Raw genomic sequence first — 461,373 nt, 5'->3', positions numbered from 1 at the left:
TAAGCTATCTTTATAATTCACCCCTGAATAATGAACGCGAATAAGTACATCGCCTTCTGGCAAATCGTTTAGCGTCAGTTCTTGGACAGACGCCTCCACTTGTTCTTCACCTGTTTTATCTACTACTAATGCTGAAAATGATTGCTTCATTTTATTTCTCCTTTCTATACTGAGATGTATATGCCTATACATAGATTACCTTATTTCTATACCCATTATAGAAAATAGTAAAAGAAGTTCATAATACTTTGATTACCAAAGAGGCCATTTCATTATAAAATAGCGGTACAGCTATTACGTAGCGATACATAGAAAAGAGGAGAAGAGACATGAGCACAAACATATATTTTAACCATGATGCAGGGATTGATGATTTAGTATCCCTTTTTTTACTGCTGCAAATGGATGATGTAAAGGTAACGGGGGTATCTGTCATTCCTGCTGACGGATACTTAGAGCCAGGTATCAGCGCAAGCCAAAAAATTATTGATCGTTTTGGAAGTTATGATATCGAGGTAGCCAAATCTACTTCACGTGGTATGAACCCATTTCCAAAAGAATGGCGCATGCATACGTTTTATGTAGATGCACTGCCAATTTTAAATGAAAAAGGGAAAGTGCAAACAAAAATAAGTCAGCTGCCTGCTCATGATCATTTAATTGAAACATTGCAGCACACAGACGGAAAAACGACTTTATTATTTACAGGACCGCTAACTGATTTGGCAAGAGCACTTGAAAAAGCGCCTGAAATAGAAGAGAAAATTGATAAGTTAGTGTGGATGGGCGGTACATTTCAAGAAGTAGGAAATGTGCAGGAGCCTGAACATGATGGAACGGCGGAATGGAATGCTTTTTGGGATCCAGAAGCAGTAGCAAGAGTATGGGAAAGCAGCATTAAAATTGAGATGGTTGCTTTAGAAAGCACGAATCAAGTTCCATTAACGCCGGCTATTCGCCAAATGTGGGCTTCACTTCGCAGGTATGAAGGAGTAGACTTTGTAGGGCAGTGCTACGCGGCTTGCCCGCCGCTTGTGCATGTTGAAACCAATTCGACTTATTATTTGTGGGACGTACTCACAACAGCATTTACAGGGAATTCAACACTTGTGAAGGTAAAAACCGTTTCGAGTATTGTGTATACAGAAACACCAAGACAAGGAAGAACAGAAATTTCTGAAGAGGGACGACCTGTAGACGTCGTGTATGACGTCACAGCTGAAGCATTCTTTACGTACATTACAGATTTAATGAAAAAAGCAGTAGCCAAATAAAGAAAAAGGTTGCACGTGAAAATGTGCAACCTTTTTAATGAATCATATTCAAGAATTGACGTGTCCGCTCTTGTTGAGGATTTGAAAATATTTGATCCGGTGTACCTCTTTCCATAATGACACCTTGATCCATAAAAATAACTTCATCTGCTACTTCACGGGCAAAGCGCATTTCATGAGTTACCACCACCATCGTCATTCCTTCTTTTGCCAGGTCTTTCATCGCTTGAAGAACGTCTCCTACAAGCTCAGGGTCAAGAGCTGAAGTAGGCTCATCAAATAGCATAACTTTTGGGTCCATCGCCATTGCTCTGGCGATGCCAACACGCTGTTGTTGTCCGCCAGACAGCTGGAAAGGGTAAAAGTCGAGCTTATCGCCTAAGCCAACGCGTGTTAACAATTCTTTACCTCTTTTTTCTGCCTCTTGAGTAGAAACGCCTTTTACAATTACAGGACCTTCCATAACATTTTCAAGCGCACTTTTATGAGGAAATAAGTTATAGTTTTGAAAGACCATACCTGTTAGGCTTCGAAATGAAGTAATGTCTTTTTTACGAACAGGTTTGGTGAAATTCATGCTTTTTTTATCAAGTTCAATCGTGCCGTCTGTTGGGATTTCTAAAAGATTTAAGCAACGTAAAAAAGTAGTTTTACCCGATCCAGAAGGACCAATTAATACAATTACCTTGCCCTGTTCAACTTCTAAATCAATCCCTTTTAATACTTGCAAATCACCGAATGATTTATGCAAATTTTTGATATTAATCATATGAAAAACTCCTTTAGCTACTCGAAACGGTTATTTAGATACGTAACGATCTAGTCTTATTTCAATGCGTCCTTGGATAATGGATAAGATTGTACACATAATCCAGTACAAGAGCGCTGCTTCACTATAAAGAAGTAAAAATTCATAGTTAGTCGAAGCAATTTCTTGAGCTTTACGGAACATCTCAGAAACAAGAATAAGCGATGCAAGTGACGTATCTTTAATAAGGCTAATAAAAGAGTTAGATAATGGCGGAATCGATACACGTGCTGCTTGCGGTAAAATAATCCGTCTTAACGCTTGGGAATAGGTCATACCAAGTGAGTAGCCAGCTTCCCACTGTCCTTTAGGAATAGATTGAATCGCTGCTCGGATAATTTCAGATGCATACGCACCTACACTTAATGAAAATCCAATAATAGCAGAGATAAATGGGTCAATTGTTATATCTAAATTGGGTAAGCCGTAGAAAATAATAAATAATTGCACAAGCAGCGGTGTACCTCGAATAATCGATACATAGATGCGCGCAATTATATTTAAAACTTTTATAGATGATAAACGAGCCAAGGCTGTTAAGACAGCTAAAATGATACCGAGTACAAACGTGATTAATGTTAGTGGAATAGAATATTGAATAGCTCCCTTTAGCATTGGTAAGAGAGATGATTGAGCGATTGAAATCAATTGATTCAATCGCTCTCCATCAGGAAAAATATTATTTAGGAGAAACATCTTCGCCAAACCATTTCTTAGAAATTTTTGCGTATGTTCCGTCTTTTTTCATATCTTTCAATGCTTTGTTTACTTTATCCACTAACTTACCGCTGTCTTTTCTAAACATAAAGCCGCTTGCAGCACCATCGGATTTTTCATCCGCGATTTTGATAGGTGCGTTAGGGTGCTTTTTCTTATAGTCAAGGAACGATAATTTATCGTTGATTGTAGCATCAACACGGTTTGCGCTCATTAGTTCTACTGCTTGAGCAAAACCTTCAGCACTCGTAATGTTTGCACCATAAGATTGAGCCATGTCTTTGTAGTTACTTGTTAATGACTGTGCTGATTTTTTTCCTTTTAAATCTTTAAATGATTTGATATCTTTTTCGTCTTTACGAACAATTAATACGGCGCCTGACTGGATGTATGGGTCGGAGAAATCGTATTTCTTTTGACGATCTTCACGAATACCCACTTCATTAGCAATTATGTCAAAGCGTTTAGCATCTAATCCGGCAAACATGCCATCCCACTGTGTTTCTTTGAACTCAGCTTTTACGCCAAGACGTTTAGCTACTTCTTGAGCCAATTCTACATCAAACCCAGTTAGCTTTTGTTTGTCATCATGAAAAGTGAACGGAGGGTATGTACCTTCAGTTCCAATTGTTAATACGCCATCTTTTTTCACTTTATTATATAAATCCTCTTGTGAAGATTTATTGTCTCCATTGTTTGCTTCATTTTTTGAGCTAGAACCGCATGCGGCAAGCACAACTGTGAAAGCTAATAGTAGCGACAAAAGTGCAGCAAATTTCTTCATTTTCTAAACCCCCTAGTATTCTGATAGGAAATGATACTCTGTGATACTAAACAAGAACACAGCAAAAGTCAACAAAAAAAACTTATACGATTAATGTGACTTAAAATAAGGGAAATATACCTTCTATACACGGTTTGTCATAAGGATACAGAAAGATTTTAAAATTTGGATTAAGTGGATTTTTAAGGGATATTTGAGGAGTAAAAAGGAAGTTTCATGCGACGATTTTCTCTTTCATTTTTTCATGACTTTTGGTGCAATAAACATATAGTTAAATGTTAAGGTAGAAATAAATTCCTTATGGTACACTTAAAGAAGAATTTATGAAACGGAGCGATATGATGAAAGCCATAAACTTAATCTCAATTGCCTTTGGTGCTATCGCTGGTACATATGCGCGTTATTTGCTAAATATTTCCTTATTATATACGGGCTATCCAATAGGAACGGTAATTGAAAACCTATTAGGAAGCTTCATACTAGGCCTATTAACAGGATTTTTTGCGTGGAAAAAGCCAAAAGAATGGATAAAGCTTGGACTAGGAGTTGGCGTGTGCGGCGGTTTTACAACGTATTCAACCTTTGCAGGAGACGTCATTTCTCTCACTCAGCACCATTTATTTTGGGGAGCCATTTATGTCATTGTCTCTTTAGTAGGTGGAATCCTTCTTGCTTTAGCAGGCTATCTATGCGGTGAAGCGGCAGGGAAAAATTTAGTGAAAGTACATGAGGTGAAGTAAATGAGCATAGTGAGCTTGGCACTTGGCGGGGCAGCTGGAGGAATATGCCGTTATCTTTTGGGTTTAAAAGTTACAAAAACAGTTTCAAACCCTCCTTTTCCAGTCTCAATGCTGTTTGTAAACTTGCTCGGTGCGTTTGGGCTTGGTCTTTTTTACGGTAGTTATTATGGAAAGGTTCCGAGTCATGCTTATGATGATTCAATATTTTTAATGATTGGCATTGGGTTTTTTGGTGCCTTTACCACTTTTTCAACGTTTAGTGTGGAAACCGTACAGTTAATTCGGGAAAAATCTTATCGGAAAATGTTGGCGTACGTGGGGATTTCAGCATTTGGAACAGTTGGTTTATTTACAGTCGGTTTACTGGCAGGAACGTTTTTATTATAAGTAAAGAGAACGTTTCTAGTAGGGAAAAACAAAAAGACGGAGAAGTAGAGAATGGATAGAAAAGCAGAAGTTTGGAAATACATTTTGTTGATTGTAGCTGTTGCAGGTCAGATCATTGGTTTTTTATTTTTATTTATAAATGTTGTGGCGGCATTTATTTTTTACGGTTTTTATATTCTAACTTTTATTATGTTACTCCTGCTGTTTATATGGGATCGGAAAAAGGAAAAAGACAAAGAAGAATTTGACGACTATACCGATTACTAACTATATAAAAAGCAGAATGATTCGGTGCGCCGGGCCTCTTAGTAAAGAAGCTTAAAAGATACATCTATAAAAGGAAGAGAGCCGTAAGAGCATAAAGAGATATTGTATTTACATCTAGTTGTGTTATAATTTTAAGTGCAAAAACAAAATCAATAAATAGCAATCACTAGGGGAGCTTTTTGAAGCTGAGACGGATGTATTTCGGACCCTTTGAACCTGATCTGGTTTGGACCAGCGTAGGGAAGTGGCGATCATGTTTACATAACGATGCATGCTAACCACTCTACGTTGTAGAGTGGTTTTTTGTATGTAATAAAGCCCTCTGCACAAGATGAAGTGATTGAAATTTCTCTTTATTCTGAATGGAAAGGTTTCGATCATGTGGATATTCCTAAATTTCATGTCATTACAACAGATAAGCAGCCAATCGAAGAGCTTCAAAAAATTTTAACGGCTATCGCGCCTTTTGCGGGCGCCATTCATATTAGAGAAAAAAAGAAAACGGCAAAGCAGATTCAATGTTTACTAGAAAGCCTACCATTTTGTCGCTCTAAAATTATTGTGAATGACCGAGTTGATGTAGCGCATGCTTTAAAAGCAAAAGGTGTACAGCTTGCCTATCATAGTTTAGACGTTTCGTTTGTTATAGACGCATTTCCTTCTCTTATTGTTGGAAAGTCAGTTCACTCTGTGGAAGAGGCTTTAGAAGCTGAAAAAGATGGTGCTCACTACATTTTATACGGACATATTTATTCAACACATTCAAAAAAAGAATTAAAAAGTCGAGGGATAGCGGCACTAAAAGAAGTAGTAGACGCTGTGCAGATACCGGTTATTGCCATTGGAGGAATTACACCTGTAAATGCCAAAGAGGTACTTCAAACAGGAGCACACGGTATAGCCGTGATGTCTGGTGTCATGCTTGCGCAAGATCCCCTGAAAGCGATTAAACAATATTCTCATATATGGACATCTGGAGGTGGAGAAAATGAAGCAGCATTATGATGTACTGTTAATCGGAGGAGGTATAATCAGCTCTTCTATCGCTTATCATTTGTCAAAACAAGGAGCGTCAGTAGCTATTCTTGAACGCAATCAAGTTGGTTGTGAAGCTTCAAGTGCAGCCGCTGGTATTTTAGGTGCTCAAGCTGAAATTGATGAAGAAGGTCCTCTTTTAGACCTTGCTATTAAGAGCAGAAGCATGTTTCCTGAACTGGTGAAGGAACTAAAAGAAAAAACGGCTATCGACGTAGAGCTCATTCAAAAAGGCTTATTAAAAGTCGCTGTAACAGAAGAAGATGCACACGTATTAAAGAAAAAAGCCGCTCAGCACCACCGGTGGGACAAAGATGTAAGATGGATCGATGTAAAAGAAGCGCGTTTGTTAGAACCCGGGCTCTCTCCAGACATATACGGAGCCATTACAATACCGGGAGACGGCCAGCTAGCTCCGGCTAAGTTAACACAAGCTCTTGCTCATGGAGCCTTGTATCACGGAGCAGATGTATTCGAATACTGTGACGTTCACTCTCTTATTATGGAAAATGAAACAGTAAAAGGGGTACAGACGTCCAAAGGCTCTTTTTATGGAGAAAAAGTAGTGATTGCAGCAGGCTCATGGGCTAAACGCTTTATTTCTTCTGAACATTTAGGCGAGGTGTTTCCTGTAAAAGGAGAGTGTATTGCTCTGCAAAGTCATAAGCCCCTGCTTTCTAAAACGATTTTTTTAGATGAAGGTTTTTACTTAGTCCCTAAGACTGGTGGAAGAATCGTAATCGGGGCAACTAAGCTGCAGCATGATTTTACTAAGACCGTTTCTGCACAAGGTATTCAATTTTTGCTGAATAAAGCTTCTGCGCTTCTGCCGGCCATTAAAGAAGCCACATTTGAAAAAGCATGGGCTGGTCTTCGTCCACAAACAAATGATGGCTGGCCTTATTTAGGAGAGCACCCTGAAATAGCGAATCTGCACATGGCTTTTGGCCACTACCGAAACGGTATTTTATTAAGCGCTGCAACTGGAAAAATTATGGCTGATGCTTTGTTAGGGAAAAAGCCAAATCATTCATTCTTTACATCATTTCAGCTAACGAGAGCAATGGAGGGAGTTCATTGAATCTAATTATTAACGGTAAGACCGTCACTGTCGGAGATGAAATTGAAACGGTCGAGCACTTGCTGCAGGCTCAGAGTCTGCATGAGCGAGTTGTAATTGTTGAATTAAACAAGAATATTTTGCAAAAAGAAGAACATAGCGATGCATGCTTAAAAGATGGAGATACATTAGAAGTTGTTTCATTTGTTGGAGGAGGATGAAGAGTATGTTAAAAATTGGACAATATACATTTAATTCACGTTTATTATTAGGAACAGGGAAATTTCCGGACTTTACGACTCAGCGTCAAGCGGTAGAAGAGTCGGAAACAGAAATTTTAACATTTGCTGTTAGACGAATGGATATTTTTGATCAAAATCAGCCTAATTTATTAGAAGCACTTGATGTGAAGCGTTTCACTCTTTTGCCTAACACTGCTGGAGCAAAAAATGCAGAAGAGGCCGTACGTATTGCTAAATTAGCAAAGGCTTCTGGACTTTGTGACATGGTGAAAGTAGAAGTAATTGGATGTGATAAGACGCTGCTTCCTGATCCAGTTGAAACATTAAAAGCTAGTGAAGAACTGTTAAAAGAGGGCTTTACCGTTTTACCTTACACATCAGATGATGTTTTACTTGCGCGTCGTTTAGAGGAGTTAGGCGTACATGCCATTATGCCAGGAGCGTCGCCTATCGGTTCAGGTCAAGGTATTATTAATCCGTTGAACATGCGTTTTATCATTGAACAATCAACCGTTCCAGTAATTGTAGATGCAGGTATTGGAACGGCTTCAGACGCAGCTCAAGCTATGGAGCTAGGAGCAGATGGTGTGTTATTAAATACAGCTGTTTCAGGAGCAAAAGATCCTGTGAAAATGGCTCGTGCTATGAAGCTAGCGATTGAGGCAGGAAGAGCAGCATTTGAAGCAGGACGTATTGAAAAGAAACAATATGCAACGGCAAGCAGTCCAACAGAAGGGATGAGTATCGGTTGATTAATCGTTATTCCCGCCAAGAATTGTTTCAACCTATTGGAAAAGGCGGACAGCAGCAAATTCAAGAAAAGCATGTTCTGATTGTAGGAGCAGGTGCTCTTGGAACAGGGAACGCCGAGGCCCTTGCACGAGCGGGAGTAAAGAAAATAACGCTCATTGACCGCGATTATGTAGAGTGGAGCAACCTTCAGCGTCAGCAATTGTATAGTGAAAAAGATGCTGATAAAAGAATCCCAAAAGCAGTTGCCGCTAAAAAAAGGCTTCACGATATTAATCATGATGTAAAAGTAGAAGCCCACGTAGCGGACGGTACCCCTCAAGTTTTAGAACAGCTTGTTGAGGGGGTAGATGTTATGATTGATGCAACCGATAATTTTGACGCACGCCTTGTAATGAATGATTTATCACAAAAATATGATATTCCTTGGATTTACGGAGCATGTGTAGGAAGTTACGGAATTAGTTATACTATCATACCAAGTGAAACACCGTGTTTATCCTGTTTGCTTGAATCTGTACCGCTTGGAGGATTAACATGTGATACAGTGGGGATTATTAGTCCTGCTGTACAAATGGTAGTCGCTCATCAAGTAACAGAGGTGTTAAAAATATTAGTTGGAGACTGGAATGCGCTCAGGAGGGAACTTGTTTCGTTTGACGTATGGAAAAATGAGTATACGAGCATCAATGTGAACGTATTTCGCAAATCTGCTTGCCGCTCATGCGGCAGTGAACAAACGTATCCCTTTTTACAATATGAAAATCAAACGAAAACAGCTGTGCTATGCGGAAGAAACACGGTACAAATCCGTCCGGGCAAATCAGCCAAGCAGCCACTGCAGTCTTTAGGTGAACGATTAAAAGAAAAAGGATATAAAATTGAACAAAATCCGTATCTGCTTTCTTTTTATGTAGATGATTACCGTTTAGTGATGTTTCAAGATGGGCGCGTCTTTGTCCATGGAACAAACGATATAGTAGAAGCAAAGTCACTTTATCATCGGTATATTGGGTAAGAAAGAGATGGAGGTTTCAAGCATGACAGTACCAAAAGCATTAACCATTGCTGGATCAGACAGCGGTGGAGGAGCGGGCATTCAAGCAGATTTAAAAACATTTCAAGAGCGTGACGTTTTTGGCATGTCTGTTATTACAGCTGTGACTGCACAAAATACAGTTGGCGTTCAAGGAGTTTATCCTTTAGAAGTAGAAGCAGTTGAAACGCAGTTAGATTCAATTGCGACTGACTTATTTCCTAATGCAGTGAAGACAGGTATGTTGTTCAGTGCTGATATTATTTACGCAGTGGCTCGTAAAATCAAACAGCACGGACTGCAAAATGTTGTAGTTGATCCCGTTATGATTGCAAAAGGCGGTCAATCTCTTCTTCAAAGAGAAGCTATACAGGCGCTAAAAGAATTATTGCCCCTTTGTGAAGTCATTACGCCGAACATACCGGAGGCGGAAGTCATCACGGGGAAAGAAATTCACACGATTGAAGACAGAAAAGAAGCGGCAAAACAGATGCATGAGCTAGGTGTAAAGCACGTGGTAATTAAAGGCGGACATGACCAATCTCATCAGGATATGATTGATCTAGTGTATGATGGTCATACGTATGTTGAAATCAAGCATGAAAAGATGAATACAAAGCATACACACGGGACGGGATGCACGTTTGCTGCTTGCGTCACGGCTGAACTAGCGAAAGGCAAAAGCGTAGTTGAAGCAGTTCAAACCGCTTCGGATTTTGTTCACTATGCGATTAAGCATACGCTTGAACTTGGTTCGGGACACGGTCCTACTAATCATTGGGCGTATAGAAAATACTTTCGTTCAAATATATAAAAAAACGTGCCTACAATCTAGGCACGTTTTTTATGAAGAAGGAATATGTGTCGGAATTTCTCCATCGATGCCTAAATAATAATGTCTAATGGGCTTTAAATTATCATCAAGCTCATACACAAGCGGTACGCTTGTGGGAATATTCAAGTTCGCAATGCCATCAGGTGAAATGTTATCCAAATACTGCATCAGAGCTCTAATCGTATTACCGTGAGCGGAAATAATAACCTTTTTGCCAGCTTTAATAGAAGGAGCAATAGTTTTGTTCCAATATTCTAGAACCCGCTTTTCTGTATCGGCTAAGTTTTCCGTTACAGGAAATTGTCCCTTGGCTAATTCCTTATACTTAGGGTTGGAAGCTTCATAGCGAATATCTGTTGTCTCTAAAGCAGGAGGGCGTTCGTCCATCGACCTTCTCCACAAATGCACCTGCTCTTCTCCAAATTTTTTTGCGGTTTCTTCTTTGTTCAAACCTTGAAGAGCCCCGTAGTGTCGTTCATTCAGTCTCCAAGATTTATATACAGGAATCCACATGAAGTCCATTTGATGTAAGACAATCCATAGAGTACGAATGGATCGTTTTAAAACAGAAGTATAGGCGATATCAAAAGCATATTCGTTTTTCTTTAGCACTTTTCCGGCTTCTCGCGCTTCTTGCAATCCATTTTTAGAAAGGTCTACATCCGTCCAGCCTGTAAATTTATTTTCAAGGTTCCATACGCTTTGTCCATGCCTAATCAACACAAGTTTTATCATCATGTTCTCCTTTCAACAATGACTAAGGACTCTATTCTTTTTTATTATGAGAAGGAAAGTGTTTTTTATCCTAAAGCCGGGGAAAGGAGTTTTTAACATTTAGAAAAAGTGATGCTGAAAAGTAAAGCTTTAACTTTTTTACGCATATGATAAAAATAAAAAAGGGAAGGGAAGATAGTGGATGAGTGACCAAGAACGTCAGATTCAAGCGCTGCACGGCCAGATTGAAGATTTAAAAGAAGAAATGTATCAGATGAAGCTTGATATTAGCACATTAGAGAAAGAAAAAGGAAAGCCTGTTTTGACACCGGCTCTCGTTGGTCAAATAGGAGGTTTTGTTCTAGGTGGATTAGCTATAATTGGTATTTTTTGGATGTAGAACTTTTCGTTTTGAAAACGAAAAGTTCTCCTGATTTTTCAATAAGCAATTCCAACGCGGCATTTTGGGAATTTTTGAGCCCATATTTCATGGTAGGTAAAGTGAGCGGTATCTCCCGTTGAAATTTTAACGGCATCTGCTGGCAAAATATCTTTTTCCACTCGGTATGTGCCTGTTACTTCACCATCAGGCAAGTAGGTTGGGCATATAACGGTCCAGTTTAGGTCACTTTCCTTCAAGTGTAAGTATCCTTTTAAATGATCTTCTGCTGTTCTGGTCGTTTTACGCTTTGATTCATTTGATTGAAAACGATACTTTTCCGGTTCTGTTCGTGACTGTAAAATACCTGCAGTTCCGATAGTAAGAATACGATGAACGCCGTAATGCTTCATGCTGTTTATAATAAGCGGAATACTTTTTGAAATGGTCTCTGCACCATCTGTATTTAACGCGCTGACTACGATATCTTGGTGCTTGAGGGCAAAGCTGATATTTTCTTGATCAAGGACATCGCCTTGTAAGATATGTAGGTTTGGATGACTAATCTTTAGCTTATTGCGGTCTCTAACAAGTACCGTAACGTCGTTTTCATCTTTTAGCATCATTTTTAATAAAGACTGTCCAACTCGTCCTGTTGAGCCAAATAGTAAAATTTTCATTGGTTGCACCCCTCTATAAAAGATAGTATCTATTCTTTAGAATATACAATTTGTATACTTATTCATAATAAAAAGCATGCGTAGCATAAAGTAATACAAAGTTGATGAAGAAAATATTCAACATCAAAAAAATTTGATATGATAAAAAGACAGAAAAATCAAAAAATAGGAGAGTGAATGTCTTTTGGGAGACTTGCCTCTGAATCAAATGATGATATTAGTCGTTTTGCTTATGTTATCAGCTTTCTTTTCATCTGCTGAGACAGCCTTTTCAAGCGTAAATAAAATTCGTTTAAAACATTACGCTGAGAAAAAATATCGAGGAAGTAAAAAAGCGCTGCATATTGCTGAACACTTTGAGCAGACGCTATCGACAATTTTAGTAGGAAATGTTGTCGTAAACATTGCTGCGTCCTCTTTGGCAGCTAAAATTGCCCTCGATGTGTTTAAAGGAAACCTAGCACTTGTGATTAGTATCATCGTTATGACCATCATCATTTTGATTTTTGGTGAAGTCTTACCGAAATCGTTAGCGAAAGAGCATGCCGAATCTTTTGCGCTGATGATTTCTTCCTTGTTATTTCTTATTATTAAATTATTAACCCCGATTTCCTTCTTATTTTTACAGGTGAGAAAAGGAGCTTCTCACTTGTTAGCGTCTGCTCCCACACCAACGATCACAGAAGATGAAATTAAAGTGATGGTAGATTTAAGCGAAGAAGAAGGAACGATTAATAATATTGAAAAAGAGCTAGTTCATCGCTCACTCAATTTTAATGACATTGTGGTGGGGCAAATTTTAAAACCTAGAATAGATGTCACAGCAGTTGACGTAAATGCTGATATTGATTCGGTTTGTCAAATGTTTCTTGAAGAGAGATATTCGAGAGTCCCTGTATACGAAGATCATATTGATAACATTATTGGCATTTTATCAGAAAGAGAATTTTTAACCTGTTTAGTCCAAAGAAAAGAGATTTTTATTCGTGATTTGTTGAGACAACCTATTTTTGTAGTAGAATCCATGAAAATATCTGTACTATTGCCAGAGCTTCAAAAAAGTAAGGTGCACATGGCAATTGTAGTTGATGAGTTTGGTGGAACGGCCGGTCTTGTGACCTTAGAGGATATATTAGAAGAAATTGTGGGAGAGATTTGGGATGAACATGATGAAGCTGTTAAGTATGTACATCAGATAGGGGAAAAGGAGTACGAATTTAACGCAGACATCCCTATTGATGAATTTTTAACCTATGTAGCAGTTAGTTCTCCTGACAGTACGTGCCATACCTTAGGGGGATGGATATATGAGCAGTTTGATCATATTCCTGCTAAAGGAGACTTTTTCTCATATGAAGAGATATTGTTTACCATTAAGGAAGTAGAAAATCGACGCATTCGCAAAGTTTCTGTAAAATCATTTGCGAATAAGAATGAGGAAGCTGATTAAAAGAAATTAGAAAGCGCTCCAAGAGATCTTGGAGCGCTAAAGCCATAATATGAAATTAGTTAATATTAGTACTTGCCGCCTAAGTTTTGCTCAGCTAATTGTACTAAACGTTTTGTGATTTCGCCACCAACAGATCCGTTCGCACGAGCTGTTGCATCTGGTCCTAAGTTTACACCAAACTCACTAGCGATTTCGAACTTCATTTGATCGATAGCAGCTTGAGCACCAGGCGCTACTAACTTGTTTGATGAATTTCTGTTTGATGCGTTTTGATAATTTGCCATGTGTATTCATCTCCTCGTTAGATAAAATAGATTTAATGGTTGAGTTAGCTGGAGTTGAACCAGCCGAGCAGATGCATCGATTAGATCTGCTTGCCTACCGCGGCGTAACTCAATGTTTGCGAGCTGTTGTGCTCGGTTGTTACTAGTATTATGGCGAAAGGGAAAAAAACATATACATAGAATTTTATTGGTAATTTATAGAAATTTTTGTGTGGAGTTTGATAAAGAGTAAGAGAGTTTTATTCCGTGCATATTATAGGTACATATTGATCAGGTAAAGCGAGGTGTGCGGATGTCGATTTGTTCTTTATGTAATGGGTTTAGTGATGTACAAATGACGTGCAAAGCATGTGGAGAAGTGCTAGGGGATATGGGAAAAGTCAGCGATTATTTTGATGATTACAGTGCTTACATGGAAATCGATCAGTTAAAAGTAGAAAATGGGTATCCTAGTGATTTAGCAAATCACCAATGTATTCATCTCTTTTACTGCTCTACTTGTCACAGTGAGGAATTGAAGCAAATACAGGAATAAAAAAAGACCCCTAAGGGTCTTTTTTATTCGTGTTCAGCACGGATGCGCTGTTCGGATTCTGCATCAAAGAAATGCGCTTTGTTCATATCTAATGCTAAGTCTAGAGACTGAAGCGGTTTAATATCTGTTCTTGAATCTACGCGTGCTACAAAATCTTGTCCGCCGAGTTTAGAATAAAGCATGGTTTCAGCTCCCATTAACTCGGATACATCGACTTTAATAGTAACTTTTGTGCCGGGTGAAGATTCAATAAATACAGGTTCATCATGGAAATCTTCAGGACGGATGCCTAAAATAATTTGTTTATTTAAATATCCTTGCTCGCGAAGTATTTTCATTTTACCTTCCGGAACTGCAAGAAGAGAATCGCCTACTTGAACCTTTCCGTCTTTTAACGTTCCGGTTAAGAAGTTCATAGCAGGAGAACCAATAAACCCGCCTACAAATACATTTTCAGGTTTTTCATATACTTCTTTTGGTGTACCAACCTGCTGGATAATCCCATCTTTCATAACAACCAGACGAGAAGCCATTGTCATTGCTTCGGTTTGGTCATGTGTTACGTAAATTGTCGTTGTACCCAAACGCTGGTGAAGCTTCGCAATTTCAGAACGCATTTGCACACGTAATTTCGCGTCTAAGTTTGATAAAGGTTCGTCCATTAAGAAGACCTTAGCATCACGAACGATTGCACGACCTAGAGCTACACGCTGACGCTGTCCGCCGGATAATGCTTTTGGCTTGCGCTCTAAGTATTGCTCAAGTCCTAAAATACGAGCGGCATCTTTTACGCGGCGTTCGATTTCATCTTTTGGTAATTTACGAAGTTTTAAGCCGAAAGCCATGTTGTCATATACGCTCATATGCGGATACAATGCGTAGTTTTGGAATACCATTGCAATATCGCGATCTTTTGGAGCAACGTCATTTACACGCTTGCTGTCAATATAAAAATCACCTTTGGAAATTTCCTCTAGCCCTGCAACCATACGAAGCGTTGTCGATTTCCCGCAGCCTGAAGGCCCAACAAATACAATAAATTCTTTATCTTGAATGTGAAGGTTAAAATCTTTTACCGCCGTCACATCTTTATCATACATTTTATAAATATGTTCTAAACGTAATTCAGCCATTTCCATTTCCCCCTTGTATGTACTCTGTGAAACCGTTTTCTTAACTCTAGTGTAATTTTTTTTAATGAAACGGTAAATGGCAAACATGCACAAAAAAAAGAAAGAGTTTTCGTGCACTATTTACGAAAACCCTTTCATTTTATTTTTTATCCTGTGAATTTTTTAACGCAAGAATAGCTAAGTAAGCAGACACAGCTCCTGTGAAGTGTTTGATATCAAGGTGTGTGCGATCAATAAATTTCTCAATTCTATACTGCAAGCTGTTGCGATGCATGTACAAATTCTTAGCAGCAAGAGATACGTTTAAATTACATTCTAAATAAACTTTAATCGTTTCTAAAAGATCTCCATCATCTTTTACTAAGTCAAGTAAATGTATCATATGATTTTGGATTGCCTCTGAAGACTCTTGCAGAACCAAATGGGGTAAAACGTCGGTAAAATGGATAACATGGTTTTGTTCGACTGTATGCTTAATTTGATAAAACCATTTCTTTTCACGCTCAAAAATTAATCGCGGTGAAGACGGAAAAAAGTGAATTTGTCCTTCAAAGAACTGAATTGAAGTTTCAAAATCATGACATAGCACCTCGATAGAATCTGATAAATTTTCAGTTAAGTCATTAGGATCATCAAAGGTTTCGATAACGATACCTGATTGTTTATCAATCCACAACACAGTAATCGAGGTAGAATACAAGGCGTGAAGCGCATTTTCAAACTCTATTTTTTGTTCAAACGAACGTTTAATTAAAAACTGGGTAAAGCGAAAAGAATGGTGCGTATGATGAGAGTGAATGACTTTTTCAGGTGCTTTAAATAACAGGTTTGACCAATACAATTGTTCTGGCGTCAGGAAAGAAACTTCCTCATCATAAGGCGTTAAAAAAGCAGAAAGTAATGCCTGCTCTTTTTGAGACAAAGCCGTGTGTTCAATTCCAATGAAGCCTTCATCACATGAAAACCATTTGTATCGTTCAAATTGAGAAGGGATTTTAGCCTTAATCATTTTATCCCCAAATAGTGTGTGCAGCTGTTTCATCTGTGCTCGTTCCCTTCGGTGAAAGCTTACTATTCATAAACGTGAAAAAGCATAAGCTCATGAATATAATCAATTAATTGTGTTTCATCTATTTGATTAGAAAGCGCAGTTTTCCATATAATTTGTCCATCTTTTAAATAATCAGCCTCGTAATAAACCCGATTCATATAAAACGAGATGTGCCAGCCCGGCATTCGATTATTTTGATACAGTGGTTTAACCTGAAAATGTGCAACCATAAAGAAAATCTCCTTTCTCAAGTAGTTATTATAAGCTTACCATGAGAAAAGGAGATGAAAAATCATTTAATCTAAAAATTTTGTTAATTTGTAAAATATGTTGCATATGTGTTTAGCACCTTGCGTTTGAATGTCTGTTTCATCAAAAATCATCGGTTTTGCATTCACTTCAAACAGATAATAATGACCTTGGACTGACTTTGCCATATCAAGAGAAAATTCTTCAATGAGAGGGAAGGACTTTTGAAGGACTTGCCCGCACGTATTTACAAAAGACGAAAGAAAGGAAGTATCTACTTCATCTTCAAGATCTTGAGAAGGTGAAATGCTTCCGCCGTTTAACGTATGTGTTGTAATGGAGTGATAGGGACTATGTCGAATACCGACGCCGCTAATAACATACCGGCTATCTTTGTGATGCGCTAAAATACGTAAGTCATAGCGCCGGTCTTTGAATGGCTGCGTCTCAATTGCTTCTTGAATGAGATAAGCAGACCTGGGAAGGTCAATTGCTTGTAAAGAAGAAAATTCTTCTTTGCGTGTATGATCTTGATAAATAATCGTATGCTTATCGGAAGATAATCGGAAAATTCCAGCGCCTTTACTGCTGTTAATAGGCTTAAAATAAAGAGAAGAGTGTTTTTGCAGAAGCTTAGCAATATCAATTTCTGGTGTTAAACGATAGGTTTTAGGAAGGTGAGAAGATAATAGTGGATGTTTTGAAAATAACTGATACACTTTCCATTTTGAAAAAAAAGCGGAATTAAAAAGGGGGATGTGCCTGCTTTTTATTTTTTTGTGTAAAGATTTCAGCTTTTTGGTTTCTGATTTTCTTCCTGGATAACGATTATATATAACGTTTGGCAGCGGCAAAGTTGTTTTGATCCACTGCTTTTTTGCCCCGTCAAAGCAATACCCTTCAAAGAAGTGATGAGACATTGTTTCTTCAGCGAATAAAGCAAGAAGCCCGCCTTTCTCTTGCAGGGTATGATGTAAGAGTTCTAATAAAGGACGCTGTTTTACATTCAGTTTTTCCAAAACAGCTTTGTTCGTTAAAACTCCCACAATAGGACCTGCTTTTTCTCCTTTTAAACGAAGAAAAGCTTGAGTAGAAGAAATACTTTGAGTAAAGGGAAGTTCAATTTCTTGAACTCCCCATGTGTAAGATGCTGAAGGATTATTATGAAACCACTGCTGCTTTTCTTTGTGATAGTAAATTGTAATCATATGCTGATGCCTTCAGGTGTATTTAGATAGTATCCAGATAAGTAAATCGCATATTCTAGAGAAAGTTTTCTAGTTTGTTGATCCGCTTTTCGTAAGGCAGGGTGTGAAAAAATAGAGCGACCGGGCTTAGAGTTAGCTTCAAACAGCCACACGTTTCCTTGATAATCCACTCCAAAATCGAATCCAAGCTCTCCAATTAATCCGTTCAACTCCTGTTCAAGTATATGACTAATTGAGATAGCGGCATCTTTTAGCTTATTTTCAATTTCTTTTTTGTAAGAAGGGTTAGTGAATATTTTGGCTGTAGCTTCAATTTCTCCGCCGTAATCAAGATGCGTAGTGATGCTGTTGGGACCGGCTACTTTAGCAGCTAGAGCAGTAAGCACCCATTGGTTATTCCCGTCTTTATTCGTATGCACGCGAAAGTCTACACAGCGCTTTTCTTTTTTGATTAATGAAATACCTTGCTGAGCAATGTATGAAGGATTAGTAAGTAAATATTCAAATTCTGATAATAGTTCCTCTAAGGTTTCTTTTTCTTGAACATGAAGACCTTTTTCTCCTTTGTAAGTCAGCGTGTACATGGAATCCTTAAAAGCTAGCGTATAAATGCCGCGGCCTAAGCTTCCGTTTTTCGGCTTTAAATAAACGGTTTGATGAAGAAGCAGAAGTTTTTTTATTTGCTCACACGAAGGACTTTCAACCGTGTAAGGTAACAAATAGGCTGTCTGCTCGTTCAGTTTTAAAAGCTCATGAATTTCCCACTTGTTGAAAAAATCAGGATTAAAAAATGGAATGCCGTAATCAGTCATCATCTTTTCTTTAATGAACTTAAAAGGAGCTAACCCCTCTGTTTTTCGATTTGGCAAACGGTTATATACAACGTTAGGAAGCGGGACTTCATGCTGTGTCCAGCCGCTTTCCTCGTAAAAATAGCCGTTTATGGTCCCGGTTTCCCAGTTGATATGATGAGTTCCAAAAATAAAAGGAAGTCCCCCTGTTATACTTGCAGTAGAAAGAAGTTTAGCTAAGTGAAGGGAACGCTTTCCAATTGGCCGCAGCAGAGAACCAGTAAAACCAGCTGATAACACACCAATTAAAGGTCCTAAGTGAATGGTCTCATTCACAATAATAGGGTGCATCATATGAGCGAAAGGAATTTGCAGTTTTGTCATTAGCTCAGCTGAAATCTGAATTTCTTCACATTCTGAAGATTGTATAAGGCATGGAGCTGTCATTGTTCCAAAAGCTGCTTGTTTCAAGGAGTCTTTGTAAAGAGATGCAGGAACAGAAAGATCGCATCCTAGCTGCTCTACTACAACAAGGCGAGTAAGAGTTTTTTTCATAGCATTACTCCTTACGATACGATAGTGTGTTAGCTAAATAGATGCAGTAAGACAGGACATTTTTATACATGACTTCTTTTTGTTCAGGAGCTGTCTCCATTACGATTTTTCTTCCTGGTTTCGAATTTAAATCTAGAATCCAGATGCTGAAGTCTCTCGAGATACATAAATCAATACCTAATTCAAAAAGAGAAGGAAAATGTTTTTCCAGTACGGACGGAATCGTTTTACAAATGGTGTTGATTTCATCCATCACATATTGACGGTGAACGCGAGGGATGCGAGGCAGCAAGTTCTCAAAAGGTACAATAGAGGCTCCTGAACTTACATTTGTTACGATGGAGTCTCGTTCACCTTGTCTAATTCCTCTTCCAATTTCTTTCCAAGCACCATCGTTTCCTTTTTGTAATAGCAGTCTTATATCAAAAGGAGTGCGCTCATAAGGGAAAAATGAAATATGGGGCTGAGCAATATACAATACATCACGGGCCGTTTTCGTAAACCAGTTCTTAAACTCCTGAAAAGAGGAAAATAGAATGGTGTTTACAATGTCATTTTGTTGATAAGAAGCTTCAATTTCACGTCCACGCTGTCTTAATTTCACAATTCCTTTACCTTGTGAGCCGTTGGCAGGCTTAATCATTAGGCTATCGTTTGTTCGAAGCAGCTGAACAAGCTGCTCTACACTTTCGATTGGAGTGGTAGGAGGAATATATGAAGATAAATAGCTATCGTTTTTAATGGCTTCATAGACATCTAGCTTATTGGGCAATCCATGGCCTAAAAATGTAACATCTTCCCGCTGTTTAAGCCAGTTTACAATAGGGCGAGCCTTATTAGACAGCGAGTCTTTTCGATAAAAGCAGCGATCGTAAATAAACGAAGGAAGTAAAAAGGAATCTTCTATCCATTTCTTTTGTTGTAAATCGTAGCGGAAGCCTTCAATATTTTCGGTGTTAGGATGAATGTTAAAAGGAGTAAAACGGTATATTTCAATTGAAAACTCAGAAGCATGTTTAGCAATTTCGGTCACATACTCCACTTCTTGCTGTGGGTGAATCGTTAAAAAGCCTAATGAAATCATCGTAAATCCTCCTTGGCAAATTGAAAATTCGTTGCATGCAGACAATAATCAAGCAGTGCTTTTGTTGAGGGACGAACAGAGAAAGCGCTGGAATCTAATTGTTTGGAAGGTTTGACATTTACTTCAATAATCCAAGGCTTTCCTTCTTGATCAATCGCTAAATCAATACCAAATTCTGCATAAAGTTCAGCCGGGTGAGAAAGCTGTGTGCAAATTTCAATCGCAATCTCTTTTAAAAGTGAAAGGATATGGCGCGTCGTTTTTGAATCATAGAGCTGAGTTAAAACTTGCTGAGGAGGATGAATATCCCCTCCACGAGCAAGATTTGAGACGAAATTGCCGGGTTTTGATACACGTGTGACAATGGACGTGATTTTCCACGTCAAGTCGTCTTTTTTATGACAGAGAATGCGGAAATCAAAAGGGCACTGTTTGTATGTCTGCAGTGAAATTCCTTCTTGGATAAGAAATCCTTGCCTTTTTAATTGACTATAAAGCGTTTCAAATAAGTCATAGAGAGATTCATATTCTTTTTCATACGTCTGTGTAAACGTTGTATAGTCTAAAATATACTTCTCTTTCTTTGAAATTTTAAAAATATTTTTTCCTTGGCTACCATGAACAGGCTTCAGAAAAACATCGTCATGAAGTTCCAAAGCGTCAAGAAGATCTTGACGTGAACGAAGCTGATACGTTTTTGGCAAATATGGAAGCAAGTGTACAACATCTTTAAGCTGTTGAAAAACCGTCCATTTATTTAAGTAGCGTGCGTTAAAGAAAGGAACGTCATGCTCTTTCAAAAATGTTTTAAAGGTTTGAAAATCAGCGCTTTGCTCGGTTTTCCTGGCATGAATCCGGTTGTGTACTATTCCCGGAAAGGGAACGTCTGAATAAACCCATCGATCACCGCGATAAACATATCCTTTAGGGGACAATGACTTCACGTCGCTCAATTTGCTCACATAGCAAAAACACCCTAACTCCTTGCAAGCTTGAACAAATTCCTTACAAAATACAGAAATGGAGCCAAAGGGTTCTTCATCTTCTCGAACTTCTGTTACGATGCTAATCACGGGTCCCATCCTAAACGTGTTCTCTTCGTAAATGCCTCTCAGCTGATGCGTTTCATACGGAAAGCAAAAGTCTGCAAATAGAGCTTCCGACATCATGAAGCAGCATTCTCGATGCTGAAAAACAGTGGCTTTAACTTCTTTCGTGATGGAGCCTACTGTTAACGTAAACTCGTGCTTGCATTTCACACGTGAGAACAGAGCAGAACTAATGTAAATGTCGTCGCTCATATGGTTCTCTAGTGGTTTTAGAGAAATGGTAAAAGTATTCATAAACGAATCCTCTTTTTCTTTCCTTTAGTAGGCGAATGCTGATATATACTATGAGGAATTAGCCCAATCTGTGAAGAGAATTTATCGTTTTCTGAGAAAATAAAGGTCTTAAGCTGAATTTTATATAATAATTTGTTATAGTTAGGGAAGTCAAGAAATTATAGAACTGAATTAGGAGGAACTTAACGTGTCTGTAAACTTACATGATGTAGCAAATGATTTAGAAAAAGCAATTCGTCAAAGCGACGATTACACAAACTTAAAAAACTTATATGCAGCAGTAAACGCTGATCAAGGTTCAAAACAATTATTTGAGCGTTTCCGTACAATGCAAATGGAGCTGCAACAAAAGCAAATGATGGGCCAAGAGATCACTGAAGAAGAAGTTCAGCAAGCTCAACAAACAGTTGCAATCGTTCAACAAGATCAAAATATCGCGAAGCTAATGGAAGCTGAGCAACGTATGAGCATGGTAATTGGTGAATTAAACAAAATTATCATGAAGCCACTTGAAGAACTTTACGGTGCGGCTGAATAAGAGATAGAGAAAAGAGGAAAAGAGAAATCTTTTCCTCTTTTTTTATGCGGAAATTCCTTCTAATTGTGCAGTTCTGCTCATAAGCTTAGTAACAAGGCTACACATGCCGACTATCATGAAAAGGTCATTTATAACCGTATCCTAACGGATTAGACATCTATGAAAGAAGGGGTTCTCATATGGCTTATCGATTGCTAGCGTTGAATATTGATGGAACCATTTTAAATAGCCAAGGGCGCGTTACAAAAGAAACGAAAGACGCAATTCAATTTGTGAAAAATAAAGGGGTTTACGTTACGTTAGTAACAAACAGGCATTTTCCGTCTGCTAAAAAAATTGCTCGATCACTTAAAGTTCATCCAGCAATGCTCATTACTCATAGCGGTGCCTTTATCGGAACATCGATAGACAAACCGATACTAGATAAGAGAATTAGCGAGGAAAAAACATTTAATCTCATTCAGCTTTTTGAAAATTTTAATTGTCATGTCCGCATTTTGCATGAAAGGTTTTCAATTGGAAATCGTGTAAAGCTTCCTAATAATATTGTAGCTAAAAGCGTGTTAAAAACGGGAGAACCGCTCTTTTATCCCGTGCAGTTCGTAGATTCATTAGGGGATACGCTTCGTGATGAACCTGTTTCTACTCCAAAAATAGAAGTGTATTTTGCAGATCGTAGAGAAAAAGAATACGCTGAGCAAACAATTGCCAGTGCAGTTCCGGATATTGAATGGTTTTCGTATCCAAATGAAAATAGATGCTATATTACGCCAAAAGGAGCCACAAAAGCTGCCGGCGTTCGTTATGTAGCAAATCGTCTAGGGATACCGATGGAAGACGTAGTAGCCATTGGAAATTGCTATGATGATGTAGAAACGATTGAACACGCGGGAATGGGTGTGGCCATGGGCAATTCACCAACGGAATTAAAAATGCTTGCGGATTGGGTTACTCGTTCTAATAATGAAAATGGTGTAGCCTATATGGTGAAAGAATTATTTAGAAAGCAGCAGCGTCTTGGTTATCTTCATCAAATTGACAGCTTTCGTTTAAAATAAATAAAAGTATGTTAGTTGAAGGGAAATCCGAACGAAGAATCCAACTCGTTCGGATTTTTTTCATTGGTAGGATAAACGTCAGCTTCACGTATGTAGCTGTTTCTAACTGTTGATTGAAGGGCAAGGCGGAAGACTCCTGCGTAAATCAACAGAAGTGTAACAAGCAATTCATATGAGCTTATTTATCCCATTTGTTCGTCTGTAGGTTGAATTAATGTAATTATGGCTCAATCTCTTTTTCCGTTTGTTTCCTGTCCGCGTATTCCCTTGAGCTGAGCACCTTGACCGGACATACGTAGGTTTTGTAAACTGATTACTTAGATAGAATTGATTTGAAAGGTGATTATATTGAACATTTATATAAAAGGTATAGAAGATGATCGTTTTTTACGTCCGCTTCACCGAATTTCAGATTTGTTTTTTGAAGAAAGCAACGTCTCCTTTGAGGATGATAATGAAGCTCAGCTGAAGGTTGAAGTAGAGCTAAAAGTTCATGAAGAAATTTATGCGAAAGCAGTGCTGCATGATGCTGCAACGGACAAGGTGTTTACAGAAGAGCTTTCTAAATCGTTTACGCCGTATGAAACAGAAAAAGAAAAATTTAAGCAAATAAAAAATGTGGTGCTTCGCGTCTACTTATCTGTGTTACAGGAGTATACAAACATTGTTCAAAAATGGGGTATTTTAACCGGTATACGTCCAACGAAGTTGCTTCATATGAAACTGCAGTCAGGCAAAAGTAAAGAACAAGCACATCGTGAGCTAAAGGAAGAATATTTAATCACTGATGACAAAATTAATTTAATGCAGCATATTGTGGATCGTCAACTAGCAGCTATTCCCGATTTACATGAGTTAAAGAACGAGGTAAGCATTTATATAGGCATTCCGTTTTGTCCGACGAAGTGTGCATACTGTACATTCCCAGCCTATGCGATTAACGGACGTCAAGGATCTGTTACGTCATTTTTAGGCGGCTTGCATTATGAGATGCGTGAAGTAGGGAAATGGTTAAAAGAAAATGACGTCAAGATTACAACCGTCTATTATGGCGGAGGCACACCAACGAGCATTACGGCTGAAGAAATGGACATGCTGTATGAAGAGATGTATGAATCGTTCCCTGATGTACAAAATATCCGTGAAATTACGGTAGAAGCAGGAAGACCCGATACGATTACGGAAGAAAAGCTAGCTGTTTTGAACAAATGGAATATTGACCGGATTAGTGTAAATCCGCAATCTTATATTCAAGAAACCTTAAAAGCTATTGGACGTCATCATACAGTTGAAGAAACGATTGATAAATTTCATCTTTCTCGAAAAATGGGGATGAATAACATTAACATGGACTTAATTATTGGGCTTCCAAATGAAGGTGTAGAAGAATTTCAACATACGCTAGACGAATCTAAAAAATTGCTTCCTGAATCTTTAACTGTTCATACGCTATCGTTTAAACGCGCGTCTGAAATGACTCAAAATAAACGGAAATACAAAGTAGCAGATCGCTATGAAATTGGTAAAATGATGGATTTAGCGACTGAGTGGACTCAAGAACAAGGATATGAACCTTATTATTTATATCGCCAAAAAAATATTTTAGGTAATTTAGAGAACGTTGGATATTCATTCCCTGGTCAAGAGAGCCTGTACAATATTATGATCATGGAAGAAAAGCAGACGATTATTGGCCTTGGGTGCGGGGCATCCAGTAAGTTCGTGCATCCAGAAACAGGCATTATTACAAGGTTTGCGAATCCAAAAGACCCAAAATCGTACAACGATGGATTCGAGCACTATACGCAAGAGAAACTCAAGATTTTAGATGAATTGTTTAGGAAATAAAAAGGTCACTTTTTAGTGATCTTTTTTATTTTCAGCAGGGAAATGTCGGAATCTGTTGAATATATAAGAAAGTTGTAAGCGTTTTCTTATTATGACGATGCGAGGTGCCGCTTAATGATGAATGTACAGTTAACCGTACCATCTATGATGGAAAGAGCTGAAAAGCTGTTTGGTAAAAAAGAAGTGGTTTCTAAATCTTCAAAAGGGATTCAACGTTTAACTTATAATCAGTTAATAAAACGGACTCGGCAGCTCTCTAGTATGCTAGAACGAATTGGAGTGAAGCGAGGAGAAAGAGTCGGAACGTTTGCATGGAATCATCATAGACATCTAGAGGGTTATTTTGCTGTGCCGGGAATAGGCGCTGTGCTTCACACAATTAATATCCGGTTAGATTCTGAGCAAATTGTATACATCATTAACCATGCACGCGATAAAGTCATTTTACTTGATGAATGCTTTTTACCTTTATTTGAAAGCATTCATCAAAAGCTTCCACATGTTGAAGCCTATATCCTTATGTCAGATGAAGGTGAGCTGCCAGAAACAGAGTTGCCAGTGTATCATTACGAAAATTGGATTCAGCAAGGGAATGCATCGCATTCCTTTGTTCAAGATTTAAGCGAAGAAGAACCAGTAGGCCTTTGTTATACCTCTGCTACTACAGGAGAGCCAAAGGGCGTTGTATATTCTCATCGCGCTATTTATTTACACTGTATGGCGCTAGGACTTGCTGATAGTGCTGGATTATCAGAAGGTGATACCGCTATGCCTATCGTTCCAATGTTTCATGTAAATGCATGGGGAATTCCTTTTGCTGCGGTCTGGTTTGGGACAAAGCTCGTGCTGCCGGGCGCTTTTTGTACCTCAGAGACGATTGCCTCTCTCATTGAACAAGAGAAAGTAACTCTTGCTGCAGCAGTACCTACCGTTTGGTTAAATTTTTTACAAGAGTTAGAAAAAAAGCCTTACGCAGTTGATAGTTTGCGGGCTATTTTATGCGGCGGATCAGCGGCCCCAAAAAGCGTCATTCGAGAATTTCAGGAAAAATATCAAATTGAATTTATGCATGCATACGGAATGACGGAAACAAGCCCTGTTGTAACCGTCTCCCGCTTAAAAAGCTATCAGTACAGCGAAGACCCTGAGTATCAGCTCAGCGTAAAAGCGAAGCAAGGTTTCTTAGTTCCTGGCGTTGAAATGAAAGTAATAGGTCAAAATGGAGAAGTTGCTTGGGATGGAGTGGAAATGGGTGAGCTATTACTAAAGGGGCCATGGGTAGCTTCTGAATATTACAAGGATAAAAGAACAGAAGATACGTTTAAAGACGGCTGGCTGTATACGGGAGATATTGTGACGGTTGACGAAGAGGGAACGATCAAAATTGTAGACCGAACAAAAGATTTAATTAAAAGCGGAGGAGAATGGATTTCGTCTGTTGATTTAGAAAACGCGCTTATTGCTCATGAAGCTGTTTTTGAAGCCTGTGTCATAGCAGTTCCTCATAAGGTGTGGCAAGAGCGTCCAGTTGCTTGTGTCGTGTTAAAAGATGCATATAAAGGTGTCGTTTCGTCAGAAGAGCTGCTCAAATTTTTAGCGCCGCAGTTCGCAAAATGGTGGCTTCCAGATGACATTTTATTTATGGGTGAAATCCCAAAGACAACGGTCGGAAAGTTTTTAAAACGTACGCTTCGTGAACAAGTCCTCAATTATTATCAGAAAGGGTGAGTAAATATGACCGTCGAATTAAAAGTAGTAGAACTAGTTTTGCAAGAACGTGTCGCCACAATTTCGTTTAACAGGCCGGATGCGTTAAATGCATTAAACGAAGAAGTGCTAGAGCAGTTTATTCAATGTTTAAAAGTTGTCGAAGAAAGTGAAGTGGACTTCTTAGTAGTAAAAGGAAACGGAAAAGTGTTTTCAGCAGGGGGAGATATTAATATGATGATGTCACCTTCACAATCAGAACGTCTTGAACAGGTGATGGATTTAATTAATGAAGCCGTGCTGACTTTATACAGCCTGCCTCAAATGACGATAAGTGTACTGCACGGTGCGGCAGCAGGGCTAGGGCTCAGCATTGCGCTTGCTTCTGATTATATTATTGCAGAAAGACACACGAAAATTGCGATGAACTTTATCGGCATTGCTCTAATTCCAGACGGAGGCGGTCACTTTTTACTAGAAAAGCGCATCGGTTCTCATCGTGCGAAACAGCTGATTTGGGAAGGAAAGACATTAAAAGCAGAGGAAGCTCATCAATTTGGCATAATTGATGAAATAAAAGAAGGAGATTTGGCGAAGCGTGTAGAAGATTATCTCTCATATTGGCTAAAAAAACCTTCACGTGCTTTGAAGGAAACAAAGCGAATTTATGTGGAGACATCTATTTCACAATTAAAGCAAGTGCTTGCGCTTGAGAAAAGAAGTCAGTTTGCTATGAGCCAAAGTTCGGATCATAAGGAAGGTGTACGTGCGTTTCTGGAAAAGCGAGCGCCTGTTTTTAATCAAAGTGAAAAAGATATTTCCGAAAATTAAGTGAACTAGTTTAAAAGCCAATATTTTTGTCTATCATATTGATAGAGCATGTTTAAAAGTTGCAAAACAGTGGTAACACAAGATAATGTAGAAACTAATGAGGTGATTGGAAATGAACAAAACAGATTTAGTAAACGCAGTGGCAACAAAATCAGAGTTAACAAAAGCAGATGCATCTAAAGCAGTTGACGCATTACTAGAAACAATTTCATCAACGCTAGGTGAAGGTGAAAAAATTCAGTTAATCGGCTTCGGTACATTTGAAGTACGCGAGCGTGCTGCTCGTACAGGCCGTAACCCTCAAACGGGTGAAGAAATGCAAATTCCAGCATCAAAAGTACCGGCATTTAAAGCTGGTAAAGAACTAAAAGAAGCTGTAAAGTAATATAAAACGCCGGAAAGCTAAACCTTTCCGGCGTTTTGTATTAACGATGAAATAATACAAGTTTTCCGCTAGAGCTAACGCATCGATGTGTTTTTTCTAAGTAGGCAAGCTCTTCTAACTTTTTGGTGCCGATTGTCTTTGCTTCTGTTTCAGAAGCTGCTTCGAAGCTTTCATCTATTAATTTTTCTCCAGTCTTTTCAAAAGCGGTCAATGTATAAGTACTCATAAAATCTACTCTCCTCTTATAGTATAATTGTAAGCGTATTCAACATATTTCTCGTCTTATTCCTCTAAATCCTGCTAAGGTTTACAGATATCATTTTTTTCCATACAATAAACATAGGTTTATTTACAAAGGAGGAATTAAATGTCTCTTTCTATCCGTGAAGTTTCAAAAAGGTACGGTGAATTTACAGCTGTAAATGAACTATCCTTGCAAATTCCAAAGGGTGAAGTGTTTGGTTTTTTAGGTGCAAACGGTGCTGGCAAAACAACGACGTTTCGAATGATTTTAGGGCTCATTGAACCAACCTCAGGTCACATCCAATGGAATGATAAATCTTTAACTTACAGTAGAAGCCATCTAGTTGGTTACCTTCCAGAAGAAAGGGGATTATATCCGAAATTAAAAGTCAAAGATCAGCTTGTTTATCTAGGACGGCTGCGCGGGATGAAAAAAGCTAACGTGCTGCAAGAAATGGAGCGCTGGTTATCTCGATTTAATATTCCTCAATATGCTTCAAAAAAAGTAGAAGAGCTATCCAAAGGAAATCAGCAAAAAATTCAATTTATCGCTTCCGTTATTCATCGTCCCGAGCTGCTTATTTTAGATGAACCTTTTAGCGGCTTGGATCCTGTAAACGTAGAGGTACTAAAAGAAGCGGTACTTGATTTGAAAAAACGCGGGACGACGATTGTTTTTTCAAGTCATCGAATGGAACATGTGGAAGAACTTTGTGAATATTTATGTATTATGCATCATGGTACGCCTGTTGTATATGGAAGACTGCCGGAGATCAAGCGTTCATTTGGCAAGAAAAACGTCATTATACATGGGAAAGGTCCGTTTGAGAGAATTACGGAGCTTGAAGGTGTTGTAAAGGTGAAAAAAACGGTTGAAGGCATGATTGTTCAAATTCAGCATGAATCCGTATCGCAACTCATTTTTCAAGAACTTAAACATTTTTCATTTGTATCTAAATTTGCAGTGGAAGAGCCTTCATTAAATGATATTTTCATTGAAAAGGTAGGTGCTTCCTATGAATAAATTTTGGGTCATCGTTTTTCATACATATCTTAATAAATTAAAAACAAAATCTTTTATTATTACGACGATTATTACTGCTCTTATTCTAGTTGCTCTTACAAATATGGAGAAAATTATCGACGTTTTTAATTCAGACGATAATGGCACAAATGTGGGTGTCATCTATGAAGTGGAAAGCGTATATACGTTGTTCAAACAAAATGTAAATGCTATGGATTCAGACATTCATTTAAAAGAATTTACGTCTGAGGCTAAGGCAAAGCAAGCGGTAAAAAGCGGGCAGCTCGATAGCTATTTACTTTTATCTTTAAACGATAAGCAGCTGCCTCAAGCTGTGTACAAAGCTAACTCTTTGGCCGAATCAAATCTTTCATCTACCTTAGAACAGGCGGTACAGCAAACAAAAGTGGCTATGGCTACAGTGAAAATTGGTTTAGAAGAAAAGCAAATTGATCAGCTTTACAGCCCTGTTTCATTTAAAAAAGAAGCGTTAGTTGAAAATGCCAAAACAGAACAAGAGCTAAATCAAGCAAGAGGTCTTGTGTATGTTCTGCTGTTTGTTATTTATTTTGCCGTTATCATGTATGGGAGCATGATTGCGATGGAAGTAGCTACTGAAAAATCATCCCGCGTTATGGAGATCCTTGTATCGAGCGTATCACCTATTACACAAATGTTTGCTAAAATCATTGGAATTGCACTGCTCAGCTTAACACAGCTTGCAGTGATACTGAGCGTGGGCTACACATCGTTAAAAGCCAGTGTGGAAACAAATCATAACGGCATCTTTTCTTATCTCGGATTTAATGATGTTCCGCTGACTACATTCGTGTATGCAATTGTCTTTTTCATATTAGGGTACTTTCTTTTTGCTACGCTCGCGGCTTTTTTAGGTTCTCTTGTGAGCCGTATTGAAGATGTACAGCAAATGATTACGCCCATGACCCTTGTGATTGTGGCCGCTTTTTTAATTGCTATGTTTGGACTTGGTGATCCTGAAACCACAATCATTACGGTCACATCTTTTATCCCGTTTTTTGCTCCGATGATTATGTTTTTGCGTGTAGGTATGTTAAATGTTCCTATGTGGGAAGTGAGTGTATCGATAGGGATTTTGGTTGTGACGATTACTGCTTTAGCTATATTTGGTGCCCGTGTGTATAAAGGAGGAGTCCTTATGTATGGTCAATCTACCTCTTTTAAAGATATTAAAAAGGCGCTGCAGTTAACGAAAAAAGAAACATAAAGAAGTGAGAGGCTGAGACAAAAGTAGATTAGTTGAAGGGAGGTCCGGACGAACAATCTAGATTCTTGATGGAGAATCCAACTCGTCCGGATTTTTTTATTGGTATGGTGACCATAGTTTGCATGTATGTAGTTGTTTCTAGCTGTGTATTGAAGAGCAAGACGAAGACTCCTGCGGAGAAAGCGGAAGCGACGAGGAGGCTCAGCGGCTGCCGGAAAGAGAAGTCTTGCACGGAAATCAACAGCGGTGCCTCAAGCGATTCATACTAGCTCCTTTATCCAATCTGTTTGTCTTTAGATTGTATTGATTTTGTTGTGTCATAATCTCATCTCTTATGAAAAAGCGTCTACCCGTGCATTCGGTGCCAAGCGATGGTAAAATGAAATGTAAAGAGCTGTAAATAAGCGGACGAAGCGATAAGAGCTTTGCTATCAAATACATAGAATGAAGTGGTAAGGAGGAAAAGGGCATGACAAAAGGAATTGCTCAATACGAAGTAGGAGAGCAAGTTGATCTTTATTTTTTAATTAAATCCTCAACGAGAGGAATTGCAAGCAATGGAAAACCATTTTTAACGGTAATCCTACAGGATAAAACAGGTGATATTGAAGCCAAGCTGTGGGATGCATCTCCAGATGACGAGGAAAATTATGCTGCTCAAAAGATTGTGCGAGCTGCTGGAGAAGTAATGAATTACCGCGGGCGCAACCAGCTGAAAATACGCAACATTCGTCCTGCACAGCCCCAAGACGGAGTGCGCACATCTGACTTTTTAGAAGTGGCGCCTTTATCTCAAGAAGAAATGGTGGAACATATTACAAAGAGTATATTTGAAATGAAAAATTCAAATGTCCAGCGCATTACTCGCCATTTGTTTAAAAAATATCAAACGGAATTTTTAGAATATCCGGCAGCAACTAAAAATCACCATGAGTTTGTATCGGGGCTTGCCTACCATGTGGTGTCTATGCTGAAGCTGGCTGAGTCATTTTCAACCCTTTATCCAAGCTTAAACCGCGACTTGCTGTATGCTGGAGTTATTCTTCATGACCTTGGCAAAGTATTTGAACTTTCAGGTCCTGTTTCGACGATATACACAGTCGAAGGGAACTTGCTTGGCCATATCTCGATTATGGTGAATGAAATTGGAAAAGCGGCGGAAGAATTAGCGATTGATGGAGAAGAGGTCATGCTTCTTCAGCACCTTGTATTATCGCATCACGGTAAGGAAGAGTGGGGAAGTCCGAAAAAGCCGTTAATTAAAGAGGCTGAGATGCTTCATTTGATTGACAATGTAGACGCTAAAATGAATATGCTGGACCGAGCATTAACAAAAGTGAAGCCTGGTGAATTTACAGAGCGTATTTTTGCACTTGATAATCGTTCATTTTATAAACCAACGATTGATTAAAAAGGTATAAGTCTTTCTTCCTTCGCATATAGTGGTTGTAAATAACTGTGATGGGGGATCAATATATGGTGACACTACCAATTTGGATTTATTTAGTTGTAGCAGGCATTTTCTTTAGTGGATTTATGGCAATTCGTGCTGCACAACATGATAAGCAAGTGGATGATTCGTTTATTGAAAAAGAGGGACAAGTCTTCATCGAAAGAATGCAAGTGGAAAAAGAAAGACGCAACAGCGATTCTATCTGATTATATAAAAGAGCCTGTCACATGAGTGACAGGCTCTTAGCATTACTGCTGAGGAGTTTCTACGCCAGATTGACTATCTGTCGCACCTTCTTCGAAAATTGGTTTTACATTTTTATCTTTGACTTCCACTTTTGCTTTATCAAGCTCTTTTTGAATCTTCTTGTTCGCTTCTGCTTGATCTACTTTTGAACGTTTGATTTGCTGCTCAAGTTCGGGTTTCTTTTTCTCAAACGATTCTACTTTCTTTTTATCGACTAGTTTAATGATATGGTAGCCGTACTCTGTTTTGATTGGTTTACTTACTTCACCTTTTTTCAGCTTGTAAGCAGCTTCTTCAAATTCTTTAACCATTTGGCCTTCACCGAAGTAGCCTAAATCGCCGCCGTTAGCTGCAGACTGCTGATCCGTTGAATATTCTTTTGCTAGACTAGCAAAGTCCTCGCCTTTTTTGATTTTCGCTTCTACTTCGTTTGCTGTCTTTTCGTCTTTTACTAAAATATGACTTGCGCGAATTTGAGGTTTTTGAGCTTTATATTCATCATAAGCTTTTTTCAGTTCTTTGTCCGATACCTTAATGCCTGCCGTAGCAGCTTTTTCACGGAGAATATCAACTTTTAGCATATCTTTGACTTCTTTTTCGCCTTTTTGCTTAATAACTGAATCCACCTGATCACCGTATTGTTCTCTTAGAATGTTCAGCTGCTGATCAAGCTCTTTATCCGTTACTTTATATTTTTTACTCAATACTTTTTCTTCGGTAACGCTTCGTACGAGTGTATTAAATTGGTCTTGTCCGATTGTATCTTTCATTTGCTTATACAAATCACCTTGAGTGATATTGCCTGCTTTTGTTTCTACAATTACTTTTGAAGAATCGTTTGCATTTGAAGCATCATTTCCCCCACTGCATGCTGATAAAGCAACGAGGCTGGCTGCCGTTGTTAGTGCAACTAAGCTTTTTTTCATACGTAAACACTCCTACTCATCATTTTTACTTATGTAGCTTGACTCAAGATTTACTATATCACATTTCCTGATGTTAGCAAATGAAGTTAAAACCACGTAAATTTACATTTATTTTCCACTAAGCATGGAGTGATTATACGCTTATGATGGCTTTTTTATAAAGCGTTTTCAAAATGGTGGACAAACTCACAGAGTAATCTCCAAACGAGAAGCAAGAGAAATAAATTATGGAGTTTGGGCTAAAAGCCTAGACGTTTTTTGAGCTGATGCATAAGATGCAGTATTAGTAAACAAAGGGGGTGCTCAAATGAGCGGAGGCGGATATGGAGGCGGTTTTGCACTATTAGTTGTACTGTTTATCTTATTAGTCATTGTTGGTTGTGCATGTTACCACTAGGAAACAGATGAATATAAAAGGAAAGGGGCGATAGATATGGGTTCTTACGGATGCGGATACGGCAGTGGATTTGCTCTATTAGTCGTATTATTCATCTTATTAGTTATCATCGGCGCTAGCTGTTTTTGCTAAGCCTATAAAAAAGCGGTGAGACATCTCACCGTTTTTTATGTAAATGATACTTCAATATAAGATGAAACTAATAAAATGGTAATTAATACATTAATCGTACGAAAAACTTTAGGCTGTTTTTCAGCTGGAATTTCTTTTTGAATACACAATGTATTTGTTAGTGCATTGATGTAGAATAAAATGAATAGTGCAAATACAATAAAGAATATGTACATAAAAATCCCCCTAACAAAATCAGTGTGACGAAGACAAAAAGTCTTATAGTCATTTATATAGTACAGCTTTGTATGAATTTACAAATATCTATATTAACATTACCAAAAAAGCGGTAAAATAGATAGTTATATATACAGTTGAGCAAAGAATTTCAAAAGGTATTTACACAGAAATGCGGTTTTTATTTTATAAAGGGTAGTTAAGAAGTTGAGAAATAGGTTTTAAACGAAATAGCAAAGTGAATGGATAAGAAATGAGTAACAATCAGCCATTGTGCAAAAGGATTGTTAAAAAGGACAGAGGGATTTATATTAATATATGCAGTGAGTACATAATCAGTATATGAAAATCTTTATACGGTGCTACTCAAACAGGAAATGTGATTGACGAAGAAAGAATTATTTGGAAGAACATGAATGAATCATGTACAATATGGAGTAGAGATATATGAACGTTGAAGGAGTAGGGGAAGCGGATGGAAACTTTAGAATCTCGAGTATCACGTTTAGAATATTACATAAAACTGTTATCTGGGACATCTGAACAAGAAGCTAAACCATTTATTGATTTAGTGGTAAGAAATCAGCTTACAAAGAAGGAAGTAGAGGAAATTTTAATTCTGTGTGAAGATACAAAAAGCGAATATATTGAGCAAAAAGCGGAAGGCCTAACAGACTTTGTTCCGCTTCTTACACAATTTGTTGGTATGCTGAATTATAAATTAACTCCTAGAGAGACGGTCGAATCGCTTCGTTATCAACCTTCTTATCAAGATGTGATGAATGAATTTTTTGAAATTATTCAATGGATAAGGGACTAACCATTAAGAGTTTGAAATAGTCTCCTGGTGGTTCTCTTTATCTTTCTTGACAAGCTTGCCATCTTCTTCAGTGAATTCTTCTTCGATATGATGGAAAGATCGCTCGAAGATATCCATAAAATCTTCACCGTAAATTTTGCGGATGACGGTCATTAGTTCCATAAACTCAGGGAATTTGCCGTACAAGTCGCGCAACGGAAGTGCGCCGCTGAATACTGAATTATTAGAAGGTTCGTAATGTTCCATTAAATCCAGTAAAATGGCCTCGCCTTTATCTGTTAGCTGAATGTACGTATTTCGCTTGTCGCTTTCTTTTTTAGAAAACTCAAGTAAACCTCGTTCTTCTAGTTTTTTGGAGAAGTTAAATGCAGTAGAAACATGCATAACTCCAAACTTGGCAATTTCGGAAATGGAAGCCCCGTTTAAATGATATGAAATCCACAAAATATGATGCTCGTTAATATTAAGGTCATAAGGCTTAATCCATTGCTGCCAATCCTTCTCTACGGTTTTCCAAAGGGCTTTACTTAATTGGGCAATACGTTGGCTAAATAGAAGTGCTTCTTTCAAACTGTAATCCTGATCACTAGTCTTTTTCATCTTCTCCCACCTACTTAGTCTCTTTTTTTATTTATCTTCTATTATGCCAATAAAATAAAAAATTATAAAGATGTAAATTTACAAAATTTTAAAAAATTAAAAAAGAAGGCGCTTTAACCTTCTTTTTTGTCAATTTTTTCATTGGGATTTTTAGTTGTCTGTACATGTTCCTCTAGGTTTGACAAAGAATTTTGGATTTCTTTCAAATGATGCTGAATGGATTCCTTATGAGGGACAATTTCTTCTTTAAACTGACCAAGGGTAGTAGAAAGGTCACTTGCGATATTTTTCACTATAGTATTTCCTTCTCTGGCGGTCATTTGTACTTGTTGAGAAACAGCTTTTATTTTTGTTGAGAGCTCTTGTTGTGAAGCGTTAACTCGGTCTTTTCGAGAATTGACACGCTGTTTAAGTTCTCGTCCTGAATATGGAGTAATAAGAAGCGTTGTAATAGCGGCTACGGTGCTTCCGATTGCTGCTCCAGCTGCTAGTTTTTTCATTCTACTCATTATTTATTTCCTCCTATGTAGTAAAGTAATTGCTAACACTTCCTTCTGACATAATCATAAAAAAATAGCATAGATTTATACAAAAGAAGGAGGTTATCAACATGGGATAGCTTTATTCATTCTTTTGATGATTAGCCTGAGTTTTTTTCTGGCTGCTTTTAAATGGTTTAGCCTTACGACTAGAACGGCATCATATCCACCTAAACATGTGCTTAAACAAAAGTCTCTTACATGTGCGACAGTGGCTTTTGCGAGTTTTTTATTGGCGCTTATACTTTATTATGTAACCTAGGATGGGGAACTTAAACCTTTATTACATAGTAAGTCTTCATACCTATTGTATGAGCTGCAAATGAAATTTAAGTGAAAAGCATCCTGTATCATTTCTTTTTAAACAACAAGTTAAGAGCCGGACTTTAGGTTGTCTCTAAAAGATCAGCAACATACTATAAATGAACCGTTTTATCTAAAGGTCCGCCACGCTTTGGCGGGCCTTAGCTTTTGGTGTAAAAAAAGAGCCTGATTCTTAACTAAATCAGGCTCTTGACGTTACGATAATTTTGCTTTGATGCTTGTGCGTTTTAGAACGGATTGAACAATTGGATAAATAACGACCATAACGATTGTATTCACTACTGTTGCAGGTAACACAACCGCAGCAACAAGCGCCATGACGCTGTTTCCGCCCGGTAAGCCGACGATTAGCGCGGCAGCAGACAAGAATACGGTTCCTGATACGAGCGTGCCAACAGCTGTTAAAGCAGCGGCAACTGGTGTTTTGATGCCTATTGCTTTTTTCACAAGCATAAATAATGCAAAGAAAACAAATGCTGTAATTGGTTTATCAATCAAGTTTGCAATTTGTCCGCCAGGAAAGCTTGTTGTTAAAGCAGAAATAACTGCTGTGGTTAAGCTAACCAATGCAACATTTTTTACGCTAGGAAACAACAGGATTGCTAAAAACATCATTGTTAACATCATATCTGGCTTCATTCCAAATAAAATAGGAGGTACCACCGTGTGGAGAACCGCTCCAATTCCGACTAATAACGCTAAAGAAACTAAAACTTTTGTATTCATTTCTCATCTCTCCTCTTCTAAGCTAAGCTCGAAATATACCAATAGTGCGTCTATGCCCATTGCATATATTTACATACTGATTATAACATATTTATGTGAAAAAAGAATCAGCTAATTCTGCCAATTACGCGTTTGCCTGCGCAAATTCATCCATAAAGACGGCAAGAGCTTCACACGCTTCAAGCGGCACAGCATTGTAAATAGAAGCGCGGCATCCGCCGATTGAACGGTGTCCAGCTAATCCTACAAAGCCTTTTTCTTTTGCTTGCTGTAAAAACTCAGCCGTTAGCTCATCGTTTGGTAAAGTAAACGTGACATTCATAATTGAACGGCTTTCCTCTGTAGCGTGAGGAGTATAGAAACCGTTTGAACGTTCCATGCTTGCGTAGAGTAACTTAGCTTTTTTATGATTTTGAGCTTCAATGGCTTTAACGCCCCCTTGTTCTTTAATCCAATCTAAAACAAGTGAAAGCATATAAATACCAAACGTTGGAGGAGTGTTGTAAAGAGAATTGCTCTTTACGTGAGTCTCATAGTTCAGCATTGTTGGTAAACCTTCAGGGATACGTTTAAGCAATTCTTTCTTCAAAATGACAACTGTTACACCAGATGGTCCGAGGTTTTTCTGAGCACCAGCATAAATGAGTGAGAACTTAGATACATCAATTTGACGGCAAAGAATGTCGCTTGACATGTCAGCAATTAAGTCTACTCCTTCAATAGAAGGGTAGTCAGCCCATTGTGTACCAAAAATGGTATTATTGGACGTGATATGCAAGTATCCAATCTCTTCTTTTGGAAGCTTTATATCATCTAAAGCTGGAATAGAGCGGTAGTTCTCTTCTTTAGTAGAAGCAACAACTGCTGTTTTTCCAAGTTTCTTTGCTTCTTTTAACGCTTTTTCCGACCATGATCCCGTTAGCACATATGCCCCGACTTGATCAGGAGCTAAAAAGTTCATTGGAATCATAGAGAATTGCAGGCTTGCTCCGCCCTGCAGGAATAAAATTTCATGTGTATCTGGAATATTAAGCAATTCCGTTAGTGTTTCTTTAGCATGTGTTAATACATCTTCAAACTCTTTGCTGCGATGTGATAATTCCATCACAGACATACCTGTATTTTTGAAGTTAACTAGCTCCTCTTGAGCAAGTTGTAAGACAGGTAGGGGAAGCGCAGATGGACCTGCATTAAAATTATAAGCTCTGTTTAACGTAATCACATTAATTCCTCCTCAAATTAGTTCGAACACTCATCATACAAAATGGCTAATGACTGATGTCAGAAAGAATATCATTATACTATCATGAAAACCATTGGTTGTGGAGGGAACTTTTCAAAAATTTAAATTAATCTGTAAAGAGAAAATAATAGAAAAAAGATAAATAAAAAGTATACGTAAACATGTTTTGGCAAACATGTAAATGAAATGTTTATATGCTATACTGATGGAAGAAATAATGTGGAGGAACAGAATGAGAGTATTAAAATATGCAATATTAGGGCTCTTAAATCAGGAGGAGCTCAGCGGGTATGACATTACCAGACTTTTTAAAGAAGAGGTTGGTAATTTTTGGAGCGCTAAACACAGCCAGATTTATCCCGAGCTAAAGCGATTAACAGAAGAGGGATTTATTCGCTATGAAACGGTGATTCAAGGCAAAAAATTAGAAAAAAAGATGTATTCGATAACGGAAGAAGGAAGAGTGGAGCTAAGCAAGTGGCTCACTACGATTGATCCTATTCCTGAAACAACTAAAGATGAATTTATGTTAAAAGCTTATTTTGCTTCATCCATGTCAATAGAAGAGTTAAAGCAACAAATAGATAACCAATTATCAAGCAGGAAAATGAAGCTGACTTTTTTAAAGAAACGAATGGATGATCTTTTAGAAGAAGTTAATCACCACATTACCGTTTCTTCTCCTCAATTTGGTCATTACTTGGTGCTATCTCGCGCTCAAGACCGGGAGACAAGCTATATCAATTGGCTTGAACGTACGCTGAATTTAATTGAAAAAGAACAATAAGAAAAGGTGAGCAGATCATGAGTTGGTGCATAAAATCATTTCAAGAGCTGACAAACGATGAGCTTTATGAAATTCTACAGCTTCGCACCTCTATTTTTGTTGTGGAACAGAAGTGTGCTTACTTAGAAGTAGATGGAAAAGACAAATTTGCTTATCATTTGTTCAAAAAAGAAGATGAGAAAATTATCGCATACCTTAGAGTTTTACCAAAAGGAATTAGCTATAAAGAAGCTTCTCTTGGACGTATTATTGTAAAACAAGCACAGCGCGGTACAGGTCTCGGAAGAGAACTAGTAGCAAGAGGAATTGCTTTTCTAGAGAATGAATTGCACGAGAAGACAATTAAAATTCAAGCTCAAAGCAGACTTCAAACATTTTATGAATCGTTTGGTTTTAGACCTATTTCCGATATTTATTCAGATGAAGGACTCCCACACGTCGATATGCTAAAGACACCTTAGAAACTTCACCATTTGTGTGAAGTTTTTCTATTTTTAAAACGGGTAAGGTGAAAGAAACGTGTAGGGTTTAGTGGCATGTAGATAGAATCGATATGACTACTACTAAATTAGTAATTTATGAATAAGATAGATAGTGAATTTGTTTCTTTTTACTTATTCTTTGATTTTCAGTAAGTGATATATTGAAGAAAGTAATAATATTGTATATAATGATTTTTGTAACAAAAATGTAACAATTACGTAATATTCTTAATATTTATTGGAAAAGAAATTTGTTGTACATATTGCTTGGAGGCATTTTTATGAGTGCAAAAGAAAAGAAAAATAGGTATATATATAGTTTGGACGGACTTCGGGCCTTTGCTGTCATGGCTGTGATTGCTTATCACTTAGGCTTTGGATGGGCGTCTGGAGGATTTTTAGGAGTTGACGTTTTCTTTGTATTATCTGGGTATTTAATTACCTCAATTTTACTGGTGCAATCTTGGGAAAATCCTTTAAAGAATTTGAAGCATTTTTGGATTAGCCGTACGAGAAGACTTCTTCCAGCTGTGTATGTGATGGTCGTATTAACTGCAGCGTGGGTTATTTTATTTAACCGACCATTGTTAACAACGCTACGAGGCGATGCATTATCGTCTATTTTTTATATGAGTAACTGGTGGTTTATTTTTCATAAAGTTTCATATTTTGATAGTTTTGGATCACCGTCACCATTAAAAAACTTATGGTCACTTGCTATTGAAGAGCAGTTTTATATTGTATGGCCACTTGTTTTATTGTTGGGTTTGAAATTTATTAAAAAGAGAGGAATTCTTTCTCTATTTATTTTAGCTGGAGTAATGGCCTCAGCCATTCTGATGTCTTTTTTATATGAGCCAGGAGGAGATCCTAGCCGCATTTATTATGGAACCGATACTCGGCTGTTTGCCCTTTTAATCGGTTGTTTACTTGCATTTGTCTGGCCGATGTATCGTTTATCATCAAAAAATCTTCCAGCTGTGGGCAAGCAAGTATTAAACGCAGTAAGTATGGTAAGCTTCTTTGTATTTATTCTCTGCGTATGGAGCGTTGATGAGTATACGCATGCATCTTTTCTTTATCAAGGTGGCATGCTGCTGATTTGTTTAAACGCTGCTGTGCTGGTTGCAACGATTAGTCACCCTAGTAGCTTTTTAGGAAAAGCTTTGTCGTTTAAACCGCTTCGCTGGCTTGGTACTAGATCATACGGTATCTATTTGTGGCATTATCCGGTTATTGTTCTTACAACACCTGTAGCCGAGATTGGCCGCCCGGTCTATTGGCATGCGCTGTTACAAGTAGGAATTACATTTATCATTGCTGAACTTTCGTACCGTTACATCGAGGTGCCTATTCGAACACGCGGTTTTCGCTATTATTTCCGGCACTACCATCCGAGAGAGCTTTTTAAATGGCGTAATCTCTCTCGTTCGAGACAAGCGGTTTTGGGCAGTCTCATTTTCTTTTTGGCGTTGTTTACAGCGGATATGACAAGCTTTGCTATTAGTACGCAGCAAAAGGATGAGACCGAAGCAAAACAAACAGAGGTTAAAATTCAAACGAATCATAAAGAAAATGCTTCAACTTCTGTCAAAGACAAGAACAAAGCGGAGGATGAAAAAACAAAGAACGCGGAAAAGAACTCCGCAGAAGAAAAATCTGATGCAAAAGAAGAACAGCAGCCGAATTCTTACAGAGATGTTCTTGCGATTGGAGATTCGGTCATGCTGGATATTGCTCCTAATCTTAAAGAGATGCCGCTTAGTATTACGATTGACGGAAAAGTAGGAAGGCAGCTCAATGAAGCACTGCAGCTAACTCCTAGTTATCAAGCATTTAATAATCCGAACAGCGCAGTGATTATTGAGTTAGGAACGAACGGTTATTTTACCAATGAAGAACTTGAACAACTGTTAAAAGCTTTTTCACAAGCGGACGTTTACTTAGTGAATACGCGCGTTCCTCGTTCCTGGGAAAGCACCGTGAACAAGAACTTGAAAGCTGCTTCCGAAAAGTTTGATCACGTCACGCTTGTAGATTGGTACTCTGAGGCTTCTAAGCACCCTGAATACTTTACATCAGATGGTGTCCACTTGGTACCTGAAGGATCAAGAGCATTAACAAAATTGATTGAAGAGCGTATGAATTTAGAAGTTAAGGAAGAAAATGGTTCATAATGAGCGAGAGACGTATTGAGTTTTAAATCATAAACTGATTAATAGATAAAACAAAAAAAGCTTACATGTGTAAGCTTTTTTTGTTTCAAGAAAGGCGAGAAGAAATATTGCCAGCGATTTCTTGAAGTTTTTCAGGCGTGTATTCGCTTGTATGCTCTTTCCATACAGCACCGAATCCATCGCCTTCCCCGTAGCGTGGAATAATGTGCATATGATAATGAAACACGGATTGACCAGCTTTTTCACCATTATTATTTAAGATGTTTAAGCCGATTGGGCTGTATGTTTCTTTAATTGCATTTGCGATTTGAGGAACCACTTCAAATAAATTGCGCGCAATTTCCGGTGTTAGTTCGTGAATGTCTTTTTTATGTACTTTTGGAATCACCAGCGTATGACCTTTTGTTACTTGACTAATGTCTAAAAAAGCTAATACATGTTCGTTTTCAAATACTTTTGCACCTGGAATTTCACCGCGAATAATTTTGCAAAAAATACAGTTTTCATCATGTGTGCTCATTATGTTCACCTTCCGTTACTAATATAAATGTATGGGTATACATGTACGTTTATTTTACCACAAAGTAGAAATGCAATCAGCAGGCAAGAAATAGCCACTCATATTTTATACACAAAAACGGGATGCAAACGATTATGCATCCCGTCATGTGAAGAAGGAAAAAATAGCTTTTAATGCAGCATATGATCTTTAAGGAACACCTCATTTACGTAATTACATTGCCTAATGAAACAGTAACTTGAAAAAGTATATTCTCTTTAACAAACACCTCATTTAAGCATTGAGCTAAAAAAATATACAATGTGAACGAAATCGTTCTTGGTCTTTGACAAACACCTCATTTACACAGTAATAAATGAACATTATTGTCTACCCATTATATATATTCTTACTACGTTCATGACTACCATCCCCTTATGAATCAAACATACATCGATTTACAATAAGGTTTTCTGAAATATGCCTGCTGTAGACACCTCATCCCAAATGTAAGAAGCTTTGTAATGATTAGTTGTAATCAATAACTTGTTTTCCTTCTTCCCTATATAGAATGTCCCGATATTTCGATTATATTCTGGAAAAATTAACCGAAAAGAATTGAAAACGATGTGAGGACGAAAAAGATTTGGTACAATAGAGCAAATAGCGCTTGCGCTTGTAGACAAAAAAGAACAAATAAAAGGAGATCGTGATGGGTTCTTTATTGCAAATTAACAATATTACAGGGGGATATACGAAAACTCCCGTCTTAAAAGATGTATCGTTTGATGTAAATGCAGGTGAATTAGTTGGGTTAATCGGCTTAAACGGAGCCGGAAAAAGTACAACGATTAAACATATCATTGGATTAATGGAAGCAAAAAAAGGAATTGTATCCATTAATAATAAAACCTTTCAACAAGACCCAACAGGCTATCGAAGTCAGTTTACGTTTATTCCAGAAACTCCTGTGCTCTACGATGAATTAACATTAAAAGAACATTTGGATATGACAGCTATGGCTTATGGACTTGAGCCTCAAGCATATGAAGCACGTCTGCAGCCGCTTTTAAAAGAATTTCGTTTAGACCGGAAGTTAAAATGGTTTCCCGCGCATTTTTCAAAAGGGATGAAGCAGAAGGTTATGATTATGTGCGCTTTTTTGGTTCAGCCGTCTCTTTATATTATTGATGAACCTTTTTTAGGTTTAGACCCGCTTGGTATTCAATCTTTACTTGATTTGATGACGGATATGAAAAAGCAAGGTGCAGGCATTTTAATGTCCACACACATTTTGGCGACCGCGGAGCGCTACTGTGATAAATTTGTTATTTTACATAATGGAGAAGTAAGAGCGCAAGGAACGCTTAAAGATCTTCAAGAAGAATTTCAGATGCGCAATGCTACTCTTGATGAAATTTATATTGAATTAACAAAGGAAGAAGGCTATGAGTAAGATTGACGCATTATGGAAGCAACGATTTCAGCAGTATTTAGTGGATGTAAGAAGATATACAAAATATATCTTAAATGATCACATTAAATTAGTGTTAATTTTTGCGATTGGCGGTTTAGCCTACTATTATCAACAGTGGTTGAGTACATTAACACCTGCGTTTCCTTCGGCTGTAGTGATTGCGATCCTTATGGGGTTGATTTTAACAATGGGCCAAATTCAAACGTTTTTAAAACGACCTGATTTAGTCTTTTTGCTTCCTTTGGAGACGAAGCTGCAGCCTTATTTCAAAAAATCTTTTTGGTTTACCTTTACGATTCAGCTTTATATTTTATTATTTGCAACGGGTGCAGCAGCGCCTCTTCACGTAAAAGTAATGCATGATTCTTACTCAAATATTTTTGTGTTTTTTCTGCTATTACTCATTCTGAAAGTTGTAAACTTAGGCATGTCTTGGTGGGCCGTATGGTTTGAAGAAAAGTGGGCGAAGTGGACAGATTATATCGTCAGATTTTTCTTAAACGCAGTTTTTACTTATTTCTTATTTTCGCATGCATACGTATTTTTCACAGGAATTGTAGCGGTAATTATGATTGCGCTAGCCGTTTATTATCGCTCTCTTACAAAAAGGAAGCCGATTAAATGGGAAAAGCTAATTGACTTAGAAGAAAAGCGCATGGGCTATTTTTATCGATTAGCTAATTTATTTACGGATGTTCCACAAGTCAAAGAACGAATCAAACGCCGTAGATATTTAGATTGGCTAGTAACACGTATTCCATTTCGTCAAAATGCCACTTACCATTACTTGTACACCAGAACATTTTTGCGATCAGGAGATTATTTAAGTTTGCTCGTTCGCTTAACTGTCATTGGCGGATTTTTAATTGTAGCTGCGCCGTTTCAATACGGCAATATAGTGGTTGTTTTATTTGTTGTATACATGACGGGTTTTCAATTACTCCCGCTTTGGAAGCAGCACAAGCAAATTTTATGGCTTTCTCTTTATCCAGTCGAAGCTAAAGAACGAAAAAGGGCATTTTTGGACGTATGGAAAAAAGCGCTGTATGTACAAATTCTTGTGCTCGCCATAGTGGTGGCTTTTTCTAATATAGTTGCTGCACTGCTTTCCTTGGCAGCAGGTGCTATATTTATTCACTTATTTGTAAATGCATATGTAAATAAAAAATTAACGTAAAAAAGCTCCGAATGGAGCTTTTTTTACGTTTTTAGACTATTTTTGAGACGAAGATAATATCCGAAAGCGATAGACGTTCATCGCTACTTTTGTGAGATGATCAAGAAGCTGATAATTCGCATACGCACCTACAACAGCTCCAATTCCCGGCATCAGCTGAAACATTTTCACAACATCAATGTAATCGCGATATTCTTGTTGAAAAGCTTTCCAATCAAGCTCAAGAAGTTCCTCTTTCTTTTCCTCCCAGCTTTCTACTACTTCGAGCAGCTTCGTTCTATGGTCGTCGCTGCAAAAGGCAAGATGAAAAATATATAGCATATAAATGCGTTCTTCTTTTTCTTTTACATCAAAACCATACGTCGCGGCAATGTCAAATAAGCACTTCATTTTTATGGAAAGAAGAAGTGGGAAATCTGCTGCGCCTAAAAGGAGACCACCTGCACCAGTACCAGCTCCTTCTACAGCAGCTGTTTTTTTGTACTTAGGTATGAGCTCCAAAATTCTTTTCTCTTTTTCTTCAAACGAAAGACCGCTGACATCTCTTTTTTTAGTCGTGAAATCGGACCCAACAAGCGTGGTTTCAACCATTTTTTTTATACTTTCAGTTATAATTCTATGGACTTTAGTAGGGATTTTTTCATTTAGTTTAAGCTGTAAGGATTTTGCGGTACGCTGAAATTTAGAAGGTCGTTTCAACATGCTAAATTTCCAATGTTCAGCTTCTCGTAACACTTTTTCTTCATACGTATTCAAAAAAGTCACCTCTTTTCAGTCGATATAAATACTACGTTTTAAGTGAGAAAAAGTTTCCTAAAATAAAACAGCAAGCAATCGTCTGTTTATCTGTACGAATGCTTGCTGAATGATTAATTCGCTTTTATTGCGTTTTTAGAATGAGCTTGTTCTCTTAAATACTCAACAGCAGCCGTACCAAGCGTTTTCGCTGCGATAAGCATTGCTTTTTCGTTAAAATCAAATTTAGGATGATGATGAGGATAAGGAGCATCTACACCTTCTGGCTGAGCTCCTGTAAAGAAGAACGTTCCTTTAATATGCTGCAAATAATAAGAGAAATCTTCTCCAGTCATGTGAGGCTCCGTTTCTTCGACTGTATGAACTTCATCGATTTGAGAAGCAGCAGAAGCAAGAAAGGCCGTTTCTTCCGGGTGGTTTACGACGGAAGGATAGCCGCGCGTATAACTCAGCTCATAAGAAGCATCAGCCGTTAAGCATGTACCTTGGACAATTCGTTCGATTTCTTTTTCGACATCATTTCGTACATCTTCATTAAATGTTCTTACCGTTCCAATTAGTCGAGCAGAATCAGCGATAATATTAAATGCATTTTCCGCTACAAAAGAACCTATGCTTACAACCGCTGAATCAATTGGATTTACACGTCTGCTTACAATTTGCTGTAAATTAACAACAAGCTGAGAGGCGATGACGATTGAGTCTTTTGTTTTGTGGGGCTGTGCACCGTGTCCGCCTGCTCCTTTGATCGTAATTTCAAAGCGATCAGCAGCAGCCATAATAGGGCCCGTTCGATATTGAACCACACCAGTGGGAGTTAATGACCATAAATGCGTTCCGAATATCGCGTCTACACCGTCTAAGCATCCGTCTTCAATCATGGACTTGGCGCCTCCGGGAGCATACTCTTCGGCGTGCTGATGAATGAAGACGATTTTACCAGGGAGAGAATCTCTTATTTCAAAAAGCGCTTTAGCAAGGACTAAAAGAGTAGCCGTATGACCATCGTGGCCACATGCATGCATCACGCCCGGAACAGTTGATTGATAGGGTACATCTTTTTCATCTTGAATAGGAAGGGCATCAAAGTCGGCTCTCAAAGCTACAGTAGGACCAGGTTTTCCTCCTTGAATGCTTGCTACAATGCCGTTTCCTCCTACATTTGCTCGGTAAGAAATACCGATCTTGTCATAAAAAGACCGAATGTAGGCAGCAGTTTGAAATTCTTTAAAAGACGGTTCTGGATACTGATGCAGATATCGGCGAATTTGAACCATTTCATCAAATTTTTCTTCAAGTAAAGTATGTAGCTTGGAGTTCACATAACCATATCCTTTCTGTGTAAGTTGAATAAAGTTTTGAATTTTTTGACATTTTAATCATTATATCATTATCTATAAAAAAGAAAAGAATGTAAGCGTTGTTATTGAAAAAAGTAATTGAATCATGAAATATTTTATATACATAATAGATACATAAGATGAGAAATAGGGACAAAGAATGAGTTTTTTACCAATTTTCTCGTGAGATAATAGGAGGTAACGATATGGTAGATTCACAAACTGTATCTCTGTACAAAAAATTGATATGGGCGTTTGGGATTGCGGGTCTCGTTTTTTTAGGAGTGTTGTTTGCTGTGTCGACAGATTCTTTTCAAGGAGACCGCTGGCTTGTTTCAGCTATAGATGACAGCACTATTCTTCAGTCAGCGTCATCTGTTTTTCACGGCCTGTCTTTTTTAGCTTCAAAAGTGATGATTATGGTTCTTTTAGCTGTACTTATTGTTTTTTTATTTTTTAAAAAAGACTATATTGGCATGATATCCTCATTTTTACTTATTTTAAGCGGCGATATTATTAATAAAGCAGTTAAAGATGCGGTAGAACGAGCCCGTCCTCTTGAAGGCGTCGAAGGCTACAGTTTTCCAAGCGGCCATGCAATGATGGGAATTCTTATCTACGGTCTGATTTTCTTTTTTCTGATCAAGCATATAAACAATCAAAAGGTGGCCAAGTGGTATCAGCGGGCAATTACTTTACTTGTTTTGTTAATCGGCGTGAGCCGTATTCTGTTAAGAGAACACTTTTTAACAGATGTATTAGCTGGCTACAGCTTAGGGCTTATGTGGCTAATTGTAGGCATTTTCTTCTATACGCTTGTTTATGCGTATGTAAGGCCGTCAGCGGAAAAAGAGTTTCCAAAAGGTATGTAACAAATATATACATATGACCCCCTTCATTAAAAGAAGGGGGCTTTTGTTTAAACTAGGAACATTGCGACAATCGTTGTAACAACTAATCCAATCGCTACAGGTTTTAAATTGCGTCTAGCGAGTTCAAACGGACTGACTCCACAAATCGCAGCAGCTGGAATGAGCGCCCATGGAATCAACGTTCCCCCTCCAACCCAAATCGCAGCAATTTGCCCCAAAGCAGTTAGCGTGGCAGCGCCCGATCCTAAAGCAGATGCAAATAAATGAGAGACAGAGCCTACGAGTGAAATACCTGAAAAGCCTGAACCGTCTAACCCTGTAATAGCTCCTAGCGCAGTTATCGTCACAGTAGCGACCTGTGCAGTTAACGGTACAGTCGAAGCAAGTGCAACGCCTAGGTCATTGACAAGTCCATGTGATCCTTTCGGAAGAAAGTCACCAATGATTGTTTTGAATCCAGCATCTCCTAAATAGAAAAAAGCGGCAATCGGAATAACGGGACCGAATACTTTAAACCCAAACTGCAAGCCTTCAATCAAGTAGGAAGTGGTTTGTTCGAGACCTTTTCCTTTGTGAGCAATAAGCGACACCACTACTAAAATAAATAGAGCTGTACCTCCAACGAGAGCAGTGGCATCTCCTCCCTGTAAATGAAGGGCGAACATTGCCCATACGTCTATAGCAAAGAAAAGAGGAACTATAATGGCTAAAGCCCGGCGTAATGAAGGAGAAAGAGGTGTGGATTGGTTAGAAGAGCTGCTTGTTAAAATTGTCGGTTGCGACTGAATTTTATTGTGCTTCATATCTTGTTTTAGAAAGTAAAAAGCAGAGAGTGTGGTAACGACTCCCATCACAATGACAAGAGGGACACTTGCTTGAACAACCTCGTGAACCGGAAGACCTGCTGCGTCAGCGGTTATCTTAGGGGCAGCTTGAATAACAAAGTCTCCTGAAAGCGCAACGCCGTGGCCGAATAAATTCATCGCTACAGCTACGCCTATAGCTGGAAGTCCTACGCGGATGGCAACTGGTAAAAGCACGGCTCCAAGTAAAGCAACGGCTGGAGAAGGCCAGAAAAAATAGGAGATGGTCATCATAACTAATCCAATAACCCAATAGGCAAGAGTAGGTGTTTTAATGAGGCGAGCAAAAGGTGAAATCATCGATTCATTTATTCCTGTAGCCATTAAGACTTTACTCATGGATACAATAATTGAAATAATTAAAATGGTAGGAAGCAGTTCTGTAATGGCATAAATGAAGCTGGAAAAAACAGCGCTGACGGAGTGGCTTAACGAAGAGGTAGCCGTTAAGGAAAGCAAAAAAATCCCGAGTATACAAAGGATACTCGTATCTCGCCGCATAATCATAAAGCCGATAATGAAGGCGATAAAAAGGACATACATCCAATGAAGAGCTCCAAGCTCTATGCCCATAAAAATTCCTCCTAATAGGTGATGTAGTATACAATATGACGTTTGTGCCTATTGTGATACTCGCCTACTAGGAGGATGTTTACTTATTTAACTACGTGGTATGAGGTCACATAAGAAGGGCGAGAGAAAATCGATGGCTGCTGATCCACGCCTTCTGACGTACCGCGTTTTTTGTGTGCTTCATTATAGGCTTTTGAAGACTGCCAATCGCTAAATGAACTTTCATCTTTCCATCCTGTAAAGATAATGTATGTGTCATTTTGCAGTGGACGAAGCACACGAATAGCTGAAAAGCCTGCTTCATTTTCAATTAAACGAGCGCGTTGGCTAAATCGCTGTTCAAACAAAGGACGGCCTTCATCTGTAACTGAAATATTATTTAGTACAGCAAATCCGCTATCTGCAAGATCTCCAGAAGCATCTAATACTTCATAAGCATGTCCTTCTTTAAAAATTGTATCTCCATCTGTTTCGTGGACTAGTGCAAATTGATCGTCATCTTTGTGAAGCAGTAATAAACGTTCACTCGGATGTTCGTCGATCAACTTTTGAAGGTAAGGGCCTGTTCCGTAAGTAATAAAGATCTTCATGGATTATACTTCCTTTCTAATTGGGAATTGCATACAATTTACAATTGTAAATCATACTAAAATTATAAAATTTTACACACAAAAATTCAAAAATTGTGAACTTCTAATGAAGATGGTAAAGTAAAACATTGATGAAGTTGTTTTCCATATTATCAAAAGTTTAGCGGGAGAAAAGGGGTGGCACGATGTACAAAAAAGGCTTATACGCAATTGCTGCCTTAGTTGGAATTTTTCTATTAGGATTGATTGGATATATTATCATCTTGTTTCTTGGAAACTATGTAATTGATGAGAAAAAAATCGTCATGGACTCGGCTACGAGATTAGTCGATGAAAATGGAGACGAATTAACAAAGCTCTATGTGAAAAATCGGGACTTGGTTTCAATTGACAAGATTCCAAAGCATGTGCAACAAGCATTTATTTCAATTGAAGATGTTCGTTTTTATGAACACCACGGAATCGATTTTAAATCTATTGGCCGAGCATTATACCGAGATATATTGGCTGGAGGAAGTGTTGAAGGAGGAAGTACTTTAACACAGCAGCTGGCTAAAAATGTGTTTTTATCGAATGATAAAACGCTGCTTAGAAAAACAAAAGAAGTAGTGGTGGCCATTAACTTGGAGCAGCGTTACAGTAAGCAAAAACTGCTTGAAATGTATTTGAATCAAATATACTTTGGACACGGAGCCTATGGAATCCAAGCTGCATCCAACCTTTACTTCAATAAAGATGTCTCCGAATTAACGGTAGAAGAAGGTGCACTTCTCGCTGCACTGCCAAAAGCACCGAATTCCTATTCTCCTATTTTACATCCAGAAAAAAGTATAGAACGTAGAAATGTTGTGTTAAATGCCATGCAAAAAGCAGGTTATTTATCAGCTGAAAAAAATGTCCGTTTGCAAGGAAGAACGCTGGGGTTGAACATAAAGGAGCAGGCTGAAAATCCAGCGTATTTAACCTATATCGATATGGTTATCCAAGAAGCAGAGAAGAAATACAGCATTTCGGGCAATGAGCTTCTGCGCGGAGGTTATACGGTCAAAGTACCGATGAATATAAAAGTACAAGAAGCCGCCTACGAGCTGATGAAAGAAAATCGTTATTTTCCAGGTACAGATAACAGTGCCCAAGGTGCTTTTGTATTAGTCGATAACAAAAGCGGAGGAGTTTTATCTGTTATGGGAGGACGAGATTATGTACAAAAATCGCTCAACCGCGTAAATGTCAAAAGACAGCCAGGTTCTACGATGAAACCTATTGCGGTATATGGCCCTGCGTTAGAAGAAGGTCAATTCAAGCCTTATTCGTTGCTGCAAGACAAGCTTAGAAGCTACGGGGGATACACACCTAAAAACGTAGACGGCCAATATGCTAAAAAGGTAACGATGTACGATGCCTTAAAAGATTCTAAAAACGCAGCTGCCGTCTGGACATTGAATCAGCTAGGAGTTGAAACAAGCAAGCAGTATCTCACAAAGCTAGGAATTCCGTTAGAAGATAAAGGGCTTGCGATTGCTCTTGGAGGATTAAAGGAAGGAATTACACCGCTTCAATTAGCAGGAGCGTACCGGGCATTTGCTGAGAATGGAGAAAACATCCAACCGTACTTTATTCAAGAGATAAAAGATCAAGATGGAAAAGTGATTGCAAAAGCTGTTCCCGACACTCACAAAGCATTTTCAAAACAGACGGCTTGGTATATGACAAAAATGCTTCAAGGAGTTGTTAAAGAAGGAACCGCAAAAAATGGAGAGTTTAAAGGAGAGTTAGCAGGGAAAACAGGGTCTACTTCGTATACGAATGTTAAAGGAGCCACAAGAGATGCTTGGTTTGTTGGATATACCCCACATGTTGTAGGAAGCGTGTGGATGGGATATGATTCTACAAATGACCAGCACTATTTAACAAAAGGAAGTTCTTATCCAACTCTATTATTTAAAGACATTCTAACAAGAGCTGGTTACGACGAAGCTGCATTTCAAAAGCCAGCAGGCGTTAAAGATCTGCCAAAACCAATACGTTTAGAGCAAGTTAAAGACTTAAAACAAGAATTAACATTCCATCCATTTGGTTTGCTAACGGTAAGTTTATCGTGGACACCTTCACCTGATAAAAGAGCTGTTTATTATGTTTATGAGAAAAAAGGGGATAAAGCCGAATTGATTGGCAAAGTGAAGGGAAAAGGAGCATTTGAAAAAGAGCGTGTAAATCTGCTCGACAGTCCTACTTATTATGTAGTTCCTTACAATTCCCAAACACAACAAAAAGGAAAAAAATCCAACGAAGTAACACCTGCTCTTTTTCAATAAAAAAAGGAAGAGTAGGGCGATTTTTTGACATTTTTAGCAGGTGGCTATACAAGTCGTAAAGAAATGGGTATAGTGACAAGTAGAGAATATAACGTGAAACTTTAATCAGTAGAGGAACCGGTATGTTCCTTTGCTGATTATTGTCTGTCTAATCGAAGAAAATACGGATGGAAGACAATCGAGAAAGGTGGAAATTATGAGTCAAGGAACGTTTAACGATACTTTTTTAAAAGCCTGTAGAGGGGAAAAAACGGATCATGTTCCGGTTTGGTATATGCGCCAAGCAGGGCGTTCACAGCCGGAATACCGAAAGCTAAAAGAGAAGTACTCTCTATTTGAAATCACTCATCAGCCGGAGCTTGGGGCATACGTAACACGCCTGCCGGTTGAACAGTACGGAGTGGATGCAGCTATTTTATATAAAGATATAATGTCACCGCTTCCTTCAATTGGAGTGGATGTTGAAATCAAGTCAGGAATTGGTCCTGTCATTTCTAATCCAATTCAATCTTTAAGCGATGTAGAAAAGCTAGGAGAAATTACCCCGGAAGAAGATGTTCCGTATGTATTAGATACGATTAAGCTGTTAACAACAGAACAGTTAAACGTACCTCTAATTGGTTTTGCCGGTGCTCCTTTCACAGTAGCAAGCTATATGATTGAAGGAGGACCTTCAAAAAACTATAATAAAACAAAAGCATTTATGTACACGGAACCTAAAGCATGGTTTGCGCTAATGGATAAGTTAGCAGATATGACGATTACATATGTAAAAGCGCAAATTGACGCTGGAGCAAAAGCCATTCAAATCTTTGATTCATGGGTGGGGGCTTTAAATGTAGCGGATTATCGTTATTTTATAAAGCCTGTTATGGAGCGGATTTTTACCTCTTTGCGCGAAAAAAATGTACCTCTCATTATGTTTGGAGTAGGAGCAAGTCATTTGGCAAAAGAATGGCATGATCTGCCGCTGGATGTAGTGGGATTAGATTGGCGAACGCAGCTGGATGAAGCACGTGCACTAGGCTTAACAAAAACACTGCAAGGAAACTTAGATCCTGCTATTTTGTTAGCTCCATGGGAAGTTATTGAAGAACGTGTAACAGAAATATTAGATAAAGGGATGGCCAGTCCTGGTTACATCTTCAACTTGGGGCACGGCGTCTTTCCACAGGTTCAGCCGGAAACGTTGAAGCGTTTAACAACCTTTATTCATGAATATTCTGCAAATAGACAATAAATTGTCAAATAATTTGGAGCGCTAAACTTTGAATTTTTCTTTTTATTCATGGCAAAATGAAGACAAGTATTGAATCTAACAAAGAGGTGTCGAACACATGAGTAAAAAAGTAATGGGATTACTTGTAATGGCATATGGAACACCATATAAAGAAGAAGATATTGAACGTTACTATACACATATCCGCCGCGGACGTAAACCTTCACCGGAAGCCTTGGAAGATTTACAAAACCGCTACGAAGCAATTGGGGGCATTTCACCTCTTGCAAAAATTACGCAGCAGCAAATGGAAAGTCTAGAAAAGCGCTTGAATGAAGTACAGGATGAAATTGAATTTAAAGCGTATCTTGGCTTAAAGCATATTGAACCGTTTGTTGAAGATGCAGTAGAAGCCATGCATAAAGACGGAATTAAAGAAGCGGTCAGCATTGTGCTTGCACCTCACTTTTCAACGTTTAGCGTAAAATCTTATAATGGACGCGCCAAAGAAACAGCTGAAAAATTAGGAGGACCAATCATTCATTCCGTAGAAAGCTGGTACAGTGAGCCAAAGTTCATTCAGTACTGGGCTACACGTGTTAAACAAACGTTTGATTTAATAGACGAAGAGAAACGCCAAAAAGCCGTATTGATTGTTTCTGCGCATAGCTTGCCAGAAAAAATTATTGCAGCAGGAGATCCATATCCAAATCAGCTTCAAGAAACAGCGGATTTAATTGCACAAGCAGCTGGTATTGAACATTACGAAATTGGCTGGCAAAGTGCTGGAAATACGCCTGAGCCATGGATAGGTCCTGATGTCCAAGATTTAACAAGAGAACTGCATGAAGAAAAAGGCTATACGTCGTTCGTCTATACCCCGGTTGGATTTATCGCGGATCACTTAGAAGTACTTTATGATAACGACTACGAATGCAAAGTGGTAACAGATGAAATTGGGGCTGACTATTACCGTCCTGAAATGCCGAATGCACAGCCTGAATTTATCGATGGGTTAGCTACAGTTGTGTTAAAACGAATTGCCCGTTAAGTCAATATAGATTCTTTGTACGTTGAACAGGGACGAAAAGTAACTTATAATCAATATAAAGAAAAGTAAGAAGCGAGCTATGGGTTTCCATAATCGCTTCTCTTTATATTGAATTTTACAGAAAAGGCGATGATAACATGACGGATAGACGAAAAAAGGTTGTCATCATCGGTGGAGGAATAACAGGTCTTTCAGCTGCCTATTATTTGCAAAAAAAAATAAAGGATCATCAGCTGCCTATTGATCTTCAACTAATAGAAGCGACGCATCGGCTTGGCGGGAAAATTCAAACGGTCAAACGAGACGGTTATTTATTTGAAAAAGGTCCTGATTCATTTTTAGCGCGTAAGCTAGCTGCTACAAAACTGGCAAAAGAAGTGGGGCTAGGTCGGGAGCTAGTCGGAAATGAAAAGGGAAAATCCTATATTCTAGTAAAAGATACGCCGCATGCGCTGCCTGATGGTGCTGTAATGGGGATACCAACCAAGTTATCTCCTTTTATCACAACAGGGCTATTTTCGCCTGTTGGCAAGCTGCGCGCAGCAGCTGATTTTTTTATACCGAAGACAAAAAATCAGGATGACCGTTCGCTAGGCGTATTTTTTAGAAGACGGTTTGGTGATGAAGTTGTTGAAAATTTAATTGAGCCTCTATTATCAGGAATTTACGCAGGAGACGTTGATCGTTTGAGTTTAAGATCAACATTTCCACAGTTTTTGCATGCTGAACATAAGTACAGAAGCTTAATTGTTGGAATGAAAAAGCTAAAAGAAATTCACCCACAGCACGGTGATGATTCGGAGTTTAAAAAAAATAGCGTCTTTTTAACATTAAAAGAAGGTCTTCAATCGCTAGTAGATGGGGTAGAAAAAGCAATAGATCCTGATATTATTACAAAAGGAATAAAGGTAGAGAAAATTTATAAAGAAGATACCACATATGAATTATCCTTAAATAGCGGGAAAGTAATAAAAGCAGACAGCGTTATTGTAACTTCTCCTCATGCAGCTGCTCAGTCTATGCTCTCGGAATATAAAATATTCGAACCGTTAAAGCATATGCCTTCCACTTCAGTAGCTACTGTTGTGATAGCCTTTGCACAAGAAGCGCTGCAAGACAATCTAGATGCAATGAACATCGCCGTTTCCAGAAATAGCGATTACACGATTACGGCATGCACGTGGCTAAATAAAAAGTGGCCGCATGCGGTTCCGGAAGGAAAAGTGCTGCTAAGATGTTTAGTTGGACGAACCGGGGATGAAGCTGTGGTGGATCAGCCTGACGATGAAATTTTTAAAATTGTCCTGGAGGATTTGAAGAAGCTCATTACCATTTCTGCTGAGCCTGAATTTTACGCGGTAACGAGATGGAAGCAGTCAATGCCTCAGTATACGGTCGGACATCACGATATGCTAGATACAATGAACGAACAGCTTGAAAAAGAGCTTGCCGGTCTTTATGTAGCGGGAAGTTCATACGAAGGTCTGGGTATACCAGAATGTGTAGAGCAAGGAGAAGATGTGGCTAAAAAAGCGGTTAAATATGTGCAGCAGCTGTAGAAGTGGAGCGATGAATCAATGCTCCGCTTTTTTGTCTACTACCTGAAGAGAAAGGTTATGCTAAGAGAAGAGATTGTGGTTGAAAAGCAAAAGAAACTTATGCTATAGTAAAACCGTACTTGTTGACTGAAATATTCATTTGGTCAGAAAGAAGGGGATAACGTGGCTATAGACCGAAAGCAATCAGTTGTTGATGCAGCGTCAAAATCATTTGCGCTGTTTGGATATAAAGCAACGACTATGGAGCAAGTGGCGAAGCTTGCAAATGTCGGAAAAGGAACGATTTATACTTTTTTTAAAAACAAAGAAGAGTTATTCGATGAAATTGTGACACGAATGATTCGAGAAATGACAGATGCAGCTGAAACTGTCATTGACAGCAGCCGTCCTTTTTTTGAAAATGCCCAAGCAGCCATTTTTCGAATCTTAGAATTCCGCACTGAGCATCAGCTCATGCTGAAGCTGGTACAGGAACAGCAGTTAGGCACTACAGCAGTGCAAGAAGTGCTGGTGCGAGTAGAAGAAGAGATTTTGACTTATATAAAAAACAAAATCGAAATTGCGATTTCTAAAAAAGAAATCAAACCGTGCAACCCGGAGCTCACAGCTTTTTTACTATTTAAAATGTACATTGCACTCGTCTATGATTGGGAAAAACGGCATGAGCCGCTTTCAGAAGAAAAAATTGCTGAATTAATTGAACTATACTTTTTACGCGGTCTGTCTCAGTGAGATGGGCTTTTTTCATAGAAAAAACAAAAAAGGTCTCATGACGAGACCTTTTTTTATTGTTCATTATCATCTTTTTTTACGCCGTTTAATTCTGTATTTCCTGTTTTTGCATCTTCTTCTTTTTGCTCTACTTCTTTTTCGCCTTGTTTCTTAAGGTCGAAGTAAGCTTTAATAACTTCACCAGTAACTTTTTTGCTTAATGAATTCGAAGTTCCGGCTACATAAGCAGAAGGGATAACAACCGCTACGGCTACTTCGGGGTTATCATAAGGCGCGTATGAAACGAATGTAGAGTTACGAACGCTGACCCCTTTGTTGAAGGTTTCAGCTGTACCTGATTTACCAGCAATGTTGTATTTTGCATATGCTGTTCCGTTTCCTAGAGCTCTACCAGTTCCATTTGTGACTACGCGACGGAAACCTTGTTTAACAATTTCAATTTCTGATTGGCTCATCGTAATACGATTTAACACTTCCGGTTCAACAGAACTTTGAATACTTCCTTTTAGCTCGCTATCAAGCTCAGGCTCGCGGATTTCTTTTACTAAGTGCGGTTTCATGCGATATCCACCGTTAGCAATCGTTGAGATGTACTGAACAAGCTGAAGCGGTGTGTACGTATCATACTGTCCGATACCAAAATCCAACGCTTTACCCGGTTCGTTTGTGACGCTGTTACGAATACCCGTCGATTCATTTTCTAGGTCAATTCCAGTTGAAATTCCAAGACCAAACTGGCTATAGTATGAGCGCAGTTTGTTAAAAATAGATGGAGGAATATTCAGCTTTCCGCCAGGTCGATATGTTTCACCAGCCATGCTCATAACCGTACGGTACATGAACACGTTTGATGATTGTTCCAAAGCTTTTTGAATACCTGTTGCTCCAATTGGATGAGACGATTTTTTAATTGTTCCTCCAGCAAACTTCATCGGCGCATCGTAAAAAACCGTACCAGGCTGGATAGCGCCTGAATCAAGTCCTGCTAGAACGGTCGCTCCTTTAACTGCGGACCCTACTTCATAAGAAGTTGTCATGTTACCAAGAGCGAAGTCTTGTACTTTACGTGCTCCGGTTTGCTTATCAGTAACAAGCTGTTTTCCGCCCATTGCTAAAATGTCTCCTGTATGAGGATCCATCATAATAGCAAACGCTCGGTCCATTAATCGTGTTCCTTTGTCTCCAGAAGTCACAGCTTTTGTTAAAGCATCTTCGACTTGCTTTTGCAGCTCCATATCAATTGTCAAAATTAAGTCACTGCCGCGCTGACCTTCAGTAACGGTCTCCTGACTAACTAAGTTGCCGGAGCGGTCCGTTACGTTTTGTACGCGGGCTTTTTGACCCCGAAGAACGTCTTCATACTGCTTTTCTAAATAACTTTTTCCTACTCGGTCGTTACGGCTGTAGCCGTGTGACAAGTAGTACTGTAAGTTTTCGCTCGGCAATCCTTCATCAGCCGATGTGATTTTACCAAGCAAGGTACTAAGTAAGTCGTCGTATGTATACATACGGTCCCAGTAAGTTGTCGTATCAACGCCCGGTAAGTCACCCAGCTGCTCACTAATAACGGCAAGCTCTTTATCAGTTAAGCCGCTTTTAATAATTTGAGCGGTTAATGCGTAGCCGCCTTCCATCTTACTTTTAATAGCAATCACTTCAAGGTCATCTTTCACCGATAAAAGTTCGTTTTCGGTGATGCGCTTCAGCTGAAGAGGATACAAATCATCTTCAGAAAGCTGACCTTCTTTTACTTTTTGTTTATCCGCTGCGGTAATTTTTTTCGCTGCTGCTTTTGGATGAGTTGCAATCCAATAATCTTTTAAGTCGCGTTCTGTTAGCTTAATCGTATTTTTATCTTTCTTTTTATCCGATTTGCCAAACACGTCTGTTGTAACAGGAACATCAATAAGAGTGGCAAGCTTTTTAGCTACTTTTAGCTTGTCTTCTTGAGAGACGCCTTTCAAACGCGTGTACGTGACAGCGTTCAACGGTTTATTATCCACGATAACGCGGTCATAGCGGTCTAGCATCTTTCCGCGAGGAACCGGTGAATCTACCGTTTCATCTTCTGTTTTTTCAACTTCTCGTTTATAGTTCTCTCCGTACACAATCTGTACGAAGCCTAATCGTAAAATGAGTGCAGAAAAAAGCAGGAAAACCACAATAAACAGCCAGTTAATTCGAAATGAGACATGTGTTTTTTTGCGCTTTTTAGTTTTCATGTAAACCCCTTCACTTTGTTTATACAAGTTAAAAAAATTCATAAATTTTCTTATGAATCTATCACTCTACATATTAACATAATTTTGTCTATAAATGTTATTAGGTGGAATAAAACAGATAAAAATTTTATAGAAATTTTTGCGGAAGAAGAAAGACCTGTCGAAGGGTGCTGAAGGGGGGTGTTCAATATTTTCCACTCGGTTGTTCAATATTGTTACCTGTTCAAATGTCCTAGAATCGGTAAAATAAAGAGAGATAGATATCAAGGGGGGCAAAACGAATGAAAATGAAAAGGCTTTCAATAATGTCTGGCGTGTTAGCAACATCACTTTTATTTGCGACAGCATGTTCAAACTCAGGTACGGATTCAAAAGCAAGTAAATCAACAGGCTCAGGTGATCAAGTTGTTATTGATATGTTCCAGTTCAAAGTGGAAATTGCAGATCAGCTGAAAGAATTAACGGATGAATATACAAAAGAACATCCAAACGTAAAGTTTAACATCCAAACAGTCGGCGGAGGAGCGGACTATGGTGCAGCATTAAAAGCACAGTTTGCCTCTGGAAATGAACCTGATATCTTTAATAATGGAGGGTTCCAAGAAGCGCAAACGTGGAAGGATAAATTAGAAGATTTGTCTGATCAGCCGTGGGTAGATAATCTGTATGATATCGCTAAAGAACCGATGACAATGGACGGGAAAATCTATGGTCAGCCGCTAAACTTAGAAGGTTATGGTTTTATTTATAATAAAGATTTATTTGAAAAAGCAGGCATTAAAGAATTGCCTAAGACGCTGTCGGAATTAGAAGCAGCTTCTAAAAAGCTTAAAGCAAAAGGCATTACGCCATTTTCTAACGGATACGGCGAGTGGTGGGTGCTAGGTAACCACTTATTTAATATTCCAATGGCGCAGCAAGACGATCCAGATGCGTTTATTAAAGGTCTAAACGAAGGAAAAGCAAAATTTGAAGGCAATGAAACGTTTAAGCAATTTATGAATCTGTTCGATTTAACGTTAAAGTATGGAAATAAAAATCCATTAACGACAGATTACAATACACAAGTTACTCAATTTGCTTCTGGTGAAACAGCGATGATGCAACAAGGTAACTGGACGGTAAATATGATCACGAAAATCAATCCGGACATGAAAATGGGCTTTATCCCAATGCCGATCAGCAACGATGCGAAGAAAAATGATAAATTAGCAATCGGAGTTCCAAATAACTGGGTAGTGAACAAAAATGCACCAGATGCAGATAAAAAAGCAGCGAAGGAATTCTTAAATTGGATGGTTTCTTCTAAAGAAGGTCAAAAATTCTTAGTTGAAAAGTTCAAGTTCATTCCAGCGTTCAAAAACATCGATGGAAAAGGAATCGATTCTTTATCTGATGATATCTTAAAATACTCTGAAGAAGGCAAAACATTATCTTGGAACTGGTTTAAGTATCCAGAAGGAACGGTTCAAGAAGTAGGCGCAGCAATGCAGTCTTACGCAGGCAAACAAATGACGGAAGAAGAGTTTATGAAGAAATTAGATACAATTTGGGCAAAAATGAAAAAATAACCAAAAAGTCCGCGTGGAAAACGCGGACTTTTTGGTGTGAAAAAATAGCTGGTTAGATTCATAGTTATGAAAAAATAATAGTTAATTGAAAGCGCTTTTAATGTATAATAATAGTCATAATGTATGACATTAGTCAAAGGAGGTTATTTGTGAAAGGCTGGAGCATACGCAAGAAATTAATTTTGTTTTTCTTATTCGCAACCGTTATTCCCTTTTTAATTTCAACGATTTTTACGTATCAATACACAAAAGAAACGGTTAAGAATCGATTTATTTCTACCAACTATCAAGTTATTAAAAATGGAAGCAATGATTTGAGTGATTACTTAAATGAAATTGCTAATATTACAAAAAGGCTGTACGGCTACCACCCATTTATTAAAGTGTTAGATGAAGGCGTATCAAGTGATTTAGGAGCCAATCAACTGGAAATATCACGCACTCTTCTTTATTTATATAATACTCGTCCAGAGATTGAACAGCTCCATCTTTATATTGAGAACGGGCATGACTCGTATACAGCTTATAATTCGAAAGTGAGCAGCAGAGGGAAGTACGATGATATTTACACTCAGCCTTACTATTCTTATTTAAATAAACATCATAAATTTCTTGCCATTGAGCCTACCCATGAAATTTATAGCTACAATAATTTATCAACGTTAATTGACTCACTGCCGAATCAAGTTATTAGCTTTCATCAGCGGATTGATGAAATTCCATCAGACAAGTTGTTAGCTTATCTATCTTTAGACATTAACATGACCCAAATTCAATCTATATCGCAGCGCTTATATAATGAAGAGTCAGAAGATTTTTATTTAATGAACAATAAAGGGAAGGTTTTGTATTCTTCGGATTCAAAGGTTATTGGAAAAAACGAAAACTACCCGTGGCTAAAGGCGCTTACGTCTCAAGAGGATCACAGCATGGAATGGGAAGATAAAAGCTTCTCAGGCGTATTAATGTATGAAAAGCTTAAACAGCCTTTTGAGGACTTATACATTGTGAAGCGAATTCCTTACAGTGTTTTATATGAAGATGCAAGAAAGACAGCACTTATGAATGTATTAATTGGCCTGCCATTTTTGTGTATGCTCGTTATCGCTACGCTTTTTATATCGGTCCGTTTTACACAGCCGATTAACGTATTAATTCGCAATATGAAAGAAGTGGAAAAAGGATCATTTGAAGTCCGGTTTAAATCGCTTGGAAACGATGAATTTGGTGTTTTAGGAAGGCACTTTACCTCTATGGTAGAAACAATTAATGACTTAATTGAACGTAAATTCCGATTGGAGTTAGAAAATAAATCAACGCAGCTAAAAGTGTTGCAGTCACAAATTAATCCGCATTTTTTATACAACGCATTTCAATCGATTGGAACTCTTGCCCTTAAGCATAAAGCAGTTGAAGTATATTCTTTATTAACCTCACTTTCTCACATTATGCGTTACAGCATGAATATGAAAGAGGATATCGTTAGCTTAAAGCAAGAAGTCGATCACGTAAAAGCTTTCTTGAGTCTGCAGAAGCAGCGGTTTGGTTCAAAGTTTGAGTATGAGTTAAATATCGAAAAAGAGGCAGAGCTTATGCGAATACCGAAAATGATCTTGCAGCCTCTTGTTGAGAATTCTTTTAAACATGGATTCGAAACCCGCACAGGAAGCGGAAAGCTGTTGATTTCAGCGAAGTTAAACGGAGAAGAACTGATTCTAACTGTTTCTGATAACGGAAAAGGGATAGGAGAGCAAGAGTTGAATCAATTAAAAGCGAGACTTCAGCAATCGTATAATCAAACAGATGAGCATATTGGGTTGCAAAATATTTATGAACGACTTCGCATCTACTATGGAGATCATGCTTCAATGCAAATTAGCAGTCAAGAAAATCACGATTTTACCGTTGTCATAAAGCTAACAACAATTGAAGAAAAGAGGGATAGTGATGAAAGTATTAATCGTGGATGATGAAGAGCATGTAAGAGAAGGAATAAAGCTGCTTGGACAGTGGGAAGAGCATGAAATTACAGATGTGATAGAAGCTGATAGCGGTGAGCAAGCGATTGCGCTTATTGAGGATCACGGACCGGAAATCATTTTTACTGATATGAAGATGCCTAATATCGATGGAATTGCTTTGTTGGAGTGGATTAAAGAGAATTCACCTTCTAGCAAAACGATTGTGGTAACAGGGTATGATGACTACCACTATATGCGTAAAGCTATTCATTTTGGAAGTACGGATTATATTCTAAAGCCAGTGGATCCTTCGATTTTAAACGATACGCTTGTACGAGCTGTAACTCAATGGAAGAAAGAAGAAGAGTCCAGAAAAGTCCATAATAGCAGCTATCGTTTAATCAATGAAATGAAGCCGATTTATCGAGATCGAAAACTAACGCAGTTAATGAACAATTATTTGCTAAATCAATCAATCTATGAAGAGTTTGGTTTCCATCTGACTAGAGAATATGAAGTGGGGATTGTACGTGTAGATGAATCCATTATTCGTTCTTTTGGAGGTGATCGGGATTTAGCCTATTTTTCAATTTTAAATGTAATCAATGAAATGCTGATGGCAGAAGAAAATGGGGTAGCCTTCCGTTATTTATCAAATAAGTGGGAAATTATCATTATATTTTGGAATGATTTTGAACGCATAACCTCTTTGCTGACGACTTTACATACAGCAATTCGCCGTACGTTAGACGTGAGCTGTCGGATTGCAAGAGGATGCAAAGTCTCTTCTATTGATCAGCTAATGAAATCCTATGAACATGCGAAAAATTCGCTTTTATTAAGCAATGTTCTTGATCAAAATAAAGTGAAGGTCTACGGCGAGCAAGACGTTTTAGCAAGTGCTTTATTAATAAATATGATGGATTATAACAGTAAAATTGAAGAGGCGCTGCAAGTAGGGAAGTTTGAAGCTTTTTTGCCGGTATTCAACGAAATTATCACAGCTTTTGAAGCACAAAATTATCTATCATTAAAGCAAATTCTGCATTTTGAGCAGGAATATCAGCTGTTAAGCCAGCATTGGTTAAAAAGATATCACATTCCTTATACGATAAGTAATGGTCCTGAATATGTTCTTTCTTTTTTCTATAACCAAGATGGGCAGTTTCAGCTAGCAAAGTATGTAGAGAGAAAAAAGCGTGAAGTAAAGCGTTTTTTAAAAGTAATAAAAAGGTATAGCAAGCAAAACAATCGCGACGTTATTTATGAGATCGAACAATTTTTGCAGCAAAATTTTCATCGAGATGTGAAGCTTCAAGAAATATCGGAACGTTTCTATTTAAGCCGTGAATACATTTCGAGAAAGTTTAAGCAAGAATTTCAAGAAAATATTTCAGATTATATGGTGAAAGTCAGAATGAATAAAGCCAAATCACTTTTACTAAATGAAGAACTAAAAATCTATGAAATTGCGAATATGATTGGATATCATGATGATAAATACTTTCGAAAAGTGTTTAAAAAAGTAGAAGGCATTACGCCAAACGAGTATCGCAGTTTGACCGTATAAAAAAAAGCTGAAACTGTTATAAAACAGTTTCAGCTTTTTTTATTTCATGATATCTAGGCAGTGATCGCATTTGTTTCCGTAGCACTCATGCTGTTCCTCGATGTCGTTTCCGCATTCTACGCACTTTTTATTGGGTAATCTTTTGAAAAATTCAGTCATTTTTTCTAACATTTAAATCCCCTCCGTTGTTTTTTTGTTACTAACATTGTATTATAACAGATGTTGAAATGTCAATTATGTTTTATAACAATTTAGCCTATTTTGCTATTCTAAGTGGTTATTTGTTATATAACAATGAGTTATTTCGATAAAATAGGCAAAACGAGTATCTTTCAGTTAGTTTTCAAAAAAAAGTAGGGTATACTGAACGTAATAAAAATAGTACGAAAGGGTGATTGAAATGAAAGTAACTGTTATTGGTTTTTGGGGAGGATATCCTGCTGTTTCAGAAGCTACTTCTAGCTATTTAGTTGAGCACGATGGATTTCAGCTGCTTGTTGATTGTGGAAGCGGTGCATTGGCTCAGCTGCAAAAATATGCAAAACCAGAAGAAATAGATGCGATGATTTTATCTCATTACCATCATGACCACGTGGCTGATGTCGGAGTATTTCAATATGCTCGCCTCATTCAGACTCATCTAGGGAACGCTGTTAAGGAACTTTCTATTTACGGACATACATATGATCAGGAAAGCTTCAACAAACTTACTCATAAAGGAATTACCAAAGGAGTACAGTACGATCCGAGTCAAAAACTTGACGTTGGGCCTTTTACAATCGAATTTATGAAAACGAAACATCCAGTCGTTTGTTATGCCATGAAAATAAGTGCTGGCAATCAAACCGTCGTGTACACAGCGGACTCGAGCTATTTAGAAGAATTTGTTTCTTTCTCAGAAAATGCAGATCTTCTTATTTGTGAATGTAACTTTTATGCTAGCCAAGATGGAAGCGGTGCTGGACACATGACAAGTACAGAAGCCGGTACACTTGCTTCTAAAGCAAGTGTCAAACAACTCATGCTTACTCACCTTCCACACTACGGAGAACACCAACAGCTAGTAGAGGAAGCTGCTGCTCATTATCAAGGTACGCTTACGTTAGCTGAATCAGGATACGTATGGGAATAACAAGGAGGAAAATGAATGTTATTTATTGATAATCAAAAAAATTATGATCCCCGAATTAACTTAGCAATTGAAGAATATGCGCTCAAGCATCTAGATATTAATGAGACATATCTGCTGTTTTATATTAATGAACCTTCTATTATTATTGGAAAAAACCAGAACACCATTGAGGAGATTAATACAAAATATGTTGAAGATCAGCATATTCATGTAGTGAGACGTCTATCTGGAGGCGGTGCCGTTTATCATGATAAAGGAAATTTAAACTTCAGCTTTATTACGAAAGACGATGGAAATAGCTTTCATAATTTTAAAAAGTTTACCGAGCCAGTCGTGGAAGCGTTAAAGAAATTAGGAGTCAATGCTGAGTTAAGCGGACGAAATGATTTAATGGCGGAAGGACGTAAAATTTCTGGAAATGCTCAGTTTTCGACGAAAGGAAGAATGTTCAGCCATGGAACTCTTCTTTTTGATTCAGAGATTGAAAACGTGGTATCAGCGTTAAAAGTAAAAAAAGATAAAATTGAATCCAAAGGCATTAAGTCTATTCGAAATAGAGTAGCGAATATCAGTGAATTTTTAGAACAGAAAGTAACGGTGGAAGAATTTAGAGAAATGCTGCTTCGGTATATCTTTGAGGGAGAAGAAAATATAACAGAATATAAACTAACGGAAAAAGATTGGGAAACGATTCATCAAATTTCTAAAAAGCGCTATCAGTCATGGGATTGGAACTATGGAAAATCACCTAAATTTAACTTACAGCACTCTCACCGCTTTCCTGTGGGACAAATTGACGTTCGTTTGGAAGTGAATAAAGGGAAAATCGATGCTTGCACCATCTATGGAGATTTCTTTGGAGTGGGAGATGTCCAGGAAGTACAGGGAAAATTAACAGGTGTTCGTTATGAAAAAGCTTCTATTGAACAAGCCTTAGAGGACATCGATATTCCACATTATTTTGGTAATATTACAAAAGAAGAGTTTGTTGAATTAATCTATTAAGAAAAAAGTCTGCCACATCAGGCTTTTTTTCTTTTTAAACAGATGAGTCTTGTCAATAGAACAGCAGTAACATTATAATAGAATAGAAGAAGTAAGAATTTTTCCATTATTATGACTTAATAATGAATGGTTGTTCATTCATTCGTTATTAAAAGGAGGAAGTTATGAGATGAATTTGTCAGCACAGCTTCATAAAACAGCTGAGCAATTTCCGCAAAAATCGGCATATGTTTTTATGGATCAGGAAACATCTTATGCAGATCTTGATGCATCGGTATCTAAGTTTGCTAATGGTCTGAAGCAATTAGGTGTAAAAAAAGGAGATCATATCGCTTTAATTGTCGGCAACTCGCCTCATTTTGTTATTGGATTGTACGGTGCTCTTCGAGTAGGAGCTACTGTTATACCCATTAATCCTATTTACACAGCGGATGAAATTAGCTACATGCTTCAGGATGGAGATGTAAAAGCAGTTATTGCGGTTGATTTACTTCTCCCTGTTTTAAAAAAAATCATTGGACACACTCCATTTTTGGAACACGTTATCTTATGTGAAACGACAGATACAGTGGAAAGTATACCTTCTTATTTTCACACGTTTTCGCAAGTTGTAAACAGAGGGGAAGCTACATATGATTTTCTCGAGTTAAAAGAAGAAGATGTGGCCATCATTCTGTATACGTCAGGAACGACTGGAAAACCAAAAGGAGCTATGCTTACGCATAAGAATATTTATTCAAACGCTCAAGACGTAGCAGATTATTTAAGTATAAATGGGAATGACCGAGTCGTAGCTGCTTTGCCGATGTTTCACGTATTTTGTTTAACTGTTTCATTGAATGCGCCTTTAATGAATGGAGGAACGATATTAATTGAACCAAAATTCAGTCCATCTTCTATATTTGAATTAATTCAAAATCGACAAGCGACTATTTTTGCTGGCGTTCCGACAATGTATAATTTTTTACTTCAGCATGACAAAGGGAAAAAAGAGCACTTTCACACGGTAAGGCTTTGTATATCAGGCGGGGCATCAATGCCGGTGGCACTTCTAACCCATTTTGAACGTAAGTTTGGGGTCATGGTAGCAGAAGGCTATGGATTATCTGAGGCTTCTCCTGTGACGTGTTTCAATCCGATTGATCGAGAGAGAAAAGCAGGTTCTATAGGCACATCTATTATGAATGTTGAAAATAAAGTGGTAAATGAACTGGGAAAAGAAGTAGAAGTAGGACAAGTTGGCGAACTTATCGTCAAAGGCCCTAATGTGATGAAAGGGTATTATAAGCTTCCTGAAGATACGGAATATGCTCTCCGAGATGGTTGGCTGTATACAGGTGACTTAGCAAGAATGGATAAGGAAGGTTATTTTTATATCGTTGACCGTAAAAAAGATTTAATTATTGTAGGAGGATATAATGTTTATCCTCGCGAAGTAGAAGAAGTGCTATATGCGCATCGGGATATTGTAGAAGTGGCTGTTATCGGAGTTCCTGATCCTTCTTTAGGTGAATGTGTGAAGTGTTACGTGGTTTGCAATAATCAAGAGATAACGGAAGAGAAGCTTATTGCCTACTGCAAAGAGCACCTTGCTAAATATAAAGTGCCAAGTGAAATTGAATTTTTAAAAGAACTTCCTAAAAATACAACGGGAAAAATTTTAAGGCGTGCACTGAAGCAGCAGGTATCTCAGGAGCGATAAAATGAAAGCGATTCCAATTTGGAGGTGGTAAAAGAATGTCATCTATTTCTTATGAAATAAAGGGACACGTCGCCCATGTGATACTGAACCGTCCGGAAGCGATGAATGCTTTTAATTACGATATGCTTAAAGAATTGGAAGAAGTAATTGAAGGAATTCGTATTCAAAAAGATATTCGAGTTGTGACGTTTAAAGGGGCAGGTGAAAAATCTTTTAGTGTAGGTGCGGATTTAAAAGAACGTAAAACCCTCTCTGATCAAGAGGTAAAGCGCAATATTTACAAAATAGGAGAAGTGTTTTCTAAGATAGAGCAGCTTCCTCAGCCAACGATAGCAATCATCAACGGATATGCATTTGGAGGAGGAATGGAGCTGGCTTTAGCATGTGATTTCCGGATCGCTTCAACAGAAGCGCTTATGGGTTTAACGGAAACAAGCTTAGCGATTATACCAGGCGCAGGAGGAACACAGCGTCTCCCTCGCCTAGTTGGTGAAGCAAAAGCAATGGAACTAATTTTAACAGCTCAGCGCTTCACGGCATCAGAAGCAAAAGAATGTGGTCTAGTAACGAAGGTAGCTCCTGGATATCAAATAGAAGAAACAATAGATATTTTTATCTCGCTTTTATTAAAAAATGGGCCAATTGCACTTCAGCAAGCAAAATTTGCTATCAAAGAAGGAATGAAGGCCGATTTGCAGACTGGTTTGCAAATTGAACGAAAAGCATATGAGTTAACGATTCCGACAGAAGATCGTCTAGAGGCGCTTCAAGCATTTGCTGAGAAGAGAAGACCTAGTTTTAAAGGGAAATAAGAAGGGGCTGTCTAATGGACAGCTCTTTTTTAATTTCTTCGTATAATGAAGAAATTGAAAAAAGTAAAGGGTTCAAGAATAGAGAAGGCAAAGTTTAAACCTAGCTTTTGCCTATAATATGATGATATGATCTAGATAAAACAGCTATCTGAATCAAAAAGTAATGATTTCGAATTTTTTTGTTAAAAACTGTTGACTTTAATAAAGATATATTTTATTATTATAAAGCGTCGTTGAGACATAACAGTAACAACGAAGCTGAAAAAAGAATTTTAAAAAGTTGTTGACATTACGTCGGTAACTTGATAAGATAATAAAGTCGCTTAAGAGCGGCGGTTGAACTTTGAAAACTGAACAAAGCGACAAACGTCAACGTTAATTTTTATTTTTTAAATTGAGCAAGTCAAACATTTCTTCGGAGAGTTTGATCCTGGCTCAGGATGAACGCTGGCGGCGTGCCTAATACATGCAAGTCGAGCGAACTGATTAGAAGCTTGCTTCTATGACGTTAGCGGCGGACGGGTGAGTAACACGTGGGCAACCTGCCTGTAAGACTGGGATAACTTCGGGAAACCGAAGCTAATACCGGATAGGATTTTCTCCTTCATGGGAGATGATTGAAAGATGGTTTCGGCTATCACTTACAGATGGGCCCGCGGTGCATTAGCTAGTTGGTGAGGTAACGGCTCACCAAGGCAACGATGCATAGCCGACCTGAGAGGGTGATCGGCCACACTGGGACTGAGACACGGCCCAGACTCCTACGGGAGGCAGCAGTAGGGAATCTTCCGCAATGGACGAAAGTCTGACGGAGCAACGCCGCGTGAGTGATGAAGGCTTTCGGGTCGTAAAACTCTGTTGTTAGGGAAGAACAAGTACAAGAGTAACTGCTCGTACCTTGACGGTACCTAACCAGAAAGCCACGGCTAACTACGTGCCAGCAGCCGCGGTAATACGTAGGTGGCAAGCGTTATCCGGAATTATTGGGCGTAAAGCGCGCGCAGGCGGTTTCTTAAGTCTGATGTGAAAGCCCACGGCTCAACCGTGGAGGGTCATTGGAAACTGGGGAACTTGAGTGCAGAAGAGAAAAGCGGAATTCCACGTGTAGCGGTGAAATGCGTAGAGATGTGGAGGAACACCAGTGGCGAAGGCGGCTTTTTGGTCTGTAACTGACGCTGAGGCGCGAAAGCGTGGGGAGCAAACAGGATTAGATACCCTGGTAGTCCACGCCGTAAACGATGAGTGCTAAGTGTTAGAGGGTTTCCGCCCTTTAGTGCTGCAGCTAACGCATTAAGCACTCCGCCTGGGGAGTACGGTCGCAAGACTGAAACTCAAAGGAATTGACGGGGGCCCGCACAAGCGGTGGAGCATGTGGTTTAATTCGAAGCAACGCGAAGAACCTTACCAGGTCTTGACATCCTCTGACAACTCTAGAGATAGAGCGTTCCCCTTCGGGGGACAGAGTGACAGGTGGTGCATGGTTGTCGTCAGCTCGTGTCGTGAGATGTTGGGTTAAGTCCCGCAACGAGCGCAACCCTTGATCTTAGTTGCCAGCATTTAGTTGGGCACTCTAAGGTGACTGCCGGTGACAAACCGGAGGAAGGTGGGGATGACGTCAAATCATCATGCCCCTTATGACCTGGGCTACACACGTGCTACAATGGATGGTACAAAGGGCTGCAAGACCGCGAGGTCAAGCCAATCCCATAAAACCATTCTCAGTTCGGATTGTAGGCTGCAACTCGCCTACATGAAGCTGGAATCGCTAGTAATCGCGGATCAGCATGCCGCGGTGAATACGTTCCCGGGCCTTGTACACACCGCCCGTCACACCACGAGAGTTTGTAACACCCGAAGTCGGTGGAGTAACCGTAAGGAGCTAGCCGCCTAAGGTGGGACAGATGATTGGGGTGAAGTCGTAACAAGGTAGCCGTATCGGAAGGTGCGGCTGGATCACCTCCTTTCTAAGGATTTTTACATGACGTACGTTTTGACACTTTGTTCAGTTTTGAGAGTTCAATCTCTCATTAATAATTGCGCCTGCGATTACTCGGCGCAAAACTGCACGTAGATATCACAGTGATGTTCATCATGATGTGATTGAAGTCAGTTGTTTTGTTCTTTGAAAACTAGATAACAGTAATTGCTGAGGAAAAGTGAAACTTTTCTTTAATCAAACCAATAAATAACACAACATTACGTTGTACCATTTATTCGCTAATGGTTAAGTTAGAAAGGGCGCACGGTGAATGCCTTGGCACTAGGAGCCGATGAAGGACGGGACTAACACCGATATGCTTCGGGGAGCTGTAAGTGAGCTTTAATCCGGAGATTTCCGAATGGGGAAACCCACTGTTCGTAATGGAACAGTATCTTTATCTGAATACATAGGATATTGAAGGCAGACCCGGGGAACTGAAACATCTAAGTACCCGGAGGAAGAGAAAGCAAATGCGATTTCCTGAGTAGCGGCGAGCGAAACGGAATTAGCCCAAACCAAGAGGCTTGCCTCTTGGGGTTGTAGGACACTCTATACGGAGTTACAAAGGAACGAAGTAAATGAAGCGACCTGGAAAGGTCCGTCGAAGAAGGTAACAACCCTGTAGTTGAAACTTCGTTCCCTCTTGAGTGGATCCTGAGTACGGCGGAACACGTGAAATTCCGTCGGAAGCTGGGAGGACCATCTCCCAAGGCTAAATACTACCTAGTGACCGATAGTGAACCAGTACCGTGAGGGAAAGGTGAAAAGCACCCCGGAAGGGGAGTGAAAGAGATCCTGAAACCGTGTGCCTACAAGTAGTCAGAGCCCGTTAACGGGTGATGGCGTGCCTTTTGTAGAATGAACCGGCGAGTTACGATCCCATGCAAGGTTAAGCTGATAAGGCGGAGCCGTAGCGAAAGCGAGTCTGAATAGGGCGTTTAGTATGTGGTTGTAGACCCGAAACCAGGTGATCTACCCATGTCCAGGGTGAAGTTCAGGTAACACTGAATGGAGGCCCGAACCCACGCACGTTGAAAAGTGCGGGGATGAGGTGTGGGTAGCGGAGAAATTCCAATCGAACCTGGAGATAGCTGGTTCTCTCCGAAATAGCTTTAGGGCTAGCCTCATGTTGTGAGAGTCTTGGAGGTAGAGCACTGATTGGACTAGGGGCCCCCAACGCGTTACCGAATTCAGTCAAACTCCGAATGCCAAAGACTTATCCATGGGAGTCAGACTGCGAGTGATAAGATCCGTAGTCAAAAGGGAAACAGCCCAGACCACCAGCTAAGGTCCCCAAGTATACGTTAAGTGGAAAAGGATGTGGAGTTGCTTAGACAACCAGGATGTTGGCTTAGAAGCAGCCACCATTTAAAGAGTGCGTAATAGCTCACTGGTCGAGTGACTCTGCGCCGAAAATGTACCGGGGCTAAACGTATCACCGAAGCTGTGGATTGACATCTTTGATGTCAGTGGTAGGAGAGCGTTCTAAGTGCAGCGAAGTCAGACCGTAAGGACTGGTGGAGCGCTTAGAAGTGAGAATGCCGGTATGAGTAGCGAAAGACAAGTGAGAATCTTGTCCACCGAATGCCTAAGGTTTCCTGAGGAAGGCTCGTCCGCTCAGGGTTAGTCGGGACCTAAGCCGAGGCTGAAAAGCGTAGGCGATGGCCAACAGGTTGATATTCCTGTACCACCTCCCCGCCGTTTGAGTAATGGGGGGACGCAGTAGGATAGGGTAAGCGCGCTGCTGGATATGCGCGTTCAAGCAGTTAGGCTGATGAGTAGGCAAATCCGCTCATCATAAAGGCTGAGCTGTGATGACGAGGGAATTATAGTACCGAAGTTCCTGATTCCACACTGCCAAGAAAAGCCTCTAGCGAGGCGGGAGGTGCCCGTACCGCAAACCGACACAGGTAGGCGAGGAGAGAATCCTAAGGTGATCGAGAGAACTCTCGTTAAGGAACTCGGCAAAATGACCCCGTAACTTCGGGAGAAGGGGTGCTCTGGTAGGGTGTATAGCCCGAGAGAGCCGCAGTGAATAGGCCTAGGCGACTGTTTAGCAAAAACACAGGTCTCTGCGAAGCCGCAAGGCGAAGTATAGGGGCTGACGCCTGCCCGGTGCTGGAAGGTTAAGAGGAGGGGTTATCCTTTGGGAGAAGCTCTGAATCGAAGCCCCAGTAAACGGCGGCCGTAACTATAACGGTCCTAAGGTAGCGAAATTCCTTGTCGGGTAAGTTCCGACCCGCACGAAAGGCGTAACGATCTGGGCACTGTCTCAACGAGAGACTCGGTGAAATTATAGTACCTGTGAAGATGCAGGTTACCCGCGACAGGACGGAAAGACCCCGTGGAGCTTTACTGTAGCCTGATATTGAATTTTGGTACAGCTTGTACAGGATAGGTAGGAGCCTGAGAAGCCGGAGCGCTAGCTTCGGTGGAGGCGTCGGTGGGATACTACCCTGGCTGTATTGAAATTCTAACCCGCGGCCCTGATCGGGCCGGGAGACAGTGTCAGGTGGGCAGTTTGACTGGGGCGGTCGCCTCCTAAAATGTAACGGAGGCGCCCAAAGGTTCCCTCAGAATGGTTGGAAATCATTCGTAGAGTGTAAAGGCACAAGGGAGCTTGACTGCGAGACCTACAAGTCGAGCAGGGACGAAAGTCGGGCTTAGTGATCCGGTGGTTCCGCATGGAAGGGCCATCGCTCAACGGATAAAAGCTACCCCGGGGATAACAGGCTTATCTCCCCCAAGAGTCCACATCGACGGGGAGGTTTGGCACCTCGATGTCGGCTCATCGCATCCTGGGGCTGTAGTCGGTCCCAAGGGTTGGGCTGTTCGCCCATTAAAGCGGTACGCGAGCTGGGTTCAGAACGTCGTGAGACAGTTCGGTCCCTATCCGTCGTGGGCGTAGGAAATTTGAGAGGAGCTGTCCTTAGTACGAGAGGACCGGGATGGACACACCGCTGGTGTACCAGTTGTCTTGCCAAAGGCATCGCTGGGTAGCTATGTGTGGACGGGATAAGTGCTGAAAGCATCTAAGCATGAAGCCCCCCTCAAGATGAGATTTCCCATAGCGCAAGCTAGTAAGATCCCTGAAAGATGATCAGGTTGATAGGTCAGAGGTGGAAGCGTGGCGACATGTGTAGCTGACTGATACTAATCGATCGAGGACTTAACCAAACTTTTAAAAGCGTAAGCTTTACTCAGCAAACTGTTACCTAGTTTTGAGAGAGCAATCTCTTGTCTGGTGGCGATAGCGAAGAGGTCACACCCGTTCCCATACCGAACACGGAAGTTAAGCTCTTTAGCGCCAATGGTAGTTGGGACTTTGTCCCTGTGAGAGTAGGACGTTGCCAGGCAATGAATAAGACCCCTTTTTATGCTCTTGTAAAAGAGTCTAGGGGTTTTTTATTTGGCTCATTTGTAAAAAACTTATATACACATTTAATGTTGTGTATGATATTTGGAGGATTAGCTCAGCTGGGAGAGCACCTGCCTTACAAGCAGGGGGTCGGCGGTTCGATCCCGTCATCCTCCACCACCGTGCCGGTGTAGCTCAACTGGTAGAGCAACTGACTTGTAATCAGTAGGTTGGGGGTTCAAGTCCTCTTGCCGGCACCATTTATATCGGAGGGGTAGCGAAGTGGCTAAACGCGGCGGACTGTAAATCCGCTCCTTCGGGTTCGGCAGTTCGAATCTGCCCCCCTCCACCATTTTATTGGGCTATCGCCAAGCGGTAAGGCAACGGATTTTGATTCCGTCATGCGTTGGTTCGAATCCAGCTAGCCCAGCCATAGAGAGCCATTAGCTCAGTTGGTAGAGCATCTGACTTTTAATCAGAGGGTCGAAGGTTCGAGTCCTTCATGGCTCATTTTAATAAGCGGAAGTAGTTCAGTGGTAGAACACCACCTTGCCAAGGTGGGGGTCGCGAGTTCGAACCTCGTCTTCCGCTCCATATAAAGCGCCCGTAGCTCAATTGGATAGAGCGTTTGACTACGGATCAAAAGGTTAGGGGTTCGACTCCTCTCGGGCGCGCCATAAACGGGAAGTAGCTCAGCTTGGTAGAGCACTTGGTTTGGGACCAAGGGGTCGCAGGTTCGAATCCTGTCTTCCCGACCATTTATGGGGCCTTAGCTCAGCTGGGAGAGCGCCTGCCTTGCACGCAGGAGGTCAGCGGTTCGATCCCGCTAGGCTCCACCAATGAAATTAAATAATTGTAACGAATAATATGGCGGTGTAGCTCAGCTGGCTAGAGCGTACGGTTCATACCCGTGAGGTCGTGGGTTCGACTCCCTCCGCCGCTACCATATAAGTTACATTTGTTATAAATATACGGAGGAATACCCAAGTCCGGCTGAAGGGATCGGTCTTGAAAACCGACAGGGGTGTTAAAGCCCGCGGGGGTTCGAATCCCTCTTCCTCCGCCATTTATTTATATCATATTCATATCATCGCGGGGTGGAGCAGTTCGGTAGCTCGTCGGGCTCATAACCCGAAGGTCGCAGGTTCAAATCCTGTCCCCGCAACCAAAGTGGTCCCGTGGTGTAGCGGTTAACATGCCTGCCTGTCACGCAGGAGATCGCGGGTTCGATTCCCGTCGGGACCGCCATTTTGTTTGGCTCGGTAGCTCAGTTGGTAGAGCAAAGGACTGAAAATCCTTGTGTCGGCGGTTCGATTCCGTCCCGAGCCACCATTTTAAGACGGCGATTGTGGCGAAGTGGTTAACGCACCGGATTGTGGTTCCGGCATTCGTGGGTTCGATTCCCATCAGTCGCCCCATCTTAAGTAACGCGGGTGTAGTTTAGTGGTAAAACCTCAGCCTTCCAAGCTGATGTCGTGAGTTCGATTCTCATCACCCGCTCCAAATAATGGGCCTATAGCTCAGCTGGTTAGAGCGCACGCCTGATAAGCGTGAGGTCGGTGGTTCGAGTCCACTTAGGCCCACCATATTCCACAGTAGCTCAGTGGTAGAGCTATCGGCTGTTAACCGATCGGTCGTAGGTTCGAGTCCTACCTGTGGAGCCATACTGGCCCGTTGGTCAAGCGGTTAAGACACCGCCCTTTCACGGCGGTAACACGGGTTCGAATCCCGTACGGGTCATCTCAAAAGCAGTTTGCATATGCAAACTGCTTTTTTTGTTTGTAAACAGAGTTTAGACAAAAGAATAAACTCTGTTTTTCGTTTTTCTATGATTTTCTCTTCACAATTTGCATTTCCTATAGCACATCTCTAAACGCTTGTTCTAAATTTCGAAAAAAAACCTACAATAGTAATAACAGAATACTGTTTGTACAAAAGGAGGGGAATGCGTGAAAAAAATTGTTTTGTGGTCCATCGGAGTTTTTCTTGTATATGCAGCTTGTATATGGGTGTATTTATTTTATATAAGTGACACCTCTATTCCACAATCATTAAAAGGTACCAGCGTGGATCCGGCTACGTTTATGAATGCAAGAGAACTTATGTTAACCGAAAAATATTCAAAGATTAGAGATGCGCTCTTTTTTATCCGATTTCCATATGAGTGGTTAGGGTTTATTTTAATTTTAGTGTTAGGTGTGTCTAAGAAAGTGAATAAGTGGTCTAAAGACGTCAGCCGTTTCAGTCTTCTCCAAACTGCTATTTATGTATTTTGGTTATCTGTTCTGCTGCTGATCTACTCTTTTCCTATGGACTGGATTAGCTATAAGCTTTCAACGGCTTACCATATTACGACGCAACCTTTCCAAGGATGGATGAAAGATCTTTTTACAGATTTTTGGGTGAACTATGCCACGATGTTTTTAGTGATTGCTGTGTTATATGCATTCATTCGTAAGTTTTCAAAAAGATGGTGGCTGTATGCGTGGCTAGTATCTATTCCATTTACGCTATTTTTGACGTTTATTCAACCAGTGGTTATCGATCCGTTATATAACGATTTTTATCCATTAAAGAATAAAGAGCTGGAGACGAAAATTTTGCATTTAGCAGATGAAGCTCATATACCTGCTAAGCATGTATATGAAGTAAACATGTCTGAAAAAACGAACTCTCTCAATGCATATGTAACGGGAATAGGTTCTAATTCAAGAATTGTGTTATGGGATACTACTCTTAATAAATTGACGGAACGTGAAATTTTGTTTATCATGGCGCACGAAATGGGTCACTATGTGAAGAAACATATTTATGTAGGGATTGCTTCAGCCTTAGTTTTATCGATTGTAGGTTTATGGCTAACGAAACATTTAGCTAGCTTTGTGATTAAGAGATGGGGGAAAGCATTAAAAATCACTTCTCTTAGTGATTTAAATTCATTACCGCTTATTCTACTTATTTTTTCTGTGCTCACATTTGCTGTAAGTCCTTTAACAAATATGCAGTCGCGTCATCATGAACTTCAATCTGACACGTACGCCATGGACTTAACAGGAGATAAACAAGCTGCTATTAAAACATTTCAGGATTTAACAAAATCAGGACTGTCCCAGGTGAATCCGCCGTATTTAGTGAAAATTTTTCGATATGGTCATCCAACAATATTGGAAAGAATTTCATTTGTTGAGAAGTATGAAAGAAATGAATAAGTGATATAAGAAAAAGTAAAGGATATATGAAGCCTTTTATACGTAGGTATTAATAGAAAAGCCTCCTTGCGAGTAGGAAAAAAATTCTAAAAGGAGGTTTCATTTTCGAAAGTACTGTTATATAATAACGTATGTAAAATAAAAACTGTTTTATAACAATGGGGAGGAATAGTTATTTGTGATTGAAAAGATAGCAGGCAAACTTATCAGCGTATATTCACCTCAACAAAGTCTTACTACATGTCCTTCAACTATTTACTTATTTCATCTACGTTCTTACTAAAGCTATGGCAAACTGCTAATTTACTTCATCATGAAACAGACATATTCTCACTGCTGCGTTTTATATTTTTATGAATATAGAATTTTAAATTCATTAGGGGGTATAAAGAATGAAAGAGATTCGTGTAAAAAACCTTGAAGAGAACTGGAAAAGCGATGAGCGTTGGAAAGGAATTGAACGTCCATATTCTGCAGAAAAAGTCATTGGACTGAGAGGATCCATTGATATTGAACACACGCTTGCTAGAAGAGGGGCCGAAAAGTTCTGGAACTTATTAAAAACAGAGCCATACGTTCATGCATTAGGAGCTTTAACAGGAAATCAAGCAGTACAACAGGTAAAAGCAGGGTTAAAAGCCATTTATCTCAGTGGATGGCAAGTAGCTGCAGATGCAAACCTTTCAGGAAATATGTATCCTGATCAAAGTCTATATCCAGCAAACAGCGTGCCGCATGTTGTGAAACGAATCAATCAAGCGCTGCAGCGTGCCGATCAAATTCAGCATTTAGAAGGAGAAGGGGACATTGATTACTTTGCTCCAATTGTAGCAGATGCAGAAGCAGGGTTCGGAGGACAGTTGAACGTATTTGAATTAATGAAAGGAATGATTGAGTCAGGAGCATCTGCGGTACACTTCGAAGATCAATTGTCATCTGAGAAAAAGTGTGGTCATCTTGGCGGCAAGGTATTGCTTCCAACTCAGACAGCTGTGAAAAACTTGATTGCTGCTCGTTTAGCTGCTGATGTAATGGGTGTTCCAACACTTCTGATTGCTCGTACCGATGCTGATGCCGCTGATTTAATTACAAGTGATGTTGATCCTGTAGATCGCCAGTTTATTACAGGTGAACGCACCGCTGAAGGTTTTTATCGCACGAGAGCCGGAATCGATCAAGCTATCGCTCGTGGCTTAGCATATGCGCCATATGCTGATCTAGTATGGTGTGAGACGTCTGAACCAAACTTGGAACAGGCACAAAAATTTGCAGATGCTATTCATGAAAAATTCCCAGGTAAAATGCTTGCTTATAACTGTTCACCATCTTTCAACTGGAAGAAAAAATTAGATAAGAAAACGATTGAAAAGTTTCAAAGAGAAATCGCAAAAATGGGCTACAAATTCCAATTCGTTACGCTTGCTGGCTTCCACGCTTTAAATCACAGCATGTTTGAACTGGCACGAGGATATAAAACAAGAGGAATGGCAGCTTATTCAGAGTTACAAGAAAGAGAGTTTGCTAGTGAAATAAATGGATATACTGCTACAAGACATCAGCGTGAAGTAGGAACGGGTTATTTTGATGAAGTGGCGCAAGTAGTTTCCGGTGGGACTTCCTCTACAACAGCTTTAAAAGGTTCAACAGAAGAAGAGCAGTTTCAGGCGCATAAATAACAAAAAATCTATGAGTGGAACGGTTGTTTACTTCCACTCATAGAAAAAATCCTAACAAAAAAGATTCTTACATCTGTAAGAATCTTTTTTTATGTAGTAAACACGATTTAACAGACAGCTGTTCTTCCTGAGAAGAAAGGTTCTGCCTGTTAAACGTACATATAAATCATTAACATGAATGAACTTCTTGAAATATTAAGTAGATGTTTGAAGTAAGGATTGGTACTGTGCTGATAGCTCATAAAAAGCAGTTTCATCACGTTGATCTAATGCCGTGTTAATGTTTGTTTCTAACAGTTCTTTTTGACGCTTAAAAAGCGATTCATCAATTACCATTTCGATATAAACATCCAACATACTCACAGTATCAATTACTTTTTTCTTGCGAGCGAGGGACTTCATCATTTCCGTGTACGATTTTTCATTGTTCATACCTCATCACCTCTGCACCCTTTTTATTATTATATAGATTAAAAGAAGAAAAAACAACTAATTTTCTAAATTTTTAGATTTTTATTTTTAGAAATGATAAAGTAAGAGGGAAACGCTACTTTCGTTTTTATCGATTGGCTATTTGGTTTAAAAATGAATCCTTGGGGGCGAAGAAATTGAATCATTTAAAAAAGCGTACGGTAACGGTAGAGGATTTGTATGAATTGAAGTCTGTGTATAACCCTCAGATTTCTCCAGATGGAAAAAGTGTAGTTTATACGGTTCGAGAAACGAAAAAAATAGAAAACGGTTATGAGACGCAGCTGTTTATGTTAGATCTTGAAACAAAAAAAACAAAGCAATTGACGTATTATAAAGGAAATAATCATTCTCCCGCCTGGTCTCCTGACGGCAGGTGGATTGCTTTTTTATCAGATCGCAGTCAAACCGTTCAGCTCTATCTATTAGCAGCGACAGGCGGGGAAGCAGAAGCACTCACAGATTGTGAAAAAGGCGTTAGTAATCCCGTATGGTCTCCTTATAGTGATGAAATTATGTTTTCTACAAAAGTAGAAGAAAAAGCTGTAAGAGTTGAACAAAATCATGAGCATCCTCAGCCATACGAAGTGGAACGTTTGTTGTATAAATCCGATGCTAGCGGCTATTTAAAAGGTGAATATACGCAAGTTGCGGTCGTTAAACTTAAAAATAAAGAAGTGACGTTTTTAACGGATGGACCTTATCATCACTCTGTAGGATGCTGGGCCCCTGATGCAAATTCAATTGTGTTTTGCAGTAGCCGAGGAGAGAATCCGGATTTATCGTTAACCATGGACGTGTTTATTTTGCATCGTGATACTAAAAAGTTAACATCTATTACAGCAGAAACAGGATATTTTCATCAAGTTTCGTGGTCACCAGATGGGTCATACATAGCTTACATTGGAAATGAACGTACATACGGATCGGCTTCAATGAATGACATATATATTTATCAGGTCTCCAATCAAAAAACAGCTTGTATCACTGCAGGTATAGACTTAGAAATAGGAGATATGGTAGCAGGAGATTTTCACTTTGGAAGAACCGCAGCGGGAATTATGTGGAGCAGTAAGGAAGAATTTTATTTTGTCGTAAGTGAAAAGGGTTCTGTAGGCATATATAAAGGAAATGTAAATGGAAAGTTAGACTCTGTGCTTATGGATAATGCTCACGTATACGGGGTATCTGTTCTTCCCAACGGTGAGGAAGCTATCGTAGCAATCAGTACATTTACACATCCTGGAGATCTTTATTCTTTAAATTTAAAAACAGAGGAACTAGTGAAGCTGACAAACGTTAATGATTCATTTTTAAAGCATGTGCAGTTAACGGAAGCAGAATCTTTTTGCGCGACTGCCACGGACGGTATACATATCCACAGTTGGGTCGTAAAAGCGGCTGCTGCCAACGATGTATCTCCAACCATTTTAGAAATTCACGGAGGTCCGCATCTTATGTATGGTCATACATTTATGTTTGAATTTCAAGTGCTTGCATCAAAAGGGTTCAATATCCTCTTTTCTAATCCAAGAGGCGGAAGAGGATATGGTCAAGCCTTTACAGATGCCGTTCGAGGAGATTACGGAGGCATGGATTATATGGATTTGATGGCAGTAACCGACGAAGCAATTAACCGCTACTCTTATATTAATGAAGATAAACTTGGCGTAACAGGAGGAAGCTACGGAGGATTTATGACAAACTGGATTGTAGGAAGTACAAATCGGTTTAAAGCAGCGGTGACGCAACGGTCTATTTCAAATTGGACGAGTTTTTACGGCGTTAGTGATATTGGCTATTATTTTACCGAATGGGAATTGAAAGCTGATATTTATGAGAAGCCGGAAAAACTTTGGAACCACTCGCCGCTTCGTTTAGCGGAGAACGTGAAAACACCGCTGTTAATCTTGCATAGCGAACAGGATTATAGATGTCCAATTGAACAAGCTGAACAGCTTTATGTGGCACTAAAAAGAAAAGATAAAGAAGTAGAATTTATTCGTTTTCCTCAGTCTAACCATGAACTTTCTAGAAGCGGTAAGCCTAATTTACGAACGGCGAGACTAAAATATTTAACCAGCTGGTTTAAACGTTATTTGCAGCAGTCTAAGTAAAAGCACATGTTGTTCTAGAGGTTCTGTTCGTGTAAGTAAGGGCTGGCTATATGGCAAGCGCAACAGGGCAGAAAAGATAAAACGCTGTAAAACTTTTGTTTGGTAAAGGAAAGTAGTACAATAAGTGAAAAGTAGCACAGTTGTTTAAATAAGGAGAACATTCGATGGATTTTGAAACATTAAAGCATTATTTGACATTAGACGGCGTCCTCGAGTTATTAAAACAATATCAATCATTTGGGATCATTCCCGGACTGCTGTTGCCTATTTTAGAAGCGTTTATCCCTATCTTGCCGCTTTTTGCGTTTGTAATGGCTAATGCTGCTGCCTTTGGCTTATGGTTAGGCTTTTTAATTTCATGGATCGGGAGCTGCGTTGGATCACTGCTTGTCTTTTTGATTTTTAGAAAATACGGACAGGCGAGGTTTTTACATTTTATCAGCCGCCATGCGCAAATTCGAAAGATTATGATTTGGGTGGAAAGACACGGTTTTGGACCGCTGTTTATTATGCTTTGTTTCCCTTTTACGCCGTCTTCAGCGATTAATGTAGTAGCTGGACTATCACGTGTCAGTATGGCTCAGTTTATGCTTGCTGTATTAGCGGGTAAAATGGTCATGATATTTATGATGAGCTTTATTGGGGCCGATTTTGTTTCATTTGTGAAACAGCCTTTAAAAGCAGTACTTGTTTTAGTGATCATTTTTGTCCTATGGCTTGTTGGAAAGCAAATTGAACGAAGATTAAATGAAAAATCTAAAGTGAAACAGTATGACAAATAGTTTGTTTATATATAACAAATAGTGATGAAAGACTGCTTTTTAATAGGCAGTCTTTTGTTATACATACAGCAGAAGAGGGTATTGTAAACTATGGAAAAGCCTTTTCTTATAGGAATACAGCAGCATTTTTGAAAGGTTTTTTGCCTTTTTCTTAAAGAAGTTATTTGTCTGTTTATTCGGTTGGTAGAACAATGCACATACAGAGTATCTGTCTAGTAATGAACAAGTTTTTTGTTTATCAATTGTGAAAAATATGCTAAAATAAAAGAAAAAACTGGGAATAAATTAGACGTCTATTCCTAGTTGCACCTAAGTAATGAACCCTTTGTTTTCTAGAGATATACATGTTTTTTCTCAACATGTATTATCACCTCATGTATTTCAAAACGTTTTCTTAAAAATTATATGAATGATTTTTGAGCTTGACTACTAAGATGTAAGTAGAGGGATCATTACTAGAAAAGCACCGAATGATCATTAAGACGTGCTTGGCGTCGTTTTGAGGAGGGGAATGCGCTACTAAGATTCAAGCGACTTGCTGATTAATCGTTGTTAGTAAGCGTCTTATAGCGCGGGTGACATGAGATTAAAAGATAAAGTGGCAATTATTACGGGTGCAGCAAATGGGTTAGGGTTCGAAGCTTCTCGAATTTTCGCACAAGAGGGTGCAAAGGTCGCTATGGTTGACTACGATGCAAAAGTAGGAGAAGAACGAGCAGCTCAGCTAAAAGAAGAAGGCGGAGATGTAGCATTCTTTCAAGTAAACGTAGCGGATCGAGACAGTGTAGATGCAATGGTAGAAGAAGTCGTGAAACGCTTCTCTAAAATAGATATTTTAATTAATAATGCAGGTATTACCAGAGATGGAATGCTAACTAAATTATCAGTTGAAAATTTTCAAGCGGTCATTAACGTAAACCTTACAGGCGTTTTTCACTGTACGCAAGCCGTTGTACCGCATATGATTGCTCAAGGTAAAGGGAAAATTATCAGCACATCTTCGGTATCCGGCGTATATGGAAATGTTGGTCAAACAAATTATGCGGCGACAAAAGCCGGCGTAGTGGGAATGACAAAAACATGGGCTAAAGAGCTTGGGCGAAAAGGAATTAATGTAAACGCTGTAGCTCCCGGTTTTATTGAGACGGATATGGTGAAGGCGATGCCGGACAAAATCATTGATCAAATGAAATCTACTATTCCTTTACAAAGGTTAGGTCAGCCTTCTGACATTGGTTATGCTTATCTTTATTTAGCCTCTGATGAGTCCAACTATATTAACGGCACAACACTGCATGTAGATGGTGGAATCATGATGTAAAAGTAGAAAATAACTCGCTTTTCTAAAACTTTTCAGTGGTCATTTGGCTACTGAAAAGTTTTTTTGTTGCATCCAGCATTTCACATATGTGCAAAGTGGAATTTTGTCTGCAAGTTCAGTAAAATAATAAGGAGAGAGATAGAGAGATTTAGCTGATTATCACTATAAAATTTTGACGACTGCGTCACGTGTTTGCGTGGCGTTTATCCATTTTGCACTTAAACAACTAAAAATATAGAGAAGAAAAATGAAGGGGTGAAAACGTGGGGCTACAGTTTTTATTAGGACGTTCAGGAAGCGGGAAAACGGAATATCTTTTAAATAGCATGCGCCAAGAGCTGTTAAATGCTCCGCTTGGGCATCCACTTATTTATATTGTACCTGAACAGATGACATTTCAGTCGGAGTATGCGCTTGTTCAAACACCTGGGTTAGAAGGCATGATGCGTGCTCAAGTTTATAGTTTTACACGTCTTGCGTGGCGTATCCTGCAAGAAGTCGGAGGTATTAGCCGCTATCATGTGGATCAAACAGGTATTCATATGATGCTTAAAAAAATTATCGAGCATCAAAAAAAAGAGCTTCGATTGTTTGCGAATTCTTCAGAACAAGCAGGGTTTATTGAAGAACTAGAAAAAATGGTTAAAGAATTTAAACAGTACACGGTAAATGCACCGTCTCTCGAAGAGATGAAGCAAAAACTTCAAGCAGAAGATGAGAAAGTCCTTGCTGATAAATTACATGATTTACATCTCATTTACGGAGAATTAGAAAAACAGCTGATGACAAAATATGTAGATGGAGAAGATTATTTAAAGCTGCTGAGTGAAAAAGTAGTCTCTTCTGCGTACCTTGCTCAAGCAACGATTTATGTAGATGGATTTCATCACTATACTCCTCAAGAATTAACGGTATTAGTAGAGCTGATGAAAGTTTGTAGAGAAGTGAAAATAGCGGTTACTTCTGATTATTCATATCAAGATTTTATTCCAAATGACCTGCACTTGTTTCGATTAACGAGCGAAACGTATCAAGAAATAATGGGCCTGGCGGCTGAAAACGGGATAGAGATTCAAGAGCCAAACGTATTTAATGAACAAAAAAGGCATCAAAACAGTCCAGAGCTTGCCTATTTAGAACTATATTATGATGAACGGCCAACGCCGGAATTTCAGTCAGAGCCCGAGCACATTCAGCTGCTGCCTGCTGTTAGCCGAAGAGCAGAGGTAGAAGGGATTGCAAGAGAAGTGCTGTCGCTTGTGCGTGATCACGGTTATCGCTATCGTGATATTGCCTTGATTGTTAGAAATGCAGAAGACTATCATGACTTGCTTCAAACCATTTTTCGAGATTATGAAATTCCGTACTTTATTGACCAAAAGCGAGCGATGTTTCACCATCCACTCGTTGAATTTATTCGCTCAGTCTTAGAGGTGGTAAGCGGGTCATGGCGATACGAAACCATCTTTCGGGCAGTGAAAACAGACCTTTTATTTCCTTTGTCATCTGATGTGCACCAGCTTCGCGAAGAGATGGATGAATTAGAAAATTACGTACTTGCTTACGGTATTCAAGGATCTAAGTGGACGAGTAAGGAGCCATTTACCTACAGAAAATATCGTTCGCTTGAAGACATGAACCTTGGGAAAACTGACGAAGAGCTTGCTTTTGAGCAAAAAATAAATGAATTAAAAAATATGATTGTTCCTCCTATTTATTCGCTTCAGCAAAAATTAAAACAAGCGAAAATAGGAAAAGAAAAAGCAGAAGCACTCTATCATTTTTTAACGAACTTAGATATTCCACAAAAGATAGAAGCGCTGCGCAATCGATGTGAAGAAGAAGGTAAGCTTCAAGAAGCAAGAGAGCACGAGCAGGTATGGAAAGCAATTCTTCACTTATTTGATCAGTTTGTTGAAATGATGGGAGAAGAGAAAGTATCGATTTCTTTGTTCGCGGATCTATTTGAGACAGGGCTTGACAGCATGCAGTTTGCACTTGTTCCGCCTGCACTGGATCAAGTGGTTGTGGCAAGTTTTGAGCGTTCGCGTTTATCCGATATCAAAGCAAGCTTTGTGCTAGGCGTAAATGACGGTGTGATTCCAGCTAAACCAAAAAGCGATGGCCTGTTATCTGAGAAAGAGAGAGAGCAGCTGCTTGAATCAGGCTTATTACTTGCGCCAACTGGAAGGCAAAAGCTGTTTGACGAACAATTTCTTATTTATTTAGCACTTTCCAGCTCTTCTGAAAAACTTTATGTTTCGTATCCTCTTGCCAATGAGGAAGGGAAGACTCTGTTGCCTTCACTCGTTATTAATCGATTAAAAGAGCTATTTCCGCTCCTGCAGGAAAAGCTGTTAATGACGGAGCCTACGGATTTAGAAGAAGAAAAGCAAGTTGATTATATAACAAATCCCTTAACGAGCATCGCGCATTTAGCCAGCCAGCTGCAAGGGTGGAAACGCCATTATCCGATGAGTTCCGCTTGGTGGGATGTATATAATTTTTATGTAGAAAATTCAGATTGGAACTCATACAGCGAGAAAGTACTAAGCAGTTTATTTTATAAAAACGAAGCAAAAAGGTTAACAAAGAAAACGAGTCAGCGTCTGTATGGAAAGCATATTCAAGCAAGCGTATCGAGAATGGAGAAATTTGAAGCCTGTCCGTACGCTCATTTTGCTTCTCACGGGCTTAAGCTTAAAGAACGAAAAGTTTTCAAATTAGCAGCTCCTGACATAGGCGAGTTATTTCACGCGGCGCTGAAGATGATTTCAGACGAGCTACGGGGCGGTCAAAAAGAATGGAAGAACTTAACGAGAAAAGACTGTCAGCAGCTTTCTACGGCTGCGGTGCACGAACTTGCTCCGCGCTTACAAAATGAAATTTTATTGAGCTCTAATCGCCACCACTATTTAACACATAAGCTGCAGCAAATTATTGAACGTGCGTCGCTTGTGTTAAGTGAGCACGCTAAGGTGAGCGGGTTTGTTCCTGTTGGATTGGAATTAGGGTTTGGTCCTAGCGCGGAGCTGCCTTCTATGCAGTTTACACTGCCAAATGGCCATACGATGGAACTTGTTGGCCGAATTGACAGAGTGGATAAAGCGGAAAGCTCCAAGGGACTTTTACTGCGTATTGTCGACTATAAATCAAGCGATAAAGCATTAAACTTAGTGGAAGTGTACTATGGTTTATCTCTTCAAATTTTAGCTTATTTAGACATAGTCGTGACGTATGCTGAACAGCTTCTTCATGATAATAGAGGAGCATTGCCTGCTGGCGTTCTTTATTTCCACGTTCATAATCCAATGATCAACAGTACTAAAGCATTACAACCCGATCAAATTGAAGCTGAAATCTTCAAGAAGTTTAAAATGAAAGGACTGCTTTTAGGGGACGAGGAAGCAGTCCAATTAATGGACAAAACGTTAGAATCAGGGCACTCACAGGTTATATCGGCGGGTATTAAAAAGACAGGGGGCTTTTATTCCAATTCTTCGGTTGCGAGCGAAGAAGATTTTACACATCTCCGTCAGTATGTGCGAGGTAAGTTTGTAGAGGCAGGTACTGAGATTACAAATGGAAAAATTGATATTTCGCCTTATAAGCTAAAAGATAAAACACCATGTGCGTTTTGTGAATACCGCTCAATCTGTCAGTTCGATGAATCAATGGAAAACAACGAATATCGTCAGCTTAGTACAGAGAGTCAAAATGTTATTTTAGATAAAATTCGAGAGGAGGCCAAACGAGATGAGTGAAGATATACACGTAAAACCGGCCGACTCCCAGTGGACGGATGATCAGTGGAACGCCATTGTTTCATCCGGTCAAGATATATTAGTAGCCGCGGCGGCTGGCTCAGGAAAAACAGCGGTTTTAGTCGAACGTATTATTAAAAAGATTACGATGGGCGAGGAGCCAATCGATGTTGATAGATTACTAGTTGCTACGTTTACAAATGCTTCTGCAGCCGAAATGAGAAATCGAATTGGAGAAGCATTGGAAAAAGAGTTAAAAAAGAATCCATCTTCTTTACACTTGCGCAGACAGCTTAATTTATTAAACCGTGCGTCGATTTCTACGCTCCATTCTTTTTGTTTAGAAGTCATTCGAACGTATTATTATTTGATCGATGTAGACCCTGGTTTTCGAATTGCAGATGATACGGAAGCGGATCTTCTGCGTGAAGAAGTATTAGAAGAATTGTTTGAAGAGCAGTACAGTATTGAACAGAACGAGCGATTCTTTGATTTAATTGATCGTTATACAAGCGACAGAAATGACTTAGATATTCAGCTTATGGTAAGAAAGCTATATGACTTTGCAAGATCTAACCCCGACCCAAACGGCTGGCTTAAAATGATTGTGAGTCAATATGATGTCACAGAGGACTCTTCTATTGATTCACTTCCGTTTCTGTCTTTTCTTTTACAAGAAGTAACAACGCAGCTCATGGGCATTGAGTCGATTTTAAAACAGGGCTTAGAGCTAACAAAGCTGCCGGGAGGGCCTGCTCCTCGCGCCGTTAATGCAGAGGAAGACCTGGCTCAAATTCATCGGCTGCTCAGCGCTTCTAAGCATTCTTTTGCTGATTTGCATGAGGAAATGCAGAATTTGAATTTTACTCGTTTAAAGCCATGTAAAGGAGATGCGTACGACTCGCAGCTTTTAGATGATTTTGGAGAGCTTCGCAAAAAAGCGAAAACAAGCCTTGAGAAGCTTCATGCTGATTTGTTTTCTAGGCCTTTGCACGGCTACATGGCTGATTTTGAAAAAATGAAGCCCGTTATTGAAACGCTAATCTTTTTAGTTCAGCGCTTCGGTGAACGATATGAACACATCAAAAAAGAGAAAGGGTTAGTGGACTTTTCTGATTTAGAGCATTATTGCCTGCAAATCTTGAGTGTAAAAGAAGACGGGGTGCTTAAGCCTTCGTCCATTGCTCAAAAATATCGCACTCAGTTTGAAGAGGTGCTTGTTGACGAATATCAAGATACAAATATGGTTCAAGAAACACTAATTAAATTAGTGACGAGAGATAGTGAAGAACAAGGGAATTTATTTATGGTTGGAGATGTAAAACAATCCATTTACCGCTTTCGTTTAGCGGAGCCATTTTTGTTTTTGACGAAGTACAAGCGATTTACGCAAGATGGACGACAATTTGGAAAACGTATTGACTTAAATAAAAACTTCCGAAGTCGTTCTCAAGTGCTTGACGCCACAAACTTTATTTTTAACCAGCTGATGGATGAAGAAGTAGGAGAAATTGCATATGACGATGATGCTTCTTTAAAATTAGGAGCATCGTATCCAAAAGTGGAAGGAATGGAAACGGAGCTTCTGCTGATTGCAAAAGAAAATGCAGAAGAAGGAGCGGAAGAAGAATCGGATTCTTCTCTCGTCGCGTTTTCAGAAGCAGAGCTTGAAACGGCTCAGTTAGAGGCAAGAGCAATGGCGCGCAAAATCAAAGAACTCGTTCAAAACCGTTTTCAAATATATGATCGCAAGCTCGATATCATGAGAAACGTAACGTATCGTGACTTTGTTATTTTGCTTCGTTCCATGCCTTGGGCTGCGCAGATTATGGATGAATTTAAACAAGAAGGCGTGCCGATTTATGCGGATTTATCAACAGGCTATTTTGATGCTACTGAAGTGATGATTATGATGTCTTTATTAAAAGTAGTAGATAACCCGCATCAAGACATTCCGTTAGCTTCTGTTCTTCGCTCACCGGTAGTAGGGCTTTCAGATGAAGAGTTGGCTACACTGAGAGCAGAGCAAAAGAAAGGAACGTATTATGATGCGTTGAAAACGTACTTAGCGGTTTCAGATGATGAAGAACTTCGCGATAAAGTGAAATATTTCTATGAGCAGTTAAAAGCATGGAGAACACAAGCTAGACAAAGCTCTTTGTCAGAACTAGTATGGCAAATTTACCGCGACACGGGTTTCTTTGAATTTGTTGGCGGACTTCCTGGCGGGAAACAGCGTCAAGCCAATTTACGTGCTCTTTACGATCGCGCTCGCCAGTATGAGGCGACTTCATTTAGAGGTCTGTTCCGCTTTTTACGCTTTATTGAACGGATGCAGGATCGAGGGAACGATTTAGGAGCTGCTCGAGCGCTGGGAGAACAAGAAGATGTGGTGCGTTTGATGACGATCCACAGCAGTAAAGGTCTTGAATTTCCTGTTGTTTTCGTAGCTGGTCTTGCTCGTCAGTTTAACTTAATGGACTTGAATAAAGCTTATTTACTCGATAAAGAACTAGGTTTTGGATCTAAATATATTGATCCGAAACTGCGTATTACGTACCCGACTCTTCTTCAGCAGACCATGAAGAAAAAAATGAAAAAAGAAAGCATGGCAGAGGAAATGCGGGTATTATACGTAGCTTTGACGCGTGCGAAAGAAAAACTTATTTTAGTTGGAACAGTAAAAGACGCATCAGAAAAGCTCAGACAATGGAGCTCCGTTATGGGACACGAAGATTGGACGCTTCCAGCTCACGTGAGAAGAGATGCAAAATGTTATTTAGACTGGATTGGACCTTCTTTAATTCGTCACAAAAATGTTAGTCATATGGTTGAAGGAGAGGTCCAGCCGGCCGAGATGATTTATCAGCATGCTTCAAGCTGGAAGCTTTCAACGTTATTAGCAGGTGATTTAGCCGAACAGCCTCTTGAAGAGCAGCAGCATCATGAAGAGCTTTTGAACGCTCTTCAAAAGCATGAGCCAGTTACAGAATCCAGCGATTATAAAGAGGAAGTGTATAGACGCTTAAATTGGTCTTATGATTATCGTGTAGCTTCCGTTCATCGTTCAAAGCAATCTGTTTCTGAACTAAAAAGGCAGCAGCAGCTGACGGATGCAGGTGCAAGCAGTGATCTTGTTCGGGGAGCTAAAGCACCTCTTGAAAATCGTCCGCTGTTTCTTCAAGAGAAATCTCTCACAGGAGCTGAAAGAGGAACAGCTACACATGCCGTTATGCAGCAGCTTCCATTAAATAAAGCTTATACCCTCGAAATGGTTCAAGACTTTATTCAATCAATGGTTACCAAAGAATTGTTGACGCAACAGCAAGCGGATGCCGTTGATGCAAATGATGTAGCAGATTTTTTAGACAGTGACATTGCACAAGGTATTCGAACGGCTCGCACGGTTTATAGAGAGATGCCTTTTAGTTTAGGTGTCTCCGCTAAAGAAATCTATGATCATTGGGAGCAGGAAGATGAAACGATTTTAGTACAAGGTATTATTGATTGTTTATATGAAACGGAAGAAGGCCTCGTTTTACTTGATTTTAAAACAGATAATATTTCGGATCGTTTTCAAGGGGATTTTGAACGAGCAAAACCATTTCTAATTGACAGATACCGCATTCAGCTAGAGCTTTACGCAAAGGCCATTGAGCGGATCGTAAAACAACCTGTTCAGCATCGCTATCTGTACTTTTTAGATGGTGGACATGCTGTTGAAATATAAAAAAAGAAGAAGGCGATAGTCTTCTTCTTTTTCACCAATAAGGAGAGAGTAACATGCGTTTATTACATACAGCGGATTGGCATTTGGGGCGAACGTTAGAAGGTCGAAGCCGTCTAGCTGAGCAAGCACAGTTTTTAGATGAACTGGCAGACATTGTGGAAGAAGAAAAGATAGATGCTATTCTCATGGCGGGAGATGCCTTTGATACGGTTAACCCTCCAGCAGCGGCAGAGCAGCTTTTTTACGAAAGTATGTCTAGGTTGAGCAACAATGGAAAACGTCCGATTATTGTTATTGCAGGTAATCATGACAACCCAGATCGGCTGTCGGCGGCTTCTCCATTAGCTGTTCATCAAAATATTACGCTTCTTGGTTTGCCTACTACCCATGTAGAAAGCATTCACATTCCTACATCAGATGAAATATTAAAGGTTGCGGCTCTTCCTTACCCATCTGAATCAAGGTTAAAGGAACTGTTAGCAGAAGAAAATGATGAGCTGGCTCTTCGAAACTCATATGATGCCAGAGTAAAAGGTATTTTTGATAAAATGAGTGAGCAGTTCACAACAGATACCGTTAATATTGCCATGAGTCATATTTACGTAGCAGGCGGAAGTTCAACGGACTCAGAACGTCCAATTGAAGTAGGAGGAGCTTATACGGTGGCGGCAACTAGTTTGCCTGCTAATGCTCAATATGTAGCTCTAGGACATTTGCATCGCCCGCAAATGATCAATCGCGCCAACACCCTTGCAAGATATTCTGGGTCACCTCTTGCCTATAGCTTTTCAGAGTCAGGGTACGCAAAGTCCGTGACCATTTTAGATGCTCAGCCAGGAAAAGAGGTTGAAATGACGGAAATTCCATTATCTAGCGGAAAGCCTTTGACACGTTGGAAAGCAAAAAACGGATTGGCAGAAGTATATACGTGGCTTGATGAGCAAAAAGATACGCAGGCATGGGTTGATTTAGAAGTTCACGTAGAAGATGCACTTTCACTAGAAGAAATCCATCGACTTCGCAAGCTTCATCCAGGCTTTATTCATATTCGTCCGGTATTCAAAGCAGAAGAACTAGCACATGAAACACGTTCACAGCGCGAAGTGCCGATCGAAGAACTGTTTACAAAGTTCTACAGCAGGCAAACCGGCGGAGGGGCACCTGATGATGAGTTAGTCAAACTGTTTTTAACCTTGATTAACGATGAAGAAGTATCGGGAAAGGAGGATGAAAAATGAAACCTATTAACTTGACCGTTTCGGGGCTTCACAGTTTTAGAGAAAAACAAACTGTCGACTTTGAAGCGCTGTGTTCAGGCGGTGTGTTTGGAATATTTGGTCCTACTGGAAGCGGGAAATCCTCCATTTTGGATGCCATTACACTAGCTTTATACGGAAAAGTAGAGCGTGCAGCCAATAATACACAAGGAATTTTAAATCACGGGGAAAATGAACTGAAAGTATCGTTTACGTTCGAGCTGGAAAACGCGAGTCATAAAAAACGCTATACTGTTGAACGAAGCTTTAAACGGACAGATGAGCTGCGTGTGAAATCAGCTTCCAGTCGATTGATTGAAATCGAAGATGAAACGTACGTATTAGCGGATAAAACAAATGATGTAAACCAGCAGGTACAGGAACTTCTTGGTTTAACAATTGATGATTTTACAAGAGCTGTTGTATTACCACAAGGAAAATTTGCAGAGTTTTTATCGTTAAAAGGGACGGAACGCCGTCAAATGCTTCAGCGTCTTTTTAATCTCGAGCAGTACGGAGATCAGCTTAGTAAGAAAATACGCTATCAAGTTCAGCAGCTAAAAACAGACCTAGATAAAATCACGGCAGAACAAACGGGATTAGGTGAAGCTTCAACAGAGAAAGTAACAGAAGCCGAGCAGCTTGTAAGTGATAGCATTGTACTTTTGGAAAAACGAGAAAAAGAAGCGGCTGATTTGCAGGAACGATACGATCAGCAGGCGTCTCTTTGGAAAGCGCAGCAGGAAAAAACACTGTTAGAAGAAAAACTAGTGCATGCTTCTAAGCAGGAAGAGGAGATTAAACAAAAGCAAGATTTGCTGACGAAAGCGCAGCAGGCAGAGCGTCTTTTTCCTTATTTAGAAACATTTGAACAAGCTGAAAAACAGCAGAAGCTTTATAAAGATAAAGTAGAAAAATTAAAAGTGCAAATTGTTCAGCAAAGTGAGGAATATAAGCGATCGAATAGCTTATATGAGCAGGCTCGCTTACAAAAAAATGAACAGCAGCCCAAATTAGTTGTTCAAAAAGAACAGCTTCAACAAGCTTCTGATCTTCAAAAACAAATTAAAGATGGGCAGCAAGAAGTAAAAGAAGCGGAAGTTTCTCTTCAGCAAAAGCAGCAGGCACTTCAAACGAAAAATGATGAATTAATAGAAGCGGATAAGCGGTATCAGCAGGGTCTGAACCTTCAAAAAGAGTTAAAAGAAGCATTAACAAAAGTGGAGATTCAACCTGATTATCGGCAGGCTGTTCAGCAAGCATTCTACCGTTATCAAGTATGGAATAATGATAAAAAAAATCTAGATGAAGGCCAAAAAACGTATAAAGAAAAAGCGGAACAGCTTCAACATTTGCATACACAAAAACAAACACACCAAGAGAGATATCAGCAAACAATAGAACGAAGTAAAGAGTTATTTTCGGATATTCAAGGCTTGTATCACACTGTATGTGAGCGGGAAAAAGAGTTTCAGCAGCTTTTTCAACAAGCGGATCATTTAATGAGTGATCTAAAAAGACGCAAGGAAAAAGAATGGTCACATCGTCTGGCTCATCAATTAGCTGAGCAGCTGACTAAAGGAGAGCCTTGTCCAGTTTGTGGCTCTGAGCATCATCCTAACCCCGTGTTAAACCAAAAAGAAGAAGATGGTACAGTAGAATCAGCGGATCAGTTCGAAGATCAAGTCAATCAGTTGCGTGAACAGCGATTTAGCTATTCGTCGCTTAAAATGCAGCTTGAACAGCTTGCTAAACCTCTTGTTGAAAAAATACCTGATTTAGCTGGGTTTATGAATGAAGCTGGCCAAGTTCCTGCTTTAGGAGAAATGGGTACAGATGCCTTTGGTCAGTATGCTAAGAAAATAGAAGTTGAAATTAAATCTCTTGAGCAGGATTATTTGCAGGTAGGCGAAAAACAGCATGCAATTCTCGGGCAGGTACAAAAGGTCCAGCAAAGTCTTGAAAAGATTGAATTAGAGCTTGCTCATTATCAAAAAGAACAAGCTGAATTGGAAAGAAAAGTCACTCAGCAAAAACAAGCGTTACAAGCAGGAAGAGAAGCTTTTCAACAAGATTATCCTTCCTTTGTATTTGAAGAGATGGAAAAAATTAATGAACAGCTAAACGAGCGAGAAAAAGAAGAGCAGACAATAAAGGCTCGAATTGAAAAAAGCAGCGTATTTTTTGAAAATCAGCAAAAGAAAATCGAACGTCTAAAAGAAGAAAAATATGCGGGCGAAAAAGAATTTACAGAATTAAAAGCAATGCTGTCTCATAAACAATCTCTTGTTCACTCGCAAATTGAACGCTTGCGTACGCTTACAGATCAAGAAGATATTGAACGAGCGCTGCAAAAAACAGTTCACTTACTTGCGGAGTTAGAGACGAATGAACAGCAGGCGTATCAACATTGGCAAACTGTTCAAAAAGCGTATCAAACGCTGCAAATGGATGAAAAAGCAGCGAGCGAATCTCTAGAAACAGCTCATATCCAGTATAAAAAAGCAGCTGGAAAATGGGAAGAAGCGATAGGGAATTCTTTATTCAGCGAAGAAAAAGAAGTTCAGCAAGCTTTGTTATCACATGATGAGATGAAATTGTTGGATGAAACTGTTCAGGCTTATTGGGACAACATAAAACAGATGAAGTCATCAATTGAACAGTTAAATATCCAGCTGAATCACCAGTCCATAGAAGAGCAGCAATTTGAAGAAACTCAGCAGCTGCTTCATGATATAAAAGCCGCTGTAAAAGAAGCCGTTCAGCTCAAGGGAGCAGCTGAGCAAACGTTAAAAAGCGTCAAAGAACGGCATGAGCGATTTTTAGTGCTTGAACAGGACCGTGAAGAAAAACAAGCGTTATTTGAACAGTATCAAAAGCTTCAAACAGTATTTAAAGGAAATGCTTTCGTCGAATATATTGCTGAAGAACAGCTGATGTCCGTTAGCCGAGATGCTTCAGAGCGTCTGGGTATATTAACACGTCAGCGCTATGCGATTGAAGTTGATTCACAAGGCGGCTTTATCATGAGAGATGATGCAAATGGAGGCGTAAAACGTCCGGTTTCAACTTTATCGGGAGGGGAAACATTTTTAACTTCCCTCGCTCTGGCCCTTTCATTATCTGCACAAATACAGCTAAGAGGAGAATATCCACTGCAGTTTTTCTTTTTAGATGAAGGATTTGGAACGCTTGATGGAGAGCTTCTTGATACCGTGGTTACGGCGCTTGAAAAGCTTCAGTCCAATAATTTATCAATTGGAGTCATCAGTCACGTACAAGAACTTCGTGCTCGTCTGCCAAAACGTTTGATTGTTGAGCCGTCCGAGCCTTCTGGCAAAGGAACTAGTGTAAGAGTAGAAACTTTATAGGGAAGGAAATCTATATGAAGAAAAAAGACAGGCGAATAGGAACATGCGAATTATGCGGAAGGCAGGATGTCTTGACGACCGTACATCATTTAACGCCAAAGGAAATGGGCGGAGCGTTTGAACCGACGGCAAACTTATGTATTCCGTGTCATAAACAAATTCATGCGTTATACACAAATGATGAATTAGCCATTCGTCTTAATACGATTTCTTTATTACAAGCTGATTCTAAAATTAGCTCCTTTATTAAATGGATTCGTAAACAGCCTTCTTCTAAATTACCTAAAACCAAAAAATCAAACAGCCGAAAATCCAGGTGAATAAAAAACCCCTTATCCGCTTTAATAGCAAAGATAAGGGGTTTTTTTAAGCGTTTGCCGCTATATTTTGATCGAATAAATCTGGATCTAACGTATTTGTTCCTGAAATGCCGTTATTGGTATTAACAAAGTTACCTGTATTTAAAGAACCGGAGCCTGAGGCTGTTTTAGCAGCGCTTTTTGGAGAAACATAAAACGTATCTCCAAACGTTACGACACCGCCTCCGACGCTCGTGATACTAACGGGTCCAATTATTGCTGGCATGAGGTTCACACCCTTTTTTTCGTGATATTAGTTTAGTATATGAGCAGCTTCTTAAAAGGTTCACTCACTGCCGCTAGGTGCTGAGGCAGCTTTTTTCGATGTTCCGGCTTCAGCTTCCTGTGAAGGTTCATCGTTGATTAGTTCACGAATATGCTTAATGCGAGCTTCTGCATACACATTGCACGTTGAGCCCACATGAATAACTGATGAAAATGAACATCCTTTTATATCAATTCTGTTAACGCGTATCAAAGGTATTTCATTCCATGTTTGAACGGGAATAGGTTCGTAGTCGCCATGGGGAATAGGCTCACTAAAGATAGCATAATCATCAAAATTGCCTTCTCTGCCGTAGAAAAACGGATACTGTCTCCGATCAGCTAACGCTTTATTAAGTAGGTGAATTTCTGTTGAATCTCCAATTTGGCAAAAAGAGCTCGCTGACAAGGAATTAATTTCTATATAATTAACAGAAGATGTGCGTGAAAGCATACATAAGCTCCTTTATGATAACGATAGTGGAACATAAGGACCGATAATCAAAGATTCCGCTGGCGTATCAAATGTTGAAGATAGAGAGATATAATTTGCATCACCAATTAAAAAAAGAGAAGAAGAAGATACGCCTGTAATACTAACGTCTCCAACAAGCAATTCACGGTTTACAACGTTAAAGTTCATGAAGGGGGTCCACCTTTCTTTAAGGATTCAGGTAAATACGTTAAAAATGCGTCAATTCCTTTTTTCATATCTTCATAAAGTTTACCGATAATTTGCGGTTTAATTTGTTCAAAATTCCGTTCCATTTCCTCCGGCTGAACTTGCTGTATATAAAAAGTAATCCGCTGCTGCAGCTGCTTTTTAATATCTTCTAAAATAAACTCGTAGTACGATTCATCAATCATCATCGAGCGCTCATCAAGCACATGTTGAACCATAGAAAAGCCATATTGATTAAGCTCATTTAAAATCGTTTCATGAATATCAGAGACCCACTGCTTTTCTAGCTGGCGATCCAATGGTTTTAAGCTGGGATTTTGCGGTCCAGGACCTCCGGGTTGTCCCGGCTGCTCACCTTGAGGCGGCTGACCTTGTGGCTGAGCTCCTTGCGGAAACGTTACTTCTGGTTTCTCATTAATAATGATATCTTCTAAATTATCGGGTGTAAGAGGGTTCAATCCAATATTTAATGTTCCATCTAAAGAATCAATTTTTAACTGTTCAAATTTATATTCAATTTTATCAATTTTAATAGGTGGCTGTTCACCTAACTCTTTTATTTTTTTCTGAAGTTCTTGTACGTTTTTTTCAAGCTGAGCAATGCGTCCTTCTTGCTGCTGAATATACGAAGACATTTGCTGAACATACTGATATACCTGCTGAATATAGTCCATGTTATCCACCTTCAATCACCTCGATTCCCTTATCTCCCGATAAAGAAAATAGTTATATATATACATATGGCGATGAAGGTTGTAACATGTCAGTCGTTGTCTCGAGCTGGGGGAGTTAACGACTGTGAAAAAGGAGCGGGTGCAGTGCCAGCACCGGTTCCGGGAGTAAAGGTAGAGGGAGAAACAGATCCAAGAATGCCTTTTTTTGTTTCAGTAGGTGCAGCGCCTGTAAACCCTCCTGTATTAAAGAGATTTGAGTTCGGTTTAATAACACCTACGCTTCCAATTTGAAGTACCGAAGAGTTACTTACGGCACTGATTTTCATACTTTGAATACAGATACTTTGATTTACATAAAAGTTCATAAGCATCCTCCTGTATGAGCTTCATTTCTATTAGAGATTTCCAGCGACATTTTGATCATTTACGTCATTGTCCGACGTATTCGTTGAGCTCTGCTGATTCACAACATATAATCCGTCGCCTGTATTAAACGAACCTGCGCCAGCAAATGTTTTAGCAGTAGAAATAGGGGCTATTGTATAAACATCTCCAATATGAAAGACGCTGGCTGAACCAACACTGTTAAGATTAACAACACCAACAATGGCAGGCATAGGCAAACACCCTTTTAATTTAGTCTAGTAACAGCATATGAAGCCTAGACAAAAAGGTGATTAATGCTTTTTCCTTATCTATATGCAAAGAGTAAGTAAAACATTAAAGAGAGGAATGGAAATAGTAAACATTGAAGAAAAACTTTTATGTTCGATATAATGTGAAAGCAATAATGAAAGCATGTAAGGTGTGAAAGAATGAAACGTTTCAAAATGAACGCGACTGATAAAGAACAGCGTATTGAAGCAGCGGATATATTAAAAGGAATTGCGCTTATTGGTATTTTGCTGATGAACATGCCCGATTTTTATTCGCCTGCTGCCTATTACGACAATAATTTGATGAATGGTTCAAGAATGAGTTATGTTGCTAATGGATTAGTTGATATAGTAGTAGGGCAGACAGGGTACGCGCTGCTTGCTATTTTGTTTGGATTTGGTTTTATGAAAATGTTTCAGCGTACATACGAAAGGCAAGTAAGCTTTACTCCTTTTTATGTACGAAGAATGACAGCTTTGCTTCTCGTGGGAGCTATTCATGCTGTATTTATTTGGCACGGTGATATGATTGTGATATACAGCTTCTTTGCTTTGATTATGCTGTTTTTCCAAGAAGCAAAGAAAGAAGTGTTATTAGCATGGGGAACTGGAATATTTAGTATTTACGCTGTGATTATGATTGTTATTTTAACGGTAGCGGCTTTTGCTAATGAAGGAGAGACAGCAGCGGGAATTCACCAGCCTATTATTGACCAAGCTCTTCAAGTATATGGACACGGAAGTTTTGCGTCAATATTTCATCAGCGCTTGCTGGATTGGTACTACGCTTATAATTTAAATACGGTTCCTTTTCTGTTTTTATCGCTATTTCCACTGTTTTTATTAGGCGGTTTTATGGCGAAAAGCGATTGGTTCGAAGGAATAGAAGAATATATAGTGGAGACAAAGTGGCTTTGCCTTATTTCATTTATCGCGTATACAGTATCATCCGTACTGCCGTATGCTTTAGATCACAATGTAGCTACATCCTATATCCACGATACAATCGGAGGAACGGCAGGAGCAATTTTTGTTGTAACGTTGGTCACATTGGCTATGCGAAGTGTATCTATTCGAAAAATCATGCAGCCATTTGCCTTTTTGGGGAGAATGATTTTAACTAACTATATTGTCCAGTCCATTGTATGTACATTCCTTTTTTACTCATATGGGTTAGGATACTACGGACATATTTCAATTGTAGAAGGATTGGCTATTGCGGGGATTATCATTTTTATTCAACTGCTGGGAAGCTGGATATGGATGAGCCTATTTTCAGATGGACCGCTTGAAAAACTCATTCGGTATGCTACATATGGACGCAGCCGCTAAAAATCCTTTTCCTTCCTTATATTATTGGTGAAGGAAAGGTTTTCATGATATGATATTTTCAGAAAGGACGTGAGATGAATGGCTCCACTACATATTCATGTAACGCTTTGGACATTATTGATTATCTCGTTTGTGGTTTCGTTGATTTTACATCGAGCAGGTAAAGCTAAAGGTCAAAAAATCCTACATATGGTGGCGAGACTTCTATACTTATTAGTATTAGTATCAGGTCTGCATATGTTAGCAGCTTGGTACCATTTTCAAGGCGCAGCGCTCATTAAAGGAATTGCCGGAGTGTTAGTGCTTGTGGGAATGGAAATGGTCCTTGTTCGTACTGAAAAAAGAAAACGTACAGGCGTTGCTTGGGCAGTTCTTGTAATTGCGCTTATCTTAGTATTCTATTACGGATATGTCGTACTAGGATAAGAAAAGAGGATAGGGCAAGAGTATTTTAGTTCAAAAAAAACCGAAGTATTAATCAGAATTTTGATTAATACTTCGGTTTTTTTTTTCGTTGTCATGGTGAAAGTAAATTTAATGCGTGTAGGTGCTTCTAGCTGTTGATTGGAGGGCAAGGCGAAGACTCCTGCGGGAAAAGTGGCACAGGTGAGACCCCGCAGGAGCGTAAGCGACGAGGAGGCTCATCGGCCGCCCGCGGAAAGCGAAGCCTTGCACGGAAACCAATAGCGGTTTAAAAGCAATCAATACGAACTCATATATCCAATTTTTTCTTTTTAGATTAGGTTGATGAAGTTATGTCTCAAACTCTTTTCTTTTGCTTTAATCTAAAAAAAGATTCATTGAACGTTCTCCATCGTTAACGGTATATTCAAATCGGTCTAGGTAATGCGTGCCTCGTTCGAATAAATGCTGAACGGCACAAATTTTTTCCTCATTGTCATAAATGATAAAATTAGCACCTTTTGTATCACCGTCTGTCGGTAAAAAACATAATGTGTTGTGACAGTAAATACAATCATAAAGAGAGAATTTTAATGAATTTAAGTGCTGAGTGAATGATAAAAAGGTCTCTTTCGGTAGTGATTGAAGAAGCTGTTCGTATGCATAAGGTAGCTTTTTAGTCAGTCTTAGCTTATCCCCATTTCGCAATAAATACGTTCCATCGTGAAGCTTTATTTGACGGTCATCAACCATAATGGCTTTTTCCCAGCGTGTATCAATAAGAAGTTCTAATGTCTCATCCATTACTTCATGAAGCATGGAAGCTTCGTCACTTTCATCTTCAAAGAAAATCCACTGTGAATCAACACATTCAACCGTACCAATCACGAAGGAACGCGGCTGATTGTTCATAGCTTGTTGTTTAGAATAATGATTCATAATCAAACCTCCGTGTGAAATTTATCCATATTTTTTTATTGCCTAAAAAAGCTCTCTTTATAACTGAAAAGTAAAAATAAAATATAAGGACAATTCAACTGTAACTACTGCGTGCATACAATGGCATTATTTCATTCATAAACAAGAGCGTGAAAGAAAGGATGATAAACGATGTGTGGTATAACGGGTTGGGTCGATTTAAAGCGATCGCTTTTAAATGAAACAGCAACAATAACAAAAATGGCTGACACTTTATCGAAAAGAGGTCCTGATGACACCAACGTATGGACACAGCAGCATGTTGCTTTTGGGCACAAACGCTTAGTTGTAGTAGATCCTCAAGGCGGAAGACAGCCGATGACGCGAGAAAAAAATGAACAGCTCTACACGCTTTGCTATAATGGAGAGCTTTACAACACGGAAGATATTCGGAAAGAATTACTAAAAAGAGGTTATCAATTTCAGGGACATTCAGATACGGAAGTACTTCTAACATCTTATATAGAATGGAAAGAATCATGCGTAGATCATTTTAACGGTATCTTTGCTTTTTCGATCTGGGATGAAGCCAATGAAAAGTTATTTATAGCACGCGACAGAATGGGAGTGAAGCCCTTATTCTATCGATCTTATGAAGGTGGAATTCAATTTGCATCGGAATTAAAGGCGATATTAGCTCATCCTGAGGTAAAAGCAGAAGTAGGATTAGATGGATTAGCAGAAGTGTTTGGCTTAGGACCTTCTCGATCTCCCGGCCACGGCGTATTTAAAAACATAAATGAATTACGCCCGGCTCACGCGCTCACGCTTACGCGTAACGGATTGAAGATTTGGCGATACTGGAACGTAAAAAGTGAGCAGCATACAGATAATTTAGCTGAAACAACAGAAAAAGTTAAATTTTTAGTGCAAGACGCGATTGTAAGACAGCTAGTGTCGGATGTCCCGGTTTGTACATTTTTATCAGGTGGAGTGGACTCAAGCGCCATTACAGCAATTGCTGCAAATGCGTTCAAAGAAAGCGGCAAGGGCTCCCTTCATACGTATTCTATCGACTATGAAGACAATGATAAATTTTTTAAAGCAAATGAGTTTCAGCCAAATTCTGATGGAACTTATATCAAGCTCATGTCCGATACGTTTCAAACAAATCATCATCGCTGCATTATTTCAACGGAGGACCTTGTGCAGCATTTAACAGAGGCTGTAGAGGTGAGAGATCTTCCTGGAATGGCTGATGTAGATTCATCGTTGCTTTGGTTTTGCCGTGAAATCAAACAAGATTTTGTCGTGAGCTTATCAGGAGAATGTGCAGATGAAATTTTTGGAGGATATCCGTGGTTTCACCGAAAACACGATTTGTCTTCGGATACTTTCCCGTGGATGCGCTCATTAGATGCTCGAATTGATTTGCTGCAAAGTTCATGGAGAAAGAAATTACAGTTAGAAGATTATGTACGTGCAAGATATGAAGAAACGTTAAAGGAAGTGCCTGAATTAGAAGGTGAATCGTTAGAAGATGCGCAGCGGAGAAAGCTGTTTTATTTAAATCAGGTTTGGTTTATGACAACTTTATTAGATCGTAAAGATCGTATGAGCATGGGAGCGAGCTTAGAAGTACGCGTACCTTTTGCAGATCATCGCCTTGTGGAATATGCATGGAATATTCCATGGGAGATGAAAATGACGGGCAATAAAGAGAAGGGGATTTTACGCAAAGCGCTTGAAGGAATTTTGCCTCATGACGTTCTTTATCGCAAGAAAAGCCCTTACCCTAAAACGCATAACCCAGCTTATACAAAAGCTGTAACTGTATGGCTTCAATCTCTTTTACAAGATAAACAGTCACCTCTTTATGAATTTTTTGATAAGCAGCAGTTAAAGCATATTATTGATACAGGCGGAGAAGGATTTAAAGCGCCGTGGTTTGGTCAATTAATGACAGGGCCTCAGCTGCTAGCTCATCTAGCTCAAATTCACGTCTGGTTTACTCACAATAATATTCAAATTGTTGAATGACAGGACCCTCTCAGTACAGAGGGTTTTTTTATGAAATCAGTCATCCATTTCTCTTTTTTATACGTTTAAGTAGAGAAGAAGACCGCAGTCTATTTTTGTATAACTTTACATAGATATAAAATAAAAGCTTGAAAGCACCGAATAAAGGGAAAGTGTACTGAAACCCTGGAAAAATGGTACAAACGTCATATTTTCATGGTTTAGTTATTGGTAATTTTATGATTCGAATAAAGACAAGCAGTTTATCGTTGTGTTTAATAATAAAGCTTTGTATAATGTTTGTATAACTATTGTATAGGATTAGGAGTGTATGTATGCAAAAAAACGTAATCGTGATTGGAGCAGGTCCAGGAGGACTAGCGGCAGCAATGCTGCTAGCAAGTCATGGCTATAAAGTAGATGTATATGAAAAGCAAGGATACGTGGGCGGGCGAAATTCAGCGATTAAAATGTCAGGTTATACGTTTGATATGGGCCCTACATTTTTGAGCATGCCACAGATTTTTGAAGAATTATTTCAAGCTGCTAATCGCAATGCGCATGACTATATGGACTTAAAACGTCTAAATCTCATGTATGAGCTTATCTTTGATGATGCACAGATTCAGATGACGGATAACCATAAAAAGATGAAAGAAGAAATCGAACGTTTATACCCAGGAAACGGGGAAGGCTATGAGCGCTTTATGAAAGACACCGAAGCAAAGATGGCGGCTTTGCTGCCTTTATTGCAAGGGCAGATGGATCGTTTTCATCACTATTTAAAGCCTGAAGCAATTCGAGCACTGCCGCATTTATCCTTAGGTAAAACGCTCTATGATGTACTTGGCAAGTATTTCACTGATGAGAAATTGAAATTAGCTTTTACTTTTCAATCGAAGTACTTGGGAATGTCCCCTTGGGAATGTCCAGGAGCCTTTTCTATTTTATCGTTTATGGAACATGCCTACGGTATCTTCCATCCGATAGGAGGAGTAAATCAGCTATCTCAAGCAATGGCAAAAGTAGTGGAAGAACATCAAGGGCACATCCACTTAAACCAAGGTGTTCAAAAACTATGGATTGAAAATAAGAGAGTAAAAGGAATTATTCTAGAAAATGGAGAGCGAATAGGGGCAGACGACGTCATTATCAATGGAGATTTTGCTCATGCCATGACGAATTTAATAGATGAAGGTACGCTTAAAAAATATGCAGTTAAAAAACTTGAAAAGAAAAAATACTCTTGTTCCACTTTTATGATTTATCTAGGCATAGACAAACAGTACAAAGATCTGCCTCATCACACGATTGTGTTCGCTGAAGATTATAAAAAAAATGTAGAAGAGATCACAAAAACGTTAGCTCTTTCAGAAGACCCTTCCATCTACATTCAAAACCCAAGTGTAACAGACCCAACTTTAGCACCAGAAGGAAAGTCTGCTCTTTATATTTTAGCGCCGGTTCCAAATAATTTCAGCGGTGTAAACTGGGATGAAAAACAAAAAGCTTTTCGAGATGCAGTATTAAAAATTGTAGAAAAGAAAACGGGTTTCAAAGATTTAGAGAGTCATATTGAAGTTGAAAAAATCATTTCACCAAAGCAGTGGGAAGAAGACGTGCTGGTCTATAAAGGAGCGACATTTAACCTTGGACATCAGCTCACTCAAATGATGGTACTGCGTCCGCATAATAAATTTGAAGAATTAGAAAATTGCTGGCTAGTTGGAGGAGGAACTCATCCAGGGAGCGGTCTACCAACTATTCTAGAATCATCCCGCATTACGACAAAGCTCATCTTAAAAAGAGACGGACAATTACTGAATGAGCCGTTTAAAACCATGAAGGAAATGGAGAGTGCATTATGAGAACAGCAATTGTTGGAGGCGGCATAGGCGGTTTAATTACCGCTTTGTTATTAAGCAAACGAGGTTTTTCTGTTGATATTTTCGAAAAAGAAAACAAGCTGGGCGGCCGGCTGGCGTTTGTAGAAAAAGACGGTTATAAAATTGATGAAGGTCCCACGATTGTCTTGCTGCCTTTAATGCTTGAACGTATTTTAGATGAAGCGGGCATTTCTGCTTCTCAATATGAACTAATACGCTGTGATCCACTTTATGATATTCATTTTCCAGACGGTACGACCTATACAAAAAAAGCGACTGAAAAAGATCAGTTAGAGGAGATTAGCCGTTTGTTTCCAGGCGAAGAGCAAAACTACCGGCGTTTTATGACTGAATTAAAAAAGCGATTTGAATTAGGAAGTAATGCATTTTTGGAAAAAACATTTGTAAATAAACGAGATTTTTGGACATGGCAAAACATTAAGGCATTAAAAAAAATGAATGCAAATAAATCAATGAGAAAATTTGTTTCAACGTATTTCCATGATGAACGTCTAGTAGATGCCTACTCGCTGCAATCTCTCTATATTGGAGGGAATCCTTATTCGGCACCAGCTATTTATTCCCTTGTTCCTTACAGTGAGCATGCTCATGGCATCTATTACGTAAAAGGGGGATACGCAAGTCTTGTGCCACTTCTTGAAAAGGCGCTGATAGAGCAAGGTGTAAGCATTCATTTGAATAAGGTGGTTCAAGAGCTTTCTATATCAGGAGACAAGACAGAAGGGGTTATTGTTGACGAAAAACTTCACCCATTTGATCAAGTGATTTTAAATGGCGACTTTCCTAATATGGCGAAAATTGCTCAAAAAAAAGAAAAGAAGTATGTGCCTTCGTCCAGCTGTCTGCTGCTTTATCTTGGTTTGAAGAGAAAATATGATCATCACAATGTGCATCAATACTTTATGGGCAATGATTTGGCTAAACATATGGAAGCAGTGTTTAAGCATAAAACGATTCCTGAAGATCCCGCTATTTATACATTTAATCCCTCTGTTATTGATCCATCCCTAGCTCCCGAAGGAAAAAGTGTGCTATATGCACTTGTACCGGTTCCATCAGGTGGCCACATTGATTGGAGCAATCAGCAAGATTTTGTTGATGGAATCATTCGAACTTTGGAAGAAAAAGGGTTTGGGGAGCTGCGTAAAGAAATAGAATGGGTAAAAGTACGCACGCCAAATGATGCTCAAGCATTTGGACTTTACGAAGGCGGAAGCTTTGGTATTGCTCCTGAGCTGTTTCAGTCAGGCGTATTCAGACCTCAGTACCAGCCGTACGAATATAAAAATGTTTTTGCGGTGGGAGCATCTATACATCCAGGCGGAGGCGTGCCAATTGTTATGCAAGGAGCAAAAATGTTGGCTGATCATCTTATTGAACAATCGTCTATTCAAACGGTTGCAAAGCTCTCTTAAGATCTTGTGAAGCCATAAGGAAATGATGGTTTATCCTTTAATAGAGAAAGGGGTCCTATATGATGAACATTTCGTTAGACAAAGCGTACACTCAGTGTGAAGAAATTATTAAAGAAAACTCAAAAACGTTTTACAAAGCTTTTTCCATGCTGCCGTCAAAACAAAGAAAGGCAGTATGGGCGGTATATGCATTTTGCCGTCAAGTCGATGATATTGTAGATGAAGGAAGTAATCCTGAAATAGAGCTGCAGCAATTCGAAGGAGAATTTGCTCGGTTTAAAAATGGAGAACTATTAAACGAAAGCGCCATGTGGGTAGCTCTGCGCAATGTATTTGAACAATATGAAATGAATGTTCAAGCATTTGACGATATGATTACCGGTCAGCGAATGGATTTAGTAAAAAAAGAATACGATACGCTTGATGAAGTGAAAACATACTCCTATCATGTAGCGAGTACGGTAGGGTTAATGCTTTTACCGATTTTAGCTCCAACTACTCATAAAGAATTAGAAGAAGAAGCAGTTGCGTTAGGCATTGCGATGCAGCTGACCAACATTTTAAGAGACGTGGGGGAAGACTTAGAGCGAGGGCGCATTTATTTACCGAAAGACCTTATGAATTCTTACGGATATACGCGCACGCTATTAGAGAACCGGTGGGTCACTTCTGAATTTATAGAAATGTGGGAGCACCTGGCCAAAGAAGCAGAAATGTATTATATAAAAGGGCTTCAGTCGATTCATAAATATCCCGTGGCTTCTCGTTTACCTCTTACAGGAGCGGCGCATTTATACCGAGCAATTCTTGATAAAATTCGAAAAGAACATTATGAAGTATTTACAGAAAAGCATTTTGTCACAAGTCAAGTGAAAAAGCAAATTATGACATCTATTTCTACGGGGTAACGCAAAGGAGCTACTTTTCCTTTGCGTTACTTTTTTTTGAAGAGATATGAAAGCGTTAACTATTATGTAAATAAGAAAAAAGTCTCATTCTTATCACGTATTAACTTGAATATTCAGAAAATTATCTATATGATAATATATATAACATTAAATGTTAATAAAACTAACATGAAAGAGGGGTTACAATGAAAAAAGTGGAAGCTATCATTCGTCCAGAAAAATTTCAAGCACTGCGCGTAAAATTAGAGGAAGTAGGAATAAACGGATTAACAGTCTCAGAAGTGGCAGGCTGCGGTCAGCAAAAAGGAGAGCAGGGACTGTTCAGGGGACAAAGTTTTGAAATCAAACTAGTACCTAAAGTCAAGGTAGAAATGATTTTAGAAGCAGAACAAGTTGATGAAGTCATTAAGATCATTCAATCAATTTGTTCTACGAACCAAATAGGCGACGGAAAGGTTTTTGTCTATCCGGTAGAGGATGCTGTACGAATTAGAACAGGAGAAGCAGGTGTAGAGGCTATTTTATAAAAAGAGAGTGTTATTTGAATAGAGGGGGAGTTAAGCGTTGAAAAAGAAAATTAGTGCGGTTTTGTTTATTAGTTTGTTGGCGGAAACACGCGTTAATGCAGCTGATCCAACTGTCGAATCAGTCAGTGCATCAATTGACATGATGTGGGTAATGTTTGGGGCAGTGCTTGTGTTTTTAATGCACGCAGGGTTTGCGATGGTTGAAACAGGCTTCACTCGTTCGAAAAATTCGCTTAATATCTTAATGAAAAATATGCTAACGGTAGCTGTATCTTCCGTATTGTATTTTGTGATTGGTTTTGCCCTTATGTTTGGAAATTCAAAAGGAGGGTTTATCGGTTCAAGCGGTTTCTTTTTAAATGGAGAAAGCGATCAAATGAGCTTTTTTGTCTTCCAAATTGTTTTCGCAGCAACGTGCGCTACGATTATTTCAGGAGCGGTAGCGGAACGTATGAAACTATCCAGCTATATGATGCTCACGATTGCGATGGTAGCTGTGATTTATCCAGTTGTAGGTCACTGGGTATGGGGAGGAGGGTGGTTGTCCAAACTAGGCTTCGTAGATTTTGCAGGATCGACAGTTGTTCATTTGACTGGGGCTCTTGGTGCGGCTGTAGCAGTTACTTTTCTGGGAGCACGTCTAGGAAAGTATGGAAGCGATGGAAAAGTCAATGCTATTCAAGGGCATAACATTCCGCTTGGCGCATTAGGTGTATTTATCCTCTGGTTTGGCTGGTTTGGATTTAATGGAGGAAGTACATTAGCAGCCGATCCTGCTCTTGTCCCGGGAATCATTGCAACAACATTAATGTCTGGGTCATGCGGAGTCCTGTCTTCTGCTTTATACACAAAGTTTCGCTACAAACGTATTGACGCTAGCTTAACATTAAACGGTGCCTTAGCTGGACTTGTAGGGATTACAGCTGGAACAGCAAACGTATCGATCCCGGGTGCGATCGTCATTGGGCTGATTGCAGGAATTATTCTAGTAGAAGCTGTGCATTTTATCGATAGCAAAATGAAGTTAGACGATCCAGTTGGCGCTATTACTGTTCATGGAATTTGCGGTATTTGGGGGACGTTAGCAGTGGGGCTGTTTGATACAGCTAACGGTTTATTTTATGGTGGCGGCGTACAGCTATTAGGTATTCAAGCTCTTGGAATTATAGCTGTGATGGGTTGGACAATTGGAACGGTTGGGTTATTCTTATTTGTTCTCACGCGTTTTTCTTCCATTCGAGTATCAAGCGAAGAAGAAATTGCTGGTTTAGATTTTGCTGAACACGGTTCATCCGCATACGAATTTCGTGAAAGTTTTGTAGCGACAGGAGACGGCAATCTTCATCCTGAATTTGGTGTTGGATTGATTGATCGATTAAATAAAGTGGGTAAAGTATCGGATAAACCTCATATATCGAACGTAAATGAGACGATATAGCAGTATATAGATAGAAAAAAGTGATTAAAAGTAAAAACTTTTAATCACTTTTTTTGTTTTTATCAACTTATTTAACAATAATGTAAGCGTTAACGTTATAATGGAAACAAAAGTGAGTTTGAAACAGTTCGTCTATAGGAGGGGAATAGATGAAATGGAAAAGGACAAGTATGCTACTTATACTATTATTGCTTTTTGGAAGCAGCGCCTCAGCGCAAGATCATAAAGATATACGTGATGAGGTGATATACTCATTGATGATTAACCGTTTTTATAACGGAAGTGAACAGAATGATCGAAATGTTAACTATGAACGCTCAGATGCCTATTATGGAGGCGATTTACAGGGAGTAGCACAAAAGTTAGACTATATTCAAGAGATGGGATTTACCGCTGTTTTATTGACTCCTTTTATGGAAAATGATGAGACAGGCTATCATGGATATGCGGTGACCGACCATTATAAAATAGACGATCATTTTGGAACGTTAAAAGACTTACGAAATCTTGTGAAGAAAGCACATGAGCGCAATATAAAAATTATGGTCGAATTTCCTTTGACAATCAGTAACAATCATACCTGGATAGCAGATAAAGGAAAACAAACATGGATAAGTAATGAATCCGGTACGGATAACGAAGTAATTAAAGCATTGCCTCACCTTAACTTAAAAGAAAGCGCCGTGCAGAAATACCTTATTAAAAATGCTGCCTGGTGGAGCAAACAAGCAGATATTGACGGATATTACGTTAAAGATATCGATCAAGCTCCTTCTGCATTTATTTCATCTTTTTCTCAGACGTTAAAAAGCATGGATCCTTCCTTTCTATTAATAGGAGAAATAAACGGGCATTCATTAAAAAAAAGTGAGCAGGCTGATTCATTAGGAATGGATTTGCTTGTAGATAGAACGCTAGCCGAAGCCACTGCTGCTACGTTTAGCGGTACTAATCGTCCGCAGAAAATGTTGTATGACAAGTGGGAAAAAGGAAGTAATTTGCCTTTAGCCAATTTTTTAGATGATGTTCATAGCACACGTTTTACAGCAAAAGCATTAAAGAGTGAAAACCATCCTGGAGCCCGAACAAAGCAAGGGCTTTCCTACCTTTATACTTCGCCGAGTGTACCGATCGTTTTTTATGGAACAGAAATTGCGCTGAATGGGGGAAAGGGAGCAGAAAATTATGGCATGATGAATTTTTTAGCTAATCCCGATATTATAGATCATTTAAAAAAACTGGCTGAACTTAGAGCGAAATCGCCTTCTCTTCGAAAAGGAAGCTTTACCATTGTGTCTGAGCAAAAAGGTGTGGCCGTATACAAGAGAAGGTATAAGGACGAAACGACGTTTGTGGTGATTAATAATACAAAGGAAACGTCAGCCATTAATGTCCCGCTTAAAAAAGTTGGAAAAGAAAATGAACTAAGAGGGTTAATAACGGAAGGAATTATACGACCAGTTGACGATGTATACAACATTTCATTGGAGCCTGAGACGACAAATGTATATAAAGTAGTGAAAAAGTCAGGGCTCAATATAGGATATATCGCAGCGGTTGCCGCTGTTTATACGGGATTTGGCATCTTTTTGTACAAAGCATCGTCAAAAAGAAGAAAAGAAAAGAAAATTTCTCAATCTCATAAAAAGGACAGCGGGTCGTAGTTGTCAAACTATATTGGATAAGTAGTAATGAAGAAAACATAATTAAGAGGTGGAATTATGGGTGTAACAATAAAAGATGTGGCAAATTTAGCAAATGTAGCCCCTTCGACGGTATCTCGCGTCATTGCAGACAGCTCAAGAATTAGTGAAAAAACAAAACAGCGCGTGCGATCGGCTATGAAAGAACTTGGTTATCACCCAAATATTATTGCGCGAAGTCTAGCAAATCAAACGACAGAGGCAGTCGGCCTAGTGATGCCGAGCTCAGCAGACAAGGTGTTTCAAAATCCATTCTTCCCAGAAGTGCTAAGAGGAATCAGCACCGGAGCTCACGAAAACAAAAGAGCGATTTATATGTCCACTGGAGAAACGGAAGAAGAGATTTTTGCAGAAGTTGTTCAAATGGTACAGGGAAGACGAGTGGATGGATTAATTTTGCTGTACTCCAAAGTGGATGATCAAGTACTTTCTTATTTGCAAGAACAGAGCGTTCCGTTTGTAGTTATTGGAAAGCCGTTTAAGCATAGTGAAAGCATCACGTTTGTTGATAACGACAATTTTAAAGCTGGAAAAGAAGCGACGGAATATTTAATTGAATCTGGTCATGAGCGTATTGCTTTTATTGGTGGAAGTCTTGAATTAGTCGTTACCATTGACCGTTTAACAGGCTATGATAAAGCGATTCAAAAAGCAAACATTCCTTACCGGGATGAGTATGTGATTCATGAAGAATTTCTACAGAAGGGAGGAAAAGAAGCTGTTTGCGAACTTTTATCTCTAAAAGAACGTCCAACGGCTCTAGTAGTAGCAGATGACTTAATGGCATTAGGTGTTTTAAATACATTGGATGAAATGGGAATTTCGGTTCCTGAAGACATCTCTATTGTCAGTTTTAATAATGTCTTAATCGCTGAAATGGCTAGACCAGCTCTTACATCAATTGATATTAATATTTTTGAACTTGGTTATCAGGCTGTAAGCTGCTTGATTAAGCAGATTGAAACGCCATATGCTGTTGCAGAACAAGTGCGCGTTCCTCACAAAATGATTAAAAGACAGTCCTGCAAAACCATTCAAATAACGAAAAGATAACGTAATACACAAATAGAAAGAGGCTGAGACAAAAGTAGTGTAGTTGAAGGAAGATCCGAACGAGTTTGATTCTTGATGGAGAATCAAACTCGTTCGGATTTTTTCGTTTTTAGATTGAATTGATTTAGGTATGTCTCAACATCCTCTTTGCGCAAAAATATTTGGCGTTTTAAGTGCCGAAAAAATATACATATGCCAATTATTTTTTCTTTTATCAAAAAGAAAGAATGATATAAGTAGTGAAAGCCTTGATGATAAAGAGGCTGTAAAGTTTTATTAAAAGTTGGCACGCTATTTGCATAACTATAAAGTAAACAAAGATTTGCATACTAGGAGGCATATATCATGGTAGTTTCTTATTCTCATGAACCATTTACAAATTTTAAGGACGAAAACAATAAACAGGCATTTCAAGAAGCATTAACATATGTGAATACACAGCTTGGCAAGACGTATCCACTTGTAATCAACGGTGAAAAAGTGGAGACCGAAGAGAAAATTACGTCTGTTAACCCAGCAAACATAAAAGAAGTAATTGGATATGTATCTACAGTAAATAAAGATCTAGCAGAGCAAGCAATGCAGTCAGCTCTAAAAGCTTTTGAAACGTGGAAAAAGTGGAAAGTAGAACACCGAGCAGATATTCTTTTCCGCGCAGCGGCCATCATTCGTCGAAGAAAGCATGAATTTTCCAGTTATCTTGTAAAAGAAGCAGGAAAGCCTTGGAACGAAGCAGATGCTGATACAGCAGAAGCAATTGATTTTTTAGAGTACTATGCACGTCAAGTCCTGACATTAAAAGACGGTTCCCCAGTACAGAGCCGAGACGGTGAGTATAATCAGTACAATTATATTCCGCTTGGCGTAGGTATTATTATTTCACCATTTAACTTCCCGTTAGCTATTATGGCTGGAACCGCAGTAGCAGCTATTGTAACCGGAAATACGATTTTATTAAAACCAGCTGATGCCACTCCTGTAGTAGCAGCGAAATTTGTAGAAGTAATGGAAGAAGCAGGATTACCAAAAGGCGTATTAAACTTTATTCCTGGTGCTACACCTGAAATTGGTGACTACTTAGTGGAACATCCAAAAACACGCTTTGTTTCATTTACCGGCTCGCGTGCAGTGGGTTGCCGCATTTACGAAAGAGCAGCAAAAGTACAGCCGGGGCAAAAATGGCTAAAACGTGTTATAGCTGAAATGGGCGGAAAAGACACGGTGGTTGTAGACAAAGATGCTGATCTTGATTTAGCAGCTTCTTCAATCGTATATTCTGCATTTGGTTTTGCAGGGCAAAAGTGCTCCGCAGGTTCTCGTGCTGTTGTGCATCAAGATGTATATGATGAAGTGCTTGAAAAAGCAGTTGCGCTAACAAAAACATTAACTGTTGGCAACCCGGAAGAAGTTTCGACTTATATGGGACCTGTTATTCACGAGGCTTCGTACAATAAAGTATTGTCGTATATTGAAATTGGAAAAGAAGAAGGGCGTCTCGTTGCGGGAGGAGAAGCAGACAATTCAACTGGATACTTTATTCAGCCAACTATTTTTGCGGATGTAGATGAAAAAGCTCGTCTCATGAAAGAAGAAATTTTTGGTCCGGTAGTAGCATTCTCTAAAGCACGAGATTTTGATCATATGATGGAGATTGCAAACAATACAGAATATGCATTAACAGGCGCTTTATTATCAAATAACCGCGAGCATATTGAACGCGCCCGTGAAGAGTTCCATGTTGGAAACCTGTATTTTAACAGAGGATGTACAGGAGCGATTGTAGGGTACCAGCCTTTTGGCGGATTTAATATGTCAGGAACGGATTCAAAAGCAGGGGGACCGGATTATCTAGTTCTTCACATGCAAGCAAAAACAACATCTGAAACATTCTAATTGGAAAATAAGGAGGAATAAATATGACAACTGAAACACAAAAAACGGTGAAAATTATTGAGCAAACAGAAAAGTTTGGGGCACATAACTATCATCCGCTGCCGATTGTAATTGAAAAAGCAGAAGGCGTATGGGTACACGATCCAGAAAATAATAAATATATGGATATGCTAAGCGCGTATTCCGCTGTTAACCAAGGACATCGTCATCCGAAAATTATTGAAGCATTAAAACGTCAAGCTGATAAAGTAACGTTAACGTCACGAGCGTTTCATAATGATCAGCTTGGTCCATGGTATGAAAAGATTTGTAAATTAACAAATAAAAATATGGCTCTTCCAATGAATACGGGAGCAGAAGCGGTTGAAACAGCCATTAAAGCTGCACGCCGCTGGGCTTACGATGTGAAAGGTGTTGCTGAAAATCAAGCACAAATCATCGCATGTGTGGGCAACTTCCACGGTCGTACAATGACAGCTGTTTCATTATCATCCGAAGCAGAATATCAACGTGGTTTTGGACCGATGCTTCCAGGGCTTCAAACGATTCCTTACGGTGATTTAGAAGCGTTAAAAGCCGCTATTACACCAAATACGGCCGCATTTTTAATTGAGCCAATTCAAGGCGAAGCAGGTATCGTTTTACCTCCAGAAGGCTTCTTAAAAGCTGCAGCTGACTTATGTAAAGAACATAATGTGTTATTTATTGCGGACGAAATCCAAGTCGGCTTAGCGCGTACAGGCAAAATGTTTGCTTGTGATTGGGAAGGCGTAGAACCAGATATGCTGATTTTAGGTAAAGCGCTTGGAGGAGGAGTTTTCCCTATCTCTTGCGTAGTTGCTAACGAAGACATTTTAAGTGTCTTTAACCCTGGTTCTCATGGTTCAACGTTTGGCGGAAACCCGCTTGCTTGTGCCGTATCATTAGCTGCTTTGGAAGTAATTGAAGACGAGGAACTTCCAGCGCGTTCATTAGAATTAGGTTCTTATTTCAAACAGAAGCTCCAAAGCTTAAGCAATCCAGTTGTGAAAGAAGTGCGCGGCCGCGGTCTATTCATCGGGGTAGAATTACACGAAGAGGCTCGTCCTTATTGTGAAAAATTAAAAGACCAAGGTTTGCTTTGTAAAGAAACGCACAGTACGGTTATTCGTTTTGCTCCGCCGTTAACGATTTCAAAAGAAGAGTTAGACTGGGCAATTGAACGAATTGAAAAAGTATTTGCTGAGTAATCGGTTTAAAATAAATAAAAGTAGTACGATATGTATATATCGTACTACTTTTATTCATATGCAGCTAAATGAAGTTTTTATTTGATAGGCAGGAGGAATAGAAGTGTATACCCAACTCTCACGGCTAAGCATTGAAGAGCAAGTTGAATGTTTAACACAAGCGTTAGTGAAAATCAAAAGTATCAATGGGACAAGCGGCGAAGTAAAGATTGCTGATTTTATTAAAAATACGCTTCAAAGTTTTCCTTATTTCAAAGACAATCCGCTTCACGTCTGGGAACAGAAAATTAATGGCGATACGCTAGGCAGAAAAAATGTATTTGCTTTTATTCAAGGCAGCAAAAAAAATGCTCAAACAATTATTTATCACGCTCACTTAGATACGGTTGGCATTGAAGATTTTGGTTCATTAAAAGATATAGCGTTAGATCCAGAAGCGCTTCAGCGCTATTTCTCTATGCATAACATTAATGAAGATGTACAGCGAGATGCTCAATCAGGTGAATGGATGTTCGGAAGAGGAAGCGTTGATATGCAGAGTGGAATTGCTGTACACTTAGCCAATGTGCTGCATTTTACTAAGCATCCAAATCAATTAGAAGGAAACGTCCTTTTTATGGTCAACCCAGATGAGGAAAGTCAGCATGCTGGAATTATTTCTGCTGTTTCTGAACTGAACCGTTTGAAAAAAGAGAAAAATCTTTCATATGTAGCAGCGATTAATACCGACTTTATTACACCTCTTTACGATGGAGATTCCACGCGCTATATTTATACAGGAGCTGCTGGGAAACTGCTTCCATGTTTTTATATTTACGGAAGGGAGGTACACGTAGGAGATACGCTTGCTGGTATAGATCCTAATTTGATTGCATCTGAGATTACGGGAAGCATCCATAACAATATTAATCTAGCTGAAAATATTGAAGGAGAGCTGGTACTGCCACCTTCCTGTCTGTATCAACGAGATAATAAAGAGGCTTATAATGTGCAAACCGCTGTAAGCAGTCATTTGTATTTTAACTATTTCATCTATGAACGAACGGCAAAAGAAGTGATGAGTCAATTAATTGGATTATCAATCGAAGCATGTGAAAAAGTAGAGAAAAAACTTTCTGATTATTACGAACTTTTTGTTCGAAGAACGAATTTACCAAAGCGAAACTTGTCTTGGAAAGTGGATGTTGTGAGTTTGGAAGATTACCTGGAAGAATTAGATCAAAAAGGAATAAATACTCATGGTTGTATTGAACGAGCTTTCGAACAGTATGCGCATTTAGAACTTAGAACAAGATGCTTTAAAGTAATCGAAGAACTTCAAAAGCTAGATCCGCATCAAAGTCCGCGTGTAATTGTCTTTTTTGCACCGCCTTACTTGCCTCATAATCACTTGAAGAAAGACGAAAGCAGAGATCAGCAGCTTCTTTATACCTTACAAGCGGCGGTGGAGAAGGTTGGAAACCAGACGGGAGAGACGTTTCAATTTAAAAAATTCTTCCCCTATCTAGCGGATGGCAGTTTTTTATCTCTTCACGAGACAGATGAGGAAATTGATGCTTTTACACGTAACTTTCCGGGGTGGGGTATTGCAGGTGCGATTCCTTTCCGTGAAATTCGAGAGTTAAATATTCCGTCCATTAATATGGGGGTATATGGAAAAGACGGCCATAAGTGGACAGAGCGAGTGTACAAGCCTTATTCGTTCGGCGTCCTTCCTAAGCTGATTCAAGAAACAACTCTTCATATATTAAAAAGTGGTCATGCTTGTACAAACACCATATAAGAAAATGAAGAATGGAGGTACCGATGAATAGACATACAGAACAAAACCAATTACAGAGAACAATGAAAAGCAGACATTTATTTATGATTGCGTTAGGAGGCGTGATTGGGACAGGACTATTTTTAGGTTCGGGTTTTACTATTAGCCAGGCAGGCCCTGGAGGAGCCATTCTTGCTTATATAATAGGCGGCTTTCTCATGTACTTAGTTATGCTTTGTTTAGGAGAGCTAGCCGTAGCCATGCCGGTTTCAGGTTCCTTTCAAGAATACGCTACAAGATTTTTAGGACCTTCTACTGGCTTTATGATTGGATGGCTATACTGGTTTAGCTGGGCAAATACGACAGGGCTTGAATTTACGTCAGCAGGAATTTTAATGCAAAGGTGGTTTCCTGATGTACCTGTATGGTCATGGTGCTTAATTTTTGGCGTCATTACGTTTTTAATTAACGCTCTTTCCGCTCGAAGCTATGCTGAAACTGAATTTTGGTTTTCGAGCATTAAAGTTACCGCTATCATTCTATTTATTTTAATTGGAGGAGCTGCTGTTTTTGGTTTTATCGACTTTAAAGGAGGAGAATCCGCACCGTTTCTTTCGCATTTTACCCAAGGCGCAGGTCTTTTTCCAAATGGGATACTGGCAGTTCTATTAACTTTAGTAACGGTTAACTTTTCGTTTCAAGGAACGGAGCTTGTCGGCATTGCAGCAGGAGAAAGTGAAAGCCCTGAGAAAACGTTGCCGAGATCCATTCGAAACGTCATTTGGAGAACGCTGTTTTTCTTTGTGTTAGCTATGTTTGTGTTAGTCTCTATTCTTCCATATAAAACAGCGGGAGTTATTGAAAGTCCGTTTGTGGCTGTATTAGATCAAATTGGCATTCCATATGCAGCGGATATCATGAACTTTGTCATTTTAACAGCTGTGTTATCCGTGGCGAACTCCGGGGTCTACGCTGCTTCTCGTATGCTTTGGTCACTGTCAAACAATAATATGGGACCAAAACCTTTGAAGAAGTTGTCTTCAAAAGGTGTTCCAATTAACGCATTAATTGTAACGATGATTATTTCAGGGTGCTCGCTGATTACAAGCGTCGTGGCTGCCGAAACCGTATATCTTTGGTTTATTTCGATTTCAGGAATGGTGACCATTATTGTTTGGATGTCCATTTGTGCCTCTCAATTTATGTTCCGCCGTCGTTTTTTAGCGGAAGGAGGAGACGTAAAGGAGCTTAAATTTAAAACGCCGCTTTATCCGTTTGTGCCTATTCTAGGTTTTTGTTTGTATGGACTTGTATTAATCAGCTTAATTTTTATCCCAGATCAACGAATTGGTCTTTACTGCGGGGTTCCTTTAATTGTTGTACTCTACGTGTATTATCACATAGGAATCAAGAAAAATATTAATCAAAAACAATCGGATTCACCGGTTTATAAAGCAAAATAAAAAAGAAGTGCACAGTGCACTTCTTTTTTATTTAGATCGGATGCTTAATCGTTTCATACGATACTGCAAGCTTTGTCTAGTCAGCCCTAGTATCTTAGCGCTTTTTGAGATGTTGTGGTTGTGTTGTTCAAGCGTTTGTTTAATACATTCTGCTTCAAACGCTAACAGCTGTTCCTTTAAAGGAAGAGGAGGGTGAAAAGCGCTTGGATAAGAGGGTGCTTCACCGCTTGTTTTATCTTCAAAATGTTCATGCTGCTTTAGCTGGAACTTTGTTCTGTATTGAAAAGGAAGGTGAGAATAGTGAATAACATCTTCATCCATCACCAAGTTCATTGCACCTTCAATAATGTGTTCTAATTCCCGTACGTTTCCTGGCCAGTCATAAGAGAGAAAAGAAGACATGACTTGGTGATCTACGGTTTTTACATTCATCTGAAACAAATCATTGTATTTTTTGATGAAAAACTTTGTTAATTCAATAATATCTTCTTTTCGTTCACGAAGAGGAGGAATAAAAAGCGTCACGACGCCAAGTCGATAATATAAGTCTTTACGTAATCGATTTTCTGCAATCGCATCGATTGGGTCTTCATTCATGTTCGCGATGACTCGAACGTTCACCGGTTTGTCTACTGTATCCCCAATTCTTCGTACGGTTTTTTCTTGCAGTACTCGAAGAAGCTTAGCCTGCAGATTTGGATTCAACGAGTTGATTTCATCTAGCAGTAATGTGCCTCCTTGCGCTTGTTCGAAAAGACCAGGATTATCCATTGCACCTGTAAAAGCTCCGCGTTTCGTACCGAACAAAAGGCTTTCAATTAAATTATCCGGTAGCGCAGCGCAGTTTTGTGAAATAAAAGGAGCGGAAGAGCGGCTGCTGCCATTATGTATGCTTTGGGCAAACAGTTCTTTCCCCGTGCCTGTTTCTCCAATAATTAAGACATAAGAAGGAGTTCTAGTGGCGCGCTTAGCGTCTTCAATAACATCGTGAACGGCTTGACTGCTTCCGATGATGCTATCAAACGTAAAGCGTGTGTTTCCTTTTTGCCTAATGTTTTGCCGGATTAGACGCTCTAGTTTCGTCACGTCTTGAGCAATTTCAACCGCTCCTTGAATGGCCCCGTTTTTTAAAATAGGGAAGGTATTATTAATCGTCGTGATTTCTTGTCCTTGATTGTTGAAGTACGTTTGCTTGACGTTAACCGTTTCTTTTCCTTTTTGCAGCGCCTGTACAAGCGTGCTTTGCTGATTTTCTTTGAACATAAATACATCTAACAAGTTTTTATGTAAAACGTCTTGTTCATCCATCAGCTCCATCTTTGTCATCTTTTCATTGTAAATAATGGTTTTTCCTGTTTCGTCGACCGCATGGATACCGGCATCGACTTTATTTAAAATGGTTTCATATATATGTTTAAGAGTGCTTAATGTATCGGTCATTCAAATACTCTCCTTTAGCGGTGTTCATATCTCTATTTAAACAAAAATAGCTGAATTCTGATAGTGTTTCCATAGAAAAATAAATGAATGACCGAAGAGAAATGTTATCCGTTTACAATGGATCCTCCATTAATGTGAAGGACTTGCCCGGACATATAAGAAGAATCAGAGCTTGCCAAATATACATAGGCCGCTCCGAGCTCAGAAGGCTGTCCTGCTCGTTTCATAGGTGTGTTAGACCCAAATGTTGCAACTTGCTGTTCGTCGAACGTAGACGGAATAAGAGGTGTCCAAATAGGTCCTGGAGCTACGCCGTTTACGCGAATGCCTTTTGTTGCGAGTGAAGCTGACAAAGAACGTGTGAAAGCCACGATAGCACCCTTGGTTGAAGAGTAATCAATTAATTGGTCATGCCCATGATAAGCTGTCACAGAAGTTGTGTTAATAATCGCGCTTCCTTGTTTTAAATGAGGCAATGCAGCTTTGGTTAAATGAAAAATTGAAAAAATATTCGTTTGAAACGTACGGGTAAGCTGTTCAGTGGTGATATCCGTAATGCTTTTTTGAGGATGCTGTTCAGCTGCATTATTGACTAAAATGTCTATTTTTCCGAAAGTCTGAATGGCCTTTGAGACGACTTCTTGACAAAAATGCTCATCTCCTATGTCACCAGCAAGCAACAAACAAGAAGCCCCCATTCGTTCAACTTGTTTTTTAGTTTCATTTGCATCATCATGTTCATTCAGATAGGTTACGACAACATTTGCGCCTTCTTTCGCGTAATGATAAGCGACAGAACGTCCAATTCCGCTGTCTCCTCCGGTGATAACGGCTACTTTATTCTGTAATTTTCCGCTTGCCTTATAGTCTGGAGCGATAGAGGTAGGGACTGGATGCATATCTTTCTCAATACCTGGCTGAGTTTGCTGATGCTGAGGAGGGAAGTTTTGTTTTTGATTTTGATTCATTAGTATACACTCCTTAATTAATATGAGTATGTAAGCGTATACTAGTATTTGTTAAGAGAGTGTATCTATGCATAGGGATAAGCCTAAACGGATAAAAAAGGCTTTAAAAGAAAAAATGAATGCCGGGGGCATCCATTTTTAGCGGTAATTAATAAATTGTACGTCAATAGGTAAATCAGCGCTGCGAATAGCTGAAATAATTTGCTGCAGGTCATCACGATTTTTACCGCTTACGCGAAGCTGATCATCTTGAATTTGGCTTTTTACTTTTAAACCGGTATTTTTAATAATTGTATTTAGCTTTTTAGCGTTGTCTTTGTCGATACCTTGAATTAACTTAGCGCGCTGTCTAACCGTTCCTCCAGAAGCATTTTCGATTTTACCGTAGGAGATATTGCGTGTAGGTACGCCGCGTTTGATGAGCTTAGAAATCAGTACGTCTTTTAACTGTTCAAGCTTAAATTCATCATCAGAAATAAGAACAAGCTCTTCGTTTTCGAGCGAGATTTCGCTTTTACTGCCTTTAAAATCATAGCGGGTTTTAATTTCCTTTGTTGCCATGGTAATGCCGTTTGTTACCTCTGATAAATCAACTTGTGACACAACGTCAAATGAACTATCTTTAGCCATAATAACCTCCATATGTAAAGAGTTTGTTCTTTTATTATAAATAAAACACAAACTGTATACAACTGATATTGAATAGAGAGCCGGTAATTGATACAATACAAGTTATGCTTTTTGTTGTAAGCTATAGAAGCAGCTTTTTTAAACAATGCATGCATTTTAGTTGATTTGAAATTTGAAATGCTGTTTGATGCAAAGTGAGAAGGTATGTGGTGAAGAAACAATCACTACTAATTTATATAAAGGATGGATAGAACGATGAATGTAGAAGCTGGGATGAAAGCGTATTTAACAGTAAACCGGGAAACGCCGATTGGTTATATGTTAGCAGAAGGTGAAGAAGAAATTTTGCTACATAAAAATGAAACAACAAGAGAACTTGCTGAAGGAGAAGAAGTAGAAGTTTTTCTATACCTTGATCAGCACGACCGCTTAACGGCAACGATGCACTTACCTCTTGTTGAAGAAGGTGTCTATGAGTGGGTTGAAGTCGTAGATGTTAATCCGGGTTTAGGCGTGTTTGTAAATATCGGCATGAACAAAGATATGTTAATTGGTTCAACAGATTTACCTGCGCTAGAAGAGCTGTGGCCAGAAGTTGGAAACAAAGTTTACTGTACGATGAAGATTTCAAAGCGCGGTAAAATGTACGGGAAAATTGCTACAGACGATGTGATGAAAGCAATGGCCTTAGATGCTCCACCTGAACTTTTTAATCGTGAAGTGAGCGGATATATCTACCGTGTCCTGCGCGTAGGTTCATTTATTATGACAGATGAAGGATATGTTGGATTTATTCACGAAAGCGAGAGACGTAAAGAACCGAAGCTTGGTACGCATGTAACTGGCCGCGTCATTAATGTAAAAGAAGATGGAACGCTAAACGTATCGCTTCTTCCGCGCAAACAAGAAAGCATGGATGAAGATGCACAAGTACTATACGATTACATGGAAAGCCGCGGTGGCGTTATGCCATTTTGGGATAAAAGCTATCCAGAAGATATTCGTGAGCGCTTTAATATGAGTAAAGCTGCGTTCAAACGTGCGCTTGGTAAATTGATGAAAGAAGGAAAAGTTTATCAAGAAGAAGGATGGACATATTTTAAAAAAGAAGAAAACTAAAAGGAGAAGCCGCTGAAAATTCAGCGGCTTCTTTTTATAAGTGATCAGTTTTTTTAGAAAATGAATGTTTTCCAAGCTCACGGTTGTGCTTAGCTTGCAGATTCTTTTCGTGAAGCTTTGCGTTATTATCTTTTGCTTTTTTATCGTTATCGCTCGTTTTTGGCATTGTGATACACCCCTTTTTGATCGTACCTTTAGAATGCCCTGACCTCTTTAAATTATTCGATGGTTTCGTTCAAAAAGAAGACTGCAATCGTCCCTGGGCCAGAATGAGAACCTATGGCTGCACCAATAATATTAATAATAAAATGTTTGGTGCCAAAACGTTCTTGGATCATCTCTTTCAGCTGAAGAGCTGTTTCTAAATCATCTCCATGGCTAATTCCAATGGTTTGAGAAGAGAGATTTTTTCCTCGCTCTTCCATCACGTCAAGCATGCGTTTAAATACTTTTTTACGGCCGCGGATTTTTTCGATTGGAATCAATTTTCCATCTTCCACATGAAGCAGCGGCTTAATATTAAGCAGACCTCCTACAAAAGCAGAAGCTTTGCTCACGCGGCCTCCTTGAGCAAGAAAATCCAAGTCATCAACCGTAAAAATATGCTCCATATGCAGAGCGTATTGCTTTATTTTTTCTGTCATTTCTACTAGCGAGAGGTTTTGGTGTAATAATTGTGCTGCATAATAAGTAACTACTCCCTGGCCAAGAGATGCACATTTCGTATCGATTATTTCTAATTGGAAATCGGGATACTTTTCTAGGAGTTCTTCTCGAATCATCATTGCTGTTTGATATGTACCGGACAATTCCGAAGAAAAAGCTAAATAAATGCACGAATCACCTGATTTAGCTATGTTCTCAAAGACTTCATACATAGTAGTTGGAGCCGCTTGAGACGTTTTCGGCATCTTGCCTTTACGGATGGCTTCGTAGACAGAAGCTGGTTCAATCGTTTGTAGATCTAAAAATTCTTGATTATCCAAGCTTACGCGAAGCGGTAAAAAGCCAACGTTATTTTCTTGAAAAAAGGATAAAGGCAAATCGCTTGCACTATCGGTTAAAAGTTTAATTGACATAAATGTCACCTTCCTAATTGCATTTATAAACATTGAAAAGCGTTATATACGACATAGTATTAGTGTATAAGCACTTGGAGGAAAATACAATTTTTGAATAAGTTTTTTTAATTCTGCCAAATCGTACATACTATATGTACTAACTATTTTAAAGATGCTGACTTTATTCATTTTATAAATGGGTATAAGGAAGTAAGAAGTTTTAAAAAGCGGAGGTCGGTCATTTGAATATGTGGCTTGAAACAAAAAAAGCGATAGTCGTCTTAGTAGGAGCATTATTGAATGCGCTTGCGCTCAACTTGTTTTTGATACCTGCTAATGTATATTCGAGCGGCTTTACGGGAGTAGCACAGCTTGTTTCGAGTATCGTGACAGATTACACTCCTTTTACTATTTCCACTGGAGTGCTGCTGTTGTTGTTAAATATTCCTGTAACTATTTTAGGGTGGAAAAAAGTGGGGAAGTCATTTACTGTTTACAGTTTTATCAGCGTTGCTGCAACAACTTTGTTTCTTGGAATTATTCCTATTCAAGCACTTTCTAAGGACATCATCCTTAATGCAGTTTTTGGAGGCGTTATTTTAGCGGTAGGGGTAGGAATTACTTTAAAATTTGGAGCTTCAACTGGTGGGCTCGATATCATTGCCCTGATTTTGTCCCGAGTAAAAGACCGACCAATTGGCACTTATATGTTCATATTAAATGCAATTATTATCGTGCTAGCAGGTCTTTTATATGGTGCTGAGAAGTCACTTTATACTCTTGTGACGCTTTATACGACCACTCGCGTCATTGATGTTATTCATACGCGTCATGTCAAACTCACGGCGATGATCGTAACGAAAAAAGGAGTGGAGCTAAGAAAGGCGATTCATGCCAAACTCGTGCGAGGGATTACGGCGGTACCGGCTAAAGGAGGCTTCACAAACGAAGATAAAGAAATGCTAATGATTGTTTTAACTAGGTATGAATTATTTGACTTGGAACGAGTAATTAAAGAGGTGGATCCTAAGGCATTTACTAATATAGTTCAAACAACGGGAATCTTTGGTTTGTTTCGCAAAGATTAAAAAGAGTCCAGGTATTCATTACCTGGACTCTTTTTTATTAATGTGTGCCTTTTAAGTCATTAGAAAGTTCTTGAAGCTGAGCTTGTTCTTCAGGAGAAGCATTTTGCTGCGCATGAGACAGCATATCAGCTGCAATGTTTTCATCAGAAGCTGCAGACGTATGAGCCTGAGACGTTTGATGATTTTGACCAGCAGCTCCCAATGTATTCTGAAGCTGTTGAAGCTGAGCTTGTTCTTCAGGAGAAGCGCTTTGCTGTGCATGAGACAGCATATCAGCTGCCACGTTTTCACTAGACGTGTGAGCTTCACCGTGAGCGTGAGACTGACCGCCTTCTAAAGTGCTTTGAAGCTGTTCAAGCTGGCTCTTTTCTTCAGGAGAAGCATTTTGCTGTGCATGAGACAATATATCAGCTGCCACGCTTTCACTGGACGTGTGAGCTTCACCATGAGCGTGAGACTGACCGCCTTCTAAAGTGCTTTGAAGCTGTTCAAGCTGTGCCTTCTCTTCGGAAGAAGCATTCTGAACGATATGAGACAGCGTATCGGACGTAATGTCTGCGCTTTTCTCTTTTGAATGTGATTCTCCATCTGTATCATACGCTTGATGCAATGAGTTTTGGAATTGCTTCAGCTGCTCTTGCTCCTCAGGAGAAGCGTTAGAAGCAATACTATTTAATACGCCTTCTGAAATATCAAGTTCACCGTTGCCGTGCTTTTGACGATGAAGCTGATCTTCTGAATGACCGGATACTGCGTTTCGAATCGCATCTTTTACTTGACCAAAAAGTGAATTTTTCATAAGTTACTGTCCTCCATGAGGAGTTTGGCGCTGGTGAGCTTGAAATACTTCTGCCTCCGCCATAGTCATATGATAAGGAATTCGTTCATCATGTTTTTGAACTGCGTCTGCACCTTGTTTCACAAAACGTTTTGATCGATTGCCTCTGCCCATCATAAATTCCTCCTCGTAATATAAATAAAACCGACACCTTAAGAAGTGTCGGTTATAGTGTGTGCTAAATAAAAAAAATGATAGCGATAAAAATTTACCTTGCTTTTCAAAAAAAGCTAAGTTATAAATTTAACGTTTTTTCCAAATAATAAGCAATACCATCATTTTCATTCGATTTTGTTACTTCACGCGCTAGTTGCTTTAATTCGCTAATACCATTTTCCATGGCGATACCGTGTCCTGCAAATTTAATCATTTCAAAATCATTGTCTTCATCTCCAAATGCAATAATTCGTTCGCGAGGAATTTGATAATGATTAGCTACGCGCTCAAGACCTACAGCTTTATTAAGTCCTTTTTTTACAATTTCAACGACATGCCAAGGTGCTCCCCAGCGTCTATGTTCTAGTACTTCTGCATGAACATCTGAAAGGTGAGAGCGTATATCTTGTACATGTTCTTCATCTGCGTGAATTAAAATAGACGTTGGATCGTGCTGCAGCGTATGACGCAAATCACCCGTTTGTAATTTAGGATCCCCTAGGCTGAGTACATCCATTAATTTTCGATCTTCAAAATGAAGATACACATCATCTTGTACTTCTGCCATGATATTGTTGATGCGATAGTCTTGCATAGCTGTCACAATGTCATGAACAGTTCGGCGATTTAAAGGTTCGTGATGCGTGCCAAAATCAGGCTGAAGGGGATGATGGACAAGCGCTCCGTTAAAGTTTACGATAGGCGTGGATAAATCTAATTCGCTGTAATACATAGCACTGGAACGATAAGGTCTTCCAGTTGCAATCATTACAATATGTCCGTCTTGTTTGGCTTTTTCTAACACCCGTTTTGTTTTAGGTGAAATGGTTTTTTCATTCGTTAACAATGTTCCATCCAGATCTAAGGCGATTAAGTGTTGATCGTTTCTCATATAGGGCTCCTTTTAAATTGAAGTAGTTATACGATTATATTGAATTCTACTAGTATTCATGCTTGTATTCCCATATTTTACACAACTTTTCCTTATGAGCAAAGCAGAACGATTGACATGCAAAAGTTGTCTTGTTACGGTGTAAGACATAGTTATTGATTGCTTACGATAAATTGTTTAAGGGTATATTTAATACGTGAAGATAATTACGGAAGTAAAAGAAAGGAGAATGAATATGGATAAACAGTTAGAAGATAAAATCATGGAATCACTAGAAGAAGTAATTGATCCAGAGCTTGGCGTTGATATCGTAAATTTAGGCTTAGTTTACGGGGTGGAAATGGAAGAAAACAACACGGTTATCGTGACGATGACGTTAACTTCTATTGGCTGCCCGCTAGCGGGTGTGATTGGCGAACAAGTGAAAAAACAATTAATTTCTCTTGAAGAAGTAGAAAATGTAGAAGTGAATATCACATTTAACCCGCCATGGGATAAAGATCGCATGACGCGCTACGCTAAAATTGCATTAGGTGTTCAATAAGAAAAAAAGCCATCAACGATGGCTTTTTTTCTTATTCAATTCTGCACAATTCCACAGGGCAGTCTTCACAGTCTATTTCTTTCTTTAAAAAAGAGAGCTTATGAATGATAATTTTTCCATCTGTCATTGAGATTACTTCATTTTTTCGCAACTCAGCGAGCATACGATTGACCACTTCTCGGGATGTCCCGCATAGATTAGCGATCTCTTGATTTGTCAACGTTACGTTTAATAAAATACCATTTGGCTTCATTATCCCAAAACTATTGGACATGCGAATCAGAGTAGAATAGAGAGCCCCTTTTTTTCCATTTAGAATTAAGTCTCTAAACTTTGTCTGCATTCGCTTAATTTGAAGTCCCATCCACTTCATGTACTCCATGGAAAGAGCAGGGTATTGTGCTAGTTCGTTTTCTAACACCCGTTTTTGAATGCTGATCGCTGTACAAGGTTCAATGGCTTTTGCTTGAAGCATATGGGGAGTAGATCCGCAAAACAACATAACTTCCCCGATTAAGTCTCCTGAACTTGCCAGCTGAAGCGTCAGTTCGCGTCCTTCCGGCGTCACTTTACTTACTTGTACAGCTCCAGAAGTAATAAAAAATAAATGAGTTGAAGGTGAACCTTCTTGAAAGAGAAAGTCACCTTTTTTAAACGAAATTTTATGATCAAAGTCCATAAAAAATTGCTGCAGCTCATTTGAAAAAGAATCCGTTGTGATGTTCATCATGTTATCACCTTTTACTCAAAATTTTTGCGACTGTTACTTATTAATCTATTAAGTTAGAACAGTCTGTATATCCTGTACGTCCACTAGCCGTATGAAGAAATGTCATACGGATGATTTTTATCGATACTCTTATTATACACAAAAACAACCAGTGTTTTCCAAAACTATCTGTGAACAATTTCTAAACAAAAATAGAAAGATAGTTATAAAAATAAAAACTTATGAATAAATAAAAATGTTTAAAAATATAGAATAAAGTGTTGGTTTTTTTAAATATTCATTTGATTTTATTTTTATACGGTATTATAATGATAAATAATTCAAATAGATACGTGGAAAAAGGAGTTTTAAAATGAAAGAATACAAGGTAGGAATTGTTGGAGCAACAGGGTATGGAGGAGTAGAACTAATTCGTTTGTTAGCGAATCACCCGCATTTTCATGTTTATGCAGTTTATTCATCCTCTCAGGATGGGATGGAACTAGCAGAAGTTTATCCTCACCTTTCTAATACTGTATATACACTGCAAGATATAAACCCTAAGAACATGGCCAAAGAATTAGACTTAGTGTTTACAGCAACTCCGTCCGGTGTTTCTAGCAAACTTGTACCTCAATTAATAGAAGAAGGAATAAAAGTGGTAGATCTATCTGGAGATTTTAGATTAAAAACAGAAGCTCTTTATGAAAAGTGGTACAAAAAGCCTGCTGCAGCCGAAGCGTTTTTACAACAGTCCGTGTATGGGTTAGCGGAATGGTTTGCAGAAGAAGTTGAAAGCAGTACGTTCGTTGCGAACCCGGGTTGTTATCCAACAGCTACACTGCTTGGGCTAGCTCCTCTCGTTAGTAAACAAATGGTGAAATCAAACTCTATTATCATTGATGCAAAGTCCGGAATTTCAGGAGCAGGACGTGGTCTTTCGCAAATGGTTCATTATGCTGAAATCAATGAAAATATGAAAATATACAAAGTTAATCAGCATCAGCATATCCCAGAAATTGAATCTATTTTAGAAAAGTGGGATGAGGAAATTGGCCATGTTACGTTCAGTACGCACTTAGTTCCAATGACGCGAGGGATTATGAGTACGATATACGCTGAACTTTCTGAAGAGAGCTCAGTACAAGAGCTTCATCAGCTATATGTAGATACATATCAAAACTCCCCGTTCGTTCGCGTTCGAAAAGCTGGTGAATTTCCGTCTACTAAAGAAGTAAGTGCATCAAATTATTGCGATATTGGTATTGCATTTGACGAACGAACAAAGCGTGTCACGATTGTTTCTGTCATTGATAACTTAGTTAAAGGGGCAGCCGGTCAGGCCATTCAAAATGCCAATATCATGATGGGATTTGAACAGCAAACGGGTATTGGACTACTGCCTGTCTTCCCATAAAAGCACAGCATCACTAATCACGATAAAAGCAGGAGGGAACGTATAGTGATTACGGTTAAACAAACGAAAGAAAAGATAAAGAAAATAGAGAACGGTACAATTGTAACGCCGCTAGGTTTTTCAGCAGATGGCGTTCACGCTGGTTTACGTTATGCTAAAAAAGATTTAGGAGTTATTGTAAGTGATGTGCCAGCTAATTGCGCAGCTGTTTACACGCTTAATGCTTTCCAAGCAGCGCCTTTAGCTGTTACAAAAGAAAGTGTAGCAGTAGAGCAGAAGCTGCAAGCGATCGTTGTGAACAGCGCATGTGCAAATGCATGTACTGGAGAACAAGGATTAAAAGATGCATACCAAATGCGAAATACATGTGCAGAAAAGCTTAATATTCTACCTCATCATGTAGCGGTAGCTTCTACAGGGGTAATTGGAGAGCTTCTAGATATGGAAAAAATCGTGAAGGGAATTGGGTTATTAAGTCCTTCGTCGAACAAAGAAAAAGCAGAAGAATTTCAAACGGCTATTTTAACAACAGATACCGTAATGAAGTCAGCTTGCTATCAAACAGCCATTGACGGCAAAACGGTTACGATTGGCGGCACAGCGAAAGGATCAGGTATGATTCACCCGAATATGGCTACGATGCTTAGCTTTATCACAACGGATGCTAAGGTTGAAGCTTCAGTACTACAAGATGCGCTGGGTTCTATTACAAATAAAAGCTTTAATCAAATTACAGTAGACGGTGATACGTCTACGAATGATATGGTTGTTGTTTTAGCAAATGGAAAAGCTGATCACCAGTCGCTTACACCAGATCATCCTGAATGGACGTCATTTTATGAAGCACTGCGCTTGACGTGTGAAGATTTAGCCAAACAAATTGCACGCGACGGTGAAGGAGCAACAAAACTAATTGAAGTAAACGTATCTGGTGCTCATACAAACGAAGAGGCAAATGTGATTGCTAAACAAATTGTAGGCTCGAACTTAGTGAAAACGGCCATGTATGGAGCCGATGCCAATTGGGGACGAATTATTTGTTCAGTTGGCTACAGCGGCGTAGCGCTTAATCCAGAAGCAGTGAACGTTTCGTTAGGTGATATCCAAATGCTAAAAAACAGCCAGCCTGTTTCATTTAGTGAAGAAGAAGCAAAAGCTTATTTAGAAAATGATACGGTTGAAGTCTATGTTGACTTGCAGCAGGGAAATGGAATTGGCAAGGCGTGGGGCTGCGATTTGACTTACGATTATGTGAAAATCAACGCCAGTTATCGAACGTAAGGAGAGAGTGAAATGAGCAGTGAAAAAATCGTCGTTGTAAAATGCGGAGGCAGCATTATCAATCAGTTAACAAGCGCTTTTTTTGAAAGTATTCAGCAGTTAAAAGCGAGTGGATATCAGATCATTGTTGTGCACGGAGGCGGGCCTGATATTCAAGATACGCTTACCAAGCTTCACATTGAAACGGAATTTGTAGATGGGCTTCGAAAAACGTCCAAAGAAGCATTAGAAGTTGTGACGATGGTATTAGCAGGCAAAGTTAATAAGCATCTTGTAAAAGAACTACAAAAAGCGAACTTAAAAGCAGTAGGACTATCAGGAATTGATGGATCTTTGCTTAAAGCAGAGGCTATCGATGTTGAACGTCTAGGTTACGTTGGAGAAGTAAAAGGCGTAAACGATACATTATTAAAACAACTAACTGACAGTCAGTACATTCCGGTTATTTCTTCCATTGGAGCCGATGAAGAAGGTAATAGCTATAATATTAATGCTGACGTGGCAGCCGGAGCCGTTGCACAAGCAGTAAATGCTGAAAAGCTGATGTTTGTGACGGATGTAAAAGGTGTATTAAAGGATGGAGCATTGCTTCCTGAGCTTACAAAGCCAGAGATTGATGCACTTATTGAAGAAAAAGTAATTTACGGCGGAATGATTCCAAAAGTGACATCAGCGGTAAATGCGTTATCTCCTTTACTTGAAGAAATTCATATTATTAGCGGAACTGATGGATTTTTAGATAAGGAAGGAAAGCTGATTGGTACAGCAATTAAATATAGTGGAAAAGGTGGAGAAAATAGCGATGAGTTCATTGTTTCCAACATATCAACGGTTTGATATCCATGTGGAAGAGGCGCAAGGAACAAAATTAATAGATAACAAAGGAAATGAGTATTTAGATTTTATTTCAGGTATCGCTGTCTGTAACGTAGGCCATCGTCATCCTGATGTTCAAAAAGCGATCGAAGAGCAGTTAAATAAAGTGTGGCACGTGTCAAATTTATTTCATCAATCGATTCAAGAAGATGTAGCAGGTAAGCTTGTGGAACATTCAAACGGTGATGCAGTATTCTTCTGTAACAGCGGTGCAGAAGCCAACGAAGCGGCGATTAAATTAGCGCGCAAGTACACGCAAAAACATAAAATTATTACCTTTACAAAATCATTTCATGGACGTACATTTGCTACCATGACAGCTACAGGGCAGGCAAAAATTCATGATGGCTTCGGTCCTCTTGTTAATGAGTTTGTTTACGTGCCATACAATGATGAAGAAGCATTAAAACAGGAAATGGACGACAGCGTAGCAGCAATTATGGTTGAAGTCATTCAAGGAGAAGGCGGAGTTGTTCCAGGAACCGAAGCATTTTTATTAACTATTCAAGAGCTGTGTAAAAAGCACGAAGCACTGTTTATAGTCGATGAAGTGCAAACTGGAATCGGCAGAACAGGAAAACCATTTGCCTATCAGCATTTTAATGTGTCACCAGATATTATTACAGCAGCTAAAGGGTTAGGAAGCGGAATGCCGGTTGGTGCGATGATTGGAAAAGGCTATCTCAAAGAAGCGTTTGGACCTGGTACTCACGGAACAACCTTTGGAGGAAATCCAATTGCATTAGCTTCAGCCAAAGCAACTTTAAACATTATTTTTAACGAAGCATTTTTAGCAGAGGTTGCAGAAAAAAGCTTTTATTTTACCAACGCTTTGAAAAATAGCGTAGCAGATTATTCATTTGTAAAAGATGTTCGCGGAAAAGGTTTTATGATTGGAATTGAATGCGGAGAACATCAGTCGGCATTGCTTGCAGCAATGCGTGAAAAAGGATTGCTAGCACTGGGAGCAGGACCGCATGTAGTACGATTGCTGCCACCTTTAACTGTAACAAAAGAAGAGTTAGACCAAGCGATTCATATCATTGAAGAAGCATTTAGCCAAACAAAAATTACTTCATAATACAAATTTTTTTGAATATTTTTGTATAAAAATTCTGTTTTATAAATAATTATTCGAAGAGGGATGCACAATGAACGGATATTTACACTTAGCAAACGGCGATTCGTTCGTCGGACACATTGAACATACAGCAACGCACCAGGCAGAAGGAGAAATTGTTTTCTTTACTGGAATGACTGGTTATCAAGAAGTTGTGACTGATCCATCTTACAAAGATCAAATTATCGTCTTTACGTACCCTTTGATTGGGAACTATGGTATCAATGAGAAAGATTATGAAAGCAAAAAGCCTCACGTAGCAGGCGTTGTCGTATACGAATGTTCAGATGAAGGGTTCCATTACGAAGCGATGTACAGCTTCAAACAATATTTAAAGAAATGGAACATTCCGCTTATTACACATGTGGATACGAGAGCGGTCGTAAAACGAATTCGAAAAGAAGGTACGATGCAATCTGCCTTTTCGGCATCTGCTGAGCCGCCAGCATTTACTGCTGAATGCGATGGATATGTAGTAAAAGAAGTGTCAACAAAAGAGCCTGTTACTTACGGAAACGGTGAAAAACACGTTGTATTAATGGACTTTGGCTATAAAAAATCAATTTTACAAGAGCTGCTAAATCGAGAGTGCAAAGTAACGGTTGTTCCTTATTCTACAAGCTCTTCAAAAGTAAAAGAGCTGCAGCCGGATGGCATTGTCTTATCAAACGGACCTGGAGATCCAACTCAAGTAAGCAGTCAGCTGGATGAATTAAAAGAAATTATTTCAGCGTATCCAACTTTGGGAATTTGCTTTGGACATCAGTTAATTGGGCTTGCTTTTGGGGCAGAAACCAAAAAGCTGGCGTTCGGTCACCGAGGAGCTAATCAGCCTGTAATTGATTTAACGACTAACAAAGTGTGTATGACGTCTCAAAACCATAGCTATGTCGTAGATGAACAGACGATTACGTCTACGCCATTAAGCGTTCGATTTAAAAATGTGAATGACGGATCGGTTGAAGGTTTAATGCATAAAGACCTTCCTGTTATTTCGGTTCAATATCATCCAGAAGCACATCCTGGACCAAGTGACAGCACGTATATCTTTGATGAATTTATGACGAAAGTACAGCAAGTAGGGAGCGGAAAAGTATATGCCTAAAGACCAAACATTAAAAAAGATTTTAGTAATCGGATCAGGACCAATCGTAATTGGGCAAGCAGCAGAATTTGATTATTCAGGAACTCAGGCATGCTTGTCATTAAAAGAAGAAGGTTATGAAGTTATCTTAATCAATAATAATCCAGCTACGATTATGACGGACACTCACGTAGCAGATCGAATCTATTTTGAACCATTAACAGTAGACTGCGTAGAGAAAATTATTGCAAAAGAAAAGCCGGATGGTTTGTTAGCTACATTAGGCGGACAGACGGGTTTAAACTTAGCCCTTGAGCTTCATGAACAAAATATTTTGCCAAAATACGATGTGAAACTTTTAGGAACACCGATTGAATCAATCAAAAAAGGTGAAAGCCGTGAAGAGTTCCGTGCATTAATGAATGAACTAAATGAACCGGTGCCGGAAAGTGAAGTTGTCACAAAAGTAGAAGAAGCATTAGCTTTTGCCGAGAAAATTGGTTTTCCTGTTATTGTACGTCCTGCTTATACGTTAGGCGGAACGGGCGGAGGAATTGCTCATTCTATGGAAGAACTTGAAAAACTTTCAGCGTCAGGTTTACGTGAAAGTGCTATTACTCAATGCTTAATTGAAAAAAGCATCGCTGGATTTAAAGAGGTTGAGTACGAGGTTATGCGTGACGTGAACAATACGTGCATTACAATTTGTAACATGGAAAATATTGATCCCGTGGGTGTTCATACTGGAGATTCGGTAGTTGTTGCTCCTTCTCAAACGTTAACCGACGTGGAATATCAAATGCTTCGTTCGGCTTCAGTTAAAATTATTTCATCGCTTGGCATTATTGGAGGTTGCAACATTCAGTTTGCGCTTGATCCAAAAAGCAAGCAGTACTATTTAATTGAAGTAAATCCGCGTGTGAGCCGTTCGTCTGCTCTTGCATCAAAAGCAACGGGCTATCCGATTGCTAAAATTGCTGCAAAACTATCAGTAGGCTACACGCTTCATGAGTTATTAAATCCTGTAACAGGAGACACATATGCAAGCTTCGAACCAGCTCTTGACTATGTAGTAGTGAAATTTCCAAGATGGCCGTTTGACAAGTTTTTCTACGCGGAGAGAACGCTTGGCACGCAAATGAAAGCAACTGGAGAAGTAATGGCTATTGACCGTAACTTTACACGTAGCTTCCAAAAGGCACTGTCTTCTTTAGAAATTGATTTACAAGGATTGGAAGTAGAAGAACTGCAAGAACTTTCAACGGATGAATTAAAAAGCAAGCTTGGCGAACAAAGCGATGAGCGTATTTTTGTTATCCTTGAGCTTTTACGTCGCGGTACAACGCCTGAGTATATCCATGAAGTAACGCAAATTGATTATTTCTATTTAACACACTTTACGCAGCTGATTAAAATGGAAGCCTCTTTGAAGGAAGTACGTTTTGATTCCATTACAGCTGAACACTTCAAGCAAGTGAAGGAGCATGGTTTTACAGATGCGTATCTAGCAAGCGTATGGAACGTGCCAGAGCTTGACGTAAGAGCGAAACGTAAAGCACTACATATTACGCCAAGCTACAAAATGGTAGATACATGTGCAGCGGAGTTCGAATCCTCTACGGCTTATTTCTACTCTAGTTATTATGGCGAGAGTGAGATTGAACCATCAACGAATAAAAAAGTTGCGATTATCGGTTCTGGACCGATTCGTATCGGCCAAGGAGTAGAATTCGACTACAGCTCTGTACACGGTGTGTTAGCTCTTGAAAAAGAAGGATACGAAACAATTTTAATTAACAACAATCCAGAAACGGTAAGTACGGATTTTGAAGTAGCAGACCGCTTATATTTTGAACCTGTAACAGTAGAAGATGTGCTAAACGTTCTTGATGCTGAAAATGTGACGGATGTAATTGTTCAATACGGAGGTCAAACGGCTATTTCGCTTGTTAAAGGGCTAGAAGAAGCTGGCGTCAATTTACTAGGGATTACAAATGATGTTATTGATGCACTTGAAGATCGCGACCTGTTTTATAAGCTCTTAGACGACTGTGATATTCCTCATATTCCAGGTGAAATGGCGAAAGACGCGAAAGAACTTGTACAAAAAGCAAAAGCTATGGGATTCCCATTACTTATTCGTCCTTCTTACGTCATTGGCGGAAAAGGAATGCTGACAATTCAAAATGAAACGGAGCTGCAGGCTTGTTTACCAGCTATTAAAGCGTCTCATTTCCCAATGCTTATTGATGCTTACTTCCCTGGAAAAGAAGCAGAAATTGATGTTGTAGCAGACGGAAAAGATGTGTTGATTCCGACAATCGTTGAACATATTGAAAAAGCCGGCGTTCATTCAGGAGACAGCTATGCGCTTTTACCAGCAAAAACAGTAGAAGCAGCACATAAAGAAAAAATGGTGAGCTACGCTCAAAAAATTGTAAACAAACTTCAATATAAAGGGATTATGAATATCCAATATGTTATTTACAACGATGAAGTCTACATGCTGGAAGTTAATCCGCGTGCCAGCCGTACAGTGCCTGTAGTAAGCAAAGTGTGCAACACGCCGCTTGTTTCGCTATCAACTCAAATATTGCTTGGGAAATCATTGTCGGAAATTAGCGAGAAGCTAGGCTTATTGCCGGATCCGGCTTATACAACTATTAAGTTTCCAGTATTTTCGACAAGTAAATTATCAGGAGTTGATCCGCTTGTTGGACCAGAAATGAAGTCAACTGGTGAAGGAATTGCGATTTCTTCAACGATTGAAGAAGCAGCAAAAAAAGTATTCCATCAGTATGTGTTAAGTAAAAAAGGTGCTGCAGAAGTGTATATTAACGGAGAAGCGCAGGGTCTTGAAGAACTTGCGCAAAGCGCGGGATTAACTCTTGTTAAAGATAAAGAAGTTAGTGAATGGGTAAAAACGAAAGAAGCTTTATTATATGTAAGTTTACAGCCTGAAGATAAAGAAAGCCGTATGTCAGCATTAAAACACGGTTTAATGGTTATGACGGAGGTAGAAACGGCTTCGCTATTTTTCCAATCGTTCCAAGTCGATGAATATCACGTTTCATCACTGCAAGAATGGTTTCAAAAAACTAAAAAGGAAGTGACAGTATCATGAGTACAGTATCGGTAAATACGAATTTAAAGGGAAAAGATTTGCTTACGCTTAAAGATTTATCATCAGACGATATTATGTCACTTTTAGAAAGCGCCATTGAGCTGAAAGAAAAGCATAAAAATGGTGAAATCGTCACATCGTTAAAAGGAAAAACGCTGGGGCTCATTTTTGAAAAATCTTCAACAAGAACAAGAGTCTCATTTGAAGCGGGAATGATGCAGCTTGGAGGAAACGCCCTCTTTTTAAGCAGCCAGGATTTACAAATTGGACGCGGAGAAACGATTGCTGATACAGCACGCGTACTATCTGAATTCATCGATGCTATCATGATTCGTACGTTTGAACATAGCAAGATCGAAGAGCTTGCAGATTACGCATCCATTCCCGTTATTAATGGTTTGACAGATGATTATCATCCTTGTCAGGCTCTAGCTGATTTATTAACGATTTACGAGCACAAGAAATCATTTGATGGGCTAAAAGTAGCTTATGTTGGAGACGGAAATAATGTAGCGCATTCCTTAATGATTGCATGTGCAAAAATGGGAATAGATATTTCAATTGGATGCCCTGACGGATATGAGCCAAAAGACTTTGTAACAGCTTATGTTAATGAAGTAGCTGCTAAAACGGGTGCGAAGGTTACGATTACAAAAGATCCTGTAGAGGCTGTAAAAAATGCCGATGCTATTTATGCAGACGTGTGGACAAGTATGGGACAGGAAGAAGAAGCACAGCAGCGCTTGAAAATATTTGCTCCTTATCAAGTAAATGAAGAGCTAGCTGCCCATGCGAAGTCAGACTATTTATTTCTCCACTGCTTGCCTGCGCATCGTGAAGAAGAAGTGACAGCAAGCATTATTGACGGACCAAATTCGGTTGTTTTCCAGCAGGCTGGAAATCGTATGCATGTACAAAAGGCCTTGCTTCAAGCAATTTTAGGCTAAGAAAAAAACCTTTCTGAGAATATCAGAAAGGTTTTTTTGTTTAAAGGGAATTAATTGTGGGAACACCAGTTGTATACTAAACAGAACGAAAGGTGATTTATGATGAAAGTATTAGTTGTTGGAGCAAACGGAACAACGGGAAAACAAGTGGTAGAAAAAGTCGCAAACAGCAAGCAGCATGAAGCTTATGCGATGATTCGCGACGAAAAACAAGCAGACGCTTTAAAAAAGCTGGGCGCTAACGTTGTACTTGGTGACTTGGAGCAAGATGTTTCAGATGCTTTAAGAGGTATGGATGCTGTCATATTTGCAGCAGGTTCTGGAGGACATACGGGAGACGAAAAAACAATCGCTGTGGATCAAAACGGTGCTAAAAATATCATTGATGAAGCAAAAAATCAAGGTGTGAAGCGCTTTGTTATGTTAAGTTCAATGGGAACAGATGCACCTGAACAAGGACCAGAAGGCTTACAACTTTACCTGCGTGCTAAAGCGATAGCGGATGAATACTTAAAGCAGTCTAATCTGCAATATACAATTGTACGACCAGGAACTTTATCGAATGATTCAGCTACTGGAAAAATTGATATCAATAATGATATTGAAGATAAATCTCAGACGATTCCTCGAGCAGATGTAGCAACCGTGCTTGTAGAATGCCTAAACGAAGAAGCTACGATAGGAAAAACGTTTGAAATGTTAGCCGGAGAAACTGAAATTGAACAAGCTATTAAATTTACTCATTGATACAAAAGGGCAGATCTAAAGGTCTGCTCTTTTCTGTTCTGTTCCTAATATGAAAACATCTCCATTATGAAACGGAAATCTTAAGGGAATAGTATAGGAGAACATTTCATTTCAGGAATGAGGAGGCAGGACAATGGGACAAAATCGTCATTTCACACCGGGTCAAAAAGCTCCTAATAACGGAGTGTATATTGAAATTGGTGAAACAGGAAGCAACGTAAATAATCCTCAAAAGGTTAAATTAAAAGCAGGAGAGCGTTTTCCAGAGACGGCAAACGATGACCGCCACTGGATATACATGCGCAAGCCTTAAATAGTAAAAAAATAAAGAAGCCATTCTAAATTGAATGGCTTTACTTGTTTTCCCATTGCTGGGTATAATGAAATAAAGGTCAATAAAGGTCAAATGTATCGAAGGAGGATGTTCAATGGACATAAATAAAATGACCCAAAAATTGCAAGAAGGCGTGATGGAAGCGCAGTCCGAAGCTATTAAACGAAATCAGCAGGAAGTGGATATTGCTCATTTGCTTTATACGCTTATTCATCAGCAAGATGGTATTGCTCCTCGCATATTAGGTCATTTACATATAGATCATCAATCTTTTCAGCAGCAGGTAAATCAACTGCTTGCGAAAAAACCTGCTGTTACAGGAAGTGGAGCTGAAGTAGGGAAAGTTTATATTACAAATAAACTCCAGCAGCTGTTTGTCAAAGCTCAAGAAGAATCATCTCGTCTGCAAGATGATTATGTTTCAGTTGAGCACATCTTTTTAGCCTTAGCACAGGAACCGTCTTCTAGTGAATATGGCAAGTTATTTTCAAGTCACGGTATAACAAAAAAAGCTTTGCAAGATGTGCTTACTAGCCTTCGAGGAAATCAGCGAATTACAAGTCAAAATCCGGAAGTTACATATGAAGCGTTAGCTAAATATGGAAGAGACTTAGTGGCAGAAGTAAGAGCAGGGAACATTGATCCAGTCATTGGACGAGACGGAGAAATTCGCCGCGTTATCCGCATTTTATCGCGAAAAACAAAAAACAATCCAGTTTTGATTGGAGAACCTGGCGTTGGTAAAACAGCGATTGTTGAAGGTCTAGCACAGCGAATTGTTCGTAGAGATGTGCCTGAAGGATTAAAAGATAAAACCATCTTCTCATTAGATATGGGAGCTTTAGTAGCAGGAGCGAAGTTCAGAGGCGAATTTGAAGAGCGTTTAAAAGCTGTTCTTCAAGAAGTTAAGAAAAGCAACGGTCAAATTCTTTTATTTATTGACGAACTTCATACAATCGTTGGAGCAGGTCGTACAGACGGAGCGATGGATGCAGGGAATATTTTAAAACCAATGCTTGCTAGAGGAGAACTTCACTGTATAGGAGCTACAACTCTTGATGAGTATCGTCAGTATATTGAAAAAGATCCAGCTCTTGAAAGACGCTTTCAACAGGTGCTGGTTGAAGAACCTTCAGTAGAAGATACAATCTCTATCTTACGTGGTTTAAAAGAACGATTTGAAATTCATCACGGTGTAAATATTCATGACCGGGCGATTGTTTCAGCAGCGGTTATGTCGGATCGTTATATCTCAGATCGCTTTTTACCTGATAAAGCAATTGATTTAATTGATGAAGCATGCGCAACTATTCGAACAGAAATTGATTCGATGCCATCAGAATTAGATGAAGTAACGCGACGTGTCATGCAGCTTGAAATTGAAGAAGCGGCATTAAGTAAAGAAACAGATCAAGCAAGCATCACAAGGTTAGAGGCAATTCGAAAAGAAGTCTCTGATTTAAAAGAACGTGCAGATACAATGAAGCTGCAGTGGGAAAAAGAAAAGCAGTCGATTCAAACGGTGCAAGATGTCCGGGAGCAGCTTGAAAAAGCGAAGCGAGACCTAGAAGAAGCTGAAGGGAAATATGATTTAAATAAAGCAGCCGAACTTCGCCACGGACGCATTCCAGCTCTTGAAAAAGAACTAAAACAGCTGGAAGAAACAGCTGCTGAAAAAGCACAAGAAAACCGTTTGTTAAGAGAAGAGGTAACGGAAGAAGAAATTGCTGAAATTGTAGGAAGATGGACGGGAATTCCGGTGTCGAAACTAGTTGAAGGAGAAAGAGAAAAGCTGTTGAAGCTTGAGTCAATTTTACAGAAGCGTGTGATTGGACAGGACGAAGCCGTATCCTTAGTTACAGATGCTGTGATTCGCGCAAGGGCAGGCATTAAAGACCCGAACCGCCCAATTGGATCATTTATTTTCCTAGGACCTACCGGAGTAGGAAAAACGGAGCTAGCCAAAACGTTGGCACATTCGTTATTTGACAGTGAAGAACAAATGGTTCGTATTGATATGTCTGAATACATGGAAAAGCATGCGGTCTCTAGGCTTATAGGAGCGCCTCCTGGCTATGTAGGGTATGAAGAAGGCGGACAGCTAACGGAAGCGGTGAGACGCAAGCCTTATTCAGTCGTTTTATTAGATGAAATTGAAAAAGCTCATCCTGAAGTATTTAACGTGCTCCTTCAAATACTAGATGATGGAAGAGCAACAGATTCAAAAGGAAAAGTCATTGATTTTAAAAATACAGTCATTATTATGACGTCAAATATTGGTTCTCAATTTTTATTAGATGGTTTAACAAGTGAAGGCGAGATTACTGAAAAAGCCAGAGAGCAAGTGATGGCTCAATTAAGACAGCATTTTCGCCCAGAATTTTTAAATCGAGTAGACGACACGATTTTATTCAAACCGCTAACTGTTCATGAAGTAAAGGGAATTATTGATAAGCTATTGCTTCAGCTTGAAAAGCGTTTATCCGATCGTCATATTTCGTTAATGTTAACAGAAGAAGCAAAAAATCATATTGCGGCCTCCGGGTTTGATCCGGTATACGGAGCGCGCCCTTTAAAAAGGTTTATTCAAAAATATATTGAAACAAAAATTGCCAGAGAATTAATTGCAGGGCAAATTGAAGATTATAGTCAAGTGACAGTTGATGTAAAAGATGATGAGTTTGTTGTCAGCGTATAAGTTTTCTCAAAAGGCCATTCATGATAATTTGAATGGTCTTTTTTTGCTATTAAGAGCAGCATCCCTTTTAAAATAAATAAAAAAAAATACGTGAGAGCTAAGCGTAAAAACTTATTCAGTTTTAGGTTGTAGAATATATCTAATTCATTTATGATAATACAAAATGGGCAAAGGAGCATGAATGAGCACATGAAGGACCGTATAGAGCTTATATATGACGAAGCATACGATTTTATAGATCAGGCATTAACTAAAATAAGAGCGCTGGATAAAAATGATCTTCAAGCTGAAAATGAAGAAGTGCAGGAAAAGGCAGAACGGACAGAGTTTGCACTTCAAGCTGCACGAGATATTTTAGAAAATATGATTATCCCGGGTAAAAAATTGACTTTTATTTACGAAAAAGGTTCTGTGGTAGTAGAAATTCCCGATAAAAAATAAAAACGACTTCCTTTTATGGAAGTCGTTTTTATTTTGGTAATGCAAAGTGTTCATCAATGGATGCATCACTTTTTCGATACTGCCCGGGTGTCATATTGGTTGTTTTGCGAAATACTTTTGTTAAATAATTGGCATTTGCATAGCCGACGTTTTCAGCAATTTCTTCGATTGAATACTTGGTTTGATGCAATAGCTCGGCCGCTTTTTGAATGCGAAGCTTCGTTAAATATTGAATCGGCGTAATCCCTGTTGTTTGTTTGAATAACCGGCTAAAATGATAGCGAGATAAATGAGCTGCATCTGCCATTTCATCCGGACCGATTTCTTCATGATAATGATTGCGGGCAAATAAAATAGAGCTAATGATACTTTCAGGCCAATCCTCTGTAAAACTGTCCATGCTTTTAATATATTGATACAGCTCCATTACAAAGCGGTAAGATAAGCTTGAGGCATGAAATGGATCTGCTATATGTTTTTCACTTGCCCTCTTATATATCTGAGCAAGCAGCTGAACAGGTGCTGATTCAGGGTGAAATCGAATTACAGGGGAGTGGGTTGACTGAATATAATCCCAGCATTTTTGTACTTCATCTCCGTATAATGTAAGAAAAATAAACTCCCAGTTTTCACTTTCCTTTGGTAAGTAATAGCGATAATTTCCAGGTATATTGACGATGAATGCTTTTCCAGCATCCACTTTATATTCTTGTCCATCTATTTCAATCATCCCGTACCCAGAAACCGTGTATTGAAAAATATATTTTCCTACATCTTTTCGCTGATTTCCGCTCCAGTTATAAAGGGGCGAGAAAACTTCATCCCATCCAACCGACCAGAGCTGCGCAACTTCGTTTGTGCGGGATTCTAAAAACCTGTATGCGTACGTTGAATATTCTTGAGCTTGGAAATGTGAGAGCAAATTTTCACCTTCTTTTTGAAATAAAGTAGTACTTAATTCTTACTTTAACGTAATCGCTTTCATTTTTCTATAATTTTTTGAAAATATCATGATTATTTTTAGTGAATGTCTCTAAATCTATTATTTTCTTATAATTTGCAAGTCAAGGCTCCCATGAAGATAACACCTTTTTGGCGCAAGAGCAGTTCATCATCAATTTAAAAGAATCATTTTTAAAGTGATAAGCAAAAAAGTACCGATTATCGATAGGAATTTTACCATTGAGGCAAGGAAAATTGGACTTTACAATGTACATATGAATCCGTTTCCAAAAAACTACTTAAAATAGGTGATAATAAATGCTGGAAAAATTAATCGAAGAGTTCAAACAAATATTTCATTCGTCAGAAGCTATTCGCTGCTTTTTTGCACCAGGGCGTGTCAATTTAATTGGAGAACATACTGATTATAATGGAGGGCATGTTTTTCCTTGTTCATTGAGTATAGGAACGTATGCGGTAGTACAAAAACGTCATGATCGAAAAATACGTATGTACTCTAAAAACTTCTCTGAAGCAGGCGTTATTGAATCCTCTTTAGAGCAATTAACGTACAAAACCGAGGATGATTGGGCTAATTATCCAAAAGGAGTAATGGACACCTTTAAAAAGCACGGATATGATCTTCCTTTTGGTTTTGATATCTTGTTTTTCGGCAACATTCCTAACGGAGCAGGGCTTTCATCGTCGGCATCAATTGAGTTAGTCACATGCGTACTTTTAAATAAAATTCTTGAATTGAATATTAATATGATGGACCTTGTAAAAATGGCGCAGCAAGCTGAAAATGAATTTATCGGCGTAAGCTGCGGGATTATGGATCAGTTTGCAATTGGAATGGGAAAAGAAAATCAAGCCGTATTGTTAAACTGCCAGACTCTTGAATATCAGTATAGCCCGCTGCAGTTAACAGATGCTGTGCTCGTTATTTCTAACACAAATAAGCGAAGAGGGCTGGCAGATTCAAAATATAATGAGCGCCGTATGGAGTGTGAAAGAGCACTGTCAGATTTGCAAACTTCACTTTCCATTGATTCGCTTGGTGATTTAACGAAAGAACAATTTGAAAAGCACAAATCTTTAATACAAAACGAAGTAGATTGTAAGCGCGCTAAACATGCGGTATATGAAAATGAACGCACAAAAGAAGCGGTTGCTAAATTGCAAAACGGCGATTTAAAAGGATTTGGTCAATTGATGAATGAGTCGCACTGTTCGCTGCGAGATGACTATGAAGTAAGTGGAAAAGAATTAGATGCTCTTGTAGAAGCAGCCTGGTTGCAAGAAGGTGTGATTGGATCACGCATGACGGGTGCAGGCTTTGGCGGCTGTACAATCAGTATCGTAAAAAAAGCACAGGTTGATAGATTTATTGAGGAAGTAAAAGACGCTTATTATAAGCAAACGAGTTTAGAAGCTGAATTTTATGTGGTTACGGTTGGAGAAGGAGCGCGTGAACTCACATTAGAAGCAGTATAAGAGAAAACAGATAGAGAAAGGAACGAGTGTATGTCAGTCAACATTCATGAAGAAATCACCCGACTTATTCAATATGGTTTACAAAAGAATCTAGTAACAAAATGGGATATAGATGTGGTGAGAAATAAACTGCTGGAAGTGTTAGAACTCGACGAATGTATTACGGTAGAAGTTAAAGAAGAACGTTTGGAACATCCAGCTGCTATTTTAGATAACATGCTTGATTGGGCTGCCGAAAACAATCGAATCGCCGATAATTCTATCACATATAGAGATTTATTCGATACCAAAATAATGGGATGCTTTGCAAGCATGCCTTCAGAGGTTAATCGAACCTTTTACGATCACTATCAGCAAAACCCTCAAAAAGCCACAAGCTATTATTATAAGCTGTCAAAAGACATTCACTATATTCGCAGAGATCGAATTGCTAAAAACGAAAGATGGGTAACAAACACTGACTTTGGAGAACTTGAAATTACTATCAACTTATCTAAGCCGGAAAAAGATCCAAAAGCAATTGCAGCAAGCAAATCACTGAAAGAAAGCAACTACCCGCTATGCCTGCTCTGTAAAGAAAATGCTGGCTATGCAGGCCGCATTAACCACCCAGCTCGCCAAAATCACCGGATTATCCCTGTGGAATTGCAGGAAGAGCTGTGGTACATGCAGTTTTCACCTTACGTTTATTATAATGAACATGCCATTGTTTTTGCGAGTGAGCATACACCTATGCATATTTCAAAGCAAACGTTTAAGCGGCTGCTTGCCTTCGTTGAACAATTCCCACATTATTTTTTAGGGTCAAATGCAGATTTACCCATCGTAGGAGGATCTATTTTAACGCATGATCACTTTCAAGGAGGCTATCATGAGTTTCCTATGGCTAAAGCAAGAATAAATAAATCGTTCTCTCTTGAAGCGCATCCAAACGTGAAAGCTGGAATTGTTCATTGGCCAATGTCGGTCGTTCGTCTTCAAAGTTCGCACCTTGCACCATTAGTGGAAGCAGCGGATTTCATTTTGAAGAAATGGAAATCATATAGTGATCAAAGTGCTGGTATTTTAGCTTTTACAGATCAAACCCCTCACAATACGGTCACGCCTATTGCTAGGAAAAGAGGGGATTTGTACGAATTAGATTTAGTACTGCGAAACAATCGAACAAACAGCAAGCATCCAGATGGCATTTATCATCCGCATGCAGAAGTTCATCATATCAAAAAAGAGAACATAGGTTTAATTGAAGTAATGGGGCTTGCGGTTTTACCCGGTCGTTTGAAAGACGAAATGAGTCTAGTGGCCAAAGGGTTAGTTCAGAATAACCTGAGTGAAGTAGCCAGCAGGCATGATCAAGTGAAAAAACACGTGAAGTGGGCTGAACACATCAAGAAAAAATATCCGCATATTGAAGTGGAAAATGTCCAAAGCATTCTTCAACAAGAGCTCGGTTGGATCTTTGCGACTATTTTAGAGCATGCAGGTGTGTTTAAACAAACTGCTGAAGGGCAGCTCGCATTCAGTCGTTTTATGAATTCGTTAAATGAAGCGTAAATCATTAATAAAAACAGGCAGCTCGTAATGAGCTGCCTGTCTTTATACAGTTAGGGCATGCTGTTTTAAAAGGGTATACAGAGCCTGTGTTCCTTTATTATCCTGGCCTTGTTTTTCGAGCTGTTCATAAAGCGATTTTGCTAATTTTAGCCCGGGTGTATACAGCTCCATTTCTTCAGCTGATTCAATGGCAATCTTCATATCTTTAATGAAGTGTTTAATATAAAAGCCTGGTTCGAAGTCTCCTTTAATCATGCGAGGAGCTAAATTGCTTAACGACCAGCTTCCCGCTGCGCCTGTTTCAATACTTTTTAGAACGGTATTCGGATCTAATCCGGCTTTTTCAGCATAAAGTATCGCTTCGCAGACACCCATCATATTAGAGGCAATAGCAATTTGATTGCACATTTTTGTATGTTGACCAGCACCGGCGCTTCCTTGAAGAACGATATTTGTCCCCATTTTTTCAAGAATAGGCGTAACGGCAGAGAATGCTTCAGAATCGCCTCCTACCATAATCGCTAAGGTTGCTTTCTGAGCCCCAATATCTCCTCCTGAAACAGGAGCGTCAAGCGCATGAATGTGCTTCTCTTTTGCTGCTTGATAAATCTCACGAGCAAGTATAGGGCTTGATGTCGTCATATCAATTGTATAGCAGCCTTTCTTTGCATTATGTATAATGCCGTCTTTTCCTAAATAAATCTCTTTTACATCGTGAGGATAGCCTACCATGGTGATAATAACATCAGATTGTTCGGCCACTTCTTGAACGGTTTCTTTCCATTTGGCCCCTTTTTCAAGTAGTGCTTGAGCACGAGTTTTTGTTCGTGTATAAACAAGGACTTCATATCCTGCGTCAATTAAATGCCCGGCCATGCTTTGACCCATAACGCCTGTTCCGATAAAACCAATTTTTTCTTTAGTCACAGCAGTATTCACTCCTAAAGTTAATAGTTTGATTATTCTAAAATTATATAGTTAAAGTTTGGGATAATCAATGATTCCGACTATATATAGATAGAGAAAAGCACTCTCAGTCCTATGTCTTGAATACGAGGTAAGGAAAGAAAGTACTGAGAAGAACCTATGCCAAAAAATAAAAAAAGCGCTGGCTTTACAGCCAACACTTTTTAGTGTTGATTATTTGCTGGTTTATTCGGTACACCCAGTTCTCCAATCAAAATTACAACTAGCGTGAAAACTACTCCAAGGATGGAAGCGGTTGCGAAACTGTAAGTACCGCCCGTCATTGCAGAGATTACGTACACTGCCATATTCATTAGTAAAAAGCCCCAAACAAAAGCCATTACGACACGCATTCTATTCACCTCATTTACAGTACAGTTTGATTTCATTTTAGCATATACCAGTCAAATAAGAAATTGAATTTTTTATGAATAAATAAGGGGCGTGCTCCCATGCAGAAACAAAAGAGCAATAAGTCAGAAATAGGCATTATTCTAGTGCGCTTTTTTATGGTTCTATCATACACTGTATGGAACAACTAGTAAGTTACGGAGGAAGAGCTATGATACATCGACGCTTTTTTAGCTTAGATACGCAATGGAATGTCGTACATGTCCCTGAACGACCGAATGGTTTCGGTGTGTTAGTATTGGGTGATAAAGATCATTTTGTTGAAAGTTCAACTAGCTTATGGATTCAGCACGGCGGAAGGTCACAGCTGTTGCAATGTTTACAAGATGAAGGATACACAGTATTTTATTCCAATTTATATGGCCGGCATTGGGGGTCTCCTGAAGCATATCACCTTGCAAAACAACTTTATCATTTAGTAATGAAACAAGAAATTTTAAATAAACGAATTCATATTTTAGCTGAAGGAATGGGGGCTCTGTTAGCGCTGCAGCTAATGGAAAATGACGGGAATACGTTCATTCGATCAGCTGGTTTACTAAATCCGTGTATTGATCTTCATACGCATGCAGAACATGAAAAAAACAATAAATTCTTTTATAAACAATTCACGAAGGACTTGACTCAAGCTTATAAAGTGGAGCGGAAGCAAGTATCAAAGCTAATTAAGGAGTACCCTTCCGTTACGGAATTAAAATCAACGCTGCCCGTGAAGATATGGACCGCGCCTAATGCCTCTACTCATTATCCAATTGCACACAGTAAAAAATATGAACTACATCGTGAAGAACTTCACTCTCCGATTATGCTTTCACTTTATTTGCCTGAAAAAAACTATTTATTTGAACGGTCCCTTCTCCAATTTTATAAACAGCATGAAAAAGTGTTATAAGCAAAGCTTCTATGATTATACATATCATAGGGGCTTTTTGTATAAGAGATAAAAGGAAAAAGAGAGTTCATGATGTTTTTACGGATGAACTACTTTGAAATAAGGAATGAGTACTCTCTATAACTATAGGGCTTTAAGCTTTTGTTTAATAAATGATGAATGAAGAATTGGAGGAAGCGATATGGGAAATGTAGTAGTAATAGGGGCAAACCGCTTTATTGGTTTTCATTTATGTATGACTTTTTTAGACGAAGGTACAGAAGTAAAAGGATATACACATTCTGCTCATAAAGAAGAAGATGATTTGCAGGAAGAGATGAAATTTTTCTTAGGGCGAAACGCTAATTATGTATCGACTGAAGTAGGCGATTCATTAGATATGATTACCTCAGAAACGGATATTGTCTACTTCACGTATTTCGATGGAGGAGATTTTTATCATCCTGATTTTTTAAGACAAGAAATGCAAAAAGCGCAGCAAGTACTCATTCAAGCACTTAATAAATGCCGTCAATTCAACATTCGATTTGTGTTTGTTTCTACCATGCGCGTATTTGGAGACCAGCAGCGAAAGATTGAAGAAACAACAATTCCAGAACCGGACAGTAGTGAAGGAAGGCTATACGTTCATTTTGAGCGAATGATAGAAAAATATAAAGATGATGGATGGCCCATTATGATTGTCAGAACGCCCACTCTTTACGGACCTTGGCAGCCTTTGTCAATGTGCTATTCTAAAAATATTGCCGGGTACGAGGAAGCTTTTACCATTATGGAAGGCACGGATTTTATTATTTATATTGAAGACGCCGTCAGTGCACTCAGACGCTGTAAAACTGGTGCATATTCATATGAAGTGGTTCATTTAGTTGAAGAAAAATTACAGCCTTGGAGCGCTGGAGCAAACATTACTCATATGGAGGTGAAGGAAGAAGCGGCTCAAGAAAAATATGAAATCAGCAGGAAAGCGAAAGAACTGCTGCATTTTTCTTCCAAAGTAACGGCTAAAGAAGGCATTTACCTGCAAAAAAAACATATGAGAACATTCTTTTTACCTCTTCATTAAAAGGAAAAAGTTGTACTTATAGAATAGATTCGCTAATATAAGGAGGAATAAATGTTTTTAATAAAGGAGATTTCACTATGGAAGAGCAAAATATGCAATTCATGCAAATTGCAATGAAGTACTTGCCAGAAGCAAAGCAGATTTTAGATGAAACAGGCGTTGAGTTATCAATGGAACACGTACAGCCGGTATTGACATTACTGACAAAAGTAATGAACGACGCCTATGAGCTTGGCAAGCAAGATGCATTAGCTGAAAATGAAAACAACTAAAGAAAACAGCTCGGTAGAATCCGAGCTGTTATTTTTGTTTGTAAAATAAATCGACTAAAGGGGCAAACTGTTTAAGAAGAGGAGCTAGTTCTTCAACGGCGAGTACAATTTCATCGATTTGTTTGAATAATCTTTCCCACTCCTCTCGCTCTCTTTCTTCTCTTGATTTTCTGCGCCCAGCTCCAAACATAAAATCAGAAAAAGCTTCATTTCTTTGTCTTCTTGCCATGATACTCATTCCTTTCACTATTTTAATGGTGGGTAAGTTCTTACCTAATGTCCCATACTAGAGTAAGAGGGACCCGTATGATTACTATATGTAGCATGATAGATACCTGAGTAGGACGAACACCCATATAGACAAAAAATAAAAAATGAAGTAAAATTAGTACCAACTCATAATAATTGATTATATAATCGGTAAATGAAATGACAGATATAGGTTTTATAGGAATATAAGCCTTTTATTTAAAGGAGAGGTTGATATGAACGCTGGTGTTCTAGGAATTGGACGTTATGTACCAGAGAAAGTTGTAACAAATTTAGATCTTGAAAAAGTAATGGATACATCAGATGAGTGGATTCGTACGCGCACAGGTATTCAAGAGCGCCGAATTGCAGCCGATAACGAGGACACATCTGATTTAGCTTATAAAGCAGCAGTTGAAGCTTTACATAAAGCTAACGTCGAGGCAGAAGATATTGACATGATCATTGTTGCTACGGTAACGCCAGATCAACCGTTTCCTACAGTATCATGTATGCTGCAAGAAAAATTGGGAGCAAAAAAAGCAGCTTCTTACGATGTGAGTGCAGCATGTGCAGGATTTATGTACGGCATGATTACAGCTAAGCAATTTATTGAAACTAATGCTTACAAGCATATATTAGTGGTCGGTGTAGAAAAGCTTTCTAAGATTACAGATTGGGACGACCGTAACACGGCTGTTTTATTCGGAGACGGAGCAGGTGCAGTTGTAATGGGACCTGTGTCAGAAGGACGAGGTATTTTATCCTTTGAACTAGGATCCGACGGTACAGGAGGCAAGCACTTGTATCAAAACGAGCTTGATCATATTGTCATGAACGGACGTGAAGTATTTAAGTTTGCTGTTCGACAAATGGGGGAATCTGCTGTTAATGTAATTGAAAAAGCAGGTTTAACAAAAGAGGATGTTGATTTTCTTGTACCTCATCAAGCGAATATTCGTATTATGGAAGCTGCAAGACAGCGATTAGACTTGCCTGAAGAAAAAATGTCTAAAACAATCCAATACTACGGCAATACATCAGCAGCATCGATTCCAATTTCAATTGTTCATGAGCTTGAAGCAGGGAAAATTCAAGACGATGATTTAATTGTAATGGTTGGCTTCGGAGGCGGCTTAACATGGGGAGCTATTGCCATTAGATGGGGAAAATAACACTACATTTTTAAAGCAACTGAAGGAGATGAATGTACGATGAATAAAAAACGTGTAGTTGTAACAGGACTTGGTGGGCTTACACCAATTGGAAATGACGTAGAAACAGCTTGGAAAAACGCAGTAGCAGGCGTGTCTGGCGTTGGTCCTTTAACAAGACTAGATGCAGATGAATTTCCTGCTAAAGTAGCGGCTGAAGTAAAAGATTTTAACGTGGAAGATTTTATTGATCGCAAAGAGGCTCGTAAGATGGACCGCTTTACTCAATATGCAATGGTAGCTGCATTGGCGGCTGTTAAAGATGCGAATTTGACTATTACGGAAGAGATTGCTCCAAACGTCGGGGTTTGGATTGGATCTGGAATTGGCGGTATGGAAACGTTTGAAAATCAATATTCAACGTTATTAGAAAAAGGTGCCCGCCGTGTAAGTCCATTCTTTATTCCGATGATGATTCCTGATATGGCAACAGGACAAGTTTCTATTGCTTTAGGGGCGAAAGGCGTGAACTCTTGTACGGTAACGGCGTGTGCAACAGGTACAAACTCTATTGGTGATGCATTTAAAGTCATTCAACGCGGAGATGCAGACGTGATGGTGACGGGCGGTACGGAAGCACCAATCACGCGTTTATCTATTGCTGGTTTCTGTGCGAATAAAGCACTTTCTACAAATCCAGATCCTGCAACAGCATCTCGTCCGTTTGATAAAGACCGCGACGGCTTCGTTATGGGAGAAGGTGCGGGTGTTGTTGTGCTTGAAGAGCTTGAACATGCATTAGCACGCGGCGCACGTATTTATGCTGAAATTGTGGGCTATGGTTCAACAGGAGATGCTCATCATATCACAGCGCCAGCTCCAGGAGGAGAAGGCGGCGTTCGTGCAATGCGTCATGCGATTGAAGATGCAGGTCTACAGCCAAGTGATATTGATTACATCAATGCTCACGGTACAAGTACAGGGTACAACGATAAATTTGAAACGATGGCTATTAAAGAAGTATTTGGTGACCACGCTCAAAAAGTAGCAATTAGTTCAACAAAGTCAATGACTGGCCACTTGCTAGGAGCTGCTGGTGGAGTAGAAGCTATTTTTAGTGTGAAAGCAATTCAAGACGGTATTCTTCCTCCAACAATTAACTATCAAACACCCGATGAAGAGTGCGATTTAGACTACATTCCAAACAAAGCGCGTAAGCAAGAAGTAAAAGCGGTGCTAAGCAACTCACTTGGATTTGGCGGTCACAATGCAACAATCATCTTTAAAAAGTACGAAGCATAATGAAAAATTCTAGGCTGACGCCTAGAATTTTTTTTATTTTTAATAACCAAAAGAGTAGCTGTGAACATATCATGAAACAAAAGGATGAAGAAAGAGAGGGGAAAACATGCCGATTGTTTCAACTTCTACTTGGACGGAGCCGAAAGAAATAAGCCGTTATCTTGCGCGCTATTTTAAGAAATTAAAAGAAAAAGAATATATGGAATTACTTTTTAACTATGGAATGTGTCCGCCTTCTTTAATGTTTATAAAAGAATTAGAAGAAATGAAGAAAAGGCAGGTTTGGAAGAAAGTAAAAGCACATTATGAAAAGCTTAAAAAAGCATGGAATGGGCCGGATGTAGCAGTGCTAGTGCTTCCAAGCAATCCTCGAAATCGAAAAATGCAGCGTGAATTTAACGGAAGAGCAGGTGTCGCTTTTACCGATAAATTATTTGTGTTTATGACAAGTCATACATCCGATGAAGAAATGTTAGCGGTGCTTACCCATGAATATCATCACGTTTGCAGGCTAAAAGCCATTAACAAATCTGATGAAACGATTACTTTGTTAGACGCTATGATGATGGAAGGGTTAGCTGAAAGAGCAGTGGAGGAATATTGTGGTAAAAAATATTTAGCCCCTTGGACAAATTATTATACCATTGAAGAAGCTAAAAAAATGTGGGAAAAGCATGTTAAACCTTATTACAATCTGCGCGCTGACGAAAAAAAATATGATCAACTGTTATTCGGCCAAAATTGGTATCCAGAAATGATGGGCTACAATATCGGTTATCATCTTGTTACTTCATGTATGAAGCCTCACACTTTAACTACTACCCAGCTGCTTCCTCTTAGTACCAATACTATCTTAAAAAAATCTGCGTTCCAACTGTAAAAAAATAAGTTCTATATACCCAAAACAAAAAATAGTAAATTTTATCCTGTTTTCAACAAAAAATTAGGAGGTTTATGCGTTAAAGTGCTGAAGAGATATTCAAAAATCATTATTTTAAAAATAAAAAATATAATTAATTTTCAAAATATATTGATTTTGTAATGAAATTGTAATAATATCTTATTCAAATATAACAATTTTTAGAAAAATGAGGTGTGCACTATAAATGGATAAAAAGCCCGTCGAATCAACACCTTTACTAGAAGTGAAAAATTTACAAACTGCTTTTTCCATTAATGATTCCTGGCATAATGCTGTGGACGACGTGTCGTTTCAAGTCGGACGAAAGCGAATTGTAGGAGTTGTAGGAGAATCTGGCTGTGGAAAAAGCGTATTGTCTTTATCCGTTATTGGGCTATTACCTAAAGTAAATAGTCAAATTAGAAGCGGAAGCGTTGTATTTAACGGAAAGAGTCTTACGCACTTATCAGAGGATGAGATGAATGATGTTCGGGGAAAAGACATCTCAATGATTTTCCAAGAACCGATGACATCTCTCAATCCTGTTTTAACCATTGGGTATCAGCTGCAGGAAGTATTGTTTAACCATATGAATATATCGAAAGCGGAAGCGCGTGAAAAAAGCATTGCGCTTTTAAAAAGCGTTGGTATTTCGAGATCCGAAAAGCTCATCGATGAATATCCGCATCAGCTGTCGGGAGGAATGAGACAGCGCGTCATGATTGCCATGGCGGTAGCTTGTCAGCCTAAACTTTTAATTGCGGATGAGCCGACAACCGCCCTGGATGTTACGGTTCAAGCTCAAATTTTAGAATTGTTAAAAGAAATTCAAGAAAGCAATGATATGTCTATTATTATGATTACTCATGATTTAGGAGTCGTTGCTGAGATGTGTGATGAAGTGATTGTCATGTATGGCGGGAAAATTGTTGAGCATACAGATGTTGATACGTTATTTTATGCCCCAAAACATCCGTACACGAAAGCTCTTCTTCACTCAATTCCACGCATGGAAGATGATGTAGAAGTATTAAATACGATCAAAGGAATTGTGCCTTCTCTTGTAAACATGCCGAGGACAGGCTGTCGTTTCGTTAACCGATGTCCTCATGCAATGGAAGACTGCAGTTCCGTTACGCCTGTTCTTCGCGAGGATTCACAGGGGCATGACGTCGCATGTCTGCTGTATGAAAACAGCTATCCGTCAAAAGGAGTGAAGACAAGCTAATGACTAAAGCAGTGAAAGATGTATTGCTAGAAGTTCAGCATTTAAAAACCTACTATCCTATTCACGGGGGATTTTTTCGAAAGAAAATTGGTGATGTAAAAGCAGTTGACGGTATTTCCTTTGCGATTCGAAAAGGAGAAACGCTCGGTCTGGTAGGAGAATCTGGCTGTGGAAAATCCACGGCAGGAAGGACGATTCTAAGACTGTTGGAACCAACTAGCGGAAAAATTATTTTCGATGGTAAAGATATCACAGAAGCAAGAGGAACTTCTCTCCGTAAAATTAGACAAGATTTCCAAATGGTTTTTCAAGATCCCTATGCTTCCCTCAATCCAATGCAAATGGTTGGAGATGTTATTTCTGAACCAATTCGGAATTTTACAGGAAAATCAACCAATCAATTAAAATCAGAAGTTATGAATCTACTTACAAAAGTAGGGTTACCGGAAGATGCATACTATAAATATCCTCACGAATTTTCCGGTGGACAGCGTCAGCGTATTGGAATTGCACGTGCACTTGCACTTCGTCCAAAACTTATTATTGCTGATGAACCGGTGTCGGCACTTGACGTTTCTGTCCAATCACAAGTTTTAAACCTTCTTAAAGAACTTCAACAAGAATTCGACCTAACCTTTTTATTTATTGCCCATGATTTGAGTGTTGTTAAACATATGAGTGACCGTATCGGTGTTATGTACCTAGGCGGTTTAGTGGAAATTGCTGATAAGAAAAGTCTATACGCAGAGCCGTTGCACCCTTATACGCAAGCGCTTGTATCGGCTATACCTGAACCAGATCCACGGAAGAAAAAACAGCGTATTATTTTACAGGGAGATGTGCCAAGTCCAATTGATCCGCCAAAAGGCTGTGCGTTTCATCCTCGCTGTATACATGCCATGGCAGAGTGCAGCCAAACGAAACCTGCCTTAAAGGAGGTGAGACCTGGCCATCAAGTAGCTTGCCATTTATATAACTCGTAAAAGCTACATACGAACAGATTATTAGTTAAATAGGGGGAACGTCATGATGAAAAAGAAATCGTTTTTATCACTTGTTTCCATTTTGCTTGTGCTATCGCTTTTTCTAGCGGCATGCAGCGGTGGAAGCAGTTCTTCATCTTCTAGTAATAAAGAAGGCGGAGAAGCAAAAACTGAAGGTGCAAAAACAGACAAGCCAAAAGATGGCGGAACGATTACGTATGGGATTGACGGAGCGCCGGAAGGGCTTTTTGAGTACGCATTGTATGGTAGTGCGTATGATAGCCAAATCTTAGAATTTATCAATGAAGGTCTTTTTACTTATGATAAGAAATTAAAAATTAAATCTGACTTAGCTACTTGGGACGTGAGTGGTGATAAACTAACTTACACGTTTAAATTAAAAAAGGGGATTAAGTGGCATAACGGAGATCCATTAACTGCAGATGATTTTAAATATACGTATGAAACGATTGCTGATAAAGACTATACAGGTCCACGCTATGTAAACGTTGAGCATATTAAAGGCGCTCAAGAATATCATGACGGCAAAGCGGATTCTATTTCCGGAGTTGAAGTGGTAGATCCGCAAACATTTAAAGTAACGTTTAAAGAAGTTCGTGTAAATAACTTAGACAATCTATGGCCGTATCCAATGCCGAAAAAGTACTATGAAGGAATTGCTGTAAAAGATCTTGCAGAGTCCAAACAAGTTCGTAAAGAGCCTATTGGTGTTGGACCATTTAAAGTGAAAAAAGTGGTAGCAAGTGAATATGTTCAGATGGAACGCAATGATGACTATTGGAAAGGTAAGCCTCATCTTGATGGCGTTGTTGTAAAAGTACTGGATCCATCTGTTTCCGCCGGAGCATTGAAAAAAGGCGATGTCGACATTATGGATGTTCGCCCAGCTGATTTAGGGCAAGTTGAAAAAGCAGAAAACTTAGACTTTTTGGAAGGGAAATCAACTAGTTATTCGTATATTGGTCTACGATTTGGACATCGTGATAAAAACGCTGGTAAAAACGTAGATGATTATGATAAGTTCAAAGATCTAAAACTTCGTCAAGCATTGCTTTACGCAATAGATAGAAAAGCAATGGTAAAAGCATTTATGAACGACAAAGCGGTTGTTTCTAACACAGTTATTCCGTCTGTATTCTGGATTGCTGCTGACCAAAAAGATTTAACAAAGTACAAGTATAGTCCAGAAAAAGCTAAGAAATTGTTAGCTGAAGCTGGTTATAAAGATAAGAATAATGACGGTTTTGTAGAAGATCCAAACGGAAAACCATTTACGATCTCATTTGGTCACTATGCTGGTCCAGCCAACTTCGAGGGTCGTGCGAAGGCTATTATGCAAGCATGGAATGATATTGGTATTAAAACAAAATTAGCAACGGGTTCACTTGTTGAATTTAACTTGTACAATGAAATGAAAGATAACGACGATAAGGCGTTAGAAGCGTTCTTCGGTTCTTGGGACACTGGTTCAGATCCAGATCCTACAGGATTATGGAGCTCTAATGCTGAATGGAACTATGGCCGTTGGGTAAATAAGGAATCTGATGAAATGCTTAAAGACGGTTTGAGTGAAAAATCATTTGATGATAAACACCGTAAAGATGTATATGTAAAATGGCAAAAATTCTTTAACGAGCAGCTGCCAGCACTTCCTTTATGGGAAAATATCAATATTTATGCTGTGAATAAGCGTGTGAAAAACGTAACTCTAGATCCATCAACGGTAGTTGTAGATCCGGAGAAATGGTCTGTAACGGAATAAGTATTTTACATGTAAAGGAGAGTCAAAGATGCTGCAATACTCACTAAGACGTATTTTAGGGATGATTCCAATGTTGATTCTGATCTCCTTTGTTGTGTTTTCCCTGGCAAAAATGATGCCAGGGGACCCTTTTGGGGGAGAAATCAACCCCAGTAATACAGATCCAAAATACATTGAGGCAATGCGTGATAAGCTAGGATATAACGATCCTATCTACGTTCAATATTGGAACTGGGTAAAGGGAGTGGCACAAGGAGATTTAGGAAAGTCAACAACTCATAAGTTACCGACATTAGATATTATTTTAGAGCGTATGCCTAATACGATCTTTTTAGCTTTGACTTCGCTTTTGATTACGTATGTGTTTGCATTTATTTTAGGTATGTATGCAGGAAGAAAACCGTATACCTTAGCAGATAACTTTATTGCAGGATATAATTACTTTGCATTAGCGGTTCCATCGTTTATCGCAGGGATCGTAGGCATTTATTTATTTTCCTTTCAGTTAGGCTGGTTTCCGTTTAGCGGTTCTGTTGAAGTAGGATTAAAAGAGGGATCATGGGAATTTATTCAAAGTAGAATTCATCACGTTATATTACCTGCACTGATTCTTGGCTTGATGTCGACCGCGCAGTATACCCAATTTTTGCGCAATGATATTATTGAAAACAGTCGCAAAGATTTTGTGCGCACAGCTAGAGCAAAAGGAACAAAAGAATCTAAAATTTATAATGTTCATATCTTACGCAACTCAATGATTCCGCTTATTACGTTTTTAGGGTTTGATCTTGTAACAATCATTAGCGGTTCTATCATTACAGAGACAATCTTTACGTATCCAGGAATCGGAAAGTTGTTTGTTGACTCTGTAGCAACTCGTGACTACTCAGTTATGATGTCGCTTACAATGCTGTTTTCAATTTTAACACTAGTTGGGAATCTGGTTGCTGATTTGTTATACGGCGTAGCAGATCCGCGTATTCGTTTGGATTAGGAGGAGAAAGTATGGAAATTGTAACGAAAAAAGATGTACAGCCAGAAGTGAATATGAAAGCTCCTAAAAACCTTTCTCCATGGGCGATTGCGCGAAAGAAGTTTGTAAAAAATAAACTAGCCATGATAAGTTTGGCTTTCATGATTGTGATTACGCTTCTTGCTATTTTTGCACCTCTGCTTACAAAAGCAGATATTACACGTATCGACTATATGGCGATGAATGCAGCGCCTTCCAGTGAGCATTGGTTTGGAACGGATACAAATGGTCGAGACGTATTTGCACGTACATTGTATGGAGGAAGAACTTCGTTACTGATTGGAGTTGCTTGTACAACACTCGTTATTTTAATCGGAACTCTTATTGGTTCGATTGCGGGTTATTACGGAGGCAAAGTGGACCAATTCTTAATGCGTTTTACAGACTTTGTCTTAAACTTTCCGCTCATTGTTTTTGTTGTAGTGTTAAATACAATTCTAATTGGAAAAATCTCAGGCGTTTGGACGCTCATCCTAGTTGTTAGTTTCCTAAGCTGGGGAAGTACGGCCCGGCTGGTGCGAAGCAAAGTCTTGGCTGAAAAAGAAAATGAATATGTGCTTTCAGCTGTTTCCATTGGGTGCAGCCCGTTTAAAATCATCTTCAAACATTTGCTGCCAAATGTGTTTTCAACGATTGTGGTTCAAGCCAGTTTGCAGATGGCCATCCTTATCGTGTTTGAGTCAGCGATTAGCTTTATCGGTTTTGGCGTGCCGGCTGATACGCCGAGCTGGGGGAATATGCTGACAGAAGCAAGGGAATCAGATGTGCTGCAGAATAAGCCTTGGATGTGGGTTCCGCCAGGTTTAGCTATTACATTTACGATCCTGGCTATCAACTTCATTGGTGAAGGATTAAAAGATGCTTTAAATCCAAAATCTCTTCGTTAAAAATCTATCACAAAAGTGTGATAGATTTTTTTAGGTTTGTCAGACCTCCTGACAAACCTATTATTATAGAAGAAACTCGGATTTTTTCTGCTTATAGGGGTGGATATAGTTCATGAAGCCTGTAGCAATCATTAGCACTGGCGTTATGTCTGAGCCTCGAAATAAGTGCATTTGCATAATAACCAAAAACGAAGGTATTTTACAATTAATTTTTAGAAAAATAACATCATTTGGAATAAAAATTCCTTTCTCTGCCTATACTGATGGATAACAAACAGATAGTAAGTGAGGGGTAAATTATGCTATATCTTCATGATGTATGGGTTAATTGGTTTGAAGGCGAAGAAAACGGTTATAATGTGTGTCATTTCCATGAGTGGAGAAAAGACGATTGTGTAGAACTGCTCGATCAAGCACCGTTATTAAAAGTAAATCCGCTTTTATTTCATTACATTGAAAATGATCTTTCCGAGCTACCTCAACAACTACTACAAGATGTCTATCAGAAAGCATACATTCGGAAAAATCATGAGCGCACGCAGGTTGAATATTGTTTTATTGTTACAGATGGAACGAATATTTTAGCAATTGATACGATGGGCTATCATATCCCAATTCGAAAAAGCCGCTTAATTCCAAGACAAGAACAGTTAGTTTATGAGATGATTGCGGATCAAGAAGAGCTAGAATACAAGTTCAGTGAAGACGAGCTAACTAAAAAAGAGCATCATATTCTTTCGCCGTCTCCTGAAACGATGAGAGGGCTAACACGTAAAGAACGTCAGCTAAAACAGCTGTTATTTATGGCACTTGATCAGCTACATACAACAAAAAATACAGCTCAAATCCGCTACTGGTACACAGAGTGGAATCCAACGAAATACGAAGACATTCAAGAGATGCCGTTTCAAGACGTATGGAATCAGCTATACGATGAAACGAAGTCAGGGTGGTCACCGAAACATAAATTATTATGCGAGCGCTTAGTAAAAGGACAACCTTTCTTTGAAAAACTTTGGGAAATTGAACAAGAGCCAAAAGTGAATTAAAAAAACGACTGCATAGCAGTCGTTTTTTTTTAACGTTTACGGCCAATTCCCATTGCGTTTCGCATTTTGCGAAGCATTTTATTAGCCGTTGCATTTGCTTTATCGGCACCTTGATCTAAAATATCATCTAACTCGCTAGAATCAACTAATTCATAATATCTTTCTTGAATTGGAGCAAGTGCTTCAGCTACTACTTTAGCTGTGTCAGCTTTAAAGTCACCATAACCTTTGCCTTCGTACATTGCTTCAATGTCTTCGATTGATTTATTTGCTAGGATTGAATAAATGCTTAATAAGTTTGAAATACCTGGCTTATTTTCTTTATCGTAGCGAACAATACCTTCTGAATCCGTTACGGCACTTTTGATTTTCTTTTCAATCGTTTTAGCGTCATCCAAGAGCGTAATAAAAGCTTTTTGGTTTGGATCGGACTTGCTCATTTTTTTCGTAGGATCTTGAAGAGACATGACGCGTGCGCCCACTTTTGGAATACGTACTTCAGGAATAGTGAAGATATCATTGTATTTTTTGTTAAAGCGCTCAGCTAAGTCACGCGTTAATTCTAAATGCTGCTTTTGATCTTCACCAACTGGAACCAAATCGGTGTTGTATAAAAGAATATCAGCTGCCATTAGTGGAGGATAAGTTAATAATCCTGCTGATACTGCTTCTTTTCCAGCGGACTTATCTTTAAACTGAGTCATACGCTCAAGTTCACCGATATACGCTACGCACTGTAACATCCATCCTGCTTCCGTGTGGGCGGGCACTTCTGATTGAATAAATAAAGTTGATTTTGCTGGATCAATTCCTACTGCTACATACAGAGCAGCAAGGCTGCGAATGTTTTTACGAAGTGCTAAACGGTCTTGAGGCGCTGTAATTGCATGCTGATCTACAATACAAAAATGACAGTTATAGTCATGTTGAAGTTCAACAAATTGCTTCATCGCTCCAATGTAGTTACCTAAAGTGATTGTACCGCTTGGTTGAATACCTGAAAAAATTGTTTTCATCAAATCTTCCTTTCATCTGCACATATATGATGCTAGTTTACGTATACAACATAAAAAGGCCCATCCGCTCCTAGCATAAGCTAGGGGCGAATGGACCGCGTTGCCACCCTAATTAGCACACATTATTGTGAACTATCTTTATTCATGTAACGTTGAGATCAACGTTCAAGCTTTGCACTTGAAAGCTCCAAAGTCCATTCTGCAGGTTTCAATGTTTGTTCTCACCAGCCACAAACTCTCTAAAAATGAAAATTCTGCATACTACTCTTTTTCACAGCTTTAATTATATAGTTATTCGTTATTATAACGCGAAAAAGCAGGAATTTAAACATCTTATCGCTAAAAAGTTTTATAAGACAATTTACTGGAATTTTTCTTCGGCAAAAAAAGACAAGAACCTTTTAATTAAAGCATTTCTTGATGAAAATTTGGTGGAGGATTTGGTAAAAATCTTTTATTTAGTATTTCTAATGCCTTTGTAATACTATTGTAATACCTATACTACAAAAAAGATTTTAGACGTCTGACAAGTAGGCACAATCCTTATAAGATAAGGTTTTTTCCCTCATGACAAAAAAATACCATTAAATAATAGTATTGCAATAAATTTTTAAAATATTTATAATAGGCGTAACAAACATATTTTTTACAAAGGTATTACAATTTCTTAATTTTTCAGAAAAAACAAAATAGCCAATGTTTTGTTTCAATTAGCGAATTTTGTAATGAATGAGTCTTCTACATATTAAGCGCATACATTGGATTTACAGCATGTAAACAATTGATGACAGTTTCATAGGGTAGAAGAATAATTTTGCAGTGAGGTCTTTAACGCTCTACTACGTGAAAAAATAACTGATTATTTTGTATTGAAAGAGGATTAAGAAATTAGTGTATATCAAAAAAATATGGTTGCCACACAAACAAAATTTAATAGGGGGTAACACGCAATGAAGAAAAGGTTGTCAATTCTTTTCAGTTTGCTGCTTGTCATGAGCTTGTTTTTAGCTGCATGTGGATTTAACAAAGAATCTGGTGGCAGTGAAAATGCTAGCAGTGATGGCGGCGACAAGAAAAAAGAGCAAGAGCTTCGCGTAAACATTAAAACTGAGCCTTTCTCACTGAACCCAGGCTTAGCTAATGATTCAACGTCATCAAACGTATTATTACAAACATTTGAAGGTTTAACTCGTATTGGTAAAGATGGAAAACCTGAAAATGCCATGGCGAAAGATGTAAAGGTCAGCGATGATCAAACTAAATATACGTTTACGATTCGCGACGATGCAAAATGGTCAAACGGTGACCCTGTAACAGCAAAAGATTTCGAATATGCATGGAAATGGGCGTTAGATCCTAAAAACGAATCTCAATATGCATATCAATTATACTATGTTAAAAATGCACAGGCTGCTAATGAAGGAAAAGGTTCATTAGATGACGTTGCGGTTAAAGCAACAGATGATAAAACGCTTGAGGTAACATTAGAAAACCCAACGCCATATTTCTTAGAATTAACAGCTTTCTATACGTACTTCCCAGTGAATACGAAAATTGCTGAATCAAATGAAAAATGGTACACAAATGCAGGCGAAAACTATACGTCAAACGGTCCTTTCAAGCTTAAAGCTTGGAAACATAATGACAAAATTGAGTTAGTTCCTAATGAAAACTATTGGGATAAAGATGCTGTAAAACTTAAAAAAGTTGAAATGTACATGATCAATGATAACAACACTGAGCTTTCAATGTTCAAAAACGGTGAATTAGACTGGGCGGGTATGCCTACCGGTCAATTACCAGCTGATGCACTTCCTGAATTAAAGAAAGACGGTTCATTAAACATTCAAGAGATTGCAGGTACTTACTGGTACAAGTTTAATACAGAACAAAAACCTTTAGACAATGTGAACATTCGTAAAGCATTAGCTTATGCAATTGATCGTAAAGGTATTACAGAACAAATTACAAAAGACGGTTCAGTTCCAGCGATGGCGGCTGTACCACCAACAATGTTTGAAGATAACAAAAAAGGCTACTTCAAAGACAATGATGTGAAAAAAGCAAAAGAATATTTAGAAAAAGGCTTGAAAGAAATGGGCCTTAAAGATGCTTCAGAACTACCAGCAATTAAGGTTTCATACAACACGGATGAAAAACATGCAAAAATTGCACAAGCTGTTCAAGATATGTGGAAGAAAAACCTTGGTATTAAAGTACAGTTAGACAACTCTGAGTGGGCTGTTTACATTGAAAAGTTACACCAAGGAGATTATCAAGTTGGGCGTATGGGCTGGTTAGGAGACTTTAACGATCCAATCAACTTCCTAGAGTTATTCCGTGACAAAAAAGGCGGAAACAATGATACAAACTGGGAAAATCCAGAATATAAAAAGTTATTAATTGACTCTCAAAAAGAAACAGACCCTAAAAAACGTCAGGCAATGTTGAAAAAAGCAGAAGGTATCTTCATGGATGAAATGCCAGTGGCACCAATCTACTTCTACACAAATGCTTGGGTACAAGACAAGCAGCTGAAAGATGTTGTGATGTCTGGTCTTGGAGACATTCAGATTAAGTGGGCTCATTTTGAGTAAGTAACATCAATTATGACAAAGGGTATATGGGGCCTGGTGCTCCATATACTTTTCTTTCTTGTGCGCGAATTTTGTAAAAATATGGAGGTGTGTCAGGGTGTTCAAATATATAGGAAAACGACTTATTTATATGTTTCTATCATTATGGCTGATCGTAACAGCGACCTTTTTCTTAATGCGTGCTGTTCCAGGAGGTCCATTCACATCAGAAAAGCAGCTTCCCCCTGAAATTCAAAAAAATCTAAATCAGTATTACGGTTTAGATCAGCCTTGGTACCATCAGTACTTTGATTACTTAACATCAATTTTAAAGTGGGATTTTGGTCCATCTTTCAAATATAAAGGCCAAACGGTAAATGATTTGATTAACGGCGGATTCCCTGTTTCATTCATGCTAGGGATGGAAGCTATTTTAATAGCGATTGCTATTGGCGTAGTACTAGGTGTTATTGCTGCTTTAAAACATAATAAGTGGCAAGATTACACGGCGATGGTTATTGCAGTTCTAGGAATCTCAGTTCCAAGTTTTATCATGGCAGCGGTATTACAATACGTTCTGGCTATGAAACTACAAATTTTTCCGGTTGCACGCTGGGAATCTTGGGCACACACGGTGTTACCAGCTCTCGCGCTTGCTTCAACCCCTATGGCGTTTATCGCACGATTAACTCGGTCGAGTATGCTTGAAGTATTAAGCAATGATTATATTCGTACAGCGAAAGCAAAAGGTTTAAGCAGAGGCGTTATTACAGTTAAGCACGCCATGCGAAATGCGATGCTTCCAGTCGTATCCTATATGGGACCTTTAGTAGCAGGGATTTTAACGGGTAGCTTTGTTATTGAAAAAATATTTGGTATCCCGGGATTAGGTTCACACTTTGTACTCAGTATCTCAAACCGAGATTATACAACGATTATGGGCGTAACGGTGTTCTACAGTATTTTACTACTTTTTTGTATCTTGCTTGTAGATATTGCATACGGCTTCATTGACCCTCGAATTAAACTTACAGGTGCTAAGAAAGGAGAGTAACTATGCAGCAACTTCCGAAAATTCCTAAAGAAATGTTTGAAACAGCAGGGATTGACCACGCTCAGGCAGAAAAGATTGAAAAACCGAGTCTTTCATTCTGGCAAGATGTTTTTATTCGTTTTCGCAAAAATAAGCTTGCTATGTTTGGTGTAGTACTAATGGTTCTCCTTGTTTTTATGGCTATATTTGGTCCATTGATGGTGAAATATGATTATGCAACCAATGATTTGCTGAATGCTAATCAGGCTCCATCTTCTGAGCACTGGTTCGGTACAGATGAATTAGGGCGTGATGTTTTTGCTCGTACGTGGGAAGGCGCTCGTATTTCATTATTTATCGGGTTAGCAGCAGCTTTAATTGATTTATTCATCGGCGTAGTTTGGGGAAGCATCTCTGGATACCGCGGCGGCCGTACGGATGAAACAATGATGCGTGTTGCGGATATCTTATATGGTGTTCCTTACCTTTTACTGGTTATTATTTTAATGGTTATGCTTGGCCAAGGGTTAGGTACGATGATCTTGGCGATGACCATTACCGGCTGGATTAACATGGCCCGTATTGTACGTGGACAAGTATTGCAGTTGAAAAATCAAGAGTACGTAATGGCTTCACAAACATTAGGAGCAACAACAAAGCGTATTTTATTTAAACATCTTATTCCGAATGCAACAGGTCCAATTTTAGTAACAATGACACTAACGATTCCTTCAGCAATCTTTACAGAAGCATTTTTAAGCTACTTGGGACTAGGCGTTCCGGCACCGCTTGCAAGCTGGGGAACAATGGCTTCAGAAGGCTTACCTGCTTTGGAATACTATCCTTGGCGCTTATTTTTCCCAGGTTTGTTTATCTGTTTAACAATCTTAGCGTTCAACGTAATTGGTGATGGATTACGAGATGCGTTAGATCCAAAACTACGTAAGTAAGGAAGTGAACTCATATGTCACGTTTATTAGAAGTAAAAAATTTAGCTGTATCATTTAAAACATATGGCGGAGAAGTTCAAGCTGTTCGCGGCGTTAACTTCCACTTAAATAAAGGTGAAACGCTAGCAATTGTTGGTGAGTCAGGATCTGGTAAAAGTGTAACTTCACAAACAATCATGCGCCTTATCCCGATGCCTCCTGGCCGAATTAAAAGCGGTGAAATGCTGTTTGACGGCATTGATTTAGCAAAGAAAACGGATAAAGAAATGGAAGCTATTCGCGGTAAGGATATTGGTATGATTTTCCAAGATCCGATGACTTCTTTAAATCCAACAATGAAGGTTGGAGCTCAAATTGGTGAAGTCGTAATCAAGCATTCCAAAGTATCTAAAGCGGAAGCGAAAAAACGTGCAGTCGAGTTATTAACGCTTGTAGGCATTCCTTTTCCAGAACAGCGTGTGAATCAATATCCGCATGAATTCAGCGGAGGGATGAGACAGCGTGTTGTCATTGCGATGGCTCTTGCTTCTAATCCGAAATTACTGATTGCTGATGAACCAACAACGGCGCTTGATGTAACAATTCAAGCTCAAATTTTAGAGCTGATGAAAGACATTCAGAAAAAAACGGATACATCTATTATCTTTATCACCCATGATCTTGGTGTAGTAGCAAATGTAGCAGATCGAGTAGCCGTTATGTACGCTGGTCAAATTGTTGAAACGGGCACAGTGGATGAAGTGTTTTACGACCCAAAACATCCGTATACGTGGGGACTGCTAGCTTCTATGCCAAGCTTAGATAACGAGGCGGAAGAAGAGCTGGCTGCTATTCCTGGAACGCCGCCAGATTTAACGAATCCTCCAAAGGGAGATGCATTTGCAGCGCGAAATCCGTACGCAATGAAAATTGATTTTGAGCAAGAACCTCCAATGTTCAAAATATCGGATACGCACTATGCAAAAACATGGCTCTTACATCCCGATGCACCAAAAGTAGAGCCGCCTGCTTCAGTTCAGCGCCGCATGCGTAAAGTTGATAATGTATACAGTACACCTGTACTCGTAGCGAAGGATGGTGAATAACATGACAGATAAATTATTAGAGATTAAAGGCTTAAAGCAACATTTTTTCACAAGTAAAGGAACAATTAAAGCGGTTGATGGTCTGACGTTTGACATCTTCCGCGGAGAGACGTTAGGTCTTGTAGGTGAATCTGGTTGCGGAAAGTCAACGACAGGCAGAACGATTATTCGTTTATATGACGCTACTAGCGGTGAGGTGCTATTTAATGGCGAAAATGTACATGGTCGCAAATCTCGCTCGGAGCTTAAAAAATTCAATCGTAAAATGCAAATGATTTTCCAAGATCCATATGCGTCACTTAACCCTCGTATGACCGTAGCAGATATCATAGCAGAAGGCATTGACATTCACGGTTTAGCTAAGACGAAAAAAGAGCGTATGGCAAAGGTTCACGAGCTTCTTGAAACAGTGGGGCTCAACAAAGAACATGCAAATCGCTATCCACATGAGTTTAGTGGCGGCCAGCGTCAGCGTATCGGTATCGCAAGAGCACTGGCAGTAGAACCTGATTTTATCATCGCAGATGAACCAATCTCAGCTTTGGATGTATCTATACAAGCTCAAGTTGTTAACTTAATGAAGAAGTTACAGCGTGAACGTGGACTAACCTATTTATTTATCGCCCATGATTTGTCAATGGTAAAATACATTAGTGACCGCATCGGCGTTATGTACAGAGGTAAGATTGTAGAGCTTGCACCAAGTGATGAACTTTATCGAAACCCTGTTCATCCATATACAAAAGCGTTGCTTTCAGCTATTCCGCTTCCCGATCCTGACAGTGAAAAAACGCGTCAGCGCAAAATTTATGATCCAAGTATCCATGATTATAACGGTGAAGAACCGGAGCTTAGAGAAGTATCTCCAGGTCACTACGTGTCTTGTTCTCAAGCAGAGTTTGCCGCATATACAACCTAACAAAAACGATCTCACAACGAGGTCGTTTTTTATTTAGTTATCAAAGAACGCTAAACTTTAAATTGGAAAAAACATGTAAGAACAAGTGACATTAGCGCTTTAAAGGTATTATACAATACAGGATTAGAAAATACTATTAAAAATTTTCAGAATTTTATATTTAAGACAAAATATCTATGTTAAAACCTTATAACTAAAGGAATATAAGTGATTAATAATGTTTTGTGTTGAATAATAATTCATAAATATAAAAGAAGGTAGACGTATGCCTACCTTCTTTTTATAAATCTGCTAAGATATCGCCGTCTTTACGATTTTTGTCAATTTTTAATACTTGATCTGCCGGCTGATAAGACGCACCATATATTTCTTTGTCTTTGTACGTATGAATTAACTCGTACGTTTTTTTCATTTTATTTAAAATGCTTTCCTCTGTTTCAGAGGTAGGAGACCAGTATAGAATTTCCATCTGATTAACTTCATTTGTAGCTAATGAGCGGCGGTTATAGCCGATTGTTTGAGCATGCTTAAAGTCTGCACGTTTATAAAAATGCAGTCTTTTTGCTGAGTCTGAATCTTTATAGTCTATAGGCTCTACTTCTAGGATAATTGGTTTGTTATGTTGTTTTAACTCATTAATTAATTTACCGCCAAGCCCTTGACCTCTAGCGTCTTTTGAAACAAAGAGGTAATCAATAAAGATAAATTGGTCTGTTTCTACGTACATTAATACGTGATGAGGTCCTTCATTTTTATGATAAATATCGCTGCGTTCTTGTAAAAGCGTTTCGATATGCTTCTTTGATTTCATTTCTTCAATGGGAAAATATTGACTTAGTTTTTCATACCAATTCATAGCACCCTCCTACTGATCTTTTCATGATGATGTTCATAATAGTGTTTAAACAGTTATCTTATCTTTACCCTTTTTAGGGAAAAATAAGCATCTATAATTGAAAATAAGGAAAAATAATAGATTTATTATTCTTAATAGTTAGAAAATTATAGCGGAATAAAAACATATAATGTGAAAAATGGTTTTTATTATATTTTTATTGTAAGTTTATTTGTGAAAAACACAAAAAACTATCGCATTTTTTGTGATTTTTGATAAAATGAACAAAGTGAAGTTTTTTTAATATTGTATTTTATAGATGTGATAGCGGTAAAAATGCAGGTGTGGAACTTGCAATATCAGATTTTTAGTACATACACTGTCTAGAATTATTTGTTTGAAAAATAAGTTAATTAGCCGCTATTAAATGAAATGGACATGTTAGGAGAGAGAATTATGCAAGGGAACACGCAAGAAAAAGAATTAAGCCGTGGACTTGAGGAAAGACATATTAGCTTAATGTCTTTAGGCGCAGCTATCGGAGTTGGACTGTTTTTAGGTTCTGCATCCGCTATTCGGTTAGCAGGTCCTGGTATTCTTATCATGTATGGAATCAGTGGTCTTATTATGTTTTTTATTATGAGAGCGTTAGGTGAAATGGCAGTACAAAATCCAGTAGCCGGTTCTTTTAGTAAGTATGCTAACGATTATTTGGGACCACTAGCTGGTTATTTAACAGGCTGGAACTACTGGTTTATGTGGATTATTACATGTATGGCTGAAATTACAGCCGTTGGAGTATATATGGATTTTTGGTTCCCGGGTGTGCCCCAGTGGATATGGGCACTTGCAGCGCTCGTTATCATGACAGGCGTTAACTTTTTAGCTGTAAAAGCATATGGTGAACTAGAGTTTTGGTTTTCTCTTATTAAAGTAGTAACGATTATCCTTATGATTGTGCTTGGTCTAGGCATGATTATCTTTGGAATTGGAAATGGCGGCATTGCAACAGGAATCAGTAATTTATGGAATCACGGTGGCTTTTTCCCGAATGGTATGAAAGGTGTTCTTCTATCACTTCAAATGGTTATGTTTGCTTACCTCGGTATTGAAATGATTGGGGTAACAGCAGGAGAGGTGAAAAATCCGGAAAAGACGTTAACAAAAGCAATTGATAATGTACTGTGGAGAATTTTGATTTTTTACATCGGAGCTTTGTTTGTTATTATGTCTATTTATCCTTGGCCAGAGATCGGAACACAAGGAAGCCCATTTGTTTTAACATTTGATAAAGCTGGAATTCCCGCTGCAGCAGGGATTATAAACTTTGTAGTGTTAACAGCGGCTTTATCTTCTTGTAACAGTGGGATTTTTAGTACAGGCCGTATGTTATTTAATTTAGCTCAGCACGGGGAAGCACCAAAACGCTATGCCAATTTAACAAAAGGCGGCGTGCCTGGTGCAGCAGTTATTGCTTCAGCTGTTGTACTGCTACTCGGAGTTGGCTTAAACTATGTTGTTCCTGATAAGGTGTTCACGTGGGTGACAAGTATCGCTACTATTGGAGCGATTTGGACATGGGGCATTATTTTACTTTCTCAAATTCGCTTCCGCAGAGGATTAAGCGATCAGCAGGTAAGTGATTTAAAATATAAGCTTCCGTTTTTCCCGTATACGTCGTATCTCGCTCTTGCTTTCTTAGCGGGGGTAGTAGTGGTGATGGGTTTCTCCTCTGATACAAGAATAGCCCTTATTGTAGGTCCAATATGGTTTATTTTGTTGGTTATTATTTACTATTCAAAAGGTTTTCATAAAAGATAAAAAATAAGGCTGAGACAAACCTATTTTTGTTGAAGGGAAATCCGAACGCGTTGAATTCTTGATTAAGAATCTAACGCGTTCGGATTTTTTTATTTGTAGGGTGAACGTAGGTTTACTGTATGTAGGGGCTTCTAGCTGTTGATTGGAGGACAAGGCGAAGACTTCTGCGGGAAAAACGAGACAGGCTCACCGGCCGCCCGCGGAAAGCGAAGTCTTGCATGGAAATGAACAGCGGTGTCACAAGCGCAATCCACACGAGCTCATATATCCCGTCTGTTCATCTATAGATGAATGGAGTTATGTCTCAGCCGCATTTTTTTCCAAAAGAAAATGAAGGATTTATTATTTCACTTTTTGCTTTAGTGTGCTAATATATTATATTGTTAAACAAATGAAGAAATAAATAATTTCTATGTTTTAATAGATTAGCATCGAGCTTTCTATGTCAAAAGTTTAAGCTTTTAGAAGGCAAAAGGAGACACAGCAAATGAAAGACAAAAAATGGGGACTTTGGTTTTTAACAGCCTTTGTAGTTGGTAATATGGTAGGCGGCGGAGTATTTATGCTTCCTTCTAATTTAGCAAACGTATCAAGTCCAATTGGTTCAACACTTGCTTGGATTGCAACAGGTCTTGGCGTGTTCATGATTGCTCTTGTGTTCGGGAACTTAGTTATGAGAAAGCCTGAATTAAAAGGAGGACCTCAAAGTTATGCAGCGAACCTTTTTTCATCGCCTAAAGCAGGTAAAGTAGCTGGGTATAGCATGGCTTGGGGTTATTGGGCAGCAAACTGGGCTGCAACAGCATCTGTCATCATATCGTTTGCGGGATATTTAACAACGTTCTTTCCAGTAATGGAGAGTAAGGATATTTTATTTTCAGTCGGAGATTTTCAATTAGAAGCTGGGAAATTTATTACGTTTTTAGTATGTTCTGTTGTATTATGGGGAATTCAAGCTATTTTGCAGCGAGATATCAATAGCGCCGGTAATATTAACTTTATCACAACGGCAGCTAAAATTATTGGATTCGGTTTATTTATTGTTGTGGCGCTATCGCTATTTAGCGCATCCAACCTCGTCAGTACAGAATTTGTTAATTCAAAGGGTATAAATGTAGGATTAGGAAGTCAGGTCAATGGAGCAGCCATTGCTACGCTGTGGGCATTTATCGGAATTGAATCAGCTGTACTGTTATCTAATCGTGCAAAATCACAAAAAGTAGTAAAGAAAGCAACGCTGCTTGGATTATTAATCTCAATGGTTATCTATGTGGGGATTACGCTTCTAGCTATGGGGATTCTTTCGACAGCTCAGCTTCAGCAGTCTCAAAAGCCTTTGGTAGATACGTTAGAAATGGTTATTGGACATAAAGGTGCTTACGTAATGGCCATTTTAGCACTTATATCTTTATTAGGTTCTACTGTTGGATGGATTGTTGTTAGTGCAGAAGTTCCTTATCAAGCAGCAAAATCAGGGTTGTTTCCACAGTGGTTTGCTAAAACGAATCAGAACAATAGTCCAGCCCGCTCACTAACATTAACAAATGGCTTAACACAGTTGTTTTTGTTTGCGACTATTTCAGGCACAGTTTCGCAAGCCTATAATTTCGCTATCGTTGTAGCTACTCTTGCCTATTTAGTTCCTTATTTCGTGACGACAGTTTATCAATTAAAGCTTATTGTGACGGGTGAGACGTACGACACGATTAAAGGATCGCGAGTAAAAGACGGAATTATTGCTTCGTTAGCACTTATTTATTCGCTATGGGTGATTAAGACAGGGACAGCTGATTTAAAAACATTTTTCCTAGGTATTGGCTTATTTGTAATCGGGCTTTTACTGTATCCTATCTTAATGAGACGAGGAAAAAGCACATCAGCTATTAAATAAATAAGAGATTATCTCAAAAGCTTTGCAGAAACGTCATTTCTTCTGCAAAGCTTTTTTAGTGACTGAAAAGTTCGAGGAATTTGTGAAAGAAAAAAATAATAAAAAAAATGAAACTAATCTACAGGTTTATTCGTAATAGTAGTGTGGTAAATAAATAATGAAGAAAATCGGTAATGAAAATAATGACAGTGAAGGAACGAACTAATGTACTAGTTCACTTTAAAAAGTATATCATTCCGATGAAGTTTATAGTATAATGCAAATAGATATTATTTTTTAAAAGTAATTATAAAGTAGTATCGATTTTCATTATCAGTCATTAAATATTTACACTCGTTGAAGTTTGTATAAAACAACATGATTTACAGTTCATGTTTTGAATGTTATGACCGATTATGATAGAAGGAGTGAAGGAGTAAATGGTTACATTATATACATCACCAAGTTGTACATCTTGTCGTAAAGCGAAAGCTTGGTTAGAGGAAAATGATATTGGATATACAGAGCGTAATATCTTTTCAGAGCCGTTATCAATCGATGAGATTAAAGAAATTTTACGTATGACAGAAGATGGAACAGATGAAATCATTTCAACACGTTCGAAAACTTTCCAAAAACTAGACGTTCAGGTAGACGCTATGCCTTTACAAGATTTGTATGAATTAATTCAGCAAAATCCTGGCTTATTGCGCCGTCCGATTATCATTGATGAAAAACGTCTACAAGTTGGTTATAATGAAGACGAGATCCGTCGTTTCTTACCACGTAAAGTGCGTACTTTCCAACTTCGCGAAGCTCAAAGACTTGTGAATGGTTAATTTTTATATTTGTCTGTTTAAGATTTAAATACGAAACCAACCAAGTAACGTTTGCTTGAAGTTGGTATATAAAAAATAAGCAGCAGGGAGCCAAATGGCCTCTGCTGCTTATTTTTTGTCGAAATAGCAGGGAAAATGAAGTATATATGTAATTAATAAAGAAAGAGAGTAATTAAACATATAAAAGTGGTGGTGAACGGATTGGAGCTTTTACAGCTAAAATATTTCCAAGTAGTTGCTAGACTAGAACATATCAGCAAAGCGGCTGAAGAGCTATACGTATCTCAGCCTGCGCTCAGCAAAACGATTTCACAGTTGGAAAAAGAGCTAGGCATTCGTTTGTTTGATCGAAACGGTAAATACATTAAATTAAATCGGTACGGTAAAGCGTTCTGTTCCAAAGTAGAACGTGCTTTAAAAACATTAGAAGACGCAAAGCATGAGCTAAAGGATATGTCGAACGATCCATGTGAAGAAATTCGTCTTGTTGTGTTAGCTAGTTCACATTTACTTCCAGAGCTATTAAGCAGGTTTCGTGAGCAATATCCTCAGGTGCGTTTTCGGCTAATGCAGCATTTGACTAATAGCTATTCACAGCCTGATTTTGATTTATGTATTTCAGCTTTTCCATTAACAACCCGTCATATCGAACATACTCCTTTACTTCGTGAATCGATTTTGCTTGCAGTCCCTCTTGATCATCATTTAGCCAAGCAATCACGTGTAAAGTTAAATGAACTTAAAAATGAAAAATTCATTGTGCTAAAGAAAGGGAAAGAGCTAAGAAAAATAACGGATGCGATTTGTAAGGAACAGAATTTTGTACCTCAAATTACGTTTGAAAGCGATGATCCAGCAACAGTGAGAGGTTTGATTAGAGCGAAGCAAGGAATAGGTTTTATTCCTGAAGTGACGTGGGGAGGTTCTACAGGAAAAGATGTAAAACTGCTAAAAATTGAAGAAGAAACATTTGAACGTACAATCTTTTTAGCTTGGAACAATGGAGGCTACGTGACGGATTTACAACAAATCTTCAGGCAGTTTGTGATTGATTATTTTAAACATTTACCCTCCGATATGCCTCATGAATACATATAAGAATCATGACTAAATGTCATGATTTTTATTTCTTTTTCGAATAAATCTAAAATGAACAGTAGAGAAAAACTGCATTATGTCATTTTTGATATAAGTATATAACTAAAAATGCATAGGTTATTCAACTTTTTTCCTTTACACTATTTTTAAACCATAAAGTAAACGCTTTCAATAATGGGTTGGGGAGGAAGTAATATGATAATCTTCGGTGTAGCGCTGCTGTCTATTTGCATGTTAATAGGAGTAATTGTAGGGGACGCATTAGGAGGGCTGATGGGAGTAGAAGCCAACGTTGGGGGAGTAGGGGTATCCATGCTTCTTCTTGTACTAGCGGTGGATTATTTAAAGAAGCAAAATAAGCTCCAAGTAAAATCTGAAGAAGGCATTGCTTTTTGGGGAGGAATTTATATTCCTATCGTGGTAGCGATGTCTGCACAGCAAAATGTTGTAGCTGCTCTTGATGGAGGAGGCATGGCGATTCTTGCAGGGGTGGTAGTAGTCGTAGTAGGCTTTTTATCCATACCATTTATCAGCAGAATAGGAGAGAAAGCGAAGGTGAAGGAACAAGAAATAGAGCTTTCTATTTTACCTAAGGAGCAGATAAAATGATGAATATGATTAAAGAAGGATTAGAAAATAACGGACTGATTACGGCATTTGCTATTATTGGGATTGTCATGTATATTGCTTATTTTTTATCAGATAAATTAACAAAAGGAAGAGTTCACGGATCTGCTATTGCTATTATGTTTGGATTAATTCTTGCTTATATCGGTGGAGTGAATACAGGAGGAGAAAAAGGGATTTCTGATATACAGTTATTTTCAGGAATTGGTTTAATGGGCGGGGGGATGCTGCGAGATTTTGCCATTATTGCTACTGCGTTCGGCGCCAATTTTAGCGAAGTCAAAAAAACGGGAATCAGCGGGATTACGGCTTTGTTTTTTGGGGTTTTCTATTCTTTTGTACTAGGTGTAATTATTGCTCTTTGTTTTGGGTATAGAGATCCCGTTGCTTTGACTACAATCGGAGGAGGAGCTGTGACCTATATTGTGGGACCGGTTTCTGGAACTGCGATTGGAGCCTCTTCTGATATTATCGCGTTAAGTATAGCTGTAGGATTAATTAAATCCATTTCAGTTATGATTTTGACACCGATATTTGCTAAGAAAATCAAATTAAACAATCCTCGTACAGCAATGATCTATGGAGGAGTTATGGGGACGACGAGCGGTGTAGCAGCTGGTTTAGCGGCGACAGATGTAAAACTTGTACCTTACGGAGCCATGACAGCTACATTTTATACAGGTCTTGGTTGCTTACTCGTACCATCTATTCTTTTTTTACTCACAGAGATTATTTTTTAAGTGTACAAAGTGTTTTATGAATAAAAGACTGCTGTGCTCATTAAACTAAAGAAAAGGCCATACTAAATAAAAATGTTTAGTATGGCCTTTTCTTTATCATTTAGTTGAACGAAAGCTATTAACAGCCATGCCGCTTATCAGCACAACAGCAATTGTTATAAACGGAATAAATGTTCCTAGAGATGTATGGTCTGCAAAGAATGAATGTAAGTTCTTTTCATGTCCAATCATATTTCCAGCAGTATAAGCTAAAATAGCTGCTCCGCCGTAAACAAGCAGGGGAAACCGTTCCATCAAATACAAAATGAGCTTGCTTCCCCAAACAATAATAGGGACGGATACGAGTAGTCCCGTGACAACCAAGATAATATTTCCATGAGCTGCGCCTGCCACAGCTATTACATTATCTAGTCCCATTACAATATCAGCAAATACAATTGTTCTCACAGCGGCGCCTAACGTCACACCTGCACGAATTGAAGATGCATCGTCACCTTCTGATACAAGAAGCTTAAAGGCAATGATCACTAATAAAAAACCGCCGATGAGCTGCAAGTAAGGAATAGTTAGTAAATAAACAGCTAAAATAGTAAGTACAATGCGAACGATCACAGCTAAGCCAGTCCCTAAAAAAATAGCTTTATTTCGTTGATGTTCAGGTAAATTGCGGCTTGCTAAGGCAATAACAATAGCGTTGTCTCCACCTAATACAATATCGATACCGATAATAAGAAGAATGGAGGTTATTAATTCTAAATCCAATAGTCTTCCCTCCCAATATGTAAGGATAAGTAGCTCATATTGCTTTATCTGTGTTCATTTTTAACAAAAAGCGTTCATAGGGTAAAGAGATTATGTATATAACAAAGTAAGGTGTAAGGCGGCTATGAGTTGTCAGAGTATTTTTTATTTCCTTTCTTTCGCATTTTGTCATAAAATAGATATACAAGGTTCACTCAAATAGTGTATGCTTGTATATCCCAAGTTAGAATGCTTTACAAAGTGAGAAAGTACATGTAATATTGCTTTAACACGGGGGTAAAATAGTCCCTTCATCGTTTAGGGGTAATGTTCGAAATGGCCGGATTACCTTCACTGATTTTTCCGAAGGGAGAGATGATAATGGAAATCGAACGCATTAATGAAAACACAGTAAAATTCTTTGTCACTTACGTAGATATTGAAGAACGTGGATTTGATCGCAATGAAATTTGGTTTAGCCGTGAGCGCAGTGAAGAGCTATTCTGGGAGATGATGGACGAAATTCATCAAGAAGAAGAGTTTGTAGCAGAAGGTCCTCTTTGGATTCAAGTACATGCGCTTGAGAAGGGGCTAGAGGTTATCGTAACAAGAGCACAAGTTTCAAAAGACGGTCAAAAGTTCGAAGTACCTGTTGGTGAAAATGATAAAATCGATATCCCTGTAGATGGAAAAATTGAAGCGTTGCTTGATCATCAAGCGAATCAAAATAAAAAAGCTGATTTTGAAGAAGAAATTATAGAAGACGAAGGGCTACAGTTCGTCGCACGCTTTCAAGACTTAGAACATTTAATTTCCTTAAGTCACCATTTAGAGTTAGATGATATCATCAACAGCATGTACGTGTTTGAAGGGAAATATTATTTATACGTTGAGTTTACAGATGATGAAGACTTTGTAGCTGAAATTGATAACATTTTAAGTATCATTTTAGAATATGCAAATGAATCAAATGTAACAGTTCATCGTTTAATGGAATATGGAAAAGAATTAATCAGTGAAAATGCACTTGAACAAGTAAAACAGTATTTTCCTTTACGATAATAGCAGCCGATTTCATGTATATGAAATCGGTCTTTGTTTTGTCCTCTTTTTTGGAAAAGCTCTCCGCTCATATCGAACAGTATAGGTAGAAAAAGCAGGCGGCTGGTTCCTACACGGGAAAGTGTAGTGTTAAAATACCAAGTTTGAGGATAATAACAGTATAGAGACCTGTTATGAATGATGAAAGATTGGTTTTAGGATAGGTGAAAACAAGTTGAAAAATAGATTACAGCTTTTAATTTTTGTTGTTGGTATTATTGCCTTGCTTTATTTTACAAAAGGGTATTGGGACGGTAAATTTATTGGCGTGCTAAGTATCTTAATTACGATTAGTGTTGTTTTCATCGGTCTTGTTATTTCATTAGAAAACCGTCATCCAACTCAAACGCTAACGTGGCTCGTAGTATTAGGCGGTTTTCCAGTAATAGGGTTCTTTTTTTATTTGTTATTTGGACGCAATACGCGAAAACGGCGTTTATTTGCTAAAAAAGCAAAGCTGGATGAACAGGTGCTTTTAAAGATGGAAAGAGATTCTGGTATATTAGAAAATCACTTTGAACAGTTGGGCACCAGTAGGAAGCAAATGCTGAAGCTAGCCGTGAGGCTTGGCAAGAGTCCCATTTCTTTTTCTTCAGATACGCGCGCATTGACGAATGGAAAAGAGACATTTCACGAAATTATGGAATCTTTAAAGCATGCAAGGCATCATATCCATTTAGAGTATTACATCGTACGACATGATCACTTAGGAGAACAAATTAAAGATATTTTAATTCAGAAAGTACAAGAAGGAGTTTATGTACGTTTCTTGTATGATGCCGTGGGCAGTTTTCAGCTTTCACCGCATTATATTCATGAGTTAAGAAATGCGGGCGTAGAAATGATTCCGTTTTTGCCGGTGAGACTTCCATTTCTCAATAATAAAATCAACTTCCGTAATCATCGTAAAATTGTAGTCATTGATGGAACAATTGGATTTGTAGGAGGTTTGAACATTGGTGATGAATATCTCGGAAAAAGTCGGCATTTTGGCTTTTGGAGAGATACTCATTTGATGGTGAAGGGTGAGGCAGTCCGTTCATTACAGCTTATTTTCTTGCAAGACTGGTATTATATGACAGGACAGACGATGCTTACTCAAACGTATCTATCGCCGGATTTAATTGACATTGATATGGAAAAGTGCGGCGGTGTTCAAATGATTGCCGGCGGACCAGACCGTGAGTGGGAAATTATTAAACACTTATTTTTTTCGATGATTACGTCTGCGAAAGAGTCCATTTGGATTGCTTCTCCTTACTTCATACCTGATGAAGATATTTTTACTTCTCTCAAAGTAGCTGCTTTAAGCGGTATAGATGTAAGGCTTCTTGTACCTCAGAAGCCCGATAAAAAAATTGTTTTTCATGCATCACGCTCTTATTTTCCTGAGCTGCTAGAAGCAGGTGTGAAAATTTACGAGTATAAAAAAGGATTTATGCACAGCAAGATTGTGATTGTTGATAGAGAAATTGCCTCTATTGGAACAGCTAACATGGATATGAGAAGCTTTCATCTGAATTTTGAAGTAAATGCTTTTTTATATCGCACAGCTAGTACCCAAAAGCTCGTATATGAATATATGCAAGATTTAGAAGAAACGAGTGAGCTTCACTTTAAAGACTTTGAAAAGCGGCCATTTATACAGCGGCTGTTTGAATCAACAGCTCGTTTGCTTTCACCGCTATTATAATCGCTGTAAACCACATTGCGTATGCTGCAATGTGGTTTTTTTCTGAAAGAAAAGGGTTTAGTAGAAAGGTGTCGAATACAAGGATATAGCTCGCTACTATAGGAAGGAGAAATGTACGATTGTTAGTTGCCCGAACAGAAGAAGGCCTCATTTCACTAGCTCAGCGCTTTTCGCTTGAACAGCTTAAGCTGTGGAAAAAAGAAAAGCAGTTCTACTGTCCCTCTTGTCAATCCCCTGTACAGTTAAAGGTAGGTACAAAAAAAATCCCTCATTTTGCTCACCTGAAAAAAACGTGCGTCGCTCAGCATGAAGGTGAAACAGATTATCATCTTGACGGAAAGCGAAAGCTGTTTCACTGGTTTAGTTCTCATCTTGAAGTCGAGTTAGAAAGTTACCTTCCTGACATTATGCAGCGTCCAGATCTTCTTATAGATACCCCTTCGCAAAAATATGCAATCGAATTTCAATGTGCGTCCTTATCTTCCTCAGTGCTAACCAAACGTTCTATTCATTATGAGAAAGGAAATTATATGCCTCTTTGGATTATGGGGGCAAAAAGAATGAAACGCTTATCCACTTATATGTATCAACTTTCTTTTCAAGAGTGGCAGTTTCTCACTCTTTCCGATTATACGCCCACACTTCTTTATTTTTCACCTTCTACTAATCAGCTGTTGAAACTTGAACATCTTATGCCTTTTTCATCTCAAATTTGTTATGCACAGCTTGTCGTGCTCTCTCCTCACGAGCATACCTTTCCTGATCTTTTTTCTAGACATACACAGCCTCAATTTTTCTCTTCATGGGTAAAGAAAAAGAAGGCATGGAGAACGCATTATATTCTCTATCCTAATCAGAAGCTTCAGCCTTTTTTACACGCTCTTTATGAAAACAATATTCCTCCTTCTCATATTCCAGCAGAAGCGGGCATGCCGCTGCCTTCTTTATATATGATTGAAACGTCTGCTACTATATGGCAAACGTGGCTGCTTCTTGATTTAATGCAGCAGAAGCAGGTAGGGGATTTAGTTACAGAAAAAGAGTTATGCAGGCTATGGCTCTACAGAATTCATCAGAGGCATATTGTGTTTCGGTCTTTGCCGATGGCCCCTGTTGTTGTGGAACAGCCCTTGTTTGAGTATATAGAGGTATTATGCCGGTTAGGGATACTAACGTCTATAACTTCTGGGTTATACAAAATCAGAAGGCCTTATACGATTCCAAAGCAAACATCCGATGCTTTTTTAGAAGATGGACAGATGATGAAAAAGTGGTTAAATCAAGCAAAAGAAGTGACATAACCACTGAAAATCAGTACGCTTAAGAAAGAATCCTTTTTTCAAAAGCGTACTGACTTTTGATTAATTCTTTTAAAACAACATACAATAACGAAAGAAATAAAAAGGATTCGTCTTAGAAAAAGCGAACAGTTATAGACAGGTAGAAAAAGATGGAGGGATGACCATGAGTGAACAATCAAAAGTAAAAAAGTTACCAAGTAGAAGTGAGATAAAAGTAGAAGATACGTGGAAACTAGAGGATATTTTTGCTTCAGATGACGCATGGGAAAAAGAATTTGAAGAAGTAAAAGCTCTTATTCCAAAAATGGAAAAATTCAAAGGGAAACTTGGAGAGTCTGCTCAAACTTTATACGACGCTCTTCAAGAGCAAGACGAGCTCACAATGCGCGTTAGTAAACTTTATACATATGCTCATATGCGCTACGATCAAGATACCACTAATTCTTTTTATCAAGGGTTAAATGATCGCATCAAAACACTTTATACTCAAATTGCAAGTGCACTATCTTATGTAACACCAGAAATTTTGTCTATTGAAGAATCAAAAATTAAACAATACATGGCGGAACATAAAGAGCTAAAGTTATATGCTCATGCATTAGATGAAATTACTCGCGAGCGTCCTCACATTTTATCAGAAAGCGAAGAAGCGCTTCTCGCTCAGGCTTCTGAAGTATTAGGATCTTCAAGCAACACGTTTGGAATGTTAAACAACGCGGATTTAGAATTTCCTTCTATTAAAGACGAAAATGGAGAAGAAGTAGAAATTACGCACGGACGCTATATTCGTTTTTTAGAAAGCAGCGATCGCCGCGTACGAGAAGAAGCGTTTAAAGCGGTGTACGAAACGTACGGTAAATTTAAAAATACGTTTGCAAGTACATTAAGCGGCACGGTGAAGAAAGATAATTTTAGCGCCCGCGTTCGTCACTATAATTCAGCTCGTCACTCAGCTCTTAGCACAAATAATATCCCAGAAGAAGTATACGATAACTTAGTTAAAACAGTGAACGATAATTTGCATTTATTGCATCGATATATTGATTTACGTAAGAAAGTATTGGGAATTGAAGAGCTTCATATGTATGATCTCTATACGCCTTTAGTAAAAGACGTAAAAATGGAAGTAACGTATGAAGAAGCAAAAGATTATATTTTAAAAGGTCTGAAACCACTAGGTGAAGACTACCTTAATGTGTTAAAAGAAGGATTTGAAAATCGTTGGGTAGATGTTCATGAGAACAAAGGCAAGCGAAGCGGTGCTTATTCTTCAGGAACGTACGGCACCAACCCTTATATCTTAATGAACTGGCAGGATAATGTAAATAACTTGTTTACACTAGCCCATGAATTTGGCCATTCTGTACACAGTTATTACACAAGAAAAACGCAGCCATATCCTTACGGAGATTATTCAATCTTTGTGGCAGAAGTAGCTTCCACGTGTAATGAAGCGCTTCTAAACGATTATTTACTAAAAACGATTGATGATGAAAAGCAGCGTTTGTACTTGCTTAACCATTATTTAGAAGGGTTCCGCGGTACGGTATTCCGTCAAACGATGTTTGCTGAATTTGAGCACGATGTGCACGTGCGTGCTCAAAACGGAGAGCCGCTTACACCTGAATTATTAACAAAATTATATTATGACTTAAATAAAAAATATTTTGGAGACAACTTAGTAATTGACGAAGAGATTGGGTTAGAATGGGCTCGTATTCCGCATTTCTACTACAATTACTACGTTTATCAATATGCTACAGGATTCAGTGCAGCAGCGGCATTAAGCAAGCAAATCCTTGAAGAAGGAGATGCAGCTGTTGAGCGCTATGTAGGTTTCTTAAAGTCAGGAAGCTCTGATTATCCAATTGAAGTGTTGAAAAAAGCAGGAGTGGACATGACAACATCTCAGCCTATCGAAGAAGCGCTAGCCGTATTTGAAGAGAAGTTAACGGAAATGGAACGTTTATTAAATCAATAAAATTAAAATGAAGCAGGAGCTGTATCCTGCTTCATTTTTTAAATCCCCGAAATTTGTTGTGATTGTTAAGCAATGTAAAAATAATAAGAATAGCTAAAAATAAGAGAGGGCCTGCGATAATGAGAGGAACAAGCTGCATAAGAGATAAAATATAGAATAAAAAAGAAAACAAAAGAATCACAACCCCTAGAGTAATTCCAGCAATTTTCATAGTTAACACCTCTATTAAAAGCATAATTGGTTGTACTATATGAGTGAATCTGGCTGTTTATGAAGTTTTTTTATAAAAAAGTGAATAAAATTGAAAAAAGGGGTTGCCAAAAGTCGACATAATTTGCTATAGTATTAATCGTGAAGTTTATCACAAAACAAACATATACCCCTTTGTTTGACCGTGAAAAATTTCTCCCATCCCCTTGTTGTCTTAAGACAAACGAAAAGACTTGGCGAAAGCCAAGTCTTTTTTGTGTAGTTGATGCTTAGGATAAGCATCAACATTTAATAATTAACAGCTCTTTTCAGTACTTCTCCAAAAGGTTCCATATTTGACAGGAACTCTTTCAACAACTTGCTGAAGCTGAAGTTTTTTCAATTCTTTTTCAGCCTCTTCTAATGATAAACCATACACAACTGCAACTTCTTTTGAAGCAACAAATTGAAAATAGCTTAAAAATGAACGAAGAGGCGGAAGACAAGCTGGATCTGGGTCAATTTCTAACATCTCTTTAATGATGTGTACATATGTTTCGTACGAATAGTATCCTGATATCTTAATGCCTTCTTCTTCAACTTTTTCGTTAAAGAACACAAGAGTTGGAATCTCATCGACATCCATTTCCGATGTGATTTTTAAATCACATTGAAAAGCCTTCGCAGCGTAATCTGAATGCAAATCTTTTACAAATTCATTAACATCTAGCCCCACATGTTTTGCACATTGTATTAAGACAGATTCTTCTGTAACATTTTGTTTTTCTAAAAATACTACTTCTTGAAGTCTTCTCAAAAAGCGAATGCCCTGTTTCTTTCCTTGCAGCCCGGCCGCTTTAATTGCAATTGATGCAGCGTAAGGAGTATCGATGGGGTTTTCAAGCCACAGGTTGCCGTCACATGACATGCCGGAGCGGCTTCCAGTTTTCTCCCACGATTTTGCAATATGTTCAAATCTCTGCTGTGCTCCAATATTTAATTGCTGCAAGTTTCCGCCAAGCACATGCTTGAGGGATAACAGCTGACCATATTCTATTTGTAACTTCTTTAGAATAGGCTCGAGTGCCCAGCACTCTGGACAAAGAGGGTCAACAAATACATAGATTTCAAGCGGTTTTTTATTTGAACCTTGACAAAGCTGATGCAAGGATGGGTATTGGCTGTTTAGATTACTCAATGTGAAAATCCTTTCTCATCTGTCTGTTCCGGTGAATTAATCATGTGTTGGGCAGTTAAAATAAGACGATGATAAAGTTCATCTCTCTCAGGGCCTTCTAAATTAATTTCGTCCATTGCTTCATGCATACACGTCAGCCAGGCTTTGGCTCTTGACGGTGTAATTTCAAAAGGAAGATGCCTAGCTCTCAGCATAGGATGACCATGCTCTTCAGTGTATAGCGAAGGCCCTCCTAAATATTGTGTCAGAAATTGCTTTTGCTTTCGTGCTGTTTCTGTTAAATCATCAGGAAAAATTGGCGCGAGCTCAGGATGTTGTCCAACGCGTGTATAAAAAGCATCAACAAGTTTTGAAATCGTATGTTCACCGCCTAATAATTCGTAAGGGGAGTGGATTTTTTCTCTCATGTTGATAACTCCTTTGTTATAAGAAATATACGTCTTAACTCTTTGGTGTTTTTTACTTTCCTTAATTTTAGCAGTGTCATTTCGTTAACTCAAACTATCCGCTTACTTCTTCTACTGGAAAAGAGATAAAGTGGAATTTTACATAAGAAAAGTCTATGATGCTGTGGCGAATCACTTAGTATGAGAAACAAAGGAATCCTTTCACAAACGTTTCCTTCTATTTATATAGTGTAACCTCGACAAACTACAGTCATTCCATGGTCGAGTCGCGAATGATTGGACTCTTTTACACGAGATAAGAAGACATAATTTTATTTACATATTTTTGCGTTTCTTGAAAAGGAGGTACTCCCCCGTATTTATCGACATTACCTGGTCCAGCATTGTAGGCTGCCAACGCTAATTTCACGTTTCCGTCGTATTTATCTAACATTTGTCGAAGATATTTGGCTCCTCCAAATACATTTTGCTTGGAGTCATACGGATCTTCTACACCAAGAGCTTTAGCGGTTGCTGGCATTAGCTGCATAAGCCCAGCCGCTCCGACAGAACTTTTGGCAGAGGGATTAAAATTTGACTCTTGTTTAATAACAGAACGAATAAGTTTAGGATCCAGCTGGTAGCGTGCAGCTGCTTCATTAATTATCGTTTGTACATCATGAGAACTGGCCTTTGCCGTTTCGTTTTTTTGTGCAGGTAAGGCAGCAGTTGAAGCGGCTGCCTTATCTGAAGAAGAAACAGATGGCTGGGATTGCGTTTGAACCGCTGTAGCTGGAAACATCTGCGCTGCCTGCAAGTAAAGGTTGGTACTCATTTGAGGCTCTTGATTGACGTAGTCTTGAAAAAGCTGAGCAAATACAGAGAGTAAAGTTGTACCAAGCATCACGTTAGCTGTTGGCAGCTGGTTGTTAACTGAAAATGGCTGAGTTCCAGGAAATTGAACGGAAGACATGTAATGGTTAATATTCATGCTCATGAATTTACTCTCCATCCATCAACGTATACTTTCGCTTGTAAAACCGTCGAATTTTGTTTTCCGTTGGTTTCTTTTTAATATCAAGCTCCGTAAGCAATTGCTCAAAATATTTTGCCCCTTCATTGGCATCGGTTACTTCGTATTCGAGTTCATAGTCCTCAGCACCTAGATAAAAGCTATGATCGAGTACAAGTAACCCGTTCTTATATGGAATTTCTGCTCGACTTGTACGCAAAGTGCCAAAATAAGTTAGCGCATGGCTATCGACTTGTAAATCAGTAATAAGCCGTTGAATTGTTGACGGAATCTTGGCGCTGCCATCTAGCAATTCTTTAGCTTGTTCATTTGTTAATGCTTCATGTGTTTCTAAAAGGCCCTCTTGATGAGGCTGTTTTAGCGTGAGAACGGATTTATTTTTTTTGCTTCGAATTCGCAGGGCAGCTCCGCAGTCTTTCAATGAGAAAGCAGGTGTATCAAAATAGTGGTTTTCTTGAGAAATAAACTGATCTTCAGTTAATTGAAAGTGTGAGCGGAGACGATCAAACTCTTCTTTCGTTACTATATTTTTAAATTCAATTTCAATTTCTTGTTTCAATGAAATCATCCTTTTAATTTAGGTCTTTTGGTAAGGCACTTTCCATCTTAATTTATCACACTTTTTGAGACAGTAAAACTACATTTCCTAACAGGAATATCCATATGGGGAACTTGGAAAATGAAGAAATACGGATTGTTTAGGTTTTACCTTTATTAAACGTTCCTGGAATGTGTTAAAATAGTAACGAATTGTATAGTTGGAAGGAGTTTATTTATGCACAATCGAATTGACATCACTACCTGTGTGATGAAATCAAATGAATTACATTTAAAAGCAGACCCTATTGAGACGGAAATTGAACAATTGGAAGATACAAAACAAATGCTTGTTGACTCAGATAACATGTCATTTGTATATGTTGTAGATATTAATGATCAATTTATGTATGTTGGCCTTAGTGATAATATTTGGGCGAATTTAAAGCACGTCTTACATAAAGATATGAAAGTATTTTTAGAAATTAATAAGGAAGTAATTGAGCTATCAGCCGTTAAAGAAGAGCTGTCTTATCTCATCAGTAACATCGAAGGAAACGTGAATTATGGAGACGAGATGGTAGCAAGAGTAGAGGAAGTTTTTTTAGATAAAGAAAATAAGTAACAGAGAGAAAAAAGGGGGGTGTTATTAATGATCAGGCATTGGGATTTATTTTTAGCACCGTATAAACAAGCCGTTGAAGAACTTAAGGTGAAATTAAAAGGAATTCGTTCACAGTATGATATGAAGTCTACGCATTCACCTATTGAATTCGTGACGGGACGAGTAAAGCCTATCGCCAGTATTTTGGATAAAGCGACTCGAAAAGGAATTTCTCTCGATCGCTTAGAGGAAGAGATGCAGGACATTGCGGGACTCCGCATGATGTGTCAATTTACGGACGATATTAAAGCGGTCGTAGAGCTCCTTCGTCAGCGCACAGACTTTGAATTGATTGAAGAAAGAGATTATATTCTTCATAAAAAAGAAAGCGGCTATCGTTCATATCATGTGGTCGTATGTTATCCTGTTCAGACAATTAAAGGTGAAAAGAAAATTTTAGTGGAAATTCAAATTCGTACACTGGCTATGAATTTTTGGGCTACAATTGAGCATTCTTTAAATTATAAGTACAGCGGGAAATTTCCTGAGAATATCAAAAAGCGACTTCAGCGTGCTTCTGAAGCGGCTACTCAGCTCGATGAAGAAATGTCTCAAATACGAGGTGAGATTCAAGAAGCCCAGGCTATTTTCTCACGAAAAAAAGAATCGGCGGAAGAATCTTAGGTATGACTCAGCAACAGCTTTGTACACTGGATGGATAGGGGGAGAGAATTAGGTGGAGAAAATAAAATTTGCTATTACATCAAAAGGCAACCAAATATCAAATACGCTTATGCAAAAAATGAAAACGTATTTATTAGATTTTCATTTAGAATATGATGAAAACCAGCCTGATATTGTAGTGTCAGTAGGGGGGGATGGAACGCTTCTCTACGCGTTTCACCGCTATCGAAACCGACTTGACAAGACGGCTTTTATTGGGGTTCATACCGGTCATTTAGGCTTTTACGCAGATTGGACACCTGATGAGATTGAGAAGCTGGTGATTGCTATTGCAAAGACACCCTATCAGACTGTAGAGTATCCACTGCTCGAAGTGATCATCCGCTATACGAACGGTGGACGCGAAGCTCGATATTTAGCTCTGAATGAATGTACGGTGAAAAGTGTAGAAGGCTCTTTAGTAATGGATGTGGAAATTAAAGGGCAGCGATTTGAGACATTCCGAGGAGACGGCCTTTGCGTATCCACTCCCTCGGGAAGTACAGCTTATAACAAATCCCTTGGAGGCGCGATTTTACATCCTTCGCTTCAAGCTATTCAAATTGCTGAAATGGCTTCTATTAACAATCGAGTGTTCCGTACGATAGGTTCTCCATTGGTTCTTCCTGGACATCATACAGCGCTGTTAAAGCCTGTTAACGACGCAGACTTTCAAATTACCATTGATCATTTAACTCTTTTACATAAAGATGTAAAGTCGATTCAATTTCGGGTAGCAAGCGAAAAAATTCGATTTGCTCGCTTTCGCGCGTTTCCTTTCTGGCAGCGTGTCAGAGACTCTTTTGTATGTGATGATTAAAGGCAGGGAAGAGAATGAAACAAGTTTTTACGTTGAGTTGGACCGTAGATCATTCTTTCGAGGGTGTAGCGGTTCGTGAATTTTTAAAAGAACATGATATTTCCAAAGCTTCGCTGACGGACATTAAGTTCAGAGGAGGAGCGATTGAAGTAAATGGAAAGCATGCAACGGTTCGATATATTCTGCAAAAAGGTGACGAAATCAAGGTGGCGTTTCCACCAGAAAAAGCAAGTGAAAGTCTTCTTCCTAAAGCTATAGCTTTGGATATTGTATACGAAGATGAGTATATATTAGTTTTGAATAAGCAGCCAAACATGCCAAGTATACCTTCTCGAGAACACCTAACGTGGTCACTAAGTAATGCTGTGCTCTATTATTATGAGAAAAATAACATTAACTCGACTGTTCATCTTGTGAACAGGTTAGACCGAGACACATCTGGGCTGCTTATTGTGGCTAAGCATAGGCACGTTCATTACTTATTCTCTAAAGCACAAAAAGAACATGAAATTAAACGCGTGTACCGAGCTTTTGTTCATGGTAAGCTTGTTGGCAAGGAAACGATAGAGGCACCGATTGGCCGAAAAGAGTCAAGTATCATCGAACGGGAAGTAAGAGAAGATGGGCAGTTTGCTATTACACACTATACGGCGCTTCGTCCGTATTCTTCTTTTACAGAAGTTGCTCTTTCGCTTGAGACGGGGAGAACTCACCAAATTCGTGTTCATATGGCTTATAAAGGATATCCACTGCTTGGAGATACCCTATATGGCGGAACGAATCATCTTATTTCTCGTCAAGCTCTCCACAGCTATGAGCTCACTTTTTTTCATCCTTTTTTACAAAAAACGTTGTCTTTTACAGCACCTTTGCCGCCAGATATGCAGAAACTTCAAATCGTAAGATAAAAGTCGCTTTTTAAATGAAAAGCGACTTTCTTTTTACACGAAGTGATTAAATTTTCCCTCTACATAAGGCATAGATGAAGGCACCGATATAATATTCCCTTCAGGATACTGAAACGCCGTTAAAGCCCCTCCAAAAACTGCGCCCGTATCAATATTAATGGTATTATGAATTTTTCTGGCTTTTACTACGGGTGTATGCCCATACACGATAAAAGGTTTTCCGTTATAATGTTGGGCCCAATCCCGTCGGACAGGCATACCGTTTAGATGTTTTTCACCCGTAATGTCTCCGTATAGCACAAAGGTTTTAACTTTTTTATCTGTTCTGCCGATGTATTCAGCTTTAAGGCCGGCGTGAGCAATAATTAATTGATTTTGATCAAGCTGCACATATAGAGGTGATTGCTCATAAAGCTCAATAAACTTTTTTTTAATGAATTTCTGTTCTCTTGAAGGCAAGGCTTCGTACTCAGCAACGGTCGTTTCTAACCCATGAGTAATTTCCACTTTGTTACCGCAAAAGAAGCGATATAGCTTATTACAGTGATTGCCTGGACAGTAGTAAGCTTGCTGATGCTTGATTACAAGTGACCATACGAGCTCAATCACTTTTAGTGAATGAGGTCCTCGGTCTGTTAAATCACCTACAAATCCAAGGCGCCGTCCGTCAGAGTGGATAGGAATCTCGTCTTGCCACTCATACCCAAGTTTTTCTGTTAACGCTTTAAATTCATCATAACATCCATGGATATCGCCTATTATATCTACTTTCATCTTTTATCCACATCCTTAAAAGGTTTTTCCTTTGACGATATAAAATTACCCTTATATGGAGCAAACTATGTGTAGAACTTATATATTATTGGGAAAAGAGTAAAGAGCTATGAGTTGAAAAAAAACAAAATTCATCATAAAGTTAAATGAGTTTTGTGCGACAGGGAGGTTGAAGACATGACAGATTCAATTGAAAAAGAAGAAAAAGCATGGTTCGCCGAACATTTATTATCACTTCTAGAAAAAAATGAAATCGATGCATTTCGTGAAGAATTTTTACATATGCATACGTATGACCAAGCTCAATTTTTTGAAGAATTAGATGAGCCTTCTAGGTTTGCGCTGTACGAGATGTTATCTCCGGAAGAAATGGCGGATATCTTTGAAAATGTAGAGATACGAGAAGAAGATTATCAAGAAATTCTCTCAGAAATGCATCCCAATTTTGCAGCAGACATGCTGTCGGAAATGTCGGCGGATGATGCCGTTGACGTATTAAATGAATTGGATAAAGAACAAGTGGCGAGCTATTTAACGATTATGGATGAAGAAGCAGCCGATGAAATTAAAGAGCTGCTTCATTACGAGGAATATACCGCTGGAAGTATTATGACGACTGAGTTTGTGGCCATTCGTGAAAATCAAACCGTACATTCAGCTATGCACATTCTACGCAGGGAAGCTCCAGAAGCGGAAACGATTTATTATGTATTTGTTATTGATGAACAAAAGCATCTAGCAGGTGTTATTTCTCTTCGTGATTTAATTATAGCAGATGAAGATACGATGATAAGCGAAGTTATGAATGAACGAGTTGTATCCGTGTCAGTAGCAGAAGACCAAGAAGAAGTTGCGCGCATTATGCGCGATTACAACTTTCTTGCGCTTCCAGTTGTTGATTTTCAGCAGCATCTTCTAGGGATTATTACGGTTGATGATGTGATGGATGTTCTTGATGAAGAGGCATCGGATGACTATTCTAAATTAGCCGGTATTAGTGATGTAGATGATACGATTGACCACAATCCTTTAGTAGCGGCCAAAAAGAGGCTGCCTTGGCTGATCATTTTGCTGTTTTTAGGAATGATGACAGCGAGTTTAATTGGACGTTTTGAAGATACGTTGAATCAAGTAGCTATTTTAGCTGTATTTATACCTTTAATTGGCGGTATGGCTGGTAATACAGGAACACAGGCACTAGCCGTTGCGGTTCGCGGACTGGCGACGGGAGAAATCGAAGAAGAAAGCAAATTTAAGCTGTTAATCCGAGAAGCAGCTACCGGAATGATTACGGGCGCATCATGTGGACTTTTAGTTGTATTAATTGTTTATATTTGGCAGGGAGATCTGATTTTAGGCGCTTTGGTAGGCGTCTCTGTATTTTCAACATTGATTGTGGCTACACTAGCAGGAGCGTTTATCCCGCTTCTCATGCACAGATTCAAAATTGACCCTGCAGTCGCATCAGGACCATTTATTACAACGATCAATGATCTTATCAGTATTTTAATTTACTTCGGTCTAGCCACAACGTTTATGAGTTATTTAAAATAATGAAGGGACTTTGGAATTCGACATGAGTAATCATGTCGGATTTTCATTATCAGTTCATATAGTTGACAGAGAACCTTCAAGCTTTTATGATTAACCTTTAATTTTGAATACTAACGTCTTCGTTTTATAAATAGCGAAGGTAAAAGGAGGGGAATCTAATGGAACAGCACGCGTCCTTTACATCACTTGTTATCGTCATTAGTTTGGCCTTTTTAACGCCTATACTGTTGCATCGGTTTAAACTCAACATTATACCTGTAGTCGTAGCTGAAATTATTATGGGATTAATTATAGGGAAAAGTGGTTTTGACCTTGTGGAGCAGGATATGTGGCTTGAAACACTTTCCACTTTAGGCTTTATCTTTTTGATGTTTTTAAGTGGTTTGGAAATTGATTTTTCTGCTTTTGCTGGAGGAAATTCAAAAGACAAAAAGGCATCAGGAGCGAAGGTGCCAAATGCTTTTTCCATTTCTATACTAGTGTTTGCAGCTATCTTTGCGGTTTCACTATTTTTGTCCTATGTTTTTGTATGGACCGGTTTTATTGATAATGCCTTTTTGATGACGCTTATTATTTCTACCATTTCACTAGGAGTAGTAGTGCCGACTTTAAAAGATGCACAGATTATGAAAAAGCCAATTGGACAAACCATTTTATTGATTGCGGTTATTGCGGACTTAGTCACGATGATTTTACTAGCCGTATTTGCTTCCGTCTATGATAAATCAGGAAATAGCAATACATGGTTGATTTTAATTTTATTTGGAGTAGGAGTGATTTTGTACTTCATAGGGAAGCAGTTTAAAAACCGATCGTTTCTTGAGACGATGTCTAAAGGTACAATTCAAATCGACACGCGCGCCGTATTTGCACTTATTATTATTCTAGTGGGCCTTTCGGAGTCAATTGGTGTTGAAAACATTTTAGGCGCTTTTTTAGCGGGATCACTCGTTTCTCTTCTTGCGCCTAATAAAAACTTAGTTCATAAATTAGATTCGTTTGGCTACGGTTTTTTAATTCCTATCTTTTTTGTGATGGTAGGAGTGAAGCTTGACGTTTGGTCATTGTTCAGTGATAAAAAAGTGCTGATTTTAATGCCTTTATTATTCATTGCATTATTAATATCCAAGCTAGTTCCAGCGTTAATCTTAAGGAAATGGTATGATATGAAAACCGTTTTGGCATCGGGTTTTCTTTTAACATCGACTTTATCACTCGTTATTGCGGCAGCAACGGTTGGTGAAAATATTGGTGTGATTGATTCACAAATGTCCGGTGCGCTGATTTTGGTGGCGATTATTACATGTATTATTACACCTATTATCTTTAGAAAGCTGTTTCCAAAGCCAGAAATCAGTGATAGAAAGCTGAAGGTTAATATGCTTGGTGCAAATCAATTTACACTCCCGGTTATTCGAGAAATGGATCTTGATTTATATGATGTGACGATTTATCATCCTACTCAGGACAAAATTGAAAACCGTACGTCGGATTCCATTTTTAATATCGTCGACATCGATGGATATAGTAAGGAAACGTTAAGAAGTATGGGGATTTTAGATGCGGATGTATTAGTTGTAACAACAGGGGAAGAAGAAAGAAATAGCGACATTGCTCTATTTGCAAAAGAGTATGGTACAGAACGGGTTATTGCCCGCGTAGAAAGTCCTGTCTTAGATGAAAAGATGAAAGAAAATAACATTGAAGTTTTTTCTGTGCTGTTATCTACAACGGCATTGCTAAAAGCTTTAATCGAATCGCCAAATATTTTAAATATCTTAACGAATCAAGAAACAGCACTTTATCAAATTAATATGCGTAACCCTAAATACGAGGGGGTAGAGCTTCGTAAGTTCCCATTTACAGGAGATGTGATTTTTGTTCGAATCTTCAGAGGTAAAGATTCTATTGTACCTCATGGCGATACAGAGCTTGAATTTGATGATCGTTTGATTGTAACGGGGTCTCGTTCGTATGTGAATGAATTGCGTATGCTTCTTGAGTATAAAATTAGATAAAGGTATTTAGCTGGATTTAGTTTTCTACCTGATTGAATGAGAGGAAGAGACTGAGACAAAAGTATTTTAGCTCAAGTGAAAAACGAACCACTGATCAACATGTTTGATTAGTGGTTCGTTTTTTTTTGTTGTTTTGAAAATAAGTTTCATCTGTTTAGCTCTTTCTAGCAGTTGATTGGAGGGCAAGACGAAGACTCCTGCGGGAAAAGTGGAAGGGGTGAGACCCCGCAGGAGCGCAAGCGACGAGGAGGCTCATTGGCCGCCCGCGGAAAGCGAAGTCTTGCACGGAAATCAACGGCGGTGTAACAAGCGTTCAGCTCATGTATCCTATTTATGCGTCTTTAGATTGAATTAATTTAGTTATATCTCAACTTCTTTTGTGGTATTTTCCTAAATTATATAAAAAAGTATAGTGCTGCTTTTATTTCTAAAAAGGCTGCCGCAAAAAAATAAACAAGTTTTTCCGTGTGCAAGCATACATTTTTAAAAGAACGATAACAAGCAATTGGAGGTATGCTTCATGACTAACTCAAAATCTAAGTCAGAAGAAAATGAGCCGCTAATGTACATTGTCCAGCCAAACGCTACGCAAAACCAGCGTTCTATGCAATATTATTTTAGTTCAAAACAGCAAGACAATAAAGGAATAGAGAAAGAGCACGTGTTAAAAGAAGAGCCCAGCTTTTCTTCTATTCAAGAAGTCAAAGAGCCTGACGTAGAAAAAGTGGAAGAGATTAAGAATGAAAAAAAGGAAGAGCGTTCAATTGTTCCCGTGGATATACCGCAATCAGAGAATAAAAAGCCAAATAAAATGTTTCAGTCTATGACGATTAAAGAAAAAGTTGAATTTCTATGCAGCTTCCCGCCTCATATGTCTCAGCCAATTTGTGAAATTACGTGCCAAAATCAAAAATATATAGGAACAATTTTAGAATTAAAAGAAGGAAGTTTATACGTAAGCGTTCCTCCTAATAAAGAGAAAACAGTATTGACATTTCATGATATTCAAACCATATCTATCGTTAAAATTTAAGTAATTTTAAAAGCTAACAGTGAAAAAGCACGTTAGCTTTTATTTTCATAAGTTTGTGAATGTACGGAGGAATGAAGATGACATGGATTTATCTAACGCTATTTATCTTTGCAACGTTTCGACTTACTCGTCTAATTGTTTTTGATAAAATTACGGCTTTTATTCGGAAGCCGTTTCACAAAATTGTAGAAGATCAAGATGAACAAGGAAATACGGTAACGTACCTGGAGATAAAAGGGAAGGGGCTGCAAAGGTGGATTGGAGAACTGCTCAGCTGCTATTGGTGTACAGGCATATGGTGTGCAGTAGGAATTTATTTTAGTTATGTAGCGGTCCCACACATTGCTATTCCTGTTATTACGATCTTAGCTATTGCAGGGTGTGCAGGAATTATAGAATCTTTTATGAAATAAATGGACGAGTTAAAAGACATATTGATCGTCAATATGTCTTTTAATGATTAAGGGAAATTTAGCACAACTTTATTTAAAAAAGGAATACCTTCTTGCCACTCTTCACTATAGAAAAAGCCTTCTAGAATAAATGAAGTTGTATCAGTGGAGAGAGGAATGACTACTTGAAAAGAGTCAAATAGTAATTTGCCTTTGGGCTTTAATACTGTTTGCTTAATGGGTTTAATCCAATATTCACCGTCATTTTGAATTTTTTCGTTCCATTTTGGATGAGCGTAGCGCCATTCTAAAGAAGAAGAGGGGACACTAGAAGCTTCAATATCTTTTTCATCAATGATCTTCCCGCTTAACATAGCAGAAGCAGTAGGCTTCATTTTTAAGCAAAGTGTTGGAGAGTATAAAGTACTGCTCGTTTGATTTTGAATAATTACGTTGCCGAACATCATCAGCTCGCTTTCATCTTGTTCTGGCAGCAGTATGGAATGTTGGAAGAAACAGAGGATATCGCTTTTTTCGAACCTTTCTATGGGTTTTTCTACAATCTTTTCAATTACTTTCTCCACGATTTTTTCTTCAATAACGGGCTGTTTCCTTGAAGCTTTTTCTCGAAACGCTTCGGCAATAATTTTTTGTTCGGAAAGCTCGTTTCTCAGTAGATCCAGTTCTTTTTCTAATTCTTCAATTTCTACTTCTTTTTCAGATGTAGAAAGCGTCTCAGCGTGTTTCTTTTTCCAAAACGATGTATTTTCTTTTTCTCGCTCTAAAGCTCGTTCATAGCTTTTTAGTTGGTTTTGCACGTTTCGAATTTCTGATTTATAGTGTATGAGCTTTTGTTTTAATTGAGTTAGATCATCTTTAGGGGAAGGGGAGTTACGACTCATCTAGTAGTCTCCTTTCCTGCTGAGCTATAAATTAATCTGGTCGTTAGAGCTGCCCATAGCAGTTTTATTTATATGTATGCAGAAAGCGCGTAAAGGATGAAAAAAGAGGAGAAATATTCTCCTCTGGCTTTTTATCTTGTTAATCAAATTCGTGATGGTCGAAGCCTGACTCTACATCGTCTCCATCAAAATCATCGTGATGTGGTCTTCCAGGGAAAATAGCATCACATTGAGGTGGATATTCAATAGGTGAGCAGCTGCTTGTAGAAATGATTTCAGGGCGAGGGTAGCAGAAGCTTCCTTCTACTTCAACTTTAACATCTTTTTCAATTTGAACACTTAGGCATAACATAAGATCAAAGCTTAATTGCTGTAAGTGACAATCTGATAATCTGAGAGAACCGTCAGTTCCTTCAAAAGATTCAAGGTGGACAACAGGTTCTGTTCCTTCCGGGGCGCATAAATAGAATGTTTGATGTATTTTCCAAGGAATAACGCTAGATTCAACCTCATCGTGTTTGTGATGTCCATTCAATTCAATTAACTTAACTCGGTAAAAGCCGCTAATTGATAATTTTACTTCATGAAGAACAACAACTTCTCCATCTGGTAACACAATTTTTTTAGGTCTGCGACCACCGTGCGGCACAAGCTCAATCACGTTATCAAGTGCGTCTTCATCTGAAGGATCTACAGGGTGACCTTCACTATCTGTTAAAACAATTTCCACTTCTACGTCATGGCCTAAATCTTTAAGTGCTTCTTCTTCAAATAATGAAGTGTCGTTCGTAAAGATTTGTGGTAAAACAACTTGACGTCTAACCCAGTCGTACACTTTAGGTACGCGGATACATAATGATTCAAAAAGTTCTGCCATTTTTAAACCTCCTAATTTTAATTGTCCTTCCTTTACGCTTTTCGTTACTAGGTATCGGACTACTATAGTGTATGAATGACCTGCTTTTATGTTCCTTAGTAAAAGCGGAATTTATCGGAATAAATCCTAGTTGGAGCGAGCATAAAAAATGAAGGAAATAATAAACTCAATTACAGCATATTCATGTTAATAAAAAGTGTTATTCATCTTTAACTGATTTTTTAGAAGCTGTGGGTTATTTATAATGGAGGAGTGAAGGGCATGAGCGAGGAAAAAACAAAACAATATATTGCTTCATTGAAGTCGGAGTTGGCTTTTTATAAAGAAGAATATCAAAAATTCAAGCACCAAGAATTTGAATATGAAGATATGAAGGAAGAGTTATTGGAATTACAGCAAAAGCATGAAGAAGAAAAAAAGAAGCTAGAGGAAAAAATAGATTGGCTTAAAGCATGCGTCAATGAACAAAAATCAAAAACCGAACAGTCTATTGTACAGTACAATCATCAAGCCCAAGGGACAATTCAAGAACTGCAAAATCGGCTGCGTGAAGTGACAGAGCAAAAGGGAGGAGAAAGACCGAGAGTGAGGAAACAAAAAAACAGCACGGATTTATTTTTGTCCCTGCAGCGCAAAATGGACAAATAAGATAGAACGTCTTTCTTTAGTCCTGAATATAATGTTATAGATAGGATGCTGTGAAAAGGAGGGAAACATGATGTATTATCATTATAATTATAATCCTAATCAATACCCTCAGCCCCTGCCTTATCATCCACAACCAATGACAAAACAATCGGTGAAGAAAGGGCATGCCATTCCTAAGCCAGTCCAGTACCCTTCTCCAAAACAAGGTGGTTGCGGCTGCGGTTCAAAGTTACCAAAGCGATAAGCAATAGAAGCATTGTCACTCGGACAATGCTTTTTTACATGGAGTGGAGAGAGGTGTAGAGATGCCAGATTTTTTTGATGAATTTGAACGGTTTTTTGAACAGCATATGATGGGAGAACATCGAAAGAGAATGAAAGAAGTAGAAAAAGCAGAAAATCAGATGGAACAGCAAGAGAGGAAACTGCAGCAAAATGTAAAAAGACTTGATGAGCAAGATGCTGAAGATCCGTTTGGACAATGAAATTTAATGTACACAGTTGAAAAGCCCATACAAAATCATATTATTGAACATACAGTATAGAGAGTAAAACAGAGGGGGTGTAATATTATGGGCTGCGGATTTGGCTACGGTGGTTGTGGTTACGGTGGTGGCTACGGCGGTGGTTTTGCGTTAATCGTTGTATTATTCATTCTATTAATTATTGTTGGTTGTGTTTGTTTTTACAATTAATCCCTTCTATGAATAAGGCACCGAAAAGTGCGGGTGAAGTTTCACTCGCACTTTATTTTTTTATTAAATGTAAAGGGCACCATCTAGGCACATGGTGCATACGATGAAGTATAAATAAAGGAGGTCATGCAAAATGGATAATAATATGTTTAAAAATATAGAAAAGAAAACAGGCGTTAATATGAAGGATATTTTTGAACTTGCGAATTCTGTACAAAATGCTAATTTTAAAGATGAGCACACGGTGCGTAATATTGTGAAGCGAGTAGCACAAATTGCGAATAAGCCAATTTCAAAACAAAAAGAAGAACAAATTGTTAAGGCGATTGCAAACAATAATCAATCCATTGATTTTGCGACCATCGCTAAAATGCTAAATGAGAAAAAATAATTTAATATTTTTATATAAAGCCCTGAGGTGTCAGGGCTTTTTTCCATTTAGGCAATTTCATTTGTTTGAAATGCGTTAGAATCAAGATCAAACAGTTCGGGATGCTGTGCTAAGTAATTAATTTCTTTAATACGATGAGCGATAGGAGGGTGAGTTGAAGTAGCTTGATTCAACCACATAAAAAAACCTTTTTCCTGTGAGTGCGTATGAACAAATTCTTCCTGATTTACTTTTTTATTTAGACAATGACCAACCGCAAGTATAGTTAGTGCTTGAGTGGCAGCTTTTGCATCACCAATCGCAACGGAAGCTATGCGATCACATGTATATTCACAGGCCCTAGAGTAAGCTTTTCCTAAAAAAGGAACCCAAAGAGCAGGTAGAATAAGTGAGTGGTAGAGTGTGTGCTTACGTTTGATATGAACTAATTCGTGGGCAATGATAAAAGAAAGTTCTTTTTCTTGATTATCTTCAATCATTTCAACAATGTCGGAGTATAAAACGACAAAGTGACGTCCAAAAAAACGTGTAGCAAACGCGTTTAATAAGCCGCCTGATTGAACAATATAAATATCGGGCAGCTCTAAATCCAGCTCTGAAGATAAATGTTTTGCCTGATGATAAGTGTGCGGGAACTGCTTCTCTGTCAATCTAACTCCATTATTGCGAATTTGAGCAATAGAGAAACCGTGTAGCATAAATGTAATGAAAAAACCGATTGCAATGTAGAGAATGCCGACGAGTGAAATAATTAAAAACAAATAGGTTAATAAGCTGATAACCATACACAAAATGAAAAAAATCTTTTCATTTTCATGAATAAGCTTTGCGTTCAATAATGGAACCTCCTAAAATATAGTAATGCAGTACATAACGTAGTGTAACGCATCTACTTATGAATATCTACCTCTTAGTGGAATGTTTGGTTAATAATAGAGGTTGAAACATAGCGAAATCAATCCAATCAACAGCTAGAAGCAACTAAATATATTAACTCTACATGTACATGACAATAAAAAGTACGAACGGTTAATCAATAATTTTGATTAACCGTTCGTACTTCAATTTGACTAAAATACTTTTGTCCCAGCCTTTTTTGCTTTATACTTTTTTTATAAAAGACTTCAGAAATCTTGAAGGATAAGCGGTTTTACCTCTTCTAGTTTGCGGAACAGATAAGTAAAGTGAATTCTGTGCACGCGTCATGGCTACATATAAAAGGCGGCGTTCTTCTTGAAGCGGCACATCATCTCCGCCTCGATAAGCTTCGAGTGCATAATCATGAGGCAATCCTCCGTCTACGCTGCTCAGTACGTATACATGCTTATATTCAAGACCCTTTGCTCGGTGAATGGTGGTTAGCTGAATACTTTCATTAAATTGCTTGCTTAAAGCTTTCATCTCTGTGTTCATGGCAATCATATGATCCACATGCTCTAACAGTTCAGGTACGGTTTTGAATTTACGTGCTACAACTTTTAAATCCCGCACGTCATCCGAACCTTTTTCCATCATATTTCCTTCATTTCCGCGTTTTTTGACAAAATCATCGAATCCCATATCTTTAGAAATCGTCTCAAGTGCCAAAGAAGGAGACATTGATTTTAGCGACTTGAATAAAGGAATTACTTTCTTGAGCTTTTTTTGCTGAAACGGTTTTAAATCTTGAAGATATTCAAGCGCATCAATAAATGTACCGTCATGAAGAATACTTGCTGCTTTTAAGTCATTGACTGCTGTTTTCTTTAAAAAGAGTGCGTTCACTAAATCTTGTAGCGAACTTGCGTCATTTGGATTCACGCTCAAGCGTAGAAATGAAAGTAAACTTCGAACCATTCTTCTTTTATAAAACGAATCCGCATCTTGTTCGATTGAAAATGGCAGGTTTGACTGCGATAAACGTTCAAAGATGGCGCGTGAAGAAGCGTGAGTTCGGTACAAGACCGCGAAGTCAGTTGGAGAAGCTCCTTGCTTAATCTTTTCTTTCATATCCGTTACAATCATTGTTGCTTCTTCTTCTTCGTCGTATGGAAAGAAGAAGGTAGGTCTCAACTCATTATCAAACTGGGCAGCCATTTCTTTTTGTCGGCGCGCTGTATTTCGTGCAATCACTTTATTAGCGGAAGAAACGATGGCGTGAGCTGAACGATAATTTTGGTTTAACGTAATAACAGTTGTATGAGCAAAATCTTTTTCAAAGTTTAAGATGAACGAAGGGTCGCTTCCGCGGAAAGCGTAAATTGATTGATCATCATCTCCTACGACACACAAGTTTTTAGAGTCTTCACTTAGCATTTTCATAATTTTATATTGAACTTTATTGATATCTTGAAATTCGTCAATTAAAAAATAGCGAAATCTTTTTTGATAACGAGTTAGCAAATCGGGATTTTGTTTTAGCATTTCATAACATCCATACAGCATGTCATCAAAATCGAATAGCTGTTTTTGCTTTTTGACTTCTTCATAGCGACGATATAAAAAGTGCACATCTTGTTCCCATTTGTCTTTTGGGCGAACATCTTTCACGCCAACAAGCGTGTTTTTCCAATAGCCGATTTGCTGAAGTGCCTGGTCAAACGGGAAATCTTTTTCATCCACGTGGAGCTCTCTTGCTGCTTCTTTCACGATCTGTTCTTTTTGCCAATCCCATTTCAGCAGGCGATCCATTTGCCACGCTTGAGGGTTGTGATGAACAATCATACGTAAGAAAATGCTGTGAAAAGTTCCAACTAGCATTTGACGAAGATGTAAGCCGGACATCTTTGGATATGTAGCCAATCGTTCTTTCATTTCTTTAGCTGATTTAGCCGTGAAAGTCACCAGCATAATGGATTTTGGATCAATTTGTTTTTCTTGTATCATATATGCGGTGCGAGCTGTTAACACACGCGTTTTTCCGCTTCCTGCACCGGCTAGAATAAGAAGAGGTCCTTCTGAATGTGTAACAGCTTTCCATTGGTTCGAATCTAATTCAATACCGCTCTCTTTAAACTCATTTAAATAAGGAGAGTCAGAGTGTTTAGGAACAGGTGGTTTTGAGCGAAAAGCAGGAATACTTGAAAAAGGCGCGGAAGACCTCCATGTCGCTTTCTCTTTTACAGTTGAATTTTTCTCACCAATAGCTCGTCCTTTAGGAATACGAAATCCATTGGTTTCTCTGTATTCAGCCGGAGTTTCTTTTATTTGTTGTACAGCTGTTGTTTCTGATAGTGTGTCTGAACACTCTTCTCTTTCATGAGGAACTTGAGCATGATAAAAGTAAGGAGAATGTTCAATCCCCAGATATAATTTAACTGGTTCTCCGCAGTGAGCACATGTTATTTCTCCTCGGAGACTAGCTTCATATAAATATTGAAATCGGTCTCTAGCCGTTATAGCAAGATTAAGTATCTGTTTTTGATAAAGTGCACGTTGCAAAAAACATGGCCTCCTTTGTAAAACATGAACAATCAATAGTAAATAAGAGGGAGTTAAAGCAAGAAGCCGCTCTTGTTCTACATCGATATAGATGTGTATATACGCACAGTTTTTATTCTATAATCAAAGTCTATCATATCAAAATCATCTTTTTTTAAAAAGAGTACGGATATTTTTGGAGGGATACGATGTAAAAAAGGGTATATATTGAGTAAGAGATCACATATGTTCAAAAAAAGGCGGTATAGATACAAAGTGCTATCTGTTTTGAACAAGTCTAGAAGAGGGCGTAAGTGAGCTGTTTCAATGTCGATACTTCTTGCGAAAAATACTGAGGTCTGGGAGTAGAAGGTATCTTGAAAAAGAGGAGGGTTCATATGGGATATATACTGCCCGTCACACCTTATCAATCTATTCAATATGCAAATCGCCTTCAAAAAAATAATGCTTCTTTTTCAAATCGTATTTGGCCTGTCCAGAAAAAAAGCTTTGACGAAGAGTTTGAATCGCGTTCTCACTCATTGGAATTGACGCCAAGTTCCGTACAAAAGCGAAAAAAGCTTCAAGCAGCAGAGCGTGTATACAGCAAGCTAACAAATAAGGGCCTAGTGATTAATACACGGGTATAATAGAAAAAATCGTGAACGCAGCAGAATGAATGCGATCACGATTTTTAACAAAGCAATGAACAAGTAAAAAACACCTTAGTAAGATTCAATAAAAAGTGTACGGCCCTGCTGCCATTCAGCATAAAGCACCTGTTTATAATCGGTAAATCCCTGTTTTTTTAACTGTTTCTTTAGCCAGTCTTCATCAAAGCCTGACTGAATTAAGTTTTTCAAAAGCAAACGTCCATCACTGACGAAGGCGATAGATAAAACAGGTTCAGAAGGAGGCAGCTGCAGATCGCTTCTTGTTGGCTTAGCATAATCAGATTTTGGCAATACGCTTAGCGAGCCATCTGTTTCTAAAATCGCATATTCAACTTCACGAATGGAAAATATGTCTTTTGAACGCAGCATATGAAGAAGTTGATCGATATCTAATCGATTTTTGCTAAGTTCTTTGTACGAAATTTTCCCTTTTCGAATAATAATAGATGGCCGTCCTTCTAAAAACAAGCGCAGGCGAATATTTTTTTGAGTAATAACTTCGGTGACATAAATAAGCGCTCCCCAAAAGATAACAGCAAATAAAATTTTGCCTATGCCTACTTCTGAGTCATATAACGCATTTCCTACTAACTCTCCTAGTACAAGAGCAGAGATAAAATCAAAAGTGGTAAGCTGAGTGATCGTCGCTCTGCCTAAAAATTTAGTTAAGATAAACAAGCAGATAAATCCAATAAAGAGTTCTAGTGCAATTCCGATAAGTTCATCCATATTTTCACCTAATTCACATGATTAGGTATTAGTATAAGCAAAGCAAAGGTTCTTATCCTTTAAAAAAGCAAAAACACCAGGTTCAATTCCTAGTGTTTTTTACTTAGTTTCTTTACCATCTCTACATGTGGAATTCCAGCATCCATAAATTCACCTGAAACCGTTACGTAGCCTAGCTTTTTATAAAATCCTTCCGCATGCGTTTGAGCATGCAGCTTAACCTTTTCAATCTCATGCTCTGCTGCGATCTCTTCTAACTTATCCATCAAAAGCTTTCCTACACCGTCTTTTCGATAAGAAGAAAGAACGCAGATTCGTTCAGCTTTTCCATAGTCCTCTACCATACGGAAGCGTCCTGCCCCAATTGGTGTAGTTCCTTTGTATACAACTAAATGCAGGGCTTCGGAATCGTATTCATCGATTTCTTGCTCTACATCAACCTGCTGTTCTTCTACAAATACTTTTTGACGTACGAAGTAAGCATCAGAAGGATCTTGTTTGTTCGTTAGTACTTTGATGTTCACGTATCTTATCCCTTTCCAAGACGAAATGTTTCAAACACAGTCCATGTTTCATTTTCAAGCTGGTACATTAAATGAAAGCGATCAACTGTTTCTTCATGAGCGACATCTACAAGCTTCAACTGGCTATACACATCTAAGTGCTCATCATCTGAAAGTCGTTGACCAATTGTAATATGTGGAATAAATGAATACTCAGTTGGCTGTTCGAGATTGCCTTCATGAAGTTTATTGTAAAGTGACGTCAGTTCTGGCTTTTGTTCCACTTTTAAGTAAATAACGTTATTGGCTGGTGAAAATGAGCTTACTTTCGTTACATTTAATGTAAATGGATTTGTTTCTTCGGCAATTTTACGCAAATTAGCCGCAATTTCATCAATTTGGTCTTCTGTAGCTTCAAAGACTTCTTTTAATGTAAGATGAGGCGGAATTAATGAATAGTGAGAATCATAGCGCTTTCGATAAGAATTCGCTACATCTTGCAATTTTTTAGATGGAAAAAGTACAACGCCAAATTTCATAAAAAATCCCTCCAAAGTAAGATCATAAAATATGTATAAAGCGAGCTTATTATAACAAATTTTCAAAAAATATGATATCTTTCTACTTCAACATATATTGAAGCGACCGCTTTACGTCTTTTTGCCAGTATTTCCACGTATGATTTCCATCAAATTCTTCGTAGAAAACAGAATATCCACGCTGCTTCATTTGTTCGTGCAACAGGCGGTTAGGCTCAATAAAGTTCAATATACCGTCTTGTGTTGTTTTGACATCCGTTTCTTCCGTTCCAATAACATGATACAAATCCAGAAGTGAAGGAGAAGCAAATGAGTTGACCGTTTGTAATACAGCATCGTTCACGAAAGGAGAATGCATAATTACTTTCCCGAACGTGTGAGGATACGCAATGGCCGTCAGCAGTGAAACTGTAGCAGCAAGCGAATCACCAATTAGAACACGAGATTTTCCCATTTGATATGTAGGATATGTTTTATCCAAAAATGGCACAAGTTCATGTGCTAAAAAGCGAATGTAAGCATCTACCTGCTTTCCTTCTGGATGATACTTATCGCGTCTGTCTTCCACGCTTTTATATGGAATTCCAACAAAAATAGTACGATCGATTTCTGACTCGTTCATTAAATCATCGATTAAACGAGGTGTACGTCCGTACATAACATAATCTTTTCCGTCTTGGGCGATAAGTAGAGAATATTTATAGAGCGTAGAATAGTTTGACGGCAAATAGACTAGTAACGTGACATCTTCTTGCAGTGCGTCACTATAAAAAGAAATTTCTTCTAACTTCCGCTTACTTTCTGACATGAATAATCGACTCCTATGCATTTGAATGAAAGCGTTACCTTTATTGTAACACATTTTCTGAAAATCGTTCTTTATTTTATTGTAACGAATTTTTTAGCGAATGACGAGAAAGAGGCATGCGTTGCTAAAAAAAGAGGTTGGGACGTAACGAAATGAATTTCATCCAAACATGAACAATCTGGATATATAATCTGGGCAGCTTGCTCGGCCGCAGTTGATTTCCGTGCAAGACTCCGCTTTCCGCGGGCGGCCGGTGAGCCTCCTCGTCGCTTGTGCTCCTGCGGGGTCTCACCTGTTCCGCTGTTTCCGAAGGAGTCTTCGACTTGCCCTCCAATCAACTGCTAGAAGGAATGAAACAGATAAAACCTGCGTCCACTTTAACAAAAAAACGAATCATCAATCAAACAGCTTGATTGATGATTCGTTTTTTTGTTAATCTAATTTTTTCATCTTTTTAAACATATCTTTTTCTGCTTGAGTGGCTTTTTTTAGCGGTTTTTTCGTATATTCCTCTTCTTTTTCATCAATCGAAACCAATTCTGTGTCATTTTTTACATAACTTCGGATATTGCGAGCACCGAAATAGCCGTTTACATCTTTCAAAATAGGCTTGTTTTCTTTTTGATCATAAAGAGTATATGAATTCTCTTCTTTAACGATAGCATAGTGATTTCCTGCGAGCAGAGCCACAGCTTCTTTTTCGCTTTTTCCAAAAGTAGACATGAGAAACAGAACGATTAAGATGATAAAGAAAAGGGCTGTTGCGCCAATGAAAAATAATAATAAGCCTCTGCTAAATTTACTTTGTTTTTCTTCCACAGTAGACAAACCTCCTGATTCGATAATTTTATTATAGCAAGTAAATGTAATGAGCGCCTAAAGAGATATGTGACGAGTTTATGAACTCAGGCGGATGAACAAAAAAGGTTTTTAGCGGCTCTCATCGAATTTAGTATAAAGAGAGACAACAACTTGAAAAGGAGAGAGAGACATGACAGCGAAAAAAATCCCAACGAGCAAAGAAGTAGCAAAGGCAACATTTAATTTGCTGGAAGAGCGTGGCGTAACAGTTTTGGATATTGCTGAAATTGTGTATGATTTACAGCTTCCTTATCATCCAGCTCTAACCATTCAGGAATGCGCTGAAAGCGTAGAGAGAGTACTGCAAAAGCGAGAAATTCAGCATGCCCTTCTAGTTGGAATCGAACTTGATAAGTTAGCTGAGCAAAATAAATTATCAGAACCTCTTCAAAGTATTGTAGAACAAGACGAAGGGTTGTTTGGCGTTGACGAAACGATTGCTTTAGGTGCCGTTTTAACCTATGGCAGTATCGCTGTTACGACCTTTGGCTATTTAGATAAAGTAAAAGTAGGTATTATTGAAAAGCTGGACTGTAAAAAAGAAAAAGGAGTTAATACCTTTTTAGATGATTTGGTAGCGAGCGTAGCTTCTAGTGCGGCAAGTCGTTTGGCTCACCGTCAGCGTGATGAACAAGAACAGCTGCAAGAAGGCAATCCGGCTACGTAATAAACTTCTTTTAGTATGTATATAAGCTGCGTAAATTAACGCGTTAAAATGATTTAGTCTTTTATTTGAATAACGGAGGCTAGGCACGTAGGAGATACGTGCCTAGCCTCCGTTAATGGAACGATTTATGGCTGTAGTGAAGTAGTCATAAGATAGCTTAAGTTTTCCAGTCCAAGACTTTCATAAAAAGCACGTGCTTTTTCGTTAAATGCCCATACGGTAAGCTGGAGGTCATTTGCTCCTTTTTGTACAGCCCACTGTTTCGTAGCAGAAAAAAGACCTTTTCCTACCCCATAATTTTGAAAGCCTTTTTTTACACCAAAATATTGGATGTATGCTGTGTAGGAAAGCGGAGCTAACGTGGTGGGAGGGTTATATTTTAATTCAACAACAGATGCTCCAATAATTTGATTTCGATATTGAGCTACAAGAATATCAATGGTTGCATAATAAAGGGTAGCTTGATATTGTTCTGGAGATAAAACAGCCATTTGGTTATCAAACATAGAAGGAAGCGCATTTGCGTGGAGTTCTAGTGATTCCCCTAATATTTTATTTACTTCTGTATAATCATCTAGTTTTGCAGTGCGATAGATAATATCCATACACACTTCACCTACTTTTTAAAAGTTGTGCTTTATCATATGTAGCAACTTAGAAAATGTTAAATGAGAATGAAAACCTGAAAATTTTAAGTGAAGAACCGCACTAAACAGAGCATATATTTTATGCTCTGTTTGATGTTGGAGTTGAAGAATATATAAGGGCGAAACATTAAATTCTAGTTTCAGCAATAGCATCGCGTACTTTTTCAAGCGAGTGTTTAGAGGTGTCTTTATTTGCAATCATTACATTAACATACAAAGCATCAATGAGGCTTAGCTGTCCAATTCTCGAGGCGAGAGCTTCAGATCGATATTCGGTTTCTTCTGAACTTGTATAAAGAGAAACGTCAACGTTTTGACTTAATGGAGATTTAGGAAAACCCGTGATCCCGATCGTTTTGGCGCCGTTCGCTTTTGCTGTATTTAAAATGTTCATCGTGTCTTTATTTGTTCCAGAATGAGAAATCACTACCGCTACATCTTGTTTCGTCAATTGAGAAGCGGACATAAGCTGGAAATGGGAATCGATAAATGCAAACGTTTTAATTCCTGTTCGCACAAATTTATGAAAAGCATCCATAGCCACGACTGAAGAGCCTCCCGTGCCATAAAATTGAACTTTATCGGCCTTCATTAAAAGTTTGACGGCTTTTTCAATAGCATTGCCCTCTAGTATTTGTAATGTATTCTCAAGCGTTCGCACGTTGGAGCGAAAGATTTTTTCAGCGATCGTTTTTTCATTATCCGTTTCAGCAATTTCCTCGTGAATTTGCTGAATAGGCGTCATAATTTCAGCAGCCAGCGCTATTTTCATCGCCTGATAGCCCTTGAAGCCAATTCGTTTGCAAAAGCGAAAGACTGTTGCATCAGCTACATTTAAATCGTCTGCTACTTCGTTAATGGTACTGTGAATAATTTGTTCCGGCTGTTCTAAAATATAATTTGCAATTTTTTTCTCTTTTTCACTGAATCTAGCATAGTGAGAACGAATTTTTCCTAAACAATTTTGCGTCATAACTGATGTTCCTTTCCACGAATTTAGTAGTAAAAAGAGTATAGCACAAAAATATGTGTGAAAAAAATTTTCTTGTAAACGATTGCAAAATGAAAAATAATTCGTATAATGGAGGTAATGTGAAATTTTTTTTCAAAGGGAGTTTGTAAAATGAAAATTGGATTAATCGGTTTAGGAAAAATGGGATATAATTTATCATTAAATTTAATGGACAATCATCATGAAGTTGTAGCTTATGATGTGAATAAAGAAGCGGTAGAAAAACTTTCAAATGAAGGAGCAGCTGGTGCCTTTACTATTGAAGAGTTAGTCAACGAACTGCCTGCTTCACCTAAAGTTGTATGGGTTATGGTTCCGGCTGGAGAAGTAACGGAAAATGTGATTACAGAACTAAAAGAACTTCTGTCAGAAGGAGATATTGTAATAGATGGAGGAAACTCTAATTATAAAGAATCTGTTCGACGTGCTCAGGATCTTCAGGAAAAAGGTATTTACTTCTTTGATGTAGGGACAAGCGGCGGAATGGAAGGTGCAAGAAACGGAGCATGTACAATGATTGGCGGAGATGCAGAAGCATTCCGTACAATTGAACCAATTTTTAGTGATATTTGCGTAGAAAATGGATTTATGTACGCAGGCAAAAGCGGAAGCGGTCACTTTTTAAAAATGGTTCATAATGGTGTAGAATATGGAATGATGCAATCCATTGCTGAAGGATTTGAAGTTCTGGAAAAAAGTCAGTTTGATTTCGACTATGAAGCCGTAGCGCGCGTTTGGAATAACGGATCTGTCGTTCGCTCTTGGTTAATGGAACTAACGGAAAATGCGTTTTCAAAAGATCCTAAACTAGATAGTATTAAAGGAGTCATGCAGTCTTCTGGTGAAGGGAAATGGACCGTAGAGACTGCCCTTGATCTTCAAACGGCAACTCCTGTTATTGCTTTATCGCTAATGATGCGCTATCGTTCATTAGAGGAAGATACATTTACAGGAAAAGTTGTAGCAGCACTTCGAAATGAATTCGGCGGTCACGGTGTTGTAAATAAGTAAAGTAGTAAAGTAGGGGGACAGCAGCATGAGCAAAAAATATGCAATAGGTGTAGATATCGGAACAACGAGTACAAAGTCTGTATTATTTTCAGTAGACGGTACAGTCATTGCTAACCATGGGATTGAGTATCCACTATACTCGCCTACGCCCGCGATGGCTGAGCAAGATCCTGAAGAAATTTTTCAAGCAGTTGTACGTACTATTCAAACGGTTGTAAAAACAAGCGATGTAAAACCTGAGGATATTTTATGCGTTTCATTCAGCTCAGCTATGCACAGTGTTATTGCCGTTGATCAGCAGGGAAAGCCGCTGACAAAATGTATTACGTGGGCCGATAATAGAAGTGCAGAATGGACGGAAAAAATTAAAAATGAATACAACGGCCATGAGATTTATTTACGTACAGGCACGCCTATTCACCCGATGTCGCCACTTTCCAAGCTAACATGGCTTTCTAATGAACAGCCTGAATTAGTGAAGGGAACACATAAGTTTATTTCAATTAAAGAATATGTATTCTTTAAGTTGTTTAACGAATATGTGATCGACTATTCGATTGCATCAGCAACAGGTTTATTTAATCTGAAAAACCTTGCGTGGGATGAAGAAGCATTAAAAGTAGCAGGTGTGACGACAGATCAGCTATCCACTCCTGTTTCAACTATGCATCAAGTGAAAGGGCTAAACACAGAGCTTGCAGTTGAGATGCACTTACTGCCGGATACGCCCTTTATTGTAGGTGCAAGCGATGGCGTATTATCAAACTTAGGTGTAAATGCGATTGAACCAGGCGTTGTTGCAGTAACAATTGGGACAAGCGGAGCTATTCGAGCAGTCACTGACAAGCCAGTAGTCGATCCTAAAGGTCGTATTTTCTGTTATGCGTTGACAGAAGACCACTGGGTAATTGGCGGCCCTGTAAATAACGGAGGCATGATTTTTAGATGGGCTCGTGATCAATTTGGAGCGTCGGAAGTCGAAACAGCTAAACGTCTTGGAAAAGATCCATATGAAGTATTAACAGATATTGCGGCTTTAGTGAAACCTGGAGCAGACGGCTTATTGTTTCATCCATACCTGTCAGGAGAGCGTGCGCCGCTTTGGGATGCAAATGCTAAAGGTTCGTTCTTTGGCCTAGGTTTGCATCATAAAAAAGAACATATGATTCGCGCCGTATTAGAAGGCGTTATTTTTAACTTGTATACGGTATTATTGGCACTTGAAGAGTTAATTGGAGAACCTACAAAAATTCAGGCAACAGGCGGATTTGCACGTTCCGCACTTTGGCGCCAAATGATGGCAGATATTTTTAACCAAGAAGTATCCGTGCCGGAAAGCTTTGAAAGTTCATGTCTAGGAGCAGTTATTCTTGGCTTATATAGCCTTGGCGAAGTCGACTCATTAAACGTTGTTTCCGATATGGTTGGAGCGACTAATCATCATTATCCAATCAAAGAAAACAGTGAAGTATATAAAGAGTTAACGACTATCTATATTCGTTTGGCTCGTTTATTTAAAGAAGAATACGAAAGCATTACGGCTTTTCAAAAAAAATACGTACATTAAGTTCAAAAATCATCGCTTGAAGCTTTCAGGCGATGATTTTTTGTGTGTTAGGTTATCTAACAACCAAAAGAGTTAACACTACACAATATATAAAAGTTCCCTCAAATAATGTTACAATTTGTCCAGTGTATCCCTGTTTCGCATTAAATATAATAAGGAATAACGTTAGTATTTATCACATACTAGAAGGAATCGTCACAAACGCCTTTATATTTCAGAAAATTCAAATAAAATTTGTTTTTTGAAATGAACTTATTTTATGAAAAGGGGTTTTATGGATGAAAACACAAATCGAGCAAGATGGAATTGTGACGCTCACAGATGAGACGCACAATCAGCTGAGCGGCAGCGATCTTTGGAATGAAGATTTACGTCCTACTACGATGAAAGAACATTCTTGGAAAGGAGTTAACTTTGCCACGCTTTGGATTGGGATGTGTCTGTGTATTCCAGCTTACACAATGGCGAGCGGAATGATGACGCTTGGAATGAACTGGTGGCAGGCAATTGGTACAATCTTTTTAGGAAATGTAATTGTTCTTATTCCTATTTTGCTTAATTCTCACGCTGGAACCAAGTTTGGCATTCCTTATCCGGTATTTGCCCGCCTGTGGTTTGGAGATAAAGGAGCACATATCCCAGCACTGGCTAGGGCTATTGTGGCTGCTGGATGGTTTGGAATTAATACATGGATTGGAACGGAAGCAATTGATACACTGCTAAGCGCTTCATTTTCATCTTGGAATGGTTTAGCTGGTCATACAGCCATTGTATTTGCTCTCTTTTGGCTTTTAAATGTAGGAGTGGCGTATAAAGGACCGCAAGCAATTAAAGTGTTAGGAGCGATTGCTGCTCCGGTTATTGGTATTTCAGCTATTATTCTTTTTATATGGGCTTATACAAACTCAGGAGGGTGGGGACCCATTTTATCTACGCCTTCTAAATTTACATCCACCGGAGAATTTCTAGCTGTATTTTTCCCTGCTTTAACCGGAGTCATTGCATTTTGGGCGACGCTCGCTTTGAACATTCCGGATTTTTGTCGATATGCTAGAAGCCAGAAATCCCAAATGGTTGCGCAAACCTTCTCCTTGCCGTTGACGATGAGTGTTTTTTCATTTATTGGAATTGCTGTTACCTCGGCAACCATCGTTATATTCGGAGAAGCTATTTGGGATCCAGTGGCGTTAGTAGCTAAATTCCCTCCGTTTATCATTTTCTTAGGAACAATCGTTATCGTGCTTTCTTCTTTAACGATTAATGTGGGAGCAAATATTGTGGCGCCGGCCCGTGCAATTGAGAATCTGAATCCAAAGAAAATCACGTTTGCGATGGGAGCGCTAGTAACCGGTATCTTTGCTATTTTGCTTCAGCCATGGTACATCATGTCTAATTTCGGGAATTATATCTTTGGATGGCTTGGAACATACGGAGCGCTGCTTGGTCCTATAGACGGCATCGCCATTGCTGACTACTGGCTTGTAAGAAGGAGACAGATGGCATTAAAGGATTTATACGAGGTAAACGGTCGCTATAGTTATTCAACTGGTTTTAATAAAAACGGTATTTATGCATTAGTAATTGGCGTGGCCATACCTGTTTTAGGCTTACTGATTCCTGGACTGCGCTTTTTATGGGATAATGCCTGGACATTTGGTCTATTCATTTCTATCATCGCCTATACGTATCTCATGAGAGGAGATAAAAGTGTATTAGCGCCGGGAGAATATGAAGAAATAACGTTAAAAACAAGCGAAAAACCAATTATCGACAGTCAAACCGCTGATCCCACCATCACTAAATAAATAAGATAAATCCAATCATTAACATGATTGGATTTTTTTATGAGTTGAAACTCTATGGAAGAAAATTGATAAAATTTTTTTGAGTTTTTTTATTGATTTAAGAATTTTTTTTTCATATAATTTAAGTAATAAAAAGATGAAATCGTTTTCTGATTTAATTAATGTAAACGATTTCGATAATTAAAACGTATTTTTTAAAAAATTAACAGGTTTAGAGCTTTTTTGCTACATAAAGAAAGCGTTTACTTAAGGGGAAGGTGGAAAGCAAGATGGATGCATACTTATTAGCTATTACGGTTGTCGCAATTGTTATTGTTATTGTAGGTGTTTCAGTTTTTAAATGGCATGCGTTTATCAGTTTAACGGTTGCGAGTTTGTTTTTAGCAATTGCTTCTGGGTTATCAATGGATAAAATTGTTGCCGCTTACGAAACGGGAGTGGGCGGTGTTTTAGGACACTTAGTAGGAATTTTAGCACTGGGAACAATTTTAGGTAAGCTGATGGCTGATTCAGGCGCTGGCATGCAGGTAGCAGATTATTTTGTAAGAATATTCGGTGTGAAAAGATTGCCGTGGGCAATGCTAGTAGCAGGTTTCATTATTGGTATTCCTGTTTTCTTCGAAGTAGGAATTTTAATCTTACTGCCTTTAGTTATTTCGATTCATAAAACAACAAAACAAAATATATTATTGATTGCTCTGCCAGTTATTGCAGGATTATCAATTGTTCACGGTCTCGTTCCTCCTCATCCGGGAGCGATGGCAGCTATTAGTATTTACGGAGCAAATACGGGGAAAGTGCTTTTATACGCGTTAATCATTTCAATTCCAGCAGCAGTTATCGCTGGACCAGTTTTTGCAAAATGGGTTAACAAACGAGTAATTCCAGAAGGAGAGCCGGATTTAATTCGTATCACGACAACATCTAAAAATCTTCCTGGTACAGGCGTTTCATTCTTTGTTATTTTACTTCCTGTTTTATTAATGGTTTTAGCAGCAATAGCGCCTATTATTAACGGATTGCCAAGCGGCGTAGTGAAGTTTGTAGAATTAATAGGAAGTCCATTAATTGCACTTTTAATTTCTTGTTTTGCAGCGTTTTACCTGCTTGGAAAACGTCAAGGTATGACAAAAGATGTGATTAAAAAACTAACGGAAGAATGCTTGCTTCCTGTAGGATCTATTGTCTTGATTATTGGTGCAGGCGGTGGCTTCAAACAAGTATTAATCGATAGTGGAGTAGGTACAACGATTGGTCAAATGTCTGAACATCTATCTCTATCACCACTTGTACTTGCATTTTTAATTGCTGGATTAATCCGTATCGCTACAGGTTCAGCAACAGTTGCATTAACAACAGCGGCGGGTATTGTTTCACCGATCATTGAGCACATGTCTGGTGTTAATTTAGAACTTCTGGTTATTGTTACGGGCGCGGGTTCACTAATGTTCTCTCACGTTAATGATGCTGGATTCTGGATGGTGAAGGAGTATTTAGGATTAACAGTAAAAGAAACGTTCAAAACATGGACTGTTCTGGAAACGCTTCTATCCTTTATTGCTTTTGCAGGAGCACTTATTCTAAATGCAATAATCTAAAAATAAGACTCTTTTACTCTATGTAAAAGAGTCTTATTTTTTTATGAAAGAAAAGAATTTACTAGAAAAATAATCAAAATATTTTATTTATTCGTTAAATTATGGCAAAATAGAAACAGAAGAACAATAGCTTCTAAGAAGGGAATGACAGAGAGTGAGTAATCAACTAGTATTTTTCACAAACTTTTCAGAAGGAAAATTAGATTCAGACGCTTCTTGGTATTGTCCACCAGCTCAATTTCAAATTGATACGGAAACGAATCGATTAGTGATTAAAACAGACGCTAAAACAGATTTTTGGCAGCGTACTCATTATGGTTTTGAAGCGGACAATGGACACTTTCTTTATCGTGAAGTAGAAGGCGACTTTGAAATCATGACAAAGGTGCATACATATCCAGTTAATCGCTACGATCAAGCAGGTCTCATGATTCGTGTATCAAAAGATACGTGGATCAAAACGTCAGTTGAATACAATCCCGATGGCCCTAACCAATTAGGAGCAGTCGTAACCAACCAGGGCTTCTCAGATTGGTCCAGTCAAAATTTTACTCAAAACAAATCAGCGCTTTATTTTAAAATTCAGCGCAAAAATGATGATTACACCGTTTGTTATTCAAGTGATGGAGATTCCTGGACTCAGCTCCGACTCGCTCACTTATTGCACTCATCCAAAGAACCTGTTCAAGTTGGGATTTACGCTTGTAGTCCTCAAGGAGAAGGATATGAGGCCCAATTTGATTTTATAAAAGTAGAAAAGCTTTAAACGAAAAACACGATTTAGTCACAGCTAAATCGTGTTTTTTATTTAGAGAGTACATTATCTAAAGGCTGTGTGGCAGCAGTGGGTGTCGATTGATTGTGTAAAGCAATTTTTTGTTTGAAATAGCTGATGACAAACCCTGTAATCGCAATGGACATAACAGAGAAAATTCCTTTTGAAAATCCAATTGAATACATGCTCGACAGCACGACGAGGAAATCAAATGAAAAATTCACTTTTCCAGGATCCCAACCGAATTTTCGCTGCGCGAATAACGCTAGAATATTAGCACCCCCAAGAGAAGCTCCGTTCATAAATAAAATGGATAAGCCAAGACCGGCAATTAGTCCGCCCGTAACAGCACCCATCAGGCTGGGAAGTGTAAAAGCAGGAAGCAAGTGATCGAGTGAAGTGAGAAGTGATAGCAAAGACACTGATCCTATAGTTGTGACGGTAAATTTCCATCCCATTTGAAAGAAGGAAAAGAGATAAAAAGGAATATTAATGAGAAAAAAAATCACCGCAAACGATAAAGGAAGGGCATATGACATGCTAAGAGACAGACCAGCTGTTCCCCCCGTCACTACGTGAGAGTGCCGCAAGATAAGAACACCAATACTTGCAATCGTACATCCAAGAATAATCCATAAAACTTTTTTCATAAATAAACCCCTTTGTTTGTTTTTTCGGAATTTTCATTTTCAATTATCTACTTTAATGATAGGATATTAAATAAAGAAAACACATGTATAAATGAAGGAAATAATACTTGTTCTGTTATCAACTTGAATAAAGATTTTATTTATTATATTCATTTTGAAAGGAAAGGTTTGTATGGATCAAATCGATGCACAATTATTGTCTATTTTGCAAAGAGACGGGCGTATGACGATTAGTGATTTATCAAAAAAGCTGGCTCTTAGCCGTCCAAGCGTATCAGAAAGGCTGCAGCGCCTTCAGGAACGAGGAGTGATACAGCGTTTCAGCGCTACGGTGTCTCCGAAAGCTTTAGGGAGAGATACACAGCTGTTTATTCAAGTAAGCGAATTAAAAAGAAAACCAGAGGAATTTGAAGACTTTATTGAGCAAAATGAAGATGTGCTTGAATGTCATCGCGTAACGGGACCGGTTTCTTATTTTATCAAAGCAGCCGTGTCTGGAATGGATGGACTTAGAATGCTCGTGGATGAACTGATTCCTTATGGAAATGTGAATACCTCAATTATTTTAAAGTCGCCTGTAGAAAACAGGATGATTACTCCTATACAAAAACCGACCCCATAAGAGGCCGGTTTTTTGTGTAAGGACATATTAATAAAACCCTTTGATAATATAAAAATGATTTTGCAAAATATCAGGAACTTCTTCTTCTGAAACGTTTCTTTTCGTCTTTTTTCCGCTGTCTGTTACAGTTAGTGTTTCACCAGAGAGGGTAATTCGCCCTGTAGGTGTTGCGATCGTAACAAGGCGTTTGTGTACAAACGGAGAATCAGCTGACGTTTGATTGAACTCACACATGGGAGTAAAGTCTGTCAGTTTCTTAGGAAGCGTAGACACACGGTACAGCGTTTTCCATACATCATCTTCCCATCGCTGCAAATCATACATATGCTCAGCAACGTTTGTCATACGATAAGAGCCGCTTACATCTCTTACTACTTCGCCATTTAAAGGCATTGGCTTGCGAACAGAATCTCCAAATCCAACGTCTACGATATAAGACTGATTTTCAACCGTCACAAGGTTTGTAGCGTGACTTCCTTCAATGGTCCACGTGCCATCGGTTTTTTTGACGGTAGCTGAAACGTACGAGACTTCATAACCGCTTTCTTTTAACAGCCAGCCAAATAAACCGTTTAATTCGTAGCAAAATCCTCCGCGCAAATTTACAATTACTTTTTGAAAGATCCGTTCTAAATCAATGATAATAGGAGTTTGAGACAAAACGTCTAAGTTCTCAAACGGAACATGAAGCATATGCTTGTTCTGTAAAGTAGCTAAGTTTTCATACGTTGGACTATCCGGTTTCTTAGCTAAAAACCGACTAAAATAATAATTAATATTCATCAAATACACCTCTTAGTGAATCATTTCTCTTTGTCTTTAAGCTTAGCAGAATATTCATGTAACAGCGTTTTTTCAATGGTTTCTTTGGAAGCAAATTCTTTCAATCTCAGCTTTTTGTTCTTTACTGACTTCTCTTAAAGGATTAGTGGCTAGAAAACATAGTAGACAGACAAAATCAAAATAAAATTCAGCGTGTGCTTTCATCCCGTCATGCTCCTTTATGGCATATTTTTAGTTTATCAAAAGTAAAGACGGTTCTTCCAACTTGGGGACTGTGGAAAAATAGTTGACAAAATTGGATAACTCTTTCTATAATATAGTCAATACATATCACGAGCGATTAGTTCAGTGGGAGAATACATCCTTGACAGGGATGGGGTCGGGGGTTCGAATCCCTCATCGCTCATACCAAAGCCGTTTTCTTATTAATAAGAGAGCGGCTTTTCTCTTTGGCTTAACAAACCAATGCTATATTAAATCTTGAGCGCGCATAGAAGAATTAAAGTATAATGAAACATAGTGCATCAGGTCATGATAAAGATAATCACTAATTTAAAATAAATGAGGGTACAAAATGAATCAAAGAAGTTTTAGTCAATATGGTCTTAGTGACAAGGTAGCTAAGGCGCTTTCTAGCCTGCAATACAATCATCCTACGGAAGTACAAAGTAAGGTGCTTCCCATTGCGCTAGAAGAAAGAGATGTGGTCGTGAAGTCTCAAACAGGAAGTGGAAAAACGGCTTCCTTCGGCATTCCACTGTGTGAATTAGTTAACTGGGAAGAAAATAAGCCCCAAGCCTTAGTGTTAACACCTACACGAGAGCTGGCTGCGCAGGTAAAAGAAGATATTACAAATATCGGCCGTTTTAAGCGAATTAAAGCAGCAGCTGTTTATGGAAAATCACCGTTTGCCAAGCAAAAAGTAGAATTAAAGCAAAAAACACATATTGTTGTAGGTACGCCTGGACGAGTGCTTGATCATATAGAAAAAGAAACGCTGGCATTAGAGAAAATTCGTTATTTGGTTATTGATGAAGCAGATGAAATGCTAAATATGGGTTTTATTGACCAAGTGGAAGCAATTATTCAACATCTTCCTAGTGAGCGTGTAACGATGCTTTTCTCGGCTACGCTTCCGGAAGATATTGAAGAACTGTCTCGCAAATATATGAAGAAGCCGGTTGATGTTGAAATCAAAGCGAACGGATTAACAACAAGCACGATTGACCATTCTGTTATAACAGTACAAAATGAAGGTAAATTTGAACTACTGAAAGACGTAACTACAGTAGAAAATCCGGACAGCTGCATCATTTTTTGCCGCACGCAAGAGCAGGTAAATACGCTGTTAGATGATTTAGATGATCTTGGATATCCTTGTGATAAAATTCATGGGGCAATGGTGCAAGAAGACCGTTTTGAGGTTATGAATGATTTCAAAAAAGGGAAATTCCGCTATTTAGTAGCAACAGATGTAGCTGCGAGAGGAATTGATATTGATAATATCACGCACGTTATTAACTATGACCTTCCGTTGGAAAAAGAAAGCTACGTTCACCGTACGGGAAGAACGGGACGTGCCGGTAAAAAAGGGAAGGCTATCACATTTGTAACGCCTTATGAAGAGAGAATGCTATCGGAAATTGAAGAATATATTGGTTTTTCGATTCCAGTATCTACTCCTCCTTCTAAAGAAGAAGTACAGCAGGCAGCATTCGCTTTTAATGAAAAAATTAATGAGCGTCCAGAAGTTAAAAAAGATAAAAGCGAGTCATTAAATAAAGACATTATGAAGCTGTACTTTAACGGCGGAAAGAAAAAGAAAATTCGAGCGGTCGATTTTGTAGGAACAATCGCAAAATTAGACGGAGTAACCGCAGACGATATTGGAATTATTACCATTCAAGAAAATGTCTCGTATGTAGAGATTCTGAATGGAAAAGGTCCCAAAGTGTTGCAAGCAATGAAAAACAAAACAATTAAAGGAAAGAAATTAAAAGTTCATAAAGCGATTAAATAATAAAGGAAAGTCCATCTTTTTAAAGATGGGCTTTATTTATACAGCCAATAAAGGAGTTGAAAGTATGAAGTACATAAAAGAAGCGTGTGTAGAAGGGTATGAGCAGGCAAAAAAAGCGGAAAAGCTAGGAGCAGACCGCATTGAATTATGTGACAATCTCAGTCAAGGAGGCACTACGCCAAGTTACGGCACCATTCAACATGCAAGTGAACATCTTGATACAGATATCAACGTGATTATTCGCCCAAGAAGCGGTGATTTTTTATATTCCGAAGCAGAATTTCAAATTATGAAAAAAGACGTTAAAGCATGTAAAGACCTTGGAGTAAACGGAGTAGTATTCGGCATATTAACAGAAAAAAATGAAATCGATCACGGACGGACTAAAGAATTAATAGCAGAAGCTCGTCCTTTAAGCGTTACGTTTCATATGGCATTTGATGAGATTAAAGATAAATACAAAGCCATTGATATACTTAGTGAAATGGGAGCAGACCGCATTTTGACCAAAGGTGGGAAAGGGTCTGCTTTGCAAAACTTGCAGGTGATCCGAGAACTGATCACATACGCCAATGACCGTCTTATTATTTTGCCCGGCGGAGGAATTCATGAAGGCAACGCAGATCGGGTTATAAAAGACACACAGGCAACTGAATTACACGGAACAAAAATTGTAGGAGATTTATCGGATTAAATAAAAGAGGCTGGGACAAAAGTATGTTAGTCAAAGTGAAAAACGAACCACTAATCAACATGTTTGATTGGTGGTTCGTTTTTTTGTGATGGTAAATATAGTTTTATGTGTTTCGTTTCTTCTAGCAGGTGATTGAAGGGCAAAGCGAAGCCTTGCACGGAAATCAACTGCGGTGTCATAAGCAGTCTAGCTCATCTATCTCCCTTGTTCATCTTTAGGTTGGATTCATTTCGTTATGTCTCAACCTCTTTTATTTTGATGTGTTTTCTTTTGCTGCTAAGCCGCTCGTCATTTTGGTACGCTGAAAGAAAAACGAACCTACGACGAGTAAAGCAATTAAAAGAGTTAAAAAGAACTGTGAACGCAATGAATCAATAAATGCCATGGCAATAAAGATACTAGTGATGGCAAGGATTGTAGCGTAAGTTAAGTAAGGAAATAACCACATTTTAATTTTTAATGCTTCAGGGTTTTCTTTTTCATATTTTTTTCTCATTTTAATTTGTGAAAATGCAATAACGAGGTACACAAGAAGGGCTACGCCGCCTGATGCATTCACTAAGAACAAAAAGATTTTATCTGGCGAAATATAGTTAAAGATGACGCTGATGTACGAAATAACTGTACATGCTAATATCGCGCTAACCGGTACGCCTTTTTTATTTAATTTTGAAAAGCTTTTTGGCGCATTACCATTTTGAGACATGGAAAACAGCATACGAGAGCTTGTATACAAACCAGAATTCAGACAAGAAAGGACAGCTGTTAAAATAATAAAGTTCATAATTTGAGCGGCTGCCGGTATGTTTACTAATTCAAGAATAGAGACAAATGGGCTTTTCATTAGGCTTGATGAATTCCACGGAAGAACGGTTACTAAAATAAAAATAGATCCTAAATAGAAAAATAAAATACGATAAATAACGGTATTGGTCGCAATGGTAATAGCTTTTTCAGGTTGAGAAGATTCACCTGCCGCGGTTGCAACAATTTCTGTTCCCATAAAGGAGAACATGACAAGGGCGATTCCTAAAAATACAGAGCTAATTCCATTCGGTAAAAAGCCGCCTTTATGCAAAAGATTGGAAGTGCCGGGAGAATCAATTCCTGGAATGAATCCACAAATAATAGCAATACCTAAAAGTAAAAAAAGAACGATACTGACAACTTTAATGAGAGAAAACCAATATTCAAATTCTCCGAAAGATTTAACAGAGTACAGGTTGGTCATCGTTAATAAAAAAGTAAGAGCCAGGCTGACTCCCCAAGACGGTAAAGACGGGAACCAGTATTGAATAATATTTGCACCTGCAATGGCTTCAACAGCAATAACGATAACCCAGAAAAACCAGTAGAGCCAGCCAATTGTGTAGCCGGCCCAAGGGCCTAATGCCTCTTTTGCATAAGTGGAAAACGAACCGCTGGAAGGATTTGCAGTAGACATTTCTCCAAGCATTCGCATGACTAAAATAACGAGTAAACCAGCAAATGCGTACGAAAAAATAGAGCCGGGTCCAGCGGTGTTAATGAGTGATCCGCTTCCAATAAACAATCCAGCGCCAATAATTCCTCCGAGAGAAATCATGGTGATATGCCGGATCTTTAACTCTTTTTTTAACTGTGGGTGTGGATGGCTGTTCATTTGTAACCTCCTATATAATCTGAATTTTTAGTTAATATGGAGAATTATATTATGTTATAAGGTGCAAGGACAGGATGTTGTTAGAAGTTCTTTCATATAAAAAACCGGATATGAATGGTTGCATTCATATCCGGCTTACTCTGACACAGACATTCATTATGCGTAGAAAGTACCTGATTAGCCCCTTTTTTCTTTATTATAATAAGCAATGCAGATGAATTTTTTATGAATGGTAGCTGAAAATAAGCTGAATGATTGTTTTAGATACGTTAATCAAAAGAGATATACATCCGATTAAAGGATAATATGGAATGATATTCAAACTCTCCGTAAAGCGCTAAATGCGGGTTTTCCTTTCTGAAAACGGGTATATATAGTAGTAAGAAGTTCATTCTTTTGCTAAGTATAAAAGAAAGATGTGCGATAGAAACAGGAGGTTATAAATAATGAAACATGTTGAAGTAGTAGAAAACGGAGCGAATATTAACGAAGCAGTTAATCAATTTGCAGATAAAGGTTTTGAGAAAAATGAAGTATACGTGTTTACCTATGACAAGGAAAATTCTAAAAATTTAACAGAAGTAACGGACACAAATATTATTCGACTATCTGAAGAAGGTCCTTTACATTCAGCAGCGAGTTTATTTTTAACAAGAGAAGATGAGCTTCGAACAAAAATGGCTGCGCTAGGTTTATCAAAAGACGAAACAAAAAAATATGAAGAAGAGTTAAAGAAAGGCAGTGCGATTGTAGTGGCTGCTACGGGAGAAAGAAAAGACGTTTAATTTTAATAGAGGCTAGGGCAAAAGTAGTTTAGTTAAAGTAAGATCCGAACGCGGTTGATTCTCTATCAAGAATCAGCCGCGTTCGGATTTTTTTGTGGGGACGGTGTAACATGTGATCTATACGAGCTTCTTTATTCCATTTGTTCGTCTTTAAATTCACTCGATTTCGTTATGTCTCACACTTTTTTTGTTTTTTCCAATATATGATTGATAAAACTAATGGTATTAGTTAAAATAAAAACTAATACCATTAGTTTTTATTTTGATAATAGGGGATGAGGAAATGAGAATAGTTCGTGAGAAAATGTTGTATCAATTGACGTTTTTGCCTCGATTTTTTCCAGTGAATTGTTATTTAGTCGAAGAGAAAGACAGTCTTACGTTAATTGATGCGGCTCTTCCTTACAGCGCGTCAGGTATTTTAAAAGCTGCAGATCAAATTGGAAAACCGATTACTCGAATTGTTTTTACTCATACTCATGAAGATCACATCGGAGCGATTGATAATGTGAAGAAAAGTTTGCCGAATGCTTCTGTTTACATGTCGCAAAGAGATTATCGATTATTTTCAGGAGACTTCACACTCAATTCTGAAGAACCTCAAAACCCAATCCGTGGAGGAATACCAAAACTAGGAAAGATTTCAACTAAAATTGATCATTTCATCGAAGAAGAGTCTTATATAGGCTCACTTGCTCCTATTTTTACACCTGGACATACACCTGGGTCTATGTCTTTTTTAGACCAGAGAACAAACGCATTAATTGCGGGAGATTCTTTCCAAGTGCGGGGAGGAGTTGCCGTATCAGGTCAGTTAAAACCGCTGTTTCCGTTTCCTGCTTTTGGAACGTGGAGCAAAGAGCTAGCGCTTAAAAGTGCAGAAAAGCTATATGAATTAAACCCGTCACTTCTTGCTGTTGGACACGGAAGAATGCTTTCTCAACCGCTAAAAATGATGGAAAAAGCAATACAACAAGCAAAAGTGAAAATAGAAAAGAGGAGATGAAAGGATGTCGCCACGACAAGGACTAGATTTCAAAAAGGTTATTCAAACAGGTGAAAATTTGGCTAATCGTGAAGGGTTTTATGCTGTTACAATTGCTTCATTAGCCAAAGAATTAGATGTTCGCCCTCCGTCTTTGTATAATCATATAAAAGGGTTAGAAGAGCTGCGCAAAGAACTGGCTTTAAGCGGACTGCAGCAGCTACACTATCTTCTAAAAAGTGCTGTTGAACATGCTTCTGCAGAAGACGCTGTTTATCAGCTAAGTAAAGCGTACGTTTCATTTGTAAGAAAGTCTCCTGGAATATACGAAGCAACGGCAACGGTGGCACCAACGATACAGGATGAAGAAGTACAAAAAGCATCTGATAACATCGTATTTTTAGTGCTGGAGGTGTTAAAACCGTATCATCTTCCAGAAAGTGAAGCCCTTCATGCTGTTAGAAGTCTCCGCAGCATTTTACATGGATTTTCTTCTTTGGAGCAAAAAGGGGGATTTGGAATGCCGTTGAGTACTGATGAGACACTAGATTTTTTAATTCGTACGTTTGTATTGGGGCTACACCGGTATGAACAGACCCCATAAATTTCATTAATGGCACTAAGCCTAACGCTTTAATGGAAATTGAAAAAAAACAGAAAGAATGATAGATTACAAATAAAGACATTTATTCCTATTGTTTTAGGGTTGTTACTGATGAAGCAGGCAAAACCTAAGCTGCAAGGACAGAAAAGGTAGTTTCTGTTTGTTGCTGTTTAGGTATTTTTTGCTTTTGTTTAAAATAACCAGCTCTTTTAATTTATTTTATAAAGGGGAAATCTTCTGAGAATGGAGAGAAACAAACATGCTTAATTCAAGAATGATCGTCATATTAAGAGAACTAATGTCCGTACAGTCTACATTATCAACCGTTACGAGCGAATATTTAGCAACAGTAAATCAGGTATCTTCTCGAACTATTCGAACGGATATAAAACAGTTAGATGACATTTTGTCTCAGTACGGGGCCAAAATTAAATCAGCTCGAGGGACGGGATATGAACTTAGCGTTTTAGATGAAAAACAATTTCATCAGCTATTAAAAGAACTTTCGGCTAATCAATTATTTGATTCAACTTCTATTCCAACCGTTCCTGATGACCGCGTGCATTATTTAATTAAAAGACTGCTGCTAGCAGACGAATATTTGAAGCTCGAAGATTTAGCAGACGAGTTATATATTAGCAAATCAACGGTTCAAAACGATTTAAGAGATGTTAAAAAACAGCTGTGTAAGTATGATATTCTTTTAGAAAAACGTCCTAACTATGGCTTGAAAGCTAAAGGGGACGAAATGAAAATGAGATTTTGTATATCTGAGTACATATTTAACCGAAAAGATAAAGAAGTAGATATGGTATACAATGAAATATCCATCCTGCCCCAAGAATCAATCTTAACGATTAAAGCCCACATTTTAAATCAAATAAAACGATACAATATTATGGTTTCAGATATTGGATTAAATAATTTAATCATTCATTTAGCAATAGCTTGTAAGCGAATACAAGAAGAAAATTTTATCTCTTTGTATTCAGAAGACTTGCTTGAAATTATGGAGCATAAAGAATATGAAGTAGCAGCTGAAATTGTGAGGGAAATTGAAAAGGCATTCAAGATTCGTTTTCCGAAATCAGAAACAGCGTATATCGCCATTCATTTGCTAGGTACAAAAATGCTCAACAGTAGCAATCATGAAGACAAAGAAGTGAAGCAGTTTATTGCTGCAAATATTTATGAATTAACAGCGGCTATATTAGAAGCAATTGAAAAAGAGCTTCATTTAGGAATTAGTGAAGATTCAGAGCTGATTCTTGGCATGAGTTTGCATTTGAAACCGGCTATCAACCGCTATAAATATGGAATGAATCTGCGAAACCCGATGCTTGAAGGAATTAAGAGTCATTACCCTCTTGCTTTTGAAGCTGGAATTATTGCCGGGAAGGTTTTAAAAAATCGCCTTGAAATTGACATGCATGAAACGGAAATTGGCTATTTAGCTTTACATATTGGAGGGGCCATTGAACGTCGGAAAATTATCAATCAGCCTAAGCGCTGTTTGATTGTATGCGCATCGGGAGTAGGGAGTGCCAAGCTATTATCATATAAGCTGCAGGCTACGTTTGGATTAAATCTTACTATTTTAGGAACAACTCAGTATTATAAGCTTCACCAAATGTCGCTGCACTCTTTAGATTTTATTGTTAGTACCATTCCAATTCCAGAGGATCTTCCTGTTCCTGTAGTACAAGTAAGTACAATTCTAGGAAACAATGATTTTAAAAAAATTGAATGTTTAATGAAGAATAAACCGCAGTCTTCGTTAGAATACACGAAAAAAGAATTAGTATATTTACAGCAAGAATTTCAAACAAGAGAAGAAGTGCTTCATTTTTTAGGAGAGAAATTAACTCATCTAGGACTAGTTCCTTTTCAATTTATAGAATCTGTTTTTGAAAGAGAAGCTGCATCCCCAACAAGTTTTGGCAATCTCGTTGCGATTCCGCATCCTATGGTTCCTCAAACCGATACGACGTTTTGGGCCATTTGCACGTTAAAAAAACCGATTATGTGGGAAGGGAATCTTGTGCAATTTATTTGTCTTTTAAGTGTAAAAGCGAATAATCAAGGCGATTTGCAGAAGATGTACAGTTTGTTGGTTCGCGTTGTGGATGACAAGCAGGTCGTGCAGCGCTTAGTAAAGTGCAAGGATTATGAGGAGTTTATAGAGGTATTTATGAAAAATATTAGATAAAAGAAGTCCAAGAGAGGGGCTTCTTCTTTTATCTGAATGTTCAAACATAATTTTTCCGTTACTAACGGAAAAAGGTTGTGTATAAATGTAAGCGCTTTTATTTTAAGATAAAACTATCAACAAAACAGATAGCAAAATAAAAAAACGGGGGAATGACAGATGAATATTCTATTATGTTGTGCAGCTGGAATGTCTACAAGTTTACTAGTAACAAAAATGGAAAAAAGTGCTCAGGACCAAAGCACGGAGTATAAAATTTGGGCAGTTCCTGGTGACTCTGTTCGCAACCATATTGATCAAGCAGATGTACTGTTATTAGGACCTCAAGTGCGCTACTTGCTGCCGCAGCTTAAGAAGCTAGGTGAAGAAAAAGGAGTGCCAGTTGACGTTATAAATCCTGTTCACTACGGAACGTGTAATGGAGAACAAGTGTTAAAATTTGCAGCTCAACTAGTTTCAAAATAGGAGTGTGGACTACATGAGCAAATTTAATAGTATGCTTGAAAGCAAAGTAATGCCTATCGCCGGAAAAATGGCAGGTCAACGTCATTTACAAGCACTTCGAGACGGTATTGTTCTAACAATGCCGCTCATTATTATCGGTTCCGTATTTTTAATACTATCGAATTTACCGATACCAGGTTACAACGACTTTATGGCAGGGATTTTCGGAAAAGAATGGGCCACAAAAATGGCGTATCCAGTTGGAGCTACATTCGATATTATGGCGCTGCTTGCTTGTTTCGGAATAGCCTATCGATTAGCTGAAAAATACGGGGTGGATGCTTTGTCCGCAGGTGCTATTTCACTTGCTGCCTTTTTACTTGCTACTCCGTATAAAGTGTCGTTTCTCCCAAGCGGCGCTAAAGAAGCTATTTTAGTAGACGGCGGAATTCCAACCGCTTTAATGGGAAGTAAAGGACTTTTCGTAGCAATGATTGTCGCGATTCTCTCTACGGAAATTTACAGATGGTTTATTCAAAAAGATATTGTCATCAAGATGCCTGATGGAGTTCCACCCGCTGTTGGAAAATCGTTTGCCGCTCTTATTCCTGGCTTCACGGTAATAGCATTTATTTGGATTTTACGTTTGTTAGTAGAACAAACGCATTTTGGAAGTCTGCATAATATCGTTGGAGAATTGCTTGGAAAGCCTTTAGGTGTGTTAGGCGGCAGTTTAGGCGGTACGCTAGTTGCCGAGCTTGTTATTATGCTCATGTGGTCTTGTGGACTTCATGGAGCGAATATTGTCGGTGGAATTATGGCTCCAATTTGGTATGGAGCTATGGATGAAAACAGAGTTGCATTTGCTAACCATGAAGCATTACCCAATATTTTCACACAGCAGTTCTTTGACATTTGGATTAATATCGGAGGCAGCGGAGCGACACTAGCTCTAGTCGTTGCCATGATTTTAAAAGCGCGCAGTCAACAAATGAAGCAGCTTGGTAAATTAGGAATAGGGCCAGCTCTTTTTAATATCAATGAGCCGATTATCTTTGGACTTCCGATGGTGATGAATCCAATGATGCTTATTCCGTTTATTATTACCCCTCTTGTGACGGTAGTAGCAACCTATATTGCCATGTCGACAGGACTGGTAGCAAAACCAGCAGGTATTGCGGTTCCTTGGACCATGCCTCCGATTATTTCTGGCTATTTGGCCACAGGAGGAAAATTATCGGGTGCAGTTATGCAAGCTATTAACATCGGCATTTCTGTTTGCATTTATTATCCTTTCTTTAGAATGTGGGATAAACAAAAATTCACTGAAGAACATGGTATACAGCCTGCAGTTGAAGGGGTACCAAGTGATACACAGAAAGATATTGTGTGAGGAGGGATAAAGAATGGAAAGCGTTCAAGAATATATTTTTAAATTAATCTTACACGGTGGAAACGGCAGAAGTTCAGCAATGGAAGCGATAGCGGCTGCCAAAAAGGGAGATTTTTCAGAAGCGCGTGAAAAGCTTACGCAAGCTGGGGAAGAATTAAATGCTGCTCATCATATCCAAACGTCGTTAATTCAAGGAGAAATTAGAGGGGATAGCACAGAAATTTCTCTGCTCATGATTCATGCTCAAGATCATTTAATGAATGCGATGACGGTAAAAGAAATGGCTACTGAATTTGTAGATTTATATGAAGCAATCAAAATTTCTGGGGGGATTACATTATGACAAAAGGTATTAAAATTGTAACGATTGGCGGAGGTTCAAGCTATACGCCTGAACTAATAGAAGGGTTTATTAAACGATATGATGAACTTCCAGTTCGAGAACTGTGGCTAGTAGACGTGGAAGAAGGAAAAGAAAAATTAGAGATTGTTGGAAATTTAGCGAAGAGAATGGTGAAAAAATCAGGTTTGCCAATCGAGGTTCATTTAACGTTAAATCGAAGAGAAGCACTAAAAGATGCGGATTTCGTAACAACTCAATTTCGCGTTGGCTTGTTAGATGCACGAGCGAAAGATGAAAGAATCCCGCTTAAATACGGGGTGCTCGGTCAAGAAACAAACGGACCGGGAGGATTATTTAAAGGACTTCGCACCATTCCCGTTATTTTAGATATTTGCCGTGACATTGAAGAGTTATGTCCAGAAGCTTGGCTGATTAACTTCACAAATCCTGCTGGCATGGTAACAGAAGCTGTGCTTCGCTATAGTAACATTAAAAAGATTGTAGGACTTTGTAATGTGCCAATCGGAATGGAAATGGGGATTGCTAAGCTGCTTGATGTAGACCACTCTCGCATTCGAATTGATTTTGCTGGTTTAAATCACATGGTCTACGGATTAGATGTATATGTAGATGGTGTAAGTGTCAAAGATCAAGTTATTGATTTATTGAGTGATCCAACTAACAGCAGCTTTGTGAAAAATGTAGCAGGACTTGGATGGGAGCCAGAATTCACAAAAGCGCTAAATGTGTTAACGTGTCCATATCACATGTACTATTACAAAACGCGTGAAATGGTAGAAAAAGAGCTTGTTAATTATGAAAAAGGTGAAACCAGAGCAGAAGTCGTGAAACAGTTGGAAAAAGAGCTGTTTGAACTGTACAAAGATCCTAACCTAGACATTAAACCGCCTCAATTAGAACAGCGCGGAGGTGCTTATTATAGTGATGCAGCGGTTCGATTGATTACATCCATTTATACGGATAAAGGCGATATTCAACCTGTAAACACAGTGAACAATGGCGCTATTGCAAGCATTCCAGCTGATTCTGCTGTAGAAGTAAGCTGTATCATTACAAAAGATGGTCCAAAGCCAATTTCAGTCGGCGATCTTCCCGTACCTGTCCGCGGTCTTGTTCAAACCATTAAGTCATTTGAGCGGATTGCAGCTGAAGCAGCAGTGACAGGAGATTATGACAAAGCTATTTTAGCATTAAGCATTAATCCTCTTGTTGCTTCTGATAAACTAGCTAAACAAATTGTCGATGAGATGTTAGAAGCTCATAAAGATTACTTGCCTCAATTTTTTAAAACGGTTCAAGCTTAAAGTCAAGCTGTTCGAATACAGTACGTATTCGAACAGCTTTTTTCTGTTTATACAGCTAGATTTCTGCCACCATCAATGTAACAATATAAAATAGAAACAGACAGCAAAGGGTGGCTAGAAATGATTCATTTATTAATTATGATGGTAGAACGAGTTGGAGTTATTGTCATTATAGGTTTTTTGCTAGCACATACAAAAGTTTTTCGGCAATTTCTCCGTAAACAGCAAGGTTATAAAGGAAAAGCTGTACTTATTTTTATTTTTTCTCTTTTTAGCATTATTAGTAACTACACGGGAATTGAAATTCAAGGAACGATTATTCGAAATGAAGATTTATTATTAAAAGTAGATCCATCAAGCTCGATTGCAAATACGCGAATTATGGGTGTGGAAATGGGCGGTCTGCTTGGCGGTCCTTTTGTTGGTTTAGGAGTAGGACTACTTGCCGGCGTTCATCGCTTTATGTTAGGTGGGAGTACGGCGTTTAGCTGCGCTGTTTCATCTGTTTTGGCAGGAGTGTTAACTGGATATATCGGTTATGCCTACCGGAAAAAACATCGAACGATTACACCGCGCTTTGCTGCACTTGTAGGCATAGCGATGGAAACGCTTCAGATGCTGATTATTTTATTATTTGCTAAACCGTTTGATTCGGCATGGACGCTAGTGAGTATTATTGCTATTCCAATGATTATTGTAAATGGTACGGGAAGCTATATTTTCTTATCTATTATTCAGTCCATTTTACGGCAAGAGGAACAAATGAGAGCGCTTCAGACACACAAAGTATTATTAATCGCGGATCAAACTCTTCCGCATTTTCGGCAGGGTCTCACTAGTGAATCATGTGAAAATGTTGCAAATATTATTCATCGCTTCACAGGTACGGACGCTGTTTCGTTAACGGATACGCACAAAATTTTAGCTCATGTGGGAGAAGGAATTGATCACCATGTTCCTTCGCACAGTTTAATTACCGGGCTGTCTCACGAAGTGCTGAAGACGGGGAAAATTATGAAAGCAAAATCGAGAGAACAAATTGATTGTCAGCATAAAGACTGCCCGCTTCATGCCGCAATTGTAATGCCGCTTACTTCTCACGGTACTACCATTGGAACACTAAAAATGTACTTTAAAGATGCAAGCGGGTTAAGCCGGGTGGAGGAAGAGCTGGCAGAAGGATTGGCCAAACTTTTTTCAACTCAGCTAGAGCTCGGCGAAGCAGAGCTTCGAAGTAAATTGCTAAAAGATGCGGAGATTAAAGCTTTACAGGCACAGGTGAATCCTCACTTTTTATTTAATGCCATTAATACGATATCGGCGCTTTGCAGACAGGACGTAGAAAAAGCCAGAAAACTGCTACTGCAGCTAAGCATTTATTTTCGTTCCAATTTGCAAGGTGCAAGGCAGCTGCTGATTCCGTTATCAAAAGAGCTTGATCATGTTCACGCGTACTTATCGCTTGAACAAGCCAGATTCCCTAATAAATATGAAATTGACATGTATATTGAAGAAGGACTGGATGATGTCTTGCTTCCGCCGTTTATTCTTCAAGTACTTGTGGAAAATGCCATTCGGCACGCGTTTCCGCGCAAACAAAAACACTGTCGCGTAGAAGTTTATATTGAGACAAAAGATAAATATGTATACGTAAAGGTAAAAGACAATGGACAAGGTATAGACACAAAACGATTGGAACTTCTTGGCAATGAGCCTGTTTTTTCAGAAAAAGGAACGGGGACGGCTCTTTACAATATTAAACAACGTTTACATGGATTGTTTGGAAAAGAAACGACACTGGAGTTTGACGTAACAGAAGGAACAGCAGTTTCGTTTGTTATACCAATTGAATTAAAAAGCGAGGGTATGTAATATGCTGCGAGTACTAATAGTAGACGATGAAATGTTAGCGCGAGATGAATTAAAATATTTACTCCACCGAACGAAAGAAGTAGACTTCATTGAAGAAGCTGAAAGTATCGAAGAGGCGTTGGATAAAATGATGGATGAAAAGCCGGATTTATTATTCTTAGATATACAATTGTCAGATGACAGCGGTTTTGATATTGCGAAAAGGCTTAAAAAAATGAAAAACCCGCCTGCTATTATATTTGCAACTGCGTACGATCAGTACGCTTTACAAGCCTTTGAAGTAGATGCAATTGATTACATTTTGAAGCCTTTCGATGAAGAAAGAGTTGTGCAGGCCATTCATAAATATAAAAAAATGCGTATTCCTCATCACCCTGTCAAAGAAGAAGAATCGATAGGAGATTCTTCTTCACAAACTGGAAAGTTAGCGATTTCTGTAGATGATTCGATTGTGTTAGTGAATATAGAGGATATTTTATTTGCAGGATTGATAGAAGGAGAAGTCACGGTTCAGACCATAACAGAATCCTATCATACTGCTGATACGCTGGCTATGCTAGAAAAAAAGCTCCCTTCTCAGTCGTTTATTCGTGTGCACCGTGGTTATATCGTCAACGTACATCATATTTCTGAGGTACAGCCATGGTTTAATTCTACGTATAATTTAGTAATGAAAAACGATGAGCGAGTTCCTGTCAGCCGTACATATGCTAAAGAATTGAAGAAACGTTTAGGAATTTAAGTAATAAGCAGCTTGCGTATGCATTTTGGCAAGCTGCTTTTTGCATTTCAAGGCTCGATTTTTGTAAGTGAGCATAAATATTTGACTCTTTGGTTTGAAAACGCTTTCTAATTGATTTTCATTTTATATAATGAAGTCAACAAACAGAGAGAGGTGAAAGAAATGAGTGCTAAAAAAGTGTATGGCTTTTTAACACAAGCATTTATTTTTTCCGTAATTATGTTGATTTCAGATTTTATTGCAGAGCATTTGCCTTTTCCAATGCCAGCTTCAGTCATTGGACTTGTGCTGTTATTTCTTGCACTCTGCTTGAAAATTATTAAACTAGAGCAAGTTGAATCACTGGGAACGGCTTTAACTTCTTTGATCGGATTTTTATTTGTACCAGCAGGTATTTCTGTTATGAATTCATTAGGTGTTATGCAGCAGTACGGCATTCAAATTTGTTTAGTTATCATCGTGGCAACGATTATTTTGTTAGGCGTTACAGGCTTATTTTCACAGCTTATACTTGGCATGACAAAAGATAATAAAGCAAAAGAAGAAATAAAAGATGTAGATATGAGTGAAAAAACAAAAAAACAGGGCATTGCGTAATATCAATTATAAAGAGACAAGGTGGTTGGAAAGATGAATCCGTATTTTGGAATCGTGGTTTCTTTAGCTGCGTACGGTATTGGAACGTATTTATTTAAAAAGTCAAAAGGGTTTTTCTTATTTACTCCTTTATTTGTGGCAATGGTGCTCGGGATTGCTTTTTTGAAACTTGGTCACTTTTCTTATGAGGAGTACAGTAGCGGCGGAAAAATTATCAGCTTCTTTTTAGAACCGGCAACAATTGCTTTTGCCATCCCTTTATATAAGCAAGCCGATAAATTAAAAAAGTACTGGTGGCAAATTCTTTCTTCTATTGCAGTAGGATCAGTTTGTTCAGTAGCGATTATTTTTGCGATTGCTAAAGGTATTCATATGGATGAAGTCGTGATGAAATCAATGCTCCCACAAGCAGCTACAACAGCAATTGCACTGCCATTGTCTCAAGATATTGGAGGGATTCCGGCTATTACTTCCTTTGCCGTTATTTTTAATGCAGTTATTGTATATGCACTGGGCGCATTATTTTTAAAAGTATTCAAAGTGAAAAATCCAATTTCAAAAGGATTAGCGCTGGGAACGTCTGGGCATGCGCTAGGAGTAGCCGTAGGAATTGAAATGGGAGAAATAGAGGCAGCCATGGCAAGTATTGCAGTAGTTATTGTAGGTGTCGTCACAGTTGCCGTTATTCCACTTTTTGTTCAGCTAGTCATGTAATAAAAGCCTGAAGATGTCAGAAAACCTCTGACTTCTTCAGGCTTTTATTTGTTAATACACCACTCCAAAATGTCGTGATGCGCAGTTTTGGCAGGTTGTATGGTCAAAAAGACTCTCAGGAATGATAAATTCAAAACAAAATTGACATTGTTTGAATTGACTTTGTCTATAAAACATTGTCTCTAAGAAAATAGCTGTAATATGTTCGGTTATACGCTTATGGGAACGTTGTTCTAAAGTGGACCACGGAATAGACTGATGCTCTATGTAAATCGGAGAAGAAGTATAGGGTGTATCCCATTGAATGGCTTGATATCCAAACGTAAGGCCATGACGTGCTGCTGATGTAAATATGATCAGGTTTTGATGGAATTCTGGTAGAGGTAATTCTAGTTTTTGATCTTTAAGCGATCTCGTTTTGGAATGAAGGTTATACAATTTAATTTGAAAATGAATCCACTGAGTGGCGTGAACGGTTATTGACATGTTTTAAACCTCCAATTCAGACTCTTTCTTTTATCATAATTGATTTCAAAATAAATAAATAGTAGGCAAAAAGAAGATAACAAAATTTTATATAGAGTACTTATAAAGCGTAGAGAAAGATAATGCAAGCACAGCATCCTTTTTTCTACCCCTTTTTAAAGCAGATTAATCTTCTATATAAAAGCCTGCTTTCAACGAAAGGTATCGGCGTATTCATACGCTTTAAACAGATTTTAATGTTAGAAGTTATAACAAGGTCCATTTCTTTTAGAGAAGTTTATGAAATAATAAAAAATGTATATTTTACGGTCTGAATCTATGTGTTGGAGGTTTTTATATGACGAAACAAAAGCTGATAGTAATCGGAAACGGAATGGCGGGAATGCGCTGTATTGAAGAAATTCTTATTCATTCTCCAGAGTGTTTTGATATTACTGTTTTTGGAAGTGAGCCTCACGTTAACTATAATCGAATTTTATTATCAACCGTTTTACAAGGCAGTACAAAGCTTGAAGATATTAACATTCATTCTTTTGCATGGTATAACCAAAATAATATCAATTTATTTAAAGGAGAAAGTGTTACGCACATAGACACCAAGAGAAAAATAATAAAAACAGATAAAAACAGAGAGACGATGTACGACAAGCTTATTATTGCTACCGGTTCGAGCCCGTATATGCTCCCCGTTAAAGGGGCTGAAAAAGAAGGGGTCCTCGGTTTTCGTACCATTGAAGACTGTCAAAAAATGATTGAAATTTCTAAACGGTATAAAAAAGCAGCGGTTATTGGAGGGGGTCTGTTAGGGCTGGAAGCTGCTAGAGGACTATTAAATTTAGGAATGGATGTTCAAGTTATTCATCATTCGGGTTTTTTAATGGAGCGACAGCTAGACAGAGTAGCATCTGCTATGTTAAGAGAAGAATTGGAAAAGCAAGGCATGAGTTTTCTATTAAACAAACATACGGATGAGATTATAGGGGAAAACCGAGTAGAAGGCGTCCGATTTAACGATAACAGCAAAATTGCAGCTGGTTTAGTTGTAATGGCTACAGGAGTGAGGCCAAATGTGAATCTCGCTAAAAAAAGCGGAATAGCAACAAATAGAGCAATTATCGTAAATGATTATTTGGAAACGAGCATTCCGGATATCTATGCAGTAGGTGAATGCGCTGAACATCGGGGGATGACATACGGCCTCGTTGCTCCTCTTTACGAACAAGGAAAAGTCTTAGCGCGACACCTTTGCCAAATAAAAAACGAAGGTTATGGCGGGTCCGTTCTTTCCACTCAGTTAAAAATATCAGGAATAGACGTTTACTCGGTCGGAGAGTTTAAGGAAAATCAAGGTGCAAAAGCTATTACGATTTCGAATATGTTAGATGGTATATACAAAAAAGTAGTTTTTCGCGAAGGGAGAATAGTGGGAGCCGTTCTTTTTGGGGATACCAGTGAGGCTATAAAGCTATCACAAATGATTAGTGAAAAAAAGGATTTGTCGCAAGCGGAAAAAGTACAATTATTTCCTTCTCAATATGAAAAGGAAAATGCAGCAGCTTCTATGCCACTTACAGGTATCGTATGTAACTGTAACGGTGTAACCAAGGGAGCTATTATTGAAGCAGTACAGAAAAATGATTTAACGACAGTAGATGAAATAAAAAATTGCACGAAAGCTTCTGGTTCATGCGGAGGATGCAAGCCCCTTGTAACAGATCTTTTAACGTATATTCAAAGCAATGAATTTGATGAAAACATTGAACAAAAAACCTTTTGTGCTTGTACACATCTATCAGAAGATGAGCTGGTAAGAGAAATGCAGCAATATCAATTTGAAACGGTTCAGCAAGTAAGAGAAATGTTAAAGTTTAAAGACATGAAAGGCTGCTCGTTATGTGAAGGCGGTCTTCATTACTATTTAAATATGATGAATCCTCATTACGAAAATAATCGACATTCTTTATTTACTACGGAGAATGAACAGGCCGTTTTGCTTCATGGCGGTACTTATGCAGTGGTGCCGCAAATTCACGGTGGTCTGACAAATGTACAGGAATTAAGGAACATAGCAAATGTAGCTGAAAGGTACAACATCTCGAATATTCGTTTAACAAGTGATCATCGCATTCAACTTATTGGAGTGAAAAAAGAATATCTTTCGTTGATAAGTGAGGAAATAGATAGAGGACTTCAGCAGCTATATGAACGTACAGTTAAAAATGTATCTGTTTATATAGGAAAAGGAACGTGTATTTGTCAGTATGAACCTGCTCTTGCTTTATCAAATGAATTAGACAAACAGCTTGAATACGTAAAGACCCCATGCGATATCAAAATCAGTATTGCTTCTTGTTTTCACATTACAGAGGATGTCACAACAAGTGATATAGGATTAAGAAGAATAGACAGAGGTTGGGAAATATATGCTGGCGGAAGCAGCACAGAAGCCAGAAGCGGGGAGCTGTTTTATGTGGCCGAAACGAACGAAGAAGCGATAGAAATCAGCTGTTCTTTGATTCAATATTACCGTGAAACGGGGAACTATTTAGAAGCTGTCGGCAGCTGGATCGAGCGAGTAGGAATTGTTCATGTCAGAGAAGTTTTGTTTGAGGCAGACAATCGAGAGTATTTTATGAAGCAGCTCAGCTCAGAACGCTCTCGTGCAATCACATATTTATTATAGGAAAGAAGGGTGACCTACGATGACTGAGATGCTGTTGAAATATTTTCGTGAGCAGCAAAAGCAAGTTGAAACCGAGCGTATCTATAATACGCAGTGTCCTTACTGCAGCATGCAGTGCAAAATGCAGTTAGTTGAACAAACACATGTAAAAAGAAAAACGTATAAAACAATTGGAAGAGACAACCCTACTTCTCAAGGAAGATTATGTATCAAAGGAATGAATGCGCACCAGCATCCTTTGCATAAAGATCGGATTCAATATCCTTTGTTAAAAGTAAACGGAGAGTTTGTAAAGATTTCTTGGAGGGAAGCTCTTGACTATATTAAAGAGCACGTTACAGAGATTCAAGAGAAGAATGGAGCAGATGCGCTAGGTGTTTATGGAAGTGCCTCTATTACAAATGAAGAAGCTTATTTATTAGGGAAATTTGCTCGAGTTGCGTTAAAAACAAAGTATATTGATTACAATGGACGCTTATGTATGTCAGCTGCTGCTTCTGCTGCTAGTAAAACATTTGGCATGGACCGAGGATTTACGAATAGCTTACAAGAGATTCCGTTTACTGAATGTATTATGTTAGCTGGAACAAATATTGCGGAATGCCAGCCAACGATTATGCCTTATTTTGAAAAAGCAAAAGAAAACGGAGCTTTTATTATTGCTATTGATCCAAGAGAGACAGGTACAACTAAAATAGCTGATTTACACCTGAAGCTTAAACCGGGGAGCGACGCGGCATTAGCCAATGGAATCTTGAAGGTCATTATCGAAGAAAATTATCTAGATGAACGATTTCTACAAGAACGTGTTAATGGATTTGAAGAGGTAATGCAATATGTGGTGTCTCTAGAATTTAGTGTCATTGAAGAAATAACGGGAGTGCCGCTTGAGAAAATGTATCAAGCTGCCCGTATGTTTGGTCAAAGAGAAACAGGAATGATTTTTACTGCTAGAGGGGTAGAGCAGCAAACAGACGGGAGTGCTGCTGTGCAGAACTTTTTGAATATTCTACTTTCTGTCGGGAAAATCGGTAAACCCCGCTGCGGATATGGAGCCATTACTGGTCAAGGAAATGGGCAAGGAGCCCGAGAACACGGTCAAAAAGCAGATCAGCTTCCAGGCTACCGTTCAATCGAAAATCACGAGCATCGGATGTATATAGCAGATGTTTGGAACATAGAGGAGAAAGATCTTCCTAGAAAAGGTGTTTCTGCATATGAAATGATTGAAAAAATTCATGACGGTGAAATTAAAGGGCTGTTTCTGGTATGTTCAAATCCAACCGTTTCAAATCCAAACGCTAATTTTGTTAAGAAGGCTTTTGAAAAGCTTGAATTTCTAGTGGTAGCAGATATGTTTGAATCAGAAACGGCAAAATTAGCAAACTTAATTTTACCAGCATCCTCTTATTTGGAAGATGAAGGAACGATGACAAATGTAGAGGGAAGAGTTACATTGCGCGAAGCTAGCTTTCCGCGCCGTGGCGAAATCAAACACGACTGGGAAATACTATGTGAAATTGCTAAAGTTTTAGGGAAAGAGGAATATTTTTCGTTTTCATCAGCTGAAGAAATATTTAATGAACTGCGAATAGCAAGTAAAGGAGGAATCGCGGATTACTCCGGTATTACGTACGAACGATTACGAGCGGAAAAAGGAATTTTATGGCCATGCAGAAGCTTAACAGATAAAGGAACCGAGCGCCTGTTTGAAACACGTTTTGCTCATAGTGATGGAAAGGCGATGATGGTCCCTGTCTCGAATCAAGCTATTGTTCCTAAAGCAAAAATAACGAAAAAATATCCTCTCTATTTAACAACAGGGAGAGTGGTGTCACACTATTTAACGGGTGTACAAACGCGAAAAAGTGCATCTTTATCTGCTAGAAATTTCGAATCTTTTATGGAAATCCACCCTTCAACAGCGAAAAAATATGAAATATCGAATCAAGAATTAGTACAAATTGAATCTTCATATGGAAAGATTGTGGTAAGAAGCAAATTTTCAGAGGGCATTCGGCCAGATACCGTATTTGTTCCTTTTCACTGGGCGGATTCTCAAAATGTTAATAACCTTGTTTCTGAGAAATTAGATCCCGCCTGTAAGATGCCTGGCTTTAAAGTAAGTGCCGTGAATATTAGCCCTTCTGTAAAAAGAAGCAGTTATTAAAAATGCTGATGCAAAAAGCCTCTTGCAAAAAGAGGCTTTTTACGTGGAATCAGGCAAGGTGCTTTTGTTTAATACGTACATCTTGTTTTTTGAATCCAGAATAATTCAGTAAGAGACAGAATAGAGCAAAAAGCGCTAGTAAGGAAAAACCGACAACGTAATCTCCGCTTGTATCTTTTATAAAGCCTAGCACAATAGGAGGGAAAAAGCCGCCTACTCCTCCGAATGCTCCTACGATCCCCGTAACAGCTCCAATATTTCCTGTTGAAACAGATGGAACCATTTTAAAAACAGCTCCATTTCCGATACCAAGGGTAATGGCTGCAAGTAAGCAACCTGCGCTGAATAGCGCGAAGGAGCTGATGGTAAAGGCGATAAATAATCCTATTAGCAGCATTCCGGTAAAGACAAAGGTGAGTACTTTTTTTGCTCCGAATACATCCGATAAATATCCTCCAAGAGGCCGTACAAACGTTGCTAATACAACAAAAATAGCTGTTTTCAGCCCGCTGTCTACAGTTGAAGCATTAAATTGATCATGCAAAATGGTAGGGAGATAGATACTGAACGTGACAAATCCACCAAATGTTAAAAAATAGAAAATAGATAAAAACCACGTTTCTTTAAATTTTAATACCGATAGAGATTCCTGCAGCGTTTTGGGGGAAGCAGCAGAAGGGTGGTCTGAAGTTCCTAACCATAATAAAAGAGCCATTAAAGCTACCGCAATTGCTAAACTCCAAAATACCCAAGGCAAGCCAAAAGAAGAAAAGATAAGTGGAATACTAAAGCTTGCTACCGCTGATCCTAAGTTGCCCATCCCGGCAATTCCTAAAATAAAACCTTGCTTTTGAGGTGAATACCATTTAGAGACATATGTAATGGAAATAGCAAATGTTGTTCCAGCCATGCCGATAAAAAATGCCCAAAAGAGCAGCATGGAGTAAGAATGAGTAAAGCCTGCACAAATGGTAGGGAGTAAAAGAGCAAGCATTGTTAACGAATACACTTTTCTTCCGCCGAAGCGATCTGTTAAAATTCCCATCGGAATCCGCATGAGTGAACCTAATAAGACGGGAGTGGCAATTAAGATACTTTTTTCAGCATTGGTTAATGAATACATCACTTGAATATCTGCGGCGATAGGCGCGAAGACAGACCATACTGAAAAAGCAATAATCATAGATAAAGTCGAGATAAGAAGTACAGATAAGGGCCGTTTAGAAAACATTGCTTAAAAACCTCCTTTTTTATATACAGCGTAAAGCTGTTGCAATATGGTAATTATGATACTACGCTTTCTTTCTTATGTATCATTCTGTGTTAGGCTTTCTTCCGTGGTTTTATGGGAGACCTATATTACTAATAGAAATGGGAGGAAACTTAAAGATACACGAAGTGTTCATAAAAAAACTCTCATCGTCATGCGCAGCGATGAGAGTTTTTTTATCAGTAAAAGTATCGTTTCTTATTCAGCCGTCGCAATTTCTTCTTCTACATCATGGTCTTCTAAATTAGCATTTAGAAATTCACTTGTTTCCGATAAATTGAGATTTAATTTCGTTTTTTTGCAAATTTGAATGGTAACATCCTGAACGGAGACGTCTAAAACATGTCCACCTTCTTTTTTATATTCATCAATAAAGTGCAGGTGATACCCGGGAACACCGATGCCTGAAGAATATTCTGGCGTGTAAAAACCTGCTAGTGTTCCATTTACATCTGAAGATGTAAATGTAGGCTGATCAGCAGCTGCATCTACCATGGAAGGATAGGGTTTCTCTTGCTTTGCAACAGTGCGAGTTTTTACTTCTTTAAACTTCCCGTCAATGCGAACTGCATAGAATAAATTCGGACTGGGAATAAGCTCGTTCATTAAGGTTTCTAGTTGTTCACGGTTCATTTCCTCTTCTACACGATAAGAGATATCTTCATAAAAGGTTGTCATAATGGCAAAAGGTGTTTTTGCATCTTCACTAATAGGTGCGGCTTTCCCATCAGCAATGTGATAAAATTCTCCGTCAAAGGCAATCATTTCACCATCCAGCTGATTAAACGTGCCGATGCCGAAATCACCTTTCTTAGCTAAATCCCTGTATGTGACAACACCGTCAAATACTCCGTCCAATAAAGCAATCATAGTGGAAGTTTGGTGAATCGTTAATTTTTCTTTATTGCTCATTCTTTACTCAGTCCTTTCAGTTAATTTGATCTGGCAGTAGCTGTGTATTTAATTTTTCATTATCTTTATAATCCACAGGCACATCGATGATAACGGGGCCTTGTTCACGAAAAGCGCTTGCTAGAGTGTCCGAAAATTCTTCTGGTGAGTTCACTCTAAATCCTTTGGCACCAAAACTTTCAGCAAGCGTAACAAAGTCTACACTTCCGAACTCTACCGCAGATTTTCGGCCATATTTAATCTGCTGTTGAAAGCCAACCATATCGTAGGTTTGATCGTTCCAGATAATGTGAACAATTGGTAAGTTTAACCGAACGGCTGTCTCGAGCTCCATAGCTGAAAATAAAAACCCGCCGTCTCCAGACATGGACAGAACTTTTTTATGGGGGCGAACGAGTGCAGCTGAAATAGCCCAAGGCAAAGCAACACCTAACGTTTGCATGCCGTTGCTGAATAGTAAATGCTGAGGTTCATAGGAACGAAAATAACGAGCCATCCATATGTAATGCGAACCAACGTCACATGTGATGGTAGTATCATCTTCAACAAAGTCCTGCAGAGCTTCAATTAACTGTAGGGGATGAAGGTGAGTGTCATTAGAAAACTCGTACTGATCGTCAGGTTGTTCAAGTTTGCTTTTTAGCGTTTTTAAAAAAGAAGCACTTTCTTTTGAACGTATTAAATGTGGGAGTTTATCCGCTAATATGTCGATGGTGCTTGGGATATCCCCTACTAACTCAATTTCCGGCTGATAATGGTGGTCAGCTTGTGCTTGTACATCATCTAAATGAATAATGCTTCTTTGACTTTCTGAGTTCCAAAGAGAAGGAGGGTATTCAATTGGGTCATATCCGATTGTTAAGACGACGTCAGCATGCTTCAATAAGACGTCTCCAGGCTGATTGCGAAAAAGACCTACTCGTCCAAAAAAGTGAGTTTCAAGCTCTCGTGAAACAGCTCCCGCACCTTGGAACGTTTCTACGACAGGAAGGTCATGTTCTGCTACGAGTTGACGGATTGATTCCACTGCTTTAGATTCACTTGCTCTCATACCTAAAAGTAAAACAGGTAGTTTTGCTGTGCGAATAGTGTGTATAGCTTGGGCAACAGCGTCTAAATTAGCAGCGCCAATCGTAGGAGTTTTTAGAAAGGATAGAGTGGAAGCTGATGTTTCGCCATCCATTACATCCTGCGGCAAGCTGACAAAAGATGCTCCTGAAGGAGAAGAAACAGCTTCACGAAAGGCGTCTGTTATCACTTCTGGAACGTTTGCAGCATCTTCTACCTCAACGCTGAATTTGGCGATAGATTTAAATAGTCCTTCATTGTCCATTGATTGATGCGTCTTTTTTAATCGATCTGCTCTTGGAACGGCTCCTGCTAGGGCTACCACTGGATCACCTTCAGAAGTAGCAGTGACAAGGCCAGTGGCTAAATTAGCGGCACCTGGACCTGATGTGACAAGGCAAACGCCCGGCGTACCTGTCAATCTTCCCATAGCAGCTGCCATAAACGCAGCATTTTGTTCGTGGCGGCAAACAATTACTTCCGGTCCTTTTTCTTTCAAAACATCAAATACGCCATCAATTTTGGCTCCTGGAATGCCAAAAATATAAGGCACATTCTGACTTGCTAAACTTTCTACTAGTAAATCGGCGCCTTTTTTTGTTTCGGTAGTATCAGCATTACTCATCATGCATTCTCTCCTTTAAGTTTCTTAAATAAGTTTTAAGGCCTACTGATTGAATACCCAATTTGTATGACAACTAACCAAAGGAAAGGAGAAGGTTTTTATTTTCTAAATAAAAAACTTCCCTAATTAATTAGGGAAGCAGAGATGTACCTATTGCGAATAAAACACATCTGTTTTATCTGTAGGTTTATGGTACTTGGGGGATAGCAAGTGAAAGTCCTACGCGGCTCTTATTTGGTATGGTTAAAAAGCTTTTGGTAACGAACAATTTTTTGATCTAGCTTTTGACTTAATTTTAAGATCTCACCGTGAGAATAGCTGCTTGTTTTCTTAGCTAATTGGTAAATATCTGATTGTAAGGCTCGAATTTCTTTTTCTAACTGTGGTTGCTTCATTGAAATCCTCTCCAAGTCAGAATACTTCTATCTTCTATCTTTTATCTAATAGTATGAAATTCCTTCATATTTGTAAAATGTTTTTTGTTTTGAAAAATATGAAATAGGTAAAGAGCTGCTGACAAGCTTTGTCGAACACTTTTTTTACCTATTTTCAACATATATGATATACTAAGGCTAGGAAAAATGACAATCCGGAGCGCACGTTCAGTTATTCTTAACAAGCGAATGAATTCTTAGCTTTGACAAGTTTAACTTGTAAGGTGAAGAAATTCATCACATAATCTTATTAGATCTGAACCTTGTTAGCCCGGATGAAGATTTGTCGAAAACGATTCACTAGAAAAAACCTTCGAGACCGCCAACTCGGAGGTTTTTTTATTTTTGTGTATGGGAAGTAAAAAAAAGACATAGACTAATAAAGAAAAAGGTCCTGCACCCATAATCGGCCGTAGTTGATTACACCTTGTCCATTTCTGCAAGGAAGCTGTCTTTTTACTATAGGGAAGTGCCGCCAAACACCATTCCCTAAAGACAATCAGCACACGAGCCTTATGGATGAAGAACCCTTTAGACGATACTTATCGGTGATTACTTATTTTACTACTGGAAAAATAGCAAAATAAGAGCGACTATGGCTCCTAAAAGCTCCACGTAAGCCGTTAGGAGCTGAACATTCTCAGCATCTAGGAAAAATGACTTGAGGATTCGTCTCAGACTATCCACCACCTTTTTTTTCCTTGCGTGAGTTCCCAAGGGAAAGAAAGGGGACGACAGTGCTTCTTTATTTTAACAAAAGTAGGAAATGATAAGTAGATTTATTTGAAGTGTAAATTAAAAAAGCATGTAAAATACATGCTTTTTTAATTTGGGTAAATTTCTTTTATGCGTCCGACTTGTCCATCTGTTAAACGAACTTTGATACCGTGCGGGTGAAAGCTTGAATTGGTCAGAATGTCTTTGACCGTTCCGTGTGTAAGTTTTCCAGAACGCTGATCTGCTTTTAAAACAATGTCGACTTCAATTCCAGGGGCTACGTCTTTTCTATTTTGTCCGTTCATTATACACCTGTTCTCTTTCGCTGATTATTCGTTTTTTTGGTTTGTTGACTCGTCAGCTTTTTGGTTGCTTGATTGGTACTGCCGTTCTTAGCTTTACTTGAAGATTGATTTTTCTTATTAGCAAGCTGCTGTTTGATAGCATCTTGAAGGCTAATTTTCTTTTTAAGTTGTTCTGTCATAAAGGTTCCTCCTGAATACGTACATCGTCTGAAAAAACAAAGAAAGTAAGGGAATGAAAAAGCTGACTATCTAGTCAGCTTTTTTTAATTAGAAACAGTGACTTCTTCTACAGGCTGCATAAGTACAGCTTCTTTATCAGGGTACGTTTTTTCAATATGATGTTCTCCCCAAGAGCATAGTGAATCAAGAATGCTTTTTAAAGACCATCCGTAATCTGTTAAAGAATATTCTACTCGAGGCGGCATTTCATTGTACATTTTTCTAACAATGATGCCGTCTGCTTCAAGCTCACGAAGCTGCTGCGTTAATACTTTTTGTGTAACGCGCGGCATAATTCTTTTTAATTCTCCAGGGCGTTTTGTCCCTTTAATTAAGTGGCAAAGAATAACGACTTTCCACTTGCCTCCAATGACTTCTAATGCCGCTTCCACTGGAATATTATATTTTTTCACGTTAACAACTCTCCTTGTTCTAGAGATAACGGTTAAATGCATGGTTTCGCATTTTTTCTGATGTTTATCATACCACTATAGCGCAGAATTTTCTAGGTGTAAGCATTTTTTTAGAATACCCAATAGTTCGTGACTTTAGTATTTACGCTTATTGTAACCTCCAGGTACCTATATCACTTGAAAGTGCGTACTTTTTCTTTGGTTTTACATCGCTCATAATAACAATTGTTGATGGCCGGTTAGCGAATATATGAAGGGTACCTAAGCTAATCAGCTGTAAGAGAAGCTATTATAAAAAGTTATTATAACGAACAGGAGGCGTTAAGAAGTGAATACACTTTCACAAACACAACAAAGTAAAAAAAGCGGTGCTTTGCCGCTATTAGCGCTAGCTATTAGCGCCTTTGGAATCGGGACAACAGAGTTTGTTCCAGTAGGTTTATTATCATCGCTTGCAGATGATTTAAATATTTCCATTACACTAGCAGGGTTATTAATTTCAGGGTACGCAATGGGAGTTGCATTTGGAGCGCCCGTATTAACAGCATTAACAAGTAAAATGAGCAGAAAATCATTGCTGATGCTATTAATGGTTATTTTTATCGTAGGAAACTCAGTAGCAGCTTTATCAACAAGCTTTGGGCTGCTGCTTATAGCACGAATTATTACTGCATTTTCACACGGGATTTTCTTTTCTATCGGTGCGACTATCGCTGCTGATTTGGTGCCGGAAGATAAGCGGGCAAGTGCCATTGCTTTAATGTTTACAGGTTTGACAGTTGCAACTGTTACAGGTGTTCCACTTGGTACATTTATCGGACAAGCTTTCGGCTGGAGAGCAACATTTTGGGGAGTAGCGTTACTTGGCGTTATTGCCATTATTGCCAGTGCTCTTTTAGTGCCTAAAAACTTAAAAGAAGCGCCGCCGGCAAAGTTTAGTGATCAATTAAAAATTTTGAAAAACGGGCCGCTTTTACTATCGTTTGCTATTACTGCTTTAGGTTATGGCGGAACGTTTGTAGCTTATACGTATTTAGCACCTATTCTTGAAAAATTAACAGGATACGCACCAAGCGCAGTTAGTATCTTGCTATTAGTATACGGCGTAGCAGTAGCCATCGGAAATACGATTGGAGGAAAAGCTGCGAATAAAAATCCGTTAAAAGCATTATTTTGGATGTTTTTAATTCAAGCCGTTATCTTAGTTATTTTATCGTTTACTGCATCGTTTAAAGTAGCGGGAACAATTACGATTTTTGCCATGGGCTTATTGGCATTTATGAACGTACCTGGACTGCAAGTGCTGGTCGTGAACTTAGCTGAAAAGTATGTTCCTTCAGCAGTAAACGTAGCCTCTGCGCTGAATATTGCTGCATTTAACGTTGGAATTGCTATTGGTTCTTTTCTAGGCGGCCTGATTGTTGATTCCATTGGTCTTGTTCATACTCCTTGGATTGGAGGAGTGATGGTTTTAGGAGCGGTCTTATTAACCGCATGGAGCCGCTCAATAGAAGCAAAAGTAAAATAAAACAGAGATCATCGCCTTTTGCGATGATCTCTTAGCTATAAAAGGAGAGGAAGCAAATGACTGCATTTCAACATCATAAGGCGTATCGTCGTATGTACAAGGAGAATGAGTTAACGTTAGGTTTGCATATGCCGCTTGAAAATTATCAGTATGCCACGCCTACGATGGAGAAACAAGTAGAGCTCACGCAGCTTGCAGAACAATATGGATTTACAAGCTTATGGTTCCGTGATGTCCTTCTTCAAGATCCATCATTTGGCGATCCAGCCACGGGTCAAATTTATGATATGCTTATTTATTTGACTTACCTTGCCAGTCAAACAAAAGAAATTGCTCTCAGTACATCTGCTATTGTGCTGCCTTTACGTCATCCGCTTCGTGTAGCTAAAGAAATGGCAACCATTGATCAGCTTTTTCCTGAGCGTTTGATTATGGGCGTATCCTCTGGAGACCGTCAAGCAGATTTTCGAGGGTTAGGTATTCCTCATGAAGAAAGAGGAAAGCGATTTGCAGAGGCTTTTCATTATTTAGAAGAAGCGTTAAATAAAGAATTTCCATCTATCCAGTCTGCTTTGGGATCCATTCAAGGAGCAAATGTTGTTCCTAAGCCAACGAAACGTATTCCAACGATGATCACGGGATACAGCCAGCAAAATATGGAGTGGTTTGCACAGCATGGAGACGGCTGGATGTATTATCCTCGTCATCCGCATTTTCAAGCAGAAGCCATTAAACAGTGGAGAGAACTGGTTGATATCTATCATCCAGGCGTTTTTAAACCTTTTACACAACCTATGCATCTAGATTTGGCAGAAGATCCAAATGAAATGCCAACGCCAATTCGTTTAGGATTTCGAGCAGGGCGTAATACATTAATTGAGCTTCTTTCTATTTATAAAGAAATAGGAGTTAACCATCTCTTTTTTGCTCTTTTTGATAGTAAGCGTCCGGCTGAAGAAGTCATAAATGAGCTTGGTGAAGAAGTGCTTCCGCATTTCCCGTCTCATATGTAGCAAACAAAAAGAGGCTGAGACAAAAGCGGTTTACTTAAAGGAAAATCCGAACGATGAATCGTTCGGATTTTTTCATTTATCCAATTCGCTCATCTTTAGATTCCAGATTCCATTGATTTCGTTATGTCTAACGCTCTTTTTATATAGATTTCAAGTTATAGGATATATAAGAAATATGTATTAGAGTTATTGATTCTATGTTCTTTATAATAAAAGTATCCATTATCTCCTTGGGTGATATAAAGTCGAAAGGGGAAACACGATGAGTGTTGCATTTCTATTTCCAGGACAAGGTGCACAATATGCTGGTATGCTTCATGATATAAAAAATAAATGGGGATTAACGACTACGTTTGAAGAAGCAAGTGAGGCTTTAAATCAAGACGTATTATCGTTAGATTCGTCAGAAAAATTAAAATATAATAAAAATGTTCAGATATGTCTTTTTATTGCAGGAGTGGCTACGGCTAGGTCGTTTAAAAACAAAGGTTACTCCCCAGACGTGGTAGGAGGGCATTCAATAGGGGCGTTTGGAGCAGCAGTTATATCTGAAGTGTTATCTTTTAAAGAAGCTCTTTTTCTTGTGGAAAAAAGAGGGGAACTGATGGAAAATGCCTATCCTGATGGTTATGGTATGGGGGTTGTAATGGGACTGCGCGAACATCAGCTTCTCTCTATTGTACATGAAATATCCACCGATGCAGCTCCTGTTTACGTAGCGAATCTAAATACTCCTGATCAAATAACGCTTTCTGGCACCTTAAAAGCAATTGAGAAAGTTCTTGAAAAAGCATCTAAAAAAGGGGCTAGGAAAACCAAAATGCTTCACGTAACGGTGCCTTCTCACTGTCCTCTTATGGAAGGAGTTTCGAGCGAATTACGAAAAATAATAACGGAAGTGAAAGGAAAAGACCCGATCGTTCCTTTTATAGGTAATTGTAAAGCTCGGAAATTATGGAAAGCTGCTGATATTAAGGAAGATCTGGCAGCGAGTGTTGCCCTGCCCGTCCGTTGGCATGATATGACGGAAGTTATGTATGAAATGGGTACAAGATTATATATTGAAATGGCTCCAGGAAGAGTACTAACAGATTTGACTGCTAAGAGCTTTCCGGAAGCAAGGGCTATTTCTGCAGCCGAATCTACTATGAAATCTGTGTTAATTTTAATGGAGAAAGAAAAAATGTAAGCGCATTAATTTAGGAGTAGAAGAAAGGAGCTAGAACATGAGTGGAATAAAAAAAACTTCAAAATCATGGACAACCCGCCGAGATCAAAAAGCAGCTCGCCTTGCGAAAATAGACCAACTTCTTAAAGGAAAGTTATTGGATAATGAACACATTATTGAAGCGTTAGAATTGCTTATATCACCCGGAGATAAAGTAGTGCTTGAAGGAGACAATCAAAAGCAAGCATCTTTTTTATCAAAGGCGCTGAATGAAGTAAGCGCTGATAAAATAAACGGTCTTCATATGATTATGTCTAGTATTTCACGCCCGGAACACCTCGACATATTTGAGAAAGGAATTGCTGAAAAAATTGATTTTTCGTACGCTGGTGCTCAAAGTCTTCGCGTATCTCAAATGATTGAAGATGGCACGTTGAAAATGGGAGAAATTCATACATATCTAGAGCTTTACGGACGCCTTTTCATTGATTTAATTCCCAATATTGCATTAGTGGCTGCCGATAAAGCGGATGCACAAGGTAACTTATATACAGGAGCAAATACGGAAGAAACGCCGACGATTATCGAAGCAACAGCGTTTAAGGACGGAATTGTCATTGTGCAGGTAAATGAACTTGTTGAAGAACTTCCGCGAGTTGATATTCCGGCTTCTTGGATTGATTGTATCGTCGTGGCCAATCAGCCTTATCAATTGGAAGCTTTATTTACCCGAGATCCTCGTCATATTACAGAGCTCCAAATTCTAATGGCTATGATGACGATTCGAGGTATCTATGAGCGCCACAGCGTACAATCATTAAATCATGGCATTGGCTTTAATACAGCTGCAATTGAGCTTTTGCTGCCTACTTATGGAGAAAAGTTAGGGCTGAAAGGTAAAATATGCAAGAACTGGGCTCTGAACCCTCACCCTACGTTAATTCCGGCTATTGAAAGCGGATGGATTGAGAGCGTACACTGCTTTGGCGGAGAAGTAGGAATGGAACAATACACAGCAGCCCGTCCAGATGTATTTTTTACAGGACGCGATGGCAGCCTGCGCTCAAACCGTGCGATGTGTCAAGTGGCTGGTCAATATGCGGTAGATGCTTTCGTGGGATCAACTTTGCAAATAGATGGAGAAGGAAATTCTTCTACCGTCACATCTGGACGTTTATCAGGGTTTGGCGGAGCGCCTAACATGGGGCATGACCCTAGAGGCCGACGGCATTCTACGCCTGCTTGGTTGGATATGATGAACGATAAGCATGAATTAGCAAGAGGCAGAAAGCTAGTTGTACAAATGGTTGAAACCTTTCAATCAGGAAATGAGCCTGTTTTCGTTGAGTCTTTGGATGCGGTAAATGTAGCTAAACAAGCAAACTTAGCTACTGCTCCTGTCATGATTTACGGGGATGATGTGACACATGTCGTGACTGAAGAAGGAATTGCTTATTTATATAAAGCACAAAGCTTGGAAGAAAGAAAAGCAGCGCTTGAAGCAGTAGCGGGGGTAACGCCTATAGGGTTACGGCACAACCAAAATAAAGTGGAAAGAATGCGCAGAGATGGCTTAGTGGCATTTCCGGAAGATTTACAGATTCGCCGTACGGAAGCAAAGCGTTCGCTGTTAGCGGCGAAAAGTGTAGAAGATTTAGTAGAATGGTCAGATGGTTTATATAATCCGCCTGCTAAATTTAGGAGCTGGTAAAAAATATGCGTATTCAAGAAGAGCCAAAAACAACTGTGTTTTCTTCATGCCTGATAGCTAAAATGGCAGTTACCGCTTTGGTTGATGAAGCGGTACTTACACCTAAGCCGGGGCTTGTAGATGCAGCAACAACTGGATCTCATCAAGATATGAATATTGAGACGCTGCTAGCCTCTGCTTATGCTTTACAACCGACCTTCTCACAGATTGCATTATATAGTCAAGGAAAGCAGCCAAGTCAGATGCTAAGGGAAGAAATTGCTCGAATTGGACGCGAAGGTGAACAAATTATGTACGCGGCTACGGATGGTGTCAATACACACAAGGGAGCTATTTGGGCATTAGGTCTCCTTGCTTCTGCAACAGCGGTTTGCGGTATTCAAGCATCACCTGCATCCATCACAGAAGCTGCAGGGAAAATTGCTCGTTATGCAGATCGCTTTTGTACTCTGCATTCATCTAATGGACTTCGTGTGAAAAAAAAGTATGGAGCAAAAGGAGCGGCTGGAGAGGCGAAGCAAGGATTTCCTCACGTGATTCATATAGGCTTGCCTGCTTTACATAAGGCTCGCAAGCTAGGCATACATGAAACATCAGCGCGGATTGATACTTTAGTAACACTAATAGCCAATCTTGATGATACGTGTATTTTGCATCGTGCTGGTCCAGTTGTGTTAGAGGAGGTTAAAATGGCGGCATCCAATGTGTTAGAAGTTGGAGGGGTATCTACATCAATAGGAAAACAGCGGCTGGAAGCGTTAGATCACATTCTTCTATCATCTAACGCTTCTCCAGGTGGAAGTGCAGATTTGCTGGCTGCTGTATTATTTTTAGATCGAATATCTCTTTTTAAAGAATCATAAACGTCTGCAGGGAGGAGTGAGTGGCTAATGGAAACGTTAGTGTTTAAATACAAAGCCGATCGAAAGTTAACTCAGCGCGCACATGTAGGCGTTGTTGGTTCAGGGGATTTAGAAATCTTAATGGTTCCTTCTGATGAAGAACATGCTCACGTATCAGTACGAACAGGAAGTGAAGGGTTTAGTGAAACCTGGAAAGCCGTATTAGATCGGTTTTTTAGTGCTCATATGATTCAAGCGAAAATTGTAATTAATGATTTCGGTGCTACGCCCGGTGTAGTCGCTTTGCGTCTTGCACAAGCTTTGGAGGTGAGTGAAAATGGGAGTGAATAATCAAAGCTTTATTGAGTTAAATGGAAGAGAACGAGCGCAGGCAATCTTAGATCAAGGTACATTTCGTGAGCTGCTCGGCCCTTTTGACGGGATCGAGTCGCCTCATTTACCTAAGCAAAATATTGTTCCTCAAAGCGATGATGGTGTCATCATAGCAAGTGGGCTAATAGCAGGGGAGCCAGCAGTTGTCATTTCAATAGAAGGAGGATTTCAAGGGGGAGGCATTGGTGAAGTATCGGGAGCTAAAATTGCAGGAGCTTTAGAATTAGCTCTTAATAATCACAAAAAAGGTGTTCCTGTTAGACCTGTTTTTCTATTCGATACAGGAGGGGTAAGGCTGCAAGAAGCGAATTATGGACTTTTGTCGATATCTGAAATTGGCTCAGCGGTAGTTGCTCTGCGTGAGCATACACCTGTTGTCGGAGTTATTTCAGGAAATGTAGGCTGCTTTGGAGGAATGTCTATCACTGCTTCACTCTTTAGTTATCTCATTATGACAAAAGAAGCAAGGTTTGGTCTTAACGGCCCGGAAGTGATCGAACAAGAAGCGGGGGTTGAAGAGTTTGATGCAAGAGACCGAAGCTTAATCTGGAAAACGATTGGCGGTATTCAACGCTATGAAACGGGGTTTGCAGATACATTAGCACAGGATGATGTTACTGCTATTCAACGAGCGGTTCAAGAGACGTTTCAAAAAAAAGAAAAAGTAGCTAGTAAAACAGAACAAGTAGATTTTTATAGGCATTTGCTTAGCAAGGTTGATCCTTCAGAAAAAATGGCTCCTTATCAATTTCAAGAATTGTATAAAGCAACAAAAAATGAACATATCCCTTCAGCAGTCTCTTACTCGTTGAACGAAGTTCCAGGTAGCATGCCTAACAGCCGCGGTCGCGTGTGGATTAACGCTTTAATAAATGATGAAGAAGCAGATTTTGAAATTCCTTCCGTTCTTTATAAAGACGCACTGCTAGGAAGAGAAAAGGTCCGATATATATCGGTTGTACCTAATCCTTATAATCGTTTCTTACGTGCACGAAAAGGGGAAGTAGGACTAGATGAAGGATGGGCAATTGCTAAGCACGTTCGTGAAGTAATACAAGAAGATCGAAATCAATCTCCGCGCCCTATAATTGCCATTGTGGACGTACCGAGTCAAGCGTATGGCTATCATGAAGAACTTCTAGGTATTCACTATGCTTGCGCTGCTGCAGCTGATGCTTATACAGCAGCGCGCTTAGCAGGTCATCCGGTTATTACGTTAATTGTCGGAAAAGCAATTTCAGGAGCATTTTTGGCTCATGGATACCAATCGAATCGAATTTTGGCTTTAAAAGACGAAGGAGTGAATGTTCACGCCATGTCCAAACAGTCGGCAGCGCGCATTACTAAAAGAAGTATAAAAGAACTTGAGGAAGCTTCAAAGAAAGTCCCGTCCATGGCTTATGATATTAAATCATTTGCTTCACTTGGCGCTTTATATGAGCTGGTTAGCGGTATTAAAGCAGAGCAGCCCACAGAGCGCGACGTTCAAATGATTCAAGATATTTTAATTGGAGCAGTAGAAGATGTTCGCTGTGAAGGTGTATACGATTTAAGTAGCCGGCTGCACAGTGAGCAAGCAAGAAAGGAAGGGCGAAAAGCTTCTTTATGGGTAAGAGGTGAGTTGGAAAAACAATGGAATATATAGCTCATGATTTGCTTCAGTTAAAAGAGGAAGCAAAGCTTATCAGTTATACACCTATCCCCGAGTGGGTGGAATATTCATTAGCCAAGGCTCCATTTGTAGTGGTAAGGCGTGCTGTTCACCGAGATAAACTGATACCTATTGGAGTAAGAGGAGAACGAAGGAATCAGCGTTTTGGTGCTTTTTTATCTGAGGAGGCCATTAAACAAACAATTAGGCCGGAAAATCTCGTTTCATTTTTTCAAAACGCCCAGTCTAGAAACATGCCAGCTATACGCGCTTTGGAAGAGGTGGCTATTATTTTTGAAAAATTTGCGTGGGGACCAACCGGCAGTGTAGGGTTCGAGCTTGCAAGCGGTGAAGAAGTTGTCACGACAACCAGTGATTTAGATGTACTTATTCGCCTTTCTTCTTATTTGTCGGTGAAACAAGCGGAAATGATAGTCAGTAAGCTAAAGAGATGCCCAGTTTCTGTAGATGTACAGGTAGAAACAGAAAAAGGAGCCTTTTCTCTAGCGGAATACGCAAAAGGCGAAGAGACGCTGCTTCTGCGTACTGTATATGGTCCTGCCTTAGTAAAACTGAATCAATTAGCATAAAAGACGGATGAGGGATTTGCACCTTTTCCGTCTTTTATGTCAATACCAGCTTTTTTCTTGGCTTAACAAACGCTTGGCTTCAAGAAAAAATATTTGAATAAACTTTTTGGTGTTAATGCGAATCGGCAAAATTTTAGAATCTCCCTGCAGTTCTTTCATTTTTTTACGAACGGCTGTAAAGTCAAAAAACTTAGAAGCATAATTTTCAAACTTTGGATTTGAAAAATCTGTTAATCCAATAGAAGCAAAGTGATTCAGTGAGTGAGTAACTGCTCGTCTTATTCGCTGTTCACAAGCCTTGGTTTCACGATTAATTTCAATAGAAGACGCGTGAGCTCCCAATTTTTTCTCAGCGACATTCACAAAAATATTTTTTAGAGAAGGGAAATGTTTTTCCACACTTTCTCTTTGGTCATAAGTGTACAGAAACTGTAAAATATCCAGTAAATCTTTTGCACCATTTTCTCCTACAATACCTAATTCGGCTAATAAGAATTTCCCTACATCGTATAGATGGGCTTGTTTCGTTATCGGCTGGCTTGAAGGAGGAGCGTGATGGGCTGTCGCTAAACTATTCAAGGAGGTTTTAATATCATCGATTGATTTCTCAAGAGAGATTCGTTCAATTACTTTTCGAATAACCGTTAAAATTTCAATTCGATTAATTGGTTTTGTAATATAGTATTCAATTCCTAATGAATAGGCTTCTCCTATTAATTCTTTGGACTCTACCTGTGAAATCATAATCATTTTTCCTTTAAATGAATCTTTTAAATGACGGATCGTTTCGATTCCATCTCGTCCTGGCATAAGTAAATCAATAAATAAAATATCAATTTGCTTTAAATTTAACGTAGAGGCATCTAAAAAGCTGCCGTCTACGACTTCTTCTACAACTTCTCCTAAATCCTCATCTTCAATCAGCTGACTGAGCGTTGAACGAATGGCTGAATCATCATCTGTAATACAAAATCGCATAAACTCATCCTTTCTGAATTAGACTACAAAGAGGTATTTGAATGATAAAAATCATCCCTTTATCTCCTTGTTTAGCTTCAATCGTACCTCCAAGTTCTTGAACAATATCTCTTACGTAAGAAAGGCCAATTCCAGTAGAGGGATTTCCAAATTGATCGTATTTTGAGGTGAAACCAGGTTCAAAAATAGCTTTTTCGTACTTCAAAGGCACGCCAGGACCATCATCTTGTACATGAAATTCTACAAATTCAGCTTGTCTATGTACGGATAAAACAATCATTCCCTCATCTTTAATCGCCTCCACTGCGTTTGCTACCAAGTTATTAATGATCGATAAAATTGTGTAAACGTGGTAGCTGAAATGTTCCCCGGTGACAGAGGAAAAAAAGCTAATTTGTTTGTGAAGAGAATCGGCATATTTTTTGTTGATGCGTACGATCAGCTCGATTAATTCCTCTGCTTTCATATAATTTTGGAAACTTTCATTTGAAATTGTTTTAGATAAGCCCGCAAAAATACGCTGGTTGTCTTTTTTTACTTCGTGAATATCTCCGGCAATCCGAAGCGCTTTTTTACTGAGCGATTGGTTAAGCACAGAATGATCTTTTTCCTGCTGATGTAATACACGGTATAAATCGTACGAGGCTTTTGTAATCACTTCTGTATTATGAAGGGTCTTTTTTAAATGAACGGTTTCTTCATAAAGGCTTGTAATAAGCATTAGCATGTGCTCATTTTGTTTGCGAATTTGACGTTCTCGTGACTGTGATTCATAAATTGTCATCATATTAAAAAAGCTAAGTACAATGAAGCTGTGAGCAAAAGCAATAACGGCCATGTCGGATAATGAATCGATATGAATGGTTGTGTGCAAAACGATATACTGCGCAGTTAGTTCGACTATATCAGCAGCTATTTCAATGATGAGTCCAATTAATCCAATCACAATAGCACTATAGTTCATGCGGCTTACTTTAAAAATAAAAAATAAAAGTGCATACGTAAAGTAAAAGAAAAACGTAGGGTAATGCGTATGTGCAGAAGCCGCAAATTGAAAATGATCGAGCGTGATATAATCGAGCATGATGCGAAAGAGAACGACGCTGAAAGCGGTTAACAAGCCGCCAGATAAAACGGTTTTCCGTTTTAAAAGCAATAGGAAAAAGAAAAATGTAGGAGCTCCAAATGTAATTCGAAATGTTTCATTTAACGGATAAAATTTTAGCTCTCCCGCCAGCGGAACAGTAATGAGCATGAGCAATAAAATGTACGGATCTTTTCGAATGAAAGATTTAAAATTCAGATAATTACACCTCCTGAAGTGATTCGTGAATTAGTATACATTGTGACAGCGTCCAGCACAATGGAGAAGAGTACCAAAGATAAAAATATAATTCCAAAAAGTTTTGTAGGTTTTTGTATGCTCTCGTAGGTTGCATTGTACATTAAAAACGAAAATGAAATCCCGCTTTATGAAAGCGCTTTAAAATAAAAAGTTAATGAAGTGATGAGGTGATTTTAATGAAAAGAGAAATTGAACAGGAAATGTCTTACTTACAGGTCACTGCAAAAGAGCAGTTACACGAGTGGGTAGAGCAAATAAAAGAATTTTCGTCAGAAGGAAAAACGGCTGATTATATCCCCGCTCTGAAAGATATGGACTCGTCTCAATTAGGTATTTGTTTGATTGGTGCTGACGGAACGGTTATCCAGTCTGGGGATTATGAAGCGGTATTTACTCTTCAAAGTATTTCTAAAGTCATTAGCTTTATAGCAGCTTGCTTATGCTGCGGCATTCCCTACGTACTAGAGAGAGTAGATGTAGAGCCAACTGGAGATGCATTTAATTCTATTATAAGACTGGAAATGCATAAACCAGGAAAGCCGTTCAATCCTATGATTAATGCCGGTGCTTTAACGGTTTCATCTCTTTTATCTGGAGAGACGGCAAAAGAAAAACTAAGCTATTTGTTTGATGTAATAACAATGCTTACTGGGAAAACACCACTGATTAATGAAACCGTCTTTGAATCAGAATGGCAAACGTCTCATCGAAATCGTGCGCTTGCCTACTATTTAAAAGAAACAAACTACTTACAAGGAGAAGTAGAAGAAGTTCTAGAGGTTTACTTAAAGCAGTGCTCAATTGAAGTAACGACTGAAGATATTGCGCTGATCGGATTAATTCTGTCATTAGACGGATATCATCCAGTGTTTCACAAACAAGTAATTCCAAAAGAAGTAGCTAAATTAACAAAAGCGCTTATGCTTACATGCGGTATGTATAATGCCTCAGGAAAATTTGCGGCATTTGTTGGTATGCCAGCTAAAAGCGGTGTATCAGGAGGAATCATGTCATTGGTGCCACCTAATACGAAAAAGCAGTCTCCATTTCCAGACGGATGCGGTATCGGAATTTACAGTCCAGCTATTGATGAGTACGGGAATAGCGTAAAAGGCGTTACGCTGCTAAAAAAAATCGCAAAAGAATGGGATTTGAGTATTTTTTAGTCTATTTACGTACTATTCATTCGCTTCAATAATATAAACACCAAGAGAAAAAACTTTCATGTTTTGCATTTGTTCTACCAAATTTTTTAATGAGGTGATAGGCGTGCAACAAGCAATCGAAAGTGTAATTAGTGTCATCAATGATTTTTTTTGGTCGAATTTATTAATTATTTTACTTGTATCAATCGGTATTTATTTTACGATCCGCTCTCGTTTTTTGCAGTTTCGCATGTTGAAAGAAATGGTACTTGTTTTGAAAGAAGGACGAGCGGCTAAAGATGGGGGAGTCTCCCCGTTTCAAGCTTTCTGCATAAGCATGGCAGCTCGAGTAGGAACAGGAAATATTACCGGTATAGCGATTGCTATTGCTCTTGGTGGCCCGGGTGCTGTATTTTGGATGTGGATTATTGCCATTATCGGTTCAGTATCAAGTTTTGTAGAAAGTACACTCGCTCAAATCTATAAGGTAAAAGGGTCAAACGGATTTCGAGGAGGACCCGCTTACTATATGGAAAAAGGGTTAAATAAAAGATGGATGGGCGGGCTATTTGCTGTACTCATTACACTGTCATTTGGCCTGGTGTTTAACGCTGTGCAATCTAATACGATTACGCTGGCATTTGAGAACTCTTTCGGAACGAGCCGCTTATTGATTGGGATTATTATGACAGTTATATTTGCGATAATTATTTTTGGCGGGATCAAACGCATCGCTAAGATATCGGAATACATCGTTGTCGTATTAGCCGTTTTATACATTGGAATGGCTCTGTTCATCATCTTTAAAAATATTGATCAAATGCCTGCTGTTCTATCTCTAATTGTGAAAAATGCATTTGGATTTGAACAGGCGCTTGGGGGATCAATTGGTGCAACGTTAATCAACGGAGTAAAGCGCGGACTGTTTTCCAATGAAGCAGGGATGGGAAGTGCTCCCAACGCGGCGGCAACTGCAGTGACGAGTCACCCAGTTAAACAAGGTCTTATCCAAGCATTTGGTGTCTTGACGGACACGCTCGTGATTTGTACAAGCACAGCATTTATCGTTCTCTTATCTCCCGCCTATAAGCAGGGACTAAGCGGCATTGAATTAACGCAAGCTTCTCTTAGTACACATATCGGTTCTTGGGCATCAGGATTTTTAGCTATCATGGTATTTCTATTTGCTTTTAGTACGTTAATTGGCAATTATTATTATGGAGAAACGAATATTGAATTTTTAAATTCAAATAAGATGTGGCTTTGGTCTTATCGTGTAGGCGTTTTAGCGATGGTTATTTTTGGGTCGGTTGCTCAGCTTCAGCTTGTATGGAATCTGGCAGACTTATTTATGGGGATGATGGTAGTGGTGAACTTAATTGCTATTTTTCTATTATCGAAAGTGGCGTTTTCTGCCTTGCATGACTATACTCAGCAGAAAAAGGAAGGGAAAAATCCAGTCTTTTATAAAGATGCATTAGAAAACAATCAGAATATTGAATGTTGGGAAAGAGAATCGACTTCATCCCCTTCTGAAAAAGAGAATATTATCTAAAAAAAGTTCAGCCAGTTGGCTGAACTTTTTTTATGCGTTTTTCTTTAATTCAGTTTGCGTAGTGCCTTTAGAAAATAATGTTTCTTTCACGCCATTTGTTGCTGCTTTGGTTTTTGCAGCAAAGATTGGATTTAAAATAAAAACTACGAGTAGGTTAGATAATAATCCCCAGAACCCTTCATAAAGGCCAAATGAATTTCCTGTGGCATGAACGGTAAACGTTACAACCAGCCCTACTACTAATCCAGCAATCGTACTTTCTTTCGATTGATTTCTCCAAAACAGGCTGATAACAATAGCCGGGAAGATTTGTACCATGCCGGATACCCCTAGTAACTGTAGGGAAACAAGTGCTTGTGGGAATAATAAACCGAATAAAAGTGCCAGTCCAATAACAACAAAAACCATAGACCGAGTAACCATTGTTAATGTTTTACCCTGTACATTTGGATTAATTAAATCTCTAAATATATTATTTGCAAATAAGTTAGACGCTCCGATCGCCATGATAGAACATGGAATTAATGAAGCAAGAGCAATCGTTGCATAAGCTAACCCTTGGCCAATGCCACCATATGAATATTGAATCAAGGTTAATAATGCTAATCTAGGATCCGTTGTATCTTGAGGTAATACTTGATAAGCAATAAACCCTAAGAAGATGACTAGAATTAAAACAATATTGTAAAGAGGTAAGAAGACAGCATTTTTACGAAGCGAATCTGCACTTTTAGCAGTGAAAACACCTGTAGCAGCGTGGGCCCACATGAATAAAGCTAAAGCAGATACGAGTGATGCTGTAATAAACCATGGAATGCCCTTAGGTCCTTGTGTTGGGATCGTTAATAGCTGAGGTGCATCCTTTGCAACATTGTCAATCATGTTGCCCCAGCTTCCAAAATGCATAATTGGCAGAGAAACAACCATAAATAACATAATCGCCCATACCAAAATATCTTTAATAATTGCCGTATAAGTGGGACCTTTAATTCCGCTGAAAAAAGTATAAAGAGCCACAAGAAAGAATGAAAGAATAACGACAGCTTTTACATTAATGTAGCCAGTTCCTGCAACGCGAAGAGTATCTTGAATACCGCTAAGCTGAAGATCAATATATGGAATAAGCATCAATACACCTACTATGGCAATTAAAGAGGAGAGAAATTTACTGCTAAAACGTTCTCTAGCATAATCAGCAAGTGTAGTAAGTTTGTGCTTTTTAGCAACAGTCCAAAGTTTTGGAAGAAAAAAGTATGAAATTAAAAAGGCTAAAACAGAGTAAGGAATGGCAAAAAATGCGATGCTTCCTCCTTGATAAGCTGTACTTGTAAGACCTAGGAATGTATAAGCAGTATATAAATCTGCTCCTACTAAAAGCCAGACGAGCAGGCTTCCAAAACGTCTTCCCCCTACAGCCCACTCTTCAACGGAGCTTCTAGATGATTTGTCACGTCCTGCTATAAAGCCAATGGCGATAACGACAAGAACAATTGCTGATGTGATTAAAAGTGCGGTTAAATTTCCTTGCATTATTCAATGTCCCCCCAAGATTTTTGTAAACGATAAATGATAAATGTACACACAGGCGTTAAGAAGACCCATAAAAATAACCATAAATGCAAAATAGGTAATCCAAAAATAATTGGATGAATGTTATTTACAAAAGGTAAAAAAGCGAATTGAGCAATAAACGGAATGATGAATAAAATAAATATTATGAATTTTCTGTTCAATTTTTACTCCTCCTCTAAAATTTATCTAACAATGTTCACTATGATAGCAAGTCTGACATAGTAAAGCAATAAGTTTTTTGAAAATTTCGTTATAAATTACGAAAATTTTTTTAGAAAAACAAAAAAAGGGTATGAGAAGAAGATATTTGAAATGATTAGGGAAGAAAAAGCAGGGGAGAACCTAAGCGCAGTTGCCTTTGAAACAAAAAAAGAACGGAAAAGAAGAAAGGTAGTTTTCTCGATGAGATAAAGTATATTGCTATTGCATTAAAGAAAAAGAATTTGTATGTTCAAATATAGATTTATGGAAGCTATAAAAACGAGCAAATAAAAAAACTAGACAATAAGTGCTTGTCTAGTTCCACCACTCTGTCAATGGTCCTTTGTCGCCATAAACAGGATCTGTTGTAGGAATAGGTACTTGTGCAATTTCATCAAATACGTGAGGGCGATCCGTTTGTTTTCCTGTTCGTAAGTTGTAATCCATGCCCTCTGGATAAGCTCCAACCACTTTAAAATCAGCAGTTGACTGCAGACGCATATGTCCTGTACCTGCAGGGAGTACGAGTACATCCCCAGCATGCACCACGATATTTTCTCCCATATGTCCACCTAGTTTTAAGCGTGCAGATCCGCTAATTACACCTAGTGCTTCATGAGAATTGCTGTGGTAATGGTGAAAATCATATATGCCGCCTACCCAGCTGTTTTTCCAGTTGTGAGAATTAAAAATGCTCTCTACTTTCTCTTTCTTACTAATAAATACGTGTTCATACAACAAAACTGGAAGACGAGGGTGATTTGGAATGGTTCCGTCGTCATCAAAATAAAGAACTTTTACATTTGCATAATTCATAAGCATCCCTCTAACAATCTTTTTTCGTAATTTTCCCTGTTTTTTGCTTGCGTAAACAGAGAAGTTTGCTCGAAGTACTTCATTCGTTGCGAAGTGCATGATATGTAGGTGTTAACGTTTTCCCAAAAGAAGTCTCCCACTTCAAGCGTAGCTAAGTGGTGGGCAGTTTACTTTAGTATCTTTTCTTCATATTGTATATAAGTAAAGGGGCTAGTGCAAGAATTCTATGGATATATAGATGTTAATTCGTATTTTGTAAATGAATAATATATATTAATATAATTTTTAGAAGTTGATATGCTCGTGAAGTAAAAGAATCAAATAATAAGCAAGGTTAGAGTTTTAGTTGTTTTTTGTAATTAGGAAGAGATTTTAAGAAGATTTATTCGGAATTTTACGAATAATTAATTACTTTTGTAAAAGTAATGTAAACATTTTTGTGTATTGAGTAATAGTAATGAATGTTATATACTGATAAAAAATATATTCCTATATGTGACTGGCGCAACATGGATGACCATGGGGGAGCATATAGCGTATAAGCCGCGCGCCTGGGCAAACACTTGAGAAAATTTCGCAAGTGTTTTTTTTATTTTCCTAGGGAAGAGGAGTAGATTTGGATGAGCAATATGCAAAGGAAGATGGGAACATTTGCTTTAACCATGACAGGCATAGGTTCGATTATCGGTTCAGGATGGCTGTTTGGAGCATGGAAAGCAGCTCAAATTGCAGGACCCGCGGCTATTTTTTCATGGGTTATTGGAATGGTAGTTATTTTGACCATTGCCCTATCGTACGCTGAACTGGGCGCGATGTTTCCGCAAGCAGGGGGGATGGTTAAATATCCTCAGTATTCACACGGATCATTTATTGGATTTTTGGCTGCTTGGGCTAACTGGATTTCAATCGCTTCAACGATAACAGTGGAGGCTATTGCATCTGTGCAATATATGAGTACTTGGCCGTGGAAATGGGCTCGCTGGACTCATGAATTAGTAGACAATGGCATTTTAACGTCCAAGGGGTTGGCAGTTGCGTCTCTGTTATTATTCATTTACTTTTTTGTGAACTATTGGACGGTAAATCTCTTTGCTAAAGCAAACTCATTTATTACGATTGTTAAATTAATTATTCCTGGTTTAACGGCAGGGGCTTTATTTTTTGCTGGTTTTCATAGCGGGAACTTTTCAAGTGAGCATGGGGTAGCACCTTACGGATGGGCGAGTGTTTTAACGGCAGTGGCAACATCAGGTATCGTGTTTGCATTTAATGGTTTTCAAAGTCCTGTAAATATGGCAGGAGAAGCAAAGTCACCTAATAAATCGATTCCGGTAGCTGTAATTGGTTCAATTTTTATTGCTGGAATTGTATACATTATATTACAAATTGTTTTTATCGGAGCAGTAAGTCCGTCATCAATTGCGGATGGATGGAATCATTTGAATTTTAATTCTCCTTTTGCTGATTTAGCGATTGCGCTTGGAATTAACTGGCTAACAATCGTGTTATACGCAGATGCATTTGTTTCTCCTTCCGGCACAGGTGCTACATATACGGCAACGACTTCTAGAATGTTATACGGGATGCAGCAAAATGGATATTTGCCAAAGATATTTGGTACTCTTCATCCACTTTACAATGTCCCGCGCCCAGCTATGTGGCTAAATTTAGCAGCCTGCTTTTTGTTTCTCTTTTTATTTAGAGGATGGGGTGTCTTAGCAGAAGTGATCTCAGTAGCGACGCTTATCTCCTATATTATGGGACCTGTAGCGCTTATAACATTAAGAAAAACGGCTTCACACTTTTACCGTCCATTTTATTTAAAAGGGGCATCAGTTATTGCGCCATGCGGCTTCGTTTTTGCTTCTTTGACGCTTTACTGGGCAAGGTGGCCACTTACAGGTGAAGTGATTTTTATTATGGCAATTGGCGTGCCAGTTTATTTTTATTACCAAGCGAAAAATAAATGGGTGGGCTTTAAAAAAGAATTTTTAACCGGGGCTTGGATGCTTATCTATTTAGCGTGCATGATTTTTATTTCCTACATAGGAAGCGAAAAATTCGGAGGCAAAAATATTTTACCTTTCGGATGGGATATGCTAGTGATTGCTTGCGTATCATTAGCCTTTTATTACTGGGGAATTAAAAGTGGCAAATCTAACCGATATATGAAAGAAGCTGAACAAATCAATCAAGAAAATTTTAAATCTAAATAAAAAACACGAGCCGGTGCTCGTGTTTTTATTTAGATGAATGGAGAATTTAGACTTAGTTTTTATCAAAATATTGTAAAAAACATAGATTTTAAGGTTTGAGGATTTACACAGAGGGAACCTTTATTTGGGATAAAGTTCTAAAAAAACAAAATAAAGGGGATTGGACAGCTGTGAAAAAAATGAATGTTTTGGCTTTGGTTTTTGTACTTATGCTAGTATTAGCGGCTTGTAACAGTTCTAAGGAAACGGGAGGATCCACTTCGGCTAAAAATAAGGCGATTGAAGCATCTATTGACAGCGCTTCTTATATTTTAGTAGATAGTGATGAAGGAGCTACAAGTGAAGAAAAGGGGCTGTTGAAAGTTGATTTAAAAGTGAAAAATGTATCCAAAAACAGTATATCTTTATCGGATTACGACGGTGTGTATTTATATGAAGGAGATGAACAATTATCTCCAAAAACGGGAGTGAACAGTAGGGAACTTGGACTAGAAAGCAGTTCATCTGACAAGATTGGCGCTGGGAAGCAAAAAAAATTAATGTTCGTCTTTGAAGTCAAAAAAGATAAAAAGTACAAAATTGGGCTTCAGCCAAAATCATCTGATTATGATGAAGAAATTGACGAAGTAACATTAACACTGGATACGAAGAAATACGCGAAAAGCTATAATAAGCTACAAGACCCAGAAAAAGCTCTGCAAGCTTACACGGAAGTTCTTTACTTAAACAAAGAAAATGTAGATTATGATAAATATGTAACAGCGGACAAAACAGCTGTCATAGAAGAACAGAAAAAAGCGTTTAATGAGGAATTAAAAGGTGCGTTTTCTAATAGTTTAACCGATAAAGCAAAAAAAGATTTTTTTAACATGTATAAAGATGTTTTGAAAGAAAAAGCAAGCGTAAAGACAAATGTGATTGCCAATGCAAATAATAAAGCTGTAGTAGAAGTGGAGTACACTACTGTTAATTTATCAGACTTATATTCATACGTATCGCAGCTTAAGAGAGCATATACAGATGAAACAAAAGATTACGATACAAAACACTCTGAAGAGTTTGCGGCTTCTAAATTCAAAGATATTGTAAATGAATTAGAAACGAAAGAAGGAAGTCGTCCGCTACGAATTTTTATGGTGAAAGAAGATGGGAAATGGACTGTGAAGTCAAGTGACCTATACAGTGACTCTTTAGGTAAAACGTTTGGATCAAGCTACATTCGATAGACAAAAAAGAGGCTAGGACAAAAATAGTTGAGCCCAAGTAAAAAACGAACCATTCATCAATCTGTTTGATGAGTGGTTCGTTTTTTTGCGATGGTGCATATCGTTTTATTTGTTTCGTTCCTTCTAGCAGTTGATTGGAGGGCAAGGCGAAGACTCCTGCGGGAAAAGCGGAACAGGTGAGACCCCGCAGGAGCGTAAGCGACGAGGAGGCTCAGCGCCCGCCCGCGGAAAGCGAAGCCTTGCACGGAAATCAATTGCGGTGTCATAAGCAGTCCAGCTCATGTATCTCATTTGTTCGTCTTTCAATTGGATTTATTTCGTTATGTCTCAACCTCTTTTTTGTTTTCTGTAAATAAATCAACGAGTTTTTTGTAAAGCTAAATTTATCGAAATATGCTAGTATAGGTTCATTCATTCTTTTATTCTTATTATGATAGGCATCAATGGAGGTTCTTACTAATGAAAGCAAATTATTGTAAAGATACAAAGGCCGTTCGAACGAGCCGCATTTTCCCTAATGATATTAATAATCACAATACTTTATTTGGCGGAAAATTAATGAGTGATATTGATATGATTGCGTCCATTTCAGCTTATCGTCACAGTCGTACAGAGTGTGTGACGGCTTCAGCAGACTCTATTCACTTTCTGCACCCTATTACGCCTCAGGATTCTGTATGTTTGGAGTCATACGTATCATGGACAGGTCGTTCATCCATGGAAGTGTTTGTGAAAGTGATTAAAGAAAATTTAAAAACCGGGGAGCGTCAAATTGCAGCTACATCATTTTTAACTTTTGTGGCAATGGATGATGATGGAAAGCCCCGCGCAGTACCGGAGCTTATTCCAGAAACAGAAGAAGAAAAATATCTGTTTCAAACGGGGGCAGATCGTGCTGCCACACGTAAACAAGTGCGTAAAAAAAGCAATGAACTAGCCTCAGTGTTGGATTTAGGACAACCTTGGTAGCATAAAAGAGAGGCTGAAAAGTATTTTAGCTCAAGTGAAAAACGAACCACTGATCAGCACGTTTGATTAGTGGTTCGTTTTTTTTTGTTATGGTGAACGTAGGTTTCAGCTGTTTCGTTCTTTCTAGCAGTTGATTGAAAGGAGAGGTGAAGTCTTCCAATCAACTGCGGTGTCACAAGCGGTTCAGCTTATGTATCCCATTTGTTCGTCTTAGGATTGGATTCATTTTGTTATGCCTCATCCTCTTTTTTATATTTGATGAATCTTTCCTCCTAATCGAGAGGAGGAAACAAAATTATATGAAATTTATTTTCGTTCATGGTAATATGAATTTAATATAATTTTCTAAAAAGTTTAAAAAGTACAACATTTATAAAGAAAGGTGTCGTGTCTAATGGTAACAGTAGAAGCAGCAGAAAGACAAAACAGCAGCACTGCCCTGCGCCGTGATGTAAAATTTCTCGGTCAATTGTTAGGGAAAGTTCTGGTTCACCAAGGTGGAGAAGAACTGCTCAACAAAGTAGAAAAAATACGCGAAGTGGCAAAATCACTTAGAGAAAACAAAGATGAAGTCATCTATAAAGAAATAAAAAATGAAATCGTTACTCTTGAACAGCCGATGCGCGCGCAGGTTATTCGGGCGTTTGCCGTTTATTTTCATTTAGTTAATATTGCAGAGCAAAATCATCGAATTCGTCGCAGACGGGAATATCAGCAGCAAGAAGATTCTATTATGCAGCCGGGTTCATTGGAAAGCGCCGTTGTTTCGCTTAAAAATAATGGCGTGGCGCCAGATGTAATTGCTAATTTGCTTCAAACTTTATCACTTGAGCTTATCATCACGGCACATCCAACAGAAGCCACTAGACGAAGTGTCCTTGATATTCATAAACGAATGGCTGAGCTTCTGAAAAACTTGGATAATCCAACGTTAACAAAACGTGAACGTACAGAAATTGAAGAAAGACTGTTTAGCGAAGTGTTAATTTTATGGCAAACAAATGAACTGCGAGATCGCAAGCCAACCGTAATGGATGAAGTATCCAATGGATTATATTATTTTGATGAAACGTTATTTGAAGTGCTTCCTCAACTTCATCAGGAATTGGAAAATTCATTGCAGGAGAATTACCCCGAAGAAAATTGGAAAGTGCCTAATATTCTTCGATTTGGTTCATGGATTGGCGGAGACCGAGATGGAAATCCAAACGTAACTCCTAAAGTAACGTGGCAAACGCTTGTCAAACAAAGGAAGTTAGCTATTCGTAAATATAAAGAGTCGCTTACTCAATTGAGACAAAGGTTAAGTCAGTCTACAAAAAGAGTCGCAGTTTCAGATAATCTTGTTGATTCTATTAATCAAGAAATATCGCTGCTGCCTGAGAAAAAGCGATGGAGAATCAAACACGAAGTATATCGCTGCAAGCTTACGATTATGCTTCATAAATTAAATTTAGTTGGAGAGTCGGAAGCAGGTTATCAAAGGTCGGAAGAACTTTTACAAGATTTGTTTCTCATCAAAGATAGCTTGCAAAAGCATCAGCCTCAAGATTATCAGCTGAAAAGCTTGTGTAAATTAATTCGCCAAGTTGAGCTGTTTGGATTTCATTTAGCAACGCTTGATATCCGTAATCACAGCGGAGAACACGAAGCGGCAATCAAAGAAATTTTCCATGCTGTTTCTTTAGCTGAAGATTATTCAGCGTTAACAGAAGAGAAAAAAGTTGAGCTGCTAGGGAAAGTTCTTCAAGACCCAAGACCTGTGCTATCGTTTGTAGAGAATTACTCTAAAGAAACGCAGCAAGTAATTGAAGTATTTAACATGATACATCGAGCACATAAAGAATTTGGAGAAAGATCTATTGAAGTCTACTTAATCAGTATGACGCAGTCTGCAAGTGATTTGTTAGAAGTCATGGTACTTGCCAAAGAAGCGGGTATTTACCGCCTTCATGCAGATGGCCGCATTGAAAGCAAGTTAAATATAGCCCCGCTGCTTGAAACGATCGATGATCTCACAGCAGGTCCTAAGATTATGGAACAGCTATTTCAATTAGATTTTTATCGAGAGCACTTAAGAAAACAGAAGGATTTGCAGGAAATCATGCTTGGCTACTCAGATGGAAGCAAAGATGGCGGAACGCTTACCGCTAATTGGAAGCTCTACAAAGCGCAGCAGGAAATTCACGATATGGCGAGGAAGTATCAAGTTCGTCTGAAGTTTTTCCATGGCCGAGGCGGCTCACTAGGCCGAGGAGGAGGCCCGTTAAACCGAAGCATTTTATCTCAGCCTGTTGAGACGCTAGGAGACGGTGTTAAAATTACAGAGCAAGGAGAAGTTCTTTCTTCTAGATACTCTTTATATGACATTGCTTACCGAAGCCTTGAACAAGCGGTCTCAGCTCTTCTTACAGCGGCAGCAAATGTTTCTCAAGAAGCTGAACAATGTGATATTCGTACACATGAATGGGAAGAAACAATGGACGAGATTTCAACTGCTTCGTTACGTAAGTATCAAGAGCTTGTTTTCAACGATCCAGACTTTTTAACCTACTTTAAACAAGCTACACCTCTTCCTGAGCTCGGGGCTTTAAATATTGGGTCACGTCCAATGAGTCGAAAAGGAAGTGATCGCTTTGAAGACTTGCGAGCAATTCCATGGGTATTTGCATGGACGCAAAGCAGACAGCTGCTTCCAGCCTGGTACGCTGCAGGTACGGGCTTACAGCATTTAGTAGAGAAATCCGGAGATATACAGCTTCTTCAGCAAATGTATAAAGAATGGCCATTTTTCCGCTCGACCGTCGATAACCTGCAAATGGCTTTAACAAAAGCAGATTTAATGGCAGCAAAAGAATACACAGAAATGGTACAAGATCCGGTTATTTCAGAGAGGATTTTTACCGCTATTAAAAAAGAGTATAATGTTACGAAAGAAATGATTCTTCAAATCACGGGGCAAAAAGAATTAATGGATCATCTTCCTACGATTAAAGAATCTATTAAATTACGAAATCCGTATGTGGACCCTCTAACCTTCTTGCAAGTTAAGGTTATTTCCAAGCTGCGTGAAGATGAGGCTGAAACGTTAAATGAAGAACTTTTAAAAGAAGCATTATTAACGATTAACGGCATTGCAGCAGGATTGCGTAACACAGGCTGATGATACCAAAAGACACCTCAATAAAACAAAAGAGGTGTCTTTTGTTCATTCTTCTCACATAAAGAACTGCCTGTCAGTTCCTTCTCTTTTAAAGAGAACTTCCGTCTGTTGAATAGGCACTGAGAAAAATCAGTGATAAAATAGAGAAGAACTGGTAATATTCTACAAACAAGTGCTAGTGGTGGGGTAACTAGATTGAATATGGAGGACGAGGATAATGGTAAAAAATTCGCAAATCTTCATTGAAGCTGACTCCGAGAATTCTGTATTTATTGGACTGGAATTTTGTGAGTATACACAAAAAATGAATCCTACTTGTTTGTCCAAACAGCATATAAATGTGTTTATTCATCCGGAAGAACTCACTGTGGAATTTAAGAAAACAAAAAGTGATAGAACTATTGATGATTTCCATCTGATGCATATCGTTCCGGTTCATTGCTTTAATTATTTATTATGTTCGATTTCGCAAGGTATTGTTACAGATGTTCAGCTAAAAGCGGTCGGTCATCAAGGAGAAACGTTGTTTGAAGAAAATCTTACATTGAAGTTTCATGAAAAAGCGACGGATTATGAAGAAACGCTCTCATTTTTCAAACATTTAAATCAAGAAATACAAAAACAGACGAAAAAATATACAGCCAGTTATATGAGCTCATGATAAAGAAAGCTGCGGTTTTAAAAACCGCAGCTTTTATTCGTTTAACCGAAAAAATTATGTGAGAGATGCTTACAAAGCAAGAGATTTTTCAGTGGGAAATTGATAAAGTAAAAATAAGAGAAATCAGTGGACAGAAAAGCTTTTAGCGGCTGGCCGCTTTTTATTCAATATGCAAGGGTTAGGTATTGAGATTAAAAAATAGCGATGAATACGTATTGTTATTGTAGATGAAGTGCTAAGGTCGCTCTATCTGCAATTATGTAGAATCTTCGCGCGCTTATAGTCTGTTTTACGGAACGAAAAAGCTGCGGAATTAGAAGAACTCCTTCTATTTCTGCGGTTTTTTTTATAAATAAGAAATAAATTCACTTATCGTACGGAGGCGATGCAGATGATTAAAGATTTAGTATTGGCTAAGGAATGGCTGCCTGCAGCTTATTCACATGATTTAACAGATCAGCCCTTGCAAGTAACGATTTTAGAAGAGCGAGTTGCGCTGTTTCGCACAACTAATGCCATTAAAGCATTTAAAGATTTGTGCATCCATCGCGGTGCAGCGTTATCTCTTGGGAAAGTAGTAGATGATTGCATTGTGTGCCCTTATCACGGATGGAAATACGATGGTGCCGGGGCTTGTGTGAAAATTCCTCAACAGCCGTCGGGAAGAGCGATTCCTTCAAAAGCAAAAGCACAGGTATATGATTGCGTTGAAAAGTATGGGATTATATGGGTGAAGATGAACAGCGAGGCAAGTGATATTCCTCTTCCTCAGTATGACGAATACCTTAACTCCGGATTTAAAACGGTTTGCGCCAACCCTCATACTCTGCAGGCAGCAGCTCCTCGTGTCGTAGAAAACTTTCTAGATGTAAGCCATTTGGCTTTTGTTCACGAAGGAAGCCTTGGACACTCGGATTACGCCGAAATTCCTGATTATAAGGTACATTGGAAAGATAACCGATACATTTCTGACGAAATCGCTGTGTACGCAGATGCAGATGGTACGGGTAACTTTGCGACTATTTATTATACTTTTGAAATTCTTCGTCCTGCCGTTGCAAGGTTGAAAAAAGTGAACTATGAAACGGGTGAAATCTTTTCGATGCTGTTTGCGGTTTTACCTGAAGAGGAAAGAAAGTCGACTGTGTTTGCATTGGTTTCTAGAAACTATTCGTTTGATGCACCTGATCAATATTTCCGTGATTTTCAGCAGCTTATTATTGAACAAGATACGAGCATTGTAGAAAGTCAAAAACCCGAAGAGCTGCCGCTTGACTTACAAGCAGAGCTTCATTTGAATCCGGACCGACTGAGTATTGCCTATAGAAGATGGCTCGGTGATTTAGGAGTGACCTTTGGAAGTGACGTAGGAACAAGATTAAAAAAAGCTGCTCAATAAAAAAGAAGAAAGGAGTCTCCTTTCTTCTTTTTTATGTATGTTCACGGATAAGCTGCTGATAGCTATTAAAAAGGGTAGGATATGTTAAGCGGCTTAAGATGACGCAGGAAAGCGTAGCAGACGCTAGGATAGTAAAAACGATGAGCAGCTGGAATTTGACTGCTTGTATCGGATCTGCCCCTCCAATAATCTGGCCTGTCATCATGCCGGGAAGCTGAACGAGTCCAATTGTTTTTTGGCTTTCTACAGTAGGAATCATGCTAGCTTTGATTGCGGCATTTAAAATACTATGAATAGCTTGTTTAGGAGTTCCGCCAAGCGCCAGAATCAATTGAATTTCGTCTCGCCTTCTATTTACTTCAGCGTCTAACCGATTTAAAAATAAATTGGCCAAAATCATCGAATTTCCAATAATCATACCGCTGACAGGAATGACATATCGCGGAGTAGCAGGGATAATATGTAGGCCCAGCATAACGCTTTGGGTCAGGATTTCTACAATAAAAAGAGTGACAAATACACGAAAGAAAGCTTTAAATCCCTGCTTTTTTTTCTTTACAACATTTTGGGAAGCGACCGTCAGCATAACGAATAAAATGAGAATCATAAAAGCTGGGTGATTCGCGTCAAAAATAAAAGATAAAACATATCCGATCACTAACAGCTGAACGGCTGCTCGAATACTGGCAATGATAATATCTTTCTCGAGTCCTATACGAAAAGATTTTGATAAAAAAAGAGCAATAAAAACAAAAACGATGGTAAAAATCAGTGAAAGTGAACTCATAGAAAGGCTCCTTCAATAAATTGTTTTGTTTCAGCTTTTACAGGAGCATGAAAAAAGGTCTCCGTCTTCGCTTTTTCTACAATCACTCCGTTCATTAAAAGCCAGACTTCCTCTCCTAAACGTTTGGCTTGTTCTAAATTATGGGTAACCCAAATAATCGTTTTATTCTGCTCTTTATGTAAATGAGAAATAAGCTGTTCAATTTCATGAGCAGAAGTGGCATCCAAAGCGGAAGTGATTTCGTCTAAAAGCAAAAGGTCAGATCCGTTCGACAGCGTGCGCGCTAATGATAACCTTTGTCTTTGACCACCGGATAAATCTCTTGCATCCTGCCCTAACAAGTCAGGGGAAAGACCGGTTAAGGCACAGAGTTCTTCAGGCATAATATCCTGTTTGCCGTGCAGCTTTTGAACAAGCATCATATTATCTCGCACTGTTCCATCAATAACAGGAGCTGATTGAAAAGCGATGCCCACTTTTTTTCGCAAATCAGAAATATTCCATTTGCTAATGTCTTTTCCATATACTTCAATACTTCCTTCATCAGGTGCAGAAAGTAAATTGCACATGGAAAGAAGGGTGCTTTTTCCGGATCCTGATGGTCCTACCATCATGACGAGCGAGCCTTGCATCACTGTACCCGATATGCCTTTTAAAACACTATGTTCTTTATCTTTAAATGTTTTATGAACGTCTGTAAATGTAATGGCAGGTATTGAATTGAACGTGTTCATAGTAACTCCTTTTTCATTCGTTTTGTTTATTGTAGCATAAGCGAAAGTATAAAAAGTTATTGGGCGATATAAAAAAAGCTGTGAAAAACCACAGCTTTTAAACAGTTGTATTCACTTTTTGGCTGGCTTTTAAGGCATAATCTAAATCTTCAAGAAGGTCGTCGATTGCTTCTGTTCCAACCGACAGACGAATGAGTTCTGGCGTCACACCCGAAGCTTTTTGTTCGTCTTCAGATAGCTGTTGATGAGTGGTGCTTGCCGGGTGAATAATGAGTGATTTAGAGTCGCCAATATTGGCTAAATGAGAAAATAACTGAACTGAATCAATTAACTTAGCCGCTGCGTTTTTTCCTCCTCTTACTCCGAATGTTAAAATGGCTCCTTGTCCTTTAGGCAGGTATTTTTGTGCCAAAGAATAGGAAGGGTGGGAAGGAAGCCCCGCATAATTTACCCATTCTACTAATTCATGCTGCTCTAAAAATTTCGCTACCTTTAATGCGTTTTCGCTGTGACGCTCTAATCGCAGATGGAGTGTTTCTACTCCTTGAAGAAGTAAAAAGGAATTAAAAGGTGATAAAGCAGCTCCAATATCTCGTAAAAGCTGAACGCGCGCTTTTGTAATATAAGCAGCTTCACCGGCAGCTTCTGTGTATACGAGGCCATGATAACTTGGATCTGGAGTTGTTAAGTCTGGAAATTTTCCGCTCGCTTCCCAATTAAATTTTCCACTGTCTACGATAACACCGCCAATTGCTGTTCCATGCCCTCCAAGAAACTTAGTAGCAGAATGAACGACAATATCTGCTCCAAAATCGATGGGGCGAAGAAGGTAAGGGCTTGGAACGGTATTATCAATAATAAGAGGAATTCCATGTTCGTGGGCAATGTCTGCAACTGCCTCGATGTCTAGCACATTTCCCTGTGGATTTCCAACGGATTCAGCATAAATTGCCTTTGTTTTGGAAGTGATTGCACTTCTAAAATTTTCTGGATTATCGGCGTTTACAAATTTGACGGTAATGCCCAGTTTAGGAAGCGTAGACGAAAAGAGGTTATATGTTCCCCCATATAAACTGCTTGCTGATACAATTTCATCTCCTGCGGAAGCGATATTCAAAATGGAAAAGGTAGTAGCCGACTGACCTGAAGCTACTCCTAGAGCACCAACTCCGCCTTCTAACTCAGCAATTCGCTGTTCAAAAACGTCCGTAGTAGGGTTTACAATTCGAGTGTAGATATAGCCTTGTTCACTTAAATTAAATAAAGACGCAGCATGCTCCGTATCTTTAAATCCAAATGAGCTTGTTTGATAAATAGGTACGGCACGCGAAAAAGTAGCTGGGTCAAGCTGTTGACCAGAATGGATCGCTTGTGTTTCAGGACGAAATGGTTTCTTAGCAGACATTGAAACTCCTCCTTAGATATAAAACGTATAAAAAACATAGGAATAATAAACTTTAATCATAATATACGAATTCTATTGAATGATGTCAAATTATAATTAGAATATTTAGAAAATATAAAAAGGATTAATAATGTAATTTAGCATTAAGACATCTCTTTAATTGTTAAAAATACCATAAAAAATATAAAATGTAAGAAAAATGTAAATGTATTTGTATAATTATGTTAGAATATTAGGTGTTTGAGAGTTTCTTAGAGAGCCAATTTTGCTAGAAGACTTTAAAAAATAGTAAAAGGTGGGTCTTAAGAGCTACTAACAAAACAAAATAAAAGGAGTTTGATTATGAGCACAGAAGTTAACGTATCTTCCGAAGTCCAAGAGAAAGGAAAGCCTTCTATTTTTGGTTTTATTACGAGTCCGGTTGTACAGTTTGAGAAAATGAAAAGCAATCCGGTCATCTGGGGACCTCTTTTACTTATCCTCATCTTAACAGCTGCAACAACGATTCTAGCCGTCTATACCCCTCAGGCACAAGAGGCGCTGCAACAGCAAAAAGAAGCTGGTATTGAAGTGAATTCAACATTTAGTATGATTGGCGGAGCGATTGGCGGAGTTATTGCAGTAGTTGCTACACTGGCATTCACAAGTTTGATTCTGTTTTTAATTGCAAAGTTAGGAACTGGAAAAACAACGTACCGCCAAATGTTTAGTTTGAATTTGTTTGTTACGTTCATCACAGTAATCGGTCAGCTAATTAATACGGGAGTCGCTGCACTAGCACATACTTCAGCGAATGTGACTTCGTTAAATGGAATGGTTGATGCTAAAGGTGCTATTGGAGGCGTATTTACTTCAATCGAAATTTTCTCTATATGGGGACTTATTTTGACAGCAGTCGGGCTGCAAAAAGTAGCGAATTTATCAAAAGCTGCTTCAATTATTACCGTAATTGTTTTATTTATCTTAGGAGCTGCTATTTCAGGAGTTGGAGGAGCTGCTTCAGAAGCGCTTAAAGGAGCAGGGTTGTAAATGAAAAAAGGAATAATTATTACAGCCGTAACAGTTGTTATTGTTGCGGTTATTGGGATTAATGTATATCGTGCACAAAGTGTAGGTGGTAAAGCAGTTGATGTTCAAGTAACAACTGTAAAAGAAAAAAAGTTAAGAAATACAGTGATGGTTCCGGGTACGTTAAAGCTTGCTGATGAGCAATACGTTTACTTTGACGCTGAAAAAGGCGAGGTTGAACGATTTCATGTAACGGAAGGATCGCGCGTACAGCAGGGAACTTCTCTCGTAACGTACGAAAGCGATACGCTTGATTTAGAGCAAGAACAAAACAAATTAGAAAAAAAATCCAGTCAACTGCAAATTGACTCCGTAAGCAAACAGCTTTCTAATTTAAATAAAAAACAAAAAGAATTGGAAAAAGAAATGAGTAAGCAAGAAGCGAGAGATCAAATTGACACAGAGCGTACGCAGCTCAACCTCGACTTAGAAACGGCTAAAATTGACTTAGAACGAAACAAACTAGAAGCCAAATCAATTGCTAAAAAAGAGCGTAATTTAGACGTAACGAGTGATATTAGCGGGACTGTGCTAGAAGTAGATAAAGAAGCGGTTAATAACACGAGTGAAGTTCAAAAGCCGCTTATACATATTGGTAATACCGATGAATACTTAGCTACTGGCGTGCTTTCTGAGTACGACGCTTTAAAAATTAAAACCGGTCAAGCTGTTAAAATTACATCAGATGTACTGCCTGATAAAGAATGGTCAGGGAGCGTAAAACAAATTGACTATCTACCTCAGCAGCAGGCATCAGCGGAGGCAGGCAATGATGCAGCGAATCAATATCCAGTTGAAGTAAAAGTAGATGACCAAGATATCACGATGATTAAGCCGGGATTTAAGCTGCTGCTTGAAATTGAAACAAGCAGTAAGAAAGCTTCATCACTGCCGATAAAAGCAGTTGTAAATGAAGACGGAGAAAAATTTGTATACGTCGTGAAAGATAAAAAGGCGGTTCGTAAGGAAGTAAAGGTAGGAGAAACAACCAACAAATTTATTGAAATCAAAAGCGGCGTTTCTTCTAAAGATAAAGTTATTGCCAATCCTTCAAAGGACTTAACTGACGGTGCGGAAGTGACTGTTCAATGATTGAGCTTGTAAATATTCATAAAAGCTATCATCTTGGCAAAGAGGAAGTACCGATTTTAAAAGATATTAATTTGAAGATTTATGACGGTGAGTTTGTTGCGATTATGGGTCCTTCAGGCTCCGGAAAATCAACGCTCATGAACATTATCGGATGCTTAGACCGCGCGTCTTCGGGCTCCTATTTATTAAATGAACAAGAAATCTCTACTTACAGCGATGAGCAGCTGGCAAAAGTAAGAAATATTCATATCGGCTTTGTTTTTCAGCAGTTTCAGCTGCTGCCGCGTTTATCAGCTGTCGAAAACGTAGAGCTTCCAATGGTATATGCCGGCGTATCGCGTAAGGAAAGACGAGCCAGAGCAGAAGCTGCGTTGGAAAAAGTAGGACTGAGTGAGCGAATGAAACACTTGCCGAGCGAGTTATCAGGTGGTCAAAAGCAGCGTGTTGCTATTGCTCGCTCTATTGTTAACAATCCGACGCTTATTTTAGCCGATGAACCCACAGGAGCCTTAGATACAAAAACGAGTGCTGATATTATGGAGCAATTTTCTAAGCTAAATGCAGATGGGACAACAGTTGTAGTTATTACTCATGAACCTGAAGTGGCAGAGTACACATCGCGTACAGTTATCGTTCGTGACGGTAAGGTATTAAGTCATAGCAACAAGGAGAACGATAGCTTATGAGTTTAATAGAAAATATTCGTATGGCTTTTTCCTCGGTTCTTGCTCATAAAATGCGCTCTATTTTGACAATGCTTGGTATCATCATTGGCGTAGGGGCGGTTATTATCGTTGTTGCTATCGGCCAAGGCGGAGAACAGATGATTAAGTCGGAAATAACAGGAGCAAGCAATACAGTTGATGTCTACTATCAGCCTCCTGAAGACGAGATGCAAGCTGATGACCTTTCAATGATGGGAGAGCCCATTTTTACAGAGGATGATATTAAAGCTCTTTCGACTATTCCCGGCGTGAAGAATGTGGTGGCTTCTAGTTCAATGGGAATGGGAATAAGATATAGAGACAAGGAATCCGATACAACTGTTAATGCAATTAATGAAGGGTATATTGAAGTTAATCAGCTGGAGGTTTCGAAAGGAAGAATGTTAGACAGCTCTGACTTTTTATCAGGTAATCGAGTAGGTGTGATCACGAGCGATATGAAAAAAGAGCTGTTTGATAAAAAGGAAGCCCTTGGACAAGTAGTATGGGTTCAAGGACAGCCTATCAAAATTATTGGTGTGACAAAAAAGCCAACGGGCTTTTTAGCATTTGAAATGCCAACTATTTATATTCCAGATAATACGTATAAATCAAGCTTCGGTAAGCTTGACTACACAAACCTTAGCGTTCAAGCAAAAAGCTCTGATCAACTGAAAAAAGTAGGCAATGACGCAACGGATTTGTTAAATAATTTGCATGATGCTGAAGATGCTTACCAAGTGCAGAACTTAGAAGAAATAGCAGATAGCATTGGAAATGTAACGCGAATTATGACAACGATTATTGGATCGATTGCAGGCATTTCCCTGCTTGTTGGCGGGATTGGCGTTATGAACATTATGCTGGTTTCTGTAACGGAACGTACAAGAGAAATTGGTATTCGTAAAGCACTGGGAGCATCTAAAAGACAAATTCTAACTCAGTTTTTGATTGAATCCATTACGCTCACGTTAATTGGTGGCTTGCTTGGCATTGGCCTCGGCGCAGGCGGGGCAGCTCTTGTTTCGGTATTTGCCGGCTGGCCGTCATTAATTTCGTGGCAAGTAGTACTTGGAGGAGTGTTGTTTTCCATGACGATTGGCATTGTATTCGGCATGCTTCCTGCAAACAAAGCGGCGAAGCTAGATCCAATCGAAGCATTAAGATATGAATAAAGACATGCGTTCGCATGTCTTTATTTCAATTTAACGAGAACCAAGAAGATTTCTCGTTTTTCTTATTTATTACTTACTAGGGTTGATACGGGCTATGTTAATAATATCATGTATTTTCTCTACCAAATCGAGCATGAGAAATCCGTTTCCTTCAGAGCTTTTCCGGTATCCAAGAGGAAGCGTCCTTCTTACAAGTTGAGCATAGATTTCGGCTTCGATTAGAGAGCGGCCAAATTCCTTCTCACATAAGTTAATTAATAAAGCTAAAGCTCCTGCCACGTGAGGAGTTGCCATTGAAGTTCCTGAAAGAGTCGCATATTTACCTTCTAAAAAAGTAGAGATAATGTTAACTCCCGGTGCCACTAAATCCACTTCTTCATTGACGTTGGTAAAAGGAGCCAAGCTTAAGCTGTTGTCCACTGCTCCTACTTGAATGACTTCGTTGTAACTTCCTGGATATGAATATTCAAAAGTTTCTTCGCGATCATCACCTTCATTTCCAGCCGCAACAACGACAGAAACATCTTTATTCACAGCATTTTGAACAGCTTCGTGCAGTTCTGGAACGTCTTGTGGTCCCCCGAGTGACATGGAAATAACTCGTGCTCGCTCATTGTTAGGACCTCGCCATTCGACGGCGTAGTTAATAGCGTCAATAATCCATTCGTAATTTCCCGATCCTTCACCGGTAAGTACTTTTAAGCTTAGGATTTTTGCTTTGGGTGCCACCCCTACTACCCCTTCATTATTGAGCGCAGCAGCAATGGTACCAGACACGTGAGTGCCGTGCCCATTATTATCTTCAAATACAGAAGAATCTCCGTCATAATCCGAAGTGAAGTTTCTTCCTCCGATAATACAATCTTTTAAGTCAGGATGATTTGTGTCAACACCAGTGTCGATAACTGCAATTACAATGCCTTCTCCTTGATTGCTTTGTTCCCAAATAGCAGGTGCTTGAATTAAGCTTACTCCTTTAGGCGTTTCGTTTGTTGAGTCGATAATCGACTCAATTGTATAAGGAATTAATTTGACTTGTAACGGTTGTGTAGTCATAGTCATCCTCCTTAAAATGAATAAAAATGGAAGTTACTTAATTATAAATTCCCAACTATTGCTATAAATTAAACGCTTTTAATGCGAATCCTTTCTTTTTGAATAAAAAGACTCACAAAATATGTGAGAAGAGGAAAAAAGACCCTAAAGACAAGCCCGATAGAGATTTTTAATGTTATCTGTGTATTCACTTTTAATGTTTATCTCACACTATAGAAGAAAGAAACTCCAAGAAAAATCACATAGGACTGGTGACTTTTGATATAATTACGAACGGTATGACATTCTCAAAATACATGATATTTATAAATATATATTAATTTGCAAATTACGAAGGGGCTGAGAATAGTGTCAACTTTAACGTCTCAATCCGTCATTAAATGCGGAAAGTATGAGCTGAATTATGCGGATCGTACGCTTATTATGGGGATTTTAAACGTAAACCCGGATTCATTTTCAGACGGCGGAAAATACTACGATGTAGATAAAGCAGTTGCTCATGCTGAGGAAATGGTAAAGCAAGGAGCAGATATCATTGATATCGGAGGAGAATCAACTCGTCCTGGTTATACAAGAATTAGCGATGAAGAAGAGATTAAACGGATTGTGCCCGTTATTTCTGAAGTGGCTAAGCGCGTAGAGGTGCCGATTTCCGTAGATACATACAAATCGGAAGTGGCCAAACATGCGCTAGAAGCAGGAGCACATATTATTAATGATATATGGGGTGCAAAAGCCGATCCTAAAATGGCTCAAGTTGCAGCTGATTATAATGTGCCCATTATTTTAATGCACAACCGTCATGAGCCCAACTATACAAATCTGATTACAGATATGATAAGTGATTTAAAAGAAAGCATCTCCATTGCAAAAGCTGCAGGAGTTCGCGACGATCAAATTATTTTAGATCCAGGCGTTGGCTTTGGAAAAACGGCTGCCCATAATGTAGAAGCAATTCAGCATCTAGAGCAGCTGACGAATATGGGCTATCCGGTGCTCCTTGCTACTTCTCGTAAAGGATTTATTGGACAAATAGTCGATGCTCCTCCTACGGAAAGAATGGAAGGAACCGCAGCTACTGTATATGCTGGGATTGCACAAGGCGTTCAAATAGTTCGTGTTCATGATGTATTAGAAATCAAGCGCTTTGTAAAGATGGCAGATGTACTGGTAGGAAAACATGTCTTTCAGTTTTAATGATCATCAAGATAACTGCATTAAAGTCATTTTAAAACCTTAAAATGTCATATCTATTAGATAAAGATTCCTGAGCAGTGAAGCTCGGGAATTTTTTATGTATGTAAAGTGGCGGAGGAAAATAATGAACAATTGGATGGTTGATTTTACATAATTTAGCTTTATGATAGAAAGAGAAGATATAGCGCTTTCATATTCTGATTAAATTGTGCTGCTTAAAATGAAATAAATAACATCTTGGTATTTAGTCTTATTCAATCACCGAAATATGGAGGAGAGAAGAATGAAATTAGCATTGCTTCTTGTCATTATTATCGGCGTTGCTGCCCTTGCAGGTACGATCAGTGCTGCAAAGAAATTAGATGAAGATTACGGGAAATCTAAAAAGAAAAGTATAGTGAATTTATCTATTATTTACGGAGTTGTATTCATAGGATCAATCGTAGGAGTAGCATGGTATATTGCAGTGAGACCATAAATAAAGAGGTTGAGACATAACTAAATGAACCGAATCTAAAGACGAACAAATGAGATACATGAGTTGGACTGCTTATTACACCGCAGTTGATTTCCGTGCAAGGCTTCGCTTTCCGCGGACGGACGCTGAGCCTCCTCGTCGCTTGCGCTCGTGCGGGGGCTCACCTGTTCCGCTTTTACCACAGGAGTCTTCGCCTTGTCCTTCAATCATCTGCTAGAAAAAACGAAACAGATAAAACTATGTTCACCACAACAAAAAACAAACCATTAATCAACGTGGTGATTAACGGTTCGTTTTGCAATTGAGTTAAAATACTTTTGTCCTAGCCTCTTTATTTTGATTCCAAGGTTAATTCTCCGCTTGAAACAGCTATATCGATAGGGTATTTTCCATTTCCGTATTTTCCTTTTAATACATTCTCTGTTATCGTTGCATTGTTTAACTTAAAATTGTTGTTAATGTCACCGCTGCTTACTTTTCCATTCATTTTAAAACCAGCGCTTTTCGGAAGAACCAGCACGGCATCTCCGGATCCTACATCTACAGAAACGGCCTCTTCTAGCTTTTTAAAATCCATATAGAGATCACCAGATCCAATGCGCGCCTGAAGTTTTCCTTGATAGTTTGTTCCTTTAATTTCCCCAGAGCTGACAGCAAATTTAGCCGTTTGGGTCTCGACATTACTCAGCTGTAAATCTCCAGAATTAACATCCGTACGAAGAGAGGTGCTCATCAAGTTTGAAATGCTTGCATTTCCAGAACCTACTTTAATCGAAACATCTTTCAGCTGAAGCGCTTGTTCAGGATGTGTAGCAATTTGAAGGTCCCCCGAACCTACGTTAAGCGCAAGGTTATGGTGATAATCTTTAGGAATGTAGATTGTTACTTTTGTGTTTGAAAAAATAGAAAGCCATTGAAAGGGACTTTTTTGATACGCGACAAATAGGGTGTCTCCATTTTGCTTTACATCTACTTTTCCTTTACCTTCTACTTTTGTTTTAATATCTTGACGATCTTGCGGAACGACCGTTGTACTAATGCTTGGAGAGTCGATTTGAATACGCTGAACATCACTTGATAATGCCGCTTCAGACTTGGACGTCTTGAATGAACTTAACGACCAGGAGGAAGGCGCAAACGCAGTAGAAAAGAGGACTGCCGTACCACCTATCACTAAAATAAAAGCCAATATTTTTTTCACGTTATAACCCGCTTTCTACATATAATTAAATTTGTTTTCTTCTACCATAAAGTGTAAATTGAAAACCGGTTAACTTCAACGAACAACAGGATTATTTTTTTCTACGTCTTAAGTCGTAAAAACGAAACATTTTTTGTGAGGAGTTAAATGAAAAGCGAAGTAGAGATTTAAACATACTCATCAAAGAATTAATTTCTTTATTTCAAAAATAGGAAAATAATTGAGTTAAAAGAATGATTAAATTCACTTTTTTTGTGTGATTTTCCGATGAGTAGTTCAAAAGAAGTAATAAATAAATAGAATTTTCATACCAATTTTATTATTCCGAAAAACTTTTAAAGTGTTGATTATTAAAAAAATAAAGGGTAGAATTTGTTCATATCAATTGAATACAGCTAAGATTACGATCTTGTATATTATCAGTAATATGGTCTGATAGTCTCTACCTAGTAACCGTAAAAAACTAGACTACAAGAAAGTTTGGATATAAGCAGCAAAAAGAAGGGCATATTCTCATGAATACAGTCTTCTTTCACAGCTCTTACTTTTCATACTTTCTGTTATTGTCAGAATTTATGAAAAGTAAGAGCTTTTTTTGTTTTTCAAATACACACCTGGGAGTGGCTTGCATGTACTTTTTATTAAATTTATTAGGCGTTTTTGTAGTAATGGGCGTCGTCTTCTTATGTTCTCCTAAAAAGAAAGAAATAAAGTGGCGTCCGATTGCTTCACTATTAGTCGTTGAAGTCCTCATTACTTGGTTTATGTTAGGAACTTCAATCGGAACATGGATCATTAATAAAATTGCTTCGTTCTTTACTTGGCTGATTTCCTGTGCCAACGATGGAATTGCCTTTGCGTTTCCATCCGTAATGGGAAATCAAACGGTTGACTTTTTCTTCAGTGCATTACTGCCTATCATCTTTGTCGTGACGTTCTTTGATATTTTATCTTACTTTGGTATTTTAACGTGGATTATTGATAAAGTAGGCTGGGTCATTTCGAAAGTTTCTCGCTTGCCTAAATTAGAAAGCTTTTTCGCTATTCAAATGATGTTCTTAGGAAACACGGAAGCATTAGCCGTTATTCGTAATCAGCTTTCTGTGTTAAAGGACAACCGTTTGCTTACGTTTGGAATTATGAGTATGAGCAGTATTAGCGGATCTATTATCGGTGCTTATTTAACGATGGTTCCCGCTACGTACGTGTTTACCGCAATTCCACTGAACTGTTTAAACGCTCTTATTTTAGTGAGCTTATTGAATCCAGTTCATGTTACAAAAGAAGAAGATATGATTTACGTACCGCCAAAGTCAGAGAAAAAAGACTTTTTCTCTACCATTTCAAACAGTATGTTAGTCGGAATGAACATGGTAATTGTTATTTTAGCGATGGTTATTGGATATGTAGCTCTTACATCTGCGCTTAACGGTATTTTAGGCGTTATTGTAGACGGCTTGACTGTACAAAAGATTTTCTCTTACATCTTTAGTCCATTTGCATTCTTACTAGGGCTAACGGGACATGATGCCATGTACGTAGCTCAGCTGATGGGTATCAAGCTAGCAACAAATGAATTCGTGGCGATGATGGATTTGAAGAAAAATCTAGATACACTTCCACCGCATACGATTGCAGTTGCTACAACATTCTTAACATCTTTTGCTAACTTCAGTACGGTGGGTATGATTTATGGTACGTATAATTCTACGTTATCAGAAGGTAAATCAACGATTATTGGAAAAAACGTATGGAAACTGCTTGTGAGCGGTATCGCTGTTTCTTTATTAAGTGCTATGATTGTTGGATTGTTTGTTTGGTAAAAAGTGAAAAAGCTGTGCTTTCGTCTTCGAAAGCACAGCTTTTTTCTTGTTGTATCATCTATTCATTTGAAGAAAAACGCTTATGAATATCAACAGTAAAAGGAAATCACACTATTCAAGAAAAATTCATTTTACTTTTGCAGAAAAACATTTTAAATCTAGTGAGCATTATGTTAAGATTACAAAAGGCTGTTTCATTTAAATTGAGAACACCGCATAAATATGTAAGTAAATATGCATAGAAAACAAAGGTTTATTAATTTTTTTCTAGGTAATATCTCGTAATAAATAGGTTGAAAGGAAATGTCGTTAATATGATAGAAGGACAACAGCAAACAAATGAATTAAAAAAGACGATGAAAAGCAGACATTTGTTTATGATTTCGCTCGGCGGGGTTATCGGTACAGGTTTCTTTTTAGGAACAGGATACACGATTAGCCAAGCAGGGGCGATTGGAGCTATCCTTTCGTTTATCGTAGGTGGCTTCATTATGTACTTAACAATGCTTTGCTTAGGGGAACTTGCAGTAGCAATGCCAGTTTCTGGTTCGTTTCAGACATATACAACAAAATTTATTGGCCCTGGCGTTGGTTTTGCTTTTGGATGGTTATATTGGTTGGGCTGGGCTGTAACGGTTGCATTAGAATTTTTGTCAGCAGGTCAGCTTATGCAAAGATGGTTTCCTGATTCTCCTGTATGGATCTGGTGTGCTATATTTGCGCTTTTATTATTTTCATTAAATGCACTGTCAGCTAAAGCGTTTGGTGAAGCGGAGTTTTGGTTCGCCAGCATTAAAGTGTTAGCTATTATTTTATTTATCGTACTTGGTGGAGCTGCTATGTTTGGTTTTCTTCCATTAAGCAATGGAGACAGCGCGCCGCTTTTCTCTAACTATACGGCTCACGGCGTGTTCCCTCACGGAATTAGTGCCGTGCTGATTACGATGATTACAGTTAACTTCTCATTTCAAGGTACGGAGCTTATCGGTGTAGCTGCTGGGGAAAGTGAAAACCCAGACAAGACTGTACCAAGAGCCATTAAACAAACGGTATGGAGAACGCTTGTATTTTTTGTACTAGCTGTAGCTGTATTAGCGGGGATGATTCCGCTTGAAAAAGCAGGCGTAGTTGAAAGTCCATTTGTTGTTGTATTCGACCAAATTGGTATTCCATATGCAGCAGATATTATGAACTTTGTTATCCTAACGGCACTGTTATCTGTAGCTAACTCAGGTCTTTATGCAGCAACGCGTATGCTGTATTCATTGTCAAAAGATAACATGGCAAGTTCAGCTTTCATGAAAGTAAATAAACGCGGTGTGCCGATGAACGCCTTGCTTTTAACATTAGGCATTGCGCTTTTATCTTTGCTTTCAGGATTCTTTGCTCAAGAAACAGTATTTGTATGGCTTATTTCTGCAGCGGGTTTAGGTGCACAAATTGGCTGGATTACGATTGCTGCATCACTGCTTGCATTTAGAAAAAGATATATAAATCAAGGAGGGCGAATCGAGGATTTAAAATTCAAAGTCCCTCTTTACCCGGTATTACCTTTAATCGCATTAGTATTAAATACGATTGTACTTGGAAGCATGGCATTTGATGCAGAGCAGCGAATGGCACTGTATGTCGGTATTCCACTAGCGCTGCTGTTTTATGTTTATTATCATGCACGTGTAAAAAAGAAAGTTGATTTATCTATCAGCCGTCAAGAAGTGCAGCTTAAAGACGACAAAAAGGTAATTTTATAAAAATCAAAAAGACGCAAAAGCCCAGGTTTTTGCGTCTTTTTTTATATTTTATTTGTAAACTTAAATTAAAATTAAGTTGACAAATAAAAAGAGATTATTGCAAACTTAAAGCAGCGAACAGAAAAGGGAGGGTGAACATGAAAACGAGAACAATGGCGTATGTTTCTTTATTTGCTGCTTTAACGGCGATTGGTGCATTTATAAAAATTCCTATTCCCTACATACCGTTTACTCTTCAAATTGTTCCTGTCTATTTAGCCGGGGCGCTGTTAGGACCGCGTTTAGGTTTGTATAGTCAGCTATGCTACATAGGTATTGGGTTAATCGGTGTTCCGGTTTTTGCAGAAGGAGGAGGTTTAGGGTATATCTTCAAACCAACGTTTGGCTATTTAATTGGCTATGCTGCAGGGTCATTTATGAACGGCTACCTTATTCAAAAATATGACTTAAAGAAACCTTTTTCTATCTTTTTAGCCAACTTATCTACATTGGTTATTGTGTATGTATTCGGGTGCGTTTGGCTTTACGGAGCAATGAAATGGATAATTGAAAAGCCACTTTCACTGAGTGATACACTTCTTTTTGGAGCTGTTTTGCCAATGCCTGGAGATCTTTTATTGTGCATTTTATGTTCAGTGCTGATTCACCGAATGAAGCCTCAATTTAGCCGTTTATCATCAAAGCGGGCTAAAGCGGGGTAATGAAGACATAGAAAAAAGAGGAGGAAAGAAAGTGGGCAAAGCGTATTTTATTACGGGAACTGGAACAGATATTGGTAAAACGCTGGTGACAAGCATTTTGTATAAAGTGCTTAGCCGTCTAGGAATAAAAACGACAATTTGTAAACCGTTTCAAACCGGCTATCAAGATGAAATCGGAGGTTATCCAGATATTCACTGGTTTGAAACAAGGCTCCGAGTAGCAAATACAGGTATTTATCAGTTAAAGCCAGAGACGTCTCCTCACTTGGCTATTAAACTGAGCAATAGGCAAGTAGAGCCTTCAATCGTCTTAAAGCGCATTAATGAATTAAAAAAGGCATTTGACGTAGTACTCGTGGAAGGAGCGGGAGGACTTGCCGTACCTTTAATTGAAGAGGAAACAACGTTTTATATGACAAAAGATTTGATCCTAGATGCACAAATGCCGGTTATTGCTGTTGGAACAACGGAATTAGGAGCTATTCACGATGCGCTTTCTACCTTTTCATATGCAAGTGAGCATCATCTTAAAATCAACGGACTCATTTTTAATCGTTTTAATCACAGCAGTATCATTCATAAGGACAATGTTCGAACGATTGAAAAGCTGCTTCAAGTCTCTTCTTTAATGACTGTACCTGTATTTACTCATATCGATGAAGAGTTAGAAGCATATATTGAGAAATTGGTGAGGCAAAAAAGTGTGATTCAGCATATTCAGGAGGTGTTTGACTGTGTCGTATCAAAAAGCTGAGCTGGAAAAATGGGATAAAGAATATGTATGGCATCCCTTTACACAAATGAAAGCTTACCGTGAATCGAATCCCCTTATCATTGAAAGAGGAGAGGGAAGCTATTTGTATGACGTAGCGGGAAACAAATATTTAGATGGATACGCTTCTCTATGGGTGAACGTGCATGGACATAATGATCCGGAATTAAATACAGCTTTACATATACAAGTGGAGAAATTAGCGCATTCTACGCTGCTTGGATCGGCAAACGTTCCATCCATTTTGTTAGCTAAAAAGCTAGCGGAAATTACTCCTGGCAGCTTATCGAAAGTATTCTATTCTGATACAGGCTCTGCCGCTGTTGAAATTGCGTTGAAAATTGCCTATCAATATTGGCAAAATCTCGACTCTGCAAAGTACAAAAACAAAAGTAAATTTATCTCATTGAATGAGGCATATCACGGAGATACAATCGGGGCAGTCAGTGTAGGAGGCATGGATTTATTTCATCGCATCTTTAAGCCTTTACTGTTTGAACGCATTCCCACACCTTCTCCTTACATCTACCGTATGGACGGGTTCGAAACCGAAGAGCAAGCTTCAGCTTACTGTATTCACCAGCTGGAGAAGCTCTTGCAGAACAACGGAGAAGAAGTAGCCGGCTTGATTATTGAACCGCTTGTGCAAGGAGCAGCGGGTATTATTACTCATCCTCCCGGTTTTTTAAAACAAGTAGAGCGTCTGTGCAAAGCGTACGGGGTATTGCTCATTTGTGATGAAGTAGCTGTCGGATTCGGGCGAACAGGAACGATGTTTGCATGTGAACAAGAAGACGTAGTACCAGACATTATGTGTGTAGGAAAAGGGATCACAGGAGGATATATGCCGCTTGCTGCTACGTTAACAAGCGAACAGATATTTAATGCTTTTTTAGCTCATCCAGATGAAAATAAAACGTTCTTTCATGGACATACGTATACGGGAAATCAATTGGCCTGTACAGTAGCGCTTAGAAATATTGAACTGATAGAAGAAAGAGAGTTAATCCGTAGTGTAAAAGAAAGGTCGAAAGTTTTTAAACGTTATCTATTAAAGCTTTATGAACTGCCTAACGTGGGAGACATTAGACAAAGAGGATTAATGGCAGGAATCGAGGTTGTCAAAGACCGCCAAACAAAGTCTATCTTTGAAGATAAAAAAGTGATGGGAGATATTATTTTAGCGGCTCGCCAAAAAGGTTTAATTATCAGAGAGCTAGGTCCTGTAATTACGATGATGCCTATTCTTTCAATGACGGACGAAGAATTAAAAACAATGGTTGAAATTGTATATGAATCAATTAAAGAAGTAATCGCACGCTATACAGTGAGTTAAATAAAAAGAGGCTAAGACAAAAATATTTTATTTAATTGAAAAAAGATCCGAACGATTCATTGTTCGGATCTTTTTTCAATCAATAAATGTTTTTAATACTTGATAGTCGCAGTGATCGTACATGCTGATTTTCATCTTTTAATAGAAGAGTTTGTTCGAGCAAGTTTAAGTTTTGAATATAACCTTTGACCGTTTGAACAAAACCGTTGTTTTGATAGTTAATAGTTAGTAATTTATTCGTTTTTAATGCTTTTAAAATCATACCTGTTTTCTCCCTTCTTATATCGCAGTTGACGAAAAACTACAAAATAATGAAGAAGCATTGGAGGCTTGTATTATTTATAAAAATTACTCTATTTTTTATAAATGCTCTCCTGCTACTAATAGTAGAGAATGATGGTGAAAAACAGATGAAAGATAAAGAATAAGGTTTGATTTATTGTAATGAACTGACTTTTCCTTTACAAATACCTATTTCAAATTTCTTTTTAGTGATAAAATACTGTTAGTGAAATAACTACTTCTTTTCATTAAAGGGTAAGAACGGGTTATATTGATAGAGTTTTAGTTCTCTATTTCTAGTAATGAAATAAGAGATAGAGAAATAGACTAATAAAAATCAATCAAGGAGTTTTTGTATGGATCAGAGTTTTATTTTAAATCTTTTAGAAATTTTACTCATTAACATTGTACTAAGTGGCGATAACGCAGTCGTGATTGCTTTAGCTTGTCGGAATCTTCCGGACGAGCATCGAAACAAAGCGGTTGTTTTCGGTACATTAGGAGCGGTTGTATTACGTGTAGGGCTAACGTTTGTCGCTGTATATTTATTAACAATCCCATTTTTAAATTTCATCGGAGGCCTGCTGCTTCTATGGATTGCGATTAGTCTTTTAAAAGGGGAAGATGACGGAGATATTAAAGCGAATTCAACTCTAGCAGGTGCTATTAAAACAATTATTATAGCGGATCTTGTTATGAGTTTAGATAACGTAGTAGCGGTTGCGGGTGCGGCCAACGGCAGTATTCTACTCATTATCCTTGGTCTTGTTATCAGCATTCCGTTAATCATTTGGGGAAGTCAGCTTTTAATGAAAATCATGGAAAAATTCCCGATTATCATCATTGCCGGAGCAGCGCTTCTTGGCTATACTGCTGGTGAAATGATCTTTAAAGACAAAGCGGTAGGACATGTATTAGAAGGGTTAAATCCGCATTTGCATACAATTGTTCCTATTTTGTTAGCTATTTTAGTTGTTGTTGTTGGGAAACTTAGCGGACGTTCTAAAAAAGAAACGCATTAATCCTAAAAAAGAGGCTGGGACAAAAATATTTAAGATGAAATGAAAAACGAACCACTAATCAATTTTGATTGGTGGTTCGTTTTTTTTGTTGTGGTGAACGTAGGCTTCATTTGTTTAGATCCTTCTAGCAGTTGATTGGAGGACAAGTCGAAGACTCCTGCGGGAAAAGCGGAACAGATGAGACCCCGCAGGAGCGTACGCGACGAGGAAGCTCATCGGCCGCCCGCGGAAAGCGAAGTCTTGTACGGAAATCAACTGCGGTGTCATAAGCGGTTCAGCTCATGTATCCCATTTATTCGTCTTTAGATTGGATTCATTTGGCTATGTCTCAACTTCTTTTTTATTATTTAGCTAATGGAGGTGCGGAATTAACGTCTTGTATCGTCTCTACAGGAGGATGAAATTCATTTTCCATTTTCGATACAACTACAGTTGCTACACCATTTCCAATTAAGTTTGTAATGGCACGAGCTTCCGACATGAAGCGGTCTACCCCGATTAACAGCGCGATTCCTTCAACTGGAATCATTGGGAATGCAGCAAGCGTAGCTGCTAGTGTAATAAATCCAGAGCCAGTGACTCCGGCCGCTCCTTTAGACGTTAGCATTAAAATACCAAGTAGCGTAATCTCTTGCATTAACGACAGGTCGACTCCATACGCTTGAGCGATAAAGATAGCAGCCATGGATAAGTAGATTGCTGTTCCATCTAGGTTAAATGAGTAACCAGTTGGAATGACAAGTCCTACTACAGATTTTGAACATCCGTACTTCTCCATTTTGTCCATCATTTTTGGCAGTGCAGATTCCGAAGAAGACGTACCTAATACAAGTAGAATTTCTTCTTTAATAAAAGCAATGAATTTAAAAATATTAAATCCATAAATCTTAGCGATGCTTCCAAGTACAAATACAATAAATAAGAACATAGTAATGTAAACAGATCCCATTAAGAAACCGAGTTTTTGAAGAGAGCCTATTCCAAAGTTACCGATCGTATAAGCCATCGCTCCGAACGCCGCAATAGGTGAAAGTTTCATAATCATATTAACAATTCCAAAGAAAATATCTGTACAGCGTTCAAAGAATGTAATGACAGGAGCCGCTTTTTCGCCGAGTGTAGCTGTAGCCATTCCAAATAGTACGGCAAAGAATAAGATTGGCAATAATTCACCATTTGCCATTGCGCCAAATACGCTGTCTGGAATAATTCCCATGATAAACTCCATAAAGCCATGCTCCGCTTCAGCTGCTTGCTGCGTATATTGAGTAACATCAGCTCCGCTTGCGCCATTGATATTAAAGCCAGCCCCAGGCTTGATAAAGTTTACAACGATAATTCCAATTGCTAAGGCAAAAGTAGTGACAATCTCAAAGTATAAAAGAGCTTTACCTCCAATTCGTCCCACTTTCTTTAAATCTCCCATGCTTCCGATACCGATGACCACTGTTAAGAAAATAATTGGGGCAATCACCATCTTAATTAATTTGATGAAGATATCAGCCAATACTTTTAATTTAGCTCCAAATTCAGGAAACATAAAGCCAATTGCAATACCAAGAAGGATACCAATGACAACTTGAACAGTTAGGTTTTTAAAACTTAATTTCATATGTAATGCTCCTTTCGAGAATGTTTTTGTTAACGCTTACATTATTCTTATCTTTATATTAACTGATAATTTTAACTATTTATATTTCTGGTGATAATGTTCTTTTTGGTCATTTTGGTCAAAAAAAGTGATGAACATATAGTCATCACTTTTTGCTTTCGATATTTTTTATTTGCTGAATGATATCAAGCGTTTGTTTTGTTGCATTGGCTTCAAACGATTGATAAAGAGAGTTAAACTGCTTTTTCCATTCGGCTTTCTGTGTATCATTTAAGTAATAAACGCGCATGCCAGATTTATTTTTTATTTGCTGTAGCTGTTCATCGTTCATCATTTTTGATTGAGTCCAAATCCAGTTCGTTGTTTCTACCATGGCATCACTTAATAGTTGTTTTACATCTTCAGGGAGGCTGTCCCAATATTTTTGATCCATTAAAACAGCATAGCCCAAGTATCCATGGTTGCTGATGGTCATATATTTTTGCAGCTCGTACAAACGTTTTGAATAAATATTAGAAATCGTATTTTCCTGTCCATCAAATTCCTGTCGTTCAAGGGATTGATATACTTTATTAAACGAGACAGCCTGAGGCTTAGCGCCAAGAAGTTCGAATTGTTTTTTGATTACTTCACTTGGCATAATGCGAAATGTTTGACCTTGAAAATCTGCTGGATGGAGCAAAGGTTTTGTATTGCTGGTCATTTGTTTAAAGCCGTTGCTCCATAAAGCAAGCCCTTTAATGTTTTTCTCTTGCAGCGTACTCAACAAATCCTGTCCGATTTTCCCGGTAAACACTTGTTTTGCCTCGCTGTAATCATCGAAAATGAAGGGGAGATCAAAAAGTTGCCACGTAGGGGAAAGGTCGGTTAGCTTTGAAATAGAAGGCGCAATCATTTGTACATCGTTTCGGCGCAGAGCGGCAAGTTCTTCGTCGTCTGAATACAATACACCGTTTGAATATACTTCAATTTTAACTTTACCATCCGATTTTTGATTAACGATTTCAGCGAATTTTTGAGCGGCTAAGCCTTTTGGAGTGTTCTCAGCTACAACGTGGCTAAAATTAATCACAATTTGCTTATTTAATCCTTTTTGCTCATCGTCATGATACACATTATCCTGATTTATAACCGTATACTGCAAAAAAACATAGATCATCAAGAAAACGCTAACAATGATACTTGCCCCTATAAACATCTTCAAAATGTCCAACCCCGCGATTCAATAATTTTTCTCTACAAATATTCTAACACGCAATTTCTCAACGTGGTAAAATTAAAATAAACTTCAATCAGCAGTAGGTGTTCCGCTATGATGCGCTTATCGATGCAAACGAAAATGACGGGGTTAATCTTTTTTATCGTGGTCTTTTCGTTGTTTTTAGCAAGTATTGTCGTGATTAATAATTTTGTGCAGTCAAAAGAAAATGATTTAGAGCAAAGGGCTTTGATCACTTCGAGAACAGTTGCTGAAATGCCTGAAATTCGAGAAAAAATTGAAAAAGATAGCAAGAACATTAATCAAATTGTAGAGCCGATTCGCATTATTCACGGTGCTTATTATGTAGTGGTGATGAATATGAATCACGAACGTTTGTCTCATCCTTTGCAAAGCATGATTGGGAAAATTTCTAAAGGAGAGGACGAGGGCCAGGCGTTTGCAGAACATACTTATACTGATAAAGCAAAAGGAGAAGGCGGGATGGTCATTCGTTCTTTTGTTCCCGTTGTAAACGATCAGCATGAACAAGTAGGAGTCGTTGTCTCAGGCTACCTTCTTCCGAAATTTACAGAGGTTATTTTAAGTTTGAAAAAAGAAATTTTTCTCATCTCAGGTCTCGCTCTTTTTTTTGGAGGATGGGGAGCGTGGGCGCTTGCATCTCGTATTAAAAAAGAGATGTTTGAGCTTGAGCCTCATGAAATTGCTCGTTTGTTTGTAGAACGAACGGAGACTTTTAATGCCATGCATGAAGGAGTCATTGCCATTGATAAAGAGGAGAACATCACTATTTTTAATCATAAAGCGAAAATTATGATGGATGTACCCGATGAGGTAATTGGGAAAAAGATCTATGATGTGATTCCAGATACAAGACTGCCAGAAATTCTGCAGCTTAATCAGCCTGTTTATAATCGAGAGCTTCAAGTTCGCAATTTAAATATTTTAAGCAATCGTGTGCCGATTAAGGTTAATAATCACACAGTCGGTGCGGTCGCTATTTTTCAAGACAGAACAGAAGTTAAAAAATTAGCTGAAGAGTTAACAGGGGTTAAATCATTTGTAAGCGCTCTTAGAGTTCAAAACCATGAATACATGAATAAACTTCATACCATTGCAGGGCTTATCCAACTTGGAAATAAAGACAAGGCTCTTCAGTACGTTTTTCAAGTGTCTGAACAGCAAGAAGAGCTCACCCAATTTCTTCATAAACATATTAAAGATGAAAGTATATCGGGATTGCTGTTAAGCAAAGTCAGCCGTGCCAAAGAACTTGGAATTGAGTTAGCTATCGATCGCCACAGCGAGCTTCACTCATTTCCTCCTTACTTAGATCATCATGATTTTGTAATTATTATTGGTAACTTAATTGAGAATGCTTTTGATTCGTATCAGCATATGGAGCGTCGTGAACGGAAGATCTATATAAGTATGGAACAAAGTGACGGCATTCTTTCTATATTAGTTGAAGATAACGGATGCGGCATGAATAAGAATCAAATAGAGAGAATCTTTGATGAAGGTTTTTCAACTAAAGCAAAGGAAAATAGAGGAATTGGTTTGCATTTAGTAAAACAAATTGTTGAAAAAGGAAACGGTCAGATCGAAGTAGAGTCAGAATTAGATGTTGGAACCACTTTTATCATTACATTCTTTTTATAGGGGGAGTGGGAAATGAATAAAAAAGAATGGACAGTGCTTCTCATAGAAGACGATCCTATGGTACAAGAAGTGAACCGCCAATTTATTGAACAAGTTGAAGGATTCATCGTTATCGCTGCAGCTTCGAATGGTTTAGAAGGTATACAGCTCATTAAACAGCATCAGCCTGATTTAACGATTATTGATATGTATATGCCTAGTCAAGATGGCTTAACCACCTTACAGCAAATTCGAGCAAATGGCTATAAAACAGACGTGATAGCAGTTACGGCTGCAAGTGATATTGAAACCGTACGGAAAGTTCTTCAATACGGCGCGGTAGATTATATTATGAAACCGTTCAAGTTTGAACGAATGAAGCAAGCGCTTGAGCAGTATCGTTCGTTTCAAGTTAAAATAAGTCAAAAAGAACATATTACTCAGTCTGAATTAGATTCTATGCTGTTTCAGCAATTTGAAGAAAAAGCCGATTTGCTTCCAAAAGGGCTAAATGCGGTTACGCTAAGGAGGATACAACAATATCTTTCCGAACAAAATCATCCGATTTCTGCTGAAGAAGTGGCGGACGGCGTAGGAATTGCGCGTGTTACAGCAAGAAGGTATTTAGAGTTTTTAGAACAGGAAAACGAGCTGAAATTATCAGTTGAATACGGCAGAGTAGGGAGACCTATTAATCGCTATATGTTAAAAATAAATTAAATGATACAAAACAGCTTTTATTTGGAAAAGCTGTTTTTTTGCGTTAGAAAGTATATCTTTTTCTCTCCTAGAACAAATTAAGGTATACAGTTTTCGATATCCAAAGAATATTTCGTGCGGTCATTAATTCATAAAATGTCCCTGAAAAAGGATTAATGGCGGAAAAATTGGGGAATATGCACTTTGACATTTAATTTTAGCACAGGAAGGTTTTGAAACATGGACATATTTTTAGCCGTCTTACCAGCCATATTTTGGGGAAGCATTGTGCTTTTCAATGTGAAACTAGGCGGAGGACCTTATAGTCAAACGCTTGGAACCACATTGGGAGCTTTGATTTTCTCAATCGGTATTTATATTTTTGTACACCCTACGCTTACACCTTTAATCTTTGGGGTTGGAGTTGTATCGGGGCTATTTTGGGCAGTTGGACAAAGTAATCAGCTGAAAAGTATTGATTTAATTGGAGTTTCTAAAACGATGCCTATTTCAACTGGGCTTCAGTTAGTTTCCACTTCATTGTTTGGAGTAATTGTGTTTCACGAGTGGTCTACAAAAACTTCAATCATTCTTGGTGTGCTCGCTCTTATCTTTATTATTGTAGGGATTGTTTTAGCATCACTTCAAAGCAAAGAAGAGAAAGAGGCTGAAGAAGGAAAAGGAAACTTCAAAAAAGGAATTGTTATTTTATTAATTTCAACCGTTGGTTATTTAGTTTATGTTGTAGTAGCCCGTCTATTTAATGTAGACGGATGGTCCGCTTTATTACCTCAAGCGATTGGTATGGTTATTGGAGGAGTATTGCTGACGTTTAAGCATAAGCCATTTAATAAATATGCAATTCGCAACATTATCCCAGGTCTTATTTGGGCCGCTGGTAATATGTTTTTATTCATCTCACAACCTAAAGTAGGCGTAGCGACAAGCTTTTCGCTTTCCCAAATGGGAATCGTCATTTCAACATTAGGCGGGATCATTATTTTAGGTGAGAAGAAAACGAAGCGTCAGCTGATTGGGATTATTATTGGAATTATACTGATCATCATAGCAGGAGTCATGTTAGGGCTCGCCAAAAGCTAACTAGGAGGGTATTAACAATGTATAAAGATTTAGAAGGAAAAGTAGTGGTCATAACAGGTTCATCTACAGGTTTGGGAAAATCAATGGCGATTCGTTTTGCGACAGAAAAAGCTAAAGTAGTTGTGAATTATCGTTCTAAGGAAGAAGAAGCTAACAGCGTTTTAGAAGAAATTAAAAAAGTCGGTGGAGAGGCAATTGCCGTTAAAGGTGACGTAACAGTTGAGTCTGATGTAATCAATTTAGTTCAATCTGCAATTAAAGAATTTGGAAAGTTAGACGTTATGATTAATAACGCAGGACTAGAAAATCCGGTTTCATCTCATGAAATGTCTTTAAGCGATTGGAATAAAGTAATTGATACGAACTTAACGGGAGCTTTCTTAGGTAGCCGTGAAGCGATTAAATATTTTGTTGAAAATGATATTAAGGGAACAGTTATTAACATGTCGAGTGTTCACGAGAAAATTCCTTGGCCATTATTTGTTCATTATGCAGCAAGTAAAGGCGGTATGAAGCTTATGACTGAAACACTGGCATTAGAATACGCTCCAAAAGGTATTCGTGTAAATAACATTGGACCGGGAGCGATTAATACACCGATTAACGCTGAGAAATTTGCTGATCCTGAGCAGCGTGCAGATGTAGAAAGCATGATTCCAATGGGATACATCGGAGAGCCGGAAGAAATTGCAGCAGTTGCTGCATGGCTAGCTTCTTCAGAGGCGAGTTATGTAACAGGAATTACGCTCTTTGCTGACGGCGGTATGACACAGTACCCATCATTCCAAGCAGGACGCGGATAAGAAAAAACGCACTCTATGATAGAGTGCGTTTTTTAGTTTTCCTGAGCTTTTTTTTGGTTCTTAGGAGCTGACTGGTGTTGAATGCGTAAGAAAAGCAAGATTAAAACGATAACGCCAGTGATGCTGTACATCCCAAGAATAAGGGGCTGCTGTGTATCTGTTCCGGAAGTAATGCCGTGATACAGTGCTAGCAAATAGCCTGGAAAAGCAAGAAAATGAATGGCTTTCCAGGCTTTTCTCCCAAGCTGTTTTATAAAGTCGGATGTAATAATTAGTACCAATAAAATGTAGAGTGAAATAGTACCAAGACCTGTGCTAATCGGTTTGTAATCGGAAGTGAACGGAATTAAAATGTCAGAAAGTGAAAAATGAACAGATTGATCAAATGATAAAACAAGTCCGTGAATCATGCCAAACAATAACCCAAACCACCCTGATGATTGATGGACCAGCAAAAGCTGTTTTTTTCGTTTTGGTTTAAAAAACGAAAAGCTGTGAGAAATGCCAGCGGCAACCGATACAAACATTAGTAAATAAGAAGTTAAGCCGGCTGCCCGAATGGTGTTCCATACGGGAAAATGAGCACTAAATTGCGCGAGGAGAGTAGCCATAATGGTATACCTGACCTTTCACATGTTTTTCGATTAGTACGTTGCCTTCTTTTGTAACCGCAATTACTTCTAAAGAAGGGTGATGCATTTTAGCTAACCTTAATCCAGCGTCCCAGCCGAGAATAAGTATGCACTTTGCATAGACTTCAGAAATGGTTAAGTCTTCTGAAATGACCGTTACTTGCAGAAGCTCTGATGAACTAGGCTTGCTGATTCTGCCGTCAATAATATGATGGTGAGCGTGTCCGTTCACTTTCCACGAACGCTTGCCTACACTGCTTGTGGCAATACCGCTGTTGCTTTTTACTTTAATGGTCGTGAGATTTTTTGATGCATCAAATGGATGAGAGAGAGAAATGGACCAGTGCTTGCTAGCGGGCCCCCACGTTACAATATCTCCGCCTCCATCGATTGCTCCAAGTGAAGTTCCTTTTTTCTTTAATTGATTCGCCATTTGCTGAATGCTCCAACCTTTTGCGATTCCTCCTAAATCCAGACCGATATTAGAAGCAAGCTGAATACTTCTCATTCCTTTATGAATCATAATAGGGTTAACAGCATCAAAAGCTGCTACTTCTTGAGGTAGCTGATTGTTAGGCACTTGTTCAAAGCTTTGGTCATATCCTAGAGTTTGAATAGAATGATACAGAAATGGGTTGAAAATTCCGTTTGTCTCATTGTAATAGTAATAGGCTGCTTTTACAGCTTCATACAGCATTTTTGACGGTAGAAATAATCTTCCGTTCAGCGAATTAAGCTGTGAAAGCTCGCTTGTTGGAAGAAAGCGGCTTAGGGTTTCTTCTACAAGATAACACCAGCTCTCTACTTTTTGGCTGACAGGTGTTTCAAGCTGATATACATTAAATGTGGTATTCATCGCTTTAAATGAGTAGCTCATTTCATCACATCCTTAAGAAGGTCTTGTTTGCATAGAAGAATCATTATTGTTGCCCCAATTATCCTGACCACTTGTGGAATCATCATTTGACCACTGATCTTGCTGATTACTCGAATCATCGTCTGACCACTGATCATCTTCACTGCTTGAATTATCGTCTGACCATTGATCACTTTGTTTGCTAGAACTGTCATTTGACCATTGATCTTGCCCGTTAGTTCCATTGTCCGTATTGGAGTCAGATCCTGAATCTGGAAATAGATCCGTCTCATCTTCCGTTTGAGTTTGCGATGAATTATTGGCGGATGTATCGTTATTTAGTGCTGTAGATGTTGAATTTGTTTGATCATATTTTTGAGAAAGCCCTACAAATGTTGTAAATGCAGCAACGCTCGATAAACCAACCATCCATTTTGTCCATTTATTAGCTGCCATTGATATGCTCCTTTTATCTTTCCTATTTTGCAACTGAACACTGAAGAAAAACTGAAGTGGAAGGTAACATACATCGTTCAATTGTTATAGTTCAATATAGACAGAAAAAATGAAAAAATAGTGAAATAGATGTAGGTCGGATTATTTTTGTGGGGGAATTCAGTGAATTATTAGATTAAAAAAAGGGTTGTTCTTTTTAGAACAACCTTTTTTAATCACCGATAAATCTTACTAATCGATACGTAATAAACCGTTAACTGTACAAGAGAAAGAAGCAAAAGAACGGCAATGGGATAGAAGCTAAAAGAATTAGGTAACAGCGGATAAAAAGCGATTAAGATAGCGCCTATAGGAATAGAAAATAGGAGAAAAACAAAGGCTTTTTTACAAGCTTCTGCTGTTATCATCTTTTCACGTTCATCTTCCTCTGCAAATTCAAAAGGAAATAATAAAGGCGAAACGTTCTTCGTCTTTTTACGCGCTCGGTAGTAAAAAAAGGACACGATTAAAAGCACAATTAAAGAAGCGAAAGAGCCTATAGACATGGTAATTTCCCACGGGGGTTCAGGGTGGTTCATAACTTCACTAAATTGAATATTTAGGCTTAAAAAATCATATAAAAACCAACCTATGCATAGCAGAGACACTACATTCAACAAATAAGATTTAATAACATTACTCAACATTTTTCTCCTCCTTTTGAAGTGTAAAAACATCTTCCATTTTTAATTGAAAGACATCACAAATTGTTAAACCAAGTAGTAGGGAAGGAACGTAATTTCCCTTTTCAATAGCTGCAATGGTTTGGCGAGTGGCTCCAACTTTTTCAGCTAAATCTCCTTGCGTATATCCATGTTTAGCTCTAAGCTCTTTTACGTGATTAATAAGAATCAATATGATCACCCGCTGCCTTTTTAATAAATTTGTTAAGTTGATTTAACATTATGTAAAGTTAATTTAACATCAATTGGATGATTTTTCAATATATAATGGATAAAAAATACAAAAAAGATCCTAGAAGAATTCTTCAGGATCTTTTTTATTAATAAATTTCTTTAATGCCAGACAAACGAATGGAAAAAATGTTTTGTTTTTCATCTCGTAGGGAGAGGGTTTGGTCGGTTAGGTTTAAATTTTGGATTTTTCCTTTGAAGGTTTGAAGCAGGCCATTTTCGTAATAATTCACGGTTACATGTTTGTTTTTCTTTAACGCTTTTAAAATCATTTATTCATCTCCTTTCATGTGTGCATCTGTTATGAAAAGAAAGCTGTGGCTTAAGCATAAGAATTTGGAGAATGCTCAAGGCAGAATTATTATTATACAGCAAGATGAGAATAGTTTGTAGATAAATTGTGAAAAAATGCACAAGTTTGCAGTGCGGGTGTTGCAACAGAATACAGTATATGAGGAGAGGAGGGGTTTTATGATAAAAAAGGTGATTTTAGTTTATTTATTTGTGGGTATTAGGTAAACTAGTAGATGAATTTAAAGAATCTATCTATAGTTGTGAAGGCTAGGATTTCATTTAATTTTCATTTTCTATGAGTATAATGATAAAGGTTTTCTATATGTTCTTTGTGAATCTACTCATAAACTAATCGAGAAAGGAAAATCAAAATGAAGCGAATCGTTTCTAAGCCGCTGCACTATTTCATATTAGCCGCTGTTTTAATGTGGATAAAGTCGTATGTGGCTTATAAAACTGAATTTAACTTAGGCGTAAGCGGCGTAATGCAGCAAATGCTGCTGTTTATAAACCCTGTAAGTTCAGTGCTGATTTTTTTAGGAATCGGCTTATTTTTTAAAGGAAAGAAAGCAGGAGCTTGGATTCTTGCAGGCAGTTTCATCATGACGCTGCTGTTGTACAGCAACATTCTCTATTATCGTTTTTTTAACGATTTTGTAACTCTTCCCACACTGTTGCAGACAAGTAATGCAGGAAGTATGGGCGGAAGCATTATGGATTTATTAAAAGCACATGATGTTTTTTATTTTGTTGATTTTATTATTTATCTTTTCTTCTTTTTTAGTAAAAAAATTGACTGGCATAATGAAAAAGTATCGGTTAAGAATGCTGTAACCATTCTTTCTTTAGGATTCATGGTTTTTTCTGTCAACTTAACATTAGCAGAAATTGATCGCCCGCAGCTTCTATCTCGAACTTTTGACCGCAATTATCTAGTAAAGTATTTAGGCGCCTATAATTATACGATGTATGACGGTGTTCAGACTGCTCAAAACTCTAAACAGCGAGCTTTTGCAAGCAGCAATGACTTAACGAACGTCGTTAATTTTAAAAACAGTCACTATGCGGAGCCTAATTCCGTTTACTTCGGAAAAGCTAAAGGGAAAAATATTATTAAAATTCATTTGGAATCATTTCAGTCTTTTTTAATTGATTACAAATTAAATGGCCAGGAAGTGACACCGTTCTTAAATTCGTTGGCCCATGGAAATGACTTTACGTATTTTGATAACTTCTTTCATCAAACAGGACAAGGAAAAACATCAGATGCTGAGCTGATGATGGACAACTCTCTATACGGCCTTCCTCAAGGTTCTGCCTTTGTACTAAAAGGAAGCAATACGTATCAGGCAGCACCAGCTATTTTAGATCAAAAAGCTGGCTATACGAGCGCTGTACTGCACGGAGACTATAAGACGTTTTGGAACCGTAACGAAATTTACAAGCAGTTCGGTGTGGATAAGTTTTTTGATGCAAGTTATTACAATATGACGGGTGAAAATAAAATTAATTATGGTTTAAAAGACAAACCGTTCTTTAAAGAATCTGTTCCAATGCTGCAGTCTTTACCACAGCCGTTTTATGCGCATTTAATTACGTTAACAAACCATTTTCCATTTTTACTTGGAAACAATGAGGCAAGCATACAGCCAGCTAACACGGGCGATGCGACAGTTGACCGCTATTTCCAAACGGCTCGTTATTTAGACGAATCATTGCAATCTTTCTTCCAAGAACTGAAAGCTTCTGGGCTTTATGATAATTCTGTGATTATGATTTATGGAGATCACTACGGTATTTCTGAAAATCATAATGCGGCAATGGAAAAAGTAATGGGAAAAGAAATTACACCTTATGAAAATGCTCAGCTGCAGCGTGTACCTCTATTCATTCACGTTCCTGGAGTAAAAGGCGGAGTTAATCATACGTACGGTGGAGAAATTGATGTTGTGCCAACGCTTCTTCATTTAGTAGGGATTGACAGCAAAGAGTTTATCCAATTTGGTACAGATTTATTTTCTAAAGGTCATGATGATGTAGTAGCGTTCCGCAATGGCAACTATGTATCTCCGAAATATACACTAGTGGATGGAACGTATTATGATTCTAAGACAGGTCAAGCGCTTAAAGAAAATAATCAAATGAAAGCTTATAAACAGAAGGTAGCGAAAGAACTGGAGTTATCTGATCAAGTGCTTTATGGAGACTTACTTCGTTTCCACAAGCTAAAGGATTTCCAAACAGTCGACCCTTCGAAATATATGTACGGGAAAGAAGAAACAGAAACATCAGCTAAATAAAGCTAAAATCAAAAGAACATGATGACTTCTGCAAAGCAGAATGAGCATCATGTTCTTTTTTACTGTAAACTATTCATCAATAAATTTCTTTAATTCCCGATAAGCGAATAGAGAAAGTATTTTGCTGTTCATCTTTTAATGAAAGCGTTTGGTCTGTTAAATCTAGGCGCTGTACTTTTCCTTTAAACGTTTGAAGCAAACCGTTTTTATAATAGTTAATTGTAACGGCCCCGTTTTTTCTTAATGCTTTTAAAATCATTTTCAAAACTCCTTCCATATTTAAAATGTGTATGATTAACGAGCTGTAACATTCATTTTCATTTGCATATTTTTATTATACACAAAAATAGAAAGCGTTTTCACTAAAAATTTGAACACTTTGTGAAAACTTTAACAGAGAATGTGACAAATACATACAGAAACTGATTTATTTGTCGTATTCATCATAAAACACATTTATGAAAGGAGTGTTAAGAACGTGTTAAAACTTTATGGATGGAAAAATATTATAAGATGTCGTTTGAAATGTCGTAGTGAATCCATTCACCGTTCGTTACATTTCCTCCCATTTTTCTGTAAAGCGTTTGAGCTCTTGTATTATCGTAAGCCGTTTCCCAAGACATGGCTGCATACTGATGTTCTTTTGTATACTGGTGACTAATCGAAAATAACTTTTCCCCAATTTTTTGACCTCTTGCTTTTTCAGTAACGTACAAGTCATTTAAAATTGCTACAGGCTTTACACGCGTGGTGCTAAATGTAAAATAAAGCGTTGAAAAACCTACTGCCTCGTCATTTTGAGTTGCGATAAACTGAACGCCAGTATCGGGACGTTGAAACAAGTGATCAATTAAATTTCTCAGCTGTTTTTTGGTAGGCTGAGGGCGCTTGTAAAAATCAACAATGTATTCGTTCATTAATGAAATAAGTGCTTCCATGTCAGCAGCATTAGCTTGACGAATTGTAATAGTAGTAGTCATTAAATCTTCTCCTTTTTAATTAGATGATCTACACTTATAGTAAAAGAAATGTATCCCCTCTAAAAGAGCCAGATTTAAAAAATAAGATAGGGACAGATGAAAGGAGCTAGCGTGAAGTTCACACCTTTATTAAACCGAAGGAATGATATGCCTTTATATCACCAGCTATATGAATATATAAAAAAAGAAATTGTATCCAGCAGGGTAGAAGTGAATGACAAACTGCCTTCTATCCGGTCTCTTGCTGATTACTTAAACGTAAGTCGAAATACTGTAGATATGGCCTATCAGCAGCTTTTAGCTGAAGGATATGTAGAAAGCAGGCCCAAAAGTGGAATGTACGTAACGAATACCCAGTTTGATTTACTGCAAACAGATAAAAAGCCGACTGTATTTTTACACCCTCAGAGAGAAACAAAGTCGTGTACCTATGATTTTCGGTATGGAAAAGTTGATAGCCGTTTGTTTCCCTTGAATGAGTGGAAAAAACGATACAATGAAAGTCTTCAAACTTATAGAGAAGCGCTGTTCATGTATCAAGAAAGTCAAGGAGAAGAATCATTGCGAGAAGAAATTGCGACGTACCTTTATCAGTCAAGAGGAGTGGTTTGTTCAAAACATCAAATTATTATTGGAGCAGGTACGCAGCAATCACTCAGTTTATTAGCGCAGATGTTAAAGCGAAGCATCAGAGATATTGCCTTTGAAAATCCTTGTTATGACGGGGCTAGCTTTGTATTTAAGCAGCATGGATTTTCATTAAAACCCGTGTCGCTTAATAACAAAGGCATAAACATTCCAGAGCTTTATGATAGCCAAGCACGAGCTGTTTATGTTACACCATCTCATCAGTTTCCATATGGAATGATCATGCCTGTTTCAAGAAGAATAGAGCTTCTTAAATGGGCGAATGACTGCGATGGATTTGTTATTGAAGATGATTATGATGGAGAATTTCGTTATAAAGGCTCTCCCATCCCTTCATTGCAAAGCTTAGACACTAAGGGGCGCGTCATTTATACAGGTACATTTTCAAAATCTTTTATGCCTTCTTTAAGAATCAGCTATCTTGTATTACCTGAAGTTCTTCTAAAAGAATATCATGAACGTTTCTCTTTATACGAGCAAGCTGTTCCAACTCTCCATCAACAGACGCTCGGGCTGATAATGAAAAATGGAGAGTGGAATAAGCATTTAAGAAGAGTGAGAACGGCTTATCAACTGAAACACGGTACTCTTTTAGCAGCTTTACAGAAAGAGTTTAATGAAAACATTACGATATCAGGTGAATTTGCAGGTTTACATATACTTGTACGCGTGCGCAACGATATGAAAGAACAGCAGTTAATTAACGCAGCTCAAAAGCAAGATGTCTCTGTCTACGGCACTTCTCGTTATTGGCTTACGGAATCACCTCAACAAAAGACTCATCTATTATTAGGTTTTGGAAGTTTGGAGAGAGAAGAAATAGAAGAAGGAATAAGGCGGTTGAAAAATGCTTGGTTATAAGCCTCTCCTCATTTCTTCGATTTCTTGACAAAAGCTGCCTAGTCCTTTAGACTTTTTTGCATATATTTTAAATTATCTGAAAGGAGGATAGGGTAATCGAAGCTAACTGCTAGTGGACAACCCTAGATCAAACAATGAATCCTATCCAACAAATTTTACATACATTTCCTGTGATTGTACTAGATGGTGCAATGGCAACTGAACTGGAGAGATATGGCTGTGATTTGAACGACAGCTTATGGTCTGCAAAAGTGCTTATGGAGCAGCCGGAATTGATTAAGAGAGTGCATCAAGATTACTTTGCAGCAGGAGCTGACTGTGCAATTACTGCAAGCTATCAAAGCACGTTTGAAGGTTTTGCAAAACGTGGTTTAAGTGAAGCAGAGGCGCGCGAGTTAATTCAAGCATCTGTAAAAATTGCGGCTGAAGCAAGAGATGAATTTTGGCAGCAAGAAGAGAATTGTCTTAATCGCCCAAAACCAATTGTCGCCGCTTCGGTAGGTCCTTACGGAGCATTTTTAGCAAACGGGTCGGAATATACTGGACAGTATGACGTAACAGAAGAAGAGTTAATGGAATTTCATCGTCCTCGTATGAAAGCATTAATTGAAGCAGGAGCAGATGTGTTAGCTTGTGAAACCATTCCTAATCTAATGGAAGCAAGAGCCATTGCGAGGCTGCTAGAAGAATTTGAAGGAGCGTACGCATGGATTACGTTCAGCGCAAAAGATGACCTGCACATTAGCAGCGGAACATTAATCTCGGAGTGTGCACGCTATCTGGATTCCTATAAGCAAGTAGCAGCTATTGGAGTTAACTGTACGCCGCCTCAATATATTTCTTCACTTATTAAAGAAATTAAATCTCAAACGGATAAGCCAGTCATTGTGTATCCAAATTCAGGAGAGCATTATGATGCTGAATCTAAAACATGGAACGGGACATCTGCAGGCGAAACGTATGGCTGCAGCGCTCACAGCTGGTATGAAGCAGGTGCTCAGTTAATCGGAGGGTGCTGTCGCACAACTCCAGATGATATCAAAGGCATCACAAAATGGGCTAGAAAATAACGGATTGAAAAAAAGAGAATGTGAGAAAAGCTGTTTCGCTAACCTTAAACACGAACGATCTATCAAAAATAGATAGTTCGTGTTTTTTTATGGTCATGGTGAACGTAGGTTTCGTGTGCGCAGTTCCTTCTAGCTGTTGGCTGGAGGGCAAGGCGAAGACTCTCGCGGAAAGCGGAGCCTTGCACGGAAATCCACAGAGGTGTCATAAGCAGTCCAGCTCATTTATTCCCTTTTTCCATCTTTAGATTGAATTCATTTTGTTATGTCTCAATTTCTTTTTTCTTGTAAAATAAAAGAATACAAGTTGAAAAATCTTTATTTGAACGAAAGAAGGGATGATGAAAGTGAAAGATATTAAAAATATTTATTGTGTGGGCCGAAACTACGCACTGCATGCAAAAGAATTACATAATGATATTCCAACATCACCTTTTTTATTTTCCAAACCTACTCACGCTCTTGTTGAAGCAGCTGGACAATCAATCACTCTTCCTCGCGACCAAGGAGAGGTGCACTTTGAAACCGAACTGATTCTTCATATTGGACAACTTTACAAAGAAGGCATAACAGTGGATGAACTTGTTGACGAGATGACGATTGGATTAGATTTGACGCTTCGGGATGTGCAGAGCGAATTAAAACAAAAAAAGCACCCTTGGCTGCTTGCAAAAGGATTCAAACATTCAGCGGTCGTGGGAAACTTTATTCCGTTTGAAGGAGTAGAAGCATCTAAGCAGAAAGACTTTTCGTTAGTGAAAAACAATGAACGCGTTCAGCTGGGAAATATCAAAGATTTGATTTTTGACTTACAAACGATTATTGATTTTACAGGAAAACATTTTGGTCTTGATAAAGGAGATCTTATTTTTACAGGTACACCTGAAGGAGTAGGTCCGCTTTCACATCAGGATCATCTTTCACTTAAATGGGGGCAGCAAGAGCTTGGTTCTTGCATCGTTTCCCTTCGTTAACAAAAAGAGCTTGAAACAAAGGTAGTTTAGTTGAAGGAAGATCCGAACGGTGAATCGAGATTCTTGATAGAGAATCCAACCCGTTCGGATTTTTTATTGCGATGGTGAATGTAGGATTCACGTATTTCGTTGTTTCTAGAGGTTGATTGGAGGGCGAGACGAAGACTCCTGCGGGAAAAGCGGAACAGGTGAGACCCCGCAGGAGCGGAAGCGACGAGGAGGCTCACCCGCCACCCGCGGAAAGCGAAGTCTTGCACGGAAATCAACACAGGTGTAACAGGCGGTTCACCTTATTTATCTCATTTGTTCGTATTTAGATTGGCTTGACTTCGTTATGTCTCCATCTCTTTTTTTATGAAGTCTTAGTTTTTTAGCCTTCAGAATGAATTTAATATCCAATGGGAAAGCTGTTTCTATCTCCTTTAGAAAACGAGGTCCTCAGCATGGTGCTCTTAATCTTTACAACGGTGATTTCTATTTTGAGTGTACTAGTCATGCCAAAACGTATCAGCTGGATAGAAATGTACACAACTTCTTTGTTTGTTATGTTTTTAGGATCGGTAGCAGATATATATCTTGATGTTAAATATAATCTTTATGGCTTTTTTAAAACAGGAGTAGATTTTGAATATCTTTTAGTCTTTATTTTTATTTATCCTGCGACGAATAGTGTATTTTTAAATTTTTATCCTGGGAGCAAGAGTTTGGCTAAAAAAGCTTTATACATTACAGTGTGGGTAATTCTTACAACACTGTTTGAATACATTTCTGCCCAAACAGAAGTGTTTTATTATAACGAATGGAAGACGCTATACTCGTTTTTTTGCTATCCTTTTCTTTATATAGCAATGGCTTTAAATTTAAAAATGATACGCAGGCTCCAGGTTATCGATAAGCAAAAATAGAAATAAAAAAAAGTAATGATAAATCATAAAAAAATGATATTTTATTAATGGCTACATATGTAATATAGTAAAAATAGAAAATAAACGAGGCAGCATATAAGCAGGGTTAAAAAACATCAAAACGGGAATCTTGACATTAACTTCATGTTTTTAACCATGTATTGTGAATGAATATACTTAATGCTAAATAATATGTTGTAGAAGGAATTTAGTAAAGGAGGCAAGAAGATGTTTAAGCGTAGTGAAAAAATCCAAATTCATGGCGTAACGTTTCATGGAGTCATGAGTGCGAAGCAAAAAGCGGCCCTGCACGAAATTGCTAATGTAACAGACGAAAAAGACTGGGATGGGCTAAAAGGTGTGTACTGCTTAGGCAGTGTAAAGGTGCAAGGAAAAGATGTGTTAGGTGTGTACTATGGCCAATTTAATGATAACCTTCCAAAGGAGAAGCGCAAACTTCAGTTTGAAATTGACTATATTAAATATACAGTAACGGAATGTCCCATTGTCTTTATCGATACAACAAAAAACAAAAAGCCTCATCAATTTGCTTTTATCATTCTGCATGAATTAGGCCATCATGTGGATCGTATGACAAATGGAACGCTTTTAAAAGAAGGAAATAGAACGCAAGAAATGTTTGCTAATACGTATGCCTTAGAAAAATATTCAAAAATAGAAAAGTTCCAAACAAAGAAGTTAAAAAAGATTCCATTTTTAGAGGAATCTCTTACTCAGTGGAATAAAACTCCTCATCCTGGAGCGTATTCTCTTAGAGTTCAAATTGAATAATTCACGAGAATAGTTCCTCTCTCTTCGTTTTTTATTTTCCTACCTTTTTCCTCTTCCTGTCTTTTATCCTCCCAATGAACAAAAAGGATTTAATTACCCATAAAGTTTTAAAAGTTTTTATAGTACGAATTATTTACACTATACCCTCCTGTAAATTATGATTATTTTAAGAAAAAACAGAAAATTTTAAAGTTTTAAGGTACAACTTAATAGTGAACAAGCGATGTTGTAATCGTATAGACGAACTGGCATACATATGCGAGTCATACATACAAACGAATCGCTTCCACTGTTATGAAAGCGGATTCAAAAATAGGAGGGGTAATAATGTTAGCTATTCTTGGGTTTTTGATGGTTTGTACATTTATGTTTCTGATTATGACAAAACGATTAACGCCGCTTATTGCTTTAATGGTTATTCCAGTATTGTTTGCAATCATAGGGGGATTCACAAGCGGTATTGGAGAAATGGCTTTAAATGGTGTAAAAGAATTAGCACCTACAGGCGTTATGTTAATGTTTGCTATTTTATATTTTGGGATTATGATTGATGCTGGTTTGTTTGATCCAGTTGTAGGAAGAATTTTGAAAATCGTAAAAGGTGATCCACTAAAAATCACAATTGGTACAGCTATTTTAGTTCTTATTATCTCATTAGACGGAGACGGAACAACAACATATATGATTACGCTTTCAGCGATGCTTCCGCTTTATAAAAAGCTAAACATGAAGCCAATGATTTTAGCCTGTATCGCCATTATGGGTAGTGGAGTTATGAACTTAACACCTTGGGGTGGACCTACTGCTCGTGTGATGAGTGCATTGAAGTTAGATGCTTCACAGGTGTTTACACCACTGATTCCAGCCATGATTGGCGGAGCTGTTTGGTTGTTATTCACGGCTTACTATTTCGGGAAAAAAGAGCGCCAGCGCTTAGGTGTTATTGATATTCAAGACGTTACAAATGCTCAAGTAGCTTTTGCAGAAGCAGCAGCCGCTGAAGGAATCGAGTACAAGCGTCCGAAGCTTTTATGGGTAAACTTTGCTTTAACAGCTCTATTATTAGTAGGACTTATCACAGCAGTTATGCCGCTTCAAATTCTATTTATGATTGGATTTGCAATCGCTATCATGATTAACTATCCAAATTTAGAAGTTCAAAAAGAGCGTATTACTGCACATGCTGGTAATGTACTTGCTGTTGTGTCTCTTGTATTCGCAGCAGGCGTATTCACGGGTATTTTATCAGGTACCAAAATGGTAGATGCAATGGGTAATAGCTTAGTAGGATTAATTCCAGATGCGTTAGGGCCTTACATGTCTGTGATTACTGCCATCACAAGTATGCCATTTACATTCTTTATGTCAAATGATGCTTACTACTATGGGATTTTACCAATTATTGCTCAAGCAGCTTCAGCATACGGTATTGATGCTGCAGAAATTGGCCGTGCTTCATTGATTGGTCAACCTGTTCACTTACTAAGTCCTTTAGTTGCTTCTACGTATCTATTGGTCGGTATGGCAAAAGTCGAGCTTGGTGAATTTCAGCGCTTTACTTTAAAGTGGACGATTGGAACAGCTATGGTGATGCTTTTAGTAGCTATTATTACAGGAGTTATTACGCTGTAAAGATCAGGAAACTAAAAACTTATCAATTCCGCTTTTGGGATTGATAAGTTTTTTTGTCTAAAAAGCTTTTGGAATAAGGAGCGGATATACAAAAAATTTTGATAAAATAAAAGAAGAATAGAACTATAAGGTAAAGGCTAAAGGTGCGATGAAATGAAAAAATGGTTTCAAGTATCGCTGCAAACAAAAATCGTAGGTTTATCCGCAGCATTAATCATAACTGTTATTGTTCTTTTAGCGAGTATTTTCTCTTACATGCAGTTTGTAGAATCTAAAAGGCAAGCCGAGCAGCTGGCTCTTCAAGCAGCCAAATCAATATCATTTATGCCGGAAGTCAAAGCTGCTTTTCAAAAAAAACAGCCGAGTCGATATATTCAGCCGCTTGCTGAGCAAGTGAGGGAACAAATCGGAGCAGCAAGTATTGTGGTTCAAAACCGTGAGCAAATCATCTATTCTCATTCTAATCAAAAATGGATAGGAAAGAAAAACAAAGAGGCGGTTAACGATAGAGCACTATTATTCGGCGGATATTATACGCTGGACGGAGAGGGAACCACAGGTCCTGCTATTATGGGGAAAGCGCCTATTGTCATCAGTCACGGAAAGTATACGGAAGTCGTGGGAGTGGTGACGGTTGAGTTTTTAAAATCTCATGTTCATGCTCAGCTCATTACGCGTATTCAGCAAATTATCCTATTTTCACTAGCTGTTTTATTGCTTGGTATGATCGGGGGTATTTTTTTAGCTAAAAGTATTAAAAAAGATACTCTTGGTCTTGAACCCCATGAAATCGCTTCTTTGTACCGTGAACGAAATGCAATTTTACTTTCGATAAAAGAAGGAATTATTGCTATTGATCATCAAGGCTTTATTACGATGATGAATACATCAGCTAAAAATATGCTGGGGTTACAGACGGAATATTTACATCATCATATCATTGAAGTATTTCCTTATACGAATATGATTGAAGTGCTAGATACGGGAATAGCCCGAAGCGACCAAGAAATTTTTTTGAATGAAAAAACGTTTATCTTAAACTTAACACCCATTATTGAACATCAGCGAATTGTAGGAGTGGTCGCTAGTTTTCGTGATAAGACAGAATTAAAAAGCTTAATCAATACGATTTCAGAAGTACGAAAGTATTCAGAGGATTTACGAGCTCAAACGCATGAGTTTACGAATAAGCTGTATGTTTTGTCGGGTTTGCTGCAGTTAGGGCAGTACAAAGATGCATTGGAGTTTATTCAAAAAGAATCAGCCGTACACCAAACGCAAAATCGTATTCTATTTGATCAGATATTAGATTCCAAAGTTCAAGCAATATTGCTTGGGAAGATTGGAAAAGCATCTGAAAAGAAAATTCATTTTTCGGTTGATTCGGAGAGTACACTCGATACGCTCCCAGAACATATTGAAATTTCTCATCTCATTATCATTATTGGGAACTTAATTGATAATGCATTTGAAGCCGTGAGTCAGCGGTCTAAAAAAGAAGTGTCGTTTTTTATTACCGATATTGGTCATGATTTAATTATTGAAGTGATGGATAACGGACCCGGTATATCAGAAGAAGTACTAAATCAAATTTTCACAAAAGGGTTTTCAACCAAAGGTACAGACAGAGGGTACGGACTGGCAAATATAAAGAAAATGGTAGATGAACTTGGAGGATCTATTGAAGTGTATAATCAGCCAGAAGGAGGAGCCATTTTTTCAGTTTACCTTCCAAAAAACTGAATCATGAGAAGTAAGGGGAGAGTCGAAATGTTACGAGTCGCAATTGCAGAAGACGATTTTCGAATTGCTCAAGTTCAAGAGCGATTTTTATTAGAAGTAGATGGTGTAGAAGTCGTAGGCAAAGCGTTGAATGCAAAAGAGACGCTTGAAATGCTAAAGGAGAAGAAAGTTGATTTACTTCTTTTAGACATCTATATGCCAGATGAAATGGGAACAGATTTACTCCCAAAAATCAGAGCCCAGTTTCCACAAGTTGACGTTATCGTGGTAACGGCTGCAACAGAAAAAAACATTGTAGAAATCTGTTTGAGAAACGGCGTCGTTAATTATTTGATTAAGCCGGTTATGATGGAATCCTTCATTAATGCTATTAAACAGTATCAAGAGAAAAAGGAACTGTTTAGTACGCATGAAGAAGTTGATCAATCATTTATTGATGCGTACTTTGGACATGTCAGAACAAAGTCAAAAGCGGATAAATCTCTTCCTTCAGGTATTGATGGTATCACATTACAAAAGTCAAAAGACATTTTAAAAAGCATCAAAGGAATTACGATCGAAGAGATGGGGCAACACATGGGAGTATCTAGAACGACAGCTAGACGATATTTAGAGTATCTAGTATCAACCGGTGAATGTCACGTTGAATATGATTATGGGATTATTGGAAGACCGGAGCGCAAGTACTATTTAGCGTAGCATTAGCCTTGAAGGATGGTATATATGATCAAAAAGCTCATGATAGTGTTTATAAGTGCATTGCTTGTTAGCTGTTCTACTCCCTCTAAAAAAGACCGCATTAGTATGGAAAAAATTGAAATTGTGGCAGCCGGTGCAAAAGGCGGAGGAGCAGATGCAACAGTAAGAGCCATTCAACAAGTGCTAACGGAAAAGAAGATTGTGAAGGTACCCGTTTCTGTTAGTAATAAAATAGGTGGGCAAGGTGAAGAAGGATGGAAATATATTAAACAGAGAAAAGAAGGAAATATTGTTTCCGGGAATTCCAGTTTGCTGATTACAAATAATTTGCTAGGGCAAAGTCAATTAACCTATAAAGACTTTACTCCGCTCGCTATTTTAACATCTGAATGGGAGGTCATCGTAGTTCCTGTTAACTCTCCTATATACAATTTAAAACAGCTCATACGCACGTTAAATCAAAGTGAATCCAGTATGAAAGTGGGAATATCACCTCGATTAGGAAACGACGATCATTTATCGTTCATGCAGCTAAATAAAAAAGCAGGCGTAGACTCTTCCAAGCTTGAGTTTTTCGTTTATAACAGCAGTCATAAAGTAATTGATGCGCTCGTTCATCATCAGCTAGATGTAGCACCCATGTCATTATCAGAAGTAAAAAAGCAGTATGAACAAGGGCAGGTAAGGATACTCGCCGTTTCTTCTCCTAAAAGGCTAGAAGAGCTAAAAGAGATACCGACGTGGAAAGAAGCGGGAATTGACGTAACGTTTAGCCATTGGAGAGGTCTAATGGGACCGCCTAATATGACCAAAGAACAGGTAGCATATTGGAATAAGGCCGTGTATGAAATGGTTCATACAAAAGAATGGGAACAGCTTCTTAAAGATAATGATTTAACCTCTTTTTATAAAAATAGCAGCGGTGCTAAAGTCTTTCTTGAGCAGCAAAGCAAGCTGTATTCTGACTTAATGGGCGGAGCAAATGATGAATAAATACAATAGAAAAAGGTTGGGACAAAAGGATTTTAGATGGAGTGAAAAACGAACCATTGATTAAAGTTTTTAATTCTTGGTTCGTTTTTTTGTTGTGGTAAGTGTAGTTTCATCTGTTTCGTTCCTTCTAGCAGTTGATTGGAGAGCAAGACGAAGACTCCTGCGGGAAAAGCGGAACAGGCGAGACCCCACAGGAGCGTGAGCGACGAGGAGGCTCACCGGCCGCCCGCGGAAAGCGAAGTCTTGCACGGAAATCAACTGCGGTGTCTTAAGCAGTTCCGCTCATATATCCCATTTGTTCGTCTTTAGAATTAGATTCACTTCGGTATGTCTCAACCTTTTTCTGTCAGTGTACATCTTTTAAATCCAAGTTTTGAATGAACTCAATAAAAGCTTTTACAATGTTAATTTTTAAGGAGTCCTCATGATAAAACATCCATGTGCTGCGCGTTAAAGGTACTTGATCTTTAGTTTTTAACGTGTATCTGTAAATCTCTGCAGCATCGTCAAGCAGCATACTCGGCAAAATCGCATAGCCCAGTCCGTTTACAACCATCTTTTTACATGTTTCTGCTTTATCTACTTCAATGCTGACAAGGGGAGGCTGAGAGTAATTTTCAGCCCACCAGTTATCAACGGATGTTTTTAAAAAACGATCTTGATGATAATCAATTCGAGGTAGATTGGGAAGATTGTTTATGTCGACAGGCTGTGCAGACGCAATGCAAATTGTTTCTTTAAAAAGCAGCTCTTTTTGATCTTGCCAGTTATAATCACCTTTTACAAACGCAATATGAACATCGTGCTTATAAAGCAGATGAGCCATGTCGCTGCTCCATCCGGTTGTGACTTTGAATTCAACATCAGGAAATCGCTCTTTAAATAAACGCAATAGCCCAGGGAGCTTGTAGTCAGTGAAAAAGTTAGACACGCCTAGACGTAAAGTTCCGGTTAATTGATCATCCATGTTTAACACATTTTCTTTTATTTTTTGAACCGTAAGCAGCATTTCTTCTGCGCACTTCACTAAATATTCTCCCTGCGGTGTAAACTGAACTCCGCGGCGCCCTCTATTTACAATCTGAACATGAAATTCCTTCTCCATCTGCTGCAGTCTATGCGTAAGCGCAGGCTGAGATATAAATAGCTCCTTGGCTGCTTTTGTAATATTTTTCTCACGGTACAATACTTGTAGAATAAGCCAATCTCGATCGTCCATACTATCCCTCCAGGAATAAAAAAAATGAATGGTTTATAATAAAATTTCGATATTTTAATTATTTCTAAAATTATACTATAGTTAAGAAGAGAAATGTTCGGTGTAAGAAAGAAAAGCCTTGTAGAAGGAAGGAAGTATGTATGAACGCAAGAGTTGTTTTTTTACAATCTATATTTTTTATTCTATTAACAAGCGTGGGAGGATTTCTTTTATCGTTAACAGGCTTATCCATTGGCTGGATGCTTGGGACTCTCATTTTAGCTGCTATTCTAGCTTTTCGAAAGCCGCGTTTTTTATCTCAAACAAGCAAAAAAGGCATTCCAAAATATTGGCTGTACGCTGGACAGTGCATTTTAGGGATTGAATTAGGTCAAAAGATTAACTTATCTGTGGTGACTACGTTTCAATCTCACTGGTCCACCATTACGATTATGCTTTTGCTGTCCGTTGTTTTTTCTCTTTTATCCGGTTATTTGCTATGGAAGTTCAGTTCCACAGACTTATTAACAAGCTTTTTCGGTACGACTCCGGGTGGAATGAGCGCCATGCCAGGCATGGCTGAAGAAGTAGGAGCCAATACGGCAGTTGTAAGCATCATTCAAACGATGCGCGTGTTTTTAGTTGTGCTTGCTGTTCCTTTATTTGTAGTCTATTGGGGAAGTAATACAGGACGGCATGCAGTGTCCGTTACCCCGAGTGTTTTTGAGTGGGGATCACTGTTGTGGACAGGCGTTTTAATTGTTACAGCAGTAGTCGGCTATTATATAGGGAAAAAACTAAAATTTCCTGCTCCTTGGTTAGTAGGAGGAATGCTTACTGTTGCAATTGTTCAAACAGCTGCTTCATCGTACGTGGGGTATAATCTTCAAGCATACTGGCCTCATTCTGTGATGATTTTATCGCAAATTTTTATTGCTTCAAGCATTGGTTCTCGCTTTCATAAGGAAATGTTTATTGGCGTAAAAAAAATTATGGTTGTGGCGCTTATTAATACAATTGGTTTAATCGCCGCCATGTTTGTATGTGCACTATTCGTTTCCAAAATAACTGGAATTGAGCTTATCACGTCTATTTTAGCGTTTGCTCCTGGAGGCATTGCAGAAATGGCGACTACATCCATTGTACTGCAGGCTGATTCGACGTTAGTAGTAGCGGTCCAAGTGCTTCGTATTTTAACAATTTGGCTGCTTCTGCCTCCGCTGTTTCGCATGTTTCATCAGTGGGGAGAAAGAAAAAGAATACATTCACACGTTTCATAATAAATATGTGAATGCACTAGGTAGAGTAAGAGAGAGTTTTAAAGAGGGAAATGGGGGGAGAATAGATGAGTAATAAAGAAATGGTGGTCAGTCAGTTCGGGGGGAATGCCGGAAAGTATGTCAAAAGTAAAGGTCATGCAAAAGGCAAAGATTTAGCGGTTTTAGCGGAAATTGCTGAAGAAAATAGAGGAGGAAAGCTGCTTGATGTAGCGACAGGAGGAGGACACGTGGCAAATAAGCTAGCACCTGTCTTTCAAGAAGTAACGGCTTTTGACTTAACTCCTCAAATGTTGCAAAGTGCTGAAGGCTTCATTAAAGAAAATGGTCATGAAAATGTATCGTTTGTTCAAGGAGATGCTGAGGATATGCCATTTCAAGATGACGAGTTTGATACGGTAACGTGCAGAATTGCACCGCACCATTTTCCTAATATTAAACAGTTCATCAAAGAGGTATACCGAGTGTTAAAGCCAGGAGGACAGTTCTTGCTCATTGATAATGTAGCACCGGAAGTGAATGCGTATGACGAGTTTTATAATCGAGTTGAAAAGACAAGAGATCCAAGCCATTATCGTGCTTATAAAAAAACAGAGTGGCTTTCTATGCTTGAAATGCAAGGATTCCGTACAGAAGTGCTGACAACTTTTCCAAAGCGCTTTTTATTTGATGACTGGTGTGCGATGATGAATGTTCCCCAAGAGACAAAGCGTGAGCTTACTCAATATATGCTGAATGTACCAAGCGGATTTAAACAGTTTTTCGAAATCAAAACGAATCAACAGGGAATTGAATCGTTTCAAGGAGAAGCAATCTTTGTAGCGTGCTACAAACATAAATAAAAAGAAGCCAACTCCGGTGAGTTGGCTTCTTTTTTTACTTATGCTCGTTGGTTTGAACGATTTCCAAAATATTGCGTAATACGGTCTAAAATAATTGCTAAAATAACGATTGAAATTCCAGCTTCAAAGCCCGTGCCGACTTCAAGTCGAGAAACTGCACGATATACTTCTGCACCAAGTCCCGGAGCACCTACAAGAGAGGCAATAACGACCATTGAAAGAGATAGCATGATGCTTTGGTTAATTCCTGCCATAATTGTTTTTGTAGCTAATGGAAGCTGTACTTTAAATAATTTTTGTTTTGTTGTTGAACCGTAGGCATTTGCTGCTTCTACTAAGTCAGCGGGTACTTCACGAATACCTAGGTTCGTTAAGCGAATCGTTGGAGGCATTGCAAAGATAACAGATGAGATAACACCTGGCACCACACCAATTCCAAAGAAGAAAAGTGCTGGAATCAAATACACAAATGCCGGCATCGTTTGCATAAAGTCTAAGATTGGCGTAATAATCCGAGCTGTCTTTTCGCTTTGAGATGCCCAAATGCCTAGCGGGATTCCTACTATAATTGAAATTAATACGCTTGTTAAAACGAGGGCTAGTGTGTCCATTGTTTCTTGCCAGTAGCCAAGATTAAGAATAAATAATAGACCAATCATCGATAAAATAGTAAATGACCATTTTTTACTTGAAAACCAAGCAATGATTCCGACAATTAAGATTAAAATTAATGCTGGTGGAAAGGTTAGCACTAGTACAATAAAACTTACAATACCATCGACAATAGCTGAAATAACATCAAAAAACCCTTTGATATTATCATTTAAAAACGTGACAAAATGGTCAATCCAATTGCCAACGGGAATTTTAGGAATACTATTCATTTACGTTCACCTCATTACTATCAGTACCGGCAAGTGCTTCAATCACTCGCTCTTTTTTAATGATGCCGCGCAGACGATGGTTTTCATCTACAACCGGTAGCGGGAAACGGCTGATAACCATTTTGTCGTACAAGTTTTCTAGTAGCGTATCTGTCGTAACAGTCGGAATATCCGTATCTAATACGTCTGCTGTCAGTTTATCTTGTTTAATGGCGCGGCTGATATCATCTGCCGTTACAACTCCTAGAAGAGTTTTTTTCTTGTCTACGACGTAGATGCTTGAATAACCAGCTTCTTGCATAATTTTAAGAGCCACGCGCGGACCACGGTCTACGGTAATGGATTCGGCACGATTCATCACGCTTTCAGCTGTGTATACTTTAGCTACATTAACGTCTTCGACAAAGCGCTCTACATAATCATTGGCAGGGTTTGTCATAATTTCTTCAGGTGTTCCTACTTGAACAACACTGCCGTCTTTCATTAAAACGATGCGATCTCCGATTCGAAGAGCTTCATCAAGATCATGGGTAATAAAAATGATTGTTCGCTCCATTTTTTCTTGAAGCTCCAGCAAAAAATCTTGCATGTCTTTACGAATAAGCGGATCTAGTGCACTGAATGCCTCATCCATTAATAAAATGTCAGGGTCATTGGCAAGTGCTCGAGCTAGTCCGACGCGCTGCTGCATACCGCCGCTCAGTTCACCGGGATATTGATTTTCGTATCCTTTTAAACCTACTAATTCAAGCGCTTCTTTTGCTTTCTTTTCGCGTTCGGCTTTTGGTGTACCTTGAACTTCTAATCCGTATTCTGTGTTATCAAGAACCGTACGGTGAGGGAATAAAGCAAAGTTTTGGAAAACCATGCTCATTTTTTTTCGGCGCATGTCGCGAAGTTCCTCTTTGTTCATTTTTACTACATCGTCACCGTCTAAAATAAGAGATCCAGATGTTGGTTCAACAAGGCGGTTAAACATGCGAACTAAAGTGGATTTACCGCTTCCAGACAGGCCCATAATGACGAAGATTTCACCGGATTTGATTTCGAAGTTTGCTTGATTAACTCCAATTGTCATTCCTGTTTCTTCTAGAATTTCTTTTTTTGTTTTTCCTTTTTGAAGTAAATCAATCGCTTTTGACGGATTCTTACCAAACACTTTGGTTATATTTTGTACTTTTAATTTTACGTGTTCCATATGTCCACCTCAATTGTTGTTTTCTTTTACGTTCATTACTTTTTCGTCCAACTATCGATTAACTTTTTATGTTTTTTTACCCATTTCTGTGCTGCTTCTTCAGGGTTTGAAGATTTTTCAACTTGTGACAGAAGAGGACTGATTAATTTATCGTTCATCTGTGCATTATTCATCCATTTTATGACTTGAGGATTTGTCTTTTTAAATTCCTTGCTTGTCATTGTGTAAATGTTGTCAGGGTCTCCAAACGAGTTTTTAGGATCTTCTAAATATTTGATGTCAAAGTCTGCAAAAGCCCAGTGAGGATTCCACATAGTAACAACAATTGGTTTTTTTGCCTCATAGGCTTTGCGCAGTTCACTGAGCATAGCTGCCTCAGACGATTTTACAAGCGTATAGCTTTTAAGGTTATAATCTTTTAACGCTTGTTCGGCTAATCCGTTAATGCTGGAGCCTGGGTCAATTCCAATAACTTTGTTATCGACATCAGAAGCAACCTTAGCAAGGTCTTCTGTTGTGTTCACGTCTTTCATATAGGCGGGAACCGCAAATCCTAAGCGCGCATTTTTAAGCCAAGGGTCTTCAATGTTTACTTGATCTTTATACTTTTTGTAAAAAGGCGCATCTGTTGTAGGAAGCCATGGTGCAAACGAAATATCAATGTCGTTATTAGCTGTTCCTACCCAAACACCAGCTTTCTCTAAGAAAACAGTTCTAACCTTATAACCTCGATCTTCTAAAATCTGTTTCCATACGTACGTGTAGGCAATGTTTTCAGTATAGTTATTCATGCCGATGGTAATGGTTTTTTTATCTTTAAAGGCGCCATTACCGTTGCCGCAAGCTGAAGTAATAACTAGAAGAAAACAAATCATGCTGATTAAAAATAGTTTCTTCATGCAATGTAACTCCTTTATAAAGTTTTAAATCAATATGACTGATATGTAGAACGGATGCTAAACACAACGAAGTGTATACCCGGTTTTTTAGGTGGTAAACATAAAAAATATAAAATGTGAAATAGAGTGGGTGATTTTTCGGCGTTATAAAGTTATTTTTAGCTAAAAATGTACATCGTAGTTAAGAGAAAATATGGGAAATAAATGGATAAAATAAGTGACTGTAGAATCAGTCTTACATGTTATCACTCTTTTTTTTACTCCGTCAACTTCAAGTCAAGAGTAATTCGGCAATTGAGCCGTATAAACCGATACGAAAAAATATCTTTTTAATAAAGTTATTTTTTAGGAAGAATAGGTGATTAAAGAGCTTTGCATCAGCTTTTACCTTGAATTGTAAAAGGAAGAAAGATAACAGTGAGACATATAAGAAACGTGAGAGGAAATTGATAAAATAAAAAAATATTTTTGAAGCCAGCATACGGATAAATTTTTGATTGAATTTAAAGATTCAGAAAATTTTATCTTGCATAATTTCAACTTCTTATAGTAAAATGAATGAAAGTCATTCATTTTATAGGTGGAGGGAAAAAGTTGGTTACAAGCACAAGTGAAAAATACGATAAGATTTTACAGGCAGCGATTGAAGTCATATCTGAAAAAGGACTTGATAAAACATCAATTTCAGACATTGTAAAGCGTGCAGGCGTAGCACAAGGGACTTTTTATCTTTATTTCAGATCTAAAAATGCTCTTGTTCCGGCTATTGCAGAAAACTTACTTTCTTTGTCACTTGAAAAAATCAAAGAACGAGCTAAAACAGCAACGGATTTTTTAAGTACATTAGAGGTAATGATTGACGAAACGTATAAAACAACAGATGAATATAGGGATGTTCTTGTTTTATGCTATTCAGGGCTCGCTTTTGACTATTCATTAGAAACATGGGAAGCTATTTATTTACCTTATTACAACTGGTTTGAAGAGGTATTAAATCAGGCTGTTAGAAAGGAAGAAGTCATCAAGCAGCTTAACGTTAAATGGACAGCTAAGACGATGATTAATTTGATTGAAAATGCTGCTGAACTTTTTTATATCGGGCGAGAGCAAGATGTCACACTTGAGCAATCAAAGGAAGAACTTTTTCAATTCTTAAAGCGTTCTCTTGTGCCATCCGTGTAATATTAGCACTGCTGATATTACATCTACTAAAATGACTGACATTCATTCAAAATATACAATTAATTATCAGAATTATAAGTTTTTTAAGGTTTAAAATGACTGACAATCAGTCGTTATTCGATAAGGAGGTATTTTATGGATCGTACAGCCGTTAAAACTTTAACCTTGAATATGTACATAAACGGAGAGTGGAGAAAAGCAGAGAAGCAGCGCTCTACTGTTAATCCAGCGACAGGTGAAGTGATTGGATATGCTGCAGAAGGCAGCGCAGAAGATATGAAAGCAGCAATTGAAGCAGCGCGAGAAGCCTTTGACAGCGGAATTTGGTCTGAGACTTCTGCATCTGACAGAGCAGCCATCTTATTCAAGATTGCCGATAAGCTTGAGGAAGCGAAAGAAGAACTAGCAGCATTAGAAACAATGGATAACGGAAAGCCCTATCGTGAAGCTGAGGCTGATGTGGAAGATGCAGCTGCTTGTTTTAGGTATTACGCTGGGTTAATTACAAAGCCAGACGGTCAAACGTACAGCGTTCCTGCACCTATGCAAGCAATGGTTATAAAAGAACCAATTGGCGTGTGCGGATTGATTGTACCTTGGAATTATCCGCTATTAATGAGCGTGTGGAAAATTGCACCTGCTTTAGCTGCAGGAAATACGATTGTATTTAAACCTTCTGAAGTGACACCAGTTACTCCTACAAAACTTTTTGAGATCTTAGAAAGCGTAGGATTGCCAAAAGGAGTGGCAAACCTTGTTATGGGAGCCGGAGATACTGTGGGAAATACGCTTATTCAAGATAAGCGTGTTTATAAGATTTCTTTTACAGGCGGAACGGTAACTGGAAAACACATTATGCGTCAAGCAGCAGAAAATGTAACGAAGGTATCTTTAGAACTTGGAGGAAAGTCACCGAACATTATATTTGCTGACGCTGATTTTGAAACAGCTGTAGATTATGCCTTGTTTGGAATTTTTGCAGGGAGCGGCCAAATTTGCGCTGCAGGTTCTCGTATTTTAGTAGAAGAAAGCATTGCTGAGCGATTTATCGAACGTTTTGCAGAACGTGCTCAAAAAATTAAAGTAGGAAATGGAATGGACCAAGAGATTGAAATGGGTCCTCTTGTAAGTGAAGAACATATGAAAAAAGTATTAAAGTACATCGAAATTGGAAAGCAAGAAGGCGCCCGCCTTGTATGTGGAGGCAATCGAATCACCAGCAGTGGATTGGAAAAAGGATTCTTTGTAGAACCTACGGTTTTTAGTAGCGTTACGTCAAATATGAAAATTGTGCAAGATGAAATCTTTGGGCCCGTGGTTGTTATTCAAACGTTTAAAGATGAAAAAGAAGCTATTAAGCTTGCAAATGATACGGAATATGGTTTGGCAGGCAGCGTGTTTACAACTGACGGTGCAAAAGCTCTTCGGGTGATTAAAAAGCTGCGTGCGGGCATCACTTGGGTAAACACGTATCATTTTACGTTTAACGAAGCACCTTGGGGCGGATATAAGCAGAGCGGAATTGGCCGAGGACTGGGCACGTTTGGATTGGAAGAATTTCAAGAAGTAAAACAAATTAATATTAATTTACAAGTAGAGCCAATCGGCTGGTTTAAAAATTAAAAAGTAGAGAAGGAGCGATATTAAAATGAATACAGTGACGAAAAATCAAGAGGTAAACAAAGCATATGGTGAAGTAAACGAATACATCAACAAAGTGCTGGGACTTATTGAAAAAAGCGAAGTGTCAGCTGAAGAAGCACAGTGGATTACGAAAGAAACAGTAGACGGATTTCGCGAGCATGTCAACCCAGGCTTTTTAGAATATCGTAAAACAGTAACGGTGGATACGCAGTTTGCAGCTGTTGAATGGTCAGATGAAGGTTCTTGTTTTACGGATGTAAACGGTAAAAAATACATTGATTGTTTGGGCGGGTTTGGAATTTATAACGTGGGACACCGTCATCCTAAAGTAGTCAAAGCTGTTCAAGATCAGCTTCAGCGTCAAGCCCTTCATAGCCAAGACTTATTAGATCCACTTCGTGCGATGCTTGCTAAAATTTTAGCAGATATTACACCGGGGGATTTGAAGTATTCCTTTTTCACAAACAGCGGAACAGAAAGTGTAGAAGCCGCTTTAAAACTAGCGAAAATGTATAGTGATCGAACAACGTTTATTTCCACAACACGTTCTTTTCATGGAAAAAGTCTAGGTTCTTTATCAGGTACGGCAAAAGGAATGTTCCGTAAACCATTTCTGCCGTTAATTCCAGGTTTCCGTCATGTACCGTTTGGTGATATTGACATGATGCGCAAAACATTTGAAACGTGCGCGCTTGTAGGGGAAGATGTGGCAGCTGTTTTGTTAGAACCAATTCAAGGAGAAGGGGGCATTATTCTTCCTCCTGAAAATTATTTAAAAGAAGTGCGTGCACTATGTGATGAGTACGACGCTATCTTAATTTTTGATGAAGTTCAAACAGGCATGGGACGTACCGGTGAAATGTTTGCATCAGAATTATACGATGTTGTACCCGATATTTTATGTCTTGCTAAAGCGTTTGGAGGAGGAGTTATGCCTGCTGGCGCGGTTGTAGCAAAAGAAAAAGTGTTTTCAAGCTTCTTTGATAATCCGTTTATGCACACAACAACGTTTGGAGGCAACCCGCTTGCCTGCGCAGCGGCTATTGCAACTATTAACGTGTTGATTGAAGAACAGCTGCCAAACCGTGCAAAAGAGCTAGGAGAATATTTCCTTGCTGGTTTAAAGAAAGCTGCTGAAAACCATGGAGATAAAGTACTTGAAATCAGAGGGCAAGGCTTAATGATTGGAATTGAGTTCCACCAAGATGAAATTGGCTACGCGCTTTCTAAGGGAATGTTTGATGAAGGAATTCTAGTAGCTGGGACGCTTGTAAACTCTAAAACAATTCGTATTGAGCCACCGTTGACTATTGCAGCTGAAGAAGTAGATCAAGTCATTTCTACATTTGAAAAAGTATTAAATGAGCTGAACCACCAATAAATGTAACAAGGAGCAATGAATATGAGTCGTCAAACGTTTCTTATTCCTGTATTGCTTTCAATGATTTTAGTAGTGGAAATGCCTAGCGACTAACTAAAATCATTGAAACGGAGGAGTAAATTATGAAATATCCATTGTCCCCAGATGTCAAACCAGAGTTTTGTACAACGGGCTCATTTATGAGGCTGCCAGCGGAAAGAGAAAATGCAAAAGTAGGGCTAGTAGGAATGCCGTTTGATACGGCAGCATCTTTCAGAGTAGGTGCACGCTTTGCACCTCAAGCCATTCGTCAAGCTTCCATGACGCTGTTTCCTTATCACCCGGTACACGACGTATACCCATTTGATGATACAAATGCCATTGATATTGGTGATGTGCCGGTTATTCCGCACAATATTCACAGAAGCTATGAATTGATGGAAGAAGCGGTAGGAGCTCTTATGGATAGAGGAATCGTTCCAATTGGAATCGGAGGAGATCATTCTGTTACTTTAGCAAGCCTTCGTGCTGCTGCTAAAAGATATGGCCCAGTGGCTATGATTCATTTTGATTCTCATACAGATACGTGGGATACGTATTATGATGAAAAATATTGGCACGGATCTCCTTTTATACGCGCATATGAAGAAGGGCTAGTAGATCCGAAGAAAGTTTTTCAAATTGGTATTCGCGGAACATTAAATCATCCGGGAGATGTTCAAGAAAGCAAAGATCTCGGTTACCATGTAGTAACGGCAAGAGAGCTTGAACATCAAGGGTTTTCATTGATTTTGGAGCAAATGAAGACAGCGATTGGAGATACCCCGTGCTTTTTAACATTTGATATTGATTTTGTTGACCCTTCGTGTGCACCGGGAACGGGAACGCTTGAAGTAGGCGGATTCAGCAGCAGAGAAACGCTGCAAATGATCCGTTCTCTGACGGGATTTAACTATGTTGGATTCGACTTGGTAGAAGTGCTGCCCGCTTATGATCCAACGCAGATAACCTCTTTGCTTGCAGCTACAATCATTCATGATTTTGCTAGTTTAGTTGCAGTGAAAACGAAAAGAGAGTCATTGGATACGATGATTAAATAACAGTTTGTAAGCAGAAATCCCTCTTATTCAGAGGGTATTTCTGCGTGGATATAGCAGGAGATTAGGAATATATAGCTATTTAAAATAAAGCGCTTTCATAATATGATAAAAGAAAAAGATAGTTTGTTAGCAACCCTTACCAACTTAAAGAAATAAATCATATATTTGCTTATAGTAAATGTAACAACTCTTTATATAAAAATGAATGAAAGTCATTCATTTTTATATAAAGAAATTAAATCATATGCATTTATGGGTTAAATTGTCAGAATGTTCTTAATAAAGTGAAGGGGGAAGATAAATGAAACATGAAACAGTAACATTAAAAAGGTCGTTGAAATTATGGCAGATTGTATTAATGGGGATCGGATATATGACTCCGATGGTAGTGTTTGATACGTTTGGGATTGCGTCTGATATGACGAATGGACACGTTCCCACATCTTATATCATAGCCCTTGTCGGGATGCTTCTCACGGCAGTAAGCTACAAAAAGATGATTCAAGTGTTTCCAAATGCAGGCTCAGCCTATACATATACGCAAAAGACAATCAATCCACATTTAGGGTTCCTAGTTGGCTGGTCTGCGCTAATGGATTATCTCTTTTTACCGATGGTTAACGCACTTATTTTTCAAATTTATTTATCATCTATTTTTCCTTCGGTACCATCGTGGATTTGGGTTGTCAGCTTCGTCATTATCGTTACGCTGCTAAATTTACGAAGCGTTAATTTCACCGCCAATTTCAATACGTTTCTTGTTGTATTTCAAATGACGATTTTAGTATTGTTTGTTGCTGTTTCAATCAAAGCGTTGCTAGGCGGAATGGGGGAAGGAACCCTTTTTTCTATGAAGCCTTTTTTTAATCAGAACATGACGTCATCAGGGCTAATAGCGGGAGCGACACTTATGTGTTTTTCCTATTTAGGGTTTGATGCAGTGGCCATGTTATCAGAAGAAACGCCCAATCCTAAAAAAACGATTCCGCGAGCTATTTTTTTAGTTGCGTTAATTGGAGGAGTCATGTTTACCGTGACATCTTATTTTATTCAAGCGGTTTTTCCAACGTTAGAAGGATTCAAGCATCCAGACGCTGCAGCTCCTGAAATTGCTATGTATGTGAGCGGCACGCTGTTTCAAATTGTCTTTTTAGCTGGAGGAATTGCAGGAACATTATCATCAGGCATGTCATCGCATGCAAGCGTTTCACGTTTATTATACGTAATGGGACGGGATCGAATTTTACCTCAGTCATTTTTTGGTTATGTTCATCCTAAGCTGCGCACTCCCTCCCGAAATATTGTATTGGTCGGAGTTGTATCAGCAACTGCCATTTTCTTTAGTCTGGCAACGGCTACTTCATTTATTAATTTTGGAGCACTCATTGCGTTTTCTTTTGTTAATATTTCGGTTATCGCGCACTATGCTGTTCATCAAAAGCAGCACCGGTCGGCTAAGGGATTTTGGTCATACATTGTGATGCCACTATTAGGAGCAGCAGCGATTGGCGTTTTATGGCTCAACTTGGAGCGCAATTCATTTTTACTTGGGATTGGCTGGGCGATTGCTGGTTTAGTTTATTTGGTGTATGCAACGAAAGGTTTTAGAAGGCAGCTGTCTTCAATTGAGTTTAAGGAAACAGAAGAAATGTCACCTTTGATGAAAGTCGGAGAAAAGTAAGGATAGAAACTACCTGTTTAAGCCTATCTTATTAAGGAAGCCACATTTATGGATTACGTATTTTGAACGTGTTACTATGTAAGAACGATAAGATAGAAAAAGGTAGGTAAATTATGATTAAAGCAGTTGTGTTTGATTTTGATGGATTAATTATTGATACAGAATCAGTGTGGTACGAGGTGTACCGCGAAATGTTAGAAGACAGGGGAGTAGATCTACCGATTGCAACGTTTGCTTCTTATGTGGGAACGGATGCTACGGCACTTTACGATTATTTGCTTCAGCAGTTTAACAATGAGTTCACGAAAGAAGAACTGGCTCAAGAATCGTTAAGACGTCATCAAGAAAAAATGAAATCATTAGTAGCCCGAGAAGGTGTAGCAGAGTACTTGGCAGAAGCAAAAGAACTTGGATTAAAAATTGGTTTAGCAAGCAGCTCATATCGCGACTGGGTAACAGCATTTTTAAAAGAGCTAGATTTGCTGCACTATTTTGAAGTCATTCAAACGCGCGATGATGTAGAAAAAGTGAAGCCAGATCCGGCTCTTTACCGAAATGCAATTGAAAAGCTAGGCGTAGAGCCTTCTGAAGCTTTAGCATTTGAAGATTCTTCTAATGGAGCAAAAGCTGCCATGGCAGCAGGCTTGCGCTGTGTGATTGTACCAAATCCGTTAACTAAACATCTGTCATTCGAAAGATATCACTTACATATCGAATCGATGAAAGAGAAAAGTTTAAAAGAAGTGATTCAGTATCTTTGTATTGAAGACTAAAGCGAAAAGCGGCGCATTTTCCAAAAGAAAATGTGCCGCTTTTTTTATTGTTTTACTGCTTCTTCAGTCAAATCAAAAGGATTATCTACAGGGTTATAGACGCCGTCGTAATGTTTTTTAGTTATTAGAATAATAAGTCAATAACCTTTAAAGAAATCCTAATTCAGTATTAGTAATAGCTTCATTTATGTTTCGTTATAAGGGAAGAAGTTTCATTGACACTCTGGAAGAATATGTTTTAAGATTACTTCCAAACAGTCTTAATTCTTAGTTAATTTATGTATTTAATTAGTTTTGGAGGTTTCTATGGGGAAACATATTTATTTAAATGCGTTTGATATGAATTGTGTTGTACATCAGACACCTGGTTTATGGACGTACCCAAGTGATCAGGCGTCCGAATATAAAACGTTAGATTACTGGGTAGAGTTAGCTAAGCTATTGGAAAAAGGAAAGTTTGACGGTTTGTTTTTAGCTGATGTATTAGGCATTTATGACGTTTATAGGCAAAGTAACGAAGGAGCTCTTAAACAAGCTGCTCAGCTTCCGGTGAATGAACCAACTGCACTTATTTCCGCTATGGCGTATGCTACAAAGCATTTAGGGTTTGGGGTAACGGTATCTACTACTTATGAGAAGCCTTATGCGTTTGCGCGAAAATTTTCGACATTGGATCATTTAACAAATGGCCGTATTGCATGGAATATTGTGACTTCATACCTTGAAAGTGGATCAATCAATCTAGGATTAGAAGAACACTTTACGCATGAAACCCGCTATGATATTGCCGATGAATTTTTAGAAGTCTGCTATAAGTTGTGGGAAGGAAGTTGGGAGGAAGGAGCTGTTGTAAAAGATAAAGAAAAAGGAATTTTTACACTTCCAGACCGGGTTCATCCGATTAATCATAAAGGGAAGTGGTTTAGTGTTCCAGGCGTACATTTATCAGAACCTTCACCGCAGCGGACTCCAGTTTTATTCCAAGCAGGAGCTTCTGCACCAGGAAGAGAATTTGCTGCCAAACACGCTGAATGTATCTTTACAAGTTTTCCTACTAAAAAAGTAGCCGCAGATTACGTGAAAAAAATGCGCGCTCAAATTGCTGCAGAAGGCAGAGACCCACAGAGCGTATTAATTTTCAATTTATTTACACCAATTGTTGGACGAACTGAAAAAGAGGCGGAGGAAAAGCTTGCCCAGTTTGAGAGCTATGTCAATTTCGAAGGAGCAGCCACGCTGTTTAGCGGCTGGACGGGAATTGATGTTTCTGCCTATGAGCCAGAACAGCTCATTGAATTTATTGCAACGAATTCGGTTCGTTCTGCTTTAGAGAAATTTACAATAAGTGATCCCGATAGAAAGTGGACGATAGAAGAAGTAGTGAAATTTGTCAGTATCGGAGGGATGGGCCCAGTTACTGTGGGTAGTCCAGAACAAGTAGCTGATTTTATGGAAGAATGGATAAACGATACGGGCATGGATGGGTTTAATATGGCTTATGTGACCACACCGGGAACGTTTGCTGATTTTATTGATTTAGTGATTCCTGTTTTGCAGGAAAGAGATTTATTCAAAATGGATTACAGTGAAGGAACTTATAGAGAAAAGCTATTTAAAAAATCACATTTCTTGCCTGATAAACACTATGGCGCTCGATATCGAAAGACGAGCCAAAAGGAGAGTTTAACATGACCGCGACCACTGTAAAGGAAGAAATTTATCTTGATCAAGCAAAAAAGCTGTCCGTTTCTTTTGCAAAGGATGCAGCGCAAAGAGATAAAGAAGGCGGAACACCCAAGCAGCAAAAAGATGCTATTCGCCAAAGCGGGCTGTTAAATTTATTAATTCCTCAAAAATATGGCGGAGAAGGCGGGAAATGGTCAACAGCTTTGGCTATTGTTCGAGAGTTGGCCAAAGGCGATGCAGCATTAGGCCACTTATACGGCTATCACTCCTTGTTTGTCTCAGATATTCGAATCAAAGGTACAGAAGAACAGCAGGCTTATTTTTATCCTTTATCTGTTCAGCAGCAAGCTTTTTGGGGAAATGCCTCTAATCCTTTAGTAGAAAGTCTAAAAGGCGATAAGCAATCAGAAGGTTATCTATTAAATGGAACAAAAGCTTTTGGTTCTGGTTCACCTGATTCTCAGTACTTATGGCTATCGTTTAATGATAGAGAAACGGGGCAATATTTAAACGGAGTCGTGCCTACTGCGAGAACAGGCATTACCGTCAAGGATGACTGGAATGCGATGGGACAAAGACAGACGGGAAGTGGAAATGTAGATTTTAAAAATGTACGAATAGAAGAATATGAAGTGGTTCAAGATTTTGTTGAAAATCCTACTCCTTTTTCAACTATTGGAGCCTCGCTGTCGCAAATTATTTTAACGAATGTCTTTATAGGAAGCGCTTTTGGAGCAATTGAAGAAGCACAAAACTACACGGCTTCTAAAACACGGCCTTGGTTAACATCAGGGGTAGAAAAAGCTTCGGATGATCCAGGTATACTGCGAAAATACGGTGAACTTTGGATTCAAGCGAAAGCAGCCAGTGCACTTGCAGATGAAGCAGCTCTCATATTGGATGAAGCGTGGGAAAAAGGCAGAAAATTAACGGAAGAAGAACGTGGAAATCTAGCAGTTCACGTAGCGGCTGCCAATGTTTTCGCTGGTAATGCTGCACTGGATATCACAAGTAAGATATTCGAAGTTATGGGAGCGCGTTCGGTTCATGCTGAATACGGATACGACCGATTCTGGCGTAATGTAAGAACTCATACTCTTCATAATCCAGCTGAATACAAGCTTCGAACGGTTGGGAACTGGGTGTTGAATCAGCAGTACCCTACACCTAATCCGTATGCTTGATTTAAAAATAGTAAAAAATAAAGCTATCAGACAACTGAGGCTCCTTATTGCAGTTTATTTGTAATAACGGAGTTTTTTTGTAGCTTTCAAAAGGGGCGAATACAAGTGGAGTTATTTTGGTTTATTCCAACGTACGGAGATGGACGTTATTTAGGAAGCCATGAAGGAGCCAGGGCTGCAAGCTATTCTTATTGCAAACAAGTTGCACAAGCTGCGGATGAGCTAGGATATAGCGGGGTTTTGCTTCCGACGGGAAAGTCATGCGAGGATGCGTGGATTGCTGCATCTACTTTAGTGCCAGTCACTGAAAATCTGAAGTTTTTAGTGGCGGTACGCCCCGGTTTAATGTCCCCTACACAAGCCGCAAGAATGGCGGCAACATTTGACCGCTTTTCTAAAGGAAGGCTTCTTATTAATGTCGTAGCAGGAGGAGATCCTGTGGAGCTAGAAGGAGACGGGGTGTTTTTGAACCATCACGACCGCTATGAGCTGACAGATGAATTTTTAACGATATGGAGAAGGGTATTAAATGAATCCGATGTTCACTTCGACGGAGACTACTTGAGTGTTAAAGGTGGAGACGTGCTTTATCCGCCGATCCAAAAACCGTATCCTCCGCTTTATTTTGGAGGTTCTTCTCCTGTAGCGATGGACGTTGCATCAAGGCATATAGACGTCTATTTAACTTGGGGAGAGCCTCCTGCGCAAGTAAAAGAAAAAATTGAACGAATGAAAGAAAAAGCTAGGCAGACAGGAAGAGAAATTCGATTTGGCATCAGGCTTCATGTCATTGTTCGTGAAACTGAAGAACAAGCCTGGAAAGCGGCAGATGAACTGATTCAACATGTAGATGAAGAAGCCGTTAAATCAGCCCAAAAAGTATTTTCTCGAATGGATTCAGAAGGTCAAAAACGTATGAGCGCCTTGCATCAAGGCGACCGTTCAAACTTAGAGGTAAGCCCTAATCTATGGGCTGGTGTAGGGTTAGTTCGAGGAGGCGCAGGGACTGCTTTAGTAGGGGATGCTGATACGGTGGCACAGCGAATCAAAGAATATGCTGAGTTAGGTATCGAAACATTTATTTTATCTGGATATCCTCATTTAGAAGAAGCATATCGAACAGCAGAGCTTTTGTTTCCAAGACTTCCAGTTCAGCGTAAGCAAGATGAGAACGAGCGCACATTTATCAGTCCATTTGGTGAAGTGAAAGTGAATGATAAAGCACCCGCTAAAAGGTGAGAAAGGAGGGGAATCATGAACAACACACAAACGGTTGCAGCGTCTCAAGAGAAAATCCTTGAATTGGCTAATCAGTTGGCTAAAGAGTTTTTCAAAACAGCCGCAAAAAGAGATAGAGAAGGTGGAACGCCTCTATATGAGCGTAATCTACTTAGAAAAAGCGGTCTTTTAGCACTCCCCATTCCTAAAGAATACGGAGGTTATGGAGCCGGCTGGCCGATTGTTTTTAAAGTCGTGAATATCATTGCGAAAGCAGATAGTTCACTTGCACACTTGTTGGGGTATCATTATTTGACGGTTTGTTCGACGTTTCTATTCGGAAGTACTCAGCAGTACAAAACTTTTTACGAAGAAACAGCAGCTCAGCAGCTTTTTTGGGGCAATGCCTTTAATCCTAGAGATTCAGGGTTGAAAGCAGTTCAAGAAAACGGACGATTAATGCTCAGCGGAAGCAAGAGTTTTTGTTCGGGGGCAACGGATTCCGATCGTTTGTTAGTATCGGCTCAAGAAGAAAACGGTGAGGTATTGCTATGTGTACTTCCTACTCATAGAGCAGGAATTGTTACTGAAGATAATTGGGACGGATTTGGACAGCGTCAAACGGACAGCGGAAGTGTAAAGTTTGAAGGTGTTATCGTTTATGAAGAAGAAATATTGCATAAAGCAGATGGAGAGCAAAAGGTTTTTCCTACGGTACGAACACATTTAGCTCAGCTTATGCTCACTCACTTATTGTACGGTATTGCTCAAGGCGCTTTGGAAGAATCAAAAGCTTATCTGAAGGCTCATACAAAACCGTGGCTAAGTTCAGGTGTTGAAGCAGCGGAGCAAGATCCTTATATTATTCAGCAATACGGTGAAATGAGTTTAAACCTTCATGCTTGTTCAGCACTTATAGAAAAAGCTGTTACAGAATTTGATCGTGCATGGGCAAAAGAAGATGCGCTAACGGGACAGCAGCGTGGCGAGTGTGGAGTCGCCATTGCGATGGCTAAAACGTTTACTGCCAAAACGGCCTTACATATTACTTCCACTATATTTGATGGGATGGGTGCTAGGGCCACGTCTGATCAGTACAAATTTGATCGCTACTGGCGCAACGCACGAACAATTAGCTTACACGATCCTGTTGCTTACAAGCTTCGTGACATAGGTAAATGGTATCTTAGCAGTGAACTGCCGCCGATTACCCCATATTCATAGAAGTCTACTAAAAAAAGAGGTTGGGACAAAAGTATTTTAATTGTAGGAAGATCCGAACGATGAATCGTTCGGATTTTTTATGGTTAAGGTGAACGTAGGTTTCATATGTTGAGTTGCTTCTAGCTGTTGATTGGATGGGTTTCATTATGTAGCAATTTCTTTTTTAATAGAATGGGTATAACTTTTTTAATTAAAAAATAACGAATCAGCTTGTTTAAATAGATAAAACTGATATAATGATAACGATTATCAGTTTCAAGAGTCAATTATCTACATAAAGATACAAGCAGGAGGAATGACATTTGAATAAGAAAAAAATAGGACTGCTGGCTTTTATTACAATGCTGGCAATCGGAATGCTTATCGGCTGCAGCAGTACGAACAAGGAAAATTCAGCCGATGAAAAAAATGAAAAAACAAGAGTGGTTAAACATGAGCTTGGAGAGACAAAAGTAAAAGAAAATCCAAAGCGAGTAGTTGTATTAGAGTTAGGTTTTATTGATGCATTGTTAGATGCTGGTATTAAACCTGTAGGAGTAGCTGATGATGATAAAGCAGAACAGCTTATTGATAAAGATGTACTAAAAGAAATCAAAGGATACAAATCAGTTGGCACGCGAGCACAGCCTAGCTTGGAGTCGATTAAACTGTTGAAGCCAGATTTGATTATCGCTGATTCAGAACGTCATAAAAATGTATATAAAGAATTATCGAAAATTGCGCCAACAATTGAATTAAAAAATTTAAATGCTAATTACGATGATTTACTAAATACGGAGTTAAAAGTAGGAGAAGCGGTTGGCAAGAAGGCAAAAGTTGAAAAAGTTGTAGAAGAGCATAAGCAAAAAATGAAAGATTTAAAAGCAAAAGCGCCAAAAAATCCGGGCAATGTACTTGTTATCGCTGATGCAAATGGTAATATTAATGCTAGAACTTCAAATTTCTTTACAACGGGTGTTCTTGAGCAATTAGGCTTCAAAAATGCATTAACAGATCCTACAAAAGAGTACAGTGTAAAAATGACAATGGAACAGCTCGTAAAAGCAGATCCAGACAAACTCATTGTTATGCGAAATGAAAAAGGTCATACGCCTTTAGCAAAACAGCCATTATGGAAAGAGCTAAAAGCGGTTAAAAATAATCAAGTGTATGAAGTTGATGTATTTAAATGGTCTCTTCGCCGAAGTGTACAAGGTGCAAATGGTATTGCAGATGAAGCAGAAAAGTTATTATTTGAAGGCAAATAATAACGAAGAAAAGAACAATCCAGCGGGGTTGTTTTTTTCTTTTTATTGAACTTTCAAATGGAAGGAGGCGCAGTCTACTATGAAAGCTGTTCACGGTTTATCCAAAAGAAACAAATCTCCACTTCGCATAATAGCTATTTTTCTTGCTGTTATCATTCTTTTACTGATTTCTATGTTTTTATCTATTTCCATCGGTTCTATACATATTTCTTTTGGGACGATTAAGCAAGCTTTACTAGATTTTGACGGATCAAAAGAACAATCGATTATTCAAACTGTCCGCCTGCCTCGCTTATTGGTCACGGCATTTGTTGGTGCTAATTTGGCTGTCGCCGGAGCGTTGATGCAAGCATTAACTAGAAACCCATTAGCTTCTCCTGGTATTTTTGGTATTAATGCCGGGGCATCAGCGGCAATGGTATTTTTAACGGTTTTAGTGCCAGGTGTAAGCATGATTGGCGGGGTGTTTGGAGCATTTTTAGGAGGCGCCTTTGCTGCTGTTATTGTCTACGTCATGAGTTCGTTGATTAAAGGAGGAGACAGCGATGTAAAGCTTGCTTTAACGGGTGTCGCTATACAAGGTATGCTTATGTCTCTTACACAAACGCTACTAATTTTTAATGAAAGCAAAACAGAAGGCGTTATGTTCTGGCTCACCGGCTCAGTTATTGGGCGGGACTGGGGACATGTTCACGTGTTGCTTCCTTTTAGCATTGTAGGTCTGCTTGTTGCGTTTGGTCTGGGAAGAGCGTCTTCTTTGCTATCTTTAGGAGATGATGTAGCTAGAGGACTCGGGCAGCGTGTCTTTGCCATTAGAGCGTTCACTGCAGTTGTTGTGATTGTATTAGCTGGTGTTTCAGTGGCGATTGCGGGTCCTATTGGATTTGTAGGGCTTGTTGTTCCTCATATGGTGCGCTATTTAATAGGTGTAGATTACCGAGTTGTTTTGCCAATGAGCGCGCTGCTTGGAGCATCTTTACTGCTATTAGCAGACGTATTGTCGCGATTTATTACATACCCGTATGAGACCCCTGTAGGTGCAGTAACAGCATTGCTTGGAACACCGTACTTTATTTACTTAGCGAGACGCAAAAAAACAGAAAGGAAGGCATGAGTATATATGCAGACTGTCAATAAAACAAAAAAGCAGCCATCTCGATTCAAGTCTGTCGGCCTGTTTATCATTCTTTCTGTCTTAATTATAGCGCTGAGCGTGATAAGCCTTAGCTTAGGAGACATTAACATACCTCCTTTAGATATTATTACGTCTTTTATTGGCATTGGCGATCCTGACTTGACGTCTATTTTGGTAGAATTTCGCCTGCCTCGTATTTTGCTGGCTATTTTAACCGGGATCGGCCTAGCTGTGTCCGGAGTCGTCGTACAGTCTATTATGAGAAATCCGCTCGCTAGTCCCGATACATTAGGTCTTTCAAGCGGATCAGGGTTAGCTGCTGTTGCAGTCACTATTTTACTGCCTTTAGCAAGTCCGTCTGTTTTATCAGTCGCTGCGTTTGCAGGAGGCTCCTTTGTCTTCGTAATCGTCTATTTGCTTGCTTATAAAAAAGGAGTAGAACCTATTCGATTTGCGTTAATAGGTGTAGCGGTCAGCGCTTTTTGTTCATCCGGTATTCACTTGTTAATTTCAAAAGCAAATCCAAACGTAAACGCAGCACTCATTTGGCTGAGCGGCAGCTTATGGGGAAGAACATGGGATCAATTGATTGGTTTACTTCCGTGGGTCGTTATACTAGTACCGCTGATTTGGCTGTTAGCTGCTCGGTTAGATTTAATTCACTTAGGCGATGAAGTGGCTAGGGGGCTAGGGGCTAGAGTAGAGCTAATTCGTCTAGTATTACTAGCAAGCGCAGTGGCAATGACAGCTGCCGTTGTATCGGTTGTTGGTACCATTGGCTTTGTCGGGCTTATTATTCCTCATGTGGCCAAACGGTTAGTGGGACCGAGACATAAACAACTGATTCCTACAGCCGCTTTACTTGGAGCTTTGTTTGTACTAGCGGCAGATTTGATTGGGCGAGGAATTGCTCCTCCGATTGAAATTCCGGCCGGATTAATCATTGGCATTATCGGCGCTCCGTATTTTCTTTATTTACTGTGGAGAGAATCTAAAAAATAAGCTCGCGCTTTAGCGCGAGCTTATTTTTATTCCAAGTGAATTTTGGGAAATGGAATATGCGGAGGCTCTTCTAGCCATCCTTGTTCAATACTTATTCTTGATACTTCTTTGGCATATTCCAAAATTTCAGTCGTGAAGTTTGTATAGTTTAAAGCGAGATCTAAACGGGGGCTTGTTGACATCGCAAGCCCGTAGCCACGTACATTTTCAGTAATCATCGCAGCTAGGTGAAACATCATGAGTTTTTCTGAAAATGGGGGAACAGAAGACTTTTCTACTCCGTAATCCCACTTCATTGTGACCGGTATGTTTTCTACCATTAGCGGTTGTGACAGGGATTCAATATGCTGCTGCACAAGCTCTCTACCCTTTAATAAAAAAGCCTGAATGTCCTGAGAAGGAGCTGTTTGAGCAAACCCTAAAATTAAATCCTTTGCAATTAAGTTCGTCTGTATGCTTGACACGATATGAGAAATTTCAATGACGGTTAACGGCCGCTTTTCATCAAAATAGCTTCCTAAGAAGAGTTCTTTATCGTTCATATCAGACGCATCTGCAATAGGAATGGGAGGCAGTTCTATAAAAATTTGTTTTTCTAACAACAAATCTGTAATCGTTTGGTTAAGCTTTTCTGCTTTTAACAGCAAGCTGCGAAAAAAAGATCGTACATCATTTCTTGCGGCAACATCGACGCCCGTAGTTGCTGACAGCAGAAGGACATTTGAAATATGCTTTAAATAAAGCAAATAAAAAGAATCCGAAAATAATTTTGGAGCTTCAGCGTCAAGGTCTTCTTCTCCGAAACCAAGCGGGATTGGCATATTTTCTTTTAAAAAGATAGCAGTGAGCGCATCACTGTTTTTTGTTGTGATATGCAGTGTACCTTGAATCGCTTTTTGAATCTCTAAATCGTCTACATGACAAAGAAATTGTTTGAGCATACAAGAAATCGCTTTATCGTTCATATATTGCTTCCAAATAACAGCCATCTCAGCGGCTGATAGTGGAGAAAATGATTGATTATTCATAATAAACTCCTCATGCTAAGTAATTAACAAGTTTCTAAAAGGTTACCAACTAGTATAAGTCAAAGGAAGTAAGATAAACACTATAGAAAGTAAAAAAGGTATCAACATTTTACTATAAGAGTAAACGTCATGCATAATTTAAAGGTTCTTTTAGCAAAAGAAGGGCGCAGCCGCTTCTTTCTTGCAAAGCAGAAATAAAACCGAAATAATAAATGAAGAAAGTTAGGCAAGAAAGGAGTTTCATTATATGCCAGAAGGTCCAGAAATTAGACGAGCAGCCGACGAAGTGGAAAAAGCGATTATCGGTCTTCCTGTTCGCGAGATATGGTTTGCTTTTCCATCTTTGCAACATTATGAAGAAGTATTAACAGGAGCTCGTATTGAGAGAGTAGATACAAAAGGAAAAGCTATGCTTATTCGTTTTGACAACGGCTATACCATTTACTCACATAATCAGCTTTATGGAAAATGGTATGTTCGTTCATCTTACAATTATCCATCTACAAACAGACAGCTGCGCCTTGCAATTCATAATGAAAAAAAATCAGCGCTGCTTTATAGCGCTTCTGATATTGAAGTATTGCGTGATGAAGAAGTTCCAGCTCATCCTTTTGTATCAAGGGTTGGTCCTGATATCTTAAGTGAAGAAGTAACGGCAGGTGAGCTTTTAGACCGTTTTTATTCTAAACCATTTTATCGTAGAAAGTGGGCATCGCTGCTGCTAGACCAAAGCTTTATAGCTGGGATTGGCAATTACTTGCGCAGTGAAATCCTATTTGTAGCGGGAATTAACCCTGCAGCTCGTCCCATAGACTGCACGGAAGAACAGCTTAAAAAGGCAGCTGAAGCAACCATTTCTCTTGTAAAACAGTCCTATAAAACAGGTGGCATTACAAATGATGTAAAGCTTGCTGAATCGTTAAAAAAGAAAGGGCAAAAGCGCTCTGCATACCGCCACTGGGTTTTTAACCGTGAAGGAGAAGCTTGTCGAATTGACGGCACGCCTATTCTAAAAGTCCAAGCTGCTTCTAGAAGGCTTTATTACTGTCCTACTTGTCAGAAATAGCAGGATATATTTATTCTGCTATTTTTTTGATGTAAAAATGAATGAACATTCATTTTTGTGATATAGTTAAAAAGTAAAGTCATAACCTTAAGGGGAGGGATAAGATGGAATGTAAAGCAGGAGATACATTTACGTGGCAAAGAACGTTTCAAGAGGAAGAAATCATGCAGTTTGCGGAGATGACTGGAGACCGGGGCAAACATCATATAGAACGTGACGAAAAAGGGCGGCTAATGGTACATGGGCTTATGACTGCTAGTATTGGGACAAAGATAGGGGGAGACTTAAACTACATTGCAAGAGAAATGGTGAGTGAATTTCTTCGTCCAGTTTTTGCAGGAGATACAGTTACCTGTGAATGTATATTAACTGAAGTAGAAAAAGCAGATGGTTTTCAAAAAGTGAAAATCAAATCAGTGTATCGAAATCAACAAGGTAAAGAAGTACTGATAGGGACAAGTAATGGAATTATAAGAGATTGAAATGAAAGCGCTAATAAAAAATAAGTTATGAAGGTTGTTAAAAAAGTCACGGATTCGTGACTTTTTTATTGTGCAATTTCCTTCTTTTGTTGGTTACCATTTAAATGTAAATATGGTAATTTAGTAAAGTTGAGTTTCACAAATGGTAAAAATGTGTATTTACTAAGTACATAGATTCTTATTTTTGGAAAAATATTTAAAAAGGAGTTTCTTAGATGAAAAAAATAATTAATACCGGCTTAGCACTATCATTCGCTCTATTGCTTTCGGCATGTGGGATGCCGTCTTCAGAGGAATTAACGGGTGACGTGAAAGAAGCACAAGAAAAGGTGAAAAATGTTCAAGTGAAAGTCAATGGGAAAGAAGAAGGATCGTCTGATTACAAAGTCAACGGAGTACAAGAGTTTGATTTTAAAAGTAAAGCAGGTTACATTAACACAAAAATGAACGGCGAAGAATTGAAGATGTATCATGACGGTGATGAAACGTTAGCTGTGGCTGGAGAAGAAAGCACAAAAGTACAGGGAGAAGAAAAAAAGTACGTTAAGGCTTTAATTAATAACGCTAGGGAGCTTCAACAAAATCCAATACGCTACTACCAAAAGTATGATAAAAATCTTCCAAATGAATTTGACGTCACCGAAAAAGGCAAAGAGTATGTATTAACATTTAACGGAGACAAAGACAAAAAGCAAAAAATTGTAGCAGGTGATGCTAAAGCTTATTATAAAATAACAAATCAAGGCAGCGATACTGCTGTAGACCTTGACCAAATTAAAGGAAAAGATTTTTCGCTTATTGTGACAATTGATAAAGAAACGAAGCAAATAAAGAAAGTAGTAAAAAATCAGTCGTATTCAGTTAAAGTAGACGGAAAAACAGAAAACTCAAAGTCTAAGCAAACGTATACGTATACATATAACCAATTAGACAATGTAACAAAACCAAAAGTGGAAGCAAAAGCCGCTGCTGCTTCTAATGGTAGCAGCACCGAAACGCCAAATAAAGAAAAGCAGGCTGCCTATGCCAAGGAAGCGGGACAATACGTGGATGCTTTAATTCAAGCCACTGTTTATCAAAATACAGATCAATTTGTTGCTAAACATCCGAATCAGCAAGATAAGAAACAGGTAAAAGAAAAAGGGGAGTTCCAAAAGAGTTCGTTTGTAGAGTTTTTTGAAACGAATTTTAAAGGGGCTTTATCATCATTGAGCTCAAATATAACCGATGAGCAGTTAAACGAAGTAAGCAGCGCTTTTCTAAAAGCTCTTTCATCTACAAAATATACCATTAAAGATGCAGCGTATAGTGCTGAAGATGGTGCGTACGTCGTACAAGTCGAAATTCAAGGATTTAACGATGCAAGTGTATTAGCGGAAGTCATGACACCACTTGCAGAAAAATATCAGGCGGGTGAGATGAGTAACGAGCAGTTAGTAAACGAACTTATTGACGGAGTAGCAAAACGCTATCGTGAGCCAGTTGAATTACTTCCGGCAAAAACAGTCCCTGTACACGTCGTAAGAAATGGTGAAAAAGATTACGAAGTTTTAATGCAAGATGAGTATCTGTTAACATTTGCTCAACAATCATAAATAGATATAAAAAAGGATTTCAGCTATATGCCTGAAATCTTTTTTTATGTTCTTTTAAAATATAATTTCAGAAAATAAAATAAATTATTGAAATTATATTTTAAAAGAATTATAATAACCATAACTTCACTACATGATGAAAAAGGGGCCGAAAAGATGAATGAACAGCTTACGTTATTAACAACAGAGTCTCAAAACGAGCAGACCATGAAGATAGATACGGCTAGTACAAAAGAAATTTTAAACGTAATGAATAAAGAAGATCAAAAAGTGGCGCTGGCTGTGCAAGAGGTACTTCCAGACGTAGAGGTAGCAGTTGAGTTTGTAAGCGAATCGTTTCAAAAGGAAGGGCGGCTTATTTATGTCGGAGCAGGAACAAGCGGACGGCTGGGAGTATTGGATGCTGTTGAATGCCCGCCTACTTTCAGTACCAATCCCAATCAGGTACAGGGACTGATGGCTGGAGGAGAAAAAGCATTTGTGAAAGCAGTTGAAGGTGCAGAAGATAAAGAAGAATTGGGAGCAGCAGATTTACAAAAAATACATTTAAATGAACGAGACACAGTCATTGGAATTGCTGCAAGCGGACGTACGCCTTATGTGATTGGTGCATTGAAATATGCAAAATCTGTAAAAGCTAAAACAGTAGCGCTGTCTTGCAATGGTAATTCACTTATTGGAAAAGAAGCAGATCATAGCATCGAGGTAGTAGTAGGTCCAGAAGTGCTAACAGGTTCCACAAGGTTAAAAGCAGCAAGCGCTCATAAAATGATTCTCAACATGATTTCTACCGCGGCCATGATTAAAGTAGGAAAAGCATATGAAAATTTAATGATAGATGTTCATGTGAGTAATGAAAAGCTTAAGGAACGAGCGATAGGTATTATTTGTAAAATTACAGGTGTTTCTTACGAGCGAGCAAGTCAAACGCTTGAAGAAGCAAATAATGAGGTAAAAACAGCAGTGGTTATGATCAAAACAAATGAAAATTACGACACCGCAAAGATATTACTGAATGATGCGGGCGGTTATGTGAGAAAAGCGATTGAAAATTATGTATAAAGGAGAGAAACGATGTCAACAGGTGGATTAACGATGATAAAAAACACGGTAGCTAAGCTTCCTGATTCGGAGAGGAAAATTGCTGAATATATTTTAAATAATCCGCATACTGTGGTAAACAGTACGGCTGGGGAATTAGGTAGACTAGCAAATGCGAGCAGTGCTGCCGTTATTCGTTTGTGCAAATCTATCGGGGTTAGCGGCTTTCAAGAATTAAAAGTAAGAGTAGCCGGTGATTTAGCTAGAGATACAGAACAAGGATACCGGGATATTGAAACAAATGAAACGATTCAATCTATTGTCAAAAAAACGGCAAGCAATAGCATTCAAAGTCTAAGTGATACGGCCGAGCTTGTGAATTATAAAGAAGTAGAGCGGGCTGTTTTGGCGCTGATTGAAGCAAAAAACATTCATTTTTTTGGAATTGGTGCTTCACATATTATTGCGATAGATGCTCAGCAAAAATTTCTTCGAATTAATAAAAATGCTACGGCTTTTGCAGATAGCCATCTAGCAGCTACACTCATCGCAAATGCAAGTAAAGACGATGTAGTCGTGGGTATTTCTTTTTCAGGAGAGACTCCTGAAGTAAGCAACGTCTTATCTTTAGCTAAAAATCGCGGAGTAAAGACGATTAGCTTAACCAAGTACGGACAGTCTACCGTTTCGTCTTTAGCAGATATTTGTTTGTATACGTCTTATTCTCAAGAAGCGCCGTTTCGAAGCGCAGCAACATCGTCTCGTTTAGCCCAGCTTTATGTGATTGATGTTTTATTTTTAAGTATTGCAGCGCAGCAGTACGACCAGACGATTGAGTATATTGACAAAACAAGAGATGCCATTCAGTTTTTGAAAGATAAGAAATAAAAAAAGAGAACGATTACAAAAAAGGGGATTTTGTGGTCTGTTTCCTCAGTGGCGTATCCATCTAAGAGGAAAATACAAAGGGGGATTAACATGTCTTTAGATAATCATCAATTAGCAAAGGCTGTTTTGGAGATGCTTGGGGGAGCATCCAATATTGAAGCGTATACGCATTGCATGACGCGGCTGCGTGTGACTATAAAAGATGATTCAATTGTTAAAAAGGCAGATATACGAAAACTTGAAGGCGTGCTCGGATTAGTGGAAGAAGAAACGCTGCAAATCATTATTGGGCCGGGCAAAGTGAACAAAGTAACAGAAGAATTTGGAAAGTTAATTGATGAATCCGGCGGTATTAACTTAGAAGATCGTGCAGCACAGCGGAAATCGGAGCTGAAAGAAAAAAATGCAACTCCGTTTAAGCTGTTGCTTCGCCGAATTGCAAGTATTTTTATTCCGTTGATACCTGCTCTTGTAGCATCTGGACTTATTACCGGAGTGACAAAAGCAGCTGTGCAGGCGAAGTGGCTTCCGGCAGATTCACAGATTGCTATTCTTTTAACCGTTATCGGAAGCGGTTTATTTGCCTATCTGGGTATTTTAGTAGGTATTAATGCAGCAAAAGAATTTGGTGGTTCGCCAGCTCTAGGAGGCTTAGCGGGCATTTTAGTCATTAATCCTGCCGTAGCTGATATTAAACTTTTTGGTGAAGCACTTTTGCCGGGGCGTGGGGGCTTAATAGGAGTGCTGCTTGCAGCAATCTTTATGGCCGTGTTAGAAAAACGAGTACGTAAATTTGTCCCACAGTCACTGGATATTATTATTACACCAACCGTTACGGTGTTAATTACAGGAATTATTACGTATGTGGTATTCATGCCAATTGGCGGCTTCATTTCAGATGGAATCACAAAAGGTCTTTTAGGAGTTTTAGAGGTTGGAGGAGTTGTAGCAGGCTTTGTTTTAGGGGCAACGTTTTTGCCGCTCGTTATTACAGGACTGCATCAAGGTCTTACTCCGGTCCATTTAGAGCTTATTAATTCGATTGGAGATGATCCGCTTCTTCCTATACTAGCAATGGGCGGAGCCGGTCAGGTTGGTGCAGCTTTTGCTATTTATATCAAAACAAAGAAAAAACGCTTAAAGCGAGCAATTGGAGGCGCACTTCCTTCAGGGCTGCTGGGAATCGGAGAGCCGCTTATTTTTGGAGTCACACTTCCTTTAGGGCGTCCATTTTTAACCGCTTGTCTTGGAGCTGGAATCGGCGGAGCGTTTCAGGCGCACTTCCATATTGCAACTGTAGCAGTGGGAGTATCGGGTTTGCCGCTTACGTTTTTAGTTCATGCGCATCAAATTCTTCTTTATTTACTTGGATTAGTTATTGCTTACGCAGCAGGTTTTATTTGTACCTATTTCTTTGGATTTAACGACGAAATGGCGAGGGAGTTTGAATGATTGGCATTTCATTTTATTTGAACGATAGAGATGCCAAACAAAGATTAGTAGAAGCGAGTGAATGCGGCGTTACACGCGCATTCACTTCACTTCACATTCCAGAGGAAAAAGGAGATTTGGCTGAACGGGCAAAAGAATTGCTTCATGTGGCTAGAGATTGTGGAATAAGCGTGTATGCAGATGTATCTAAGCATACACCGGTTCATTTAGGTATCGAAAGCCTTATGACTCTATCTTCACTTGGCGTATCAGGTATTAGACTAGACGATGGCTTTAGCGTAGAAGAAACGATTTTACTTGCGGATGAGTTTTATATTGCCCTTAATGCAAGTACAGTGTCAAAACTAGAAATAGAAGCGCTATTATCTGCAGGTCTTCATCATCATCAGCTGCTTGCTTGGCATAATTTTTATCCGCGGCCTGAAACAGGGCTTGAAGAAACGTTTTTTCAACAGCAGACAGATTTATTTAATGAACTTCGTATTCCAGTTTGTGCTTATATTCCTGGAGAAGGCGAAAAGAGAGGACCTATTTATCAAGGACTTCCTACTAGAGAAAAAGACCGTAATAAATGTCCTTTTACCTCTGCAGTAGATTTATACGGATGCGGAGTAACGGAGGTTTATATTGGAGATCCATACGCCAGTTCAAATTTATTAAAACGTTTAGTTCAATATCAAGAAAACCGCATTATTCCGCTACGCATTCGTTCACCTCATATACAGGGAACGTACAGCGTGCGTCCGGATGTATCAAGAGACGTTCTGCGATTGGTTGATACACGATCTGTAAAACCAGTGCTGCCATTTCATACAGTAGAACGCAGAATCGGAGCAATTACAATGGACAATGATGGCTACGGACGTTACAGAGGAGAGGTTCAAATAGCTAAAAGGAATTTGTCTGCAAATGCTAATGTGAATGTGATTGGGTATGTAATAGAAGAAGATCACGAGCTGCTTTCATTAGTGAGACCGGGGCAAAAGCTTGAGCTTATTACTGTCTGAAGGAAAAAACGGTGTATTTTTAAAGAAGCCAATAGCTAACTAGTAATGTCACAAAAACAAAGAGCACACACTGCATGAAAAAGGTGTGTGCTTTTTCTTTTACTACTAAAAAGGAAACTATTTTCATTACCATATCATGAACCTTTCTATTGAATAAAACGCTTTACTATGATAAAACTATTACAGGTAAACATATGATAATAGATTAATTTCATAGAGATACAACACCACTAGGGGTGCTTTCGAAGCTGAGAGAGACGATAAGTCTTAACCCTTATAACCTGAACTAGGTAATACTAGCGTAGGAAAGAGGTATTGTAATGGATGTTTTGTATGGGATTTCCTTACGAACTCGTTATAATAATTTTGTGTACATAAACAAAAACACTTCTTTCCTGCGAAAGAAGTGTTTTTTTATGCGTAAAGGAAGGTGTCATACATGAAAGAAACAATTGATTTGCTTGTCAAACAGGTAGAGGAGCGCAAAGGAGAGTTAATCCAGTTATTAACAACGCTTGTTTCGTATAAAACGCCAGCGCCTCCTGCACGAAATTCTCATGAAGCGCAGCTGTACGTAGCGGATTTTCTTAAAAACTGCGGTTTTTCCATTGATATGTGGGACTTATATTCTAACGACCCTATCGTAGTGGGAACGTTAAAAGGACAAAAATCGGCTGGCTATCAAAGCTTGATTATTAACGGCCATATGGATGTTGCTGAGGTACAAGAAAATGAAAATTGGGAAACCAATCCGTTTGAAGCTGTTGTGAAAGACAATATGATAATTGGACGCGGAGTTGCTGATATGAAAGGCGGTTTGGCGGGAGCATTATTTGCAGTTCAGCTTTTAACAGAAGCAGGAATCGAGCTGCCAGGAGACTTGATTTTTGAATCCGTTGTAGGAGAAGAAGTAGGAGAGGCAGGTACGCTGCAATGCTGTCAGAAAGGGTATACAGCTGATTTTGCGCTTGTAGTCGATACAAGTGATTTACATATTCAAGGTCAAGGCGGAGTGATCACGGGATGGATTACGATAAAAAGCAGTAAAACCTATCATGACGGTACACGCCGAAGTATGATTCATGCTGGAGGAGGCCTGTTAGCCGCAAGCGCTATTGAAAAGATGGCAAAAGTGATCGGAGGGCTACAAGAATTGGAGCGTCACTGGGCTGTTACAAAGAGCTATCCAGGATTTTTGCCAGGGACAAATACGATTAATCCAGCAGTAATCGAAGGCGGAAGACATGCTGCTTTTATTGCAGATGAATGCAGGCTGTGGATCACCGTTCACTATTATCCTAATGAATCGTACGACCAAGTATCAAAAGAAGTGGAAGAATATATTATAGCTATTGCAAAAGCAGATCCATGGTTAAAAGATAATCTGCCAACCTTTGAATGGGGAGGCACATCAATGATTGAAGACAGAGGAGAAATCTTTCCGTCATTAGAAATTGATGAAAATCATGCAGGAGTGCAGCTGCTTGCAAATACTCATGAACAAATGGAAGGGAAAAAGCCTCCAATTGATGTGTCAACTAGCGTAACAGACGGGGGATGGCTAGCTGATGCGGGAATTCCCGCCGCTATTTACGGTCCGGGAAATTTAGCAAATGCACATGCTGTGAACGAACAATTAGATATTAATCAGCTTGTTCAATATACAAAAGTGATAGTGCAGTTCATTTATACGTGGCTGCATACGCATAAGGAGTGATCATCATGAAATTTAGTGAACGATTATACGAAAAGCTGCAGCCTATTTGGCGTCAAAATCATAATCATCCCTTCGTACAGGGGATGGGAGATGGAACGCTTGAAAAGGAGAAGTTTCGCTTCTACATGATTCAAGATTACCTTTACCTAATTGATTATGCCAAATTATTTGCGATTGGAGCCATGAAAGCTACCGATCTTCAAACGATGGGGAAATTTGCAGCCCTTTTAGACTCTACATTAAACGAAGAAATGAGTCTGCACCGTGAGTATGCCAAGAGATTTGAAATCAGCGAAAAAGAATTAGAAAAAGCGCAGCCATCTCCTACAACGCTTGCATACACGCACTATATGCTGCACGTTGGTCAAAGTGGAACATTAGCTGAATTAGTAGCCGCTCTTTTGCCTTGTATGTGGAGCTACTGGGAAATAGGAAAAGAACTTAGTGAAAAGCCTGGAGCTAACAATGAGTTTTACCGTGAGTGGATTGAAATGTACAGCTCAGAAGAATTTGGAGAACTGGCGACATGGTGTATCAATTTATTTGACTCACTTACTGAAGATAAATCAGAAGTGGAATTAGAAAAGCTTGAAGAAATTTTCTTGAATACGACGCGTTTTGAGTATATGTTCTGGGATATGGCTTATAACGAAGCGATGTGGCCAATTCATGAATAGGTCTGTGTTATCTTTTCAAAACGTCAGTTTTACGTACAAGAACGGTGATCAAGCGATTTTAAAATCATTAAACTTAGACGTGAAAGAAGGCGAGTTTGTCAGTATCGTTGGAGCGAGCGGCTCTGGGAAAAGTACGTTGTTTCGTCTTATTACAGGTCTTGAACAGCAGAGTGAAGGCGATATCGTGATTAACGGAAAGTCTTATGAAAAGCGACTAGGAAAAGTAGGCTATATGCCGCAGCAAGATTTGCTGCTTCCGTGGCGTACGATTCTAGACAATGCAGCACTGCCTCTTGAGCTTCACAATGTATCAAAAGCAAGTGCTCATAAGCAAGTGTCTCAGCTGCTTGAAGAGTTTGGCCTAAAAGGGTATGAAAACCGTTTTCCAAGTGATTTATCCGGAGGGATGAAGCAGCGCGTTTCTTTTCTTCGGACGGTATTAAGCGGTTCTAACGTGCTGCTTTTAGATGAGCCTTTTAGTGCACTTGATGCAATCACACGTTTATCGATGCAGGAATGGCTGCTTGACCAATGGCAAAAGCGTAAGCATAGCATCTTATTTATCACTCATGACGTCAATGAAGCGCTTTTTTTATCAGATCGCATTTTTATCTTTTCAGACAAGCCAGTAAGTTGTCTTGAAGAAATTCAAGTGCCGCTTAGCAGACCTCGAACGCAAAAAGATCTGAATCAACAGCGAGTGCTTGATGTGAAAGATTATTTAATTGAACAGCTAAGATCGAAGGTGAATACATGAAAAAGTACGGGGCTTCAGTGATTTTAGTAGTCATTTTGCTGGCTGCTTGGGAAATTGGAGCACGCATTGTAAACTATCCGTTTATTTTACCAACGCCCAGCGGTATTTTAACGAAGCTTTGGGAGCTGCGAATGGATTTATTGTTTAAGCATTTACCAGCTACGTTATCTATTGTCGTAATTGGGCTTGTAATATCCGTTGTGCTAGGGGTTCTGCTGGCTGTGTGGATGAATTGGAGTCCGCTTATTGAGCGTGCTTTTTATCCGCTTATTATTGCGTCACAAATGATTCCGACCATTGCCATTGCTCCTGTATTTGTGCTGTGGTTTGGCTACTCCATTTGGAGCAAAGTGATTGTGACCGTATTAATTACGTTTTTTCCCATTACCGTTAGCACATTTGACGGGCTTCGTTCTACAAACAAAGAGTTAAAAGAACTCATGTTAACGATGGGAGCAACAAAAAAAGATATTTTCTTTAAGTTGAACATTCCTTCTGCACTGCCTCATTTTTATTCGGGACTCAAAGTAGCGGTTACCTTTAGTATAATAGGTGCTGCCATTGGGGAATGGTTGGGTGCGCAAGCAGGCTTAGGATATTTCAGTCGTCGCATGATGACACAGTTTGATGCAGCTGGTGTATTTGCACCAATTGTGATTTTATCCGCGCTCGGTATTTTATTTTTTATTATTGTAGTAGGTTTCGAAAAACGTTCATTAAAGTGGAGGAAAACAGAATGAAAAAATGGTTTGCGATTAGCTTAAGCCTGCTGCTTGTTTTGATGCTCGCTGCTTGCGGTCAGGACAAGGAAAATAAAGCTGGTGACAGTAAAAAATTAAAAGACGTTACAATTATGCTTGATTGGTATCCAAATGCAGTGCACAGCTTCATTTACGCTGCACAAGAAAAAGGATATTTCAAAAAAGAAGGGCTGAATGTAAAAGTACAATTTCCTGCTAATCCAACAGACTCGCTTAATTTAGCAGCTGCAGGGAAAGTCACGCTCGGCCTTTACTATCAGCCTGATGTAGCAATGGCACGAGCAAATGAAGATGTGCCGGTAAAGTCGGTAGGAGCGATTGTAAGATCTCCGCTAAACCGGGTTGTGGCATTGAAAGATAGCGGTATTAAGCGTCCTAAAGATTTAGAAGGAAAAGTAGTAGGATACAGCGGAACACCATTAAGTGAATCTGTTCTAAAGAAAATGGTGAAAAGCGATGGAGGAGATCCGAATAAAGTAAAACTAGTAGACGTAGGGTTTGAGTTAAATTCATCGCTGATTAGCAAAAAAGTAGATGCTGTAATAGGTGCGTATATTAACCACGAAGTACCATTGCTTCACAAAAAAGGATACAAAACGGTTGACATTGATCCGTCAGATTACGGCGTGCCATCTTATTACGAGCTAGTGGCCGTTACAGGGGATCAAACGTGGGCAAAAGATTCTGATACGATTAAAGCGTTTTGGCGTGCCGCGACAAAAGGGTATGAATACACGGAGAAACATCCAAAAGAATCACTTCAAATTTTGTTAGATAATCAAGATAAATCAAACTTTCCGCTCGAAAAAGATGTGGAAACAAAAAGTTTGAATATCTTACTTCCAAAAATGAAGTCTGAACAAGGATTCGGCAGTCAAACGAAAGAATCATGGCAATCAAACGTTGACTGGTTAAAAGAGTCAGGGTTAATTAAGAAAAAGCCAAATGTAGATGAGATGTTTGAGAATATTGGGGAATCTCAGTAAATAATTTAAGACGAATTTAAAAAAACCTCCTTATACTGAACGTAACTTTCTGAAAGAGAAAGTGAAAAGGTCAAGGAGGTTTTTTTATGGCTTTTACGATAGTAGATAAGGAAACATGTATTGCTTGCGGAGCATGTGGAGGGAGTGCGCCAGATCTTTATGATTATGATTCAGAAGGTCTTGCTTATGCCGTATTAGATAACAACGAAGGAACAAAAGAAGTTCCTGAACATCAGCAAGATGAGATGATGGAAGCGTACGAAGGGTGTCCAACAGACTCGATTAAAGTTGCAGAGCAGCCGTTTTATGGAGATGCAGCAAAATTCGAATAGGGCTTTTGAAAAAATAAATAATGATAAAGTACATTTAGTTATCTGATAAGTGAATATTTGGTTATATAGAAAGTTCCAAAACAAAAAAGGTCTTGCCTAGGCAAGACCTTTTTCTACTCTAAATTTGCATGCTTTCCGTACATCGTATGAGTATCAAGTTCTTTCTTCTCCATGAAGCGAAGAATCAGCGCATCGTAAAAAAGAAGAAGCGTTTGTTCAAACAGTGACGCCATAGGCTGTACGGTTTGATAACTGCTTTGTTCTTGATCCTTCGGAGCGCCGGGCAGCTTCACGATGAAGTCAGCCAGCTTGCCAAGCGTGGAATCGGGGGAAATCGTGACTACTCCAACTTTTCCTCCAAGTTCTTTTGCTTTTTGAGCAATAGGAATCAAGCTCTTCGTTTCGCCAGAACCTGATCCGATGATTAATAAATCATCCTGCGTGAAAGTGGACGTCACGGTTTCTCCAATGACATAAGCATCAATGCCCATATGCATCATACGCATAGCAAACGACTTGCCCATAAGACCTGAACGGCCTGCTCCTGTGACAAACACTTTTTTAGATGAGATGATGCCATTTACAAGCTGTTCAGCTTCATCGTCAGCGATTAGAGCTGTTGTTTGTAAAAGCTCATTCATAACCGTTTTTAAATGTTCGCTCGTATGCATAGAAAGCTCCTTAATTTGTAATAAGCTCTTTCATTTGAGAAGCAACTGATTTTTTATCATCTTGGCTCGTGATGCCTCCGCCAACGATAACAAGATCAGGCTGTGCTTTTACTACTTCAGGTAAAGATTCTAATTTAATGCCGCCAGCAACGGCTGTTTTTGCATTTTTTACAACGCTTTTGATTGTTACTAAATCTTCAAAAGAGTTTTGACCAACTGCTTGAAGATCGTATCCTGTGTGTACGCAGATATAGTCAACGCCAAATTCGTCTAGCTCTTTTGCGCGTCCTTTAATATCTTTTACACCAATCATATCGACTAGAATTTTTTTACCTTGTTTTTTCGCTTCTTCAACTGCACCTTTAATTGACATATCTTCAGCCACACCTAAGATGGTAATGATGTCTGCTCCAGCTTGAGAAGCTTGCTGTACTTCATAACCAGCTGCATCCATAATTTTTAGGTCAGCTAATACTTTTAAATTAGGAAATGCTTCTTTAATTTCTTTAACGGCGCGAAGCCCTTCATTGATTACAACAGGTGTACCGATTTCCACGATATCAATATGTTCTTCAACTTCTTTTACTACCTCTTTTGCTTGAGAAATATTAACAAGATCTAATGCTAATTGTAATTCCATTCTACTCCACTCCTTACAGAAATCTATAGATACCTTTTGTGCCTTTTTACATAAAAAGCAGCTGGTGTAGTTATTGTACCCGCAGTTTGAGGTTCTTAAAAGTACGCACTTTTCCCACAAATAGTGTGGGGAATGATAGTATACAGAAGTATACTAATGGACATATCAGTCTTGTAACCGCTTAATTTTCATTAAAAATGCGGATGATATTGAGTAATATCATCCGCATAAAAAAATAAAAACTATGGAATAGAAGGATTCGTTTCCATCATTTAATTAACGTTTCTGCCTTCTGTTCTTGATTGACCAGCACTGTATCACGGTAATTTTTACCCCAATCGTACATGGCTGTTAAAATAGGCATTAAACTTTCTCCTTCTTTTGTAAGTGAGTATTCGACTTTAGGTGGTACGACAGGATAAACTTTACGGTTAACAATTAGATCTTCTTCCAGTTCCCGCAGCTGGTTAACCAGCATGCGCGGCGTAATATCAGGAATAAGCGATTTTAGTTCCCCGAACCGTTTTGTTCCTTCACGTCCTAAGTGCCATAGTATCAGCATCTTCCATTTTCCGCCGATAATAGCAAGCGTTAATTCTTTTTCACAGTTAAATTCCTTATTAAGCTGGCTCAATTGTTTCACCCCTATGACCAATAGTATAAAATTTCTTTTACAGTACTTCTTATTATACCGGTGCTGACAATCCTTTTACAAAAATCCGGCTTGTATCTTTCCATTAAAAAATTTAGCTTTTTTTACTATATAGTTATTCTTGACTAGTGAGATATAAAAGGTGGCCTTTAGTCATGTTTTTTATTTTTAACGAATTCAATTGTTTAAATATAAAAAAAGATGGGAAATCACTCAATAACGATGCTAAAGGAGGCAGTAAAAATGGAAAGAAACCGATCTGAATTACAAAACCCTGCTTTAAGCAACAGCGCAGGCATCAACAACGATGTAGGAATTAATAACAATCCACAGACAGCTAATAGCACTGCAGCTGTTAGCACCACGGGGAAAAGCTACAGCAGCAAGCTAGTAAAAGGTGTTGTTGTCGGGGCAGTTGTAGGTGGATGTATAACATTACTTGATAATAAAACTCGCTCATCTGTTAAAAGAAGAGCCGTTACATTAAAGGACTCTTCTGCAAACATGATTAATCAAGTAAAAGAGAACCCTCAAGAAACAAAAGAAAAAATGGTGCAGCAAATGAAAAATGCATCGAATCTTTTAAAAGATGCAATTAATGATGCCAAACATTTGTACGAGCGTGTAAATGAAGATTTCTTTAAGCAAGCAGAAGATGTGAAAAGCGTTACGCATGATGCAAAATCAACGGTAGAAGATGCTAAAAGTGATTTACAGCAAATTGGTGAAAAAGTGAAAGATGCAACTTCTGAAATAAGTAAGGAAAAGATGACGCCGGACGAAAAACCAGAATCTGAGCGTGAAAGAACATATCAGTCTATTCACTAAGAAGGAGATGTTAACTGTGAGTCAAATGAATGAAGGAACTACAAAAGACATGAATAAAATTGAAGAAACGGTAGATAATTTAGGGACGGAGAAAAAAGAAGCAATTTTGCAGAATTTTGATACGTTTACTGATTATTTAACTCAAAAAGTTCATGTCGGTAAAAAGCTCGGGTTAAATGAGGAACAATTAGCAGCTGCTACAAAAAAAGTGGCTAGCTATTTAGCCAAAAATGAGGAGCCTCGAAACCGAGAAGAAAAAGTCCTTCATGAGTTATGGAAAGTCAGCAGTGAAGAGGAAAAGGAAGTCCTTTCTCATCTCATTTTAAAACTAGTTGCGTAACATTAAAAAAGCATCCCGTCTATCAGGATGCTTTTTTAATGTATTAAGATGATTGATTTTGAGCCTCTTGAATCGTTTTATCCCAGTCAATACCGCAATCATCCGTTGCACAAGAAGATTGCTGTGCGCAGCTTGCACATTTTCCCTGAGTACTCTTGCGGAAGAATTTTGTCATATGATAAAGGGCATACCCAAAAATCAAAACCCCAATTAAAATGTTAATAATCAATGTTATTCACTCCTTTTAAGAAAAACCAAGTACTTTTCCAATAGTGTGTACAAGCAAAGCTACGAGATAAGCGACAACCAAAGGGTAGGCCACAGCAAATGCTGTCCATTTTAATGAGCCGGTTTCTCGTCGAATAACAGCGACGGTTGCTAGACACGGAACGTAAAGAAGAACAAACACCATAAACGTATAGGCTGTTAGCGGTGTAAAGAATGTCTTCATTGTGTCGCCAAGCTGTCCTTCTTGTACTTTATAAATGATGCTCATAGTTGAAACAACCACTTCTTTCGCTAGGAAGCCTGTAATCAGTGATGCTACAGCTTGCCATGTCGCAAAGCCTAAAGGGATAAATAGAGGAGCGATAGCACCTCCAATAATAGCCATAAAGCTATTTTCCATATCTACTCCAAAACCGCCAGGGCCAGCGTAAGATGATAGCCAGATAAATACAGAGCCAGCTAAAATAACCGTACCTGCTTTTCGGACGAAATTTCGGCCTTTTTCCCACGTGCTTCTCCAAAGAGTCTTGGCTTGAGGTACGCGGTAAGGAGGAAGTTCAACAATAAAAGTTGATTGTTCGTCTTTAAGAAGCGTTACTGATAAAATTTTCGTTACAACAAGTGCTAAAATAATGCCAAGCAAGTACATAGAAAACACCACAGCTGCTCCGTTTTGCACAAAAAACGCACCTACAAACAAAGCGTATACAGGAAGACGTGCTGAGCAGCTCATAAATGGATTGACTAAAATGGTCATAAGGCGCTCTTTTCGCTGTTCAATTGTACGCGCGGCCATAATCCCCGGTACGTTACATCCAAAGCTAATAATCATCGGAATAAATGCTTTTCCGTTCAAACCGAAAAATTCCATTATACGATCCATTACTACAGCAATTCGAGCCATGTATCCTGAATCTTCAAGCAGTGAAATGAAAAAGAACAGGACAAAAATTTGTGGTACAAATACTAGTACGCCGCCTACTCCTGCAATAATGCCATCCACAATTAAATCATGAATAAATGGAGCGGCACCAGCTGCATTTAAAAGAGAATCAGCGCCTTCACTAAGTGTTCCGCCAAAGAAGCCGTCCAGTTTATCAGAAAGCGGAACGCCAATCCACGTAAACGTAATATTAAAAATCAAATACATTAAGCCAAGAAAAATAGGGAGACCAAGCCACTTATGCGTCACAATTCGATCGATTCGATCCGTGAAGGTTAAAGGTGTTTCGCTGCCCTTTATGATACACTCGCTCGAAATGCGTTCAATAAATGCTGTACGCACGTCGAAGAAATGCTCGCTAAGCGGCTTGTTTATTTTTTGTGCAGCGGCTTTTCGAAGCTCAAGCAGCTCTGAGTAACTCGCTTTTTCTTTTAATGTTGATTCGATTACGCTATTTTCCGCTAAGAATTGAATGGCAATCCATCTGCTGACGTCCGCTTTTGTTTGAATCATATGAATTGCTTGTTCAGCGGTTTCCCCATAATTTAATTGAAATGAAGGGGCTTTTAAATCTTGCTTCAAAGTGGTGAGAAGCTCATTAATTCCTTTTCCATTACGGGCAACAATCGCTGAAACCGGAATATGTAATGATTTGCTAAGCTTCTCCAAATTAAAAGTCAGTCCGCGTTTTTCCGCTACATCAATCATATTTAAGCCGATTACTAATGGCTTTCCATATTCCAATGCTTGAATAGTGAGATGCATGCTTCTTTCAAACTGAGAAGCGTCTACAATATTCAGCATACTGTTAAATTCTCCGGTTAACAAAAAGTTAGTTACCACTGCTTCATCTGAAGAAAGAGGAGTAAAGTCATACACACCCGGCAAATCAACCAGCTGGCTGTTTTGCTTCTTAATAGATCCAACTTTCTTTTCAACGGTTACACCGCTCCAGTTTCCTACGTATTCATAGGAATCTGTTAATATATTGAATAAAGAAGTTTTTCCTGTGTTTGGATTTCCTAAAAGTGCAATTGTACTCATGCTGTTTCAACCTCAATTTTGGCCGCATCGCGTTTTCGGATGCTAATCATTTGACCTTGACATTCAATAATACAAGGTCCTCCTAAGATGGTTTTTTGCTTCATGCACAGTTCGCAGCCTTTTTTTACTCCAAAAGAAAGAAGGCGGCGTTCTAATGATCTATCTAAAAATTCAATGTTTTTAACTTTTACTTTGTCGCCAATACTCACGGTAGTTAAATTCATCATTCAGCACTCCTGTTAATGATAATCATTTTCAATTTGTATCTATCTCGATTATACATAAGGTTCTAAAATCAATCAATGCTTCTAGAGCGTTACAATTAAAAATATATATTTATAACTATATTTTTCAGGTGAAATTATGTACGATTTTAGCAGTAAATTGTCAGGAGGGATGTGAGTGGAGGTAATCATTCGCAAAATGAGAAAAGAAGATATTACGTCTGTTCAATACGTCGCAAAGATGAGTTGGTATGATACATATGAAGGAATTATTCCTAGAAGCGTTCAGAATCGGTTTCTTTCAGAAGCATACTCCAATAAAAGGCTGCTGTGGCGCTTGCGTAATTCGTTCATTTATGTAGCAACTATTGATGAGAAAATCGTAGGATACGCTAACTTTTTCCGACTACAAAACAGAGGGGAAATAGAACTAGGATCTATCTATATACTGCCTGCTTATCAAGGAAAAGGAATCGGTTCGCAATTGTTAGAAAAAGGAATGAAGCGCTCGAAGGAATTAAAAATCGTTTACATTAACGTAGAAAGGGAAAACGGAATAGGCCGTGCATTTTATCAATCAAAAGGTTTCCAGCTTGTGGATGAATTTGATGATGAATTTGACGGGCATTTACTAAGAACGATGCGAATGAAACTCATGATTTAAGCCTGATATTTAGTGTGAACGTTATCTTAAAAAGCTGATTTTAAACTTTCTGCTAAAATCAGCTTTTAATTACAGAATAACGATTGACCTTATTCTTGTGAATATGGTAACATTAATCAGAACTTCATGACCGAAAATGTTTTTCGGTCAAACAGTCAGGCGGAAGTAAGGATTATTGGAGGCTAAAAAACATGAATATGATTAAAGGAGAATGGAAAAAAATCTTTTCCAAACCAATGACTATTGTTGTGATTTGCGGATTGTTATTTGTTCCATTACTTTATAATGTCATCTTTTTATCTGCTTACTGGGATCCATATGGAAAAACAGATCAAATTCCAGTTGCAGTGGTAAATGAAGATAAAGGTGCTACATTAGATGGAAAGAAATTGAATGTCGGTCGTGATTTTGTTGATGATTTAAAGAAAAACGATAAATTTGACTGGAAATTTACGAACAAAGAAAAAGCGTTAGAAGGCTTAAAGAACGAAGACTACTATCTAGTTTTAGAAATTCCAAAGAATTTCTCTAAAAATGCAACAACATTAATGGATGAGAATCCTAAAAAAATGAAATTTATCTACCATACAAATGCCGGAAAGAACTATTCAGGCGCTCAAATTAGCTCAAATGCAGTAGCTAAAATCAATGATCAGATTAAAGAAGCAGTCACAAAGCAGTATGCTGAAACGGTATTTGACAGCTTTAAGCAAGTAGCGGACGGTCTTCAAAAAGCAAGTGACGGTGCAGGAGAGCTAGAAGATGGCTCGAAAACGCTGCGAGATAACATGAAGAAACTAGCAGACAGCACGGTTACGTTTGAAGACGGTACAGCTAAATTGGCAAATGGATTAGCAGATGCACGAAAAGGAGCAACTGATCTAAATGCCGGTGCAGCTAAGCTACTAAACGGTGCGGACACAATTAATGAAAACTTAGGCAGCCTAAACAGCGGTTTAGGGAAGCTAGAAAGTGGAAGCGGACAGCTTTATGCGGCTTCTAAAGAACTTGAAACAGGTGCAGGAAAGCTTAGCACTGGGTTGGGGAAACTACAAGACGGAACTGAAAAACTGCAAGGTGGGACCAAAAAACTCCAAGATGCTACAAAGCAACTTAATGAAGGGACAAAAACACTTCAAGGGAAACTACCGCAGTTCACAAGCGGCTTAAATCAAGTAGATGCTGAAGTGAGCAATGTTACGCAGCAAATTAATCAAGCGGAACAGGAAATCACTCAGATTAAACAGCAGGTAGACTCAAAAAAAGCGGAGTTTGAACAACAGCAGCAAGCTCTCATTGACAGCATTAACAGCAACGAATCTATTCCCGATGAGCAAAAACAAACGCTGATTGCAGGAATTAAAAAGCTGACGTCTCAGCAGTTTATGGATGAACAGCAGCAAAAAGCAGAGCAGCTAAAAGCAAAAGTAGATAAAGTGCAAGAGTTATCAGCAGCGCTTCAAAAGCTGTCTAAAGGCGGAGAAGATATTCAAAGCGCCATTAATAAAATTGCTGACGGTCAAAATCAGTTGTACAATGGTCAAACTCAGTTATACAACGCACAGACTCAGTTATACAATGGTCAAACTCAATTATATAACGGTGCTGTTAAACTAGCAGACGGTGAAAAGCAGTTCAACAGCAAATTTGCAGAGCTAAACAGCGGTATAGCTGACGCTCATACAGGAGCTGGAAAGCTTGCTGACGGGCAGCAGCAACTTGTGGATGGACTTAAGAAGTCTGAACAAGGAAGCGCAGCGCTAGCAAATGGTTTAACGCAGCTAGAAAACGGGGCAACCAAATTAGCAAATGGTTCTAAAGAGTTAACAAATGGTTCATCCAAACTATATGACGGTTCATCTAAATTATCAGATGGAACAAGCGAGCTTCATTCTTCTTTAGCAGATGGTGCAAAAGATGCAAAAGATGTTAAAGCGGATGATAAAACATACAGCATGTTTTCAAATCCAACGGATTTAAAATCAGATAAACAAAACAACGTAGATAAGTACGGTGTCGGATTAGCTCCATACATCTTATGTATTGGCTTGTTTGCGGGAACATTAATGTTTTCAGCGGTGTACCCAATGAAAGAGCCATCAATTCGACCGACATCAGGTATTTCGTGGTTCTTAAGTAAGTTTAGTGTCATCACTATTGTAGGTATGCTGCAAGCAGCGATTGCTGTTACAGCTCTTCTTTGGGGCTTGCATTTAAACGTAACAAGCATTTGGCACTTCTATATCTTTACGATGATTACAGGTGTAACGTTCTTTACACTGATCTTGTTCTTAACAACAGGGTTAGGAAAAGTAGGGCAGTATTTAGCCTTTATTATTCTGCTGCTTCAAATTGGCGGCAGTGCAGGTACATTCCCTAAAGCACTTGTGCCGGAATTCTTCCAGGCAATCAATCCATACTTGCCTATGACCTATGCAATTCGCGGTTTCCGTGAAATTATTTCAATTGGTGATGATTTCGGCTATGTATGGCATCAGGCTGGCGTACTTGGAATCTTTGCAGCAATCTTCATCACTCTTTCATTGATAATGTTTTATATCAATGCCAGAAAAGAGAAGCATCACACAGAGGAAGAGGCAGCAGCCTAATTTAACTAATAGAAAAAGAGAGTTCCAGTTTAAAAAGGAACTCTCTTTTTCTTTATGTTAGTATAGGTTTACGTGAGAAAGAGGGGAATGTGAATGCATGCAGCTTACAAAATTTGCGGTGTATGAAAGTGATCGTGTGAAAAAGTGGCAGGAAGGGCTGAAAGAATGGGACGGTTCAATATCGGAACGGATGATAAATGACAAAGCTGAAGATGAATTTTGGCAGAAATATCTAGAAAAAATGTCTTTTGTTTCAGAAAACGATCCTGTAGTGAAACAGCTTCAGCAAGAACTTCTTGCTTTTTTGAATCCAAGTGACTCTGTCATGGAAATTGGCCCTGGCTGGGGAAGTTATACGTTTTCAATTGCGGATTATGTAAAAGAACTTACGTGTATGGATTGTTCGCCAAGCATCATCGGCTACTTACAAAAACAATCAAATGCCCGCTCTAATCTAAAGTTCATAGAAGGTAAATGGGAGCATGAGCGTCTAACAGATAACTATGACGTGGTAGTAGGAATAAACTGTTTTTACCGTATGCATAACATTGTCGATGGTCTCTTAAATATGAATGATTCGGCTAATCGTTTGGCGGTTATTGGCATGTCAGCGGGTCCAGAAAAGCCTCATTACGTAGAGTTACATAGAAAACTTGGGTACGAGATTAAATGGCGTCGTAAGGAATATATTGACTTACTAAATATTTTATATGAACTGGGCATTTACGCAGATTGTAAGCTGGTTCCTATAACCAAAACGATAACCTATGAGACGTACGAAGATCTCATCAAGAAGAACTCGACCAAGGTACTTTCTAAAGATATTGACAAATTAGAAACTGAGAAGATTATTTTACAGCATGTAAAGAAAATAAATGACACATATGAATATACGTATCAATATCATATGGCTTTTATTTATTGGAAACCGATAAAAAGAACCCGTTGATTTTTATTCAACGGGTTCTTTTTAGTAGTGATAAAGCTGTAATTTAGAATAAATAATATTAAAATCGTCGCCGCTTAGAAGAACTTTCAATTCCAGCTTCTTCACGGTATTTAGCTACTGTTCTCCTTGAAATTTGAATTCCTTCGCTGGAAAGAAGAGACATAAGCTTTTGGTCTGAAAGAGGTTTTAATTTATTTTCTTCGGCAATTAATGTTTTAATTTTCTCTTTTATAAAGGCGGTAGAATTGCTTTGTTCGCCGTCGGTTCTCTCTAAAGAATTAGTGAAAAAGTATTTTAGCTCAAACAGTCCGCGCGGCGTTTGAATATACTTTCCGTTCGTCGCACGGCTTACCGTTGATTCATGACAGTCTACTTTTTGAGCAATATCTTTTAAGGTAAGCGGCTTTAGCCCCGAAATACCCATTTCAAAAAAATCTTGCTGATGTTCCACAATGGCTTTAGACACGTTGTAAATCGTCACATTACGCTGCTCAATACTATTAATTAGCCAAGTAGCTTCATGGATTTTTTCCTGTACGTATCGATCGGTTGTTACGCATGCAGAGCGATGAACCAGTTTTTGGTAGGTGCTGTTAATCTCGATGGGCGGAAGCAGCTCGCTATGAAGAATAACATGATAGCGGCCGTCTATTTTTTGTACCGTTACATCAGGCGAAATGTACTTCGTAAGCGGAACATAGAAATCTCCTGCTGGACGAGGATTCAATGTCCGCAAGCAGTCAACAATTTCTTGTACTTCGCGCATTGAAATAGAGTATTTTTTTGAAATGTTCCGATATTTTTTGTTAGCAATATCTTCAATATCGTGTTTCACCACATCGTATAAAAGAGGAGGCTTTGACTTTTTGGCCTTAATTTGAATAAGCAGTGAATCGACAAAGTTTTGAGCGCCCACTCCGATTGGATCAAAGCTTTGTAAAACGTGAATCATATCGTTGACTTCGTCAATTGAAACGTTAAGCAGTTCGGCTGCCAATTTTGGTTCAATTGCTAAAAAGCCGTTTTTATTTAAGTTTCCAATTAGAAATTGAACGATGTGTTTTTGCTGTGAGTGTAAATGATTTAGCATAGACAGCTGCTCTAATAAATGGCTCTCTAATGTCACAGTTTGATCGGATATATAATTAAACGGATTATACTCGTCATCGGTGTGACCTTTTGAATATGAACGCTGTTCTCGAGTATTAAATGAATTTTTTTGCTGAGAATCGCCAGCAGACAGTTTAATTACAGGATTTTCATTGACTTGCTCATGAAGATAATGAACTAAATCGGCCGTAGAATAATTTAAAATGTTGATAGACTGACGTAATTCAGGTGTCATGGCCAATTTTAATAGTTGTTTTTGAGATAAATCTAAACCTAATTGCATCATTGAATCACCTATCATTCTTGAGTTTTATTTCGACAATTCTGGCTGCATCGTTCGACATCATCATATATGAAAATGCGAAAGAATTCTATAGTGTTGTCAGATGTTCTTACACAAGGGCGACTCATAAGAAAGAGTAGGGAAATAGATAAAACAACCGAATAGCTCTTCCCAGCAGCTATTCGGTTATTTTAACAAAGCTGCTAGGAGAACTTAGCTGCAATTTGGGGTGTTTCCCATTCTTCTATCTCCCCATGCGCACATCATATTTAAAATTTCTCGTAAGGTTTCGCCTTCTTCACTGAGTGAGTACTCTACTTTAGGAGGAACTTCATTGTATACTTTTCTATTAACTACACCGTCTTTTTCTAATTCTTTTAGCTGTTGAGACAGCATTTTTTTAGTAATAGCAGGCATAGCTCGCTGAAGTTCGCTAAAACGTTTTTCGCCTTCTTTTAAGAGGCATAAAATAACGACTTTCCATTTCCCGCCGATTACTTCAAGTGTTGCTTCAACAGGTACATTATAGTGGGGTGCTTTCACCGCTAATCCTCCATTCATAAACAGATATGAAATATGGATATAATAATTTAATATCCATAGACCTAGGTTACCGGGAAGGTACCTGGTTACATGAAAGTGCCGTCTTTTGTAAACAACATGTATTTATTATACTGAAAAAGAACTTTTAATTGAAGGAAGAAATGTAAAAGGGGAGATCTTGATGAAAGCTTTACTGCTAGAAGGCAAAGGGAAAGTAAGTGAGATGAAAGTCGGAAATATCCAAAAGCCGCATCCAGCTAAAGGTGAAATTTTAGTTAAAATTAAAGCTACTGCCTTGAACCCTGTAGATTATAAAACAGGAAACGGCGGTAATCCCAGTTGGACATACCCTCACGTATTAGGACTTGATTCAGCTGGCGTTGTCGAGGAAGTGGGAGAAGAAGTCACAACTGTCAAAATCGGAGACCGCGTTGTATATCATAGCGATTTATCAAAAAAAGGCGGGTTTGCACAGTATGGAGTGACAACAGCTCATACGGTTTCCCTTATTCCACAAGGAGTTTCATTTGAAGACGCTGCAGCTATTCCATGTGCGGGGTATACAGCATATCAAGCATTGTTTCACAAAATGAACGCTTCAAAAGGACAAACGATTTTAATTCACGCAGGTGCTGGAGGGGTTGGAGGGTTTGCCATTCAGCTTGCTAAAAATGCAGGTCTTACAGTGCTTACAACCGCATCTTCTGCCAATCATGAGTTTGTAAAAAGTTTAGGTGCTGACTATGCAATCGACTACCGTAAAGAAGATTTTGTGAAAAAAGTGCTGGAGCTTACCGATGGACTCGGTGTAAATTTAGTCTTGGATACCGTTGGACGAGACAATGCAGACGAGTCGGTAAAGGCTCTTGCTTTTAATGGTCAAATTGCATTTATCGCAGGACCTCCTAATGTAAATGATGCGATTTCGTTTGCGCATCCACTATCGTTTCATCAAGTTGCATTAGGAAGCGTACATCAGTCTAACAACGTAAAAGAACAGCAAAAACTTGCGGAGATGGGAAATAAAATGCTTTTGCTTTTACAAGAAAATAAGCTGAATGCTCTTGTGGAAAAAGTCATTTCACTAGACGAAGTGCCGGCAGCTTTAGATGAACTGGCGACTCGTCGAGTAAAAGGGAAAATTGTAGCTGTGATAGATAAATGATAGAGCGAAAAAGAGCTTGAGACAAAAGTATTTTAGTTGAAGTAAAAAACGAACTATTGATCAATAGTTCGTTTTCTCGTCTTTAGATTGGATTGGGTTAAGTTATGTTCCAGCCTCTTTTAAATCGTAAACTGCTGCGTATAGAGCTTGTGGTAAAAACCTTGTTTCTCTAATAGCTCGTGATGATTTCCTTTTTCAATAATCTGTCCGTCTTTTAAGACAAGAATTTGATTTGCATTTTCAATCGTTTTGAGGCGGTGGGCAATTACAAAGCTTGTTTTTCCTTTTAATAGATTACTCATTCCTTTTTGAATATCAATTTCTGTTTTTGTATCAATATTGGAAGTAGCTTCGTCTAAAATTAAAATATCACAGTCAGAGAGCATGGCTCGGGCAATCGATAAGAGTTGCTTTTGACCTTCACTTAAATTTCCTCCACCGGCTGAAATCACGGTATCGTATTGCTGCGGCAGGTGCTTGATAAAAGAATGAGCATTTGCCATTTTTGCTGCGCTTTTCACTTCTTCATCGCTGGCATCTAATCGGCCGAATCGAATGTTATCCGCAATCGTACCGGAAAATAAATAGGTATCCTGAAGAACAATGCCAATTCGGTTTCGTAAATCATGGATGTTATAGTCACTGATGGAACGGCCGTCAATTTTAATGTCTCCGTTTGCGATGTCATAAAATCGTGTGAGCAAGTTAATGATGGTTGTTTTACCAGAACCTGTAGGACCGACCAAAGCAACCATTTCACCTTTTTTTGCTGTAAGTGTAACATTTTTTAAAATCATTTTTTCGTCAGTATAGCCAAATGATACGTTCTCAAAAGCAACGTCTCCTGCAAATTTTGTAACAGAAAGAGCGTTTGGCTTGTTTGTGACGTCCGGCTGCTCATCCATAATCGCAAACACGCGCTCTGCGCCGGCAATAGCCGAAAGAATAGTGTTTACTAAGTTTGCCATTTGACTGATTGGGCGAGAGAACTGACGTGAGTAGTTAACAAATGAAGCGATCATCCCAACTGTAACGCTACCTTGAACAGCCATAAATGCTCCTGCTCCAATCACTAGTGCTAAGCCTAAGTTGTTAATAAAGTTTGTGACAGGACCTAAAAAGCCTGAAAATGTTTCTGCTTTTGTTGCTGAACTTCTCAGCTGTTCATTTCGTTCATTAAAAACAGTTAAAAAATCTTTTTCCTTACTAAAAAGCGTAACAACTTCTCCTCCAGAGATTGCTTCTTCTACAAAGCCGTTTAGCTCACCTAAGTCTTTTTGGCGTTTGACAAAATTTTCACTGCTTCGTTTTAATATTTGTCGAACGATTATAACCATTAATGGAATAACAATCAGTGTGATAATGGCAAGAATCCAGTTGAGCGAGAACATCGCAATGGTAATACCGACTAGAGATAAAATAGAGGACAGAGCCTGAATAACGCTTTGACTCAGAGCGTTATTCAGGTTATCAATATCATTCGTAACCCGGCTCATTAACTCTCCGTAAGCTCGCTTATCAAAAAAGCGAAGAGAGAGAGTTTGAAGCTTTGCAAATAAATCTTGGCGGAGCATTCCGATGGTCGTAAACGAAACGTTTACCATTAAATAGGTTTGCAGCCATGTTAATAAAGATGTCGTAATATAAATTCCTGCAAGAGTGAGTGACATTCGTATCATTCCGCTGATATCTTTGGGAATAATATGCTCGTCAATAATAACCCCAATTAAATAAGGGCCTAATAAATTAAGCAGGGAAGTCACAATAACTAAGATGATCGCAGCCACAAGCGGAGGCTTTCGTTTTCCCATATATGACCAGATTCTATATAGTGTTTTTTTCGCATTCTTTGGCTTCACTACAGGACCCTTCATCATGCCTCTAGGGCCGCGAATAGAGCTCATTTGATTTTTACCTTGATTATTCACTAGGCAACACCTCTTTTCCGCCTTGTGCTAGATAAATGTCGTAATAAAGAGAGTGGTGACGAAGCAATTCTTCATGAGTCCCTTGTTCAGCAATTTTGCCTTCATCCATGACGATAATATGATCAGCGTGAAGAAGAGACGAAATTTTAGACGCAATAATAATGACGGTCGCATCGGAAAACTCTTCTTTTAAATGTGTTAGTACCTGCGCTTCTGAGACAGCATCCAACGCGGAAGTTGCATCATCAATGACCAATATAGCAGGCTTTCTAACAAATGCACGCGCGATTGAAAGACGCTGCTTTTGCCCTCCTGATAAGTTGGTTGCTCCTCGCGTTAAAGGATACTCATATTTTTCTGGGAGTTTTTCAATAAACTCCGTTGCGCATGCAAAAGCTGCAGCATCTTCAATTTCTGAGGAAGAAGCATGATCGTTTCCCATTCGAATATTCATATCAATCGTTCCGGTAAACAGTGTAGCTTTTTGAGGAATAAACCCAATGGATGAGCGAAGCTCTTTTACGTCATAGTTTGTCAGATTTTTTCCATCTACAAAAATTTCGCCGCCATCAGGATCATATAAGCGCGAAATAAGTTTTGCAAGCGTCGATTTTCCGCTTCCAGTAGAGCCGATAATGCCAATAGTTTCCCCGTGTTTAGCAGTAAATGAAATATCTTTTAATACGTTTTCTCCATTTTTACTGTAGCTGTATGTAACGTTTTGAAACGATAGATCACCTTTAAGCCTGTTGATTTGAGCAGCAGAGTTTGCTGGAGGAATGTCTATTTTTGTTTTTAAAACAGAATCGATTCGTTCAGCTGAAGGGAATGCACGTGTAATTTGCATCAGCACCATGCTGCTTGACATAAGTCCGTTTAAAATAATCGTTAAGTAATTAATAAAAGCTAAAATCACACCTGCTTCAATTTTTCCTGCTTCAACTTGAAGTCCACCCAGCCATAGAGTAGCTACCATGCCGATATTTACTACAAATAAAATAACGGGCATTAAAAGCGAAATAAGCTGAACAGCACTCATATTAGCTTGCGTCAAGGAGCTGTTTGCTTCTTTAAACTGATTGATTTCATATGATTCTCTTACATACGCTTTTACTACGCGCATCCCTGATAAATTTTCTTGGACTTTTGTGTTTACACGATCAACGCTTCGCTGAACTTTTTTGAAAAGTTTTCCGGCTTTCGTGATCACAAACCAAATGCATAAAAATAAAATAGGGACGACCACGACGATAATAGGAAACAAAGAACGAGCGGTTAATAACACGATCACAATACTTCCTGCAAAAAGTAAAGGTCCTCTAACTAATACTTTTAGCGTCATATTCAATGCGTTTTGAACACTCGTTACATCATTTGTCATGACGGTGATTAAGTGACCAGTCCCTAGTTTATCTCTATTGCTGTTTGAGAGGTTTTCAATCTTTTCAAAAAGCGATTTTCGAATATCGGTAGAAAAATTTACTGCTGCTTTTGTGCTAAGGATGGCGCAGACGATACCAGCAGCTAAGCCAATGATTGCTAACATAAGCATAAGGATACTTCGGGTGATAACATATGTTTGATTGTTGTTTGCAATGCCATAATCAATGATATGCTGCATAATAGTAGGCTGAAGAAGGTCAGCTAACACTTCAATGACCATCAATAGCGGGGCAAACAGCGCGAGCCATTTGTAAGGTTTTAAGTAAGGGTATAAAGATTTAATTGTATTCACACATTGTGGCACTCCTTTCTGTAAAAAATATGGTAACATAGAATAAGTTTAGAAGTTTGTTTCAAGCACCATTTATTATACGCCAATGCAAGCAGAAATCCACTTTTTGAGAGGGTCAGGTATGCAATGAATCAAACATTACGAGTACATCATCCACTTTTTGGATCTTTGTTATATGACTCGGCCTGGGTTGGAGAAAAACAGGTCACTTTCTTTGGACAACAACAACATGTGTTGCTGACAATTGATGGAGATAAAGAGAAGCCATTTCAAAAACGGCAAGAAGAGGCTTTTCAAGCATTTTGGCTTCAAAGCGAATTATTGTTAAAGAGGACGGAAAAAGCTCTTTTTGATTATTATCAACAGGTGCGAGATGAATACAGAACTCAAGTTGAAAAAGACGTGGTAGACTTATTAGTTCCGAATGTAAAAAAGCGAAAAGACATCGGTTTTTTAGTTGAGTGTATTCAAATCTTTGTTCCTGAAGCACCCCATGATACAAGAGAAGTTGGTTTGTTTTTTGAATGTACGTGGGAAGAAGAGCATATGTTAGCTGTAAAGTTTAGAAATGAACAAATTGCCGCTATTGGCTTACAAGAAGATTTATTCTAGTAAAAAGCCTTGAAGCAACCTGCTTCAAGGCTTTTTGGCATTAATGTTTGACAGGCTCTTCGATTCCCATACCTGTATTTGCTTTTACTAAAATCTCATCAAATTTCTTTTCGTCTGCTTTTTTAGACGAAAGAAGTGTTCCTATAAAAGCAGCTAAGAAGCCTAGAGGAATGGAGATAATACCAGGGTTTGTTAATGTGATGAGCGGCTCACCTACAAAGATAGCAGCTCCAGGCTCAGGTGCCCACACGTTTGGACTAATGGCAACTAAAAACAGTGAGCTGAATAGTCCAACCAGCATGCCAGTGACTGCTCCTGCTGTATTAAAACGTTTCCAAAAAATAGTAAGAAGAATAATTGGCAAGTTAGCGCTCGCTGCTACGGCAAATGCAAGTGCAACTAAAAATGCTACGTTCATGTTTTGAGCAAATAATGCAAGAATAATAGATAGAATGGATACCCCAATAGAAGCCCATCGTGCAGCCACTACCTGTTCTTTTTCAGTTGCAGCCCCTTTACGGAGAATATGACTATAAAAGTCGTGGGCGAATGCTGAAGCTGCTGAGAGCACCAGCCCAGCTACAACAGCTAAAATCGTAGCAAAAGCTACAGCTGAGACAAACGCAAAGAGAAAGTCTCCGCCAAGAACTTGAGCGAGCAGGGGAGCTGCCATGTTTCCTGCTGCATTTGCTTTGATAATATCATCGTAACCTACGAATGCAGCAGCACCGAACCCTAAAAAGATTGTCATAATGTAAAAAACGCCAATGATCCACGTTGCATAAATAACAGACTTTCGTGCGGTGATGGCATCTTTTACTGTAAAGAAACGAATAAGGATATGAGGAAGGCCTGCTGTACCAAGAACAAGAGCTAAATTCAACGAAATCATGTCCAGCGGATTTTTGAATTTATTTCCTGGATTTAAAAATCCGTCGCCAAGAGGAGTTGCGGTTTTCATCTCAGAAAACATTTTAGCAAAGCTAAAATCAAATTTTGAAAATACAATAATGGAGATAATGAACGTACCAATCATGAGAAGCAACGCTTTGACAATCTGCACCCAGCTGGTCGCCGTCATGCCTCCAAATACAACGTAAACCGTCATCAACACGCCGACAATCAAGACAGAATACACGTAATCTAGACCAAGTAATAAATGAATTAATGCTCCTGCTCCAACAAGCTGCGCAATCATATAAAAAATGGAAATGGTGATCGTGTTTAATGCGGCAACTCCCCGCACTTTCTTTTCGTTAAAACGAGCTGCTATCATATCTGCCATCGTGTACTTTCCTAAGTTGCGAAGTGGTTCAGCTACAATGTATAACACGACGAGATAGGCAACTAAAAAGCCGATGCTGTAAAAAAAACCGTCAAATCCAGAAAGCGCTACCATTCCAGCTATGCCTAAAAATGACGCAGCAGACATATAATCTCCGGCAATCGCCATGCCGTTTTGCCAGCCGGTTAAACTTCCATCTGCTGTATAAAAGTCACTGGTCGTTTTTGTTCGCTTGGATGCCGCATACGTAATGATTAGCGTAAGACCTACAATAGCTAAAAAAAGTGAGAAAGCTAGTACGTTCATTCATTTAACCCCCTATTCAATTTGCAGCTTCTTTTTTTATCGTGTTAACAAGTTCATCAAATTTCGAGGCTCTTTTTGTGTATAAAATGCATAGGGCCCAAGTCATCACAAACTGTGCAAAAGCAAATACCCACGCCCAAGTCATAGAAGCAAAAGCTGGTTTGTTTAAGACGGTTGTGTAAGCCGTTAAGATGGGCAAGGTAAAATAAAAAGCAAGAAAAAACAGAGAGAGCGGTAAAATAAAATTGCGTTTTTGTTTCAAAAGTTTTTGAAATGAAGCAGACTGTACAATTTCTGTGTAATCAGGAGAGGAAGAAGCATTGTTTACCTTCTTTAAAGAATTTTCATTCATCGCCAAGCGGAATTCCCCCTTTGATAATAAATAGATGAAGCAAAAAGCTCCATATCACTTGAATTATATTATTTTCGGAATAAAAAGTAAATTCTGTCTTTTTGCGAGAATGGTAACTTTGGAAGTTTTTTAATATACTAAAGCTTCAAACTAAATGCATACTGCCATAATAAAAAAAGAACAACATTCAATATAAAGGAGAAATCGTTCACAATAGAAATGTTGAAATTAACCCTTAGTTTCTTTTACATATAAGGCTTTTCTTTATTATCTAAACGTTATTTTTTTGTTTGATCTTTTGAAAAATAAAAGAAGATGATGATAAAATCATAAGCACACAATAATGTTAGATAGGAAACAGGTGAAGAAAGTACGCTATTATTCAGAGATGGTTATAAATAGACAAGATATTATGAAAGATTTCTATATGAATGATATTTTTTCTTTATAGTAAACAAACAATGTGACTACTTATATAAAAGAGAAAAGGTGAAATAATGGCATTTGGAATCAAACGCCCGGAACTAAACGCATGGAAAGCAGCTGTTAAGCGAGGAGAGATCGCATTTTTAACTCATTACTGGCTCGATGAGCGTTTTCCACACGCAACTACCGTAACAAAAGTAGGTTGCAGTGACTTAAATAAGCTGATTAAGTGGGGAGAAAAGTATGGTATTCCCGCTAAGTATATTGATAATCGATCCGGCTATCCTCATTTCGATTTACTAGGCGAGCGTCAGAAAGAAATTATGAAAAAGGAAAATCAGCTGGAGCAGCTGAAGCGATTTGAAGAAGTTAACGAATGAAAAGCAAAGTTAATTTTAAAAAACTGTAAAAAAATTCTATTGTTACGGCTTTTTTTATGTTTAAATAGAAAAAACAGTGGAATAGATTAAGAAGAACAATTACGTTATGTATTCTCTTATATAGGGAAAATAACTTGGTTTAGTTTCCTTATTTGATACGATAAAGAGCTTTGTTTTATAATAAAATTGTTGTTCGGATAAAAGGAGGAAGAAGGGCATGTCCGAGGTTGGAACTTTAAAAAAAGGATTAGATATCTTCTCTTTGCTTTTAAACCGTCCGAATATGACTATTCCGGAAATGATGGAAGCGCTCGGTTTTAATAAGAGTACGATGTATCGTCTTGTGAGCACGCTTGAACAAAACGGATTTATTGTAAGAAACCCGTCTAACCGCTATACGGTTTCACCACAACTGGTGCTGGCACTCGTACAAAATACGATGCATACGAACTATGAAATGAATTGGCTCTCTGTTCCTGCTATGCAGAAGCTGAGTGAAGAGACCAATGAGACCATTTACGCGGGAATTCTCCATCATAAACAGATGGTTACAACTCAGGTGGTGAACGGGCAATATAGCACTCGTACGCATTCCGAAGTAGGAAATAAAAAGCCGCTTCATGCAAATGCTATTGGAAAGTGTATTCTTGCTTATCAAGAGGACAGCGTGCAAAAATCTATTCTTCACGAACTTTCGCTTGAAGCTTATACAGATCGAACGATCACCGAGCTGGACGAGCTGGAAGCTGACTTAGCTTTAAGTAAGGAAAGAGGATATGCTGTCGATGATGAAGAACGGGAGCCTGGCGTTCGATGTATTGCAGCCCCTATTTTCAGAAAAGGAAAAATAATGGCAGCTATTGCTTTATCAGGTCCATCCGTTCGTATTTCAGAGGAGAAAGACGAAGAACATGCTGCACTTGTTAAACAGTGCGCAGAACAAATTTCACAAGCAATTACTCTTTACGAATAATTCAACAGTAAAAAAGGGGATGAACAGCAACATGGAAAACTTACAGTCAACAACGACCTTAGCAAACGGCGTTAAAATGCCGTGGTTAGGTTTAGGTGTTTATAAAGTAGAAGATGGTCAAGAAGTTGTAGATTCAGTTAAATATGCAATCAAAGCTGGATACAAAAGCATTGATACGGCTAAAATTTATGAAAATGAAGAAGGCGTGGGACAAGCGATCAAAGAATCAGGTGTTTCTCGCGAAGAACTATTTGTTACATCAAAAGTGTGGAATGCAGATCAAGGATATGACACAACTCTTCAAGCGTTTGAAACAAGCTTAAACAAGCTAGGTCTTGAATATTTAGATTTATACTTAATTCACTGGCCGGTTGAAGGTAAGTATAAAGATACGTGGAAAGCACTTGAAAAGCTTTATAAAGACGGGAAGATTCGTGCAATCGGCGTATCGAATTTCCAAGTGCATCATCTAGAAGACTTAATTGCAGATGCAGAAGTTAAGCCGATGGTAAACCAAATCGAATTTCATCCACTTTTAACACAAACAGAAGTGCGTCAATACTGCAAAAAACAAGGAATCCAAGTGGAAGCATGGTCACCGCTTGCACAAGGTGAGCTGCTTGATAACGAAGTGTTAACTCAAATTGCTGAAAAGCACGGAAAATCAACTGCTCAAGTTATCTTACGTTGGGACTTACAAAACGAAGTAGTAACGATTCCTAAGTCAACAAAAGAACATCGTATTATCCAAAATGCAGACGTATTTGATTTTGAATTAAATGCAGAAGAAGTTGAAAAAATTAACGCATTAAATCAAAATCATCGCGTAGGTCCAGATCCAGATAACTTTGACTTTTAATGTTAAATTAAGACTAAAACGTCTTGTAAGATAAATAATAAACAAAGCGCTATTGTCATTCATGCAGTAGCGCTTTGTTTATTAATTAGGAAATGTGATGGTTGAACGAGGAGGAAAAGTAATGAAAATGTCAGGAAACACTATTTTAATTACGGGCGGAGCGTCTGGAATTGGATTGGCGCTTGCAGAACGTTTTTTAAAGGAAGGAAATGAAGTTATTATTTGTGGAAGAAGGGAATCAAAGCTGCAAGAAGCAAAAGAAAGATTCCCTTCGTTACATACAAAAGTGTGCGACGTATCAATAGAAGAAAGCAGAGTAGAGCTGGTAAAATGGGCGACTGAAAGGTTCCCAAAATTAAATGTTATTGTGAATAATGCAGGCATTCAGCAGCGCGTAAATCTTTTACACATGCACGAAGAGTGGCAGTATTACGAAAAAGAACTAATGAGTAATGTAAGTGCTCCTATTCATTTAACTTCGCTATTGATTTCTCATTTCGTTCAACAAGAACGTGCTGCGGTTATTAACGTAACGTCGGGGCTGTCTTTAACACCTGGAGCATGGGTGCCAATTTACAGCGCAACAAAAGCGGCGTTAAGGTCGTTTACGATTAGTTTAAGACATCAAGTAGAAGAAACAAATACCGAAGTGATAGAAATTCTTCCTCCAGCCGTGAACACGGATTTAGGAGGACCGGGACTTCATACATTTGGAGCACCGCTTGATGACTTTGCTGATTCAATATTTGAAGAACTGAAAAAAGGCAAAATCGAAATTGGCTATGGAGACAGCGCTAAAAGGCTTCATGCTTCTAAAGAAGAAATTGAGAAAGCTACAGCACAGGCTTGGAGGGGGTTTTTAAAGAACAATCCTGAATTTTAAAGGCAGAAAGCAAAAAGGTTTCTAAAGCCTTCAATGGTAGCGGGTCATAAAAAGCGTGTGTCCATAAAATAAATGGACACACGCTTTTTATCATTAACGATCTACCGTTTGTCTAATTCGTTTTTCCATTTTCTCAAGCATGCGGAGGTACTCATCCTGTTCTTCTGGAGTTAGAGCAAAAAGCATGTCTTGCCAAAATAAATTTCGCTGCTCAATTACATAGTTCACTAATGTTTCGCCAGCTTCTGTTAAGGATATCCATACAATTCGGCGGTCTTTTTGGTCACGTACGCGCTTAATGAGTGCATCATCTTCTAATTGATTTAATAAAATGGTAGTAGCCCCGGAGGTTAGCTTTAGATTTGAAGAAATTTCGGCTACCATACGTTTAGAGCTGATTCCAATGAATTTTAGAATTAAAAATTTTGTAATGGTCAAATTATAGGGCTGCTCACTGATTTTATCTTCCAAGAGCTTTCGCTTGAGTTCAAATAATGAGGTTTTAACTTGGTCAAGTTTTTCTAGTTTATCTATTAACTGCTGATCCATCATAATCACCTTTTCTTTATCATTATAGGTGTTAAACAATTGCTGCTAGTTACCTATTGTGGTTTATGTATATAGGGAGTTTGTTCCAAAAAAAGGAGCTGTTTTTGTGTATAACCCTATGCTTATATATCTAACTTTAAAGTAAAGTAAAGTACTTGTAAAGAAACCAAAACTTTTAAGTTGTATTTCAGTTAAAGATGTAGTAAAGTATTCAGTCGGGAAAACTTTATGAAACATAAATGTTTAGTTTTAAAAATAAATTAAAATCAAAGTTATTTACAACTAAATATCTTTGTGATAAAGTTATCTAGCGTAATACTTAACTGAATGAAATATTAAGGAGGTAAAATAAATGTCAAGAGGGCGTTTAATTTTAATGAACTTTATCGGAATTATTGTAGTATTAGCTTTAATTATTGGTGGAGGATACTATTATATTCAGAAATCTAATTATGTATCCACAGACAATGCAAAAGTGTCGGGCGATCTTTATACAGTAGTAGCGCCAGCGGCAGGTAAAGTAGCAAGCTGGAATATTGAAGAAGGTAAAGATGTTTCAAAAGACGATGAGGTAGCTAAAATCCAATCAGAAGATGGAGAAAAAACAGTTACAGTACCAGAGGATGGTAAAATCATCAAAACACAGGTAAAAGAAAATCAAATGGTTCAAGCTGGTCAACAAATTGCTAGCGAAGTAGATATGAATAACTTATTCATCATTGCAAACATTAAAGAAGACAAATTAAAAGATATTGAAGCTGGCGATGACGTTGATGTAACAGTTGACGGAGATACTAAAACAACAATCGATGGAAAAGTAGAAGAAATCGGTTATGCAACAAACTCAATTTTCTCATTAATGCCAAGCTCTAATTCAGACGGCAACTATACGAAAGTATCACAAACAGTTCCTGTTAAAATCTCTATTTCTAACTACTCTGAAAACGTACTACCAGGTATGAACGCAGAAGTTAAAATCTCTAAAAACTAAGAACGTACATGATTAAGAAGAGAAGAAAGGAGGAAGGAACTGATGTCAGCAAACACGATACAACCAGAGGAAAGCTCAGTTAAAAAGCATATCCCGCTACTAGTCGTACTTATGCTTGGATTGTTCTTAGCAATTTTAAACCAAACGCTGCTAAATGTTGCGATTCCGCATCTGATTACAGAGTTTGGCGTTACGGCTAATACCGCACAGTGGTTGCTTACAGGATATATGCTTGTAAATGGTGCACTTATTCCATTATCAGCCTATTTAATTGAACGTTTTGGCGTTCGTCGCTTATTCTTATTTGCGATGGCCTGCTTTACAATTGGAGCGCTTGTCTGCGGAATCGCGCCGACTTTCTCAATTATGCTAATTGGACGTCTGGTTCAAGCAGTCGGGGGCGGAGTGCTAGCACCTCTAGTTATGACCATTATCGTATTTATTTTCCCTCCTCATATGCGCGGAAAAGGAATGGGTATCTTTGGTTTAGCCATGATGTTCGCTCCGGCAATTGGACCGACGCTTTCAGGATGGGTTATTCAAAACTATGACTGGCACATTTTATTTACGGGAATGGTGCCACTAGGTGCACTCGTACTTATTATTGCAGCTTTTAAATTAAAAGATATTAAACCGCCTCAAAATGTAAAAGTAGATCTAATTTCTGTGTTTACATCTCTTGCAGGTATGGCTTTACTTCTATACGGCTTCAGTGAAGCTGGAAACGATGGCTGGACGGATTCAGTTGTATTATCAACGATGATCGGCGGTATTGTCTTATTAATCATCTTTGTTGTACAGCAGCTTCGACTTAAAAGTCCATTACTTGATGTGAGAGTATTTAAATACAATATTTTCTCATTATCTAATATCATCAGTATTGCCATTACAATCAGCATGTATGCTGGTATGTTCTTATTACCGATTTATTTGCAAAACATCCGTGGCTATTCAGCGTTTGACTCAGGCTTATTAATCTTGCCTGGTGCACTTGTTATGCTAGTCATGTCACCGATTTCTGGTACGCTGTTTGATAAATTAGGACCGCGTCCACTAGGGATTGTCGGGATGTTGATTACGGTTGTGACAACATTTGAATTTACAAAATTAACGCTTGAAACACCGTTTAGTCATATTGTTATTATTTATATGATTCGTGCATTCGGTATGTCATTATTAATGATGCCGATTATGACAGCTGGTTTAAATCAGCTGCCGGCAAAATTAAGCAGCCACGGTACATCTATGTCGAACACGCTTCGTCAGGTGAGTGGTTCAATCGGTATCAGTTTAATGACTACAATCTTTACAAATCGCACAACATATCATGTGAATGAAATGAGCAGTTCAATGACTACATCTGATCCATTCTTTATGAATAACTTCCAAGTATTTGTGCAAAAGATTGCTCAAACGCTTCACCTTTCTCAAACAGAAGCGCAAAAACAAGCTTTAACAACATTAGCTGGAAAAGTTCAAGCGCAAGCAACTGTACAAGGAATTAACGACGCGTTTTACTGGACAGTTATCATTGCCATTATTGGATTGATTTTAAGTTTCTTCCTACGTGATGTTCGTAAAGATCCAGTGGTAGAAGTAGAAGAGACAGAAAAAGAAACAACAGACGATATTCGTATGTTACCGGCACCAAAAGATATGAACTCATAAGCAACGGAGGGATAAAGGATGAAAATTTGTATCGTATATGATAGTGAAGGCGGACATACAGAGGCATTAGCCAAAGCGATTGCTTCTGGCGCTGAGCTGTCTGGAGAAGCAACTGTATATGTAAAGCATGTCGAAGAAGCAGATGTACGTGAACTGCCTGAAATGGATGCTATTATTTGGGGCTGCCCAGGGCATTTTGGAACAATCAGTTCAGGGTTAAAAACGTGGATTGATAAATTAGGTTATTTATGGGCAGAAGGTAAATTAATTGATAAAGTAGGTGCGGTGTTCTGTACAACAGCTACAACGCACGGTGGCTTAGAAGCAACGCTTTTAAATTTAATTACACCAATGCTTCACCAAGGAATGGTTATCGCTGGCTTACCAGGTAACATTCCAGAAAATGCGCTGTACGGTACTTATTACGGTGTGGGAATTACTTGTCCAATCGAAGGTGACGAATTATTAACAGAGAACGACCAAGCGCTAGGTAAAGCGTTAGGAGAACGTGTTGTTCAAGTGACTAAACGAATGACACAAGGACAGTAGGTGACAGTATGTTAGGTATTTTACTGATCGTTGTAGCTGTGATTCTGGTTGTCCTAATTATTACAATGAATGCTAAAGCATCATCTTCTAAGCGCCAGCGTACAGTTCCACCTAAAAAAGAAGCGGCTGCTTCAAATGCTCCTAAAGAGCCAAAAGTAGAAGAGAAAAAAGTAGCAGAAGAAAAACCTGCAGCACCAAAAGAAGAGCCAAAAGAGCCGCAGGCGAAGACGGAAACAAGAACATCTAGACATAAGAGAGAAAAAGATGTCATGAACGATGATATGTATCGTCAAGTGCTGCAAAAGTTTAGAGAAGGCGAAAAAGACGACACGGTTTTTACAAAAGAAGAACGTGACGTTATGAATGATGACGCTTTTCGTAAAGCTTTAAGATCGTTTAAGAAAAACGATAATGAATGAGTTTCTTCTATTATAATAGTACGGAATAAAACAGATAGAAAATAGGTTATAAGCATTCCGCGAAACCAGCCGCTCTCCCCAGGTTAGGTTTCGCTTGGAGTGCAGCAGGGGGCTGACATGTTAACATCGACTCCCTGATTATAAGAAAGGGGACGTCAAAACATGGAACAGCTCACATTTATTGAAGAGGTCCAGAGAATTTCGATATCCCTTAACAAAAAGGTAATGACAGAGATAAAAGAAAGGTTACTTTCACAAGGGATTACGCCTTTTCAATATCATATCTTATTAATTATCGGTAAATGCAGTCATATTGGAGTAACCAAGCTGGCAGAGGAGATGCGTGTAAAGCCTAGTGCGATCACTCCTGTTATTACTCGTTTAATAGACTTAGAGTTAGTTTCACGCTATCACTCTAAAGAGGATCGCCGTAAGGTAAACATTGAGTTAACTGCTAAAGGTGAACAAGTGATTGAAGAAGCAAATGAAATTGTGCAAAAGATGATTGCTCATTTCTTTTCTTGCTATGAGCCGAAAGATCAAGAGCAATTTTTGAAATTATTTAAGAAACTAGACGCTAATATCTAATGAAAGAAACATCACTTCTTAATGGAGTGATGTTTTTTTTGATAAAAAGATTGTCAACTTCACTTTTCCATGATATCATTTGTGTAAACGGTTACATATATGAAGGGAGGGAAATAAAGTGGTAACAATTCGTGATGTAGCAAAAGAAGCAGGCGTGTCCGTTGCGACCGTTTCGCGTGTTTTAAACAGTACAGGGTATGTAAAAGAAGACACGCGTGTGCGAGTAATGAATACAATTCAAAGATTAAACTACAGCCCTAACGAAGTAGCCCGTTCGCTTTATACACGTGAATCACGTTTGATTGGTCTATTGCTTCCAGACATCACAAACCCTTTTTTCCCTCAGCTCGCACGAGGAATAGAAGATGAAGTACATAGCCATGGATTTCGTTTAATTCTTGGCAATAGTGATGAGCAGTTAGAGAAAGAATTAACATATCTCCAAACGTTTACGCAAAATCATGTAGTAGGAATGATTACGGCAACAACAAGTTTAGCTCAGAAACTATATGAAGGTCTTACATTTCCCGTCGTGTTTTTAGATAGAAGTTCTGATCAGTATCCATCCGTTTATGCTGATGGTTTTGAAGGCGGGAAAATCGCTGCAGAAGAAATAATCAAAAGAGGAAGTAAAAGAATTACTCTTATCAAAGGTCCAGTAAATGTAAAGCCTGCTCAGGAACGTTTTCAAGGCTCTCTTTCTGTCTTGAGTCAGTCTGATGCAGACTTTTACGTATTAAATACAAATTCTCTAGCATTTGACGATGCGCAGAAATGGGCAAAGGAAATCTTTCAAAAGTACCCTGAAACAGACGGGATTATCGCAAGTAATGACATTGTAGCCACAGCTGTTTTACATGAGGCGTTTCGATTAGAGAAAAGCGTGCCTGATGATCTTCAAGTGATTGGTTTTGATGATATTCCGCAAAGCCGCTTTTCGTTTCCAGCCCTGTCTACAATTCGTCAGCCTGCTTATGAAATGGGCAAGCAAGCAGCAGGTCTGTTAATAAAATGCATTAAGAAAGAACCTTTAATTCAAAAGCAAGTACAACTACCCGTTACGTTTATTGAACGAAGTACGACACGAAAGGTTGAGGAACATGGCTAAAGTAACTGTGATTGGAAGTTCATCAATGGATTTAGTAGTAACATCAAATATTCGTCCTGGAGCTGGAGAAACAGTGTTAGGAGAATCATTCAAAACTGTTCCCGGAGGAAAAGGAGCAAACCAAGCTGTTGCAGCAGCCCGGCTTGGAGCGGATGTGAGTATGATTGGATGTGTGGGCGAAGATCATTACGGAAAAGCAATCCTGGAGAATTTCAAATCAAACGGTGTATCTGTGGAAAATGTGAAACCGGTTACAGATTCAGATAGCGGAACAGCTCACATTATACTCGCTGAAGGAGACAACAGCATTGTAGTTGTTAAAGGAGCAAACGATTATATTACTCCAGACTACGTAGAAAAAGCCAAAGAAAAAATTAAAGAAGCTGATATCGTACTTATTCAGCAAGAAATTCCAGAAGAAACGGTTGAATATGTTGCTCAGCTTTGTCAGGAACTTAAAGTACCGCTTTTATTAAATCCAGCGCCTGCAAGACCATTAAAAGCAGAAGTGATTGAACAAGTTTCTTACATCACTCCAAATGAACATGAAGCAGCGCTTTTATTTGAAGGAAAAGAAAAAGAAGAAGTATTAAAACAGTATCCAAATAAATTGTTTATTACAGAAGGAAAACAAGGTGTACGCTATTTTAACGGCGAGAAAGAAGTATTGGTTCCTTCTTATCAAGTAGAAACGATTGATACAACAGGAGCAGGAGATACGTTTAACGCAGCGCTTGCTGTGGCACTTGCCGAAGGAATGGGTTTTGAAAAAGGAATTCAGTTTGCTAATCGCGCAGCTTCGCTATCCGTCACTAAATTTGGTGCGCAAGGCGGCATGCCGACTCGAAAAGAAGTGGAGGAGAGTCTGTAAATGAAACGTCACGGAATGATTAACAGTCATATTACGAAAATACTAACAGATCTAGGTCATACAGACACTATTGTCATTGCAGATGCAGGGTTACCTGTTCCGGGTGACGTGCCTAAAATTGATTTATCTTTAAAGCTAGGAGTGCCTAGCTTTGAAGATGTAGTAGTAGCTGTGTTAGAAGATATGGCTACAGAAAAAATAGTGATTGCTTCTGAAATGAAAGAAAGAAACCAAAAGGCTTACGAGTTGATGAAAAAGCAAAACATCTTAGTAGAAGAAGTATCGCATGAACAATTGAAAATGTTGACAAGCAAAGCGAAAGTTGTGATTCGTACAGGAGAAGCAACTCCTTATGCAAACTGTATTTTACAAGCGGGAGTTATTTTTTAAAAGAGGTGAACAGCATGCATATTGCAATGAGAGGGATTCATAAAGCCTTTGGAGCAAACCGTGTACTAAGGGGCGTGGATTTTGAATTACATGAAGGTGAAGTTCACGCACTAATGGGGGAAAACGGAGCGGGGAAATCTACGCTGATGAATATTTTAACCGGCCTTCATAAAAAAGATGAAGGACAGATTCTGATTGATGGCAAAGAGACGTATTTTCAAAACCCAAAAGAAGCAGAACAAAACGGAATTACCTTTATTCATCAAGAGCTGAACGTTTGGCCTGAAATGACGGTGCTTGAGAACTTATTTATCGGCAAAGAATTAAAAACGCCTTTAGGTTTTTTAAAAACAAAAGAAATGAAAGCGTTAGCAAAGAAGCAGTTTGAAAAATTAGCTGTTACCATTCCTCTTGATCAAGAAGCAGGACTTTGTTCTGTCGGACAGCAGCAAATGATTGAGATAGCCAAAGCGCTGATGACGAATGCAAAAGTGATTATCATGGATGAGCCGACCGCAGCGCTTACTGAAAGAGAAATTCAAAAGTTATTTGACGTAATTAATGCGTTGCGAAAACAAGGTGTATCGATTGTCTATATTTCACATCGTATGGAAGAGATTTTCGCTATTTGTGATTCCATTACGGTCATGCGTGACGGACAGACGGTAGACAAAAAGCCGATTCCAGAAACCAGCTTCGATGATGTTGTTCGCAAAATGGTAGGAAGAGAGCTAACGGATCGATTTCCTGCTAGGACATCTCCTAAGGGAGACGTTGTTTTTGAAGCAAAAGGCTTGGAGAGAAAAGGTGTGTTTCAAGACGTTCATTTTTCAGTGCGATCAGGAGAAATTGTCGGCGTTGCGGGGCTAATGGGAGCTGGAAGAACCGAAATTATGCGCGCTATCTTCGGGCTTGATCCGTTAGAAAAAGGCGAAATTATCTTAAATGGCAAACGGGTCAGTATCACAAAGCCAGACCAAGCCATTAAATTAGGTCTCGGGTTCATTACAGAAGATCGTAAAACAGAAGGGCTCGTTCTGGATTTTTCTATTCGAGAAAATATTGCACTTCCAAGTCTATTCAGCTTTTCGCCAAAAGGCTTTATTGAACAAAAAAGCGAGCAGCAATTTGTAGATTTGCTTATTAAACGTTTAACGATCAAAACCGAGTCGTCTGAGACGAGTGCGGCTAATTTATCGGGAGGAAATCAGCAAAAAGTAGTTATTGCCAAGTGGATTGGCATTGGACCAAAAGTGCTAATTTTAGATGAACCAACTCGAGGAGTTGACGTCGGGGCGAAGCGTGAAATTTATCAGCTTATGAATGAACTGACAGACAGAGGCGTGGCTATTATCATGGTGTCTTCAGAGCTTCCGGAAGTACTCGGCATGAGTGATCGCATTTTGGTTGTGCATGAAGGAAAGATAACAGGTGAACTGACAAGTGAAGAAGCAACTCAAGAAAAAATTATGACATTTGCAACAGGAGGTCAGTAAAATGAAAGCAAACACAGCGATAAAAGAAAATCGCGTTGATAACGTGATGCAAAAGCTAGGTCCGTTACTAGGTCTATTTATTCTTATTGTCATTGTATCGATTTTAAATCCAAGCTTTTTAGAACCTTTAAATATTTTAAACTTGCTGCGTCAAGTGGCTATTAATGCTTTAATTGCATTCGGTATGACATTTGTTATTTTAACAGGGGGAATTGATTTATCCGTGGGCTCTATACTTGCTCTATCAAGTGCGTTAATGGCAGGTATGATTGTGTCAGGTGTAGATCCTATTTTAGCTATTTTAATAGGATGTGTGTTAGGAGCTGTAATGGGTATGGTTAACGGCTTACTTATTACAAAAGGAAAAATGGCGCCGTTTATTGCGACGCTAGCGACGATGACAATTTTTAGAGGGTTAACGCTTGTTTATACAGATGGAAATCCGATTACGGGCTTAGGCGAAAACTATTACTTCCAGTTATTTGGCCGAGGCTATTTCCTAGGTATTCCTGTTCCAGCAATTACGATGGTACTAGCGTTTGCTGTCCTATGGGTGATTTTGCATAAAACACCGTTTGGCCGTAGAACATATGCAATCGGTGGAAATGAAAAAGCAGCATTTATTTCAGGAATCAAAGTTCCGAAAGTTAAGGTTATGATTTACTCACTAGCAGGATTATTGGCAGCGCTATCAGGAGCGATTTTGACTTCTCGCTTGAATTCGGCTCAGCCAACGGCAGGTACGTCTTACGAGTTAGATGCTATCGCCGCAGTAGTACTGGGTGGCACAAGCCTTTCTGGAGGACGTGGACGCATTGTTGGAACGTTAATTGGTGCGCTGATTATCGGAACATTAAACAACGGTTTGAACTTACTCGGCGTTTCGTCGTTTTACCAAATGGTCGTAAAAGGAATTGTTATTTTAATTGCGGTATTAATTGATCGCAAAAAGTCAGCTTAGGAGGGAAAAACATGAAGAAAATTTGGCTCGTGCTATTATCATTTTCATTATTACTGTTAGGGGCTTGTTCACTTCAGCCTCCTGAGTGGGCGAAACCATCTGAAAGTAAAAATTTAAAAGATATTAAAATTGGTTTATCTGTTTCTACATTAAACAATCCGTTCTTTGTTTCCCTAAAAGAAGGAGTACAAAAAGAAGCAAAAAAACTGGGCATGGAAGTAGTTGTAGTAGATGCTCAAAATGATTCAGCAAAACAAATTAACGATGTAGAAGATTTAATGCAGCAAGGTGTTAACATTCTGCTTATTAACCCAACGGATTCAGCCGCTATTTCAACAGCTGTACAATCGGCTAATAATGTAGGGATTCCAGTTATTACGCTAGATCGTTCAGCAGAAAAAGGAAAAGTGGAAACACTGGTAGCTTCAGATAATGTAAAAGGTGGTCAAATGGCTGCTGATTACATTGTAAAAAAAGTAGGTGAAAAAGCTCAGGTAGCAGAACTTGAAGGCGTGCCCGGAGCTTCAGCAACTCGTGAACGAGGAAAAGGGTTCCACAACGTTGCAGATCAAAAGCTAGATATTACGGCTAAACAGTCAGCTGATTTTGACCGTACAAAAGGCTTAAACGTTATGGAGAATGTTCTTCAAGGAAACCCTGGTATCAAAGCCGTATTTGCTCACAATGATGAAATGGCATTAGGAGCTATTCAAGCGATTAACAGCTCAGGAAAAGATGTATTAGTAGTAGGGTTTGATGGAAACGACGATGCAATTAAAGCAGTAAAAGAAGGGAAACTAGGCGCAACTGTAGCCCAGCAGCCTGTTTTAATTGGTAAACTTGCCGTAAAGTCTGCTAAAAATGTTCTTCAAGGCAAAAAAGTAGATAAGCAAATTCCAGTGCCTTTAAAACTAGTAACCTCTGAAAAATAATGGTTCTATACGTGTGAAGAAAAAAGACGCTCATTTGATTTATGGGCGTCTTTTTATATATATAAAGTGTAAAAAAGAAGTGAAAAAGTCACAACTTTATAAATAGTGTAGGAATTATGTAGGTGGAATTTATGTAATAAAAAGTAAAAAACACAGAAAAAAGACGGTAAAACACATAATTTTCTGTGAAAAAATTGTAATATAGCTGTAATAATAAGCGTTTATTTTGATTTTTAAAGAGTAATTTTGCCCCCTTTGTGACAAAAATATATCTTTTTTAATAAACAGTAAACCTCTCTATCAAGGGATTTTGGTGGTAAATTCCCAGAAAGAGATTCTTGGTTATACAGATTATGGGAAACTTTTAACTGTATTGTAACATAAACAGCTAGTTTTTTATGGTATAACTATGTCTATGAGGAAAGGGGACTATTACTTTATGAAAATTTTTAAGCGTATGACTCTTGCAGCAGTCACAGGGATTTTCTTCATGACCGGCATTACAGAGACTCACGCCCAATCGAATGAAGAAGCGCTCCAGACTACTGAAAATAAAATTAAAGAAACAGAAAAGGCTGTTCAACAAAAAGAGAAAGAGAAACAGTCTATCAATTCAGATGTTCAAAACATACAGTCACAATTAAATTCATTACATACAGTAATCTCTAGCAATAAAAAAGAGTTAGCATCGACTGAAAAGCAGATTTCAGAAGCGAACAAAATGATTGAGAAAAAGAAAAAAGAGATCGTTTTGCTTCAGGAAAAAGTGTTAAGTCGTAAAGATATTATTGAAAATCGATTAGTTGCTTTACAGCAGGACGATAAAACAAGCGTTGTTATTGATACATTAATGAATGCTGATAACTTTGGAGATTTTGTTGCACGTATGGGTGCGGTCACAACTTTATTGTCAGCAGATAATGATATTTTAAAGCAGCATCAAAATGACTTAGATCAAATTGAAAAAGATAAAAAAGAAATTGATAAGCAAGAAAAAGTATTAGAAGCAGCAAAAAGTAGCCTAGCGGCTAAACAAGCTGAATTAGATAAAAACGTTGCGAAACAAACAGCAACGTTAACAACTATGCAAGAAAAATACAGTACGGTCGTAAATGAAATTGATGCAGCTTCTTCAGAAAAAGCAAATCTTCAGTCTGAACTAACAGGCATTCAAGATAAGATTGCAAAAGAAAAAGAAGCAGCTCAAAAGCAAGCTGAGCAAGTGGCAAAACAGCAGGCGGCTGAAAAGGCTGAGGCTGATGCAGAAGCAAAGCGTCAAGCTGAATTAGCAACAGCTAAAAAAGAAGTAAAAACAGAGCCGAAACAAGAAGTAAAAACAGCTGCGGCTACAGAGAAGAAAGCAGCCGTTTCTTCAGAAGCAAAAGAAACGAAAAAAGAAGAAAGCACACAAAAGCATTCTGGAAAAGAAATGTATGTAGAAGCAACAGCTTATACAGCTAATTGTGCAGGCTGCAGCGGCGTAACAGCCACTGGACAAAATGTAAGTTCAGGCACTCATAAAATTATTGCGGTAGATCCATCCGTTATTCCATTAGGTTCAAAAGTATATGTAGAAGGATACGGAGTGGCAACAGCAGGTGATACGGGCGGTGCGATTAAAGGATATCGAATTGACGTATTAGTACCTTCTGAGTCAGCTGCAAAAGCATTTGGACGTCGTACAGTGAAAGTAACGGTGCTAAACTAAAGAGAAGATCCGAACGATTTATCGTTCGGATTTTTTCATTTTGTTGGTTTTCAGATGAGATGGATGCAGCTATGTCTCAGCCTCTTCTTTGCATGTTTGGTGAGCAAGTTGCTAGCTAATCTATGCTCTTTTCGTTACCATACAATAAAGTAAATGGAAGAAAAGGAGTGGGTAAAATGAAGGTAGTTGATCCAGCGGTACAAAGTGCAAAAGATAATTATCATTTGCTAACAGGTGTCGTCATTCCCCGGCCAATTGCGTTTATTACAAGTCAAAATGATGACGGTGTAGTGAATGCTGCGCCGTTTAGTTTTTTTAATGTAGTTGCGGCAGAGCCTCCGCTGATTGCCGTTTCGGTTTCGAGAAGTGAAGGTCAAATGACGAAAGATACGGCCAAAAATATTAGTGCATCTAAAGAATTTGTAGTTCATCTTGTAGACGAAAACTTAGTGGAACAGGTGAATCAAGCGGCATCTTCTTACCCTTCTTCCGTGAGTGAAGTCGAGGAAACAGGGTTAACACTAGCACCGAGCAAAAAAGTGCAGGTTCCCGGAATTCAAGAAGCCAGCATTCGAATGGAATGTAAGCTTCACCAAATTGTTCCATTAGGAACGGATGAGGCATACAGCTCAGATTTGTTTATCGGTGAAGTTGTGATGTTTCATATTAGTGAAAAAGTGATAGAAAACGATCGCGTTTCTGCAGAACGTGTGAAGCCAGTCAGCCGGCTTGCGGGTTCTAACTATAGTAAATTGGGGCAATTATTTTCCTTAGAACGTCCTAAATAAGCAAGAAAGTGTTACTTATGTAGCAAAAAAATAGTATACATTGGATTTTTTTAAATAAGCGATTGTGTTCTGTTTCAACAATAACAGTACATTCGCTTTTTTTTATGAACGAAAAAGTTAATAGAAACCATAATAACAAAATCAATTTACAAAAAGGCAAAAATGTAAGGTTTTTGCCTTTTATATTTACCATTGAGGAAAAGGGTATTCATTCATATAATTTAGATTAAGTAAATTGTATACGCTTTCAATATACAGAATTATTTTTCAATAATTCTATCTAGAAAGAGACGTGAGCGTTTACAAAAAAACTTGCCACACTAGGAGACGAGATTATAGGAGGGGTATTCATTGAAACGTTGGTTTAGTTTAATCAGTTTTGCACTCATTTTAACCCTAGTACTTGCAGGATGCGGAGGAAAGTCCGCTAATGAAACAAGTGGTAGCGGTGGAAAAGAAGTTGTTGCATGGGCTTGGAATATTAACGTACCGGTATTAAAGAAAGCAGCAGCAGAATACCAAAAAGAGAACCCAGGATTTAAATTAAAAGTAGTGGATATGGGACGTGAAGATGTTTATTCAAAATTAACAACAGGATTGCAGGCTGGCGGAAAAGGTCTTCCTGATATTGTATTAGTAGAAGACGATCGTTTCCAAGGATATTTGGATGCATTTCCAAAGGCATTTTTAAACCTATCTAAAAAAGGATTCGATAAGCAAGAAGATAAATTTCCAGAGTTTAAGAAAGCTCTTTTATCAAAGGATGGAGACATGTACGGCTTCCCGTTTGATGCAGGTCCGACAGGCGTTTTCTACCGCACAGATTACTTTGAAAAAGCAGGCGTAGATCCAAACAGTATCAAAACATGGGATGATTATATTGCTGCTGGTAAGAAAATTAAAGAAAAAGTTGGCGTTGATTTACTAGGTTTAGATTTTAATAATGACGATGGCTTATTCCGAATGGCACTAACGCAGCAAGGTACGTTCTATTTTAATAACAAAGGTAAGCTCAATTTAACTTCTAAAGAAGCGAAAAAAGCGATGGAGTTAAATAAGAAGTTAAAAGAAGCAGGCATTGTTAAAAATACAGTGGGCTGGGATGCTTCAATCAGTGCTTTAGCAGAAGGTAAAGTAGCAAGTTCACCATCTGGTGCTTGGCTATCTGGTTCTATTACGCAGCAGGCTCCGGATTTAAAAGGAAAATGGGGAGTATTTTTATTACCTTCGTTTGAAGAAGGAGGCAACCGTGCTTCTAACTTAGGCGGAAGCAACTATGTGATTTCAGCAAATAGCCAAAAAGCAGATGAAGCGTACAAATTTATGGAATATTTCTCAACAACAGATAAAGTTCAAGAAGAAGCGATGAAGGGCGGATTATTCCCATCATTAAATACCGTATATTCTTCAAAATTATTCACTGCACAAGATGAGTACTTTAACAATCAGACGATTTGGAAAACATTCGCAGATGAAATGAAAGATATTAAGCCGGTTAATTTTACAGGCAATTACTCAGTTGCAAACAGTGAAGCAGTCAAAGCTGTGTCAGAGGTAACAAATGGTAAGGGCGTTACAGACTCGCTTGAAGCAGCTCAAAAACGCTTAGAAAACCGAATTCAAAAATAATCAAGAAGCATAGAAGGTGATTTCTAGAAAATTGCCTTCTATCTCTTCTTCTTGCGGTACTAGGAGGTCATCATGAAGACAAATAAATCATTGCCTTACTTATTTATTGCTCCAGCACTTTTGCTGTTCGCGCTGTTTACCATCTATCCTATTTTTTCATCGTTTATTCTAAGCTTTCAGAGTATGGAAGGCGGAAAGTATGTATTTACCGGTTTATCAAACTATACACGTTTGCTCGGAGATGATATTTTCTGGAAAGCGCTTGGAAATACGGGGATTATTTTAATCGTTCAAGTACCCGTCATGATTTTATTAGCGCTTGTACTAGCTAACGCGTTAAACAGTCAGCTTTTAAGACTAAAAGGTTTTTTCCGAGTTTCATTTTTCTTGCCCGCAGTAACGTCGCTAGTTGCCTATTCTATTTTGTTTTCAATCATTCTTCAAGATGAAGGAATTATGAATACTATTTTAGGGTTTTTCGGTATCGATGCCATTCAGTGGCTGGGAGATCCTTTCTGGGCTAAAGTCTCAATCATCGTGGCGATGACTTGGAGATGGACAGGTTATAATATGGTTATTTTTCTAGCAGCTCTTCAAAGTTTATCTCATGAAGTTTACGAAGCAGCTGATTTAGACGGGGCAAATCGTATTCAAAAGTTTTTCCACGTAACGGTTCCACAATTAAAACCCGTTATCTTGTTTGCTACTATTTTATCAACAATTGGCACGCTTCAATTGTTTGACGAACCTTTTAACTTAACAAAAGGCGGCCCTGCTGATTCCACGATGACGCTAGGCTTATATATTTATCAAAATGGCTTTAAATATTTTGATTTTGGATATGCTTCAGCCATTGCGTACGTTGTTGTATTATTAGTCGGTATTTTAACGTTCTTCCAATTTAAATTTACGGGTGATAAATCATGAGTGTATTAGAGAGAGTAGAAGCAACCGCAGTAGCTACCGTGCCTAAGGTTAAAAAGAAAAGCAACATCATGCGTAAAATAGGATTATACAGCATGCTTGGGCTGTTCACGATTATCTCTATTTTTCCGTTTTACTGGATGATTATCGGCGCTACGAATGAATCGGGAAAAATGTTTACAAACCCTCCAACGCTGAAGCCTGGCGATCAATTTATGACAAATCTACAAAATTTAAATGCTTCAATTGATTTAGGGCGCGTCTTTTTTAACTCAGTATTTGTTTCAGTCGTGTATGTGATTGTAGCTTTAATGGTTTGTTCTACAGCTGCATATGCGCTATCTAAATTTGAATTTAAAGGACGAAACGCAATTTTTACGACGCTTTTATTGTCCATGATGATTCCATATCAAGCAACGCTCATTCCGCTTTTTCAGCTGATGTCGAATTTTAATTTGCTTGATACGTATTTTGCTCTTATTGTTCCGCAGCTGTGCTTTCCGTTCGCTATCTTTTTATTACGTCAGAACTTTTTAGCTTTTCCAACGGAACTGATTGAAGCAGCACGTTTGGACGGTGCTGGAGAGATGAGAATCTTTTTAACCATTGTGCTTCCTTCTATGAAGCCTGCGATGGCTGCAGCAGCTATTTTCTTATTTATGACACAGTGGAATAACTTTATGTGGCCTTTAGTTGCGACTACATCAAACGAAATGGCTACATTGCCAGTTGCTCTTTCAAGCTTAATTGGATTATCAATTATTGATTACGGTCAAGTAATGATGGGGGTAACGATTGCAACCATTCCAATCATTGTCTTCTTCCTAGCACTTCAGCGTCATTTTATTTCAGGAATGCTTGGAAGTGCAGTAAAATAAAAAGCAGCAGATGTTGAGAAAAAAGTATGTTAGTTAAAGGAGGATCCGAAAGAATCTGATTGTTGATCGAGAATCAAATTCGTTCGGATTTTTTCCTTTCTAGGATGAACGTAGATTTAATTGTAGTTAATTGCTTCTAGGTGTTGATTGGAGGGCAAGACGAAGACTCCCGCGGAAAGCGAAGTCTTGCACGGAAATCAACAGCTGTGTAACAAGTAATTCATACTAGTTCAATTTGTTCGTCTTTAGATTGGGTTGATTTAGCGATAGTTCAATCACTTTCTTAATGAACAGGGGGAGAGAAGATGGGAGAAATACCTGTAGGAGTACAGCTTTATACGCTGCGTGAAGAAACGAAAAAAGACTTTAAAGGAACTCTTCAAAAAGTAGCTGCTTTAGGATATCAAGGGGTAGAGTTTGCAGGGTACGAAGGATATACAGCGCAAGAAGTAAGAGCATGGTTAACGGATTTACAGCTGAAGGCAGCTTCTAGTCACGTGCCGCTTGAACAATTAGAAGCAAATTTAGAGCAAGTGATTCACTTTGAGCAGCAAGTTGGAAATTCACATATTGTTTGTCCTTATTTAATGCCTGAACGACAAACTGAAAAAGGATATTTCGAACTTATTGATTCTTTAAATTACATTGATGCTTATTGTAAAAAAGAAGGCATGTCGTTTAGCTATCACCATCATGATTTTGAGCTAAAAAAATTGTCAACTGGAAAGTCAGCTCTCCAAACGATTCTAGAAGAAACTGGGGTAAATGTAGAGCTGGACATTTATTGGCTCACTAAAGCAGGCGAAGATCCAGTTGAGTGGATGAAGCACTATCGAAATCGTACGCCTTTTATCCATTTAAAAGATATGACAACAGACGGCGAGCAATTCTTTGCTCCTCTTGGTACCGGAGGGGTAAATGTAAAGGCTGTCATGAAAGAAGGCAATAAAGCAGGCGTAAAATGGTGGATTGTTGAACAAGATCAGTGCATAGAAAGTCCTCTTAGCAGTATTAAAAAAAGCTTAGCATATATCAAATAAAAAAAACGAACAGACGCTGTCTGTTCGTTTTTTATTGATAAGCTGGAGTCCATTCAATTTCTCCGCACTTATTCGTATAATCAATATTTACTTCAAAGTTATGTTTTTCATAAAAATGAATTAATCTTTCGAGATGATCCCAGTCGCGCTCAGCGATATCTCCTTTAATGACATGAACATTTTGATCAACCGCTACTTCTTTTAAATAATTCATACATACAGAGCCATATCCCTTATTAGCGGGACCTTTAATATCACCAATAAAAATCGTGTGATTATCTTCATATACGCCATCGATGGCAAAATCCCAAGCCCCTCTATAGGCTTTTGTGCATTCATTTAGCATAATTTTACATGCGTTTCCGTCATTTTGTGCCGATACAATAACTAACTGATTATCTTCAGGCTGATCGACACCGATAACTTCGTACTTTTTAGCAATTTCTTTTAAATTATCCTGCATGCGAAATAGCTGAAACTCTAAATCATCAAGTGTTTCTTTTAGTTCTTCTGCATTCTGGTTTTTTTCTGTAAGCTGAGTAAACATTTTATACTCCTTTCCGTCTGTTTTCGGTCTAAGTGCGCCTATGACAAAGAGGACACGGTGTATAAAGCGAAACTTTATTTAGCAAAGTATCTGCCTTAGTAAAAATATAAAAAGGAAAGAACCTGATTTGATTGATCGTTCATCAAAACGGCTGCTTTCCTTAACATTCACTTTTAAATTTTTTACAACGTGTATAAGGGTAACAAAGACTCATTAATTTTGTCAATAAGGTTGCAGGTCTATTTGTAAAGAAGATAACAGGACATTTTACTTATCTGGAAAGAAAAATAATAAGTGAAAAAAGAATCGTTTTAAAGTAAAATCATTGGAGGAAAAGTATGGTTAAAAAGGAATTGCTTTTCATTTGGAAAAAACATACTTAAAATAAAAGTAAGAAAATATTTCATTTACTTACAAAATATTATAGAAAAATGGATGGAGTAATATGGGGTAAGTGTTAACTATATCGAACAAAGGGTGTATAAGATGGATAAATATCAAATTGCATTATTAGCTAATGTGCGTAAGCAGCTGCAAGAGTGGACTGATCAAAATAAAGAAATACCTCATGAAGAGGTGTACCGCTTTTTGCATTCAATTTCTGGAACGTCTGCGACTATTGGACTGCATTATTTAGGAGATCGTTCCCGCGCGTTAATGGAAGCTGTTGAAAAAAAACAGAAAAAAATCTGGGATTACAGGGAGTTGAATACTTTTTTATTAGATATTATTAAAATTTGTTATCAAGATGAAATTCAATCCGCAGAAGATATAAATAAACCGATAGAAATAAGTGAACAAACAGCTAATATTTTACTTGTTGATGACGATCTTTCAATGCTGATGTATTTAAAAGAACAGTTTGAAAAGCAGGGATGGTACGTATTAGCAACTGCATCTAAAGAAAAAGCTATTACAGCTTTTTACGAATTAAAGCCGGATTGTTTTGTTGTTGATGTACATATGAAAGACTGTACAGGCTTTGACATTCTTTCATTTTTACGCGATAAAACAAAGCAACTGTTCGTTCCGATTGTCATGATGAGCGTTGATAATCAAAGAGAGACGCGTTTGAAGGCTTTTAAATTAGGGGCCGATGACTTCCTTGTTAAACCTTTCGATTTGGAAGAAAGTCTACTTCGAATTGGTCACCATATTGAACGAAAGCAAATGTTTAACTCCTATTTAATGTTTGATGAATTAACAGGAGCCTATAACCGAACGTATTTAAAAGAAATCTACAGTCAGCAGTTATCCAGCTACGACCGCTTAAAAGATCCTTTTTGTTTAGCGATTTTAGATTTAGATTTCTTTAAAAGAATAAATGATCAGTATGGACATCTTATGGGAGACCGCGTGCTGCAAGCATTTGTAGAGTATATGAAGCATGAAATTCGTCCAACAGATCACATTTTTAGATATGGAGGCGAAGAATTTATTCTTTTACTGCCAAAAACCAATATAAAAGAGGCAGAAACAGTATTAAATAGACTGTTGGATTCCTTTGTGAAAAAAGTGTTCACACATCAAAGCAATTCGTTTTATTGCAGCTTTTCCGGCGGAGTTGTAGAAGTTCATAACAATGAATGGCCGTTAGAAAAAGCGCTTCATCAAGCTGATGAAGCATTATATATAGCGAAGGAATCAGGACGTCAAAAAATTGTAGCTTCTTCTCAAAGCAAGCTGGTTAAAAAGCGAACGCTTCGTATGGCTATTATTGATGATGATTCTATCATTCGAACGATGCTGAAAGAGCTTTTGAGTAAGATTGATGTAGGAGATCGTTATGAAGTGAAAATAGAAGTGTTTAAAGACGGCATCGAGTTTTTGGAGTCCCAATGGATTCACTCTAGCGATCACTACTTTGTTATTTTAGATGGAATGATGCCTAAGATGGATGGCTTAGAAGTGCTGCAAAAATTAAGGCAGCAGAAACGTCACGATCAGTACACGGTTATTATGCTTACATCACGAAACAGCGAACAAGATATTCAAAGAGCATTAGAACTTGGGGCAGACGATTACATGACAAAGCCATTTAAGTTAATGGAGCTTGAAGCGCGCGTACGTCATTTAATGAAGAAGGTGAAATAAATGGGGATGTCAATTCAAGTGGTATATGCCTTATTTGGCGGATTGCTATTGCTGTTGGTTTGTTTTCTAAGTTATTTACTTATTCAAAAAGCGCGTTTAAACGCTTTCCGGACAAAAGTAGAATCCTATAAAGATAGTATAAAAGAATCTCTTTTTATTTATTTATACAGAAAAGATGAAGAACATCGGATAGAGCCTAAAAATAAAATAGAGCTGGCGGGTGTAGAGGAACTATTGAGCGGTTTTTCTGCAGCTGTGCAAGGTGATGACATTCGAAATAACATCACGCTCTATGCGGAGAAGGTTTTTACACCCAAATATAAAAAAGAGCTGCATCATTCTAGGTGGAGTGTCAGAATGAATGCCCTTTATGCTATTGAAGACTTTGGTCTAACTACGCTAACAGACCAATTAGTAGAAATGTATGAGAAAAAAAATAGTACAGCGGCTGAAAAAAATCAAATTTTAAAGATTTTAGTTAAGCTAAACCGTCCTGAGTTTGTTATATACATGACGAATGCCTCAAAACCGCTGTCTGAATTTATGTACCGCTCTTTGTTTGGAACTATGAACAGTGAGCAGTTTCAGCAATTTATTAATAAATTTGAAGACCTGCAAGAAGAAATTCAGCTGCCACTTATCGATATGATCGGTATCAATCATAAGTTAGAGTATATCGATTTCTTAAAAATGCACATGAAAAGTTCATCAGAAGAACTGCGAATTCGTTCGTTGAAATCACTTAACGCTTTATCTTTTCCATTAAAAGTAGAGGAGCTCACGAAACATCTTCAATCAGATATGTGGCAAGAGAGAATGATGGCTACCAAACTAGTAGGCAAAACGAGAGATGAGAAGGGATTGTCACTTCTCGAGCAGTCGCTGAAAGATTCTCATTTTCTTGTGCGTTCGAATGCTGCTCAGTCAATGATGAAAATCCCAACGGGTACAGAATACTTAGTTCATGTATATGAAACGACTGATGACAAGTTTTCGAAAGATATGGCAGCAGAATGGCTTGAAAAGGGAGGAATTACGGTTGTGGAATAGTGTTTGGCATCTTTTTTTGTCCGTTTGCGGATGGGCTGTATTTGCTTATATGATTTTTGTGCTTTGTTTTTATTTTATGATGTTTATCATCTCTGCTTTTCAACTGCGAAAGCAATATCAATTAAATGATGAAGAACCTTATGAAGATTTGCTTGCGGTTAGCTATACAACGCCGTTATCTATATTAGTTCCCGCTTATAACGAATCTGTCGGGATTATTGGAAGCGTGCGTTCGCTGCTTGGAATTGAATATCCGGAATATGAAGTAATTGTAGTAAATGATGGATCTTCAGATGATACGTTAGAAAAGCTCATCGAAGAGTTTTCTCTTGTGAAAATGAATCGAGTTGTGAGAAAGCAAGTGGAGACGAAAGAAGTAAAAGCTGTATATCGTTCTAAATTATACGATTATTTATATGTAGTCGATAAACAAAATGGAGGAAAGTCAGATGCATTAAATGCAGGAATTAATTTATCCAACTATCCTTATTTTTGTTCGATCGATGGTGATTCAGTGTTGGAAAGAGACGCTTTTTTAAAAGTTATGAAGCCAATTATTGATTCAGACGGAGAAGTAATTGCTTCAGGAGGAAGTATTCGAATTGCAAACGGATGTAAAATCGAAAACGGTGCGGTCGTATCGATTGGACTTGATACGCAGCCGCTTGTTGTGATGCAGATTATTGAATATTTACGTGCCTTTCTTATGGGGCGCATTGGTCTCAGTCGCCATAATTTATTACTTATTGTGTCAGGAGCATTTGGCGTATTTTCTAAACGCTGGGTGATTGAAGCTGGGGGTTATTCTCATACAGTCGGCGAAGACATGGAGCTTGTTGTTCGCCTCCACCGACTGATTAAACAGAAAAAAGCCAACAATCAAATTGTTTATATTCCAGATCCCGTATGCTGGACAGAGGCACCTGATGAAATCAAATATTTGCGAAGACAGCGAAACCGCTGGCACCGCGGTTTATTTGATAGTCTTTGGAAGCATAAAGAGATGCTGTTTAATCCGAAATACGGAAGTATCGGAATGATTTCTATGCCTTATTTTGTGTTTATTGAACTAATCGGGCCGGTCATGGAAATGTTAGGCTATTTGTTTATTGTTATTTCTCTAGTTGTAGGCGGGATTTATGTAGAATTTGCGTATTTGCTTTTTCTCTTAATGGTTGTATATGGTTCTCTTTATTCGATGGCGGCCGTTTTGCTAGAAGAGTGGAGCCTTCGCAAATATCCAAAAGTATCTGATATCGCTAAGCTGTTTGTCTTCTCCCTGACTGAATCCTTTTGGTATCGCCCTCTAACTGTTATATGGCGCTGTCATGGATTGTTGGACGTTATTCGCAATAAAAAAGGCTGGGGAGACATGCAGCGAAAAGGAGTTTCACAATGAAAAAATGGTTATTAATCGGCGGCATTATTTTGGTTATGGCAGTAACGGCTTCGCCATTTCTTATTTGGCAGCTAAAGAAACCAACTGATTTGAATATGCTTGTCATTGATAAAACAGTGCCAGATCAAACGTTTCGAGAGCATCAGGGCTTAATGTGGATGCTGAATCAAGCGAAAGTACGCAAAGACGGGAAGCCTTATGAAATCTCAAAAGATTATGCAGGGTTTTATCCGAATGGAGATAAAACATACAGCATTAAATCTCTGCCAAAAACAAACTCTGCAGATATGATTTATATCACGGACACGTATGGCGTATACAAAGAAGATTTAGGCGTAAAAGCTAAAAGAGGAGATCGTTCTCAGCTGGTGTATGGCGGCATGACTTCTGAAGACGTGAGCTACGTTAAGAAAGCACTGAATGGACGTACAAAAACGCTGATTGGAGAGTTTAATACATTTGGAAGTCCTACTTCTCTAGACGTTCGCAAAGAACTGTATGAATTGTACAATGTTACGTGGTCCGGCTGGATTGGTCGCTATTTTGATGAATTCGGCAGTGAAGAAGTTCCTGCTTGGGTGAAAAGTGCTTACAAAAAGCAGTACAACAAAGAGTGGAACCTTACGGGCAAAGGCTTACTGTTTGTTAATGAATCCAATAAGCTCGTTATTATAACAGAAAAAGAATTAAAAGAAAATCCAGTATGGTTTCAATATACAAAACAAGGAAAAAAAACATTGAATTTACAGGATGAATCTGCTTATCAATATTGGTTTGACGTCATTACGCCCCAGCAAAAAAGTGATGTGCAGGCTCAGTTTGTCTTTCACTTGGATTCTGAAGGAAAAAACAAGCTAAAGAAAAATGGTATTCCTTTGTCCATACCAGCAGTCGTTCATCATAATAAAGAGCGATATGATACTTATTACTTTGCAGGAGATTTTGCAGATCAAGGAGAAGTACCTTCCATTTATCAAACCTCTTTTTACCCGGTGTGGAAGAAATGGACAGAGAAAATCGGAAAAGAAGATGAGTCTTCTTTTTACTGGACTGTTTATCTGTCTCTTATGAATAAGATTATAGATCAACAGCAACATGCATCGCAGCCTGCTTCTGTTACTTTTAATGAAAATATGGAAATCTATGAAGATACTGACCGTAAAGTAGCAGGGAAAGTAGGAAAAGATTATTTGCAAGTTTATCAAAACGGCAAGTGGAAAGATTTGCTGATTAAAGGAGTAAATATGGGCATTAGTAAGCCAGGCCATTTCCCTGGTGAGACCGCTATTTCGAAAGAAGAATATTTGCGCTGGTTTAAAGAAATTGGCAAGATGAATGCAAACTCAATCCGCGTATACACCATTCACCCTCCCGGCTTTTATGAAGCGCTTGCTGAGTATAACCAAAAAGCCAAAGAACCCATTTATCTTTTTCATGGAGTATGGGTGAATGAAGAAGTTTTCTATGATTCACAAGATGCTTTTGCAAAGGAAAATACAAAAGAATTTGAAGCTGAAATGAAAAGGATTGTAAACGTTATTCATGGAAATGCAACACTGCCAAAACGGACGGGACATGCAAGCGGAACGTATACAGCAGACGTGTCTCCTTATGTTTTAGGCTGGATTATAGGAGTTGAATGGGATCCCACGGTAGCCCTTTCGACAAATGAAAAACATAAAGGAATGAAAGATTTTAAAGGGAAGTACATCTATACGGAAAAAGGCAATCCCTTTGAAATTTGGCTTGCGCAGCTTATGGAAAAAACAATTTCCTATGAGCAGGATAAATATGATTGGCAGCGGCCTATGAGCTTTACGAACTGGGTGACGACGGATTTATTAACTCATCCATATGAGCCTTCTGAAGACGAAGATAAAGTGTCTGTTAATCCTAATTTAATTCACACAACTAAAAAATTTGAGCCGGGATTATTTGCTTCTTATCATATTTATCCTTACTATCCTGATTTCTTAAACTATGAACCTCGTTATCTCGCTTATCGCGATCATCGAGGAGAGAAAAATAACTACGCAGGTTATTTGCAAAATATGAAAGAAGTTCATCATATGCCCGTGCTTGTTGCTGAATTTGGCATTCCAGCTTCGCGAGGACTCACCCATAGAAACGTATACGGATGGGATCAAGGCTTTCATACGGAACAAGAACAAGGAAAGATTCTGTCACGCTTGTACGAAGATATTGTTGAAGAAAAAATGGCTGGCGGTATGGTCTTTACATGGCAAGATGAATGGTTTAAGCGAACGTGGAATACGATGGAGTACGACAATCCGAACCGCAGGCCATTTTGGACGAATTTGCAAACGGGAGAACAGCATTTTGGCCTGTTGAGTTTTGATCCAGGAACAAAGCTGAAAGTCAAAGTAGACGGCAAATCAGATGATTGGAAAAAGCTGAACAGCGAGTCGGTATATAAGCCGTCTAAGAAGTTAAAAGCATTGAACATTACAAGTGATGAAGGTTATCTATATCTACACGTGAGTGCAAAAGAGCTGGAAGATCAAAAGCTTTATTTCTTGTTTAACACAATTAACAATCAGGGACAGTCAAAGATTCCTCAAATTCCTTCTTTAAAAACAAAAGGAATTGATTTTGTAGCAGAATTAAACGGGAAAGAAGACAGTCACTTGTGGATAGACAGCTATTACGATACGTATTATTTTTCGTATGCCCATCAGCTTCAAATGATTCCATCTGTAAAAGGAACCGATACAAAAGATAACGGCATGTTTAATCCAATCAGGCTCGCCCTTAACAAAGAGTTAGCGATTGGAGAGGGGAAAAACAAGAGAACCATTCCTTTTGACGCCTATGAAACTGGGAAGCTCCAAGAAGGAAACAGCGATCCTAACTCTTCTTCATTTGATTCGCTGGCAGATTTTAAAGTGAATGAATCAAATGGAATTGCTGAACTTCGCATTCCTTGGGCGCTTTTAAATGTAAAAGACCCGAGTCAAAAAGAAATAATGGGAGATATTTGGTCCAAAAAAGGATTAGAATCCAGCGAGAAAATGAAAGGAATTCAAGTGGGAGTCGTAGCTGTTAATAAGAAGAGCAATGACGTGGAAGATACGTTTCCGACTCAGAAAAAAGGAGAACTTTTATTAAAAGATTTTTACTTATACAAGGGGAAAAATTGGGAGTATCCAACTTTTCACGAACGAATAAAGCCGTCCTACTTCATATTGCGAAAAACGTATGGACGACTACAAGCGGAGGAATAACAATGGCAAAAATTTTATTAGCGGAAGATGAAGAAGTGCTTCGTATGTTAGTGGTAGATACGCTTGAAGATGAAGGACATGAAGTGACGGAAGCAGAAAACGGCGAAGAAGCGTTGGAGTTTATTAAAGAACGTGATTTTGACTTAATTATTTTGGATTATATGATGCCCGTGTTCACCGGGCTTGAAGTCATTCAGCAGCTGAAAGAAATGAAAGATAAGCGCCATACAAAAGTATTGATGCTTTCAGCTAAGAATCAAGCTGCTGATCAAAGCCGAGTGTTAGAAGCAGGGGCTGCGTATTTTATGTCTAAACCGTTTAGTCCCCTATTGCTAGCCGAACGTGTTGAGGAAATTTTAGATGAACAATAAACTAAAACGAAAAAGTATCTCAACCCAGTTCATCTTCTTAGCAAGTATCCTTTTACTTGCTTTTGCGGCGGGTTCAACTGTACTTGTTGTACGGCAAAAAGAAATTACAGCTGATTATGCCCAGTACAGGGCACAAGTACGGGAAAAGGCACAGCTGCTATCTACAATTGATAAATCAATGAACAGAGCTTTTTTGCAGGCTCGTGGGTTTATTGCATTTGATTCAGAGGATATGTATAACGAGGCTGCAAGTCAGCAAAAAAGTATCGAAGAAAATCTTGATCGACTTTCAGGTCTAGCGGCAGATAGACGTGAACGTACGTTTGTAAATGAAGCGACGGTGATGCTAAACACGTATTTTAATCAAACGCTTCCTTATTTTAAAGATATTTACGACAAAAAAGGCATTGAAGGAGTCCGCTCTAGTCCTGAGCGGAAGGCTGCTTCTAAATCAATAGAACAAATGCAAAAAGAACTTGATGACTACCAAAATGAATTAACTAAAGACTTAAATACACAGTACGATGACACGTCGAGTGACATGCAGAAAAGTCAAACGTTCTTTATTTTATTTTTAGCGTTTACAGTGGTCATTTTATTATTGCTTACACGGGTATTGCTAAATAAGTTTGTAAAGCCACTGAGTCAGCTAGCATATACGGCAAGCGAAATTGCTGCGGGAAAAGAAATGCCTATGACATTTGATGAACATAGAAGAGATGAAATCGGTATGCTATCTCAGGCCTTTTACAAAATGGTATCGACTTTGCAAAATAACGAACAGGAGTTAACGGCTCAAAATGAAGAGCTGATTGCACAGCAAGATGAGTTGCACAGTCAGCAAGATGAACTTCAGCACGCATTGGAATTGACAAAGGAACGAGAAGGCGAGTTAGAATTGCGCAATTTATTTGTGCATGGACTAACAAATTCTCTTCACAAGCAAGAAGTTCTCACGAGTGCTGTCACAAACATGAGCCGGGTGATGAAAGCTGATCACGGTTTTATTATGCTAACCGATGAAAAGACACATGCTTCATTTGGTCTATCTTCATCAAGTGTTAAACAGATGATGGAAAACCTTCATAATAATTACATTGATCATGTGCAAAAGACGAAAAAATGTATGGTAGTAAAAAGAGAGTGTATAGAACATGAGCGCCTATATCACCGGCAAACGTTTTATTTGTATGATGTTATCGTACCGGTGCTGTCTTCACAGGGAGATATGCTAGCCTATATGTTTTACAGCCGCTACGCGGATGAATACACAGAACATGAATTACAGACATTTGAAATATTGGCCAAACAAATTACGATTGCTCTTGAAAAAATTTATATTTACGAAGAGTCTGAGCATGACAGACTGCTATCTCAAGATATTTTAAATTCGATTCAAGAAGGAATGCAGCTTGTAGATACAAGCGGTACGATTCTACAAGTGAATACGAAGACTAGCGAATTGTTTCAATATGAGCATCAAAGCGGGCTTCTTCAGCTTTCTCGTGATCAATGGCTAGATGCTCTCTCTCAAAAAGTCGAAAATATAGAGGAGCTAAGACAATACGTTAAAGCCATTTGTAAGGGAGAGCAAGTAGAAAAGTCTTTTGTTTATTATCTGCATACGGAAGGTAAGCGAAAAGTTATAAAAGTTTATAGCGAATACGTATATCGAAACCGTCAGATGTTTGGCGTATTGTTCGTTCATCGTGATATTACGAAAGAATTTGAAGTTGATCAGATGAAGTCGGAATTTGTAAGCACTGTGAGTCACGAGCTGCGCACACCTTTAGCAAGTGTATTAGGGTTCACTGAGCTTATGCTAAACAAAACATTGAAAGAAGAAAGACAGAAGAAGTATTTAACTACTATTTATCAGGAAGCACAGCGGTTAACTTCTTTAATCAACGATTTTTTGGATGTCCAAAGAATGGAAGCGGGGAAACAAACCTACGATAAAAAGTATCAAGACATTCTGCCGCTTATTAAGCAGGTGATTGAGGTCCAGAACATACAAACAAGTAAGCATGAATTTGATATGATTTCCGATCAAGAGCATTTTACAGTAATGGGAGATAAAGATAAGCTTCTGCAATTGTTTAATAATGTAATTAGCAATGCAGTAAAATATTCGCCTGATGGAGGGAACGTTACAGTTAAAGTGTATCAAAAGGAACACGCTGTTTATATTGATATTCAAGATGAAGGAATTGGTATACCAAGTGAAGCGCTAGGACATTTGTTTACCAAATTCTACAGAGTAGATAACTCCGATATGCGCAAAATTGGCGGAACGGGTCTAGGGTTAGCAATTGTAAAAGAAATTGTAAAAGCTCATGGTGGAGACATTACTGTACAATCAGAATGGAAAAAAGGAACAACATTCACGGTTGTTCTCCCGCTTCTACATGAAGTTCAGTACGATGAAGAAATGATGATAAGTGCGAATGATAACCGTAAAAGCGTAGTGATTGTAGAAGATGATAAAAGTTTAGCGACGCTTTTACAGGTAGAATTAAAAGAAAGCGGCTTTCACGTTCGGTATTTTAATAACGGAGAAGACGCATTAAACTCTATTCATCAGCAAAAGCCTGAAGTGGTTGTTCTAGATATCATGCTAGGAGAAAATAAGTTAGACGGCTGGGATGTTTTAAGGCATCTCAAAGAAAATACAGAGACAGAAAAAATTCCTATCTTAATCTCATCTGCTTTAGACGAAAGAAGCAAAGGATTAGAGCTTGGAGTGTGTGAGTTTCTGATTAAACCCTATCAGCCTAGTAAATTATCTAAAACGATTCTCCAGCTGCTTTTGAAAAAACAAGAGCATGAAGGAGAAATTATGATTCCATCAGATAAAGAAGAGTAGAAATTTGGTGAGGCTTCGTTATATGTACGGAGTCTCATTAAACGAAAAGAAAATTAGTAAAGTAATAAAAAAACATTGAAAACGCTATCAAAATGTGGTTTTATAGAAAGTAGGCATAACATGATGACCTTAGAATTACCTTTTTCCACCTCCTTACATGCGTAAGGAGGCTTTTTTGTATAAATATAGTAAGATAAGATAACAAAACCTCATGCAGAATCGTTTATTGAATTTCAGCTCGTTAACAAACTGCTCAAGAAAGTTTGATAGTGAAAGGAGTGAAGCTCTAGAAACGATTTCACAAAGGGAGGATAGTCTCTCCAAGAAGTGAAGGTAGTTCAATTTTTATAATCATAGTATAATAAAAAATACGGTTATAAAAGCTGTGTTTTTTATACATCTTTTATATAGAAGGTAAGATTGAATTTTATATTTTCTTAAAGGAGGTCTTTCCTTGGATATTGCGTATATAATTGCTGAAGAAAGAATTAGACAAGCAATAAAAGACGGTGACTTTGATAAGCTGCCTGGGGAAGGAAAACCATTAAAGTTAGAAGATTTATCACATATACCTGAAGAACTGCGCCAAGCGTATAGGATGTTAAAAAATGCAAATATGATAAGTGATGAACAAGAGCTAAAACGAGATATGGCTACAATAGAAGAATTGATTTCTATATGCACGGATGCTAATGAAGAACAAAGGCTAACAGAGATGCTTACGGAAAAGCGTTTGCGCTTTGAGCAGCTCGTTGACAAGAAAAAGATGACAAGTTCTGCAGCTTACAGGACGTATCAGAATAAAATTTACTCCAAATTTTTTTATTAATGAGTGTAATAGACGAGACGATCGGAGGGTGAGAACTTGCGGCTGTTAATTTTATTGATTAGTATCATATTATTTATTTCGCTTTGTTTTTATATTTTTGCCCCACAAATAAAACGAGGCGCCCAATCGAAAAATGTGCCGGTTTTATTTATTCATGGCTATTTAGGCAGTCAAAAAAGCTTAGGAAAAATGATTAAACGATTTGAACAAAACGGATGGGGAACTAAAGTAGCTTACTGCGTCGTTCAAAAAGATGGAGCTATTCAGTGGAAGCACATTATGAAAGCAAAAGAGGGAAAACTCCCGCTTATTCATATCGTCTTTAAAAAGCCAGATGCCAGTATTGCACAGCAGCAAAAATGGATTGAAGCTATTATGCAAGATGTACGTGATACATATAAAGCATCTTCTGTTGATTTAGTTGGACATAGTATGGGAGGAGTAACAGCAGCAGCAGTTAGTTTGGCTAACCCTCAATATATTCAAAAGTTAGTTACGTTAGGATCGCCGATTCAAGGATTAGATTATCAGGAATTAATGGAGATGTATCCTCATGCACGCAATCATATTGAATCTATGGGGGCTCGTGATTTAGCTTTTCACTCTATAGCGTTAAACAAGCTATACGAAAGTCGTCAAGATTTCTCAAAAGAGATCGACGTTTTTTCAGGAGCAGGAGATGTGGGAGATAAGACAGATGGAGTGGTAACAGTAGAAAGTGCATACGGACTGCAAGAGTTTACCGAACACATTCATCTCCAAACGTTTCATGAAGCACATTCGGATTTACATGAAAGCTCAGAGGTTGATAAAGCTGTTTATCAATTTTTAAAACGAGATTAAAGGGGGATTACAATGCTTTACTTAATTAGACACGGCCAAACAGATTGGAATAAAAACAAACTTATTCAAGGGCATGCTGATATTCCGCTCAACGAAACAGGAAAGCAACAAGCCAAACGCGTAGCGGAACGTTTTAAAGATATCCATATTGATGTAGTCTACACAAGCGATTTGCTTCGTGCTCAGGAGACGGCTAGGAAAATTGCCGCAGTCGCTAAAGTAGAGAAAGTCGAGGTTTGTGAGCAGCTGCGCGAGCGCTCTTTTGGAGAATTAGAATCAAAGAACGTAGAAGTTCTGCATGATCTTGTGCCAAACTATGCGACAAATTGGGGAGAAGAACCTTTATATAATATTGAAACACTCGAAGCCGCTCAAGAACGGATGGTTCGGCGTTTAACGGAAATTATGAAGGAGTCTATTGGAAAGAAAGTAGCAGTTGTTAGTCACGGGGCGGCAATTAATACATTCATTCATCATGTAACAAGCGGAGAACAAGGAACAGGGACTACTATTTTACAAAATACATCGATTACAACTTTTGCTTATGAAAGTGGAAAATGGCGTCTTGAAACAATCAATGATGCCAAACATCTTGAATAAATATACTTAAAGAGGCTGTGACAGTAGTATTTTAGTTGAGGGAGGATCCGAACGATTAATCGTTCGGATTTTTTTATGGTTATGGTGAACGCAGGTTTCATATATGTAAGTACTTCTGGCTGTTGATTGGAGGGAAAGGCGAAGACTCCTATGGGAAAAGCGGAAGGGATGAGACCCCGCATATTAATTTTATATATAAATATTTATACAATTGATTTTAATAAAAATGCATAGTAAAATAAGTTTTATTACTATTCTATTAAAGCGTTTAGTATAACTGGATTTCCTAATATTGTTTAATAAGTAACTATATTTCGGAATAAGATTAATTGATTTGTATAATTTCAAGGAGGATGTAGTATGTCTAAAGATTGGAGTCACTTATTTGAAAGAATGCCTGAATTGCTAGCACCGACAATGGCTAAAGATCATCCGAATCTGCCCGTTGTGAAAGAAGAAGGATGCTATTATTATGGATTGGATGGTAAAGAATATCTCGATTTTACTTCCGGAATCGCTACGACAAATGTAGGACACAGACATCCGAAAGTAGTAAAAGCAATCAAAGACGGAGCAGATCAATTATTGCACGGTCCCTCAGGTGTCATTATGTACGAATCGATATTAAAGTTAGCCGATGAGTTAGGAAAAGTAACGCCGGGCAATTTAGACTGCTTTTTCTTTGGAAATAGTGGCACAGAAGCAATTGAAGGAGCCTTAAAATTAGCGAGACATGTTACAAAGCGTCCGTATGTTATTTCTTTTTTAGGGTGTTTTCATGGCCGTTCGATGGGAGCTTTAAGTGTTACAACATCGAAAAGCAAATATAGACAATTTCAGCAGCCTTCGGGACTGACGTATCAACTTCCATATGCCAATCCAAAAGAGTGCTCTGCGGAGCTAGACAGCGATGTATACTTTACTGAAAAGCTTGAAAAAGATTTTGAAATACTCTTTAAGCACCAAGTCACGCCTGAAGAAGTGGCTGCAGTTATTTTGGAACCAGTATTAGGCGAAGGCGGCTATATTATCCCTCCGAAAAGTTGGATGAAGAAGTTAAGAGAGATTTGTGATCGTCACGGAATATTACTTATTTTCGATGAAGTGCAAACAGGGTTTGGCCGTACCGGCGAATGGTTTGCTGGCCAAACGTTTGATGTTGTACCAGATATTATGGCTATAGCAAAAGGAATTGCTTCTGGAATTCCGCTTAGCGCAACGGTAGCTTCTCAAGAATTAATGAAGCAGTGGCCTCTTGGCACACATAGTACAACATTTGGTGGGAATCCTATCGGATGTTCAGCAGCTCTTGCAACTCTTGAAGTGATGAAAGAAGAACAGCTGCTGGATAACACGAAAAAAATGGGCGCTTATGCATTAGAAAAGCTGCATCTTTTAAAGGAAAAATATTCAGTTATTGGAGATATCCGTGGTTTAGGACTTATGATTGGAATTGAAATTGTTAATCCGCATACGAGAGAAGGAGATGGAGACGCTTTATTCGAGATTTTGGACTTAGCTTTAGAAAAAGGCGTGTTATTTTATTTTTGCGGAAATGCAAGTGAAGTTATTCGCATGGTACCTCCGCTTACTGTGACAAAAGAACAGATAGATGACGGCATTCGTATGCTAGATGAGGCTATTACTTCTTTTGAGAAAAAGTCAGCTGTAAAAGCGTAATAAAAAAATATAAAAAATTTATATATTTGTAACCTAGTTGTCATAGTAATGGTAGCGATATCATAGTTTTAGAGGGAAAACAATTTTCTGAAAAGTAGTTGACATCTGTTTGTGCAGCATGTAACATAATATTTATCTTATCAACAATTATCAACAAAATTCGACAAACTTCTTATCAAGAGAGGCGGAGGGATAGGCCCTGTGAAACCTCGGCAACGGACTTTATAGAACCGTGCCAACTCCCACAAGCAGTGCTTGAAAGATGAGAAGATACCAGGCTTACTAACAATTGTGATCCCAACCTCTTCTTACAGGCACTTAGACACTGTAAGTGGAGGTTTTAATTTTATGACAAGAATATAACATTTAGATAAAAAACAGCAGGTGAAATTACCTGCTGTTTTTATATGCTGTAAAATGATAAATAACCTACCAGAGTTCCTAGTAAAAGCATCCCGGCCGTAATACCAATAATCCACCACATCATTTTTTTCATCGTTTATTCCTCATTATCAATTGACTGTAGCTGTAGATCCGCCAGAAGCGCCGGAAGCCGTACCATAAGCGGTTTGTCTTTTGATTCCAGCATTTTTAGCTGCAACTTTCCACTGCCAGTCAATTCGCCCGTAGGCTCGATTATTTTGTACCCAAGATTTTGAGCTCTTTTTTGAAATAGACACAAGGGGGTTTACGTTTTTTGTGACCACACCTCGTACACTTTTGACTGAAGTTACTGAGGAGCTTTTTGTGTAATAATCTACATACACCGTTAGTTTTGTTGTTGTAAATCCAGCCGCTTTATAAGAAGCCGTATAAGCTGCTGTTTTGAATAAAGGTGAAGCCGTTTTTGCTCCGTATGCTGCTGTACTTGCAGCTTCGACCGTGCCGCTGCTCTCTTCAATATCCATTTTGAACAGAGATGGATCCCTTAGTGATTGTACAACTTTTTGTTTTTGTTGACGCGACAGTTTTGAAAATTCATACAGTGAACTTTTATCACCTTGCCCTTTCAAGAACTGCGTGTAAGAAGCAACCGTTAAATGAGCAGGTTTTTCACTAGCCTGAACAGAGTTTGGTACGACTAATAGACATAATAATGCACCTATCAGGGAAAAAGCAAAAAACGTTCTTTTTGTAGCCATATTCATATAAATCCTTTCTAGTACTCTATCTTTATAAATAGATAAGAAGTAATTTATCGTTTTGAAGAAGGGCTGTGTGCTGACATATTAACTGTCATCACGACACGAGCTTGCTGTACAGATTTCATAAAGCATTCGTATAGAGAAGCGAATACTTTGTCCACATCTCCTTCTAAAGCTGTTGCAAAAGGCACGGTTTCGGCAAATACTCCCTGTTGTTTAACTGCGCCAATTCCGCTTTTGATGATGTCTACATAATGCGGCGTATCTAATGGATACAAAGAAAATTGAGTGGATACAGGGAACGAAGCACAAAGCTGTTGGTTTAAAGGCATGTTTTCTTTTGAGTTTATTTTTCTTTCTTCGAAATATTCTTCGTGACGCCCTGTTGAAAACGTGGCATTCAGCACAATATGCTTTTCTGATTTTCCAGCACTTTTATAAATGGCCTGTACAACTTCAAATACGTCTTTGGCAGTTCCTTCAATAAACGTACTAACACGGTCCGTTTTTCGCTGAACTTTAGACATATCCACTTCGTTTAGTGCGCTTAAAATAATATCGATGAAGTTATCGCTCATAACGGAAAGCGTAAAACGACAGCCAACATTTATTTTTTCCAAGTTAATCACCCCTAAAATATAGATTTGTAGTTTTTTAATCATACAAATCATAAAATAACTTTTCTGTTTTGTATAGAAACAGAAGATAGATTCTTTATTTTTAGTAAATATTACATAGAAGAAACGAGAATAAATTGCATAACATGAAAATTAAGGGTGTCAAGAAAAGTCACATAGTGAAAAAGAATAAAAAAACAATGTTAGAACTTCTGACAAAAATCTGGTATATAGACTGAAAACACCATATTATAAATACAAGATCACATTATTCTCCTGCGATTTCGTATAACCTCTTGAAAAAGGGACTTGGGATTTTATCATAAATCCAACCTCCTAGCTGTATAATCAGCTAGGAATTTTTTTTACCCAAAGTCTCTATCGCCCATGAGGTTACCTGCACTTATTCAACTCAGAGCATGCACCATATATATTTAAGACCAGTGTAAGAAAGATTGCTTGAAGATGTTAGTGTTCGGTTTGAGCTAGAAATAGATAGATGTTACGAAAGAGGGGAAAGAAGGTATGACGCACACATTAATTAAAAATGCAGAGATTATTACGATGAATGAGAAGAATGATATTATTTACGGTGACCTTTATATTGTTGGAAATCGTATTGCAGCCATCGGGAAAAATCTGCATCCGGAAAAGGTAGATAAAGTCATTGACGCAGCAAATAAAACGATTGTGCCGGGCTTTATACATACTCATATTCATTTATGTCAAACTCTTTTTAGAGGGCAAGCAGATGATTTAGAGCTGCTAGACTGGCTAAAGAAGAAAATATGGCCGCTTGAAGCTTCGCATGATGAAGAATCTATCTATTATTCAGCACTGTTAGGGATTGGTGAACTCATTCAAAGCGGGACTACAACAATTGTCGATATGGAAACTGTTCATCATACGGACTCTGCTTTTCAAGCTATATCTAAGAGTGGAATCCGAGCTCTTGCAGGAAAAGTAATGATGGATAAAAAAGGCGACGATCTGCCAAAAGCTCTGCAGGAGACAACGGCTGACTCGATTAAAGAAAGTGTAGAGCTGCTTGAAAAATGGCATAATTCAAATAACGGTCGTATTCGATACGCATTCTCCCCAAGATTTGTGCTGTCGTGTACGGAAGATTTGCTGCGTGAAGTGAGCCATTTATCAGCTGCTTATAATGTTCATGTCCATACTCATGCTTCTGAGAATCAAGAAGAAATTCGCATTGTAGAAGCTGAAACGGGTATGAGAAATATCATGTACTTAGACCATTTAGGATTAGCCAATGAGCGCCTTATTTTAGCGCACTGTGTGTGGCTAAACGATCAAGAAAAGCAAATTATTAAGAATCAAGGAGTAAAAGTCAGTCATTGCCCAGGCTCAAACTTAAAACTTGCATCGGGAATCGCAGATGTGCCCAGTTTATTAGAGCAAGGTGTATTTTTAAGCCTTGGCGCTGATGGTGCTCCTTGTAATAATAATTTGGATATGTTCAACGAAATGAGGCTGGCCGCTACGATTCATAAACCCTCTTACGGACCAACAGCCATGAATGCAAAACACGTGCTCGAAATGGCTACAATCGGCGGAGCGAAAGCAGTTGGGCTTGAAAAAGAAATCGGAAGTTTAGAGGTTGGGAAAAAAGCGGATCTTGCCATTTTAAATTTAAATCAGCTTCATACTTTTCCATCTTACGGCGTAGACCCTATTTCCAGAGTTGTGTATTCAGCAACGCGAGGAGATGTAGAACTAACAATGGTTGACGGTGAAATTGTGATGGAGAATCGCCAGTTAAAAACCATTGACCAAGGAATTGTGCTGAAAGAGGCAAATCATTCGATAGATCGTCTTTTAAAAAGAATTCCACTTTTAATTTCGTAAGATGTAAAACGAAGAAGAGGCTGGGATAAAAGTATTTTAACAAAAGTAAAACTCGAATTATTAATCGGAGTTATTGATTAATAATTCGAGTTTTTTGTTGTCAAGGTGAACGTAGGTTTCATCTGTTTAGTTGCTTCTAGCTGTTGATTGAAGGACAAGGCGTAGATTCCTGCGATTATTCCATTTATTTGTCTTTAGAATGGATTTATTTAGTTATGTCTCAATCTCTTTTTGTATAAATGAGTAAAAAGAGTACTCTTGCAACAGACTAAAAAGATAAGAGGAATAAATTTTCAAAATTCCAAACTAACGGAAGATAAAAATTTTTATAATGATAGCGTTTTCCACCTTTGCATATCTACAAATTAAGACTATAATAGGACAAAAGATTTTACTTTGAAACGTAAAATCCTCCTAAATCGTGTCCTTTTTAGGACATTTGAATAGGTAGGATTTTTTATTTTTTTTTAGAAGTAGGGAGGCGCGCGTGTTGGAGCGTAACGGAATATTAGAGCGCTTGTTTAAACTATCAGAGCGCAACACAACACCAAAACAAGAAATACTAGCAGGACTTACAACTTTTATGACGGTCAGTTATATGGTAATCGTCAATCCCATTATCATGTCTGACGCGGGTATCCCTCGAGAAGCGGCTCTTGCAGCTACCATTTATGCCATTGTATTTAGTACGTTGCTGATGGCTCTATGGGCAAACTTCCCGATTGTAACCGGTCCAGGGATGGGTTTAAATGCGTTTTTTACGTATTCAGTAGTATTAGGACAAGGATTGTCATGGCAAACGGCACTTGGAGCAGTTTTTATATCCGGGGTCTTATTTTTTGTTTTAACGGTAACAGGAATACGCGGAAAGATTATTGATGCCATTCCGAACGTATTAAAGTCTTCAATAGCAGTTGGAATTGGTCTTTTTGTTGCGTTTATCGGTTTGAAAAACGCTGGATTAGTTGTGGCAAACGAGTCTACTTTTGTAGGGCTTGGAAATGTCATGGATAAAGGCCCGTTACTTGCTATTTTTGGGCTGATATTAGCAGCTGTACTGATGGCTAAAAATGTAAAAGGTGCTCTTATTATAAGTATTTTTGCTACGACAATATTAGCAATGATTGTAGGAGTACAAGCAGTTCCTCATTCTCTGAAAGACGTCTTTTCAGCTACGCCGCCAAGCGTTGGAGAAACATTCTTTCAAATGGATTTAAAGGGTGCAGTTGCCTACGGCATTTTTTCAGTTGTATTTTCTTTCACCATCGTAGAATTATTTGATACGCTAGCGACATTGATTGGACTATCTAAAAAAGCAAACTTAGTAGATAAAAACGGTAAAATTCCAGGTTTAAATCGCGCGCTTGCAGCAGATTCAATTGGTACAATGGCAAGTGCTATTTTTGGAAGCACTGCGCTAAATACGTATATTGAAAATGCAACAGGTATTGCAGAAGGAGGGCGTACCGGCTTAAAGGCATTAACGGTTGCCATCTTATTTATATTTACCTTGTTTTTTGCACCGCTTATTCAATTTATCCCAAGCGTTGCTACTGCTCCAGCACTCATTATTATTGGTTCGCTTATGCTAAGTGACATTCGAAACGTTAACTTCGACGATTTCACTGAAGTTGTTCCCGCTTTCTTAACAATTGTCATGATGCCGTTAACCTACAGCATTGCAGAAGGGTTAGCATTCGGCTTCATTTCATACACAGCGATTAAACTGTTTACAGGACGCCATCGCGAAATTCATTGGATGATGTATGTAATCACCATTGCCTTTTTTATCAATTTTTATATGAGTTCCCATTAGGAATGAAAAAAGACGTAGCATTAAGCTACGTCTTTTTTGTAAAGGCTTGTTGAGGGAACAAACCTTTATTTCATTAAGGTTGATAAATATCCCAAGCTGTTTTTAATGAATCAACGATGTAGTTAGCTACTTCTTCGATATCTAAATTATCAGTTTCAACTTTTGAATGGTGGTTTGAATAGATAGCTTGACGGTCGTAAAATAGCTTTTCAATATCTTCTAAGCTTCTTCCTTGTAAAACAGGACGGCTATCAATGATCAAACTGATGCGTTCTTTCCAAGAATCCCAAGACAAATCTAAAAAGAATACGATGCAGTTAGATAAACAAATCTCTTGAATTTCTTCTTGTAAAAAAGCGCCTCCCCCTAAAGAAATGATTTTTAAGCGCTGCTGTGAAAGTCGACTTATTACTTCTTTTTCTTTTTGTCTGAAGAAAGTTTCACCGTGCTCTTTAAAAATCTGAGAAGTAGGCATATTAAATTCTTTTTCGATTTCTTGATCTATATCAACAAAATCTCTATACAATTTTTTGGCAACCATTTCTCCAATAGTTGTTTTTCCTACCCCCATAAAGCCGATAAACACAATACTTTTCTCTCTAAGAGATATGTCGTTATATGCCATTTTTAAGCCTCTTTCTGATTTTTAAATACAAATCGGATGTTATAGTAAATACTGAAATTATAATATAAATCCTTTAGTTTGTAAAAGCTACTATTCTTCTCTGAAATAAAGAAGAAATTATTTTTTAGGATGCATAGAAAGATACACCCGAGTATCTTTTTTGTGCTCATATTTTGGATTAGCGCTTCGCGTATATTCTTTTGACTGATGTTCTATATGGTAGTTCTGTTCAAATTGTTTGATTGCTTCATTAATTTCTTCTTGTGTTCCCATTAATCTTACTTGCAGCATTGTAATGTCTCCTTCCATACACCTCGCTTTTTGACTATATCATGAAATGAAAAAGAAGTAATTTTATTTTTGTTGACGAACTTGTATATACAGGTTAGAATAAAAACATAAAACTTGTATATACAGGTTTGTGGTGAGATTTATATGGGGGATAGGAGATATAGGAGTGAAATGAAAGCGGAAACAAGGGGGAAAAGACATGAATCGAGAATCTGTTGAACGCATTGTAGAAGCCGTTGGCGGAAAAGAAAATATCTCTGCTGCAACGCACTGTGTAACGCGCCTTCGACTTGTTTTAAAAGATGAAGGTAAAGTCAATCAACGTATGCTAGATGAGCACGAATTAGTAAAAGGATCTTTTTCTACAAACGGCCAGTTTCAAGTTGTCATTGGTCAAGGCACGGTGGATAAAGTATATAAAGAAATGGTGGCGCTTACAGGTATAGGCGAGCTATCAAAAGAAGAAGTGAAAAACGAAGCGGCTAAAAACTTAAATCCGCTGCAGCGCGCAATAAAAACATTAGCTGACATTTTTATTCCTATTTTACCGGCCATCGTAACCGCGGGTTTATTGATGGGAATCAATAATGTACTAACAGGAGCCGGAATTTTTTACGATGATAAATCAATCGTAGATGTTCATACACAGTGGAAAGACTTCGCAAGCATGATTAATTTAATTGCGAATACGGCTTTTGCCTTTTTGCCAGCTCTTATTGGATGGTCAGCTGTTACGCGTTTTGGAGGAAGTCCTTTATTTGGAATTGTCCTTGGGCTCATGCTTGTACATCCTGATTTGCTAAATGCTTGGTCTTACGGAGAAGCATTAAAAAAAGGAAGTATTGATACGTGGAATTTATTTGGCCTGCATGTTGAGAAAGTAGGCTATCAAGGACAGGTTTTACCCGTATTAGTCGCTTCATTCGTCTTGGCAAAAATCGAATTATTCTTACGAAAACGCATACCGGATGGATTTCAACTTTTGATTGTAGCACCTGTAGCTCTTTTAGTAACAGGGTTTCTCGCTTTTATTGTAATTGGTCCAATTACATTTGCAATAGGAAATGTTATTACAGATGCAGTTGTATGGCTGTTTAAAACGGCTCCATTTATTGGAGGGCTTGTATATGGAGGTTTATACGCTCCTCTTGTTATTACAGGGATGCACCATACATTTTTGGCCGTAGATTTACAGCTGATTGGAAGCGTAGGGAGTACGTTCTTATGGCCAATGGTAGCATTATCGAATATTGCACAGGGCTCTGCGGCTTTTGCGATAATGATTCTTTCAAAAAATGATGAGAAATTAAAAGGATTGTCTTTAACGTCAGGGATTTCAGCGTGGCTTGGCATTACGGAGCCTGCAATGTTTGGTGTGAATTTGCGTTTTAGATTTGCTTTTATTTCTGCAGTGATTGGTTCAGCTATTGCCGGTGTTGTCATATCTGTAGCCGGAGTAAAAGCAGCATCGGTGGGAATCGGTGGTATCCCTGCTCCATTATCAATTGTTCCACAGAGCTGGCCGCCTTTTATTATTGGAATGATAATCGTAATCGTAGTGCCGTTTCTTTTAACGTTAACGCTTGGAAAGCTTCAGAAAAGATCAACCGTTACATCAACTGTCGCGGGTACAGACTCGTTTCAACATAATTCAAAGAATTAAATGGTGGTGTTAAAAATGCAAGAACCTTGGTGGAAAAAATCGGTTGTTTATCAAATTTATCCAAAAAGTTTTTATGATACGACTGGAAACGGCGTGGGTGATATAGCTGGCATTATTGAAAAGCTAGATTATTTGAAAAAGCTCGGGGTAGATGTTCTGTGGCTAACGCCAATTTATAAATCACCACAGCGGGATAATGGATATGATATAAGTGATTATTTTGTTATTCAAGAAGAATACGGAACAATGGAGGACTTTGATCGTTTAATAACAGAAGCGCATAAGCGGGATCTTAAAGTTATCATGGATATTGTCGTTAATCATACGTCAACTGAACATGAATGGTTTCAAGAAGCTAAAAAATCGAAAGATAACCCGTACAGAGATTTTTATATTTGGAAAGATCAAAAAGAAGATGGAAGTGCTCCGACGAATTGGGTTTCAAAATTTGGAGGATCCGCATGGGAGCATGATAACCTCACAAAACAATCGTATCTGCATTTGTTTGATGTTACGCAAGCGGATTTGAACTGGGAAAACGAGCGTGTGCGCCGCAGCGTGTATGATATGATGACGTTTTGGTTTGAAAAAGGAGTAGATGGATTTCGTCTGGACGTTATTAATTTAATTTCAAAAGATCAGCGCTTCTTAGATGATGATGGTTCGGTTGCACCAGGGGATGGCCGAAAATTCTACACCGACGGTCCTCGCGTGCACGAATATATGCGGGAAATGAATCAAGAAGTTTTTTCAAAATATGATAGTATGACCGTTGGAGAAATGTCATCGACAACCGTTGACCACTGCATTCAGTACTCTCATCCGGATCGGGACGAGCTTAGCATGACGTTTAATTTTCATCATTTGAAAGTTGATTACCCAAACGGAGAAAAGTGGGCGCTAGCAGATTTTGATTTTATTAAATTAAAAGAGATTTTATCAACTTGGCAAACCGAAATGAATAAAGGAGGGGGCTGGAATGCACTATTTTGGTGCAACCATGATCAGCCTCGCGTTGTTTCACGCTATGGAGACGACGAACTCTATCATAATAAATCTGCTAAAATGCTCGCTACAACGATTCATTTAATGCAGGGAACGCCTTATATCTATCAAGGCGAAGAAATAGGTATGACAAACCCGAAGTTTTCCTCTATTGATGAATATAGAGATGTGGAGTCATTAAATGTGTATGAAATAAAACGTGCACAAGGAATGGACGAAAATGAAATTTTGGAAATTTTAAAACATAAATCAAGAGATAATTCCCGTACACCGGTGCAATGGAACGATAAGCCGAATGCAGGTTTTACAAAAGGAAAGCCATGGATTCATCCGGCCGATAACTACCGTAAAATTAATGTAGAAAAAGCGTTAGAGGATAAAGATTCAATCTTTTATTTTTATCAAAAGCTTATTGCACTGCGCAAGCAGTACGAGATTATCACCTATGGAAACTATGAATTGATTCTTGGAGAAGACGAGCAGATTTTCGCTTATATCCGAAATGGAGCAGATGAAAAGCTGCTCGTGATAAACAATTTCTACGGCAGCGAAACAGCCTTTGAACTGCCAGAAAATCTAACTTTTGAAGGATATCATAGTGAAATATTGCTGTCTAACTACGAAGATTCACCAAAGGAATTCAAGCGAGTCTTACTTCGGCCGTATGAATCAATCGTGTATCATTTAAAAAAATAGAGAAAAAGTGAAAAGAACGATGGGTGACAATCTATCGTTCTTTTTATACAATTGGGTATATATAGAAAGTAAAATAGGTGATGGCGATTGAAAGAAAATAAATTTATCAGCATTTACGAACAGTTAGTCGATAAAATTAAACGCGGTGACTGGCGTCCTAATACAAAACTTCCTTCTGAAAATGAGCTTGTTGAACAGTATCAAACGTCTCGTGAAACGATACGGAAAGCGTTAAATTTACTCTCGCAAAATGGGTACATTCAAAAAATGAAAGGAAAAGGTTCTTTTGTATTAGACGTATCACGCTTTGATTTTCCAGTATCAGGACTTGTCAGCTTCAAAGAAGTCGCGGAAAAGCTAGGACATACGTCCACTACTATTGTAAAAGAGTTTGAATTAATCAAGGCGGATCACGATCTGTGCACACAGCTTGGCGCAACGAAAAAAGATCTCATATGGAAAGTAGTTCGAGCACGTGAAATCGATGGAGAAAAAATTATTTTAGATAAAGATTTTTTTCATAAAAAATATGTTCCTCACCTCACAAAAGACATATGTAAAGGCTCTATTTATGAATACTTAGAAAAAGATCTTGGGCTGAAAATCAGCTTTGCTAAAAAAGAAATTTCCGTTGACGAGCTGACGGACGAAGATAAATGTTACTTAGATTTGAAAGGTTATGAACATATTGTGGTAGTAAGAAACTATGTGTATCTAGAAGATGCAAGCCTTTTTCAGTATACGGAATCACGTCATCGTCTTGATAAGTTTCGTTTTGTGGATTTTGCTCGCAGAGGTATATAATGGTTCACTGCCCATGAGTTTTTCCTTTTTTTAGATGTTTACAAAAAACTGCTTTGGTATAAAAAACAAAGCAGTTTTCTTATGGGGAAAACTGAAAAAACGTGATCCTTTTGACGATAAAATTCTAAAAAGGTTGAATTTTTATTTAGAGTTTGTTTTAGTAGAACATAAGATTATTTTATATTTGTATAATGTTATTCATACGGTATACAGATTTATTGATCTTTTTTTTATTAGATATATAAGAAAATGTTATTTGAAAATGATAACTTCATTAGTAATTCTAATAAAACTGTCTAACTACAGCATTAAAGGGAGCTGCTCAAACAATACTAAGTAAAAAGGAGGAGACGGAATGAGTAACGATTATCAACTTTATCCTCTTGGTGACAGCGGCATTGTCGTTTCATTTGGAGACGAAATTAATTTCGGTATACATAAACGTATTCAGCAATTTACTGAGGTGCTAGAGCAATCATTATGTAAGGGAATGATTGAATATGTGCCGGCTTTTACGACGGTTACAATCTATTATGATCCTTGGATAATGAGTGAAAAAGGAAGAAGAAATCCTTACACAGCAATATCTACATATATTGAAGAACTGCTTTTCCACCAGGAAGAAAAATCTGAAGCGGTCGCTAGACAAATTGATATTCCGGTGTGTTACGGAGGAAAGTACGGCCCGGACTTAGAGAGAGTAGCTGCTTTTCATTCATTAACGCCTGATGAAGTTATCTCCATTCATACAAACGGAGAATATTTGGTGTATATGATAGGCTTTGCTCCTGGTTTTCCTTACTTAGGAGGGATGAGTGAAAAAATTGCGACTCCAAGGAAAGAATCACCGAGAAACAGCATCCCAAAAGGGTCAGTTGGCATCGCAGGAATGCAAACCGGCGTGTACCCAATTGAAACACCTGGAGGATGGCAGTTAATCGGGCGTACTCCTCTTACACTATTTAACCCAGAAAAAGACTCGCCAAGCTTACTTCAAGCAGGTGATCGTATCCGATTTGTTTCCATTTCTGAAACGGAATATGAAGCACAAAAGGAGGTGGATGAAGATGAGTATTAAAGTGATGCGTCCTGGTTTATTAACAACGATTCAAGATATCGGCAGACATGGATATCAAAAGGACGGCATGATTGTCAGCGGGGCAATGGACAAAGTTGCTTTAAGGATTGCCAACTTATTAGTAGGAAATCAAGAAAATCAGCCGGTTATTGAAATTACGTTAATGGGACCAAAAATTGAATTTCAGCAAGATGCTTTAATTGCCCTGACAGGAGGGGATTTATCGCCAACTGTTAATGATGAAGCCGTAAAGATGTGGCGGCCTTTATATGTGAAAAAAGGGAGCGTGCTGCAGTTTGGTGTTCCGACTTTAGGTTGCCGTTCTTATTTATCGGTTTCCGGTGCCTTTAACGTTCCTGCAGTTATGGGAAGTACATCTACTTCGCTTCGCGCTCGGATAGGAGGGCTGCACGGTAAAGCATTACAGTCAGGTGACGAAGTATTAAGCCATCCTCCTACAGAAATAGGGGAAGCAATTATAAAGAAACTGGTGAAAAAGCAAACGGACCGCTCTTTTCAGCAGGCTTTTTGGACCATTCATCCTAAACTTCTTCCTTCATACGAGACGCCTATTATCCGCACGATGAAAGGTGCGGAATTTGATTGGTTTACGAAAGAAAGTCAACAACATTTCTTTAATCAAGAATTTGACGTTACGCCGCAATCTGACCGAATGGGCTATAGACTAAAAGGGAAGAAACTAGTCCTTCAGCAGGAAAAGGAGCTGCTTTCTAGCGCTGTGACGTTTGGTACAATTCAAGTACCAAAAGAAGGACAGCCCATTGTTTTATTAGCAGATCATCAAACGACAGGAGGATACCCTAGAATCGGGCAGGTAGCAACTGCCGATTTTTCGGCGCTGGCACAAGTTTCTCCAGGGCAAAAGGTTTCTTTTCAATTCGTTTCACTGGATGAAGCGCAGCATTTATATATGGAGCAGGAAAAGAAAATCAATCATATTAAAAGAGCACTTCGAATGAAAATATAAGGGGGAAGAAAATGGCTACCGTTGATTTGAACTGTGACTTAGGGGAGAGCTTTGGGAACTATAGATTAGGGAATGATAAAGAAATTTTACGCTATGTAACGTCAGCAAACATTGCTTGTGGCTTTCATGCCGGAGATCCTTCGGTTATGAGAGAAACAGTAAAGCTGGCTTTGAGTGAAAATGTGGCGATCGGCGCGCACCCCGGATTGCAAGATTTAGCTGGATTTGGACGTAGATATATGAAAATTACGCCTCGAGAAGCTTATGATTTGATGGTGTATCAAATGGGGGCTCTTTCAGCTTTTATACGTACAGAAGGAGGAACCCTTCATCATGTGAAACCTCATGGCGCTTTATATAATATGGCTGCAGGGGATCGAGATATAGCTAAAGCTATTGCTGAAGCTGTTTATAATGTTAGTGAGGAAGCTATTCTATATGGTCTTGCTGGAAGTGAATCGATTAAAGCTGGAAACGAAATCGGCTTGCGTACGTCTCAGGAAGTATTTGCAGATCGAACCTATCAACAGAACGGCATGCTGACGCCGAGAAACGTTGAAAACGCCGTGATTCAAGATGAGAAAGCAGCTATTTCTCAAGTAATTAAAATGGTCAAAGAAAAGAAAGTATTCACTGTGCAAAATGAAGAGATTCCGATTCAGGCAGATACCGTCTGTATTCATGGAGACGGTGCACATGCTGTTGAATTTGCCAAAGCTATTTGTGACAAGCTAAAAGAAGAACAAATCATCATTCAACCACAATGAGGTGACATCATGAAAAAAGAACGCAACTGGAGCGTGCTCCTCGGAGCAGCATTTTTAATGGCTACTTCAGCAGTGGGTCCAGGTTTTTTAACTCAAACAACGGTCTTTACACAAGCTCTCGCCGCAAGTTTTGGTTTTGTCATTTTACTGTCGATTTTATTAGACATTGGCGTTCAGCTAAACGTATGGCGTATTATTGCCGTCTCAGAAAAAAGAGCACAGGATATTGCTAACAGTGTTTTCCCAGGTCTCGGTTTATTTATTGCTATTTTAATTGTAATCGGAGGCTTAGCATTTAATATTGGAAATGTAGGAGGAGCGGGTCTTGGCTTCAATGCGCTATTTGGTATTTCTCCTAAAGTTGGTGCAGTCATTACAGCCATTATTTCTATTGCCATCTTTTTAGTCAAAGAAGCCGGAAAATTAATGGATCGTTTTGCTCAATTAATGGGCGGAATATTAATTATTTTAATGGTGTATGTTGCGGTTTCTTCCGCTCCGCCAGTAGGAGAAGCGGTATCTAAAACATTTTGGCCGGATCACATTGACGTAATGGCGATTGTTACTCTTGTAGGAGGAACGGTAGGAGGATATATTACATTTGCAGGAGGTCACCGTTTATTAGATGCAGGAATCAAAGGAAAAGCCGCGATTCCGGAAGTAACAAGAGGAGCAGTATCCGGCATTACAATCGCTTCAATCATTCGAATTTTTCTATTTTTGGCAACATTAGGTGTGTTGAGTCAAGGGTTAAAACTGAATCCCGATAATCCACCAGCCTCTGTTTTTCAGTTAGCCGCAGGGGATATTGGCTATAAATTATTTGGTGTCGTCATGGCAGCAGCGGCTATCACTTCAGTTATTGGTTCGGCATATACATCGGTTTCCTTTATTAAATCCTTTAGCAAAAAGATTGAGAAATATGAAAACTGGATTATCATTGCATTTATTACGATTTCAACCCTGGTTTTCTTAACGATTGGTCAGCCGGTCACGCTGCTCATTTTAGCTGGAGCATTAAATGGGTTAATCTTACCTATTACACTCGGTACAATGCTTATAGCGGCGTATAAAAAGAAGATAGTAGGGGATTACAAGCATCCGACTTGGCTTACCGTTTTTGGCGGTTTTGTGGTCGTTATTATGGCTGTGCTAGGAGTCTATACGCTTGTGACTCAAATGGCAAAACTGTGGTAAGAAATTCTATAACCAATTAAAAAAGGGCCAGAAGGCCCTTTTTTAATTGGTTATAGGCAATACATATAAAATGATTGCTAAAAAGTGAAGTACGGTTCCGCCAAGAACAAACATATGCCAAATCATATGGTGAAAACGAAATCCTCGCCATACGTAAAAAACGGCTCCGATTGTATACAACACGCCTCCAACTACAAGAAGGACAATTCCTTGATGGGCAATGTTTTGAGTTAACGAATCCCACGCAAACACAATCATCCATCCCATAAATACGTAAAGAATGGTGGAAATAAAAAGGAATTTCTTCACAAAAAAAGCTTTGAATACAATTCCTGCAAGAGCGATGCCCCATACAATTCCAAAAAGTGTCCAGCCGGTGGTTCCTTTTACTGCGATAAATAAAAATGGAGTGTACGTACCGGCAATAAACAAATAAATAGAAGAATGGTCAAATATCTCAAAAAGATCTTTTACCTTACCTTCCGGAAAGCTATGGACAAGCGTAGAGGAGACATAGAGAAGCAGCATGGTTACTCCGTAAATAGTAAAACTGATAACATGCCAAGGCGTTCCTTCTAACGAAGAAAGTACGATTAAAAGCGTTAATCCCACAATGCTGAGTACGGCTCCAACGCCGTGTGTAATCGCATTTGCAATTTCTTCTCCTCTTGTAAATGTGTGTGTAGTAGCCATTTACAAAATCCTTTCTTTACACAAATTTATCTTCTATTTTCTCAGAGGATCAGTTTTGAACATACCTGCTGAGAAAAAATCCGTAACGGTCAAAAACATGAGTGAAAAGTTCATTGGTTATTTCTTTATTATAGACCATTCTTTTGATTTTATCTATTTTGACTGGAGGTCCGAAAAGAGTAAAGATATATATGTGAATGTTCACTAGCTGTAAAAAGCATGTATAGAAGAAAAAAATGCTTTTTGAAAAAATGGCAGAAAAGTTGTCATGAAGGCATGATTTTGAAATACATATAAAATAAAACTTTTAACAGTCAAGGTTACGATTACTGCTTAGCTCATTTGCAATAGATAAGTAACAAGATTGTAAGAAGGCAGGGGGATGGAAGCAGTGAAAAAAGAAGTTATTTTTGATGAAACAGGCACATACAAATATTCTCTATTATGCAAATGGAGTGAAGTAAACGAACGTAAACTTACGTTTATCTTGTCCTTTCCAGAAAATACGTATGAATACAGCGATGATACAGCTGTATCCAAATGCATAGACCTGGCGCAAAAGTGGGGATTTGGAGTTTTAGAAATCGTTTATTTATTCAGCTATCAAACCGATCATGTCTCGTTTTTACGCATGCTTTCAAAAGAAGAAGCTGTTGGAACAAGAACAGGTGAATATATTCAAAAAGCTGTGGAAGATGCTGAACTAGTTGTGGTAGCTTGGGGTGATCATGGAAGCATTTATAACCGGCAAGAGGAAGTAGAACGCTTTTTGAAACACAAGCCGGTATACTGTTTTGGAAAAACGAAGCAGCAATTTCCTCGCCATATTTTATCCGTCGTGCACCGTACAGAATTACAGAAATACGAAGTGCCGGCTAATCGTGAAGAGTCAGAAGAAGTTTCTTCGTTTATTGAAGACATAGATCAAAGTTTTAGTGGAGAGGATTATTCTCCAATTAAACAACTAACAGAAGAAGAACCGCTTATGTTTATTGAAGACATTGCCAGTATGTATCGATAAAGAGAAAAAGCGAGGTTTATATTCCTCGCTTTTTCGTTAGTATAAAACACCAAGTTTTGTCATATGGTTGTATCAAGAAGCGTGTGTGAAGGGGGAACTTTATGAAGTTGAATGAAGTGTTGCACCGCATCACAACTATTTACAATGAGTTAGAAGAAGAGTGCTTTCAATATATAGGGACTGTGATCAATGAAAATGCAGAGCTGGATATTTCTCGTCTAGAAGAATTAAGTGCGCTGTTAAACTTCGTATACGAATGCTCGCAGGATGTATTAGTAGGTTCTATTTTAACAAAATTGGATTATGGACAACCCATTTATCAATTTGCTATGTTAAAGCCTATTTCCCTTGAAGGAAATGAAGATAAGTTAGATATTTTATATGAAGAAAAGGTAAAAGTAGAAAGAGCGATTCTAGATGTGTATACAGCTCAGCGAAAGAAGTTATTGACTCAAGCAGCCGAAGACTTAAAAGAACTGCACTACGAGCTGCAGACCTACGTGTATGCTTGCAACATATAAGTGAATCTGTTGAAATGGCAAGGTATATATACAAATAAAAAGGAACATGTTAGGATAAGTAAAAAGAACTCCTAATCAAAGAGTTCTTTTTATTGTAAAATATATGATTTTGAACTAGTCAAGCATAAAGACGGTGGTAATGGCAGTTACCCTTTTCTTTGTGCTTTTTTTATCCGATTGTGTTGATGATGCTGCTTACTGCGTTAAAAAAGTTCATAAGTACCTCGTTTAGCATGTAATATGCCTCCTCTCTTACTCAATATGTACAATCAAATTATCCAATTGTGTTAATGATGCTGCTTACCGCGTTAAATAAGTTCATTAAAACGTCGTTGAACATGTTTGCAACCTCCTTTATGATAGATTCATATAGTAATACGAGAAAACATAAAGTTTGGATCACATTTTTTTAATGTTTTTTTAGAAAAATAGTTAAAAAAAGAGTTTAATGGAGGTTGAAAAAGATGAATTCGTTTACAAACGACGAAAAGCAAGCGGTATACAAAGCGATTTACGGAAGAAGAGATGTACGCACATTTTTGTCTGATGAGATTCCGAATGAAACGGTTTATAACATTCTACAGGCTGCTCACAGCGGACCTTCCGTCGGGTTTATGCAGCCTTGGAATTTTATATTAGTATCTGATACAGAAGTGAAAAATAAACTTGCCTGGGCAGCAGATAAAGAGAGAAGAGCACTGGCTATTCATTATGAAGGTGAAAAGAAAGAAGATTTTTTAGAGCTAAAGATTCAAGGATTAAAAGAAGCGCCGTTAACTATTTGCGTAACGTGTGATCCAACAAGAGGGGGCTCTCATGTTCTCGGAAGAAACTCAATTCCAGAAACTGATATGATGTCAACTGCGTGTGCGATTCAAAATATGTGGCTTGCTTCATATGCAGAAGGACTGGCAATGGGATGGGTAAGTTTTTATAAAAAAAATGATGTACGTGACATTTTACATATTCCTCCTCATATTGATCCTGTAGCGCTCATGTCAATTGGCTATACAGATAAATACCCTGAGAAACCAATCTTAGAACAAGCTAACTGGGAAAAAAGAAGGGATTTAGACGAGCTAATTTATCATAATGTATGGGAAAATGAAAAAGAATAGCGGAGAGAAAATAAAGACATACTAAAAAGCGCTGAAATATAGTAAAATTTGAATATTAAATGATACACTATATATAGCGAAAGCGGATATGAGCGTCTAGCGTATCCGTTTTATTTATATGTATACAAATGACTTGGGAAAAAGAGAGATAGGAGAATTGAAGGTTTCATGAATATTGCAAGAAGTTGGCTTCACAACAAACTTACTGTTCGCATCATTACGCTTATTATTATTACAGTTTTACTTGTCAGCATTAGAAGTATGCTTCAGCTGCTGTTATTTACGTTTATTTTTACCTTTTTAATTGGTCGTCTTCAACAAACGTTAAGAAGAAAGCTTCCGCTTAATTCAACGCTTATACTCATCGTCATCTATATCGCACTGATTGGTGCTCTCGGTATTGTAGGATATGTATATATCCCGGTTATTATGACGCAAGTTACTGAGCTTGTACAGAAGCTGATGTATTTTTACAAGCACCCCCCTGATAATACATTCGTCACCTATATTATCGATAATCTAAAGAGATTTAAATCACCAGAAAATATTCAGCAGAATATTGATTTAGTATACAGCTATTTATCTAATATTGGAAAAGTAAGTGCACAAGTTTTCTTAGCACTCTTGTTAAGCCTATTCTTTTTACTTGAAAAGTCGCGGATTCACCGATTATTTGTCCAACTGGAACAATCTAGGCTGGGCTGGTTTTTCAAAGAAGCTGGCTATTTGGGGAGAAAATTTGTTAATTCCTTCGGCAAGGTAATAGAAGTTCAGTTTATTATCGCTTTTGTGAACAGCATTTTATCCGTTATTGCCCTGTGGGTGTTAGGGTTTCCTAATTTGCTTGCGCTTGGCGTTATGGTCTTTCTACTAGGGCTAGTGCCGGTTCTTGGGGTATTTGTTTCACTCATTCCGCTTTGTACAATCGCTTACAGTTTAGGAGGCGGTGTAAAAGTACTATCTGTGTTAATTATGGTGGTAGTACTTCACGCACTTGAAAGCTATGTATTAAATCCAAAGCTTATGTCATCTAAAACAAACTTGCCAACATTCATTACGTTTATCATTTTAGTATTTGGTGAACATTTCTTGGGCGTATGGGGGCTGATTCTTGGTATTCCTATTTTTATTTTCTTTTTAGATCTCGTAGGAGTAGATTCAGCACAGCAGCTGTCAAAAAAAGAAGAGACTGGGACAAAATGATTTTAGACGAGGTGAAAAACGAACCATTAATCAAGATGTTTGATTAGTGGTTCGTTTCTTTTTTTAACGAGCGTATCGTTTTTTGAATGACTGGATGATCTCGATGCTTAAGTTTATAAGCAAGAAAGATCTGATTTTTTACCGCTAAATGTTCAAGTTCGATTTTCACCTTTTTTTCTTGGAGCGCTTCTTGAATCAAATAGCGGGGAAGCAGGCTGATTCCCATGTGATGCTGAATGGCTTTTAACACTGTTTGAAGATTTGGAATCACATGATGAGGCTGAATTTCAGGCCGTTTTTTAAAATGCTGTCGCCAAAAACGCCTGATAATAGGAAGTTCAAGGCCATAGCTAATCCACCGCTGATTGTATAAAAAATCCTCTATGTCTTCATTGGGTGTCATTTCAAAAGAAGGAGGGACGGTTAAGACAAACTCTTCTTCTTCAATGACCGTATATTCGACTCCTGGTATTTGCAATCTTTGGGTTGTAATCGCAATATCAATTTCGTCGTTTTGTATCTTTTCAAGTAAAACAGAAGCAATACCAAACTGGCTGTAGCAGCGGATACCTGCATCTTTTATTCTTTCTAAAGCTTGTTCGGTAAAATACTCTACGGGAGAACCAATTTTTACGACCGGCAGCGCGTCGGGAGATGAAGCGGTCATTTTTAATTCAATTGAAGCAGCTTCTAGACTTTCAATTAACGGGACAATACGCGTGTACAGTTCTTTACCTTTTTCTGTTGGAATCATCTTTCTTGGTGCACGGATAAATAAACCTTCGCCTATTTCAGCTTCTAAAGCAGCTAAGTGCTGACTCATGGCCGGCTGCGTTAAGATCCTCGCTCTGGCTGCTTCAGAAACGGATCGATATTTGTAAATGCTAATAAAGCTGCGATACCATTCAAAATCAATCATTTATGCTATCCTTTCTTATAAATTTATTTATGGATATCTATTTATTTTCTAATTTGTATTATAGACAAGCTCTCTTTAAAATAAAAATAGTAAGCAAATCATTTTTAGATAAAATAATAAAAGTAACGCTAAGCAAATGATTTAAAAAGGAGAGTTAAACTGTGAAAGCATTATTATTGCAAGATAAAAATGAATGGACAGAAATGAAAATAGAAGAAATAGAAAAACCTCTTCCAAATAAAGGGGAAGTAGTAGTTGAAGTTCACGCAGTGGGACTTAATCCGGTAGATTATAAAACGGCTACTAACGGAAACCCTCATTGGACATACCCTCACATTCTAGGTTTAGATGTAGCTGGGACAATTGATGAAGTTGGAGAAGGAGTAGTTGACTGGAAAAAAGGAGACCGCGTTGTCTATCACGGAGACTTTATGAAAAAAGGCGGATATGCTGAATATGCGGTTACAACTGCTCATTCAATTTCGCGCATTCCTGATGCTGTTACATTTGAAGAAGCTGCTGCATTGCCTACTGCAGGTTACACGGCGTATGAAGCACTATTTCGTAAACTTCCAATGAACCATATTCAAACCATCTTAATTCACGGAGGAGCTGGAGGCGTAGGGGGCTTTGGCGTGCAGCTTGCTAAAAACGCTGGAAAAACCGTTTTCTCAACAGCTTCAGCACATAATCATGAGTATGTGAAGTCGTTAGGAGCTGATTATGTAATGGATTATCGCGAGGAAAACGTCGTAGAAAAAGTATTGGAGCTGACAAATGGTCGCGGCGTAGATGCTGTGCTTGATACGGTGAGCGCAAAGAACGCAACGGATTCTTTAGATATGATTGCCTATAGAGGACATTTAGCACATATTGCTGGTGCACCTGATTATACAAAAGTAAAGCCTTTTACAAAGGTGATTTCTTATCATGAAGTAGCTTTAAATGCTGCACACCACATTGATGACATGATGGCGCAAGCGGATTTAGCAAAAATGGGAGATGAGCTTTTAGCATTAGTAGAAGAGAAGAAAGTAGCTCCGATGATTGAGCGCATCATCTCGTTAAAAGAAGTGCCAAGTGCATTAGAAGAGCTTTCAAAACGCCATGTGAAAGGGAAAATTATTGCTAAAGTTAAATAAATAGCAGGACAGAAAAGACTCTTTTATTACAACTAATAAAAGAGTTTTTTTCTGCTATTTTGTTTTTTTGCGTTACTTCATTTATGAACTGCATATGATAGAAGATAATCAAATATAGCAAACGGGTGCGTATGAGCTTTTTTTACTAGTAAAATTGCTTTGAAATCGTGAAATTTTGAATAGTTTGAGTTATGATGAAAGAACGTGAAATTTGTATGATTGAAAGGAGAAAAAAGGTGCAAGGGTTTATTGATTTTGTACAAAATTTAGGCATAGTGGGCATCTTTATTGCTACAGCAATCGAAGCTGCGGCAATTCCTTTTCCGTGTACGTTATCGATTTTGCTCATTGGCTCGGTTCTGCAGCTTTCAATATGGAAAATCCTTATGGTTTCAGCTGTCAATACCGTTATTTATATCGCATTCAACTATATTCCGTTCGTGATGGGATACAGGTTTGAATCTATTACCAAACGCTGGTTTGGTGAAAAAAATATAAAGCGTGCTCAAAAATGGTTTCATAAATACGGAAAATGGAGTATTACGATTTCTCGTCCCATCAGTATCGCAAACTATATAACCTATTTGGCAGGTCTTAGTAAAATCAAATCTAAGGACTTTGTTTTATACAGCACCTTAGGCATTTTTCCGTGGTTTGTTTTTTTGCTCTATGTAGGAGGACTTGGAGATATTGAAAAAATCCAAAAATATTTGCATGATGTAGATCGTTTAATATTTGTTATTCTTATAATCGGAGTGATAGTTGGTGCAGGCTGGTGGATGAAAAAGAGAAAAAGTACATAAAAAAGACCGGACCAAATAAGTGATTCCTTAAAATAAGAGCGCTTTTATAGTAAGGTTTTTATAACTCAAAAGAGCCGCCTCTAAGTCGAAACCCTGACTTAGAGGCAGCTCTTTTATTCAACTATAAACAGCCCGCCAGCTTCTATAAGACGTAATATCCTTTGCATCTTCTGTCGCATGAGCTTCACAAAGAAAACCCGCTACTTCACTGCCGTCTTCGAGAGTGATTTTGCCTAGTCCAAGAGGAGAAGGGATAGAATCGGCAAAAGAGCCGAGTAGTGATAAAGGCATTTCCCAAAGTTCAACTTCAATTTTTTCTCCTTGTTGATGCGTTCGCAGCAGCCCCGGTTTTGCTGGAGAAGTAGGCAGTTTAAAAAGCTGGTAATAAGGAGAAGTTTGGTCTTTTCGTACGAATGAAGCTCCGTGTTCACGCATTTGAAATTCAAGTGGAAACCCGCGCATATGCAAACCGCAAACAGCTACTAAGGTTGTATCTTTTTTTGAATCAACCGTTCGTTCACCATTTAAAAACAATTCGCTAAGCCCACAAATAAATTGTTCGCCGTCAAATGTAGAGAAAAATGAAATGCCAAACGGTAAATCAAGATCTGCATCTTGAGATGGAAGAGAGACAGCACATAAATCGAGCAAGTTACAATGGTTTGTAAAACGCCCCATGTCACTGTTTGTTTCAATTGGATTTTCTCTTACTTGTTCCCGCGTCCACGTTCCGCCTGCTGTCGGCATAACAAGAACAGCATTTTTAAGCTGATGATATGCTTTATGTTTAAAGGATTGAAGCTTATGTGAAGCTTGAAATAAAGCAGCAGCATCATATTCTGATTTAGCTCCTGAACGAAGGACTTGCTCGGTTACAGGAAATGCTGTTTCTTCATGAGAAGTAATAAATTCTCCTAAGTCAGCCCAGCGCTCCGCTACGTATGGGCCGTCATACAATAAAGCAGCTGCTTCGCTTAAATACGAGCCGTCAATGTATTCAATGGGAATAGATAAACCTTCAATCTTTTTCACTGCTTGCTTCCAAGCTTCCTCGTACTGCTCAGCAAACGGTCCGTAAAATGAGAGCGGTTCTTTTACCATACAAATTTTTTCAGGGAGAGCCGAAGAAGCCCGAACAACAGAGCGTGACCATGGATCTTGATCGTCTACCCCTCTAATAATAGAATCTACAAGCAGTACGTCACTCCATTCATGAGCAAAAGCAGTGACGCAGTCTAAGCTTTTACACGCCGGAACTACACCTGCAGATGGCCACGCTCCGAGAGAAGGTTTATAGCCAATTAAACGGTTTAAACCGGCTGGAACGCGCCCTGAACCTGCTGTATCGGTACCTAAAGAAAAAGCAGCGTGCCCGCGAGCTACGGATACAGCTGACCCTGAGCTCGATCCGCCGCTAATGAGCTCGGACTTTAACGCATTGTGCGTTTCGCCGTAAGGGCTTCGTGTACCGACCAGCCCTGTAGCAAATTGGTCCAAGTTGGTCTTTCCAAGAGGAATAGCACCTGCATCAATAAGACGTTGAACAACCGTAGCATGTGCAGAAGGGATATACGTATATTCTTTACATCCGGCTGTCGTCCGTACATGGGCTACATCGATATTATCTTTAACGGCGAATGGAATTCCCCATAAAGGTAACGCTTCAGGGCTTAGGGTAGCTAAGCGATCGAGATAAGGTTTTAACTCACCGAGTGTAGGAGGGGTAATCCAAATATTCATGTCTTTATCAGCTTCTACACGCGTAAGAATTTGATGTACTACATCTTCCGGAGTTAATTCTTTTTTGATATACATATCACGTAACCATTGAACCGAAAATGTTTTAGGCAAGCTCACTGTTTTCATTGTATCCACCGTCCTTAATGAGTAATTGGAGCAAAGGCTTTTATACCGGCAATCAGCTGTCCAGCTTGTACTTCATCCCCGGGTTTTACATGAATAGAACTGATATATCCATCCATAGGTGCTAGCTGTGGAAACTCCATTTTCATACTTTCTTCGATAATTAACGTATCGCCTTTTTCAACTTTTTGGCCTTCTTCAACAAGAACTTTCCATACGCTTCCCGGCATTGTACAGCGCGCGGCTTCCGTACCTTCGGGCAGTTCTTGTTCCGTAATTTCAGCCGTTTCATGTTCAGAGACGTACTCAGCTAAGCCAAGTGCTTTCCAATCTTCTCGCTCTGTTTGAAAAGCAGCCTGCTGGGTGTGACGAAAAGCAGCCGTGCTTTCTTCAATAGATGAAAGAAAATCTAAATATTCTCCAAGTTTAAACGTTGTCTCCGTAATATCTGCTTCAAATCTCCCGCGAAGGAAATCTTCGCGCAGTTTTAAAAGCTCATCTGCTTCTACTGGGTAAAATTGAATTTGATCAAAGAAACGAAGAAGCCACGGTTTTCCTGCTTCAAAACTTTCCGTTTGACGAAGTCGGTTCCACATTTGAATCGTGCGTCCCACAAATTGATAGCCGCCAGGACCTTCCATTCCGTATACGCACATATACGCACCGCCAATACCAACTGCATTTTCAGGTGTCCATGTACGAGCGGGATTATATTTTGTTGTCACTAAACGGTGACGAGGGTCTAGAGGCGTAGCAACAGGTGCGCCTAAATATACATCTCCAAGCCCCATTACAAGATAATTAGCGTCAAATACAACTCGTTTCACATCTTCAATGTGATCCAGACCGTTTACTCGGCGAATAAACTCTAGATTGCTTGGACACCAGGGGGCATCTGGACGAACGTTTTGCTGATAGCGTTCAATAGCCAATTGAGTCGCAGGATCATCCCATGAAAGCGGAAGTTTTACAATACGAGACGGAACTTCCATTTCTTCAAGAGGAGGAAGCGCGCGATCAATAGCTGAAATGTGCTGACACAGTTCAAGAATAGACATCTTTGTTGCATCAATATGAATTTGAAGAGAACGGATACCAGGCGTTAAATCTAGAACTGGTAAATCCTTACGCTTTTGAATAGCTTCCATTAAAGCATGCACTTGGAAGCGAAGCAGCAGATCCAGCTCCATTTCTCCGTATTCTACAAGTATATTTGCATCGCCTGAGCAGCGGACGGAAAAAGGGAATCGTCTATTTTCCGTTTCGTTGATCAGCAGCGGATAATCGCTTTTGAGCGGCTGTGCTACTGGATTTGTAAACATAGGAAGTGATGCGGATGTTCCGATACGCTGTAAAAAGTCTTCCTGCGTACATTTGAGTTTTTCAGCTTGTTCAAGGTCAATTAATTTAAACGAAATTTTATCTCCGGGATGAAGCTGTCCTATTTTCCAAAACTCTGCTGAGGCAGTCGTAACAGGGCAAACAAAGCCGCCGAGGCTCGGGCCGTCTGGGCCAAGTAAAATAGGCATATCTCCGGTTAAGTCTAAGGTGCCGATGGCATAGGCATTATCATGAATATTTGATGGATGCAAACCGGCTTCTCCTCCATCTTCACGCGTCCAAAAAGGAGCGGGACCTATTAACCTAACGCCTGTTCTAGAGCTGTTAAAATGAACTTCCCATTTTGTATCTGTTAGCTGCTGCAAGTACTCTGGCTGCAAAAACTCTTCTGTACAATGAGGGCCGGGAATCACTCCGATTGTCCATTCTTTAGACATGGTCGGCTGGTAGGAAAGAGCAAGTTCATTTTCAACGTGAGCGTAGTCAGAAACACGCAGTACATCTCCCGTGCGAAGTGCTCTTCCGCCGTGTCCTCCGAAGCTTCCTAGTGTAAAAGTAGAAGAACTGCCTAATATTTTAGGCATATCAAGTCCGCCGCCAATCAGTAAATACGTGCGCATTCCTTCGGTTGCTTCACCAAATGAAAGAATTTGTTCCGGCTTTGCTTGAATGGTTTTATACATGGGAATTTCAGCGCCGTCTAATGTAGCATGCATGTTAGCACCGGTAATACAAAAAGATACATCGTCTCTAAATTTATAAGAGCCGCCTCGGAGAGTCATTTCAATTCCCGGGGCATCCGGTGAATTTCCGAGAAGTTTGTTTCCTATGCGAAAAGCAAAAGGATCCATTGGGCCGCAGGGAGGAACTCCTACATTCCAGTGCCCGGTGCGTCCCGGGTAATCTTGAACAGTAGACTGAACGCCGCCGTCTAATACTTCAATTGCTTGTTCGCTCGGAGTATATGAGTTAAGCATTTGAGTATATACATCGCCTGTTTTACACGCTTTTTCTTCTAACAGTCCCTGCAAGTATTGAAGATTAGTAGTAACGCCGTATAATCTTGTATCTTTTAAAGCAGCGCTCAATTTTAGAAGAGCTTCTTCTCGTGTTTTTCCATGAACGATAATTTTAGCTAGCATAGGATCATAAAGTGATGTTACAGTAATGCCGTCTCGCACCCATGTTTCAACTCGAGCACTTTTAGAGAAAATGGCTTGGTCGATTTGCCCGCCGCTTGGACGAAAATCATTTAAGCAATCTTCGGCATAAATACGCGCTTGGATACTGTGACCTGAAGGAACAGGAAGCAAAGAAGGAAGGTTTACCAGCTCATCGCATGCTTCTTTAAGCATCCATTCTACTAAATCGATGTTTAACACTTCTTCTGTAACGCCGTGTTCTACTTGAAGACGAGTATTTACTTCTAAAAAATAAAACTTCTCCGCTTCGGCGTCATATAAAAATTCTACCGTTCCTGCACTTCGGTATCCGACTTCTTTAGCTAGTCGAGTAGCTGCTTGCAGCATATTTTCCCGTATATATGAAGGGAAGTTTGGAGCTGGGCTTTCTTCAATTACTTTTTGATTTCTTCGCTGAATAGAGCAGTCGCGTTCCCCTAAAGCTACTACTTCTCCAAAAGAATTCCCGAAGATTTGAACTTCCACATGGCGAGCTTTTTGAATGTATTTCTCTAAAAAAACACCGCTGTTTTTAAAGTTTGTTTGTGCTAAATGGCAAACTGAGTCAAAAGCGGCTTGAAGAGCTTTTTCATCCTGGCAAACACGCATTCCAATTCCGCCGCCGCCAGCTGTACTTTTTAACATAACGGGATAGCCAATCTCTTCAGCAGCACGTACAGCTTCTGATACATCTGTAATAAGAGGTGTACCAGGAAGCAAAGGCACGTCCGCTTTTTGCGCAATTTCCCGAGCTGAATGTTTCAATCCGAATATTTCCATTTGCTGAGGTGTAGGACCAATAAATACAATTCCTTCAGCTCGACAGCGACGAGCAAACTCCGCGTTTTCGCTTAAAAAACCGTAGCCTGGATGAATAGCTTCCGCTCCTGTTTTCTTTGCGATATCTAGAATAAGGTCTTCGTTTAAATAACTTTCTTTGACCGGGCCGCTGCCAATTAAAATGGCTTCATCTGCTTCATCAACGTGCAGGCTGTCTTGATCAGCTTCTGTATAAACAGCCACAGATTTCACTCCGAAATGTCGTAATGTTCGCTCAATTCTAACGGCAATTGCTCCTCGGTTCGCAATTAATACTTTTGTAAACATAGATGAACACTCCTTTTTATAATGAATCCCAAATAACTAAGCGAATAGGGGTAGGGTTATAATCGTTGCACGGATTGTTAAGCTGAGGGCAGTTGCTGATCAATACAAGTGTAGGATTGATCGCTTCCATTTCTACATAGTATCCAGGTGCAGACACTCCGTCATTAAACGTTAATCCGCCGCTTGGCGTCACAGGTACATTCATAAAAAAGTTTACGTTCGGTGCTAAATCTCTTTTAGTGTAGCGGCTATCATATTTTGATAGCTGCAGCATAAATGTATCTCGGCAGTTATGCATCGGAAGCGTGTCATGTGCATAACGTACGGTGTTGCTTTGTGCGGAACAAGCTCCACCTAGGGTATCGTGGCGTCCGCACGTGTCAGCTACAATTTTGACTAGTTCTTTGCCAGATTGAGAAAGCAGCACCGTGCCGGTGGATAAATAAATATTTCCTTGATTAGCAATCGTCGATACTGCACTGTAATGATCTTCTGGATTTTCTGCATCAAAGAATAACGTATCCGCTGCTTGATTTCCTTTTACATCTATTATTCTAAGAGTTTGACCTGCTTTAAGTTGGTGCATCCAGCCGTCCCCAGCCAGTACCGTTTCATCATAAATTGCGTTCTCTATTTTTCTGCTGCTTTCCACTCGATTAAATACAGCCATTATAGAAGCCTCCTTCATTTTTAAATCGTTGATAATGTTTTATTTCCAAGCAATAGGTCATAAGACCATGTGTTTTCAAACGCTCGTTTATTTTCAGGCCTAAAATTTAAACAGTAGTCGTCTGAGCTTACAGGAGCTGCTTCATCTACGGTTATTTCAATCGGAACAGAAGGATACGTTTCGCTCGGGTCTAGGGGGTTAGGTGTATTAGACAGTAGAAAAAGCAAATCCATCTCTGTTCTAAGCGTAATAAAATCTCCTTTTTTACAATGAGAAGAAACAAAATTCATATTGCCTTCTTCGTCGCAGTATACTTTTGAAAATAAGTTAAGATTAGGGACTAAATCCCGTGTTGTTAAACCGTTGCGCAGAAGCTCCATTGAGAAGTTTTCTTCGCCATTCCTTCGCCATTCGTTTCGGGATTCTTGATAAGTAGATGCACCGTATTTTTGATGAGTTAAGCTGCGCGTAGTGTAGCCTGAAATGGTATCATGCCAGCCGGTGGTGTCAGCAGTAATGCTTGCAAATGCTCTGCCGTTGTCACTCATCAGAACGTGTCCTTTTGTTAAATGAGCAGTATGCTGAGCTTTTAAGGTATCAGGCATGTTGTATCGTTCCGTTAAATCATAAGCGTTGTACAATAGTAGGGATGCGTTTGCACCGGATTCTTGTGCGGTAAACGTCACTGATTTTCCTCTTCCAATTCGTCCTGACCATTTTCCGCCCGCTGGGATGGTTTGCTTCCAGATATAACTCATAAAATAACCTCCTTAGAATAAAAAAAGGATAAAAGCTTGGGAGAGTAGTCTCCCAGGCTTTTATCCTTCCGTGTTATACAGCATAGCGCCATATCGCTCTCTCTCGGACCAGTCTTTAACGTATGTTAAACGGAACCCTAGACAGCTTTTTTGTTCTTAACATCTGTAAGAACCTTTATCCATTTTTGGCTTTCGATTAATCGTAGTATAGTATGTTTGAAAATAAGTTGACAAGCAGTTTGTTAGAATACCTGACACGAAAACTGATTTTTCAGTTTATTTTTCAGGGACCGTCACTTTTGAATGATCTCTCTTTACAAAAGGAGCCGATAGTCGAGATTTTACAAATAAATAGAGAAACCCAACCGTAAGCCAGGCGACACCAATCAAAAGAGTGTCTTTGTTTAACAGTGTGAGCAGCCATCCGATAAATGCCGCTCCTATCAAAGGGAAGATTAAATAAAGTATTGTTTCAGTAAACGATCGTTTCTTTAACTTAATATAAAAATGGGCAATGACTGATAGATTAACAAATGTAAAAGCGGTTAAGGCACCGAAACTGACAAAAGTAACGGCTGTGTTTAAATCAATAAACATTCCCAAAAACGAAAAAGCGGTAACAAGCAAGATATTCACCACGGGCGTTTTAAACGTTGGATGAATATATGAAAATACCTTCTGAGGCAGCACGGATTCACGGCCTAAAGCATATAAAAAGCGAGTCACGCTTGTGACTGAAGAAACTCCTTGAGTAAAGGTTGCGATAATTAAGACCGTAATAAATAGACTGCTTAAAAGATTTCCGCCCACTAATTTTACAAGGGTGTAGGCAGCATTATCAGGATTAGTAAATGTGAATCCCGGATAGGCAATCTGTGTAAAATACGAAATAGCGATGTACATAACAGCTGCAATACAAACAATAAGAAAAATGGCTTTTGGAATGGTCCTTTCCGGTTGAATCGTTTCTTCCGCCATTGTTGTAACGGCATCAAATCCTAAAAAGCAAAAGCAAATGAGCGCAGCTCCAGAAAAGATAGTCGTAAACGGTACATCTGAAGCCAAAAAAGGATGAAGTGAAAAAAGAGTAGAAGAACTAGCTTGACCTGTTGCAATATCTTTGATGATAAATAAACAAAACAAACTTATAAATAGAATCTGAACTACAACAGAGATGCCGCTTATACGAGCGACAGATTTAATACCAACAATATTGACTAAAGCTAAGATAATGTTCATGACAATGACCCATACGTATACAGGAATAGAAGGAAATTCTGTATGCATAAAAATACCAAATGTTAAAATAGCGATAATAGGGGAGAAAATATAGTCTAAAAGAAGTGCCCAGCCTACTAAAAAGCCAAGGCGAGGATGTATAGCTTTTTTCGTATACGTATAAGCAGATCCTGCTATTGGATATGCTTTTACCATTCGGCTATAGCTATATGCGGTAAAAAAGATAGCTAAAAAAGCAATTAAATAAGCAAGGACCATTTGCCCTCCAGCCGCATCGTAGGCTACTCCGTAAACTGTAAAGAAAATCATCGGAGTCATCCAGGCAAGACCCAAAAATACAATTTGATATACCTTTAGCGATTTACTTAACGCTGGTTGGTTGTTCATATAAATCCCTTCTTTCCTCTATTTTATACTAGTAAAAAAGAAAAGCCTGGGAGAATGATGTCATTCTCCCAGGCTTTTATCCTTCCGTGTATACGGACCGTTCCGCACGCTCTCTCTCGGACCAGCCTTTAACATGTGTTAAACGGAACCCTAGATCGCTTTTTGTCTTCAACAGAGTGAAGACCTTTATAGATAATGTAAGTAGTTCGAAGTATAAGCAGGATTATAAGAAGATGCAACTACTGTGTTAGATAGTTTAACAAACTTTTTAAAAAAGTAAACTTTTGTAAAAGGCGAACTATATATAATTTTATTAAAAAGATTATTCGTTTATATTTGACTTATAGAGAGACCTATAGTATATTTGTAGACAAGAAAAAGCTAAATACGGTTCACTCATATATGTTTGAGAATATGGCTCAGACGTTTCTACCTTATCACCGTAAATGATAGGACTATGAGTAAAAAGTGAATCTAGGTTCCCATTTTTACGTTAGTAGAAAGTTTGGTCCAAGCGATTCACATATTCATTTTTGAAAAGAAGTGGATATGACACCGAAGGGATAAAAGCCCAGGCGGGTAGGTTTTTGCTCATTGTATTTGAGAGACCTGCCTTTGTTTGGGCTTTTTCTTATGTGTCTATTTACAGTGTGAGCGAGTGGTGGAAATTTTTTGCTTGTATCTGCATTGCTTTCTGGGGAGAATAGCGATGCAAAGCATGAAATCACTCACTGAAGCTTTATCTGTAAGCCCTCATTTAACCATGGGAAGTACATTCTATCTATTTTCTAGCATTTTTTCTTTGATGAGCAGCGTGGGGACGCTGCTCCTTTTTTTTGTTCTTGCTTTTTTCTCTGTAAATAAAGGCCTTTAGAGAGAAGGTGATTCGCGAAATTTGGCGAATTAATGCTTTAAACAATAAATGATAAATAAGATAAAGCGGTCTATGAAAAATGAAGAAGTTGAAAAATTGAGGAGGGAATTATATTGCTTCACTTAATTAATGTTCGCTTGCCAATTATGCACGATCACGCTCTTTTTGAAGTGAAAATTTCAAATGGAATGTATACTTCTATCGTTTTACAAAACGGTTATCTTGAAGGTGACGAGTTTTTTCCGCTACACGCGGCCGTGTTAGGAAAAGAAACGTCACTTGATGCACAGGGGCGTGTACTATTACCAGGATTTGTAGATATGCATATGCATTTAGACAAAGCTCATTCGCTTCCTCAGGTACCCAATCTATCTGGAACTCTTCAAGAAGCCATTAAAAATTACAGCAGCAGCCTGCCGGCATTTCCAGAAGAAGAAATTAAGCAGCGAATGTTAAAAACTGCTTTGCAGGCATTAGCTAACGGTACGACTACGATTCGAACGCATATTGATTTTGACTGCAGCATGGAAGAAGATAGCTTATTTCGAAGTTTACAAGCGGCTGTCGAAGTGAGAGATGAATTAAGCCCGTATATGGATGTGCAGGTTGTTCCGCTATTCTCTAACTTAGACATTGATGATATGCATAAGATGACTAAAATTGAACGAGCATTCGACCTTGAAATTGATGCGATTGGAGGCTGTCCTCATTTAGCTGGAAATCCAGAAAAAGAGATTGATGCTCTGTTTTCGCTGGCTCAAGCCTATAATAAACCTCTTGACTTACATGTGGATGAAAGCGATGATCCATCTGTTGATACGATAATTAATATTGCTCATAGAACAATTGAATTGAATATGGAAGGAAAAGTGGTAGTGGGGCATCTTTGTTCGCTTGCAGGAATGACTGATGCAAAAGTGAAAGAAATCTTAAACCTTTTGAAACAGGCGAAAATTGGAGTTGTCACATTACCTGCTTCTAATTTATATTTACAGGGAAGGGAAGATAAAGGAATTGTAAGACGAGGCGTAACGCGTATTCGCGACATACAAAAAGCAGCGATTCCGATTGCTACTGCATCTGATAACGTGAACGACCCCTTTCATCCGTTTGGAAAAGCAGACTTGCTGCAAGTAGGGTTACTAACTGCCTATGCTGCACATATGGGAAGTCCAGATGATCAGCGGCAGTTGCTCCGAATGATTACAAGTATACCAGCCCGGCTGATTGGAAAAGAAAAGTATGGAGTGGAAGAAGGAAACGAAGCAAACTTTGTTCTGTTAAATGTCCAGTCTGTACAGGAAATATGGACTGAACTTCCTGAAACTCGCTTTGTTTTCAACAAGCATCGCTGGCTTAGCGTAAAAGAGACGCATCAGCGGCTCGCGGATACGAACTTGACTAATCTTTGGCAGGAAAATCAAATTTTAATTGGTTAAATAGACATAAAAAGAAGCTGTCACTAAAGTGACAGCTTCTTAATCAATTACTTTTGAACGTTAGCAGCTTGTGGTCCACGAGCTCCATCTTCGATTTCAAATGTAACTTCTTGACCTTCTTCAAGTGATTTGAAACCTTCGCCTTGGATAGCTGAGAAGTGTACGAATACGTCGTCTTGTCCTTCTACTTCGATGAATCCAAAACCTTTTTCTGCATTAAACCATTTTACTTTACCTTGTACCATTGTAGTACCTCCTGTGTGGAAAATCCACGAATATATTACTATCTCTGCTCAATTTCAATAAGAATCACTTTAAAGAAAGTCTTTCTATTTGTTAACACCGAACAAGAAATAATATACCTAGTATAACACTTTTTTATAAAAAAGAAACCTTTTTTCATAAAAAAGTACTCTGAGATAAAAATAAGTTGAAAATATGGGAATATTTTGAAATAGTAAATAAGCTATTGTTTTGTGGATTTTTTAGCGATCCCTAAAATCTTTTATCTCGTAAAAAAATGAATAGTGAGGTTGACAAATTGAATAACGTGTAACTATAATGGTTACAACGAGCTGAAAAGAAATAGCAGTGTTATAAAAGCTCAAATTTTTTTGTGTAATGTGTAACTATTGTGGTTACAACAAAAATAAAAGGAGAGAATAAAAATGAAAATTGGCGTTATTGGAGCAACAGGAAAAGCAGGTCAATTAATTATGGAAGAAGCAAAACAGAGAGGACATGAAGTAACAGCCATTGTTCGAAATGCTTCTAAACTAAAAAATCAAACAAACGTAATTGAAAAAGATATTTTTGTCATTACTTCAAAAGACATTGAACAGTTCGATGCTGTGGTAGACGCATTTAATGCACCTCCCGGAAGCGAACAGATGCACGTTGAGTCTATACAATCACTTATTAAAGCATTTCAAGGTGTTCAAACGCGACTCGCAGTAGTGGGCGGTGCAGGAAGTTTATTTGTAGATGAAGAAAAAACAATGCCTTTAATGAGCACAGAAGGTTTTACAGCAGCTTATTATCCAACGGCTTCAAATATGGGCAAAGGTTTAAAAGAACTAGAAAAATCAACTATAGATTGGACTTATTTAAGCCCAGCCGCTTTTTTTGACCCAGAAGGTGCTCGCACTGGAGCCTATCAATTAGGAAAAGATCACGTGATCACAAATAGTCAAAATGAAAGCTATATTAGCTATGCTGATTATGCGATTGCTTTAATAGATGAGTTAGAGAATAAAAACTATGTAAACGAACGTTTTGCTGTAGTGGGTGAGAAAGCATAAGCTTACGTTTGAGTCATATAAAAAAACAGCTTACATTTGTTGTGAGCTGTTTTTTTATATAGAACAAAATAGATATAAAGCAACGGAAAATGGTTTAGATTTTTTATTATTTCTTCGTTTTTCTTTTTAAAAACGATACAATACAACATAGATGATAAAAAGGAGATGAAAAGATGATTCGTTTTGGTGTAATAGGAACAAACTGGATAACAGATCGACTGTTAGAATCAGCTCAGTATGTAGACGATTTTCAGCTTGCAGCTGTTTATTCTCGAACCATTGAAAAAGCAGAAGCATTTGCAGGTAAATATGATATTCCTCATATATTTACTGATTTGGAGGAAATGGCAGCAAGTGCTGAAATTGATGCCGTGTATATTGCTACTCCAAATGCTTATCATGCGGAACAAGCTATCTTATTTTTGAAAAATAACAAGCATGTACTGTGTGAAAAACCGCTCGCAGCCAATGCAGCAGAAGTAACTCGCATGATTCAAGCAGCCAAGAATCACAATGTGTTACTAATGGAAGCGATGAAATCAACCCTTCTTCCTAACTTCAACGTGATTCAAGAGAACTTACATAAAATTGGTCCAATTCGAAAATACGTGGCATCTTACTGTCAGTATTCTTCTCGTTACGATAAATACAAAGAAGGTATCGTGCTTAATGCCTTTAAGCCAGAGCTTGCCAACGGTTCACTGATGGATTTAGGTGTATATTGTCTGTATCCTCTGATTACGTTGTTTGGAGGGCCTCATAAAATAAAGGCAACGGCGTTTATGCTAGAATCTGGAGTAGATGGAGAAGGATCAGTTGCTTTAGAGTACGAAGATCGTGACGCGGTCATCATGTATTCTAAAATTACAAATTCGCATTTACCAAGTGAAATTCAAGGAGAAAAAGGCAGTATGATTATTGACAAAATACATACCGCTGAAAAGGTAGAAATTCGATACAATGACGGACGGGTAGAAGAGTTAACGGTCGATCAGCCTTATCCTGCTATGTACTATGAAATAAATGAATTCGTAGAGCTGTTAAAGCAAGGAAAGATGGAATCGGACACAAATTCTTATGAAAATTCATATCTAACAATGCACGTGATGGATAAAGTGCGAGAGCAAATCGGTCTTGTATATCCGAATGATAAGAAATAAATAAAAGAGGCTGGACAAAAGTAGTTTAGTTGAAGGAAGATCCGAACGAGTTTGATTCTTGATGGAGAATTAAACTCGTTCGGATTTTTTAATGGGTAGGGTAAAAGCAGGTTTTAAGTAACAAGTAGTGACCCTTATTAGATGATTTATACCATTTGTTCGTCTCTAAATTGGATTTAGATCGTTATGTCTCATTCTCTTTTATTGTATTTATAAAGAACATAATTGAGATTCGAAATCTTGTTGCAGCACACTGTAAAAGCAAATATGTTGAAGCAAGGGAAGTTTTTTAGTATCTTCTATGTTCATTCATCCCTGCATACATAGGATTGATCAAGGGAAAGAATAAAAAGAGTGAGAAATATTCGATAATCAATCCTAGATTAAAATGATTATAAAAAAGTATTGACTATAATAATAGCTCGTGTATAATAAAGAATGTAATCAATAGTTATTACTAGTTTATAATGATACTAATAATCGTTATCAAATAGTAAATAGTGCTGATTGCATTAAAAATAATACATACAAGCATAGGCTTGTTAAATACATTGTACAAGGAGAGGTTTTGACATGGCAGAACGTATGGTAGGAAAACAAGCACCACGCTTCGAAATGGAAGCTGTACTTGCAAATAAGGAATTTGGAAAAGTAAGTTTAGAAGAAAATATGAAAAACGGTAAATGGACAGTATTGTTCTTCTATCCAATGGACTTTACATTCGTATGTCCAACAGAAATTACAGCCCTATCAGATCACTACGAAGAGTTTGAGGATCTAGATGCTGAAGTGGTAGGTGTTTCTACAGATACAATTCATACTCACTTAGCTTGGATTAACACAGATCGTAAAGATAATGGGCTTGGAGATTTAAATTATCCATTAGCTGCAGATCCAACTCATGCAGTAGCACGTGATTACGGCGTATTAATTGAAGAAGAAGGCGTAGCGCTTCGCGGATTATTCATTATTAATCCAGAAGGTGAATTACAATATGCAGTTGTAAACCATAACAACATCGGCCGCAGCGTAGAAGAAACATTACGTGTACTTCAAGCACTTCAAACTGGCGGACTTTGCCCAGCTAACTGGAAACCAGGTCAAAAAACACTTTAATAAATAACGGTAGAGTAGAGGAGAACTTCCTCTACTGCTGCCATTAAAATAGAAAAGATAGTTTTCTAACTGTAAAATACAGAATATTCAGTTTAATTAATGTAGAGGAGGATTTTAACATGAAATTACGTGAACAAATGCCTGAATTAACTGGAGCAACATCTTGGATTAACGACGAAGTGACAAAAGAAGATTTAGTAGGTGATAAAGCAACGCTTATCCACTTTTGGTCAGTAAGCTGCCATTTATGTAAAGAAGCAATGCCTGAAGTTAATGATCTTCGTGATGAGTATGATGATCAATTGAATGTTGTAGCGGTTCATATGCCTCGTTCGGAAGATGACTTAGATATGGGTGTTATTGAGGCAATGGCAATGGGACACGATATTACTCAGCCAATTTATGTAGACAGTGAGCATAAGTTAACAGACGCTTTTGAAAATAAATATGTACCAGCATATTATGTATTTGATAAAGAAGGTCAGCTTCGTCATTTCCAAGCGGGTGGAAATGGAATGCCAATGCTTCGCAAACGTATCAACCGCGTTTTAGGAGAAGAATAATCTATACATGAAGAAGAAATAAAAAGGGCCGGGATAAAAATATTTTAGCCGAAGTGAAAAACGAAACACTGATCAACATGTTTGATTAGTGTTTCGTTTTTTTGTTATGCAGAACGTAGATTTCATCTGTTTCGTTCCTTCTAGCAGTTGATTGGAGGGCAAGCGACGAGGAGGCTCAGCGGCCGCCCGCGGAAAGCGAAGTCTTGCACGGAAATCAACTGCGGTGTAATAAGCAGTCCAGCTCATGTATTCTATTTGTTCGTCTTTAGATTGGATCCATTTCGTTATGTCTCAATCTCTTTTTTTTATTTTTACTGAGTCGTTTTGATTATTAATGAGCATTTCATCATATTGACATAAAAAACCTAATATAGTTAAATTTATATAAGAACAAACGTTCGTTTTTTGGTGTTGTTATTTTACTCTTTTCTCCCTTTTTAATAAGTATAAGAAAAAAAGGAGGAGATTTGCACAATGACTCAGCTCTATTCGCAGCAAGAAAAGCGGCACGACAAAGAATGTACCTTTCATACATTTCTTACAAACCACAGCGCAACTCTTCAGACTCATATAATGAATACATTTTTGACACCAGAACGCTATGAGCGATTACAAAAAGCGGTTGTTAAAAATGATACAAAAGAACAAAGACTTCTAAACAAAGAATTTCATCAGTTTTATAGTGAAGTTAGATTGCTTCATTATATTAACAAGCTTTGCAGACATTATTCCAGAGATGTTATGCGTGTAAAAGAAAAAGAGCGTTCATATATTCCTCTTCGCCTGCAGCAGCCGGCTGCGCTAGATGGAAATCGAACAGTTGAAGATATGCTAGGAGTACAGGACGGAGCTGTATGGGAGCATGAATTTTTAGGAAATCAACTTGAAAATCGTATTCTTCATCATGCATTTCGCCAATTAACGGCCAAGCAGCAGTGTATGCTGCACTTGATTATTGTCGAACGCTGGACTCATAAAGAAATCGCTGCTTATTTTTCTATTTCTCAGCAAGCGGTTTCTAACCATTACCAACGTGCGCTAAGCAAGTTGAAAAAAATTATGAAGGTGAGTGATAGATATGTTTGATCCTCAATGGCTTCAACTTGTTGGAAACGTAGGATTTCCCGCTGTCCTTTCTTTTTATTTATTACTGCGTGTAGAAAACAATATAAAGCGACTCGAAGAAAAAGTGGAAGAATTAACAACTGACTTAAGAAAGAAGTGAAGAAATGGAAACTCTATATGAGCTTGTAAATAAAGTGAAAGCCGGAGATGAAGAGGCGTCAAGGCGTTTATTAAAAAAGCTGGAACCAAAACTAAATAAAGCTGTCCAAAGCTTTTCACTGCATGAGAGAGAAGACGTAAAGCAAGATTTAAAGATTAAAATTCTTTCCGCTGTTAAGACGTTTGATTTTTCCAAAACGCCAGGGCTTTGGGAATTTTTACGCCATAAATAAAAAAGAGCGCTCGTTGTATCGACGCTCTTTTTTTTATTTTTGCTGCATTTCGACTACGTACCTTTCAGTGAAAAATACAAAAAATAGAAAATGGATAAATATTTTAAAAAAGGTAAAAGGTGATGTGTACACATAGAGTTTAGTAGTATACTAACAAGTAGAATTTCTTGTAGAAAAGGAAGATAAACACTCTTTATATAGTGAGAATGGTCGGCAACAAATAGAGTATAGAACAGTTTTATTTAATGAAGGAAAAAAATGATAGTACTGTTCGATAAATCAAACAGTACTAGTTATAAAAAAGCAGCTGTAAACAATATGTAAGCTAAGAAGCCTATTGTTTTTGTTTTAGCTTTTGGAAAGAGGTGAAGAATAGAGTGAGTCAACTTCTCTTTAATATCACGTTAATTATTTCTTTCTTGTTTGCTGCGAGTATAGTTCGAGAGCAAATCATTTATAGAGTAGAAGGAATAAAACGGTATAAAATGTATCGCTTAATTTATTACGGATGTTCTTATGGACTATTAGGCAGCATTTTAATGATATATACAATTAAAATAGATTCTACTATTATTCTTGACCTTCGCTTTTTAGCGGTGACAATTGTTTGTCTTTATGCAGGAATGATACCGGCTATCATTGCAGCTTGTATTATAGGAGTAATGCGTTTGCTTTTATTTGGAATTACGGAAAGCGGAATAATAGGCGCTGCTACAATTATCGTAATGGCTTTACTGTCTGGGTGGACGGTTCGCTTACCTTATCGTCCATTTATTCGTTTTCAATTAATGAATTCTATTAGCTTGCTTTGCATATTTTTCTCCTTGTCCTTTCTTTTTAAAGATATGAAGCACGCCGCTGCGACTATCGTCTATTTACTCCCTGCTTCCTTTATAGGCGGGTGTTTAGTGTATCTAGCAGGTAGATATATATATGTATCTCGCGTAACGACAAGTCAGCATAAAAAACTGTCTAAAATGTTTTCGATTATGGTTCAAAATGCAAAGACAGGTACCATGATTGAAACGCCAAAGCGCGAGGTAGCCGTTATTAATCAGACTTTTTGTGACATGTTTGATATACCCGGGCCTCCTAATCAATACGTTGGACTGGAAAGTAATCAGCTGTTTTTATCTCATGCTCCTATGTTGAAAGATCCCGCTAGATTTTTAAAAACGGTAGAAAGCACCGTCTATTCAAAAGAGTCAATAGTAGATGAAGAAATTACGTTTATTAACGGTAAAATTTATGCGCGTGACTACATTCCAATCTATGAAGGTCATGTGTATATTGGCCACTATTGGGAATATCGAGATATTACGGAGAAAAAGAAGGCTGAGTGTGATCTTCGCAAAGCTAATAAAAAGCTTGAAATGCTGTCCATGAAAGATGGCTTAACGGGTCTGAACAACCGCCGATCTCTTGATAAACAGCTGGAAATCGAGTGGGAATACGCGCGGAAAGAAAAAGAAGCGCTTTCTTTTCTTCTATTTGATATTGATTATTTTAAAGCGTATAACGATACCTATGGCCATATTCAAGGAGACGAATGCTTAAAAGAAGTAGCGAAGATCGCTAAAAGCGTTGTCTTTGACGAATCGGTTTTTGTCGCAAGATACGGAGGAGAAGAGTTTGGTATATTGCTTCCTCGAGCTAATCAATATGAAGCGATCAGAATGGCAGAAGCTATTAGACAGCAAGTGGAGGACCGTGGAATTGTCCATCAAGCTTCTGAAGTGTTTAAGTGTGTCACAATCAGCGTTGGAATAATGACAGTCGTTCCATCCGAAAACATACGACCCATTTCAATTGTTCATCAAGCAGATCAGGCTTTATATGAAGCAAAGCGTACGGGTCGAAATCGAATTTCAGTATATTCTCACCACAAAGAAGCTGACTCAAACGTTTGAGTCAGCTTTTAAAAGAGATATAAGCCTCTTATTTAGGAGGGGCTTTTTCTTTTTCGTCTTCTTCCATAATTCCTTTTGTAGCGTTTTTAAACTCTTTTAACGTTTTTCCAGCAGCTTTTCCTAATTCCGGCAGTTTTTTAGGGCCAAAAAGCAATAGAGCGACAAATACAATTAAGGCAATTTCTCCAAACCCAAGGTTCATTGTCATCGTCTCCTATTTTTTGAAAGTGTTTACAAGTTTAGTATAGCACGAAAAGAAGGGAAGTAGTACACCCTTATCCAGTGATTTTAAGGCCAATTACACCTGCTACAATACAAAAAATAAATAGAATTCGACGCATATCTTTTGCTTCGCGAAAGAAAAGCATGCCGAGAAGTACACTTCCGGCAGCGCCTACTCCCGTCCATATACCGTAAGCTGTTCCAAGAGGTATTTCCTTTAACGCTAAGGAGAGAAGATAAAAACTTCCTGCACCAAAAAGGATAAATCCAATTGAAGGAAGCAATCGCTTAAATCCATCCGAAAGTTTTAAGAAAATCACAAATCCCACTTCGCAGAAACCGGCAGCTATTAATGCAATCCAGGCCATGTTAAGATTCCTCTCTTTCTGTTTCTTCAGTAGAAATTAACTTTAAACCGATAATTCCAAAAATCATTAATCCTAAAAATAAAATCTTTCCAATATTTACGCCTTCGTCTAAAACGGTCATACCAAGTATCGCTGTACCAGCAGCTCCTATACCAGTAAACACTGCATAAGCTGTTCCCACAGCAATTTTTTTTAAGGCATTTGAAAAGAAATAAAAGCTGATGACAATTGTGACGATCGTAATGATTGTTGGAGTTAATTCAGTAAATCCGTGTGAATATTTTAAGCCGATTGCCCATACAATCTCGAGCAAACCAGCGATAATAAGGTAAATCCAAGCCATTTTAATTCCTCCTTACATAATAATAAGCCCTTTTTACAGGGCCTATTTAGCGCGTATGCCTTCCCAAAATATTGTCCAAGCATCGTGGATTTTTTGATTATAATACTCTGGTTCATAGTAAAAGCGCTGAATGAACAGTCCGTCGGTTAAACAATAAAAGCTATTGATATACAAATCAATCGGACGTTCAATTATTTCGCCTTCAGCCATTCCCTGTGTAAAAATAGCATGCAGAATTTGATCAGACAATCGTTCGCTTCTTAAGAAAATAGCTTTTACTTCCGACTGCAAATGCTCAGGTGGAAACAAAATAAGACGACGGTACATCTGGCCAAAAGAATCTTTTTCAATCATCGTGCAGAAATCTACAACAAAGCAGTGAAGCTGTTCTTTAGCAGACTTTGTTTTATGCTGTTCGTATATAACAGATAACTTTGTTAAAAATAAATTCATTAAATCATGCACGGTTAGTAAAAATAAGTCGTCTTTGTTCTTAAAATGAGCGTACAGGGAAGGTTTTTTTATGCCTACTTTTGATGAGATATCAGCAAGCGATGTTTCTGTATAGCCTTTTTCTCCAAAGAGCTCCATTGCGGCAGCTCTAATTTTTTCTACAGTTGATAATTCACTCAAAAAAGCTCCTCCTCAATCTAACTAACGGTCGTTAGGAAAAAGATATCAAATATAAAAAAAAGAAGCAAGGGAATCGCTTCTTTTTAATGTATTTTTACTAAATGACGCTGAGTTAAAAATAAAGAAAAGATAAAAATAAGCTCAAACGTATTTGTTACGGCTGTGCTTGGTATAGGAATTGACACGGCACTTCCTACAATCATCACGGCTACTCCAATCATCATGCTGCTCCACCTGGTCTTGCGAAATAAGGAAATTCCAACAAAAAGCAAAATAATCGCCACAATAAGAACCATAAGAGGGGGACCGGATGATCCCACTAATGTATAGCGAACAATGCCATATTCACGTACAACTTCCATACGCTGACTAATCGTCTCGATTATTTCATAGCTAATTAAGGCAAACGTAGTCAGCAAAAAAACAATGCCGGCAACAGGTTTTTTAGCCCATGTGATCGTCGAATATTTCGCTACGCCATACGCAAAGAGCACCAAAGTAGGGGTAAATAAAGCGTGAAACCAAAAGCGAAGCATGCTGAGTGAACGTAAAGTATCGCCTTCACCGATAAATGAACCAATCCCAATCATTACATTATCGTAAATTAGTCCAGCTATTACTAAAGGAAGAAATAGCATGTAAAACGGCGAAGTGTTTTTTCGTACTACATATATGCTAAAGAAAAACAGGACAATGTAGCAAAAAGAAAATAGAAAATAAAGGATTGTATCAACCATTGTTTTCCTCCTTTTGATGATACTTCTTCTTTTTATGATAACATCATATGCCAAAAAAGTGAGAAATCATGCATTTTTCTAGGCAATCTTAACGGACAAAAGATGCCTTTATCGGTAGAAAGATTCAGAAAATATTGAAATAAAAATAGGAAAAGAGGCCATAGTCAAGAGATTTAGATTTACTGAATTGATTATTAAATAAAGGAAATCTATAAAATAACAACAAAAGCACTAGGTACATATGGAGTCTAAATGCTTATAAAATTAGAAAAAAATATTTAATGTCCTTTCTATTTAAGTAAGTTAAATGTAAGCAGAAAATGATAAATAAATGTATTTTTTTTACTTTTATATCTATCTATCATCCTCACAAGTACGGTTGTTAGACAAATTCAATTGGTATATCCATAAAAAGGAATTAATGGGATAAACTATTTTTTATTCCACCTTTATATTACAAAACGTTTTCTAAAGTTAAGAAATTTTTAATTACGTAATATTTCCGTGTGTTAATTGTAAGAGTGATGTATAAAATATTCCTGTTGTTATGGTAAAAAAAGGTATCGATGGGATTTTTCTAGGTAAATAAACTTTAGACCTATTCTGTAAATTTTAAATAAAACGATGAGTTTTTAATTCTGTAAATAGACAATCGGAATTGTAAGAATATATAACATTTGAGCTATTGACCACTAATGAGCGCAGATGATAGTTTTAGAGCTGTTGAAATTGGTACTCGAGTCCATTTTTCAAAGCAGGTGTTTTAGCAGCATGCTAGCGCTGTTAATTGATTAGCTCCCATACATATATAAAGGGAGTGAAACTATGAAATCGTATATCTATCATTATGAATCAAAAGCATTCATAACGTATCCAACAGGAGAAGTTTGGAAGGAGAAGAATGAAACATGATCTTAATTATCCTATGCTGCCTATTTTTAGTAGGGTATGGCGTTTGGGAGTATCGCAGACATTTACGCAAGCTGCATTCAATTCCTGTACGAGTGAATGTTAATGGTATTCGCGGAAAATCCACCGTTACACGATTGATTACAGGTATTGTAAAAGAAGCAGGTTACAAAACAGTAGGGAAAACGACAGGAACACAAGCGCGTATGATCTACTGGCATACAAGTGAAGAAGAACCAATTATTCGTCGTAAAGAAGGTCCGAACATTGGAGAACAGCGACGAGTGGTAAATGAAGTTGCCGATATTGGCGCAGAAGCTCTTATTTGTGAATGTATGGCGGTACAGCCTGATTATCAAATCACATTCCAAAATCAGCTGATTCAAGCCAAGGTAGGCGTTATTGTAAACGTACTAGAAGATCACATGGACGTAATGGGTCCAACTCTAGATGAAGTTGCTCAAGCGTTCACTGCTACTATTCCTTATGATGGCCACCTTGTTACAATTGAAGGTCCATATTTGGAATACTATAAAAAAATAGCCGCAGAGCGCAACACAAAGGTTATTGTAGCTGACAATGATAAAGTATCTGAAGCGTATTTACGTGAATTTGACTATATGGTTTTCCCTGATAATGCTTCCATCGGTTTAGCAGTAGCAGAAGCACTTGGCATCGATGCTGAAACAGCGATGAGAGGAATGTTAAATGCCCAGCCTGACCCAGGAGCTATGAGAATTACAACGTTTGGCGATGAAAAAAATCCAGCATTTTTAGTGAATGGATTTGCTGCCAACGACGCTTCTTCCACGCTTCGTATTTGGGAACGTGTAGATTCAATGAATTATAGTGAAAAGCTTCCTATTGTCATTATGAACTGCCGTCCGGACCGTGTAGATCGCACGGAGCAATTTGCTGAAGATGTAATGCCATACATTGAAGCGGATGTAATGATTGCAATTGGTCAGACGACCTCACCAATCGCTGCTGCACACCAAAGAGGCGAATTGCCAACAAAAGAATTCTGGGATATGGAAGGCGCTTCTACAGAAGAAATTTTAGAGCGCATGAAGCCTTATTTAAAAGATCGTATCGTATACGGTGTCGGAAATATCCACGGTTCAGCCGAGCCGCTTGTTGAAGCTATTATTGAAATGAAAAAGATGAGAAAAGCAGTTTAATCTAGGAGGCCATTTCATGTTCGGATCAGATTTATATATTGCCCTTGTGTTAGGGGTTACACTAAGCTTAATTTTTACAGAAAAAACGGGCGTATTGCCAGCCGGTCTTATCGTACCGGGGTATTTAGCTCTTGTATTTGATCAGCCAATTACCATTTTAATGATTTTCTTAATTAGTATTTTAACGTATGTTATCGTCGTGTACGGAATCTCAAAAGTTGTTATTTTATATGGACGTCGCAAATTTACAGCGATGTTAATTACGGGTATTGTGATTAAAGTTGCATTTGATTATTTCTTCCCGATCTTGCCGTTTGAAGTGTTTGAATTACGCGGAATTGGTATCATTGTACCGGGCTTAATTGCAAATACAATGCAAAAGCAAGGTCTTCCTTTAACAGTTGGAACAACGGTTTTATTAAGTGGTGTAACATTTGGAATTATGCAAGTTTATTATTTATTTTAATACACAAACAAACCGCAGCTGGTAAAGGAAGGTGAAAGCGTTGAAAGAGAAAAAATTAAACTTTCAAGAAAAAGTATTGATGTTTATAAAGAAAACAAAGCCTACAACGGGCAAGCAAGCTCTTATCTTAACGCCAATTTTAATCGTAATTTTAGCTCTTTCAGGATGGATGGAGCGTTCGGACGCTCTTGAAAACCCTGAGACGGCTAATCCAGAGGCCAATAATGATTTAACGATGACTATGGTCGGAGACATTATGATGGGTCGCCATGTAAGAGAAGTAACTGAACGCTACGGAGAAGATTTTGTATTCCGCAACGTGGAGCCGTTCTTTAAAAATTCGGATTACGTAAGCGGGAACTACGAAACGCCGATTTTAACAAACGACGTAGATTCATATAAAGCAATGGAAAAAGGTATTCATTTATATAGTAAGCCTGCTGATCTAGCGACCGTTAAAAATGCAGGTTTCGACGTATTAAACTTAGCGAACAACCATTCAATGGACTACAGTGCAAAAGGGTTAGAAGATACGATCTCTACTTTTGAAGCAAACAAATTAGATTTTGTTGGTGCTGGCCGTAACTCTGAAGAAGCAAAGCATATTTCATATAAAGATGCTGACGGCATCCGCATTGCAACCGTAGGGTTTACGGATGTACATTCAGACGGAATGTCCGCTGGAAAAAACAACCCAGGTATTTTAAAAGCAGATCCGGATCTTATTTTCAGCACGATCCAGCAAGCGAAAGCAAATGCTGATTTAGTTGTAGTAAATGCCCACTGGGGTGAAGAATACGATGCACAGCCAAGTCCTCGTCAAGAAGGACTAGCAAAAGCGATGGTAGACGCTGGTGCGGACATTATCATCGGTCACCATCCGCACGTTCTACAGTCATATGACGTATATAAAGGTTCGGTTATTTTCTATAGCCTAGGAAACTTTATCTTTGACCAAGGGTGGTCAAGTACGAAAAATACAGCGATGGTTCAGTATCATTTAAACAAGCAGGGCCAAGCTAAAATTGATGTTATTCCAATGGTTATTAAAGCAGGTACACCAACTCCAACAGATAACCCTTGGCGCATGAAGCGTATTTATAACGATTTAAACAAGTTTTCTTCAAACCCTGAACTGTTAGAAAAAGAACGAAACAAGTTTGAATTAAACTTAGATCATTCTCGCATTATAAAACATGCAGAGGAGCGCAAAAAGAAAGAAGCACAAGCTAACTAATAGCCCGTCATACACAGAGGAGGTAAAAGATGATAAATAAACGTAATACGATTATTGTTTCCATTGTCATCTTTTCACTCATAGTAGGTGTATGTGTTTATCAATTTATGTTTCCAAAACAAGAATATGCAGTAAGTACTTCAGATCCTCGCGCCACAAAAGTAGGTATGGAAATTCTTAAACAAGGCGGTACAGCAGTTGATGCAGCTATTGCCATTTCCTACACGCTTGGTGTTGTGGAACCGTACGGATCAGGACTTGGGGGAGGCGGCGGAATGCTGATTGATCCAGCAGATGCCTCTCCAACATTTATTGACTACCGAGAAATTGCACCTAAGAATGATAAAGAAGATGAGATTGGCGTACCAGGGTTCGTCGCTGGTATGGATTATATTCAGCACCACTACGGATCTCTGTCGATGAGCAAACTAATCGACCCGGCCATTAACTATGCCGAGAAGGGGTACAAAGTGGACAAAGATTTGCACGATAGGCTGGTTTCATACAAAGGTAATGTGAATGAAGATGAAATTCCTAGCTTTTACCCAGATAAAGACGCCATTAACACAGGTGAAATTGTCAAACAGCATGAATTAGCGAACACGCTGCAAAAGATTAAGGAAGAAGGGCCAAATGCTTTTTATAGAGGGAAAATTGCAGACGATATTACAGAAGAAACGAAAGTAAGTCACAAAGACTTGCGAAAGTATGTGCCTGTTGAGCGCAAACCTCTATCAACTAATTATAAAGGTCATCAAATTATTTCAGCACCTCCTCCTTTTGCTGGTGCTACGCTCATTCAAATGTTAAAAATGACGGATCAAGAAGATATTTGGAAGCTGAAGGAATCGCATCCTAGTCTTTATTATCATTTTCTTGGTCAAATTTCAAAAGTAGCTTATCAAGACCGCTTGAAGAAAATTGCCGATCCGGCTTTTATAAAAGAAACGCCAAATGATTGGATCGACGATCACTACGTGCATTTACTTCGTAATAAATTAAATAATACTGAAACAGATCACACCAAAGTAAGCGACGTCGAAGAACATGAAAGTACCACTCATTTTGTTGTGATGGACGGTGACGGAACCGTTGTATCGACAACGAATACGCTGAGTAATTTCTTCGGCAGCGGTGAATATGTAGATGGATTCTTTTTGAATAATACGCTCAATACGTTTGGACAAGGAATTAACAAGCGTGAACCTGGTAAGCGTCCAAGAACATTTACAGCCCCTACCATTATTCGTGAAGGTGATGAATGGGTAATGTCGATTGGCACACCGGGAGGAAATCGTATTCCGCAAGTGTTAACGCAAGTAATTGGGGATTATTTTGAGGACAAAGATTCCATTAAAAAGGCAGTAGAAAACAAGCGTGTGATTTTTGATTCTCATAAGTTTTATTCAGAAGCTAAGCTTAAACAGTCAATTAAAGATGGTTTAAAAACGTACGGCTATGACTTAAAAAACAATGATAACGCGATGTTTTACGGAGGCGTTCAAGCTCTTGTGAAAGACTTAAAGAAAAATAAAATTCAAGGTGACGCTGATCCGCGCCGCCACGGTTTATGGGAAAAAAGTACAGACTAATTTAATTGGAGGAATAGAAAATGATCGCAAAACGTATCGTAGGGATTGTAGGACCAATTGCTATTGTAGCAGGAGTAGTAGCAGGACTTGGAGCTTTAAAACATCCGGCTACTCTTTCAACAGATGAACAGCAAAAAATCGAAAATAACGTAAAAATGATTGAACAAACAAAATCTGCTGCTACAGATGCAGTAAATGATGCTGCGGCAGTTTCTGGGAAATAAAACATATATAGTAATAAAAAGGCATCGTCCGGGGCGATGTCTTTTTTGTGTGCAATTTAATGTATGGATAAAAATGAAAGCGCTTCACAAAATATACATATGAGTAAAAATGGAGGGGAATGTGTGAATAAAAAATTACTGTTATTTAATATTGTTGCTGTTTTGTTGTTAATCGGGGTTATAGCCGCTTTTTTTATGACTCAATCGAATACAGATCTTAGTCCTAAAAAGCTGCTTAAAAAAAATAATGATCATTCTTATGGTGTGAGTTCATCGAATTCTCTGGCAGCAAATGTAGGGATGGACGTATTAAAAGAAGGCGGGAATGCAGTAGATGCGGCCATTGCAATTTCGTATGCCCTCAATGTAGTCGAACCTTTTGGATCTGGAATTGGCGGAGGTGGAGGTATGCTGATTGCCAAAAAAGATCAGCCTGCTACCTTTATCGATTACCGGGAAACCGCTCCAACTTCTATGAGAGGTAAAAACGGCGTGCCGGGATTTGTGGCTGGCATGGAATATATTCAGCAGAAGTATGGCACAAAATCAATGAGTGATTTAATTCAGCCGGCCGTTGAATACGCTGAAAAAGGGTTTGAAGTAGACTCTCTTTTATCTTCGCGATTGTATTATTCTAGAGGAAGGATGGATGTGGATGATCTATCTGCTTTTTATCCGAAGGGAGAAGCAATCGAAGAAGGAGAAACGCTGTCCCAGCCAGTGTTGGCTAAAACGTTAATTAAGATTCAGCGAGAAGGTGCATCTGCATTTTATAAAGGAGATTTGGCACAAGATCTTGCTGATGCAACGCCTATTTCTAAAAAAGACCTATCTTCCTATCAAGTGACAGAAACCAAGCCTGTCGTTTCTGCTTACAATGGAACGGAAGTGATTTCAGCGCCTCCGCCTTTTTCCGGGATTACACTGATTCAAATGTTAAAAATGGCAGAGAAAGAAAATCTTGAAACAATGCCTGACAAAGACTATTACGAAACGATGAACAGAATTAAAAAAGCAGCTTACTCCGACCGGTTAAAACAAATTGGCGATCCTGACTTTCATAATCAAAACTCAAGTGAGTTAGTTAGTGATGATTATATAACAAACTTGGTCAATCACCCGACACGTTCTTCAGGTGAAGGGGATGAAGAACACGAAAGTACAACACATTTTGTAGTTATTGATTCAGAAGGGACCGTCGTATCAACAACCAATACGTTAAGTAACTTCTTTGGTACAGGCGAACAAGTTGACGGTTTTTTTCTTAATAACAATGCTGATACGTTTGGAAGCAAAGAACCGAATAATCGTGAGCCAGGAAAAAGAGCAAGAACCTTTACAGCTCCAACTATTATAAGAGAAAAAGGCGAGTGGGCGATGGGAATAGGTTCTCCTGGCGGAACGCGGATTCCTCAAATTTTAACTCAGGTACTTTCTAAAAATCTTGAAGGAAATGAACCGCTTCAAGAAGCTGTAAATGAACCGCGATTTATTTTTGATGATTCGACTATTTATATAGAGCCTGATTTAGATACAAAAAATATCCCTTCTGCGTTTCGGATAGAAACAAAGGAAAGCGACGTCTTTTATGGAGGTATCCAAGCGTTAACCATTAATTTTCAAGATAAACAAATGGAAGGGGCGGGAGACCCTAGAAGAAATGGAGTTTGGAAAACAGGAGATTAACGAAGTAAAGATCCCTTCTCATATGCTTAGGCATAGTGAGAAGGCGTTTGAAAATATCGAATGGAATGAAATTCTTTGTCACTGGAATGAAAATGTACGTAAATGGGGGAACGATCTAAAGCAGGGTGAGCATTGAAAAACGTGGCATCACCGTAGCGCAATGCTTTTAGTAAGTAAGGCATTTCTTGTTTGAAAATAGCATACCGTATGGCTTGAACAGACTTTTCCGTGTGTTCATTTCCAATAAATACGTATACATACAGCGTATCAACACCGTCTTTGTGGAGCCATTCGGCAAAAAGCTCATTTCGCTGCTCATTTAATTGATCAACAGCAAACTTTTCGTCGATCCAAAGAAATAAATCGTCTGTTTGTTCAGAATGGGTGAGCGTATAGCGACGCCCAATAAAAGGAAAGGTGGGCGTGCTTCCTTGCCGGTATGTGACGCTAAATTGCTGAGGATTAAAAGTAGACAAAGGGCATCTTCCTTTCACGCTTTTAAGTAGTTTATGCATAAAAAAGAGAAATTTCACACATTCGTCAAGAATTTTAAGCTGCTTTTTTTACATGCATACTTATGAAAAAGTTGTTACACTGAAGAAAAGAAATAGTGGGTGATAGAAGATGGAGCCGCTGTATATTGTTTTAACGTTTTTTTTAGCAGCCATGCTATCGTATGATATTGCTAAATTTGTTCGAGGAGACCGGCCAGATTGGAAAGAGGGTCTCGTGACGGGCCTTGTGTTCGTGGGCTTTTTAGCAGCCATGCAAATGGCTTTTCACATTGTATAGCGCAGAAAGAGGCTGGGACAAAAGTAGTTTAGTTGAAGGAAGATCTGAACGGTGAATTGTTCGGATCTTTTATGGTTAAGGTGAACGTAGATTTCATGTGTGTAGTTATGTCTCAATCTCTTTTTTGAGGATATGTCCGATAAGTTTAGTTCGGCAATACTAAAAAGCCCTGATATCGAATAAGCTGTTGTATACTGCATTTTTGATAAAGGGGCTTTTTACTTGTATCGAAAAAAAACACTGCTTTTGAAGCGAAGTTTAGGAGTAGCTGTGTTTCTTGCTTTGATTGCGCTGGGAATTTGGATGTTTCAATTTACATTCTTTTCTCCGAGTCATCAAGCCAAATCTGCTGTAAAAGAATTTTATACGCTAGAACAGGAAGGGAACTTTTCGGAATCATGGAACCTTTTTCATTCGTCCATGAAAAAGAAGTGGACAAAAGGTGCATACATACAAGATCGAGCACACGTATTTCTCAATCATTTCGGAGTAGACACTTTTACGTATTCCATTGAAGATGTTGAAAAAAGAAAGAGCTGGAAGATGGAAAATGATCGTAAAGCGTTTCCTGTTGTTTACGAAATGACCGTTATCCAAACGTATAAAGGGAAATATGGAAACTTTGATTTGGTGCAGAAAGTGTATGCTGTTCGTGAAAAAGGAGAATGGAAAGTCGTGTGGGATTATAAACAGTAGGAGAGCCTGCTGTTTTTTTATCTTCATAAGAAATGAGCATACTTCAGCTGGTAATATGCCTCTTTTTTAACAGAAAAAACGTTATGTTTTTTTACGAGTGGGTAAAATGAAAGAAGGAGGCGAACACAGATGAAATTTAAAACGATTTTATTTGATGCATATGGAACACTGTTTGATGTACATACCGTTATTGAAACGTGTGATAAGCTGTATCCGGAACGAGGAGAAAGTATTAGCCATTTATGGCGTTTGAAGCAAATTGAATATGCAATGCAATATCAGCTGATGGGACGATACGTTGACTTTTATACATTAACAAATCAATCCCTGAAATATGCAGCAGAAGCAAATGATATTGATTTAACGGAACATGAAGAAAAAATGCTGATGAGTGCTTACATGAAGCTGAATGTCTACGATGAGGTCAAAGAGGTGCTCGCCTATTTAAAAGAAAAAGGATATCGTCTGGCTATTTTTACGAATGGTCCTAAGCATATGATTGATCCGCTTGTTTCTTATCACAATATGAATCATTTATTTGAAGACGTTATTTCCATAGACGAAATCAAACAGTACAAGCCTACAATGGCAAGCTATCATTATGCAAAAAATAAAATGAATGCAAAAAGAGAAGAAGTATTGTTTCTGTCATCGAATACATGGGATATTGCCGGTGCTAAAAACTACGGGTTCGCAACGGCTTGGGTTAACCGAAAAGGAAATGTAGCTGAGCATAAAGAGTTGCAGCCAAACGTAATCATTAAAAGCTTAAATCAGCTTATTAAATAAAAAAAGAACGAGCATTAAGCTCGTCCTTTTTTATTTATTGCTAAATGTATCTTTTGTTTCGCCTACTGCTTTTTGAGCATTTCCTTTTGCTTTCTCAGCTTTTCCTTCACGCTGAAGGTCGCGGTTATTCGTTGCATTTCCGACTTGATCTTTTACTTCACCTTTAGCTTTTGATACATTTCCTTTAACTTTATCTCCTAAACCTTTACTCATTTTAATCTTCCTTTCTATTAGTGATTAAGTAGTGTTACTTGTCTATTCCACCGTTAGAAAGAAATTAAACATATTTTCTGATTTTGGCCTAAACAGAAGCTAAGCCTGCGATATTTAGAAGTACTGTTTAGTCACTATCATCATTCGGAGGTTTTAAGTTCCCACTCATCATAAATCTGAGATTCATAAGGCCATGATAATAAGCTTAAAGATTCCACTGCTTTTAGAACAAGAGGAGAAGCATTATCGATGTTAAGATCTTGCGGTGCGATCCACAATGCTTCCAAAGAATCTTGTCCTTCAAACTGGACGGGGTTGGAAAGAAGCTCACCGCCGGCAATGTCTACGTAATAAAAAACAGCAATGTGATGTACATGAGTAAATTCTTTCCACTTACAGGGATACTGAAAATCCGTTGTACCTGCTTGAGAAATAATAGTAATTTCAAAGCCAGTTTCTTCACTAAATTCTCTTTTCATCGCATCTGTTAATGTTTCACCGTGTTCTAGCTGTCCGCCTGGCAAATCAAAGCGATGAATATACGGCCCTCTATTTTTTCGAATAACAAGCAGCTTGTCATCTCGCATACAAATTCCATATACGCCAAAGGCGCGATCATAGTTTGGTTCCATCTTTTTTCACTACTTTCTATAACAGAATGGCTTGATAAAGCATCATTTGATTTCTTTATCCTACCATACATTTTGTTATAGAACCTTTTTTAATGAGGTGCTTTTACAGTAAGCGTACGGGAAACAGCACTTTCGTTATGCAAACGGTCAACAGAGGTTACAACATATGTGTATGTTTGATTTTTGAGTGCGCTTTGATCTACAAATAATTGTGTTTCTCCTGTTTTTCGAACGGTTGTCAGTAAGTTTTCTGCGTTGTTGATGTCACCTCGTTTATTGCCTTGGAAGCGATAAATGGCATAATAGGCGGAATCATTCTGCTGATGATCTCGAATTTCAAACGCCGCTTCTTTTGTATGAGGGCCCGCGTTTTTTAATTTTGGTGCTTTTGGAGCCGTACCATCAAGCCAAGGCATTGCCGGAATAAGAGCAGGATGTTTATAAATATCGTTTTGCAGCTTATCTTTTATTCCTAGTGGGTTTCGGTTCAAATCTTTCAGGCTAAAATGCATGCTCCCATGTACTTCCGGAAATTGATGATTAAGAGCAATTTGCCTTGGATACTCATCGGGATCAGACCATGCTTCCACCGCGTTGTTATTAATTTTATAAGCAGCTTGTCCAATATAAAGGTGAACTGGCTTTCCGCGAACTTCATCTCTCCACCAGTTGAGCAGCGTATCGTAAGCAGCGGGTTCAAATCCAATATTCCAATAAATTTGCGGAGTGATGTAATCAATATATCCATTTTGAATCCACGTACGCGTATCAGCATACAAATCATCGTAGTTTGTTTGTCCAGCAGTCGTCTCAGAGCCAGTTGGATCATTAGCGATGTTTCTCCACACGCCGAACGGACTGATGCCAAACTTCACGTATGATTTTGTTCTTTTAATAGCCGTATTTAAATCTCGAACAAGCTGATTAACATTGTCTCGGCGCCAGTCTTCAATATTCGAAAACGTTTGAGCACCGTAGGTTTGATACGTTTTTTGATCAGGGAACGTTTGACCTGCAATTTTGTAAGGATAAAAATAGTCATCCATATGAACAGCATCAATATCATAGTTTCTTACGACTTCGAGCACTTCTTCAATAATAAAGTTTTTTACTTCGGGAATACCTGGGTTGTAGTAGAGTTGTTTTCCATAGGAGACGACCCAATCAGGATGTTGTTTGGCAGGATGATTATCGGCAAGTTTGTTTAAATCAGTATGATTCATGGTAATGCGGTAAGGGTTAAACCATGCGTGGAATTCTAAGTTGCGCTTATGTGCTTCCTCCACCATAAAAGCTAGAGGATCGTAGCCGGGATCTTTACCTTGTGTACCCGTTAAATATTCTGACCACGGGCCATATTTCGACGGATAAAAGGAATCAGCGGTAGGTTTAATTTGAACGACCACAGCATTCATTCCCATCTTTTGTACTTCATCTAGCAAATAGGTAAACTCTTTTTTTTGCTGCTCAACCGGAAGACCAGGCTGAGAAGGCCAGTCAATATTGTATACGCTTGCAATCCAAGCCGCTCGAAGCTCCCGTTTTTGATACGTAGTAGGTACGTCTGCTTTAGCAGGTAATGTGCTCGAACAAAACAGCAGCAAAAACAAGATGCCTCCAATCCATTTTTTTATATGCATGTTCGTTCCTCCTTCTTTTTTGGTTGAGATAAAATTTCTTTCATAATATAGCATGCGGTCGTTATATTCACAATAGGTTTTAATAAAATATTCTGAAAAATAAAATAAAGTTTTAAAAATATCAGAAAAATATTGAAATTAAACTTCAGAAAAAATATAATAATGGTAATTTAAAGAATATTTTAGAAATACGTTACTTAACGATGGAGGAATTCATGCGCCAATTTTCCGTACTTACTTTAATCGATGCACAAATGAATCATTACAGTCCTGCTGAAGGAAGAGTAGCTGATTACGTGTTAGAAAATCCTACGACCACGTTGAACTTAACGACCAAACAGCTAGCTAAGCAGTGTCAGTGCAGCGAAGCTACGATTATCCGCTTTTGTCAGCGTGTAGGGATTAATAGTTTTAAAGAATTAAAGATTGAATTAGCAAAAGATGCCCATAAGGTGAATAACGAGCAGCTGCCGAATCTTCCGGTTAATTTTGAAGACGAGACCGAAGCTGTGCTTGAAAAAGTCATGAGCAAAAGTATGAGCGCACTTATGAACACGAGTCGTTTAGTGAGCTCTTCTGCAATTGATGCAGCCGCGGAAGCTATTCATGGAGCGAAACGAGTGTTTTTATACGGAGCAGGAGGGTCATCAGTGGTTGCGCTAGATGCGCAGTATAAACTGCTTCGAATCGATATTTCAGCGCTGTTTTCATTAGACAGTCACGTTCAAATGGTGATGGCTACGAATATGACAAAAGATGACGTGCTGTTTGTAGTATCGACTTCCGGTCAAACAAAAGAAGTGGTGGAGCTGATGCAAATAGCCAAAGATAAAGGGGCAGCGGTTATTTTGCTAACGCAGCACGGATCATCGCCAGCTTCTAGATTAGCTGATATTCTGCTGACTATTTCAGTAGAAGAGCAGCATATTCGAATTGGAACGATGAGCGCTCGTATTGCTCAGCTAGCCATTGTAGATGCGATGTTTATACGGTTATGTATTCAAAAAGGCAATCAAGTGTTTGAACGCATAATCGATACACATAATGTAATTCAAAAAATTAAGAGGTAGGGGGAAATGAGAAAATGAAGGTATTGTTTGTATGTTCTGGAGGAATGTCAAGTGCGATTGTGGTGAAAGCATTAAAAACAGAAGCACAAAAGCACGGAACGGATATGGAAGTGCTGGCAATTGGGACAAATGAAGTGGCAGAGGAAATTCAAAAGGGCTGGGACGTTGTAATGGTTGCACCGCAGATTCGTCACCGGTTTAACGCAGTGAAAGCGGAAGCGGATAAAGCTTCTGTTCCATGCGGGCCCATTCCGCCGCAGGCTTATACGCCGCTTGGAGGTCCGACGCTTTATAAAACGGTTCAACAGCTCGTTAGCTAAGGAAAGCAGGTTTCTTCCTGCTTTTTAAATAAATAAGGGGTTTATTACACAAGGGGAGAATATAGAGGGGGAAAGGGTATATGAGCAAATTTGTGTCGTTTTTAGAGAACAATTTATCGGGACCTATGACCAGGTTATCAGAACAGCGGCATCTTCAAGCCATTCGTGATGGTGTTATTTCCGCTTTGCCATTTATCATTATCGGAAGTTTTTTCTTAATTTTAGCATTTCCGCCTGTGCCGCAAGATAGCACAATTGCGAAATGGGCAGCTGATAACAGCGCCAACATTTTAATACCGTATCGCGTAACGATGTTTATTATGTCTTTATATATAGCCTTTGGGATAGGGTATAACTTGTCCAAAAGCTATAATCTCGATCCGCTGTCAGGAGCACAAATTGCAGTTGCTGCACTACTTCTTACGGTGACTCCAAAGCTGATTGAAGAAGAAGGGTTTATGCTTCCAATGACCAACCTTGGAGGACATGGTTTATTTGTGACGATGATTGTATCGATTTTATCAGTCGAGATTCTCAGGTTTTGTAAAGCAAAAAATGTCACCATTAAAATGCCGGAGCAAGTGCCACCTTCGGTATCGAGGTCTTTTGAAGCGCTAATTCCAGTTGCGATTG

Annotated in this window: 440 protein-coding genes, 20 tRNA genes, 3 rRNA genes, 8 riboswitches and 1 other annotated feature (2 of these 472 cut by a window edge); of the genes, 321 read left to right on the top strand and 142 right to left on the bottom strand. The window is 38.5% G+C overall.

Annotation, left to right across the window (positions count from 1 at the left end):
- On the bottom strand, positions 1 to 150 hold the 5' portion of the coding sequence (locus SCI76_RS11330; protein WP_028412585.1) for an acryloyl-CoA reductase. The gene continues 846 nt to the left of window position 1, outside the view; the window shows 150 of its 996 coding nt (coding positions 1-150); its start codon is at positions 148 to 150; its stop codon lies off the left edge, out of view.
- 179 nt (positions 151 to 329) lie between these two features.
- Here SCI76_RS11330 and SCI76_RS11325 point away from each other — a divergent pair, with 179 nt between their 5' ends.
- Positions 330 to 1,274, top strand: a complete 945-nt coding sequence (locus SCI76_RS11325) for a nucleoside hydrolase (protein WP_028412584.1) — start codon at positions 330 to 332, stop codon at positions 1,272 to 1,274.
- 34 nt (positions 1,275 to 1,308) lie between these two features.
- Here the strand turns inward: SCI76_RS11325 and SCI76_RS11320 are convergent, their stop codons facing one another.
- The 3 genes from SCI76_RS11320 to SCI76_RS11310 are packed head-to-tail and all read right to left on the bottom strand — an operon-like array spanning position 1,309 to position 3,583.
- Positions 1,309 to 2,043 (bottom strand): amino acid ABC transporter ATP-binding protein, encoded by a 735-nt coding sequence (locus SCI76_RS11320; RefSeq protein ID WP_013081645.1) that lies wholly within the window; start codon positions 2,041 to 2,043, stop codon positions 1,309 to 1,311.
- Between the two features lie 30 nt (positions 2,044 to 2,073).
- Positions 2,074 to 2,778 (bottom strand): amino acid ABC transporter permease, encoded by a 705-nt coding sequence (locus SCI76_RS11315; protein WP_013055275.1) that lies wholly within the window; start codon positions 2,776 to 2,778, stop codon positions 2,074 to 2,076.
- Positions 2,762 to 3,583, bottom strand: coding sequence for an amino acid ABC transporter substrate-binding protein (locus SCI76_RS11310; RefSeq protein WP_407545199.1), 822 nt, complete (start codon positions 3,581 to 3,583; stop codon positions 2,762 to 2,764). Before SCI76_RS11310 ends, SCI76_RS11315 begins: the two co-directional genes overlap by 17 nt.
- 341 nt (positions 3,584 to 3,924) lie before the next feature.
- On the opposite strand from SCI76_RS11310, the gene SCI76_RS11305 reads away from it, so the two are divergent.
- From SCI76_RS11305 to thiD, 9 genes are all read left to right on the top strand, one after another.
- Positions 3,925 to 4,323 (top strand): CrcB family protein, encoded by a 399-nt coding sequence (locus SCI76_RS11305; RefSeq protein WP_165635917.1) that lies wholly within the window; start codon positions 3,925 to 3,927, stop codon positions 4,321 to 4,323.
- Positions 4,324 to 4,710 carry a fluoride efflux transporter CrcB gene (gene crcB / locus SCI76_RS11300; protein ID WP_028412580.1) on the top strand — a complete coding sequence of 129 codons (387 nt, stop codon included), beginning with the start codon at positions 4,324 to 4,326 and terminating at the stop codon, positions 4,708 to 4,710. It begins immediately after the preceding gene.
- A 51-nt stretch (positions 4,711 to 4,761) separates the two neighbouring features.
- Positions 4,762 to 4,977 (top strand): hypothetical protein, encoded by a 216-nt coding sequence (locus SCI76_RS11295; protein ID WP_013055279.1) that lies wholly within the window; start codon positions 4,762 to 4,764, stop codon positions 4,975 to 4,977.
- Positions 4,978 to 5,135: 158 nt separating this feature from the next.
- A riboswitch (TPP riboswitch) is annotated at positions 5,136 to 5,237 on the top strand.
- Positions 5,238 to 5,358: 121 nt separating this feature from the next.
- A complete protein-coding gene (locus tag SCI76_RS11290) occupies positions 5,359 to 5,982 on the top strand; it encodes a thiamine phosphate synthase (protein ID WP_028412579.1) in 624 nt (207 codons plus the stop codon).
- Positions 5,966 to 7,093 (top strand): glycine oxidase ThiO, encoded by a 1,128-nt coding sequence (gene thiO / locus SCI76_RS11285; RefSeq protein WP_028412578.1) that lies wholly within the window; start codon positions 5,966 to 5,968, stop codon positions 7,091 to 7,093. Before SCI76_RS11290 ends, thiO begins: the two co-directional genes overlap by 17 nt.
- Entirely contained in the window at positions 7,090 to 7,293 is a 204-nt protein-coding gene (gene thiS / locus SCI76_RS11280; RefSeq protein ID WP_028412577.1) for a sulfur carrier protein ThiS, read from the top strand. Before thiO ends, thiS begins: the two co-directional genes overlap by 4 nt.
- A 5-nt stretch (positions 7,294 to 7,298) precedes the next feature.
- The gene (locus SCI76_RS11275) at positions 7,299 to 8,066 is read left to right on the top strand and encodes a thiazole synthase (RefSeq protein ID WP_013055283.1); all 768 of its coding nucleotides are present in this window, start codon (positions 7,299 to 7,301) and stop codon (positions 8,064 to 8,066) included.
- Positions 8,063 to 9,082, top strand: a complete 1,020-nt coding sequence (locus tag SCI76_RS11270; protein ID WP_407545198.1) for a thiazole biosynthesis adenylyltransferase ThiF — start codon at positions 8,063 to 8,065, stop codon at positions 9,080 to 9,082. The genes SCI76_RS11275 and SCI76_RS11270 overlap by 4 nt, the downstream gene beginning before the upstream one ends.
- Positions 9,083 to 9,104: 22 nt before the next feature.
- Entirely contained in the window at positions 9,105 to 9,914 is an 810-nt protein-coding gene (thiD, locus tag SCI76_RS11265; RefSeq protein WP_028412575.1) for a bifunctional hydroxymethylpyrimidine kinase/phosphomethylpyrimidine kinase, read from the top strand.
- A 30-nt stretch (positions 9,915 to 9,944) separates the two neighbouring features.
- On the opposite strand, the gene gpmA is transcribed toward thiD, so the two are convergent.
- Complete coding sequence (gene gpmA / locus SCI76_RS11260) at positions 9,945 to 10,670, bottom strand: 2,3-diphosphoglycerate-dependent phosphoglycerate mutase (RefSeq protein WP_028412574.1); 726 nt, start codon at positions 10,668 to 10,670, stop codon at positions 9,945 to 9,947.
- A gap of 181 nt (positions 10,671 to 10,851) precedes the next feature.
- Between gpmA and SCI76_RS11255 the strand changes: the two genes are divergently transcribed.
- Positions 10,852 to 11,049, top strand: a complete 198-nt coding sequence (locus SCI76_RS11255) for a hypothetical protein (RefSeq protein WP_016762958.1) — start codon at positions 10,852 to 10,854, stop codon at positions 11,047 to 11,049.
- A gap of 38 nt (positions 11,050 to 11,087) precedes the next feature.
- On the opposite strand, the gene SCI76_RS11250 is transcribed toward SCI76_RS11255, so the two are convergent.
- Positions 11,088 to 11,708: an NAD(P)-dependent oxidoreductase gene (locus SCI76_RS11250; RefSeq protein WP_063247660.1), complete on the bottom strand. Its 621-nt coding sequence runs from the start codon at positions 11,706 to 11,708 to the stop codon at positions 11,088 to 11,090.
- A gap of 184 nt (positions 11,709 to 11,892) precedes the next feature.
- Here SCI76_RS11250 and SCI76_RS11245 point away from each other — a divergent pair, with 184 nt between their 5' ends.
- Positions 11,893 to 13,158 (top strand): hemolysin family protein, encoded by a 1,266-nt coding sequence (locus SCI76_RS11245; RefSeq protein WP_028412572.1) that lies wholly within the window; start codon positions 11,893 to 11,895, stop codon positions 13,156 to 13,158.
- Positions 13,159 to 13,223: 65 nt separating this feature from the next.
- On the opposite strand, the gene SCI76_RS11240 is transcribed toward SCI76_RS11245, so the two are convergent.
- Positions 13,224 to 13,442 carry an alpha/beta-type small acid-soluble spore protein gene (locus tag SCI76_RS11240; protein ID WP_013055290.1) on the bottom strand — a complete coding sequence of 73 codons (219 nt, stop codon included), beginning with the start codon at positions 13,440 to 13,442 and terminating at the stop codon, positions 13,224 to 13,226.
- Between the two features lie 292 nt (positions 13,443 to 13,734).
- On the opposite strand from SCI76_RS11240, the gene SCI76_RS11235 reads away from it, so the two are divergent.
- Positions 13,735 to 13,977 (top strand): hypothetical protein, encoded by a 243-nt coding sequence (locus SCI76_RS11235; RefSeq protein ID WP_034268022.1) that lies wholly within the window; start codon positions 13,735 to 13,737, stop codon positions 13,975 to 13,977.
- A 23-nt stretch (positions 13,978 to 14,000) separates the two neighbouring features.
- On the opposite strand, the gene SCI76_RS11230 is transcribed toward SCI76_RS11235, so the two are convergent.
- The 7 genes from SCI76_RS11230 to SCI76_RS11200 form a co-directional block, all read right to left on the bottom strand.
- Positions 14,001 to 15,110: an ABC transporter ATP-binding protein gene (locus SCI76_RS11230; RefSeq protein ID WP_025752961.1), complete on the bottom strand. Its 1,110-nt coding sequence runs from the start codon at positions 15,108 to 15,110 to the stop codon at positions 14,001 to 14,003.
- A 139-nt stretch (positions 15,111 to 15,249) separates the two neighbouring features.
- Positions 15,250 to 16,152 carry a CdaR family transcriptional regulator gene (locus tag SCI76_RS11225; RefSeq protein ID WP_048020602.1) on the bottom strand — a complete coding sequence of 301 codons (903 nt, stop codon included), beginning with the start codon at positions 16,150 to 16,152 and terminating at the stop codon, positions 15,250 to 15,252.
- 29 nt (positions 16,153 to 16,181) lie between these two features.
- Positions 16,182 to 16,391, bottom strand: coding sequence for a YheE family protein (locus SCI76_RS11220; RefSeq protein WP_063247662.1), 210 nt, complete (start codon positions 16,389 to 16,391; stop codon positions 16,182 to 16,184).
- A 66-nt stretch (positions 16,392 to 16,457) separates the two neighbouring features.
- On the bottom strand, positions 16,458 to 17,618 hold the full coding sequence (locus SCI76_RS11215) for a YheC/YheD family protein (RefSeq protein ID WP_028412568.1): 1,161 nt from the start codon (positions 17,616 to 17,618) through the stop codon (positions 16,458 to 16,460).
- Entirely contained in the window at positions 17,615 to 18,964 is a 1,350-nt protein-coding gene (locus SCI76_RS11210; protein WP_028412567.1) for a YheC/YheD family protein, read from the bottom strand. Before SCI76_RS11210 ends, SCI76_RS11215 begins: the two co-directional genes overlap by 4 nt.
- A 4-nt stretch (positions 18,965 to 18,968) precedes the next feature.
- On the bottom strand, positions 18,969 to 20,048 hold the full coding sequence (locus tag SCI76_RS11205; protein ID WP_048020599.1) for a YheC/YheD family protein: 1,080 nt from the start codon (positions 20,046 to 20,048) through the stop codon (positions 18,969 to 18,971).
- Entirely contained in the window at positions 20,045 to 21,391 is a 1,347-nt protein-coding gene (locus SCI76_RS11200; protein ID WP_168761451.1) for a YheC/YheD family protein, read from the bottom strand. The genes SCI76_RS11205 and SCI76_RS11200 overlap by 4 nt, the downstream gene beginning before the upstream one ends.
- A 187-nt stretch (positions 21,392 to 21,578) precedes the next feature.
- On the opposite strand from SCI76_RS11200, the gene SCI76_RS11195 reads away from it, so the two are divergent.
- The 6 genes from SCI76_RS11195 (at position 21,579) to SCI76_RS11170 (ending at position 27,758) form a co-directional block, all read left to right on the top strand.
- Entirely contained in the window at positions 21,579 to 21,929 is a 351-nt protein-coding gene (locus SCI76_RS11195; protein ID WP_013055299.1) for a YlbF family regulator, read from the top strand.
- 179 nt (positions 21,930 to 22,108) lie between these two features.
- Complete coding sequence (locus SCI76_RS11190) at positions 22,109 to 22,987, top strand: Cof-type HAD-IIB family hydrolase (protein WP_028412564.1); 879 nt, start codon at positions 22,109 to 22,111, stop codon at positions 22,985 to 22,987.
- A 345-nt stretch (positions 22,988 to 23,332) separates the two neighbouring features.
- Positions 23,333 to 24,835: a coproporphyrinogen III oxidase gene (locus tag SCI76_RS11185; protein WP_407545244.1), complete on the top strand. Its 1,503-nt coding sequence runs from the start codon at positions 23,333 to 23,335 to the stop codon at positions 24,833 to 24,835.
- A gap of 114 nt (positions 24,836 to 24,949) precedes the next feature.
- A complete protein-coding gene (locus SCI76_RS11180; protein ID WP_407545197.1) occupies positions 24,950 to 26,563 on the top strand; it encodes a long-chain fatty acid--CoA ligase in 1,614 nt (537 codons plus the stop codon).
- Between the two features lie 6 nt (positions 26,564 to 26,569).
- Entirely contained in the window at positions 26,570 to 27,373 is an 804-nt protein-coding gene (locus SCI76_RS11175; protein ID WP_168761454.1) for an enoyl-CoA hydratase, read from the top strand.
- Between the two features lie 112 nt (positions 27,374 to 27,485).
- Complete coding sequence (locus tag SCI76_RS11170; protein ID WP_013055305.1) at positions 27,486 to 27,758, top strand: HU family DNA-binding protein; 273 nt, start codon at positions 27,486 to 27,488, stop codon at positions 27,756 to 27,758.
- Between the two features lie 40 nt (positions 27,759 to 27,798).
- On the opposite strand, the gene SCI76_RS11165 is transcribed toward SCI76_RS11170, so the two are convergent.
- Positions 27,799 to 27,984 (bottom strand): YhzD family protein, encoded by a 186-nt coding sequence (locus SCI76_RS11165; RefSeq protein WP_028412560.1) that lies wholly within the window; start codon positions 27,982 to 27,984, stop codon positions 27,799 to 27,801.
- Between the two features lie 141 nt (positions 27,985 to 28,125).
- Between SCI76_RS11165 and SCI76_RS11160 the strand changes: the two genes are divergently transcribed.
- The 4 genes from SCI76_RS11160 to SCI76_RS11145 all read left to right on the top strand — a co-directional run bounded on the left by SCI76_RS11160 (position 28,126) and on the right by SCI76_RS11145 (position 31,930).
- Entirely contained in the window at positions 28,126 to 29,025 is a 900-nt protein-coding gene (locus tag SCI76_RS11160; protein WP_028412559.1) for an ABC transporter ATP-binding protein, read from the top strand.
- Positions 29,018 to 30,271, top strand: coding sequence for an ABC transporter permease (locus SCI76_RS11155; RefSeq protein WP_407545196.1), 1,254 nt, complete (start codon positions 29,018 to 29,020; stop codon positions 30,269 to 30,271). Before SCI76_RS11160 ends, SCI76_RS11155 begins: the two co-directional genes overlap by 8 nt.
- 469 nt (positions 30,272 to 30,740) lie before the next feature.
- On the top strand, positions 30,741 to 31,682 hold the full coding sequence (gene yhaM, locus SCI76_RS11150; RefSeq protein WP_407545195.1) for a 3'-5' exoribonuclease YhaM: 942 nt from the start codon (positions 30,741 to 30,743) through the stop codon (positions 31,680 to 31,682).
- A 65-nt stretch (positions 31,683 to 31,747) separates the two neighbouring features.
- On the top strand, positions 31,748 to 31,930 hold the full coding sequence (locus SCI76_RS11145; protein WP_013055310.1) for a sporulation YhaL family protein: 183 nt from the start codon (positions 31,748 to 31,750) through the stop codon (positions 31,928 to 31,930).
- A gap of 42 nt (positions 31,931 to 31,972) precedes the next feature.
- Here SCI76_RS11145 and SCI76_RS11140 read toward each other — a convergent pair whose 3' ends face one another.
- On the bottom strand, positions 31,973 to 32,896 hold the full coding sequence (locus SCI76_RS11140) for a peptidylprolyl isomerase (RefSeq protein ID WP_013055311.1): 924 nt from the start codon (positions 32,894 to 32,896) through the stop codon (positions 31,973 to 31,975).
- Positions 32,897 to 33,203: 307 nt separating this feature from the next.
- Between SCI76_RS11140 and SCI76_RS11135 the strand changes: the two genes are divergently transcribed.
- Both SCI76_RS11135 and SCI76_RS11130 read left to right on the top strand, forming a co-directional pair.
- Entirely contained in the window at positions 33,204 to 33,293 is a 90-nt protein-coding gene (locus SCI76_RS11135) for a YjcZ family sporulation protein (RefSeq protein ID WP_016762973.1), read from the top strand.
- 36 nt (positions 33,294 to 33,329) lie between these two features.
- Positions 33,330 to 33,425, top strand: coding sequence for a YjcZ family sporulation protein (locus tag SCI76_RS11130; protein WP_016762974.1), 96 nt, complete (start codon positions 33,330 to 33,332; stop codon positions 33,423 to 33,425).
- A gap of 35 nt (positions 33,426 to 33,460) precedes the next feature.
- Here SCI76_RS11130 and SCI76_RS11125 read toward each other — a convergent pair whose 3' ends face one another.
- A complete protein-coding gene (locus SCI76_RS11125) occupies positions 33,461 to 33,640 on the bottom strand; it encodes a hypothetical protein (RefSeq protein ID WP_013055312.1) in 180 nt (59 codons plus the stop codon).
- A 476-nt stretch (positions 33,641 to 34,116) separates the two neighbouring features.
- On the opposite strand from SCI76_RS11125, the gene SCI76_RS11120 reads away from it, so the two are divergent.
- Positions 34,117 to 34,461 (top strand): DUF1878 family protein, encoded by a 345-nt coding sequence (locus SCI76_RS11120; protein ID WP_033580648.1) that lies wholly within the window; start codon positions 34,117 to 34,119, stop codon positions 34,459 to 34,461.
- Positions 34,462 to 34,464: 3 nt separating this feature from the next.
- Here SCI76_RS11120 and SCI76_RS11115 read toward each other — a convergent pair whose 3' ends face one another.
- From SCI76_RS11115 to serC, 4 genes are all read right to left on the bottom strand, one after another.
- Positions 34,465 to 35,061, bottom strand: coding sequence for an HTH-type transcriptional regulator Hpr (locus SCI76_RS11115; RefSeq protein ID WP_014461677.1), 597 nt, complete (start codon positions 35,059 to 35,061; stop codon positions 34,465 to 34,467).
- 113 nt (positions 35,062 to 35,174) lie between these two features.
- Positions 35,175 to 35,570 (bottom strand): YtxH domain-containing protein, encoded by a 396-nt coding sequence (locus SCI76_RS11110; protein ID WP_406902365.1) that lies wholly within the window; start codon positions 35,568 to 35,570, stop codon positions 35,175 to 35,177.
- A gap of 549 nt (positions 35,571 to 36,119) precedes the next feature.
- Positions 36,120 to 36,650, bottom strand: coding sequence for a tryptophan transporter (locus SCI76_RS11105; RefSeq protein ID WP_043981711.1), 531 nt, complete (start codon positions 36,648 to 36,650; stop codon positions 36,120 to 36,122).
- A gap of 124 nt (positions 36,651 to 36,774) precedes the next feature.
- Positions 36,775 to 37,872 (bottom strand): 3-phosphoserine/phosphohydroxythreonine transaminase, encoded by a 1,098-nt coding sequence (gene serC / locus SCI76_RS11100; protein ID WP_033580646.1) that lies wholly within the window; start codon positions 37,870 to 37,872, stop codon positions 36,775 to 36,777.
- Between the two features lie 253 nt (positions 37,873 to 38,125).
- Here serC and SCI76_RS11095 point away from each other — a divergent pair, with 253 nt between their 5' ends.
- The 3 genes from SCI76_RS11095 to SCI76_RS11085 all read left to right on the top strand — a co-directional run bounded on the left by SCI76_RS11095 (position 38,126) and on the right by SCI76_RS11085 (position 41,339).
- Positions 38,126 to 38,680, top strand: a complete 555-nt coding sequence (locus tag SCI76_RS11095) for a PadR family transcriptional regulator (RefSeq protein WP_028412553.1) — start codon at positions 38,126 to 38,128, stop codon at positions 38,678 to 38,680.
- A 17-nt stretch (positions 38,681 to 38,697) separates the two neighbouring features.
- The gene (locus SCI76_RS11090) at positions 38,698 to 39,141 is read left to right on the top strand and encodes a GNAT family N-acetyltransferase (RefSeq protein ID WP_034267989.1); all 444 of its coding nucleotides are present in this window, start codon (positions 38,698 to 38,700) and stop codon (positions 39,139 to 39,141) included.
- 302 nt (positions 39,142 to 39,443) lie between these two features.
- Positions 39,444 to 41,339: an acyltransferase family protein gene (locus tag SCI76_RS11085; protein ID WP_154974290.1), complete on the top strand. Its 1,896-nt coding sequence runs from the start codon at positions 39,444 to 39,446 to the stop codon at positions 41,337 to 41,339.
- Between the two features lie 85 nt (positions 41,340 to 41,424).
- Here the strand turns inward: SCI76_RS11085 and SCI76_RS11080 are convergent, their stop codons facing one another.
- The gene (locus tag SCI76_RS11080; protein WP_014461670.1) at positions 41,425 to 41,859 is read right to left on the bottom strand and encodes an HIT family protein; all 435 of its coding nucleotides are present in this window, start codon (positions 41,857 to 41,859) and stop codon (positions 41,425 to 41,427) included.
- Between the two features lie 691 nt (positions 41,860 to 42,550).
- On the opposite strand from SCI76_RS11080, the gene SCI76_RS11075 reads away from it, so the two are divergent.
- Both SCI76_RS11075 and SCI76_RS11070 read left to right on the top strand, forming a co-directional pair.
- Positions 42,551 to 43,294, top strand: coding sequence for an ABC transporter ATP-binding protein (locus tag SCI76_RS11075; protein WP_407545194.1), 744 nt, complete (start codon positions 42,551 to 42,553; stop codon positions 43,292 to 43,294).
- The gene (locus tag SCI76_RS11070; RefSeq protein WP_047751679.1) at positions 43,287 to 44,492 is read left to right on the top strand and encodes an ABC transporter permease; all 1,206 of its coding nucleotides are present in this window, start codon (positions 43,287 to 43,289) and stop codon (positions 44,490 to 44,492) included. The genes SCI76_RS11075 and SCI76_RS11070 overlap by 8 nt, the downstream gene beginning before the upstream one ends.
- A 36-nt stretch (positions 44,493 to 44,528) precedes the next feature.
- Here SCI76_RS11070 and SCI76_RS11065 read toward each other — a convergent pair whose 3' ends face one another.
- Both SCI76_RS11065 and SCI76_RS11060 read right to left on the bottom strand, forming a co-directional pair.
- The gene (locus tag SCI76_RS11065; RefSeq protein ID WP_407545193.1) at positions 44,529 to 45,248 is read right to left on the bottom strand and encodes an EcsC family protein; all 720 of its coding nucleotides are present in this window, start codon (positions 45,246 to 45,248) and stop codon (positions 44,529 to 44,531) included.
- Positions 45,249 to 45,361: 113 nt separating this feature from the next.
- Positions 45,362 to 46,570 carry a M20 family metallopeptidase gene (locus SCI76_RS11060; RefSeq protein WP_028412548.1) on the bottom strand — a complete coding sequence of 403 codons (1,209 nt, stop codon included), beginning with the start codon at positions 46,568 to 46,570 and terminating at the stop codon, positions 45,362 to 45,364.
- Positions 46,571 to 46,794: 224 nt separating this feature from the next.
- Between SCI76_RS11060 and SCI76_RS11055 the strand changes: the two genes are divergently transcribed.
- Complete coding sequence (locus tag SCI76_RS11055) at positions 46,795 to 47,460, top strand: phosphatase PAP2 family protein (RefSeq protein WP_407545192.1); 666 nt, start codon at positions 46,795 to 46,797, stop codon at positions 47,458 to 47,460.
- Between the two features lie 47 nt (positions 47,461 to 47,507).
- Here the strand turns inward: SCI76_RS11055 and SCI76_RS11050 are convergent, their stop codons facing one another.
- Both SCI76_RS11050 and SCI76_RS11045 read right to left on the bottom strand, forming a co-directional pair.
- A complete protein-coding gene (locus SCI76_RS11050) occupies positions 47,508 to 48,896 on the bottom strand; it encodes a hypothetical protein (protein ID WP_168761456.1) in 1,389 nt (462 codons plus the stop codon).
- Positions 48,897 to 48,979: 83 nt separating this feature from the next.
- The gene (locus SCI76_RS11045; protein WP_013055327.1) at positions 48,980 to 49,486 is read right to left on the bottom strand and encodes an antibiotic biosynthesis monooxygenase; all 507 of its coding nucleotides are present in this window, start codon (positions 49,484 to 49,486) and stop codon (positions 48,980 to 48,982) included.
- Positions 49,487 to 49,671: 185 nt separating this feature from the next.
- Here SCI76_RS11045 and SCI76_RS11040 point away from each other — a divergent pair, with 185 nt between their 5' ends.
- From SCI76_RS11040 to SCI76_RS11020, 5 genes are all read left to right on the top strand, one after another.
- The gene (locus SCI76_RS11040) at positions 49,672 to 51,801 is read left to right on the top strand and encodes a transglycosylase domain-containing protein (protein WP_048020500.1); all 2,130 of its coding nucleotides are present in this window, start codon (positions 49,672 to 49,674) and stop codon (positions 51,799 to 51,801) included.
- A gap of 196 nt (positions 51,802 to 51,997) precedes the next feature.
- A complete protein-coding gene (gene hemE / locus SCI76_RS11035; RefSeq protein ID WP_013055329.1) occupies positions 51,998 to 53,041 on the top strand; it encodes a uroporphyrinogen decarboxylase in 1,044 nt (347 codons plus the stop codon).
- Positions 53,042 to 53,138: 97 nt separating this feature from the next.
- On the top strand, positions 53,139 to 54,071 hold the full coding sequence (gene hemH, locus SCI76_RS11030) for a ferrochelatase (RefSeq protein WP_028412544.1): 933 nt from the start codon (positions 53,139 to 53,141) through the stop codon (positions 54,069 to 54,071).
- Positions 54,072 to 54,208: 137 nt separating this feature from the next.
- On the top strand, positions 54,209 to 55,630 hold the full coding sequence (gene hemY / locus SCI76_RS11025; RefSeq protein ID WP_013055331.1) for a protoporphyrinogen oxidase: 1,422 nt from the start codon (positions 54,209 to 54,211) through the stop codon (positions 55,628 to 55,630).
- A 162-nt stretch (positions 55,631 to 55,792) separates the two neighbouring features.
- On the top strand, positions 55,793 to 56,362 hold the full coding sequence (locus tag SCI76_RS11020) for a TetR/AcrR family transcriptional regulator (protein ID WP_028412542.1): 570 nt from the start codon (positions 55,793 to 55,795) through the stop codon (positions 56,360 to 56,362).
- Between the two features lie 53 nt (positions 56,363 to 56,415).
- On the opposite strand, the gene SCI76_RS11015 is transcribed toward SCI76_RS11020, so the two are convergent.
- A complete protein-coding gene (locus tag SCI76_RS11015; RefSeq protein WP_168761458.1) occupies positions 56,416 to 58,584 on the bottom strand; it encodes a penicillin-binding protein 2 in 2,169 nt (722 codons plus the stop codon).
- 281 nt (positions 58,585 to 58,865) lie between these two features.
- Here SCI76_RS11015 and SCI76_RS11010 point away from each other — a divergent pair, with 281 nt between their 5' ends.
- The 3 genes from SCI76_RS11010 to SCI76_RS11000 all read left to right on the top strand — a co-directional run bounded on the left by SCI76_RS11010 (position 58,866) and on the right by SCI76_RS11000 (position 63,686).
- The gene (locus tag SCI76_RS11010) at positions 58,866 to 60,155 is read left to right on the top strand and encodes an ABC transporter substrate-binding protein (protein ID WP_013081692.1); all 1,290 of its coding nucleotides are present in this window, start codon (positions 58,866 to 58,868) and stop codon (positions 60,153 to 60,155) included.
- Between the two features lie 149 nt (positions 60,156 to 60,304).
- Entirely contained in the window at positions 60,305 to 62,125 is a 1,821-nt protein-coding gene (locus tag SCI76_RS11005) for a sensor histidine kinase (protein WP_048020497.1), read from the top strand.
- Positions 62,103 to 63,686 carry a response regulator gene (locus tag SCI76_RS11000; protein ID WP_047751673.1) on the top strand — a complete coding sequence of 528 codons (1,584 nt, stop codon included), beginning with the start codon at positions 62,103 to 62,105 and terminating at the stop codon, positions 63,684 to 63,686. Before SCI76_RS11005 ends, SCI76_RS11000 begins: the two co-directional genes overlap by 23 nt.
- A 39-nt stretch (positions 63,687 to 63,725) precedes the next feature.
- Here SCI76_RS11000 and yhfH read toward each other — a convergent pair whose 3' ends face one another.
- A complete protein-coding gene (yhfH, locus tag SCI76_RS10995; protein ID WP_013055337.1) occupies positions 63,726 to 63,857 on the bottom strand; it encodes a protein YhfH in 132 nt (43 codons plus the stop codon).
- Between the two features lie 229 nt (positions 63,858 to 64,086).
- On the opposite strand from yhfH, the gene SCI76_RS10990 reads away from it, so the two are divergent.
- The 28 genes from SCI76_RS10990 (at position 64,087) to aceA (ending at position 78,561) form a co-directional block, all read left to right on the top strand.
- Positions 64,087 to 64,818 carry an MBL fold metallo-hydrolase gene (locus SCI76_RS10990; RefSeq protein WP_168761459.1) on the top strand — a complete coding sequence of 244 codons (732 nt, stop codon included), beginning with the start codon at positions 64,087 to 64,089 and terminating at the stop codon, positions 64,816 to 64,818.
- A 15-nt stretch (positions 64,819 to 64,833) separates the two neighbouring features.
- Positions 64,834 to 65,823: a lipoate--protein ligase gene (locus tag SCI76_RS10985; RefSeq protein ID WP_168761460.1), complete on the top strand. Its 990-nt coding sequence runs from the start codon at positions 64,834 to 64,836 to the stop codon at positions 65,821 to 65,823.
- A 169-nt stretch (positions 65,824 to 65,992) separates the two neighbouring features.
- Positions 65,993 to 67,525 (top strand): fatty acid--CoA ligase family protein, encoded by a 1,533-nt coding sequence (locus SCI76_RS10980; protein WP_028412536.1) that lies wholly within the window; start codon positions 65,993 to 65,995, stop codon positions 67,523 to 67,525.
- Positions 67,526 to 67,560: 35 nt separating this feature from the next.
- Positions 67,561 to 68,337, top strand: a complete 777-nt coding sequence (locus SCI76_RS10975) for an enoyl-CoA hydratase-related protein (protein WP_407545191.1) — start codon at positions 67,561 to 67,563, stop codon at positions 68,335 to 68,337.
- A 412-nt stretch (positions 68,338 to 68,749) separates the two neighbouring features.
- Positions 68,750 to 70,301 (top strand): 16S ribosomal RNA (locus SCI76_RS10970).
- 258 nt (positions 70,302 to 70,559) lie between these two features.
- A 23S ribosomal RNA gene (locus SCI76_RS10965) occupies positions 70,560 to 73,495 on the top strand.
- A 63-nt stretch (positions 73,496 to 73,558) separates the two neighbouring features.
- Positions 73,559 to 73,674 (top strand): 5S ribosomal RNA (rrf, locus tag SCI76_RS10960).
- Together the 16S, 23S and 5S rRNA genes with 19 tRNA genes alongside form the textbook arrangement of a ribosomal RNA operon.
- Before the next feature lie 106 nt (positions 73,675 to 73,780).
- A tRNA-Val gene (locus SCI76_RS10955) sits at positions 73,781 to 73,856 on the top strand.
- A gap of 4 nt (positions 73,857 to 73,860) precedes the next feature.
- A tRNA-Thr gene (locus SCI76_RS10950) sits at positions 73,861 to 73,936 on the top strand.
- A gap of 8 nt (positions 73,937 to 73,944) precedes the next feature.
- Positions 73,945 to 74,028 (top strand) — tRNA-Tyr (locus SCI76_RS10945).
- A gap of 6 nt (positions 74,029 to 74,034) precedes the next feature.
- Positions 74,035 to 74,109, top strand: a tRNA-Gln gene (locus SCI76_RS10940).
- Between the two features lie 4 nt (positions 74,110 to 74,113).
- Positions 74,114 to 74,186: transfer RNA gene (locus SCI76_RS10935), tRNA-Lys, on the top strand.
- Between the two features lie 9 nt (positions 74,187 to 74,195).
- Positions 74,196 to 74,270 (top strand) — tRNA-Gly (locus SCI76_RS10930).
- A gap of 6 nt (positions 74,271 to 74,276) precedes the next feature.
- A tRNA-Arg gene (locus SCI76_RS10925) sits at positions 74,277 to 74,353 on the top strand.
- 4 nt (positions 74,354 to 74,357) lie between these two features.
- Positions 74,358 to 74,434 (top strand) — tRNA-Pro (locus SCI76_RS10920).
- Between the two features lie 5 nt (positions 74,435 to 74,439).
- A tRNA-Ala gene (locus SCI76_RS10915) sits at positions 74,440 to 74,515 on the top strand.
- Between the two features lie 30 nt (positions 74,516 to 74,545).
- A tRNA-Met gene (locus SCI76_RS10910) sits at positions 74,546 to 74,622 on the top strand.
- Positions 74,623 to 74,649: 27 nt separating this feature from the next.
- Positions 74,650 to 74,742: transfer RNA gene (locus tag SCI76_RS10905), tRNA-Ser, on the top strand.
- Between the two features lie 25 nt (positions 74,743 to 74,767).
- Positions 74,768 to 74,844: transfer RNA gene (locus SCI76_RS10900), tRNA-Met, on the top strand.
- A 4-nt stretch (positions 74,845 to 74,848) separates the two neighbouring features.
- A tRNA-Asp gene (locus SCI76_RS10895) sits at positions 74,849 to 74,924 on the top strand.
- Between the two features lie 8 nt (positions 74,925 to 74,932).
- A tRNA-Phe gene (locus tag SCI76_RS10890) sits at positions 74,933 to 75,008 on the top strand.
- A gap of 10 nt (positions 75,009 to 75,018) precedes the next feature.
- Positions 75,019 to 75,094: transfer RNA gene (locus tag SCI76_RS10885), tRNA-His, on the top strand.
- Positions 75,095 to 75,105: 11 nt separating this feature from the next.
- Positions 75,106 to 75,179 (top strand) — tRNA-Gly (locus SCI76_RS10880).
- Positions 75,180 to 75,185: 6 nt separating this feature from the next.
- Positions 75,186 to 75,262 (top strand) — tRNA-Ile (locus SCI76_RS10875).
- Positions 75,263 to 75,265: 3 nt separating this feature from the next.
- Positions 75,266 to 75,340, top strand: a tRNA-Asn gene (locus SCI76_RS10870).
- A 4-nt stretch (positions 75,341 to 75,344) separates the two neighbouring features.
- A tRNA-Glu gene (locus tag SCI76_RS10865) sits at positions 75,345 to 75,416 on the top strand.
- A gap of 209 nt (positions 75,417 to 75,625) precedes the next feature.
- Positions 75,626 to 76,885, top strand: a complete 1,260-nt coding sequence (locus SCI76_RS10860) for a M48 family metallopeptidase (RefSeq protein ID WP_407545190.1) — start codon at positions 75,626 to 75,628, stop codon at positions 76,883 to 76,885.
- 392 nt (positions 76,886 to 77,277) lie between these two features.
- The gene (gene aceA, locus SCI76_RS10855; RefSeq protein ID WP_028412422.1) at positions 77,278 to 78,561 is read left to right on the top strand and encodes an isocitrate lyase; all 1,284 of its coding nucleotides are present in this window, start codon (positions 77,278 to 77,280) and stop codon (positions 78,559 to 78,561) included.
- Positions 78,562 to 78,756: 195 nt separating this feature from the next.
- On the opposite strand, the gene SCI76_RS10850 is transcribed toward aceA, so the two are convergent.
- Positions 78,757 to 78,993 carry an IDEAL domain-containing protein gene (locus tag SCI76_RS10850; protein WP_028412421.1) on the bottom strand — a complete coding sequence of 79 codons (237 nt, stop codon included), beginning with the start codon at positions 78,991 to 78,993 and terminating at the stop codon, positions 78,757 to 78,759.
- A gap of 176 nt (positions 78,994 to 79,169) precedes the next feature.
- Between SCI76_RS10850 and SCI76_RS10845 the strand changes: the two genes are divergently transcribed.
- The 8 genes from SCI76_RS10845 to SCI76_RS10810 all read left to right on the top strand — a co-directional run bounded on the left by SCI76_RS10845 (position 79,170) and on the right by SCI76_RS10810 (position 95,693).
- Entirely contained in the window at positions 79,170 to 81,149 is a 1,980-nt protein-coding gene (locus tag SCI76_RS10845; protein ID WP_168760340.1) for a S9 family peptidase, read from the top strand.
- A 164-nt stretch (positions 81,150 to 81,313) separates the two neighbouring features.
- Positions 81,314 to 81,931 (top strand): TVP38/TMEM64 family protein, encoded by a 618-nt coding sequence (locus tag SCI76_RS10840; RefSeq protein WP_028412419.1) that lies wholly within the window; start codon positions 81,314 to 81,316, stop codon positions 81,929 to 81,931.
- A 580-nt stretch (positions 81,932 to 82,511) separates the two neighbouring features.
- Complete coding sequence (fabG, locus tag SCI76_RS10835; protein ID WP_014461644.1) at positions 82,512 to 83,252, top strand: 3-oxoacyl-ACP reductase FabG; 741 nt, start codon at positions 82,512 to 82,514, stop codon at positions 83,250 to 83,252.
- A 263-nt stretch (positions 83,253 to 83,515) separates the two neighbouring features.
- Complete coding sequence (addB, locus tag SCI76_RS10830) at positions 83,516 to 87,016, top strand: helicase-exonuclease AddAB subunit AddB (protein ID WP_168760341.1); 3,501 nt, start codon at positions 83,516 to 83,518, stop codon at positions 87,014 to 87,016.
- Positions 87,009 to 90,746, top strand: coding sequence for a helicase-exonuclease AddAB subunit AddA (gene addA, locus SCI76_RS10825; protein ID WP_310884182.1), 3,738 nt, complete (start codon positions 87,009 to 87,011; stop codon positions 90,744 to 90,746). Before addB ends, addA begins: the two co-directional genes overlap by 8 nt.
- Before the next feature lie 53 nt (positions 90,747 to 90,799).
- Positions 90,800 to 91,984, top strand: a complete 1,185-nt coding sequence (locus tag SCI76_RS10820) for an exonuclease SbcCD subunit D (protein WP_407545189.1) — start codon at positions 90,800 to 90,802, stop codon at positions 91,982 to 91,984.
- On the top strand, positions 91,981 to 95,373 hold the full coding sequence (locus SCI76_RS10815; RefSeq protein WP_407545188.1) for an SbcC/MukB-like Walker B domain-containing protein: 3,393 nt from the start codon (positions 91,981 to 91,983) through the stop codon (positions 95,371 to 95,373). The genes SCI76_RS10820 and SCI76_RS10815 overlap by 4 nt, the downstream gene beginning before the upstream one ends.
- 14 nt (positions 95,374 to 95,387) lie before the next feature.
- Positions 95,388 to 95,693 (top strand): HNH endonuclease, encoded by a 306-nt coding sequence (locus tag SCI76_RS10810; RefSeq protein WP_033578017.1) that lies wholly within the window; start codon positions 95,388 to 95,390, stop codon positions 95,691 to 95,693.
- Between the two features lie 46 nt (positions 95,694 to 95,739).
- Here the strand turns inward: SCI76_RS10810 and SCI76_RS10805 are convergent, their stop codons facing one another.
- The 6 genes from SCI76_RS10805 to SCI76_RS10780 form a co-directional block, all read right to left on the bottom strand.
- The gene (locus SCI76_RS10805; protein WP_013055353.1) at positions 95,740 to 95,958 is read right to left on the bottom strand and encodes a spore germination protein; all 219 of its coding nucleotides are present in this window, start codon (positions 95,956 to 95,958) and stop codon (positions 95,740 to 95,742) included.
- Positions 95,959 to 96,018: 60 nt separating this feature from the next.
- Positions 96,019 to 96,450 (bottom strand): spore germination protein GerPE, encoded by a 432-nt coding sequence (locus SCI76_RS10800; RefSeq protein WP_048021934.1) that lies wholly within the window; start codon positions 96,448 to 96,450, stop codon positions 96,019 to 96,021.
- Between the two features lie 12 nt (positions 96,451 to 96,462).
- On the bottom strand, positions 96,463 to 96,639 hold the full coding sequence (locus SCI76_RS10795; protein WP_013055355.1) for a hypothetical protein: 177 nt from the start codon (positions 96,637 to 96,639) through the stop codon (positions 96,463 to 96,465).
- Positions 96,636 to 97,352 carry a spore germination protein GerPC gene (gene gerPC / locus SCI76_RS10790; protein WP_048021936.1) on the bottom strand — a complete coding sequence of 239 codons (717 nt, stop codon included), beginning with the start codon at positions 97,350 to 97,352 and terminating at the stop codon, positions 96,636 to 96,638. The genes SCI76_RS10795 and gerPC overlap by 4 nt, the downstream gene beginning before the upstream one ends.
- An 89-nt stretch (positions 97,353 to 97,441) precedes the next feature.
- Positions 97,442 to 97,717, bottom strand: a complete 276-nt coding sequence (locus tag SCI76_RS10785; RefSeq protein ID WP_029324687.1) for a spore germination protein GerPB — start codon at positions 97,715 to 97,717, stop codon at positions 97,442 to 97,444.
- A gap of 30 nt (positions 97,718 to 97,747) precedes the next feature.
- Positions 97,748 to 97,969 (bottom strand): spore germination protein, encoded by a 222-nt coding sequence (locus tag SCI76_RS10780; RefSeq protein ID WP_013055358.1) that lies wholly within the window; start codon positions 97,967 to 97,969, stop codon positions 97,748 to 97,750.
- 198 nt (positions 97,970 to 98,167) lie between these two features.
- Here SCI76_RS10780 and SCI76_RS10775 point away from each other — a divergent pair, with 198 nt between their 5' ends.
- The 3 genes from SCI76_RS10775 to SCI76_RS10765 all read left to right on the top strand — a co-directional run bounded on the left by SCI76_RS10775 (position 98,168) and on the right by SCI76_RS10765 (position 100,035).
- Entirely contained in the window at positions 98,168 to 99,340 is a 1,173-nt protein-coding gene (locus SCI76_RS10775) for a DUF418 domain-containing protein (protein ID WP_328175357.1), read from the top strand.
- Positions 99,341 to 99,418: 78 nt separating this feature from the next.
- Entirely contained in the window at positions 99,419 to 99,766 is a 348-nt protein-coding gene (locus tag SCI76_RS10770) for a DUF1516 family protein (RefSeq protein ID WP_013055360.1), read from the top strand.
- A gap of 134 nt (positions 99,767 to 99,900) precedes the next feature.
- Positions 99,901 to 100,035, top strand: a complete 135-nt coding sequence (locus tag SCI76_RS10765; protein WP_255293414.1) for a hypothetical protein — start codon at positions 99,901 to 99,903, stop codon at positions 100,033 to 100,035.
- Between the two features lie 85 nt (positions 100,036 to 100,120).
- Here the strand turns inward: SCI76_RS10765 and SCI76_RS10760 are convergent, their stop codons facing one another.
- Positions 100,121 to 100,681, bottom strand: a complete 561-nt coding sequence (locus tag SCI76_RS10760; RefSeq protein WP_033578020.1) for a DUF2777 domain-containing protein — start codon at positions 100,679 to 100,681, stop codon at positions 100,121 to 100,123.
- 171 nt (positions 100,682 to 100,852) lie between these two features.
- Between SCI76_RS10760 and asnB the strand changes: the two genes are divergently transcribed.
- From asnB to SCI76_RS10700, 12 genes are all read left to right on the top strand, one after another.
- Positions 100,853 to 102,700, top strand: coding sequence for an asparagine synthase (glutamine-hydrolyzing) (gene asnB, locus SCI76_RS10755; protein ID WP_028412408.1), 1,848 nt, complete (start codon positions 100,853 to 100,855; stop codon positions 102,698 to 102,700).
- Positions 102,701 to 103,014: 314 nt separating this feature from the next.
- Entirely contained in the window at positions 103,015 to 104,547 is a 1,533-nt protein-coding gene (locus SCI76_RS10750) for an NAD(P)/FAD-dependent oxidoreductase (RefSeq protein WP_034267744.1), read from the top strand.
- Positions 104,544 to 106,001 carry an NAD(P)/FAD-dependent oxidoreductase gene (locus SCI76_RS10745; protein WP_028412406.1) on the top strand — a complete coding sequence of 486 codons (1,458 nt, stop codon included), beginning with the start codon at positions 104,544 to 104,546 and terminating at the stop codon, positions 105,999 to 106,001. Before SCI76_RS10750 ends, SCI76_RS10745 begins: the two co-directional genes overlap by 4 nt.
- A gap of 59 nt (positions 106,002 to 106,060) precedes the next feature.
- Complete coding sequence (locus SCI76_RS10740) at positions 106,061 to 106,909, top strand: phytoene/squalene synthase family protein (protein WP_034267741.1); 849 nt, start codon at positions 106,061 to 106,063, stop codon at positions 106,907 to 106,909.
- 185 nt (positions 106,910 to 107,094) lie between these two features.
- Positions 107,095 to 107,436 (top strand): P-II family nitrogen regulator, encoded by a 342-nt coding sequence (locus SCI76_RS10735; protein WP_028412404.1) that lies wholly within the window; start codon positions 107,095 to 107,097, stop codon positions 107,434 to 107,436.
- 37 nt (positions 107,437 to 107,473) lie between these two features.
- Entirely contained in the window at positions 107,474 to 108,874 is a 1,401-nt protein-coding gene (locus SCI76_RS10730) for an ammonium transporter (RefSeq protein WP_048021944.1), read from the top strand.
- Positions 108,875 to 109,023: 149 nt separating this feature from the next.
- Positions 109,024 to 110,538 (top strand): alpha-amylase family glycosyl hydrolase, encoded by a 1,515-nt coding sequence (locus SCI76_RS10725; RefSeq protein ID WP_407545187.1) that lies wholly within the window; start codon positions 109,024 to 109,026, stop codon positions 110,536 to 110,538.
- A gap of 57 nt (positions 110,539 to 110,595) precedes the next feature.
- On the top strand, positions 110,596 to 111,630 hold the full coding sequence (locus SCI76_RS10720; RefSeq protein ID WP_048021947.1) for a LacI family DNA-binding transcriptional regulator: 1,035 nt from the start codon (positions 110,596 to 110,598) through the stop codon (positions 111,628 to 111,630).
- 345 nt (positions 111,631 to 111,975) lie between these two features.
- Complete coding sequence (pruA, locus tag SCI76_RS10715; protein WP_407545186.1) at positions 111,976 to 113,523, top strand: L-glutamate gamma-semialdehyde dehydrogenase; 1,548 nt, start codon at positions 111,976 to 111,978, stop codon at positions 113,521 to 113,523.
- 23 nt (positions 113,524 to 113,546) lie between these two features.
- On the top strand, positions 113,547 to 114,752 hold the full coding sequence (locus SCI76_RS10710) for an ornithine--oxo-acid transaminase (RefSeq protein ID WP_028412399.1): 1,206 nt from the start codon (positions 113,547 to 113,549) through the stop codon (positions 114,750 to 114,752).
- 103 nt (positions 114,753 to 114,855) lie between these two features.
- The gene (locus tag SCI76_RS10705; protein ID WP_310884189.1) at positions 114,856 to 116,535 is read left to right on the top strand and encodes a M20/M25/M40 family metallo-hydrolase; all 1,680 of its coding nucleotides are present in this window, start codon (positions 114,856 to 114,858) and stop codon (positions 116,533 to 116,535) included.
- A gap of 23 nt (positions 116,536 to 116,558) precedes the next feature.
- The gene (locus SCI76_RS10700) at positions 116,559 to 117,977 is read left to right on the top strand and encodes an amino acid permease (protein WP_028412397.1); all 1,419 of its coding nucleotides are present in this window, start codon (positions 116,559 to 116,561) and stop codon (positions 117,975 to 117,977) included.
- 27 nt (positions 117,978 to 118,004) lie between these two features.
- Here the strand turns inward: SCI76_RS10700 and SCI76_RS10695 are convergent, their stop codons facing one another.
- From SCI76_RS10695 to SCI76_RS10685, 3 genes are all read right to left on the bottom strand, one after another.
- Positions 118,005 to 119,417: a sigma-54-dependent Fis family transcriptional regulator gene (locus SCI76_RS10695; protein ID WP_034267719.1), complete on the bottom strand. Its 1,413-nt coding sequence runs from the start codon at positions 119,415 to 119,417 to the stop codon at positions 118,005 to 118,007.
- 104 nt (positions 119,418 to 119,521) lie between these two features.
- Positions 119,522 to 120,385 (bottom strand): SDR family oxidoreductase, encoded by an 864-nt coding sequence (locus SCI76_RS10690; protein ID WP_028412395.1) that lies wholly within the window; start codon positions 120,383 to 120,385, stop codon positions 119,522 to 119,524.
- 138 nt (positions 120,386 to 120,523) lie between these two features.
- Positions 120,524 to 121,015: a YajQ family cyclic di-GMP-binding protein gene (locus SCI76_RS10685; protein ID WP_014461618.1), complete on the bottom strand. Its 492-nt coding sequence runs from the start codon at positions 121,013 to 121,015 to the stop codon at positions 120,524 to 120,526.
- Positions 121,016 to 121,270: 255 nt separating this feature from the next.
- Between SCI76_RS10685 and SCI76_RS10680 the strand changes: the two genes are divergently transcribed.
- Positions 121,271 to 122,134 carry a S1 RNA-binding domain-containing protein gene (locus tag SCI76_RS10680; protein ID WP_028412394.1) on the top strand — a complete coding sequence of 288 codons (864 nt, stop codon included), beginning with the start codon at positions 121,271 to 121,273 and terminating at the stop codon, positions 122,132 to 122,134.
- A 34-nt stretch (positions 122,135 to 122,168) separates the two neighbouring features.
- On the opposite strand, the gene SCI76_RS10675 is transcribed toward SCI76_RS10680, so the two are convergent.
- Positions 122,169 to 122,300: a DUF3941 domain-containing protein gene (locus SCI76_RS10675; protein ID WP_013055378.1), complete on the bottom strand. Its 132-nt coding sequence runs from the start codon at positions 122,298 to 122,300 to the stop codon at positions 122,169 to 122,171.
- A gap of 52 nt (positions 122,301 to 122,352) precedes the next feature.
- Positions 122,353 to 123,213, bottom strand: coding sequence for a DegV family protein (locus SCI76_RS10670; protein ID WP_028412393.1), 861 nt, complete (start codon positions 123,211 to 123,213; stop codon positions 122,353 to 122,355).
- Positions 123,214 to 123,443: 230 nt separating this feature from the next.
- Between SCI76_RS10670 and SCI76_RS10665 the strand changes: the two genes are divergently transcribed.
- On the top strand, positions 123,444 to 124,283 hold the full coding sequence (locus SCI76_RS10665; RefSeq protein ID WP_025749916.1) for a YitT family protein: 840 nt from the start codon (positions 123,444 to 123,446) through the stop codon (positions 124,281 to 124,283).
- A gap of 37 nt (positions 124,284 to 124,320) precedes the next feature.
- Here the strand turns inward: SCI76_RS10665 and SCI76_RS10660 are convergent, their stop codons facing one another.
- From SCI76_RS10660 to SCI76_RS10650, 3 genes are all read right to left on the bottom strand, one after another.
- Complete coding sequence (locus SCI76_RS10660) at positions 124,321 to 125,082, bottom strand: DUF3813 family protein (protein ID WP_028412392.1); 762 nt, start codon at positions 125,080 to 125,082, stop codon at positions 124,321 to 124,323.
- Between the two features lie 3 nt (positions 125,083 to 125,085).
- Positions 125,086 to 125,235 (bottom strand): hypothetical protein, encoded by a 150-nt coding sequence (locus SCI76_RS10655; RefSeq protein WP_168760347.1) that lies wholly within the window; start codon positions 125,233 to 125,235, stop codon positions 125,086 to 125,088.
- A 121-nt stretch (positions 125,236 to 125,356) separates the two neighbouring features.
- The gene (locus tag SCI76_RS10650) at positions 125,357 to 126,169 is read right to left on the bottom strand and encodes a Cof-type HAD-IIB family hydrolase (RefSeq protein ID WP_028412391.1); all 813 of its coding nucleotides are present in this window, start codon (positions 126,167 to 126,169) and stop codon (positions 125,357 to 125,359) included.
- 235 nt (positions 126,170 to 126,404) lie between these two features.
- Here SCI76_RS10650 and SCI76_RS10645 point away from each other — a divergent pair, with 235 nt between their 5' ends.
- Positions 126,405 to 126,713 (top strand): metal-sulfur cluster assembly factor, encoded by a 309-nt coding sequence (locus SCI76_RS10645; RefSeq protein WP_013055384.1) that lies wholly within the window; start codon positions 126,405 to 126,407, stop codon positions 126,711 to 126,713.
- Positions 126,714 to 126,744: 31 nt separating this feature from the next.
- Here the strand turns inward: SCI76_RS10645 and SCI76_RS10640 are convergent, their stop codons facing one another.
- On the bottom strand, positions 126,745 to 127,443 hold the full coding sequence (locus SCI76_RS10640) for a Crp/Fnr family transcriptional regulator (protein ID WP_028412390.1): 699 nt from the start codon (positions 127,441 to 127,443) through the stop codon (positions 126,745 to 126,747).
- A 352-nt stretch (positions 127,444 to 127,795) separates the two neighbouring features.
- Here SCI76_RS10640 and argC point away from each other — a divergent pair, with 352 nt between their 5' ends.
- The 11 genes from argC to SCI76_RS10585 all read left to right on the top strand — a co-directional run bounded on the left by argC (position 127,796) and on the right by SCI76_RS10585 (position 141,491).
- Positions 127,796 to 128,839: an N-acetyl-gamma-glutamyl-phosphate reductase gene (gene argC / locus SCI76_RS10635; protein ID WP_048021955.1), complete on the top strand. Its 1,044-nt coding sequence runs from the start codon at positions 127,796 to 127,798 to the stop codon at positions 128,837 to 128,839.
- A 45-nt stretch (positions 128,840 to 128,884) separates the two neighbouring features.
- Complete coding sequence (gene argJ / locus SCI76_RS10630; protein WP_033578034.1) at positions 128,885 to 130,120, top strand: bifunctional ornithine acetyltransferase/N-acetylglutamate synthase; 1,236 nt, start codon at positions 128,885 to 128,887, stop codon at positions 130,118 to 130,120.
- Positions 130,121 to 130,132: 12 nt separating this feature from the next.
- Positions 130,133 to 130,957, top strand: coding sequence for an acetylglutamate kinase (gene argB / locus SCI76_RS10625; protein ID WP_048021956.1), 825 nt, complete (start codon positions 130,133 to 130,135; stop codon positions 130,955 to 130,957).
- The gene (locus tag SCI76_RS10620) at positions 130,923 to 132,077 is read left to right on the top strand and encodes an acetylornithine transaminase (protein WP_048021958.1); all 1,155 of its coding nucleotides are present in this window, start codon (positions 130,923 to 130,925) and stop codon (positions 132,075 to 132,077) included. Before argB ends, SCI76_RS10620 begins: the two co-directional genes overlap by 35 nt.
- Positions 132,078 to 132,147: 70 nt before the next feature.
- The gene (locus tag SCI76_RS10615; RefSeq protein ID WP_048021960.1) at positions 132,148 to 133,221 is read left to right on the top strand and encodes a carbamoyl phosphate synthase small subunit; all 1,074 of its coding nucleotides are present in this window, start codon (positions 132,148 to 132,150) and stop codon (positions 133,219 to 133,221) included.
- Positions 133,214 to 136,324, top strand: coding sequence for a carbamoyl phosphate synthase large subunit (locus SCI76_RS10610; protein ID WP_063248144.1), 3,111 nt, complete (start codon positions 133,214 to 133,216; stop codon positions 136,322 to 136,324). Before SCI76_RS10615 ends, SCI76_RS10610 begins: the two co-directional genes overlap by 8 nt.
- Positions 136,321 to 137,271 carry an ornithine carbamoyltransferase gene (gene argF / locus SCI76_RS10605; RefSeq protein ID WP_028412383.1) on the top strand — a complete coding sequence of 317 codons (951 nt, stop codon included), beginning with the start codon at positions 136,321 to 136,323 and terminating at the stop codon, positions 137,269 to 137,271. Before SCI76_RS10610 ends, argF begins: the two co-directional genes overlap by 4 nt.
- A gap of 102 nt (positions 137,272 to 137,373) precedes the next feature.
- Positions 137,374 to 138,018 carry an SDR family oxidoreductase gene (locus SCI76_RS10600; protein ID WP_028412382.1) on the top strand — a complete coding sequence of 215 codons (645 nt, stop codon included), beginning with the start codon at positions 137,374 to 137,376 and terminating at the stop codon, positions 138,016 to 138,018.
- A 133-nt stretch (positions 138,019 to 138,151) separates the two neighbouring features.
- A complete protein-coding gene (locus SCI76_RS10595; RefSeq protein ID WP_407545185.1) occupies positions 138,152 to 138,331 on the top strand; it encodes a YjzC family protein in 180 nt (59 codons plus the stop codon).
- Positions 138,332 to 138,446: 115 nt separating this feature from the next.
- Positions 138,447 to 141,050 carry an ATP-dependent chaperone ClpB gene (gene clpB / locus SCI76_RS10590; protein ID WP_063248143.1) on the top strand — a complete coding sequence of 868 codons (2,604 nt, stop codon included), beginning with the start codon at positions 138,447 to 138,449 and terminating at the stop codon, positions 141,048 to 141,050.
- 189 nt (positions 141,051 to 141,239) lie between these two features.
- A complete protein-coding gene (locus SCI76_RS10585; RefSeq protein ID WP_014461601.1) occupies positions 141,240 to 141,491 on the top strand; it encodes a hypothetical protein in 252 nt (83 codons plus the stop codon).
- Between the two features lie 28 nt (positions 141,492 to 141,519).
- On the opposite strand, the gene SCI76_RS10580 is transcribed toward SCI76_RS10585, so the two are convergent.
- Positions 141,520 to 142,413 (bottom strand): AraC family transcriptional regulator, encoded by an 894-nt coding sequence (locus tag SCI76_RS10580; RefSeq protein WP_013081740.1) that lies wholly within the window; start codon positions 142,411 to 142,413, stop codon positions 141,520 to 141,522.
- 338 nt (positions 142,414 to 142,751) lie between these two features.
- On the opposite strand from SCI76_RS10580, the gene SCI76_RS10575 reads away from it, so the two are divergent.
- The gene (locus tag SCI76_RS10575; protein WP_048021966.1) at positions 142,752 to 143,930 is read left to right on the top strand and encodes a galactokinase; all 1,179 of its coding nucleotides are present in this window, start codon (positions 142,752 to 142,754) and stop codon (positions 143,928 to 143,930) included.
- Positions 143,931 to 143,960: 30 nt separating this feature from the next.
- Entirely contained in the window at positions 143,961 to 145,484 is a 1,524-nt protein-coding gene (gene galT, locus SCI76_RS10570) for a UDP-glucose--hexose-1-phosphate uridylyltransferase (protein WP_407545184.1), read from the top strand.
- Between the two features lie 42 nt (positions 145,485 to 145,526).
- Here galT and SCI76_RS10565 read toward each other — a convergent pair whose 3' ends face one another.
- A complete protein-coding gene (locus SCI76_RS10565) occupies positions 145,527 to 146,411 on the bottom strand; it encodes an NAD(P)-dependent oxidoreductase (RefSeq protein WP_033578041.1) in 885 nt (294 codons plus the stop codon).
- Between the two features lie 203 nt (positions 146,412 to 146,614).
- Positions 146,615 to 146,803: a YjzD family protein gene (locus tag SCI76_RS10560; RefSeq protein WP_028412377.1), complete on the bottom strand. Its 189-nt coding sequence runs from the start codon at positions 146,801 to 146,803 to the stop codon at positions 146,615 to 146,617.
- Positions 146,804 to 147,012: 209 nt separating this feature from the next.
- Here SCI76_RS10560 and SCI76_RS10555 point away from each other — a divergent pair, with 209 nt between their 5' ends.
- The 3 genes from SCI76_RS10555 (at position 147,013) to SCI76_RS10545 (ending at position 149,091) form a co-directional block, all read left to right on the top strand.
- Positions 147,013 to 147,753, top strand: coding sequence for a hypothetical protein (locus SCI76_RS10555; RefSeq protein ID WP_013055401.1), 741 nt, complete (start codon positions 147,013 to 147,015; stop codon positions 147,751 to 147,753).
- 181 nt (positions 147,754 to 147,934) lie between these two features.
- Complete coding sequence (locus tag SCI76_RS10550) at positions 147,935 to 148,819, top strand: NAD(P)-dependent oxidoreductase (RefSeq protein ID WP_033578042.1); 885 nt, start codon at positions 147,935 to 147,937, stop codon at positions 148,817 to 148,819.
- A gap of 77 nt (positions 148,820 to 148,896) precedes the next feature.
- Positions 148,897 to 149,091, top strand: coding sequence for a ComZ family protein (locus tag SCI76_RS10545; protein WP_013081746.1), 195 nt, complete (start codon positions 148,897 to 148,899; stop codon positions 149,089 to 149,091).
- Between the two features lie 28 nt (positions 149,092 to 149,119).
- Here the strand turns inward: SCI76_RS10545 and SCI76_RS10540 are convergent, their stop codons facing one another.
- The gene (locus SCI76_RS10540; protein ID WP_028412375.1) at positions 149,120 to 149,320 is read right to left on the bottom strand and encodes a hypothetical protein; all 201 of its coding nucleotides are present in this window, start codon (positions 149,318 to 149,320) and stop codon (positions 149,120 to 149,122) included.
- Between the two features lie 256 nt (positions 149,321 to 149,576).
- On the opposite strand from SCI76_RS10540, the gene SCI76_RS10535 reads away from it, so the two are divergent.
- From SCI76_RS10535 to SCI76_RS10495, 9 genes are all read left to right on the top strand, one after another.
- Entirely contained in the window at positions 149,577 to 150,515 is a 939-nt protein-coding gene (locus SCI76_RS10535) for a beta-ketoacyl-ACP synthase III (protein ID WP_013081747.1), read from the top strand.
- 39 nt (positions 150,516 to 150,554) lie between these two features.
- Entirely contained in the window at positions 150,555 to 151,796 is a 1,242-nt protein-coding gene (fabF, locus tag SCI76_RS10530) for a beta-ketoacyl-ACP synthase II (RefSeq protein WP_048021967.1), read from the top strand.
- A gap of 106 nt (positions 151,797 to 151,902) precedes the next feature.
- The gene (locus tag SCI76_RS10525; RefSeq protein WP_016763040.1) at positions 151,903 to 152,676 is read left to right on the top strand and encodes a DUF2268 domain-containing protein; all 774 of its coding nucleotides are present in this window, start codon (positions 151,903 to 151,905) and stop codon (positions 152,674 to 152,676) included.
- Between the two features lie 226 nt (positions 152,677 to 152,902).
- A complete protein-coding gene (locus SCI76_RS10520) occupies positions 152,903 to 153,925 on the top strand; it encodes an ABC transporter ATP-binding protein (protein ID WP_048021969.1) in 1,023 nt (340 codons plus the stop codon).
- Positions 153,925 to 154,908 (top strand): ABC transporter ATP-binding protein, encoded by a 984-nt coding sequence (locus tag SCI76_RS10515; protein ID WP_028412371.1) that lies wholly within the window; start codon positions 153,925 to 153,927, stop codon positions 154,906 to 154,908. The genes SCI76_RS10520 and SCI76_RS10515 overlap by 1 nt, the downstream gene beginning before the upstream one ends.
- Before the next feature lie 43 nt (positions 154,909 to 154,951).
- Positions 154,952 to 156,691, top strand: a complete 1,740-nt coding sequence (gene opp4A, locus SCI76_RS10510) for an oligopeptide ABC transporter substrate-binding protein (protein WP_034267675.1) — start codon at positions 154,952 to 154,954, stop codon at positions 156,689 to 156,691.
- 28 nt (positions 156,692 to 156,719) lie between these two features.
- Positions 156,720 to 157,685, top strand: a complete 966-nt coding sequence (gene opp4B, locus SCI76_RS10505; protein ID WP_063248141.1) for an oligopeptide ABC transporter permease — start codon at positions 156,720 to 156,722, stop codon at positions 157,683 to 157,685.
- An 11-nt stretch (positions 157,686 to 157,696) separates the two neighbouring features.
- Positions 157,697 to 158,611 carry an oligopeptide ABC transporter permease gene (gene opp4C, locus SCI76_RS10500; protein ID WP_013081753.1) on the top strand — a complete coding sequence of 305 codons (915 nt, stop codon included), beginning with the start codon at positions 157,697 to 157,699 and terminating at the stop codon, positions 158,609 to 158,611.
- 299 nt (positions 158,612 to 158,910) lie between these two features.
- Positions 158,911 to 159,660 (top strand): YjbA family protein, encoded by a 750-nt coding sequence (locus tag SCI76_RS10495; RefSeq protein WP_028412368.1) that lies wholly within the window; start codon positions 158,911 to 158,913, stop codon positions 159,658 to 159,660.
- A 29-nt stretch (positions 159,661 to 159,689) separates the two neighbouring features.
- Here SCI76_RS10495 and trpS read toward each other — a convergent pair whose 3' ends face one another.
- Entirely contained in the window at positions 159,690 to 160,679 is a 990-nt protein-coding gene (trpS, locus tag SCI76_RS10490; RefSeq protein WP_028412367.1) for a tryptophan--tRNA ligase, read from the bottom strand.
- Positions 160,680 to 160,755: 76 nt separating this feature from the next.
- Positions 160,756 to 160,960, bottom strand: a binding site (T-box leader).
- A 666-nt stretch (positions 160,961 to 161,626) separates the two neighbouring features.
- Between trpS and SCI76_RS10485 the strand changes: the two genes are divergently transcribed.
- From SCI76_RS10485 to SCI76_RS10465, 5 genes are all read left to right on the top strand, one after another.
- Entirely contained in the window at positions 161,627 to 163,273 is a 1,647-nt protein-coding gene (locus tag SCI76_RS10485) for a peptide ABC transporter substrate-binding protein (protein ID WP_048021975.1), read from the top strand.
- Between the two features lie 97 nt (positions 163,274 to 163,370).
- Complete coding sequence (locus SCI76_RS10480) at positions 163,371 to 164,306, top strand: ABC transporter permease (protein ID WP_013055415.1); 936 nt, start codon at positions 163,371 to 163,373, stop codon at positions 164,304 to 164,306.
- Positions 164,307 to 164,308: 2 nt separating this feature from the next.
- Entirely contained in the window at positions 164,309 to 165,235 is a 927-nt protein-coding gene (locus tag SCI76_RS10475) for an ABC transporter permease (protein WP_014461585.1), read from the top strand.
- Positions 165,236 to 165,249: 14 nt separating this feature from the next.
- Positions 165,250 to 166,320, top strand: coding sequence for an ABC transporter ATP-binding protein (locus SCI76_RS10470; RefSeq protein ID WP_028407470.1), 1,071 nt, complete (start codon positions 165,250 to 165,252; stop codon positions 166,318 to 166,320).
- Between the two features lies 1 nt (position 166,321).
- A complete protein-coding gene (locus SCI76_RS10465; protein ID WP_048021978.1) occupies positions 166,322 to 167,239 on the top strand; it encodes an ABC transporter ATP-binding protein in 918 nt (305 codons plus the stop codon).
- Positions 167,240 to 167,519: 280 nt separating this feature from the next.
- Here SCI76_RS10465 and SCI76_RS10460 read toward each other — a convergent pair whose 3' ends face one another.
- A complete protein-coding gene (locus tag SCI76_RS10460; RefSeq protein WP_048021980.1) occupies positions 167,520 to 168,095 on the bottom strand; it encodes an N-acetyltransferase in 576 nt (191 codons plus the stop codon).
- A 435-nt stretch (positions 168,096 to 168,530) separates the two neighbouring features.
- Between SCI76_RS10460 and SCI76_RS10455 the strand changes: the two genes are divergently transcribed.
- The 6 genes from SCI76_RS10455 to madM all read left to right on the top strand — a co-directional run bounded on the left by SCI76_RS10455 (position 168,531) and on the right by madM (position 175,069).
- Positions 168,531 to 169,895, top strand: coding sequence for an amino acid permease (locus SCI76_RS10455; protein WP_028412362.1), 1,365 nt, complete (start codon positions 168,531 to 168,533; stop codon positions 169,893 to 169,895).
- Positions 169,896 to 170,382: 487 nt separating this feature from the next.
- A complete protein-coding gene (locus tag SCI76_RS10450) occupies positions 170,383 to 171,786 on the top strand; it encodes an amino acid permease (RefSeq protein ID WP_047751651.1) in 1,404 nt (467 codons plus the stop codon).
- A 419-nt stretch (positions 171,787 to 172,205) separates the two neighbouring features.
- Positions 172,206 to 172,604 carry a transcriptional regulator SpxA gene (gene spxA / locus SCI76_RS10445; RefSeq protein ID WP_013055422.1) on the top strand — a complete coding sequence of 133 codons (399 nt, stop codon included), beginning with the start codon at positions 172,206 to 172,208 and terminating at the stop codon, positions 172,602 to 172,604.
- A 201-nt stretch (positions 172,605 to 172,805) separates the two neighbouring features.
- Positions 172,806 to 173,702 (top strand): LysR family transcriptional regulator, encoded by an 897-nt coding sequence (locus SCI76_RS10440; protein ID WP_048021985.1) that lies wholly within the window; start codon positions 172,806 to 172,808, stop codon positions 173,700 to 173,702.
- A 195-nt stretch (positions 173,703 to 173,897) separates the two neighbouring features.
- On the top strand, positions 173,898 to 174,311 hold the full coding sequence (gene madL / locus SCI76_RS10435; protein WP_048021987.1) for a malonate transporter subunit MadL: 414 nt from the start codon (positions 173,898 to 173,900) through the stop codon (positions 174,309 to 174,311).
- A complete protein-coding gene (madM, locus tag SCI76_RS10430) occupies positions 174,308 to 175,069 on the top strand; it encodes a malonate transporter subunit MadM (RefSeq protein WP_033578049.1) in 762 nt (253 codons plus the stop codon). Before madL ends, madM begins: the two co-directional genes overlap by 4 nt.
- Before the next feature lie 96 nt (positions 175,070 to 175,165).
- On the opposite strand, the gene SCI76_RS10425 is transcribed toward madM, so the two are convergent.
- A complete protein-coding gene (locus tag SCI76_RS10425) occupies positions 175,166 to 175,831 on the bottom strand; it encodes a TerC family protein (RefSeq protein ID WP_028412357.1) in 666 nt (221 codons plus the stop codon).
- Positions 175,832 to 176,191: 360 nt separating this feature from the next.
- Between SCI76_RS10425 and mecA the strand changes: the two genes are divergently transcribed.
- The 4 genes from mecA (at position 176,192) to pepF (ending at position 181,886) form a co-directional block, all read left to right on the top strand.
- Complete coding sequence (mecA, locus tag SCI76_RS10420) at positions 176,192 to 176,872, top strand: adaptor protein MecA (RefSeq protein ID WP_013055427.1); 681 nt, start codon at positions 176,192 to 176,194, stop codon at positions 176,870 to 176,872.
- Positions 176,873 to 177,086: 214 nt separating this feature from the next.
- A complete protein-coding gene (gene cls, locus SCI76_RS10415; protein ID WP_025749882.1) occupies positions 177,087 to 178,604 on the top strand; it encodes a cardiolipin synthase in 1,518 nt (505 codons plus the stop codon).
- A 119-nt stretch (positions 178,605 to 178,723) separates the two neighbouring features.
- Positions 178,724 to 179,905: a competence protein CoiA gene (locus SCI76_RS10410; protein WP_048021989.1), complete on the top strand. Its 1,182-nt coding sequence runs from the start codon at positions 178,724 to 178,726 to the stop codon at positions 179,903 to 179,905.
- A 163-nt stretch (positions 179,906 to 180,068) separates the two neighbouring features.
- Positions 180,069 to 181,886 carry an oligoendopeptidase F gene (gene pepF, locus SCI76_RS10405; RefSeq protein ID WP_034267646.1) on the top strand — a complete coding sequence of 606 codons (1,818 nt, stop codon included), beginning with the start codon at positions 180,069 to 180,071 and terminating at the stop codon, positions 181,884 to 181,886.
- Between the two features lie 505 nt (positions 181,887 to 182,391).
- Here pepF and SCI76_RS10400 read toward each other — a convergent pair.
- From SCI76_RS10400 to SCI76_RS10385, 4 genes are all read right to left on the bottom strand, one after another.
- Positions 182,392 to 183,243 (bottom strand): ClpXP adapter SpxH family protein, encoded by an 852-nt coding sequence (locus SCI76_RS10400; RefSeq protein ID WP_028412354.1) that lies wholly within the window; start codon positions 183,241 to 183,243, stop codon positions 182,392 to 182,394.
- 26 nt (positions 183,244 to 183,269) lie between these two features.
- Positions 183,270 to 183,680 (bottom strand): globin-like protein, encoded by a 411-nt coding sequence (locus tag SCI76_RS10395; protein ID WP_013055433.1) that lies wholly within the window; start codon positions 183,678 to 183,680, stop codon positions 183,270 to 183,272.
- Positions 183,681 to 183,966: 286 nt separating this feature from the next.
- The gene (locus SCI76_RS10390; protein ID WP_168760349.1) at positions 183,967 to 184,656 is read right to left on the bottom strand and encodes a lytic transglycosylase domain-containing protein; all 690 of its coding nucleotides are present in this window, start codon (positions 184,654 to 184,656) and stop codon (positions 183,967 to 183,969) included.
- Between the two features lie 4 nt (positions 184,657 to 184,660).
- Positions 184,661 to 185,251 carry a CYTH domain-containing protein gene (locus SCI76_RS10385; protein ID WP_168760350.1) on the bottom strand — a complete coding sequence of 197 codons (591 nt, stop codon included), beginning with the start codon at positions 185,249 to 185,251 and terminating at the stop codon, positions 184,661 to 184,663.
- Positions 185,252 to 185,467: 216 nt separating this feature from the next.
- Between SCI76_RS10385 and SCI76_RS10380 the strand changes: the two genes are divergently transcribed.
- From SCI76_RS10380 to SCI76_RS10365, 4 genes are all read left to right on the top strand, one after another.
- On the top strand, positions 185,468 to 185,854 hold the full coding sequence (locus tag SCI76_RS10380) for a hypothetical protein (protein WP_014461567.1): 387 nt from the start codon (positions 185,468 to 185,470) through the stop codon (positions 185,852 to 185,854).
- 27 nt (positions 185,855 to 185,881) lie between these two features.
- Complete coding sequence (locus SCI76_RS10375) at positions 185,882 to 186,517, top strand: GTP pyrophosphokinase family protein (RefSeq protein ID WP_014461566.1); 636 nt, start codon at positions 185,882 to 185,884, stop codon at positions 186,515 to 186,517.
- 61 nt (positions 186,518 to 186,578) lie between these two features.
- Entirely contained in the window at positions 186,579 to 187,376 is a 798-nt protein-coding gene (locus SCI76_RS10370) for an NAD kinase (protein WP_025749877.1), read from the top strand.
- Positions 187,377 to 187,390: 14 nt separating this feature from the next.
- A complete protein-coding gene (locus SCI76_RS10365) occupies positions 187,391 to 188,284 on the top strand; it encodes an RluA family pseudouridine synthase (RefSeq protein ID WP_168760351.1) in 894 nt (297 codons plus the stop codon).
- Between the two features lie 33 nt (positions 188,285 to 188,317).
- Here the strand turns inward: SCI76_RS10365 and prpE are convergent, their stop codons facing one another.
- Positions 188,318 to 189,058 carry a bis(5'-nucleosyl)-tetraphosphatase PrpE gene (gene prpE, locus SCI76_RS10360; protein WP_168760352.1) on the bottom strand — a complete coding sequence of 247 codons (741 nt, stop codon included), beginning with the start codon at positions 189,056 to 189,058 and terminating at the stop codon, positions 188,318 to 188,320.
- A gap of 177 nt (positions 189,059 to 189,235) precedes the next feature.
- On the opposite strand from prpE, the gene mgtE reads away from it, so the two are divergent.
- The 5 genes from mgtE (at position 189,236) to SCI76_RS10335 (ending at position 194,076) form a co-directional block, all read left to right on the top strand.
- Positions 189,236 to 190,612, top strand: a complete 1,377-nt coding sequence (gene mgtE, locus SCI76_RS10355) for a magnesium transporter (RefSeq protein ID WP_014461563.1) — start codon at positions 189,236 to 189,238, stop codon at positions 190,610 to 190,612.
- A 158-nt stretch (positions 190,613 to 190,770) separates the two neighbouring features.
- Positions 190,771 to 192,630 (top strand): monovalent cation:proton antiporter family protein, encoded by a 1,860-nt coding sequence (locus SCI76_RS10350; RefSeq protein ID WP_028412348.1) that lies wholly within the window; start codon positions 190,771 to 190,773, stop codon positions 192,628 to 192,630.
- A gap of 171 nt (positions 192,631 to 192,801) precedes the next feature.
- Positions 192,802 to 192,936: a hypothetical protein gene (locus tag SCI76_RS10345; RefSeq protein ID WP_255256918.1), complete on the top strand. Its 135-nt coding sequence runs from the start codon at positions 192,802 to 192,804 to the stop codon at positions 192,934 to 192,936.
- 214 nt (positions 192,937 to 193,150) lie between these two features.
- Positions 193,151 to 193,663 (top strand): CotO family spore coat protein, encoded by a 513-nt coding sequence (locus tag SCI76_RS10340; RefSeq protein WP_033578056.1) that lies wholly within the window; start codon positions 193,151 to 193,153, stop codon positions 193,661 to 193,663.
- A 77-nt stretch (positions 193,664 to 193,740) separates the two neighbouring features.
- Positions 193,741 to 194,076 carry a DUF1360 domain-containing protein gene (locus SCI76_RS10335; protein ID WP_048022000.1) on the top strand — a complete coding sequence of 112 codons (336 nt, stop codon included), beginning with the start codon at positions 193,741 to 193,743 and terminating at the stop codon, positions 194,074 to 194,076.
- A 47-nt stretch (positions 194,077 to 194,123) separates the two neighbouring features.
- On the opposite strand, the gene SCI76_RS10330 is transcribed toward SCI76_RS10335, so the two are convergent.
- Together SCI76_RS10330 and SCI76_RS10325 are read right to left on the bottom strand one after the other, a co-directional pair.
- Entirely contained in the window at positions 194,124 to 194,957 is an 834-nt protein-coding gene (locus tag SCI76_RS10330) for a hypothetical protein (protein ID WP_033578058.1), read from the bottom strand.
- Positions 194,958 to 195,096: 139 nt separating this feature from the next.
- Positions 195,097 to 195,834, bottom strand: coding sequence for a hypothetical protein (locus SCI76_RS10325; RefSeq protein ID WP_028412344.1), 738 nt, complete (start codon positions 195,832 to 195,834; stop codon positions 195,097 to 195,099).
- A gap of 261 nt (positions 195,835 to 196,095) precedes the next feature.
- On the opposite strand from SCI76_RS10325, the gene SCI76_RS10320 reads away from it, so the two are divergent.
- The 5 genes from SCI76_RS10320 to SCI76_RS10300 all read left to right on the top strand — a co-directional run bounded on the left by SCI76_RS10320 (position 196,096) and on the right by SCI76_RS10300 (position 197,568).
- Positions 196,096 to 196,482: a hypothetical protein gene (locus SCI76_RS10320; RefSeq protein ID WP_028412343.1), complete on the top strand. Its 387-nt coding sequence runs from the start codon at positions 196,096 to 196,098 to the stop codon at positions 196,480 to 196,482.
- 67 nt (positions 196,483 to 196,549) lie between these two features.
- Positions 196,550 to 196,726 (top strand): hypothetical protein, encoded by a 177-nt coding sequence (locus SCI76_RS10315; protein ID WP_167387307.1) that lies wholly within the window; start codon positions 196,550 to 196,552, stop codon positions 196,724 to 196,726.
- Between the two features lie 61 nt (positions 196,727 to 196,787).
- A complete protein-coding gene (locus SCI76_RS10310; protein ID WP_014461555.1) occupies positions 196,788 to 196,967 on the top strand; it encodes a hypothetical protein in 180 nt (59 codons plus the stop codon).
- Positions 196,968 to 197,054: 87 nt separating this feature from the next.
- Positions 197,055 to 197,177 (top strand): YjcZ family sporulation protein, encoded by a 123-nt coding sequence (locus tag SCI76_RS10305; protein ID WP_013055448.1) that lies wholly within the window; start codon positions 197,055 to 197,057, stop codon positions 197,175 to 197,177.
- Between the two features lie 133 nt (positions 197,178 to 197,310).
- Entirely contained in the window at positions 197,311 to 197,568 is a 258-nt protein-coding gene (locus SCI76_RS10300; RefSeq protein ID WP_063248135.1) for a stage VI sporulation protein F, read from the top strand.
- Positions 197,569 to 197,615: 47 nt separating this feature from the next.
- On the opposite strand, the gene SCI76_RS10295 is transcribed toward SCI76_RS10300, so the two are convergent.
- Both SCI76_RS10295 and SCI76_RS10290 read right to left on the bottom strand, forming a co-directional pair.
- Complete coding sequence (locus tag SCI76_RS10295) at positions 197,616 to 198,404, bottom strand: M48 family metallopeptidase (RefSeq protein ID WP_028412342.1); 789 nt, start codon at positions 198,402 to 198,404, stop codon at positions 197,616 to 197,618.
- Between the two features lie 265 nt (positions 198,405 to 198,669).
- The gene (locus tag SCI76_RS10290) at positions 198,670 to 200,988 is read right to left on the bottom strand and encodes an ATP-dependent helicase (RefSeq protein WP_048022002.1); all 2,319 of its coding nucleotides are present in this window, start codon (positions 200,986 to 200,988) and stop codon (positions 198,670 to 198,672) included.
- 377 nt (positions 200,989 to 201,365) lie between these two features.
- Between SCI76_RS10290 and SCI76_RS10285 the strand changes: the two genes are divergently transcribed.
- Positions 201,366 to 201,617 (top strand): hypothetical protein, encoded by a 252-nt coding sequence (locus SCI76_RS10285; RefSeq protein WP_033578061.1) that lies wholly within the window; start codon positions 201,366 to 201,368, stop codon positions 201,615 to 201,617.
- A gap of 75 nt (positions 201,618 to 201,692) precedes the next feature.
- Here the strand turns inward: SCI76_RS10285 and SCI76_RS10280 are convergent, their stop codons facing one another.
- The 6 genes from SCI76_RS10280 to SCI76_RS10255 all read right to left on the bottom strand — a co-directional run bounded on the left by SCI76_RS10280 (position 201,693) and on the right by SCI76_RS10255 (position 205,039).
- Complete coding sequence (locus SCI76_RS10280) at positions 201,693 to 202,370, bottom strand: DUF421 domain-containing protein (RefSeq protein ID WP_028412339.1); 678 nt, start codon at positions 202,368 to 202,370, stop codon at positions 201,693 to 201,695.
- 89 nt (positions 202,371 to 202,459) lie between these two features.
- The gene (locus SCI76_RS10275) at positions 202,460 to 202,894 is read right to left on the bottom strand and encodes a GNAT family N-acetyltransferase (protein ID WP_048022004.1); all 435 of its coding nucleotides are present in this window, start codon (positions 202,892 to 202,894) and stop codon (positions 202,460 to 202,462) included.
- Between the two features lie 5 nt (positions 202,895 to 202,899).
- A complete protein-coding gene (locus SCI76_RS10270) occupies positions 202,900 to 203,412 on the bottom strand; it encodes a YjcG family protein (RefSeq protein WP_013055455.1) in 513 nt (170 codons plus the stop codon).
- A gap of 82 nt (positions 203,413 to 203,494) precedes the next feature.
- On the bottom strand, positions 203,495 to 204,220 hold the full coding sequence (locus SCI76_RS10265) for an esterase family protein (protein ID WP_063248134.1): 726 nt from the start codon (positions 204,218 to 204,220) through the stop codon (positions 203,495 to 203,497).
- A 71-nt stretch (positions 204,221 to 204,291) separates the two neighbouring features.
- On the bottom strand, positions 204,292 to 204,558 hold the full coding sequence (locus tag SCI76_RS10260) for a hypothetical protein (RefSeq protein WP_080968680.1): 267 nt from the start codon (positions 204,556 to 204,558) through the stop codon (positions 204,292 to 204,294).
- A gap of 94 nt (positions 204,559 to 204,652) precedes the next feature.
- A complete protein-coding gene (locus SCI76_RS10255) occupies positions 204,653 to 205,039 on the bottom strand; it encodes a hypothetical protein (protein WP_048020037.1) in 387 nt (128 codons plus the stop codon).
- A gap of 172 nt (positions 205,040 to 205,211) precedes the next feature.
- Here SCI76_RS10255 and SCI76_RS10250 point away from each other — a divergent pair, with 172 nt between their 5' ends.
- A complete protein-coding gene (locus tag SCI76_RS10250; RefSeq protein ID WP_028412335.1) occupies positions 205,212 to 205,748 on the top strand; it encodes a phosphatidylglycerophosphatase A in 537 nt (178 codons plus the stop codon).
- A gap of 125 nt (positions 205,749 to 205,873) precedes the next feature.
- On the opposite strand, the gene SCI76_RS10245 is transcribed toward SCI76_RS10250, so the two are convergent.
- Both SCI76_RS10245 and SCI76_RS10240 read right to left on the bottom strand, forming a co-directional pair.
- On the bottom strand, positions 205,874 to 206,353 hold the full coding sequence (locus SCI76_RS10245; protein ID WP_028412334.1) for a GNAT family N-acetyltransferase: 480 nt from the start codon (positions 206,351 to 206,353) through the stop codon (positions 205,874 to 205,876).
- A 169-nt stretch (positions 206,354 to 206,522) separates the two neighbouring features.
- Positions 206,523 to 207,368, bottom strand: coding sequence for a MurR/RpiR family transcriptional regulator (locus SCI76_RS10240; RefSeq protein ID WP_014461544.1), 846 nt, complete (start codon positions 207,366 to 207,368; stop codon positions 206,523 to 206,525).
- A gap of 150 nt (positions 207,369 to 207,518) precedes the next feature.
- Here SCI76_RS10240 and gnd point away from each other — a divergent pair, with 150 nt between their 5' ends.
- From gnd to SCI76_RS10215, 5 genes are all read left to right on the top strand, one after another.
- Positions 207,519 to 208,418, top strand: a complete 900-nt coding sequence (gene gnd / locus SCI76_RS10235; RefSeq protein ID WP_034269374.1) for a phosphogluconate dehydrogenase (NAD(+)-dependent, decarboxylating) — start codon at positions 207,519 to 207,521, stop codon at positions 208,416 to 208,418.
- A gap of 25 nt (positions 208,419 to 208,443) precedes the next feature.
- Positions 208,444 to 209,985 carry a gluconokinase gene (gene gntK / locus SCI76_RS10230; RefSeq protein ID WP_028412332.1) on the top strand — a complete coding sequence of 514 codons (1,542 nt, stop codon included), beginning with the start codon at positions 208,444 to 208,446 and terminating at the stop codon, positions 209,983 to 209,985.
- A gap of 278 nt (positions 209,986 to 210,263) precedes the next feature.
- Positions 210,264 to 211,790 (top strand): NCS1 family nucleobase:cation symporter-1, encoded by a 1,527-nt coding sequence (locus tag SCI76_RS10225; protein WP_033578068.1) that lies wholly within the window; start codon positions 210,264 to 210,266, stop codon positions 211,788 to 211,790.
- Positions 211,791 to 212,059: 269 nt separating this feature from the next.
- Positions 212,060 to 213,388 (top strand): gluconate:H+ symporter, encoded by a 1,329-nt coding sequence (locus SCI76_RS10220; protein ID WP_047751641.1) that lies wholly within the window; start codon positions 212,060 to 212,062, stop codon positions 213,386 to 213,388.
- Between the two features lie 154 nt (positions 213,389 to 213,542).
- Positions 213,543 to 214,154 (top strand): DUF1349 domain-containing protein, encoded by a 612-nt coding sequence (locus SCI76_RS10215; protein WP_048020040.1) that lies wholly within the window; start codon positions 213,543 to 213,545, stop codon positions 214,152 to 214,154.
- A gap of 38 nt (positions 214,155 to 214,192) precedes the next feature.
- Here the strand turns inward: SCI76_RS10215 and SCI76_RS10210 are convergent, their stop codons facing one another.
- The gene (locus SCI76_RS10210; protein ID WP_048020041.1) at positions 214,193 to 214,813 is read right to left on the bottom strand and encodes a YitT family protein; all 621 of its coding nucleotides are present in this window, start codon (positions 214,811 to 214,813) and stop codon (positions 214,193 to 214,195) included.
- Positions 214,814 to 214,985: 172 nt separating this feature from the next.
- Between SCI76_RS10210 and SCI76_RS10205 the strand changes: the two genes are divergently transcribed.
- On the top strand, positions 214,986 to 215,435 hold the full coding sequence (locus SCI76_RS10205) for an Lrp/AsnC family transcriptional regulator (protein WP_034269385.1): 450 nt from the start codon (positions 214,986 to 214,988) through the stop codon (positions 215,433 to 215,435).
- Between the two features lie 27 nt (positions 215,436 to 215,462).
- Here the strand turns inward: SCI76_RS10205 and SCI76_RS10200 are convergent, their stop codons facing one another.
- Positions 215,463 to 216,218: an arylamine N-acetyltransferase gene (locus SCI76_RS10200; RefSeq protein WP_048020042.1), complete on the bottom strand. Its 756-nt coding sequence runs from the start codon at positions 216,216 to 216,218 to the stop codon at positions 215,463 to 215,465.
- A gap of 334 nt (positions 216,219 to 216,552) precedes the next feature.
- Here SCI76_RS10200 and SCI76_RS10195 point away from each other — a divergent pair.
- From SCI76_RS10195 to SCI76_RS10185, 3 genes are all read left to right on the top strand, one after another.
- Positions 216,553 to 216,624: transfer RNA gene (locus SCI76_RS10195), tRNA-Val, on the top strand.
- A gap of 168 nt (positions 216,625 to 216,792) precedes the next feature.
- On the top strand, positions 216,793 to 218,238 hold the full coding sequence (locus tag SCI76_RS10190; protein WP_033578076.1) for a DEAD/DEAH box helicase: 1,446 nt from the start codon (positions 216,793 to 216,795) through the stop codon (positions 218,236 to 218,238).
- Between the two features lie 64 nt (positions 218,239 to 218,302).
- Positions 218,303 to 218,932, top strand: a complete 630-nt coding sequence (locus SCI76_RS10185) for a copper homeostasis protein CutC (RefSeq protein ID WP_033578077.1) — start codon at positions 218,303 to 218,305, stop codon at positions 218,930 to 218,932.
- A 250-nt stretch (positions 218,933 to 219,182) separates the two neighbouring features.
- Here SCI76_RS10185 and SCI76_RS10180 read toward each other — a convergent pair whose 3' ends face one another.
- Positions 219,183 to 220,574 (bottom strand): amino acid permease, encoded by a 1,392-nt coding sequence (locus SCI76_RS10180; RefSeq protein ID WP_048020043.1) that lies wholly within the window; start codon positions 220,572 to 220,574, stop codon positions 219,183 to 219,185.
- Positions 220,575 to 221,020: 446 nt separating this feature from the next.
- Here SCI76_RS10180 and SCI76_RS10175 point away from each other — a divergent pair, with 446 nt between their 5' ends.
- The 12 genes from SCI76_RS10175 (at position 221,021) to lrgB (ending at position 232,587) form a co-directional block, all read left to right on the top strand.
- Positions 221,021 to 221,359: a general stress protein gene (locus SCI76_RS10175; protein WP_048020044.1), complete on the top strand. Its 339-nt coding sequence runs from the start codon at positions 221,021 to 221,023 to the stop codon at positions 221,357 to 221,359.
- 283 nt (positions 221,360 to 221,642) lie between these two features.
- Complete coding sequence (locus SCI76_RS10170) at positions 221,643 to 222,365, top strand: MBL fold metallo-hydrolase (protein WP_028412321.1); 723 nt, start codon at positions 221,643 to 221,645, stop codon at positions 222,363 to 222,365.
- Between the two features lie 4 nt (positions 222,366 to 222,369).
- Complete coding sequence (locus tag SCI76_RS10165; protein ID WP_047751634.1) at positions 222,370 to 222,948, top strand: TetR/AcrR family transcriptional regulator; 579 nt, start codon at positions 222,370 to 222,372, stop codon at positions 222,946 to 222,948.
- Between the two features lie 259 nt (positions 222,949 to 223,207).
- Positions 223,208 to 225,157 carry a BglG family transcription antiterminator gene (locus SCI76_RS10160; protein WP_048020046.1) on the top strand — a complete coding sequence of 650 codons (1,950 nt, stop codon included), beginning with the start codon at positions 223,208 to 223,210 and terminating at the stop codon, positions 225,155 to 225,157.
- A 159-nt stretch (positions 225,158 to 225,316) separates the two neighbouring features.
- On the top strand, positions 225,317 to 225,622 hold the full coding sequence (locus SCI76_RS10155; RefSeq protein WP_028412318.1) for a PTS sugar transporter subunit IIB: 306 nt from the start codon (positions 225,317 to 225,319) through the stop codon (positions 225,620 to 225,622).
- 13 nt (positions 225,623 to 225,635) lie between these two features.
- On the top strand, positions 225,636 to 226,994 hold the full coding sequence (gene celB / locus SCI76_RS10150) for a PTS cellobiose transporter subunit IIC (protein ID WP_048020047.1): 1,359 nt from the start codon (positions 225,636 to 225,638) through the stop codon (positions 226,992 to 226,994).
- 13 nt (positions 226,995 to 227,007) lie between these two features.
- Positions 227,008 to 227,337 (top strand): PTS lactose/cellobiose transporter subunit IIA, encoded by a 330-nt coding sequence (locus SCI76_RS10145; RefSeq protein WP_028412316.1) that lies wholly within the window; start codon positions 227,008 to 227,010, stop codon positions 227,335 to 227,337.
- Positions 227,334 to 228,662: a 6-phospho-beta-glucosidase gene (locus tag SCI76_RS10140; protein WP_048020048.1), complete on the top strand. Its 1,329-nt coding sequence runs from the start codon at positions 227,334 to 227,336 to the stop codon at positions 228,660 to 228,662. The genes SCI76_RS10145 and SCI76_RS10140 overlap by 4 nt, the downstream gene beginning before the upstream one ends.
- A 120-nt stretch (positions 228,663 to 228,782) precedes the next feature.
- Positions 228,783 to 230,534 (top strand): sensor histidine kinase, encoded by a 1,752-nt coding sequence (locus tag SCI76_RS10135; protein WP_028412312.1) that lies wholly within the window; start codon positions 228,783 to 228,785, stop codon positions 230,532 to 230,534.
- Position 230,535: 1 nt separating this feature from the next.
- Entirely contained in the window at positions 230,536 to 231,276 is a 741-nt protein-coding gene (locus tag SCI76_RS10130; RefSeq protein WP_048020050.1) for a LytTR family DNA-binding domain-containing protein, read from the top strand.
- Positions 231,277 to 231,438: 162 nt separating this feature from the next.
- Positions 231,439 to 231,873 (top strand): antiholin-like murein hydrolase modulator LrgA, encoded by a 435-nt coding sequence (lrgA, locus tag SCI76_RS10125; RefSeq protein ID WP_028412310.1) that lies wholly within the window; start codon positions 231,439 to 231,441, stop codon positions 231,871 to 231,873.
- Between the two features lie 33 nt (positions 231,874 to 231,906).
- Positions 231,907 to 232,587, top strand: coding sequence for an antiholin-like protein LrgB (gene lrgB, locus SCI76_RS10120; protein ID WP_063248128.1), 681 nt, complete (start codon positions 231,907 to 231,909; stop codon positions 232,585 to 232,587).
- 51 nt (positions 232,588 to 232,638) lie between these two features.
- Here the strand turns inward: lrgB and SCI76_RS10115 are convergent, their stop codons facing one another.
- Complete coding sequence (locus SCI76_RS10115; protein ID WP_033578088.1) at positions 232,639 to 233,073, bottom strand: hypothetical protein; 435 nt, start codon at positions 233,071 to 233,073, stop codon at positions 232,639 to 232,641.
- A gap of 337 nt (positions 233,074 to 233,410) precedes the next feature.
- On the opposite strand from SCI76_RS10115, the gene nirB reads away from it, so the two are divergent.
- A complete protein-coding gene (gene nirB, locus SCI76_RS10110; protein WP_407545183.1) occupies positions 233,411 to 235,756 on the top strand; it encodes a nitrite reductase large subunit NirB in 2,346 nt (781 codons plus the stop codon).
- A gap of 19 nt (positions 235,757 to 235,775) precedes the next feature.
- The gene (locus tag SCI76_RS10105; RefSeq protein WP_048020053.1) at positions 235,776 to 237,926 is read left to right on the top strand and encodes a molybdopterin oxidoreductase family protein; all 2,151 of its coding nucleotides are present in this window, start codon (positions 235,776 to 235,778) and stop codon (positions 237,924 to 237,926) included.
- 49 nt (positions 237,927 to 237,975) lie between these two features.
- Here the strand turns inward: SCI76_RS10105 and SCI76_RS10100 are convergent, their stop codons facing one another.
- The 7 genes from SCI76_RS10100 to SCI76_RS10070 all read right to left on the bottom strand — a co-directional run bounded on the left by SCI76_RS10100 (position 237,976) and on the right by SCI76_RS10070 (position 243,889).
- Positions 237,976 to 239,157: a nitrate/nitrite transporter gene (locus SCI76_RS10100; protein ID WP_407545182.1), complete on the bottom strand. Its 1,182-nt coding sequence runs from the start codon at positions 239,155 to 239,157 to the stop codon at positions 237,976 to 237,978.
- Positions 239,158 to 239,394: 237 nt separating this feature from the next.
- The gene (budA, locus tag SCI76_RS10095) at positions 239,395 to 240,108 is read right to left on the bottom strand and encodes an acetolactate decarboxylase (protein WP_028412303.1); all 714 of its coding nucleotides are present in this window, start codon (positions 240,106 to 240,108) and stop codon (positions 239,395 to 239,397) included.
- Positions 240,109 to 240,124: 16 nt separating this feature from the next.
- Positions 240,125 to 241,804, bottom strand: a complete 1,680-nt coding sequence (alsS, locus tag SCI76_RS10090) for an acetolactate synthase AlsS (RefSeq protein ID WP_080968628.1) — start codon at positions 241,802 to 241,804, stop codon at positions 240,125 to 240,127.
- A gap of 227 nt (positions 241,805 to 242,031) precedes the next feature.
- A complete protein-coding gene (locus tag SCI76_RS10085) occupies positions 242,032 to 242,196 on the bottom strand; it encodes an aspartyl-phosphate phosphatase Spo0E family protein (protein WP_080754377.1) in 165 nt (54 codons plus the stop codon).
- An 863-nt stretch (positions 242,197 to 243,059) separates the two neighbouring features.
- Complete coding sequence (locus tag SCI76_RS10080; protein ID WP_013055498.1) at positions 243,060 to 243,257, bottom strand: YwbE family protein; 198 nt, start codon at positions 243,255 to 243,257, stop codon at positions 243,060 to 243,062.
- On the bottom strand, positions 243,257 to 243,436 hold the full coding sequence (locus SCI76_RS10075) for a hypothetical protein (RefSeq protein WP_028412301.1): 180 nt from the start codon (positions 243,434 to 243,436) through the stop codon (positions 243,257 to 243,259). Before SCI76_RS10075 ends, SCI76_RS10080 begins: the two co-directional genes overlap by 1 nt.
- An 84-nt stretch (positions 243,437 to 243,520) precedes the next feature.
- Positions 243,521 to 243,889: a helix-turn-helix domain-containing protein gene (locus SCI76_RS10070; RefSeq protein WP_013055500.1), complete on the bottom strand. Its 369-nt coding sequence runs from the start codon at positions 243,887 to 243,889 to the stop codon at positions 243,521 to 243,523.
- A gap of 328 nt (positions 243,890 to 244,217) precedes the next feature.
- Between SCI76_RS10070 and SCI76_RS10065 the strand changes: the two genes are divergently transcribed.
- The 8 genes from SCI76_RS10065 (at position 244,218) to SCI76_RS10030 (ending at position 252,785) form a co-directional block, all read left to right on the top strand.
- Positions 244,218 to 245,417 (top strand): MFS transporter, encoded by a 1,200-nt coding sequence (locus SCI76_RS10065; RefSeq protein ID WP_407545181.1) that lies wholly within the window; start codon positions 244,218 to 244,220, stop codon positions 245,415 to 245,417.
- Between the two features lie 56 nt (positions 245,418 to 245,473).
- Positions 245,474 to 246,430 carry an LLM class oxidoreductase gene (locus tag SCI76_RS10060; protein ID WP_063248125.1) on the top strand — a complete coding sequence of 319 codons (957 nt, stop codon included), beginning with the start codon at positions 245,474 to 245,476 and terminating at the stop codon, positions 246,428 to 246,430.
- Positions 246,431 to 246,692: 262 nt separating this feature from the next.
- Positions 246,693 to 247,619: an ACP S-malonyltransferase gene (locus tag SCI76_RS10055; protein WP_221833199.1), complete on the top strand. Its 927-nt coding sequence runs from the start codon at positions 246,693 to 246,695 to the stop codon at positions 247,617 to 247,619.
- Between the two features lie 37 nt (positions 247,620 to 247,656).
- Positions 247,657 to 249,309 carry a malonate decarboxylase subunit alpha gene (mdcA, locus tag SCI76_RS10050; RefSeq protein ID WP_048020056.1) on the top strand — a complete coding sequence of 551 codons (1,653 nt, stop codon included), beginning with the start codon at positions 247,657 to 247,659 and terminating at the stop codon, positions 249,307 to 249,309.
- Positions 249,310 to 249,314: 5 nt separating this feature from the next.
- Entirely contained in the window at positions 249,315 to 250,172 is an 858-nt protein-coding gene (locus SCI76_RS10045; RefSeq protein WP_048020057.1) for a triphosphoribosyl-dephospho-CoA synthase, read from the top strand.
- A gap of 27 nt (positions 250,173 to 250,199) precedes the next feature.
- The gene (locus SCI76_RS10040; protein ID WP_028412295.1) at positions 250,200 to 250,502 is read left to right on the top strand and encodes a malonate decarboxylase subunit delta; all 303 of its coding nucleotides are present in this window, start codon (positions 250,200 to 250,202) and stop codon (positions 250,500 to 250,502) included.
- Entirely contained in the window at positions 250,489 to 252,189 is a 1,701-nt protein-coding gene (gene mdcD / locus SCI76_RS10035) for a biotin-independent malonate decarboxylase subunit beta (protein WP_168760356.1), read from the top strand. The genes SCI76_RS10040 and mdcD overlap by 14 nt, the downstream gene beginning before the upstream one ends.
- Positions 252,177 to 252,785 (top strand): malonate decarboxylase holo-ACP synthase, encoded by a 609-nt coding sequence (locus SCI76_RS10030; RefSeq protein WP_028412293.1) that lies wholly within the window; start codon positions 252,177 to 252,179, stop codon positions 252,783 to 252,785. The genes mdcD and SCI76_RS10030 overlap by 13 nt, the downstream gene beginning before the upstream one ends.
- A 39-nt stretch (positions 252,786 to 252,824) precedes the next feature.
- Here the strand turns inward: SCI76_RS10030 and SCI76_RS10025 are convergent, their stop codons facing one another.
- Together SCI76_RS10025 and SCI76_RS10020 are read right to left on the bottom strand one after the other, a co-directional pair.
- On the bottom strand, positions 252,825 to 253,763 hold the full coding sequence (locus SCI76_RS10025; RefSeq protein ID WP_028412292.1) for a response regulator: 939 nt from the start codon (positions 253,761 to 253,763) through the stop codon (positions 252,825 to 252,827).
- A gap of 4 nt (positions 253,764 to 253,767) precedes the next feature.
- Positions 253,768 to 255,018, bottom strand: coding sequence for an ATP-binding protein (locus SCI76_RS10020; RefSeq protein WP_168761360.1), 1,251 nt, complete (start codon positions 255,016 to 255,018; stop codon positions 253,768 to 253,770).
- Between the two features lie 266 nt (positions 255,019 to 255,284).
- Here SCI76_RS10020 and SCI76_RS10015 point away from each other — a divergent pair, with 266 nt between their 5' ends.
- A complete protein-coding gene (locus SCI76_RS10015) occupies positions 255,285 to 256,274 on the top strand; it encodes a glutaminase (protein ID WP_028412290.1) in 990 nt (329 codons plus the stop codon).
- Positions 256,275 to 256,377: 103 nt separating this feature from the next.
- Positions 256,378 to 257,808 carry a sodium:alanine symporter family protein gene (locus SCI76_RS10010; protein ID WP_028412289.1) on the top strand — a complete coding sequence of 477 codons (1,431 nt, stop codon included), beginning with the start codon at positions 256,378 to 256,380 and terminating at the stop codon, positions 257,806 to 257,808.
- A 30-nt stretch (positions 257,809 to 257,838) separates the two neighbouring features.
- On the opposite strand, the gene SCI76_RS10005 is transcribed toward SCI76_RS10010, so the two are convergent.
- From SCI76_RS10005 to SCI76_RS09995, 3 genes are all read right to left on the bottom strand, one after another.
- Positions 257,839 to 259,338: a sodium:solute symporter gene (locus tag SCI76_RS10005; RefSeq protein ID WP_028412288.1), complete on the bottom strand. Its 1,500-nt coding sequence runs from the start codon at positions 259,336 to 259,338 to the stop codon at positions 257,839 to 257,841.
- The gene (locus tag SCI76_RS10000; RefSeq protein ID WP_033578104.1) at positions 259,338 to 259,541 is read right to left on the bottom strand and encodes a DUF3311 domain-containing protein; all 204 of its coding nucleotides are present in this window, start codon (positions 259,539 to 259,541) and stop codon (positions 259,338 to 259,340) included. The genes SCI76_RS10005 and SCI76_RS10000 overlap by 1 nt, the downstream gene beginning before the upstream one ends.
- Positions 259,542 to 259,896: 355 nt before the next feature.
- Positions 259,897 to 260,496 carry a cupin domain-containing protein gene (locus SCI76_RS09995; RefSeq protein WP_080754378.1) on the bottom strand — a complete coding sequence of 200 codons (600 nt, stop codon included), beginning with the start codon at positions 260,494 to 260,496 and terminating at the stop codon, positions 259,897 to 259,899.
- Between the two features lie 386 nt (positions 260,497 to 260,882).
- A riboswitch (ZMP/ZTP riboswitch) is annotated at positions 260,883 to 260,961 on the top strand.
- Between the two features lie 56 nt (positions 260,962 to 261,017).
- On the opposite strand from SCI76_RS09995, the gene SCI76_RS09990 reads away from it, so the two are divergent.
- The 7 genes from SCI76_RS09990 (at position 261,018) to SCI76_RS09960 (ending at position 270,031) form a co-directional block, all read left to right on the top strand.
- Positions 261,018 to 262,613: an APC family permease gene (locus tag SCI76_RS09990; RefSeq protein ID WP_407545180.1), complete on the top strand. Its 1,596-nt coding sequence runs from the start codon at positions 261,018 to 261,020 to the stop codon at positions 262,611 to 262,613.
- A gap of 179 nt (positions 262,614 to 262,792) precedes the next feature.
- Entirely contained in the window at positions 262,793 to 263,839 is a 1,047-nt protein-coding gene (locus tag SCI76_RS09985; protein WP_205689700.1) for a DUF5105 domain-containing protein, read from the top strand.
- Positions 263,840 to 263,969: 130 nt separating this feature from the next.
- Positions 263,970 to 264,107 (top strand): hypothetical protein, encoded by a 138-nt coding sequence (locus SCI76_RS09980; RefSeq protein WP_167387308.1) that lies wholly within the window; start codon positions 263,970 to 263,972, stop codon positions 264,105 to 264,107.
- A 191-nt stretch (positions 264,108 to 264,298) separates the two neighbouring features.
- Positions 264,299 to 264,808 (top strand): acyl-CoA thioesterase, encoded by a 510-nt coding sequence (locus SCI76_RS09975; protein ID WP_013055518.1) that lies wholly within the window; start codon positions 264,299 to 264,301, stop codon positions 264,806 to 264,808.
- A gap of 394 nt (positions 264,809 to 265,202) precedes the next feature.
- Positions 265,203 to 267,971 (top strand): phosphoenolpyruvate carboxylase, encoded by a 2,769-nt coding sequence (gene ppc / locus SCI76_RS09970; protein WP_407545179.1) that lies wholly within the window; start codon positions 265,203 to 265,205, stop codon positions 267,969 to 267,971.
- A gap of 217 nt (positions 267,972 to 268,188) precedes the next feature.
- Positions 268,189 to 268,632 (top strand): hypothetical protein, encoded by a 444-nt coding sequence (locus SCI76_RS09965; RefSeq protein ID WP_014461480.1) that lies wholly within the window; start codon positions 268,189 to 268,191, stop codon positions 268,630 to 268,632.
- A 391-nt stretch (positions 268,633 to 269,023) separates the two neighbouring features.
- Complete coding sequence (locus SCI76_RS09960; RefSeq protein WP_063248289.1) at positions 269,024 to 270,031, top strand: aromatic ring-hydroxylating dioxygenase subunit alpha; 1,008 nt, start codon at positions 269,024 to 269,026, stop codon at positions 270,029 to 270,031.
- 31 nt (positions 270,032 to 270,062) lie between these two features.
- On the opposite strand, the gene SCI76_RS09955 is transcribed toward SCI76_RS09960, so the two are convergent.
- The 3 genes from SCI76_RS09955 to SCI76_RS09945 form a co-directional block, all read right to left on the bottom strand.
- Positions 270,063 to 270,818 carry an ABC transporter permease gene (locus SCI76_RS09955; RefSeq protein WP_028412093.1) on the bottom strand — a complete coding sequence of 252 codons (756 nt, stop codon included), beginning with the start codon at positions 270,816 to 270,818 and terminating at the stop codon, positions 270,063 to 270,065.
- On the bottom strand, positions 270,815 to 271,552 hold the full coding sequence (locus SCI76_RS09950; protein ID WP_048020062.1) for a phosphate ABC transporter ATP-binding protein: 738 nt from the start codon (positions 271,550 to 271,552) through the stop codon (positions 270,815 to 270,817). The genes SCI76_RS09955 and SCI76_RS09950 overlap by 4 nt, the downstream gene beginning before the upstream one ends.
- Positions 271,553 to 271,649: 97 nt before the next feature.
- Positions 271,650 to 272,957: a homocysteine synthase gene (locus SCI76_RS09945; protein ID WP_028412095.1), complete on the bottom strand. Its 1,308-nt coding sequence runs from the start codon at positions 272,955 to 272,957 to the stop codon at positions 271,650 to 271,652.
- A 342-nt stretch (positions 272,958 to 273,299) separates the two neighbouring features.
- On the opposite strand from SCI76_RS09945, the gene SCI76_RS09940 reads away from it, so the two are divergent.
- Genes SCI76_RS09940 through SCI76_RS09925 form a run of 4 tightly spaced genes read left to right on the top strand, consistent with a single transcriptional unit; the run spans position 273,300 to position 276,996 of the window.
- Complete coding sequence (locus SCI76_RS09940) at positions 273,300 to 273,986, top strand: Yip1 family protein (RefSeq protein WP_310884207.1); 687 nt, start codon at positions 273,300 to 273,302, stop codon at positions 273,984 to 273,986.
- A complete protein-coding gene (locus SCI76_RS09935; RefSeq protein ID WP_407545178.1) occupies positions 273,987 to 275,117 on the top strand; it encodes an efflux RND transporter periplasmic adaptor subunit in 1,131 nt (376 codons plus the stop codon).
- Positions 275,114 to 275,803 carry an ABC transporter ATP-binding protein gene (locus SCI76_RS09930; RefSeq protein ID WP_407545177.1) on the top strand — a complete coding sequence of 230 codons (690 nt, stop codon included), beginning with the start codon at positions 275,114 to 275,116 and terminating at the stop codon, positions 275,801 to 275,803. Before SCI76_RS09935 ends, SCI76_RS09930 begins: the two co-directional genes overlap by 4 nt.
- Positions 275,800 to 276,996 carry an ABC transporter permease gene (locus SCI76_RS09925; protein ID WP_407545176.1) on the top strand — a complete coding sequence of 399 codons (1,197 nt, stop codon included), beginning with the start codon at positions 275,800 to 275,802 and terminating at the stop codon, positions 276,994 to 276,996. The genes SCI76_RS09930 and SCI76_RS09925 overlap by 4 nt, the downstream gene beginning before the upstream one ends.
- Positions 276,997 to 277,065: 69 nt before the next feature.
- On the opposite strand, the gene SCI76_RS09920 is transcribed toward SCI76_RS09925, so the two are convergent.
- Entirely contained in the window at positions 277,066 to 278,052 is a 987-nt protein-coding gene (locus SCI76_RS09920) for a S8 family peptidase (RefSeq protein WP_081214018.1), read from the bottom strand.
- A 348-nt stretch (positions 278,053 to 278,400) separates the two neighbouring features.
- On the opposite strand from SCI76_RS09920, the gene folP reads away from it, so the two are divergent.
- Together folP and SCI76_RS09910 are read left to right on the top strand one after the other, a co-directional pair.
- Positions 278,401 to 279,249 (top strand): dihydropteroate synthase, encoded by an 849-nt coding sequence (gene folP / locus SCI76_RS09915; protein WP_394554443.1) that lies wholly within the window; start codon positions 278,401 to 278,403, stop codon positions 279,247 to 279,249.
- Positions 279,250 to 279,532: 283 nt separating this feature from the next.
- Positions 279,533 to 279,727 (top strand): hypothetical protein, encoded by a 195-nt coding sequence (locus SCI76_RS09910; protein WP_394554445.1) that lies wholly within the window; start codon positions 279,533 to 279,535, stop codon positions 279,725 to 279,727.
- A 75-nt stretch (positions 279,728 to 279,802) separates the two neighbouring features.
- On the opposite strand, the gene SCI76_RS09905 is transcribed toward SCI76_RS09910, so the two are convergent.
- Both SCI76_RS09905 and SCI76_RS09900 read right to left on the bottom strand, forming a co-directional pair.
- Positions 279,803 to 279,937 (bottom strand): hypothetical protein, encoded by a 135-nt coding sequence (locus SCI76_RS09905; RefSeq protein ID WP_255899308.1) that lies wholly within the window; start codon positions 279,935 to 279,937, stop codon positions 279,803 to 279,805.
- Positions 279,938 to 280,058: 121 nt separating this feature from the next.
- Positions 280,059 to 280,928, bottom strand: coding sequence for a DUF4097 domain-containing protein (locus SCI76_RS09900; protein WP_407545175.1), 870 nt, complete (start codon positions 280,926 to 280,928; stop codon positions 280,059 to 280,061).
- 389 nt (positions 280,929 to 281,317) lie between these two features.
- A riboswitch (purine riboswitch) is annotated at positions 281,318 to 281,419 on the top strand.
- A 138-nt stretch (positions 281,420 to 281,557) separates the two neighbouring features.
- Between SCI76_RS09900 and SCI76_RS09895 the strand changes: the two genes are divergently transcribed.
- The 5 genes from SCI76_RS09895 to bioA all read left to right on the top strand — a co-directional run bounded on the left by SCI76_RS09895 (position 281,558) and on the right by bioA (position 287,311).
- Positions 281,558 to 282,751 carry a NupC/NupG family nucleoside CNT transporter gene (locus tag SCI76_RS09895; protein WP_028412102.1) on the top strand — a complete coding sequence of 398 codons (1,194 nt, stop codon included), beginning with the start codon at positions 281,558 to 281,560 and terminating at the stop codon, positions 282,749 to 282,751.
- A gap of 314 nt (positions 282,752 to 283,065) precedes the next feature.
- A complete protein-coding gene (locus SCI76_RS09890) occupies positions 283,066 to 284,502 on the top strand; it encodes an amino acid permease (protein WP_168760362.1) in 1,437 nt (478 codons plus the stop codon).
- A 137-nt stretch (positions 284,503 to 284,639) separates the two neighbouring features.
- A complete protein-coding gene (locus SCI76_RS09885) occupies positions 284,640 to 285,203 on the top strand; it encodes a biotin transporter BioY (RefSeq protein ID WP_033578115.1) in 564 nt (187 codons plus the stop codon).
- A 31-nt stretch (positions 285,204 to 285,234) separates the two neighbouring features.
- A complete protein-coding gene (bioD, locus tag SCI76_RS09880; protein ID WP_168760363.1) occupies positions 285,235 to 285,957 on the top strand; it encodes a dethiobiotin synthase in 723 nt (240 codons plus the stop codon).
- Positions 285,938 to 287,311, top strand: a complete 1,374-nt coding sequence (gene bioA / locus SCI76_RS09875; RefSeq protein WP_028412105.1) for an adenosylmethionine--8-amino-7-oxononanoate transaminase — start codon at positions 285,938 to 285,940, stop codon at positions 287,309 to 287,311. Before bioD ends, bioA begins: the two co-directional genes overlap by 20 nt.
- Before the next feature lie 79 nt (positions 287,312 to 287,390).
- Here the strand turns inward: bioA and SCI76_RS09870 are convergent, their stop codons facing one another.
- Positions 287,391 to 287,573, bottom strand: coding sequence for a YolD-like family protein (locus SCI76_RS09870; RefSeq protein WP_013081858.1), 183 nt, complete (start codon positions 287,571 to 287,573; stop codon positions 287,391 to 287,393).
- 376 nt (positions 287,574 to 287,949) lie between these two features.
- On the opposite strand from SCI76_RS09870, the gene SCI76_RS09865 reads away from it, so the two are divergent.
- The gene (locus SCI76_RS09865) at positions 287,950 to 288,615 is read left to right on the top strand and encodes a TerC family protein (protein ID WP_028412106.1); all 666 of its coding nucleotides are present in this window, start codon (positions 287,950 to 287,952) and stop codon (positions 288,613 to 288,615) included.
- A 131-nt stretch (positions 288,616 to 288,746) separates the two neighbouring features.
- On the top strand, positions 288,747 to 288,884 hold the full coding sequence (locus SCI76_RS09860) for a hypothetical protein (RefSeq protein ID WP_243495444.1): 138 nt from the start codon (positions 288,747 to 288,749) through the stop codon (positions 288,882 to 288,884).
- Positions 288,885 to 288,958: 74 nt separating this feature from the next.
- On the opposite strand, the gene SCI76_RS09855 is transcribed toward SCI76_RS09860, so the two are convergent.
- Positions 288,959 to 290,227 (bottom strand): dicarboxylate/amino acid:cation symporter, encoded by a 1,269-nt coding sequence (locus SCI76_RS09855; RefSeq protein ID WP_014461461.1) that lies wholly within the window; start codon positions 290,225 to 290,227, stop codon positions 288,959 to 288,961.
- Positions 290,228 to 290,372: 145 nt separating this feature from the next.
- Positions 290,373 to 291,431 (bottom strand): DctP family TRAP transporter solute-binding subunit, encoded by a 1,059-nt coding sequence (locus tag SCI76_RS09850; protein WP_033578117.1) that lies wholly within the window; start codon positions 291,429 to 291,431, stop codon positions 290,373 to 290,375.
- A 108-nt stretch (positions 291,432 to 291,539) separates the two neighbouring features.
- Here SCI76_RS09850 and SCI76_RS09845 point away from each other — a divergent pair, with 108 nt between their 5' ends.
- The 4 genes from SCI76_RS09845 (at position 291,540) to gdh (ending at position 295,690) form a co-directional block, all read left to right on the top strand.
- Positions 291,540 to 293,108, top strand: a complete 1,569-nt coding sequence (locus SCI76_RS09845; protein WP_034269535.1) for a sensor histidine kinase — start codon at positions 291,540 to 291,542, stop codon at positions 293,106 to 293,108.
- A gap of 12 nt (positions 293,109 to 293,120) precedes the next feature.
- Positions 293,121 to 293,807, top strand: a complete 687-nt coding sequence (locus tag SCI76_RS09840; RefSeq protein ID WP_115653111.1) for a response regulator — start codon at positions 293,121 to 293,123, stop codon at positions 293,805 to 293,807.
- 219 nt (positions 293,808 to 294,026) lie between these two features.
- Positions 294,027 to 294,887: a RhaT/GlcU family sugar-proton symporter gene (locus tag SCI76_RS09835; RefSeq protein WP_028412111.1), complete on the top strand. Its 861-nt coding sequence runs from the start codon at positions 294,027 to 294,029 to the stop codon at positions 294,885 to 294,887.
- Between the two features lie 17 nt (positions 294,888 to 294,904).
- Positions 294,905 to 295,690 carry a glucose 1-dehydrogenase gene (gdh, locus tag SCI76_RS09830; RefSeq protein WP_048020074.1) on the top strand — a complete coding sequence of 262 codons (786 nt, stop codon included), beginning with the start codon at positions 294,905 to 294,907 and terminating at the stop codon, positions 295,688 to 295,690.
- Between the two features lie 32 nt (positions 295,691 to 295,722).
- Here gdh and SCI76_RS09825 read toward each other — a convergent pair whose 3' ends face one another.
- The 6 genes from SCI76_RS09825 to SCI76_RS09800 all read right to left on the bottom strand — a co-directional run bounded on the left by SCI76_RS09825 (position 295,723) and on the right by SCI76_RS09800 (position 298,859).
- The gene (locus tag SCI76_RS09825; protein WP_033578121.1) at positions 295,723 to 296,301 is read right to left on the bottom strand and encodes a ferric reductase-like transmembrane domain-containing protein; all 579 of its coding nucleotides are present in this window, start codon (positions 296,299 to 296,301) and stop codon (positions 295,723 to 295,725) included.
- On the bottom strand, positions 296,276 to 297,199 hold the full coding sequence (locus SCI76_RS09820; protein WP_407545174.1) for an FAD:protein FMN transferase: 924 nt from the start codon (positions 297,197 to 297,199) through the stop codon (positions 296,276 to 296,278). The genes SCI76_RS09825 and SCI76_RS09820 overlap by 26 nt, the downstream gene beginning before the upstream one ends.
- Before the next feature lie 12 nt (positions 297,200 to 297,211).
- Complete coding sequence (locus tag SCI76_RS09815; RefSeq protein ID WP_034269544.1) at positions 297,212 to 297,634, bottom strand: hypothetical protein; 423 nt, start codon at positions 297,632 to 297,634, stop codon at positions 297,212 to 297,214.
- Between the two features lie 215 nt (positions 297,635 to 297,849).
- Positions 297,850 to 298,320 carry an MFS transporter gene (locus SCI76_RS09810; protein ID WP_407545173.1) on the bottom strand — a complete coding sequence of 157 codons (471 nt, stop codon included), beginning with the start codon at positions 298,318 to 298,320 and terminating at the stop codon, positions 297,850 to 297,852.
- Positions 298,310 to 298,528, bottom strand: coding sequence for a helix-turn-helix transcriptional regulator (locus SCI76_RS09805; protein ID WP_048020078.1), 219 nt, complete (start codon positions 298,526 to 298,528; stop codon positions 298,310 to 298,312). The genes SCI76_RS09810 and SCI76_RS09805 overlap by 11 nt, the downstream gene beginning before the upstream one ends.
- Positions 298,529 to 298,676: 148 nt before the next feature.
- Entirely contained in the window at positions 298,677 to 298,859 is a 183-nt protein-coding gene (locus SCI76_RS09800; RefSeq protein WP_013081871.1) for a YolD-like family protein, read from the bottom strand.
- Between the two features lie 393 nt (positions 298,860 to 299,252).
- Here SCI76_RS09800 and SCI76_RS09795 point away from each other — a divergent pair, with 393 nt between their 5' ends.
- Entirely contained in the window at positions 299,253 to 301,181 is a 1,929-nt protein-coding gene (locus SCI76_RS09795; protein ID WP_033578131.1) for an LTA synthase family protein, read from the top strand.
- Positions 301,182 to 301,257: 76 nt separating this feature from the next.
- Here the strand turns inward: SCI76_RS09795 and SCI76_RS09790 are convergent, their stop codons facing one another.
- Positions 301,258 to 301,458, bottom strand: coding sequence for a YolD-like family protein (locus SCI76_RS09790; RefSeq protein ID WP_074893948.1), 201 nt, complete (start codon positions 301,456 to 301,458; stop codon positions 301,258 to 301,260).
- 229 nt (positions 301,459 to 301,687) lie between these two features.
- Positions 301,688 to 302,161 carry a GNAT family N-acetyltransferase gene (locus SCI76_RS09785; protein ID WP_328175385.1) on the bottom strand — a complete coding sequence of 158 codons (474 nt, stop codon included), beginning with the start codon at positions 302,159 to 302,161 and terminating at the stop codon, positions 301,688 to 301,690.
- A gap of 111 nt (positions 302,162 to 302,272) precedes the next feature.
- On the opposite strand from SCI76_RS09785, the gene SCI76_RS09780 reads away from it, so the two are divergent.
- From SCI76_RS09780 to SCI76_RS09730, 11 genes are all read left to right on the top strand, one after another.
- Positions 302,273 to 303,670, top strand: coding sequence for a PLP-dependent aminotransferase family protein (locus SCI76_RS09780; RefSeq protein WP_407545172.1), 1,398 nt, complete (start codon positions 302,273 to 302,275; stop codon positions 303,668 to 303,670).
- A gap of 134 nt (positions 303,671 to 303,804) precedes the next feature.
- Entirely contained in the window at positions 303,805 to 304,740 is a 936-nt protein-coding gene (gene mmuM / locus SCI76_RS09775; protein ID WP_033578133.1) for a homocysteine S-methyltransferase, read from the top strand.
- A 338-nt stretch (positions 304,741 to 305,078) separates the two neighbouring features.
- On the top strand, positions 305,079 to 305,711 hold the full coding sequence (locus SCI76_RS09770; RefSeq protein ID WP_033578134.1) for a fumarylacetoacetate hydrolase family protein: 633 nt from the start codon (positions 305,079 to 305,081) through the stop codon (positions 305,709 to 305,711).
- Positions 305,712 to 305,853: 142 nt separating this feature from the next.
- Positions 305,854 to 305,988, top strand: coding sequence for a hypothetical protein (locus tag SCI76_RS09765; protein ID WP_407545250.1), 135 nt, complete (start codon positions 305,854 to 305,856; stop codon positions 305,986 to 305,988).
- Positions 305,989 to 306,205: 217 nt separating this feature from the next.
- Positions 306,206 to 306,616, top strand: coding sequence for a CBO0543 family protein (locus SCI76_RS09760; RefSeq protein WP_154991701.1), 411 nt, complete (start codon positions 306,206 to 306,208; stop codon positions 306,614 to 306,616).
- A 228-nt stretch (positions 306,617 to 306,844) separates the two neighbouring features.
- A complete protein-coding gene (locus SCI76_RS09755; RefSeq protein ID WP_028412123.1) occupies positions 306,845 to 307,408 on the top strand; it encodes an ImmA/IrrE family metallo-endopeptidase in 564 nt (187 codons plus the stop codon).
- Between the two features lie 327 nt (positions 307,409 to 307,735).
- Positions 307,736 to 309,040, top strand: coding sequence for a CitMHS family transporter (locus SCI76_RS09750; RefSeq protein ID WP_028412124.1), 1,305 nt, complete (start codon positions 307,736 to 307,738; stop codon positions 309,038 to 309,040).
- Positions 309,041 to 309,193: 153 nt separating this feature from the next.
- Positions 309,194 to 310,783, top strand: coding sequence for a sensor histidine kinase (locus SCI76_RS09745; protein ID WP_028412125.1), 1,590 nt, complete (start codon positions 309,194 to 309,196; stop codon positions 310,781 to 310,783).
- Between the two features lie 27 nt (positions 310,784 to 310,810).
- Positions 310,811 to 311,482 (top strand): response regulator, encoded by a 672-nt coding sequence (locus SCI76_RS09740; protein ID WP_407545171.1) that lies wholly within the window; start codon positions 310,811 to 310,813, stop codon positions 311,480 to 311,482.
- A gap of 24 nt (positions 311,483 to 311,506) precedes the next feature.
- Positions 311,507 to 312,475: a tripartite tricarboxylate transporter substrate binding protein gene (locus SCI76_RS09735; protein WP_028412127.1), complete on the top strand. Its 969-nt coding sequence runs from the start codon at positions 311,507 to 311,509 to the stop codon at positions 312,473 to 312,475.
- A gap of 134 nt (positions 312,476 to 312,609) precedes the next feature.
- The gene (locus SCI76_RS09730) at positions 312,610 to 312,747 is read left to right on the top strand and encodes a hypothetical protein (RefSeq protein WP_165573233.1); all 138 of its coding nucleotides are present in this window, start codon (positions 312,610 to 312,612) and stop codon (positions 312,745 to 312,747) included.
- A 74-nt stretch (positions 312,748 to 312,821) separates the two neighbouring features.
- Here the strand turns inward: SCI76_RS09730 and SCI76_RS09725 are convergent, their stop codons facing one another.
- Positions 312,822 to 313,694 (bottom strand): LysR family transcriptional regulator, encoded by an 873-nt coding sequence (locus SCI76_RS09725; RefSeq protein WP_028412128.1) that lies wholly within the window; start codon positions 313,692 to 313,694, stop codon positions 312,822 to 312,824.
- 140 nt (positions 313,695 to 313,834) lie between these two features.
- Here SCI76_RS09725 and SCI76_RS09720 point away from each other — a divergent pair, with 140 nt between their 5' ends.
- Together SCI76_RS09720 and SCI76_RS09715 are read left to right on the top strand one after the other, a co-directional pair.
- The gene (locus tag SCI76_RS09720; protein WP_028412129.1) at positions 313,835 to 314,953 is read left to right on the top strand and encodes an AbrB family transcriptional regulator; all 1,119 of its coding nucleotides are present in this window, start codon (positions 313,835 to 313,837) and stop codon (positions 314,951 to 314,953) included.
- Positions 314,954 to 315,018: 65 nt separating this feature from the next.
- On the top strand, positions 315,019 to 315,792 hold the full coding sequence (locus SCI76_RS09715) for a class I SAM-dependent methyltransferase (protein ID WP_028412130.1): 774 nt from the start codon (positions 315,019 to 315,021) through the stop codon (positions 315,790 to 315,792).
- Positions 315,793 to 315,830: 38 nt separating this feature from the next.
- Here SCI76_RS09715 and SCI76_RS09710 read toward each other — a convergent pair whose 3' ends face one another.
- From SCI76_RS09710 to SCI76_RS09700, 3 genes are read right to left on the bottom strand one after another with little or no spacing between them, the layout of a single operon-like run.
- Positions 315,831 to 316,676, bottom strand: coding sequence for a proline/glycine betaine ABC transporter permease (locus SCI76_RS09710; protein ID WP_013081885.1), 846 nt, complete (start codon positions 316,674 to 316,676; stop codon positions 315,831 to 315,833).
- Positions 316,669 to 317,874: a glycine betaine/L-proline ABC transporter ATP-binding protein gene (locus SCI76_RS09705; protein WP_013081886.1), complete on the bottom strand. Its 1,206-nt coding sequence runs from the start codon at positions 317,872 to 317,874 to the stop codon at positions 316,669 to 316,671. The genes SCI76_RS09710 and SCI76_RS09705 overlap by 8 nt, the downstream gene beginning before the upstream one ends.
- 35 nt (positions 317,875 to 317,909) lie before the next feature.
- A complete protein-coding gene (locus SCI76_RS09700; protein ID WP_028412131.1) occupies positions 317,910 to 318,773 on the bottom strand; it encodes a glycine betaine ABC transporter substrate-binding protein in 864 nt (287 codons plus the stop codon).
- A gap of 594 nt (positions 318,774 to 319,367) precedes the next feature.
- Between SCI76_RS09700 and SCI76_RS09695 the strand changes: the two genes are divergently transcribed.
- From SCI76_RS09695 to SCI76_RS09635, 13 genes are all read left to right on the top strand, one after another.
- Positions 319,368 to 319,955 (top strand): TetR family transcriptional regulator, encoded by a 588-nt coding sequence (locus tag SCI76_RS09695; protein WP_028412132.1) that lies wholly within the window; start codon positions 319,368 to 319,370, stop codon positions 319,953 to 319,955.
- Positions 319,956 to 320,090: 135 nt separating this feature from the next.
- On the top strand, positions 320,091 to 321,578 hold the full coding sequence (locus tag SCI76_RS09690; RefSeq protein ID WP_407545170.1) for an aldehyde dehydrogenase family protein: 1,488 nt from the start codon (positions 320,091 to 320,093) through the stop codon (positions 321,576 to 321,578).
- Positions 321,579 to 321,603: 25 nt separating this feature from the next.
- Positions 321,604 to 322,980 carry a putrescine aminotransferase gene (locus SCI76_RS09685; protein ID WP_033578138.1) on the top strand — a complete coding sequence of 459 codons (1,377 nt, stop codon included), beginning with the start codon at positions 321,604 to 321,606 and terminating at the stop codon, positions 322,978 to 322,980.
- 122 nt (positions 322,981 to 323,102) lie between these two features.
- On the top strand, positions 323,103 to 324,059 hold the full coding sequence (gene speB, locus SCI76_RS09680) for an agmatinase (protein ID WP_033578139.1): 957 nt from the start codon (positions 323,103 to 323,105) through the stop codon (positions 324,057 to 324,059).
- Between the two features lie 301 nt (positions 324,060 to 324,360).
- Positions 324,361 to 325,740, top strand: coding sequence for an APC family permease (locus SCI76_RS09675; protein WP_048020086.1), 1,380 nt, complete (start codon positions 324,361 to 324,363; stop codon positions 325,738 to 325,740).
- 113 nt (positions 325,741 to 325,853) lie between these two features.
- Positions 325,854 to 326,513 (top strand): HAD family phosphatase, encoded by a 660-nt coding sequence (locus SCI76_RS09670; protein ID WP_014461428.1) that lies wholly within the window; start codon positions 325,854 to 325,856, stop codon positions 326,511 to 326,513.
- Positions 326,514 to 326,819: 306 nt separating this feature from the next.
- Positions 326,820 to 328,205 carry an LLM class flavin-dependent oxidoreductase gene (locus tag SCI76_RS09665; protein WP_407545169.1) on the top strand — a complete coding sequence of 462 codons (1,386 nt, stop codon included), beginning with the start codon at positions 326,820 to 326,822 and terminating at the stop codon, positions 328,203 to 328,205.
- A complete protein-coding gene (locus SCI76_RS09660; protein ID WP_176344604.1) occupies positions 328,202 to 329,383 on the top strand; it encodes an acyl-CoA dehydrogenase family protein in 1,182 nt (393 codons plus the stop codon). The genes SCI76_RS09665 and SCI76_RS09660 overlap by 4 nt, the downstream gene beginning before the upstream one ends.
- Before the next feature lie 105 nt (positions 329,384 to 329,488).
- A complete protein-coding gene (gene ssuD, locus SCI76_RS09655) occupies positions 329,489 to 330,622 on the top strand; it encodes an FMNH2-dependent alkanesulfonate monooxygenase (protein WP_033578143.1) in 1,134 nt (377 codons plus the stop codon).
- A gap of 15 nt (positions 330,623 to 330,637) precedes the next feature.
- Positions 330,638 to 331,825, top strand: coding sequence for an acyl-CoA dehydrogenase family protein (locus SCI76_RS09650; protein ID WP_407545168.1), 1,188 nt, complete (start codon positions 330,638 to 330,640; stop codon positions 331,823 to 331,825).
- 302 nt (positions 331,826 to 332,127) lie between these two features.
- A complete protein-coding gene (locus SCI76_RS09645; RefSeq protein WP_028412138.1) occupies positions 332,128 to 333,072 on the top strand; it encodes an ABC transporter substrate-binding protein in 945 nt (314 codons plus the stop codon).
- A gap of 79 nt (positions 333,073 to 333,151) precedes the next feature.
- Positions 333,152 to 334,186 (top strand): iron ABC transporter permease, encoded by a 1,035-nt coding sequence (locus SCI76_RS09640; RefSeq protein WP_033578146.1) that lies wholly within the window; start codon positions 333,152 to 333,154, stop codon positions 334,184 to 334,186.
- 6 nt (positions 334,187 to 334,192) lie between these two features.
- Positions 334,193 to 335,209 (top strand): iron ABC transporter permease, encoded by a 1,017-nt coding sequence (locus SCI76_RS09635; protein WP_028412140.1) that lies wholly within the window; start codon positions 334,193 to 334,195, stop codon positions 335,207 to 335,209.
- Between the two features lie 26 nt (positions 335,210 to 335,235).
- On the opposite strand, the gene SCI76_RS09630 is transcribed toward SCI76_RS09635, so the two are convergent.
- Positions 335,236 to 336,237: a DUF3231 family protein gene (locus SCI76_RS09630; RefSeq protein ID WP_033578148.1), complete on the bottom strand. Its 1,002-nt coding sequence runs from the start codon at positions 336,235 to 336,237 to the stop codon at positions 335,236 to 335,238.
- A gap of 247 nt (positions 336,238 to 336,484) precedes the next feature.
- Here SCI76_RS09630 and nei point away from each other — a divergent pair, with 247 nt between their 5' ends.
- The 13 genes from nei (at position 336,485) to SCI76_RS09565 (ending at position 348,998) form a co-directional block, all read left to right on the top strand.
- Positions 336,485 to 337,303, top strand: a complete 819-nt coding sequence (gene nei, locus SCI76_RS09625; RefSeq protein WP_028412142.1) for an endonuclease VIII — start codon at positions 336,485 to 336,487, stop codon at positions 337,301 to 337,303.
- A gap of 104 nt (positions 337,304 to 337,407) precedes the next feature.
- The gene (locus SCI76_RS09620; protein ID WP_013055587.1) at positions 337,408 to 337,785 is read left to right on the top strand and encodes a MaoC family dehydratase N-terminal domain-containing protein; all 378 of its coding nucleotides are present in this window, start codon (positions 337,408 to 337,410) and stop codon (positions 337,783 to 337,785) included.
- 215 nt (positions 337,786 to 338,000) lie between these two features.
- Complete coding sequence (locus SCI76_RS09615; protein ID WP_048020093.1) at positions 338,001 to 339,380, top strand: DUF6612 family protein; 1,380 nt, start codon at positions 338,001 to 338,003, stop codon at positions 339,378 to 339,380.
- 156 nt (positions 339,381 to 339,536) lie between these two features.
- Positions 339,537 to 340,442: an N-acetylmuramic acid 6-phosphate etherase gene (gene murQ / locus SCI76_RS09610; RefSeq protein ID WP_338705262.1), complete on the top strand. Its 906-nt coding sequence runs from the start codon at positions 339,537 to 339,539 to the stop codon at positions 340,440 to 340,442.
- A gap of 12 nt (positions 340,443 to 340,454) precedes the next feature.
- Positions 340,455 to 341,309, top strand: coding sequence for a MurR/RpiR family transcriptional regulator (locus SCI76_RS09605; protein WP_048020094.1), 855 nt, complete (start codon positions 340,455 to 340,457; stop codon positions 341,307 to 341,309).
- 90 nt (positions 341,310 to 341,399) lie between these two features.
- Entirely contained in the window at positions 341,400 to 342,761 is a 1,362-nt protein-coding gene (locus tag SCI76_RS09600) for a PTS transporter subunit EIIC (RefSeq protein ID WP_033578151.1), read from the top strand.
- Positions 342,758 to 343,768 (top strand): MupG family TIM beta-alpha barrel fold protein, encoded by a 1,011-nt coding sequence (locus SCI76_RS09595; protein WP_047751584.1) that lies wholly within the window; start codon positions 342,758 to 342,760, stop codon positions 343,766 to 343,768. Before SCI76_RS09600 ends, SCI76_RS09595 begins: the two co-directional genes overlap by 4 nt.
- Before the next feature lie 222 nt (positions 343,769 to 343,990).
- Positions 343,991 to 344,093, top strand: a riboswitch (TPP riboswitch).
- A gap of 114 nt (positions 344,094 to 344,207) precedes the next feature.
- Positions 344,208 to 345,485 (top strand): acetylornithine deacetylase, encoded by a 1,278-nt coding sequence (locus SCI76_RS09590; protein ID WP_168760380.1) that lies wholly within the window; start codon positions 344,208 to 344,210, stop codon positions 345,483 to 345,485.
- 5 nt (positions 345,486 to 345,490) lie between these two features.
- Positions 345,491 to 346,162: a thiaminase II gene (tenA, locus tag SCI76_RS09585; RefSeq protein ID WP_168760381.1), complete on the top strand. Its 672-nt coding sequence runs from the start codon at positions 345,491 to 345,493 to the stop codon at positions 346,160 to 346,162.
- Positions 346,155 to 346,919 (top strand): ABC transporter ATP-binding protein, encoded by a 765-nt coding sequence (locus tag SCI76_RS09580; protein ID WP_028412154.1) that lies wholly within the window; start codon positions 346,155 to 346,157, stop codon positions 346,917 to 346,919. Before tenA ends, SCI76_RS09580 begins: the two co-directional genes overlap by 8 nt.
- Complete coding sequence (locus SCI76_RS09575) at positions 346,916 to 347,659, top strand: ABC transporter permease (protein WP_028412155.1); 744 nt, start codon at positions 346,916 to 346,918, stop codon at positions 347,657 to 347,659. The genes SCI76_RS09580 and SCI76_RS09575 overlap by 4 nt, the downstream gene beginning before the upstream one ends.
- The gene (locus SCI76_RS09570) at positions 347,656 to 348,666 is read left to right on the top strand and encodes an ABC transporter substrate-binding protein (protein WP_028412156.1); all 1,011 of its coding nucleotides are present in this window, start codon (positions 347,656 to 347,658) and stop codon (positions 348,664 to 348,666) included. Before SCI76_RS09575 ends, SCI76_RS09570 begins: the two co-directional genes overlap by 4 nt.
- Before the next feature lie 86 nt (positions 348,667 to 348,752).
- The gene (locus SCI76_RS09565) at positions 348,753 to 348,998 is read left to right on the top strand and encodes a ferredoxin (RefSeq protein WP_168760382.1); all 246 of its coding nucleotides are present in this window, start codon (positions 348,753 to 348,755) and stop codon (positions 348,996 to 348,998) included.
- Positions 348,999 to 349,111: 113 nt separating this feature from the next.
- Here SCI76_RS09565 and hxlB read toward each other — a convergent pair whose 3' ends face one another.
- From hxlB to SCI76_RS09550, 3 genes are all read right to left on the bottom strand, one after another.
- Positions 349,112 to 349,669, bottom strand: a complete 558-nt coding sequence (gene hxlB / locus SCI76_RS09560) for a 6-phospho-3-hexuloisomerase (RefSeq protein WP_048020097.1) — start codon at positions 349,667 to 349,669, stop codon at positions 349,112 to 349,114.
- A gap of 10 nt (positions 349,670 to 349,679) precedes the next feature.
- Positions 349,680 to 350,309, bottom strand: coding sequence for a 3-hexulose-6-phosphate synthase (hxlA, locus tag SCI76_RS09555; RefSeq protein WP_013055599.1), 630 nt, complete (start codon positions 350,307 to 350,309; stop codon positions 349,680 to 349,682).
- 268 nt (positions 350,310 to 350,577) lie between these two features.
- Positions 350,578 to 350,943, bottom strand: coding sequence for a helix-turn-helix domain-containing protein (locus tag SCI76_RS09550; protein ID WP_028412158.1), 366 nt, complete (start codon positions 350,941 to 350,943; stop codon positions 350,578 to 350,580).
- A 261-nt stretch (positions 350,944 to 351,204) separates the two neighbouring features.
- Here SCI76_RS09550 and SCI76_RS09545 point away from each other — a divergent pair, with 261 nt between their 5' ends.
- Positions 351,205 to 351,789 carry a hypothetical protein gene (locus SCI76_RS09545; RefSeq protein ID WP_033578155.1) on the top strand — a complete coding sequence of 195 codons (585 nt, stop codon included), beginning with the start codon at positions 351,205 to 351,207 and terminating at the stop codon, positions 351,787 to 351,789.
- Between the two features lie 16 nt (positions 351,790 to 351,805).
- Positions 351,806 to 352,129, top strand: coding sequence for a DUF3243 domain-containing protein (locus tag SCI76_RS09540; RefSeq protein WP_013081917.1), 324 nt, complete (start codon positions 351,806 to 351,808; stop codon positions 352,127 to 352,129).
- Positions 352,130 to 352,172: 43 nt separating this feature from the next.
- Here SCI76_RS09540 and SCI76_RS09535 read toward each other — a convergent pair whose 3' ends face one another.
- From SCI76_RS09535 to SCI76_RS09525, 3 genes are read right to left on the bottom strand one after another with little or no spacing between them, the layout of a single operon-like run.
- Positions 352,173 to 352,358, bottom strand: a complete 186-nt coding sequence (locus tag SCI76_RS09535) for a FeoB-associated Cys-rich membrane protein (protein WP_013081918.1) — start codon at positions 352,356 to 352,358, stop codon at positions 352,173 to 352,175.
- 15 nt (positions 352,359 to 352,373) lie between these two features.
- Positions 352,374 to 354,344, bottom strand: coding sequence for a ferrous iron transport protein B (gene feoB, locus SCI76_RS09530; RefSeq protein WP_168760383.1), 1,971 nt, complete (start codon positions 354,342 to 354,344; stop codon positions 352,374 to 352,376).
- A complete protein-coding gene (locus tag SCI76_RS09525) occupies positions 354,341 to 354,571 on the bottom strand; it encodes a FeoA family protein (protein WP_013055605.1) in 231 nt (76 codons plus the stop codon). The genes feoB and SCI76_RS09525 overlap by 4 nt, the downstream gene beginning before the upstream one ends.
- A 175-nt stretch (positions 354,572 to 354,746) precedes the next feature.
- On the opposite strand from SCI76_RS09525, the gene SCI76_RS09520 reads away from it, so the two are divergent.
- From SCI76_RS09520 to SCI76_RS09510, 3 genes are all read left to right on the top strand, one after another.
- Positions 354,747 to 355,232 (top strand): GNAT family N-acetyltransferase, encoded by a 486-nt coding sequence (locus tag SCI76_RS09520; protein ID WP_013081920.1) that lies wholly within the window; start codon positions 354,747 to 354,749, stop codon positions 355,230 to 355,232.
- A 191-nt stretch (positions 355,233 to 355,423) separates the two neighbouring features.
- Positions 355,424 to 357,841 carry a YhgE/Pip domain-containing protein gene (locus SCI76_RS09515; RefSeq protein ID WP_034269637.1) on the top strand — a complete coding sequence of 806 codons (2,418 nt, stop codon included), beginning with the start codon at positions 355,424 to 355,426 and terminating at the stop codon, positions 357,839 to 357,841.
- A gap of 97 nt (positions 357,842 to 357,938) precedes the next feature.
- Positions 357,939 to 358,790: a class I SAM-dependent methyltransferase gene (locus tag SCI76_RS09510; RefSeq protein ID WP_407545167.1), complete on the top strand. Its 852-nt coding sequence runs from the start codon at positions 357,939 to 357,941 to the stop codon at positions 358,788 to 358,790.
- A gap of 58 nt (positions 358,791 to 358,848) precedes the next feature.
- Here the strand turns inward: SCI76_RS09510 and rpoN are convergent, their stop codons facing one another.
- The gene (gene rpoN, locus SCI76_RS09505) at positions 358,849 to 360,186 is read right to left on the bottom strand and encodes an RNA polymerase factor sigma-54 (RefSeq protein WP_231099253.1); all 1,338 of its coding nucleotides are present in this window, start codon (positions 360,184 to 360,186) and stop codon (positions 358,849 to 358,851) included.
- A gap of 210 nt (positions 360,187 to 360,396) precedes the next feature.
- Positions 360,397 to 360,744 (bottom strand): helix-turn-helix domain-containing protein, encoded by a 348-nt coding sequence (locus tag SCI76_RS09500; RefSeq protein WP_014461394.1) that lies wholly within the window; start codon positions 360,742 to 360,744, stop codon positions 360,397 to 360,399.
- Between the two features lie 163 nt (positions 360,745 to 360,907).
- Between SCI76_RS09500 and SCI76_RS09495 the strand changes: the two genes are divergently transcribed.
- Entirely contained in the window at positions 360,908 to 361,891 is a 984-nt protein-coding gene (locus SCI76_RS09495) for a zinc-binding dehydrogenase (RefSeq protein WP_168760385.1), read from the top strand.
- A gap of 119 nt (positions 361,892 to 362,010) precedes the next feature.
- Here the strand turns inward: SCI76_RS09495 and SCI76_RS09490 are convergent, their stop codons facing one another.
- The gene (locus SCI76_RS09490) at positions 362,011 to 363,795 is read right to left on the bottom strand and encodes an ABC transporter ATP-binding protein (RefSeq protein WP_407545243.1); all 1,785 of its coding nucleotides are present in this window, start codon (positions 363,793 to 363,795) and stop codon (positions 362,011 to 362,013) included.
- Between the two features lie 16 nt (positions 363,796 to 363,811).
- Positions 363,812 to 365,554, bottom strand: a complete 1,743-nt coding sequence (locus tag SCI76_RS09485) for an ABC transporter ATP-binding protein (RefSeq protein ID WP_028412167.1) — start codon at positions 365,552 to 365,554, stop codon at positions 363,812 to 363,814.
- A gap of 126 nt (positions 365,555 to 365,680) precedes the next feature.
- Here SCI76_RS09485 and SCI76_RS09480 point away from each other — a divergent pair, with 126 nt between their 5' ends.
- Entirely contained in the window at positions 365,681 to 366,166 is a 486-nt protein-coding gene (locus SCI76_RS09480) for a DUF6985 domain-containing protein (protein WP_028412168.1), read from the top strand.
- 40 nt (positions 366,167 to 366,206) lie between these two features.
- On the opposite strand, the gene SCI76_RS09475 is transcribed toward SCI76_RS09480, so the two are convergent.
- Both SCI76_RS09475 and SCI76_RS09470 read right to left on the bottom strand, forming a co-directional pair.
- Positions 366,207 to 367,757, bottom strand: coding sequence for a cation acetate symporter (locus SCI76_RS09475; protein WP_028412169.1), 1,551 nt, complete (start codon positions 367,755 to 367,757; stop codon positions 366,207 to 366,209).
- A gap of 16 nt (positions 367,758 to 367,773) precedes the next feature.
- Positions 367,774 to 368,109 (bottom strand): DUF485 domain-containing protein, encoded by a 336-nt coding sequence (locus tag SCI76_RS09470; protein ID WP_048020457.1) that lies wholly within the window; start codon positions 368,107 to 368,109, stop codon positions 367,774 to 367,776.
- A 497-nt stretch (positions 368,110 to 368,606) separates the two neighbouring features.
- Between SCI76_RS09470 and SCI76_RS09465 the strand changes: the two genes are divergently transcribed.
- The 4 genes from SCI76_RS09465 (at position 368,607) to SCI76_RS09450 (ending at position 371,630) form a co-directional block, all read left to right on the top strand.
- Entirely contained in the window at positions 368,607 to 368,915 is a 309-nt protein-coding gene (locus SCI76_RS09465; protein ID WP_034269656.1) for a hypothetical protein, read from the top strand.
- 217 nt (positions 368,916 to 369,132) lie between these two features.
- Entirely contained in the window at positions 369,133 to 369,888 is a 756-nt protein-coding gene (locus tag SCI76_RS09460; RefSeq protein ID WP_028412172.1) for an IclR family transcriptional regulator, read from the top strand.
- Between the two features lie 31 nt (positions 369,889 to 369,919).
- The gene (locus SCI76_RS09455; protein WP_048020102.1) at positions 369,920 to 370,747 is read left to right on the top strand and encodes an aldo/keto reductase; all 828 of its coding nucleotides are present in this window, start codon (positions 369,920 to 369,922) and stop codon (positions 370,745 to 370,747) included.
- Between the two features lie 121 nt (positions 370,748 to 370,868).
- Complete coding sequence (locus SCI76_RS09450; RefSeq protein WP_048020103.1) at positions 370,869 to 371,630, top strand: SDR family oxidoreductase; 762 nt, start codon at positions 370,869 to 370,871, stop codon at positions 371,628 to 371,630.
- Positions 371,631 to 371,723: 93 nt separating this feature from the next.
- Here the strand turns inward: SCI76_RS09450 and SCI76_RS09445 are convergent, their stop codons facing one another.
- Entirely contained in the window at positions 371,724 to 372,179 is a 456-nt protein-coding gene (locus SCI76_RS09445; RefSeq protein ID WP_025749716.1) for a MarR family winged helix-turn-helix transcriptional regulator, read from the bottom strand.
- Between the two features lie 352 nt (positions 372,180 to 372,531).
- Between SCI76_RS09445 and SCI76_RS09440 the strand changes: the two genes are divergently transcribed.
- The 17 genes from SCI76_RS09440 (at position 372,532) to SCI76_RS09360 (ending at position 389,119) form a co-directional block, all read left to right on the top strand.
- Positions 372,532 to 373,170, top strand: a complete 639-nt coding sequence (locus SCI76_RS09440; RefSeq protein WP_028412179.1) for an HlyD family efflux transporter periplasmic adaptor subunit — start codon at positions 372,532 to 372,534, stop codon at positions 373,168 to 373,170.
- A 42-nt stretch (positions 373,171 to 373,212) separates the two neighbouring features.
- The gene (locus SCI76_RS09435) at positions 373,213 to 374,838 is read left to right on the top strand and encodes a DHA2 family efflux MFS transporter permease subunit (RefSeq protein WP_028412180.1); all 1,626 of its coding nucleotides are present in this window, start codon (positions 373,213 to 373,215) and stop codon (positions 374,836 to 374,838) included.
- A gap of 18 nt (positions 374,839 to 374,856) precedes the next feature.
- Entirely contained in the window at positions 374,857 to 375,387 is a 531-nt protein-coding gene (locus SCI76_RS09430) for an NAD(P)H-dependent oxidoreductase (RefSeq protein ID WP_014461382.1), read from the top strand.
- Between the two features lie 8 nt (positions 375,388 to 375,395).
- Positions 375,396 to 375,806 carry a hypothetical protein gene (locus tag SCI76_RS09425; RefSeq protein ID WP_063248259.1) on the top strand — a complete coding sequence of 137 codons (411 nt, stop codon included), beginning with the start codon at positions 375,396 to 375,398 and terminating at the stop codon, positions 375,804 to 375,806.
- A 162-nt stretch (positions 375,807 to 375,968) separates the two neighbouring features.
- Positions 375,969 to 376,394: a MarR family winged helix-turn-helix transcriptional regulator gene (locus SCI76_RS09420; RefSeq protein WP_028412182.1), complete on the top strand. Its 426-nt coding sequence runs from the start codon at positions 375,969 to 375,971 to the stop codon at positions 376,392 to 376,394.
- Between the two features lie 118 nt (positions 376,395 to 376,512).
- Positions 376,513 to 377,502, top strand: a complete 990-nt coding sequence (locus SCI76_RS09415; protein ID WP_407545166.1) for a LacI family DNA-binding transcriptional regulator — start codon at positions 376,513 to 376,515, stop codon at positions 377,500 to 377,502.
- Complete coding sequence (gene rbsK, locus SCI76_RS09410; RefSeq protein ID WP_028412184.1) at positions 377,495 to 378,373, top strand: ribokinase; 879 nt, start codon at positions 377,495 to 377,497, stop codon at positions 378,371 to 378,373. The genes SCI76_RS09415 and rbsK overlap by 8 nt, the downstream gene beginning before the upstream one ends.
- Positions 378,374 to 378,763, top strand: a complete 390-nt coding sequence (gene rbsD / locus SCI76_RS09405; RefSeq protein ID WP_221833162.1) for a D-ribose pyranase — start codon at positions 378,374 to 378,376, stop codon at positions 378,761 to 378,763.
- 14 nt (positions 378,764 to 378,777) lie between these two features.
- Positions 378,778 to 380,259 carry a sugar ABC transporter ATP-binding protein gene (locus tag SCI76_RS09400; RefSeq protein WP_028412185.1) on the top strand — a complete coding sequence of 494 codons (1,482 nt, stop codon included), beginning with the start codon at positions 378,778 to 378,780 and terminating at the stop codon, positions 380,257 to 380,259.
- Position 380,260: 1 nt separating this feature from the next.
- On the top strand, positions 380,261 to 381,220 hold the full coding sequence (rbsC, locus tag SCI76_RS09395; RefSeq protein ID WP_033578167.1) for a ribose ABC transporter permease RbsC: 960 nt from the start codon (positions 380,261 to 380,263) through the stop codon (positions 381,218 to 381,220).
- A gap of 11 nt (positions 381,221 to 381,231) precedes the next feature.
- On the top strand, positions 381,232 to 382,152 hold the full coding sequence (gene rbsB / locus SCI76_RS09390; RefSeq protein ID WP_014461376.1) for a ribose ABC transporter substrate-binding protein RbsB: 921 nt from the start codon (positions 381,232 to 381,234) through the stop codon (positions 382,150 to 382,152).
- Positions 382,153 to 382,591: 439 nt separating this feature from the next.
- A complete protein-coding gene (locus SCI76_RS09385) occupies positions 382,592 to 383,860 on the top strand; it encodes a 3D domain-containing protein (protein WP_034269680.1) in 1,269 nt (422 codons plus the stop codon).
- A gap of 176 nt (positions 383,861 to 384,036) precedes the next feature.
- Entirely contained in the window at positions 384,037 to 384,648 is a 612-nt protein-coding gene (locus SCI76_RS09380) for a flavin reductase family protein (RefSeq protein WP_016763208.1), read from the top strand.
- A gap of 351 nt (positions 384,649 to 384,999) precedes the next feature.
- Positions 385,000 to 386,277, top strand: a complete 1,278-nt coding sequence (locus SCI76_RS09375) for an ABC transporter substrate-binding protein (RefSeq protein ID WP_028412189.1) — start codon at positions 385,000 to 385,002, stop codon at positions 386,275 to 386,277.
- A gap of 72 nt (positions 386,278 to 386,349) precedes the next feature.
- Complete coding sequence (locus SCI76_RS09370; RefSeq protein ID WP_014461372.1) at positions 386,350 to 387,204, top strand: carbohydrate ABC transporter permease; 855 nt, start codon at positions 386,350 to 386,352, stop codon at positions 387,202 to 387,204.
- A 68-nt stretch (positions 387,205 to 387,272) separates the two neighbouring features.
- Positions 387,273 to 388,079, top strand: coding sequence for a carbohydrate ABC transporter permease (locus SCI76_RS09365; RefSeq protein ID WP_013055640.1), 807 nt, complete (start codon positions 387,273 to 387,275; stop codon positions 388,077 to 388,079).
- A 305-nt stretch (positions 388,080 to 388,384) separates the two neighbouring features.
- The gene (locus SCI76_RS09360; RefSeq protein WP_049163048.1) at positions 388,385 to 389,119 is read left to right on the top strand and encodes a sugar phosphate isomerase/epimerase; all 735 of its coding nucleotides are present in this window, start codon (positions 388,385 to 388,387) and stop codon (positions 389,117 to 389,119) included.
- A gap of 31 nt (positions 389,120 to 389,150) precedes the next feature.
- Here SCI76_RS09360 and SCI76_RS09355 read toward each other — a convergent pair whose 3' ends face one another.
- The gene (locus SCI76_RS09355; protein WP_013055642.1) at positions 389,151 to 389,666 is read right to left on the bottom strand and encodes an N-acetyltransferase; all 516 of its coding nucleotides are present in this window, start codon (positions 389,664 to 389,666) and stop codon (positions 389,151 to 389,153) included.
- Between the two features lie 486 nt (positions 389,667 to 390,152).
- Here SCI76_RS09355 and SCI76_RS09350 point away from each other — a divergent pair, with 486 nt between their 5' ends.
- The 10 genes from SCI76_RS09350 (at position 390,153) to SCI76_RS09305 (ending at position 404,643) form a co-directional block, all read left to right on the top strand.
- Positions 390,153 to 391,760: a response regulator gene (locus SCI76_RS09350; RefSeq protein ID WP_221833157.1), complete on the top strand. Its 1,608-nt coding sequence runs from the start codon at positions 390,153 to 390,155 to the stop codon at positions 391,758 to 391,760.
- A complete protein-coding gene (locus tag SCI76_RS09345) occupies positions 391,761 to 392,810 on the top strand; it encodes a HEAT repeat domain-containing protein (RefSeq protein WP_407545165.1) in 1,050 nt (349 codons plus the stop codon).
- Entirely contained in the window at positions 392,800 to 394,209 is a 1,410-nt protein-coding gene (locus SCI76_RS09340) for a glycosyltransferase (protein ID WP_033578173.1), read from the top strand. The genes SCI76_RS09345 and SCI76_RS09340 overlap by 11 nt, the downstream gene beginning before the upstream one ends.
- Positions 394,206 to 397,454, top strand: coding sequence for a hypothetical protein (locus SCI76_RS09335; RefSeq protein WP_407545164.1), 3,249 nt, complete (start codon positions 394,206 to 394,208; stop codon positions 397,452 to 397,454). Before SCI76_RS09340 ends, SCI76_RS09335 begins: the two co-directional genes overlap by 4 nt.
- A 2-nt stretch (positions 397,455 to 397,456) precedes the next feature.
- A complete protein-coding gene (locus SCI76_RS09330) occupies positions 397,457 to 397,825 on the top strand; it encodes a response regulator transcription factor (RefSeq protein WP_028412195.1) in 369 nt (122 codons plus the stop codon).
- On the top strand, positions 397,815 to 400,691 hold the full coding sequence (locus SCI76_RS09325) for an ATP-binding protein (protein WP_108674414.1): 2,877 nt from the start codon (positions 397,815 to 397,817) through the stop codon (positions 400,689 to 400,691). Before SCI76_RS09330 ends, SCI76_RS09325 begins: the two co-directional genes overlap by 11 nt.
- Positions 400,692 to 401,145: 454 nt before the next feature.
- Complete coding sequence (locus SCI76_RS09320; RefSeq protein WP_014461362.1) at positions 401,146 to 401,520, top strand: DUF1992 domain-containing protein; 375 nt, start codon at positions 401,146 to 401,148, stop codon at positions 401,518 to 401,520.
- Positions 401,521 to 401,556: 36 nt separating this feature from the next.
- The gene (locus tag SCI76_RS09315) at positions 401,557 to 402,363 is read left to right on the top strand and encodes an alpha/beta fold hydrolase (protein WP_033578176.1); all 807 of its coding nucleotides are present in this window, start codon (positions 401,557 to 401,559) and stop codon (positions 402,361 to 402,363) included.
- 12 nt (positions 402,364 to 402,375) lie between these two features.
- Positions 402,376 to 402,963 carry a histidine phosphatase family protein gene (locus SCI76_RS09310; protein WP_034269720.1) on the top strand — a complete coding sequence of 196 codons (588 nt, stop codon included), beginning with the start codon at positions 402,376 to 402,378 and terminating at the stop codon, positions 402,961 to 402,963.
- A 360-nt stretch (positions 402,964 to 403,323) separates the two neighbouring features.
- Positions 403,324 to 404,643 (top strand): aspartate aminotransferase family protein, encoded by a 1,320-nt coding sequence (locus SCI76_RS09305; protein ID WP_407545163.1) that lies wholly within the window; start codon positions 403,324 to 403,326, stop codon positions 404,641 to 404,643.
- 169 nt (positions 404,644 to 404,812) lie between these two features.
- Positions 404,813 to 404,912, top strand: a riboswitch (SAM riboswitch).
- A gap of 243 nt (positions 404,913 to 405,155) precedes the next feature.
- Here the strand turns inward: SCI76_RS09305 and SCI76_RS09300 are convergent.
- Both SCI76_RS09300 and SCI76_RS09295 read right to left on the bottom strand, forming a co-directional pair.
- A complete protein-coding gene (locus SCI76_RS09300; RefSeq protein WP_034269729.1) occupies positions 405,156 to 405,785 on the bottom strand; it encodes a hypothetical protein in 630 nt (209 codons plus the stop codon).
- Between the two features lie 53 nt (positions 405,786 to 405,838).
- The gene (locus tag SCI76_RS09295) at positions 405,839 to 406,417 is read right to left on the bottom strand and encodes a YkoF family thiamine/hydroxymethylpyrimidine-binding protein (protein ID WP_235907397.1); all 579 of its coding nucleotides are present in this window, start codon (positions 406,415 to 406,417) and stop codon (positions 405,839 to 405,841) included.
- Between the two features lie 513 nt (positions 406,418 to 406,930).
- On the opposite strand from SCI76_RS09295, the gene SCI76_RS09290 reads away from it, so the two are divergent.
- Positions 406,931 to 408,274 carry a 5'-deoxyadenosine deaminase gene (locus SCI76_RS09290; RefSeq protein ID WP_028412202.1) on the top strand — a complete coding sequence of 448 codons (1,344 nt, stop codon included), beginning with the start codon at positions 406,931 to 406,933 and terminating at the stop codon, positions 408,272 to 408,274.
- Positions 408,275 to 408,764: 490 nt separating this feature from the next.
- The gene (locus tag SCI76_RS09285; RefSeq protein WP_016763224.1) at positions 408,765 to 410,090 is read left to right on the top strand and encodes an NCS2 family permease; all 1,326 of its coding nucleotides are present in this window, start codon (positions 408,765 to 408,767) and stop codon (positions 410,088 to 410,090) included.
- Positions 410,091 to 410,163: 73 nt separating this feature from the next.
- On the opposite strand, the gene SCI76_RS09280 is transcribed toward SCI76_RS09285, so the two are convergent.
- Both SCI76_RS09280 and SCI76_RS09275 read right to left on the bottom strand, forming a co-directional pair.
- A complete protein-coding gene (locus SCI76_RS09280) occupies positions 410,164 to 410,715 on the bottom strand; it encodes a shikimate kinase (protein ID WP_033578182.1) in 552 nt (183 codons plus the stop codon).
- A gap of 117 nt (positions 410,716 to 410,832) precedes the next feature.
- A complete protein-coding gene (locus SCI76_RS09275) occupies positions 410,833 to 411,006 on the bottom strand; it encodes a YvzF family protein (RefSeq protein WP_080754382.1) in 174 nt (57 codons plus the stop codon).
- 199 nt (positions 411,007 to 411,205) lie between these two features.
- Here SCI76_RS09275 and treP point away from each other — a divergent pair, with 199 nt between their 5' ends.
- The 7 genes from treP to SCI76_RS09240 all read left to right on the top strand — a co-directional run bounded on the left by treP (position 411,206) and on the right by SCI76_RS09240 (position 419,204).
- Positions 411,206 to 412,669, top strand: a complete 1,464-nt coding sequence (gene treP / locus SCI76_RS09270; protein WP_168760397.1) for a PTS system trehalose-specific EIIBC component — start codon at positions 411,206 to 411,208, stop codon at positions 412,667 to 412,669.
- 15 nt (positions 412,670 to 412,684) lie between these two features.
- Positions 412,685 to 414,370 carry an alpha,alpha-phosphotrehalase gene (gene treC / locus SCI76_RS09265; RefSeq protein ID WP_407545162.1) on the top strand — a complete coding sequence of 562 codons (1,686 nt, stop codon included), beginning with the start codon at positions 412,685 to 412,687 and terminating at the stop codon, positions 414,368 to 414,370.
- Between the two features lie 87 nt (positions 414,371 to 414,457).
- Complete coding sequence (treR, locus tag SCI76_RS09260) at positions 414,458 to 415,174, top strand: trehalose operon repressor (protein WP_168760399.1); 717 nt, start codon at positions 414,458 to 414,460, stop codon at positions 415,172 to 415,174.
- Between the two features lie 355 nt (positions 415,175 to 415,529).
- Complete coding sequence (gene pxpB / locus SCI76_RS09255) at positions 415,530 to 416,252, top strand: 5-oxoprolinase subunit PxpB (RefSeq protein ID WP_328175407.1); 723 nt, start codon at positions 415,530 to 415,532, stop codon at positions 416,250 to 416,252.
- Entirely contained in the window at positions 416,242 to 417,240 is a 999-nt protein-coding gene (locus SCI76_RS09250; RefSeq protein WP_028412212.1) for a biotin-dependent carboxyltransferase family protein, read from the top strand. Before pxpB ends, SCI76_RS09250 begins: the two co-directional genes overlap by 11 nt.
- Before the next feature lie 11 nt (positions 417,241 to 417,251).
- A complete protein-coding gene (locus SCI76_RS09245) occupies positions 417,252 to 418,007 on the top strand; it encodes a LamB/YcsF family protein (protein ID WP_048020120.1) in 756 nt (251 codons plus the stop codon).
- Positions 418,008 to 418,016: 9 nt separating this feature from the next.
- The gene (locus tag SCI76_RS09240; RefSeq protein ID WP_048020121.1) at positions 418,017 to 419,204 is read left to right on the top strand and encodes an NRAMP family divalent metal transporter; all 1,188 of its coding nucleotides are present in this window, start codon (positions 418,017 to 418,019) and stop codon (positions 419,202 to 419,204) included.
- A 42-nt stretch (positions 419,205 to 419,246) separates the two neighbouring features.
- Here SCI76_RS09240 and SCI76_RS09235 read toward each other — a convergent pair whose 3' ends face one another.
- Positions 419,247 to 419,897 carry a hemolysin III family protein gene (locus SCI76_RS09235; protein ID WP_013055671.1) on the bottom strand — a complete coding sequence of 217 codons (651 nt, stop codon included), beginning with the start codon at positions 419,895 to 419,897 and terminating at the stop codon, positions 419,247 to 419,249.
- A 382-nt stretch (positions 419,898 to 420,279) separates the two neighbouring features.
- On the opposite strand from SCI76_RS09235, the gene SCI76_RS09230 reads away from it, so the two are divergent.
- From SCI76_RS09230 to SCI76_RS09215, 4 genes are all read left to right on the top strand, one after another.
- Positions 420,280 to 420,918 (top strand): DUF1643 domain-containing protein, encoded by a 639-nt coding sequence (locus SCI76_RS09230; protein ID WP_205826949.1) that lies wholly within the window; start codon positions 420,280 to 420,282, stop codon positions 420,916 to 420,918.
- 101 nt (positions 420,919 to 421,019) lie between these two features.
- Complete coding sequence (locus SCI76_RS09225; protein WP_048020122.1) at positions 421,020 to 421,439, top strand: hypothetical protein; 420 nt, start codon at positions 421,020 to 421,022, stop codon at positions 421,437 to 421,439.
- A gap of 464 nt (positions 421,440 to 421,903) precedes the next feature.
- Positions 421,904 to 422,557 (top strand): 5,6-dimethylbenzimidazole synthase, encoded by a 654-nt coding sequence (gene bluB / locus SCI76_RS09220; protein WP_048020123.1) that lies wholly within the window; start codon positions 421,904 to 421,906, stop codon positions 422,555 to 422,557.
- 168 nt (positions 422,558 to 422,725) lie between these two features.
- Entirely contained in the window at positions 422,726 to 423,760 is a 1,035-nt protein-coding gene (locus tag SCI76_RS09215; RefSeq protein ID WP_028412216.1) for an AI-2E family transporter, read from the top strand.
- A 43-nt stretch (positions 423,761 to 423,803) separates the two neighbouring features.
- Here SCI76_RS09215 and SCI76_RS09210 read toward each other — a convergent pair whose 3' ends face one another.
- Positions 423,804 to 424,679 (bottom strand): LysR family transcriptional regulator, encoded by an 876-nt coding sequence (locus SCI76_RS09210; RefSeq protein WP_033578188.1) that lies wholly within the window; start codon positions 424,677 to 424,679, stop codon positions 423,804 to 423,806.
- A 161-nt stretch (positions 424,680 to 424,840) separates the two neighbouring features.
- Between SCI76_RS09210 and SCI76_RS09205 the strand changes: the two genes are divergently transcribed.
- Positions 424,841 to 425,821, top strand: coding sequence for a zinc-binding dehydrogenase (locus SCI76_RS09205; protein WP_048020124.1), 981 nt, complete (start codon positions 424,841 to 424,843; stop codon positions 425,819 to 425,821).
- A 236-nt stretch (positions 425,822 to 426,057) separates the two neighbouring features.
- Positions 426,058 to 426,624: a DedA family protein gene (locus tag SCI76_RS09200; protein WP_223546326.1), complete on the top strand. Its 567-nt coding sequence runs from the start codon at positions 426,058 to 426,060 to the stop codon at positions 426,622 to 426,624.
- Positions 426,625 to 426,741: 117 nt separating this feature from the next.
- On the opposite strand, the gene atzF is transcribed toward SCI76_RS09200, so the two are convergent.
- The 5 genes from atzF to SCI76_RS09175 form a co-directional block, all read right to left on the bottom strand.
- Positions 426,742 to 428,490, bottom strand: coding sequence for an allophanate hydrolase (atzF, locus tag SCI76_RS09195; RefSeq protein WP_048020126.1), 1,749 nt, complete (start codon positions 428,488 to 428,490; stop codon positions 426,742 to 426,744).
- 14 nt (positions 428,491 to 428,504) lie between these two features.
- Positions 428,505 to 432,116, bottom strand: coding sequence for an urea carboxylase (gene uca / locus SCI76_RS09190; RefSeq protein WP_407545161.1), 3,612 nt, complete (start codon positions 432,114 to 432,116; stop codon positions 428,505 to 428,507).
- Positions 432,117 to 432,132: 16 nt separating this feature from the next.
- Positions 432,133 to 432,786, bottom strand: coding sequence for an urea amidolyase associated protein UAAP2 (locus SCI76_RS09185; protein ID WP_063248244.1), 654 nt, complete (start codon positions 432,784 to 432,786; stop codon positions 432,133 to 432,135).
- Between the two features lie 20 nt (positions 432,787 to 432,806).
- A complete protein-coding gene (locus SCI76_RS09180; protein ID WP_034269787.1) occupies positions 432,807 to 433,544 on the bottom strand; it encodes an urea amidolyase associated protein UAAP1 in 738 nt (245 codons plus the stop codon).
- A 47-nt stretch (positions 433,545 to 433,591) separates the two neighbouring features.
- Positions 433,592 to 433,696: riboswitch (guanidine-I (ykkC/yxkD leader) on the bottom strand.
- 124 nt (positions 433,697 to 433,820) lie between these two features.
- The gene (locus SCI76_RS09175; RefSeq protein ID WP_034269790.1) at positions 433,821 to 435,170 is read right to left on the bottom strand and encodes an APC family permease; all 1,350 of its coding nucleotides are present in this window, start codon (positions 435,168 to 435,170) and stop codon (positions 433,821 to 433,823) included.
- Positions 435,171 to 435,233: 63 nt separating this feature from the next.
- Positions 435,234 to 435,335, bottom strand: a riboswitch (guanidine-I (ykkC/yxkD leader).
- A 211-nt stretch (positions 435,336 to 435,546) separates the two neighbouring features.
- A riboswitch (purine riboswitch) is annotated at positions 435,547 to 435,648 on the top strand.
- 509 nt (positions 435,649 to 436,157) lie between these two features.
- On the opposite strand from SCI76_RS09175, the gene SCI76_RS09170 reads away from it, so the two are divergent.
- A complete protein-coding gene (locus SCI76_RS09170; RefSeq protein ID WP_223546327.1) occupies positions 436,158 to 437,483 on the top strand; it encodes an amidohydrolase family protein in 1,326 nt (441 codons plus the stop codon).
- A 47-nt stretch (positions 437,484 to 437,530) separates the two neighbouring features.
- Here SCI76_RS09170 and SCI76_RS09165 read toward each other — a convergent pair whose 3' ends face one another.
- Positions 437,531 to 437,728, bottom strand: coding sequence for a cold-shock protein (locus SCI76_RS09165; RefSeq protein ID WP_013055689.1), 198 nt, complete (start codon positions 437,726 to 437,728; stop codon positions 437,531 to 437,533).
- Positions 437,729 to 438,151: 423 nt separating this feature from the next.
- On the opposite strand from SCI76_RS09165, the gene SCI76_RS09160 reads away from it, so the two are divergent.
- The 8 genes from SCI76_RS09160 to SCI76_RS09125 all read left to right on the top strand — a co-directional run bounded on the left by SCI76_RS09160 (position 438,152) and on the right by SCI76_RS09125 (position 444,990).
- Positions 438,152 to 438,784, top strand: coding sequence for an NAD(P)-dependent oxidoreductase (locus SCI76_RS09160; protein ID WP_063248243.1), 633 nt, complete (start codon positions 438,152 to 438,154; stop codon positions 438,782 to 438,784).
- Between the two features lie 173 nt (positions 438,785 to 438,957).
- Complete coding sequence (locus SCI76_RS09155) at positions 438,958 to 439,944, top strand: Gfo/Idh/MocA family protein (RefSeq protein ID WP_048020132.1); 987 nt, start codon at positions 438,958 to 438,960, stop codon at positions 439,942 to 439,944.
- Between the two features lie 573 nt (positions 439,945 to 440,517).
- Positions 440,518 to 441,060, top strand: coding sequence for a peroxiredoxin (locus tag SCI76_RS09150; protein WP_014461319.1), 543 nt, complete (start codon positions 440,518 to 440,520; stop codon positions 441,058 to 441,060).
- A 119-nt stretch (positions 441,061 to 441,179) separates the two neighbouring features.
- Complete coding sequence (locus tag SCI76_RS09145; RefSeq protein ID WP_013055693.1) at positions 441,180 to 441,623, top strand: TlpA disulfide reductase family protein; 444 nt, start codon at positions 441,180 to 441,182, stop codon at positions 441,621 to 441,623.
- A gap of 474 nt (positions 441,624 to 442,097) precedes the next feature.
- The gene (locus SCI76_RS09140; RefSeq protein WP_048020133.1) at positions 442,098 to 442,709 is read left to right on the top strand and encodes a sigma-70 family RNA polymerase sigma factor; all 612 of its coding nucleotides are present in this window, start codon (positions 442,098 to 442,100) and stop codon (positions 442,707 to 442,709) included.
- The gene (locus SCI76_RS09135) at positions 442,702 to 442,848 is read left to right on the top strand and encodes a YvrJ family protein (RefSeq protein ID WP_013055696.1); all 147 of its coding nucleotides are present in this window, start codon (positions 442,702 to 442,704) and stop codon (positions 442,846 to 442,848) included. Before SCI76_RS09140 ends, SCI76_RS09135 begins: the two co-directional genes overlap by 8 nt.
- 4 nt (positions 442,849 to 442,852) lie before the next feature.
- A complete protein-coding gene (locus SCI76_RS09130) occupies positions 442,853 to 443,080 on the top strand; it encodes a helix-turn-helix domain-containing protein (RefSeq protein WP_013055697.1) in 228 nt (75 codons plus the stop codon).
- A 377-nt stretch (positions 443,081 to 443,457) separates the two neighbouring features.
- Entirely contained in the window at positions 443,458 to 444,990 is a 1,533-nt protein-coding gene (locus SCI76_RS09125) for a diguanylate cyclase domain-containing protein (RefSeq protein ID WP_230683443.1), read from the top strand.
- Between the two features lie 28 nt (positions 444,991 to 445,018).
- On the opposite strand, the gene SCI76_RS09120 is transcribed toward SCI76_RS09125, so the two are convergent.
- From SCI76_RS09120 to SCI76_RS09100, 5 genes are all read right to left on the bottom strand, one after another.
- Complete coding sequence (locus SCI76_RS09120; RefSeq protein WP_013055701.1) at positions 445,019 to 445,192, bottom strand: twin-arginine translocase TatA/TatE family subunit; 174 nt, start codon at positions 445,190 to 445,192, stop codon at positions 445,019 to 445,021.
- Between the two features lie 73 nt (positions 445,193 to 445,265).
- On the bottom strand, positions 445,266 to 445,580 hold the full coding sequence (locus tag SCI76_RS09115; RefSeq protein ID WP_033578200.1) for a multidrug efflux SMR transporter: 315 nt from the start codon (positions 445,578 to 445,580) through the stop codon (positions 445,266 to 445,268).
- A gap of 1 nt (position 445,581) precedes the next feature.
- A complete protein-coding gene (sugE, locus tag SCI76_RS09110; protein ID WP_028412237.1) occupies positions 445,582 to 445,923 on the bottom strand; it encodes a quaternary ammonium compound efflux SMR transporter SugE in 342 nt (113 codons plus the stop codon).
- Positions 445,924 to 445,965: 42 nt separating this feature from the next.
- The gene (locus tag SCI76_RS09105; protein WP_048020135.1) at positions 445,966 to 446,556 is read right to left on the bottom strand and encodes a TetR/AcrR family transcriptional regulator; all 591 of its coding nucleotides are present in this window, start codon (positions 446,554 to 446,556) and stop codon (positions 445,966 to 445,968) included.
- An 83-nt stretch (positions 446,557 to 446,639) separates the two neighbouring features.
- On the bottom strand, positions 446,640 to 447,293 hold the full coding sequence (locus SCI76_RS09100) for a hypothetical protein (RefSeq protein ID WP_034269809.1): 654 nt from the start codon (positions 447,291 to 447,293) through the stop codon (positions 446,640 to 446,642).
- 908 nt (positions 447,294 to 448,201) lie between these two features.
- Here SCI76_RS09100 and pgsB point away from each other — a divergent pair.
- From pgsB to SCI76_RS09070, 6 genes are all read left to right on the top strand, one after another.
- The gene (pgsB, locus tag SCI76_RS09095; RefSeq protein WP_014461310.1) at positions 448,202 to 449,383 is read left to right on the top strand and encodes a poly-gamma-glutamate synthase PgsB; all 1,182 of its coding nucleotides are present in this window, start codon (positions 448,202 to 448,204) and stop codon (positions 449,381 to 449,383) included.
- A gap of 16 nt (positions 449,384 to 449,399) precedes the next feature.
- Positions 449,400 to 449,849 (top strand): poly-gamma-glutamate biosynthesis protein PgsC, encoded by a 450-nt coding sequence (gene pgsC, locus SCI76_RS09090; RefSeq protein WP_013055707.1) that lies wholly within the window; start codon positions 449,400 to 449,402, stop codon positions 449,847 to 449,849.
- Between the two features lie 40 nt (positions 449,850 to 449,889).
- Positions 449,890 to 451,086 carry a CapA family protein gene (locus tag SCI76_RS09085; protein ID WP_028412240.1) on the top strand — a complete coding sequence of 399 codons (1,197 nt, stop codon included), beginning with the start codon at positions 449,890 to 449,892 and terminating at the stop codon, positions 451,084 to 451,086.
- A 29-nt stretch (positions 451,087 to 451,115) separates the two neighbouring features.
- Positions 451,116 to 452,678 (top strand): gamma-glutamyltransferase family protein, encoded by a 1,563-nt coding sequence (locus SCI76_RS09080; protein ID WP_063248242.1) that lies wholly within the window; start codon positions 451,116 to 451,118, stop codon positions 452,676 to 452,678.
- Positions 452,679 to 452,698: 20 nt separating this feature from the next.
- Positions 452,699 to 452,902, top strand: a complete 204-nt coding sequence (locus SCI76_RS09075) for a CapE family protein (RefSeq protein WP_407545160.1) — start codon at positions 452,699 to 452,701, stop codon at positions 452,900 to 452,902.
- Positions 452,903 to 453,025: 123 nt separating this feature from the next.
- The gene (locus SCI76_RS09070) at positions 453,026 to 454,588 is read left to right on the top strand and encodes a gamma-glutamyltransferase family protein (protein ID WP_063248241.1); all 1,563 of its coding nucleotides are present in this window, start codon (positions 453,026 to 453,028) and stop codon (positions 454,586 to 454,588) included.
- 26 nt (positions 454,589 to 454,614) lie between these two features.
- Here the strand turns inward: SCI76_RS09070 and SCI76_RS09065 are convergent, their stop codons facing one another.
- Positions 454,615 to 455,064: a staygreen family protein gene (locus tag SCI76_RS09065; protein WP_063248240.1), complete on the bottom strand. Its 450-nt coding sequence runs from the start codon at positions 455,062 to 455,064 to the stop codon at positions 454,615 to 454,617.
- A gap of 148 nt (positions 455,065 to 455,212) precedes the next feature.
- On the opposite strand from SCI76_RS09065, the gene SCI76_RS09060 reads away from it, so the two are divergent.
- From SCI76_RS09060 to SCI76_RS09050, 3 genes are all read left to right on the top strand, one after another.
- On the top strand, positions 455,213 to 455,380 hold the full coding sequence (locus SCI76_RS09060) for a hypothetical protein (protein WP_196763269.1): 168 nt from the start codon (positions 455,213 to 455,215) through the stop codon (positions 455,378 to 455,380).
- A 222-nt stretch (positions 455,381 to 455,602) separates the two neighbouring features.
- The gene (locus SCI76_RS09055; protein ID WP_028412244.1) at positions 455,603 to 456,076 is read left to right on the top strand and encodes a hypothetical protein; all 474 of its coding nucleotides are present in this window, start codon (positions 455,603 to 455,605) and stop codon (positions 456,074 to 456,076) included.
- Between the two features lie 129 nt (positions 456,077 to 456,205).
- Complete coding sequence (locus SCI76_RS09050; RefSeq protein ID WP_028412245.1) at positions 456,206 to 456,865, top strand: haloacid dehalogenase type II; 660 nt, start codon at positions 456,206 to 456,208, stop codon at positions 456,863 to 456,865.
- Between the two features lie 30 nt (positions 456,866 to 456,895).
- Here SCI76_RS09050 and SCI76_RS09045 read toward each other — a convergent pair whose 3' ends face one another.
- The 3 genes from SCI76_RS09045 to SCI76_RS09035 all read right to left on the bottom strand — a co-directional run bounded on the left by SCI76_RS09045 (position 456,896) and on the right by SCI76_RS09035 (position 459,350).
- Positions 456,896 to 457,078, bottom strand: a complete 183-nt coding sequence (locus SCI76_RS09045; protein WP_014461302.1) for a CsbD family protein — start codon at positions 457,076 to 457,078, stop codon at positions 456,896 to 456,898.
- Between the two features lie 140 nt (positions 457,079 to 457,218).
- Positions 457,219 to 457,710 carry an NUDIX hydrolase gene (locus SCI76_RS09040; RefSeq protein WP_028412246.1) on the bottom strand — a complete coding sequence of 164 codons (492 nt, stop codon included), beginning with the start codon at positions 457,708 to 457,710 and terminating at the stop codon, positions 457,219 to 457,221.
- 89 nt (positions 457,711 to 457,799) lie between these two features.
- Positions 457,800 to 459,350 carry a glycoside hydrolase family 10 protein gene (locus SCI76_RS09035; RefSeq protein ID WP_098113744.1) on the bottom strand — a complete coding sequence of 517 codons (1,551 nt, stop codon included), beginning with the start codon at positions 459,348 to 459,350 and terminating at the stop codon, positions 457,800 to 457,802.
- A 215-nt stretch (positions 459,351 to 459,565) separates the two neighbouring features.
- On the opposite strand from SCI76_RS09035, the gene SCI76_RS09030 reads away from it, so the two are divergent.
- The 3 genes from SCI76_RS09030 to SCI76_RS09020 form a co-directional block, all read left to right on the top strand.
- A complete protein-coding gene (locus SCI76_RS09030; RefSeq protein ID WP_028412248.1) occupies positions 459,566 to 460,420 on the top strand; it encodes a MurR/RpiR family transcriptional regulator in 855 nt (284 codons plus the stop codon).
- Between the two features lie 14 nt (positions 460,421 to 460,434).
- A complete protein-coding gene (locus SCI76_RS09025) occupies positions 460,435 to 460,740 on the top strand; it encodes a PTS sugar transporter subunit IIB (RefSeq protein WP_028412249.1) in 306 nt (101 codons plus the stop codon).
- A gap of 80 nt (positions 460,741 to 460,820) precedes the next feature.
- On the top strand, positions 460,821 to 461,373 hold the start of the coding sequence (locus SCI76_RS09020; RefSeq protein WP_407545159.1) for a PTS sugar transporter subunit IIC. 749 nt of this gene lie beyond the right edge of the window; the window shows 553 of its 1,302 coding nt (coding positions 1-553); the start codon lies at positions 460,821 to 460,823; its stop codon lies off the right edge, out of view.

Origin of the sequence: Priestia sp. HNGD-A6 (assembly GCF_045784335.1) — a bacterium.
In the GTDB taxonomy this organism is placed as follows: domain Bacteria; phylum Bacillota; class Bacilli; order Bacillales; family Bacillaceae_H; genus Priestia; species Priestia zanthoxyli.
This window is presented reverse-complemented; position numbering and strand designations above follow the sequence as displayed.

What these genes read in the sequence shown, in the direction of transcription:
- SCI76_RS11325 (WP_028412584.1), top strand. Translation starts at nt 330, where the DNA reads ATGAGCACAAACATATATTTTAACCATGATGCAGGGATTGATGATTTA.
- SCI76_RS11320 (WP_013081645.1), bottom strand. Translation starts at nt 2,043, where the DNA reads ATGATTAATATCAAAAATTTGCATAAATCATTCGGTGATTTGCAAGTA.
- SCI76_RS11315 (WP_013055275.1), bottom strand. Translation starts at nt 2,778, where the DNA reads ATGTTTCTCCTAAATAATATTTTTCCTGATGGAGAGCGATTGAATCAA.
- SCI76_RS11310 (WP_407545199.1), bottom strand. Translation starts at nt 3,583, where the DNA reads ATGAAGAAATTTGCTGCACTTTTGTCGCTACTATTAGCTTTCACAGTT.
- SCI76_RS11305 (WP_165635917.1), top strand. Translation starts at nt 3,925, where the DNA reads ATGAAAGCCATAAACTTAATCTCAATTGCCTTTGGTGCTATCGCTGGT.
- crcB (WP_028412580.1), top strand. Translation starts at nt 4,324, where the DNA reads ATGAGCATAGTGAGCTTGGCACTTGGCGGGGCAGCTGGAGGAATATGC.
- SCI76_RS11295 (WP_013055279.1), top strand. Translation starts at nt 4,762, where the DNA reads ATGGATAGAAAAGCAGAAGTTTGGAAATACATTTTGTTGATTGTAGCT.
- thiO (WP_028412578.1), top strand. Translation starts at nt 5,966, where the DNA reads ATGAAGCAGCATTATGATGTACTGTTAATCGGAGGAGGTATAATCAGC.
- SCI76_RS11275 (WP_013055283.1), top strand. Translation starts at nt 7,299, where the DNA reads ATGTTAAAAATTGGACAATATACATTTAATTCACGTTTATTATTAGGA.
- thiD (WP_028412575.1), top strand. Translation starts at nt 9,105, where the DNA reads ATGACAGTACCAAAAGCATTAACCATTGCTGGATCAGACAGCGGTGGA.
- gpmA (WP_028412574.1), bottom strand. Translation starts at nt 10,670, where the DNA reads ATGATAAAACTTGTGTTGATTAGGCATGGACAAAGCGTATGGAACCTT.
- SCI76_RS11255 (WP_016762958.1), top strand. Translation starts at nt 10,852, where the DNA reads ATGAGTGACCAAGAACGTCAGATTCAAGCGCTGCACGGCCAGATTGAA.
- SCI76_RS11250 (WP_063247660.1), bottom strand. Translation starts at nt 11,708, where the DNA reads ATGAAAATTTTACTATTTGGCTCAACAGGACGAGTTGGACAGTCTTTA.
- SCI76_RS11240 (WP_013055290.1), bottom strand. Translation starts at nt 13,442, where the DNA reads ATGGCAAATTATCAAAACGCATCAAACAGAAATTCATCAAACAAGTTA.
- SCI76_RS11235 (WP_034268022.1), top strand. Translation starts at nt 13,735, where the DNA reads ATGTCGATTTGTTCTTTATGTAATGGGTTTAGTGATGTACAAATGACG.
- SCI76_RS11230 (WP_025752961.1), bottom strand. Translation starts at nt 15,110, where the DNA reads ATGGCTGAATTACGTTTAGAACATATTTATAAAATGTATGATAAAGAT.
- SCI76_RS11225 (WP_048020602.1), bottom strand. Translation starts at nt 16,152, where the DNA reads ATGAAACAGCTGCACACACTATTTGGGGATAAAATGATTAAGGCTAAA.
- SCI76_RS11220 (WP_063247662.1), bottom strand. Translation starts at nt 16,391, where the DNA reads ATGGTTGCACATTTTCAGGTTAAACCACTGTATCAAAATAATCGAATG.
- SCI76_RS11215 (WP_028412568.1), bottom strand. Translation starts at nt 17,618, where the DNA reads ATGATTACAATTTACTATCACAAAGAAAAGCAGCAGTGGTTTCATAAT.
- SCI76_RS11210 (WP_028412567.1), bottom strand. Translation starts at nt 18,964, where the DNA reads ATGAAAAAAACTCTTACTCGCCTTGTTGTAGTAGAGCAGCTAGGATGC.
- SCI76_RS11205 (WP_048020599.1), bottom strand. Translation starts at nt 20,048, where the DNA reads ATGATTTCATTAGGCTTTTTAACGATTCACCCACAGCAAGAAGTGGAG.
- SCI76_RS11200 (WP_168761451.1), bottom strand. Translation starts at nt 21,391, where the DNA reads ATGAATACTTTTACCATTTCTCTAAAACCACTAGAGAACCATATGAGC.
- SCI76_RS11190 (WP_028412564.1), top strand. Translation starts at nt 22,109, where the DNA reads ATGGCTTATCGATTGCTAGCGTTGAATATTGATGGAACCATTTTAAAT.
- SCI76_RS11180 (WP_407545197.1), top strand. Translation starts at nt 24,950, where the DNA reads ATGATGAATGTACAGTTAACCGTACCATCTATGATGGAAAGAGCTGAA.
- SCI76_RS11175 (WP_168761454.1), top strand. Translation starts at nt 26,570, where the DNA reads ATGACCGTCGAATTAAAAGTAGTAGAACTAGTTTTGCAAGAACGTGTC.
- SCI76_RS11170 (WP_013055305.1), top strand. Translation starts at nt 27,486, where the DNA reads ATGAACAAAACAGATTTAGTAAACGCAGTGGCAACAAAATCAGAGTTA.
- SCI76_RS11165 (WP_028412560.1), bottom strand. Translation starts at nt 27,984, where the DNA reads ATGAGTACTTATACATTGACCGCTTTTGAAAAGACTGGAGAAAAATTA.
- SCI76_RS11160 (WP_028412559.1), top strand. Translation starts at nt 28,126, where the DNA reads ATGTCTCTTTCTATCCGTGAAGTTTCAAAAAGGTACGGTGAATTTACA.
- SCI76_RS11155 (WP_407545196.1), top strand. Translation starts at nt 29,018, where the DNA reads ATGAATAAATTTTGGGTCATCGTTTTTCATACATATCTTAATAAATTA.
- yhaM (WP_407545195.1), top strand. Translation starts at nt 30,741, where the DNA reads ATGACAAAAGGAATTGCTCAATACGAAGTAGGAGAGCAAGTTGATCTT.
- SCI76_RS11145 (WP_013055310.1), top strand. Translation starts at nt 31,748, where the DNA reads ATGGTGACACTACCAATTTGGATTTATTTAGTTGTAGCAGGCATTTTC.
- SCI76_RS11140 (WP_013055311.1), bottom strand. Translation starts at nt 32,896, where the DNA reads ATGAAAAAAAGCTTAGTTGCACTAACAACGGCAGCCAGCCTCGTTGCT.
- SCI76_RS11135 (WP_016762973.1), top strand. Translation starts at nt 33,204, where the DNA reads ATGAGCGGAGGCGGATATGGAGGCGGTTTTGCACTATTAGTTGTACTG.
- SCI76_RS11130 (WP_016762974.1), top strand. Translation starts at nt 33,330, where the DNA reads ATGGGTTCTTACGGATGCGGATACGGCAGTGGATTTGCTCTATTAGTC.
- SCI76_RS11125 (WP_013055312.1), bottom strand. Translation starts at nt 33,640, where the DNA reads ATGTACATATTCTTTATTGTATTTGCACTATTCATTTTATTCTACATC.
- SCI76_RS11120 (WP_033580648.1), top strand. Translation starts at nt 34,117, where the DNA reads ATGGAAACTTTAGAATCTCGAGTATCACGTTTAGAATATTACATAAAA.
- SCI76_RS11115 (WP_014461677.1), bottom strand. Translation starts at nt 35,061, where the DNA reads ATGAAAAAGACTAGTGATCAGGATTACAGTTTGAAAGAAGCACTTCTA.
- SCI76_RS11110 (WP_406902365.1), bottom strand. Translation starts at nt 35,570, where the DNA reads ATGAGTAGAATGAAAAAACTAGCAGCTGGAGCAGCAATCGGAAGCACC.
- SCI76_RS11105 (WP_043981711.1), bottom strand. Translation starts at nt 36,650, where the DNA reads ATGAATACAAAAGTTTTAGTTTCTTTAGCGTTATTAGTCGGAATTGGA.
- SCI76_RS11095 (WP_028412553.1), top strand. Translation starts at nt 38,126, where the DNA reads ATGAGAGTATTAAAATATGCAATATTAGGGCTCTTAAATCAGGAGGAG.
- SCI76_RS11090 (WP_034267989.1), top strand. Translation starts at nt 38,698, where the DNA reads ATGAGTTGGTGCATAAAATCATTTCAAGAGCTGACAAACGATGAGCTT.
- SCI76_RS11085 (WP_154974290.1), top strand. Translation starts at nt 39,444, where the DNA reads ATGAGTGCAAAAGAAAAGAAAAATAGGTATATATATAGTTTGGACGGA.
- SCI76_RS11080 (WP_014461670.1), bottom strand. Translation starts at nt 41,859, where the DNA reads ATGAGCACACATGATGAAAACTGTATTTTTTGCAAAATTATTCGCGGT.
- SCI76_RS11075 (WP_407545194.1), top strand. Translation starts at nt 42,551, where the DNA reads ATGGGTTCTTTATTGCAAATTAACAATATTACAGGGGGATATACGAAA.
- SCI76_RS11070 (WP_047751679.1), top strand. Translation starts at nt 43,287, where the DNA reads ATGAGTAAGATTGACGCATTATGGAAGCAACGATTTCAGCAGTATTTA.
- SCI76_RS11055 (WP_407545192.1), top strand. Translation starts at nt 46,795, where the DNA reads ATGGTAGATTCACAAACTGTATCTCTGTACAAAAAATTGATATGGGCG.
- SCI76_RS11050 (WP_168761456.1), bottom strand. Translation starts at nt 48,896, where the DNA reads ATGGGCATAGAGCTTGGAGCTCTTCATTGGATGTATGTCCTTTTTATC.
- SCI76_RS11045 (WP_013055327.1), bottom strand. Translation starts at nt 49,486, where the DNA reads ATGAAGATCTTTATTACTTACGGAACAGGCCCTTACCTTCAAAAGTTG.
- SCI76_RS11040 (WP_048020500.1), top strand. Translation starts at nt 49,672, where the DNA reads ATGTACAAAAAAGGCTTATACGCAATTGCTGCCTTAGTTGGAATTTTT.
- hemE (WP_013055329.1), top strand. Translation starts at nt 51,998, where the DNA reads ATGAGTCAAGGAACGTTTAACGATACTTTTTTAAAAGCCTGTAGAGGG.
- hemH (WP_028412544.1), top strand. Translation starts at nt 53,139, where the DNA reads ATGAGTAAAAAAGTAATGGGATTACTTGTAATGGCATATGGAACACCA.
- hemY (WP_013055331.1), top strand. Translation starts at nt 54,209, where the DNA reads ATGACGGATAGACGAAAAAAGGTTGTCATCATCGGTGGAGGAATAACA.
- SCI76_RS11015 (WP_168761458.1), bottom strand. Translation starts at nt 58,584, where the DNA reads ATGAAAACTAAAAAGCGCAAAAAAACACATGTCTCATTTCGAATTAAC.
- SCI76_RS11010 (WP_013081692.1), top strand. Translation starts at nt 58,866, where the DNA reads ATGAAAATGAAAAGGCTTTCAATAATGTCTGGCGTGTTAGCAACATCA.
- SCI76_RS11000 (WP_047751673.1), top strand. Translation starts at nt 62,103, where the DNA reads ATGAAAGTATTAATCGTGGATGATGAAGAGCATGTAAGAGAAGGAATA.
- yhfH (WP_013055337.1), bottom strand. Translation starts at nt 63,857, where the DNA reads ATGTTAGAAAAAATGACTGAATTTTTCAAAAGATTACCCAATAAAAAG.
- SCI76_RS10990 (WP_168761459.1), top strand. Translation starts at nt 64,087, where the DNA reads ATGAAAGTAACTGTTATTGGTTTTTGGGGAGGATATCCTGCTGTTTCA.
- SCI76_RS10985 (WP_168761460.1), top strand. Translation starts at nt 64,834, where the DNA reads ATGTTATTTATTGATAATCAAAAAAATTATGATCCCCGAATTAACTTA.
- SCI76_RS10980 (WP_028412536.1), top strand. Translation starts at nt 65,993, where the DNA reads ATGAATTTGTCAGCACAGCTTCATAAAACAGCTGAGCAATTTCCGCAA.
- SCI76_RS10975 (WP_407545191.1), top strand. Translation starts at nt 67,561, where the DNA reads ATGTCATCTATTTCTTATGAAATAAAGGGACACGTCGCCCATGTGATA.
- aceA (WP_028412422.1), top strand. Translation starts at nt 77,278, where the DNA reads ATGAAAGAGATTCGTGTAAAAAACCTTGAAGAGAACTGGAAAAGCGAT.
- SCI76_RS10850 (WP_028412421.1), bottom strand. Translation starts at nt 78,993, where the DNA reads ATGAACAATGAAAAATCGTACACGGAAATGATGAAGTCCCTCGCTCGC.
- SCI76_RS10840 (WP_028412419.1), top strand. Translation starts at nt 81,314, where the DNA reads ATGGATTTTGAAACATTAAAGCATTATTTGACATTAGACGGCGTCCTC.
- fabG (WP_014461644.1), top strand. Translation starts at nt 82,512, where the DNA reads ATGAGATTAAAAGATAAAGTGGCAATTATTACGGGTGCAGCAAATGGG.
- addA (WP_310884182.1), top strand. Translation starts at nt 87,009, where the DNA reads ATGAGTGAAGATATACACGTAAAACCGGCCGACTCCCAGTGGACGGAT.
- SCI76_RS10820 (WP_407545189.1), top strand. Translation starts at nt 90,800, where the DNA reads ATGCGTTTATTACATACAGCGGATTGGCATTTGGGGCGAACGTTAGAA.
- SCI76_RS10815 (WP_407545188.1), top strand. Translation starts at nt 91,981, where the DNA reads ATGAAACCTATTAACTTGACCGTTTCGGGGCTTCACAGTTTTAGAGAA.
- SCI76_RS10810 (WP_033578017.1), top strand. Translation starts at nt 95,388, where the DNA reads ATGAAGAAAAAAGACAGGCGAATAGGAACATGCGAATTATGCGGAAGG.
- SCI76_RS10805 (WP_013055353.1), bottom strand. Translation starts at nt 95,958, where the DNA reads ATGCCAGCAATAATTGGACCCGTTAGTATCACGAGCGTCGGAGGCGGT.
- SCI76_RS10800 (WP_048021934.1), bottom strand. Translation starts at nt 96,450, where the DNA reads ATGCTTTCACGCACATCTTCTGTTAATTATATAGAAATTAATTCCTTG.
- SCI76_RS10795 (WP_013055355.1), bottom strand. Translation starts at nt 96,639, where the DNA reads ATGAACTTTAACGTTGTAAACCGTGAATTGCTTGTTGGAGACGTTAGT.
- gerPC (WP_048021936.1), bottom strand. Translation starts at nt 97,352, where the DNA reads ATGGACTATATTCAGCAGGTATATCAGTATGTTCAGCAAATGTCTTCG.
- SCI76_RS10785 (WP_029324687.1), bottom strand. Translation starts at nt 97,717, where the DNA reads ATGAACTTTTATGTAAATCAAAGTATCTGTATTCAAAGTATGAAAATC.
- SCI76_RS10780 (WP_013055358.1), bottom strand. Translation starts at nt 97,969, where the DNA reads ATGCCTGCCATTGTTGGTGTTGTTAATCTTAACAGTGTTGGTTCAGCC.
- SCI76_RS10775 (WP_328175357.1), top strand. Translation starts at nt 98,168, where the DNA reads ATGAAACGTTTCAAAATGAACGCGACTGATAAAGAACAGCGTATTGAA.
- SCI76_RS10770 (WP_013055360.1), top strand. Translation starts at nt 99,419, where the DNA reads ATGGCTCCACTACATATTCATGTAACGCTTTGGACATTATTGATTATC.
- SCI76_RS10760 (WP_033578020.1), bottom strand. Translation starts at nt 100,681, where the DNA reads ATGAATCATTATTCTAAACAACAAGCTATGAACAATCAGCCGCGTTCC.
- asnB (WP_028412408.1), top strand. Translation starts at nt 100,853, where the DNA reads ATGTGTGGTATAACGGGTTGGGTCGATTTAAAGCGATCGCTTTTAAAT.
- SCI76_RS10750 (WP_034267744.1), top strand. Translation starts at nt 103,015, where the DNA reads ATGCAAAAAAACGTAATCGTGATTGGAGCAGGTCCAGGAGGACTAGCG.
- SCI76_RS10745 (WP_028412406.1), top strand. Translation starts at nt 104,544, where the DNA reads ATGAGAACAGCAATTGTTGGAGGCGGCATAGGCGGTTTAATTACCGCT.
- SCI76_RS10740 (WP_034267741.1), top strand. Translation starts at nt 106,061, where the DNA reads ATGATGAACATTTCGTTAGACAAAGCGTACACTCAGTGTGAAGAAATT.
- SCI76_RS10735 (WP_028412404.1), top strand. Translation starts at nt 107,095, where the DNA reads ATGAAAAAAGTGGAAGCTATCATTCGTCCAGAAAAATTTCAAGCACTG.
- SCI76_RS10725 (WP_407545187.1), top strand. Translation starts at nt 109,024, where the DNA reads ATGAAATGGAAAAGGACAAGTATGCTACTTATACTATTATTGCTTTTT.
- SCI76_RS10720 (WP_048021947.1), top strand. Translation starts at nt 110,596, where the DNA reads ATGGGTGTAACAATAAAAGATGTGGCAAATTTAGCAAATGTAGCCCCT.
- pruA (WP_407545186.1), top strand. Translation starts at nt 111,976, where the DNA reads ATGGTAGTTTCTTATTCTCATGAACCATTTACAAATTTTAAGGACGAA.
- SCI76_RS10710 (WP_028412399.1), top strand. Translation starts at nt 113,547, where the DNA reads ATGACAACTGAAACACAAAAAACGGTGAAAATTATTGAGCAAACAGAA.
- SCI76_RS10700 (WP_028412397.1), top strand. Translation starts at nt 116,559, where the DNA reads ATGAATAGACATACAGAACAAAACCAATTACAGAGAACAATGAAAAGC.
- SCI76_RS10695 (WP_034267719.1), bottom strand. Translation starts at nt 119,417, where the DNA reads ATGACCGATACATTAAGCACTCTTAAACATATATATGAAACCATTTTA.
- SCI76_RS10690 (WP_028412395.1), bottom strand. Translation starts at nt 120,385, where the DNA reads ATGAATCAAAATCAAAAACAAAACTTCCCTCCTCAGCATCAGCAAACT.
- SCI76_RS10685 (WP_014461618.1), bottom strand. Translation starts at nt 121,015, where the DNA reads ATGGCTAAAGATAGTTCATTTGACGTTGTGTCACAAGTTGATTTATCA.
- SCI76_RS10680 (WP_028412394.1), top strand. Translation starts at nt 121,271, where the DNA reads ATGAATGTAGAAGCTGGGATGAAAGCGTATTTAACAGTAAACCGGGAA.
- SCI76_RS10675 (WP_013055378.1), bottom strand. Translation starts at nt 122,300, where the DNA reads ATGCCAAAAACGAGCGATAACGATAAAAAAGCAAAAGATAATAACGCA.
- SCI76_RS10670 (WP_028412393.1), bottom strand. Translation starts at nt 123,213, where the DNA reads ATGTCAATTAAACTTTTAACCGATAGTGCAAGCGATTTGCCTTTATCC.
- SCI76_RS10665 (WP_025749916.1), top strand. Translation starts at nt 123,444, where the DNA reads ATGTGGCTTGAAACAAAAAAAGCGATAGTCGTCTTAGTAGGAGCATTA.
- SCI76_RS10660 (WP_028412392.1), bottom strand. Translation starts at nt 125,082, where the DNA reads ATGAAAAATTCACTTTTTGGTCAAGTAAAAGATGCGATTCGAAACGCA.
- SCI76_RS10655 (WP_168760347.1), bottom strand. Translation starts at nt 125,235, where the DNA reads ATGGGCAGAGGCAATCGATCAAAACGTTTTGTGAAACAAGGTGCAGAC.
- SCI76_RS10650 (WP_028412391.1), bottom strand. Translation starts at nt 126,169, where the DNA reads ATGAGAAACGATCAACACTTAATCGCCTTAGATCTGGATGGAACATTG.
- SCI76_RS10645 (WP_013055384.1), top strand. Translation starts at nt 126,405, where the DNA reads ATGGATAAACAGTTAGAAGATAAAATCATGGAATCACTAGAAGAAGTA.
- SCI76_RS10640 (WP_028412390.1), bottom strand. Translation starts at nt 127,443, where the DNA reads ATGATGAACATCACAACGGATTCTTTTTCAAATGAGCTGCAGCAATTT.
- argC (WP_048021955.1), top strand. Translation starts at nt 127,796, where the DNA reads ATGAAAGAATACAAGGTAGGAATTGTTGGAGCAACAGGGTATGGAGGA.
- argB (WP_048021956.1), top strand. Translation starts at nt 130,133, where the DNA reads ATGAGCAGTGAAAAAATCGTCGTTGTAAAATGCGGAGGCAGCATTATC.
- SCI76_RS10620 (WP_048021958.1), top strand. Translation starts at nt 130,923, where the DNA reads ATGAGTTCATTGTTTCCAACATATCAACGGTTTGATATCCATGTGGAA.
- SCI76_RS10615 (WP_048021960.1), top strand. Translation starts at nt 132,148, where the DNA reads ATGAACGGATATTTACACTTAGCAAACGGCGATTCGTTCGTCGGACAC.
- SCI76_RS10610 (WP_063248144.1), top strand. Translation starts at nt 133,214, where the DNA reads ATGCCTAAAGACCAAACATTAAAAAAGATTTTAGTAATCGGATCAGGA.
- argF (WP_028412383.1), top strand. Translation starts at nt 136,321, where the DNA reads ATGAGTACAGTATCGGTAAATACGAATTTAAAGGGAAAAGATTTGCTT.
- SCI76_RS10600 (WP_028412382.1), top strand. Translation starts at nt 137,374, where the DNA reads ATGAAAGTATTAGTTGTTGGAGCAAACGGAACAACGGGAAAACAAGTG.
- SCI76_RS10595 (WP_407545185.1), top strand. Translation starts at nt 138,152, where the DNA reads ATGGGACAAAATCGTCATTTCACACCGGGTCAAAAAGCTCCTAATAAC.
- clpB (WP_063248143.1), top strand. Translation starts at nt 138,447, where the DNA reads ATGGACATAAATAAAATGACCCAAAAATTGCAAGAAGGCGTGATGGAA.
- SCI76_RS10585 (WP_014461601.1), top strand. Translation starts at nt 141,240, where the DNA reads ATGAAGGACCGTATAGAGCTTATATATGACGAAGCATACGATTTTATA.
- SCI76_RS10575 (WP_048021966.1), top strand. Translation starts at nt 142,752, where the DNA reads ATGCTGGAAAAATTAATCGAAGAGTTCAAACAAATATTTCATTCGTCA.
- galT (WP_407545184.1), top strand. Translation starts at nt 143,961, where the DNA reads ATGTCAGTCAACATTCATGAAGAAATCACCCGACTTATTCAATATGGT.
- SCI76_RS10560 (WP_028412377.1), bottom strand. Translation starts at nt 146,803, where the DNA reads ATGCGTGTCGTAATGGCTTTTGTTTGGGGCTTTTTACTAATGAATATG.
- SCI76_RS10555 (WP_013055401.1), top strand. Translation starts at nt 147,013, where the DNA reads ATGATACATCGACGCTTTTTTAGCTTAGATACGCAATGGAATGTCGTA.
- SCI76_RS10550 (WP_033578042.1), top strand. Translation starts at nt 147,935, where the DNA reads ATGGGAAATGTAGTAGTAATAGGGGCAAACCGCTTTATTGGTTTTCAT.
- SCI76_RS10545 (WP_013081746.1), top strand. Translation starts at nt 148,897, where the DNA reads ATGGAAGAGCAAAATATGCAATTCATGCAAATTGCAATGAAGTACTTG.
- SCI76_RS10540 (WP_028412375.1), bottom strand. Translation starts at nt 149,320, where the DNA reads ATGGCAAGAAGACAAAGAAATGAAGCTTTTTCTGATTTTATGTTTGGA.
- SCI76_RS10535 (WP_013081747.1), top strand. Translation starts at nt 149,577, where the DNA reads ATGAACGCTGGTGTTCTAGGAATTGGACGTTATGTACCAGAGAAAGTT.
- fabF (WP_048021967.1), top strand. Translation starts at nt 150,555, where the DNA reads ATGAATAAAAAACGTGTAGTTGTAACAGGACTTGGTGGGCTTACACCA.
- SCI76_RS10525 (WP_016763040.1), top strand. Translation starts at nt 151,903, where the DNA reads ATGCCGATTGTTTCAACTTCTACTTGGACGGAGCCGAAAGAAATAAGC.
- SCI76_RS10520 (WP_048021969.1), top strand. Translation starts at nt 152,903, where the DNA reads ATGGATAAAAAGCCCGTCGAATCAACACCTTTACTAGAAGTGAAAAAT.
- SCI76_RS10515 (WP_028412371.1), top strand. Translation starts at nt 153,925, where the DNA reads ATGACTAAAGCAGTGAAAGATGTATTGCTAGAAGTTCAGCATTTAAAA.
- opp4A (WP_034267675.1), top strand. Translation starts at nt 154,952, where the DNA reads ATGATGAAAAAGAAATCGTTTTTATCACTTGTTTCCATTTTGCTTGTG.
- opp4B (WP_063248141.1), top strand. Translation starts at nt 156,720, where the DNA reads ATGCTGCAATACTCACTAAGACGTATTTTAGGGATGATTCCAATGTTG.
- opp4C (WP_013081753.1), top strand. Translation starts at nt 157,697, where the DNA reads ATGGAAATTGTAACGAAAAAAGATGTACAGCCAGAAGTGAATATGAAA.
- SCI76_RS10495 (WP_028412368.1), top strand. Translation starts at nt 158,911, where the DNA reads ATGCTATATCTTCATGATGTATGGGTTAATTGGTTTGAAGGCGAAGAA.
- SCI76_RS10485 (WP_048021975.1), top strand. Translation starts at nt 161,627, where the DNA reads ATGAAGAAAAGGTTGTCAATTCTTTTCAGTTTGCTGCTTGTCATGAGC.
- SCI76_RS10475 (WP_014461585.1), top strand. Translation starts at nt 164,309, where the DNA reads ATGCAGCAACTTCCGAAAATTCCTAAAGAAATGTTTGAAACAGCAGGG.
- SCI76_RS10470 (WP_028407470.1), top strand. Translation starts at nt 165,250, where the DNA reads ATGTCACGTTTATTAGAAGTAAAAAATTTAGCTGTATCATTTAAAACA.
- SCI76_RS10465 (WP_048021978.1), top strand. Translation starts at nt 166,322, where the DNA reads ATGACAGATAAATTATTAGAGATTAAAGGCTTAAAGCAACATTTTTTC.
- SCI76_RS10460 (WP_048021980.1), bottom strand. Translation starts at nt 168,095, where the DNA reads ATGAATTGGTATGAAAAACTAAGTCAATATTTTCCCATTGAAGAAATG.
- SCI76_RS10455 (WP_028412362.1), top strand. Translation starts at nt 168,531, where the DNA reads ATGCAAGGGAACACGCAAGAAAAAGAATTAAGCCGTGGACTTGAGGAA.
- SCI76_RS10450 (WP_047751651.1), top strand. Translation starts at nt 170,383, where the DNA reads ATGAAAGACAAAAAATGGGGACTTTGGTTTTTAACAGCCTTTGTAGTT.
- spxA (WP_013055422.1), top strand. Translation starts at nt 172,206, where the DNA reads ATGGTTACATTATATACATCACCAAGTTGTACATCTTGTCGTAAAGCG.
- madL (WP_048021987.1), top strand. Translation starts at nt 173,898, where the DNA reads ATGATAATCTTCGGTGTAGCGCTGCTGTCTATTTGCATGTTAATAGGA.
- madM (WP_033578049.1), top strand. Translation starts at nt 174,308, where the DNA reads ATGATGAATATGATTAAAGAAGGATTAGAAAATAACGGACTGATTACG.
- mecA (WP_013055427.1), top strand. Translation starts at nt 176,192, where the DNA reads ATGGAAATCGAACGCATTAATGAAAACACAGTAAAATTCTTTGTCACT.
- pepF (WP_034267646.1), top strand. Translation starts at nt 180,069, where the DNA reads ATGAGTGAACAATCAAAAGTAAAAAAGTTACCAAGTAGAAGTGAGATA.
- SCI76_RS10395 (WP_013055433.1), bottom strand. Translation starts at nt 183,680, where the DNA reads ATGAGAGAAAAAATCCACTCCCCTTACGAATTATTAGGCGGTGAACAT.
- SCI76_RS10390 (WP_168760349.1), bottom strand. Translation starts at nt 184,656, where the DNA reads ATGAGCATGAATATTAACCATTACATGTCTTCCGTTCAATTTCCTGGA.
- SCI76_RS10380 (WP_014461567.1), top strand. Translation starts at nt 185,468, where the DNA reads ATGCACAATCGAATTGACATCACTACCTGTGTGATGAAATCAAATGAA.
- SCI76_RS10375 (WP_014461566.1), top strand. Translation starts at nt 185,882, where the DNA reads ATGATCAGGCATTGGGATTTATTTTTAGCACCGTATAAACAAGCCGTT.
- SCI76_RS10365 (WP_168760351.1), top strand. Translation starts at nt 187,391, where the DNA reads ATGAAACAAGTTTTTACGTTGAGTTGGACCGTAGATCATTCTTTCGAG.
- prpE (WP_168760352.1), bottom strand. Translation starts at nt 189,058, where the DNA reads ATGAAAGTAGATATAATAGGCGATATCCATGGATGTTATGATGAATTT.
- mgtE (WP_014461563.1), top strand. Translation starts at nt 189,236, where the DNA reads ATGACAGATTCAATTGAAAAAGAAGAAAAAGCATGGTTCGCCGAACAT.
- SCI76_RS10350 (WP_028412348.1), top strand. Translation starts at nt 190,771, where the DNA reads ATGGAACAGCACGCGTCCTTTACATCACTTGTTATCGTCATTAGTTTG.
- SCI76_RS10340 (WP_033578056.1), top strand. Translation starts at nt 193,151, where the DNA reads ATGACTAACTCAAAATCTAAGTCAGAAGAAAATGAGCCGCTAATGTAC.
- SCI76_RS10335 (WP_048022000.1), top strand. Translation starts at nt 193,741, where the DNA reads ATGACATGGATTTATCTAACGCTATTTATCTTTGCAACGTTTCGACTT.
- SCI76_RS10330 (WP_033578058.1), bottom strand. Translation starts at nt 194,957, where the DNA reads ATGAGTCGTAACTCCCCTTCCCCTAAAGATGATCTAACTCAATTAAAA.
- SCI76_RS10325 (WP_028412344.1), bottom strand. Translation starts at nt 195,834, where the DNA reads ATGGCAGAACTTTTTGAATCATTATGTATCCGCGTACCTAAAGTGTAC.
- SCI76_RS10320 (WP_028412343.1), top strand. Translation starts at nt 196,096, where the DNA reads ATGAGCGAGGAAAAAACAAAACAATATATTGCTTCATTGAAGTCGGAG.
- SCI76_RS10315 (WP_167387307.1), top strand. Translation starts at nt 196,550, where the DNA reads ATGATGTATTATCATTATAATTATAATCCTAATCAATACCCTCAGCCC.
- SCI76_RS10310 (WP_014461555.1), top strand. Translation starts at nt 196,788, where the DNA reads ATGCCAGATTTTTTTGATGAATTTGAACGGTTTTTTGAACAGCATATG.
- SCI76_RS10305 (WP_013055448.1), top strand. Translation starts at nt 197,055, where the DNA reads ATGGGCTGCGGATTTGGCTACGGTGGTTGTGGTTACGGTGGTGGCTAC.
- SCI76_RS10300 (WP_063248135.1), top strand. Translation starts at nt 197,311, where the DNA reads ATGGATAATAATATGTTTAAAAATATAGAAAAGAAAACAGGCGTTAAT.
- SCI76_RS10285 (WP_033578061.1), top strand. Translation starts at nt 201,366, where the DNA reads ATGGGATATATACTGCCCGTCACACCTTATCAATCTATTCAATATGCA.
- SCI76_RS10280 (WP_028412339.1), bottom strand. Translation starts at nt 202,370, where the DNA reads ATGGATGAACTTATCGGAATTGCACTAGAACTCTTTATTGGATTTATC.
- SCI76_RS10270 (WP_013055455.1), bottom strand. Translation starts at nt 203,412, where the DNA reads ATGAAATTTGGCGTTGTACTTTTTCCATCTAAAAAATTGCAAGATGTA.
- SCI76_RS10265 (WP_063248134.1), bottom strand. Translation starts at nt 204,220, where the DNA reads ATGTCAGAAAGTAAGCGGAAGTTAGAAGAAATTTCTTTTTATAGTGAC.
- SCI76_RS10250 (WP_028412335.1), top strand. Translation starts at nt 205,212, where the DNA reads ATGACAGCGAAAAAAATCCCAACGAGCAAAGAAGTAGCAAAGGCAACA.
- SCI76_RS10245 (WP_028412334.1), bottom strand. Translation starts at nt 206,353, where the DNA reads ATGGATATTATCTATCGCACTGCAAAACTAGATGATTATACAGAAGTA.
- SCI76_RS10240 (WP_014461544.1), bottom strand. Translation starts at nt 207,368, where the DNA reads ATGACGCAAAATTGTTTAGGAAAAATTCGTTCTCACTATGCTAGATTC.
- gnd (WP_034269374.1), top strand. Translation starts at nt 207,519, where the DNA reads ATGAAAATTGGATTAATCGGTTTAGGAAAAATGGGATATAATTTATCA.
- gntK (WP_028412332.1), top strand. Translation starts at nt 208,444, where the DNA reads ATGAGCAAAAAATATGCAATAGGTGTAGATATCGGAACAACGAGTACA.
- SCI76_RS10225 (WP_033578068.1), top strand. Translation starts at nt 210,264, where the DNA reads ATGAAAACACAAATCGAGCAAGATGGAATTGTGACGCTCACAGATGAG.
- SCI76_RS10220 (WP_047751641.1), top strand. Translation starts at nt 212,060, where the DNA reads ATGGATGCATACTTATTAGCTATTACGGTTGTCGCAATTGTTATTGTT.
- SCI76_RS10210 (WP_048020041.1), bottom strand. Translation starts at nt 214,813, where the DNA reads ATGAAAAAAGTTTTATGGATTATTCTTGGATGTACGATTGCAAGTATT.
- SCI76_RS10205 (WP_034269385.1), top strand. Translation starts at nt 214,986, where the DNA reads ATGGATCAAATCGATGCACAATTATTGTCTATTTTGCAAAGAGACGGG.
- SCI76_RS10200 (WP_048020042.1), bottom strand. Translation starts at nt 216,218, where the DNA reads ATGAATATTAATTATTATTTTAGTCGGTTTTTAGCTAAGAAACCGGAT.
- SCI76_RS10190 (WP_033578076.1), top strand. Translation starts at nt 216,793, where the DNA reads ATGAATCAAAGAAGTTTTAGTCAATATGGTCTTAGTGACAAGGTAGCT.
- SCI76_RS10185 (WP_033578077.1), top strand. Translation starts at nt 218,303, where the DNA reads ATGAAGTACATAAAAGAAGCGTGTGTAGAAGGGTATGAGCAGGCAAAA.
- SCI76_RS10180 (WP_048020043.1), bottom strand. Translation starts at nt 220,574, where the DNA reads ATGAACAGCCATCCACACCCACAGTTAAAAAAAGAGTTAAAGATCCGG.
- SCI76_RS10175 (WP_048020044.1), top strand. Translation starts at nt 221,021, where the DNA reads ATGAAACATGTTGAAGTAGTAGAAAACGGAGCGAATATTAACGAAGCA.
- SCI76_RS10170 (WP_028412321.1), top strand. Translation starts at nt 221,643, where the DNA reads ATGAGAATAGTTCGTGAGAAAATGTTGTATCAATTGACGTTTTTGCCT.
- SCI76_RS10165 (WP_047751634.1), top strand. Translation starts at nt 222,370, where the DNA reads ATGTCGCCACGACAAGGACTAGATTTCAAAAAGGTTATTCAAACAGGT.
- SCI76_RS10160 (WP_048020046.1), top strand. Translation starts at nt 223,208, where the DNA reads ATGCTTAATTCAAGAATGATCGTCATATTAAGAGAACTAATGTCCGTA.
- SCI76_RS10155 (WP_028412318.1), top strand. Translation starts at nt 225,317, where the DNA reads ATGAATATTCTATTATGTTGTGCAGCTGGAATGTCTACAAGTTTACTA.
- celB (WP_048020047.1), top strand. Translation starts at nt 225,636, where the DNA reads ATGAGCAAATTTAATAGTATGCTTGAAAGCAAAGTAATGCCTATCGCC.
- SCI76_RS10145 (WP_028412316.1), top strand. Translation starts at nt 227,008, where the DNA reads ATGGAAAGCGTTCAAGAATATATTTTTAAATTAATCTTACACGGTGGA.
- SCI76_RS10140 (WP_048020048.1), top strand. Translation starts at nt 227,334, where the DNA reads ATGACAAAAGGTATTAAAATTGTAACGATTGGCGGAGGTTCAAGCTAT.
- SCI76_RS10135 (WP_028412312.1), top strand. Translation starts at nt 228,783, where the DNA reads ATGATTCATTTATTAATTATGATGGTAGAACGAGTTGGAGTTATTGTC.
- SCI76_RS10130 (WP_048020050.1), top strand. Translation starts at nt 230,536, where the DNA reads ATGCTGCGAGTACTAATAGTAGACGATGAAATGTTAGCGCGAGATGAA.
- lrgA (WP_028412310.1), top strand. Translation starts at nt 231,439, where the DNA reads ATGAGTGCTAAAAAAGTGTATGGCTTTTTAACACAAGCATTTATTTTT.
- lrgB (WP_063248128.1), top strand. Translation starts at nt 231,907, where the DNA reads ATGAATCCGTATTTTGGAATCGTGGTTTCTTTAGCTGCGTACGGTATT.
- SCI76_RS10115 (WP_033578088.1), bottom strand. Translation starts at nt 233,073, where the DNA reads ATGTCAATAACCGTTCACGCCACTCAGTGGATTCATTTTCAAATTAAA.
- nirB (WP_407545183.1), top strand. Translation starts at nt 233,411, where the DNA reads ATGACGAAACAAAAGCTGATAGTAATCGGAAACGGAATGGCGGGAATG.
- SCI76_RS10105 (WP_048020053.1), top strand. Translation starts at nt 235,776, where the DNA reads ATGACTGAGATGCTGTTGAAATATTTTCGTGAGCAGCAAAAGCAAGTT.
- SCI76_RS10100 (WP_407545182.1), bottom strand. Translation starts at nt 239,157, where the DNA reads ATGTTTTCTAAACGGCCCTTATCTGTACTTCTTATCTCGACTTTATCT.
- budA (WP_028412303.1), bottom strand. Translation starts at nt 240,108, where the DNA reads ATGAGCAATAAAGAAAAATTAACGATTCACCAAACTTCCACTATGATT.
- alsS (WP_080968628.1), bottom strand. Translation starts at nt 241,804, where the DNA reads ATGATGAGTAATGCTGATACTACCGAAACAAAAAAAGGCGCCGATTTA.
- SCI76_RS10085 (WP_080754377.1), bottom strand. Translation starts at nt 242,196, where the DNA reads ATGAAGCAACCACAGTTAGAAAAAGAAATTCGAGCCTTACAATCAGAT.
- SCI76_RS10080 (WP_013055498.1), bottom strand. Translation starts at nt 243,257, where the DNA reads ATGAACGGACAAAATAGAAAAGACGTAGCCCCTGGAATTGAAGTCGAC.
- SCI76_RS10075 (WP_028412301.1), bottom strand. Translation starts at nt 243,436, where the DNA reads ATGACAGAACAACTTAAAAAGAAAATTAGCCTTCAAGATGCTATCAAA.
- SCI76_RS10060 (WP_063248125.1), top strand. Translation starts at nt 245,474, where the DNA reads ATGACTGCATTTCAACATCATAAGGCGTATCGTCGTATGTACAAGGAG.
- SCI76_RS10055 (WP_221833199.1), top strand. Translation starts at nt 246,693, where the DNA reads ATGAGTGTTGCATTTCTATTTCCAGGACAAGGTGCACAATATGCTGGT.
- mdcA (WP_048020056.1), top strand. Translation starts at nt 247,657, where the DNA reads ATGAGTGGAATAAAAAAAACTTCAAAATCATGGACAACCCGCCGAGAT.
- SCI76_RS10045 (WP_048020057.1), top strand. Translation starts at nt 249,315, where the DNA reads ATGCGTATTCAAGAAGAGCCAAAAACAACTGTGTTTTCTTCATGCCTG.
- SCI76_RS10040 (WP_028412295.1), top strand. Translation starts at nt 250,200, where the DNA reads ATGGAAACGTTAGTGTTTAAATACAAAGCCGATCGAAAGTTAACTCAG.
- mdcD (WP_168760356.1), top strand. Translation starts at nt 250,489, where the DNA reads ATGGGAGTGAATAATCAAAGCTTTATTGAGTTAAATGGAAGAGAACGA.
- SCI76_RS10030 (WP_028412293.1), top strand. Translation starts at nt 252,177, where the DNA reads ATGGAATATATAGCTCATGATTTGCTTCAGTTAAAAGAGGAAGCAAAG.
- SCI76_RS10025 (WP_028412292.1), bottom strand. Translation starts at nt 253,763, where the DNA reads ATGCGATTTTGTATTACAGATGATGATTCAGCCATTCGTTCAACGCTC.
- SCI76_RS10020 (WP_168761360.1), bottom strand. Translation starts at nt 255,018, where the DNA reads ATGCTCATTACTGTTCCGCTGGCGGGAGAGCTAAAATTTTATCCGTTA.
- SCI76_RS10015 (WP_028412290.1), top strand. Translation starts at nt 255,285, where the DNA reads ATGAAAAGAGAAATTGAACAGGAAATGTCTTACTTACAGGTCACTGCA.
- SCI76_RS10005 (WP_028412288.1), bottom strand. Translation starts at nt 259,338, where the DNA reads ATGCAAGGAAATTTAACCGCACTTTTAATCACATCAGCAATTGTTCTT.
- SCI76_RS09995 (WP_080754378.1), bottom strand. Translation starts at nt 260,496, where the DNA reads ATGCACTTCGCAACGAATGAAGTACTTCGAGCAAACTTCTCTGTTTAC.
- SCI76_RS09990 (WP_407545180.1), top strand. Translation starts at nt 261,018, where the DNA reads ATGAGCAATATGCAAAGGAAGATGGGAACATTTGCTTTAACCATGACA.
- SCI76_RS09985 (WP_205689700.1), top strand. Translation starts at nt 262,793, where the DNA reads ATGAATGTTTTGGCTTTGGTTTTTGTACTTATGCTAGTATTAGCGGCT.
- SCI76_RS09975 (WP_013055518.1), top strand. Translation starts at nt 264,299, where the DNA reads ATGAAAGCAAATTATTGTAAAGATACAAAGGCCGTTCGAACGAGCCGC.
- ppc (WP_407545179.1), top strand. Translation starts at nt 265,203, where the DNA reads ATGGTAACAGTAGAAGCAGCAGAAAGACAAAACAGCAGCACTGCCCTG.
- SCI76_RS09965 (WP_014461480.1), top strand. Translation starts at nt 268,189, where the DNA reads ATGGTAAAAAATTCGCAAATCTTCATTGAAGCTGACTCCGAGAATTCT.
- SCI76_RS09960 (WP_063248289.1), top strand. Translation starts at nt 269,024, where the DNA reads ATGATTAAAGATTTAGTATTGGCTAAGGAATGGCTGCCTGCAGCTTAT.
- SCI76_RS09955 (WP_028412093.1), bottom strand. Translation starts at nt 270,818, where the DNA reads ATGAGTTCACTTTCACTGATTTTTACCATCGTTTTTGTTTTTATTGCT.
- SCI76_RS09950 (WP_048020062.1), bottom strand. Translation starts at nt 271,552, where the DNA reads ATGAACACGTTCAATTCAATACCTGCCATTACATTTACAGACGTTCAT.
- SCI76_RS09945 (WP_028412095.1), bottom strand. Translation starts at nt 272,957, where the DNA reads ATGTCTGCTAAGAAACCATTTCGTCCTGAAACACAAGCGATCCATTCT.
- SCI76_RS09940 (WP_310884207.1), top strand. Translation starts at nt 273,300, where the DNA reads ATGAGCACAGAAGTTAACGTATCTTCCGAAGTCCAAGAGAAAGGAAAG.
- SCI76_RS09935 (WP_407545178.1), top strand. Translation starts at nt 273,987, where the DNA reads ATGAAAAAAGGAATAATTATTACAGCCGTAACAGTTGTTATTGTTGCG.
- SCI76_RS09930 (WP_407545177.1), top strand. Translation starts at nt 275,114, where the DNA reads ATGATTGAGCTTGTAAATATTCATAAAAGCTATCATCTTGGCAAAGAG.
- SCI76_RS09925 (WP_407545176.1), top strand. Translation starts at nt 275,800, where the DNA reads ATGAGTTTAATAGAAAATATTCGTATGGCTTTTTCCTCGGTTCTTGCT.
- SCI76_RS09920 (WP_081214018.1), bottom strand. Translation starts at nt 278,052, where the DNA reads ATGACTACACAACCGTTACAAGTCAAATTAATTCCTTATACAATTGAG.
- SCI76_RS09910 (WP_394554445.1), top strand. Translation starts at nt 279,533, where the DNA reads ATGAAATTAGCATTGCTTCTTGTCATTATTATCGGCGTTGCTGCCCTT.
- SCI76_RS09905 (WP_255899308.1), bottom strand. Translation starts at nt 279,937, where the DNA reads ATGATTGAAGGACAAGGCGAAGACTCCTGTGGTAAAAGCGGAACAGGT.
- SCI76_RS09895 (WP_028412102.1), top strand. Translation starts at nt 281,558, where the DNA reads ATGTACTTTTTATTAAATTTATTAGGCGTTTTTGTAGTAATGGGCGTC.
- SCI76_RS09890 (WP_168760362.1), top strand. Translation starts at nt 283,066, where the DNA reads ATGATAGAAGGACAACAGCAAACAAATGAATTAAAAAAGACGATGAAA.
- SCI76_RS09885 (WP_033578115.1), top strand. Translation starts at nt 284,640, where the DNA reads ATGAAAACGAGAACAATGGCGTATGTTTCTTTATTTGCTGCTTTAACG.
- SCI76_RS09870 (WP_013081858.1), bottom strand. Translation starts at nt 287,573, where the DNA reads ATGATTTTAAAAGCATTAAAAACGAATAAATTACTAACTATTAACTAT.
- SCI76_RS09865 (WP_028412106.1), top strand. Translation starts at nt 287,950, where the DNA reads ATGGATCAGAGTTTTATTTTAAATCTTTTAGAAATTTTACTCATTAAC.
- SCI76_RS09855 (WP_014461461.1), bottom strand. Translation starts at nt 290,227, where the DNA reads ATGAAATTAAGTTTTAAAAACCTAACTGTTCAAGTTGTCATTGGTATC.
- SCI76_RS09845 (WP_034269535.1), top strand. Translation starts at nt 291,540, where the DNA reads ATGATGCGCTTATCGATGCAAACGAAAATGACGGGGTTAATCTTTTTT.
- SCI76_RS09840 (WP_115653111.1), top strand. Translation starts at nt 293,121, where the DNA reads ATGAATAAAAAAGAATGGACAGTGCTTCTCATAGAAGACGATCCTATG.
- SCI76_RS09835 (WP_028412111.1), top strand. Translation starts at nt 294,027, where the DNA reads ATGGACATATTTTTAGCCGTCTTACCAGCCATATTTTGGGGAAGCATT.
- gdh (WP_048020074.1), top strand. Translation starts at nt 294,905, where the DNA reads ATGTATAAAGATTTAGAAGGAAAAGTAGTGGTCATAACAGGTTCATCT.
- SCI76_RS09825 (WP_033578121.1), bottom strand. Translation starts at nt 296,301, where the DNA reads ATGGCTACTCTCCTCGCGCAATTTAGTGCTCATTTTCCCGTATGGAAC.
- SCI76_RS09820 (WP_407545174.1), bottom strand. Translation starts at nt 297,199, where the DNA reads ATGAGCTACTCATTTAAAGCGATGAATACCACATTTAATGTATATCAG.
- SCI76_RS09815 (WP_034269544.1), bottom strand. Translation starts at nt 297,634, where the DNA reads ATGGCAGCTAATAAATGGACAAAATGGATGGTTGGTTTATCGAGCGTT.
- SCI76_RS09810 (WP_407545173.1), bottom strand. Translation starts at nt 298,320, where the DNA reads ATGTTGAGTAATGTTATTAAATCTTATTTGTTGAATGTAGTGTCTCTG.
- SCI76_RS09800 (WP_013081871.1), bottom strand. Translation starts at nt 298,859, where the DNA reads ATGATTTTAAAAGCGTTAAAGAAAAACAAACATGTAACCGTGAATTAT.
- SCI76_RS09795 (WP_033578131.1), top strand. Translation starts at nt 299,253, where the DNA reads ATGAAGCGAATCGTTTCTAAGCCGCTGCACTATTTCATATTAGCCGCT.
- SCI76_RS09790 (WP_074893948.1), bottom strand. Translation starts at nt 301,458, where the DNA reads ATGGAAGGAGTTTTGAAAATGATTTTAAAAGCATTAAGAAAAAACGGG.
- SCI76_RS09785 (WP_328175385.1), bottom strand. Translation starts at nt 302,161, where the DNA reads ATGACTACTACTATTACAATTCGTCAAGCTAATGCTGCTGACATGGAA.
- mmuM (WP_033578133.1), top strand. Translation starts at nt 303,805, where the DNA reads ATGAATCCTATCCAACAAATTTTACATACATTTCCTGTGATTGTACTA.
- SCI76_RS09770 (WP_033578134.1), top strand. Translation starts at nt 305,079, where the DNA reads ATGAAAGTGAAAGATATTAAAAATATTTATTGTGTGGGCCGAAACTAC.
- SCI76_RS09760 (WP_154991701.1), top strand. Translation starts at nt 306,206, where the DNA reads ATGCCAAAACGTATCAGCTGGATAGAAATGTACACAACTTCTTTGTTT.
- SCI76_RS09755 (WP_028412123.1), top strand. Translation starts at nt 306,845, where the DNA reads ATGTTTAAGCGTAGTGAAAAAATCCAAATTCATGGCGTAACGTTTCAT.
- SCI76_RS09750 (WP_028412124.1), top strand. Translation starts at nt 307,736, where the DNA reads ATGTTAGCTATTCTTGGGTTTTTGATGGTTTGTACATTTATGTTTCTG.
- SCI76_RS09745 (WP_028412125.1), top strand. Translation starts at nt 309,194, where the DNA reads ATGAAAAAATGGTTTCAAGTATCGCTGCAAACAAAAATCGTAGGTTTA.
- SCI76_RS09740 (WP_407545171.1), top strand. Translation starts at nt 310,811, where the DNA reads ATGTTACGAGTCGCAATTGCAGAAGACGATTTTCGAATTGCTCAAGTT.
- SCI76_RS09735 (WP_028412127.1), top strand. Translation starts at nt 311,507, where the DNA reads ATGATCAAAAAGCTCATGATAGTGTTTATAAGTGCATTGCTTGTTAGC.
- SCI76_RS09725 (WP_028412128.1), bottom strand. Translation starts at nt 313,694, where the DNA reads ATGGACGATCGAGATTGGCTTATTCTACAAGTATTGTACCGTGAGAAA.
- SCI76_RS09720 (WP_028412129.1), top strand. Translation starts at nt 313,835, where the DNA reads ATGAACGCAAGAGTTGTTTTTTTACAATCTATATTTTTTATTCTATTA.
- SCI76_RS09715 (WP_028412130.1), top strand. Translation starts at nt 315,019, where the DNA reads ATGAGTAATAAAGAAATGGTGGTCAGTCAGTTCGGGGGGAATGCCGGA.
- SCI76_RS09710 (WP_013081885.1), bottom strand. Translation starts at nt 316,676, where the DNA reads ATGAATAGTATTCCTAAAATTCCCGTTGGCAATTGGATTGACCATTTT.
- SCI76_RS09705 (WP_013081886.1), bottom strand. Translation starts at nt 317,874, where the DNA reads ATGGAACACGTAAAATTAAAAGTACAAAATATAACCAAAGTGTTTGGT.
- SCI76_RS09700 (WP_028412131.1), bottom strand. Translation starts at nt 318,773, where the DNA reads ATGAAGAAACTATTTTTAATCAGCATGATTTGTTTTCTTCTAGTTATT.
- SCI76_RS09690 (WP_407545170.1), top strand. Translation starts at nt 320,091, where the DNA reads ATGGATCGTACAGCCGTTAAAACTTTAACCTTGAATATGTACATAAAC.
- SCI76_RS09685 (WP_033578138.1), top strand. Translation starts at nt 321,604, where the DNA reads ATGAATACAGTGACGAAAAATCAAGAGGTAAACAAAGCATATGGTGAA.
- speB (WP_033578139.1), top strand. Translation starts at nt 323,103, where the DNA reads ATGAAATATCCATTGTCCCCAGATGTCAAACCAGAGTTTTGTACAACG.
- SCI76_RS09675 (WP_048020086.1), top strand. Translation starts at nt 324,361, where the DNA reads ATGAAACATGAAACAGTAACATTAAAAAGGTCGTTGAAATTATGGCAG.
- SCI76_RS09670 (WP_014461428.1), top strand. Translation starts at nt 325,854, where the DNA reads ATGATTAAAGCAGTTGTGTTTGATTTTGATGGATTAATTATTGATACA.
- SCI76_RS09665 (WP_407545169.1), top strand. Translation starts at nt 326,820, where the DNA reads ATGGGGAAACATATTTATTTAAATGCGTTTGATATGAATTGTGTTGTA.
- SCI76_RS09660 (WP_176344604.1), top strand. Translation starts at nt 328,202, where the DNA reads ATGACCGCGACCACTGTAAAGGAAGAAATTTATCTTGATCAAGCAAAA.
- SCI76_RS09650 (WP_407545168.1), top strand. Translation starts at nt 330,638, where the DNA reads ATGAACAACACACAAACGGTTGCAGCGTCTCAAGAGAAAATCCTTGAA.
- SCI76_RS09640 (WP_033578146.1), top strand. Translation starts at nt 333,152, where the DNA reads ATGAAAGCTGTTCACGGTTTATCCAAAAGAAACAAATCTCCACTTCGC.
- SCI76_RS09635 (WP_028412140.1), top strand. Translation starts at nt 334,193, where the DNA reads ATGCAGACTGTCAATAAAACAAAAAAGCAGCCATCTCGATTCAAGTCT.
- SCI76_RS09630 (WP_033578148.1), bottom strand. Translation starts at nt 336,237, where the DNA reads ATGAATAATCAATCATTTTCTCCACTATCAGCCGCTGAGATGGCTGTT.
- nei (WP_028412142.1), top strand. Translation starts at nt 336,485, where the DNA reads ATGCCAGAAGGTCCAGAAATTAGACGAGCAGCCGACGAAGTGGAAAAA.
- SCI76_RS09620 (WP_013055587.1), top strand. Translation starts at nt 337,408, where the DNA reads ATGGAATGTAAAGCAGGAGATACATTTACGTGGCAAAGAACGTTTCAA.
- SCI76_RS09615 (WP_048020093.1), top strand. Translation starts at nt 338,001, where the DNA reads ATGAAAAAAATAATTAATACCGGCTTAGCACTATCATTCGCTCTATTG.
- murQ (WP_338705262.1), top strand. Translation starts at nt 339,537, where the DNA reads ATGAATGAACAGCTTACGTTATTAACAACAGAGTCTCAAAACGAGCAG.
- SCI76_RS09605 (WP_048020094.1), top strand. Translation starts at nt 340,455, where the DNA reads ATGTCAACAGGTGGATTAACGATGATAAAAAACACGGTAGCTAAGCTT.
- SCI76_RS09600 (WP_033578151.1), top strand. Translation starts at nt 341,400, where the DNA reads ATGTCTTTAGATAATCATCAATTAGCAAAGGCTGTTTTGGAGATGCTT.
- SCI76_RS09595 (WP_047751584.1), top strand. Translation starts at nt 342,758, where the DNA reads ATGATTGGCATTTCATTTTATTTGAACGATAGAGATGCCAAACAAAGA.
- SCI76_RS09590 (WP_168760380.1), top strand. Translation starts at nt 344,208, where the DNA reads ATGAAAGAAACAATTGATTTGCTTGTCAAACAGGTAGAGGAGCGCAAA.
- tenA (WP_168760381.1), top strand. Translation starts at nt 345,491, where the DNA reads ATGAAATTTAGTGAACGATTATACGAAAAGCTGCAGCCTATTTGGCGT.
- SCI76_RS09580 (WP_028412154.1), top strand. Translation starts at nt 346,155, where the DNA reads ATGAATAGGTCTGTGTTATCTTTTCAAAACGTCAGTTTTACGTACAAG.
- SCI76_RS09575 (WP_028412155.1), top strand. Translation starts at nt 346,916, where the DNA reads ATGAAAAAGTACGGGGCTTCAGTGATTTTAGTAGTCATTTTGCTGGCT.
- SCI76_RS09570 (WP_028412156.1), top strand. Translation starts at nt 347,656, where the DNA reads ATGAAAAAATGGTTTGCGATTAGCTTAAGCCTGCTGCTTGTTTTGATG.
- SCI76_RS09565 (WP_168760382.1), top strand. Translation starts at nt 348,753, where the DNA reads ATGGCTTTTACGATAGTAGATAAGGAAACATGTATTGCTTGCGGAGCA.
- hxlB (WP_048020097.1), bottom strand. Translation starts at nt 349,669, where the DNA reads ATGCATACGAGCGAACATTTAAAAACGGTTATGAATGAGCTTTTACAA.
- hxlA (WP_013055599.1), bottom strand. Translation starts at nt 350,309, where the DNA reads ATGGAATTACAATTAGCATTAGATCTTGTTAATATTTCTCAAGCAAAA.
- SCI76_RS09545 (WP_033578155.1), top strand. Translation starts at nt 351,205, where the DNA reads ATGGAAAGAAACCGATCTGAATTACAAAACCCTGCTTTAAGCAACAGC.
- feoB (WP_168760383.1), bottom strand. Translation starts at nt 354,344, where the DNA reads ATGAGTACAATTGCACTTTTAGGAAATCCAAACACAGGAAAAACTTCT.
- SCI76_RS09525 (WP_013055605.1), bottom strand. Translation starts at nt 354,571, where the DNA reads ATGATGAATTTAACTACCGTGAGTATTGGCGACAAAGTAAAAGTTAAA.
- SCI76_RS09515 (WP_034269637.1), top strand. Translation starts at nt 355,424, where the DNA reads ATGAATATGATTAAAGGAGAATGGAAAAAAATCTTTTCCAAACCAATG.
- SCI76_RS09510 (WP_407545167.1), top strand. Translation starts at nt 357,939, where the DNA reads ATGCAGCTTACAAAATTTGCGGTGTATGAAAGTGATCGTGTGAAAAAG.
- rpoN (WP_231099253.1), bottom strand. Translation starts at nt 360,186, where the DNA reads ATGATGCAATTAGGTTTAGATTTATCTCAAAAACAACTATTAAAATTG.
- SCI76_RS09500 (WP_014461394.1), bottom strand. Translation starts at nt 360,744, where the DNA reads ATGAATGGAGGATTAGCGGTGAAAGCACCCCACTATAATGTACCTGTT.
- SCI76_RS09495 (WP_168760385.1), top strand. Translation starts at nt 360,908, where the DNA reads ATGAAAGCTTTACTGCTAGAAGGCAAAGGGAAAGTAAGTGAGATGAAA.
- SCI76_RS09490 (WP_407545243.1), bottom strand. Translation starts at nt 363,795, where the DNA reads ATGAGCTCTATTCGCGGCCCTAGAGGCATGATGAAGGGTCCTGTAGTG.
- SCI76_RS09480 (WP_028412168.1), top strand. Translation starts at nt 365,681, where the DNA reads ATGAATCAAACATTACGAGTACATCATCCACTTTTTGGATCTTTGTTA.
- SCI76_RS09475 (WP_028412169.1), bottom strand. Translation starts at nt 367,757, where the DNA reads ATGAACGTACTAGCTTTCTCACTTTTTTTAGCTATTGTAGGTCTTACG.
- SCI76_RS09470 (WP_048020457.1), bottom strand. Translation starts at nt 368,109, where the DNA reads ATGAATGAAAATTCTTTAAAGAAGGTAAACAATGCTTCTTCCTCTCCT.
- SCI76_RS09465 (WP_034269656.1), top strand. Translation starts at nt 368,607, where the DNA reads ATGGCATTTGGAATCAAACGCCCGGAACTAAACGCATGGAAAGCAGCT.
- SCI76_RS09460 (WP_028412172.1), top strand. Translation starts at nt 369,133, where the DNA reads ATGTCCGAGGTTGGAACTTTAAAAAAAGGATTAGATATCTTCTCTTTG.
- SCI76_RS09455 (WP_048020102.1), top strand. Translation starts at nt 369,920, where the DNA reads ATGGAAAACTTACAGTCAACAACGACCTTAGCAAACGGCGTTAAAATG.
- SCI76_RS09450 (WP_048020103.1), top strand. Translation starts at nt 370,869, where the DNA reads ATGAAAATGTCAGGAAACACTATTTTAATTACGGGCGGAGCGTCTGGA.
- SCI76_RS09445 (WP_025749716.1), bottom strand. Translation starts at nt 372,179, where the DNA reads ATGGATCAGCAGTTAATAGATAAACTAGAAAAACTTGACCAAGTTAAA.
- SCI76_RS09440 (WP_028412179.1), top strand. Translation starts at nt 372,532, where the DNA reads ATGTCAAGAGGGCGTTTAATTTTAATGAACTTTATCGGAATTATTGTA.
- SCI76_RS09435 (WP_028412180.1), top strand. Translation starts at nt 373,213, where the DNA reads ATGTCAGCAAACACGATACAACCAGAGGAAAGCTCAGTTAAAAAGCAT.
- SCI76_RS09430 (WP_014461382.1), top strand. Translation starts at nt 374,857, where the DNA reads ATGAAAATTTGTATCGTATATGATAGTGAAGGCGGACATACAGAGGCA.
- SCI76_RS09425 (WP_063248259.1), top strand. Translation starts at nt 375,396, where the DNA reads ATGTTAGGTATTTTACTGATCGTTGTAGCTGTGATTCTGGTTGTCCTA.
- SCI76_RS09420 (WP_028412182.1), top strand. Translation starts at nt 375,969, where the DNA reads ATGGAACAGCTCACATTTATTGAAGAGGTCCAGAGAATTTCGATATCC.
- rbsK (WP_028412184.1), top strand. Translation starts at nt 377,495, where the DNA reads ATGGCTAAAGTAACTGTGATTGGAAGTTCATCAATGGATTTAGTAGTA.
- rbsD (WP_221833162.1), top strand. Translation starts at nt 378,374, where the DNA reads ATGAAACGTCACGGAATGATTAACAGTCATATTACGAAAATACTAACA.
- SCI76_RS09400 (WP_028412185.1), top strand. Translation starts at nt 378,778, where the DNA reads ATGCATATTGCAATGAGAGGGATTCATAAAGCCTTTGGAGCAAACCGT.
- rbsC (WP_033578167.1), top strand. Translation starts at nt 380,261, where the DNA reads ATGAAAGCAAACACAGCGATAAAAGAAAATCGCGTTGATAACGTGATG.
- rbsB (WP_014461376.1), top strand. Translation starts at nt 381,232, where the DNA reads ATGAAGAAAATTTGGCTCGTGCTATTATCATTTTCATTATTACTGTTA.
- SCI76_RS09385 (WP_034269680.1), top strand. Translation starts at nt 382,592, where the DNA reads ATGAAAATTTTTAAGCGTATGACTCTTGCAGCAGTCACAGGGATTTTC.
- SCI76_RS09380 (WP_016763208.1), top strand. Translation starts at nt 384,037, where the DNA reads ATGAAGGTAGTTGATCCAGCGGTACAAAGTGCAAAAGATAATTATCAT.
- SCI76_RS09370 (WP_014461372.1), top strand. Translation starts at nt 386,350, where the DNA reads ATGAAGACAAATAAATCATTGCCTTACTTATTTATTGCTCCAGCACTT.
- SCI76_RS09365 (WP_013055640.1), top strand. Translation starts at nt 387,273, where the DNA reads ATGCGTAAAATAGGATTATACAGCATGCTTGGGCTGTTCACGATTATC.
- SCI76_RS09360 (WP_049163048.1), top strand. Translation starts at nt 388,385, where the DNA reads ATGGGAGAAATACCTGTAGGAGTACAGCTTTATACGCTGCGTGAAGAA.
- SCI76_RS09355 (WP_013055642.1), bottom strand. Translation starts at nt 389,666, where the DNA reads ATGTTTACTCAGCTTACAGAAAAAAACCAGAATGCAGAAGAACTAAAA.
- SCI76_RS09350 (WP_221833157.1), top strand. Translation starts at nt 390,153, where the DNA reads ATGGATAAATATCAAATTGCATTATTAGCTAATGTGCGTAAGCAGCTG.
- SCI76_RS09345 (WP_407545165.1), top strand. Translation starts at nt 391,761, where the DNA reads ATGGGGATGTCAATTCAAGTGGTATATGCCTTATTTGGCGGATTGCTA.
- SCI76_RS09335 (WP_407545164.1), top strand. Translation starts at nt 394,206, where the DNA reads ATGAAAAAATGGTTATTAATCGGCGGCATTATTTTGGTTATGGCAGTA.
- SCI76_RS09330 (WP_028412195.1), top strand. Translation starts at nt 397,457, where the DNA reads ATGGCAAAAATTTTATTAGCGGAAGATGAAGAAGTGCTTCGTATGTTA.
- SCI76_RS09325 (WP_108674414.1), top strand. Translation starts at nt 397,815, where the DNA reads ATGAACAATAAACTAAAACGAAAAAGTATCTCAACCCAGTTCATCTTC.
- SCI76_RS09310 (WP_034269720.1), top strand. Translation starts at nt 402,376, where the DNA reads ATGCTTTACTTAATTAGACACGGCCAAACAGATTGGAATAAAAACAAA.
- SCI76_RS09305 (WP_407545163.1), top strand. Translation starts at nt 403,324, where the DNA reads ATGTCTAAAGATTGGAGTCACTTATTTGAAAGAATGCCTGAATTGCTA.
- SCI76_RS09300 (WP_034269729.1), bottom strand. Translation starts at nt 405,785, where the DNA reads ATGGCTACAAAAAGAACGTTTTTTGCTTTTTCCCTGATAGGTGCATTA.
- SCI76_RS09290 (WP_028412202.1), top strand. Translation starts at nt 406,931, where the DNA reads ATGACGCACACATTAATTAAAAATGCAGAGATTATTACGATGAATGAG.
- SCI76_RS09280 (WP_033578182.1), bottom strand. Translation starts at nt 410,715, where the DNA reads ATGGCATATAACGACATATCTCTTAGAGAGAAAAGTATTGTGTTTATC.
- SCI76_RS09275 (WP_080754382.1), bottom strand. Translation starts at nt 411,006, where the DNA reads ATGCTGCAAGTAAGATTAATGGGAACACAAGAAGAAATTAATGAAGCA.
- treP (WP_168760397.1), top strand. Translation starts at nt 411,206, where the DNA reads ATGAATCGAGAATCTGTTGAACGCATTGTAGAAGCCGTTGGCGGAAAA.
- treC (WP_407545162.1), top strand. Translation starts at nt 412,685, where the DNA reads ATGCAAGAACCTTGGTGGAAAAAATCGGTTGTTTATCAAATTTATCCA.
- pxpB (WP_328175407.1), top strand. Translation starts at nt 415,530, where the DNA reads ATGAGTAACGATTATCAACTTTATCCTCTTGGTGACAGCGGCATTGTC.
- SCI76_RS09250 (WP_028412212.1), top strand. Translation starts at nt 416,242, where the DNA reads ATGAGTATTAAAGTGATGCGTCCTGGTTTATTAACAACGATTCAAGAT.
- SCI76_RS09245 (WP_048020120.1), top strand. Translation starts at nt 417,252, where the DNA reads ATGGCTACCGTTGATTTGAACTGTGACTTAGGGGAGAGCTTTGGGAAC.
- SCI76_RS09240 (WP_048020121.1), top strand. Translation starts at nt 418,017, where the DNA reads ATGAAAAAAGAACGCAACTGGAGCGTGCTCCTCGGAGCAGCATTTTTA.
- SCI76_RS09235 (WP_013055671.1), bottom strand. Translation starts at nt 419,897, where the DNA reads ATGGCTACTACACACACATTTACAAGAGGAGAAGAAATTGCAAATGCG.
- SCI76_RS09230 (WP_205826949.1), top strand. Translation starts at nt 420,280, where the DNA reads ATGGAAGCAGTGAAAAAAGAAGTTATTTTTGATGAAACAGGCACATAC.
- SCI76_RS09225 (WP_048020122.1), top strand. Translation starts at nt 421,020, where the DNA reads ATGAAGTTGAATGAAGTGTTGCACCGCATCACAACTATTTACAATGAG.
- bluB (WP_048020123.1), top strand. Translation starts at nt 421,904, where the DNA reads ATGAATTCGTTTACAAACGACGAAAAGCAAGCGGTATACAAAGCGATT.
- SCI76_RS09215 (WP_028412216.1), top strand. Translation starts at nt 422,726, where the DNA reads ATGAATATTGCAAGAAGTTGGCTTCACAACAAACTTACTGTTCGCATC.
- SCI76_RS09210 (WP_033578188.1), bottom strand. Translation starts at nt 424,679, where the DNA reads ATGATTGATTTTGAATGGTATCGCAGCTTTATTAGCATTTACAAATAT.
- atzF (WP_048020126.1), bottom strand. Translation starts at nt 428,490, where the DNA reads ATGAAAACAGTGAGCTTGCCTAAAACATTTTCGGTTCAATGGTTACGT.
- uca (WP_407545161.1), bottom strand. Translation starts at nt 432,116, where the DNA reads ATGTTTACAAAAGTATTAATTGCGAACCGAGGAGCAATTGCCGTTAGA.
- SCI76_RS09185 (WP_063248244.1), bottom strand. Translation starts at nt 432,786, where the DNA reads ATGGCTGTATTTAATCGAGTGGAAAGCAGCAGAAAAATAGAGAACGCA.
- SCI76_RS09180 (WP_034269787.1), bottom strand. Translation starts at nt 433,544, where the DNA reads ATGAGTTATATCTGGAAGCAAACCATCCCAGCGGGCGGAAAATGGTCA.
- SCI76_RS09175 (WP_034269790.1), bottom strand. Translation starts at nt 435,170, where the DNA reads ATGAACAACCAACCAGCGTTAAGTAAATCGCTAAAGGTATATCAAATT.
- SCI76_RS09165 (WP_013055689.1), bottom strand. Translation starts at nt 437,728, where the DNA reads ATGGTACAAGGTAAAGTAAAATGGTTTAATGCAGAAAAAGGTTTTGGA.
- SCI76_RS09160 (WP_063248243.1), top strand. Translation starts at nt 438,152, where the DNA reads ATGAAAATTGGCGTTATTGGAGCAACAGGAAAAGCAGGTCAATTAATT.
- SCI76_RS09155 (WP_048020132.1), top strand. Translation starts at nt 438,958, where the DNA reads ATGATTCGTTTTGGTGTAATAGGAACAAACTGGATAACAGATCGACTG.
- SCI76_RS09150 (WP_014461319.1), top strand. Translation starts at nt 440,518, where the DNA reads ATGGCAGAACGTATGGTAGGAAAACAAGCACCACGCTTCGAAATGGAA.
- SCI76_RS09145 (WP_013055693.1), top strand. Translation starts at nt 441,180, where the DNA reads ATGAAATTACGTGAACAAATGCCTGAATTAACTGGAGCAACATCTTGG.
- SCI76_RS09140 (WP_048020133.1), top strand. Translation starts at nt 442,098, where the DNA reads ATGACTCAGCTCTATTCGCAGCAAGAAAAGCGGCACGACAAAGAATGT.
- SCI76_RS09135 (WP_013055696.1), top strand. Translation starts at nt 442,702, where the DNA reads ATGTTTGATCCTCAATGGCTTCAACTTGTTGGAAACGTAGGATTTCCC.
- SCI76_RS09130 (WP_013055697.1), top strand. Translation starts at nt 442,853, where the DNA reads ATGGAAACTCTATATGAGCTTGTAAATAAAGTGAAAGCCGGAGATGAA.
- SCI76_RS09120 (WP_013055701.1), bottom strand. Translation starts at nt 445,192, where the DNA reads ATGAACCTTGGGTTTGGAGAAATTGCCTTAATTGTATTTGTCGCTCTA.
- SCI76_RS09115 (WP_033578200.1), bottom strand. Translation starts at nt 445,580, where the DNA reads ATGGCCTGGATTGCATTAATAGCTGCCGGTTTCTGCGAAGTGGGATTT.
- sugE (WP_028412237.1), bottom strand. Translation starts at nt 445,923, where the DNA reads ATGGCTTGGATTTACCTTATTATCGCTGGTTTGCTCGAGATTGTATGG.
- SCI76_RS09100 (WP_034269809.1), bottom strand. Translation starts at nt 447,293, where the DNA reads ATGGTTGATACAATCCTTTATTTTCTATTTTCTTTTTGCTACATTGTC.
- pgsB (WP_014461310.1), top strand. Translation starts at nt 448,202, where the DNA reads ATGATCTTAATTATCCTATGCTGCCTATTTTTAGTAGGGTATGGCGTT.
- pgsC (WP_013055707.1), top strand. Translation starts at nt 449,400, where the DNA reads ATGTTCGGATCAGATTTATATATTGCCCTTGTGTTAGGGGTTACACTA.
- SCI76_RS09080 (WP_063248242.1), top strand. Translation starts at nt 451,116, where the DNA reads ATGATAAATAAACGTAATACGATTATTGTTTCCATTGTCATCTTTTCA.
- SCI76_RS09075 (WP_407545160.1), top strand. Translation starts at nt 452,699, where the DNA reads ATGATCGCAAAACGTATCGTAGGGATTGTAGGACCAATTGCTATTGTA.
- SCI76_RS09060 (WP_196763269.1), top strand. Translation starts at nt 455,213, where the DNA reads ATGGAGCCGCTGTATATTGTTTTAACGTTTTTTTTAGCAGCCATGCTA.
- SCI76_RS09050 (WP_028412245.1), top strand. Translation starts at nt 456,206, where the DNA reads ATGAAATTTAAAACGATTTTATTTGATGCATATGGAACACTGTTTGAT.
- SCI76_RS09045 (WP_014461302.1), bottom strand. Translation starts at nt 457,078, where the DNA reads ATGAGTAAAGGTTTAGGAGATAAAGTTAAAGGAAATGTATCAAAAGCT.
- SCI76_RS09040 (WP_028412246.1), bottom strand. Translation starts at nt 457,710, where the DNA reads ATGGAACCAAACTATGATCGCGCCTTTGGCGTATATGGAATTTGTATG.
- SCI76_RS09035 (WP_098113744.1), bottom strand. Translation starts at nt 459,350, where the DNA reads ATGCATATAAAAAAATGGATTGGAGGCATCTTGTTTTTGCTGCTGTTT.
- SCI76_RS09030 (WP_028412248.1), top strand. Translation starts at nt 459,566, where the DNA reads ATGCGCCAATTTTCCGTACTTACTTTAATCGATGCACAAATGAATCAT.
- SCI76_RS09025 (WP_028412249.1), top strand. Translation starts at nt 460,435, where the DNA reads ATGAAGGTATTGTTTGTATGTTCTGGAGGAATGTCAAGTGCGATTGTG.